Annotated in this window: 417 protein-coding genes and 8 pseudogenes (2 of these 425 only partly in view); 217 read left to right on the forward strand and 208 right to left on the reverse strand. The window is 63.8% G+C overall.

Annotation, left to right across the window (positions count from 1 at the left end):
• The 3 genes from yddG to KHO49_RS25715 form a co-directional block, all read right to left on the reverse strand.
• Positions 1–205, reverse strand: the 5' end (the start) of a protein-coding gene (gene yddG / locus KHO49_RS25705; protein WP_213666060.1) for an aromatic amino acid exporter YddG. It extends 701 nt beyond the left edge of the window; only the first 205 of its 906 coding nucleotides appear in the window; the start codon lies at positions 203–205; the stop codon falls past the left edge of the window.
• Between the two features lie 89 nt (positions 206–294).
• Positions 295–1,026, reverse strand: coding sequence for an AraC family transcriptional regulator (locus KHO49_RS25710; RefSeq protein ID WP_249735849.1), 732 nt, complete (start codon positions 1,024–1,026; stop codon positions 295–297).
• Positions 1,027–1,108: 82 nt separating this feature from the next.
• Entirely contained in the window at positions 1,109–1,477 is a 369-nt protein-coding gene (locus KHO49_RS25715) for a hypothetical protein (protein ID WP_146232621.1), read from the reverse strand.
• A 149-nt stretch (positions 1,478–1,626) separates the two neighbouring features.
• Between KHO49_RS25715 and KHO49_RS25720 the strand changes: the two genes are divergently transcribed.
• From KHO49_RS25720 to KHO49_RS25735, 4 genes are all read left to right on the forward strand, one after another.
• A complete protein-coding gene (locus KHO49_RS25720; protein ID WP_213666061.1) occupies positions 1,627–1,824 on the forward strand; it encodes a hypothetical protein in 198 nt (65 codons plus the stop codon).
• Between the two features lie 216 nt (positions 1,825–2,040).
• Complete coding sequence (gene folE / locus KHO49_RS25725; RefSeq protein ID WP_102864126.1) at positions 2,041–2,601, forward strand: GTP cyclohydrolase I FolE; 561 nt, start codon at positions 2,041–2,043, stop codon at positions 2,599–2,601.
• Positions 2,602–3,129, forward strand: a complete 528-nt coding sequence (locus KHO49_RS25730) for a chalcone isomerase family protein (RefSeq protein WP_102880034.1) — start codon at positions 2,602–2,604, stop codon at positions 3,127–3,129.
• 24 nt (positions 3,130–3,153) lie between these two features.
• Positions 3,154–3,681 (forward strand): DUF3833 domain-containing protein, encoded by a 528-nt coding sequence (locus KHO49_RS25735; protein WP_102880033.1) that lies wholly within the window; start codon positions 3,154–3,156, stop codon positions 3,679–3,681.
• 22 nt (positions 3,682–3,703) lie between these two features.
• On the opposite strand, the gene KHO49_RS25740 is transcribed toward KHO49_RS25735, so the two are convergent.
• Positions 3,704–4,165, reverse strand: coding sequence for a thiol-disulfide oxidoreductase DCC family protein (locus KHO49_RS25740; RefSeq protein ID WP_258379762.1), 462 nt, complete (start codon positions 4,163–4,165; stop codon positions 3,704–3,706).
• Between the two features lie 157 nt (positions 4,166–4,322).
• Here KHO49_RS25740 and KHO49_RS25745 point away from each other — a divergent pair, with 157 nt between their 5' ends.
• The gene (locus tag KHO49_RS25745; protein ID WP_102880031.1) at positions 4,323–5,642 is read left to right on the forward strand and encodes an Nramp family divalent metal transporter; all 1,320 of its coding nucleotides are present in this window, start codon (positions 4,323–4,325) and stop codon (positions 5,640–5,642) included.
• An 80-nt stretch (positions 5,643–5,722) separates the two neighbouring features.
• Here the strand turns inward: KHO49_RS25745 and KHO49_RS25750 are convergent, their stop codons facing one another.
• Positions 5,723–6,670: a LysR family transcriptional regulator gene (locus tag KHO49_RS25750; protein ID WP_110653030.1), complete on the reverse strand. Its 948-nt coding sequence runs from the start codon at positions 6,668–6,670 to the stop codon at positions 5,723–5,725.
• Positions 6,671–6,862: 192 nt separating this feature from the next.
• On the opposite strand from KHO49_RS25750, the gene KHO49_RS25755 reads away from it, so the two are divergent.
• Positions 6,863–7,288 (forward strand): DMT family transporter, encoded by a 426-nt coding sequence (locus tag KHO49_RS25755; protein ID WP_249735905.1) that lies wholly within the window; start codon positions 6,863–6,865, stop codon positions 7,286–7,288.
• A 2-nt stretch (positions 7,289–7,290) separates the two neighbouring features.
• Positions 7,291–7,764, forward strand: coding sequence for a DMT family transporter (locus KHO49_RS25760; protein ID WP_102880028.1), 474 nt, complete (start codon positions 7,291–7,293; stop codon positions 7,762–7,764).
• Positions 7,765–7,774: 10 nt separating this feature from the next.
• On the opposite strand, the gene glcF is transcribed toward KHO49_RS25760, so the two are convergent.
• From glcF to glcD, 3 genes are read right to left on the reverse strand one after another with little or no spacing between them, the layout of a single operon-like run.
• Entirely contained in the window at positions 7,775–8,992 is a 1,218-nt protein-coding gene (gene glcF / locus KHO49_RS25765; protein WP_213666062.1) for a glycolate oxidase subunit GlcF, read from the reverse strand.
• Between the two features lie 3 nt (positions 8,993–8,995).
• A complete protein-coding gene (gene glcE, locus KHO49_RS25770; RefSeq protein WP_213666063.1) occupies positions 8,996–10,060 on the reverse strand; it encodes a glycolate oxidase subunit GlcE in 1,065 nt (354 codons plus the stop codon).
• Positions 10,060–11,559 carry a glycolate oxidase subunit GlcD gene (gene glcD / locus KHO49_RS25775; protein ID WP_102880025.1) on the reverse strand — a complete coding sequence of 500 codons (1,500 nt, stop codon included), beginning with the start codon at positions 11,557–11,559 and terminating at the stop codon, positions 10,060–10,062. Before glcD ends, glcE begins: the two co-directional genes overlap by 1 nt.
• Positions 11,560–11,811: 252 nt before the next feature.
• Here glcD and KHO49_RS25780 point away from each other — a divergent pair, with 252 nt between their 5' ends.
• Positions 11,812–11,982 (forward strand): metallothionein, encoded by a 171-nt coding sequence (locus tag KHO49_RS25780; RefSeq protein WP_102864137.1) that lies wholly within the window; start codon positions 11,812–11,814, stop codon positions 11,980–11,982.
• 46 nt (positions 11,983–12,028) lie between these two features.
• On the opposite strand, the gene KHO49_RS25785 is transcribed toward KHO49_RS25780, so the two are convergent.
• From KHO49_RS25785 to KHO49_RS25795, 3 genes are all read right to left on the reverse strand, one after another.
• Positions 12,029–12,256 (reverse strand): DUF6555 family protein, encoded by a 228-nt coding sequence (locus KHO49_RS25785; protein WP_011060569.1) that lies wholly within the window; start codon positions 12,254–12,256, stop codon positions 12,029–12,031.
• 141 nt (positions 12,257–12,397) lie between these two features.
• Entirely contained in the window at positions 12,398–13,426 is a 1,029-nt protein-coding gene (locus KHO49_RS25790; protein ID WP_213666064.1) for a purine-nucleoside phosphorylase, read from the reverse strand.
• A gap of 109 nt (positions 13,427–13,535) precedes the next feature.
• A complete protein-coding gene (locus KHO49_RS25795) occupies positions 13,536–14,483 on the reverse strand; it encodes a nucleoside-specific channel-forming protein Tsx (protein ID WP_102880023.1) in 948 nt (315 codons plus the stop codon).
• A 366-nt stretch (positions 14,484–14,849) separates the two neighbouring features.
• Here KHO49_RS25795 and kynU point away from each other — a divergent pair, with 366 nt between their 5' ends.
• The 3 genes from kynU (at position 14,850) to KHO49_RS25810 (ending at position 19,025) form a co-directional block, all read left to right on the forward strand.
• Positions 14,850–16,094 carry a kynureninase gene (kynU, locus tag KHO49_RS25800; RefSeq protein WP_110594943.1) on the forward strand — a complete coding sequence of 415 codons (1,245 nt, stop codon included), beginning with the start codon at positions 14,850–14,852 and terminating at the stop codon, positions 16,092–16,094.
• Positions 16,095–16,125: 31 nt separating this feature from the next.
• Positions 16,126–17,541: an amino acid permease gene (locus KHO49_RS25805; RefSeq protein WP_110594942.1), complete on the forward strand. Its 1,416-nt coding sequence runs from the start codon at positions 16,126–16,128 to the stop codon at positions 17,539–17,541.
• Between the two features lie 152 nt (positions 17,542–17,693).
• Positions 17,694–19,025 carry an OprD family porin gene (locus tag KHO49_RS25810; protein ID WP_213666065.1) on the forward strand — a complete coding sequence of 444 codons (1,332 nt, stop codon included), beginning with the start codon at positions 17,694–17,696 and terminating at the stop codon, positions 19,023–19,025.
• 82 nt (positions 19,026–19,107) lie between these two features.
• Here the strand turns inward: KHO49_RS25810 and KHO49_RS25815 are convergent, their stop codons facing one another.
• The 10 genes from KHO49_RS25815 to KHO49_RS25860 form a co-directional block, all read right to left on the reverse strand.
• Positions 19,108–20,460 carry an MFS transporter gene (locus tag KHO49_RS25815; protein ID WP_213666066.1) on the reverse strand — a complete coding sequence of 451 codons (1,353 nt, stop codon included), beginning with the start codon at positions 20,458–20,460 and terminating at the stop codon, positions 19,108–19,110.
• A 102-nt stretch (positions 20,461–20,562) separates the two neighbouring features.
• A complete protein-coding gene (locus tag KHO49_RS25820) occupies positions 20,563–21,552 on the reverse strand; it encodes an amidohydrolase family protein (RefSeq protein ID WP_213666067.1) in 990 nt (329 codons plus the stop codon).
• Entirely contained in the window at positions 21,549–22,121 is a 573-nt protein-coding gene (locus KHO49_RS25825) for a 3-hydroxyanthranilate 3,4-dioxygenase (protein WP_016965505.1), read from the reverse strand. The genes KHO49_RS25820 and KHO49_RS25825 overlap by 4 nt, the downstream gene beginning before the upstream one ends.
• A 2-nt stretch (positions 22,122–22,123) precedes the next feature.
• Positions 22,124–22,558, reverse strand: a complete 435-nt coding sequence (locus KHO49_RS25830) for a RidA family protein (protein WP_102880017.1) — start codon at positions 22,556–22,558, stop codon at positions 22,124–22,126.
• Complete coding sequence (locus KHO49_RS25835; RefSeq protein WP_213666068.1) at positions 22,555–23,346, reverse strand: 2-keto-4-pentenoate hydratase; 792 nt, start codon at positions 23,344–23,346, stop codon at positions 22,555–22,557. Before KHO49_RS25835 ends, KHO49_RS25830 begins: the two co-directional genes overlap by 4 nt.
• Complete coding sequence (gene dmpG, locus KHO49_RS25840) at positions 23,343–24,377, reverse strand: 4-hydroxy-2-oxovalerate aldolase (protein WP_213666069.1); 1,035 nt, start codon at positions 24,375–24,377, stop codon at positions 23,343–23,345. Before dmpG ends, KHO49_RS25835 begins: the two co-directional genes overlap by 4 nt.
• A 12-nt stretch (positions 24,378–24,389) precedes the next feature.
• The gene (locus KHO49_RS25845) at positions 24,390–25,328 is read right to left on the reverse strand and encodes an acetaldehyde dehydrogenase (acetylating) (RefSeq protein ID WP_213666070.1); all 939 of its coding nucleotides are present in this window, start codon (positions 25,326–25,328) and stop codon (positions 24,390–24,392) included.
• Positions 25,329–25,341: 13 nt separating this feature from the next.
• Positions 25,342–26,154 (reverse strand): 2-keto-4-pentenoate hydratase, encoded by an 813-nt coding sequence (locus KHO49_RS25850; RefSeq protein ID WP_110653015.1) that lies wholly within the window; start codon positions 26,152–26,154, stop codon positions 25,342–25,344.
• Positions 26,155–26,167: 13 nt separating this feature from the next.
• Positions 26,168–27,628 (reverse strand): 2-hydroxymuconic semialdehyde dehydrogenase, encoded by a 1,461-nt coding sequence (locus KHO49_RS25855; protein WP_110594934.1) that lies wholly within the window; start codon positions 27,626–27,628, stop codon positions 26,168–26,170.
• A 96-nt stretch (positions 27,629–27,724) separates the two neighbouring features.
• A complete protein-coding gene (locus KHO49_RS25860; RefSeq protein WP_110594933.1) occupies positions 27,725–28,696 on the reverse strand; it encodes a LysR substrate-binding domain-containing protein in 972 nt (323 codons plus the stop codon).
• Between the two features lie 213 nt (positions 28,697–28,909).
• On the opposite strand from KHO49_RS25860, the gene KHO49_RS25865 reads away from it, so the two are divergent.
• From KHO49_RS25865 to mnmH, 3 genes are read left to right on the forward strand one after another with little or no spacing between them, the layout of a single operon-like run.
• The gene (locus KHO49_RS25865; protein ID WP_213666071.1) at positions 28,910–29,275 is read left to right on the forward strand and encodes a nuclear transport factor 2 family protein; all 366 of its coding nucleotides are present in this window, start codon (positions 28,910–28,912) and stop codon (positions 29,273–29,275) included.
• A 43-nt stretch (positions 29,276–29,318) separates the two neighbouring features.
• Positions 29,319–30,353: a selenide, water dikinase SelD gene (gene selD / locus KHO49_RS25870; protein ID WP_047303467.1), complete on the forward strand. Its 1,035-nt coding sequence runs from the start codon at positions 29,319–29,321 to the stop codon at positions 30,351–30,353.
• Positions 30,353–31,453, forward strand: coding sequence for a tRNA 2-selenouridine(34) synthase MnmH (gene mnmH / locus KHO49_RS25875; protein ID WP_213666072.1), 1,101 nt, complete (start codon positions 30,353–30,355; stop codon positions 31,451–31,453). The genes selD and mnmH overlap by 1 nt, the downstream gene beginning before the upstream one ends.
• Before the next feature lie 60 nt (positions 31,454–31,513).
• Here the strand turns inward: mnmH and KHO49_RS25880 are convergent, their stop codons facing one another.
• From KHO49_RS25880 to KHO49_RS25895, 4 genes and pseudogenes are all read right to left on the reverse strand, one after another.
• Complete coding sequence (locus tag KHO49_RS25880; protein WP_016964563.1) at positions 31,514–31,855, reverse strand: DUF3077 domain-containing protein; 342 nt, start codon at positions 31,853–31,855, stop codon at positions 31,514–31,516.
• 458 nt (positions 31,856–32,313) lie between these two features.
• Positions 32,314–32,493, reverse strand: a pseudogene (locus KHO49_RS25885) (type II toxin-antitoxin system HicB family antitoxin); the annotation flags it as partial.
• Positions 32,494–32,682: 189 nt separating this feature from the next.
• Positions 32,683–33,738 (reverse strand): permease, encoded by a 1,056-nt coding sequence (locus tag KHO49_RS25890; RefSeq protein WP_047303474.1) that lies wholly within the window; start codon positions 33,736–33,738, stop codon positions 32,683–32,685.
• Positions 33,739–34,097: 359 nt separating this feature from the next.
• Complete coding sequence (locus KHO49_RS25895; protein ID WP_213666073.1) at positions 34,098–34,760, reverse strand: histidine phosphatase family protein; 663 nt, start codon at positions 34,758–34,760, stop codon at positions 34,098–34,100.
• A gap of 219 nt (positions 34,761–34,979) precedes the next feature.
• Here KHO49_RS25895 and KHO49_RS25900 point away from each other — a divergent pair, with 219 nt between their 5' ends.
• The 6 genes from KHO49_RS25900 to KHO49_RS25925 all read left to right on the forward strand — a co-directional run bounded on the left by KHO49_RS25900 (position 34,980) and on the right by KHO49_RS25925 (position 43,126).
• Complete coding sequence (locus KHO49_RS25900) at positions 34,980–35,684, forward strand: glutathione binding-like protein (RefSeq protein ID WP_102864156.1); 705 nt, start codon at positions 34,980–34,982, stop codon at positions 35,682–35,684.
• A 1,165-nt stretch (positions 35,685–36,849) separates the two neighbouring features.
• Positions 36,850–37,695: a PhzF family phenazine biosynthesis protein gene (locus KHO49_RS25905; RefSeq protein WP_102880006.1), complete on the forward strand. Its 846-nt coding sequence runs from the start codon at positions 36,850–36,852 to the stop codon at positions 37,693–37,695.
• A 277-nt stretch (positions 37,696–37,972) separates the two neighbouring features.
• A complete protein-coding gene (gene hemB, locus KHO49_RS25910) occupies positions 37,973–38,947 on the forward strand; it encodes a porphobilinogen synthase (RefSeq protein WP_016962997.1) in 975 nt (324 codons plus the stop codon).
• Between the two features lie 111 nt (positions 38,948–39,058).
• A complete protein-coding gene (locus KHO49_RS25915) occupies positions 39,059–39,580 on the forward strand; it encodes a sigma-70 family RNA polymerase sigma factor (protein ID WP_102864158.1) in 522 nt (173 codons plus the stop codon).
• The gene (locus tag KHO49_RS25920; RefSeq protein WP_213666074.1) at positions 39,577–40,548 is read left to right on the forward strand and encodes a FecR domain-containing protein; all 972 of its coding nucleotides are present in this window, start codon (positions 39,577–39,579) and stop codon (positions 40,546–40,548) included. The genes KHO49_RS25915 and KHO49_RS25920 overlap by 4 nt, the downstream gene beginning before the upstream one ends.
• Before the next feature lie 103 nt (positions 40,549–40,651).
• Positions 40,652–43,126: a TonB-dependent siderophore receptor gene (locus KHO49_RS25925; protein ID WP_213666075.1), complete on the forward strand. Its 2,475-nt coding sequence runs from the start codon at positions 40,652–40,654 to the stop codon at positions 43,124–43,126.
• A 35-nt stretch (positions 43,127–43,161) separates the two neighbouring features.
• Here the strand turns inward: KHO49_RS25925 and KHO49_RS25930 are convergent, their stop codons facing one another.
• Complete coding sequence (locus tag KHO49_RS25930; protein ID WP_213666076.1) at positions 43,162–44,712, reverse strand: FAD-dependent oxidoreductase; 1,551 nt, start codon at positions 44,710–44,712, stop codon at positions 43,162–43,164.
• 63 nt (positions 44,713–44,775) lie between these two features.
• Positions 44,776–45,390 carry a LysE family translocator gene (locus KHO49_RS25935; protein WP_110595926.1) on the reverse strand — a complete coding sequence of 205 codons (615 nt, stop codon included), beginning with the start codon at positions 45,388–45,390 and terminating at the stop codon, positions 44,776–44,778.
• A gap of 303 nt (positions 45,391–45,693) precedes the next feature.
• On the opposite strand from KHO49_RS25935, the gene KHO49_RS25940 reads away from it, so the two are divergent.
• A complete protein-coding gene (locus KHO49_RS25940; protein ID WP_213666077.1) occupies positions 45,694–46,785 on the forward strand; it encodes a DUF1615 domain-containing protein in 1,092 nt (363 codons plus the stop codon).
• Positions 46,786–46,893: 108 nt separating this feature from the next.
• On the opposite strand, the gene KHO49_RS25945 is transcribed toward KHO49_RS25940, so the two are convergent.
• On the reverse strand, positions 46,894–47,691 hold the full coding sequence (locus tag KHO49_RS25945; RefSeq protein WP_102880000.1) for a DUF4349 domain-containing protein: 798 nt from the start codon (positions 47,689–47,691) through the stop codon (positions 46,894–46,896).
• A gap of 197 nt (positions 47,692–47,888) precedes the next feature.
• Here KHO49_RS25945 and KHO49_RS25950 point away from each other — a divergent pair, with 197 nt between their 5' ends.
• Entirely contained in the window at positions 47,889–48,308 is a 420-nt protein-coding gene (locus KHO49_RS25950; RefSeq protein ID WP_213666078.1) for a PaaI family thioesterase, read from the forward strand.
• A 282-nt stretch (positions 48,309–48,590) separates the two neighbouring features.
• On the opposite strand, the gene rtcR is transcribed toward KHO49_RS25950, so the two are convergent.
• The gene (gene rtcR / locus KHO49_RS25955; protein WP_213666079.1) at positions 48,591–50,183 is read right to left on the reverse strand and encodes an RNA repair transcriptional activator RtcR; all 1,593 of its coding nucleotides are present in this window, start codon (positions 50,181–50,183) and stop codon (positions 48,591–48,593) included.
• Positions 50,184–50,387: 204 nt separating this feature from the next.
• Here rtcR and KHO49_RS25960 point away from each other — a divergent pair, with 204 nt between their 5' ends.
• From KHO49_RS25960 to KHO49_RS31655, 11 genes and pseudogenes are all read left to right on the forward strand, one after another.
• The gene (locus KHO49_RS25960; RefSeq protein ID WP_213666080.1) at positions 50,388–51,938 is read left to right on the forward strand and encodes a vWA domain-containing protein; all 1,551 of its coding nucleotides are present in this window, start codon (positions 50,388–50,390) and stop codon (positions 51,936–51,938) included.
• A gap of 754 nt (positions 51,939–52,692) precedes the next feature.
• The gene (locus KHO49_RS25965) at positions 52,693–53,919 is read left to right on the forward strand and encodes an RtcB family protein (RefSeq protein WP_060838629.1); all 1,227 of its coding nucleotides are present in this window, start codon (positions 52,693–52,695) and stop codon (positions 53,917–53,919) included.
• Positions 53,920–53,923: 4 nt separating this feature from the next.
• Positions 53,924–55,267 (forward strand): amino acid adenylation domain-containing protein, encoded by a 1,344-nt coding sequence (locus KHO49_RS25970; RefSeq protein WP_213666081.1) that lies wholly within the window; start codon positions 53,924–53,926, stop codon positions 55,265–55,267.
• A 19-nt stretch (positions 55,268–55,286) separates the two neighbouring features.
• A complete protein-coding gene (locus KHO49_RS25975) occupies positions 55,287–55,931 on the forward strand; it encodes a hypothetical protein (protein WP_249735853.1) in 645 nt (214 codons plus the stop codon).
• Positions 55,932–55,947: 16 nt separating this feature from the next.
• Complete coding sequence (locus KHO49_RS25980) at positions 55,948–56,736, forward strand: nucleotidyltransferase domain-containing protein (protein WP_213666082.1); 789 nt, start codon at positions 55,948–55,950, stop codon at positions 56,734–56,736.
• A gap of 8 nt (positions 56,737–56,744) precedes the next feature.
• Positions 56,745–57,773 (forward strand): RNA 3'-terminal phosphate cyclase, encoded by a 1,029-nt coding sequence (gene rtcA, locus KHO49_RS25985; protein ID WP_213666083.1) that lies wholly within the window; start codon positions 56,745–56,747, stop codon positions 57,771–57,773.
• Positions 57,774–58,092: 319 nt separating this feature from the next.
• Positions 58,093–59,211, forward strand: a complete 1,119-nt coding sequence (locus KHO49_RS25990) for a site-2 protease family protein (RefSeq protein WP_110595918.1) — start codon at positions 58,093–58,095, stop codon at positions 59,209–59,211.
• Positions 59,212–59,416: 205 nt separating this feature from the next.
• A complete protein-coding gene (locus KHO49_RS25995) occupies positions 59,417–59,710 on the forward strand; it encodes a DUF3144 domain-containing protein (protein WP_102864173.1) in 294 nt (97 codons plus the stop codon).
• A gap of 324 nt (positions 59,711–60,034) precedes the next feature.
• A complete protein-coding gene (locus KHO49_RS26000; RefSeq protein WP_047285711.1) occupies positions 60,035–60,451 on the forward strand; it encodes a fascin domain-containing protein in 417 nt (138 codons plus the stop codon).
• Positions 60,452–60,986: 535 nt separating this feature from the next.
• A pseudogene (locus tag KHO49_RS31650) lies at positions 60,987–61,334 on the forward strand (cache domain-containing protein); the annotation flags it as partial.
• A 120-nt stretch (positions 61,335–61,454) separates the two neighbouring features.
• Positions 61,455–62,744, forward strand: coding sequence for a methyl-accepting chemotaxis protein (locus KHO49_RS31655; protein WP_502938145.1), 1,290 nt, complete (start codon positions 61,455–61,457; stop codon positions 62,742–62,744).
• Between the two features lie 71 nt (positions 62,745–62,815).
• Here the strand turns inward: KHO49_RS31655 and KHO49_RS26010 are convergent, their stop codons facing one another.
• Positions 62,816–63,271 carry a hypothetical protein gene (locus tag KHO49_RS26010; protein WP_123392989.1) on the reverse strand — a complete coding sequence of 152 codons (456 nt, stop codon included), beginning with the start codon at positions 63,269–63,271 and terminating at the stop codon, positions 62,816–62,818.
• A gap of 26 nt (positions 63,272–63,297) precedes the next feature.
• Positions 63,298–64,221: a LysR family transcriptional regulator gene (locus KHO49_RS26015; RefSeq protein WP_110652950.1), complete on the reverse strand. Its 924-nt coding sequence runs from the start codon at positions 64,219–64,221 to the stop codon at positions 63,298–63,300.
• 128 nt (positions 64,222–64,349) lie between these two features.
• Between KHO49_RS26015 and KHO49_RS26020 the strand changes: the two genes are divergently transcribed.
• The 3 genes from KHO49_RS26020 (at position 64,350) to KHO49_RS26030 (ending at position 68,838) form a co-directional block, all read left to right on the forward strand.
• On the forward strand, positions 64,350–65,786 hold the full coding sequence (locus tag KHO49_RS26020) for an MFS transporter (protein WP_213666084.1): 1,437 nt from the start codon (positions 64,350–64,352) through the stop codon (positions 65,784–65,786).
• Between the two features lie 36 nt (positions 65,787–65,822).
• The gene (locus KHO49_RS26025) at positions 65,823–67,547 is read left to right on the forward strand and encodes an alkaline phosphatase D family protein (RefSeq protein ID WP_265074600.1); all 1,725 of its coding nucleotides are present in this window, start codon (positions 65,823–65,825) and stop codon (positions 67,545–67,547) included.
• Positions 67,548–67,659: 112 nt separating this feature from the next.
• The gene (locus KHO49_RS26030; protein WP_213666085.1) at positions 67,660–68,838 is read left to right on the forward strand and encodes a DUF6166 domain-containing protein; all 1,179 of its coding nucleotides are present in this window, start codon (positions 67,660–67,662) and stop codon (positions 68,836–68,838) included.
• 12 nt (positions 68,839–68,850) lie between these two features.
• Here KHO49_RS26030 and KHO49_RS26035 read toward each other — a convergent pair whose 3' ends face one another.
• Complete coding sequence (locus KHO49_RS26035) at positions 68,851–69,243, reverse strand: hypothetical protein (RefSeq protein ID WP_249735857.1); 393 nt, start codon at positions 69,241–69,243, stop codon at positions 68,851–68,853.
• Positions 69,244–69,430: 187 nt separating this feature from the next.
• A complete protein-coding gene (lysA, locus tag KHO49_RS26040; RefSeq protein WP_110595913.1) occupies positions 69,431–70,663 on the reverse strand; it encodes a diaminopimelate decarboxylase in 1,233 nt (410 codons plus the stop codon).
• 129 nt (positions 70,664–70,792) lie between these two features.
• Here lysA and KHO49_RS26045 point away from each other — a divergent pair, with 129 nt between their 5' ends.
• The gene (locus KHO49_RS26045) at positions 70,793–71,707 is read left to right on the forward strand and encodes a LysR family transcriptional regulator (RefSeq protein WP_110652953.1); all 915 of its coding nucleotides are present in this window, start codon (positions 70,793–70,795) and stop codon (positions 71,705–71,707) included.
• 128 nt (positions 71,708–71,835) lie between these two features.
• Here KHO49_RS26045 and KHO49_RS26050 read toward each other — a convergent pair whose 3' ends face one another.
• The 3 genes from KHO49_RS26050 to KHO49_RS26060 are packed head-to-tail and all read right to left on the reverse strand — an operon-like array spanning position 71,836 to position 74,420.
• Positions 71,836–73,014 (reverse strand): acetyl-CoA C-acetyltransferase, encoded by a 1,179-nt coding sequence (locus KHO49_RS26050; protein WP_213666086.1) that lies wholly within the window; start codon positions 73,012–73,014, stop codon positions 71,836–71,838.
• Positions 73,015–73,025: 11 nt separating this feature from the next.
• Positions 73,026–73,685 carry a CoA transferase subunit B gene (locus tag KHO49_RS26055; protein WP_011060620.1) on the reverse strand — a complete coding sequence of 220 codons (660 nt, stop codon included), beginning with the start codon at positions 73,683–73,685 and terminating at the stop codon, positions 73,026–73,028.
• 36 nt (positions 73,686–73,721) lie between these two features.
• Positions 73,722–74,420, reverse strand: a complete 699-nt coding sequence (locus tag KHO49_RS26060) for a CoA transferase subunit A (RefSeq protein ID WP_011060621.1) — start codon at positions 74,418–74,420, stop codon at positions 73,722–73,724.
• A 179-nt stretch (positions 74,421–74,599) separates the two neighbouring features.
• Between KHO49_RS26060 and KHO49_RS26065 the strand changes: the two genes are divergently transcribed.
• Positions 74,600–75,502, forward strand: coding sequence for a LysR family transcriptional regulator (locus KHO49_RS26065; protein WP_102879983.1), 903 nt, complete (start codon positions 74,600–74,602; stop codon positions 75,500–75,502).
• 3 nt (positions 75,503–75,505) lie between these two features.
• Here the strand turns inward: KHO49_RS26065 and KHO49_RS26070 are convergent, their stop codons facing one another.
• The 9 genes and pseudogenes from KHO49_RS26070 to KHO49_RS26105 all read right to left on the reverse strand — a co-directional run bounded on the left by KHO49_RS26070 (position 75,506) and on the right by KHO49_RS26105 (position 84,364).
• Positions 75,506–76,348, reverse strand: a complete 843-nt coding sequence (locus tag KHO49_RS26070; protein WP_102879982.1) for an NAD-dependent protein deacetylase — start codon at positions 76,346–76,348, stop codon at positions 75,506–75,508.
• A 111-nt stretch (positions 76,349–76,459) separates the two neighbouring features.
• Complete coding sequence (locus tag KHO49_RS31660; RefSeq protein ID WP_375538385.1) at positions 76,460–77,323, reverse strand: methyl-accepting chemotaxis protein; 864 nt, start codon at positions 77,321–77,323, stop codon at positions 76,460–76,462.
• Positions 77,315–78,091, reverse strand: a pseudogene (locus KHO49_RS31665) (CHASE3 domain-containing protein); the annotation flags it as partial. The pseudogene KHO49_RS31665 and the gene KHO49_RS31660, both read right to left, overlap by 9 nt.
• A gap of 213 nt (positions 78,092–78,304) precedes the next feature.
• A complete protein-coding gene (locus KHO49_RS26080; protein WP_213666088.1) occupies positions 78,305–80,530 on the reverse strand; it encodes an LTA synthase family protein in 2,226 nt (741 codons plus the stop codon).
• Positions 80,531–80,834: 304 nt separating this feature from the next.
• Positions 80,835–81,275, reverse strand: a complete 441-nt coding sequence (locus KHO49_RS26085) for a CBS domain-containing protein (RefSeq protein ID WP_102864196.1) — start codon at positions 81,273–81,275, stop codon at positions 80,835–80,837.
• A gap of 171 nt (positions 81,276–81,446) precedes the next feature.
• Positions 81,447–82,616: an N-methyl-L-tryptophan oxidase gene (gene solA / locus KHO49_RS26090; RefSeq protein ID WP_213666089.1), complete on the reverse strand. Its 1,170-nt coding sequence runs from the start codon at positions 82,614–82,616 to the stop codon at positions 81,447–81,449.
• 24 nt (positions 82,617–82,640) lie between these two features.
• Positions 82,641–83,165 carry a DUF2867 domain-containing protein gene (locus KHO49_RS26095; protein WP_213666090.1) on the reverse strand — a complete coding sequence of 175 codons (525 nt, stop codon included), beginning with the start codon at positions 83,163–83,165 and terminating at the stop codon, positions 82,641–82,643.
• Between the two features lie 47 nt (positions 83,166–83,212).
• Positions 83,213–83,473 (reverse strand): hypothetical protein, encoded by a 261-nt coding sequence (locus tag KHO49_RS26100; protein WP_213666091.1) that lies wholly within the window; start codon positions 83,471–83,473, stop codon positions 83,213–83,215.
• Positions 83,474–84,364: a LysR substrate-binding domain-containing protein gene (locus tag KHO49_RS26105; RefSeq protein WP_110595905.1), complete on the reverse strand. Its 891-nt coding sequence runs from the start codon at positions 84,362–84,364 to the stop codon at positions 83,474–83,476.
• A 135-nt stretch (positions 84,365–84,499) separates the two neighbouring features.
• Between KHO49_RS26105 and KHO49_RS26110 the strand changes: the two genes are divergently transcribed.
• Positions 84,500–86,014: an MFS transporter gene (locus KHO49_RS26110; protein WP_213666092.1), complete on the forward strand. Its 1,515-nt coding sequence runs from the start codon at positions 84,500–84,502 to the stop codon at positions 86,012–86,014.
• Between the two features lie 249 nt (positions 86,015–86,263).
• Here KHO49_RS26110 and KHO49_RS26115 read toward each other — a convergent pair whose 3' ends face one another.
• The 5 genes from KHO49_RS26115 to KHO49_RS26135 all read right to left on the reverse strand — a co-directional run bounded on the left by KHO49_RS26115 (position 86,264) and on the right by KHO49_RS26135 (position 91,478).
• Complete coding sequence (locus KHO49_RS26115; protein WP_102879977.1) at positions 86,264–87,376, reverse strand: polyamine ABC transporter substrate-binding protein; 1,113 nt, start codon at positions 87,374–87,376, stop codon at positions 86,264–86,266.
• Between the two features lie 134 nt (positions 87,377–87,510).
• On the reverse strand, positions 87,511–88,407 hold the full coding sequence (locus tag KHO49_RS26120; protein WP_102864200.1) for an ABC transporter permease subunit: 897 nt from the start codon (positions 88,405–88,407) through the stop codon (positions 87,511–87,513).
• A complete protein-coding gene (locus KHO49_RS26125; protein ID WP_170004810.1) occupies positions 88,404–89,285 on the reverse strand; it encodes an ABC transporter permease subunit in 882 nt (293 codons plus the stop codon). The genes KHO49_RS26120 and KHO49_RS26125 overlap by 4 nt, the downstream gene beginning before the upstream one ends.
• Positions 89,286–89,329: 44 nt before the next feature.
• Positions 89,330–90,472, reverse strand: a complete 1,143-nt coding sequence (potA, locus tag KHO49_RS26130) for a polyamine ABC transporter ATP-binding protein (protein WP_110595902.1) — start codon at positions 90,470–90,472, stop codon at positions 89,330–89,332.
• Positions 90,473–90,722: 250 nt separating this feature from the next.
• Positions 90,723–91,478: a gamma-glutamyl-gamma-aminobutyrate hydrolase family protein gene (locus KHO49_RS26135; RefSeq protein WP_213666093.1), complete on the reverse strand. Its 756-nt coding sequence runs from the start codon at positions 91,476–91,478 to the stop codon at positions 90,723–90,725.
• 266 nt (positions 91,479–91,744) lie between these two features.
• On the opposite strand from KHO49_RS26135, the gene KHO49_RS26140 reads away from it, so the two are divergent.
• The 8 genes and pseudogenes from KHO49_RS26140 to KHO49_RS26175 form a co-directional block, all read left to right on the forward strand.
• A complete protein-coding gene (locus tag KHO49_RS26140; RefSeq protein WP_110595901.1) occupies positions 91,745–93,121 on the forward strand; it encodes a glutamine synthetase family protein in 1,377 nt (458 codons plus the stop codon).
• A 33-nt stretch (positions 93,122–93,154) separates the two neighbouring features.
• A complete protein-coding gene (locus tag KHO49_RS26145) occupies positions 93,155–94,645 on the forward strand; it encodes an aldehyde dehydrogenase (protein ID WP_213666094.1) in 1,491 nt (496 codons plus the stop codon).
• A 55-nt stretch (positions 94,646–94,700) separates the two neighbouring features.
• Entirely contained in the window at positions 94,701–95,981 is a 1,281-nt protein-coding gene (locus KHO49_RS26150) for an NAD(P)/FAD-dependent oxidoreductase (RefSeq protein WP_213666095.1), read from the forward strand.
• A gap of 248 nt (positions 95,982–96,229) precedes the next feature.
• Positions 96,230–96,778 carry a cupin domain-containing protein gene (locus KHO49_RS26155; protein WP_015635120.1) on the forward strand — a complete coding sequence of 183 codons (549 nt, stop codon included), beginning with the start codon at positions 96,230–96,232 and terminating at the stop codon, positions 96,776–96,778.
• A gap of 147 nt (positions 96,779–96,925) precedes the next feature.
• Complete coding sequence (locus tag KHO49_RS26160) at positions 96,926–97,861, forward strand: PoNe immunity protein domain-containing protein (protein WP_213666096.1); 936 nt, start codon at positions 96,926–96,928, stop codon at positions 97,859–97,861.
• Between the two features lie 329 nt (positions 97,862–98,190).
• Positions 98,191–98,724: an SUKH-4 family immunity protein gene (locus KHO49_RS26165; protein ID WP_123393024.1), complete on the forward strand. Its 534-nt coding sequence runs from the start codon at positions 98,191–98,193 to the stop codon at positions 98,722–98,724.
• Positions 98,725–99,232: 508 nt separating this feature from the next.
• Positions 99,233–99,511 (forward strand): hypothetical protein, encoded by a 279-nt coding sequence (locus KHO49_RS26170; RefSeq protein ID WP_123393026.1) that lies wholly within the window; start codon positions 99,233–99,235, stop codon positions 99,509–99,511.
• Positions 99,512–99,739: 228 nt separating this feature from the next.
• Positions 99,740–100,126, forward strand: a pseudogene (locus KHO49_RS26175) (PAAR domain-containing protein); the annotation flags it as partial.
• A 505-nt stretch (positions 100,127–100,631) separates the two neighbouring features.
• Here the strand turns inward: KHO49_RS26175 and KHO49_RS26180 are convergent.
• From KHO49_RS26180 to KHO49_RS26205, 6 genes are all read right to left on the reverse strand, one after another.
• Positions 100,632–101,246 carry a hypothetical protein gene (locus KHO49_RS26180; RefSeq protein WP_249735859.1) on the reverse strand — a complete coding sequence of 205 codons (615 nt, stop codon included), beginning with the start codon at positions 101,244–101,246 and terminating at the stop codon, positions 100,632–100,634.
• A 230-nt stretch (positions 101,247–101,476) separates the two neighbouring features.
• Positions 101,477–102,013 carry a hypothetical protein gene (locus tag KHO49_RS26185; protein ID WP_213666097.1) on the reverse strand — a complete coding sequence of 179 codons (537 nt, stop codon included), beginning with the start codon at positions 102,011–102,013 and terminating at the stop codon, positions 101,477–101,479.
• A 440-nt stretch (positions 102,014–102,453) separates the two neighbouring features.
• Positions 102,454–103,209: a bestrophin-like domain gene (locus tag KHO49_RS26190; protein ID WP_110652968.1), complete on the reverse strand. Its 756-nt coding sequence runs from the start codon at positions 103,207–103,209 to the stop codon at positions 102,454–102,456.
• A 246-nt stretch (positions 103,210–103,455) separates the two neighbouring features.
• Positions 103,456–103,710 carry a bacteriocin immunity protein gene (locus tag KHO49_RS26195; protein ID WP_110595886.1) on the reverse strand — a complete coding sequence of 85 codons (255 nt, stop codon included), beginning with the start codon at positions 103,708–103,710 and terminating at the stop codon, positions 103,456–103,458.
• Positions 103,711–104,052: 342 nt separating this feature from the next.
• Entirely contained in the window at positions 104,053–104,769 is a 717-nt protein-coding gene (locus tag KHO49_RS26200; protein WP_110595885.1) for a lecithin retinol acyltransferase family protein, read from the reverse strand.
• Positions 104,770–105,063: 294 nt separating this feature from the next.
• Positions 105,064–106,578 (reverse strand): 2OG-Fe(II) oxygenase, encoded by a 1,515-nt coding sequence (locus tag KHO49_RS26205; protein WP_213666098.1) that lies wholly within the window; start codon positions 106,576–106,578, stop codon positions 105,064–105,066.
• 105 nt (positions 106,579–106,683) lie between these two features.
• Between KHO49_RS26205 and KHO49_RS26210 the strand changes: the two genes are divergently transcribed.
• Positions 106,684–107,292, forward strand: coding sequence for a TetR family transcriptional regulator (locus KHO49_RS26210; protein ID WP_110595883.1), 609 nt, complete (start codon positions 106,684–106,686; stop codon positions 107,290–107,292).
• A complete protein-coding gene (locus KHO49_RS26215; RefSeq protein WP_213666099.1) occupies positions 107,289–107,975 on the forward strand; it encodes an HD domain-containing protein in 687 nt (228 codons plus the stop codon). Before KHO49_RS26210 ends, KHO49_RS26215 begins: the two co-directional genes overlap by 4 nt.
• A gap of 159 nt (positions 107,976–108,134) precedes the next feature.
• Here the strand turns inward: KHO49_RS26215 and KHO49_RS26220 are convergent, their stop codons facing one another.
• The gene (locus KHO49_RS26220; protein WP_249735860.1) at positions 108,135–108,563 is read right to left on the reverse strand and encodes a hypothetical protein; all 429 of its coding nucleotides are present in this window, start codon (positions 108,561–108,563) and stop codon (positions 108,135–108,137) included.
• Between the two features lie 641 nt (positions 108,564–109,204).
• On the opposite strand from KHO49_RS26220, the gene KHO49_RS26225 reads away from it, so the two are divergent.
• Positions 109,205–109,666 carry a hypothetical protein gene (locus tag KHO49_RS26225; protein WP_170004788.1) on the forward strand — a complete coding sequence of 154 codons (462 nt, stop codon included), beginning with the start codon at positions 109,205–109,207 and terminating at the stop codon, positions 109,664–109,666.
• A gap of 363 nt (positions 109,667–110,029) precedes the next feature.
• Here the strand turns inward: KHO49_RS26225 and KHO49_RS26230 are convergent, their stop codons facing one another.
• From KHO49_RS26230 to KHO49_RS26245, 4 genes are all read right to left on the reverse strand, one after another.
• Entirely contained in the window at positions 110,030–110,338 is a 309-nt protein-coding gene (locus KHO49_RS26230) for an Hpt domain-containing protein (RefSeq protein ID WP_134928764.1), read from the reverse strand.
• Positions 110,339–110,397: 59 nt separating this feature from the next.
• A complete protein-coding gene (locus KHO49_RS26235) occupies positions 110,398–111,057 on the reverse strand; it encodes a hypothetical protein (RefSeq protein ID WP_110652975.1) in 660 nt (219 codons plus the stop codon).
• Between the two features lie 335 nt (positions 111,058–111,392).
• Complete coding sequence (locus KHO49_RS26240) at positions 111,393–115,040, reverse strand: response regulator (RefSeq protein ID WP_213666100.1); 3,648 nt, start codon at positions 115,038–115,040, stop codon at positions 111,393–111,395.
• Between the two features lie 98 nt (positions 115,041–115,138).
• On the reverse strand, positions 115,139–116,338 hold the full coding sequence (locus KHO49_RS26245) for an EAL domain-containing response regulator (protein WP_213666101.1): 1,200 nt from the start codon (positions 116,336–116,338) through the stop codon (positions 115,139–115,141).
• A gap of 221 nt (positions 116,339–116,559) precedes the next feature.
• Between KHO49_RS26245 and KHO49_RS26250 the strand changes: the two genes are divergently transcribed.
• From KHO49_RS26250 to KHO49_RS26290, 9 genes are all read left to right on the forward strand, one after another.
• Entirely contained in the window at positions 116,560–117,189 is a 630-nt protein-coding gene (locus tag KHO49_RS26250) for a response regulator transcription factor (protein ID WP_213666102.1), read from the forward strand.
• 193 nt (positions 117,190–117,382) lie between these two features.
• Positions 117,383–118,135, forward strand: a complete 753-nt coding sequence (locus tag KHO49_RS26255; RefSeq protein WP_146232637.1) for a fimbrial biogenesis chaperone — start codon at positions 117,383–117,385, stop codon at positions 118,133–118,135.
• Positions 118,132–118,629 carry a fimbrial protein gene (locus KHO49_RS26260; RefSeq protein ID WP_110595876.1) on the forward strand — a complete coding sequence of 166 codons (498 nt, stop codon included), beginning with the start codon at positions 118,132–118,134 and terminating at the stop codon, positions 118,627–118,629. Before KHO49_RS26255 ends, KHO49_RS26260 begins: the two co-directional genes overlap by 4 nt.
• A gap of 7 nt (positions 118,630–118,636) precedes the next feature.
• The gene (locus KHO49_RS26265; protein ID WP_170003683.1) at positions 118,637–119,719 is read left to right on the forward strand and encodes a hypothetical protein; all 1,083 of its coding nucleotides are present in this window, start codon (positions 118,637–118,639) and stop codon (positions 119,717–119,719) included.
• A gap of 306 nt (positions 119,720–120,025) precedes the next feature.
• Entirely contained in the window at positions 120,026–120,589 is a 564-nt protein-coding gene (locus KHO49_RS26270; protein WP_110595874.1) for a fimbrial protein, read from the forward strand.
• 343 nt (positions 120,590–120,932) lie between these two features.
• Positions 120,933–123,389 (forward strand): outer membrane usher protein, encoded by a 2,457-nt coding sequence (locus tag KHO49_RS26275; protein WP_170003686.1) that lies wholly within the window; start codon positions 120,933–120,935, stop codon positions 123,387–123,389.
• A 15-nt stretch (positions 123,390–123,404) separates the two neighbouring features.
• Entirely contained in the window at positions 123,405–124,160 is a 756-nt protein-coding gene (locus tag KHO49_RS26280) for a fimbria/pilus periplasmic chaperone (protein ID WP_213666103.1), read from the forward strand.
• Positions 124,161–124,167: 7 nt separating this feature from the next.
• A complete protein-coding gene (locus tag KHO49_RS26285; protein WP_213666104.1) occupies positions 124,168–124,815 on the forward strand; it encodes a fimbrial protein in 648 nt (215 codons plus the stop codon).
• Positions 124,816–124,823: 8 nt separating this feature from the next.
• Positions 124,824–125,366: a fimbrial protein gene (locus tag KHO49_RS26290; protein WP_170003692.1), complete on the forward strand. Its 543-nt coding sequence runs from the start codon at positions 124,824–124,826 to the stop codon at positions 125,364–125,366.
• A gap of 113 nt (positions 125,367–125,479) precedes the next feature.
• Here KHO49_RS26290 and KHO49_RS26295 read toward each other — a convergent pair whose 3' ends face one another.
• From KHO49_RS26295 to KHO49_RS26315, 5 genes are all read right to left on the reverse strand, one after another.
• Positions 125,480–126,244 carry an amino acid ABC transporter ATP-binding protein gene (locus tag KHO49_RS26295; RefSeq protein ID WP_102879948.1) on the reverse strand — a complete coding sequence of 255 codons (765 nt, stop codon included), beginning with the start codon at positions 126,242–126,244 and terminating at the stop codon, positions 125,480–125,482.
• Positions 126,241–126,900 (reverse strand): amino acid ABC transporter permease, encoded by a 660-nt coding sequence (locus KHO49_RS26300; protein ID WP_102879947.1) that lies wholly within the window; start codon positions 126,898–126,900, stop codon positions 126,241–126,243. Before KHO49_RS26300 ends, KHO49_RS26295 begins: the two co-directional genes overlap by 4 nt.
• Positions 126,901–126,909: 9 nt before the next feature.
• Complete coding sequence (locus KHO49_RS26305) at positions 126,910–127,557, reverse strand: amino acid ABC transporter permease (protein ID WP_102879946.1); 648 nt, start codon at positions 127,555–127,557, stop codon at positions 126,910–126,912.
• Between the two features lie 63 nt (positions 127,558–127,620).
• Complete coding sequence (locus tag KHO49_RS26310) at positions 127,621–128,409, reverse strand: ABC transporter substrate-binding protein (RefSeq protein WP_102879945.1); 789 nt, start codon at positions 128,407–128,409, stop codon at positions 127,621–127,623.
• A gap of 190 nt (positions 128,410–128,599) precedes the next feature.
• Positions 128,600–131,647: an aminotransferase class III-fold pyridoxal phosphate-dependent enzyme gene (locus tag KHO49_RS26315; RefSeq protein WP_213666105.1), complete on the reverse strand. Its 3,048-nt coding sequence runs from the start codon at positions 131,645–131,647 to the stop codon at positions 128,600–128,602.
• A 139-nt stretch (positions 131,648–131,786) separates the two neighbouring features.
• On the opposite strand from KHO49_RS26315, the gene KHO49_RS26320 reads away from it, so the two are divergent.
• The 6 genes from KHO49_RS26320 (at position 131,787) to KHO49_RS26345 (ending at position 137,732) form a co-directional block, all read left to right on the forward strand.
• Entirely contained in the window at positions 131,787–132,227 is a 441-nt protein-coding gene (locus KHO49_RS26320) for an Lrp/AsnC family transcriptional regulator (protein WP_102879943.1), read from the forward strand.
• Positions 132,228–132,436: 209 nt separating this feature from the next.
• Positions 132,437–132,943 carry a sigma-70 family RNA polymerase sigma factor gene (locus KHO49_RS26325; RefSeq protein WP_110595868.1) on the forward strand — a complete coding sequence of 169 codons (507 nt, stop codon included), beginning with the start codon at positions 132,437–132,439 and terminating at the stop codon, positions 132,941–132,943.
• A complete protein-coding gene (locus tag KHO49_RS26330; protein ID WP_213666106.1) occupies positions 132,940–133,905 on the forward strand; it encodes a DUF4880 domain-containing protein in 966 nt (321 codons plus the stop codon). The genes KHO49_RS26325 and KHO49_RS26330 overlap by 4 nt, the downstream gene beginning before the upstream one ends.
• 97 nt (positions 133,906–134,002) lie before the next feature.
• Positions 134,003–136,837: a TonB-dependent receptor gene (locus KHO49_RS26335; protein WP_213666107.1), complete on the forward strand. Its 2,835-nt coding sequence runs from the start codon at positions 134,003–134,005 to the stop codon at positions 136,835–136,837.
• A 103-nt stretch (positions 136,838–136,940) separates the two neighbouring features.
• Positions 136,941–137,405, forward strand: a complete 465-nt coding sequence (locus tag KHO49_RS26340) for a DUF3429 domain-containing protein (RefSeq protein ID WP_047303602.1) — start codon at positions 136,941–136,943, stop codon at positions 137,403–137,405.
• Between the two features lie 165 nt (positions 137,406–137,570).
• On the forward strand, positions 137,571–137,732 hold the full coding sequence (locus tag KHO49_RS26345; protein ID WP_102864230.1) for a DUF2986 domain-containing protein: 162 nt from the start codon (positions 137,571–137,573) through the stop codon (positions 137,730–137,732).
• 107 nt (positions 137,733–137,839) lie between these two features.
• Here KHO49_RS26345 and KHO49_RS26350 read toward each other — a convergent pair whose 3' ends face one another.
• The gene (locus KHO49_RS26350; RefSeq protein WP_213666108.1) at positions 137,840–138,316 is read right to left on the reverse strand and encodes a GNAT family N-acetyltransferase; all 477 of its coding nucleotides are present in this window, start codon (positions 138,314–138,316) and stop codon (positions 137,840–137,842) included.
• Positions 138,317–138,809: 493 nt separating this feature from the next.
• Between KHO49_RS26350 and KHO49_RS26355 the strand changes: the two genes are divergently transcribed.
• Complete coding sequence (locus KHO49_RS26355; protein ID WP_283777127.1) at positions 138,810–139,502, forward strand: tRNA (adenine(22)-N(1))-methyltransferase; 693 nt, start codon at positions 138,810–138,812, stop codon at positions 139,500–139,502.
• A gap of 62 nt (positions 139,503–139,564) precedes the next feature.
• On the opposite strand, the gene arsH is transcribed toward KHO49_RS26355, so the two are convergent.
• From arsH to KHO49_RS26370, 3 genes are read right to left on the reverse strand one after another with little or no spacing between them, the layout of a single operon-like run.
• The gene (arsH, locus tag KHO49_RS26360; RefSeq protein ID WP_102864577.1) at positions 139,565–140,257 is read right to left on the reverse strand and encodes an arsenical resistance protein ArsH; all 693 of its coding nucleotides are present in this window, start codon (positions 140,255–140,257) and stop codon (positions 139,565–139,567) included.
• 24 nt (positions 140,258–140,281) lie between these two features.
• Positions 140,282–140,752 (reverse strand): arsenate reductase ArsC, encoded by a 471-nt coding sequence (locus KHO49_RS26365; RefSeq protein ID WP_110652986.1) that lies wholly within the window; start codon positions 140,750–140,752, stop codon positions 140,282–140,284.
• 51 nt (positions 140,753–140,803) lie between these two features.
• Positions 140,804–141,151: a metalloregulator ArsR/SmtB family transcription factor gene (locus KHO49_RS26370; protein WP_213666109.1), complete on the reverse strand. Its 348-nt coding sequence runs from the start codon at positions 141,149–141,151 to the stop codon at positions 140,804–140,806.
• A gap of 243 nt (positions 141,152–141,394) precedes the next feature.
• Between KHO49_RS26370 and KHO49_RS26375 the strand changes: the two genes are divergently transcribed.
• On the forward strand, positions 141,395–142,249 hold the full coding sequence (locus KHO49_RS26375; protein ID WP_170003719.1) for a hypothetical protein: 855 nt from the start codon (positions 141,395–141,397) through the stop codon (positions 142,247–142,249).
• Positions 142,250–142,297: 48 nt separating this feature from the next.
• Here KHO49_RS26375 and KHO49_RS26380 read toward each other — a convergent pair whose 3' ends face one another.
• Positions 142,298–142,639, reverse strand: coding sequence for a hypothetical protein (locus tag KHO49_RS26380; RefSeq protein ID WP_249735863.1), 342 nt, complete (start codon positions 142,637–142,639; stop codon positions 142,298–142,300).
• A gap of 357 nt (positions 142,640–142,996) precedes the next feature.
• Between KHO49_RS26380 and KHO49_RS26385 the strand changes: the two genes are divergently transcribed.
• From KHO49_RS26385 to KHO49_RS26410, 6 genes are all read left to right on the forward strand, one after another.
• Positions 142,997–143,899 (forward strand): AraC family transcriptional regulator, encoded by a 903-nt coding sequence (locus KHO49_RS26385; RefSeq protein WP_110595859.1) that lies wholly within the window; start codon positions 142,997–142,999, stop codon positions 143,897–143,899.
• A 169-nt stretch (positions 143,900–144,068) separates the two neighbouring features.
• Positions 144,069–145,001: an alpha/beta hydrolase gene (locus KHO49_RS26390; protein ID WP_213666110.1), complete on the forward strand. Its 933-nt coding sequence runs from the start codon at positions 144,069–144,071 to the stop codon at positions 144,999–145,001.
• Positions 145,002–145,142: 141 nt separating this feature from the next.
• Positions 145,143–145,430 (forward strand): barstar family protein, encoded by a 288-nt coding sequence (locus tag KHO49_RS26395; RefSeq protein WP_213666111.1) that lies wholly within the window; start codon positions 145,143–145,145, stop codon positions 145,428–145,430.
• Positions 145,431–145,526: 96 nt separating this feature from the next.
• Positions 145,527–148,091: a valine--tRNA ligase gene (gene valS, locus KHO49_RS26400; protein WP_213666112.1), complete on the forward strand. Its 2,565-nt coding sequence runs from the start codon at positions 145,527–145,529 to the stop codon at positions 148,089–148,091.
• Positions 148,092–148,223: 132 nt separating this feature from the next.
• The gene (locus KHO49_RS26405; RefSeq protein WP_213666113.1) at positions 148,224–149,063 is read left to right on the forward strand and encodes an EcsC family protein; all 840 of its coding nucleotides are present in this window, start codon (positions 148,224–148,226) and stop codon (positions 149,061–149,063) included.
• Positions 149,064–149,076: 13 nt separating this feature from the next.
• Positions 149,077–149,652: a GNAT family N-acetyltransferase gene (locus KHO49_RS26410; RefSeq protein WP_213666114.1), complete on the forward strand. Its 576-nt coding sequence runs from the start codon at positions 149,077–149,079 to the stop codon at positions 149,650–149,652.
• Between the two features lie 36 nt (positions 149,653–149,688).
• On the opposite strand, the gene KHO49_RS26415 is transcribed toward KHO49_RS26410, so the two are convergent.
• Entirely contained in the window at positions 149,689–150,123 is a 435-nt protein-coding gene (locus KHO49_RS26415) for a hypothetical protein (RefSeq protein ID WP_213666115.1), read from the reverse strand.
• A gap of 38 nt (positions 150,124–150,161) precedes the next feature.
• Complete coding sequence (locus tag KHO49_RS26420; RefSeq protein WP_249735866.1) at positions 150,162–150,752, reverse strand: hypothetical protein; 591 nt, start codon at positions 150,750–150,752, stop codon at positions 150,162–150,164.
• Positions 150,753–150,944: 192 nt separating this feature from the next.
• Between KHO49_RS26420 and KHO49_RS26425 the strand changes: the two genes are divergently transcribed.
• From KHO49_RS26425 to KHO49_RS26465, 9 genes are all read left to right on the forward strand, one after another.
• Positions 150,945–151,730, forward strand: a complete 786-nt coding sequence (locus KHO49_RS26425; protein WP_213666116.1) for a hypothetical protein — start codon at positions 150,945–150,947, stop codon at positions 151,728–151,730.
• Positions 151,731–151,820: 90 nt separating this feature from the next.
• On the forward strand, positions 151,821–152,918 hold the full coding sequence (locus KHO49_RS26430; RefSeq protein ID WP_213666117.1) for a hypothetical protein: 1,098 nt from the start codon (positions 151,821–151,823) through the stop codon (positions 152,916–152,918).
• Complete coding sequence (locus KHO49_RS26435) at positions 152,915–153,250, forward strand: hypothetical protein (RefSeq protein WP_110652994.1); 336 nt, start codon at positions 152,915–152,917, stop codon at positions 153,248–153,250. Before KHO49_RS26430 ends, KHO49_RS26435 begins: the two co-directional genes overlap by 4 nt.
• A complete protein-coding gene (locus tag KHO49_RS26440) occupies positions 153,240–153,428 on the forward strand; it encodes a hypothetical protein (RefSeq protein ID WP_102864243.1) in 189 nt (62 codons plus the stop codon). Before KHO49_RS26435 ends, KHO49_RS26440 begins: the two co-directional genes overlap by 11 nt.
• Entirely contained in the window at positions 153,428–153,571 is a 144-nt protein-coding gene (locus KHO49_RS26445) for a hypothetical protein (protein ID WP_180988597.1), read from the forward strand. The genes KHO49_RS26440 and KHO49_RS26445 overlap by 1 nt, the downstream gene beginning before the upstream one ends.
• An 8-nt stretch (positions 153,572–153,579) precedes the next feature.
• Complete coding sequence (locus tag KHO49_RS26450; RefSeq protein ID WP_213666118.1) at positions 153,580–154,209, forward strand: DMP19 family protein; 630 nt, start codon at positions 153,580–153,582, stop codon at positions 154,207–154,209.
• Between the two features lie 59 nt (positions 154,210–154,268).
• Positions 154,269–154,715, forward strand: a complete 447-nt coding sequence (locus KHO49_RS26455; RefSeq protein ID WP_213666119.1) for an NUDIX hydrolase — start codon at positions 154,269–154,271, stop codon at positions 154,713–154,715.
• 210 nt (positions 154,716–154,925) lie between these two features.
• The gene (locus KHO49_RS26460) at positions 154,926–155,621 is read left to right on the forward strand and encodes an OmpW/AlkL family protein (protein ID WP_102879926.1); all 696 of its coding nucleotides are present in this window, start codon (positions 154,926–154,928) and stop codon (positions 155,619–155,621) included.
• Between the two features lie 222 nt (positions 155,622–155,843).
• Positions 155,844–156,467 (forward strand): cell wall hydrolase, encoded by a 624-nt coding sequence (locus KHO49_RS26465; RefSeq protein WP_213666120.1) that lies wholly within the window; start codon positions 155,844–155,846, stop codon positions 156,465–156,467.
• 15 nt (positions 156,468–156,482) lie between these two features.
• On the opposite strand, the gene KHO49_RS26470 is transcribed toward KHO49_RS26465, so the two are convergent.
• Positions 156,483–156,884, reverse strand: coding sequence for a GFA family protein (locus tag KHO49_RS26470; protein WP_213666121.1), 402 nt, complete (start codon positions 156,882–156,884; stop codon positions 156,483–156,485).
• A gap of 258 nt (positions 156,885–157,142) precedes the next feature.
• Here KHO49_RS26470 and KHO49_RS26475 point away from each other — a divergent pair, with 258 nt between their 5' ends.
• Positions 157,143–157,604, forward strand: a complete 462-nt coding sequence (locus tag KHO49_RS26475) for a methyltransferase family protein (protein WP_170003784.1) — start codon at positions 157,143–157,145, stop codon at positions 157,602–157,604.
• A 42-nt stretch (positions 157,605–157,646) separates the two neighbouring features.
• Here KHO49_RS26475 and KHO49_RS26480 read toward each other — a convergent pair whose 3' ends face one another.
• On the reverse strand, positions 157,647–158,126 hold the full coding sequence (locus KHO49_RS26480; RefSeq protein WP_502938010.1) for a hypothetical protein: 480 nt from the start codon (positions 158,124–158,126) through the stop codon (positions 157,647–157,649).
• A 141-nt stretch (positions 158,127–158,267) separates the two neighbouring features.
• Positions 158,268–158,888: a TetR/AcrR family transcriptional regulator gene (locus tag KHO49_RS26485; protein WP_102879922.1), complete on the reverse strand. Its 621-nt coding sequence runs from the start codon at positions 158,886–158,888 to the stop codon at positions 158,268–158,270.
• A 93-nt stretch (positions 158,889–158,981) separates the two neighbouring features.
• Between KHO49_RS26485 and KHO49_RS26490 the strand changes: the two genes are divergently transcribed.
• Positions 158,982–159,329 (forward strand): darcynin family protein, encoded by a 348-nt coding sequence (locus KHO49_RS26490; RefSeq protein WP_249735867.1) that lies wholly within the window; start codon positions 158,982–158,984, stop codon positions 159,327–159,329.
• A gap of 89 nt (positions 159,330–159,418) precedes the next feature.
• Here the strand turns inward: KHO49_RS26490 and yfcF are convergent, their stop codons facing one another.
• Together yfcF and KHO49_RS26500 are read right to left on the reverse strand one after the other, a co-directional pair.
• Positions 159,419–160,051, reverse strand: coding sequence for a glutathione transferase (yfcF, locus tag KHO49_RS26495; RefSeq protein WP_213666122.1), 633 nt, complete (start codon positions 160,049–160,051; stop codon positions 159,419–159,421).
• A 103-nt stretch (positions 160,052–160,154) separates the two neighbouring features.
• Positions 160,155–161,114 carry a DMT family transporter gene (locus tag KHO49_RS26500; RefSeq protein ID WP_170003752.1) on the reverse strand — a complete coding sequence of 320 codons (960 nt, stop codon included), beginning with the start codon at positions 161,112–161,114 and terminating at the stop codon, positions 160,155–160,157.
• 153 nt (positions 161,115–161,267) lie between these two features.
• On the opposite strand from KHO49_RS26500, the gene gcvA reads away from it, so the two are divergent.
• Positions 161,268–162,176: a transcriptional regulator GcvA gene (gene gcvA / locus KHO49_RS26505; RefSeq protein ID WP_110595850.1), complete on the forward strand. Its 909-nt coding sequence runs from the start codon at positions 161,268–161,270 to the stop codon at positions 162,174–162,176.
• A 136-nt stretch (positions 162,177–162,312) separates the two neighbouring features.
• Positions 162,313–162,642, forward strand: coding sequence for a hypothetical protein (locus KHO49_RS26510; RefSeq protein ID WP_213666123.1), 330 nt, complete (start codon positions 162,313–162,315; stop codon positions 162,640–162,642).
• A gap of 346 nt (positions 162,643–162,988) precedes the next feature.
• On the opposite strand, the gene KHO49_RS26515 is transcribed toward KHO49_RS26510, so the two are convergent.
• A complete protein-coding gene (locus KHO49_RS26515) occupies positions 162,989–163,885 on the reverse strand; it encodes a DMT family transporter (RefSeq protein ID WP_102879919.1) in 897 nt (298 codons plus the stop codon).
• Positions 163,886–163,998: 113 nt separating this feature from the next.
• Between KHO49_RS26515 and KHO49_RS26520 the strand changes: the two genes are divergently transcribed.
• Positions 163,999–165,333: an aminotransferase-like domain-containing protein gene (locus KHO49_RS26520; protein ID WP_110595847.1), complete on the forward strand. Its 1,335-nt coding sequence runs from the start codon at positions 163,999–164,001 to the stop codon at positions 165,331–165,333.
• Between the two features lie 45 nt (positions 165,334–165,378).
• Here KHO49_RS26520 and KHO49_RS26525 read toward each other — a convergent pair whose 3' ends face one another.
• From KHO49_RS26525 to KHO49_RS26545, 5 genes are all read right to left on the reverse strand, one after another.
• Positions 165,379–167,007, reverse strand: a complete 1,629-nt coding sequence (locus KHO49_RS26525; RefSeq protein WP_102879917.1) for a methyl-accepting chemotaxis protein — start codon at positions 167,005–167,007, stop codon at positions 165,379–165,381.
• Positions 167,008–167,252: 245 nt separating this feature from the next.
• Positions 167,253–168,134: an alpha/beta fold hydrolase gene (locus KHO49_RS26530; RefSeq protein ID WP_213666124.1), complete on the reverse strand. Its 882-nt coding sequence runs from the start codon at positions 168,132–168,134 to the stop codon at positions 167,253–167,255.
• A gap of 87 nt (positions 168,135–168,221) precedes the next feature.
• Positions 168,222–168,743: an alpha-ketoglutarate-dependent dioxygenase AlkB family protein gene (locus tag KHO49_RS26535; RefSeq protein WP_213666125.1), complete on the reverse strand. Its 522-nt coding sequence runs from the start codon at positions 168,741–168,743 to the stop codon at positions 168,222–168,224.
• 55 nt (positions 168,744–168,798) lie between these two features.
• Entirely contained in the window at positions 168,799–169,116 is a 318-nt protein-coding gene (locus KHO49_RS26540) for a hypothetical protein (protein ID WP_102879915.1), read from the reverse strand.
• 106 nt (positions 169,117–169,222) lie between these two features.
• Positions 169,223–169,936: a murein L,D-transpeptidase catalytic domain family protein gene (locus KHO49_RS26545; RefSeq protein ID WP_102879914.1), complete on the reverse strand. Its 714-nt coding sequence runs from the start codon at positions 169,934–169,936 to the stop codon at positions 169,223–169,225.
• 151 nt (positions 169,937–170,087) lie between these two features.
• Between KHO49_RS26545 and KHO49_RS26550 the strand changes: the two genes are divergently transcribed.
• Complete coding sequence (locus tag KHO49_RS26550; RefSeq protein WP_213666126.1) at positions 170,088–171,662, forward strand: L,D-transpeptidase family protein; 1,575 nt, start codon at positions 170,088–170,090, stop codon at positions 171,660–171,662.
• Positions 171,663–171,764: 102 nt separating this feature from the next.
• On the opposite strand, the gene KHO49_RS26555 is transcribed toward KHO49_RS26550, so the two are convergent.
• Positions 171,765–173,648 carry an amidohydrolase gene (locus KHO49_RS26555; protein ID WP_213666127.1) on the reverse strand — a complete coding sequence of 628 codons (1,884 nt, stop codon included), beginning with the start codon at positions 173,646–173,648 and terminating at the stop codon, positions 171,765–171,767.
• Positions 173,649–173,761: 113 nt separating this feature from the next.
• Here KHO49_RS26555 and KHO49_RS26560 point away from each other — a divergent pair, with 113 nt between their 5' ends.
• Positions 173,762–174,133, forward strand: coding sequence for a hypothetical protein (locus tag KHO49_RS26560; protein ID WP_102879911.1), 372 nt, complete (start codon positions 173,762–173,764; stop codon positions 174,131–174,133).
• A gap of 3 nt (positions 174,134–174,136) precedes the next feature.
• Positions 174,137–174,319 carry a DUF1289 domain-containing protein gene (locus KHO49_RS26565; protein ID WP_102864264.1) on the forward strand — a complete coding sequence of 61 codons (183 nt, stop codon included), beginning with the start codon at positions 174,137–174,139 and terminating at the stop codon, positions 174,317–174,319.
• Between the two features lie 51 nt (positions 174,320–174,370).
• Here KHO49_RS26565 and KHO49_RS26570 read toward each other — a convergent pair whose 3' ends face one another.
• Positions 174,371–175,012, reverse strand: a complete 642-nt coding sequence (locus KHO49_RS26570; protein WP_213666128.1) for a LysE family translocator — start codon at positions 175,010–175,012, stop codon at positions 174,371–174,373.
• 246 nt (positions 175,013–175,258) lie between these two features.
• Here KHO49_RS26570 and KHO49_RS26575 point away from each other — a divergent pair, with 246 nt between their 5' ends.
• Positions 175,259–175,933, forward strand: coding sequence for an ATPase (locus tag KHO49_RS26575; RefSeq protein WP_110595841.1), 675 nt, complete (start codon positions 175,259–175,261; stop codon positions 175,931–175,933).
• A gap of 124 nt (positions 175,934–176,057) precedes the next feature.
• Here KHO49_RS26575 and KHO49_RS26580 read toward each other — a convergent pair whose 3' ends face one another.
• From KHO49_RS26580 to KHO49_RS26590, 3 genes are all read right to left on the reverse strand, one after another.
• Positions 176,058–176,909 (reverse strand): CAP domain-containing protein, encoded by an 852-nt coding sequence (locus KHO49_RS26580; RefSeq protein WP_110653050.1) that lies wholly within the window; start codon positions 176,907–176,909, stop codon positions 176,058–176,060.
• Positions 176,910–177,002: 93 nt separating this feature from the next.
• The gene (locus KHO49_RS26585; protein ID WP_213666129.1) at positions 177,003–177,698 is read right to left on the reverse strand and encodes a YwqG family protein; all 696 of its coding nucleotides are present in this window, start codon (positions 177,696–177,698) and stop codon (positions 177,003–177,005) included.
• Between the two features lie 2 nt (positions 177,699–177,700).
• Positions 177,701–178,195: a PaaI family thioesterase gene (locus KHO49_RS26590; protein ID WP_110595838.1), complete on the reverse strand. Its 495-nt coding sequence runs from the start codon at positions 178,193–178,195 to the stop codon at positions 177,701–177,703.
• 868 nt (positions 178,196–179,063) lie between these two features.
• Between KHO49_RS26590 and mqo the strand changes: the two genes are divergently transcribed.
• The 3 genes from mqo (at position 179,064) to KHO49_RS26605 (ending at position 182,540) form a co-directional block, all read left to right on the forward strand.
• A complete protein-coding gene (gene mqo / locus KHO49_RS26595; protein ID WP_102879903.1) occupies positions 179,064–180,701 on the forward strand; it encodes a malate dehydrogenase (quinone) in 1,638 nt (545 codons plus the stop codon).
• Between the two features lie 265 nt (positions 180,702–180,966).
• Positions 180,967–181,689 carry a GNAT family N-acetyltransferase gene (locus tag KHO49_RS26600; protein WP_213666130.1) on the forward strand — a complete coding sequence of 241 codons (723 nt, stop codon included), beginning with the start codon at positions 180,967–180,969 and terminating at the stop codon, positions 181,687–181,689.
• 68 nt (positions 181,690–181,757) lie between these two features.
• On the forward strand, positions 181,758–182,540 hold the full coding sequence (locus KHO49_RS26605; RefSeq protein ID WP_102879901.1) for a DeoR/GlpR family DNA-binding transcription regulator: 783 nt from the start codon (positions 181,758–181,760) through the stop codon (positions 182,538–182,540).
• A gap of 38 nt (positions 182,541–182,578) precedes the next feature.
• Here KHO49_RS26605 and KHO49_RS26610 read toward each other — a convergent pair whose 3' ends face one another.
• The 3 genes from KHO49_RS26610 to KHO49_RS26620 form a co-directional block, all read right to left on the reverse strand.
• Entirely contained in the window at positions 182,579–183,907 is a 1,329-nt protein-coding gene (locus KHO49_RS26610; protein ID WP_213666131.1) for an MFS transporter, read from the reverse strand.
• 155 nt (positions 183,908–184,062) lie between these two features.
• Complete coding sequence (gene lhgD / locus KHO49_RS26615) at positions 184,063–185,256, reverse strand: L-2-hydroxyglutarate dehydrogenase (protein ID WP_102879899.1); 1,194 nt, start codon at positions 185,254–185,256, stop codon at positions 184,063–184,065.
• A gap of 114 nt (positions 185,257–185,370) precedes the next feature.
• Complete coding sequence (locus KHO49_RS26620) at positions 185,371–186,081, reverse strand: FadR/GntR family transcriptional regulator (protein WP_102879898.1); 711 nt, start codon at positions 186,079–186,081, stop codon at positions 185,371–185,373.
• Positions 186,082–186,440: 359 nt separating this feature from the next.
• Between KHO49_RS26620 and KHO49_RS26625 the strand changes: the two genes are divergently transcribed.
• A complete protein-coding gene (locus KHO49_RS26625) occupies positions 186,441–186,899 on the forward strand; it encodes a GNAT family N-acetyltransferase (RefSeq protein WP_213666132.1) in 459 nt (152 codons plus the stop codon).
• A 560-nt stretch (positions 186,900–187,459) separates the two neighbouring features.
• Here KHO49_RS26625 and KHO49_RS26630 read toward each other — a convergent pair.
• From KHO49_RS26630 to KHO49_RS26640, 3 genes are read right to left on the reverse strand one after another with little or no spacing between them, the layout of a single operon-like run.
• Positions 187,460–188,401, reverse strand: a complete 942-nt coding sequence (locus KHO49_RS26630) for a class I SAM-dependent methyltransferase (protein ID WP_110595833.1) — start codon at positions 188,399–188,401, stop codon at positions 187,460–187,462.
• Positions 188,402–188,459: 58 nt separating this feature from the next.
• Positions 188,460–188,906 carry a DUF7832 domain-containing protein gene (locus KHO49_RS26635; RefSeq protein ID WP_102879895.1) on the reverse strand — a complete coding sequence of 149 codons (447 nt, stop codon included), beginning with the start codon at positions 188,904–188,906 and terminating at the stop codon, positions 188,460–188,462.
• A gap of 47 nt (positions 188,907–188,953) precedes the next feature.
• Complete coding sequence (locus tag KHO49_RS26640; RefSeq protein ID WP_213666133.1) at positions 188,954–189,889, reverse strand: ankyrin repeat domain-containing protein; 936 nt, start codon at positions 189,887–189,889, stop codon at positions 188,954–188,956.
• A 349-nt stretch (positions 189,890–190,238) separates the two neighbouring features.
• On the opposite strand from KHO49_RS26640, the gene acuI reads away from it, so the two are divergent.
• Both acuI and KHO49_RS26650 read left to right on the forward strand, forming a co-directional pair.
• The gene (gene acuI, locus KHO49_RS26645; RefSeq protein ID WP_213666134.1) at positions 190,239–191,222 is read left to right on the forward strand and encodes an acrylyl-CoA reductase (NADPH); all 984 of its coding nucleotides are present in this window, start codon (positions 190,239–190,241) and stop codon (positions 191,220–191,222) included.
• Positions 191,223–191,357: 135 nt separating this feature from the next.
• Positions 191,358–192,713: an MATE family efflux transporter gene (locus tag KHO49_RS26650; protein ID WP_213666135.1), complete on the forward strand. Its 1,356-nt coding sequence runs from the start codon at positions 191,358–191,360 to the stop codon at positions 192,711–192,713.
• A gap of 12 nt (positions 192,714–192,725) precedes the next feature.
• Here the strand turns inward: KHO49_RS26650 and KHO49_RS26655 are convergent, their stop codons facing one another.
• Together KHO49_RS26655 and KHO49_RS26660 are read right to left on the reverse strand one after the other, a co-directional pair.
• On the reverse strand, positions 192,726–193,046 hold the full coding sequence (locus tag KHO49_RS26655; RefSeq protein ID WP_213666136.1) for a DUF2834 domain-containing protein: 321 nt from the start codon (positions 193,044–193,046) through the stop codon (positions 192,726–192,728).
• Positions 193,047–193,072: 26 nt separating this feature from the next.
• Entirely contained in the window at positions 193,073–193,462 is a 390-nt protein-coding gene (locus KHO49_RS26660; RefSeq protein ID WP_213666137.1) for a DUF6713 family protein, read from the reverse strand.
• A 148-nt stretch (positions 193,463–193,610) separates the two neighbouring features.
• Here KHO49_RS26660 and KHO49_RS26665 point away from each other — a divergent pair, with 148 nt between their 5' ends.
• Both KHO49_RS26665 and KHO49_RS26670 read left to right on the forward strand, forming a co-directional pair.
• Positions 193,611–194,069, forward strand: coding sequence for a GNAT family N-acetyltransferase (locus tag KHO49_RS26665; RefSeq protein ID WP_213666138.1), 459 nt, complete (start codon positions 193,611–193,613; stop codon positions 194,067–194,069).
• Positions 194,070–194,113: 44 nt separating this feature from the next.
• The gene (locus KHO49_RS26670) at positions 194,114–194,923 is read left to right on the forward strand and encodes a helix-turn-helix domain-containing protein (protein WP_213666139.1); all 810 of its coding nucleotides are present in this window, start codon (positions 194,114–194,116) and stop codon (positions 194,921–194,923) included.
• A 51-nt stretch (positions 194,924–194,974) separates the two neighbouring features.
• Here the strand turns inward: KHO49_RS26670 and KHO49_RS26675 are convergent, their stop codons facing one another.
• Positions 194,975–195,349 (reverse strand): DUF2784 domain-containing protein, encoded by a 375-nt coding sequence (locus tag KHO49_RS26675; protein ID WP_102864296.1) that lies wholly within the window; start codon positions 195,347–195,349, stop codon positions 194,975–194,977.
• 200 nt (positions 195,350–195,549) lie between these two features.
• Here KHO49_RS26675 and KHO49_RS26680 point away from each other — a divergent pair, with 200 nt between their 5' ends.
• Positions 195,550–196,602 (forward strand): hypothetical protein, encoded by a 1,053-nt coding sequence (locus tag KHO49_RS26680; RefSeq protein WP_249735869.1) that lies wholly within the window; start codon positions 195,550–195,552, stop codon positions 196,600–196,602.
• A 15-nt stretch (positions 196,603–196,617) separates the two neighbouring features.
• Here the strand turns inward: KHO49_RS26680 and KHO49_RS26685 are convergent, their stop codons facing one another.
• From KHO49_RS26685 to KHO49_RS26705, 5 genes are all read right to left on the reverse strand, one after another.
• Positions 196,618–198,399 (reverse strand): FAD-dependent oxidoreductase, encoded by a 1,782-nt coding sequence (locus KHO49_RS26685; protein WP_213666140.1) that lies wholly within the window; start codon positions 198,397–198,399, stop codon positions 196,618–196,620.
• Between the two features lie 195 nt (positions 198,400–198,594).
• Positions 198,595–199,206, reverse strand: a complete 612-nt coding sequence (locus KHO49_RS26690) for a class I SAM-dependent methyltransferase (RefSeq protein ID WP_213666141.1) — start codon at positions 199,204–199,206, stop codon at positions 198,595–198,597.
• A gap of 177 nt (positions 199,207–199,383) precedes the next feature.
• A complete protein-coding gene (gene ppnN / locus KHO49_RS26695; RefSeq protein ID WP_102879885.1) occupies positions 199,384–200,757 on the reverse strand; it encodes a nucleotide 5'-monophosphate nucleosidase PpnN in 1,374 nt (457 codons plus the stop codon).
• A 222-nt stretch (positions 200,758–200,979) separates the two neighbouring features.
• Positions 200,980–201,645: a suppressor of fused domain protein gene (locus KHO49_RS26700; protein WP_170004439.1), complete on the reverse strand. Its 666-nt coding sequence runs from the start codon at positions 201,643–201,645 to the stop codon at positions 200,980–200,982.
• Positions 201,646–201,696: 51 nt separating this feature from the next.
• A complete protein-coding gene (locus tag KHO49_RS26705) occupies positions 201,697–202,446 on the reverse strand; it encodes an SIR2 family NAD-dependent protein deacylase (RefSeq protein ID WP_170004441.1) in 750 nt (249 codons plus the stop codon).
• Positions 202,447–202,626: 180 nt separating this feature from the next.
• Between KHO49_RS26705 and KHO49_RS26710 the strand changes: the two genes are divergently transcribed.
• The gene (locus tag KHO49_RS26710) at positions 202,627–203,031 is read left to right on the forward strand and encodes a response regulator (RefSeq protein WP_102879882.1); all 405 of its coding nucleotides are present in this window, start codon (positions 202,627–202,629) and stop codon (positions 203,029–203,031) included.
• A gap of 33 nt (positions 203,032–203,064) precedes the next feature.
• On the opposite strand, the gene KHO49_RS26715 is transcribed toward KHO49_RS26710, so the two are convergent.
• Entirely contained in the window at positions 203,065–203,934 is an 870-nt protein-coding gene (locus tag KHO49_RS26715) for an oxaloacetate decarboxylase (RefSeq protein ID WP_110595821.1), read from the reverse strand.
• Between the two features lie 438 nt (positions 203,935–204,372).
• Here KHO49_RS26715 and KHO49_RS26720 point away from each other — a divergent pair, with 438 nt between their 5' ends.
• Positions 204,373–205,500 carry a saccharopine dehydrogenase family protein gene (locus KHO49_RS26720; RefSeq protein WP_213666142.1) on the forward strand — a complete coding sequence of 376 codons (1,128 nt, stop codon included), beginning with the start codon at positions 204,373–204,375 and terminating at the stop codon, positions 205,498–205,500.
• Positions 205,501–205,507: 7 nt separating this feature from the next.
• Here the strand turns inward: KHO49_RS26720 and KHO49_RS26725 are convergent, their stop codons facing one another.
• From KHO49_RS26725 to KHO49_RS26735, 3 genes are all read right to left on the reverse strand, one after another.
• Positions 205,508–206,833 carry a YncE family protein gene (locus tag KHO49_RS26725; RefSeq protein ID WP_213666143.1) on the reverse strand — a complete coding sequence of 442 codons (1,326 nt, stop codon included), beginning with the start codon at positions 206,831–206,833 and terminating at the stop codon, positions 205,508–205,510.
• A gap of 140 nt (positions 206,834–206,973) precedes the next feature.
• Positions 206,974–207,921 carry a sensor domain-containing diguanylate cyclase gene (locus tag KHO49_RS26730; protein WP_102864309.1) on the reverse strand — a complete coding sequence of 316 codons (948 nt, stop codon included), beginning with the start codon at positions 207,919–207,921 and terminating at the stop codon, positions 206,974–206,976.
• Positions 207,922–207,924: 3 nt separating this feature from the next.
• Positions 207,925–208,914, reverse strand: a complete 990-nt coding sequence (locus KHO49_RS26735) for a response regulator (protein WP_102864310.1) — start codon at positions 208,912–208,914, stop codon at positions 207,925–207,927.
• Positions 208,915–209,624: 710 nt separating this feature from the next.
• On the opposite strand from KHO49_RS26735, the gene KHO49_RS26740 reads away from it, so the two are divergent.
• The gene (locus KHO49_RS26740) at positions 209,625–210,161 is read left to right on the forward strand and encodes a DUF4174 domain-containing protein (RefSeq protein ID WP_110653520.1); all 537 of its coding nucleotides are present in this window, start codon (positions 209,625–209,627) and stop codon (positions 210,159–210,161) included.
• Positions 210,162–210,225: 64 nt separating this feature from the next.
• On the opposite strand, the gene KHO49_RS26745 is transcribed toward KHO49_RS26740, so the two are convergent.
• A complete protein-coding gene (locus KHO49_RS26745) occupies positions 210,226–211,416 on the reverse strand; it encodes an aspartate aminotransferase family protein (protein WP_213666144.1) in 1,191 nt (396 codons plus the stop codon).
• A 101-nt stretch (positions 211,417–211,517) separates the two neighbouring features.
• Between KHO49_RS26745 and KHO49_RS26750 the strand changes: the two genes are divergently transcribed.
• Entirely contained in the window at positions 211,518–212,465 is a 948-nt protein-coding gene (locus KHO49_RS26750; protein ID WP_102864313.1) for a LysR family transcriptional regulator, read from the forward strand.
• Here KHO49_RS26750 and KHO49_RS26755 read toward each other — a convergent pair.
• From KHO49_RS26755 to KHO49_RS26765, 3 genes are read right to left on the reverse strand one after another with little or no spacing between them, the layout of a single operon-like run.
• A complete protein-coding gene (locus tag KHO49_RS26755; RefSeq protein ID WP_102879876.1) occupies positions 212,417–212,923 on the reverse strand; it encodes an NUDIX hydrolase in 507 nt (168 codons plus the stop codon). The genes KHO49_RS26750 and KHO49_RS26755 overlap by 49 nt on opposite strands.
• 8 nt (positions 212,924–212,931) lie before the next feature.
• The gene (locus KHO49_RS26760; protein ID WP_110595815.1) at positions 212,932–213,639 is read right to left on the reverse strand and encodes an NUDIX hydrolase; all 708 of its coding nucleotides are present in this window, start codon (positions 213,637–213,639) and stop codon (positions 212,932–212,934) included.
• 1 nt (position 213,640) lies between these two features.
• The gene (locus KHO49_RS26765; protein ID WP_102879874.1) at positions 213,641–214,186 is read right to left on the reverse strand and encodes an adenylyltransferase/cytidyltransferase family protein; all 546 of its coding nucleotides are present in this window, start codon (positions 214,184–214,186) and stop codon (positions 213,641–213,643) included.
• Positions 214,187–214,369: 183 nt separating this feature from the next.
• On the opposite strand from KHO49_RS26765, the gene KHO49_RS26770 reads away from it, so the two are divergent.
• The 3 genes from KHO49_RS26770 to nadE are packed head-to-tail and all read left to right on the forward strand — an operon-like array spanning position 214,370 to position 217,097.
• The gene (locus KHO49_RS26770) at positions 214,370–215,017 is read left to right on the forward strand and encodes an isochorismatase family protein (protein WP_102864317.1); all 648 of its coding nucleotides are present in this window, start codon (positions 214,370–214,372) and stop codon (positions 215,015–215,017) included.
• 9 nt (positions 215,018–215,026) lie between these two features.
• A complete protein-coding gene (gene pncB / locus KHO49_RS26775; protein ID WP_060838784.1) occupies positions 215,027–216,256 on the forward strand; it encodes a nicotinate phosphoribosyltransferase in 1,230 nt (409 codons plus the stop codon).
• Between the two features lies 1 nt (position 216,257).
• A complete protein-coding gene (nadE, locus tag KHO49_RS26780; RefSeq protein ID WP_213666145.1) occupies positions 216,258–217,097 on the forward strand; it encodes an NAD(+) synthase in 840 nt (279 codons plus the stop codon).
• 117 nt (positions 217,098–217,214) lie between these two features.
• On the opposite strand, the gene KHO49_RS26785 is transcribed toward nadE, so the two are convergent.
• The 7 genes from KHO49_RS26785 to speD all read right to left on the reverse strand — a co-directional run bounded on the left by KHO49_RS26785 (position 217,215) and on the right by speD (position 223,431).
• Complete coding sequence (locus KHO49_RS26785) at positions 217,215–217,595, reverse strand: GFA family protein (RefSeq protein ID WP_110595811.1); 381 nt, start codon at positions 217,593–217,595, stop codon at positions 217,215–217,217.
• Positions 217,595–218,116 (reverse strand): hypothetical protein, encoded by a 522-nt coding sequence (locus tag KHO49_RS26790; RefSeq protein ID WP_110595810.1) that lies wholly within the window; start codon positions 218,114–218,116, stop codon positions 217,595–217,597. The genes KHO49_RS26785 and KHO49_RS26790 overlap by 1 nt, the downstream gene beginning before the upstream one ends.
• Positions 218,113–218,634 carry a hypothetical protein gene (locus KHO49_RS26795; protein WP_072452323.1) on the reverse strand — a complete coding sequence of 174 codons (522 nt, stop codon included), beginning with the start codon at positions 218,632–218,634 and terminating at the stop codon, positions 218,113–218,115. Before KHO49_RS26795 ends, KHO49_RS26790 begins: the two co-directional genes overlap by 4 nt.
• Positions 218,631–219,296: a hypothetical protein gene (locus KHO49_RS26800; RefSeq protein ID WP_102879868.1), complete on the reverse strand. Its 666-nt coding sequence runs from the start codon at positions 219,294–219,296 to the stop codon at positions 218,631–218,633. The genes KHO49_RS26795 and KHO49_RS26800 overlap by 4 nt, the downstream gene beginning before the upstream one ends.
• Before the next feature lie 170 nt (positions 219,297–219,466).
• Positions 219,467–220,780, reverse strand: coding sequence for an NAD(P)/FAD-dependent oxidoreductase (locus tag KHO49_RS26805; RefSeq protein ID WP_110595807.1), 1,314 nt, complete (start codon positions 220,778–220,780; stop codon positions 219,467–219,469).
• 157 nt (positions 220,781–220,937) lie between these two features.
• On the reverse strand, positions 220,938–222,302 hold the full coding sequence (locus KHO49_RS26810; protein ID WP_102879866.1) for a glutamine synthetase family protein: 1,365 nt from the start codon (positions 222,300–222,302) through the stop codon (positions 220,938–220,940).
• Positions 222,303–222,996: 694 nt separating this feature from the next.
• The gene (gene speD, locus KHO49_RS26815) at positions 222,997–223,431 is read right to left on the reverse strand and encodes an adenosylmethionine decarboxylase (protein WP_213666146.1); all 435 of its coding nucleotides are present in this window, start codon (positions 223,429–223,431) and stop codon (positions 222,997–222,999) included.
• A 592-nt stretch (positions 223,432–224,023) separates the two neighbouring features.
• Here speD and KHO49_RS26820 point away from each other — a divergent pair.
• From KHO49_RS26820 to KHO49_RS26935, 24 genes are all read left to right on the forward strand, one after another.
• Positions 224,024–225,523 (forward strand): alkaline phosphatase family protein, encoded by a 1,500-nt coding sequence (locus KHO49_RS26820; RefSeq protein WP_110595805.1) that lies wholly within the window; start codon positions 224,024–224,026, stop codon positions 225,521–225,523.
• Positions 225,523–227,337 (forward strand): B12-binding domain-containing radical SAM protein, encoded by a 1,815-nt coding sequence (locus tag KHO49_RS26825; RefSeq protein ID WP_102864327.1) that lies wholly within the window; start codon positions 225,523–225,525, stop codon positions 227,335–227,337. The genes KHO49_RS26820 and KHO49_RS26825 overlap by 1 nt, the downstream gene beginning before the upstream one ends.
• Positions 227,338–227,340: 3 nt before the next feature.
• The gene (locus KHO49_RS26830; protein WP_102864328.1) at positions 227,341–228,468 is read left to right on the forward strand and encodes a radical SAM protein; all 1,128 of its coding nucleotides are present in this window, start codon (positions 227,341–227,343) and stop codon (positions 228,466–228,468) included.
• The gene (locus KHO49_RS26835; protein ID WP_170004774.1) at positions 228,458–230,689 is read left to right on the forward strand and encodes an ANL family adenylate-forming protein; all 2,232 of its coding nucleotides are present in this window, start codon (positions 228,458–228,460) and stop codon (positions 230,687–230,689) included. Before KHO49_RS26830 ends, KHO49_RS26835 begins: the two co-directional genes overlap by 11 nt.
• A 3-nt stretch (positions 230,690–230,692) precedes the next feature.
• Positions 230,693–230,947 (forward strand): acyl carrier protein, encoded by a 255-nt coding sequence (locus KHO49_RS26840; RefSeq protein ID WP_102879862.1) that lies wholly within the window; start codon positions 230,693–230,695, stop codon positions 230,945–230,947.
• A 147-nt stretch (positions 230,948–231,094) separates the two neighbouring features.
• Complete coding sequence (locus tag KHO49_RS26845; protein ID WP_102879861.1) at positions 231,095–232,393, forward strand: trans-sulfuration enzyme family protein; 1,299 nt, start codon at positions 231,095–231,097, stop codon at positions 232,391–232,393.
• Positions 232,390–233,460 carry an OsmC family protein gene (locus KHO49_RS26850; protein WP_213666147.1) on the forward strand — a complete coding sequence of 357 codons (1,071 nt, stop codon included), beginning with the start codon at positions 232,390–232,392 and terminating at the stop codon, positions 233,458–233,460. The genes KHO49_RS26845 and KHO49_RS26850 overlap by 4 nt, the downstream gene beginning before the upstream one ends.
• A complete protein-coding gene (locus KHO49_RS26855) occupies positions 233,454–233,864 on the forward strand; it encodes a VOC family protein (protein ID WP_102864333.1) in 411 nt (136 codons plus the stop codon). The genes KHO49_RS26850 and KHO49_RS26855 overlap by 7 nt, the downstream gene beginning before the upstream one ends.
• A gap of 9 nt (positions 233,865–233,873) precedes the next feature.
• Complete coding sequence (locus KHO49_RS26860; protein ID WP_213666148.1) at positions 233,874–234,518, forward strand: sulfotransferase; 645 nt, start codon at positions 233,874–233,876, stop codon at positions 234,516–234,518.
• Complete coding sequence (locus KHO49_RS26865; RefSeq protein WP_102879858.1) at positions 234,511–235,182, forward strand: HAD-IA family hydrolase; 672 nt, start codon at positions 234,511–234,513, stop codon at positions 235,180–235,182. The genes KHO49_RS26860 and KHO49_RS26865 overlap by 8 nt, the downstream gene beginning before the upstream one ends.
• A complete protein-coding gene (locus tag KHO49_RS26870; RefSeq protein WP_110653507.1) occupies positions 235,160–235,594 on the forward strand; it encodes a type II 3-dehydroquinate dehydratase in 435 nt (144 codons plus the stop codon). The genes KHO49_RS26865 and KHO49_RS26870 overlap by 23 nt, the downstream gene beginning before the upstream one ends.
• On the forward strand, positions 235,587–235,898 hold the full coding sequence (locus KHO49_RS26875) for a phosphopantetheine-binding protein (RefSeq protein WP_181433975.1): 312 nt from the start codon (positions 235,587–235,589) through the stop codon (positions 235,896–235,898). The genes KHO49_RS26870 and KHO49_RS26875 overlap by 8 nt, the downstream gene beginning before the upstream one ends.
• 8 nt (positions 235,899–235,906) lie before the next feature.
• Positions 235,907–239,926 (forward strand): non-ribosomal peptide synthetase, encoded by a 4,020-nt coding sequence (locus KHO49_RS26880; RefSeq protein ID WP_213666149.1) that lies wholly within the window; start codon positions 235,907–235,909, stop codon positions 239,924–239,926.
• Positions 239,927–240,140: 214 nt separating this feature from the next.
• Positions 240,141–240,533: a VOC family protein gene (locus KHO49_RS26885; RefSeq protein ID WP_102864339.1), complete on the forward strand. Its 393-nt coding sequence runs from the start codon at positions 240,141–240,143 to the stop codon at positions 240,531–240,533.
• A 42-nt stretch (positions 240,534–240,575) separates the two neighbouring features.
• Entirely contained in the window at positions 240,576–240,929 is a 354-nt protein-coding gene (locus tag KHO49_RS26890; protein WP_123393316.1) for a DUF1801 domain-containing protein, read from the forward strand.
• 103 nt (positions 240,930–241,032) lie between these two features.
• Positions 241,033–241,773: a class I SAM-dependent DNA methyltransferase gene (locus KHO49_RS26895; protein ID WP_102864340.1), complete on the forward strand. Its 741-nt coding sequence runs from the start codon at positions 241,033–241,035 to the stop codon at positions 241,771–241,773.
• A gap of 24 nt (positions 241,774–241,797) precedes the next feature.
• Positions 241,798–242,418, forward strand: coding sequence for a sugar O-acetyltransferase (locus KHO49_RS26900; protein ID WP_102864341.1), 621 nt, complete (start codon positions 241,798–241,800; stop codon positions 242,416–242,418).
• A gap of 17 nt (positions 242,419–242,435) precedes the next feature.
• A complete protein-coding gene (gene cysC, locus KHO49_RS26905; protein ID WP_110595800.1) occupies positions 242,436–243,059 on the forward strand; it encodes an adenylyl-sulfate kinase in 624 nt (207 codons plus the stop codon).
• Positions 243,059–245,383, forward strand: a complete 2,325-nt coding sequence (locus tag KHO49_RS26910; protein ID WP_213666150.1) for an efflux RND transporter permease subunit — start codon at positions 243,059–243,061, stop codon at positions 245,381–245,383. Before cysC ends, KHO49_RS26910 begins: the two co-directional genes overlap by 1 nt.
• 31 nt (positions 245,384–245,414) lie before the next feature.
• Positions 245,415–246,218 (forward strand): outer membrane lipoprotein-sorting protein, encoded by an 804-nt coding sequence (locus tag KHO49_RS26915; RefSeq protein ID WP_102864344.1) that lies wholly within the window; start codon positions 245,415–245,417, stop codon positions 246,216–246,218.
• Positions 246,215–247,426: a hypothetical protein gene (locus KHO49_RS26920; protein WP_213666151.1), complete on the forward strand. Its 1,212-nt coding sequence runs from the start codon at positions 246,215–246,217 to the stop codon at positions 247,424–247,426. The genes KHO49_RS26915 and KHO49_RS26920 overlap by 4 nt, the downstream gene beginning before the upstream one ends.
• Before the next feature lie 54 nt (positions 247,427–247,480).
• Positions 247,481–248,650 (forward strand): hypothetical protein, encoded by a 1,170-nt coding sequence (locus KHO49_RS26925; RefSeq protein WP_213666152.1) that lies wholly within the window; start codon positions 247,481–247,483, stop codon positions 248,648–248,650.
• Between the two features lie 84 nt (positions 248,651–248,734).
• On the forward strand, positions 248,735–249,841 hold the full coding sequence (locus KHO49_RS26930; RefSeq protein WP_162884138.1) for a bis-aminopropyl spermidine synthase family protein: 1,107 nt from the start codon (positions 248,735–248,737) through the stop codon (positions 249,839–249,841).
• Positions 249,831–250,592 (forward strand): PIG-L deacetylase family protein, encoded by a 762-nt coding sequence (locus KHO49_RS26935; RefSeq protein WP_213666153.1) that lies wholly within the window; start codon positions 249,831–249,833, stop codon positions 250,590–250,592. Before KHO49_RS26930 ends, KHO49_RS26935 begins: the two co-directional genes overlap by 11 nt.
• Here KHO49_RS26935 and KHO49_RS26940 read toward each other — a convergent pair.
• Genes KHO49_RS26940 through KHO49_RS26955 form a run of 4 tightly spaced genes read right to left on the reverse strand, consistent with a single transcriptional unit; the run spans position 250,532 to position 255,093 of the window.
• A complete protein-coding gene (locus KHO49_RS26940) occupies positions 250,532–251,404 on the reverse strand; it encodes a glycosyltransferase family 2 protein (protein ID WP_102879847.1) in 873 nt (290 codons plus the stop codon). The genes KHO49_RS26935 and KHO49_RS26940 overlap by 61 nt on opposite strands.
• Positions 251,404–252,783, reverse strand: coding sequence for an MATE family efflux transporter (locus KHO49_RS26945; RefSeq protein ID WP_213666154.1), 1,380 nt, complete (start codon positions 252,781–252,783; stop codon positions 251,404–251,406). The genes KHO49_RS26940 and KHO49_RS26945 overlap by 1 nt, the downstream gene beginning before the upstream one ends.
• 28 nt (positions 252,784–252,811) lie before the next feature.
• On the reverse strand, positions 252,812–253,888 hold the full coding sequence (locus KHO49_RS26950) for a Gfo/Idh/MocA family protein (RefSeq protein ID WP_213666155.1): 1,077 nt from the start codon (positions 253,886–253,888) through the stop codon (positions 252,812–252,814).
• Entirely contained in the window at positions 253,885–255,093 is a 1,209-nt protein-coding gene (locus KHO49_RS26955) for a DegT/DnrJ/EryC1/StrS family aminotransferase (protein ID WP_102864352.1), read from the reverse strand. The genes KHO49_RS26950 and KHO49_RS26955 overlap by 4 nt, the downstream gene beginning before the upstream one ends.
• 615 nt (positions 255,094–255,708) lie before the next feature.
• Here KHO49_RS26955 and KHO49_RS26960 point away from each other — a divergent pair.
• From KHO49_RS26960 to KHO49_RS26980, 5 genes are read left to right on the forward strand one after another with little or no spacing between them, the layout of a single operon-like run.
• Complete coding sequence (locus tag KHO49_RS26960; RefSeq protein WP_102864353.1) at positions 255,709–256,992, forward strand: alkaline phosphatase family protein; 1,284 nt, start codon at positions 255,709–255,711, stop codon at positions 256,990–256,992.
• Positions 256,989–257,948 (forward strand): transglutaminase-like domain-containing protein, encoded by a 960-nt coding sequence (locus KHO49_RS26965; RefSeq protein ID WP_102864354.1) that lies wholly within the window; start codon positions 256,989–256,991, stop codon positions 257,946–257,948. The genes KHO49_RS26960 and KHO49_RS26965 overlap by 4 nt, the downstream gene beginning before the upstream one ends.
• Positions 257,949–257,971: 23 nt before the next feature.
• A complete protein-coding gene (locus KHO49_RS26970) occupies positions 257,972–258,715 on the forward strand; it encodes an SDR family NAD(P)-dependent oxidoreductase (protein ID WP_170004919.1) in 744 nt (247 codons plus the stop codon).
• Positions 258,715–259,647: an ROK family protein gene (locus KHO49_RS26975; protein ID WP_102864356.1), complete on the forward strand. Its 933-nt coding sequence runs from the start codon at positions 258,715–258,717 to the stop codon at positions 259,645–259,647. The genes KHO49_RS26970 and KHO49_RS26975 overlap by 1 nt, the downstream gene beginning before the upstream one ends.
• A 55-nt stretch (positions 259,648–259,702) precedes the next feature.
• Positions 259,703–260,428: a YczE/YyaS/YitT family protein gene (locus tag KHO49_RS26980; protein WP_102879840.1), complete on the forward strand. Its 726-nt coding sequence runs from the start codon at positions 259,703–259,705 to the stop codon at positions 260,426–260,428.
• 227 nt (positions 260,429–260,655) lie between these two features.
• On the opposite strand, the gene KHO49_RS26985 is transcribed toward KHO49_RS26980, so the two are convergent.
• Entirely contained in the window at positions 260,656–260,985 is a 330-nt protein-coding gene (locus tag KHO49_RS26985; protein ID WP_213666156.1) for a hypothetical protein, read from the reverse strand.
• A 568-nt stretch (positions 260,986–261,553) separates the two neighbouring features.
• Between KHO49_RS26985 and KHO49_RS26990 the strand changes: the two genes are divergently transcribed.
• Complete coding sequence (locus KHO49_RS26990; protein ID WP_213666157.1) at positions 261,554–263,914, forward strand: DNA polymerase II; 2,361 nt, start codon at positions 261,554–261,556, stop codon at positions 263,912–263,914.
• A 6-nt stretch (positions 263,915–263,920) separates the two neighbouring features.
• Here KHO49_RS26990 and KHO49_RS26995 read toward each other — a convergent pair whose 3' ends face one another.
• A complete protein-coding gene (locus tag KHO49_RS26995; RefSeq protein ID WP_102879838.1) occupies positions 263,921–264,217 on the reverse strand; it encodes a hypothetical protein in 297 nt (98 codons plus the stop codon).
• Positions 264,218–264,499: 282 nt separating this feature from the next.
• Here KHO49_RS26995 and KHO49_RS27000 point away from each other — a divergent pair, with 282 nt between their 5' ends.
• On the forward strand, positions 264,500–265,951 hold the full coding sequence (locus KHO49_RS27000; protein WP_222933760.1) for a serralysin family metalloprotease: 1,452 nt from the start codon (positions 264,500–264,502) through the stop codon (positions 265,949–265,951).
• 50 nt (positions 265,952–266,001) lie between these two features.
• On the opposite strand, the gene KHO49_RS27005 is transcribed toward KHO49_RS27000, so the two are convergent.
• Positions 266,002–266,736: a glycine-rich domain-containing protein gene (locus KHO49_RS27005; RefSeq protein ID WP_213666158.1), complete on the reverse strand. Its 735-nt coding sequence runs from the start codon at positions 266,734–266,736 to the stop codon at positions 266,002–266,004.
• A gap of 85 nt (positions 266,737–266,821) precedes the next feature.
• Between KHO49_RS27005 and KHO49_RS27010 the strand changes: the two are divergent.
• A pseudogene (locus tag KHO49_RS27010) lies at positions 266,822–266,914 on the forward strand (hypothetical protein); the annotation flags it as partial.
• 46 nt (positions 266,915–266,960) lie between these two features.
• On the opposite strand, the gene KHO49_RS27015 reads toward KHO49_RS27010, so the two are convergent.
• Entirely contained in the window at positions 266,961–268,583 is a 1,623-nt protein-coding gene (locus tag KHO49_RS27015; protein ID WP_213666159.1) for an MFS transporter, read from the reverse strand.
• Positions 268,584–268,779: 196 nt separating this feature from the next.
• On the reverse strand, positions 268,780–270,426 hold the full coding sequence (locus KHO49_RS27020; protein WP_110653464.1) for a GMC family oxidoreductase: 1,647 nt from the start codon (positions 270,424–270,426) through the stop codon (positions 268,780–268,782).
• Between the two features lie 133 nt (positions 270,427–270,559).
• Here KHO49_RS27020 and KHO49_RS27025 point away from each other — a divergent pair, with 133 nt between their 5' ends.
• Positions 270,560–271,453, forward strand: a complete 894-nt coding sequence (locus tag KHO49_RS27025) for a LysR family transcriptional regulator (protein WP_102879834.1) — start codon at positions 270,560–270,562, stop codon at positions 271,451–271,453.
• Positions 271,454–271,459: 6 nt separating this feature from the next.
• On the opposite strand, the gene KHO49_RS27030 is transcribed toward KHO49_RS27025, so the two are convergent.
• Complete coding sequence (locus KHO49_RS27030; protein ID WP_213666160.1) at positions 271,460–272,395, reverse strand: phytanoyl-CoA dioxygenase family protein; 936 nt, start codon at positions 272,393–272,395, stop codon at positions 271,460–271,462.
• A gap of 118 nt (positions 272,396–272,513) precedes the next feature.
• Complete coding sequence (locus tag KHO49_RS27035; protein WP_249735872.1) at positions 272,514–272,924, reverse strand: T6SS amidase immunity protein Tai4 family protein; 411 nt, start codon at positions 272,922–272,924, stop codon at positions 272,514–272,516.
• Between the two features lie 303 nt (positions 272,925–273,227).
• On the opposite strand from KHO49_RS27035, the gene KHO49_RS27040 reads away from it, so the two are divergent.
• Positions 273,228–273,602 carry a hypothetical protein gene (locus KHO49_RS27040; protein ID WP_213666161.1) on the forward strand — a complete coding sequence of 125 codons (375 nt, stop codon included), beginning with the start codon at positions 273,228–273,230 and terminating at the stop codon, positions 273,600–273,602.
• A gap of 28 nt (positions 273,603–273,630) precedes the next feature.
• Here KHO49_RS27040 and KHO49_RS27045 read toward each other — a convergent pair whose 3' ends face one another.
• The 7 genes from KHO49_RS27045 to KHO49_RS27075 are packed head-to-tail and all read right to left on the reverse strand — an operon-like array spanning position 273,631 to position 279,981.
• Complete coding sequence (locus KHO49_RS27045) at positions 273,631–275,043, reverse strand: ATP-binding protein (protein WP_102879830.1); 1,413 nt, start codon at positions 275,041–275,043, stop codon at positions 273,631–273,633.
• Positions 275,040–275,702, reverse strand: coding sequence for a response regulator (locus tag KHO49_RS27050; RefSeq protein ID WP_102864368.1), 663 nt, complete (start codon positions 275,700–275,702; stop codon positions 275,040–275,042). Before KHO49_RS27050 ends, KHO49_RS27045 begins: the two co-directional genes overlap by 4 nt.
• A 22-nt stretch (positions 275,703–275,724) precedes the next feature.
• Positions 275,725–276,369: a tetratricopeptide repeat protein gene (locus KHO49_RS27055; RefSeq protein WP_213666162.1), complete on the reverse strand. Its 645-nt coding sequence runs from the start codon at positions 276,367–276,369 to the stop codon at positions 275,725–275,727.
• Positions 276,366–277,175 carry an SDR family oxidoreductase gene (locus KHO49_RS27060; protein ID WP_213666163.1) on the reverse strand — a complete coding sequence of 270 codons (810 nt, stop codon included), beginning with the start codon at positions 277,173–277,175 and terminating at the stop codon, positions 276,366–276,368. The genes KHO49_RS27055 and KHO49_RS27060 overlap by 4 nt, the downstream gene beginning before the upstream one ends.
• Positions 277,162–277,836 carry an iron-containing redox enzyme family protein gene (locus KHO49_RS27065; RefSeq protein WP_213666164.1) on the reverse strand — a complete coding sequence of 225 codons (675 nt, stop codon included), beginning with the start codon at positions 277,834–277,836 and terminating at the stop codon, positions 277,162–277,164. Before KHO49_RS27065 ends, KHO49_RS27060 begins: the two co-directional genes overlap by 14 nt.
• On the reverse strand, positions 277,833–279,314 hold the full coding sequence (locus KHO49_RS27070) for an AMP-binding protein (RefSeq protein WP_213666165.1): 1,482 nt from the start codon (positions 279,312–279,314) through the stop codon (positions 277,833–277,835). Before KHO49_RS27070 ends, KHO49_RS27065 begins: the two co-directional genes overlap by 4 nt.
• Positions 279,304–279,981 (reverse strand): thermostable hemolysin, encoded by a 678-nt coding sequence (locus KHO49_RS27075; protein ID WP_102879825.1) that lies wholly within the window; start codon positions 279,979–279,981, stop codon positions 279,304–279,306. Before KHO49_RS27075 ends, KHO49_RS27070 begins: the two co-directional genes overlap by 11 nt.
• Positions 279,982–280,191: 210 nt before the next feature.
• On the opposite strand from KHO49_RS27075, the gene KHO49_RS27080 reads away from it, so the two are divergent.
• On the forward strand, positions 280,192–280,743 hold the full coding sequence (locus KHO49_RS27080) for a cytochrome b (RefSeq protein ID WP_110653459.1): 552 nt from the start codon (positions 280,192–280,194) through the stop codon (positions 280,741–280,743).
• Positions 280,744–280,883: 140 nt separating this feature from the next.
• Here the strand turns inward: KHO49_RS27080 and KHO49_RS27085 are convergent, their stop codons facing one another.
• The 4 genes from KHO49_RS27085 to KHO49_RS27100 form a co-directional block, all read right to left on the reverse strand.
• A complete protein-coding gene (locus tag KHO49_RS27085) occupies positions 280,884–281,924 on the reverse strand; it encodes a DUF6602 domain-containing protein (RefSeq protein ID WP_102864375.1) in 1,041 nt (346 codons plus the stop codon).
• 17 nt (positions 281,925–281,941) lie between these two features.
• Positions 281,942–283,048 carry a DNA alkylation repair protein gene (locus KHO49_RS27090; RefSeq protein ID WP_213666166.1) on the reverse strand — a complete coding sequence of 369 codons (1,107 nt, stop codon included), beginning with the start codon at positions 283,046–283,048 and terminating at the stop codon, positions 281,942–281,944.
• A 202-nt stretch (positions 283,049–283,250) separates the two neighbouring features.
• Entirely contained in the window at positions 283,251–285,074 is a 1,824-nt protein-coding gene (locus KHO49_RS27095; protein WP_102864377.1) for a monovalent cation:proton antiporter-2 (CPA2) family protein, read from the reverse strand.
• 189 nt (positions 285,075–285,263) lie between these two features.
• Positions 285,264–286,154, reverse strand: a complete 891-nt coding sequence (locus KHO49_RS27100; RefSeq protein ID WP_213666167.1) for a LysR family transcriptional regulator — start codon at positions 286,152–286,154, stop codon at positions 285,264–285,266.
• Positions 286,155–286,324: 170 nt separating this feature from the next.
• Between KHO49_RS27100 and KHO49_RS27105 the strand changes: the two genes are divergently transcribed.
• The 4 genes from KHO49_RS27105 to KHO49_RS27120 all read left to right on the forward strand — a co-directional run bounded on the left by KHO49_RS27105 (position 286,325) and on the right by KHO49_RS27120 (position 291,565).
• Positions 286,325–287,407 (forward strand): 4-oxalomesaconate tautomerase, encoded by a 1,083-nt coding sequence (locus KHO49_RS27105; protein WP_213666168.1) that lies wholly within the window; start codon positions 286,325–286,327, stop codon positions 287,405–287,407.
• Between the two features lie 43 nt (positions 287,408–287,450).
• Positions 287,451–288,776, forward strand: a complete 1,326-nt coding sequence (dctA, locus tag KHO49_RS27110) for a C4-dicarboxylate transporter DctA (RefSeq protein ID WP_110653456.1) — start codon at positions 287,451–287,453, stop codon at positions 288,774–288,776.
• 139 nt (positions 288,777–288,915) lie between these two features.
• Positions 288,916–290,220, forward strand: a complete 1,305-nt coding sequence (locus tag KHO49_RS27115) for a CitMHS family transporter (protein ID WP_110595774.1) — start codon at positions 288,916–288,918, stop codon at positions 290,218–290,220.
• A 91-nt stretch (positions 290,221–290,311) separates the two neighbouring features.
• Entirely contained in the window at positions 290,312–291,565 is a 1,254-nt protein-coding gene (locus KHO49_RS27120) for an OprD family porin (RefSeq protein WP_213666502.1), read from the forward strand.
• 5 nt (positions 291,566–291,570) lie between these two features.
• Here the strand turns inward: KHO49_RS27120 and KHO49_RS27125 are convergent, their stop codons facing one another.
• Both KHO49_RS27125 and KHO49_RS27130 read right to left on the reverse strand, forming a co-directional pair.
• On the reverse strand, positions 291,571–292,581 hold the full coding sequence (locus KHO49_RS27125) for a M48 family metallopeptidase (protein WP_102879816.1): 1,011 nt from the start codon (positions 292,579–292,581) through the stop codon (positions 291,571–291,573).
• A gap of 27 nt (positions 292,582–292,608) precedes the next feature.
• Positions 292,609–293,208, reverse strand: a complete 600-nt coding sequence (locus tag KHO49_RS27130) for a LemA family protein (protein ID WP_213666169.1) — start codon at positions 293,206–293,208, stop codon at positions 292,609–292,611.
• Positions 293,209–293,378: 170 nt separating this feature from the next.
• Here KHO49_RS27130 and KHO49_RS27135 point away from each other — a divergent pair, with 170 nt between their 5' ends.
• From KHO49_RS27135 to KHO49_RS27150, 4 genes are all read left to right on the forward strand, one after another.
• Positions 293,379–293,828 carry a DUF4265 domain-containing protein gene (locus KHO49_RS27135; protein WP_249735873.1) on the forward strand — a complete coding sequence of 150 codons (450 nt, stop codon included), beginning with the start codon at positions 293,379–293,381 and terminating at the stop codon, positions 293,826–293,828.
• 22 nt (positions 293,829–293,850) lie between these two features.
• A complete protein-coding gene (locus KHO49_RS27140; protein WP_102880088.1) occupies positions 293,851–294,258 on the forward strand; it encodes an Imm10 family immunity protein in 408 nt (135 codons plus the stop codon).
• Positions 294,259–294,334: 76 nt separating this feature from the next.
• Entirely contained in the window at positions 294,335–294,673 is a 339-nt protein-coding gene (locus KHO49_RS27145; protein WP_213666170.1) for an FKBP-type peptidyl-prolyl cis-trans isomerase, read from the forward strand.
• 31 nt (positions 294,674–294,704) lie between these two features.
• On the forward strand, positions 294,705–295,127 hold the full coding sequence (locus tag KHO49_RS27150) for an NUDIX hydrolase (RefSeq protein ID WP_102879813.1): 423 nt from the start codon (positions 294,705–294,707) through the stop codon (positions 295,125–295,127).
• 15 nt (positions 295,128–295,142) lie between these two features.
• On the opposite strand, the gene KHO49_RS27155 is transcribed toward KHO49_RS27150, so the two are convergent.
• Entirely contained in the window at positions 295,143–296,165 is a 1,023-nt protein-coding gene (locus tag KHO49_RS27155; RefSeq protein WP_110595772.1) for a sensor domain-containing diguanylate cyclase, read from the reverse strand.
• Between the two features lie 159 nt (positions 296,166–296,324).
• A complete protein-coding gene (locus tag KHO49_RS27160) occupies positions 296,325–296,963 on the reverse strand; it encodes a LysE family translocator (RefSeq protein ID WP_213666503.1) in 639 nt (212 codons plus the stop codon).
• Between the two features lie 120 nt (positions 296,964–297,083).
• On the opposite strand from KHO49_RS27160, the gene KHO49_RS27165 reads away from it, so the two are divergent.
• A complete protein-coding gene (locus tag KHO49_RS27165) occupies positions 297,084–298,043 on the forward strand; it encodes a LysR substrate-binding domain-containing protein (RefSeq protein ID WP_213666171.1) in 960 nt (319 codons plus the stop codon).
• Between the two features lie 2 nt (positions 298,044–298,045).
• Here KHO49_RS27165 and KHO49_RS27170 read toward each other — a convergent pair whose 3' ends face one another.
• A complete protein-coding gene (locus KHO49_RS27170; protein ID WP_123393268.1) occupies positions 298,046–298,540 on the reverse strand; it encodes a DUF1543 domain-containing protein in 495 nt (164 codons plus the stop codon).
• An 82-nt stretch (positions 298,541–298,622) separates the two neighbouring features.
• Positions 298,623–299,756 carry a cytochrome P450 family protein gene (locus KHO49_RS27175; protein ID WP_213666172.1) on the reverse strand — a complete coding sequence of 378 codons (1,134 nt, stop codon included), beginning with the start codon at positions 299,754–299,756 and terminating at the stop codon, positions 298,623–298,625.
• A gap of 81 nt (positions 299,757–299,837) precedes the next feature.
• Here KHO49_RS27175 and KHO49_RS27180 point away from each other — a divergent pair, with 81 nt between their 5' ends.
• On the forward strand, positions 299,838–300,587 hold the full coding sequence (locus KHO49_RS27180) for an ArsR/SmtB family transcription factor (protein ID WP_110653449.1): 750 nt from the start codon (positions 299,838–299,840) through the stop codon (positions 300,585–300,587).
• A 71-nt stretch (positions 300,588–300,658) separates the two neighbouring features.
• On the opposite strand, the gene KHO49_RS27185 is transcribed toward KHO49_RS27180, so the two are convergent.
• Positions 300,659–304,261 carry a transporter substrate-binding domain-containing protein gene (locus KHO49_RS27185; RefSeq protein ID WP_213666173.1) on the reverse strand — a complete coding sequence of 1,201 codons (3,603 nt, stop codon included), beginning with the start codon at positions 304,259–304,261 and terminating at the stop codon, positions 300,659–300,661.
• Between the two features lie 337 nt (positions 304,262–304,598).
• Here KHO49_RS27185 and KHO49_RS27190 point away from each other — a divergent pair, with 337 nt between their 5' ends.
• From KHO49_RS27190 to KHO49_RS27225, 8 genes are all read left to right on the forward strand, one after another.
• Entirely contained in the window at positions 304,599–305,807 is a 1,209-nt protein-coding gene (locus KHO49_RS27190) for an EAL domain-containing response regulator (RefSeq protein WP_102879805.1), read from the forward strand.
• 90 nt (positions 305,808–305,897) lie between these two features.
• The gene (locus tag KHO49_RS27195; protein ID WP_110653447.1) at positions 305,898–306,398 is read left to right on the forward strand and encodes a P-loop nucleotide/nucleoside kinase family protein; all 501 of its coding nucleotides are present in this window, start codon (positions 305,898–305,900) and stop codon (positions 306,396–306,398) included.
• 492 nt (positions 306,399–306,890) lie between these two features.
• A complete protein-coding gene (locus KHO49_RS27200) occupies positions 306,891–308,300 on the forward strand; it encodes a circularly permuted type 2 ATP-grasp protein (RefSeq protein WP_102879803.1) in 1,410 nt (469 codons plus the stop codon).
• A gap of 3 nt (positions 308,301–308,303) precedes the next feature.
• A complete protein-coding gene (locus KHO49_RS27205; protein WP_102864395.1) occupies positions 308,304–309,254 on the forward strand; it encodes an alpha-E domain-containing protein in 951 nt (316 codons plus the stop codon).
• Positions 309,251–310,048: a transglutaminase family protein gene (locus KHO49_RS27210; RefSeq protein WP_102879802.1), complete on the forward strand. Its 798-nt coding sequence runs from the start codon at positions 309,251–309,253 to the stop codon at positions 310,046–310,048. The genes KHO49_RS27205 and KHO49_RS27210 overlap by 4 nt, the downstream gene beginning before the upstream one ends.
• A 182-nt stretch (positions 310,049–310,230) precedes the next feature.
• Positions 310,231–311,397 (forward strand): acetyltransferase domain-containing protein, encoded by a 1,167-nt coding sequence (locus tag KHO49_RS27215; RefSeq protein WP_213666174.1) that lies wholly within the window; start codon positions 310,231–310,233, stop codon positions 311,395–311,397.
• A gap of 141 nt (positions 311,398–311,538) precedes the next feature.
• Positions 311,539–312,759 carry a putative DNA modification/repair radical SAM protein gene (locus tag KHO49_RS27220; RefSeq protein ID WP_213666175.1) on the forward strand — a complete coding sequence of 407 codons (1,221 nt, stop codon included), beginning with the start codon at positions 311,539–311,541 and terminating at the stop codon, positions 312,757–312,759.
• Entirely contained in the window at positions 312,756–313,592 is an 837-nt protein-coding gene (locus tag KHO49_RS27225; RefSeq protein ID WP_213666176.1) for a TIGR03915 family putative DNA repair protein, read from the forward strand. The genes KHO49_RS27220 and KHO49_RS27225 overlap by 4 nt, the downstream gene beginning before the upstream one ends.
• A gap of 51 nt (positions 313,593–313,643) precedes the next feature.
• On the opposite strand, the gene KHO49_RS27230 is transcribed toward KHO49_RS27225, so the two are convergent.
• The 5 genes from KHO49_RS27230 to KHO49_RS27250 all read right to left on the reverse strand — a co-directional run bounded on the left by KHO49_RS27230 (position 313,644) and on the right by KHO49_RS27250 (position 319,890).
• Positions 313,644–314,663 (reverse strand): branched-chain amino acid aminotransferase, encoded by a 1,020-nt coding sequence (locus KHO49_RS27230; protein ID WP_015635266.1) that lies wholly within the window; start codon positions 314,661–314,663, stop codon positions 313,644–313,646.
• Between the two features lie 223 nt (positions 314,664–314,886).
• Positions 314,887–316,278: a dihydrolipoyl dehydrogenase gene (lpdA, locus tag KHO49_RS27235; RefSeq protein ID WP_213666177.1), complete on the reverse strand. Its 1,392-nt coding sequence runs from the start codon at positions 316,276–316,278 to the stop codon at positions 314,887–314,889.
• 17 nt (positions 316,279–316,295) lie between these two features.
• On the reverse strand, positions 316,296–317,594 hold the full coding sequence (locus KHO49_RS27240) for a dihydrolipoamide acetyltransferase family protein (protein ID WP_213666178.1): 1,299 nt from the start codon (positions 317,592–317,594) through the stop codon (positions 316,296–316,298).
• Positions 317,595–318,653 (reverse strand): alpha-ketoacid dehydrogenase subunit beta, encoded by a 1,059-nt coding sequence (locus KHO49_RS27245; protein ID WP_047303847.1) that lies wholly within the window; start codon positions 318,651–318,653, stop codon positions 317,595–317,597.
• 1 nt (position 318,654) lies between these two features.
• Positions 318,655–319,890 carry a 3-methyl-2-oxobutanoate dehydrogenase (2-methylpropanoyl-transferring) subunit alpha gene (locus tag KHO49_RS27250; RefSeq protein ID WP_102864402.1) on the reverse strand — a complete coding sequence of 412 codons (1,236 nt, stop codon included), beginning with the start codon at positions 319,888–319,890 and terminating at the stop codon, positions 318,655–318,657.
• Between the two features lie 196 nt (positions 319,891–320,086).
• Between KHO49_RS27250 and bkdR the strand changes: the two genes are divergently transcribed.
• Positions 320,087–320,575 (forward strand): Bkd operon transcriptional regulator BkdR, encoded by a 489-nt coding sequence (gene bkdR / locus KHO49_RS27255; RefSeq protein WP_060838848.1) that lies wholly within the window; start codon positions 320,087–320,089, stop codon positions 320,573–320,575.
• A 3-nt stretch (positions 320,576–320,578) separates the two neighbouring features.
• On the opposite strand, the gene KHO49_RS27260 is transcribed toward bkdR, so the two are convergent.
• Together KHO49_RS27260 and KHO49_RS27265 are read right to left on the reverse strand one after the other, a co-directional pair.
• On the reverse strand, positions 320,579–321,781 hold the full coding sequence (locus KHO49_RS27260; RefSeq protein WP_110595761.1) for a cyclic di-GMP phosphodiesterase: 1,203 nt from the start codon (positions 321,779–321,781) through the stop codon (positions 320,579–320,581).
• Positions 321,782–321,914: 133 nt separating this feature from the next.
• Complete coding sequence (locus KHO49_RS27265; protein WP_213666179.1) at positions 321,915–323,537, reverse strand: methyl-accepting chemotaxis protein; 1,623 nt, start codon at positions 323,535–323,537, stop codon at positions 321,915–321,917.
• A gap of 244 nt (positions 323,538–323,781) precedes the next feature.
• Here KHO49_RS27265 and KHO49_RS27270 point away from each other — a divergent pair, with 244 nt between their 5' ends.
• Positions 323,782–325,266 (forward strand): DASS family sodium-coupled anion symporter, encoded by a 1,485-nt coding sequence (locus KHO49_RS27270; RefSeq protein WP_102879794.1) that lies wholly within the window; start codon positions 323,782–323,784, stop codon positions 325,264–325,266.
• Positions 325,267–325,272: 6 nt separating this feature from the next.
• On the opposite strand, the gene dapF is transcribed toward KHO49_RS27270, so the two are convergent.
• Positions 325,273–326,067 (reverse strand): diaminopimelate epimerase, encoded by a 795-nt coding sequence (gene dapF / locus KHO49_RS27275; protein WP_213666180.1) that lies wholly within the window; start codon positions 326,065–326,067, stop codon positions 325,273–325,275.
• Positions 326,068–326,284: 217 nt separating this feature from the next.
• Between dapF and KHO49_RS27280 the strand changes: the two genes are divergently transcribed.
• Together KHO49_RS27280 and KHO49_RS27285 are read left to right on the forward strand one after the other, a co-directional pair.
• Positions 326,285–327,940, forward strand: coding sequence for an MFS transporter (locus KHO49_RS27280; protein WP_110653438.1), 1,656 nt, complete (start codon positions 326,285–326,287; stop codon positions 327,938–327,940).
• Positions 327,937–329,067, forward strand: coding sequence for an HlyD family secretion protein (locus tag KHO49_RS27285; RefSeq protein WP_213666181.1), 1,131 nt, complete (start codon positions 327,937–327,939; stop codon positions 329,065–329,067). The genes KHO49_RS27280 and KHO49_RS27285 overlap by 4 nt, the downstream gene beginning before the upstream one ends.
• Positions 329,068–329,250: 183 nt before the next feature.
• Here KHO49_RS27285 and copD read toward each other — a convergent pair whose 3' ends face one another.
• From copD to KHO49_RS27300, 3 genes are read right to left on the reverse strand one after another with little or no spacing between them, the layout of a single operon-like run.
• On the reverse strand, positions 329,251–330,126 hold the full coding sequence (gene copD / locus KHO49_RS27290) for a copper homeostasis membrane protein CopD (protein ID WP_213666182.1): 876 nt from the start codon (positions 330,124–330,126) through the stop codon (positions 329,251–329,253).
• A 3-nt stretch (positions 330,127–330,129) separates the two neighbouring features.
• Positions 330,130–330,498 (reverse strand): copper homeostasis periplasmic binding protein CopC, encoded by a 369-nt coding sequence (gene copC, locus KHO49_RS27295; protein ID WP_123393290.1) that lies wholly within the window; start codon positions 330,496–330,498, stop codon positions 330,130–330,132.
• Positions 330,499–330,530: 32 nt separating this feature from the next.
• Positions 330,531–330,965 carry a GNAT family N-acetyltransferase gene (locus KHO49_RS27300; protein ID WP_123393292.1) on the reverse strand — a complete coding sequence of 145 codons (435 nt, stop codon included), beginning with the start codon at positions 330,963–330,965 and terminating at the stop codon, positions 330,531–330,533.
• Positions 330,966–331,229: 264 nt separating this feature from the next.
• On the opposite strand from KHO49_RS27300, the gene KHO49_RS27305 reads away from it, so the two are divergent.
• Positions 331,230–331,850 (forward strand): TetR/AcrR family transcriptional regulator, encoded by a 621-nt coding sequence (locus KHO49_RS27305; protein ID WP_102879788.1) that lies wholly within the window; start codon positions 331,230–331,232, stop codon positions 331,848–331,850.
• A gap of 95 nt (positions 331,851–331,945) precedes the next feature.
• Here KHO49_RS27305 and preA read toward each other — a convergent pair whose 3' ends face one another.
• The 3 genes from preA to hydA all read right to left on the reverse strand — a co-directional run bounded on the left by preA (position 331,946) and on the right by hydA (position 336,287).
• A complete protein-coding gene (gene preA / locus KHO49_RS27310) occupies positions 331,946–333,220 on the reverse strand; it encodes an NAD-dependent dihydropyrimidine dehydrogenase subunit PreA (RefSeq protein WP_213666183.1) in 1,275 nt (424 codons plus the stop codon).
• Entirely contained in the window at positions 333,221–334,588 is a 1,368-nt protein-coding gene (locus tag KHO49_RS27315) for an NAD(P)-dependent oxidoreductase (RefSeq protein ID WP_213666504.1), read from the reverse strand.
• 259 nt (positions 334,589–334,847) lie between these two features.
• Positions 334,848–336,287, reverse strand: a complete 1,440-nt coding sequence (gene hydA, locus KHO49_RS27320; RefSeq protein WP_102879786.1) for a dihydropyrimidinase — start codon at positions 336,285–336,287, stop codon at positions 334,848–334,850.
• A gap of 621 nt (positions 336,288–336,908) precedes the next feature.
• Here hydA and KHO49_RS27325 point away from each other — a divergent pair.
• The 7 genes from KHO49_RS27325 (at position 336,909) to msrA (ending at position 345,503) form a co-directional block, all read left to right on the forward strand.
• Positions 336,909–338,396: an NCS1 family nucleobase:cation symporter-1 gene (locus KHO49_RS27325; RefSeq protein WP_213666184.1), complete on the forward strand. Its 1,488-nt coding sequence runs from the start codon at positions 336,909–336,911 to the stop codon at positions 338,394–338,396.
• A gap of 225 nt (positions 338,397–338,621) precedes the next feature.
• Positions 338,622–339,899, forward strand: coding sequence for a Zn-dependent hydrolase (locus KHO49_RS27330; RefSeq protein WP_213666185.1), 1,278 nt, complete (start codon positions 338,622–338,624; stop codon positions 339,897–339,899).
• A gap of 87 nt (positions 339,900–339,986) precedes the next feature.
• Positions 339,987–340,592, forward strand: coding sequence for a hypothetical protein (locus tag KHO49_RS27335; protein WP_300240343.1), 606 nt, complete (start codon positions 339,987–339,989; stop codon positions 340,590–340,592).
• 260 nt (positions 340,593–340,852) lie between these two features.
• Entirely contained in the window at positions 340,853–341,821 is a 969-nt protein-coding gene (locus KHO49_RS27340; protein ID WP_213666186.1) for an aliphatic sulfonate ABC transporter substrate-binding protein, read from the forward strand.
• Between the two features lie 111 nt (positions 341,822–341,932).
• Positions 341,933–344,005 carry an ATP-binding cassette domain-containing protein gene (locus KHO49_RS27345; protein ID WP_213666187.1) on the forward strand — a complete coding sequence of 691 codons (2,073 nt, stop codon included), beginning with the start codon at positions 341,933–341,935 and terminating at the stop codon, positions 344,003–344,005.
• The gene (locus KHO49_RS27350; protein ID WP_213666188.1) at positions 344,002–345,057 is read left to right on the forward strand and encodes an ABC transporter substrate-binding protein; all 1,056 of its coding nucleotides are present in this window, start codon (positions 344,002–344,004) and stop codon (positions 345,055–345,057) included. The genes KHO49_RS27345 and KHO49_RS27350 overlap by 4 nt, the downstream gene beginning before the upstream one ends.
• Positions 345,054–345,503, forward strand: coding sequence for a peptide-methionine (S)-S-oxide reductase MsrA (msrA, locus tag KHO49_RS27355; protein ID WP_213666189.1), 450 nt, complete (start codon positions 345,054–345,056; stop codon positions 345,501–345,503). Before KHO49_RS27350 ends, msrA begins: the two co-directional genes overlap by 4 nt.
• An 83-nt stretch (positions 345,504–345,586) precedes the next feature.
• Here msrA and KHO49_RS27360 read toward each other — a convergent pair whose 3' ends face one another.
• The 4 genes from KHO49_RS27360 to KHO49_RS27375 all read right to left on the reverse strand — a co-directional run bounded on the left by KHO49_RS27360 (position 345,587) and on the right by KHO49_RS27375 (position 352,820).
• On the reverse strand, positions 345,587–345,859 hold the full coding sequence (locus tag KHO49_RS27360; protein ID WP_213666190.1) for a hypothetical protein: 273 nt from the start codon (positions 345,857–345,859) through the stop codon (positions 345,587–345,589).
• A gap of 1,187 nt (positions 345,860–347,046) precedes the next feature.
• Positions 347,047–348,459 carry an efflux transporter outer membrane subunit gene (locus KHO49_RS27365; RefSeq protein WP_213666191.1) on the reverse strand — a complete coding sequence of 471 codons (1,413 nt, stop codon included), beginning with the start codon at positions 348,457–348,459 and terminating at the stop codon, positions 347,047–347,049.
• Positions 348,443–349,609: an efflux RND transporter periplasmic adaptor subunit gene (locus tag KHO49_RS27370; RefSeq protein WP_213666192.1), complete on the reverse strand. Its 1,167-nt coding sequence runs from the start codon at positions 349,607–349,609 to the stop codon at positions 348,443–348,445. The genes KHO49_RS27365 and KHO49_RS27370 overlap by 17 nt, the downstream gene beginning before the upstream one ends.
• Entirely contained in the window at positions 349,599–352,820 is a 3,222-nt protein-coding gene (locus KHO49_RS27375; protein WP_213666193.1) for an efflux RND transporter permease subunit, read from the reverse strand. The genes KHO49_RS27370 and KHO49_RS27375 overlap by 11 nt, the downstream gene beginning before the upstream one ends.
• A gap of 230 nt (positions 352,821–353,050) precedes the next feature.
• On the opposite strand from KHO49_RS27375, the gene KHO49_RS27380 reads away from it, so the two are divergent.
• Positions 353,051–353,461: a PA0061/PA0062 family lipoprotein gene (locus tag KHO49_RS27380; RefSeq protein ID WP_170004963.1), complete on the forward strand. Its 411-nt coding sequence runs from the start codon at positions 353,051–353,053 to the stop codon at positions 353,459–353,461.
• Between the two features lie 123 nt (positions 353,462–353,584).
• A complete protein-coding gene (locus tag KHO49_RS27385; RefSeq protein ID WP_213666194.1) occupies positions 353,585–354,601 on the forward strand; it encodes a PDDEXK nuclease domain-containing protein in 1,017 nt (338 codons plus the stop codon).
• 75 nt (positions 354,602–354,676) lie between these two features.
• On the opposite strand, the gene KHO49_RS27390 is transcribed toward KHO49_RS27385, so the two are convergent.
• The 6 genes from KHO49_RS27390 to KHO49_RS27415 form a co-directional block, all read right to left on the reverse strand.
• Complete coding sequence (locus tag KHO49_RS27390; protein ID WP_102864425.1) at positions 354,677–355,015, reverse strand: YkvA family protein; 339 nt, start codon at positions 355,013–355,015, stop codon at positions 354,677–354,679.
• Positions 355,016–355,237: 222 nt separating this feature from the next.
• Positions 355,238–355,657 carry a DUF6691 family protein gene (locus KHO49_RS27395; RefSeq protein ID WP_110597259.1) on the reverse strand — a complete coding sequence of 140 codons (420 nt, stop codon included), beginning with the start codon at positions 355,655–355,657 and terminating at the stop codon, positions 355,238–355,240.
• Positions 355,654–356,094 (reverse strand): YeeE/YedE family protein, encoded by a 441-nt coding sequence (locus KHO49_RS27400; protein ID WP_213666195.1) that lies wholly within the window; start codon positions 356,092–356,094, stop codon positions 355,654–355,656. The genes KHO49_RS27395 and KHO49_RS27400 overlap by 4 nt, the downstream gene beginning before the upstream one ends.
• A gap of 164 nt (positions 356,095–356,258) precedes the next feature.
• Positions 356,259–357,086 (reverse strand): sulfite exporter TauE/SafE family protein, encoded by an 828-nt coding sequence (locus tag KHO49_RS27405; protein ID WP_102879770.1) that lies wholly within the window; start codon positions 357,084–357,086, stop codon positions 356,259–356,261.
• A complete protein-coding gene (locus tag KHO49_RS27410; RefSeq protein ID WP_213666196.1) occupies positions 357,083–358,360 on the reverse strand; it encodes an NAD(P)/FAD-dependent oxidoreductase in 1,278 nt (425 codons plus the stop codon). Before KHO49_RS27410 ends, KHO49_RS27405 begins: the two co-directional genes overlap by 4 nt.
• 30 nt (positions 358,361–358,390) lie before the next feature.
• Entirely contained in the window at positions 358,391–359,275 is an 885-nt protein-coding gene (locus tag KHO49_RS27415) for an MBL fold metallo-hydrolase (protein ID WP_102879768.1), read from the reverse strand.
• A gap of 252 nt (positions 359,276–359,527) precedes the next feature.
• Between KHO49_RS27415 and KHO49_RS27420 the strand changes: the two genes are divergently transcribed.
• Positions 359,528–360,841 (forward strand): sigma-54 interaction domain-containing protein, encoded by a 1,314-nt coding sequence (locus KHO49_RS27420; RefSeq protein WP_213666197.1) that lies wholly within the window; start codon positions 359,528–359,530, stop codon positions 360,839–360,841.
• A gap of 28 nt (positions 360,842–360,869) precedes the next feature.
• On the opposite strand, the gene KHO49_RS27425 is transcribed toward KHO49_RS27420, so the two are convergent.
• Complete coding sequence (locus KHO49_RS27425) at positions 360,870–361,412, reverse strand: GNAT family N-acetyltransferase (protein WP_102879765.1); 543 nt, start codon at positions 361,410–361,412, stop codon at positions 360,870–360,872.
• Positions 361,413–361,593: 181 nt separating this feature from the next.
• On the opposite strand from KHO49_RS27425, the gene KHO49_RS27430 reads away from it, so the two are divergent.
• Together KHO49_RS27430 and KHO49_RS27435 are read left to right on the forward strand one after the other, a co-directional pair.
• Positions 361,594–363,093 carry a helix-turn-helix transcriptional regulator gene (locus tag KHO49_RS27430; protein ID WP_102879764.1) on the forward strand — a complete coding sequence of 500 codons (1,500 nt, stop codon included), beginning with the start codon at positions 361,594–361,596 and terminating at the stop codon, positions 363,091–363,093.
• Positions 363,094–363,229: 136 nt separating this feature from the next.
• The gene (locus KHO49_RS27435) at positions 363,230–363,517 is read left to right on the forward strand and encodes a DUF1652 domain-containing protein (protein ID WP_110653417.1); all 288 of its coding nucleotides are present in this window, start codon (positions 363,230–363,232) and stop codon (positions 363,515–363,517) included.
• 130 nt (positions 363,518–363,647) lie between these two features.
• On the opposite strand, the gene KHO49_RS27440 is transcribed toward KHO49_RS27435, so the two are convergent.
• Together KHO49_RS27440 and KHO49_RS27445 are read right to left on the reverse strand one after the other, a co-directional pair.
• Positions 363,648–365,042, reverse strand: a complete 1,395-nt coding sequence (locus KHO49_RS27440) for a sensor histidine kinase (RefSeq protein ID WP_110597262.1) — start codon at positions 365,040–365,042, stop codon at positions 363,648–363,650.
• The gene (locus KHO49_RS27445) at positions 365,020–365,703 is read right to left on the reverse strand and encodes a response regulator transcription factor (protein ID WP_060838882.1); all 684 of its coding nucleotides are present in this window, start codon (positions 365,701–365,703) and stop codon (positions 365,020–365,022) included. Before KHO49_RS27445 ends, KHO49_RS27440 begins: the two co-directional genes overlap by 23 nt.
• Positions 365,704–365,872: 169 nt before the next feature.
• Here KHO49_RS27445 and KHO49_RS27450 point away from each other — a divergent pair, with 169 nt between their 5' ends.
• From KHO49_RS27450 to hcnC, 4 genes are all read left to right on the forward strand, one after another.
• Positions 365,873–366,214, forward strand: coding sequence for a YdcA family protein (locus tag KHO49_RS27450; RefSeq protein WP_213666198.1), 342 nt, complete (start codon positions 365,873–365,875; stop codon positions 366,212–366,214).
• A gap of 459 nt (positions 366,215–366,673) precedes the next feature.
• Complete coding sequence (gene hcnA, locus KHO49_RS27455) at positions 366,674–366,991, forward strand: cyanide-forming glycine dehydrogenase subunit HcnA (RefSeq protein ID WP_102864437.1); 318 nt, start codon at positions 366,674–366,676, stop codon at positions 366,989–366,991.
• Positions 366,988–368,397 carry a cyanide-forming glycine dehydrogenase subunit HcnB gene (gene hcnB, locus KHO49_RS27460; RefSeq protein ID WP_102864438.1) on the forward strand — a complete coding sequence of 470 codons (1,410 nt, stop codon included), beginning with the start codon at positions 366,988–366,990 and terminating at the stop codon, positions 368,395–368,397. Before hcnA ends, hcnB begins: the two co-directional genes overlap by 4 nt.
• On the forward strand, positions 368,390–369,643 hold the full coding sequence (gene hcnC / locus KHO49_RS27465) for a cyanide-forming glycine dehydrogenase subunit HcnC (RefSeq protein WP_102864439.1): 1,254 nt from the start codon (positions 368,390–368,392) through the stop codon (positions 369,641–369,643). The genes hcnB and hcnC overlap by 8 nt, the downstream gene beginning before the upstream one ends.
• 235 nt (positions 369,644–369,878) lie before the next feature.
• Here the strand turns inward: hcnC and KHO49_RS27470 are convergent, their stop codons facing one another.
• Together KHO49_RS27470 and KHO49_RS27475 are read right to left on the reverse strand one after the other, a co-directional pair.
• Complete coding sequence (locus KHO49_RS27470; protein WP_213666199.1) at positions 369,879–370,490, reverse strand: glutathione S-transferase; 612 nt, start codon at positions 370,488–370,490, stop codon at positions 369,879–369,881.
• A 318-nt stretch (positions 370,491–370,808) separates the two neighbouring features.
• Positions 370,809–372,032, reverse strand: coding sequence for a multidrug effflux MFS transporter (locus KHO49_RS27475; protein ID WP_213666200.1), 1,224 nt, complete (start codon positions 372,030–372,032; stop codon positions 370,809–370,811).
• 92 nt (positions 372,033–372,124) lie between these two features.
• Here KHO49_RS27475 and pdxR point away from each other — a divergent pair, with 92 nt between their 5' ends.
• Together pdxR and KHO49_RS27485 are read left to right on the forward strand one after the other, a co-directional pair.
• A complete protein-coding gene (gene pdxR, locus KHO49_RS27480) occupies positions 372,125–373,594 on the forward strand; it encodes a MocR-like pyridoxine biosynthesis transcription factor PdxR (RefSeq protein ID WP_213666201.1) in 1,470 nt (489 codons plus the stop codon).
• Positions 373,595–373,676: 82 nt separating this feature from the next.
• The gene (locus KHO49_RS27485) at positions 373,677–374,609 is read left to right on the forward strand and encodes a DHH family phosphoesterase (RefSeq protein ID WP_213666202.1); all 933 of its coding nucleotides are present in this window, start codon (positions 373,677–373,679) and stop codon (positions 374,607–374,609) included.
• Here the strand turns inward: KHO49_RS27485 and KHO49_RS27490 are convergent.
• The gene (locus tag KHO49_RS27490) at positions 374,606–375,526 is read right to left on the reverse strand and encodes a MurR/RpiR family transcriptional regulator (protein ID WP_102879756.1); all 921 of its coding nucleotides are present in this window, start codon (positions 375,524–375,526) and stop codon (positions 374,606–374,608) included. The two genes, KHO49_RS27485 and KHO49_RS27490, sit on opposite strands and share 4 nt — an antisense overlap.
• Positions 375,527–375,838: 312 nt before the next feature.
• On the opposite strand from KHO49_RS27490, the gene KHO49_RS27495 reads away from it, so the two are divergent.
• The 13 genes from KHO49_RS27495 (at position 375,839) to KHO49_RS27555 (ending at position 392,322) form a co-directional block, all read left to right on the forward strand.
• Entirely contained in the window at positions 375,839–377,779 is a 1,941-nt protein-coding gene (locus tag KHO49_RS27495) for a bifunctional 5-dehydro-2-deoxygluconokinase/5-dehydro-2-deoxyphosphogluconate aldolase (RefSeq protein ID WP_213666203.1), read from the forward strand.
• Between the two features lie 130 nt (positions 377,780–377,909).
• Positions 377,910–378,818, forward strand: coding sequence for a myo-inosose-2 dehydratase (iolE, locus tag KHO49_RS27500; RefSeq protein WP_213666204.1), 909 nt, complete (start codon positions 377,910–377,912; stop codon positions 378,816–378,818).
• Entirely contained in the window at positions 378,815–379,621 is an 807-nt protein-coding gene (gene iolB, locus KHO49_RS27505) for a 5-deoxy-glucuronate isomerase (RefSeq protein ID WP_213666205.1), read from the forward strand. The genes iolE and iolB overlap by 4 nt, the downstream gene beginning before the upstream one ends.
• Positions 379,622–379,664: 43 nt before the next feature.
• Complete coding sequence (locus tag KHO49_RS27510) at positions 379,665–381,164, forward strand: CoA-acylating methylmalonate-semialdehyde dehydrogenase (protein ID WP_102879752.1); 1,500 nt, start codon at positions 379,665–379,667, stop codon at positions 381,162–381,164.
• 36 nt (positions 381,165–381,200) lie between these two features.
• Positions 381,201–382,022 (forward strand): TIM barrel protein, encoded by an 822-nt coding sequence (locus tag KHO49_RS27515; RefSeq protein WP_213666206.1) that lies wholly within the window; start codon positions 381,201–381,203, stop codon positions 382,020–382,022.
• 144 nt (positions 382,023–382,166) lie between these two features.
• Positions 382,167–384,104, forward strand: coding sequence for a 3D-(3,5/4)-trihydroxycyclohexane-1,2-dione acylhydrolase (decyclizing) (gene iolD / locus KHO49_RS27520; protein WP_213666207.1), 1,938 nt, complete (start codon positions 382,167–382,169; stop codon positions 384,102–384,104).
• Positions 384,105–384,138: 34 nt separating this feature from the next.
• Positions 384,139–385,149 (forward strand): bifunctional inositol 2-dehydrogenase/D-chiro-inositol 1-dehydrogenase, encoded by a 1,011-nt coding sequence (iolG, locus tag KHO49_RS27525; protein ID WP_110653630.1) that lies wholly within the window; start codon positions 384,139–384,141, stop codon positions 385,147–385,149.
• Between the two features lie 539 nt (positions 385,150–385,688).
• Positions 385,689–386,615, forward strand: coding sequence for a sugar ABC transporter substrate-binding protein (locus KHO49_RS27530; protein ID WP_102864452.1), 927 nt, complete (start codon positions 385,689–385,691; stop codon positions 386,613–386,615).
• 104 nt (positions 386,616–386,719) lie between these two features.
• The gene (locus KHO49_RS27535) at positions 386,720–388,285 is read left to right on the forward strand and encodes a sugar ABC transporter ATP-binding protein (protein ID WP_110597018.1); all 1,566 of its coding nucleotides are present in this window, start codon (positions 386,720–386,722) and stop codon (positions 388,283–388,285) included.
• Positions 388,286–388,354: 69 nt separating this feature from the next.
• The gene (locus tag KHO49_RS27540; RefSeq protein WP_102864453.1) at positions 388,355–389,377 is read left to right on the forward strand and encodes an ABC transporter permease; all 1,023 of its coding nucleotides are present in this window, start codon (positions 388,355–388,357) and stop codon (positions 389,375–389,377) included.
• 421 nt (positions 389,378–389,798) lie between these two features.
• Entirely contained in the window at positions 389,799–390,203 is a 405-nt protein-coding gene (locus tag KHO49_RS27545; protein WP_011060892.1) for a TraR/DksA family transcriptional regulator, read from the forward strand.
• A gap of 162 nt (positions 390,204–390,365) precedes the next feature.
• Positions 390,366–391,988 (forward strand): methyl-accepting chemotaxis protein, encoded by a 1,623-nt coding sequence (locus tag KHO49_RS27550; protein WP_213666208.1) that lies wholly within the window; start codon positions 390,366–390,368, stop codon positions 391,986–391,988.
• Between the two features lie 115 nt (positions 391,989–392,103).
• A complete protein-coding gene (locus KHO49_RS27555; protein WP_102864455.1) occupies positions 392,104–392,322 on the forward strand; it encodes a hypothetical protein in 219 nt (72 codons plus the stop codon).
• Positions 392,323–392,501: 179 nt separating this feature from the next.
• Here the strand turns inward: KHO49_RS27555 and KHO49_RS27560 are convergent, their stop codons facing one another.
• Complete coding sequence (locus KHO49_RS27560; protein ID WP_102864456.1) at positions 392,502–392,732, reverse strand: hypothetical protein; 231 nt, start codon at positions 392,730–392,732, stop codon at positions 392,502–392,504.
• 672 nt (positions 392,733–393,404) lie between these two features.
• Between KHO49_RS27560 and KHO49_RS27565 the strand changes: the two genes are divergently transcribed.
• From KHO49_RS27565 to KHO49_RS27575, 3 genes are all read left to right on the forward strand, one after another.
• The gene (locus KHO49_RS27565) at positions 393,405–393,875 is read left to right on the forward strand and encodes a hypothetical protein (RefSeq protein ID WP_102864457.1); all 471 of its coding nucleotides are present in this window, start codon (positions 393,405–393,407) and stop codon (positions 393,873–393,875) included.
• Positions 393,875–394,078, forward strand: coding sequence for a hypothetical protein (locus KHO49_RS27570; protein WP_102864458.1), 204 nt, complete (start codon positions 393,875–393,877; stop codon positions 394,076–394,078). The genes KHO49_RS27565 and KHO49_RS27570 overlap by 1 nt, the downstream gene beginning before the upstream one ends.
• Before the next feature lie 134 nt (positions 394,079–394,212).
• On the forward strand, positions 394,213–395,226 hold the full coding sequence (locus tag KHO49_RS27575; protein WP_213666209.1) for an ABC transporter substrate-binding protein: 1,014 nt from the start codon (positions 394,213–394,215) through the stop codon (positions 395,224–395,226).
• Positions 395,227–395,371: 145 nt separating this feature from the next.
• On the opposite strand, the gene KHO49_RS27580 is transcribed toward KHO49_RS27575, so the two are convergent.
• Both KHO49_RS27580 and KHO49_RS27585 read right to left on the reverse strand, forming a co-directional pair.
• Positions 395,372–397,507, reverse strand: a complete 2,136-nt coding sequence (locus KHO49_RS27580; RefSeq protein ID WP_110596975.1) for a TonB-dependent receptor — start codon at positions 397,505–397,507, stop codon at positions 395,372–395,374.
• 87 nt (positions 397,508–397,594) lie between these two features.
• Positions 397,595–397,981 carry a DUF2946 domain-containing protein gene (locus KHO49_RS27585; protein WP_181430932.1) on the reverse strand — a complete coding sequence of 129 codons (387 nt, stop codon included), beginning with the start codon at positions 397,979–397,981 and terminating at the stop codon, positions 397,595–397,597.
• Positions 397,982–398,077: 96 nt separating this feature from the next.
• Here KHO49_RS27585 and KHO49_RS27590 point away from each other — a divergent pair, with 96 nt between their 5' ends.
• Positions 398,078–398,515: a DUF3995 domain-containing protein gene (locus KHO49_RS27590; RefSeq protein WP_102864462.1), complete on the forward strand. Its 438-nt coding sequence runs from the start codon at positions 398,078–398,080 to the stop codon at positions 398,513–398,515.
• Between the two features lie 130 nt (positions 398,516–398,645).
• Here the strand turns inward: KHO49_RS27590 and KHO49_RS27595 are convergent, their stop codons facing one another.
• The 6 genes from KHO49_RS27595 to KHO49_RS27620 are packed head-to-tail and all read right to left on the reverse strand — an operon-like array spanning position 398,646 to position 404,718.
• The gene (locus KHO49_RS27595; RefSeq protein ID WP_213666210.1) at positions 398,646–399,014 is read right to left on the reverse strand and encodes a Na+/H+ antiporter subunit G; all 369 of its coding nucleotides are present in this window, start codon (positions 399,012–399,014) and stop codon (positions 398,646–398,648) included.
• Positions 399,011–399,289, reverse strand: coding sequence for a K+/H+ antiporter subunit F (locus tag KHO49_RS27600; RefSeq protein ID WP_016962858.1), 279 nt, complete (start codon positions 399,287–399,289; stop codon positions 399,011–399,013). The genes KHO49_RS27595 and KHO49_RS27600 overlap by 4 nt, the downstream gene beginning before the upstream one ends.
• Entirely contained in the window at positions 399,286–399,774 is a 489-nt protein-coding gene (locus KHO49_RS27605) for a Na+/H+ antiporter subunit E (protein WP_213666211.1), read from the reverse strand. Before KHO49_RS27605 ends, KHO49_RS27600 begins: the two co-directional genes overlap by 4 nt.
• Complete coding sequence (locus KHO49_RS27610) at positions 399,771–401,459, reverse strand: monovalent cation/H+ antiporter subunit D (RefSeq protein ID WP_102864465.1); 1,689 nt, start codon at positions 401,457–401,459, stop codon at positions 399,771–399,773. The genes KHO49_RS27605 and KHO49_RS27610 overlap by 4 nt, the downstream gene beginning before the upstream one ends.
• On the reverse strand, positions 401,456–401,800 hold the full coding sequence (locus tag KHO49_RS27615) for a Na+/H+ antiporter subunit C (RefSeq protein ID WP_011060906.1): 345 nt from the start codon (positions 401,798–401,800) through the stop codon (positions 401,456–401,458). The genes KHO49_RS27610 and KHO49_RS27615 overlap by 4 nt, the downstream gene beginning before the upstream one ends.
• Positions 401,800–404,718 carry a monovalent cation/H+ antiporter subunit A gene (locus KHO49_RS27620; RefSeq protein WP_102864466.1) on the reverse strand — a complete coding sequence of 973 codons (2,919 nt, stop codon included), beginning with the start codon at positions 404,716–404,718 and terminating at the stop codon, positions 401,800–401,802. Before KHO49_RS27620 ends, KHO49_RS27615 begins: the two co-directional genes overlap by 1 nt.
• A 205-nt stretch (positions 404,719–404,923) precedes the next feature.
• Between KHO49_RS27620 and KHO49_RS27625 the strand changes: the two genes are divergently transcribed.
• Positions 404,924–405,283 (forward strand): hypothetical protein, encoded by a 360-nt coding sequence (locus KHO49_RS27625; protein WP_213666520.1) that lies wholly within the window; start codon positions 404,924–404,926, stop codon positions 405,281–405,283.
• A gap of 56 nt (positions 405,284–405,339) precedes the next feature.
• On the opposite strand, the pseudogene KHO49_RS27630 reads toward KHO49_RS27625, so the two are convergent.
• Positions 405,340–406,366, reverse strand: a pseudogene (locus tag KHO49_RS27630) (DMT family transporter).
• On the opposite strand from KHO49_RS27630, the gene KHO49_RS27635 reads away from it, so the two are divergent.
• The 6 genes and pseudogenes from KHO49_RS27635 to KHO49_RS27660 all read left to right on the forward strand — a co-directional run bounded on the left by KHO49_RS27635 (position 406,361) and on the right by KHO49_RS27660 (position 412,238).
• Positions 406,361–406,924 carry a helix-turn-helix domain-containing protein gene (locus tag KHO49_RS27635; RefSeq protein WP_102879741.1) on the forward strand — a complete coding sequence of 188 codons (564 nt, stop codon included), beginning with the start codon at positions 406,361–406,363 and terminating at the stop codon, positions 406,922–406,924. The pseudogene KHO49_RS27630 and the gene KHO49_RS27635 sit on opposite strands and share 6 nt — an antisense overlap.
• A 201-nt stretch (positions 406,925–407,125) precedes the next feature.
• The gene (locus tag KHO49_RS27640) at positions 407,126–408,328 is read left to right on the forward strand and encodes an SfnB family sulfur acquisition oxidoreductase (RefSeq protein ID WP_213666213.1); all 1,203 of its coding nucleotides are present in this window, start codon (positions 407,126–407,128) and stop codon (positions 408,326–408,328) included.
• Between the two features lie 12 nt (positions 408,329–408,340).
• The gene (locus KHO49_RS27645; protein ID WP_170003268.1) at positions 408,341–408,805 is read left to right on the forward strand and encodes an acyl-CoA dehydrogenase; all 465 of its coding nucleotides are present in this window, start codon (positions 408,341–408,343) and stop codon (positions 408,803–408,805) included.
• Entirely contained in the window at positions 408,805–410,202 is a 1,398-nt protein-coding gene (locus tag KHO49_RS27650) for an LLM class flavin-dependent oxidoreductase (RefSeq protein ID WP_102879738.1), read from the forward strand. Before KHO49_RS27645 ends, KHO49_RS27650 begins: the two co-directional genes overlap by 1 nt.
• Positions 410,203–410,533: 331 nt before the next feature.
• Positions 410,534–410,788 (forward strand): annotated as a pseudogene (locus tag KHO49_RS27655) (ABC transporter ATP-binding protein); the annotation flags it as partial.
• Positions 410,789–410,801: 13 nt separating this feature from the next.
• Entirely contained in the window at positions 410,802–412,238 is a 1,437-nt protein-coding gene (locus KHO49_RS27660; protein ID WP_213666214.1) for an FAD/NAD(P)-binding protein, read from the forward strand.
• Between the two features lie 284 nt (positions 412,239–412,522).
• Here the strand turns inward: KHO49_RS27660 and KHO49_RS27665 are convergent, their stop codons facing one another.
• The 6 genes from KHO49_RS27665 to KHO49_RS27690 all read right to left on the reverse strand — a co-directional run bounded on the left by KHO49_RS27665 (position 412,523) and on the right by KHO49_RS27690 (position 418,085).
• On the reverse strand, positions 412,523–413,632 hold the full coding sequence (locus KHO49_RS27665) for a Gfo/Idh/MocA family protein (RefSeq protein WP_213666215.1): 1,110 nt from the start codon (positions 413,630–413,632) through the stop codon (positions 412,523–412,525).
• Positions 413,633–413,862: 230 nt separating this feature from the next.
• A complete protein-coding gene (locus KHO49_RS27670) occupies positions 413,863–414,630 on the reverse strand; it encodes an SDR family oxidoreductase (protein ID WP_102879735.1) in 768 nt (255 codons plus the stop codon).
• A 39-nt stretch (positions 414,631–414,669) separates the two neighbouring features.
• A complete protein-coding gene (locus KHO49_RS27675; protein ID WP_110653615.1) occupies positions 414,670–415,737 on the reverse strand; it encodes a phosphotransferase family protein in 1,068 nt (355 codons plus the stop codon).
• 311 nt (positions 415,738–416,048) lie between these two features.
• Positions 416,049–416,999 (reverse strand): 2-hydroxyacid dehydrogenase, encoded by a 951-nt coding sequence (locus KHO49_RS27680; RefSeq protein WP_213666216.1) that lies wholly within the window; start codon positions 416,997–416,999, stop codon positions 416,049–416,051.
• Between the two features lie 16 nt (positions 417,000–417,015).
• The gene (locus KHO49_RS27685; RefSeq protein WP_110596987.1) at positions 417,016–417,411 is read right to left on the reverse strand and encodes a VOC family protein; all 396 of its coding nucleotides are present in this window, start codon (positions 417,409–417,411) and stop codon (positions 417,016–417,018) included.
• 134 nt (positions 417,412–417,545) lie between these two features.
• A complete protein-coding gene (locus tag KHO49_RS27690) occupies positions 417,546–418,085 on the reverse strand; it encodes a cysteine hydrolase family protein (RefSeq protein WP_102879731.1) in 540 nt (179 codons plus the stop codon).
• A gap of 501 nt (positions 418,086–418,586) precedes the next feature.
• On the opposite strand from KHO49_RS27690, the gene KHO49_RS27695 reads away from it, so the two are divergent.
• On the forward strand, positions 418,587–419,867 hold the full coding sequence (locus tag KHO49_RS27695) for a serine/threonine transporter (protein ID WP_102864482.1): 1,281 nt from the start codon (positions 418,587–418,589) through the stop codon (positions 419,865–419,867).
• A 342-nt stretch (positions 419,868–420,209) separates the two neighbouring features.
• The gene (locus KHO49_RS27700; protein ID WP_213666217.1) at positions 420,210–421,889 is read left to right on the forward strand and encodes a SulP family inorganic anion transporter; all 1,680 of its coding nucleotides are present in this window, start codon (positions 420,210–420,212) and stop codon (positions 421,887–421,889) included.
• Between the two features lie 147 nt (positions 421,890–422,036).
• On the opposite strand, the gene acnB is transcribed toward KHO49_RS27700, so the two are convergent.
• Positions 422,037–424,637, reverse strand: a complete 2,601-nt coding sequence (acnB, locus tag KHO49_RS27705) for a bifunctional aconitate hydratase 2/2-methylisocitrate dehydratase (protein WP_102879729.1) — start codon at positions 424,635–424,637, stop codon at positions 422,037–422,039.
• Between the two features lie 409 nt (positions 424,638–425,046).
• On the opposite strand from acnB, the gene KHO49_RS27710 reads away from it, so the two are divergent.
• A complete protein-coding gene (locus KHO49_RS27710; RefSeq protein ID WP_102879728.1) occupies positions 425,047–425,514 on the forward strand; it encodes a DUF1289 domain-containing protein in 468 nt (155 codons plus the stop codon).
• A 112-nt stretch (positions 425,515–425,626) separates the two neighbouring features.
• Here the strand turns inward: KHO49_RS27710 and uspL are convergent, their stop codons facing one another.
• A complete protein-coding gene (gene uspL, locus KHO49_RS27715; protein WP_102864486.1) occupies positions 425,627–426,490 on the reverse strand; it encodes a universal stress protein UspL in 864 nt (287 codons plus the stop codon).
• A gap of 292 nt (positions 426,491–426,782) precedes the next feature.
• Here uspL and KHO49_RS27720 point away from each other — a divergent pair, with 292 nt between their 5' ends.
• The 3 genes from KHO49_RS27720 (at position 426,783) to KHO49_RS27730 (ending at position 429,574) form a co-directional block, all read left to right on the forward strand.
• Positions 426,783–427,388, forward strand: a complete 606-nt coding sequence (locus tag KHO49_RS27720; RefSeq protein ID WP_102879727.1) for a MiaE family protein — start codon at positions 426,783–426,785, stop codon at positions 427,386–427,388.
• Positions 427,389–427,573: 185 nt separating this feature from the next.
• Positions 427,574–428,284, forward strand: coding sequence for a winged helix-turn-helix domain-containing protein (locus KHO49_RS27725; RefSeq protein ID WP_102879726.1), 711 nt, complete (start codon positions 427,574–427,576; stop codon positions 428,282–428,284).
• Positions 428,285–429,574, forward strand: a complete 1,290-nt coding sequence (locus KHO49_RS27730; protein ID WP_102879725.1) for an ATP-binding protein — start codon at positions 428,285–428,287, stop codon at positions 429,572–429,574. It abuts the gene before it with no gap.
• 84 nt (positions 429,575–429,658) lie between these two features.
• Here the strand turns inward: KHO49_RS27730 and KHO49_RS27735 are convergent, their stop codons facing one another.
• The 3 genes from KHO49_RS27735 to KHO49_RS27750 form a co-directional block, all read right to left on the reverse strand.
• Positions 429,659–430,459, reverse strand: coding sequence for a MipA/OmpV family protein (locus tag KHO49_RS27735; protein ID WP_213666218.1), 801 nt, complete (start codon positions 430,457–430,459; stop codon positions 429,659–429,661).
• Positions 430,460–430,465: 6 nt separating this feature from the next.
• The gene (locus KHO49_RS31200) at positions 430,466–432,442 is read right to left on the reverse strand and encodes a serine hydrolase domain-containing protein (RefSeq protein WP_249735876.1); all 1,977 of its coding nucleotides are present in this window, start codon (positions 432,440–432,442) and stop codon (positions 430,466–430,468) included.
• 138 nt (positions 432,443–432,580) lie between these two features.
• Complete coding sequence (locus tag KHO49_RS27750) at positions 432,581–433,147, reverse strand: GNAT family N-acetyltransferase (protein WP_213666219.1); 567 nt, start codon at positions 433,145–433,147, stop codon at positions 432,581–432,583.
• Positions 433,148–433,414: 267 nt separating this feature from the next.
• Here KHO49_RS27750 and KHO49_RS27755 point away from each other — a divergent pair, with 267 nt between their 5' ends.
• Positions 433,415–433,846 (forward strand): HD domain-containing protein, encoded by a 432-nt coding sequence (locus KHO49_RS27755; RefSeq protein ID WP_213666220.1) that lies wholly within the window; start codon positions 433,415–433,417, stop codon positions 433,844–433,846.
• A gap of 33 nt (positions 433,847–433,879) precedes the next feature.
• On the opposite strand, the gene KHO49_RS27760 is transcribed toward KHO49_RS27755, so the two are convergent.
• From KHO49_RS27760 to KHO49_RS27775, 4 genes are all read right to left on the reverse strand, one after another.
• A complete protein-coding gene (locus KHO49_RS27760; RefSeq protein WP_110653531.1) occupies positions 433,880–434,209 on the reverse strand; it encodes a hypothetical protein in 330 nt (109 codons plus the stop codon).
• Positions 434,210–434,272: 63 nt separating this feature from the next.
• On the reverse strand, positions 434,273–435,721 hold the full coding sequence (locus KHO49_RS27765) for an amidase (RefSeq protein WP_213666221.1): 1,449 nt from the start codon (positions 435,719–435,721) through the stop codon (positions 434,273–434,275).
• A 105-nt stretch (positions 435,722–435,826) separates the two neighbouring features.
• Positions 435,827–436,948, reverse strand: a complete 1,122-nt coding sequence (locus KHO49_RS27770) for a polyamine ABC transporter substrate-binding protein (protein WP_213666222.1) — start codon at positions 436,946–436,948, stop codon at positions 435,827–435,829.
• 106 nt (positions 436,949–437,054) lie between these two features.
• On the reverse strand, positions 437,055–438,086 hold the full coding sequence (locus KHO49_RS27775; protein WP_170004227.1) for an AraC family transcriptional regulator: 1,032 nt from the start codon (positions 438,084–438,086) through the stop codon (positions 437,055–437,057).
• Between the two features lie 111 nt (positions 438,087–438,197).
• On the opposite strand from KHO49_RS27775, the pseudogene KHO49_RS27780 reads away from it, so the two are divergent.
• Positions 438,198–438,536: pseudogene (locus KHO49_RS27780) on the forward strand (TRAP transporter large permease subunit); the annotation flags it as partial.
• A 173-nt stretch (positions 438,537–438,709) separates the two neighbouring features.
• Here the strand turns inward: KHO49_RS27780 and KHO49_RS27785 are convergent.
• The 5 genes from KHO49_RS27785 to KHO49_RS27805 form a co-directional block, all read right to left on the reverse strand.
• Positions 438,710–439,327 (reverse strand): DNA-3-methyladenine glycosylase family protein, encoded by a 618-nt coding sequence (locus KHO49_RS27785; protein WP_213666223.1) that lies wholly within the window; start codon positions 439,325–439,327, stop codon positions 438,710–438,712.
• Positions 439,328–439,444: 117 nt separating this feature from the next.
• On the reverse strand, positions 439,445–440,347 hold the full coding sequence (locus KHO49_RS27790) for an alpha/beta hydrolase (protein ID WP_213666224.1): 903 nt from the start codon (positions 440,345–440,347) through the stop codon (positions 439,445–439,447).
• Positions 440,348–440,379: 32 nt separating this feature from the next.
• Entirely contained in the window at positions 440,380–442,620 is a 2,241-nt protein-coding gene (locus KHO49_RS27795) for a TonB-dependent siderophore receptor (RefSeq protein ID WP_213666225.1), read from the reverse strand.
• A gap of 103 nt (positions 442,621–442,723) precedes the next feature.
• Positions 442,724–444,061, reverse strand: coding sequence for a HAMP domain-containing sensor histidine kinase (locus KHO49_RS27800; RefSeq protein WP_213666226.1), 1,338 nt, complete (start codon positions 444,059–444,061; stop codon positions 442,724–442,726).
• On the reverse strand, positions 444,061–444,753 hold the full coding sequence (locus KHO49_RS27805; protein WP_110596999.1) for a response regulator transcription factor: 693 nt from the start codon (positions 444,751–444,753) through the stop codon (positions 444,061–444,063). The genes KHO49_RS27800 and KHO49_RS27805 overlap by 1 nt, the downstream gene beginning before the upstream one ends.
• Positions 444,754–444,936: 183 nt before the next feature.
• Between KHO49_RS27805 and KHO49_RS27810 the strand changes: the two genes are divergently transcribed.
• Positions 444,937–445,632 (forward strand): helix-turn-helix transcriptional regulator, encoded by a 696-nt coding sequence (locus KHO49_RS27810; RefSeq protein ID WP_213666227.1) that lies wholly within the window; start codon positions 444,937–444,939, stop codon positions 445,630–445,632.
• Between the two features lie 5 nt (positions 445,633–445,637).
• Positions 445,638–446,423: a PhzF family phenazine biosynthesis protein gene (locus tag KHO49_RS27815; RefSeq protein ID WP_213666506.1), complete on the forward strand. Its 786-nt coding sequence runs from the start codon at positions 445,638–445,640 to the stop codon at positions 446,421–446,423.
• Positions 446,424–446,506: 83 nt separating this feature from the next.
• Here KHO49_RS27815 and KHO49_RS27820 read toward each other — a convergent pair whose 3' ends face one another.
• Positions 446,507–446,596, reverse strand: the final stretch of a protein-coding gene (locus KHO49_RS27820; RefSeq protein WP_349628997.1) for an N-acetyltransferase. It continues 339 nt past the right edge of the window; only the last 90 of its 429 coding nucleotides appear in the window; its start codon lies off the right edge, out of view; it ends in the stop codon at positions 446,507–446,509.

The raw sequence follows: 446,596 nt of genomic DNA on the forward strand, positions 1-446,596 counted from the left end.
ATCCACCGACGTTGCGCAGTGCGAGTATCAACACACTGGCAATAAAGGCTACGGCGAAACTCAGGGAGAGCAGTTGGAAGGGGGGGATGCCGGCGGTCAGCGTAGTCAGCAGAGCCAGGCATGACCAAAGTCCAACGGCCGTGAGGCCGATGGCCGTAGAACCAAGGTATGCAGGGCGAGGTTTGGAGGGGGTAGATTGGTTCATGGCTGTACATAACTGAAAGATCTACCGAGCCTAAATAGGAGGCTGCCGAAAATCTTGTACAAGCCTGCTTGAATTTTGTTCCAGACTGCTCAGCAACTGCCATTGAATGCTTGTCGGCGCAGGGTGCCGGGGGTCAACTGGCGTGCTTTTTTCAGAGCATGGGTCAATGCACTTTGGTCGGCATAGCCCACTCGCTGTGCAATTTCGCTGATGGGTAAATGACTGGTACTGAGCATCTCGATTGCACAGTTCAGGCGCAACTGGGTGATATGAGCAAAGGGAGAACAACCCATATACCGCTCAAACAACAAGTACAGCTGGCGCTCGCTGATCCCGGCTGCTAAGGCAATAGTATGGGCACTTAGCGGGCTGCTAAGGTTCTTCTGGATATGATCCAGAGCGCGACTCAATGCCTGTTGTCGGGGTGGAGGTGGCTGCTTGATGGACAGGCTTGATAGCACCAGGCTGCTCCATGCCTTGACGGTCAAGTCGGACTCGGCCGCTATTGCTGGGTTATGTCGGGCGTACTCAAGCAGGTGGCGCAAGGCTGGACCGATGGTGAAAAATGTTTCGGGCTGTAAGGTATCCAAGCTGTCGCTGTCAGGGAGGTCGAGCACAAGAAAACGGTTTTGATTCTGACTCAGAAAACTGTGGCGAGCACTGGGGTGTATCAGGACGCCTTGGCTCCAGTCGACCCGGCCGGCTCGGCCTTCCACCTCTATCTCCATCGAGCCGAACTGAGGCAATACGATTTGCGGATAGTCGTGAGCGTGTAACTCAACTTCGCCGGAGTAGGAGCGCTGCGCTACTGAAATAGTCATTCTGTCCCTCTCTAACCCAGGGCAATTTGAAGTTTGGAGCCTTTTTAGCGCTCCTTAGAATAATGTTCTCGGGCACTTCTGTTCAGTCTTGTACGGGCTTCCTCTCCTTACACGACCCTAAAACCAGTATCGACACCCCTAGTCCCGGCGCAAATACCATTAGCCCCAGGGCCTGCACCAGGCAGAACGCCGCCAAGGAATACGGGCCGGTGCTCAGCGAGCGCAGCAGCACGGTGGTGAAGGCCACGTCGTGACTCTGGTGGGAGAACATCGCCAGCACGCTGCCGAGCATTGGAAAACCCGCAAGCCAGCCGGCAACATTCGGTCCCCAGCGCTTGCTCGCCAGGGAAATCAACAGCGTGAGCAGTCTCGATAGCAGCATGAGCGGACTCGATGGATGAGCGGTGCACCACGCTAGGCTCTGTCCGAGAACTACCTGCGCTTCGATCATGCTGCGCACTTTGCGCCTTCGGCGCTAGGTAGATACAGGCTCGTGCGCGAGTCCGATCGGAATGCTCATGGAGGCCTCTACAGTCGAGCGCGACCCCGGCCGTTCCTCGCCTGTTTTTGCCTTGCCTGATCGTTGCTCGGAGAGTTTTCGTGCAGACCCTAGCATCCAACCCGGCATTTGGCGCGTATCTGGCACGTGTATCTGGCAAAAAGCGAAGCATCGGAGAGAGCAGGGTGGTGCGGGGTTTTCTTGTACGAAACATTGAGGCTGAATCGGTTTTTGAGCTTTTTGTACAAGTATTTACGGGTTTTATCGGGTTTTTATCGATAAAAGTTGTACAAAAATGAAATTCTCGTATAGGTTTTTCAGTGTGAGATGAGGTGATCACTGGCCAGTTTTAGCTGTCCAGGCTGTCACTCTCCACACTTTGGGGTTCCCGAGGTCAAGCCCTGGTGGAATCAGGGCTGGGCCAGTTGTGTGGTTGGTCACCTCGGGGCCCTTTTTTTTCCCTTGGCGCGTGCAAGGATTTGCCCGCCTCATTCACTTTGCGGAACCTGTGCGCCATGTACGATCCTCTCTCCGAGCATTTCCACTGCATTCTTCAGGGGCTGGGTGAAGATCCATCCCGCGAGGGCCTGCGGGATACCCCGCAGCGAGCGTCAAAGGCCTTGCGTTATCTGTGTCACGGTTACGACACCAGCCTCGAAGAGTTGGTCAACGGCGCGTTGTTCAGCTCCACCAGCGACGAGATGGTGATGGTTCAGGACATCGAGCTGTATTCCCTGTGCGAGCACCATCTGCTGCCCTTCATCGGTCAGGCCCATGTGGCTTACATCCCCACCGGCAAGGTGCTGGGGCTGTCCAAGGTGGCGCGGATCGTCGACATGTATGCGCGACGCCTGCAGATCCAGGAAAACCTGACCCGGCAGATTGCCGAGGCGGTCCAGGAAGTGACCGGGGCGGCCGGGGTGGCGGTGGTCATCCAGGCGCGGCACATGTGCATGATGATGCGCGGGGTCGAGAAGCAGAACTCGCTGATGAACACCTCAGTGATGCTCGGGGCCTTTCGCGACTGCGCCAGCACCCGCCAGGAATTTCTCCAGCTATTGCCCAGGCGGTCTTGAATGAACAGCATCCGGCGAGTGCTCGCGGCGCGGTTGTTGTGGCTGCTGGTGTTGTTCAGCGCCACCGCCAGTGCCGGCTGGCAAGAGTCGCTGCCCAATGCACGGCTGCTGGGCAGCGGTGAGTTCAGCTGGTTCGGCTTCAAGGTCTACAACGCGCGGCTCTGGGGCACGGCCTTGCCGTTGACGGCCGAAAGCCCCTTTGCCCTGGAGCTGACTTATCGGCGCACGATCCGTCGTGACGAGCTGGTGCAGACCAGCCTGGATGAGATCCAGCGTTTGTCCGGCACTGCAGTCAGCCCGGAGCAACTCAAGGATTGGCAGGCGCAGATGCAGCGCGCCTTTGTCGATGTCGAACCGGGCCAGCGCATTACCGGGGTGTTCCTGCCCGGTCGCGGGGTGCAGTTCTTTGTCGACCAGCGCTTGCAGCACGTGGTCGACGACGAGGCCTTCGCCCGAGCGTTTTTCGCCATCTGGCTCGACCCGCGCACCCGCAATCCGCAGTTGCGCGCACAACTGCTGGGCCGATAGCGGGCGCAGCACAGGAGATGTTCCATGTTCAAGAAATACTTGCTGGTGCTGTGCCTTGGCCTGGTTGCTTGCAGCGACACCGACGTCAAGCAGTACCGTGACCAGAAGCCCGAGCTGGAACTGCGGCAGTTCTTCAGTGGCCGGGTGGAGGCCTGGGGCCTGTTCCAGAAGCGCTCCGGTGAAGTGATCAAGCGCTTCCATGTGCAGATCAACAGCCGCAGCGAAGGCGAGAAACTCATCATGCATGAGGACTTTACCTACAGCGATGGCACCCGCCAGACCCGGATCTGGACCCTGGTCCCGACGGGGCCCGGCCTGTGGCGCGGGACCGCCGACGACGTGGTCGGCGAGGCCCGGGGCGAAGTCTCCGGCAATGCCCTGCGCTGGCGTTACGTGCTCAACCTGCCGGTGGACGGCACCACCTATCAGGTGCATTTCGATGACTGGATGTACCTGTTGGACGAAAACACCCTGGCCAATCGTTCCTACATGACCAAGTTCGGTTTCGAGCTGGGGCAGGTGACCCTGTTCTTCCGCCGTCAGCCCGGCTGAGGCGCGCTGGCCGGCTCCGGACTCAGGACGGGTCGTCGAGAAAGCGCCCGCGATGGTCGGGGCTGGGCAGCAGGCAGACATCATGCCGGCCGAACCAGCGGTAGCGGTTGCCGGCGATACGGTCGTAGCCCCAGTCCCGCAGTGGTCGGGGAATCCAGCGCAACAGGCGCAGCCAGCACCAGGGGGCAGGCAGTTGCGCCATCAGGCGGATAAAGGCCTCGGAGCGTTGCGACAGCCCCTGGTCCTCGATCAGCAACACGCTGTCGAACTGCTCGGTGGGCTGGCCGAACCATTTCAGCAGCGCCTGGCCCTGGGGCGATTGCATCGACGCCAGTTTGATTCGCCGCTGGCTGTCGTGGCTGATGACGAAACGCACCGAGGCGTTACACAGCTTGCACACACCATCGAACAGCAGCACCCGGTCGCCGGGTTGCAGGAAGGGGGGCTGGGTGTCGGGTTCGGGGGGCGTCGCAGCGCTGTTCACGGGGTTACCTTGGGCGGGAAATCGATACCTGCAGCAGGCGTCGCAAGGAGCAGGAGTGGCAGCAGCATACTCGCCTTCAGGATGAAACATCAGGCTTGGGTGGCTGTGCTGAAACCTCTAAGCTGAGCCCTTGCGTCAATTCGTCGTGGAAATCCCCGTGAAATTCAGCCTACCGAAAATAGCCACCGCCCCCTTTTGTCCGCCGGAGGTGGCGGGCTCCGTGTCCGTCGATCCCGGCGCTTCGCTGTTCAAGCGCCTGCTGCGTTTTGCCGGCCCCGGGTTGCTGATTTCCATCGGCTACATGGACCCGGGCAACTGGGCCACCGCCATCGAGGCGGGGTCGCGCTATGGCTACAACCTGCTGTTCGTGGTGTTGCTGGCGAGCCTGGCGGGGATGGCGGTGCAATGCCTGTGCTCACGTCTGGGCATCGCCACCGGGCGCGACCTGGCGCAACTGTGCCGGGAGCGCTACAGCCGCCGTTCGGCCCGGGCCCAGTGGCTGGCGGCCGAGGTGTCGATCATCGCCACCGACCTGGCCGAAGTGCTGGGGTGCGCCCTGGCGTTCCACCTGCTGCTGGGGGTGTCCCTGAGCACCGGGATTGTCATCACCGCTTTCGATACGCTGTTGGTCCTGGCCTTGCAGAACCGCGGTTTTCGCCGGCTGGAAGCGATCATGCTGGCGCTGGTGGCGACCATCGGCGTGTGTTTTTTCATTGAACTGCTGCTGATCAAACCCTATTGGCCGGACGTGGCCCGGGGGTTCACCCCGTCGCTCTCGGCCATCAGCGATGCGGCGCCGCTGTACCTGGCGATCGGCATCCTCGGCGCCACGGTGATGCCCCACAACCTCTACCTGCACACCTCGGTGGTGCAGACCCGCTTGATCGGCCAGGACCGGGCCAGTCGCGCCGACGCCATCAAGCTGGCGCGCATCGACACCATCGGCTCCCTGGCCCTGGCGCTGCTGGTCAACGCGGCGATCCTGATCCTCGCCGCCGCGGCCTTCCACAACACCGGCCACAGCGACGTGGTGGAGATCCAGGATGCCTACCATCTGCTCGACCCACTGGTGGGCGGAGCCCTGGCCAGCGTGCTGTTCGGCGTGGCGCTGCTGGCCTCGGGGCAGAGTTCGACCTTCACCGGGACCATTGCCGGGCAGGTGATCATGGAGGGCTACCTGAACCTGCGGATTCCCTGCTGGCAGCGACGCCTGATCACCCGCGGGCTGGCGCTGATTCCGGCGTTCATTGGCGTCTGGCTGCTGGGGGATGGCGCAGTGGGCCAACTGCTGGTGTTGAGCCAGGTGGTGCTGAGCCTGCAACTGCCGTTTGCCCTGTACCCGCTGATCCGCATGACCAACGACCGGCGCCTGATGGGCGAGTTCGTCAACCGTTGGCCGACGCGATGGCTGGCCTGGAGCCTGTTCGCCGTCATCAGCGCAGCCAACGCCTGGCTGATTGCTCAACTCTTCCTGTAGGAGCCGGCTGGCCGGCGAAGGGGCCGCTGAGTCTTGTGCAGGTCTTGCCGACGCTTTCGCTGGCAAGCCAGCTCCTACGGTTACGGGGCGGGTGCGCGGCGATCCCAATAGGGCTCCGGGCCGAATTTCTCGACGAAGAAGTCGATCACCGTGCGCACTTTCAGCGAGAGGCGCCGGCTGCCGGGCCAGAGGGCGGCAATCTGCTGCGGCTCGAGGCTGGTGGCCACGTCGAAGCCTTCGAACAAGGCCACTAGGCGGCCTTGATGCAGGGCCTCGCCAATCAGCCAGGAAGGAAACATCACCAGCCCCAGGCCCTGTTCGGCGGCCTGGGTCAGGGTGTCGGCGTGGTTGCCGGTCAGGGGGCCCTTGACGCTGTAGGGCGTCCAGTCTTCCCGGCCCCGGCGAAAGAACCAGCGCTGCTGGCCGGTTTCGCCCTTGTAGGCCAGGCACTGGTGCTGCTGCAACTGCTGCGGGTGCTGTGGCGTGCCATGACGTTCCAGATAGGCGGGGCTGGCCGCCACCCGGTAGCGCTGCGGGGCCAGCAGGCGTGCCTGCATCGAGGAATCTTCCAGGGTGCCGATGCGAAACAGCAGGTCGGTGCCGTCCTGCAAAGGATCGATGTAGTTGTCGGTTTGCTGGATGTCCAGTTGCAGCTTGGGGTAGCGGCCCAGTAGCTCGCCCAGCCAGGGCGACAGGTGCCGTTGGCCAAACACCACTGGGGCATTGATCCGCACCAGCCCGGCGGGTTCGTCCTGCTGTTCCTGCAGCGCCTGTTCGGCTTCTTCCCATTGCGCCAGCACCCGCCGCGCATGGTGGCCCAGTAAGCGCCCGGCCTCGGTGGGGCTGACGGCGCGGGTGTGGCGATAAAGCAACTGCTGGCCCAGGGCCTGTTCCATGAGCTGGATCTGCCGCGAGATGGACGAAGGCGCCAGCCCCTCGCGGCGTGCCACGGCGGAGAAACTGCCCTGGTCGAGCACCGCGATGAACAGGCGCAGGGCCTTGAAGCCCAGGTCGTTGAAGCCTTGCATAGGAAATCCTTGCTGTGCGTTTTACGCAAAGGTGTTGTCGGCATGCTCCCATTTATCGCAAAGAGGGCGCAATCGATAATGCCCGCCATTCCTTGATCCCCAAGCAGGTGTTGCATGTCTTCCAATGTGTTAGATCCAGCGCTGCCGACCTCGGCGGCCCAGGTTGAACCCCGCGCTGGCTGGCAGCGCTTGATGTTGTTGCCCCTGGTGATTCTGGCGGGCATGGGCCTGTCGGTGGAGGCCGGCTTGCTCGGCCCGCTGGGCGCCCAGGTCGGGCATTTGTGGGCGACCTTGAGCATCTTCGGCGTGGGCACGGCATTGCTGTTTCTGCTGCTGTTGTTCAGCGGTCCGCAGCCGGGGCCGGCCTTCAGCCAACTGCCGCGCTGGCAATTGCTCGGCGGGGTGCTGGGACCGATCTACGTGGTGGTGCTGACTTTGGCCACGCCCCATATCGGCATTGCCATGACCATGATCGCGATCCTCTCCGGGCAGGTGGGCAAGAGCGTGCTGATCGACCATTTCGGTTGGTTCGGCAGCGCCCGCAAGCCGGTCAATGGCGAACGCTGGCTGGCCCTGGTGCTGATTGTCGTGGCCCTGATCCTGATCGCCCGAGGTTGAACATGAACCTGATTCTTTTGCTGGTCCTGGTGGTGGCTGCGGGTGCGGTGCTCAGTGTGCAAGCGGCGATCAATGGCCGCCTGGGTGAAAGTGTGGGGGTGTTGCGCAGCAGCCTGCTGACCTTTGCTGTGGGCGCCCTGATCACCGGGCTGCTGATTGTGTTTTTCCAACCCCCTCAGGCCATGAGCCTGTTGCAGGCGCCGAAATGGCAACTGACTGGCGCGCTGTTTGGCGTGGTCTACATGCTGGTGATGGTCGGCGCGGTGCCCCGGGTCGGCACCGCGGTGGCCACGGTGGCGGTGATCCTCGGACAACTGGGCATGGGCATGCTGATCGACCACTTCGGCTGGTTCGGCAACCCGGCCATCGAGCTGTCACCCCACCGCGTGCTGGCGATGCTGTGCCTGGCCCTGGCGTTGCTATTCATGTACCGGAGCCGCACACCGCAAGCCGTGAGTGGCAAGCCACGAGCTTGAAACCTGGCGCTTAGCTCAGCGCGTCTTCCAGCACCTCGATCCAGTGGCGGACCGGGGTGCGGCCGGCACTGTCGAGGTGGATCTGGCAACCGATGTTGGCGGTGGCGATCAACTCCGGCTGGCCGCTTTCCAGAGCCCGCAGCTTGTCGTCCCGCAGTTGTCGGGCCAGGGTCGGCTGGGTCAGGGAGTAGGTGCCTGCCGAGCCACAGCACAGATGGCTGTCAGGCACCGTGGTCAGGTTGAACCCCGCTCGCTGCAACAGCGCTTCCACGGCGCCGCCGAGCTTTTGCCCGTGCTGCAGGGTACAGGGGCAGTGGAAGGCCAGACGCTGTTCGCTGTGGGCGCCGAGCTGCTCCAGGGGTTCGGCGCGCAACACTTCCACCAGGTCCCGAGCCAGGGTGCTGACCTGCCGGGCCTTGTCGCGGTAGGCCGGGTCATGGGCCAGCAGGTGCTGGTAATCCTTGATGAAGGCACCGCAGCCGCTGGCGGTCTGGATGATCGCCTCGGCGCCCTGTTGCAGGTGCGGCCACCAGGCGTCGATGTTGCGCCGGGCGCGCTGCAGGCCGGTTTCCTGGGCGTCCAGGTGATAGTCCACGGCGCCGCAGCAGCCTGCCTCGGCGACCGGCTGCACGCTGATGCCCAGGCGATCGAGGACTCGCGCCGCCGCGGCATTGGTATTGGGCGACAGCCCCGGTTGCACGCAGCCTTCGAGCAACAGCACGCGCCGTGCATGGCGCAGGGGCGGACGCGGCTTGGCGCTGGGCAACTGGCGCGGCAGCTTGGCCTGCAGCGCCTGGGGCAGCAGCGGACGCAGGCGGCTGCCGCCCTGGATCAGGGCCTTGAACAGTTGCGGGTTGGCACTCAGCGCTCGCAGTCCGCGGCGCAGCAGTTGCTGGCCGGCGGGCCGGGGCAGGGCGGCATCCACCACGGCGCGGCCGATGTCCAGCAGGTGGTGATAATCGACCCCGGACGGGCAGGTGGTTTCGCAGTTGCGGCACGACAGGCAGCGGTCCAGGTGTTGCTGGACCTGTGCGGTGGCGGTGGCGCCTTCGAGCACCTGCTTGATCAGATAGATGCGCCCTCGTGGGCCGTCCAGTTCGTCGCCCAGCAACTGGTAGGTAGGGCAGGTGGCGTTGCAGAAACCGCAATGCACGCAGCTGCGCAGGATGCGCTCGGCTTCGGCGGCCCGGGGCAGTTGCCGGGCCTCGGGGCTGAGGGTGGTCTGCATGGTCTAGAGCTCCGCGTAGAGTCGGCCGGGGTTGAAGATCCCTTGCGGGTCCAGCTGCGCCTTGAGCCGTTGGTGGTAGTGCAGCAGGGGCGGCGCCAGGGGCTGGAACGGACTGTCCTGCAGGCCGTGGCTGTAGCAGCTGGCGTGGCCGCCAACGGCGCTGACGGCGGCGCGGATCTCGCTGGCCGTGGCAGCGGTTTTCAGCCAGCGCTGGGCGCCGCCCCAGTCCAGCAGTTGTTCGCCGGGCAGTGCCAGCAGCGGCGTGTTGTGCGGCAGCGACAGGCGCCACAGCGGCAGGCCGGGGTTGAAGAAGTCCAGTTGCTGTTCATTGAGCTGGCTCCAGTAGCCCGCGTCCAGGGGCTCGCCGCCCAGGCGTTCATGGGCGGCGGCCACCGAACCTGCGCTGCCTTCCAGGCGCAGGTGCAGGCGCTCGCCGTCGTGGCAGGCGGCGCTGATCGGCAAGGGCTGCTGGCCCCATTCGGCGAGCTTGGCCAGGGCTTGGCCGGGCGTCATTTCCAGGCTCAGGCTCAGGCATTGCCGGGGCTTGGGCAGGACCTTCAGCGAGACTTCGGTGATCAGCCCCAGGCAGCCGTAGCTGCCGGCCATCAGTCGCGACAGGTCATAACCGGCGACGTTTTTCATCACCTCGCCACCAAAGCGCAGGTGCTGGCCGCTGCCGCTGATGATCCGGGTGCCGAGGACGAAATCGCGCACTGCGCCGGCCCAGGGCCGACGCGGCCCGGACAGGCCGCTGGCGAGCATGCCGCCCAGGGTGGCGCCAGCGCCGAACGATGGCGGCTCGCAGGGCAGCATCTGCCCGGCGGCCTCCAGGGTGGCGTGCAACTCACTGAGCGGAGTGCCGGCCCGGGCGCTGATCACCAGCTCCGTGGGGTCGTAGCTGACGATGCCGCGATGGCTGCGGGTATCGAGGATTTCCCCGGCGCACTCGCGGCCGAGAAAGGCTTTGCTGTTGGAGCCCTGGATACGCAACGGGGTGCTGTCCTGCAAGGCGTTGCGGACCTGTTCCAGCAGCGCGGCGCTGGCATCGCCGTCGGGTGGCGCCGTCATCAGAAGCGCTCCAGTTCGGGGAAGGGCAGTTGCCCATGATGGATATGCATGGCGCCGAATTCGGCGCAGCGCTGCAGGGTCGGGATGTTCTTGCCGGGGTTGAGCAGGCCGCCAGGATCGAAGGCGGCCTTGACCCCATGGAACAGCGCCAGCTCATGGGCGTTGAACTGGGCGCACATCTGGTTGATTTTCTCCCGGCCCACGCCGTGTTCGCCGGTGATGCTGCCGCCTACCGCCACGCACAGTTCGAGGATCTTGCCGCCCAGGGCCTCGGCCCGCTGCAGCTCGCCCGGCCGGTTGGCATCGAACAGGATCAGCGGGTGCATGTTGCCGTCCCCGGCATGGAACACGTTGGCCACCCGTAGTTGATGCTCGGCGGCGAGACGGGCAATGCCCCGTAACACCCCCGGCAGTTGACGCCGGGGAATGGTGCCGTCCATGCAGTAGTAGTCCGGGGACAAGCGGCCCACCGCTGGAAAGGCGTTCTTGCGCCCGGCCCAGAAGCGCACTCGCTCGGCTTCGTCCCGGGCCAGGCGTACCTCGCTGGCGCCGGCGCGTTCCAGCACCTGGCGCACCCGCTCGCAGTCGTCATGCACATCGGCCTCCACCCCGTCCAGCTCGCACAGCAGGATGGCTTCGGCGTCCACCGGGTAGCCGGCGTGGATGAAGTCCTCGGCGGCGCGGATCGCCAGGTTGTCCATCATCTCCAGGCCACCCGGGATGATCCCGGCGGCAATGATGTCGGCCACGGCGCGGCCGGCGGCTTCTACCGAATCAAAGGCCGCCAGCAGCACCTTGGCGATCGGCGGCTTGGGCAGCAGCTTGACCGTGACCTCGGTGATTACCCCCAACAGGCCCTCGGAGCCGGTGACCAGCGCCAGCAGGTCGAATCCCGGCGCGTCCAGGGCCTGACTGCCCAGGGTCATGGCTTGGCCGTCGACGCTGAGCATCTGCACCTGCAGCAGGTTGTGCACGGTCAGGCCGTATTTCAGGCAATGCACGCCCCCGGCGTTTTCCGCGACGTTGCCGCCGATCGAGCAAGCGATCTGTGATGAAGGATCGGGGGCGTAGTACAGGCCCAAAGGCGCCGCCGCCTGGGAAATCGCCAGGTTGCGCACCCCCGGCTGGAGCCTTGCGCAGCGGGCGGCCGGGTCGATCTGCAGGATGTCCTTGAAGCGCGCCATCACCAGCAGCAGGCCTTTTTCCAGGGGCAGGGCGCCTCCGGACAAACCCGTACCGGCCCCTCGGGGGACCACTGGCACCCGGTGCTCATGGCAGATCTGCAGCAAGCGCTGGACCTCGTGCAGATGCCGCGGCAGGGCCACCAGCATCGGTGTGGTGCGATAGGCACTGAGGCCGTCGCATTCGTAGGGCTTGAGCTGCGGCTCCTGGTCCAGCAGTTCCAGGTCCGGCAATTGGCTGCGCAAGGCCCGGATCAGGGCCTGCTTGTCGACGTCGGGCAGGGCGCCGTCGAGGGTTTCGTCATAGAGAATCGTCATGGGCGGTGAATGACCTTGGGTTGTTCTTGTCAGGTCGAGACAGCATGACCACGGCCTGCATCATTGGCTGGTCGGGCCGGGGTGGCCATCGGTCCATGCGGGCGCTGGCCGAATCACTTTAGTCGCTGTTGGCGTGGCGGGGGGGCTGGGTTGGCCTAGTCTTTGGAGGGCTCGCACCGTGCAGTGGCCGCCATTGTCTGAGGTGGCGCGGTGATCGAGTCCCCTGAAAGACTGATAAAAAGGAACCCTGCCATGTCCAATGAAACCTGCGCCTGTCCGGCCTGCACCTGCAAGCTGGGGCCCCATGCGATTGTCCGTCACGGCAAGCACTACTGCTGTCAGGCTTGCGCCGATCATCACGCCCACGGTGAGCCTTGTGCTTCCACCCAAGGGTGCAAATGCGCCCAAGGCGCCCACGGCTGAAGAGCGCAAACGGGTGGGGCTGCGGCTCCACCCGTTTGCGGCGGGCCTAGACCGAAGGCCGCCAGGTGACATTCTCGATACCGAACTTTTCCGCCATGGGCTTGCTGGTCTTCTTCACCCGTTCCCGGCCGAAACGGCCGATGCGGCCCACTCCCGCATCACAGCTTGCCCAGTGCCAGGCCTCGGCGTTGTCCATCTTTTCCTGGCGGATGATGAAGGACTTGGGAGCGCCGTGAAGGGTGTATTCGATGACGAAGAGTTTTGCGTTGTTCATAAAGCCTCTGTTCCTCCCTGTGATCCTTGAGTGATCCCCCGCAGGCGCAAAAATTCACTTTGATTGGCCGACTCTGGCGCCAACGGTCATGGCCCTGAGCGCGCCTTCGTCGGCACGCCGGCGCCTGCGGGTTGGCACGGATCAGGCTTCGGGGACGCCTTTTTCCCAGGTCGACCAGTTGTCGAGAATGTCCTGCACCAGCGGATTGCCGGCCCGGTAGAGGTTTTCCAGGGCCGGGACAAAGCCGCCCTGGTCGGCGTACTTGAGCAGGTTGTCCACTTCGCTGGCCCCTGGTGCCGGGCGGTCGAAGTCGGAACCGGCGCGTAGCACCGCCAGGCGCTGGATGTCCACCAGACCCTCGCGGCTGGCCCGCAGCAAGGCTTCGTAGGTGGAGTTGTCTTCCTGCTGGGTGGTGCAGTAGGTGCCTTTATTGTCAGTCAGCAGGCGGGTCCAGACTTCGGCCCGTTCGCTCAGGCGAGTACCGGAAAACCAGGTGTTGCCCGCCAGGGTGTCGCAGCGGGTCACCACCGGCGGCTGGTTGGCCGGGGCCTTGGGGTATTTCAGGCGCCAGGCCGCCGATTCCTGGCTTTCGCTCAAGGTCACCCGCTGGCTCAGGGCGAAGGCCTTGGCCTGAAGCTTGGGGTTGAGCTCGAAGACTTCGGTCTTGTAGTCCAGAGGCGGTTTTTCGTTCGGCCCCTTGGTGTTGATCCCCAGGTAGCCGGTGGGCCAGTCCTTGGGCGCATCCCGGGAGTCGATTTCCCACTGGGTGCCGAACTCCACCAGGTAATGAGCCCAGGCGGCCGTGCCGATGGTGCCGTGGTGCGGGCTGATGCCGGCGATCCCGGCAATCAGGAAATAGCTTTTGCGCAGGTCGAACTTCGGCGACAGGGCCAGCGCCAGGGTCGACGCCGCGGCATTGGTCTGGCCCATGCCGGTGGTCAACAGGCACACGTCCCGGTCATTGCAGCGAATGCTCGGATACTCCGCCGCCAGCCCCGGCACGCGAATCTCGCGCTTGAGCTCCAGGCGCTCGATCCAGTGCTGCGCTTCAGGCGCGAACATGCTGATCAGCACCACCTTGGGCTTGATCGGTGCCTCGTTGGCCCAGGCGCCGCCTGCCAGCAGAGCCCCCAGTCCCAATACCCACGAAACCTTTTTAATCCCACGCATACAACCTCCATGACTGCCGTTAACCGGCGCTTATCCTGCCTGATCCAGGTTGCAACTCATCGCAACCGTTCTTGTCTTGCCGTTTGCCGCTCGAAGCTTGCCTCAGCTTCTAGAACTGATACCCGACCCCGGCGTAATAGCCCCAGCCGTTGGAGCGGGCACGGAACTCGCCGTCGCCGAAATTCAGCACGCTGCCGTCTTCCCAGTTGCCGCCGTTGTGGAAGTAACGGCCCACCAGGGTGAAGCGCAGGTGAGTGAAGGCGTACAGCAGCACGTTGGTGGCCACCGTGGCATTGGCGGTGCGCGCCGGGTTGTCCTTGTGCAGGTCGGAGCCGAAATCGAAATTGGTGAAGCCGATGTAGGTCAGCGAGGCGCCGTTGCTGTAGCTGTCGATGGGCACGATGTATTTGAGCTGGGCGCGGTAGCCGTCCCAGGAATACTCGTTGCTGGCGCCGTAGTTTTCCCACTGGTAGCGGCCGTAGAAGTTGGCCGAGAGATTGACCCGCGAATGGGTGTCGATGTCGGTGCCCAGGCCGCTGTACAGGGTGTTGGCGCGGTTGGCGGTGCGGCTGCCGTGGTCGTAGATCCAGTCGAAGGCCACATACCACTCCTTGATCGGGCCGATGGCCAGGCTGCGACCGGCCAGGTAATCGATGGAGATCCGCGGTTCGTGCTCCATGAACAGCGGCGAGCCGTGGTCCCAGATGCCCTTGTCGTGGCTGTTGCCGATGTCGAGGATCTTCGGCAGGTCGATGTAGCCGTACAGCTCGAAGGGGCCCTTGCGCCCGAAGTATTCGTACTCCAGGTAGATGTCGTCCGCCGGGCGCGGGCCGAAGCTGATGTCCTTGCTGCCGATCAGCATCAGGTCCTGGTTGTACCAGTCGGAAAGGTAGGCGCCCTGTTTCGCGGATTGCACATCGGCGCTCAGGCTTTCGCCCTGGGCTGATGCGTCCGGGGCGGGGGATTGGGCCAGTGCGGCGTGACTGAGTAGACCCGTAACGCCGGCCAGCCCGAGGGAAACAGCCCATTGGCCATGACGGGGGAAGCGGTTGTGCATGGAAAGTCCCTGTTCGTGCGGTGTGAAGTCCCTGATGTCCGTTCGCGCGCGTGGCGGTGGCGAACACCCACAAAATTGCAACTCGCAAACGTTTGCACATGGCGTACCAACTTGAAATAGCCTTCGCAAATAAAAGCTGCAATCAATCGTCGACAGGGCTTTTGCGTCAGCGCTGTTGCGGCTGCGGCGCTACCGAGCGGCCCGCCGATGGAGGGCAGGCGGTGAGCAGGATTGGGTATTACCAGCGGGAATATAAAGGGCCGCCTTTTCTATTATCCAGTAATGACGGCCCTGGCTAGCATCCGGACTCGCTGGTGGCCGTTTGCTGCGACCCCGGCGCCCAATCATCGATACCGAGGGATCGTCATGAGCCGTTCCGCGCCCTGTACCCGGGAGCAGATCCAGCAGTTGGATCAGTCAGACCCGTTGGCCTTCTGTCGCCAGCGTTTTACCTTGCCGCAACACAAGATCTACCTCGACGGCAACTCCCTGGGGGCCATGCCGGCCCATGTCCCGGCGCGCCTGGAGCAGGTGCTCAAGGTGGAGTGGGCCGAGGGCCTGATCAACTCCTGGAACGACGCCGACTGGTACCCCGCGCCGCAGCGCACCGGGGCCCGCATCGCCGGGCTGATCGGGGCCCAGGGGCACGAAGTGATAGTGGCCGACTCCACCTCGATCAACCTGTTCAAGGTGCTGGTGGCGGCCTTGCGCATGCAGCCGTCGCGCCGGGTGATCCTGGCGGAGAACGGCAACTTTCCCACCGACGTGTACATCGCCCAGGGCGTCGCGGAGCTCACCGGTTGCCGGCTGCAGTGTGTTGACCCGGAGCAGGTCCTCGATGCCCTCAGCGACCAGGTGGCGATCCTCTCCCTGACCCACGTCAACTACAAGACCGGCCGCCGCTACGACATGGCGGCGATCACCGCGCGGGCCCACGAGCTGGGCGTGCTGGTGGTCTGGGACCTGTGCCACTCGGCCGGCGCCATGCCGGTGGAGCTGAACGCGGCCGGCGCGGACTTTGCCGTGGGCTGCGGCTACAAGTACCTCAATGGCGGCCCTGGCGCGCCGGCCTTTGTGTTTGTCGCCGAGCGTCACATCGCCCAATTGCGCCAGCCGCTGACCGGTTGGCACGGGCACGCCAAGCCCTTCGATTTCAGTCATGACTACCAGCCCCACCCGAGCCTCGACCGAATGCTGGTGGGCACCGCGCCGCAGTTGGGCGTGCTGGCCCTGGAAGCGGCGCTGGAGGTGTTCGACGGCGTTGACCTGCATGCCTTGCGCAGCAAGAGCCTGGCCTTGTCCGAGCTGTTCATCCGCCTGTGTGACGAGCAACTGGCCGGGTTGGGCGTGCAGTTGCAGACCCCGCGCGATGCCCAGCAGCGCGGCAGCCAGGTTTCCCTGAGCCACCCCCAGGCCTACCCGGTGATGCAGGCCCTGATTGCCCGGGGCATCGTCGGTGATTTTCGCGCGCCGGACATCCTGCGCTTCGGTTTTGCCCCGCTGTACAACCGTTTTGAAGACATCTGGACCTGCGTCGACGCACTGCGCGACATCCTCGTCAGCGAGGCATGGAACCAGCCGCAGTTCCTGGCCCGCAAAGCGGTGACCTGAACCCCGTGCCCAGCCTTGGAGCAAGAGTGTCATGACAAAAACAATACGCACCTTCAAACAAGTGGCAGACCGTGAACACGGCCTCAAGCAAAGCCTGAGCAGCGGCCAGCTGTCGATGATCGCCATCGGCGGGGCCATCGGCACCGGGCTGTTTCTGGGCAGCAGTTTCGCCATCGGCTTTGCCGGCCCCAGCGTGCTGGTGAGCTACGCCATCGGCGCGGTAATCGCCCTGTTGCTGATGGGCTGTCTGGCGGAAATGACCGTGCGCCATCCGACGTCCGGCTCGTTCGGTTCATTCGCCGAATTCTATGTGGCGCCCTGGTTCGGCTTTGCCATCCGCTACGCCTACTGGGCCTCCATCGTGTTTGCCGTGGGCACGGAAATCACCGCGGCGGCGATGTACATGAAGTACTGGTATCCCGAGGTGCCCGGCGGTTACTGGATGCTCGGTTTCTCCCTGGCGCTGATCCTGGCCAACGCCTTCAGCGTCAAGGTGTTCGGCGGCATCGAGTATGTGTTCTCGCTGCTCAAGCTGTGCGCCATCCTGGTGTTCATCCTGCTCGGGGCCTGGGTGGTGTACGGCGCGGCGCCCGGCTCGGGCATCGGTTTTGCCAACTACAGCAACGAGGGCGGCTTCTTTCCCAACGGCGCCTGGGGCACCTGGGTGGCGGTGATCGTGGCCTTCTTCAGTTACCTGAGCATCGAGATGATCGCCGTGGCCGCGGGCGAGGCCAAGGACCCGGAACGTGCAGTGACCCGGGCCTTTCGCATCACCATGGTGCGCCTGGTGGTGTTCTACCTGCTGACCATCGCCCTGGTCCTGGCCATCGTGCCCTGGAGCCGCAACACCGGTGGCGAAAGCCCCTTTGTCATGGTCATGGCGGCCACCGGCATTCCCTATGCCGGCGGGGTGATCAATGCGGTGATCCTGGTGGCGGCGCTGTCGGCGATGAACAGCCAGCTGTACATCACCACGCGGCTGATGTTCAGCCTGTCCCGGGCCGGCCAGGCGCCGGCGCTGTTCGGGCGCCTGAGCCGCAACGGCGTGCCCCTGGCGGCGCTGCTGCTGTCGTCCCTGGGGATTGCCCTGGCCACCTTGCTGTACCTGGCCTACGCCGACCAGGCCTTCACCCTGATGATGTCGATCGCCATGTTCGGCGCCATGTTCACTTGGGCCGGGATCTTCCTTACCCACCTGTTCTTTCGCCGGCAACAGGGCTCCGAACCCTTGGCGTTCAAGCTCTGGGGCTACCCCTGGACCAGCCTGGGAGGGCTGTTGCTGATGCTGGCGGTGATGATCACCACGCTGTTCACCGAGCAGTTCTTCCTGACCCTGGTCTGTGGGCTGCCGTTCCTGGCGCTGATCCTGCTCATCTACTACCTGCGCTTTCGCGGCCAGCGCCCGCTGGACGCCGCGGCGCCCAAGCCGTTGCCGATCCAACCCTGAGTTCCGGACCACCCCGCTCGCGGGAGCCGGCTGGTCGGCGAAGCGGTCCGCGTGATCGCTTTCGCCGGCAAGCCGGCTCCTACGGGGCCTTTGGGTCCCTGTCGATCCCTGTCGCCACTTCTACAAAAACAATAATCCACAAGGGTTTTGCCATGTCTGACGTAATGCGCCGTTCACCGCTTTTGCTGTTACCGCTGCTGGGTTGCCTGCCCTGGACCGTCCAGGGGGCCGAGGAGGAGCCGGCCGGTTTCATCGAGGACAGCCATCTGCGCATCCAAGCCCGCAACTACTACCTCAACCGCAGCGTCCAGGACGGCCGTGCCGACCGCAAGGACTGGACCCAGGGCTTTATCGGCCGCTTCGAATCCGGGTTCACCCAGGGCACGGTCGGCGTCGGCGTGGATGCCTTCGCCACTCTCGGGCTCAAGCTGGATGCCTCCGGGGGCAAGACCGGCACCTATAACCTGCCGATCCACGACAACGGCAAGCCGGCGGACCAATACGCCAAGGCCGGTGCAGCGCTGAAACTGAAAGTCTCCGAAAGTGTGCTGCGTTTCGGCGAGCAGTCGGTGGACACCCCGGTGTTCGCCGTCGGCCACAACCGCCTGATCCCGGAAACCGCCACCGGCTTTGCCCTGGACAGTCAGGAACTGGACAAACTCAAGCTGCAGGCCGGGCATTTCACCTCGGCCACCGGCCACGTCACCACCAACAGCAATGGCGACCTCTGGGCCTTCTATGCTGGCGTCACCACGCCCTCGGTGGACTACCTGGGCGGCCAGTACCGGTTCACGCCTGACTGGGGCGCCAGCTTCTATGCGGCGCGTTTCGCCGACATCTGGAACCAGTACTACGCCAACCTCAATGGCCGTACCGACCTGGGGCAGGGCCAGCAGGCCGGTTTCGACCTCAACCTCTACCGCACCCTCGACACCGGTCGGGCCAGAGCCGGCGCCATCGACAACACCACCCTGGGTGCCTCGGTGTTCTATGGCCTGGGCGCCCACCGCCTGACCCTGGCGCTGCAGAACGTCGACGGCAACACCCCGTTCGACTACCTGGGCGTGGGCGACCTGGACCGCAACGGCCGCAATGGCCGCGACCAGGGCGCCTCGATCTACCTGCCCAACTCGGTGCAGTACTCAGACTTCAACGGCCCCAACGAGCGTTCCTGGCAACTGCGCTACGACCTGTCGCTGGCCGGCTACGGCATGCCCGGCTGGAACCTGATGACCCGCTACCTGCGCGGCTCCGGCATCGACGGCACGCACACCCCGGCAGGCAGCGCCTACGCCGGGATGTATGGCCAGGACGGCGTGCACCGCGAGATCAACTTCGAAGCGCGCTTTGTGGTGCAGAACGGCCCGCTCAAGGACCTGAGCTTTCGTCTGCGCCAGACCTGGCACCGGGCCAACGTGGCTCAGGGCGAGGGCAATATCGATGAGTTCCGGCTGATTACCGATTACCCGATCGATCTCTTCTGAATCGACCCGGCCTGACAGCAGCGAGCCGCGCCCCCGAAGAAGGCGCGGCTCGCTGCTATTGGACGATAACCTCGGCTTGGGCTCAGTCCTGTTCCATGGCCTTGCTCGTCGGTATTGCGGCCGAATGCCCCAGACGCTTCATCCAGCCCAGGGCCAATCCCGCCAGCAGCACCGGCACGGCGATCCAGGCGAAAAATTGCTGCAGGCCGCCGGCCTGGGCGAACAGCCAGCCACCGAGCAGCGAGCCGATGATCGAGCCGGCACGGCCCGCCGCCAGGGCCCAGGCCACGCCGGTGGCCCGGGAGGCGGTGGGGTAGAGGGTGGCGGCCACCACGCTGAGGTTGTTCAGGGTGCCGGTGAGGCTGAAGCCGGCCAGGAACACGATGGCCAGGGTGCCGGCGGCGCTGTGCAGTTGGCTGCCGGTCAGGGCCAGGGCGCAGGCGGCGATCAGGCACAGCCAGGGCAGGATGCGCAGGGCGCCGATACGGTCCATCAGCAGGGCCATGGCGATGCCACCGAGCACGCCGCCAAAGGGAATCATGGCGCTGATCCGTGCCGCGCCGCCGGTGTCGTAGCCGCTGGCCCGCAGCACCGTGGGCAGCCAGTTGGTCAGCAGGTAGAACACGAACAGGCAGCAGAAGAAGGTCAGCCACAGCAGCAGGGTGCGGGCCAGCTGGCCGGGGCTGAACAACGCTGAAAGTGGCGAGCGTGCGCCGGCCTCGCCGCTATCGCCCACCAGTCGCACCCGTTCCCAGTCGGACTGGCCGCTGATGCGGGTGATGATGCGGCGCAAGGTGGCGGTGTGGCGCGGGCTGTTGGCCATGAAGCACACCGATTCCGGCAGCGCCAGGTACAGCACCGGCAACAGCAGCAGAGGCGCCAGGCCGCCGATCAGCAGCAGGCCCTGCCAGCCCACCCGGGGCAGCAGCGCGCCGGCCACCGCGCCGCCCAGGGCCAGGCCCAGGGTGAAGCCGGAATAGCTCAGGGTCACCAGCAGCATGCGCCGCCGCGCCGGGGAGTATTCCGAGCTCAGGGTGATGCAGTTGGGCAGCACGCCGCCCAGGCCGATGCCGGTGACAAAGCGCAGGATGCTCAGCACTTCGATGTTCGGTGAAAGCGCCGTGGCCAGGGTTCCCAGGCCGAAGATCGCCACGCAAATCAGCAGTACGCTCTTGCGTCCGTGGCGGTCGGCCAGGGGGCCGAAGCAGAAGCTGCCCAGGAGCATGCCGAACAGCCCGGCACCGAAGGCCGGGGCCAGTTGCGCGCGTTCGATGTTCCAGCTGTGGATCAGCTCGGGGGCGATGTAGCCAATGGCGGCCGTGTCGAAACCGTCCAGCAGGACGATCAGGAAACACAGCAGCAACACGCGTATCTGCAAGGCGCCCAGTGGGCTGCGGTCGATGAGTTCACTCAGGTGTTGCGTTCGCTCGTACATGGGTGGCTCCTTATAGGTTTTGTTCGAGGCGGGCATGGGGTGCCCGCCGGATGACCACGGTGACGGGTGCAGCGAGGGGGATGAGGGGCTGAGTGCGGGCACTCAGTACAGGTTGAAGAAGTCCTGGGCGTTGCCGCCGAGCAGGCGTGCCTTGTCGGCTTCGGCCAGGGTCGGGTGTTCGGCGATGCCGCTGCCGATGCGCTGTTCGCCGAGGGGGAAGGGTGAGTCCGAACCCAGCATCACCCGTTCACTGCCCATCACTTTCACCAGCAGTTTCAGGGCGCCGGGATCGAACACCGCCGAGTCGACGAAGAAGCGTTTGACGTAGCTGGACGGCAACTGCGGGCAGTCTTCGCGGACGATGTCGCGGTGACGCCAGGCGTTGTCCACCCGCCCCAGAAGAAAGGCGAAGCCGCCACCGCCGTGGGCGAAGCAGATGCGCAGGGATTCGGGCAGGCGCTCGAACGCCCCGGAGAGAATCAGCGACAGAATCCCCAGCTGGGTTTCCGCCGGCATCGCCACCAGCCACGGCAGCATCCATTTGCGCATGCGCTCGCCGCCCATCATGTCCCAGGGGTGCACCAGCACCGGGATCTGGTTACGGGCGCAGTGATCGAGAAAGGTCACCAGATGATCGTGGTCCAGGTCGTGATTGCCCACGTGGTTGCCGATCTGCACGCCGACGTGGCCGATGGCCTGGGCCCGGCTGGCTTCGGCGCAGGCGGCGTCCAGGTCCTGCAGCGGCACCTGGGCCAGGACCTTGAGCCGGCGTTCGTGGCCGGCGGTCATGGCCATGGCCCGATCGTTCATCAACTGGGCCCAGGGCAGGGCCCGTTCGATGGGCGCGTCGTAGGCGAACATCACCGGCGTGGCGCACATGATCTGCAGGTCCAGGCCTTGCTCGTCCAGGTGCTCGACACGTCGCGCCGGGTCCCAGAGCACGTCGTGCACCGGACGAAAGGCTTTGTCGCCGACCATGATTTGGCCCCGGGCGCCGTCCTTGTGCAGCCAGGGCGCGCGCACCGGGTCCAGGCGCGCGGCCTCGGCCTGGCTGATGTCGGGGAAGAAGTGCGAATGCATGTCGATTTTCATAAGGGGGTCGCTGCCTTGAGGGTGTGGTGCCAGGTCTGCCAGTCGCGGCCCGGGTGGATTTCGCCGCAGCCGGTGCAACGCCGCTGCTCCTGGCTGGTGGCGTAGAACTCTTCGTAGACTGGAGGCAGGTCGTTGACGATGCTCTGCAGCTGCATTTCATAGCGCTGGATCAGCGTGCCGCAGCGGGCGCAGGACCATTGCAGGGCGTCCAGCAGGCCCTTGGGCCGCTGACGCTCCACCACCAGGCACAGGCTGCCGGGCTCTGGGCGTTGCGGGGAATGAATGACGTGGGGCGCCATCAGGTAGATGTCGCCCTCACGCAGGTCGATGCGTTCGTAGCGGCCGCGGTCCCAGATGTTCAGGTAGGCATTGCCCTTGAACTGATAGAAGAACTCTTCCATGGGGTCGTCGTGAAAGTCGGTGCGCTGGTTGGGGCCGCCGACCACGGTGACCATGAAGTCGGCGTCCTGCCACACCTGGCGGTTGCCCACCGGCGGTTGCAGCAGATGGGCATGTTCGTCCAGCCAACGGTTGAAGTTCAGCGGTGCGCTGTAGTGGTGCTTGTCCATTGTTATTGTTCTCGGCGATTGAGCGGGGCGTAGGCCACCGCCTTGATTTCGATGCGCAGGTGCGGATGCGGCAACTGATGCACGGCCACGGTGGTGCGGGTCGGGCCCTGTTCGTCGAAGTACTCGGCGTAGACCTGGTTGTAGGGACCGAAGTCGTTCATATCCACCAGGAAGGCGCTGATTTCCACCAGGTCCTGCAGCCCGGCGTTTTCGCTGGCGAGGATATCGCGGATGTTCTCGATCACCGCCCGGGTCTGGGCGCGAATGTCCAGGCAGGTGGTGCCCAGCTCGTCCACTTCGACGCCGTCGAAGCTGTTGTCCGGGCGCCGGGAGCTGGTGCCGGAGACGAACAGCAGATCGCCGGCGCGCTTGATATGGGGGAAGCGGCCCCGAGGCTTGGCCTTGCCCGGCACCAGGGTGGCGCGGTTGACGGTCATGAGCGTTCTCCTTGGGCCTGGCCGCTGCAGGTGAAGGCGCATTCGCCGTAGCCATTGATCTCCACCGTCAACTGCGCGCCGGGTGTCAGGGCCACGGCGGCGGTGGCGGCGCCGGCCATGATCAGGCTGCCGGCGGGCAGGCTGATGTCGGCCCGGGCCAGCAGTTGCGAGGCGTGCACCAGGCTGCGCAGCGGATGGCCGAGGATCGCCGCGGTCGAACCGGCCTCCACCAGGGCACCGTCCAGGCGCATCAGTACCCCGGCGTTGGCCAGGGTGGAAAAATCCCGGGACCAGGGGCCGACCACCAGCCCGGCCGAGGAGCAGTTGTCCGCCACCACGTCTTCCAGGCTGAATTTGAACGCCTCGTAGCGCGAGTCGATGATCTCGATGGCCGGGGCCACGGCCTCCAGATAGTCCACGGCTTCGAGCTGGGTCAGCGGCCGGTCGATGGCGCGCCGGGTGAGGAAGCACAGCTCCGGTTCGGCCCGGGGGTGGATGTAGCGATCCAGGTTCAGCAGGCCGCCGTCCTCTTCCAGCATGGCGTCGGTGAGCCAGCCCCAGATCAGGCTGTCGACGCCCATCTGCAGCATCTTGGCGCGGCTGGTGAAGCCCAGCTTGAGGCCGATCATGCGTTCGCCATCGGCGTAGCGGTGGGCCATGGAGGCGCGCTGGATCTGGTAGGCCTGCTCCAGGTTGAAGGGCCTGTGCCGGCTGAACTGGGGCAGGGCGCGAGCGTTGCGCGCGGCCTGATCCAGGGCGCTGGCGATGGGGGCAAGATCGAGGTTCATGGGCGGGACTCCCGGGCAGCGAGCAGGTCGAGGGCGACGTCGACGATCATGTCTTCCTGGCCACCGACCATGCGCCGGCGGCCGAGCTCGACCAGGATGTCGACGGTTTTCAGGTCGTACTTGTGGGCGGCTTGTTCGGCGTGGCGCAGGAAGCTGGAGTAGACCCCGGCGTAGCCCAGGGCCAGGGTTTCGCGGTCGACCCGCACCGGTCGGTCCTGCAGCGGGCGCACCAGATCGTCGGCGGCGTCCATCAGGCGATAGAGGTCGGTGCCGTGGTTCCAGCCCAGCTTGTCGGCGGCGGCGATGAACACTTCCAGCGGCGCATTGCCGGCCCCGGCGCCCATGCCGGCGAGGCTGGCGTCGATGCGCTGGCAGCCTTCTTCCACCGCCACCAGGGAGTTGGCCACCCCCAGGCTGAGGTTGTGGTGGGCGTGCATGCCGGTGGCGGTGTCCGGCTTGAGCACGGCCTTCAGCGCCCGAAAGCGCAGGCGGATGTCCTGCATGTTCATGGCGCCTCCGGAGTCCACCACGTAGATGCAGGTGGCGCCGTAGCTTTCCATTTTCTGCGCCTGGACGGCGAGATTTTCCGGGCTGGTCATGTGGCTCATCATCAGAAAGCCCACGGTGTCCATGCCCAGTTCCCGGGCGCATTCGATGTGCTGGCGCGAGACATCGGCCTCGGTGCAGTGAGTGGCCACCCGCACCACTCGGGCGCCGGCCCGGTAGGCGGCCTTGAGGTCGTGCACGGTGCCGATGCCGGGCAGCAGCAGAGTGGCGATGCGCGCGTGTTCGAGCACATCGGCCGCGGCTTCGATCCATTCCAGATCGGTGTGGGCGCCGAAGCCGTAGTTGAAGCTGGAGCCCTGCAGGCCGTCGCCGTGGGCCACTTCAATGCTGTCGACCCGGGCCGCGTCCAGGGCCCGGGCGATGGCCTGGACCTGATCCAGGCTGTACCGGTGGCGGATGGCGTGCATGCCGTCACGCAGGGTCACGTCGGAAATGTAGAGCTTGTTGCCGGGGTTGAAAGTCATGGCGAAGCTCCTTCAGCGGTTGAGCAGCGACTGGGCCATGCGCTCGGCGGTGGCCAGCGCGGCGCAGGTCATGATGTCGAGGTTGCCGGCGTAGGCGGGCAGGTAATGGGCGGCGCCCTCGACCTCCAGGAATACCGAGGTCTTGAGCCCGCTGAAACGCCCCAGGCCCGGGATCAGCAGCGGCGCCGAGGCCGGGATCGGCTCGAACTGCACCTGCTGCTTGAGCCGGTAGCCGGGCACATAGGCCTGCACCGCCGCGGCCATCTCGTCGATGGAGGCGGCGATCTCCCGCTGATCGGCGGCGGCCGACAGCATCAGCACCGTGTCGCGCATGATCAGCGGCGGTTCGGCCGGGTTCATGACGATGATCGCCTTGCCCCGGGTGGCCCCGCCGAGGGTCTCGATGGCGTGGCGAGTGGTCTCGGTGAACTCGTCGATATTGGCCCGGGTGCCGGGGCCGGCGGATTTGCTGGCAATCGAGGCGACGATTTCCGCGTAGTGCACCTGGGCCACCCGCGACACCGCGGCCACCATGGGAATGGTCGCCTGGCCGCCGCAGGTGACCATGTTCAGGTTGAGGCTGTTCAGGTGTTGCTCCAGGTTGACCACCGGAATGCAGTAGGGGCCGATGGCCGCCGGGGTCAGGTCGATCAGGCGGATGCCCGGCTTGGCCTGGCGCAGCACGGCCTCGTGGTGCTGGTGGGCGGCGGCCGAGGTGGCATCGAAAACGATGTCGATGGCGGCAAACTCGGGCATGCGCAGCAGGCCTTCGACGCCTTCGTGGGTGGTGGCCACGCCCAGGCGCCGGGCCCGTTCCAGGCCGTCGGAAGCCGGGTCGATGCCGACCATGGCGCTCAGTTGCAGGTGCCGGGCCTGACGCAGGATCTTCAGCATCAGGTCGGTGCCGATATTGCCCGAGCCGATGATCGCGGCCTTGAGGGTTGGGTTCATGCGTGGCTCCGGTTCATTGGACGCTGGCGAAGGCGGCGCTGACGCTGCCCAGGCCCTGGATGTGCGCGGTGAAGCGATCTCCCGGCTGCACCGCGACCATGGGCCCGAGGGCGCCGGTCAGGAGGATGTCGCCGGCCCGCAGCGGCGCGCCCAGGCGGGCCAGGGTGTCGGCCAGCCACAGGGCGGCGTTCAGCGGGTTGCCCAGGCAGGCGGCGCCGGCGCCCACCGACACCGGTTCACCTGCGCGAGTCAGGCTCATGCCGCAGCGCACCAGATCGAGTTTTTCCAGGGCCACCGGCTGGCTGCCGAGCACGAACAGTCCGCTGGAGGCGTTGTCGGCGATGGTGTCGCTGAGGCGGATGTCCCACTGGGCAATGCGGCTGCCGACAATCTCGATGGCCGGCAGGGCAAAGGCGGTGGCGCGGATCAGGTCGGCCACCGTGTGGCGCTCATGGTTCAGGTCATGTTCCAGCACCAGGGCCACCTCGGCTTCGACCTTGGGCTGGCAGGTGTCGCTCCAGGCGATGGGCTGGTCGTCACCGCGGGCCATGTCGGCGAACAGCTGGCCGAAGTCCGGCTGGTCCACCCCCAGTTGCTGCTGCACGGCGCGGGAGGTCAGGCCGATCTTGTGGCCTACCGGGCGGCGTCCGGCATCGATGGCCGCCAGGTTGTTGTAGTGCTGCACCTGGTAGGCCAGGTCGGCCAGGGAGGTGTGGGGTTGTGCGGCCTGGGCCTGGGCAATCAGCTCGCGCACCGGGGCGCAGGGCTGGCCGTTGAGCTGGGCCTGGCGCAGGTGGTGCGCCGCTTCAATCAGGTCTGCATGCATGTCGGGGTGCCCCTCAAGGGTTGACGCAGATGGTGGTGATCTCGGAGTAGAAATCCAGGGAGTGACGGCCGCCTTCGCGCCCCACGCCCGAGAGCCTTGTGCCGCCGAACGGCGTGCGCAGGTCGCGCAGGAACCAGGTGTTGACCCAGACCATGCCCACACGGAAGCGCCGGGACAGCTGATGGGCGCGCTTCAGATCACGGGTCCACAGGGCCGTGGCCAGGCCATAGGCCGAGTCGTTGACCCGGCGCAGCACTTCGTCCTCGGTGTCGAACGGAGCGATGTGGCAGACCGGGCCGAACACCTCTTCGCGCAGGCAACGGGCATGGTCCGGCAGGTCGGTCCAGATCGTCGGCTGGACGTAGGCGCCCTGGTCCCGGGCATCGCCGAACTGCGGAATGCCGCCGCCGCTGACCAGGGTCGCGCCTTCCTCCAGGGCCAGCTGGAAGTAGCCCAGGACCTTGTCCCGGTGCTTGTGGGAAATCAGCGAACCCATGTTCACCCCGTCTTCATCGGGGTAGCCGATCTTCAACTGTTCGGCGCCGGCCTTGAGGGCCGCGACGAAGCGCTGGTAGATCGGCCGTTCGACGTAGACCCGCTCCGAGCACAGGCACACCTGCCCGGCGTTGGTGAAGCTTGCGCGCAGCACCCCGGCCACCGCGGCGTCGAAATCGCAGTCGGCGAACACCACCGCGGCGTTCTTGCCGCCCAGCTCGAAGGACACCTCGCGCACGCCTTCGGCGGCGGCTTTCATGATGGTGGCGCCGGTACGGGATTCGCCGGTGAAGGTGATGGCGTCGACGTCGCGGTGGGCGGTGAGGAATTCCCCGGCCGAATTCGGTCCGAAGCCGTGCACCAGGTTGAACACGCCGGCCGGCACCCCGGCGTCGCGCATCACTTCGGCCAGCAGGGTGGCGCTGGAGGGGGTGTCCTCGGACGGCTTGACCACCACCGAGTTGCCGCAAGCCAGGGCCGGGGCGACTTTCCAGGTGAGCAGCAACAGCGGCAGGTTCCACGGCGAGATGATCGCCACCACGCCGTGGGGCTTGCGCACGCTGTAGCTGAACACGTCATTGCCGTCGGCGCCGCGCATCTCGAAGATTTCGCCGCCGGATTGGCGCAGCAGCTCGGCGAAGGTGCGGAAATTCTGCACCGCGCGGGCCACGTCCAGGGTCCGCGCCTGTTGCACCGGGCGCCCGGTGTCGGCGACTTCGGCGGCGACGAACGCCTCGAAACGCGCCTCGATGCCGGCGGCAATCCGCAGCAGCAGGTCGGCGCGCTGGCTGGCGCTGTAATCGGCCCAGGGGCCGGACTGCGCCGCCTTGGCCGCGGTCACGGCGCGGTCCACCTGGGATCGGTCGGCCTCGCAAACCTGGCCCAGCACGCGGCCGTCGACCGGGGAGATATTGGCAAAGGTCTGGGGGCTGGCGACGAACTCGCCGTCGATGAAATGGCGCAGCAGGGCAGTGGACACTTGAACCTCCGAAACATGGGTTTCGGGGCGAGTGTAGGAAGGCCTGGTATTAGTGAATAATCAAAGATCGGTCGCTAACTATTAATAATTGGAATATCAGGGTGAAGCCTGGATCGGCGCTTGCCCGCTGTCGGACTCTGCCCGGGCCAGGTCCAGGCATTCGCGAAACAGCCGGGCCGCCGGGCCCAGATTGCGCTGGGCGGCGTAGAAGCAACCGATCTCGCCGAACTGCAGCGGCGTCCCCAGATCGAAAGCCTGGAGCATGCCGGCCTGGATGAACTGCAACGAGGCCTCATAGGGCATCAGGGCCACGGTGCGCTGATCCTGCATCAGGGTGATGTTGGTGAGGATCGACAGCGACTCGGCAACATTGTCCGGCGTCGGCAGGCCATTGTCGGCGAACAACCGGTCGGCGGTGCGCCGCAGCAACGAGTCGCGGGTCGGCAGCACCCAGGGGTAGGCGTGCAGGTGTTCTAGGCTGACCGGCGTCTGCTGGTGCAACGGGTGATGGGCGCCGGCGACGATGCTCAAGTCCTCGCGGTACAGCACGTCGACCTCCAGGGCCTCGCTGCGCCGGTGCCAGTCGTCCGGCACTCGGCCCACCACCAGATCCACATCGCCCACCGCCAGCGCCGGGAACAACTGGTCCATCTGCCCGACCCGCAATGACACCAGCACCCCCGGCGCGCGCTGCTTGAGCAACTGGATGGCCCGGGGCAGCAGCGAGGTCGAGGCCGAGATCAGGGTGCCGACCATCACCTGCCCCGAGGTGCCTTCCTGGAAAGCGTTGACCTCGTCGGTCAGGGCCCGCAGTTCCGCCAGCAACGACTTGGCTCGTTGCACCACCACCTGGCCCAGCTCGGTGGCGCTGACCCCGCGGTTGCTGCGCACCAGCAGCGGCGCCTCGAAGTAGGATTCCAGCTCGTGAATGATCTTGGTCACCGCCGGCTGAGTCAGGTTCAGCGCCTGGGAGGCGCGCACCAGCGAGCCGCTTTGCAGCACCTGCTCGAACACCACCAACTGGTGGAACTTGAGCTTGCGGGCGATGGACTGGGTGGTGAATTTCATGGCGGGCTCCGTCAGCGTCTTGCCCTGGCCTCGGGTGAGGGGCGGGGGGGCGCTTTTGTGGGTATGAGGACAAGCGTGCCCGGGCAGGGCGCTGCAAGCCTAACCAAAGTCCGGCGCATTTGCTTGGTTCAAGCGCTACCGCAGGTGTCCGGTCTTGAGGGGCAGGGCGCGGATGCTAGAGTGCGCCACTGATCCGCCGCCCCGGGAGTGACCATGGAATTGTCCGACCACCTGTTGATGCTCGAACGCCAACTGCAACAAGCCGAAGTGCGCGCCGATCGCCAGGCGCTGGAAGCCTTGCTGGCCGATGACTTTCTCGAATTCGGCGCCAGCGGCGGACGTTGGAACAAGGCCCAGGTGCTGCACGGCCTGCCGCAGCAGGACTTCATCGAACGGCGCATCAGCGAGTTTGCGCTGCAGCGCCTGGCGGCCGATCTGGCCCAGGTCACCTACCTGTGCCATAACGCCGCAGCCGGTGGGCGCGCGGCCGGCAGCGCCTGGCGCAGTTCGCTGTGGCGCTGCCGCGAAGGGCGCTGGCAGATGCTGTTCCATCAGGGCACGCCTCGGCCCAGTGCCTGAGGGCTCTGCTAGAATCCCGGTCCCAGACTTGACGAGGTGCCCCATGAGCGAGCCGATTCGCCTGACCCAGTACAGCCACGGAGCCGGCTGCGGCTGCAAGATTTCCCCCCAGGTGCTGGAGGTGATTCTGGCCGGCAGCGGGGCGCAGAACCTCGATCCCAAGCTCTGGGTCGGCAACGCCTCGCGCGATGACGCGGCGGTCTACGCCATCGACGAAGAACGCGGCGTTGTCTCCACCACCGACTTTTTCATGCCCATCGTCGACGACCCCTTCGACTTCGGCCGCATCGCCGCCACCAACGCCATCAGCGACATCTACGCCATGGGCGGCGACCCGTTGATGGCGATTGCCATTCTCGGCTGGCCGGTGAACGTGCTGGCCCCGGAAATCGCCCGGGAAGTGATCCGCGGCGGCCGCGCGGTGTGCGACGCGGCGGGCATTCCCCTGGCGGGCGGCCATTCCATCGACGCGCCGGAGCCGATCTTCGGTCTGGCGGTGACCGGGCTGGTGGAAAAACGCTTCATGAAACGCAACGACACGGCCACCGCCGGCTGCCTGCTGTACCTGACCAAGCCCCTGGGGATCGGCGTGCTCACCACCGCCGAGAAAAAGGGCAAGCTGCGCGACGCCGACATCGGCCTGGCCCGCGACTGGATGTGCACCCTGAACAAGCCCGGCAGCCGTTTCGGCAAGCTCGAAGGGGTGACCGCGATGACCGACGTCACCGGTTTCGGCCTGCTCGGGCACCTGGTGGAAATGGCCGACGGCAGCGGCCTGACCGCGCAGATCCACTACGACCGCGTGCCTCGTTTGCCTGGGGTCGAGTACTACCTGGATCAGGGCTGCGTGCCCGGTGGCACCTTGCGCAACTACAGCAGCTACGCCGAGAAGATCGGCCGGGTCCAGGAGCTGCACAAACGCGTGCTCTGCGATCCACAGACCAGTGGCGGCCTGCTGGTGGCGGTGACCCCGCAAGGCAATGCCGAGTTCCTCGCCCTGGCGGCGGAGCTGGGCCTGGAACTGGCGCCCATCGGTGAACTGGTGGAGCGACAGAGCCACGCGGTCGAGGTGTTCTGATGCCTCTGGACTGCACCGACTACCGCGAGATATTCCTCAACGACCGGCCGATGATGGACACCCGGGCGCCGATCGAATTCACCAAGGGCGCCTTTCCCGGGGTGCTCAACCTGCCACTGATGACTGACCAGGAACGCCAGCGGGTCGGCACCTGCTACAAGCAGCAGGGCCAGCAGGCGGCGATTGTCCTGGGCCATCAACTGGTGTCCGGCGACATCAAGCAACAGCGCGTCCAGGCCTGGGCCGATTTCGCCCGGGCCCACCCCAACGGCCTGCTGTACTGCTTCCGTGGCGGTCTGCGCTCGCAGATCGTCCAGCAGTGGCTCAGGGAAGCGGGCATTGACTACCCGCGGGTTGGCGGCGGCTACAAGGCCATGCGTACCTTCCTGCTGGACACCACCGAACAGGCGTTGCAGCAGTGTGATTTTGTCCTGTTGGGGGGCATGACCGGCACCGGCAAGACCGAAGTGCTGGGCCAGCTGGACAACGCCCTGGACCTGGAAGGCCACGCCAACCACCGCGGCTCCAGCTTCGGTCGCCGCGCCACCGGACAGCCGAGCAACATCGACTTCGAAAACCGTCTGGCGGTGGACCTGCTGAAAAAGCGTGAGCGCGGCGTGCAGGCTTTTGTCCTGGAAGACGAAAACCGCATGATCGGCAGCTGCGCCTTGCCGCTGCCGCTGTACCAGAGCATGCAGGGCCTGCCCATGGTCTGGCTGGAAGACCGCCTCGACAGCCGGGTGCAGCGCATCCTTGACGATTACGTGGTCAACCTCAGCGCCGAGTTCGTGGCCGTGCATGGCGAAGAAGGTTTTGCCCTGTTTGCCGAACGCCTGCTGGAAAGCCTGAACAAGATCCACAAACGCCTGGGGGGCGAGCGTCACCAGCGCCTGTTCCTGCTGATGGAAGCGGCCCTGGCGGAACAGGCCCGCAGCGGTGACGTGGAGCTGCACCGGGCCTGGATCGAAGGCTTGCTGGGCGAATACTACGACCCGATGTACGCCTTCCAGCGCGAGAGCAAGGGCGCGCGGATCGAGTTCAGCGGCGATCACGGCGCCGTGCTCGATTACCTGCGCCAGCGCCAGCCGCCATCGCGCTAGCGCGCTAGCGCTCAATAACCCGCGCGCTCGCAGCACCTGAGCGCGCGGTATGCGTGGGCGTCAGCCGGCAGGGCGTGGACGGTCGAGCAAGGCCTCGACCACGGCCCTGGCCATTTCCACGGAATGCACCATGGACCAGATCAGGCCGCGTTCGATGCCGCTGGCGCGCTCGGTGATTTCATCGGACACCTCCTCGGCGCACTTGAGCAGCAGGGCGACGTGCCTCAGGGCCTCTTCAGCGCTGACCCCGGCTTGCACGCTGAACAGGGTATTGCCCTGGGCATCGCGCAGGCCGAACGGGCGTGCCTGGGTCGGTTTCAGCGCGCTGAGCAGGTTGGCGTTGGCGCGATCCAGTTCTGGGTCGCGCAGTGGGCGGGGTGGATCGGGGACGAGCTTTTTCATTGGGGTACCTACGACTCTAAGGTTAAGTAGAGCCGCCGGTCTCGCTTCCACACGAGAGGGTGGCAGCCGTGCGTGGGTGTGGAAGACCGGGGAGTCTTTTGGTACCCAAAACCCGGCGCACCCGAAGGTGCCCCACGCATGGCCGCCATAACACGTATCCGCAGGCGCAAAGCGTCGGCAGGTGCGTTGAAGCGTTGTACCTATGACCCTTCCGGACTTCCACATCCGAGCCGCTGATTGTGCAGCGACCGGGGGAGACTGCCTGACGAACACCAAGGGCACAAGCCGCTCAAAGGCGTTGGCGATTCTCTCGGACAAGCCTTACAAAACAAAGCGAAAACTCTGGTTTTGGGAGCGGCATTCCCTGACCAGTGTGTTTCAAGACGATGCGGTGGAGGAGGCGCGGCACTTCGATTGGAAACCTGTACTCAACGGAGTTGAGCGGGGACAGCCGAGTGTTTGCAGCTGCTCAAATAGTCATCGACCGCCTCTTTGAATGCGACCTCCAGCTCAGCCAGGGTTTGTCCTTCATAGCTCACCAGGGCACTGATGAACTGGAGCCTGCCAAATAGGCAGTGGTCCTCGGCGCTGACTTCGATAGAGCCGTAGACGCCCTTGTGTTGCAGCAAGTTGTTCACGGTAGCAAGGCCTCCGAGTCTGCGTTGTTCGATGACGTGGCGACGTATCGCGGTCTTTAGCTCAGGACCGGGGTGCGCTTTGTGCAGGTTGCACATTGCGCCGAGATCCAGTCGATGCCAATGCCAAGAGTCGATGTGTCGCTGCCTATCCGGGGCGGGCCCGAAACGGAGGCAGCGACCACCAGGGTTCTACAACAACACCGCACCAATCAACCCGCAAACAATCCCCACCAGCATGGTCAGCACGGCCACGGTCACCAGCACTCGGGCATCGAAGTCTTTGCGCAGCATCAGCAGCGACGGCAGGCTGATGCTCGGCAGGGTCATCAGCAGGGCCACCGCCGGGCCTGTACCCAAGCCCAGGGTCATCATGGTCTGGACGATGGGAATCTCTGCCGCTGTAGGGATCACGAACAGGGTCCCGGCAATCGCCAGCGGCACCAGCCACCACAGGCTGTCACCCATGGCGCCGTCGATATGGGGGAACAGCCAGACCCGCGCCGCGCCCAACACCAGTACTGCCAGCACGTAGATCGGAATGGTGCTCCAGAACAGTTGCCACAGGGTCTTGCCCCAGCGGCTGAGGAACGGCTGGTCGTTCACCGTGCTGGCTTCCACCACCGCATCCACCGCGGCTTCCGGCAGTTGCTCGGGGCCGGCGACCCGCTGCGCCACCAGGGACACGCCCAGCACCAGGACAATGCCCGCCACCAGGCGCAGGGCGGAAAAGCCCCAGCCCAGGACAAAGCCCATGAACACCAGGGTCGCGGGGTTGAGCACCGGGTTGGCGATCCAGAACGCCAGGGCCGCGCCCACCGAGACCTTCTGCCGACGCAGGCCAGCAGCCACCGGCGCGGCGCAGCAGGAACACATCATGCCCGGCAAGGCGAACAGCCCACCGCGCAGGGTCGAGCCGAAACCGGCGCGGCCGAACAGGCGCAGCAGCCAGTCCCGGGGAATCAATACCTGCAACAGGGAACCCAAGATCACCGCCAGCACCGCGGCTTTCCAGATGGCCAGGAAGTACACCTGGGAATAGGCCAGGGCGGCGCTCCAGGGCGAGCTTTGCTGATCGTTGAGGATCGACGCGCCGATGCTGTGGCTGTCGGCGGCGACAAAGGCCTTGAGGTAGTAGGGCGACCACTTCACGTAATACAGGCCGATGGCGGCCACGAGCAGGAACAGCAGGGGTTTGCACCAGAACGCCCAGCCGCGAGCGGGCTGGGTGGAGGCGAGGTTGGACATGAAGGGGTTTCCGCACAAAGACAATAAGCGCGAATTGTAGCCGCTGGCGCCGGTGCGCCGCGAACCGATCTCGTCCGGCCTTGCCTGGCGATCCCTCGTCGGAGCGCTGTCGGCCTTGAGAGCGTCGCGTCCCTACGGGCCGTTCGCAGCCTGCGGCAGCGGCTACACCAATCTCGGATCGGCACTGGCCCTGTAGCCGCTGCCGAGCGTCAGCGAGGCTGCGCAAAGGCCCGCAGGGCCTTGCTTGGCGATCTCCCGCCGAACGCGCAGCAACCTAAAGATCGTGGCGTCTCCTGCGGAGCCGTTCGCAGCCTGCGGCAGCGGCTACAGGGGCGGAGGGCGCCTGTAGTCCGGAACCATCAGCTCGGGCAATCCTGCTCGCCGCCGTCCAGGCCCTGCTTGTAGCTCTGGCTGTGCAGGCTGGCCTTGCCGTTGCGCCAGGTCAGGGTCAGCACGTACAGCGAGTCGAAGTCGCTGGAGGCCCAATCCTCGGTGATCGGGCGCCGCTGGCCCACGGCTTCTTCGGCGACTTTGTTGATCAGCTCCGGCAGGTAGCCGTGGGACCAGGCGGTGTAGATGATCGAGTTGTGGTAGCGGTCGTGCAGCAGTTCGTCCGCCAGGTCGCTGGTGTCATTGGCGGCAAAATCGATGTTCACCGGCAGGCCGAGCTTGATGGCGCTGGGGCTGATGGTCATCAAGGGGCGGATGTAGCTGTAGGAATTGTCCAGCTCGCCTTCCTCGACATTGCGCGTCGGGTTGGCGGCGAACACGTACTGCGCCTTGCCGAACTTTTCCGGCAGCAGCGAGGCCAGGTCGATGGCTCGGTTCAGGCCCTGGCAGTTGAGCTGGCCGAGGCCGCCGGCGGGCTTTTCCGCGTGGCGCAGGAACACCAGGGTCTGAGTGCCGTCCACCGGTTGTGCGCGGCTGACGCTGGACTCAAGCGACAGGCACAGGGCACTGCCCAGCAGCAAGGCCGGTAGCAGCAGGTAGGCACGGTTCTTGATGCGGTGGAGCAGGGGCATGGCGGGATTCTTCAGCGCAAGGGGTGGAGGCTGACAAACCTGTGTATTCCCTGTCATCACGGCCGGTGAAGGCAGTGCTTCTGAGTCCCTGGACGGCGTTTGGTTCGATGAGGCGCCAGACTAACCGCGGTATGTTGCCGATTTAAGAAAACCCGGCGGATAATCGCCGACCGTTGCCTCGTGTGGCGCCCCCCTTTTGACTGTCATTGGAAGCCTGTCATGACCGATCTTTCCGCCTTTGCCGTGACCCAGAAATGGCCTGCGCAGTTTCCCGAATGGATTCAACTGTATTCCCTGCCGACCCCCAATGGGGTCAAGGTTTCGATCATGCTCGAAGAGATCGGCCTGCCTTATGAAGCGCACCGGGTCAGCTTCGAGACTCAGGATCAGATGACCCCGGAGTTTCTCAGCGTCAGCCCGAACAACAAGATCCCGGCGATTCTCGATCCCCATGGTCCTGGCGACCAGCCGCTGGCGTTGTTCGAGTCGGGGGCGATCCTGATTTATCTGGCGGACAAGAGCGGGCAACTGCTGGCTCAGGAGTCGGCGGCGCGTTATGAAACCATCCAGTGGCTGATGTTCCAGATGGGCGGCATCGGGCCGATGTTCGGGCAGGTGGGGTTCTTCCACAAATTCGCCGGCAAGGACTACGAGGACAAGCGGCCGCTGGAGCGTTATGTGAACGAGGCCAAGCGCTTGCTGGGGGTGTTGGACAAGCATCTAGAAGGACGCGAGTGGATCATGGGTGAGCGTTACACCATTGCCGATATTGCGACCTTTCCGTGGATTCGGAATTTGGTCGGGTTTTATGAGGCGGGCGGGTTGGTGGGGATTGATAGCTTCCCGCAGGTGCAGCGGGTGCTGGCCAAGTTTGTGGCGCGGCCGGCGGTGATCCGTGGGTTGGAGATTCCCAAGGTGGTTTGAGGTGTTTTTTTTGGGGTGGGGCGTGAAGGGGGGGACATATTCGGTGCTGCGGTAACGGCCGCTTATGGTTTCGCTCTTGCAGCGAGTGGGAGGGGGGACATATCCGTTCCTGCGGGTGCGGCTGCTTATGGTTTCGCCCTTACGGCGAGTCCCTTTTTACAAACGCCTAAAAAGGAACCAAAAACGCTTGCCCCTCCATTGGCCCCTCGCTAGGGCTCGGGGTTCCCTCGCTTCGGCATTGCTCCGGGGGCCCGCCGCCAACCGGCCATCCATGGCCGGGTGGCGGCTAGCTCGGCATCCATGCCGAGCTGCCCCCTACGCAACGCCTACGCTCGGCCGGCTGGGAAGGGGCCGGAAGATCAAGAGCAAGAGCAAGAGCAAGAGCAAGAGCAAGATCAAGATCAAAAGCCAAAGCCAAGGTGCGCAGGCTGGCTCTTTGTAGCCGCTGCCGAAGGCTGCGAAACCAGGCGATGCGATATGTCAGGAATATCGGGGAGGCAGGTTTAGCGTCTCCTGCGGAGCCGTTCGCAGCCTGCGGCAGCGGCTACATGTAACGCGAACGGCAATGAAACAGGCAGGCCGCCGCCAGATTTTGATCTTGCTTTTGATTTTGATCTGAACGCCCCGTTAACCACGATGGCCGAACGCAGGCATTGATCCGTGGGTAACCCGGCAGGACGCCGGGTTAGCCGCCACCCGGCCATGGATGGCCGGTGGCGGCGGCCCACGGATCAATGCCGGAGTTCGGGCATGCCGAGCCTAGGCGAGGCACCGAGTGGAGGGGCAGGAGCCTTTGGTTACTTTGGGCTTTTCAAAGTGACTCGCTGTAAGAGCGAAACCGTCAGCGGCCGCACCCGCAGCAACGGATATGTACACAGCCCACTCGCTGCAAGAGCGGAACCCTAAGCGGCCGTTACCGCAGCAACGGATATGTACACAGCCCACTCGCTGCAAGAGCGGAACCCTAAGCGGCCGTTACCGCAGCAACGGATATGTACACAGCCCACTCGCTGCAAGAGCGAAACCCTAAGTAGCCCTGACCGCAGCACCGGATATGTACCCCGTCCCACTCGCTGTAAGAGCGAAACCACCAACCGCCACACCCGCAGCAACGAATATGTACACTTCACCCCCAGCTCCCCCACCGACCCCAGGCCCCCTCTAAATGCCCGCCCTGAACTTCAAGCAAATCGACGTCTTCAGCGCCACCCCCCTCAAGGGCAACCCCCTGGCCGTGGTGTTCAACGCCGACGAGCTCAGCGACGAACGCATGGCCGCTTTCGCCACCTGGACCAACCTCAGCGAAACCACCTTCCTGCTCAAACCCCGCGACCCCCGGGCCGACTATCGCTTGCGGATCTTCACCACCACCCAAGAGCTGCCCTTCGCCGGTCACCCGACCCTGGGCAGTTGCCACGCCTGGCTCGAAGCCGGCGGTGTGCCCCAGGGCGAGGAGATCATTCAGGAGTGCGAAGTCGGTCTGGTACGCATCCGCCGTCAGGGCAATCAACTGGCCTTTCTCGCGCCGCCGCTGCTCAAGTCCGGCCCGGTGGAGCCCGAGGTGCTGGAGCAGGTGCGTCGCGGCCTGAACCTGGCGCCCGGGGATATCCTGCAGGCGCAGTGGGTCGACAACGGCGCCGGCTGGCTGGCGGTGATGCTCGGCGAGCGCCAGCAGGTGCTGGATCTGCAACCGGACTACCCGGCACTGATCGGCCTGGCCGTAGGGGTGATCGCACCCTGTGACCCCGAGCGCGATGACACCGATGCACAGTTCGAAGTGCGGGCCTTTATCGCCGGCGACGGCATGCCCGAGGACCCGGCCACCGGCAGCCTCAACGCTGGTATCGCCCAGTGGTTACTGGGCGCCGGGCTGGCGCCGTCGCGCTATCGGGTTAGCCAGGGCCTGAGCATGGGCCGCGCTGGCAGGATCGAGGTGCAGCAGTTGGGTGATGAGGTGTGGATCGGTGGGGCCGCGGTCACCTGTATCGAAGGCAAGTTTCTCGCGGGGTGAAGCAGCGGCAAGCTTCCAGGTGCAAGCCAAGCGCGGCGCTCTTGTCACTTGCTGCTCGAAGCTTGTCGCTGCTCCTTGACCTTGCGTCAGATGGTCGCAGGCCGGCCTGTGCGGGCCCTCGCCAAGCCCATGAATAGCGGGCCTGGCGCTGATTGTTGGCAGATTCGCAAGACTCTCTTGAGCCGTGCGGGTTTGTACCCTGGCGGCTCTGGGCATAAGCTTTCTGCCTTTTTTCGCCATCGCTCGTGTTGTTTCGCGCTCAGCCTTAGGAAAAATCATGTCCAGCCAGTTCCCAGAAGCCCGTCCCCGTCGCCTGCGTCGCTCCGAACAACTGCGCAGTCTGTTCCAGGAAACCGAATTCACCCTCAACGATCTGGTGCTGCCGATTTTCGTCGAGGAGGAAATCGACGATTTCGTGCCGATCAAGAGCATGCCCGGGGTGATGCGCATTCCCGAATCCAAGCTGGCCGGGGAGATCGAGCGCTACGCCCGCGCCGGGATCAAGTCGGTGATGACCTTCGGTGTGTCGCACCACCTGGACTGCGATGGCAGCGATACCTGGAAGGAAAACGGCCTGGTGTCGCGCATGTCGCGCATCGCCAAGGACGCGGTGCCGGAGATGATCGTGATGTCCGACACCTGCTTCTGCGAATACACCGAGCACGGCCACTGTGGCGTGATGCACGGCCATGAAGTGGACAACGACCAGACCCTGATCAACCTCGGCAAGCAGGCGGTGGCTGCGGCCCGTGCCGGCGCCGACGTGATCGCGCCGTCGGCGGCCATGGACGGGCAGGTCCAGGCCATCCGCCGGGCCCTGGACGCCGCCGGGTTCACCCAGACGCCGATCATGGCCTATTCCACCAAGTTCGCTTCGGCGCTCTACGGCCCGTTCCGCGAAGCGGGCGGCAGTGCGCTCAAGGGCGACCGCAAGAGCTACCAGATGAACCCGATGAACCGTCGCGAAGCGGTGCGCGAATCCCTGCTGGACGAGCAGGAAGGCGCCGATTCGCTGATGGTCAAGCCCGCCGGGGCCTACCTGGACATCATCCGCGACATCCGCGAGGCCTCGCGGCTACCGGTGGCGGCGTATCAGGTCAGCGGCGAGTACGCGATGATCAAGTTCGGCGCCCAGGCCGGGGCCATCGACGAGCAGCGCGTCGTGCGTGAGAGCCTGGGTTCGATCAAGCGCGCTGGTGCTGACCTGATCTTCACCTACTTCGCCATGGACCTGGCCCTGGCCGGGATCTGACCAGGCCCCCGCCGTACCGCCACGAACGTCGTCCGGCGTTCGTGGCTCTTGCCAAGACTTCCGCCCCTACATGACAATGCGATTCATTATCAAATATGAATCCTTATTGTCATGCCCGCCGACGACTTATCCCTGCGCAGTGCCGTCACCGATCTGTACACCCATCACCACGGCTGGCTGCAGGGCTGGTTGCGCCAGCGCCTGGGCAACACCTTCGATGCTGCCGATCTGGCCCAGGACACCTTCGTGCGGGTGCTCAAGGCGCGCAATGCCCTGGAGATCCGCGAGCCGCGGCCCTACCTGTCGCGCATCGCCAATGGCTTGCTGATCGATCTGTTTCGCCGCCGCTCCCTGGAGCAGGCGTACCTGGAGGCCCTGGCGCTGGTGCCCGAGGGCGAGCAGCCGTCGCCGGAGGAGCAGAACCTGATGCTCCAGGCGCTGTTGGAAGTTGACCGCCTGCTGGACGGCCTGGGGGCCAGGGTCAAGCAGGCTTTCCTGCTGTCCCAGTGCGATGGCCTGACCTACGAGCAGATCGCCGAACGCCTGCAGATCTCGGTGCGCAGCGTCAACAACTACATGGCCAAGGCCATGGAGCATTGCTGCCTGATGCAGATGCGGATGCAGCTGTCATGAGTTTTGCCAACCTGCAACTGAGCGTGGGCGAGCGCCAGGCCATCAGCGGTGCGGCGCGCTGGTATGCGCAGTTGCGCTCCGGCACAGCGAGCGAACAGGAGCAGGCAGCCTGGCGCGAATGGCTGGCCGCCGACCCCTTGCATCGCCAGGCCTGGGAACGCATGCAGCAACTGGGCGAGCAGATGTCGGCCCTGCCTGGCGGTCTGGCCGGTTCCACCTTGCGCGGCGCCGGGCGCTCGCGCCGCGAGCTGATGCGCAATCTGGTGGTGCTGGCTTCGGCCGGCTCCCTGGGCTGGTTGGGCTGGCGCAGCGACAGCGCCCAGCAATTGCTGGCGGACTATCGAACCCAGGTCGGCGAGCGCCGCGAAGTGCGCCTGGCGGACGGCAGTGCATTGCTGCTCAACACCGACACTTCAGTGAATGTGGCTTTCGACGGTCAGCAGCGCCGGTTGCAGTTGCTCTGGGGCGAGATGCTGGTGAGCACCGGCATTGATGCTCTGCACAGGCCATTGCGGGTCATCACCCGCCACGGCGAGGTCCAGGCCCAGGGCGCGCGTTTCGTGTTGCGCAGCGAAGAGCGCGAGGATCAGGTGGCGGTGCTGGAGCAGGGCGTGCAGGTCAGCCTGGGCAACGGTATGGCGTCGCGCCGAGTCGAGGCCGGCCAGCAACTGGCGTTCAGCACTGGAGGCTTTGCTGCGCTGCGGTCCAGCGATGCGTCGGTGGGCGCCTGGCGCCAGGGCAGCATCATCGCCCTCGACCGACCCTTGGGGGACTTGCTGGCGGACCTGTCGCGCTATCGCCGCGGTGTGGTGCAGTGCGATCCGCAGATTGCCGGCCTGAAGATTTCCGGGGCCTTTCCCATCGACGACACTGATCGCGCCCTGGCGGCGCTTGAGAGCGGTTTCTCGCTGCGCATCGAGCGCTACACCCGCTATTGGGTGCGGGTGTCCCAGCGCCGCGTCGGCTGAAACCAAACGGTAAAAATAATTATTCCGGTCTTTGCACTTTTGCCCACTCTGATCCGGCTCATCCCCCAGTGGATTCATTTTCAAGATCGGGGGAAGGCAAAGCATGTCTGAAGTTCACAAGTCGAAGTTGGCCCAGGCCATCAAGGTCGGGCTCTGGGGCGCGCTGGCGGTGTATGGCGCGGCGCTGCTGCCGTTGACCGCGGTGGCGGCCAGCGAACAGACGGCGGTGCGCCGCTTCGATATCGCGGCGGGTGATCTCACTGAGGTGCTGAGCCGTTACGCCAGTGCCGCCGGGGCGGCCATTTCCTTCGATGCCCGGCAGACCGCCGGCCTGCGTTCGGCGGGGCTCAAGGGTGAATACGGGGTACAGGAAGGCTTTGCGCGGATTCTCGCCGGCAGCGGCTGGCAGGTCGAGCCGCAGAGCAACGGCAGCTATGTGCTGCGCCCCGTGCCCCAGGGCAGCGGCACTCTGGAGCTGGGCACCACCCAGGTGCAGGGTCAGGAGCTGGGGGCCACCACCGAGTATTCCGGTTCCTACACCACCGGCGCGGTGACCATCGGCAAGGGCCAGCACTCGCTGAAGGAAACCCCGCAGTCAGTGACCGTGATCACCCGCAAGATGCTCGATGACCAGAACCTCAACACCATCGACCAAGTGATGGAAAAGACCCCGGGCATCACCCTCTACGACTCGCCCATGGGCGGCAAGTATTTCTACTCCCGGGGCTTTCGCATGACCGGCCAGTACCAGTACGACGGCGTGCCCCTGGACATGGGCAACAGCTACGTGCAGGCCGACAGCTTCAGCAGCGACATGGCCTTCTATGACCGGGTGGAGATCCTGCGCGGCGCCTCCGGCATGCTCAAGGGCGCGGGCGGCACCGCCGGTTCGGTGAACTTCGTGCGCAAGCGTGGCCAGGCCACGCCCCACACCCAACTGATGATGTCCGCCGGCAGCTGGGACAACTACCGGGCCCAGGTGGACACCGGCGGGCCGTTGAACGATGCCGGCACCGTTCGTGGCCGGGCGGTGGTGACCCAGCAGACCCGGCAGTACTTCTACGACCTGGGGGAGCGCAAGGATCAGGTCTACTACGGCGCCCTGGATTTCGACCTCAGTGACGACACCACCCTGGGCCTGGGCATGGCCTATGAAGACGTTGACTCGCGCCCGTGCTGGGGCGGCCTGCCGCGCTACAGCGACGGCAGCGACCTCAAGCTCGGCCGTTCCACCTGCCTGAACACCGCCTGGAACAACTCGCGCAGCAAGCGCGCGACCTATTTCGCCGACCTCAAGCAACAGCTCAACGATGACTGGGCGCTGAAGGTGGCCGGGGTCTACAGCCGCAACACCCAGGACATCGAGTACGCCTTCCCCAGCGGTTCGGTGCCGGTGGGTGCCAGCCGCTCCAGCACCCTGATGCTGGGCAGCACCTATGACTACGATCAGGTGGACTACGGCTTCGATGCCTATGTCGACGGCCACTTCCAGGCCTTTGGCCAGGAGCACGAACTGACCTTCGGCGCCAACGCCAGCCGTTCGATCAAGGACGACTTCTACGCCGTGGCCGGTTTGCCGCAGCGGCAGAATGTGCTGGACCCCGATCACCACCTGCCCAAGCCCGATGACAGCTACTACGAAAGCAATTCCACCCGGGGCGGCCCCAGTGATCTGCGCATCCAGCAGCAAGGGCTGTATTCCACCCTGCGCCTGAAACTCGCCGACCCGCTGACCCTGGTCATGGGCAGTCGGGTCAGTTGGTACAAGTCGCAGAACGATGCCGTGGCCTACTGGCGCGACACCCGCACCCCCAGCAGTGCCCGTTCCAAGGAAACCGGCGAGGTCACGCCGTTCGCCGGGGTGCTGTACGACCTCAACGACAACCTCACGGCCTATGCCAGCTACTCCAGCATCTTCACCCCCCAGGGCAGCTATCGGACCCTGGACGGCGCCTCCCTCAAGCCGCTGGTGGGCAAGAGCTATGAGCTGGGGATCAAGGGCGAGTGGTTCGACGGCCGCCTGAACAGCGCCTTCAGCCTGTTCCGCACCATTCAGGAGGATGCGCAGCAGGACGACCCGGCCTGCCCGGACAGCACCTGCTCGTTGAACTCGGGCAAGGTCCGCGCTCAGGGCTTTGAAGCCGAAGTCAGCGGTGAGGTGATCGAACGCCTGCAACTGCTGGCCGGCTACACCTACACCCAGACCAAGACCCTGGAGGATGCCGACAGCAGCAAGAACGGCCAGTCGTTCAATTCCTACGTACCGCGGCACCTGCTACGGGTGTGGGGCGACTACCAGCTGGGCGGTGCCCTGGAACGCTTCACCGTGGGGGCTGGGGTCAACGCCCAGAGCGACAACTACCGGGTCTCGCCCATCAGCGGCAATCACATCAGCCAGGCCGGCTATGCGATCTGGAACGGCCGGATCGGCTATCGCATCGACGACACCTGGTCCCTGGCGCTCAACGGCAACAACCTGCTGGACAAGCGCTACTACACCACCGTCGGCACCGAAGGCTTCGGCAACTTCTACGGCGATCCGCGCAACTTCACCCTGTCGGTCAAGGCTGACTTCTAAGCCCGGCCCCGGCTGCGCAGTGCGTCGAGCGCGGATCAGCGCGGTTTGAGGGCGGCCGGGCTGTTCTGCGGAGAGATCTCGCGTTCGCGGAAATAACGCTCCAGCACCCGCGGATCGGCCGAACGTTCGGCCAGGGCCACGTAGGTGTCCGGGCGCAGCAGGTACAGGGCGTTGCGCGCCAGCCCCGCGCGGGCGTGGGCCGGGCACCAGTCGAAGACCCGCAACGGCACCCGGTGTTCGGCGCACCAGTCCTGCACCGCGTTGCTGGTGACGCCGTAGACATGCACCTGCCAGCCCAGGTACTCCAGGCTGTCGAAGTTGTCGTGCTCGCCGTCCCTGACCCAGGGCAGGCGGTCGCCGCCGTGCACCGGGCCGACGCCACCGGCACTCAGGGGCATGCCCCGGTAGTTGAGGGTGATCTGCGACACGGTGCGAAAGAGAAACTCCCGGGCACTGTCGAAGGCGGCGATCTTCGGCAGCAGCAGGGGCGCCAGGCGGGTGCGTACCAGGTAGGCGACCGGGCCGTCGGCGGTGGCGAAGCTGAACACCCGGTCGGTGGTGGCCACCAGGCGCCGGGCAAACTCCATGCGTTCGATTTCATAGCTGTCCAGCAGGCTTTCGGCGCTCTTGCCGCTGAGCACCGCCGCCAGTTTCCAGGCCAGATTGATGGCGTCGCCGATCCCGGTGTTCATGCCCTGGCCACCGGCGGGGCTATGGACGTGAGCGGCATCCCCCAGGAGAAACACCCGTCCCTGGCGAAACTGCTCGGCCACCCGATGGTGCACCTTGTAGGTGGAGAACCAGTTGACTTGGGTGACGTTGACCTTGAGCTGATGCATGGCGCGCTGGCTGACGTCTTCGAAACGCAGGTTTTCCGGGTGCTCGGCGCGCTCGTCGCGCACGGTGCCGATCAGTCGCGCACGGCCGCTGTGGGCCAGGGGAAATACCGCGAGAAAGTCGGCGTCGTCCAGGTCCACGTGCAATTGGCCGTCGATGCTCGGGCCGTCGGCCTCGACATCGGCGACGTAGAACACCTGTTGGTAGGTGCCGCCGGGAAAACCCGTGCCCAGGGTCTTGCGCACCGTGGAGCGGGCGCCGTCGCAGCCGGCCAGGTAGAAGGTCTGGCAGTGTTCCTCGCGGCCGTCGGGGCCACGCAGGCGGGCGTTGATCAGGTGGCCGTGGTCGGTGAAGGCCAACAGTTCGGTGCCTCGCTCGACGCTGACCCCGAGCAGGGCCAGGCGCTCGATCAGCAGTTGCTCGTGCTCGTCCTGGGGAAAGATCTGCAGGAAGGGGTAGGGCGTCAGGTCTTCGCCGATGGCGTTGAACGGCAGTTGCGCGGCCCGCTCGCCGCGGACCCAGAGGTTGACCGCCGGCACGTGGTGGCCGCGTTCGACGATGGCCTGGGTCAGGTCCAACTGGCGGTAGAGCTCCAGGGTCCGGGCCTGCACCGCCAGGGCCCGGGAGGTGGTGCCCGGACCCAGGGTCTTGTCGATGATCCGTACCTTGACCCCCTGCTGGCGCAGCCAGAGCGCCAGCACCAGGCCGGTGGGGCCGGCGCCGATGATCAGTACGTCGCTGCAGTTCATGTGTTTGCCCTCGCTAAGAGATCAACGTTATGCATCTGACTGCGGGCGGCGCCTGCCGCGGGGTCAACGCTGGGCGAAGGCCAGGTTCAGGCCCAGTCCCGCGAAGCTTGCGGCAAAGCTGCGGCGCAACCAGCTCTGCACCTTGGGCGACTCGATCACCGCGGTACGGAACAGATTGGCCAGCAGGCCGTAGAGCACGAACACGAAGAAGGTCATGGCCATGAACACGCCGCTCAGGAGCAGCATCTGCGGGATCGGATCGCTACCGTCATGGGCGATGAACTGGGGCAGGAAGGCCAGGAAGAAAATGGTCAGCTTGGGGTTGAGGATGTTCAGCAGGCAGGCCTTGAGCATCAGCGCGCCGGCGCCGTGGCTCACCGTGTTGCTGTCCACGGCAAAGGCCGAGCGATCACGCCAGGTGGCATAGGCCAGGTACAACAGGTAGGCGACCCCGGCGAACTTCAGGCCCTGGAAGGCCAGGGCGCTGGTGTGCAGGATCGCCGACAGACCGAGGATCGAGGCCAGCAGGTGGGGGACGATCCCGGCGGTGCAGCCGATGGCGGTGAACAGGCTGGCGCGCTTGCCGGCCACCAGGGCGGTGGAAATGGTCAGGATCACGCCGCTGCCGGGAATCAGCACGACAATCAGGCTGGTAAGCAGAAAATCCAGGGTCAACATCCGGGTGTCACTCCATTGAGGGCGGGGTCATCAAAGTACACCCAGCCACACCGCCAATAGAAGGATTTTAGCCTGTAGCCGCTGCTGAGCCTGCGAAGCTGCGCGAAGGTCCGCAGGACCTTGCCTGGCGATCGCCAGCCAAACCTCTATCGATCTTGAGAACCCTGCGTCCCTACGGGCCGTTCGCAGCCTGCGGCAGCGGCTACAGGGGCGTGGCGGGAACAGCGCTCGCATTCTTTGGTCGAACGCCCCATGCCGCTGCTTTACTTGCACGGCCCTCGTCCAGCCATCTTGCGGAGTCCCATGATTTCCCACCGTCTTCTCAGTTGCTGCCTGGGACTGTCGCTGCTGGCCGGTTGCGCCAGCTCGCGCGGCCCCCAGGCGCCGGCGCTGACCCCGGAGCAGATCCAGGCGCGCATCCTGCGCCTGCTGCCGGCCCAGGTCAGCGACCGCCCGGGCTGGGCCCGGGATATCCAGGTGGCCTTCAGTGCCCAGGGCCTTGAGCCGAGCCAGAGCAACCTGTGCGCGGTGCTGGCGGTGACCGAACAGGAATCCACCTTCAAGGTCGATCCGACAGTGCCGGGCCTGGGGCGCATTGCCCGGGAGGAAATCGACCGCCGCGCGGCCAAGGTGCATGTGCCAGCGCTGCTGGTCAGTGCCGCCCTGCAAGTGCGCGGCGCGGACGGCCAGTCCTACAGCCAGCGTCTGGCCAAGGCTCGCAGCGAGAAGGAGCTGAGTGCGATCTTCGATGACTTCATCGGCATGGTGCCCCTGGGCAAGACCCTGTTCGGTGGCTTCAACCCAGTGCACACCGGCGGGCCGATGCAGGTCAGCATTGAATTCGCCCAGCAGCAGGCCCAGGGTTATCCGTACCCGGTGCAGGACTCGATCCGCCATGAAGTCTTCAGTCGCCGTGGTGGCATGTACTTCGGCATCGCCCACCTTTTGGGTTATCCGGTGGACTACCCGCAGCCGCTGTATCGCTTCGCCGACTTCAACGCCGGCTGGTACGCCAGCCGCAATGCGGCTTTCCAGGCCGCGGTGAGCCGCCTCAGCGGGATCAAGCTGGCCCTGGATGGCGACCTGATCCGCTATGACTCGCTCCTGCCCGGCAGCACCGAACTGGCGGTGCGCACCCTGGGCAAGCAACTGGGGCTGCGCAACCCGCAGATTCGCGCCCAGCTGGAAAAGGGTGACAGCCAGGCCTTTGCACAGACCGAGCTGTACCGCCAGGTATTTGCCCTGGCCGACCGCGCGGCGGGCCGACCCGTGCCGCGCCAGCAACTGCCGGGCATCGAACTCAAGAGCCCGAAGATCACCCGCCAACTGACCACCGCCTGGTTCGCCAAACGCGTGGATGAACGCTACCAGCGCTGCCTGCAAAGGCCGCTGTAACCCCAAGGGCCTGCCCGTTGTAGGCGCTGGCTTGCCAGCGAAGACGCCCGCCAGGGCGATGCAAGGCTTGCGGTCCTGTTCGCCGGCAAGCCGGCTCCTACGGCGGGGTCAGGGGCGACGGCGGACGAACTTGCGCCACAGCCACACCCACAGCATCGCGAGAGGGAAGGCCAGGATCACGAAAGGCAGGGCATAGCTGCCTTTCTCCAGGGCTTCGGCTGTGCCGTCGGACAGGTTGTCCAGCAGGTTGCTGAAGGCGCGCTTGAGGCTTGAACCGCGTTCGGCGCCGTTGCTGGGCAGGAAGTTCAGGGTCAGGCGGTTGGTGTCCAGGCGACGTTGTTGTCCGGCAGCTGTCTGGGCCAGTGCTTGCAGGTCATTCTCGATGCCCGCCTGCTCCTTGCTCAGGGCGATCAGGTCGCTGACGCTGATGTCCTTGCGCGCCGCCAGTTCATCCAGGCGCTGTTGCTGGGCCTTGAGTCGCTGTTGCTGGCGTTGCACATCGGCCACGGCATCGGCCAGGTCTTCGGCGCTGGTGATGCGCTCACCCAGTTCGGCCCCTTGAGACGCCTGCTGGACGATGGGCTCGACCCCCTCCGGAACGATTCGCAGCACCACCCGGGCGCGGTACGGGCCTTGCTCCAGGAGCAAGATGTTGCAGGGGCCGAACTGGGCTTTTTCGCAGGCTTCACGGGTTTGTGTCAGGTGCGGGCCGATTTGCTCGGCAGGCAGGGACAGGGTCAGTTCGTGCTCGTAGGCCAGCAGGGCGCCGGCCTTGCCCTGGGCCCCACCGAGGGCCACCGCAGAGCTGTTGTGATCACTGGGAGAGCAGGCGCTGAGGGCCAGTGCACCGAAGAAGGCAAAGGCCAGTCGGCGGCGGATGGCAGGGTGATCGTCCTGATGCTGCATGGAGGCTCCTTGAGTACTTGAAATTGCGGCTAGTGCGCAGGTGCGCATCTTACTGCTGTTCCCAGGATCACCACGATCGCGGCGCAACTTATTTTCGCCAATTTGCCTGGCTGATGCTCATAGGCATCGTGGTCAATCAGGGCTACACCTGTCGCCCTGTGCAACCCTCTGTCACCCAGCGGTTCAAGGAGAGCCTCATGAGCCAATCGGACATCCCCCAGGGCTTCAGTCCCTTGCCCCGCAGCAGCCCGCTGCTGGAGTTGATCGGCCCGGTCTATGGTCGCGGCAGTGGCCGCGAGCTGTGCCTGGGTCTGCGTGCCGATGCCCGCCACGCCAATGGCCGGGGCACGGTGCATGGCGGCATCATCGCCACCCTGGCGGACGTCGGCATGGGGTATGCCATGGCGTTTTCCAGCGAACCGCCGTTGCCGCTGATCACCGCCAGCATGACCCTCGACTACCTGGGGGCGGTGCGGGTGGGGGAATGGATCGAGGTGCGCCTGGAGCATGCCAAGCGCGGTCGGCAGATGGCCTTTGCCACGGTGCTGTTGCGGGTCGGCGAGCGTGAAGTGGCGCGGGCCAGTGGCGTCTTCGCCGTCCCAACTGCAGCCCTGTAGCCGCTGCTGAGCCTGCGAAGCTGCGTAAAGGTCCGCAGGACCTTGCCTGGCGATTGCCAGCCAAACCTCTATCGATCTTGAGAACCCTGCGTCCCTACGGGCCGTGCGCAGCCTGCGGCAGCGGCTACACAAATCCCGGATCGGCATTGGCCCTGTAGCCGCTGCTGAGCCTGCGAAGCTGCGCGAAGGTCCGCAGGACCTTGCTTGGCGATTGCCAGCCAAACCTCTATCTATCCTGAGAACCCTGCGTCCCTACGGGCCGTGCGCAGCCTGCGGCAGCGGCTACAGTTGCTTCCAGTCCAGGCCGAAGCGCGCCAGGTATTTGCGCAGGCGGTCGGCGTCGTTGGGGTTGGCCTTGCCCAGGCGTGACACGCCGAACAGCCGGCGCCCGGCGTCCGACAGGCTGTCGGCGCGACGGCATTCGGCAATCACCGCCTTGAGTTGCAGGCGGTCGAACAGGTCCAGCTCTACCTCGTCGCCCAACAGTTGCTGCAGTTCATCCTCGGCATTTTCCAGGCCCCAGGCGTGGCGCAGGCGCTGGATTTCCTCCTCGACCTGGGCCTGGTCGATGCGTCCGCTGTCGGCCAGGGTGGCCATGCGGGTGATGGACGCCGACAGCTCGCGGAAGTTGCCCAGCCACGCCGCTTCGCTGGAGCTGGCAAAGGCCAGGTAGCGACGCCGTGCTTCCAGGTTGAAACGCACCAGTTGCCCTTGCTCCCGGGCGTGGCGTTCCAGCTCGAAATCGATGTTCGGCTCGATGTCCTCGCGGCGTCCCGCCAGCCCCGGCAGGTTGAAGGTCCAGAGGTTGATCCGCGCATACAGGTCTTCGCGGAACAGGCCCTGGGCCACCCGGCCGCGCAGGTCGCGGTGGGTGCCGGCGATGATCAGGAAGTCACTCTCCACTTCCTGGTCCGCGCCCATGGGGAAGAAGCGCTTTTCCTCGATGGCCTTGAGCAGCATGGCCTGTTCGTCCAGTCCCAGCTCGCCGATTTCATCAAGAAACAGCATGCCGCCGTGGGCCGCCCGCAGCAGGCCCTCCCGGGCGTTCTGGGCGCCGGTGAAGGCGCCCTTGATATGGCCGAACAGCGCCGACATGGCGCCGTCACCGCGCAGGGTGGCGCAGTTGACCTCGACAAAGCGTCCCTGCACCTGGTGCCGGCCGCGCTTGAGTTCATAGATGCGCCGGGCCAGGAATGACTTGCCGGCACCGGTGGGGCCGATCAGCAGCATCGGCGCCTTGGAGCGCACAGCGACCCGCTCGATCTGCTCGATGGAGCGGTTGAACGCCGGGTTGCGGGTGGCGATCCCGGACTTGAGGAAGGCCAGGCCCTCCAGGCGCTTGTGGGCAAAACGCGAGGCGATGCGGTCGTAGCGCGACAGGTCGAGGTCGATCAGGGCGTGGGTGCCGGTGGCGTGCTGGTCGGGGTCGCGGCGCCGCGCCGGCGAGGTCTGGATCAGTCGGGCAGGGAGGTAGCGCGCCTCGGTCAGCAGGAACCAGCAGATCTGCGCGACGTGGGTGCCGGTGGTGATGTGCACCAGGTAGTCCTCGCGCTCGGTGTCGAACGGGTAGGCGCTGGTGAAGTCGTGCAGGGCGGCGTACACCTCCTCGAAATCCCAGGGATTCTTCAGGCCCATGGGGTGCAGGCGCACTTCGGTTTCCGGCGACACCTGGCGCACATCGTTGGCCACCCGTTCGGCCAGGCTGATATCCCGGGCGTCGAGGCCGTGGAGCAATTCCAGGCGGTTGATCAGCACATCCTGCTGCTGGCACAGGCCGACCGTGGGGCGCCAATGGCTCCAGCGGTTGGCACCCTTGCCGACGCGATCGAGGGTGGAACCGACAAAACCGATGGCGACCGTGGACTTGCTCGACATGTTTATACCTGAAGATAAAAAGCGATAAGTAAAGATATAAAATTATCGATGTGTTTGTCTTGTCGAATGCCAAGTGAAAAATCGATTAAAAATAAAATCGTTATAAATCAATGGCTTGAAAAATAATTTTCTGAAAAATCAAAACCTGGCACAGCGGCTGCAATGTATCTGGCAACGAACGAGACAACAGAGCGAGACGCCAAGATGGCCAACTTCCAGCTGTTCAACACCCAACAGGCAAAAGCGCCAGTGAGCACCACCCTGAACGCTTCCAAGGCCGGGGCTTATGCCTACAACGCCAAGCATCGCCTGGCCCAGCTGGCGGTCACCGGTTGCCTGAACTCGACCTTCTACACCTCGCCTGAAGGTCAACTGGAAGCGGTGCTGCAACTGGTGAGCGAGCTGGACAGCCGCTTCGTCGCCCAGGCCGCCCGTTACGCTCGGCAGCAAGGCCATATGAAGGACATGCCGGCGCTGCTGCTGGCGGCGCTGACCGCACAACGCTCGGTCCTGGTACCGGAGCTGTTCGCCCAGGTGGTGGACAACGGCAAGATGCTGCGCAACTTCGTGCAGATCCTGCGCAGCGGCGTGACCGGGCGCAAATCCCTGGGTTCGCAGCCCAAGCGCCTGGTGCAGAACTGGTTGAACAGCGCCAGCGAGCGTCAGCTGTTGCAGGCCTCGATCGGCACCAAGCCGTCCCTGGCGGACGTGGTGAAGATGGTTCACCCCAAGCCAAGTGAAGCCTGGCGTGAAGCCTTCTTCGCCTGGTTGATCGGCAAGCCGGTGGATGTACAGGCGCTGCCTGAGCTGACCCGCGAGCTGCTGGCGTTTCGCAGTGGTGCGACAACTCAGGTGCCGCAGGTGCCGTTCCAGTTGCTCGGCAACGAGACGCTGAGTGCTGAACAATGGGCGGCACAGGCCCGCAACATGGGCTGGCAGGGGCTGCGCATGAACCTCAACACCCTGGCCCGCCACGGCGCGTTCCAGGTGCCGGGTTGCAGCGAGTACGTGGCGGCGCGGCTGGCGGATGCGGGGGAGGTGGCCAAGGCCCGGGTCTACCCGTACCAGTTGCTGGCGGCCTACCGCATGGCTGGCGAGGACGTACCGCAAGCGGTCCGCGAGGCGCTGCAGGATGCCCTGGAGCTGTCCCTGGCCAACGTGCCGGCGCTGGCGGGCAACGTGGTGGTCTGCCCGGATGTCTCGGGCTCGATGCACAGCCCGGTTACCGGCTATCGCCAGGGCGCCACCACGGCGGTGCGTTGCATCGATGTGGCGGCCCTGGTGGCGGCAGCGGTGTTGCGCAAGCAGCCGGCGGCGCGGGTCATGCCGTTCGAGCGGGGTGTGGTGAACATTCACCTCAACCCGCGGGACAGCGTGATGAGCAATGCGCAGAAGCTGGCGAACATCGGCGGAGGCGGGACCAACTGCTCGGCACCCCTGGCCCAACTGGCCAACGCCAAGAGCCGCGTGGACACCCTGATCCTGGTCTCGGACAACGAGTCGTGGATCGATGCGCGGCGCCACGGCGCTACGGAAACCATGCGCCAGTGGGAGCGGATCCGGGCCATCAACCCGCAGGCGAAGCTGGTGTGCATCGATATGCAACCCGGCGCCACGACCCAGGCGCCAGACCGCGAGGACATCCTCAACGTCGGCGGCTTCAGTGACGCGGTGTTCGATGTGATCGAGCAGTTCACTGCAGGCAACTACGGTGCGCAGCACTGGGTCAAGGCAATCGAGGCGATGGCGCTCTGATCGCTGGAACATGAGATAAACCGTGCGCCGGCCCGCCGGCGCCCACCACAGATTTTTTGATCATTGGCCCTGAATGCCGCTGTGACTACATCCAAAGGCGTCTCAGCAAATTTTGTCAGGGCCGGTGAGGGCACGAATGCCAGTGGCTGTACATCCTGGTTAAGCCGGTTCGAATCCGGCCATCAGTCACTACTTTTGTCGTGCCACCTTTTTTGCAGTTTTTGCGACGAATGCGGATGGAACTACATCCCAGGTTCGGGATGCGGGTTCGATTCCCGCCGGTGCTGGAAAACGGCGCCGTGGTTCAATGGTCAGAACACGAACGCATTGTTCCATCGACTCTTGTCGTCGCATCTTTTCCCCCGCCTCGGCGGGATGGCAGCGAATGCCACGGGTACTACATGGTGTCGCGGGTTCGAGCCCCGCCAGCCGCAAGGCTGTAGCTCAGTCGGTAGAGCAAATGTGCCTGTTCCCTTGTCGCTGCCCGCAGGCCCGGCCTGCACCGATTGACCCGGCGAATGCCGGTGGAACTACAGGACAGCGAGGTCGCGGGTTCGAGTCCCGCTCACTAGCTCAGAGGCAGAGCGCGCTGCATGTTCCACCTTCACTGGTCGCCGTCTGTACCGAACACCGCAACTCCGTAGGAGCTGGCTTGCCAGCGAAGAGGCCCTTGAGATCGTCTGCTGCGCCCCGGCTCCTACACAATCTATTGAACAAGGCCGAATCAGCGGCCACAGGAAAAAGAGTCAACGACATGGAACACAAAACCTACCAACTGCTGGAAGTGGCCAACGGCAAGCCGATCAAGATGTGGACCCAGGGCGTGCCGGTGGAAAACGAAGCGCGCCAGCAATTGATGAACACCGCGAAGATGCCGTTCATCTTCAAGCACCTGGCCGTGATGCCCGACGTGCACCTGGGTAAAGGTTCGACCATCGGTAGCGTGATCCCCACCGTAGGCGCGATCATTCCGGCGGCGGTCGGGGTGGATATCGGTTGCGGAATGATCGCTGCCCGTACCTCGCTGACCGCCTCCGATCTGCCGGATAACCTGGCCGGATTGCGTAGCGCCATCGAGGCCGCGGTGCCTCACGGGCGTACTTCGCCCCGTAGCGGTCGCGATAAGGGCGCCTGGGGTGATGTGCCGCAGCAGACCGATCAGGCCTGGGCTGCGCTGCACCCACGCTTCAAGGCGATCACCGATAAGTACCCGGCCCTGGCCAACAGCAACAACCGCCAGCACCTGGGAACCCTCGGCGGCGGTAACCACTTCATCGAGGTCTGCCTGGATGAGGCCAACCGTGTCTGGTTCATGCTCCACAGCGGTTCCCGTGGCGTCGGTAACGCCATCGGCAACCTGTTCATTCATCTGGCACAGGCCGATATGCGTCAACATATCGCCAACCTGCCGGACCGCGACCTGGCCTACTTCGAGGAAGGCAGCCAACACTTCGACGATTACGTGGAAGCCGTGGCCTGGGCCCAGGATTTCGCCCGGCAGAACCGTGAGCTGATGATGCAACTGGTGATCCAGGCCACCCGCAAGGTGATCAGCAAGCCCTTCGAAGTGGCGCTGGAGGCAGTCAACTGTCACCACAACTACGTGCAGAAGGAGCGCCACTTCGGTGAAGAGGTGCTGGTGACCCGCAAGGGCGCGGTATCGGCGAAGAAGGGCGAGCTGGGGATCATTCCGGGGTCGATGGGGGCCAAGAGCTTCATCGTTCGCGGGCTGGGTAACGAGGAGGCGTTCTGCTCCTGCAGCCACGGTGCCGGGCGTACCATGAGCCGCACCAAGGCCAAGAACACCTTCACCCTGGCCGACCAGATCCGCGCGACCGCCCATGTGGAGTGCCGTAAGGACGAAGCGGTGATCGACGAAATCCCGATGGCCTACAAGGACATCGACCAAGTGATGCACGCCCAGCGCGAGCTGGTGGAAGTGCTGCACACCCTGCGTCAGGTGGTGTGCGTTAAGGGGTAGAACAATGGACGACATGGACGCCTTGATAGCGGCGCCGCCCGGCTGGCATTACCAGCTGAGCGACTACGAAGCCCGCCGCGTGCGGGAGGTGATGGACGAATTGGATCGGCACAGTGCCTGGCTGGAACTGAGCCGCTTTGGCAACGGTTTCGTGCGTCAGGCCGCCGTGCGCGGCCTGGCCGCACAGCCTTCGGCTGAGGCCCTGGCGGCCTTGCTGGAGCGCCTCAACGATTGGGTGCCCCAGGTACGCCAGGAGGCTGCCGCGGCGGTCGAGGGGTATCTGGCACCAGAGCGCGCCGAGCTGCTGTTGCAGAGCCTGAAACCTCTGCTGGCCCTGGCCGGCAAACAGCGCGCCGACCACGGCGCGACCCTGGAACGGGCGCGTTCGGTGTTGCAGTTGGCCCAGGTACGCGAAGAAGTTGAAGACGCCTTTGGTGATTGCCGGGGCAAGGCCGCACGCTTTGTCTTCGAGCTGTTGCTCGAAGGGGCGCAGGATCGGGCAGCGCTGCTGGCTCGGGCTCTGCGCCACAGTGAGGTCAGTGTGCGGCAGATGGCCGTGGATGCCTGCGCCGAACTGCCGGCCGCGCAGGCCGTGCCTCTGCTGGAAGAGGTGATGCACAGCTGCGGGGCCAGTGTGCGGGTCAAGGCGCTGCGCTTGCTGCTGCCGTTGCTGGCCGATCCTCGCGAGTATCTGAGTCAGGCATTGCTGGACCCTTCGGGGGCCTTGCGTTGCCTGGCCCATTGGGCCGCGCCCCGTCATGGGCTGGACCCGCGCGAGGTGTTGCTGCAACGGCTGCAACAGCCGGCACCACGGAACAAGCGTGCTTGGCTGGGCCTGTTGGGGCTGGTCAAGGAGCTGCAGGAACCCATGGCCGACGCCATGGTGCGACAGGCCCTGGCCTCGCCGGCGCCGAGTGTGCGCCGGCTGGCCCTGCAGACCCTGGGCGAGCGTGGCATGGCCGAGCAACTGGCGGCCCTGGACGACGCCTCGGACAAAGTCTTCAACTGCGCCCTGGGCCTGTTGCACGAGCAACCCTGGGCGGTGTTCGACGAGGTCCTGGAGCAGCGTCTGGACCAGCACTGGCACGACCTGCCGAAGGCGCGGCGCTGGGCCCTGCTGGCTCTCAAGCCGGGCTGGCGCCAGTTGGAATACCTGCTGTGGCGCCTGGGGCAGGGCGGCAGCGAGGCCGCCTATTGGCGTGAGACTCTGGCGCGCTGGTGCGATAGCCGCTACGGGATGTTCGATCCGGTCACCCCCAAGCCGCTGCGCGAAGCCATGTTGCAGCGTGTGCAGGCGATGGAGGCAGCCGGTGAATTGCCCGCAGGTTCGGCCCAGCGCCTGCTTTGAAAAATGGAGAGAGCCTTTTATGCAGCCGCGGCCACTGTTGACCCGGATGGAAGATGAACACTGCCGCGCGCTGCGCCAGCAACTGAAGGAGGTGTACTGCGTCTTCGATTTTGTGGTGCTGGCGGTCGAACCCGAGGCTGAGGTGGATCAAGCCCTGCATCGCCAGGGCTTGCAGCACCTGTACCTGCAACTCATGGCCGAGCGCCGCGAGCGCTGGGAAACACTGCGCCAGGACCCGCGCTACGCCGACGTCGGCTTGACGTCGATGCGCTGGGAGCAGGAGCGGGCGGTGCCTGAGGCGCTCAGCCAGGAACAGGTCCGGCAGCTCGTCTGCGAAAACCTGGAGCAGCAGGACCTGGCCTTGTACCGGGCGTTTCGCCAGCCGCCATACGGGCTGCATTTCCCTGGCGGCGCCGAGCAGGCGCGGCAGGTTTACGGCCAATGGCTGGACGTGCTGGGGCTGGACCCCGAACAGCAACCCCAGGTGATCAACTGGGTAGGCAACCTGGAACTGGACTGTCAGGCGCCGGACATGGGCCCGCACCTGCTGCCCTGGAGTGACTATTTCGACGAAGGCCTGGAGTGGTGGGGCGTCTGGTGCCTGACGGTGTGGAACCCCGTGCGCCGGACCCTGAGTGTGCTGGCTGCCAGCGCCACCGATTGAACAAGGAAAAAGGATCATGGAACACCTAGAGCGCCATCCCCTGAGCAGCGCCATGCGCGAACGGGTATTGGCCGAGCTGGCGCGGATCGAGCGCGAGCGCAATGTGCAGGTGCTGTATGCCTGCGAATCCGGCAGTCGGGCCTGGGGCTTTGCCTCCACCGACAGTGATTACGACGTGCGTTTCGTCTATGTGGAAAAGCCCGAATGGTTCATCCAGGTGGATGCCGGGCGCGATGTGATCGAGCGGCCCCTGGACGACGAGCTGGACATCAGCGGCTGGGAGCTGCGCAAGACCCTCGGGCTGTTGCGCAAGTCCAACCCGACCCTGCTGGAATGGCTGGATTCGCCCCTGGTGTATCGCAGCGAACCGACCGCCGCCGCGCGCCTGCGGGAGCTGGCGGAGGCGTTCTACAGCCCGCCGGCAGCGCGCAATCATTATCTGTCGATGGCCAAGAAGAACTTTCGCGGTTACCTGCAAGGCGACAGCGTGCGTTTCAAGAAGTACTTCTACGTGCTGCGGCCGTTGCTGGCGGTGCGCTGGATCGATCAAGGACGTGGCCGACCGCCGATGACCTTTGCCGATCTGCTGACCACCGTCGACCATCAGCCACTGCTGGACGAAGTGGCTGAGCTGCTGGTTTTGAAACGCTGCGCCGACGAGTCCGCCTACGGACCGCGGCGCCAGGCACTGCACGCCTTTATCGCCGCCGAGCTGGAACGCCCGGTGCCGAAACTGGCGCGTACCCATGAAGACAACGCGTTGCTGGACGCTTACCTGCGGGAAACCGTCCGGCACTACGCCTGAGGAATGAGATGAAACAGGATGTCATCGAACTGGACGGCGCCATCGGCGGCGGCCAGGTACTGCGCAGCGCCTTGAGCTTGTCGATGCTCAGCGGCAAGACCCTGCGTATCCATAATATTCGTGCCCGGCGCAGCCGCCCGGGGCTGCTGCGTCAGCACCTGACGGCGGTGCAGGCCGCGGCCCAGGTGTGTGGCGCCAAGACCTCGGGGGTCGAACTCGGCTCTCAGGCCCTGACCTTCGAACCGGGGCCGATCCGTGGCGGCGACTACCGCTTTGCCATCGGCACTGCGGGCAGCTGCACCCTGGTGCTGCAGACCCTGCTGCCGGCCTTGTTGCATGCGCCGCAGCCCAGCCGTGTGAGCATCAGCGGCGGCACCCACAACCCCCTGGCGCCGCCGGTGGATTTTCTCCAGCAAGCCTGGTTGCCGTTGCTGCGGCGCATGGGCGGGCGGGTGGAACTGCAATTGCTGCGCCACGGCTTCGTCCCGGCCGGCGGTGGTGAGCTGGAGGCCTTTGTTCAACCGTCGGTGCTGCAGCCCCTGCACCTTGAGGAGCGTGGCGCACTGTTGGGGAGTCGGGCCTGGGCGCTGAGCGCGGGCCTGCCCGAGCATGTGGCGGAGCGCGAGTTGCGTCGGGTGCACAATCGCCTGGAACTGCCTCGGGAGCACCTCACCCCGGTGCAGCTGGATGAACAATACGGCCCGGGCAATGTGCTGTTGCTGGAGTTCGCCTTCGAGCACCTGACCGAGCTGTTCAGTGGTTTCGGCCAGAACAGCCTGCGGGCGGAAAAGGTCGCTGACGTTGCTATCGATCAGGCCCGCGCCTGGCTGGACTCCGGCGCGGCGGTGGCCGAGCACCTGGCCGATCAACTGCTGCTGCCCATGGCCCTGGCCGGCGGCGGCAGCTTCACCACGCCGTGCATGACCGAGCACCTGGAAAGCAATATCCGGGTGATCGAAGCGTTCCTGCCGGTGCGCATCGAGGCGCGTTCGCTGGGCGCGCACCTGTTGCGGATGGAGTGCCACGGCCTGGGATGACAGCCCGGGGCGCGAGGCCCTGGCGCGGCTCAACCCGCTGTTGCAGATGGCCACCCTGACGGCCGTATCCTCAGCGACAGCGCGGCGATCCTGATCCGCCTCGGCCCGGAGTGTCCCGACTCCGGGCTGCTGCCTGAAGCGCCGTCGGCCTGCGCATCTGCACAGGCGCTGGCTTGCTGGCGGCCACCTCGGCGGCCCCCAGCTTCTGCAGTAGGCGGGGTGAGGGCGACAGGTTGAAGCGGCAGTTGAGTGTGTACCGGAGAAACTGGCAGTCTGCGCGCCCACGCTGGTGTCGGTTTTTCTCACAAGGATTTACCCAATGGATGGCAATACCTGGCTCAAGGCCTTGAACGCACTGCTGACGCTTCTGCAACGCCTGGTGTTGCTCAGTGGCTGGTTTATCGCCGCGCTGATACTGGGGTTCACCATCAAGTCCGGGTTGCAGCCCTTTCTGGCGATGTTCCTGGCGTCGCTGCTGGGGGTGGTCGCGCTGGTGGTGCATGAGGGCGGGCATTACCTGGGGGCACGCGGGTGCGCCATGCCGGTGTTGCAGGTGCGGGTGGCCGCGGTGGAAATCCAGGTGCAGCGGCGCGGCTGGCGGTTGCGCTGGGCGCCGCAGCTCAAGCGCAATCGCCTGGGCGGTTATGTGATTGCCGTGAGCAATCTGCAACGCCCGCTGCGGCGGCAGTGGATGGTGGTGGTCCTCTGCGGGCCGCTGCTGAACCTGCTGCTGGGCGCCGCTGCCCTGGGGCTCGGGCTGTCCTGGTCCGGGGTGCCCGGGGCCATGGCCCTGGCGTTCGCCGCGATCAATCTGGCCATGGGCCTGGGGAACCTGATGCCGGCCTGGCGGGTGTCGCCCAGCGACGGGATGCTCCTGCTGGGCTGGTTTATGCATCGCGACGATCAACGCCCGGAACTGGCCCAGGCGCGTCTGCTGGCCCAGACCGTGGCCGGGGTGCCCAGCGCGGAGTTGCCGGAGGAAGATCTGCAGCGTTTGGCCGAAGGCGCCATGCCCGGGCCGTTGCTCGCTTTCGGCTGTCGCCTCAATGCCCTGCAGGATCAGGGCGACTGGCCGGCCGCGGTGCAGATGGAACAGGCGCTGGAACAGCTGCTGGTGGCCCGGGCGACGGAGCTGAACGGCATGAGTGGCCTGATCGAATTGTTGCGTAGCGAATTGGCCTTCTGCCGCGCTTTTGTGCAGCGTGACGTCGCCCCCTTGAACAGCCCCCCGATGAGCGCCGAAGTGGATTGGAACGCACCCTGGCTGCGACCGCGTTGCCTGGCCTTGCAAGCCTTCCTGGAGGGCGACCGGCAGCAGGGCGAGCGTCATCTGCAGCAGGCGCTGCAAGCGGCCAATAACAGCGTGGTGCTGGCCCAGGGCAAGAGCGAAGCGCTGCTGGCCGAATACCTGCGGGCGTTGCCGGCACCAGGCCGCTAAGGCCCCGGCCCACGGCATCGAACAGGCCGTTGTGCTGGCGCGGGCTTGCCTGCGAAGGTTTGCCGCTGGGGGACCAAGGTCTGTGCAGCGTCCAGCCGGTTTCCGGGGTGATGGGGGAGTGGGCGGGGTGAAAATAATCGGTTCGCGGTGGCAAACCTCTTATACTCCTGCGCCTTATTTTCCCAGCCAGCCAGAGGAACGCCCCGTGGCCAACGAACCGGATCAGGATTTCTACAACCGCGCCGATGCCATCATCGAGTTGACCAACTCCCACATCGCCGACAGCAGCCGGGGCAAGGCCAGCGCTTCGCTGATGTACGCCAACGCGCGCTTCAGCGCCTGGGTCAGCGCCTGCGGCTGCCGTAATGCCGAGGAACTGGCGGCGTCCAAGCAGCAGGCGGTGGACTATTTCCTTGAGGAGTTCCGCCTGATGCTGGAAGAGAACCTCACCGACTACGTCGAGAACTACTCGCGCTACATGAACGCCAATCCGGATTGAAAACAGTCGACGCGGTCTTGCCTGGGCCGCTTTCGTGAGACTGTCGGGCAGTCGCTTGCTGCCCCGCTGCAACCCGTGCACTTATCGCCTCGGGTTGTCTGCCGCCCACCTTGCATAACCCTTTGATCTGAGTGTTCCAGGACCACGGCAACCGTTGGTCCTGTTGTCTTGCGGCCATCCCGAGCGCCGCCAGGGGCTCAACTACACTGCGCCTGCGGCAAGTCTTGCCGGGCGTCGTACCTCCTGCTCAGGGAGGCCGATGGCACGGTGGCTTCAGGCCCCGCGACAGACAGGAACACATCCAATCAGCAAGGAGTGCCAACCATGATCGTCATTCCACAACGTGTCATTGAAAACGGTAGTGTCATCTCGCTGCGCGGCGACTCGGGCAACTATATGTCGCGGATGGGCGCGACCGGGCTTGAGCTGTCCAAGGGTTCCATCGACCAATACTGCAAGTTCCGGGTGGTGCTGGTGCAAATCGGCACCGACAAGAAACTCGCGCTGCAGGGCGACACAGGCAAGTTCATGTCGCGCATGGGGGCGACGGGGCTGGAGTTGTCCAAGGACAGCATCGATCAGTATTGCCAATTCGCCTATGCCATCGATACCGCCAGCGGGCAGGTTTCCCTGCGCGGCGACAACGGCAAGTGGATGTCGCGGATGGGCGAGACCGGGCTCCAGTTGTCCAAGGACGGGATCGACCGGTTCAGCCAGTTCATGCTGGTTCTGGAAGGTTGATGCCCGGGTGATTGGGTAGCTCCCTGGCGCTGGCCGGGGCAAGACGGGGACGGTCATTCGCAGCTGCGAGCATTCGTCCACCGATTGAACCTGTGGTGCAGGGCCGGACACACTCTGTCGAGCGCGAGTGCTGCCATCAGCGCCGTTGCCGAGCCGGTCGCGGGAATTCACACACACACATTCTGGTCACACAAAACGTGATCGGCGTCACTCTTTTCTCAAGTGATCCATGACCCTGGTCGATAAGCTCTGCATGCCTATTGATACGGAGTTCGTCATGGCCTTGCTACCGGTTCGTCTGTCTCATCGTTTGACCCTCGGCAGTGTGCTGCTGTTGCTGTTCACGGCGTTGGCGGTGTTCGCCGTGATGACCTTGCGGGGGCAGCCCAGAGTGGTGGCGGCGAGCTCGGCCCTGATTGAACAGACCGGCAGTGCCATCGTCCGGCAACTGGCCTTGCAGTTGGCCGGGATCGAAGGGGTGACCGCCAGCATGGCCCATCTGGTGGAAGGTTTGCCCAAGGAGCAGGCGCTGGTGATGGCCACCTTGCCCAAGCTGATCGACCACGAAGGCGACAAGGCGATCGCCGGGGGCGGCATCTGGCCGGAACCCAATGCCTTCTCTGCCGGGGTCGAACGCCGCAGCTTCTTCTGGGCGCGCAGCGATGCCGGGCCCCTGGCGTTCTCCGATGACTACAACGCTGCCGGCAGCGCCGGCTATCACCATGAAGCCTGGTACACCGGCGCGCGCAACAGTGCGCCGGGGCGTTGCCTGTGGTCCGAGGCCTACCAGGACCCGGTGACCCAGGTGCCGATGACCACGTGCAGCGTGCCCTATCGTCAGGACGGCGCCTTCGCCGGGGTCGCCACCATCGACCTGCGCCTGGATGACTTGGCGCGTTTCCTCAAGGAACAGGGCGCGGTCACCGGCGGTTATGCCTTTGCCCTGGATCAGGCCGGTAATGTCTTGTATTTCCCTGATGCCCAGGCCGGTGGCGGTGGGCAGATGCTCAGCTTCGACGCCTTGAGCAAGCAGCAGCCCTGGCTGCATCCGGTGGCCGAGGCCCTGGCCAAGGCGGCGCCTGCCGGGCAGGTGCGCAGCCTGGATCTGGCAGAGGATGGCCGGCTGCAGGAAGCGGCGCGGGTCAGCCTGTTCAGCATGCCCGGCAGTGGCTGGACCATCGGCCTGGTGACCCCCGAGCAGAAGGTCACCGGCCTGGCTCGGGCCATGACCACCGAGATCCTGCTGTTCCTGCTGCCGTTGCTGGCGCTGCTGTTGTTCTTCGCCTGGCTGGCCGGGCACAAGCTGATTGCCCAACTGGAGGAAACCACCCAGCAGATCGATGCCCTGGGCCGTGGTCAGGCCACGGACAACGCCGAGTTGCACGTGGCCCGGGCCGATGAGATCGGCGCCTTGCGCGGTGCGGTGAACCGCTATGCCGGGCAACTGCGGCAGATGCTGCACAAGATCGCCAGCGAAGCCCAGCAGTTGCAGAACGAAGCCGCGCGCCTGGGTGAGCTCAGCAGCACCCTGGCCCAGCGCGCCGAGCAGCAACGCCAGGAAAACACCCAGTTGGCCACGGCCATTACCCAGATGTCCTCCAGTGCTCTTGAAGTGGCGCAGAACACCAACAACTGCGCCGACACCGCCCGCCAATCCCTGGTGGTGGTGCAGGACGGCCAGCAGCGGGTCGCGGCCAACAGTCAGTCGATCCAGCAGCTGTCCACGGAAATGGCCGAGGCCACTGCGGTGATCCAGCGCCTGGAACAGGACAGCCAGCAGGTCGGCGCGGTGTTGGATGTGATCAAGGCCATCTCCGAGCAGACCAACCTGCTGGCGCTCAACGCCGCCATCGAGGCCGCTCGGGCCGGGGAGCAAGGCCGCGGCTTTGCCGTGGTGGCGGATGAAGTACGGACCCTGGCCGGCCGGACTCAGACCTCGGCCAACGAGATCAGCGGCATGATCAGCGATTTGCAGCAGGCGTCACGTCAGGCGGTCCAGGCGATTCAGGCCGGTGAGGCGCGGACCCGTGAAGCCGTGGGCGAGGCCTCCGGCGCGTCGCAGGCACTGTCGAGCACCGTCACCAGCTTCGACGATATTTCCCAGCGCGCGCAGCAGATTGCCGTGGCGGCGCAGCAGCAGAGCCATGTGACCCAGGAGATCAACGAACTGGCGGTGCGCATCCACGGCATCAGCGAGGACAACGCCCGGGACGCCCAGGCCCTGGACAAGGTCAGCGAGGCCATGCAGGCCCTGTCCGGGCGCTTGTCGAACCTCAGCCAGGGCCACAGCTGAGGCATTGCCTGCCCGGGCCGTCAGTGGTCCGGGCGGGTTTCAGTCCCCCGGGCCGCAGTCGCCGGCCCGTTTCAGACCTGGCTGGACATCATCAGCTTGAGGTTCAGCAACAGCCCCAACGACACCCAGCCGACCCCCAGCAGGCCATTGATCAGTGGCTTGCCGGGAGCCACGCGCGTGGCCAGGAAACGGGCGATGGCGGCGCCGATCAGCGCGCCGGGAAAGTCCAACAGGTAGAACAGCCAGCCCATGGAGTCCTCCGGGGAGCTGATCCACAGGCTGAACAACTGCAGGTGCGCGGCCAGGGCCAGGGCCACTCCGGTGAACAGCGCCGGCGTGGGCCGGGTGCACAGCAGCAGGCCGAGGATCAGCCCCTGGGGCAGCCAGTAGGCGGCAAAGTTTTCCCAGAAATACTCCATCGGTTGCCCGGCCCGGACGATTGCCAGGGACAGCCCCCAGAGGAGCGCGACGATGGCGGGCAGGTACTTGAGGCGGGCAACGGGTACAGCGAGTGAGGGTGAGGGCATTGCAGGGTCTCGAGGATCAAGGGGCATCAGCGGTGGTGGCCGCCGGGTAGGGTATCTGTGGTGTCGCTACAGAGTTCGTGGACGCATTGGCGCAACCAGCGATGGGCCGGGTCGGCCTCCATGCGCGGGTGCCAGAGCAGGGAAATGGTCAGCTCCGGTAGCGGTACCGGCAGGCGGAAACTGTGCAGGCCTTCTCGCAGGTTGCTGGTGTGGCGTTCGGGCACCAAGGCGATCAGGTCCGAACCCCGGGCCAGGGCCAGGGCCGCGGAAAAACCGCTGACCAGGGTGACGATCTGTCGCTGCCGGCCCAGGGCCTGCAGCGTATCGTCCATGCGGCTATGGTCGTGCCCCTGGTGGGACACCAGGATGTGCTGGCCGGCCAGGTAATGGTCGAGACTCACCGGGCCGCGGCTCAAGGGGTGGTCGCTGCGCACCACGCCGATAAAGCGATCGCGAAACAGCGCCCGGGTGCGCAACTCGGGGCTGGTGTCGGCATCGATCACTGCGGTTTCCAGATCGACGCTGGCCTCGCGCAGGGGCTTGCTGTCGCGGTCCAGCTTGGGCACGAAATGCACCCGTACCCCGGGCGCTTCGGCCCGCAGGCGGTTGACCAGGGCCGGGCCGAAGTTCTCGACGAAACCGTCGCGGCTGCGCAGGGTGAAGGTGCGCACCAGTTGCCTGAGGTCGATCTGCTCGGCCGGGCGCAGGGCGGCCTGAGCTTGCTCAACCAGCGGTCCGACTTGCTGGCGCAGCTCCAGTGCCCGGGGCGTGGGCACCAGGCCGCGTCCGGCGCGGACCAGCAACGGGTCACCGGTGGCCTGGCGCAGGCGGGACAGGGCCCGGCTCATGGCCGACGGGCTCAGGTTCAGGCGCAGGGCGGCCCGGGCCACACTGCCTTCGCTCAGCAGTACGTCCAGGGTCAGCAGCAGATTCAGATCGGGAGTCGACATGGGCGGAATCTAGCACGCCCAGAACTGACATGGCGTTGCATGCATCAATTAACTGCAAAGCCTGCGTCTTCCGCCAGGTCTGGCGCGGACATAGGCTGGCGGGCAAATGCCTTGATGGAGTCTGCGCAATGCCCACCCTTGAGTCGAACCGTCCCGCGCTTCAACCCCGTGCACGCTGGGCCCTGGCCAGCCTGTCGCTGGCGACGCTGATGCCGTCCCTGGATACCAGCATTGCCAACGCCGCGCTGCCGAGCCTGGCCCGGAGCCTGGAGGCATCCTTCCAGCAGGTGCAGTGGATTGTCCTGGCCTACCTGCTGGTGATCACCACCTTGATTGCCAGCGCCGGGCGCCTGGGAGACCTGCTGGGCCGGCGCCGGGTGCTGCTGGGCGGGATCGCCCTGTTCACCCTGGCTTCGCTGCTCTGTGGTCTGGCGCCAAGCCTCGGTTGGCTGCTGGCGGCCCGGGCCTTGCAAGGCCTGGGGGCGGCCCTGATGCTGGCCCTGAGCATGGCCCTGGTGGGCGATGCGCTACCCAAGGCTCACACGGGAACGGCCATGGGCGTGCTGGGCAGCCTGTCGGCCCTGGGCACCACTCTGGGTCCGTCCCTGGGCAGCCTGTTACTGGCCGGCGTCGGCTGGCGCTGGATTTTCCTGGTCAATGTGCCGTTGGGGCTACTGGCTTGGCTGCTGGCCTGGCGTTGCCTGCCACAGGACCCCAAAGCCACCTCAGCCAGCGCTTTCGATCTGCCCGGGACGCTGCTCCTGGCCCTGAGCCTGGGTGCCTATGCCCTGGCCCTGACCCTGGGGGACAACCCGCTGGCGCTGTTGAACCTGGGGCTGTTGTCGGTAGCGGTGGGTGGGGGCGTGCTGTTGGTGTGGGTAGAGCGACGGGTGGCCGCGCCGCTGTTTCAGCCCGCCTTGCTGCGCCGGCCGCAACTGCGCCGCAGCCTGCTACTGAGCCTGCTGGTGTCCACGGTGATCATGACCACTCTGGTGATCGGGCCTTTCTATCTGTCCCAGGGGCTGGGGCTGGCGACTGTCTGGGTGGGCCTGTGCCTGTCCCTGGGGCCGCTGGTGGCGACCCTGAGCGGGGTACCCGCCGGACGCCTGGTGGATAGGCTCGGCGCCCGGCTCTTGTGCCGGCTCGGGCTGCTGGGCATGTTCTTCGGTCTGTGCCTGCTGGCGCTGTTGCCCGTGAGCCTGGGGCTGGCGGGGTACCTGCTGCCCATTGCCCTGGTGACTGCCAGCTATGCGCTGTTCCAGGCGGCCAACAACAGCCTGGTGATGCTCGACGTGGCAGCGCAGCAACGGGGGCTGACGGCGGGCCTGTTGAGCTTGTCACGCAACCTTGGCCTGATCAGCGGCGCGGCCGCCATGGGGGCGTTGTTTGCCGTGATGTCGCGGCCGGGCGAGGGCGGTCCTGCCGATGTCGCGGCGGTGGCCCGTGGCATGCACTGGACCTTTGCGGTCGCTGCCGTTCTGATGCTGCTGGCGCTGATTGTCGCCTGTTTCGACCGGTTGTCCGAGGCGCCTGATCGGGCTTGTCGGTTGCCGCGCCCGAACTAAGCTTGGCCTGCACACCCCACCAAGGAGCAGGTCACCGTGAGTACACTTCGCACCCCTTCTTTAGGCCCGATTGTCGGGCACACCACCGATACGTCCTGCCGTTTATGGATCGCCGCCTCCGATGCCCTGGACGAGAAGGGCGTGGCGGAGGATATCCGCACCATCGGCGTGATTGGCGTGGTGGGCAGCAATGGTCGGGTCGCGGCGGACAACATCTTCTATTTTCGCTTGCGACGCGAGTACCACCGTACCGGCACTTTCAATCTCGGTGTCGACACCAGCCTGTGGAGCAACCAGGCTGCGCGCAAGCAGCTCAAGCCCTTTGTGCTGACGCCTGACACCCGGTATCGGGTGCGCATGGCGTCGCTCAACGTCGATGACGCGGGCAGCAACGATGATGATGTGTCCAGCGAGTCGGTGGTGCAGCGCCTGCCCGAGCCTGGCGCCTGGGCCAATGATCTGAACCGCACCGGGGCCGACAAGATGTACGTCGAAGCCGAGTTCACAACCCACGCCAGTGCCGGCGCCAAACCCGCGCCCCTGAGCTTTCTGCTGGGGTCTTGCCGCTACCCGGGGCTGCTGTGGAAACGCAAGAATTCCGACACCATCTTCGGGCCGATGCTGGCCGACCATGGGGATGCGCAACTGGTGCTGATGGTGGGTGACCAGATTTATGCCGACCTGTTCAACCGCCTGGTGCCGGTGGGGCTGGCGGATACTTTCGAGGAATTCGAGGAGCGCTACCACAGCGCTTTCGGCTCGCCGAACATCCGCCAATTGCTGGCCCACCTGCCTACCTACATGATCCTCGACGACCACGAGATCGAGGACAACTGGACCCAGGATCGGATTCGCAAGGACCGTGACAAGCGCCTGCTGTTCAACCTCGCCATGGGCGCCTACATGAGTTACCAGTGGAGCCATGGACCCCGCTTTGCCGACAGCTATGTCCATGGCCGGGCCATGACCGGTGACGACAAGTACCTGCAGCAGTTGCAGACCAACCAGCTGTTCTACGACTTCTCCTGTGGCGACTACCCGTTCTTCGTGCTCGACACCCGTACCCAGCGCTTTCTCGATGATGTGCCCGATGCCCTGGAGGACAACCATCTGCTGGGCCGTCCTTCACTGCACCCCAGCGAACCGGGTCAGCTCGACCGGCTGTGTGCCTGGTTGCGGCACATGCAGGAGGATCGGGGCAACATCCCCAAGTTCGTGGTCACTTCCAGCGTCTTTGTGCCCAACGGTGTGGATACCGTGGGCACAGACTCTGATGCCGTGCGCCACAAGAACGACAGTGACTCCTGGTCGGCTTTCCCCTCCACGCGGCGCGCCGTGCTGGAAACCATGATCGAGCACCAGGTGCAGAACGTGGTGTTCCTGTCCGGAGACATTCACTGCTCGAACATTTCCCGGTTGGCGTTCAGTGCCGCGGGTCAGGCCCTGAAGTCCTACGCCGTCACCTCGTCGGCCTTCTACTGGCCTTTTCCCTTTGCCGACGGTGACCCGGCCGGTTACGTGCACGACTCAACGGCGCCGCAGACGCCCGATAGCTTTGCGCTTCTCGACGGTACGCACACCATGGATTACCACACCTGGGCCTTTACCCAGGCCGATAACTTCGCCCGTCTCGACTTGCATCCCGACAGCGCCGAGTTGGTGGTGCAGTTCTACGGCGCCGACGGTGCGCCGCTGTTGACCCGCAAGCAGGACGACAGCGTGAACAACCAGGAGGAACGGCTGCAACTGATGCCTTGGTAGCAGGGGCGTCCTCAGCTATGCCGATTGATGGATAATCAACCTCCCCTGACCGCTTGCTCCGGCTGGGGGAGGCAATGGAGTTTCCATCAATCAGGCGGGCAGGGGCGTAGGCATGGGGCTAGGTGTACAGGAGATCAATGGCAGTATCGGTGAGCAGAAAACATCGGCGCTGTTGTTGAAACGATTCTGGGTTTTGAAGCGCACCCCCGATGTGGATGGCGCAGATTTTCTGGTGCAGTTTCCGCAGACCGATCTTGAGTCCATCAGGGCTGCCGCTGGTGGCATCCAGTGCTTCGGTATTGTGCAGTCGAAGTACTTCCAGACGAAAAATCCGGTGCGTATCCAAAAGCATTATGTATTGGATCAACAGGTTCCCCGCTGCGAGTTTTTTTGCTTGATCCACTCCCAGGATGATCAGGGTAATGACCTGACCTACTTCTTTTCGGCCAAAGAAATTGTTCAATGCTTCGAGGACAGGGGGGATAATTATGTGTTCTCTGTCACCAAGAAAAGAACCTATGAAAAGTACCGAAATCTTAGTTCGCAGGTGATCTTCAATAGCATTGAAAATGGCATGTATGAGGCCGATGTAGCGAACAATAAAGTGTATATAAACAAAATATACGAACGTATTGTCATGCCTACACAGCATTATCAGGAAGAGCCTGATTTCGAGTATTCATTGAGGATTGTCGAAGGGGTCAGGCTGGTTATCTGCTTTGATCTCCAATCGTCACGTAAGCATCTGCTGGAAGGACGACGAGACCTGCATGCCAATCGAGGAGAGTTCGGATGGGGTGGCAAAGGCACCGGCAGCAAGTTTCTGGCCGTATCCTTGCTGGCTCATCACCTGGATGGCGCCACGCCCGGAGAGAACGAAATCAATGCGCTCTTGAACAATTTGATTGCAAAACTGGATTTCACCGCAGAGCACCGGATCTCAAGTGCGGATGTGCGGCTCGCACTGTCGAAGGTGACCCCCCAAGGGCAGTTGCTGTGGGACAAGAGCCAAGCCGAATTGCCTCAGAATGAGGAGTTTTCACGAGAGTATTTCATTATCAAAGACTTGATTGGCAACGTCTTGCACATGGAGTGCTATCGCGCAGAGCAGTATGAGATTCCTGTAGAGGCAACGCTTGCCAGTCAGGTGTCGATCTTTCTTCCTGTGGCCAAGAAGAACCTGGATGCTACATCGAACAAGTTGCTGGCAGTGGTAGCGCTCAAACGAGAGTGGCAGGGCGCTCAAGTCGTGCGGATTCTTGGAATCCAGAGTATCTACTATGACAATTGATATCTTGGGCGCTTAGACCTCGCGGCCTTTTATGTAGATTTCGTGCAAGTCATCTACGCGACCAAGAAACATCGCCTGATGTTTCATGTTCCGGCTGCTGGCTAAGAGGGCGATGGACAACAGGTCCCAGAGGACGGCAAAACCTGTGAAGACGATGCCGGATACGTAGCTAAGAATGATCAATACGATAAGCAGAGTGCCTGTGAGCATTGCTGGAACACTTTGCGGTTCAACCCCTGGCAGGAGCGGGTACTTGAAGGCCAGGACGATCCAGAACGCCATGCCTGGGCAGATTCGCGCAATCAGGTCGTAATAGATGCTGGGAATGAGGTTGAAGATCGAGGTGAGCCCGCTGCCGCCTTCGCTCTTGCCGGGTTCTTTCTTACCCTTGTCTGCATCGCTCATGGCTCTCTCCCTTGTGCTCGGAACTCCTGGCTACTGACTATTAGTTCAAGGGGATTGCCTTGTCCATGGAGCAGGCTGGCTAAGCCGGTCAGCAGCGCGATGGCAGGGAAAGGGACGAGCACCTGGCTGGGCGAACACAGGGCCTTGTTTCCCTGTGTCGCTATCCGGATCGGTATCCAGAGGGGGCTTACAACCCCAGTTCCAGCGCCAGCAAGTCCGCCAGGGGCTGGCGCCGGCGGATCAGCTGTGGCTGGCCGTTGGCGAACAGCACTTCCGGCAGCAGCGGCCGGCTGTTGTAGTTGGAGGACATGCTGGCGCCGTAGGCGCCGGTGTCGTGCAGCACCAGCAGGTCGCCGACCTGGGCCTGGGGTAGCAGGCGCGGGGTCAGGCATTCGTCGTCCTGGGTGAAGATATCGCCGGACTCGCACAGCGGGCCGCCAACCACGGTCAGCTGTTGCGGGCGCTGCACCGGCTGGCCGCTGGCGTCCAGCAGGCTCATGCCGTGGTAGGCGCCGTACATGGCCGGGCGCATCAGGTCGTTGAAGCCGGTGTCCACCAGCACGAAGTGGTGCTGGCCGGCGGTCTTCACCACCCGTACTTCGCTGACCAGGCAACCAGCCTCGGCCACCAGGAAACGTCCGGGCTCGATTTCCATGCGCACGCCGTGGCCCAGGTAGGCCTCGATCTCCCGGCGCGCAACGCTCCAGGCGTTGGCGTAGCGCTGCACGTCCACCGCGGTGTCACCGTCGCGGTAAGGGGTGGACAGGCCGCCACCAATGGAGAACGCCTCGATGTCGTGGTCCAGGGATTTCACCGCCGCCACCATGGCCGCGCCCACCTGCTCCAGGTGGTCGTAGTCGACCCCGGAACCGATGTGCATGTGCAGGCCTACCAGGTGCAGGCCGTACTGGCGGATCACCGCCAGGGCTTCGCCGACCTGATCGTGCCAGATGCCGTGTTTGCTGTTCTCGCCGCCAGTGTTGGTCTTGCGGCTGTGGCCGTGGCCGAAGCCCGGGTTGATCCGCAGCCAGACCCGGTGCCCCGGGGACTGCTCCCCGAGTTGACGGAGCATGTCGATGGAGCCGGCGTTGACCTCCACTTGCAGTTCCACCACGCGCTTGAGGGTGGCCTCGTCGAACAGGTCGCAAGTGAAGACGATGCCGGCATCCACCGGGCTGAAACCGGCCAGCAGGGCACGCTCGATTTCTCCCAGGGATACGGCGTCGACCCGTACCCCGGCCTCGCGGATCAGGCGCAGCAGGTGCAGGTTGGACGAGGCTTTCTGGGCGTAGCGCACCACGTCGAAGGCCTGCAGTTGGGCAATGCGCGCCTGGATGGTGGCGGCGTCATAGCACCACAGTGGAGTGCCATATTGGCGGGCAGCGGCGACGAGTTGAGCAGGAGAGAAGGGAATGGCCATGGCGATTGCTGTCTGTGGTCAGTGAGAGTGGTTGCAGCATGCCGATTTCCGGTCATTCAATAAAATATCTATTCTTTGTAGCCTGATTCAGATCTGATATGGGTTGAGCGATCAAGCGAGCCTCTGTTCATGGACATCTCCCTGCGGCACATCGAAGTATTCCGCGCCATCATGCAGGCCGGCAGCGTCACCGGCGCCGCGCGCCTGCTGTTCACCTCGCAGCCCACGGTGAGCCGCGAACTGGCGCGGCTGGAGGCGCTTTCCGGTCTGCGCCTGTTCGACCGCGAAGGCGGGCGCCTGCTGCCCACGGCCCAGGCCCTGCTGTTGCTTGAAGAGGTCGAGCGGGCTTATGTGGGGCTGGAGCGTATCAACAGCGTGGCCCAGTCGATCCGCCGTTTCGAGCACGGCCAGTTGAGCCTGAGCTGCCTGCCACTGTTCTCCCAGACCCTGCTGCCGCGGGTGTGCCAGCGCTTTTTGCAAGCGCATCCGGGAATCGGCCTGAGCATCACTGCCCAGGAATCGCCGCTGCTGGAAGAGTCCCTCAGCGCCCAGCGCCATGACCTGGGCCTCACCGAAAGCGAGCACCTGCCACGAGGTACTCAAGGGGAACTGCTGTTCTGCGCCGATATGGTCTGCATCCTCCCGGACGATCATCCGCTGTTGGCCAGGCCACGGCTGACTTCGGAGGATTTTCGCGGGCAGAACTTCATCAATCTCTCGGGCCTGGATATCTACCGGCAAACCCTGGACGAGCATTTTCGCCAGGCCGGGGTCGATCGCCGGGTGGTGGTGGAAACCACCAACGCCGCCTCGGTGTGCGCCATGGTGCGCCAGAAACTGGGGGTGGCGATCATCAATCCCCTGAGCGCCATGGAAGAAGTGGGGCGTGGCTTGGCGATCCGTCCGTTGCAGCTGTCGGTGCCCTATCGGGTGATGCTGATCCGCCCGGATTACCGGCCGTCATCGAGTTTTGTCGAGGGCTTTTGCCAGTCGTTGCGAGAGGAAGCGCGGCGCCTGGAGGGGCAGCTACGAAACATCCTATGAAAACCGACACCCTCGCTACAGGAGCCCGCTTGCTGGCAAAGGCGATCTCTCGAACGCCTTCGCTGGCAAGCGGGCTCACAGCGGGATGCTTCTGAGGGGCAGGCCCGCGCAGGTCGCGGGCCGGATGGTTAGCGCTCGATGGCCAATGCCACGCCCTGACCGCCGCCGATGCACAGGGTCGCAAGGCCTTTCTTGGCGTCGCGCTTGAGCATTTCATGCAGCAGGGTCACCAGCACCCGGCAGCCCGACGCGCCGATCGGGTGGCCGATGGCAATGGCGCCACCGTTGACGTTGACCTTGCTCGCATCCCACGCCAGCTCCTTGCCCACCGACAGGGATTGCGCGGCGAAGGCTTCGTTGGCTTCGATCAGGTCCAACTGGTCCAGGGTCCAGCCGGCCTTGTCCAGGCAGCGGCGGGTGGCGGAAACCGGGCCGATGCCCATGATCGCCGGATCGACCCCGGCGTTGGCGTAGGCGGCGATCCTGGCCAGTACTGGCAAGCCCAGGGCCCGCGCCTTGCTGGCGCTCATCAGCATCACTGCGGCGGCGCCGTCGTTCAGCGCCGAGGCGTTGCCGGCGGTGACGCTGCCGTCTTTCTTGAATGCCGGCTTGAGCTTGGCCAGGGCTTCGGCGGTGGTGCCGGGGCGCGGTTGTTCGTCGGTGGCAAAGGTCAGCGGCTCGCCCTTGCGCTGGGGAATCTGGATCGGGGTAATCTCGTCAACGAAGCGCCCGGCCTCGATGGCCGCTGCGGCTTTCTGTTGGGAGGCGGCGGCGAAGGCGTCCTGGGCTTCGCGGCTGATGCCGTATTTTTCCACCAGGTTCTCGGCGGTGATGCCCATGTGGTAGTCGTTGAAGGCGTCCCACAGGCCGTCGCTGATCATGGAGTCGATCATCTGGCTGTGGCCCATGCGCAGGCCGGTGCGGGCGCCGGGCAGCACGTAGTTGGACAGGCTCATGTTTTCCTGGCCGCCGGCGATGATTACTTCGGCATCGCCGCAGCGGATGGCCTGGGCGCCCAGGTGCAGGGCTTTAAGACCAGAGCCGCAGACCTTGTTCAGGGTCATGGCGGGCACGGCGTGGGGCAGGCCGGCCTTGATCGCGGCCTGGCGGGCGGGGTTCTGCCCGGCGCCGGCGGTGAGCACCTGGCCCATGATCACTTCGTCCACCTGGGCCGGGTCGATGCCGGTCTGGGCCAGCAGTTGGCGAATCACCGCGGCGCCCAGGTCGACGGCGGGAATGCCCGCCAGGGAGCCCTGGAAACTGCCCACGGCGGTACGAGTAGCGGCAACGATAACGACGTCTTGCATGTTGGGGCTCCTTAAGCGAACTGCATTTCAGGCACGTGGTCCGGCACGATCAGCTTGCCGGCGGTCTTGCTGACGATTTCCTCGACGCTGACCCCGGGGGCGCGCTCCTTGAGGATGAAGGCGCCGTTCTCGATCTCCAGGTAAGCCAGATCGGTGAGCACGCGCTTGATGCACTGGGCGCCGGTCAGCGGCAGGCTGCAACGGCTGAGCAACTTGGATTCGCCGTCTTTCGAGGCGTGGGTCATGGTGACGATGATGTTCTCGGCACCGGCCACCAGGTCCATGGCGCCGCCCATGCCCTTGACCAGCTTGCCGGGGATCATCCACGAGGCGATGTTGCCTTGCACGTCGACTTCGAAGGCGCCGAGCACGGTGAGGTCGATATGGCCGCCGCGGATCATCGCGAAGGATTCGGCGGAGGAGAAGATCGAGGCGCCGATGCGTGCGGTCACCGTCTGCTTGCCGGCGTTGATCATGTCGGCGTCGACTTCGTCTTCAGTAGGAAAGGCGCCCATGCCCAGCAGGCCGTTTTCCGACTGCAGCATGACTTCCATACCGTCGGGGATGTAGTTGGCCACCAGGGTCGGAATGCCGATGCCGAGGTTGACGTAGAAGCCGTCCTGCAGTTCGCGGGCGACGCGCTGAGCCATTTGTTCGCGGGTAAGAGCCATGTTTGTTGTCCTTTTAGTCGGGCTGGGGAAGGGCGATCACTTGCGCACGGTGCGCTGTTCGATGCGCTTCTCGAAGGTGCCGCAGATGACCCGGTCGACGTAGATGCCGGGGGTGTGGATCTGCGTCGGGTCCAGCTCGCCCGGCTCGACGATTTCTTCCACTTCGACCACGGTGATCTTGCCGGCGGTGGCCGCCAGGGGGTTGAAGTTCTGCGCGGTGTGGCGATAGACCACGTTGCCGAAATGGTCGGCCTTCCAGCCCTTGACGATGGCGAAGTCACCGGTGATGGACTCTTCCATCAGGTAGGTGCGGCCCTTGAACTCGCGGGTTTCCTTGCCGTCGGCCACCGGGGTGCCGACGCCGGTAGCGGTGAAAAAGGCCGGGATGCCGGCGCCACCAGCGCGCATTTTTTCCGCCAGGGTGCCTTGGGGAGTCAGCACCACTTCGATTTCGCCGCTGAGCAGCTGTTTCTCGAACAGGGCGTTTTCACCGACGTAGGAGGCGATCACCTTGCTGATCTGGCGGTCCTCCAGGAGTACGCCCAGGCCGAAACCATCGACCCCGCAGTTGTTCGAGACCACGGTCAGATCACGGGTGCCGCGGCGTTTGATCTCGGCGATCAGGTTCTCGGGGATACCGCACAGACCGAAGCCGCCGGCGATCACGGTCATGCCATCTTGCAGACCTTCCAGGGCTTCCTCATAGGACGCCACGCGCTTATCGAAACCTGCCATTTGCACCATCCTCTTTCTTGTTCGTTGGCGGCTGGCCAGCCGTTTGCGGATCAGTGTTGCGCTGCAGGATTGATTTGTTAAGTTGATTTTTAAGGTTGATTGATTTGAAAATCAGCATAATCAGCTCCAAGCTTGCGGCCTGAAGTTTATAGCTGGCGGCTGCCTCCTGAGGATGACAGATGACGGTTAAACAGATTCGGGCCTTTCTGGCGGTGGCCCACAGTTTGAGCTTTGCCCTGGCCTGCGAGCGCCTGCACCTGTCGCAGTCGGCCTTGAGCCTGACCATCAAGGCCTTGGAAGAAGGCTTGGGCGGACGGTTGTTTACCCGCAATACACGCAATGTGGCGCTGACCCCTGAAGGCGAGGCTCTGCTGCCTCTGGCCCGGCGCCTGATCGCCGATTGGGACAACGCCGAGGACGAACTGCGCCAGCGTTTCACCCTGCAGCGCGGGCGGGTGACGGTGGCGGCCATGCCGTCCTTTGCCGGCAATCTGCTGCCGCCGATCCTCAAGCGCTTTCGCGCCCGCTACCCCCAGGTCAACGTCACGGTCAATGACGTGGTCAACGAGCAGGTGCTGGAGATGGTCCGCGACCGCGAGGTGGAACTGGGGGTGGCGTTCGAGCCTCAGGACAGCACTTCCTTGCTCTTCACCCCGCTGTACATCGACCGTTTCGTGGCCGTGGTGCCCAAGGATTCGCCCCTGGCGCAGCGTAGCCGCATCGACTGGCAGACGCTGCTGCAGGAGCCCTTTATCACCCTGCAGCGGCCGTCCACGGTGCGGGTGATGCTGGAGGACCATCTGCGGGCCCGGGGCGTGCAGTTGCCGGTGGAATTTGAAAGCCACCAGTTGGCGACCGTGGGGCGCATGGTCGCCAGCGGCCTGGGTGTCAGTGCGGTGCCGGCGCTGTGTGCCCAGCACATGCGCGAGCTGGGCGGGCATTGCCTGACCCTGGATGATCCGGTGGTGGAGCGGGCCATCGGCGTCTTGACCAAGCCGGGGGAGGAGTTGTCCACCGCGGCCCAGGCGCTGTTCGACATCCTGCGCGAGGAAAACCTCGACCAGCGCGTGGCCATGCTTTGAGGCTTAGCGCAGCAGGCGTTCGGCCAACAGCGGCAGCAACCGGTCGCAGGGCTCGCCGAGCTTGAGGTCCAGCAACTCGTCAGCGCGGGTCTTGCCGAAGTTGATGGCCAGCAGCGGCTTGCCCTGCTCAGCCACGGCGCGACACAAGCGAAACGCCGAATACGCCATCAGCGATGAACCCACCACCAGCAGGCCGGCGGCCTCGTGTACGGCACTCAAGGCCCGGGCAGCGGTGGTTTGGGCCACGTTCTCGCCGAAGAACACCACGTCGGGCTTCAAGCGGTCGCCGTCGCAATAGGGGCAGCGGGGGACCTGAAAGCGTTCCTCGAAGGCCGGGTCCAGCAGGGTGTCGCCATCCGGCGCCTGCACCGCGTCGACGCCGGCCAGGTAGGGATTGAGCGCCTGCAACTGCTGCTGGATGGCATCACGCTGACTGCGCTGGCCGCAATCCAGGCACAGCACTCGGTGCAGGCTGCCGTGCAGTTCGATGACGTCCAGGCTGCCGGCCTGATCGTGCAGGGCGTCGACATTCTGGGTGATCACCCCGGCAATCCGGCCTGCGGCTTGCAATTGCGCCAACGCCTGGTGCGCGGCATTGGGCCGGGCCTGGCGCATGCGCGGCCAGCCGAGCATGGCTCGGGCCCAGTAGCGACGACGGGCGTTGGCCTGTCCAAGGAACTCCTGATACATCATCGGTTGCTTGCCGCGGCGCACGCCTTCGCTGTCGCGGTAGTCGGGGATGCCTGACGGGGTGCTGATGCCGGCCCCGGTCAGGACCATGAACGGCTGGCCGTGCATGGCGGCGGCGACTTGTTCGAACGGCGCAGCGGTGGGTCGATCGATCATGGGCTGCTCTCCTTTGCAGAGGGGACGGTGATCAGAAATAAACGCAAAACCCCGGGGATGCCAGGGTTTTGCGTCGATGACTGGGCGGTCGCCCTGGCCAGGGCGCTGAACCTACAGATGGAACACGTTCACCTGTTGCTCCAGGTTCTGCGCCAGTTGCTGCAGGGAGCGGGCCGTCTCGGTGGTTTCCTCCACGGCCTGGCTGTTCTGCTGGGACATCTGCGCGATGCGCTCGACATTGCGCGCCACATCCTGACTGGCGGCGGTCTGCTCCCGCAGGGCCAGGGAGATCTGGTCCACCACCCGCACCACATTGCCGGACGAGGTGCGGATATTGACGATGGCCTCACCGGCCTGCTGGGCCAGTTCGACGCCGTTTTTCACCTGATTGACCCCCACGTCCATGCTGCTCACCGCCTCTCGGGTGCCCAGCTGGATCTTGCCGACCATCTCGGTGATCTCCTGGGTCGAGTTGGCCGTGCGCTGGGCCAGCAGGCGCACCTCATCGGCGACCACGGCAAAGCCGCGACCCTGTTCCCCAGCCCGTGCGGCTTCGATGGCCGCGTTCAGGGCCAGCAGGTTGGTCTGTTCGGCAATGCCTTTGATCACGCTGACAATGCTGGAGATCTGCTCGGCGTGCTGACCCAGTTCACCAATCTGGGTGGCCGAAGCCTGCACAGTCTCGGCGATCAGGCGCATGCTGCCCAGGGTGTCCTGGATCACGCTGCCGCCTTCCTCGGACTGGCGCCCGGACTCGCTGGACAGGGCGTGGGCATCCCCGGCGTTGTCCGCCACATGGTTGATGCTCACGGTCAGTTCTTCCACCGTGGCCGCCATGGAGGAGGCCGAGTGGGACTGCTCCTGGGCCGAAGCCGAGAGCTGCAACGAGGCGCTGGAAATGCTCTGGGAGGCGCTGACCAACTGGTCGGCCCCCTGCTTGATCTGACTGATCATGGTCCGCAGGCGCTCCTGCATGGCGGCGAAGGCCTGCAGCAGGTTGCTCACCTCATCACGGCCGGTGGCGCTGATGCTGCTGTCCAGGCGGCCGGCGGCGATGGCCTTGGCCACGTCCACGGCCTGGCGGATACGGCCCACCAGATTGCTGGACAGCGACCAGGCCACCAGCATGGCCAGCACCGCCGCCAGCAAGCCGCCGCCGATCAGGATCGCCAGGGCCGAGGCCTTGGCGTCGTCCATGGCCTGGCTGCGGGCGTCCTGCAGGCTTTTTTCCGCGTCGCGCAACTCACTGGTGAGCTGGCGCATGGCGTCCATCTTGGCCTTGTCGCGGCCGGCACTGATTTGTGCCGCCATGGCTTCAGCAGGCTGGCTTCCGGCGTTGATCGCCCGGCGCAGGTCCAGGTTGCCCTGGACGTCGTCGCGCAGCCACTGGTCGTGCAGGGCCTTGAGTCGCTCCAGGCGCGCCTGCTGCTCGGGGTTGTCGGAGGTGCTGCTTTTGATCCGGGCGTAATAGTCGGCAAAGGCTTTTTCGCCTTGCTCCAGAGGTTCGAGGAAGCTGTCGCGACCGGTGAGGGCATAACCGCGCATGCCGGTCTCGACATTGATCAGGCTGCGCAGCAGGGCGTCGGACTGGCTCAGGACCTCGTAACTGTGGATGTTGCTTTTGACACTGCTGCTGACCTGATCGAAACCGCGCAGGGCCGCTAGTACCAGCAGCAGGAGGATCAGCAGGACGACGCCGAAACCGGCATAGAGCTTTTGTGAAATGCTCAGATTGGAAAACATAGGAAGGACCGCTCCTAAACCGTTGACTGAATGCTTCACAGGGCTGTGTCTCGACGAGGCAGCGTGATAGCTCAATGATGTTCAAATGACATCAACGGTCCGACTTTTCCTGTACAAAAAAAGTTTCATGTACAGGAAAATATTTTTTGCGGGGCGTGTAGAGGGGCGCATCGAGCGTCGCCCGAAAGGGCGATGCTCGATGTCCGGCAGGGTTCAGCTGGAGTGGGCGTTGCTGTCTTCTTCGGGTTCGACGTTTTCAGGTTGCCCCGGCAACTCGGTGATCACGCTGAAGTCGCTGACTTCCACCGCGCCCAGGCCGTAGCCCAGTAGGTGGAAGGAGAACGCCTTGCGGGTTTCCGGGTTGTCGAAGCTGAAGTCCATCTGCAGCGGCTGGTCGGGGGTTACCAGCATTTCTTCCGGCAGGCCCAGGGGGACGTCCTGTTCCAGTTCCTTGCCCTTGAGCAGGATGTAGGCGTTTTGCTGCGGGTCGGCGGAGCGCACGGTGAAGCGCACCCGGGTCTGGGAACCCTTGGGCATTTCCAGGTACTGGGCGCCGATCAGGTTGTCGGCCCAGTCATCCTTGATCTGCGCCTGTAGCGGGATGATCGCCGGGCTGCCGAACTGATAGTGCTGGTTCAGGGGCGATTGCAGCAGGCTGCGATCCAGATGCGTGGCTCGGGCACTGATCTGCCGGGCCCGCAGGCCGCCGTACTGACCCTGCAGACTGGCGCTGTCGGCGATGAAACCGGGGCTTGAGTAGTAGCGGCAGCGCTGCTGGAAATCACATTCGGTGAAGGTGCCCTGGCCGTCGTGGTAGCGCAGCTTGCCGTTGGTGTAGGACATGATTTCCCGGCCCTGGGCGTAGTCGCGGAACAACGAGCGGCCGCTGAGGCTGGCGGGCACCGGCAGGCCGAAGTAGTCCAGCACCGAGGCGCTGAGGTCGACGTGGCCGTAGGTCCCGGACTTGATATGGGGCAGCAGGTCCTGGTCCGGGGCCAGCATCAGGTTGAAGCCCCAGGACGAGGCCAGACGCACGCCGTCGATGCCGTGGGATTCATCGGAGGTGATGATCACCAGGGTGTCCTTGAGCACGCCCTTGCGTTCCAGCTCCGTGAGGAACTGGTCGATGGCGTCGTCCAGGTAGCCGACCGCCGCCTGCTTGGGCGTCTCGTAGCGCTCCAGGTAGTCATCGGGCGCGGAGTAGGGCTGGTGGGTGCCGACGGTCAGCAGGGTGAGCATCCAGGGCTGCTTTTTCTTCTTCAACTGATCCACGTAGCTCAGGGCGCCTTCGAAGAAGGCCTTGTCGTCCTTGCCCCAGGGGAATTCCAGGTAGTTGTCGTTCTTGAACCACTCCAGGCCATGGGTCGCGTCAAAGCCGATGTGCGGCATGATCTTGTCTTTGGCCATGAAGCGCAGGCCGGCGCCCTGCAGGTAGTGGGTGTTGAAGCCGAACTTGTGCATCTGCGCCGGCAGGCAGGCCTGGTTGCGCTGGTTCTGGGTGAGCATCTCGACGCCCTTGGGGGTGCCGTTGTCGAGCTTGTCGTAGTCGCCGCAGAGCATGGCGTACAGGCCGCGAATGGTCTGGTGGCTGTGCAGCACGTAGTCCGGGGTGTTCATGCCTCGCTCGGCCCAGGCGCTGAGCTTGGGCATCAGGTCTTCCTGATAGTGGCTGTTCAGGGCCTCGCGGTTGGTGCGGATATAGGCCCCGGGAATGCCTTCCAGGGTAATCAGCAGCACGTTACGCGCGCGGCCGGCGCTGGGCAGCAGCGGCTGGCCTTCAAGGTCGAGACGGGTCAGGCCGGCCATGGGCGGCGGCACATCGGCGACATCGCCTTGCAGCCAGTCTTCCAATTGCATCTGCGCCTGGCCGGTGGCGGTGGCCAGGGCCTGGTGGGGCAGGTTGAATAGCTGCCACTGATCGGCTTCGCTGGGTTTGAGGTACTGGGTGGCGCCGTGGGTCAGGAGCAAGCCCAGCGGCAGAATCCAGAGCGTGCGTGGCAGTGTCGGGGTTTTCACTGCGCGACTGCTGCGCTGGACCACCAGCCACAGCACCAGCCCCAGCAGCAGGGTCAGCCCCAGCTCAGGGTGGGTCAGGCCGCCGCCGGTGGAATTGCCGACAAATTGCGGGTCCACCAGGTAATGCAGGTCGGCGAGGTTGGGCATGCGGCCCACCGCGCTCACCAGCTCGGCGCTGACCAGGGTCAGCAGTGCCCACACCAGCAGCACCGGCAGCGCCAGCCACCAGCGGCGGCGGTACAAGAGCAGGGTCAGCAGACTGGCGCTGGCCAGGTCGGACAGGTAACCCAGCGGATTGGACCAGCCCAGGGCCAGGCGCGCGCCCATCGGCACCAGCAACAGCAGGCCGAACAAGGTGCACAGGGGAGCAAGAGGGTGTTGGAGGCAACGACGGATCAACTTCACAAATAACCTGCCTGTCATTAAATCTTCACGCAAATGTGCGCGAGTTTAACAAGAGCTTCAGGTAAGACGTTTCTTATTCATGGGGGGAATTCAGTTTTGGCCGAGTTGAGAATTGGCCCGGATGCTCTTCAGATTGAGCTGAAGGCCAGTACTCAGGCGTCTGACGGCTGTTGTGGACGGGGCTGTCAGTGGCGGGATTTACTATTTCAGAGTGTGAAAAAACCAGCACCGCTGGATCTGCTCCAAGTTGATGGCGCCGCGCTGTTGCAGGTGCGGGCTGGCCAGCGATGGCGCCATTTGGGGCGATGCAAGGTTTGCGGGGTTACTCGCCGCGAATGTATTGCTCCAGCTGGCGGATCAGGTCGGCCTGTTCGGCAATCGCTTCCTTGACCAGGTCGCCAATGGACAGCAGGCCCAGCAGTTGGCCGTTCTCCACCACCGGCAGGTGGCGCAGGTGGCTGTCGGTCATGATGCTCATGCAGGTTTCCACGCTCTGGTGGGAGTCCACGGTGATCACCGGCGAGCTCATGATGGCGCTGACCGGGGTGCCCACCGAGGAGCGCCCGTGGAGCACCAGTTTGCGCGCATAGTCGCGCTCGCTGATGACCCCGACCACTTGACCGTTCTCCATCACCGGCAAGGCGCCGACGTTTTTTTCGGCCATCAGCATCAGCGCTTCCAGGACCATCTGGTGCGGGGCGATGGTGTGCACTTGCTGGTTGTGCTTGGCCTTGAGTTTCAGCAGTTCTGCGACGCTCTTCATGGGGCGCTCCGGTGGTTCTACGTGGGGCGGCGATGCGCCGCCCTGAGGGTTTGTTAAAGAATCGTAGAGACTGGGCCCGTCGGCAAGGCTGAAAACGGCAGATAAACGGCGAAAAACGTCAGCCCGGGGATTATTTTTTTCATCAGCGCCCCGATAAAGGGGTCGTTGCCTTCAGAGGAAGCGCTGCAGAGAGAAACTGCTCAGGTCGATCTCGCTGTGCCCGTCCACGTGCCACTGGGCCAAGGCTTCGCCAATCGCCGCCGAATGCTTGAAACCATGACCGGAGCAGGCACTGACCACGGTGACGTGGGCCAGGTGCGGGTGACGGTCGATGATAAAGCCCGAATCCGGAGTCACGGTGTAGGCGCAGACGCTGGCCTTCACCAGCTCCGGCGCGAGCCCTGCGATATGCGGCGCCACCAGCTCGTGGAACAGGCGCTGGGCGTCGGCGAGGCTGGGCTGGCGGTCGAGGCTGTCCGGCTGGCTGCTGACGCGGTATTGCTCGGTGGCGATCTTCACGCTGCCTTCGCCGGGAATCGGCGGGAAACCGTAGCAGGCGTCGACATCGCCGGCGCTGTGGAGGATGAAGCTCGGCGAGCGGGCCGGGTAGTGCTGGGGCTCATCGAGGCGGAACCAGTACAGCTGCTGGCGACAGACCTGCAGCAGTGTGTCGAAGGGCGCCCCGAGCAACTGCGCCGACCACATGCCGGCGCTGACGATGACTTGCCGGGCCTTGATCGGCGAGCCGGTGCTGATGATCTCCACGCCCTCGGTGTCGGGCTTGAGCTCTAGCACCGTCTGGCCGGTGATCAGGGTCGCGCCCAGTTGCCGGGCCCGGGTCAGTTGCGCGTCGATGCAGCGTTCCGGGCGGACAAAACCACCGCCGGGTTCGAAGTAGCCCCGGGCGCTGTCCGCCAGCGGGGCGAACTGCGGGAAGCGCTGACGAATGTCGGCAGCGTCGAGCACTTCATGCTCGATACCGTAGCGCCGGGCCAGCTCGATGCTGTTGTCGGTGAAGTCCCGGGCATCCGCCGGGCGTTGCGGATCGGTGCTGGCGGTCATCACCAGAACTCCGCATTGCTCGAACAACGGCACATCCAGTTCGGCTTCCAGCTCGCGCCAGATCTGCTGCGAGCGGATCGCCAGGGGCACATAGGCCGCGCCTTCGCCCACCGCCTGGCGGGTGATGCGGGTGTCGCCATGGCTGGAGCCCTGGTCATGGGGCGGGGCGAAGCGGTCGATGCCCGCCACCTTGACCCCGCGCTTGGCCAGTTGATAGAGGGTGGCGGCGCCCATGGCGCCCAGGCCTACGACGACAACATCGAATTCGGGTGTCTGCACGGCAAGATCCTTGGGGGTGAAGGCTCAGCGGTTATTGATGGTGGCCAGGGTCATGGGCGCGATGATCCGGTGGAACGGCGCCACCGGCAGCATGTACAGGCGCCCCAGGCGATTGTGCGGATGGACCACGGTGGACAGCACGATCGGCCGCAGGCCCTCAGCGGTCAGGGGCTGGAGGTTGAGGGACAGGTGCACGTCCAGGTGCTTGTCGCGATCCACCACCAGCACCTCATCGGGGCTCTGCGAGATCAGGGTAAAGATGCCGACCCGGTCGCCGGGCTGGTAATCCTCGTCGGGGCGCGACAGGTCAATGCGGGTCAGGCGTCCCAGGTCCTTGAGGCCGAACCACTGCACCACACGGTTGCGCAGGCCCATCAGGCGGTCGATCCAGGCCGGGGTCTGGCTCATCAGGTTCAGCAGGTGGCGCATGGCGCTGCGTTCGGGGTCGGTCGCCAGGGTGCGACGGCAGTCGACGAAGGTCGCGCCTGGGGCCAGGGCAGCGATGCTGGAGTCATGGGGCAACGGGCAAGCGTGTACTGCGGACTTCATCGGTGCAGCTCCTTGAAAGTTGGCGGCTTTGGCTTCATGCCGATCAGTCACGCCAGAAGTCGCAAAAAAATACCACTTCCTAAGGCGAGGAACTTGCTGTTGTGTAGCGGCCAGTTGCCGCTGGCCGAGGGTTGCCATTGCCAGGTGACAGCGCGCAAGGATTCGGTGGTTTTCCGCACTGCTAGGGCCGGAATCAGCACAAACACGCACGAAGTTGCAAGCAGGTCGAAGGGACCTGTGCCGACCATTGAACGGTGGAGTTCGGTGGCACGCGGACTGAATTCAGCCAACGCATGGCTGCTTGCCACTTAAGCCTGCTGGCGGACCGCGTCTTTTCCCCCCCTGGCGGCCGGCTCGGCGTTCTGTAGCAGCAACTGACCGAACTCCTGGGCTGCCGCCGTCTTTTCGCCGCTGCTCCAGGCCAGCAGGAAGCGCGCTCCGGGCAACCCCGGCAGGCCGTATTCACCATCGACGATGCGCAGGCCCGGGCGCAGGTCGCTGGCCATCTGCACGGTGACTCCGAGACCGGCGAGCACTGCCGTGCGGATGCCTTCCTGGCTTGGCGAGCTGAACGCCACATGCCAACTGGCGGCGCTTTCGCCCAGGGCATCAAGGCCGATCTGCCGATTGACGCAGGGGGCCGGCGCCAGGGCCAGGGGCAGCGAGGCGCCCGGGGCCAGGTCGAAGTGCTCGGCGGCGACCCAGACGAACTGGGCGCTGCGCAGCACGGTGCCGCTGTCACGCCGCCCCGGCTCCGAGAGCACCACAGCCAGGTCCAGTTCCCCGGCCTTGAGCATCTGGCGCAGGTCCAGGTAGGTGCCAACGCTGACGTCCAGGCGCACCTCGGGAAAGGCTCGGGAAAACTCGCAGAGCAGTGGCGGCAGGCGCTCCCCCATAAAGGTCTCGGGCACCCCGAAGCGCACCACGCCACTCAGCCGCGACGGCTGGAAGCGCCGGGCCAGGGCGTCCAGGGAGGCGAGGATCTGTTGCGCGTGCTGCAGCACTTCCTGGCCGTCTTCGGTCAGGCTCAGGCGCCGGGTGGTGCGCAGCAGCAGGGGCCGGCCCAGTTGCTCTTCCAGACGGCGTATCTGATGGCTGACCGCCGACTGGGTCAGGTTCAGGCGCTTGCCAGCACGGGTGAAGCCGGCACATTCATGGACTGCGACCAGGGCCCGCAGCAGGGTGGGATCGATGTTCAAGGCAGACTGTCATTCATGATGGGAATTACTCAATCCTACAAAATCTAATCATTTCCGTCATTGAGTGGCGTTGCCCAGACTTGACCCCTCGGTCGCCCCTGGACGGGTGGCGACACCACTTGCGGACAACCTTCGATGCCTCAACCTTCTTCACGCAACACCCTGGCCCTGGCGGCGGTCTGCCTGGCCGCGCTGATGTTCGGCCTGGAAATCTCCAGCGTGCCGGTGATTCTCCCGGCCTTGGAAGACCGTCTGCAGGGCCGCTTTACCGACCTGCAATGGATCATGAATGCCTACACCATCGCCTGCACCGCGGTGCTGATGGCCACCGGCGCCCTGGCCGATCGCTTTGGCCGCAAGCGGGTATTTGTCCTCAGCATCGTCGCCTTTGGCCTGGCCTCGCTGCTCTGTGGTCTGGCCCAGAACATGACGGCGCTGATCGCCAGTCGGGCCCTTCAAGGCCTGGCCGGGGGCGCGATGCTGATCACCCAGGTGGCGATCCTGTCCCAGCAGTTTCGTCAGGGCCGTGAGCGCAGCCGGGCCTTCGCCGCGTGGGGCGTGGTGTTCGGCATTGGCCTGGGGTTCGGGCCGATCATTGGCGGAGCGATCCTGTCGCTGTCCAGCTGGCCGTGGATTTTCCTGGTGCACGGGCCGCTGGCGCTGCTGACCCTTGGGCTTGCCGTGGCCGGGGTCGAGGAGGCCCGTCAGGCACGGGCCTGCAAGCTCGATAGCGCCGGCATCGTGCTGCTGTCGCTGGCGGTGTTCGGTCTGACCTTTGTGCTGACCCAGGGCCCAACCCTGAGCCGCTTCAGCGCACTGGTCGTGGTGCTTGCGACCCTGGGCTGCTTCGCTGCTTTTATCCGTGCCGAGCGCCGCAGCCGGCAACCGATGTTCGAGCTGGGGGTATTCAGGAACCGCCGGTTTTCCGGGGCGTTGCTGGGTTCCATGGGGATGAATTTCAGCTTCTGGCCGTTCATGATCTACCTGCCTATCTACTTCCACGGCGCCTTGGGCTACGACAGCCTGCACAGCGGACTGGCGCTGCTGGCCTATACCTTGCCGACCCTGATCCTGCCGCCCATGGGCGAACGCCTGGCCCTGCGTTTCGAGGCCGGTTGGGTGATTCCTCTGGGGTTGTCCGGCATCGGCCTGGGCTTTGTGGCGATGTTTGGTGCCAGCCAGTGGGCCTTCAGCAGCGGTGTGTTCATGCTCCCCGGCGCGCTGCTGGCGGGGATCGGTCTGGGCATCTGCAATACGCCGGTGACCAATACCACCACTGGATCGGTGCCCGTCGATCAGGCCGGCATGGCCTCGGGGATCGACATGAGTGCGCGGATGATTTCCCTGGCGCTGAACATTGCCTTGATGGGCTTGATCCTGGTGGCGGGGGTGGGCGCCTACCTGCGGCGTCACCTGAGTGGGGCGCTGGATGCCGGGCAACTGCAGGGTTGGGTGCAGCAGATTGCCTCTGGCAGCGGCTCTTTGGAAGCTTTGCCGTGGCTGGCGGAAGGTACGCCGCAGGCGGCCCTGGTCCATGGCTTTGGCTGGGTCATGCTGTACGGCGGCTTGAGTGTCTGGGGGCTGGCAGTGTTCAGTCTGCTGATATTCGCCCCATGGCAGCAAAAGCCAGCGGAGTCGATCGCGCAGTAGCCGCTGCCGCGCATCAGCGAGGTTGCGAAAAGGGGGCGCAGGCCCCTCTGTTGCCCAAGCCGTTCGCAGCCTGCGGCAGCGGCTACAGGGAACGCAAAAAAGGCGCCCGAAGGCGCCAAGGATTCACCCCAACCGAGGGAGCCGGGTGAAGCCGTTCGCATGGGCATCGCGGTGGTAAGGCGCGACAGGAACGGAAAAAGGGCAGCAGCGCCCGCCTGTTCGGCGGGCGGCTTGGATCAGCGGCTTGGATCATTTACCCAGCTTGATCCTGGTCCAGCCGCGGTTCATCACGCGCTGGATGGCAATCGGCTGATCCGGCACCGCATACAGGGTCGCCAGCACCTCTTGCGGTGGGTAGGACGCCGGGTCGTTGCGGATCGCTTCGTCCACCAGTGGCGTGGCCGCCGCGTTGGCGTTGCTGTAGCCCAGGCTGTTGGTGACCTCGGCAATGATGTCCGCGCGCATCAGGAAGTTCATGAACAGGTAGGCGTTGTCGACGTTGGCGGCGTCCTTGGGGATGGCCATCATGTCGTAGAAGCTGCCGGCGCCTTCCTTGGGAATGCTGAACGCGACCTTCTCCTGGTTGCCGGCCTCTTCGGCGCGGGAGCGGGCCTGCAGCACGTCGCCGGAGTAACCCACGGCCACGCAGATGTTGCCGTTGGCCAGGTCCGAGATGTACTTGGAGGAATGGAAGTAGGTCACCGAAGGCCGGATCTTCATGAACAGCTCCTGGGCTTCGAGGATCTGCGCCTTGTCCTTGCTGGTCACCGGGTAGCCCAGGTAGTGCAGGGCGGCCGGGAGCATCTCGGTGGGCGAGTCGAGGAAACTGATGCCGCAAGCCTTGAGCTTCTCGGCGTTCTCGGGCTTGAACAGCAGGTCCCAGGAGTTGGTCGGGGCGTCAGTGCCCAGGGCTGCCTTGACCTTGTCCGGGTTGTAGCCGATGCCGATCGAGCCCCACATGTAGGGGAAGGCATGGGCGTTGCCCGGGTCGCTGGCGGAGGCGTTTTTCAGCAGTACCGGGTTGAGGTTTTTCCAGTTGGACAGTTTGGACTTGTCCAGTTCCTGGTAGACCCCGGCCTTGATCTGCTTGGCCAGGAAACTGTTGGACGGCACCACGATGTCGTAGCCGGACTTGCCGGTGAGCAGGCGCGCTTCCAGGGTTTCGTTGCTGTCGAAGACGTCGTAGGTGACGTGGATACCGGTTTCGGCCTCGAACTTTTTCAGGGTGTCCGGGGCGATGTAGTCCGACCAGTTGTAAACGCGCAGCACCTTATCGTTGGCTTGAGCGCCGGTCACCATCGCGCCCATCAAGGACAGTGAGAGCAGGGTTTTGGCGAACAGTGTCCTGCCAAGCATTTTCATCACTACAACTCCATTTCTTATTGTGCAGATTGCTGCGTGTGCAAGGTGGATATCAGGGTGGAGGCTTTCGCGAGCAAGCTGGCTCCTACAGGTTTGTGTTGTCTGTAGGAGCCAGCTTGCTGGCGAAGAGGCCGTCAGGCCGTCGCCGGCGCGGGTACAGCAGGTTTTTTCGCCGCCGGTGGCTGCCAGGATTCGTTGGCGGTGAAGTCCATGGCTTCCTGGATCGCCCGCTTGCGGGCGGCTTCGGCGCGACGGCCGAAGTACCAGACCAGGAAGGTCACCAGGGACACCGCCAGCAGGATCAGGCTGGCCACGGCGTTGATCTCGGGCTTGACCCCCAGGCGCACCGCCGAGAACACTTCCATCGGCAAGGTGGTGGAACCCGGGCCGGATACGAAGCTGGCCAGCACCAGGTCATCCAGGGACAGGGCAAAGGACATCATGCCGCCGGCCGCCAGTGACGGCGCGATCATCGGGATGGTGATCAGGAAGAACACCTTGAACGGGCGCGCTCCCAGGTCCATGGCCGCTTCTTCGATGGACAGGTCCAGCTCCCGCAGGCGCGCGGAGACTACCACGGCTACGTAGGCGGCGCAGAATGTGGTGTGGGCAATCCAGATGGTGACGATGCCCCGCTCCATGGGCCAGCCGATCAATTGCGCCATGGCCACGAACAGCAGCAATAGCGACAGGCCGGTGATCACTTCGGGCATCACCAGCGGCGCGGTCACCAGGCCGCCGAACAGGGTGCGGCCCTTGAAGCGGGTGACTCGGGTCAGCACGAAGGCCGCCAGGGTGCCCAGGGCCACCGCCGCTACGGCGGTGTACAGGGCGATTTCCAGGGAGCGCATCACCGAGCCCATCAGTTGCTGGTTGTCCAGCAGGCCGACGTACCACTTGATCGACCAGCCGCCCCACACCGTCACCAGCTTGGAGGCGTTGAACGAGTAGATCACCAGGATCAGCATCGGCAGGTAGATGAACAGCAGGCCCAGCACCAGCATCAGTTTGGAAAATTCGAAGCGTTTCATGCCCGTGCCTCCATCTCTTTGGCCTGGCTGCGGTTGAACAGCAGGATCGGAATAATCAGGATTGCCAGCATCACCACCGCCAGGGCGGAGGCCACCGGCCAGTCACGGTTGTTGAAGAATTCCTGCCACAGCACGCGGCCGATCATCAGGGTTTCCGGGCCGCCCAAGAGTTCTGGAATCACGAACTCGCCGACCACCGGGATGAACACCAGCATGCAACCGGCAATGATGCCGTTCTTGGCCAGGGGCACGGTGATCTTCCAGAAGTTGTTGAAGTTGCTCGAACCCAGGTCGGACGCGGCTTCCAGCAGGCTCTGGTCATGCTTGACCAGGTTGGCGTACAGCGGCAGCACCATGAACGGCAGGTAGGCGTAGACCACGCCGATATACACGGCGATGTTGGTGTTGAGGATTTCCAGCGGCTGGCTGATCAGCCCGGTCCACAGCAGGAAGCTGTTGAGCAGGCCGTTGTTGCTGAGGATGCCCATCCAGGCGTAGACGCGGATCAGGATCGCGGTCCAGGTCGGCATCATGATCAGCAGCAGCAAGACGTTCTGGGTTTCCTTGCTGGCCTTGGAAATGGCGTAGGCCATGGGGAAACCCACCACCAGGCACATCAGGGTGCTCAGCAGCGCCACCTTCAGCGAGCCCAGGTAGGCCGAGAGGTACAGCTCGTCGCCGGCCAGCATGGCGTAGTTGCCCAGGTTCAGCAGCAGCTGGAATTTCTGTTCGGCGTAGCTGTAGATCTCCGAGTAGGGCGGGATTGCCAGGGCCGCTTCCGAGAAGCTGATCTTCATCACCAAAAAGAACGGCAGCATGAAGAACAGGAACAGCCAGAGGAAAGGAATGCCGATCACCAGCTTGCGACCGCTGGGCAGCATGCGGAACAACTTCTGATTGAACGTGCTCATGGTCGAAGTCCTCATGCCCGCAGCACCACGCCGCTGTCGTCTTCCCACCAGACGTAGACTTGGTCGTCCCAGGTTGGCCGCGCGCCACGGCGCTCGGCGTTGGCCATGAACGACTGGACGATCTTGCCGCCAGGCAGCTCGACGTAGAACACCGAGTGGCCGCCCAGGTAGGCGATGTCGTGCACTTTGCCTCTGGACCAGTTGTAGCGGGCGTCGGGCTTGACGGTGGTGACCAGCATCTTTTCCGGGCGGATGGCGTAGGTCACCGACTTGTCCTGCACCGAGGTGCTGACCCCGTGGCCGACGTAGATCTGCTGCTCAAGGTCCGGGCAGTCGATGATGGCGTAGCCTTCCAGGTCTTCGGTGACGGTGCCGTCGAAGGCGTTGACGTTGCCGATGAATTCGCACACCAGGCGGCTCACCGGCGCCTCGTAGATGTCCACCGGGCTGCCGGTCTGGGCGATCCAGCCCAGGTGCATGATGGCGATGCGCTGGGCCATGGTCATGGCTTCTTCCTGGTCGTGGGTCACCATCACGCAGGTCACGCCCACGCGTTCGATGATCTCAACCAGCTCAAGTTGCATCTGCGAACGCAGCTTCTTGTCCAGGGCACCCATGGGTTCGTCCAGCAACAGCAGCTTGGGACGCTTGGCCAGGGAGCGGGCCAGGGCCACCCGCTGGCGCTGGCCACCGGACAGCTGGTGCGGCTTGCGCCGGGCGTACTGGGTCATGTGCACCAGCTTGAGCATTTCCTCGACCCGGGCCTCGATCTCGGCGGCCGGCAGGCGGTCCTGCTTGAGGCCGAAGGCGATGTTCTGGGCCACGGTCATGTGCGGGAACAGGGCGTAGGACTGGAACATCATGTTGATCGGCCGCTCGTAGGGCGGCATGTCGGTGATGTCCACGCCATCCAGCAGGATGCGGCCCTCGGTGGGGCGTTCGAAGCCGGCGAGCATGCGCAGCAGGGTGGATTTGCCGGAGCCGGAACCGCCCAGCAGGGCGAAGATCTCACCCTGGTGGATCTCCAGGGAGACATCGTCCACGGCCACGGTTTCATCGAACTTCTTGGTCACGCGGTCGATCTTGACCAGGACCTTCTGCGGGCTCGGGGTGCCTTCGAGGGCCTTGCGGTAAGTGCTGGAGGCGTTTGCCATGTGAAACTCCCAACAGGTGTCAGCAGCCTGGCCAATTCGGCCGGGCTTAAAGGTTGATTGCCAGCCCGCAGGGGGTGCGGGCTGATTCGGCGCTGCCTTCCTGGCGGCCTGACGCTATTTGTTGTTGTGGTCTTGCCGTTTGCTGCTCACGCCGAACACGGGGCGCGCGCAGGCGCGCTCGCCGTGGGGCAGGGCGTGGTGGATCTTGTTGAATGCCTGGAAGGCCGCCTTGGCGGCCGGGGTTTGCCGGTTAGCGGCGTTGCGCGGCCCGTTGCCGGCAGGCGTCGCCAAAGGCCTGGAAGATTCGCAGGTAGGCCGGGTTCGACAGCACCTGCCATTCCGGGTGCCACTGCACGCCGAAGGCAAAGGCTGTGCTGTGTTCCACCGACAGCGCCTCGATCAGGCCATCCGGGGCCAGGGCCTCGACCCGCAGGCCGGGGGCCAGGCGGTCGACGCCCTGGCTGTGGATCGAGTTGACCTGGATCTCGCCGGCCAGGCCCATGGCCTCGAACACGCCGCCGGGCTGTATCGCCACCGGGTGCGCCGGGGCGTACTGCACTTCGATGCGCGGGTCGTCGGCTTCACGGTGGTCCATGTAGCCCGGCAGTTCATGCACCTTCTGGTGCAGGCTGCCGCCGAAGGCCACGTTCATTTCCTGGAAGCCGCGGCAGATGCCGAGCACTGGCACGCCAGCGGCAATCGCCGCGCGCAGCAGGGGCAGGGTGATGGCATCGCGTTGCGGGTCGTGGGCGGTGCCCGGTTCGCTGGGCGTGCCCTGGTAATGGAAGGGTTCGACATTGGATGGCGAGCCGGTAAACAGCAGCCCGTCCATGTTGTGCAGCAGATCGTCGATATCGATCAGATCCGCCAGGGAAGGAATGATCAGGGGCAGGCCCTCGGCCGCGACGCTGACAGCACGCAAGTACTTGTCGCCGCTGACGTGGTAGGGGTGCAGGCCGATCTCTTTGACGCACGCAGTAACGCCGATCAATGGCTTGAATGCCATTTTTATCACCTCGAAATTCACGCTGGAACGAGTTTTTCCAGAGCTTATCCTCGTTGATTTTAATTAACAACTTCCATGTAAAAAATTCTAAACGTTAATCGCCCGAAACCCGCAGGCGGCGCGGATTGCGCCGGTTATTTGTCTCTAGTGGAGCAAAATAATTGACGAAAAGCCGCTGCTGTTGGCTATTGACTCCGGTTTTTCTTTCGGGTTGACTGCTGGCGTGTCACAGCAGTGAACATAATAATTAACACAATAGGTGCATCATGTCGGTCCCCCCGCGTGCCATTCAACTCAATGAAGCCAATGCCTTCCTGAAAAAACACCCCGAGGTTCTCTACGTCGATCTGCTGATTGCAGACATGAACGGTGTGGTGCGCGGCAAGCGCATCGAGCGCACCGCGCTGCACAAGGTCTACGAGAAGGGCATCAACCTGCCCGCCTCGCTGTTTGCCCTGGATATCAACGGCTCCACGGTGGAAAGCACCGGCCTGGGCCTGGACATCGGCGACGCCGACCGCATCTGCTATCCGATCCCCGGCACCCTGAGCGTCGAGCCCTGGCAGAAGCGTCCCACCGCGCAACTGCTGATGACCATGCACGAGATTGAAGGCCAGCCATTCTTCGCCGACCCCCGCGAAGTGCTGCGCCAGGTGGTGACCAAGTTCGACGAGCTGGGCCTGACCATCTGCGCCGCCTTCGAGCTGGAGTTCTACCTGATCGATCAGGACAACGTGAACGGCCGTCCACAGTCGCCCCGTTCGCCGATTTCCGGCAAGCGTCCGCATTCCACCCAGGTCTACCTGATCGATGATCTGGACGAATACGTCGACTGCCTGCAAGACATCCTTGAAGGCGCGAAAGAGCAGGGCATTCCGGCCGACGCCATCGTCAAGGAAAGCGCCCCGGCGCAGTTCGAAGTCAACCTGCACCACGTCAGCGACCCGATCAAAGCCTGCGACTACGCAGTACTGCTCAAGCGCCTGGTGAAGAACATCGCCTACGACCATGAAATGGACACCACCTTCATGGCCAAGCCTTACCCAGGCCAGGCGGGCAACGGGCTGCACGTGCACATCTCGATTCTCGACAAGCAGGGCAACAACATCTTCGCCAGCGAAGACCCGGAAACCAACGAAGCCTTGCGCCATGCCATCGGCGGTGTGCTCGACACCCTGCCCGAGCAGATGGCCTTCCTGTGCCCTAACGTCAACTCCTACCGCCGCTTTGGCGCGCAGTTCTACGTGCCGAACTCGCCGACCTGGGGCATCGACAACCGCACCGTGGCCGTGCGCGTGCCCACTGGTTCCGCCGACGCAGTGCGGATCGAACACCGGGTGGCTGGCGCCGACGCCAACCCTTACCTGCTGATGGCTTCGGTACTGGCGGGCATTCACCACGGCCTGACCAACAAGATCGACCCGGGCGCGCCGGTTGAAGGCAACTCCTACGAGCAGAACGAACAAAGCCTGCCCACCAACCTGCGGGACGCCCTGCGCGTACTGGACGACAGCGAAGTGATGGCCAAGTACATCGACCCGATGTACATCGACGTGTTCGTGGCCTGTAAGGAAAGTGAGCTGGCGGAGTTCGAAAACTCCATCTCCGACCTGGAATACAACTGGTACCTGCACACGGTCTGATGACCGTGTCACTTCCTGCCTTGAGTATTTGCCATGACTAAATCCCGCAGCGACTGGGAGCAGCACTTCCAGTCCCTCAGCCTTGAAGGCCGTGCCTTTATCGACGGTCAGTACTGCGCCGCCGCCAGCGGCGCCACCTTCGAATGCCTGAGCCCGGTGGACGGGCGCTTTCTGGCCAACGTCGCCAGCACCGATCAGGCCGATGCCGATCGTGCGGTGGCCGTGGCGCGCCAGGCGTTCAACAGTGGCGTCTGGTCGGGCAAGGCCCCGGCCGAGCGCAAGCGCATCCTGATTCGCTTCGCCGACCTGATCCTTGCGCACCAGGAAGAACTGGCGCTCCTGGAAACCCTGGACATGGGCAAGCCGATTGGCGACTCCATGGCTATTGATATTCCGGCCACGGCCAACGCCATCCGCTGGAACGCCGAAGCCATCGACAAGCTCTACGACGAAGTGGCGGCCACCCCTCACGACCAGCTGGGCCTGGTGACCCGGGAACCGGCGGGCGTGGTGGCGGCCATCGTGCCGTGGAACTTCCCGCTGATCATGGCCAGCTGGAAGTTCGCCCCGGCCCTGGCGATGGGCAACTCGTTCATCCTCAAGCCGTCGGAAAAGTCGCCGCTGACCGCGATCCGCATCGCCCAGCTGGCCCTGGACGCCGGCATCCCCAAGGGGGTGTTCAACGTCCTGCCGGGCTACGGCCACACCGTCGGCAAGGCCCTGGCCCTGCACATGGACGTGGACGTGCTGGCCTTCACCGGCTCCACCGCCGTGGGCAAGCAACTCTTGGTGTATTCCGGCGAAAGCAACATGAAGCGGGTGTGGCTGGAAGCCGGTGGCAAGAGCCCCAACGTGGTGTTTGCCGACGCCCCGGACTTGCGCGCAGCGGCCGAAGCGGCGGCTGCGGCCATTGCCTTCAACCAGGGCGAAGTCTGCACCGCCGGTTCGCGCCTGCTGGTGGAACGCTCGATCCGCGAACAGTTCATCCCGCTGCTGGTGGAGGCCCTCAAGGGTTGGAAGCCGGGCCATGCCCTCGATCCCGAAACCCGGGTTGGCGCGGTGGTGGACCAGCGCCAACTGGAGAACGTGCTGCGCTACATCGAAATCGGCAAGGAGCAGGGCGGCCAACTGCTGGCCGGTGGCGTCCGCACCCTGGAAAACACTGGCGGCCTGTATGTCGAGCCGACGATCTTCGACGGCGTGACCAACGCCATGACCATCGCCCGGGAAGAGATCTTCGGCCCGGTGTTGTCGGTCATCAGCTTCGATACCGAAGAAGAAGCGCTGCAGATTGCCAACGACAGCATCTTCGGCCTGGCGGCCGGGGTCTGGACCGCCAACCTCAGCCGCGCCCACCGTTTTGCCCGTGGCCTGCGGGCTGGCAGCGTGTGGGTCAACCAGTACGACGGCGGCGACATGACCGCGCCGTTCGGCGGTTTCAAACAGTCCGGCAACGGTCGCGACAAGTCGCTGCACGCCTTCGACAAATACACCGAGCTCAAAGCGACCTGGATCAAGCTCTAACTCTTATAACAACAGCGGCGGCGGGCCTGGGCCCGTACCCGCTGGGGAATTTCTCATGCAAACCTACGTGAACAGCTACTACGCCGCGACCCGCAACCAGATCACCGACTACCCGCCACTCGAAGAGAGTGTGGAGTGCGACGTCTGTGTGATCGGCGCCGGTTACACCGGCCTGTCCTCGGCCTTGTTCCTGGCGGAAGCCGGTTATAGCGTCACCGTGCTGGAAGCGGCCAAGGTCGGCTTCGGCGCCAGCGGGCGCAACGGCGGGCAATTGGTCAACTCCTACAGCCGCGACGTGGACGTGATCGAAGAACGCTACGGCGAAAAAAGCGCCGAAGTGCTCGGCAGCATGATCTTCGAAGGCGCCGACATCATCCGCCAGCGCATCCAGCACTACGACATCCAGTGCGACTACCGCCCCGGTGGCATTTTCGCCGCCCTGAACAACAAGCAGCTCAAGGGCCTGGCGGAGCAGAAACGCAACTGGGAGCGTCTGGGCAATAACAACCTGAAGCTGCTCGACAAGGCGCAGATCGACCGCGAAGTCGGCACCAAGAACTACATCGGCGGCCTGCTGGACATGCAGGGCGGCCATATCCATCCGCTGAACCTGGCCCTGGGCGAAGCCAGCGCCATCATCGGCCTGGGCGGCAAGATCTTCGAACAGTCGGCGGCGGTGGAAATCACCTACGGCGAACCCAACGTGGTGCGTACCGCCAAGGGCCTGGTGCGCGCCAAGTACCTGCTGATCGCCGGCAACGCCTACCTGCAGCAAGACCTCGATCCACGAGTGACCCGCAAGAGCATGCCCTGCGGCTCGCAGATCGTGGTTACCGAGCAACTGCCCGAACAACTGGCCCGCAGCCTGATCGCCAACAACTACTGCGTGGAAGACTGCAACTACCTCTTGGACTACTTCCGCCTCACCGGCGACAACCGCCTGCTGTACGGCGGTGGCGTGGTCTACGGCGCCCGGGAACCGGACGACATCGACCAGTTGATCCGGCCGAAGATCCTCAAGACCTTCCCCCAGCTCAAGGACGTGAAGATCGACTACCGCTGGACCGGCAATTTCCTGCTGACCATGTCACGCATGCCGCAATTTGGCCGGATCGAAAAGAACGCCTACTACATGCAGGGCTACAGCGGCCACGGCGTCACCTGCTCGCACCTGGCGGGCAAGCTGATTGCCGAAATGATTCGCGGCGACGCCGAACGCTTCAACGCCTTCGCCTCCCTGCCGCACATGCCGATGATTGGCGGGCGCACCTTCCAGGCCCCACTGACCGCCCTGGGCGCCGCGTACTACGCCCTTCGCGACCGCTTCGGCATCTGAATGCGCACCGCGGCTACAGCCTTCCCCTGTAGCCGCTGCCGCAGGCTGCGACGAGGTCCGCAGGACCTCCCGACGCCCCCGACAGCGCCCACATTTCCCCCGCTACACCCCTCATCGCCAGCCTTTACAGCTTGCCTGTCAAACATGTTTAAATAGCCGCCTTTTCAGGCTCCAGGGCAGCCAAATCGCGATCCTCGCGACCCAACCGCCGCAAAAATACCCTTAAGTACTTCTCACATAAGGCTGTTATGGACACGGGCACCCGACTCAAACTCGTTCGCGAAAGCTACAAACTCTCCCAGCGCGAGCTGGCCCGTCGTAGCGGCGTCACCAATGCCACCATCTCCCTGATCGAACAGAACCGCGTCAGCCCCTCCGTCAGCTCCCTGAAAAAGCTGCTGGAAGGCATCCCCATGTCCCTGGCCGACTTCTTCACCTTCGACCAGCCGCCCCGGGAGCACCAATACGTGTTCCGCGCCAACGAACAGCCCGACCTGGGTCGCGATGGCCTGCGCCTGTTGATGATCGGCGCCCCGGTAGCCAACCGGCAGATGCGCTTTCTGCGCGAGCAATACGCCCCCGGCGCCAGCTCCGGCGAAGAAGCCATCGTGCACAGCGAAGGTGAGGAGTGCGGGCTGGTGACTCGCGGCACCGTGGAGTTGACCGTGGACGGGCAAGTCAGCGTGCTCAACCCGGGGGATGGCTATTACTTCCCCACCACCTTGCCCCACAGCTTTCGCAACATTGGCCAGGATGAGGCGGAAATCATCAGCGCCAACACCCCGGCGAACTTCTAAGGGCTGGGTGACTGATCCGGCTCGACCTGTTGCAACCTTATCCAGCCTTCGCCTTGTGTCGCGGGCTTTGTTTTTTAGACTGGTGACTGCCGTTGCCGCGCTTGCCGGCAACGCCTGGAGCGGGCGCCGTTCAGACAAGGAAGACCCATGATCAAGGACAGACGACAAGCATTCCTCAGCGCAGCACGCCTGGAGAACTTCTTCAGCAATTACCAGCACAGCGTGGAATTCTTTGCCGAAAACACCTTTGAGGCCGACTCCGAAGCCCAGGAAAAGTCACTCAGGGCCCGGCATTTCCAGAAGTGGATCTTCAAGGAAATCCTCATCCGCTACACCGCCGGCCACAGTATCGACCTGCTGATTCCCTTGCTGGAAACCCTGGTGGACAGTTACGAATACCTGCAAAAACAACTGGCCGAGTACAACGAGATTCCTAACATCACCCCCTTGGCGATCGACGACTGGCTCGATCAGTACCAAGAGTGCGCCCAGGTGTTCAGCCTGTGCATCCTGCTGCACCGCACCGACCTGCTCACACGCTTCGTGGCCCTGATCGACCCCGCAGGCTACGCCGGGGACGACACCCTCTACGAAGACCTGCTGTGCAAACTGCTGCCTGACCGATATGACGTCGATGACTGGTACCACGACGTCTACACACCGCTGATACAAGCCATCTACGCCGACGACCCGACCGAGGCCAGCGACCTTTTGCAGCAGTACTGTGACGACTGGTACCCCGCGTTCGAGCAAGCGCCCTGGCACGACAGCCACCTGCAAGGGGACGAAGGCAGCTATTGCGGGTATTGGGCGTTCGAGGCGGCTGCTATTGCCTTCCTTTATGGCATCGATGACAGCGGGGTCGAGCATAGGGTCTATCCCAAGGATCTGGTGGCCTATGCGAGGAACCTTCGGCCGAGCGATCCGAAGCATGTAGCGCCGGTGGTGGCGGGGCAGCCCTGCAGCAAGGCCGGTTATTGGTTTACCCCGGCGCAGCCGGAGTCGCGGCGCTGCTTTGCGGAGGGGGAAGTGATGCCGGAGTTTGAGGGGGCAGCGGTTTGGTATTGGGTGGCGCAGGGGTAGGGGTGGACTGCCATTCGTTGTAGCGTTTTCCAACCCTTGTTTCTGGTCGAACGCAGAAGGGGGCTGCTATCGACTCAACGGCATCGTCCTTGAGTGGCAGTTTTCGGTCAGCAGTGGACTGCCCCTCGTCCGACGTACATGAGGTGCTTAATGGATAGCCGCTATTGCTTTTCTCATACGAGAGCAGCTCAAGACTTGCACAAGGCGCGTTTGCTGGTGGGTAAGCGGCTGAACGCGCTGATGCATGACCAGTACTACTTCAACGGAGAAGGCCAAAAGCGGTCATTGCAATGTCAAGCGAAGCCGACCCCACTTAATTGTCAGGACTTATGAACAACATATCCAAAAATTTCAAAGATCGATTCGTCGCATCTCTGCCAGAGATTCCTGAAGATCTCGACCTTCATTTTGATGAGTTTGTTTTGTTTGACCCTGAGTCCCTTCCCGACCGGCTCGCAAGAGAAGATTCAAGCCTTCTGACGGCACAAGGACTGCCGTGTGATGCCGCGCCGTTTCTTTCGTTCTATGCCTACTCACAGCCCGAAATCGAGTCACGAGTACAAATTTTCGGCTTACCCGAATCCTGTTTCCCTATTGGTCACAACGGTTCTGGCGACGTTATTGTCATTGATATGGACAGCCGACACATCATCTTCTTCAACCACGACCGCTACAACGAGAGAGTTTTCATAAATTCTTCTCTTCCGCAATTTGCTGAGAGCCTTTGCATCTACCAAGAGCACCTCACCAAAGAGACCATGCATAATTGTCTCGACGCAATTGCAACCATAGACTCACGAGCAGCCGATCACGGGTCTATGTGGCAAACCGAGGTGAGTTCGGAGCTAGCAGATGAATCCTAACGATTCATCCAAGTTGATGCAGCTTCGCTAGCCGGTGTCCACTTGCGTGGAACAGGGACAGATTCATTAATCCCGTTTGTAACGTCCGCTTCTGGCCGATTCTGTTGAAAAAGTCGGTCCAAAACGCTCGAATATTGATGGGTGAAAGCACCTCTTTTGCATGCTGCTACGTGAAATCCGAGTCGGAGGCCTCTGCCCAAAGTAAAGATTTCAATCTCGGACGCGTACTTTTTTGATGCGCAAACCATGACCGACTTTTTCAACATAATCGGCCGAAAGTGGCTATTCAAAAAGCCGATCGCTGTATGCTTTTGAAACGATAAACCGAAGGATCAGTGACCCCAAAACTGTCATCGAGCGAATATCACTTCTATAGTCCAACACGTCACCGCAGCTCAGTGACTGGTCATCGCGGGCCAAAAAACTATGGGCATAAACCTCGTCTCTTAGCCGATTCCATTTGGCTGTTTGACGGCGGTAAAGACTTGTCTCTCATGGAGTTTCACCAATGACCCGCACACCTACCTGCAACCCCATTCCGCTCACCCGCAACGACACCGACCATCCCGTCCTCTATCTGGACGCCAACGCCTCGTTGGCCGATCTGTATACCTGCGCTCAGCAACGCATCGGCGCAGCCCGCAACCTGCTGGAGATCCTTGACTGCACTTCTGGTCCGCAGGACCTCTCCCAGATACGCTTTGCCATCGGCTTGTTGCTCAGTGATGGCTTCGATCTGCTGCGTACCTTGGGTGATAGAACCTTGGGGCAGGCTGATCCGGCGTAACCTCGATTGAGTACTGAGGCAACGAAGAGGCGACGCAATGCGTCGCCTTTTTGCTTGAGCGGAGCACTTTCCAGAGATCGACCCTGCGCTGCTGTCCTGCCTCTGCCGTTGGCCTCAGCTCTGTTCGCTGACTTTTAAGAATGACCTTCGGGCCATGCCCGAACTCCTGCGATAGGGTCCCCTGTCTCCCGGATGGGAGGCTTTTTCACTCATAGCGCAGGGTGCCCAATGATCGCTTCTTCTCGCCTGGGCGACAGCCATGTCTGCCCGATGCCGGGGCACGGCACCACTCCCATCGTTACCGCCTCCAGCAACGTCATCATCAACGGCATGGGTGCGGCCCGGGTCGGTGATGTCTGTGTCTGCGGCGCGGTGATTACCACAGGATTTCCTTCTGTGCTGGTCAATGGCCGGCCCCTGGCCCATGTGGGCAGCCTCAGCAGCCATGGCGGCACCCTTGTCAGCGGCTCTGGCGATACTTTCGGCGGCTCGCTCTTCGCGCCCGCCGATGGCTCGGTGGATGAGTTGCGCATGGCCACGCTGCTGGCCGATCCGGCGCTCACGGAAAAAGCCCAGGCGGCCAATGCGCTGGTCAGCCCGTTGGCTGCTTCCAAGGCGGCCCTTCAGGAGGGCGTCGAGCCGGGGTTTCATATTGTCGAGCAGCCCATGTCCCGCTCGGTACTAATAGAGCTTCGCTCAAGAGCGCCGGGCCAGCGGGGAGGCTGTTTCTAATGGGGAGTGTTGTTGGAGTGATTGCCTGGCCTGCGATGTACATCCGTGATGGGGGCGCAAGCATCGAAGATATCAATAACTTTCCCCGAGGCCTTAGAAGGAAGCTGGTGGTCTGGTACCGAGCAGGTGCAGTTCTATTGGGGGTTCTTCTTTTGCTGTGGTCTGTCGGTCAATACATGGGCTGGGTTAAGTGAGTGGTTGATGGCATTTCATATGCTTTACGTTTCAGGTAATGGTCGACTGATTCTGTTGCAAGTTCCGTCAGTATGGGATTCGGTGTCCCGACCCTGGGTGCGGGTGCTCTGTTCTGTGGGTTGATAGTAGTTGGAGGTTTTTTTAGGCTGCTGTCACTGCAAGTGGCTCCCTCTCCCAGGTCGAACAGAGCGTGTTAGCGCGTTGTACATTGACCTTCTTGAAGGAAGTCTTTTAACGCTGCCTGATAAATAGTTAACGGTTTGCTTTCGGTGCTGAGTAGGGCGAATGGGATTACTGCGAGGTGTGAGAACGATATTGAGCTTATGGAGTAGGATTTCTGTCTGCAAAAACCGTGACTATTGTTCAGTGTGAAATCGAACCTGAATAGGTTGGATCTTGTACACCAGCTAGGAATCAAGCCAAGACTCAAGCCGGTTAAGTATTCTTGTACGCAAGCGCCGCCAGATGGAATCTCGGAGATTTTTATTTCTAATTCAGGAAGGCGTGGAGCTATAAGTCTTGAACTATTGTCTTGTGCATTTGGAATGATTTTCTGTGTTGCTTCGTATGCGCTCTTTGCGAAGCGGCTGTTTTTCCATGCAGAGTCCATTTTATAAGTGAAGCTGGAGATGGTTTCTTTTGTTCTGGGTTCGAAGTGTTCATTGATTGGTGGCTTGGACGTATATGATGTGCAGCCGGAGCATGTTATGGCAAAGCTGATAGCAATCAAGCTGTTAATTATTGAGTGACGCATCCTGAGCTTTCCCTGGCTATTAGTTGTTCGGTATTTATTTAGTTGAGCATTCATTACGTACCTTATGTACGTCAGGTTGACTCTGAGCAACCCCGATTGAGTTCTGAAGATACGAAAAAAGGCGACGCAATTCCTCTGCCGTTGCCCTCGGACCCGTTCACTGACTTTTAAAAACTACCTTAGGGCTCCGCCGTTCTGGTGGTGGGTGGCGCAGGGACAGCGGAGAGGCGGGTATCGGCTAGAGCAGAGAAAGGAAATCTACCCCTCTGCTCCAGTGCCTTGTTCTAAAAGTTGAAACGTTGGTCAAACACGGTCTGCTCGCCCACCGTCACGCTGCATTGGCGGGCTACTTCAGCCGGCATCACCTTGCCCAGCAACGGCGCCAGCGACTTGTAGAACACCTTGTCGCAGGCGTCGTCTTTGCTGAAGGCTTGGGTGTTACCGGCCGCGTCTGCCGTAATCCGGCAACCTGCCACCAATTCGGTGGGCAACTCGTTCAATGGCACTGTTGTCGAGCCGGAGCCCTGCAACTCGATCAGCTCGTTGCATGTGCCCTTGGCCGGACCTTCCTTGATGGTTTTGGTAAAGGCGACGCGTTGGTAGTCAGTACCGGTGAACAGTACCTGGTCGTTAACAGTGACTCGGTATTGTGAGGGTTTGAAGGCGATGGTTTTGATGCAGAACTGCGTCGTGACCGGTTTCCCATTGACCTCAGAGGTGGCCGCTTTGCAACCTGGGGTGGCCTGGGTGAAGGAGGTATCGGGCGAGCTGACACAACCGGCCAGTGAAAGCAGACACACACCGAACAGCATTCTTTTCATGGGACTTCCTGTGCTCAAACACACCGCCTCCAGCAGGCGGCTCCGGACGCAGATCATACCAGCGACCTGTTGGCCAAAGGCGCAGAAAGGCAAGGAGGCCCTTTAGCTCGGCTACCGAACCCCATCTCGACAGCTGTCTGCTTCCGGCCCAGGCGGTGTGAAGAGCCCAAGTAAAAATCGAAACCCGCGTTTCAACATGAAAGCTGAACTGTAGTGGTCGCTCCAAGAGACACGGACAGATTTATTTCTCTAGCCTAAACGTCCGCTATTGGCCGATTAGTGCCGTTCTTGACGGGCAGCACTCGGCCAAAAGCAGACATTCACGGGAGACAGCTATCGACCCATAGTGGCCCTTAGCGAAAGGCAGCACCGGCCAGAAGCGGACTTCGGCTTGGTCCGCCTCGAGGCCGCGACTCAGAGTGCCAGAGCTTTACGCGCCCCTAGAGCTGCATTACTGCGAGCGCCCTGCGCAGGGGCTCGTCGGATATCTGGATAGGGCCATGAAATGGCACGTCCATGTCCAAAACAAGGTAAACGGAAGCCGCAATGAGCAATGACGAGATGATGAACATTCCTATCACCATCGAATTACGGGGAGCGCGGTATCCAAAACTGGCGAAAATGAGCGTCAACCAGGCAGCAAGCATCCCAATAAGCGGACCAGGAATCGCTCCCTCTGACTGCTCTACGATCCTCCAGCGTTGCTCGATGAGCGAATGATACTGCTGACGAATATCCTGAAGCATCGTTTCATGGTAGCGGTCCGGGGGCTTTATAAGAGCCAAAGACTTGCCTATATCATCCAGGTGTTTAGCCGCCTCGCTGTTACGATGCTGCAGCGCCTCGTCTCCTCGATACGGGGTCTCGATAGCGCGCTCAAGATAGATGATCAGACGGTTTCGCGTGTCTTGTGCCGCATCGCCATAGCCCCGCAGTGTCCGATCAAAAATGATCATGCTGGTTGCATACCCATGGAAGTTTGCATCAATGGACTCGAAAGTGTTTTTGGCAGAATTGATCATCAAACCAAAGACCAGCGATGTCATAACCACAAAAATGTTGGCTACTAGACGAATTACGGAGTTGGTGTCTTCATCCCTGTGGTGGGATGCCAGCTTTGGGTACCAATGCATCATGAGAAGCGAGGCAGCAACGAGGCACCCAAAAATGGCCAGTGCGATCCAGAGAGAGTTCATACATCCGCCCTGATCAATTGGAGTCAAGTCTTGAAGGATAGACCGTTGGGGTTCTCTGCGAATTCTGCTCGGCAGATACTGCGGTTGCACTCCGGGAATGCCCCCCATATTGGTTTTAACGCCAGCGCTGATCATCGGTGGATACTGGTCGAGTTCCGCCAATCGTTAGAGGCAACAGATCACGACCGTCTGCTTATGGCCGTTTTTAACTATGAGCGTGTCTCTTTATGTGGGTAAGCGCTTCAATCAGTCGTTCTTGAATCCCGGCAGCCCCTGGGCTTTCCGCCATTCCTTCACTGTTTTAGTAACTCCCTCGGCGGAGTTATCCGCACCGAGTTCAGGGTGGAAAATCAGGTCGTAGCCATCTGGATGGCCGGCGAGTCTGCTGAACTTTTCAAGTAACTCACCCAGCTCATCGTCCGTCCCGCCCTTGTTGACGATCCGTATGTTTTTGACGAAGGAAATGAATTCGGCTTCGGTAAAGTCAGAAGTATCTTCCATGTTGTGTCTATTTTTTCTTGTGAAGATTAATGTGATTTTGTGGGTTTTTAACTCTCAAGCTTTCTGATTCTTACGCCGCCCCACCGTCCACAATGCGCTCGACATGGTGTCTGAATAGCTCTCACTTTGTAGAATCTTTGATTGACCGCTTCTGGCTGTGGATGCAACCGGTTGATGCAACTTGCCTAGCGATGGCTGCGATCTGTTGCGCGCCCTGGGTGAGAGAACCCTGGGACAGGCTGATCCTGCGTAATCCCGGTTGAGTTCTGAAGATACGAAAAAGGCGTCGCAATGCGTCGCCTTTTTACTGGAGGGGCAGGCCGTTGCCGAGGTCTCAACGACCTACCACCAGTCCGTAACCAAATCCCAGATGCTACTGACCACATAGGCTGCGCCTACCGCGACGGCTGCTGTTGCCACCGCCGGGGCAAGGGCTGTGCCTCCGACGATACCGACCGTGCTCAACCCTACAGCCGTCATGCTGGACACTCCACTCGTAGCCGCGAAACCAGCAACGGTGCTGACTGCACCCTTGGCCACGGCCTGTCCGGCCATTGATCGTGCCATATGACTGGTCGCGGTCTTGGTTACCTGGCCGGCCAGTATTTTGCCTGCGACCGAAGTACTCGCTTTAGTGAGTAGAACCTTGGTCGTTTGTTCGGCCGTTTGCTTTGCCGCTTGGCGCATCAGCAGATGGGTTACGAGGTTGCTACTCAGGCGTTCGGTCGCGGCGTTGATCTGTTCGCTGGAGTGCCGGTCGGTGGCGCACCAGGTGGCAAAATGCTCGCAGTTGTTGAACAGAAGATTGTACTCATCCTCGCCCAGCCTGGAGCGCGCCCGGCGACAGATTTCGGGCCCGCGGAAGTAGACCTTTTTGTAGGTCTTGATTCGCGCTTTCTTGTTTTGCAGGAAGGCTTCAAGAGAGGTCGACTCGATACATCCCTTGTGAAGACCCGAGCCCATACCGGAATAGTGGATCACGCGATTTCTGCCGACAAAAATCCCATGGTGGGTATAGAGACCTCGACCAACAATCAGATGAGTTCCAGTGGGGTACATGGCCAATAGGGCTCCAGTGATGTGCTTTTTAAAGACGGCACTTGCAAGCGTTCAGGTGATATCGAGGGGCTTGATCCGTGTCGCAGTCTTCATGCAGGCATTTCCAGTTGTTCATGGGCGTATAGCCAATATTGTCGCCCCGAGCATGGGGGCATCATAAACATCGGGACCCAGTAAATGCCATCAAAATGCCGCTATTGATGTTGCGCCCTTTCGCGGGCTGGGCGCTTCGGCTATCGGCGCGATATGTGCGCTCGAAAGCACGGGTATTGGGTGGTGCAGGGGTAGGGCGTCCTAGCCCTTGTCGCCATGCACCAATATCCGGCCGTCATACCCACAACTGATCCAGCGACCGGAGCGGGTGGGGAGTACATCGGTTGCAAAGTTGTCGTGTGAGCCGATGATCGCCCCTTGCCGTGAGGGCAGGTTCCAGCGCCTGACGAATCCATCCTCGCCGCAGGTCAGCAGCATGTGTTGCGCCTCAAAGCGCACGCGTCGGACCGGCCCGTCATGAGCGGCCAGGCAATCCAGGTGCGCCAGCATCGGTTCGGTCGCTAGCAGGTGCACGGCGCCGTCGAGATCACCAGCGGCCAAGGTGACGCTGCCATCGGCGTCGATCCAGCTCGCCAGCGTCCTCAGGGGGCGGCCCAGATCGAGCACTTGTACGCAGTCCCGCTCCTCGGGTTGCCACAGCCTGACGGTTCCGTCCTCCGATGCGCTGGCGAAACCGCCGTCGCCCGTAGGTGCGATCGCCCAGACCCAGCAGGCGTGGGCCTGACGCCTGTCCGCGGCACCTGTCGCCAGGTTCCAGACTGTCAGGCGACCGTCAGCAGCCCCGGTCACGAAGCGGCCAGCGCCTAACCTGGCCGAGGACAGGACGGCCGAATCCGATGTGCCGACCAACCTTGACTTGCCGCTCGCCAAGGACCAATGCCGGATCGTACGGTCTCGCGAGTGAGAAACCAGCTCGCCAGGCGCCACTTCCACCAGACCCAGAATGGACTGTGTATGTCCGTCAAGCTGACCCAGGCAGCGGCCCTCGCGATCCCACAGCCGGATGGTTGCGTCACGCCCGGCGCTTGCCAAGCCCCTGTCGCCAAGGTCGGCAAGCGCCCATACGTAACCGCGGTGGCCCGGCTGGAAGGGGCCGTCGACGTGCAAGGCATGCTGTGGCTCGTACATCAGGTCACTGCGCATGATGTATTTTTGGCCTGCGTCCACTAAGGCGCCGGCGTGCCAGAGTGTGTGGTCGAATACGATCAGGCTGCCCTTTCGGGGGCGCAGCCTGAGCGTGGAATTCCGGTTCGACATGGCTGCGGACCGCCCCTCGAAGAACACGGTCTCTCCGCCGCTGAATGCATCGTCGTTGAGATAAATCATGAAGGTCAGGCGTGACTGTTGGCGCTGGCGATGGTGTACACCATCCTGATGGGCACGGAACTGGGTGCCGGGCCGGTAGCGGCAGAAGCGCAGCCGCTCATTGATGCCGACCAGCCGCCACCCATCCTCATCGATCACCGTCCCCAGCCTCGGCATCCGCAAGGCGCAGTGCTTCAAGCGCTCGAAGATTCGCCCGGCCAGAGCTGGGTCGTCTGTGACGATCCGGTCATTATCGCGGTAGGAGGACGGGTAGTCAGACCCTGCGCTGGCGAACCCGCACTGCTCCGTGACTTCTATCAACGCCTCGCACTCGCTGGCTGAAAGAAACTCGTGGACTAGCACACAGCGCACCCGGTCACCCAGCGGTAGCTCGACCGAGGCCGACGGAGCAGTGGCCCCGGCCACCAGTTTTTCAGCGAAGGAATTCATCGTGATCTCCAAAATTGGTCTGATAACCAATATTTGGAAAGCTAGGGTGCGACGGGGTCGATGTCAATGCTAAGCTGGTCGCGCAACCAATATTGGGAAGGTGACATGGCACGGCGCTCGAACACTGATGAAAGACGCGGCCAGATCGTGGCGGCACTCCAGGCCGTCATGGCCAAGGCCGGCTACGCAGGCGCAACCATAGCGGCCATCGCCCGGCACGCGGAGCTAGCGCCTGGCCTCGTGCACTACCACTTCAAGGACAAGCGCGAGATCTTGGTGGCACTGGTCGACTCACTGGCCGGCTACGCCCGTCAGCGCTACGAGTCCCGGGCTGCTGCGGCCCAGACGGCCGAGCAAAGGCTTCAAGCCTATATTGCAGCACACCTGGCCTACGGTTCGGACGCGCAGCCCGATGCGGTGGCGGCGTGGGTGATGATCGGCGAGCAATCGGCCCACGACCCAGACGTGCGTGAGGTCTATCAGGCTGTGCTAGCGGCGCAGATGAAGCTCCTCAAGGGCCTGCTCCGGCAGCGATTCGCCGAACGCGGACGTCGCGCCCGAGGGCTCGACGCGCTGGTGGCGGGCATTACATGCTTTATCCAGGGGGCGTTCACGCTGTCCACCACGGCGCGGCCGCTGCTGCCGACGGCCTTCGCCGCACCGACGTTGATCGATTGGGTGGAGCGTTACATTGATACGCAGGAGGAGCGATGACGAAACCGCCAGAAGGGCACCGTCTCTTTCCGGCCGGCGCGCACGGCGCCCCTGAGGTGCCTGATGGTGTGGATTTCGCCGCCTGGACTCGCCTCTGGGCGGAGCTTGGCGCCGGCTGCCCGCCGCGAGAAACCTACGAAGAGCTCCTGCGACGCTACCGCGAGCCCCATCGTGCGTATCACAACTGCCAGCATTTGCAGGAATGCCTCCAGGTGCGCCGACTCATCAACGCAGCCTGCCACGCCCCCGCTGAAGTCGACCTCGCACTTTGGTTTCATGACGCCATATACGACCCCCTTCGCAGCGACAACGAGCTGCGCAGTGCACAATGGCTGGACGAGGTGGCACGCGATAGCGGCCTGGGCGATGAAATCCGACGCAGGCTTTACGGCCTGATCATGGTGACGCGACACGACGGCGCTCCAGCCTCGGCAGACGAGGCCGTGTTGGTGGACACGGATCTGGCGATCCTTGGGGCACCGACCGCACGGTTTGAAGCCTACGACCGCCAAGTCCGTCGCGAGTACCGATATGTGCCTCTGTTTGTGTACCGCCGAAAGCGGCGCCAGGTCCTGGAGGGCTTCCTGGCACGCGGGCGGATCTATACGACCGCACCGTACTTCGATGCATTCGAACAGCAAGCCCGCGTCAACCTTGCCCGCGCCATCGAGCGCCTCGACTGAGAAACGGCCAACAGCGGAGGCGGGACATTCGCCTTCTCAGGTGCCTGGCCACTCGGCAGATCAACCCGCCACCGCAAACAGAGACGGGGCATCGCCGGCCAAAAAACCATGGTTACCGGTCACACAGGCTGCCGTTACCGTTGCGCCCGTGATACCGACCTAAGGCTTGGCCCGATCCCAGCGGCATTCCGCCAACCGGTGCTCATCGATTCCGCTCTTTTCTCGCCTGTCGATGTCGCCGTCGGCGTTCAGGTAGATATGGGTGTTGGGCCATTGCGGGGTGATGCTGATGCAGTGATTACGCCCCGTGTTCTTGCTCCACCACGAGAACTCCATGAAGAACTCGTCGTCCGGGAAGAGCACGCCATGATCGGTTGCGCCGCCTCCGGGAAGCATTCCTCCTTTATCAATCCGATCCTGGACATTCCAGATGTACCTGAGCTCATCCCGGCCGGCTTGGGAGTAGTGAACATTCACCGTTGGCAATGCGATGTCCCAATGCGTGACCAGCCCAAACAGCAGCGGTATCCAGAGCAGCTTTACGTACCAGGGCCGGCGCGTGCCTGCATGGAGGGGCCAGAGTTTCATCTGCATCCTTTGGGCGTATTTTTTTTGGGGGGCGTGGGTTGAGAGTGGAGACGGCAGTGTCGCAGCCGGTCGTTGTCCACTTCCGGCTGCTGGGCTTTGTACGAGAAGCCTTGATACTCTGTGGGCTTTCAAAAAAGATGGTTTTTTGTGGTCCGTAAAATCAATAGGTTGGACATTTTTTTTGATATGACCGTTTCATGGGTTTTTCAGTTTTGTTGATAAAAACCTTTCAAATCTTCGAAATAAATGAACCAGCTTTGGCTGGTTTTTTTCATCAGGAATCAATCTCCGTCTATTTGGAGGGGCTGCGGTGCTCTCGATGCTGAACCTGCGTAGGTAGCCCTCTCTACACAACGCTGCAGGTTCACCTGCTGAAGGGGGAAGGGCACGAGTATCACTTGATTACCGGCAAGGAGGGCCAGGCTCCGCTGGGAATAGATGAGTTTGCCGATATGCCGGAGTGATTCAGACGCCCTTAGCAATATTGCGAAAAAATACAACGTTAAGACAGTCGATGAGTTGAAGGCTCTAACTAAAGGTGGCAGATCAACGACGCACAGGAATGATGGCGTTTTGAAGCCATTCTGTAAGTCATGTAAACAAGTTATGGGTAGGCTAGAAATGGAAGATGGAGCCACACAATGATTGATAGTATAGAAGTTAAAGAGTTTGATGGTCTGGAGGGGCAGTTGCTTGATGCGAATGTTTCTTATGGCGAGATGACGCGTGAGTACGCTAGTTATCTAATGGGTCTTATCCAAAGAGGTGAATTAAAAACTATTGCTGCCAGCAAGTTGGAAAAGTTGGTGCCGTTCTTGAAAGAGGCCATCTTGCGCGAGCGTATCGAAAGTGATGAGGTACTTCGAAAGAAACTCACTGTCGATCTCTGGAAAATGGAGCAGCAAAGTCGCAAGGAAGATGAAGATTTTGCAAATTTCATCCGAGGTGTGCTCTATTGCTATGGTACAGAGGAGGTTTGGGAAGAGGAGGGCGATGGTCCAACCCCTATCTATCTTTACTTTTTGATCCTGAAAAAAATATTGCCGGGTCTGAGGAAAGATTTTATTAGTAGTTTTAATCGATTCCTTGGAGGGCGCAGCTAAGCCATTCTCTGTTTTTTGTCGGGCTCAGATAATAATGGCTGGAGAGAATCTCTCCAGCATTACTTAGGCCAGAACTATAAAGATAGTGCAATCGGTTCATAATAAATTTTAATCGCAAGGCTCAAAACACAACCCCGGACTAATACACAATGCAGGTTGGACAATAGTGGGGGCGGCTTATGTTCTTGAGGGGCTACCGGGCATCTTGTAATCCGCGATCAATGAGTCAAACCTGGCCACCAAGCCGGCCGAGCCTGCTGCCATAGCAGCGGTCGACTCACTGGCGCGGTCAGCGCCGCTCAGCACCTTTGAAAATCACCTTGGCCCCGCTGAAGCGGGGCAGTCCGTGCGTTCTCCCCGATATCACCCGGCCAGTGGTGCCGATCCGTCGTACTGCTCAAGCAGCTGCTGTTCAAGGGTCACGATGGCCTGTTTAACCTGCTCAACACAGTCGCTCACCAGGGGCATGTTCAGGTCCGGGCTCTGACAGGCGTCTTCCAATTGCCGGCAGCTTTCCACCAGTTGCTCGCCCTTGACGACTCGTGCTGCCCCTTTGATGCGATGCGCCAACTCAGACAGTTCCGCTGTTGCTTGGTCGCGCAGCAGTGTCTCCAGGGTCTGCAGGTCGGTGCGATTGTTGCTGAGCAATTCGCTCAGGATGTGCTGCAGCATGGTCGGCTCGCTGCCCACCAGGGTATGCACAGAGCCTGGGTGGCCTCTCGTGCTGACGCTCAGCAGCCGGAAGCTTTGAGCCCGGTGCCGATGGTCACCGCGCTGACCTGCACTTTCTCAAAAGCCTTCTGCGCGGCGGCGTTGTATTTCTGGTCGCAGTTGAAGCGTGTTTCCATCACGTAGTCTTCGCCTTCTGCTTTGCGCATCTGCGACTCCCATTGGTCTGCGGCGCTGAGCGCGGCATCCGAGACCAGCACCACCTCCAGCAGCACCTCCCTGAAACCTATGGCGCGTGGGCCTTCCCAGTGGGCGTAGACGGAAGGGTCGGCGGCGTTGCCGCACATGCTCAGGCAACTGGCGCTGTAGCTCAGGCCGCCACCGGACGATTCGGTGAACGCGCCTACGGTGAGCGGCTTGCCGGGAGCGGGGGCGAAGGTGTCGACGAACTGGGTCAGGTCAGCCTGGCATTTGGGCGTCAGCTCCATGCGCAGTTTGCTGACTGTGCCGCCTTCTATGGTGGCGGTGATGTTGCAGCCCTGGACTTTGAACTTGTGCTCATCGCCGAAGGATTCCCGAGGGATTCCGGCGACGGATTCAAAGTACCGCTGATTGGTGCCCAGCATGTCGCCGGTGAAGACTTGGGCCACGGAGGCGGCATGGGCAACGTCAACGGACAGGGCCAGTGTCGAGGCAAAAAGGCTGTAGATCAGCTTGTTCATGGGAGAGTCCTTTCAATGGGTGACCAGAATCTGTGGTCACCTTCAAGTGGGTTGGGGGACGGGAGTTTAGCAGGCGTTGGTGCTGCGTTTTGCGGGTTTTTTGCCGATTTTTTTCTGTGTGCCACCCCTGGGAAAAGAGTGGGGGCGGCCTGTGTCCTTGAGGGGCTACCGGGCATCCGGTAATCCGCGATCAATGAGTCAAACCTGGCCACCAAGCCGGCCGAGCCTGCTGCCATAGCAGCGGTCGACTCACTGGCGCGGTCAGCGCCGTTCAGCGCCTTTGAAAATCACCTTGGCCCCGCTGAAGCGGGGCAGTCCGTGCGTTCTCCTCGATATCACCCGGCCAGTGGTGCCGATCCGTCGTACTGCTCAAGCAGCTGCTGTTCAAGGGTCACGATGGCCTGTTTAACCTGCTCAACACAGTCGCTCACCAGGGGCATGTTCAGGTCCGGGCTCTGACAGGCGTCTTCCAATTGCCGGCAGCTTTCCACCAGTTGCTCGCCCTTGACGACTCGTGCTGCCCCTTTGATGCGATGCGCCAACTCGGACAGTTCCGCTGTTGCTTGGTCGCGCAGCAGTGTCTCCAGGGTCTGCAGGTCGGTGCGATTGTTGCTGAGCAATTCGCTCAGGATGTGCTGCAGCATGGTCGGCTCGCTGCCCACCAGCGTATGCAACGACTCCAGATCGAATACCTGTGGGGATTGGCTGCTGACGCGTTCTTCGGGCGGCAGGGGCGCGCGTTCTTCTTCCTCGACTTGACCCAGGGCCAACAGGCGCGCCTCCAGTTCATCCAGGCTGATGGGCTTGATCAGACAGTCATTCATTCCGGCCTGGATGCAGCGTTCCACTTCCTCGGGCTGGGCGTCGGCAGTCAGGCCGATGATCACGATCGGTTCGTCGTGCGTGTCCCGTTCATCCTGGCGAATTGAGCGGGCCAGTTCGGCACCGTTCATGACGGGCATGTGGCAGTCGGTGATGATCAGGTCAAAAGCGTGCTCGCGCCAGGTCTTCAGTGCCTGTTGTCCATTTTCCGCCTCGACTATGTCGTGCCCGAGAAACGCCAGTTGCTGTCCCAGGACCTGACGGTTCACCGGGTGGTCGTCCACCACCAGAATCTGCAGGCGGTACATCTGCCGTCGCTTGATGCTGGGTGCAGGTTCTACGGCGGCCAGGCGCTCCAGCACCTGAAGACGAAGATCCACCTCCACCAGGGTGCCCTGGCCCAGGGTGCTGCTCATTGAGACAGTGCCGCCCATCATTTCGCACAGGGAGCGACAGATCACCAGTCCCAGGCCGGTACCTTCGGTATTCAGGACATTGCGTTCGACTTGGGCAAAAGGTTGGAACAGCCGCTGCTGGTTACTAGGAGATATGCCTATCCCTGAATCTTCGACGCGCAGTTTGACCTGCAGCAACGAGTTCTCCACCAGATCGCCGCTGATGCTCACTTTAATGAAGCCGGCTTCGGTGAACTTGATGGCGTTGCTTATCAGGTTGGACAGAATCTGTTTGAAGCGCATGCCGTCTACCAGCACATCGCAATTGATGCTGGAGTCGATTTCGAGGAGGAAGCTCAGGCATTTCTGGCGTGCCAGACCTTCGAACACACGGGCTATGGATTCCACCAGCTCGCGCAGGTTGGCGCGTTTGGGCGAAAGGCTCAGACGTCCCGACTCAATGCGGGCGATGTCGAGAATATCGCCGATCAGGTCCAGCAGGCTCTTGGCCGAGCTGTAGGCGATTTCAATGCTGGAGCGCTCGATCCGGTCGCTATCGGCGCGTTTGAGCGCCAGTTCCAGAATGCCGATGATCGCGTTCATGGGGGTACGGATTTCATGACTCATGGTGGCCAGGAACGTGGTCTTGGTGCGGCTGGCCTGGTCGGCCAGGTTCTTCGCTTCCTTCAATTCCTGGACCAGATGCCGATGCTTGGTGATGTCCAGCCAGCCGCAGATAACGCCTTTGGTGACGCCATTGTTGTCCTGGAAGGGTTGGATCCAGTGATCGATCCAGACATCCTTGCCCTGCAACTTGACCTTGTACACCGAACTGATGGTCTGACCGTCGCGTATGGCTTGCAGGTAGCTGTGATGCAGGTCGGGTTCAGCGCAGAAATGCTCCTTGGGCAGCTGTTGCACGGATTTGTGCAGAACCTGCTCGGCGGTCAGGCCGACACTCTGCAGGTAACTGCGGTTGCACGAGAGCATCTTGCCGTCCATGTCACGAATGTAGAGAACCGGAGGCATGTTTTCGGCCAGGGCCTCGATGAAGCGCAATTGCTCATTCAGGGTTTTCTCGGCCTTGATCCGACGTCGCAGATACAAGGCCCAGGCCAGTGTCAGCAACAGCAGGAGCGCCGCGGCGGCGATGATTTCGGCGATCAGCAGCGCATAGTCGCGCCAGGTTTCGCCACTCATGCCCGGTGGTGAGCGCCAGTGGTTGGCGATCGCGTTCAGATCGTCCGCCGGGAGACTGAGCAGGGCCTTGTCGAGAATCGACTGAAGCTCGGAGTCACTGCGCCGCAGAGCAAAGCTGGCGTTTGCCCGACTGGTGTGGATCAGGTCGGCGATGCCCAGGCGATTTTGAAACAGACGGACAATGTAGTAGCGAGCGGCTGGCAATGACACCAGGGCGGCATCGGCGCTGCCGTCATAAACTTTGTTCATGGCGTCCAGAGTGGTGCCGGCCTCGATCAATTGCGTGCTCGGATAAAGCTCGCGGACGTGTTGCAGGGTCACGTGACCTGATGGAATGGCAAGACGCTTGCCTGCCAGGTCTTCGGCGGTCAGCCCCTTGTCCTTGCTGCCACTGGGTGTGACCAGGACAAAAGGGCTGGTCAAAAACGGCCTTGTGAAACGTAGCTTGTCCTCGCGCTGCGGGCCTGCCGTCATGATGGCGATGTCCGCCTCGAAGTCGCTCATGGCTTCAATCTGCTGCGGATAGCCGCCATTACGCACGGTCACCTGGAAATGCAGGCCGGTGCGCTGCGAGATGATCTCCAGCAGTTCGGCGGCAACTCCGGAGAACACTCCGTTGGCGTCGAAGAACGCCACGGGCGCCAGGTCATCGTTGATGATCAGGCGGATCACCGGGTGACGATCGATCCAGCGTGATTCTTCTGGCGTCAACACAATCTTTTCGCCGGTGGGCACGAAACCGCTGCCGACCCAGCGCTGGCTCAGATTGCTCAGTTTTTCATTGCCAATGGCCTCGATGCTTCGGTCAAGGATGTGCTGAAGACGAGCGTTGTCCTTGTTGATCGCATAGCCATAGCCACCCGTGGCAAGGTCAGCGAAGCGCTCGAACTTGAGGAAGCCGTAGTAAGAACGGTTGATCTGGAAGTAGGCGCTCAGTACATCGTCCAGGTACATGTCGGCATGACCAAATGCCGCGGCGGCGAGGGCTTCGTTGTGGGTGGGGTAGATCATCAAGCGGGCCCGGGGAAAGCGCGACTGGGCTTCGCTGCTGTGTTCCTTGGCCACGGAAACCCGCAGCCCGGCCAGGTTTGCCGGGGACTGGCGCAGTTCGGCGTTGCGCTTGAACAAGGCCAGCCGCCCATCGGCGAACGGACGGGTGAACCTGACGCCATCACTGGATGGCCCGGGGCTGTCGTAGCTGCCCATCAAGTCGATCGAGGAGGCCTGCAGCGCCTGTAGGGCTTGTTCTCGGGTGGCGAAGGGAACCACCTTCATGCCGACTCCGAGCATCTGCCCGATCAATGAACTGACGTCCGCCGTAATGCCTTCGTAGTGACTGTCGTTGTAATCGACATTGAAGGGGGGCGACTCTTCGGCGACCACGCCGATTTTCAACTCCGACTTGCGCCGTAGCCAGTGCCAGTCCTCTTGTTCAAGTATCAGGTCGTGGTGATCGAGGCGCACCGGGCTGTACAGAGTATTGGGCATTAGGGGCGCTTGGGCCGCAGCCGTCTGAGCCGCAATGGTCACTGAGCAGATAAGTAGCCAGATAAGTCGTAGGGGCATGGTTTCTTCAGGCAATGGGGGGAGGCTTGGTTGCGTCGAAAGCCCCGCAAGTACAGGGTGAAAATAGTAGCTGTAGCCGCTGGCCTTGGCCTATCAATTTAAGGCGTCAACGGGGAACTTGAGTGCTTGCTGCAATAGGCGATGAAGTGACTTTCCGGCATGGGGCGGGCAAATAGAAAACCCTGGGCAAGCGCGCCACCCAACTGCAAGAGTTGCTCCTGCTGTTCATGGGTTTCGACGCCTTCGATGATCACTTTCATTCCCAGGGCATCACCCAGGGCCAAGGTATAGCGGATGATGGCGCGGCTGGCGGGGTGATGTTTCATCTTGCGCACGAAGTTGCCGTCCAGCTTGATCTGGTTGAACGGCAGTTCGCACAGGCGCTGCAGGGAGGCGAAGCCGGCGCCGAAATCGTCCATGGCCAGGCCGCAGCCCATCAGGCGCAGACGCACCAGGTTTTCCAGGTTGCAGGCAGACGCACCCAGCACACAGGTTTCGGTGATTTCAAAGGTGATGCAACTTGAAGGCACCTGGAACAGCGTCAACAAGGAGGTGACGGACTCGGTCAGCGTCGGCGAGGCCAACTGCGCAGGGTGCAAGTTGAAGGAAAAGTTCAGCGCAAGATCCTTTCTCGCCAGTTTGCGCCGCAGGGCCAGGCCTTGATCGAACAATTGCCAGAACAGTCGATCCAGCAGGTTGTGGTCTTCCATGATGGTCAGGAAGTGCGAGGGTGGCAGCACGCCCAGTTGGGGATGGTTCCAGCGCGCCAGGGTTTCGGCGCCTTGCAGTGCCGCGGTATCGAGCGCCACCTTGGGTTGGTAGTAAGGCTCGAACTCTCCATTGTCCAGGCCGCGCACCACATCGCTCAGGGTGGGCTGCGCAATGCGCGTGAGCGGGCTGCCCAGGTCATGGCGCAAGGGCTGGTACCGGTTCAGCAAGGTGGTCAGGCGCTCCAGGTTGAAGGGTTTGCTCAGGCTTCCAAGAAAATGCAGGCCCAGGCGCTTGATCATGGACACGGTGGTGTTGCGCAGCGCCAGATCAATCTGGCTGCAGAGGATGACCGCGCGCAGTTTGCCGCTGTGACTGGCGTGACGCAGAAAGGCCAGGCCGTCCATGCCGGGCATTTTCAGATCGCAGATGGCAATGTCCATGGCTTCACAACGTTCCAACAGCGCCAATGCCTGACTGCCGCTGATGGCTTCATGAATCTGGCCGGGTATTACCTTCCTTAACGCAGTGATGGTAACTAGGCGTTGCAGGGGCTCATCCTCCACAACTAGAACGTTCAGGTGTTGCATTGCAGGCTCGTCTCGTTTATCCGACGGATATCTTGCTTAAGCCATTTGATACGGGTCTATTAGAGCTATCTTCCTACCTTGTAGGAAATTTCCTACTGAAAAATCAGAGCATCTGAATTTTTCAATGATCGTCAATAACCACTTGTAACTAGGGGCAATTCCGGGGAGTTTGCAGCCCGGCAGTTGCTACCCGGCGGCAAGTTATAAGGTGAAATGACATTATGCACAGCGTATTAATAGTGGATGATCATCCCGTCGTCCGACTGGCGGTGAAGGTTCTGCTGGAAAAGCACGATATGCAGGTGGTGGGCGAAACCGATAACGGGCTGGATGCGCTAGAGCTGGTACGCGAGCATGTTCCGAGTGTGGTGATTCTCGATATCGGCATTCCCAAACTCGATGGCCTCAAGGTGCTGTCCCGGATCAAGGCACTGGGCTTGCCCACCGAGGTATTGGTGCTGACATCACAGTCCGTCGAGAGCTTTTGCAAACGCTGCATCCAGCTTGGCGCTAGAGGCTTCGTCAACAAGGAAGAAGACCTGAGCAATCTGGTGGTGGCGCTGAATGCGGTGCTGGCCGGCTATACCTTTTATCCTTCCCAGGTCACCGATGTGTCCAAGCCGGCTGCCGAGCAGTTGTCCGAGACCGAGCTGATCGGCTCACTGACCGATCGGGAAATGATCGTGCTGCAGTATCTGGCTCAGGGTTATTCCAACAAGGCCATCAGCGAAAAGCTGTTTCTCAGCAACAAGACCGTCAGCACCTACAAGGCCCGTTTGTTACAGAAACTCGGGCTGGGCTCGCAAGTTGGCCTGGCAGAGTTCGCCAAGCGCCATGGGCTGATTATCTGAAAGAGGCCAAAGCGGCAATATTCATACTCGGCAGCTCAGTTTGAATTGCGGGTATCTGTGCATCTTGCTCAGGCAAGTTACCAAGTTATTGCAGAGACTTTCCGTAGTTATGTAGGAAGTTTCGCAATGATAAAGGTCTTGTCTATTGAATAGACTTTGCCGGTATTTAAATGTCTGGACCGCAACTTTGATCATGATTAAATCCACCACTCTCGTTGCTTTGCTGTTGGCTTTCTTTAACGCGCAAGCGATGGCGGCGCTGGCCCTTGGCAGTTCGCGAATGATCATCCAGGCGCCCAAGACCCGTGCCGTGGTCATGGTGCATAACCGTTCCCCCCATAGCGCTTATCTTGCCCAGTCCTGGATCGAGGATGCTCAAGGGCAGAAGCCTGAACGCTCGCCCGTGGTGGCCTTGCCGCCGATCCAGCGCCTGGAGGCCCGGCAGGACAACCAGTTGAACATCCAGGTGCTGCCGCACGTGGCTGATCTGCCCCAGGATCGGGAAACATTGTTCTATCTGAATGTGCGTGAGGTTCCCCCGCGCGGCGAAGACAAGGAGGTCATCCAGATCGCTCTGCAACGGCGGATAAAAGTCATTTACCGGCCACAAAGAATACGCCCGCTCACGGTCGGCCTCACCAGTCCCTGGCTGTCCGCCCTGACCTTGTCCAAAGAAGAAAGCGGACGCTTTCAGCTGAACAATGCCACTCCCTATCATGTGACCCTCATCGAGGCCTTCGGTGATGAGTCCGGCGCATCGCCTGTCACGGACTTCAAGCCCATGGAAATTCCGCCTTACAGTGAGCGTCGCCTTGAGGGCAAGTTCGCTCCGGGCGTCCAGCGGCCGACATTGGTCTATATCAATGATTTTGGCGGGCGTGGGCAATTAAGTTTCGACTGCCTGGATGGCGTGTGCACCGTCATACAGAACAGTGTCCGCTCATGAGACGGATAAACCTGATTGGGCGTGTGTTTTGCGGCCTGTGCACTGTCCTGATGGCGGGAAACCTAGAGGCCGCCACTCCGGGTGGGCTGTATGTGTATGTGAACTTTGAAGTGTTCGATCCTGCCAACTGCAGCGTGAATGTGCTTCAAACAAAGATAGATTTTGCCGAGGTCAAGACTGATGAGATCAATGGGCGCGAGGGCGCCAGGAAGATTCCTTATCAGATCAGTTGCAACAATCCCTCCCAGTCACCCGCACTCAAATTGAAGTTTGTCGGCTCCCCCGGCTTCAATGCTGAAGTGTTGCAGACCAGTACCAGCAATCTCGGCGTGCGCTTTCTGGTGAATGGCAAGCAACAGCCCCTCAACAGCGAGTTCTCGGTGAACTACGCCTCTGTACCCACGCTGGAGGCTGTGCTGGATGCCAAGCCCGGCAGCGTTTTGCGACCGGGTGTCTTCACTGCCAACGCGGTGCTCGTTATCACTCAGGAGTAAGCTCCCTGTGGCTATTTCCACTCTGGATACAACAAGCAAGATGAGTCTGTGCCTGCCAATGTCGTGGCTGGCTCTTGCGGCAATATTCTTCTCGGTCAAGTCCTGGGCCGAGCCTGTTCCTCCAGGAACGCCGGACGGTGCCTGCTGGGGCAATAATCAGCTGAGTATTGAAATTAAGAACGGCGCTTTTACCTCCAATGAAAAGGGCACGTTATATGAAACGACCTATCAAACCATTCCCAGTGACTACGACGGTTGGTGCTATTCCGATAGTGGCGAGCAGAGGGCCAGCTATTTCAGGGCTGAGCTGAGTCAGACCTTGTCCCGTGTCGATAATGATTTCTTCAGATTGACCGAAGACATCGATATGAAAATATTCGTAACGGGCAATAGTGCGCCGCAAAGCTACGTCCCCTTCAGGGACAAATTCAATGCGGGCGCCACCGCTGGGCCTTCCGATAATGGTGTCACTCCCTTGCGCTGGGCAAACGCGGGCAACCAGGGCAAAGTCACCTTCCGTCTTCGGCGCAAGGCGCTCAGTGGGGCTGTATACCTTCCGCCCAGCGAGCTTTTTTCGTTCTTTCGCTACTCGCAACCGGGGCGCTGGAGTCCTCAACCGCTGTACACGCTGTCGTTGAAATCACCGACCATTCTGTCGGTTCCCGCTACCTGTGATCTTAATAATGGGCAAAATTTCCTGGCGCTTAAGATAAAAGAGCCGATTGATAGCCGCAAGGTTCAGAGTATTGCGGTGAACAATGTTATCTACGGTTATAACGTGGGTAGCAAGTTGACCCTTCGCTGTGACTCCGGTCAGCTTGATCCGGCCAAATTGGCTATTGGCCTGATAGGCAGCCCCGGGGAAAAGAGCAGTGCGCTGGCCACATCAAATCCGGGAATTGATCTGGTATTTTATGCTCGCTCAGGCAGTGGCGTTTATATCCCGCTCATGCCATTCCAGCAAACACCACTCAATGGACTGGCCACTAAAGGGCTGCTCGAAATCGAGGTGATGGTACAGAAAACTTCAAAGCCCATATCCACTGGCACTCATGCCGGATATGGCGTTCTGACCCTTACGGAATATTAAACTCGGGTTGAAACAGTATTTTTCAAGCGGCGCCCAGGTTGACACTAGCCTGGGCGCTTTTTTTATGCGCCCTGAGTCGCTGGGTAGATGCATTAAGACAAGCTAGAAGTTGACTCGGAATTTTCCTATGCGCTTATCGAACCTTTCTTATCTTAATTCTCTTGTTCGGTAAATATAATAACTCCCGACACTCACTAGTTGGCTGCGGTTTAGTCGACAAGTGGCATGTCATGGATTTTGCCTTGTGGTCTATCCATGTGATGCATGGTGCCAACATATCAAATGTGTACTTGTAGGGATTCTAAAATGAAATTCAGCAAAATGGCGGCAGCTGTAGCAGCAGTGATACTCAGTGGCACTTCGGTGTTGGCCATGGCGGCGGACCAGGGCGGTGGCAAGGTCAACTTCAAGGGCAACATCAACGACTCTCCATGCTCGATTTCCAGTGGCTCCCTGGAGCAGGTGGTGGAGTTCGACTCGATCTCCAACAGCGCGCTGAAAAATGGTGGAAAGTCCGCTTTGAAGCCGTTCTCCATCAAGCTCAACGGCTGCGACCTGGGCTCGCTGAAAAGTGCCACCGTGACCTTCACCGGCGCGCCTTCGGCGGCCAACCCCGATCTTCTGGGCTTCCAGAGCGGTACTGCCAAGGGCGCAAGCCTGGCGATCGCCGATCGCAATGGCACGCTGATCAAGCTCGGCTCGTCCTCCGATCCGCAGAATCTTTCCGACGGTGAAAGTGCGCTGAACTTCACGGCCTATCTGCAAGGCGACATGCTGGCTCCCGAAACCGAAGGCGGTGAGGCCAAGCCGGCCACTGTGGTCGCGGGTACTTTTGATACTGTCGCCAACTTTACCCTGGCGTATCAGTAACTTTGCATGAGGTGCGGCCTGGATACGCAAGTTCGCGTATTCCAGGCGCACTGCCGATCTTGTCTCGATTGGATCGCCGCCAATCTTCTCTGATTTTCGTTGTTTCGACGTTATAGGCCATGCACTGCCATGGCGCTCGAACATGACTCTCGTTAATCAGTACTCAACACTTGGATGTTGCCTGCGTACATATCCAATGTCGTTCGTGACAGTGTTGGGCACAGTGGTCGATCGATGCTGTTTTATGGCCAAGGGAAGCGAGCGAGAGAACTGGTTGTCGTTGTAAAGGGAAGTTAATTACGTGGTTCAACACCGGGTATGGCTCTTCACTACATTGTGGTCTATGGCCAGCTTGGCTAGTGCAGCCGAAGAGTTTCAGTTCAATACGGACATCCTTGATCTCAAGGATCAACAAAATCTCGATCTCGGCTTGTTTTCCAAGGCTAACTTCATTTTGCCGGGGCAATACAACCTGGTCGTTCACGTGAACCGCGACTCGTTGCCGGAAACTTCCGTGGACTACATCGCCCCGGAGGATGACCCCAAGGGCAGTGTGGCCTGCATCTCTCCGGCACTGGTGGCCGAGTTGGGTCTGAAAAAACAGCGGATGAATCAACTTGCCTGGTGGCACCAGGGCAATTGTCTGGATATCAGCAGCATTCCAGGCATGACGGTGCGTGGCGACCTGGGCGCCTCGGCCTTGTATCTGAACATTCCCCAGGACGCCCTTGAATACACGGCAAGCAACTGGGACCCGCCTTCGCGCTGGGACGAGGGCATTAGCGGATTTTTGTTTGACTACAACTTCAATGCCCAGACCATGGATTACGCCGGACCTCAGGCCAGCGACCAGCAGTTGACGGGTAATGGCACCGCCGGTTTCAACCTCGGCGCCTGGCGCCTGCGGGCCGATTGGCAAGGGCAGGTGCACAAGACCTCCGGCAAGCCTAGCCAGCGGCAATTCGCCTGGAGCCGCTACTACGCATCGCGGGCGATTCCGGCGTTGCGCGCCCACCTCAGCCTGGGAGAAAACTATCTGGACTCCAACCTGTTTGGCAGCGTGCGCTACACCGGTGCCAGTCTGGCCACCAGCGACAACATGCTGCCGCCCAACCTGCGCGGCTATGCGCCGGAAGTCAGTGGTGTCGCGCGGACCAACGCGCGGGTGCTGGTCACGCAGCAGGGACGCATTCTGTACGACACCCAAGTGCCGGCGGGGCCCTTTCGCATCCAGGACCTGAGCGATGCGGTGAGCGGCAAGCTGGATGTGCGTGTCGAAGAGCAGGACGGCAGCGTTCAGGAGTTCCAGCTGGACACGGCCAGCATTCCCTACCTCAGCCGCCCGGGCACGGTGCGCTACAAAGTGTCCGCCGGCCGACCTTCGGACTGGGAGCACGAGCCCGATGGCCCAGAGTTCGCCAGCGGCGAATTCTCTTGGGGGGTGAGCAATGGCTGGTCGCTGTATGGCGGGGCGCTGGGGGCGCAAGACTATCGCTCGCTGGCCGTGGGCGTGGGGCGTGACCTGATGGCCTTCGGCGCCCTGGCGGTTGACGTGACTCAGTCCAATGCCCGCCTGGCGGAAATCGGCCAGCGCCAGGGCAAATCCTATCGCGCCAGCTATTCGAAGCGCTTCGAGGATTACGACAGCCAGGTGACGTTCGCCGGTTATCGTTTCTCCGAGGAAGATTTCATGACCATGAACGACTTTATCGAGGCTCGTCGCAGTGGCCGGTTGAATAATCAGAGCAAGGAAATGTACACCGCGACACTGAGCAAGAATTTTCGTGATCAGAACCTGAGCCTGTACTTCAACTACAACCACCAGACCTATTGGAACAATGCGCCGAGCGACCGGTACAGCCTGTCGCTGTCCCGATATTTCAACCTGGGCGGGCTGAAGAACCTGGGCCTGTCGCTGACCGCCTACCGCAGTCAGAGCCATGGCGCGGTCGATGAAGGCGCCTATCTCTCCCTGAGTCTTCCCTGGGGCGACAGCGGCTCGGTCAGTTACAACTCCACGCTCAACCGTGGCAGCAGCGGTCACAGCTTGAGCTATTACGACCGTCCGGATGAGCGCAACAGCTACATGCTCAGCGCCGGTACCGCCAGCGATGGCAACACGGCCAGCGGCTACCTGAACCACGAGGGCAGCCTGGCCGATGTCACCGCCAGCGCCAGCTATCAGGCCGGACGCTATCGTTCTGCCGGTCTTGCAGTGCAGGGCGGGGCGACCCTGACCGCCGAAGGGGCGGCGCTGCACCGGATCACCACCCTGGGCGGTACTCGCCTGCTGCTCGATACCAATGGCGTGGCCGGGGTGCCGGTGCAGGGCAACGGCGCCAGCACCTATTCCAACCGATTCGGCAAGGCGGTGGTGGCTGATATGAACAGCTATTACCGCAATCAGGCGAGCATCAACCTGGATCAACTGGCTGACGACCTGGAAGCCGGGCGCTCGGTGACCCAGGCCACGCTGACCGAGGGCGCGATTGGCTACCGGCGCTTCGGCATTGTTTCCGGGAGCAAGGGCATGGTCCGCATCCTCCTGCCGGACGCGAGCCCGCCGCCTTTTGGCAGCGGTGTGTACAACGCACGAGGCCAGGAAACCGGAATCATTGGCGAAGACGGCCTGGTGTACCTCACCGGCATGCAGGTCGGTGACCTGATGTCGGTGCAGTGGGACGGCAAGGCCCAATGCGACTTCGCCCTGACGGAGCAGGTCAATGCGGATGACCCGCAAGCGCAATTTGTCTGCCGGCCCCTTGCGGCCCGCGAAATCCAATCCCCTAGCAACCCGTAATAAGGAGTGGCTTGCATGCCATGGTTCGACCTGAAAAAAAGCCTGCTTGTCTTCGGCCTGAGCCTCTTGGCTCTGGAGTCGGTACACGCCGCCATCGCCCTTGACCGTACGCGAATCATCTTCAATGGCAGCGAGAAATCGGTGAGCGTGGGCATCAGCAACCAGAATCCCCAGCTGCCGTATCTGGCCCAGGCCTGGCTGGAAAACGACAAGGAGGAGAAGATCGGCGGCCCCTTGACCGTGCTGCCTCCGGTGCAACGGCTCGAAGCCGGCGCCCGCAGTCAGGTGAAGATCCAGAGGCTGGCGCAGGTGGGGCAGTTGCCCCAGGACCGGGAGTCGCTGTTCTACTTCAACTTGCGTGAGATTCCACCGCGCACCGACAAGCCCAATGCCTTGCAGATTGCCCTGCAGACACGGATCAAGCTGTTCTATCGTCCCGAGGCCCTCGTCAGGGGCGGCGGACAGAATCAGGTGCCTTGGCAGGAGCAACTGACGCTGTCCCGGGAGGGCGAGCGCTACGTGGCGCATAACCCGACGGCTTACTACGTGACCCTGGTTGATGCCCAGGTCCGCGTGGGTGGGGCATCCGTTGCAGACTTTCAGCCGGTGATGCTGGCGCCCTGGGGACGCCAGGAGCTGAGTGTCGGCGCCCGGACCCTGGGCAATACGCCGGTGCTGACGTATGTCAACGACTTTGGCGGGCGGCCGCAACTGGAGTTTCGCTGCACGGCGGGGCAGTGCCTGGCCAGGCCGGTGGCCGATGCGAGCTGAGGCGGGCGTGACGCCACTGGGCGCGTTCGGGGTTGTCGCTGCGCAGGCTCAGTGGCTGGGCGCAAGGTTTGCAGCGCAGCCTTGGATGGGCCGGGAGCTGGGGGCCGGTCGCAGGAGGCCGGGCGCTTTCATGAGCCGGTGGTGGCGCGGCAAAACCGGGTGCCTGGTGCTGCTCTGCTGCCTCTTGTGGTTGGGGCTGCCGAGTGTGGGGCGGGCGGCGGGGAATATGGATTTCGCCGGCGTCTTGATCGCGCCTCCGCAATGCACGGTCAGCGACAAGGACGCGCCCATCAGGGTGTCATTCGGCAACGTGCTGCTGCGCAAGATCGACGGCGAGCACTATCGTCAGCCGATTCCCTATCAGATCAAGTGTCCGGGGCTGGTGGCGCAAAATTCGATCTGGAAGATGCGCCTGACGTTCAAGGGCTTAGCGGCAGATTTCAACCCGGCGTTGCTGCGCACCTCTGTCAGTGGCTTGGCCATCAAGCTGTTTCTGGGGGAGCGGGAACTGGAGCTCAACCAGCCTCGGCAGATCAGCCTCGACAGTCTGCAAAAGCCACCGGCATTCGAGGCGGTGCCGGTGAAGAAGGTCGGAGCGCAGCTTGCGTTGAGCCAGTTCAATGCTTCCGGGCTGTTGCTGGTCGAGCTGTATTAGGTGAAGTCATGAAGCGATTGCTCAACGGCTATTTGTGCCTGTGCTGTGCCTGGCTCGCGGGTGGCTTTGGCGCTCCGGCGGCTGCGGCAGACAACGTCTTTTTCAGCGGCCAGCTGATGGATCAGACCTGTACCCTCGAGCCTGGCTCCGAAACCCGGACTCTGGACTTCGAAGATGTGAGTCAGCAGGAGCTCTATCGCGAAGGCAGGACCGCGAGCAAGGCCGTTGTCCTGAACCTGCTTGACTGTGATTCAAGCGCCGGCAGGACCGAGGTCAAGGTGACCTTGGGTGGTCATGAAAGTCAGCAGATACAGGGCTTTCTAGAGCTCGACAGCGGCAGTCCGCAAGGCCTGGTGATTGGCCTGGAGGATGCAGCGGCGCAGCCCTTGCCCCTGGGACGCGCGCATTCCATTGGCCGCATCAGCCAGGACGGCAAGCAGTCAGTGACCTTTCTGGCTTACCTCAAGGCGCTTCCCAATGCCTTGCGCGAGCACAGCATTGGCAAGGGGCCGTTGGCTGCTTCATTGACCTTCACCTTGAGCTATGAGTGAGGGTGGGCGCAGCTGCGTCTTAGACAGCACCGCGTCGAGACGGGAGCGCGTTTACGGCGGCGCCGTTGCCCCCTGGCGCAACAGCACCTTCGGCCAGCGCGGGCGCCATTGCTCTAGGCGTGCAGGTGCTTTTTCAAGAACGACCGGGTGCGTTCGTGAGTCGGGTTTTGCAGGATCTCTTGCGGCGCGCCTTCCTCGACCACCACGCCACCGTCCATGAAGACGATCCGGTCCGCCACTTCACCGGCAAAGCGCATTTCATGGGTGACGATCAACATGGTCATGTGCTCGGCGGCCAGTTGTTTCATCACCTGGTTGACCTCTTCCACCAGCTCCGGGTCCAGGGCCGAGGTGGCTTCATCGAACAGCATGACTTTGGGACGCATCGCCAGGGCCCTGGCAATGGCCACGCGCTGTTTCTGTCCGCCGGACAGGCGAGAAGGGTACTCGTCGAACTTGTTGGCCAGGCCGACTTTCGACAGGTACTCCATGGCCAGTTCGCGAGCGGCGGCTTTGTTCAGCCCTTTGAGCTTGATCGGCCCGAGGGCGATGTTTTCATGCACGGTCAGGTGCGGGAACAGATTGAAGTGCTGGAACACCATGCCCATCTGCTGGCGCACGCTGTTGATGTGCTGTTCGAATGCGCGACCTTTCAACGGCCGGTTGACGTGCTCGCCTTCCAGCCAGATCTCTCCTTCGTTCAGCACTTCCAAGTGATTGATGGAGCGCAGCAGGGTGCTTTTGCCCGAACCACTGGGGCCGATGATGGCGATGATCTGTCCGCGCGCGACAGACAGATCGATGCCTTTGAGCACTTCAAGTGCGCCATACGCCTTGCGCGCACCCTTGACTTCAACCATGAACTTTTCTGTGGTCATCGTGACATCTCTACCTTGGTTTCAAGCAGGTGCAGGCCGGCTTCCAGAACAAGATTGACCGCGTAATAAATCACCGCGACGGCCAGATAGAATTCGAACGGGCTGTAGGTTTCGCTCACGGCGCGCTGGGCGCTGTAGACCAGCTCGGCAATGCCGATGATCGACACCAGGGAGGTGTCCTTTAACAGGACAATCAGGTTGTTGCCCAGCGGCGCCAGGGTGCTGCGCAGTGCCTGCGGCACAATCACGTAGCGCTGGGCCTGACTGCGGCTCAGGCCAATGGAGCGCGCACCTTCAATCTGCCCGGGGTCGACCGACAGGACCCCGGCACGAATCACGTCGGCGTTGTAGACCGCAAAATGCAGGCTCAGGCCGATGATGCCGGCCATCAGCGCCGGGATATCGATCCCCACTTGCACCAGGCCGTAATAGATCAGGTACAGCTGCAGCAGCAGGGGCGTGCCCATCAGCAGCCAGGTCAGGAAACGTATGGGCAGGGAGACCAGTTTCGGGGTGTAGAGCACGATCAGGGCAAAGGCTATTCCAGCGATCAGGCTCAGCACACTGGAGCAAAGGAACAAGACGATGGTCCACCAGAGCCCGGTGGCCAGCAGCTCGGAATAGGGGGTCACGATACTCAGGTCAAGGCTTGGCATGGAGGTGTCTCACTTGGCCGCGAAGCGTTTATCGAGGTGGTCCACCATCAGCCTGACCGTGTAGACCATGGCGATGTACAAAATGGCCGACACCATGAAGATCTCGAATGGCTTGTAGGTGGAGCTGATAAAACGCTGCGCCGTGTAGGAGAGTTCCACCACGGAGATGGTCGACACCAGGGCCGAGCCTTTGATCAGCGCGACCGCATTGACCCCCAGTGGCCGGATCATCAACTTGGCGGTTTGCGGGAGGGTGATCAGCCACAGGGTCTGGCCCTTGCCGAAACCGATTGAGCGGGCGGCTTCGACCTGACCGGGATCGATGTTGCTGATCGCGCCACGAATGGATTCGGCCATGTAGGCCGCGATGTTCAGGCCCAGGCCGATGACACCTGCGGAGAACGGCTCCAGCTCAAGGCCGATTTGCGGGCCGCCAAAGTAGATGAGAAACAGTTGGACCAGACAGGGTGTGCCGCGAAAAACGCTGATGTAGACCCTGGCCAGGCAGCGAAGCAGAAAAAAGCCGGACAGCCGCGCCGCCACCAGCACGACGGCAACCAGCAAACCCAGCAGCAGTGCCAGCAGCGAAACGTGCACCGTGACCCAGGCCGCCTCCAGAAAAAACGGCAGGGTGCGCTGTATAAGTGTCAGATCCATGGGCAGGCTCGAAAAGGTCGGAGTGACTGGCCCGACCCCAGGTCGAGCCAGGCTGCAGATGAGTCAGCGAATGTCCTTGCCAATCCACTGCATCGAGATCTTTTCGTAGCTGCCATCGGCGAGCATGTCGTTCAGCGCCTGCTGCATTGCTGCCTTGAGCTCAGGGTTGTTCTTGCGCAGGGCAATGCCCATGCCTTCAACCCCACCGTCACTGTCGGGTGGCGTGATGATGCGCACCTTCTGCCCGGTTTCCTTGACGGCCACCAGCACCGGAACGCTGTCCATCACCAGCGCATCGAGGCGCCCGGCGTCCAGGTCGACCAGCATCTCGGGAAGGCCTTTGTAGGTCTTGACCTTCAGGTTGCCGCGCGTCCTGGCCCATTTGTCGTGGGCATCGCCCAGGGTGACGCCGACCTTCACCTCCTTCAGGTCATCCAGGCTGTGGATCGGCGAGTCTTCCTTCACCACGATGGTGCGGCCGGCGTGGTAGTAGGGGCCGACGAAATCCACGGCCTTCTGGCGCTCCGGGGTAATGGTCATGGAGGCGATGATGGCGTCATATTTTTTCGCCAGGAGCCCGGCAATGATCCCGTCGAAGGGCGTGGTGACAATGCTGACTTTCACCCCGAGCCGCTGGGCCAGGGCTTCGCTGATGGAGGCGTCGAAGCCGACAATCTGGTTCTGCTCGTTGGCAAAGCTGAAGGGCGAGTACTGCCCGCTCATGGCGATGCGAATCTCTTTGGAGTCCTGGATCGACTGCAAATCATCAGCCTGAACGGCTGTAGGACAGAGGAGCGCCGCGGCCGCGACGGTGGATGCAGCAAGCAGACCCTTGAGCGTTCTGGTTAGCATTGGATGGCACCTTTGAAGAATTATTAATTATTGTTGTTGGGCTCTTCACCCAGGCCTCGGGAAAAGCTTTGCATAGGCCGTTCTGGAAAGCACCCGGCAAGGTGTCCGCCAGCCGGACACATTGCCGGAGTTGGCCGACACTATGTCGGCCGGGCACGCAGGCTGTCACTCGTGCGCCGATCCGGGCGCTCTAGCGCAGGGCCGCCTGGAAGCTGTCGTCCAGCACCTCGAGCAGGAAGTCGGCATTCTTGTGACTGAAAATCATCGACGGGCGCATTTTCAGCACGTTGTCATAGGGGCCTTCGGTGCCGATCAGCACGCCGCGCTCCCGGGCACCATCGGCGACCTTTTTCGCCAGTTGCGTGGCCGGAGCCTTGCTCTGGCGGTCGGTGACCAGTTCGATCCCGAGGAACAGCCCCAGCCCGCGTACATCGCCAATGGCATCGTAGCGCTGCTGCAGTGTGCGAAAGCCATCGAGCAGGTAATTGCCCACCGTCAGTGCGTTGAGTTTCAGGTTGTCGCGCTCGATCACATCGAGAACGCTGAGGCCCACGGCACATGAAACCGGGCTGCCGGCGAAGGTATTGAAGTACTCCATGCCGTTGTTGAAGCTGTCGGCGATCTCGCGGGTGGTCACCACCGCCGACATGGGATGGCCGTTGCCAATGGGTTTGCCCATGGACACCGCATCAGGCACCACGCCCTGGGTTTCAAAGGCCCACCAGTGGCTGCCCACTCGGCCAAAGCCGACCTGAACTTCATCGGCCAGGCACAGACCGCCCTCGGCACGCACCATTGCATAGACTTCTTGCAGGTAGTTTTCCGGGAAAAACAGCTGCCCGGCGACACTGGGAATGGACTCCGCCAAGAAGAACGCCGGGGCTCGGCCTTGCCGGCGCATGCTGTCGATCTGCTCGGCGACACTTTGCGCGAAACGCTTGCCCAGCTCTGCGAATGGCCAGTCATCCGCTGCGCGGTAAACGTCCGGCACGGCCGCCTCGAATACATGCTCTGCACGGCCCTTGCCGGCCTTGCGCTTGTACTTGTAAGGGCTCAGATCAATCAGCTCCTGGGTGGTGCCGTGGTAGGCCCAATCCAGCACGATGGCATCATTGCGCCCGGTGTGATTGCGCGCCATGCGCAGCATCAGGCTGTTGGCCTCGCTGCCGGAACAGCCAAAGGAGGCGACCGCCAGGCCCTCGGGCAATGTTGCGGTGAGCCGCTCGGCGTATTCCACGATGTTGTCGTGCAGGTAGCGGGTGTTGGTGTTCAGCCGTGAAGCCTGACGCGCAAGGGCTTGCACCACATCGGGATGGCAGTGGCCGAGGTGGCAGACGTTGTTGAAGCAGTCCAGATAGGCCCGGCCAAAGTTGTCGATCAACCAGACCCCATCACCGCGTACGAATTTGATCGGGTCCGAGTAGGAAATCGACAAGTTGGGCAGCAGCAGTTCCTTACGCCTGGCCACGATCTGTGCTTTGGTTCGTCCTTCCTGGTGGTAGGTTTCCGGGGGGATTCCGGCCAGGGTCGAAGCATCCGGGAACAGGTCGGCCCACACCTCAAGATAGGCGCGCTCACCGACGCCGATGAACTCGCTCGCTTGCAACTGGGTGTCGGTGGACATCTGGAAATGCACATGGGGCAGCCAGCCGCCATTTTCCGTGTCCGCGCCCATGTAGCCCACCAGCGCGCCAGCGGCCAGATGGTCGCCGGGCTTGAGGCGTGTCAGCGCTTCGTGGGCCATGTGCCCCCACAGGGTCAGGAAGGGCGGGCAGCCTTCAGGCGAGTGCTTGAGCATGATCAAGCCGCCATAGCCCAGCGGTTCAGGCTCGACCTCGACGCTCTGCACCACACCGGCAAGCGGTGTGTACAGCGGCGTTCCGGCCGGCATGATCAAGTCGACACCCAGGTGCATGATCCGACGCTCTCCTGCAATGAAGCGCGATTCAAAGGCGCTGTCGGTGTAGATGGTCCTGGCTTCGCCCCAGGGCCCGATGCCCAGCGGCACCTGATGTTCAGCTGAGAAATCATTCCACCACTGGGTCGCCTCTGCCGGGCGCTGCGCGGCGGAAGCGATGGTCATTTCATGGGCGGCATCGGCGAACGGCACAATGGCCTTGTTCAGGGTTGCCGCCGAGGGATGCACGATGTCCGCGAAGGACTGGCGGTTTTCATCCACCCAGCGGCGAATGGCCCCGGCACCTTCTATCGCGTCGTAACCGCAGGCTTTGCGCAGGATCGCCGTCGCCAGGCGCGGGTTCATGCGATCCATCTTTTCCAGCAGGCGCCAGGCCGGGGCTTCGCTGATGGCCAGGTAGGGGTTGTCCTGGGTCTGCTGGTGGCGCGAGGCCGACAAGGTGACGCTGATGACCAGGCGCATGGCGATCAGATTGAACAGCACGTCCAGCTCTTGCGGCTGCAGCGGGTAGCGCTCATGGAAGCCGCCGGTGAGGGCGGCGGCCGCGCCTATTGGGTCTTGCATGTCGAGAATGGCGTAGGCGCAGGTGATGGCGACTTCGGCAATCAGCACCGTGTGCACCGCATCGCCGAAATCGATGATGCCCGAGACCTGCTGGTGGTTTTGCGGGTTGATGAGGATGTTCCAGTCATTACCGTCGTTGTGAATGACCTGGGTGCGCAAGCGCGCAAGCTTGGGTTCGACCCTGGTTTCGAAATCATCGATGAAGCGCTGCAGAATGGCGCGTCTGGCGGGGTCCTTGATGAAGTGCAGGCGGGCGCGGGAACGGGCGGCGTGCCGCAGGTCCCAGTCCAGATCGCGGACCGCGCCGGGATGCATGAAGCCCTGAAGGGCATGGTCCATGTCGGCGAATGATTGACCCAGGCTGCGCATGAGTTCGAAGGTGCGCGGGACCTCGGCCAGCGGCGTTCCTTGCAGCCAGCTCACCAGGCGCACCGCGTGGGTTTCGCCAGAGGGCGCCACGGCCGAGGCGAGTAAATCGCCGGCCAGGCTTTTCTTCAACTGCGGTACGCCAAGCTCGGGGCTGTGATCGGCCAGATGGCTGAGGATGGCGGTCTGCAGCTGGCTTTCAATGCGCGGTTCGCTGGCGTTGACGACTTTCAGAATCCATCCCGCATCGGTCGCTGTGTTCAGCCGGAAGTTGCAGTCTCGCTCGCCGTCCAGAGGCGAGGCGCTCGCGCTGACATTGAAAAGCTGCGCAGCCAATTGTTCGGCATCGCGGGGCGAGAACTGCGGGGCGGGGTGGCAAAGGTCAGTCATGGTAATGGTTTTCCTGGTTATTTTTTTCAGTTAGCTTGGCATGCGAAATCTTCGAGGGCAGTAGGTATGCGGTCGGCTTTGGCCTGCATATTGTCGGAATCGACCGACACAAAATCGGCAGTCAATGTGAGGAGTTTCAATGCGCGAGCTGGACGTGAAAGATCGGGAAATACTCGACATTCTGTCTAAAGAGGCGCGGATCGCCCTGAAGGCCCTGGCCGCGAGAATCGGCTTGTCCAGAAGCGCCACCAGCGAGCGCGTCAGCAACCTTGAGCGCAATGGTGTGATCCGCGGCTACCGGGCGGACATTGGCGAAATCGACGCCAACGTGATTCGCGCCATGTTTCTGGTGTGCCTGAAACGCACCCCGGCCATCAGCCTGCTGGACATGCTGGCCCAGCACTCGCAGGTGCGCCGCATCTCTTCGGTCAGTGGCCAGCTGGACCTGGTGATCGAGATCGAATCACGCACCATTGATGATCTGAACCGAGTCCGGGATGCCGTCGCCAGCCACGAATCGGTCGAGGACATCACCACCGCCGTGGTCCTTCGCCGCGATATCGATCGACAGACCTCCTGATCCGCCGCGGCAAGTCTTGATGGCGCGCGCCTGCGGGAAATGCCGGACACCGCTCAAACGCAGCGGCAATCCACGCTTGGCACCTGATCCCAGTGGCCTGATCCGTGAAGTCGGGCCAGGCTCTTCACGGCAATCGCAATGTGCCGTGCTGTACAACTCCCATTCGTAAACCATAAAATGAGAAGCATTATCATTAATGCGAATCTCCCATGCACAACCACAGCCTCTCTTCGCCTGTCGCTCAGCTGTATGCGAATCATCACGGCTGGCTGCGCGGCTGGTTGCATCGGCGCCTGGGGCACAGCGCCGATGCCGAGGACTTGGCGCACGACACCTTTATCCGCGTGCTGCGGTCCCAGGAAGATGTGCGTGAGCTGCGCCAGCCCATGGCGTTTCTGGCCACCATCGCCAATGGTCTGTTGATCAATCGCTGGCGTCGTCAGGCCATCGAGCGGGCTTACCTGGAGGCGCTGGCGGCACGGCCGGTGGGGGAGGAGCCTTCGCCGGAAGAGCGGCATCTGATGATCGAGACCCTGCTGCAGCTGGATTCGCTGCTGGTGGGTTTGTCGTCGCGGGTGCGGCAGATTTTCTTTCTGTCCCAGCTCGATGGCTTGACCTACCCGCAGATCGCCGCGCAGTTGGGCCTGACCGTGGCCCAGGTGCAGCGGGCCATGGGCAAGGCGTTCAGCGTCTGCTATGCGAGCCTGTTTGAATGAGTGGCGTCGCGGTCGATCCCCGGGTGCGGGACAGCGCCATTGATTGGCTGGTGCGGATGCAGTCCGGGCTGATGAGCGCCGCGGACCATCAGGCCTTGCAGCAGTGGCGCGAGGCCAGTGCCGAGCATGAGTACGCCTGGCAGCGGGTCAGCGGTTTGCCGCTGATGTTGCAGCCGGGGGCCCATCTGCTGGCTGATGCCACGGCGCGCCGGGCCTTGCAGGCGGCGGGCGCCGATCCGCAACGGCGGCGGCAGGTGCTCAAGTGCCTGTTGGCGCTGGGACTGCTGGGAGGCGTGTCCTGGCAGGGGGCGGATTCCACCCTGGTGCGTTCAGCCTTGGCCGGTTATCGCACCGGCATCGGTGAGCGGCGACGTTGGGCCCTGGCTGACGGCGGTTCGCTGTGGCTGAACACCGCCAGTGCGGTGAATCTGGACTTGGGTGCCGGGCAGCGCAGCGTGCAGTTGATCGAGGGCGAGCTGGCCCTGGATACCCCGGTCGGATCGGCCTCCCTGCAACTGCAAACGCCGGATGCGCTGTTGTACAGCCAGGGCGCCCATCTGCTGGTGCGCCATGATCGCCAGGGCACTCAGGTGACCGTGCTGCGCGGGCTGGTGCAGGTCAGTGCCCGGCAGCCGTCGACCCCGCTGCCATTGCAGGCCGGCTGGCAAACCCGGGTCGATGGCCAGGGAGCCGGGCGGCCGACCTCCATCGATGTGTTTCTGGCCCAGGCCTGGATGCGCGGCATCCTGCCCGCCGAGCGCATGCGCCTGGATCAGTTGCTGGCAGAGCTTTCGCGCTATCGCCCGGGTTTTTTACGTTGCAGCGAAGCGGTTGCCGCTTTGCGGGTGACCGGTAGTTTCCAGCTGGACGACACCGATGCCGCCCTGGCCCTGGTGGCCAATACCCTACCGGTGCGCATCGAGCGCAGAACCCGTTATTGGGTGACGGTGGTGCCGGCCTGAAAGTTTTTTTTCACCTGCGCGATAGTTTTTTCGATCTGGCTTGGCCTTCAGGTATCACCCACCGGCACAGGTGGGTTTCGATCCTTAGGAGCCTTGCATGATTTTCCCCGCTCGTGTCTTGCGTACCCACACCTTCGGCCTGCTGTTGCTCAGTCTGCAACCGCTCTACAGCGAGATGGTGCTGGCGGCCGGCGAACGTCACTACAGCATCGGCGCCGGTCCCCTGGACCAGGTGCTGTCACGTTTTGGCGCCGAGGCGGGGATCAGCATGGCCGGCAGTGCGCTGCTCACGGCGGGCAAGACCAGCCAGGGCCTGCAAGGGGATTTCACCACCGAAGCGGGCTTGAACCAGCTGCTGGCGGGCACCGGCCTGGGCTACGTGCGTCAGGCCGACGGCGGCTATGCCTTGCGCCTGCGCCTTGATGCGGTGTCGCTGCCGACGCAGAAGGTCAAGGGCGAGAACCCTGACGAGCAAGAGGTGTATCGGGCACCGCGTTCGTCGGTGTACATCTCCGCCGACGACATGCAGCGCTTTGGCGTGGTGTCGGTGGGCGACGTGCTCAAGGGCCAGCCCGGGGTGCAGGTCGGCGACAGCCGCAATGGCGGCGGCCTAGATGTGAACATTCGCGGCATCCAGGGCCAGAGCCGAGTGGCGGTGACAGTGGACGGGTCGCAACAGGCGCTGGATGTCTATCGCGGTTATGCCGGCACCCAGCAACGCAGCTACATCGACCCGGACATGATCAGCGACATCGCCATCGACAAGGGCCCGAGCCTGACCTCCAGCGCCATCGGCGGCACGGTCAAGATGCGCACCCTCGGCGTCGGCGACATCCTCAAGGACGGTCAGAATGTCGGCCTGCGGCTCAAGGGCGATGTCTGGAACAACGGCGTGGCGCCGGCCCGTCGCGACCCCCACTCCAAGACCGAGGACCTGGACGCGGAGCCGCACCAGAGCCGTGGCGGGCTGTTCGGCTCGGACGCGGAGTCCGGCAGTGCTGCGTTTGCCTACAGCCATGACTTGTTCGATGTGGTGGCGGCCTACGCCCAGCGCAACCAGGGCAACTATTTCGCCGGCAAGAAGGGCCAGGATCGCTACCGCACCTTTGACCGCTACGGCGATGAAGAGACCAGTGTGGCCACCACCTACAACGCCGGGGAAGAGGTGCTGAACTCCTCGTCGAAGACCCAATCGTGGCTGCTCAAGACCACCCTGCGCCCAGCGGACGGCCACAGCTTCGACCTCGGCTACCGGCGCTATGACGGGCGCATCGGCGAGATCATGCCCTCGGACATCTTCCGTTTCGGCACCGGTGGCATCTACCAGTACCCTCTGGGCCACACCCAGATCGACACCTACACCGCGCGCTACAACTACCTGCCCGCGGACAACCCGCTACTGGACCTGACTGCCGACCTGTGGCTGACCGATGCGCAGACCAGCCAACTGAGCGCCTGGTCGGCACCGGCTTCCCAGGCCTATCGCACGGACCGTTCCTGGGCCCGCCAGGCCAACCGCCGCACGGGCGGCGGTCTGGCCAATACCTCGCGCTTTAGCACCGACTACGGCGACTTGAAGCTGGACCTGGGCGGCTCGTTCCAGCTGGAAGAACTGCGTCCGCAGAAGGGCGTGGTCACCACCCAGGACGACATCAACGCCAACCGCAGCTTGCGCGAAGGCTCGCGGCAGGAGTTCAGCTTCAACGGCAAGCTGGAATACCAGCCGGTGGAGCGCCTGACGCTGTGGGGCGGCGGTCGTTACACCCACTATCGCAGCAAGGACCATGTGGCTAATGCCACGGCGCGCAGAGAGGAACGCGAACACAAGTACGTGACCGTCTCCAGGCCCGGCGACTATGGCTACCTGATGTGGTTCCCGGACCAGAACGGGCTGTACACCGATGCGACCGACCCACGCTTGAACAACGGCATTGTTTTCAACAACACCAACTATCCATTCGAAGGCACGCCCTATAACCAATTCGGCGCGACCGAGACGGAAGTGGGCGACGCGCAAGTAGGCCGGGTGGTCACCGGCTACAACTATTCGGGCAAGGCCAGCAACAGCGGTGGCGCCTTTGCTCCGGCCTTCGGCATCAATATCGAGGTGCTGCCAGACACCTTCGTCTATGCCTCCTACACCCAGGGCTTTCGCATGCCTTCGCTGTTCGAAACCGGCTACGGTGTGCAGCAGACCACGCCGGGCAAGGGCCTGAAGCCCGAGCGCTCAAGCAACTGGGAGATCGGCGCCAGCACCTTGCACAAGGGGCTGTTCGTGGATGACGATTCGGCGGCGATCAAGCTCGCCTACTTCAACAACAGCATCAAAAACTACATCACCCGCTACTACGATCCGAGCCCGGGCCTGTGGGGCCTGATGCGCTTCAGCAATACCGACAGCTACACCACCCGCGGCCTGGAACTGCAGACCCACTACGATGCCGGACGGGTGTTTGCCGACCTGTCGTCCACCTACTACCTGAAGACCGAAACCTGCGACGCGGCCTTCGCCGCCACCCTGCGGGCCACCAGCAACCCCTACCGGAAAACCGCCGACACCCCGGACTGCACCCCGGGCAGCTTCATGGGGTCCTACACCAACACCCAGAACCCGCCGCGCTTTGCCGGCAACCTGACCACCGGCCTGCGCTTCTTCGACCAGAGCCTGACCCTCGGCACGCGGATTACCTACACCTCGGGGCCCACCGTCACCGCCGACAAGCCATGGCAGACCGGCGCCACCACGCCACAGCTGAACTACCGCGAAGTGGCGCTGTTCGATCTGTTCCTCAACTACAAGTTGAAGCAAGACGCCAGCCTCAACGTGTCGCTGCAAAACCTCACGGATCGCTACTACCTGGACCCACTGGCGCAGAGCTTCATGCCGGCGCCGGGGCGCACGCTGCGGGTGGGGATGCAGGCGAAGTTCTGAGGGGCCGGCAGTGGCCAGCCGGTTGTGGTGAGTCAACGCGACGGCCATTCAGAGGGCGCTTTTGCGGCTACAGTTTTCAGTGCCCTAATTGAGAGGAATCCAGATGAACCTTTTGTCTTCTGTATCGCCACCCAAGCCTGTTGCCCTGCTGGGTTATGGCGGCTTGCTGCCGTTTCTCGGGCTGGCGTTGCTGGCCGTGGTTGCGCACGGACAGCGGCTGTTGTGGTGCCAGGCATTGGTCAGTTACGGGGCGGTGATCCTGAGTTTTGTCGGAGCCCTGCATTGGGGATTTGCCATGATCGCTCCCGGCATGAACGCGCAGCAGCGTCACACACGCTTTGTTTGGAGCATCGTCCCTGCGCTGATGGGCTGGGTCGCCACCTTGCTGCCGCTGTCATGGGGCGGGCTGTTATTGATTGGCGGATTCTTCGCGCACTGGTGGCATGACCGGCAACTCTCGCAGGTCATGCACCTACCGGCCTGGTACCTGCCGATGCGTTTGCGCCTGACCATCGTGGCCAGCGCCTGCCTACTGCTGGGTGTGCTCGTGATGGCCATCGGGAGTTAAGTGCGACGTTCAGCTGCCGCCTCCCACCGAAGGGGCGGTGGTTGAAGCAACAGGCATCGCCGAGGAGGGGCGCTGAGGATCATTCGTTGGATCGGCAAAGAGTTACCAGCCCCGTCGAGTGGCGGCTGATATCATTCCTGCACTTAAAAAGCCGGGTAGCCCCACATGAATCGTCGCAAGAAAATCCAGCAGCTATTGAAGGCTCACGCCAAGAAGGCCAGCGCCAAACTGGCTCCGCAAAAAAAGTCCAAGTACATCAGCAAGGCTGATCGGGCGAAGCTGGCCACCGAGGCCAATGACGACGCTGTGGTTGTCACTGAGAGCTGATCCATCCGCTTGAAGCCCGACGGACCTTTATCTGGCCGACTTGCGCGACGCTATCTTTTCTCGGGCTGAGCACGCCTCTGGCCAGCAGAGGCGCGGCCGGGACAGTTCTACAGAGGGCAGAGCATGGTCTGCACCTTGATATGGGGATGGCTTTCCAGAGGTTCCCATTCATCGATGAAGACGAATCCCTGCTTCAGATAGAAGTGTGCGGCTCTTGCGTTCTCGGGGGCGACGTCCAGATACACGCACTCATGGCCCTGGTCTCGCCCACGGGATTTCACCGCGTCCACCAGCTTCGCGGCCACGCCGCTGCCCCGTGCGTCGGGGGCTACCCACATGCCGATCAAGTTGTAGCGGTTCGCGCCACTGACTGCGGCACCAATCATTCCCACCGGCTGCTGGTCCTTGAAGGCCAGCCAGAATTGGCTACCGGTTGACGAGGCGCGGTCCTGCCACTGCTGGTCACTGTAGTTAGCGGCAGTCTGGTAACTCACGCCAAAGGCAGTCGGGGTGTCCTGAAGTGCCGCGAGACGAACGCGCTTCAACAGCATCCAGTCCCTGGTTTGCGTCAATCGAATGTCCATGATTTTCCTGAAGGTGGGTGAAGACTCAACAACTCGCTAACTGGCTCAAGGACATACAGCGAGCTCCAAAGTGGCGGTAAACCCAGCTCCTCCATGTAGGAAGTGAAACAGTTGAACGGCTCGGTAGCCATGACCTCGGCAGTGAGCCACAGCGACTCGCACTCTTGGCAAACGTACAGAATCTCCTGCGTTGCCCGCACTTGAACCTTGGTCACTTCGCCTTGTTCACATTCGGGACAGAGCATTTTTTTAGCCCCCAAATGGGCGCGGAGTCTATCACTGACCAGGGTGCACGCTGCCAGCAACGAAGGTCTGTTTCTGCTCAGAAACCCGCCATGCAGGACGGTGCTTTCGACCCCGTGCGGAGCGGGCCTTTTCTGCAGCGCATCCCAGGTTCCGGTCGCATAAATTTGAAATGCCCGGCATTGCCCGCCAGAATCGCCCCCCGATCCGGCCCTGGCTGGCGGACGTTCGTGGTGAAAAGGGGCAGCAGTTGAAGCAACAGACATTGTCCATGCGCCTGGCGCGTGTGGCGGCGCATGTGCCGGCCGGCGCGCGGCTGGCCGATATCGGCTCGGATCACGGCTACTTGCCGTTGGCCTTGATCAGCCGCGGCGCCATCGTTGCAGCGGTGGCCGGGGAGGTGGCGTTGACGCCGTTTCGCTCGGCCCAGCGCGCGGTGCGCGAGAGCGGCATGGAGCAGCAGATCGACGTGCGCCTGGCCAACGGTCTGGCCGCGATCGAACCGGCAGACGGGATCACCGCGATCAGCCTCTGTGGCATGGGCGGCGAGACTATCCGTGACATCCTCGACAGCGGCCAGGCGCGCTTGAGCGGTGAGGAGCGTCTGATCCTGCAACCCAACGGCGGCGAGCAGCCGTTGCGCCAATGGTTGATGGAACATGACTACCAGATCCTCGCCGAGGAAGTGCTGCGAGAGAACCGCTTCGACTACGAAATCATCGTCGCCGAGCGCCTCGGGCCGGTGCAGTACAGCGCCCGGGAGCTGTACTTCGGCCCGCTGCAGATGCAGGCCCGCAGCCCGGCGTTCCTGGCCAAGTGGCAGCGCCTGCTGCGGCTGAAGCAGCGCACCCTGGCCAATTTCACTCAAGCCCAGGCCGTGCCCGAGGACAAGGTGCAAGAGGTCGTCCGCCAGACGCAATGGATCAGCGAATTGCTGGCTTGAGCCGGCGCTTCAAGTGGGCCGCAATGTCCGGGACTCAGCGAGAGGGCAGGGGGATCGTGCTCTCAGATCGAACGCTGGTTGACCCGGGCCATGAGTTGCTCGGCGCTTTCCTTGCGCTCCGAGTAGCGATCCACCAGGAACGCTTGCTGGTCCCGTAGCACAAGGGTGAACTTCACCAGCTCCTCCATCACGTCGACGACCCGGTCGTAGTAGGCCGAGGGTTTCATCCGCCCCGACTCGTCGAATTCCAGGTAGGCCTTCGGCACCGAGGATTGATTGGGGATGGTGAACATGCGCATCCAGCGGCCCAGCACCCGCAGCTGATTGACCACGTTGAAGGACTGCGAGCCGCCGCACACTTGCATCACCGCCAGGGTCTTGCCCTGGGTCGGGCGCACGGCACCGAGCTCCAGGGGAATCCAGTCGATCTGTGCCTTGAACACCGCCGACATTGCGCCGTGGCGCTCCGGCGAGCACCAGACCTGGCCTTCGGACCATTGCACCAGATCCCGCAGTTGCTGAACCTTGGGGTGGTCCACGGGAGCGTCGTCGGGCAGGGGCAATCCGGACGGATCGAAGATCCGGGTTTCGGCACCCAAGTGCTGCAGCAGGCGCGCGGCTTCTTCGACCAGCAGGCGGCTGAACGAGCGCTCCCGGGTCGAGCCGTACAGCAGCAGGATGCGCGGTTTGTGCTCGGGCCTGGCGTGCTTGCCATCGAGCAGGGAGAGGTCGAGGTTGGGCAGGTGTTCTGACAGGTGTTCTGACATGTAGCCTCCGGCTCAGAGTGTGCCGATACGGTTCAACTCGTGCTGCAGTTGCTCACGGCTGAGGTGGTTGAAAGGCAGGCCCAGGAAGGCCCGGCAACGCAGCTCGATGTGCGCCAGGGTGGCGCGGAAGGCGGCGTCGACGCAGGCTTCGTCACCCCGGACGTCGGAGGGATCTTCCAGGTTCCAATGGGCCTTGAGTGCGGGGCCGAAGTACACCGGGCAGGCCTCGCCCGCCGCCTTGTCGCAGACGGTAATCACGATGTCGGGCGGGTTGTCGGCGAAGGCGTCGTTGCCCTTGCTGTACAGGCCGGCGGTGGCGATGCCGGCCTGCTCCAGGGTGGCCAGGCTGCGGGGCAGCACCTGACCTTTGGGAAAACTGCCGGAACTCAGGGCCGCAAATCCCTCGGACGCCAGGTGGTTGAACAGGGCTTCACAGAGGATGCTGCGGCAGCTATTGGCCGTGCACATGAACAGGACTCGCATGGGTTGCTCCTTCCGCTGCGGCGGACGTCAAAGGCTCTTTGGGTAGCGGATTCAGCAACAGGCAGCAGCGCGGACCGGGCGTCCATCCATGTTCTGCAGGCGCGCAGCGTTGTCCTGGAGCCAGTGGGCGTTGGCGTGCAGGGTCACTTGCAGGATCTGGTGCACCCAGGCGGGTAGCTCCGGATTCAGGCGGTAGTAGACCCACTGCCCCTGGCGGCGATCCAGCAACAGGCCACTGCTGCGCAGTTGGCCCAGATGGCGGCTGATCTTCGGCTGGCTGTTGTTCAGGGCGCACATCAGCTCGCAGACGCACAGTTCGCCCTGGTGCGCGATCAGCAGGGTGGTGCGGGCGCGGGTTTCGTCGGCAAGACTCTTGAATACGTCGGCAGGCGTCATCATGGTGCTGGCTTGAATATATGGGAAATCGAATATACGGAAATCCATATGTTTCATGCAAGCCATGGGAGTAGCAAAGCCCGCTGTTGCCGCCCCCGAGCAGTCCAGACCCGCAATGAGCGCCCGCACTTGCCATTTGCCAGCATCTTGTCGGTGTCGAAAGCCTGCCTTTATGATCGTCGCGTCATGCACGACGCCGCCGACGCAGTCCGCGGTTCTCTACAGGCTCACAGGGACGTTCAAGCGATGAAAATCACGATCAAGGCCGGTTCGCTCATGCAAGGCTGCTTGGGCAAAGGCCTGGCAGGCCTGCTGTTGTCCACCTTCACCCTGGCGGCGCCAGCGCTGGTCCAGGCCAAGGAGGCACCGATTCCTCCAGGCGCGGTGCTGGCGGTGATGCAGAACGTCGAGGTTCCCGCGGCGAATGAGGAGGTGGAGCTGGAGGACGGTGTCACCGCCACGTTCTGGTACGGCAAGGAGCTGGACTTCGACGGCAAGCATTACTACGCGGCGTTTGTCTGGCATACCCGGGACAGTGCCGCCCGCCAGGGCGAGGATTTTGCCGCGCCCGACGTCCAGGTGCGGCTGGCCGATGCCACCTTCGAACTCACTCATCCAGGCCAGACGCCGGCCTATTCCATACTCAGTATCGAGCGCAAGATCGGCTTCTTTGGCGGCCGGGAAAAGCCCGAGGAAGTGGACACCAAGCGCCAGGCCCTGGAACACCGCACTGCCGACGGGCGCCTGCTGTTGGCGGTGCCCACGGCCACCTTTGAGGACGGTATTGTCACCAAGGGCTACACGCTGTTCGTGTTCAACCCGAACAAGAAACCCGAAGACGACGGCTGGATCTGGTCCCATGTCGGCCAGGTGCGCACCGGCGAGGACAATTCGGCGGCCTGCGACGACGGCGCGGTGATGCCGTGCATCGGCAGCGACGGTGAGCTGAGTTTCGTCGCCGGTCAGGAGTCGCTGCCGCAGGTGCAGGTCAAGGTCAGCGGCACCACCTTCCAGGGGCCGGAAAAAGTCCGTCCGCTGGTGGCGGCCGACAACCTCACCTATGTCTATGACAGCAAGACCCAGCAGTACATCAGTCACTAGGTTGCGCCGAGGCTTCAGCGAGGCCGGCCGCTGAGCGGGTCGTGCTACTCAGGCATGGGCATCAACGCCGATCCTGGCCTGCAGCCAATCCTGGTAGAGCAAGGGGCTGTCCGTGGACTGGCCGGCGTTCCTGGCGATGAGGGTCTTGCCGTCCAGGCGGCCGATTTCCATCAGGTATTGCAGGCCCTTGAGCACGTGGGTGGCGTCGCTCTTGTCGAGCGATGCCACATCGGGCAGTTCGACGCTGTTGCTCTTGTCGTCGAAGGTCGCCCAGGTAGGGGTGGTTCTGTATTGGGCTATCAGCTTTGCGTTCGAAGCCTGCGACTCCAGAAAGTTGGCGTCGATCTGCGCCTGGATTTGCGGCGTTGCGTTTTCGACTTGAATCTTCATGGACTTCACCGTGCCACTCTCCAAAGCCCGGGTGATTCCCTTGAGGCCCATAGCGACGAGTGACGTGGTGCTTGAGATGCTTCCTGTCATGTGACGACTCCCTGGTTAGTAGCGGCAGACGGAGCAAAAGTCGGGCCATGATCCGGCAGTCTTGTGCTGTGCCGTTCTGTGCGGTGTCCGTGGCGTTGCCGGGACAGGGCCGTGGCAGGGGCTGGCCGAAGCTGGCAAGGGATTGCCGTTGGGGGTTCGGGGGCCGTTCATGCAATGCCAATCCATTCTTGAAGAAAAACTCGAACTGACTCCACAATCAGCGCACAGTGACCGGCCCTTCTTGCACCACTCCCGACCGCAGCCATCATGATCCAGCACCCCGACTCCCCCTCACTCGCCACTCTGGCCAGCTTGATCGCCCGGCACACCAAAGCCTCCGGTGATTTTCCCACTCTAGTGCCCAACCTCACGTTGCACCGGCGCGCCACGGCAACGGCGCCCATTCCCTGCATCTACAGCCTGGGCCTGGGGGTGATCGCCCAAGGAGGAAAACAGGTGCTGCTGCATGACTCGGTGATCGATTACCGGGCCGGGCAGGGCATGTTGACCAGCATCGACCAGCCGGTGGTGGCGCGGGTGTCCGAGGGTTCGGTGGCCGAGCCCTTCCTGGGCATGATGCTGACCCTGGATATGCACCAGATCCTGCAAACGGCTGCGCAAATGCCGCCGCCGCCCCCGTCCCGGGCCAGCGGTTATCGGACAGTGGTGGTGGATGAGCTGCAGCCGGGGCTGCTCAGTGCGCTTGAGCGTCTGCTGGGGCTGTTGGACGAGCCGGCCTTGATTGCGCAGCTGGCGCCGCTGATCCAGCAGGAGATCATCGTGCGCCTGTTGGCCGGGCCCTACAGCCTGGTGCTGCAGCAACTGCTGGCGGTGGGCTCGCCGACCCAGCAGATCTTCAGGACCGTGGCCTGGCTCAAGCAGAACTTCACCCATCCATTGCGGATCGACGACCTGGCGCAGCGGGCGCATATGAGCCCGTCCTCTTTCCGCCAGCATTTTCGCGCGATCATCGGCGTCAGCCCGTTGCAGTTTCACAAGCAGTTGCGCCTGCAGGAAGCCCGGCAGTTGATGCTCAGCCAGAACCTCGACGTCGGTCGTGCCGCCGGGTTGGTGGGCTATGAAAGCGCTTCGCAGTTCAGCCGTGAATACAGTCGGGTGTTTGGCGCGCCGCCACAGCGGGATATCCGGCGGATGCGCGAGACCGGTTGAGGCCGGGACGTACGCAATCGTCTCCTTGGCAAAACAGGCAAGCTTGTCGTTGGAATAGGCAAAGTCTGGTGGTGCGGCATTTCTATACTGGGGCCCAGCGACGCAGCAGCCCATCAGGGCCCACATCGATCCAGACAAGCCCGTCCAGCGCGGCTCAAGGAGCACGGTCATGAGCACTACCATCCAGCACGTCACCTACCGCAATCTCGGTTGGGACACCGCCGCAGACATCTACCTGCCTGCGGACTTCGACCCGAGCAAGGCTTACCCGGCCATCGTCAGTACTCACCCCATCGGCAGTTGCAAGGAACAGACCTCCGGTAATGTCTATGCCGCCGGGTTGGCCCGGGCCGGCTTCATCGCCATTGCCTTCGACGCCAGCTTCCAGGGCGCCAGCGGTGGCCAGCCGCGCTATATCGAAGACCCGGCGATTCGTGTATCGGACATCCGCTTTGCCATCGACTACCTGTTGACCCTGCCGTATGTCGACCCGGAACGCATCGGTGCCATCGGCGTCTGCGGAGGTGGCGCCTACACCATCCATGCGGCGATGACCGACTACCGGATCAAGGCCCTGGCCTCCATTACCGGGGTCAACTTCGGTCGCCTGATCCGCGAAGGTTTCAGCAACTTCGATCCCGTCAGCGCCCTGCACGCCATGGCCAAGCAACGCACCGCCGAGGCCCGGGGCGAGGCGTGTCATGTGATCAACTACCTGCCGGCGTCGACAGCCGAGGCGCAGCAGAACGGCATCAGCGATATCGACGTCCTGGAAGCCACCGAGTACTACAAGTCGCCCCGTGGTCAGCAACCCAACGGCGCCACCAGTGGCCTGTTTTCTTTCAACAGCGCGGCCTTTGGCTGGGATGCCTTCCTGCATGCCGAAGTGCTGCTGACCCAGCCGCTGATGGTGGTGATCGGCGACAAGCCCGGGGGCTTCGGCGCCTATCGCGATGGCCTGGAAATCCATGGCCGTGCCGCCTCCAAAGACAAGCATCTGGTGGTCGCCGAAGGCTGGTCCCACTACGACCTGTACGACCGCGACGAACCGGTGGCGCTGGCCATGGCGCAATTGCTGCCGTTTTTCCAGAAATACCTGTAAGACGCGCGCCGAAACGGTGTCCCAGCCGCCTCAGTCATGGGGCGGTGTCGAGCGTCGGTGCCCGAGCCGCTTGCGCTAGCGTCCGCAGGCGATGGCATCGGTTATGCTGGCGGCCCATGAACCGGAGCAGAGGCACAGAACATGACGCGCCTGCAGTGGCTGGAAATTGATGTGCGTGACCTTGGCACGGCCAGTGAACTGCACCTGGCCTTGCGTGATGCCTTGGGTTTTCCCCAGTGGTATGGCTGTAATTGGGATGCCTTCTGGGATGCCATTTCCGGACTGGTGGACATGCCGCTGCAGTTGCGGATCAGGGGCTGGCACAGCCTCTCTCAGCGTTTGCCGGACGATGCGCGACTGCTGGAGCAATGCCTGCTGCGCTTGCAAAGCCAGTACCCGGCATGGGCTGCGGACCTGCAGTTCGATTGAACGAAGATGCAAAAAAGGGGCGCTTGGGCAATTTACTAATCCCGCGCGATCCTCTATAAATTTCCCCTTCGGCGCCGATTCTTGCGGCGCCACCGGGTGATAACAGGAGGATGCTATGTCACCGTTAAACGTGTAACCCCAACGCTTTGCCCCATCGCCACACCCTCGCTTGAACACCTCGAAACACGCTGGTCCCAGCGCTGGCTGGAAGAGGGCACCTACGCCTTCGATCGCAGTGCCACCCGGGACGCGGTCTACTCCATCGACACACCGCCACCCACGGCCTCGGGCTCATTGCACGTCGGCCATGTGTTCAGCTACACCCACACCGACATCATCGCGCGCTTTCAACGCATGCGCGGCAAGGCCGTGTTCTACCCCATGGGCTGGGACGACAACGGTTTGCCCACCGAGCGCCGGGTCGAGAACTACTACGGCGTGCGCTGCGATCCCCAGGCGCCTTACCAGCCGCAGTTGCAGCCACCGGCCCGGGTCGCCGAGCGGCGTGCCGACTATGCGGCGATCAGCCGGCGCAACTTTGTCGAGCTGTGCCACCGCTTGACCGCCCTCGACGAGCAGGCCTTTCGCAGCTTGTTCATGCAGTTGGGCCTGTCGGTGGACTGGGGCCTGACCTACGCCACCATTGATGAGCGTGCGCAGCGGGTCAGCCAGCGCGCCTTGCTGCGCAACTACCGGCGCGGCGAGCTCTACAGCCAGCAGGCCCCCTGCCTGTGGGACCTGACCTTCCAGACCGCCGTGGCCCAGGCTGAACTGGAGGAACGGGAGGTGGCGGGGGCGTATCACGACCTGCGGTTCCAGGGCATCGAAGGTGAGGATTTATGCATTGCCACCACCCGCCCCGAATTGCTCGCGGCCTGCGTGGCGCTGGTGGCGCATCCGGATGACCCGCGTTACCAGAAACGCTTCGGCCAACTCCTGCGTTCGCCGTTGTTCGAGGTCGAGGTGCCGTTGCTGGCCCACGCCCTGGCCGATCCGCAGAAGGGCAGCGGGCTGGCGATGGTTTGTACCTTTGGCGATCTGACCGATGTGCTCTGGTGGCGCGAACTGCAGTTGCCCACCCGCTCGATCATCGAGCCGGACGGTCGGCTGCTGGCCCAGGCGCCCGATTGGCTGACCACGCCGGGCGCGCATCAGGCCTATGAGGCCCTGGCGGGGTGCAGTTTGCCCCAGGCACGCAAGTTGATACTGCCGATGTTGCGTGAATGTGGCGCTTTGCTTGGCGAACCGCGGCCGATCCGGCACGCCGTGAAGTTCTTCGAGAAGGGCGACCAGCCTCTGGAGATTGTCGCCACGCGCCAGTGGTACTTGCGCAACGGTGGGCGCAGCGCTGAACTGCGCCAGCAGTTGCTCGGCCGCGGCCAGTCCCTGGAGTGGCATCCGCCGTTCATGCGCAGTCGTTACGAGCACTGGGTCGGCGGCCTCAATGGCGACTGGCTGATCAGCCGCCAGCGGGTCTTCGGCGTGCCGATTCCGTTCTGGTATCCGCTGGATGCCCAGGGTGTAGCGGACTACGCCAGGCCGATCCTGGCGGACGAAACCTCACTGCCGGTGGACCCGACCCTGGACACGCCAGCGGGCTACCGCCCCGAGCAACGCGGCCAGCCCCATGGCTTTATCGGCGAGCGCGACATCATGGACACCTGGGCCACCAGTTCCCTGACCCCACAGATCGCCGCCGGCTGGGAGGAGGACGAGGATCTGTTCCAGCGCGTCTATCCCATGGATCTGCGACCCCAGGGCCACGACATCATCCGTACCTGGCTGTTCTCGACCCTGGTGCGCAGCCATTTCGAAGCGGCCGTCGTGCCCTGGAGGCACGTGGCGCTGTCGGGCTGGATCCTTGATCCGGACCGCAAGAAGATGTCCAAATCCCGGGGCAATGTGGTCACGCCGCAAGCCTTGCTGGAGCAATACGGCAGCGATGGTGTGCGCTATTGGGCGGCCCTCGGGCGCCCGGGCAGCGACACCGCCTTTGAAGAACAGCAGATGAAGATCGGCCGGCGTCTGGCGCTCAAGCTGTTCAACCTGTCGAAGCTGGTTTTCGCGGTGCCGGGAGACCCCGAAGGCCGTGTCGATCAGCCATTGGATCAGGCCATGCTGCAGCGCCTGGGGGCGGTGACCCTGGACGCCCAGGTGGCTCTGGAGGGCTACGACTACAGCATCGCGCTGATGGGCATCGAGGGCTTCTTCTGGTGGTTCTGCGATGACTATGTCGAGCTAGTCAAGCGTCGTGCCTATCGGCCCGAGGGGCACTCGGCGCGCAACGCCCTGGCGGCGGCCTTGAGTGTCCTGCAACGCTTGTTCGCACCGTTTCTGCCCTTTGTCTGCGAGGAGGTCTGGCGTTGCTGGCAGCCGGGTTCGGTGCACCGGGCCAGCTGGCCCGAGGCGCAGGCGGCCGAGGACTTTGTCGAACCGCTGCTGGAGGCGGTCAGTGCCACGCTGGCCGCCATTCGCAAGGCCAAGTCCGATGCCCGGCAGTCGATGAAGGCCGCGGTGGCGCGCGTTGAGCTGGTGGAGCGCGGGCCGCTGCTGGAATCCCTGCAATGCGCCCGACAGGACCTGATCGAGGCCGGGCAGGTCGCCAACCTGGTGTTCATTGACGGCGCGGTACGGGAAGTGCGGGTCTGGTTGCAGGATTGACGGCAATGATCCGGGGCCTGCCCGCGAGAGGACGTTGCAGTCCTTTCGCGGGCAGGCCCCGGCCTCACTTTCCCGAGCGTTGCAAACCCATTACCTTGCACGTCGTGGGCGGTTTAACGGCAGGAGAAGTGCGTGAATATCAAAGACAATCCGCAGGATTATGGGGACCTCAAGCGTGCCGTGGGCTTGCTGGAGTCACCCTCGCTGACGGCGCGCCTGTCCGGCGTGCTCGGCTCGCCCATTGAAAGCGCGGTCAAGGCCTTGCCCAACTGGGTGTCCGGAAAAATCAACGATGCGGTGGTGGCCGCGCTGCAGACCTCCGCCGATGCGGCGCTGTGGAGCCTGGAAAACACGCCAAAAAAACAGGCCTCGACGCTGCTGCACAAAGTCTATGCCGCCACCTCCGGTGCGGTGGGCGGGGCTTTTGGTTTTGCCGCGCTGTTTGTCGAGTTGCCCATCTCCACCACCATCATGATGCGCTCGGTGGCCGATGTGGCCCGCAGCGAAGGCTTCGACCTTAACGACCTGGCCACCAAGCAAGCCTGTATCGAGGTGTTCGCCATGGGCGGCAACAGCCAGGCCGATGACGCCACGGAGACCGGCTACTACCTCACCCGCAGCTTCACCACCCAGGCCATGCAGCAACTGTCCAAGGAACTGGCGGCGATTGCCGCCAAGCAGGGGGTGGGCGCGGCTGGCAGGTTGTCGCCGGGGCAGGTGGGCAAGTGGCTGGCGCTGTTGATCGAGAAGGTCGCCAGCCGTTATGGCGTGACCATCTCCAGCAAGTTCGCGGCCCAGGCGGTGCCCGTGATCGGCGCCGTTACCGGGGCCACCATCAATGCGCTGTTCACCGATTTCTACCAGGACATGGCCCGGGGGCACTTCACCGTGAAGCGCCTGGAGCACAAGTACGGCTTTGAGCAGATCAAGAGCGAGTATGCGCAGCTCATGGGCAAGCCGCTGGCAGGCTAGGGCGGGGAGTGATATGAGCGACTTTCCCGTTATCCGCACCCCGCGCCTGATCCTCAGGGAACTGTGCCCGGCCGATGTGCCGGCGTTGTTCGCCATTCACAGCGACGCCGATGCGATGCAGTGGTTCGGCACCGATCCAATGACTGATGACCAGCAGGCCGAACAACTGCTGGCCCAGTTCGCCAGCTGGCGGAGCTTGCCCAACCCGGGCGTTCGCTGGGGCATCGAGCGCCAGGCCGAACCCGGCCTGTTGGGCACCTGTGGCCTGTTCAAATGGAACCGCCCGTGGCGCAGCTGCGCCATCGGCTTCGAGCTGGCGCGTGCAGCGCAAGGGCAGGGGTTGATGACCGAGGCGCTGGAGGCCATCCTCGACTGGGGCTTTGCCCACATGGCGCTGAACCGTATCGAGGCCCAGGTGCACCCGCAGAACCTGGCGAGCCTCAGGTTGCTGGAGCGGATGGGCTTTGTTCGCGAAGGGCTTTCACGGCAGGCGGGGTATTGGCTGGGGGCTCATCATGATCTGGTGCAGCACGGGTTGTTGAGGGCCGACTGGCTCAGTCTGGCGCCGCTCGCCGCAAGTCCTGTGTAGCCCAATAGCGCGAGTATCAAGCGGGCGCTGGCAGCTTCAGCGGTTGCCCGGCTTCGGCACATCGCAGTCCTGGACGGGCTCCAGGTGGTGGTAGGAGGGGAAGACCTTCCTGTTGCTGATCTTCAAGCCTGTGGGTTGCGCGAGCCCTTGGGTTTTACTGGAGTCCCAGGTCCGACGTTCGCCGCAATAGGTATGCACCACCTCAGAGTTGTCCCAGAACAAGCGCTCCAGCAGGGCTTCGTACTCGTCTAGCCACGCATCATCGAAGATGTAACTGCCTTTGGGGGAGGTGGCGAAGTGCATCATATGCCCGTAGTAGCAATGCCCCCGGCTGTTTGGTAGCACGCTGAAAAGCGCCCTGGTGATCTGCGCCCCCGTTACTGGCAGGCTTTGCAGCACCGCGCGATTGTGCGCTTCGGCAGCCGGCGAAGGGTCAAAGCAGTGGATGTAGCCGTACAGGTTGCCGCTCATGGGGTCAGATGCCTGCGTCGTGGGTTGGAAGTGGTCGATCAATGCAGCCTGTCGCGTAATGCCTTGAGGGCGGCATCCCGGTGCCAGGTTTCGACCCCAATGGCAATCGCCCCGGTCGCTTCAGGAACCATCTCGACGCAGGTCGCGATGCTCTGTTGTGCGAGCAGTTGCTGCACCACCTCAAGGTGCCGGCGTATGCCGGTGAACCAGTGACGCTGTTCATCGGTCAGCAACCGGATGGCCTCGGGATAGGAGCAGCCGAGCTTCTGTCGCAGGTTGATCATTGCCGGCTTGTCGTCACGACTGAATGCCGGGGTCAGTACATAGCACTGGCCTGCTGCGGCACGCAGGTCGTACTTGTCTTGCAGGTACTCTTCAACACTGAAGCAGTTGGCGACCGTCTCGATTTCTCCGCTGAGTACATTGACCAGATGGGCATTGACGCCGACATAGCAGTATTGCGTCATGCCGTGCACCACATAGTCCTCACTGTTGCAGCGCACCGCCCAGTAATCACCCTTGGCGGACAGCTCGCAGGATTGAATGGCAAAGCGTTCGGGCTTGCCATCCCTGAGGGTGCCGTCATGGAGGGCAAGTACGGCATTGCAGGCTTGTTGTGCGGATAGCATCGGTCCGTGATCTTCGACAGTGAGTGTGGTGCTGTTTTTTCGTCCTGCTGTATACCTCGTTGCTGTTCTATAAGCCACAGTGCTGCGAATGCCGGTCAATCCTTATCCTGCGGTGGATTATTGCGCCACAGTTGTGTAAAAGCCCTCGCTTGTTCAGCTCCGTGACCCTGCCAGTTTTCCAGGTGCAAGCCAATGAAACCCAATGCCGAACTCCGGTTGTTTGCCGTCCCCCTGTGCGGCGGGCTGATCTATGCCGTCACCAAGGGGTTGGTCAATGGCTGGAATGCTTCACAGCTGTTCTCCGGGTTTGTGTATGGCAGTGTCATCGCCATTGTCCTGGGTATTCCTCTGTTGCTATGGGGTGACCGACGTTGCCCGGCGCTGCCCGGTCGACATTTTTTCAGCAGCCTGGTGCAGGCCTTGGCGGCCGCGGTTCTGCTGGGGGCTTCAACGAGGCACTTGCTGTTGGCGGTGCTGGGCGGGCTGGCGCTGGGGGGGCTTTTTACTCTGCTGGTGCGCGGGATCGAGGCATTGCCGGTTGCCGGTGAAGGGCCAGAGCGCCAGGGATGGTCACGGGTGCTGATGGTGCCACTGTCAGGTGCATTGACCCTGGGCAGCATCGCTACGGCGCTCTATCCCAAGGGCGTGGAAAGCCTGCCGATGTTTTTCTTCGGCGGGTTGATCGGCGCGTGGCTGAGTGTGCTGGTCTGTTGGCCGATGCTGTGGCTGGTGGAGCGGGTACTGGTCACCCCTTGGCGCTACGTGATCGGTGGCGGCCTCAGTGGTCTGGTGGTCTGGCTGCTGTCCGGGGCACAGGGGTTGATGGTCAATCCTCAGGGCTGGTCCGCGGGGCTGGGCTTCTGGGTGCCGATGCTGACCCATGGTTTCTTTCCGTTCCTGCTGATCGGGCTGTTGAGCGGGATGCTGATGACGGCCTGCAACCGGATGCTCCAGCGCAGGAAGACTGGCCCCGGTTGAATTCGGTGACCTTGCCGCCTTCTAGATACTTCGATGGGGCAAATATGATAGCGTTGCGCCACTTTTACCCTGCCGATCAAGGGATTTTTCGTGCGTCGATTGCTCAGTCGCCTATCAACCGTGTTTGCCGGACCCTCGGATGAGTACTGGGACCAGAAAGCCACGGAGTTGACCTATTTGGGCAAGCTTCATCGTGGTGAGCTGGAGTTTGAGCAGAGCCGCCCGGGCCAGAGCCTTCAAGAGCGCGCCATCGCCGCCGTGGGACCGGTGAACTTTACCGAGCTGCTGGCTGAGCTGGAGGTCGATACCGGCTACAGCACCTTGACGGCGGCGCAGATCAGCGGCGCGGTCGGCATCGGTATTGCGGGGGTGGTCTCGGCGTACATGACCAATCTGCACGCCGACAAGCTGGAGGAGCTGTTTCTCAAGTTGCATGAGTATTTCAAGCCGGAAGGCACCACCAGCCCCCTCGACTATCGGACCGGCGCCAAGCATCGCTACATCTTCGGGCATGACCTCAATGTGTTCCAGAAGCTGCCGGACGACTACACCTTCGGTGGCGAGTCCGTAGGCGGCAAGACTCTCTATTCTCTGGTCGTCGATTACATCGAGGCGGGGTACCCGGGCGCAGGACCGGTGCTCAAGCACCTCAAGGCGATTGCCCATATTCTTACCCATTGCCTCAGCGACCTTCCCACCAAGGATGGTCTTCCCCTGCCGTTCAGCTCCCTGTTCACCCAGTGGGTGAAGGATGAAAGCAAGGCGTCCGGCTACAGCGCCTCGAACCCGCTGATGGATGCCCTGGGCAGGGAGTTCGGTACGATCAATGCGGCGGATATCAGCTCCTACGCCACCATCAAGCTGCTGTTGAGCGGACGGCACGCCATCGCTTTCTACAAGTCCGATGTGACCCAGGAGGACAAGGACCTGCACCTGGCGCTGATGAGCACCATCGCCTACGGCACGGGGTTGATGATCCAGATGTTGCTGCTGGTCGCCGGGGCAGGGGGGCGTACGGGCAAGATGAACTACCTGATTGCCGGGCCTTTTCTCTGGAATGCCGGCAAGTCGACCTTGATTACCCATCGTCAGCACCAGCGAGTGGTGATGGACTACGAGCGCTCCATCCGCCTGCTTGACGATAAAACCACCACCTTCGATGACTGGATCAGAGTTCAATGCCAATGATCGATCATGCCGAAAATGCCGATACCGAATATCACTTCGAGTCGTCGGACGAGTACTGCTCTCCCGATCTCGTGGAGCAGGTTGCCCAAGCGCTGAAGCAGAACATGAGCCTGACGGCGGCCGACCTGGCTCAGTTGGCGACCATCGTGCACCTGGAGCGTCTTCGCCACGACTTTGCCCACAGCGGGCAAAGTCTTGCCGAGCATGGCAAGGAGATTCAGCGGCTGCGCAACGAGTTGATTGAGCATCACCACCGCGAGCCATTCGACAACGGCAAGCTGGAAAAAGCCTTCTACAAGGCGTTGAACAAGGCTTACGGCTATGTCGGATAAAGTCGTCCGGGGCCTGTTCATAGCTGCGGGCGCCATCGTCGTCAGTTGTACGTCGGGGCTGATGGGCAAGCTCGCCTCCGACCATCGAGAGCGCAAGCGCAGAAGCCGGCTCGATGAAACCTTGAACAAGATGGAGGCCAAGATGGCAGCGGACAAACAGAACCGGGGAACTCCTTGATGGCGATTGTGGTAATAGGACTGTTTTTCCTGATCCTGGCCATTGTGGTGTTCAGCACGGTCTTTTCATTGCTTGAAAAATCACGCATCGCCAAACACGAGCAGATGAAAAAGGCCAAGGCCAAGACCTTCAGGAAAAAATAGGTAGCGTTTTGAAATTCCCTCCCATCCTCCATGTCCACTTCGAAGATGACGCGCTCTGCCTGAGCTGGGCCGACGGCCTGGTCCTGCGCCAACCCTTGAGCCGTTACAGCCAGCTGCAAAGCGCCACACCCGAGCAGCGCGCGGATTTTCGGATTCACCCGCATGGGATCTCGGTGTCCTGGCCGCACCTGGGAGACGCGGATGTCGGCATCGATGCCTTCGACTGGATCTGGGAGCACCTGTGCCGGGAATCCATGGGGCGACTGCAGGCTCTGGAGTGGCAACTGGAGCAATTGCCAGAGGACGATCAGTTGATCGTGGCGCTCTGGCGCCTGGAAGCGGACGGTTACAACGGGGGCTTCCTGCAGTTCTTCTGCAACTGGGGCGAGCATTGCTGCGAGCTGGCGCTCAAGGCGCTGGTTGCCATTGGCGCGCGTAGCACCCATGCCGTGGTCAGCCGCCAGCGGCAGTTGATCGGGCCTCTTGACGATCACCCGCAACTGCAGCGGCTGTGGGACATTCCCGAGCTGCTGAGTGACGAGCAATATGAGCTGATCGGTGGCGAGCTGGACGAGCAATTGTGGTCGGCGATGGAGGAGGTGCCGACGCTGGCGGTAAAGTATTTCTACGCTGGCTGATGCTCATTGCGCCATGTTCTAATGCCGCGCCTTGCCCCCCTTTGAATGGACTTCATCCCTTGGCTGAACCCCGTATCCGCGCCCTGGCGCTGTGTGTCTTCCATCACCAGGGCAAGATCCTGGTCAATCAGTTCGTTGATGCCGACACGCAACAGATGCTGTTCCGGCCGCTGGGCGGTGGGATCGACTTTGGTGAGCACAGCGCCCAGGCCATTGTTCGCGAAGTGCAGGAGGAGTTGGGGCAGTCGATCAACAACCTGCGGCTGATCGGCACTCTGGAAAGCCTGTTTGTGTACGACGGCAAACCCGGCCATGAAATCGTCCAGGTGTACGACGCCTGCTTCGAGGATGCGACGGTCTATCAGCGCGCTCAACTTGACGCCCAGGAAAGCGACGGCGCGCCCTTTGTGGCCCGCTGGCAGGGCAGCGCCAGTTTCACCGAGCATACGCCGCTGGTTCCCCAGGGGTTGGGCGAACTGCTGAAGAACGCCGGCTTGCTGGACTGACCGGGCTCCGGCCGCGATTGGCCGCAGGCGCCCGGCCGCGGCCTTGATTCACGAAACACCCCGCAACGCATCCGGCGCCTGATCGGCCTCGGCCTATGTCATTCGGCAGATGTGCGCGTTCACCTGCTTCTCGATACTCAAGCCTCCCTGGCACAGCCCGCCGTGATCACGGCTGGCGGGTTGGCCGTTGTTCGAGTAGTGGAGTGATGCATGCGTAAATTGACCCTTCTGAGTACCAGCCTGCTGTTGTCTGCCCTGGCCGTTTCCACGGCCCAGGCCTTCGAGGCTGGCGACATTATTGTCCGCGCCGGCGCGGTGACGGTGGACCCGCGTGAGAGCAGCTCCAGCGTCAAGGTCGATCGCGGCGCCCTGGCCGGCACCAGCCTGGGGGGCAAGGCCAGCCTGGGCAGCGATACCCAATTGGGCCTGAACTTCGCCTACATGCTGACCGATAACCTGGCGGTGGAACTGCTGGCGGCGACCCCCTTTGAACACAACGTGAGCCTCAGTGGCACCGCTGGCGGCATTGCCGATGGCAAGCTCGGTTCCCTCAAGCACCTGCCGCCGACCCTGAGCCTGCTGTACTACCCGATGCACAGCAAATCGGCGTTCCAGCCCTATGTAGGGGCGGGGATCAATTACACCTGGATCTACGATGAAAAGGTCGGCAGCCGGGCTTCAGCCGCAGGCTTCGACAACTTCCGCGCCGGCAACTCCTGGGGCTGGGCGGCACAAGTGGGCATGGACTACATGCTCACCGATCGGCTGATGCTCAACGCACAGATGCGCTACATCGACATCAATACCGATGCCTATGTGAACAACAGCCAGCTTGGGGTTCGCTCCAAGGTCAATGTGGATGTCGACCCGTTCGTGTACATGGTGGGCTTGGGCTACAAGTTCTAGGTGCTGAGCCGGGGCGCTGCGCCGAGGTCCAGCGTCCCTGGCCCGGTCAGCGTTTTTCAAGGGAATGTTTTAGTGGCGCCATGGTCGACTCGATATGGCCCGCTCATGACCCGTCGGTAGTCGCCTACGAGCCCGTGCGCCGGCCTCGGTGCGCGGCGCTGTGGCTCAATGGCTCAGGGCTGGCGCTGACACAGGGTCCATGACTTGTTGGAAGAGTCGATCATGCACTTCATCGCAAGGTTTACCTGCTACGGTCTGATGCTCTATATCGCCCAGCTCCTGGCCGCCGAGCCGCAATCGGTGGTCCAGGAAGTGGCCAAGGACAAGGCTCAGGTCCTGGAGCAGAAAGTCGCGGACAAAGAGAGCCCCAAGGCCGAGCCCCAGGCGGCAGCCATCACCAAGCCTGAAGTCCAGGCCGTTGACCCCGCCGGCCAGGCACCGGTGGACGATGCCATCACCTGTCTGTCGCGAACTCTGTATTGGGAAGCCAAAGGAGGGGAGTCTGCCGATATGGAAGCGGTGGCCGATGTGGTCATGAACCGCCTGGGCCATGAGGGGTTTCCGTCTACCGTGTGCGAAGTGGTCAAGCAGGGCTCGGAAAAAAGTCCGTGCCAGTTCTCCTGGTGGTGCGACGGTCGCCCGGATCAGGTGCAAGAGGAGGGGCGCTATAGCCTGGCCAAGGAGATTGCGCGCAAGGCGCTGAATCAGCAGCTCCAGGAGCGCACCGGCGGCGCCCTGTACTTTCACGACCGCAGCGTTTCACCGCAGTGGGCCAAGAGCTATATCAAGACCACCGAAATCGGCCATTTCCTGTTCTACAAACCCAAGGATCTGGCGGCGCACTAATGGCGGATCGAGCAGTCAGGGTACTTGCGGGTATTGATCGCAGATCTGGTGCCAACTGGCTTTCATGGCCACGCAATGGTGCTTCTGCTTGGGGGCCGTGAATGGTGTGTCCAGGGTGGCGATGGCGATTGAAATCCACTCGGCGTATTCGCCTTGCACATTTTGCCAGAACAATGATGAGCCACAGTGGCAGCAGAACTGGCGCAGTACGCCGGGGGAGGACTCATAGCCCTTGAGGGCTGTGCCGGCGTCGCTGACGTGCAGATTCGCGCGCGGGGTGCTGGCGTAGGAGGCAAAGGCCGCGCCATGGCCTTTCTGGCACTTGCGGCAGTGGCAGTGGGTGACGGCTTTCAGTGCGCCGGACACTCGGTAAGTGACTGCGCCGCACAGGCAACTGCCTTGATGGGATATTTGCATGTTGTGAGGGATTCCGAGGTTTCAGGGCCATTCGCGCTGGAACCAGTCCAGTTGGGGGTTCAGAGTGGACGGGGACAATCAGGTCGAGGCCCGGAGGATGTACAAATGCGCGCTGATGCTCAAGTGGGCAGTGCCGGCTTCCCAGGAATGTCTTGTCGCATTACTGAGCGACGGTAAGCTGTGGCGGGTGACGGGCAACCTCTGGGGCTAGAGATCCGTCGCCTGTCTATTGCGCAACATGTCGAGGGAAGAATCATGCTGCAGGCATTGGAAAACAAGGTTCCGCCCCCGCTGGTGGCGCTGGTGTTCGGCGGGCTGATGGGCGGTGCATCGCTGGGGCTGCCGGGACTTGACCTGGCATGGGGCACACGCCTGTTGTTGGCGCTGCCGCTGATCGGGGCGGGGCTGCTGTTCGTTCTGGCGGGCGGGGTCTCGTTCCGGCGTGCCCGGACCACGGTCAATCCCTTGAAACCCGAAGCGGCCTCAGCGTTGGTCACGTCAGGCATCTACCGCTACACCCGCAACCCGATGTATGTCGGCTTTGCCCTATGGTTGCTGGCCTGGGGGCTGTACCTGGCCTCGCCCCTGGTGCTGCTGGGCGTCCTGGGGTTTGTCCTGTACATGAACCGCTTGCAGATCGCTCCCGAAGAACGGGCGCTCGGGCGGTTGTTTGGCGCGGATTTTGCGGCGTATCGACAGCGCGTGCGGCGCTGGCTCTAGGTCGCACGCCTCTGTGCTTGCGGCAGAGGCGTGACGGTTGTCTCAAGCCGCCACTTGCGCCTGAATCTGCAACTGGCCATCCACTTCGCGAGTCAGGCCGCTGGCGACGAACAGCGGCACCAGCAGCTTGTGCAGTTCGGGCTCGACGAAGTCCTTGATCGTCGCCAGGTCCAGCTCGCCGCTCACTGCAAGCTCGATCTTGGTGAAGGACAGCCAGGCTTTCTTCAGGGCCAGCAGTACGTCGCTGCCAGCGGTGCTGGCGAAGCGGCGGTGGGCCACGCGGCCGGCGAAGTTGAAGCTGTGCTGGTATTCATAGCCGGTTTCGTCACCCTGGCTGGCAACGCAGCGGCCACAGGTGCAGGGGCCGTCGGCGAAGGCGGCGCGCAGGTAGCTGTTGAAGTCGACGATGGGCTTGAGGGCCAGGCGCTTGTCGACTTCGAACAGGTCACCGGTCATTTTTGCTTCACTGCTCAAGGTCAGGTTCCTCAGGGTCGGGCGGTGTATTTCCAAGGGGCGCACCATACCAGCCGGATCGGCGCACGGGTACTTTTCTGGCGCTGAGCGGCCTGCCACATCACGGCGTGCCCTTGGGCAAGGCCGATGGTGCCCTGCATATGTTTGCCTGCATGCGTCAGCCGTCATGTGTGTCGCCGCGCCGGTCGATCATTCTCCGGCAAGCGTCAGATAGCCGCGGATGGCGCGCATGACCCGGCGCTCCAGGTCCAGGGCGTCGGTTTCACCTCGCTCACCTGCGGCATCGATCATGCCGTGGGTCAGGGCGAACAGGTCGTGGGCCACCGTGACCACGTCATCGAGCACCCAAGGTGCATCGGCCAATTGCAGGGCCTGCACCAGGGTTTGATGAATGACCTGGGCCACTCGCTGATGGCGCTCTTGCAGCGGCAGCCGGCGCTCTTCGAAATCGATCACTCGGGCCAGTTCCGGCCGGCGCAACTGGTGGGCCACTGCGGCCTGGACCATGGCGCGGATGCGCTCCAGGGCGCTGCCGTGACTGCTCGCGTCGTGGACATCGCTGAGCAACTGCGCGGTCTCGCGCTCGATCAGCGCCACCGTCAGGGCATCGCGGTTGGGAAAGTACTGATACAGCGAGCCGATGCTGACACCGGCCCGTTGCGCCACGGCGTTGGTGGAGCAGGCGGTGAGTCCCTGGGTTTCCAGAATGCGAGCAGCCGCTTCCAGAATAGCCTCGACGGTGTGCGCCGAACGGCGTTGGCTCGGGGTTTTACGCGGGGTCAGAGGAGGGCTGGCAGGGTGTTTTGACATAGCGGCAATGCGAGTTTCAAAGGTGAGTGATGACTCGTATTCTGCTTGGGCAAGCAGCACTCATCAACCCTTTGTCTGTCAGGAGTCAACACCATGTCTGTCACCGTGCTCAGCGTATTCATGCTGGTAAAAACCACCCCGGAGTGGTTGGGGTTTCCGGTCGAGGAGCGCTTTCGCCTGTTGCGTACCCAGATGGAGCCGATTCTGCAACGGCATTCGGCCGAAGTATCGCTGCGCTTCTTCGATATCGAGTTCTACTCGGCGCGGGTCACCGATCTGTGGCTGTGGGAAGCCAGCAGTCACCATGCCTATGAGCTGTTGGTGGAGGAGTTGCGGGAGACGCCGTTCTGGGACCGCTACTTCTCGATAGTGGAAATCCTTCCCGGCGTGGAGAACGCCTATGCCAAGAACTATGAGCAGCAGCCCTTAATGGCGTCCTGAGTCGTTTGCGTCACTGAACCAGGCACCCTCCCGGATTTGCGGGAGGGTTTTTGCATTGGCGGCTCATCAAACGTATCCGCCCCAGGCCGCTACAGCGCCGGCCGCGGCAATTGCAGCCACTCCTGGACTGCCGGCCGTTGCCATTGGCGCCGGGCATAGTCCACCAGGTTCGCGGGCATCGGGTCACCGTTGAGGATCAGCCGGTTGAGCATCAGCGCCAGGTCGACATCGGCAATCGACCACTGGCCGAACAGGCAGTCACGGCCATCGGCCAACAGCGCTTGCGCAGTATCGATCAGCTTGGTCACCGCCGCCTCGGCGGGTGGCGACAGAGGTTCGCCCTTGCAGCCATAGAACACCACCAGGGTCGAGCGCTCCTGGCGGATCGGCAGCAAATCGCTGCGCAGCCAGGCCTGGACCTGGCGGGCCTTGGCTCGCTGTTGTCGGTCTTGGGGATAGATCGCGGGTTCGGGGAACAGCTCCTCCAGGTATTCAGTGATGGCCGAGGATTCGGACAGGGCAAAGCCGTCATGCACCAGGGTCGGCACCCGCTGGGTCTGGGACAGCCGGGCATAGTCCGGGGCGCGATTCTCACCGGCATCGAGGTCAAGGGGGATGAGTTCGAAGTCGATGCCCTTTTCCCGCAACGTCACGAACACTGACAGGGCATAGGGGCTGGTGAACTGAGCATCGACGTACAGGCGTGGACGGGCGTCGGTCACGGCGGGATCTCCAATGGGGGAACGGACACGCTAAGAGATCCCGGGCGATAAATAAAATGCGCGATTTTTATCCGTGCATTCCTCGCGGGAATACCGGCCGCTATCAAATGTCCTTGCCGAGAAAACTGTCGCTATCCAACGGTGCCTGCTTGCGTGCCCTGAAGCGCCTGAGCAGCCGGCCGTCGATGGCCGCCAGGCCCAAGGCGATCATGCCCATGCCCAGCAGGTGCCTGGCGTGCAACTGCTCGCCCAGCACCAGGCAGCCCAGGACAATGGCGCTGATGGGAATCAGGAAGGTCACCAGCATCAGGTTGGTGGCGCCGGCGCTGGAGAGAATCCGAAAGAACAGCACATAGGCCAGGGCGGTGGACAGCAGGGCGATTCCCAGTAGCGCGCCCCAGGTGGCCAGGCTCGGCAGTGGCAGGTTCCAGGGCAGCTCCAGCAGCAGCGTCAGGGGGATCAGCAGCAGGCTGGAGGCGCAGATCTGACCGCTGGCGCTGAGCAGTGGGGCGACGCCCATGGCCTTGAAGCGCCGGCCGAAGACCCCGGCGAAGGCATAGGACAGTGCCGCACCCAGTACCGCCAACTGTGCCCCGAGATGATCCCCGAGACCCGCCAGGGCATCGGGGCCGATCATCATCGCCACCCCGACAAAGCCGACCAGCACCCCTGCCAGTTTGTTGCCGCTGATTTTTTCATCGGTGGTCAGGACGTGGGCCACCAGTACCGCGAACAGGGGCGTGGTGGCATTGAGAATGGCGGCCAGGCTGCTGGCGATATGGGTCTGGCCCCAGACAATCAGGCCAAAGGGCAGCACGTTGTTGAGCAGCCCCATGCCGAAGAACGCCAGCCACACTCGTCGGTCCCGGGGCAGTGACAGGCCGAGGATACGGATCAGCGTCAGCAGGGCGAGGGCGGCCAGGCTCACCCGCAGCATGACGATGGTCAGTGGCGGCAGCTCCTTGACGGCAATCGCGACAAAAAAGAACGAGCCGCCCCAGAGGATCGACAGCACCAGCAATTGCCCCCATTCCATCACTCCCATGACTTTTTGCCTGGTCATGCCGCTTACTCCTACGTGTTTCAATGATTGAGTCCTGCTCGTCGATGCACGGACGCCTTGGCTATTTGAATGGCTGCCGTGTCGAATTATTCTGCGAGTTGCGACCGCGGACAAACGAGCGTTTTTCGCTCCATGGTTGAGGAGAGCTAAATCATGAGCATGGCCTTGCCGCCCCTTGCGGCACTGCGCGCATTTGAAGCCACAGCGCGGCATCTGAGCGTGACCCTGGCGGCCAGGGAGCTGAATGTCACCCCGGGCGCCGTCAGCTTGCAGGTCAAGGAACTGGAGTCGGTGCTGGGTCTCGCGCTGTTTTTGCGCCGCCCCCGGCGCTTGATCCTGACCGCGGCCGGTGAGGAGTACTTCGCGACCTTGCGCACGGCCTTTCGGATGATGCGCGAGGCCACGGCGCAGATGGTCGGGAGTGGGCGTCTGGAGGTATTGGTGCTCAGTTGCACGCCGAGTTTCGCCACACAGTGGCTGGTGCCGCGGCTCTCGGGATTCGAAGCGCAGGCACCTGGGGTGGATGTGCGGATCAGCGCCTGCAACCGCCAGGTAGACCTGGCCCGCGATGGCGTCGATCTGGCGGTGCGCCACGGCTTTGGTCGCTATGAGGGGCTGCTCAGCGAACGCTTGCTCGATGACCAGTTGACCCCGGTGTGCAGCCCGCAGCTGCTGGGGCAGGACGCTGGCCTGACGGTCGCCGAGCTGGCAGGGCTGCCGTTGTTGCATGATGAGCATCGTCACGACTGGCCGCTGTGGCTGGCGGCGGCCGGGGCCGGGCAGATCGACGGCGGCCGGGGCCGGGTGTTCGTCGACAGCAATGGCGCCATAGAAGCTGCCAAGGCGGGTCTGGGGGTTGCCCTGGTACGCCGCTCGCTGGTCCGCCGGGAACTGGCCGAGGGCTGCCTGCTGGCGCCGCTTGCCCAGGGTGTGGCCAGTGATCTGGCTTACTATCTGGTCTATCCGGCAGCGGCCCTGGAGCGACCCAATGTCGCGCTGTTGCGCCAGTGGCTGCTGGCCGAAGCCGGGCGTGCGCCCCCCAGCGACGAGCCGCTGGCATAGTGCGGTGCGCCTGTACCGCATGACTGGCCAGCAGTGGCAGGCACTTTGCCTTGATCGATAAGGCAATCTGCTGGCCCCGCCCTGGCCGAGGTATCGGCAAAATCACTTTATTTTCAGGTGGTTAGGTGACCGAAAAATGCGCCATGTGTTGATTACGCTGACGTCGTTTGCCCTGCTGAGTGGGGCTTGTGCGGCCCAGGCCCGGGAGCTGGCGGCCAATGATCGTTATGTTTGCAGTTGGGGCGCAGGCACGGCTGCCAGGGCCCAGGAGCTGAAGTTGTCCGGGGTGTCGCTGTACGCGGCGCGGCAGAAGATCCAGGTCTACAAGTTCAGCAAGGGCTGGATGCGCATGATGGCCCTGGGGATCACCGAGCAGACCTACGACAGCCCCTCGCGGATCAGGCCCGAAGCCTTGCGCAAAAGCTTTTACGACGACTGTGTGCGCTACAAACTGGCCCGTCGATAGTCGCTGCTACAGGCTCTAGCCTGAGTGCTGCGTAACGGGATTGAGGTTTCTGATCCGTATTTTTCTCGCTCATCTGCATCTGTTATCAGAGCAGCCGAGGTTTGAAAATGGCGCGCCCACTGGGTCTCCTGGCTGGAGATCCGGTCCGCTGCACCGCAAACCTAATGTTCAGGAGGCCTGATGACTAAGATGGCGTTTTTCTTGTTTGGATTTTTAGCCTTGACCATCGCTATCGGTGCGCTTGCCACTATCTCTCCGACTTGAGCGGGGCCGTTCGCGGCTCCGGTTTCATTTCCCTTTACCATCAGTGGCAGGGCAGATCAGCCACTGCCACTGAATCTGACTGCTATCTGGAAAACTTCTTCGCTCCGGCTACGCACAGGATCACTGCCACTGTGACCCCGAGCATGCCCAGGCTGACCTGTTCATGCAGCAGGCCGGCGGCCAGGGCCAGGCCGAAGAATGGCTGCAACAACTGCAGTTGGCCGACGGCGGCGATCCCGCCCTGGGCCAGTCCGCGGTACCAGAAGACAAAACCGATGAACATGCTGAACAACGAGACATAGCCCAGGCTGAACCAGGCCGGCAGGCTGATGCCGCTAAAGGAGGCCGGAGCGCTGAACAGGGTCAGGACCGCCATGACCGGCAACGACAAAACCAGGGCCCAGGAAATCACCTGCCAGCCTCCCAGGGTTCGGGACAGTTGCGCGCCCTCGGCGTAACCCAGGCCGCACACCAGCACCGCCAGGAGCATGAGCAAATCGCCCTGGGGCGACGCCGACAGCCCCTGGGACAGGGCATAGCCCGCTACCAGCAGGCTGCCCAGCACCGAGAACAGCCAGAACACCGGACGCGGTCGTTCACCGCCGCGCAACACGCCGAATACCGCGGTGGCTAGGGGCAGCAGGCCGAGAAACACGATGGAGTGAGCCGAGGTCACGTACTGCAGGGCCAGGGCGGTCAGCAAGGGAAAGCCCAGCACCACGCCCAGGGCGACGATGGTCAGGGGCAGCAATTGCTGCCTGCTGGGGCGTCGTTCCTTGAACAGCAACAGGATGCACAGGGCCAGGACCGCAGCGAGGGTGGCGCGGACAACGGTAAGGAACAGCGGGTCGAACTCCAGCACCGCGACCCGGGTCGCCGGTAGTGAGCCGCTGAAGATCAGTACCCCGATAAAGCCGTTCAGCCAGCCGCCGGCGGTATTTTCCAGCGGGGGGGATTGCAGGTGCGATGTCCGTTCCATTCAACAAGTGCTCACTACGATTGGCAGGGGCAGGCCCGGGGTGGGGCTTGCGTCCAGCTCATCCTAGGATTGAAAATCAGCACAATCAAAAAATTGTCATGGATACAGCGTCAATGGCCCGCGCCCGCTACAAGCAGTTAGTCGATGTGTTTGCCGCCGATATCCGTCGCGGTGTGCTGGCCCCTGGCACCCGCCTGCCCACCCATCGAGAGCTGGCGGCCAGGGAAGGGCTGGCGCTGGTAACCGCCTCGCGGGTGTATGCCGAGCTGGAAGCCATGGGCTTGATCAGCGGCGAAACCGGGCGTGGCACCTTTGTCCGGGAAACCGCGCTACCGCCCGGACAAGGTGTAGATCAGCAGGCCACGGCGGCCGGAACCCTGGACTTGAACTTCAACTACCCGTCCTTGCCCGGGCAGGCAGAGTTACTGCGCGCAGCCCTGCGTCAGTTGGCGTCCTGCGGCGACCTGGAGGCCCTGCTGCGCTATCAACCCCACGCTGGCCGCAGTCATGAGCGGGCCACGGTGGCGCAGCATTTGGCGGGTCGCGGTCTGGCGGTGAAGGGCGAGCAGGTGCTGATTGTCAGTGGGGCCCAGCACGGCCTGGCGACCACGGTCATGGCCCTGCTCAAGCCCGGCGACGTGGTGGCCACCGATGCCTTGACCTACCCGGGGTTCAAGGTGGTGGCGGATGCGCACGGATTGGAGTTGCTGGCCATCCCATTGACGGCAGAAGGCCCGGACCTCGATGCCTTCGAGCGCTTGTGCCAGCGTCGGCGGGTAAGGGCGGTGTACGCCATGCCGACTTTGCACAACCCCATGGGCTGGGTGCTTGACCTGGCCTGGCGCCAGCGTCTGGTGGCCCTGGCCCGCCAGCATGGGTTGCTGATCATTGAGGACGCGGCCTACGCCTATCTGGCGGACGATCCACCTGCGCCCCTGGCGGCCCTGGCCCCGGAAAGCACGGTGTACATCTCGGGTTTTTCCAAGAGTGTGGCCGCCGGGCTGCGGGTCGGCTACGTGGTGACCTCCGCAGACCGAGCGCCCTTGCTCGAACGCGCGATCCGCGCCACTACCTGGAACACCCCCGGGGTGATGACCGCCATGGCCTGTGCCTGGATTGAGGACGGCACCGTGGCGCGCCTGGAGCAGGAAAAACGCCAGGACGCCCAGGCCCGTCAGCGTCTGGCTCGGGAGCTGTTGGCAGGGCTGGAGCATATCGGCCACCCCAACTCGTACTTCCTCTGGCTGCCTTTGCCCGAGGAAGTACGCGCCGATCAGGTGGCCATGGCGTTGCTGCGCGAGAACGTCTCGGTGTCCACCGCCGAGCCCTTTGTCTGCGCCGGGCCGGTGCCCCATGCCATTCGCCTGGCCCTGGGCTCGGTGGACCTGGCCGATTTGCCCGAGGCGCTGGCCAAGGTCCGGCAAGTGATCGCCCGTTACGCGTTCTGAAGCGGCACGTTCGAAGCTTTGAACTTGCCGCTGACAATTGCTTTTTTAGAGCTTGAACTGGGTCACCAGCCCGTTCAGGTCCACCGCCAGCCGCGACAGTTCCTGGCTGGCGGCGTTGCTCTGGTTGGCCCCGGCCGAGGTCTGGGTCGACAGGTCGCGGATGTTGATCAGGTTGCGATCCACTTCCCGGGCGACCTGGGCCTGTTCCTCGCTGGCGCTGGCGATCACCAGGTTGCGTTCGTTGATCGCGGTGATGGCCTGGGTGATCTGGTCCAGGGCCAGCCCCGAGGCGCGGGCGGCTTCCAGGGTCAGATGGGCGCGCTCGTTGCTGTTGCGCATGGCGCTGACCGCCCCCTCGGTGCCTTCCTCGATGGTGTTGATCATGCTTTCGATTTCCTGGGTCGACTGCTGGGTGCGATGGGCCAGGGCCCGCACTTCGTCGGCGACCACGGCAAACCCCCGTCCGGCATCTCCGGCCCGGGCCGCTTCGATGGCCGCATTCAGGGCCAGCAGGTTGGTCTGTTCGGCAATCGAGCGGATCACTTCCAGCACCTGGCCGATATTGCGCACGTCCACTGCCAGGTGCTCGACCTGTTCGCAGGTCTGGGTCACGTCTGCCGCCAGTTGGCCGATGGAGTCCACGGTGTGTTGCACCTGCTCGCGGCCGTGGTGGGCGGTGCGGTCGGTTTCCTGGGAGGCTTCGGAGGTGCTCACCGCATTGCGCGCTACTTCCTCCACGGCGGCGGTCATCTCGTTGACTGCCGTGGCAGCCTGCTCCACTTCATTGCTTTGCTGGTGCAGGGTTTGACTGGAGTGTTCGGTGACCGCATGCAGTTCCTCGGCGGCGGAGGCCAGTTGGTTGGAGGAATCGGCGATCCGCTGCAGGGTGCCCCGCAGGCTGGCCTGCATGGTTTGCAGGGCTTGCAGCAGGCGTGCCGGTTCGTCCTTGCCACTGACCGTGATGCTCTGGCCGAGGTCGCCGCTGGCGATGGTTTCTGCCACGGCCACGGCCTGGCCCAGTGGGCGCACGATGCTGCGGGTCAGCAGCAGGGCGAGGGCGATGGTCAGGGCCACCACGATCAGCATGATCAGCACGACCATGGCAATGGCGCCCTGGAACACCTCACTGCTCAGCTGCGCGGCGGCGACGCCACCCCGAGTGTTGGTGTCGATGATGTCCAGCAGCTCCTTGAGCATGGCGTCGGCATGGGTCAGGAACGAACCGCCGTCGACGACATCGATGGCCGCTTCCTTGTGCCCCTGGCGCACCAGTTCCACCACCCGGTGCTGTTCCTTGATGTAGGCCGCCTTGGCGCTGAGAAAGCGTTCATAGGCCGAGCGCTCCTCGGCCTCGGTGATCAGCTTTTCGTAGACGCCTTGCTGGCGATTGAGTTGCTCGTCGAGTTCGCCGACGCGCTTGAGCAGGGCCTGTACATCGTCGTGGTCACGGACCACCAGCATGCGCAGGGTGATGGTGCGGATCTGGGTGCTGGTCAGGGCCAGGGCGTTGGCGGCGACAATCGATGGCTGCCAGTTCTGGTCGACCTCAAGGGATTGCTGGTTCATGCGCCGCATTTCCAGCAACGAGAAGCCCCCCAGGCCCAGTGCCAGCAGGGCGATCAGGGCGAAGCTGAACCCTGCGCGGCGGGAAATATTCATCGTTCTCAAGAGCATGACTGTGTTCCTTGTGGCGGCAAAAAGTACAACCGGCGAAGCGAGTCGCGGTTTGCATCTGTGCGGTGCGCTATGGAGCGAGGCTTCACGGCACCGTCGGTTTTTGCACACAAGGTCGGCGGTAGGCGCATCTGATCGGCGCCTTTGCCAGGGTCTTCCAGGGGGGACAGGAGGCACGGCCGGCCTGGAAAACCCGCCGATGATATCACGATGACATCTATTTGCGGGCGCCTGGCCCGCGGCTTTCACTGGGCTTCGGTTTGCAGGAAGCCTGCGATGGAGCGGGCACTGGTCACTGGGTCGACTTGCATGAAACAGTGCTGGCCGTCGATCACCTGGGTGTTCAGGTGCCGGTTGAGGGCGGCCCAGCGTTTGATCGAGCGGGCGACGTAGGGGTAGCTGTCGCGCCCGTGGATCACCAGGGTCGGGGTCTGCACCCGGCGCAGGGATCGCCACAGGCGCCGCGGGAAGCTGCTGAAAATGTCCACCTCGCGTTCAGGGGAGCATTTGAGCGCTACGCCTTGACCGTCGTCTTTCAGAGCGTGCTCGATGTAGGCGTTCAGGGCCTCGTCGCTCCAGCCCTTGAAGATCCCCCGGTTGGCCAGGGCGGCCTTGGCCGAGGCGCGGTCCGGCCAATGCTGGCGGCGAGCAGCGGCCTTGCGAGCCAGGGTATGGCGACGGTTGAGGCCCAGGGCCGAGAGCAGCCTCAGGGAGCTGATCATCGATGGGCTGAAAATCACCGGGTCGAGCATCACTGCCTTGGCAAACAGCTGGGGGCGTTCGGCCACGATCAGACTGGTGAGCACGCCGCCAAAGCTGTGGCCGACGGCGTAGCGGGGCACATCACCGTAGGCCTTGAGCCCGGCCTCGAAGGCTTCGGCCGCCAGTTCTGCGGTGCGGTTCCAACCCACAAACGGGCCGCCATGATCGCTATCGCCATGGCCCTGGACGTCGCTGAGCCACAGGTCGAAGGATTCGGCCAGCAAGGCCAGCAGCGGACGATAGGCCATGGAGCAGAAGCCGTTGCCGTGGAGGAAGTGCAGCAACGGTTTACCCGAAGGTTCGGAGCGCAGGCCGCGCAGGGTGAAGCCTTCGGGGCAGGGGTAGGACCAGGGAAGCAACTGCATGGGGCCTCTATTCGAGCGGTGATCACAGCCGGGCATTGTCGATGGCGCGGCCCTTGAGTCAAGGGCCGATCCTGACCGAGTCCAGCACTACGCGGTCTTGAGCTGGCGAAACGACAGGCTGATGCGTTCGCCGGCATTCGGGGCCTTGGGGATCGCGTGCAGCCAGTGTTTCTGCAGTTCGTCCGACATGTGCATCAGCGAGCCGCTGGCCAGGCTGTAGTCGAAGGTGGCGCCGCTTTCCTTGTGGCGAAAGACCATGGCCCGGGCGTGACCCAGGGAGACGATCACCACCCCGGTGCCTTCCACCAGTTGCTCGTTGGCATCGGAATGGAAGCCCATGGAGGACTGGCCGTCCGGATAGAAATTGAGCAGGCAATTGTTGGGGCGAAAGCCCAGCAGCTGCTCGATCGGCCCGCACAGCTGCTCCAGCGCCTCGGGCATCGGCACTGCCGGGTAGGTGATCTGCGAGTAGTCGTAGGGCGCGCCGAAGCTGGCAGTCTTGCGTGCGCGCATGCGTTCATCCCACTGCACGTCATGCTTGAGGTGGTTGAACAGCCGTTGCGGGTCGGTGATGAAGTCGGGGAAAAAGTCTATCTCGGGTGGATTCATTAGAGCGCTGCCAGTATTGAAAGGAGGGCAACTGCCGGGGGGCAGGGCCCGATCCTTATCGGTCCTTGATGTGTGCCTGGAGTGTGCCGCCTGCCACCGACTGGATGAAGTGCGCGGCCCTTTCGCCTAGACCCGCCTGTGAGGCGCGGATCAGCAAGACCAGGGGCGCCAGGGACAATGGGTCGATGTCCAGCCGTTGCTGGCTGGAGTCGCGCAGTATCAGGGTCAGCTCGGTCCACTGCTCATCGTCGGCGGTTCGGCTGTCGCCATCGGAGTCCACGTTGCAGCCGGCACCCCACAGGTGTTCGGCAACCCGGTAGAACGCTGGGCGTGGTCCGGGATGATGGAGAAGCAGGGTGGGCTCTGAAGGCATGAGGTCCGGCTCGGGCGAGGTGGCGTTCCAGGTCGGCAACGGTATCTCGCCGCCGGCGCTCGGCGCAACCCGCGAACGGGCTGAGCGCAGCGCTCAGCGTTGGGCTTCAGCTGCCATTGGCACTGAGGATGCTCGCCACCTGACGCGGCTGGCAATTGAGGTAGGGCGAGGATTTCAGCCAGCGCTGGTCCGGATACCAGGAAAACATGAACTGGCCATCCTTGAGCTTGTCTATCACCTGGCGCGCCACCTGGGGTCGCACCGCCGGGCAGCCCTGGCTGCGGCCGATGCGGCCCTGGCGCTGGCTCCACAAGGGGTTCACGTAGTCGGCGGCATGGATCACGATGGCCCGGTCCCGGGCCCGGTCGTTGAAGCCGGGCTCCAGGCCGTCCATGCGCAAGGAGTAGCCGTGGGTGCCTTCGTAGCTCTCCTGGGTGCGGAACAGGCCCAGGCTGGATTGATAGCTGCCCAGGCGATTGGAGAACTGGGTGGCGAAGTTTTCCCCGGACTTCTGTCCGTGGGCCACCAGGTCGCGCAGCACCAGTTTTTTGCTGCGCAGGTCGAAGATCCACAGGCGCCGCGCGGTGGACGGTTGCGAGTAGTCGATCACCGCCAGGTGCCGGGCTTGTCGGGCACCACTGTTGACCGCGCATTGCATGGCGTTCAGGGCACTTTTCAGGGCCTGGGGATTGAGTTCCGGTGCGGCGTGAGCGAGGCTGCTGTACAGCGCGGGAGCGGGTTTGCTGGCGGCGAAGGAAGGACTGCAAAAGGCGCCCAGAGCGATAGTCGCCAGGCAGATTCGGCACAAGAAGTTCAACATGTTTAGAGCATCCCCATGATCACTTTGGCTCCTGACGTCCTGTCGTTCCCCCGGCAGTCTGGTCTATATGTTTAGATCCCAGGCCTGATTGTTCCCCATCTGCCGTAACGGTTGGCCAACGCACTGAAGGCCACGGATTGGAGTAAAGCAGTTGTTCAAAAAAACCGCATGTTACTTGAGCCTGTGCCTGCTCGCTGCGCCATTGGTCGCGCTGGCCGAGGACCCTGCGCTGGCGCCGGCCAGTGCGCTGCAACTGACGCTGACCCAGTTGGCGGTGGCTTGCCCGGCACTGAGTCCACGCCTGGATGCTTCCGCGCAACTGCTGTTGCAGGCGTTCTACCGCCAGAACGGCGAACAGCCGGTGTGGTCCGCCGAGCACCGGCTGGCCAGCTTGCAGGCGCAATTGGCCCAGGTGATCGATGACGGCCTGGACCCGGAGCGCTATCGGCTGCCGGTGAGCAGCGCAGCAGGGGATGAGCTGTGCACCGATATCGCGATCAGTCATCAGTACCTGCAAGCCTTGCAGGATCTGCACTACGGTCGCCTGTCACAGAGCCGCTTTGAACCCTTGTGGCGGGCCCAGCCGCCGGCAGACGATCGCCAGGCGGCGTTGCTGGCGATGGCTGTGCCCGGGCTGGAAAACCTCGCCGGCGCCTTCGATCAGGCCCGTCCGAACCTTGAGCAGTACCGCAACCTGCGCCAGGTCTATGCCCGTGAACGCCAGCAACCATTACCCAGTTGGCAGGCGGTAGCCGGTGGCCCGCTGTTGCGTCCGGACATGCAGGACAAGCGAGTCCCGGAACTGGCCCAGCGCCTGTACCTGGGCGGCTTTCTGCCAAGCCCCGAGGTCAGTGCCGATAATACCTTCAGCAGTGACCTGGTAAACGCGGTGAAAAATTTCCAGCTCAGTCATTCGCTGCAGGCTGATGGCGTGATTGGCGCGGGCACCCTCAAGGAGCTGAATATCAGCCCGGCCCAGCGCCGTGAGCAACTGCGCATCAACCTTGAACGCCTGCGCTGGCTGGCCCAGGATTTCGAACCCAATATCGTGTTGGTCAACGTCGCGGCCGCGCAACTGACTTTCTATCAGGACGATGCGGTGGTGTGGCAGACCCGCACCCAGGTCGGCCGTGCCGAGCGTCAGACCCCGCTGTTGAAGTCCCAGGTCACGCGCTTGACCCTGAACCCTACCTGGACGGTGCCGCCGACCATTCTCAAGGAAGACAAACTGCCGGAAATCCGCCGTGACCAGGGCTTCCTCAATCGTCAGAACCTGCAGGTGCTGGATGCCAATGGCCAGCCCTTGGCGCCCGAGGATGTCGATTGGGAGCGTCCGGGCAATATTCTTCTGCGCCAGGGCGCGGGCCCGCGCAACCCCTTGGGGCGCATCGCCATCCGTTTTCCCAATCCGTTCTCCGTGTACCTGCACGACACCCCGAGCCAGGCGCTGTTCAGCAAGGGGCCCCGCGCCTTCAGTTCCGGCTGCGTGCGGGTCGAACAGGCGCTGCAACTGCGCGACTGGTTGCTGAGCCCGGCGGAGCGACTGCGCACCAACGAACTGCTGGCCACCGGCCTGACCCATGAATTCCGCCTGGCCAGGCCGGTGCCGATCCTGCTCAGCTACTGGACGGTGCAGGCCGACAGCCATGGGCAACTGCTGTATGCGCCGGATATCTATGGGCACGACGAAGTCCTGTCCAGCGCCTTGGGCAGCAAGCTCCTGTAGCCGCGAGCTTGCTCGCGATGAACCGGTGAGCGCCGCACTCAATCGGCAAGCGCGGGTTCGCGAGCAAGCGTGTACCTGTAAAAGGGCCGTGTCGCCGCGGTTTCAGGGCTGCGCGGGTGCCAGCTGGTCGTAGATCACATTCAGTGCCGGTCCAAGGTCGCCATCTCCCTGGGCGACGGCCTTGATTCCCTGGGGCAGCGGCAGCGATGGATCGCCATGCATGCCCAGCGGCGCTGGCAACGGCGTCACCTTGGCCGGCCGCTCATAGATCACCCGGCCTTCCTTGATTGTCTTGAGCACCTTGATCTCGCTCAGGTTTTCGGGCGCTTCGGTCAGCGGGTTGGCCGACAGCACGGCGAAGTCCGCCAGTTTGCCGGGGGTGATGGAGCCTTTGCGGTCCTCCTCGAAGTGCTGGTACGCCGACCACAGGGTCATGGCCTTGAGCGCTTGCAGAGGCGTCACTCGCTGCTCCGGCCCCAGTACATAGCCGCTGCGGGTGGTGCGATTGACTGTGGTCGCCAGCACCCGCATGGAGTCTGGCAGGGCCACCGGGGCATCGTGGTGGGTGGTGAACTTCAGGCCGGCCTTGAGCACCCATTGAGTGGGCGAGATGTTTTCTGCGCGCTCCGGCCCCAGCACCGATTGGCGGTGCCAGTCGCCCCAGTAATAGGTGTGCATGGGGAACAGTGACGGGAAGATCTTCAGTTGCTTGAGTTCGGCCACCTGATCCTGGCGCAGGGTCTGGCCGTGGATCAGCACCGGGCGCACATCGACGCCGGGGTAGGCTTTTTCCGCGGCGCGCATCGAGCTCAGCAATTGGTCGATGGCCCGGTCGCCGTTGGCATGGGAGAGGATCTGCCAGCGATTGGCCAGGGCTTGCTTGTAAATGGTCAGGGCGTCGTCGTCCTTGACCACGCCGTAGCCGGCATAGCTGGCGTCCTGACCTTGAGGCGGCTTGAAGTAGGGTTGGCTGAGCCAGGCGGTCTTGCCCTGGGGCGAGCCGTCCAGGGTCAGCTTGACCCCGCCGATGCGAAAGTGCCGGTCATAGCTCACCGGTTGGTTGGTCGGGTGATACCAGGGCGCGACCAACAGTTCCTTGGTGCCCGGGGTGAGGATATCGGGGTAGGAAACGATGTCCGCCAGCAGCTTGCCGTCGCCAGCGGCCTTGATTGCGGTCTTGACCTGGTCCGGCGAGGAGCGGCCGTCCTGCAGGGTGGTGTAGCCATAGCTGATGTACAGCTGTTGCCCGGCGCTGAGCATGTCCACCGCCTGGTCGGCAGTGAGCTTGGGGAAGATCTTGATCAGGGCATTGAAGAAGGCGTTTTCTTCCAGCACGCCGTTGGGTTCCTGGCTGCCCTCGACCCTGCGGATCACCCCGCCTTCCGGGTCGGGGGTCGAGGCGTCGATCTTCGCCAGTTCCAGGGCCTTGCTGTTGAGCACCCCCAGGTGCGAAGACTGGTGGACGATGGCAATGGGCACGTCCCTGGACACGGCATCCAGGTCGTCCTTGGTCGGGTGCCGCTGTTCCTGGAGTTGGGAGTCGTCATAGCCAAAACCGAACAGCACGCCGAACTGCTTGGGGATCGGTGACTGCTGCTCGAAGTTGCGCAGGGTTTCCTGAAGCTTGGGGAGGGTGTCGTTGGTGCCGTCCGGCGGTGGCAGCAGGTTGGCGCTGGCGGCCTGGAAACCCACCATCGATACATGGCCGTGGGGGTCGATGAAGCCCGGCAGCAGGGTGGTGCCCTTGAGGTCGATCATCTGCGTGGTCGGACCTTGATTCTGCAGTACCTGTTTGCGCTCGCCCACGGCGAGGATCTTGCCGTCCTTCACCGCCACGGCCTGGGCATTGGGGTGTTTGTCGTCGAGGGTGATGATCGGGCCGTTGAACCAGATGGCGTCGGCCACCGGGGCGCCCGTGGCGGCCATGGCGCTGCCGCAGGCGAGCTGGATGGCGGCCAGGAGCAGGGTGAGAGAGGGTCGTGACATGACCTGTCTTCCTTGAAGGTATGAAGGAGGGCACAAGCCTAGACGCAAAGATGCGTCCCGAGAGAGAAGCTTGAGGTATCGTGTGCGGCCTTTTTTGCCTCTCGAGGGTCGTCATGCCATTGAACAAACGCCAGCAGGCCGCCATGGAGCGTCTGCTGGCCGTCACCCTGACCGAGGCTTGCGAAAGCGCCAAGGCGCAGATCGAGGGTTTTGCCTGGCTGACCCACGAGGCGGATTACGCGGCCTTTCCCGCCAGCCTGGTGGTGGTCTGGGTCTTCGACACCCAGGCGCACAAGGAGCGCGCTCTGGCCGCGGGCCAGGGCCCACTGATGATCGAGTTGACGGCCCGAGCGTTGAACGAGGCCCAGGTGTGCCTGGACTCATTGGCCGCCCATGTGTTCTTCGACAGCGAAGAACAGTGCCGCAGGGTCAACGCCGGTGATTGGGCGCAACGCCTCAAGCGCCTGCGTCCGGGGCGGGGTTGAGCCATGGCCAAGGAAATCGACAACCCCTGCATCGCCCTGTGCCAGCTCAGCGGCGACCTGTGCGTGAGTTGCGGACGGACCAAGGACGACATCCGCAAATGGAAGCGCATGAAGCGCCCGGAAAAGATGGCCGCCGTGCAGCGGGCCAGTGCGCGGCTCAAGGCCTTGCAGAAAAAGAAGGGTTGAAGGCCGCTTCACCCCCCGCAAGGCAGATCAGGTGCCCGGTCAGGTGCCTGATCAGACCGTTTGCCGACGCATCGCCAGGATGGTGGTGCCGAAGAAGATGAAGGTCGAACCCACCACGCGATTGACCCACTTGGACAGCGCCGGGCGGGTCAGCACGCCCTTGGCCCGGGAAGCGAGCAGCGCATAGACGCTGAGGGAGATCAGCGACAGGGCCATGAAGATCAGGGTCAGGATGAAGAACTGCGGCAGCAGCGCGGCGTGCTGGTCGATGAACTGCGGGAACAGCGCGGTGAAGAAGATCGTCGCCTTGGGGTTGGTGGCGGCGGTCAGGAAGGCCGACTTGAACAACTTCAGACGCGGCGGGGGCGCGAGCTTGCCGTTGTCGGCGCTGCTGGCGCTCAGTAGCTGGCTTTTACTGAACAGCTGCTTGGCACCGAGGTAGAACAGATAGCCGGCGCCGACGATTTTCACCGCGTTGAAGACCCACTCGGAACTGGCGATCAGCGCACCCAGGCCGAGCATGGCCGCGGCAGACATGCAGAACAGCCCGCTGATATTGCCCAGTGACGACCACAGGGTCGACTTGGCACCGTAGGCCACACTGTTGTGCAGCGCCACCAGGGTGGCAGGGCCGGGGCTGGCGATGGCGATTGCCGCCACCAGGGTGTAGGTCAATATCGAGTGAGCATCCATGGTTCGGACTCGTGTTGCAGAAAAAGGGGGCTTGATTCTATAGCGGCGGTGGCCAGCTGTATGCCAGAAAATGAGGGTCTTGCAGGTCGTGGCGGGTGATCGAGGTTGCACCTTCGCAGGCGTATCGGTGCCTATTGTCAACCATTGCTGCAATCGATAGTTATCATCAAAAAGTGCAGGTTCCGTTTTTCCAGCAAAGGAGGAAGATGGCGCTTACACCGTGCTGGCTGCAGAAGGAAACACCCGATGAGAATCTCGACTCTATTGACCCTTGTGGTTGTCTTGATCGCGGGAACCGGTGCTTCTGCGACAGCTTTCGCCGCCGATGACATGTCCTGCCACTTCTTGCCCATGGCCGACAGCAGCGCCGATCTGCGGCACGCCCAGTCGGTAGGGCTGCTGTACAGCGAAAACACCCTCAATACCCTGGAGTACCTGGAGCACTACCACTCGGTGGCGCTGAACGGGGCGAAAAATGCCGGGCTCGACCCGCGCATCAGTGCCGCCTTTGTCGACAGCTCCGACCCGCAACGGGCGATCAACTGGTTGACGGCGTCGTTGCAGAAACACTTTGGTACCGTGACCCTGTATGACAGCCTCGATGCCGTGGTCCAGGCCCGGCCTGACGTGGTGGTCATGCTCGATACCTACAACCAACTGGTGACCAAGGCCAACCGCAAGGTGGAGGCGCGGTTCATCGCCAAGTTCTATGACGCCAACCTGCAATACATCGGCAAGGCCGAAGGCATCCAGGCCAAGGAGCTGCCTTCGGTCTGGGTCCGGGGCAAGGCGGCACCGGAAATTGCCGCGCAGATCAACCAGCAGACCGAGCTGCAGGTCAATGCGCTGAAGCAGTTCGACGCATCCCTCAAGGCGCTGGTGAGCCAGGGTGATGCTGGGCAGGTGGCGACCAACCAGTAAGGTCGCCATTGGCTGAAAAAAAACGCCCCGGTTGATCGGGGCGTTTGCGTTCATGGCCGGGCTCGAACCCTGACGGGGACTGGCCGGCCACTGTGGTCGGCAGGCCCTGTCTGAAGCCGGCGCCTCAAGGCGCGCCGAACATTGCAGTCCAGTAGATGCCCGCATCGCTTTTCGGGTCCACTGCATAAGCTGCACCCAGCTCGCGGTAGGCCGGGTTCATCAGGTTGGCGCAGTGCCCGGGGCTGGCCAGCCAGCCGTCCAGCACCTTGCGCGCGCTGTCCTGGCCGGCGGCGATGTTCTCGCCCACTTGTTGCCCGGCATAACCGGCCAGTTCGGCGCGATCACCCGGGGTGCGGCCGTCATGGTCCTTGTGATCGAAATAGTTCTGGTTGGCCATGGCCCGGCTGTGTGCTTCGGCGGTGCTGCCCAGGGTGGCGTTCCAGGCCAGCGGTGCGCTGGCGGCAAAGCTCTGGCCGCCGCATTGCCGGGGCTGGCTGCGGGCGCTGTTGATCTGTGCCAGCAGTTGCTGGCCCTCGGCTTGCCAATCCCCGAGGCGGGCGGCCAGCAATGGCCGGGCGAGGACGATGCGCCACTGGTTGGCCTGGCGATTGACGCCGATATCGACGAACTGCGGGTCCAGCACCACCTGGCAGAAGCTCTCGCGCACGGCCTGCATCGCCGCCTGGGCATCCCGGGGGCCGGAGAGGCTGATGGCCTGCACATTGACCATGGGATAGGCCGCCCGTGCCAGGGCCTGTTGCAGGTCACCGACGTTGTCCACGGGCAGGATCAGGCGCGGATCGCTGGCCAACGGCGGCAGCTCCGAGGAGGCCTGGTTGGCGCAACGTTGCGGCTGGCTGCGGTAGGCGTTGATCGATTCGATCAACTGCGACCGATCATCGGCCATGGCGCTGGCTGAGCCCAGCAGGCCCAGCACCAGAGCGGCGGCGGGCAAGAGCAATGGACGCAGGGGCATGAAGGTCTCCCGAAAAATGACAGCGCTCATGATGCACCCGGCGCCCGGGCTTTTCATCCGTGGGAAGATGAAATCGCTATTCACCGGCCGGTCTCAATAGAAGTCGAAGTACAGCGCCCATTCCCCCGTGTCGCGATGCTTCCAGAACATCAACTTGCCGCCGTCCACCACGTTGAGTCCGATCTTGGCGTCGGAGGCAATCTGCATCACGAATTCGAAACCGTCTCCGACATCGATCCCTGATTGGCAGTAGGACGGATAGCCCCCCAGCTTGTGTTCATAGCAGTGGCTGATCAGGTCGTAGTAACACTCGATCCGGCCGCTGCGTTCCAGGTCGAGAATGGCCTGCTCCACCTCATCGGGGATGCCGCCACCGTCCCACAGCGGAAAGTCCTCGGCCACGGCTTCGGCTTTGATCGGCATGGGTTTGAGGAAGGCTCCGGGAGCGGCCAGTTCCTTGCGCACCAGCACCTCGTCGTCGCGGTATTCGCGGATCAGCCAGCGTTCGCCCATGGGCTCCAGGGGTTCGGGAAAGGGGTTGGCGACAAACACGCTCAGCACCCGCACGCCTTTTAGCAGCGGGCTGTGAAAGGGCAGGCTAGGGAGATAGAGCTGGGCAAAGGGCAGCAGGGTTTCACCGGCGCGGTTGCGCGGCAACTCTTCGTCTTCGCGAAACAGAAAGACTCTGCCCAGCCAGCTTTCCTCATCGCTGTGAGTCGGACGAAAGCCGCCGGCACTGAACTTCACGGCTGGCTTGGCCAAGTGCAGCTGTATTTCCTGAATGTCCATACTCAGGCACCACGTCCATGAGCGGCGGCGGCCAGCTGTCCGGTATCGACCCGAACAAATACCGAATCGCCAATGGCGGTCAGTACATCACCGGCATACACCTCACAGATCACCCGGCTCTTGCGCCCCACGTCGCCCTCGACCTTGGCCCGCAGGGTCAGGGGTACGCCCATGGGCGTGGGCTTGATGAACTTGATGCCCAGGTTGCCGGTGACGCAGTCGATGCGCGGCAGGCTGCCCGGTTCCCGTTGTTCGTTACGGTAGTGGTAGGCCATGGCGGTCCAGTTGGAGTGGCAGTCCACCAGCATGGCGATCAGGCCGCCGTAGACCAGGTCCGGCCAGCCGCAGTACTGGGATTGCGGCAGGTGCTCGGCGATCACATGCACGCCGTCTTCATGCCAGTGGCTCTTGATCTGCAGGCCGTGGTGGTTGCTGCTGCCGCAGCCGAAACAGACGCCCTCGGGGGCGGTGGTGTCTTGCAGGGAAGTCTCGTGCATGGTTGTTCTTCTTGTCCTTGACGATGGTCTGGCAGGTCTTGCAGCTGGTCATGATGCCTGTGCCATTGCTGACCGCCAAGGCTCAGTGCAGTGCCGAGGCGTAGTGACCGGCCAGCGTCTTTGTGACGCATTGATTGTGGCGAGTGTCGTAGGCTCTGTACGAAAACTACCTGCGCTTCGATCATGCTGCGTTAAAAACAGGCTCGGAATGCTCATGTAGGCCCCTACACTCCGCTTCCTCGCCTGTTTTTGCCTTGCCTAATCTTTGCTCGGCAGCTTTCGTACAGACCCTGGTGCGTCGCGGTTTTTTCGAGGGCCAGGGCAGCCGCTCCGGCCAAGACAGGCTGATGCCGTAATGATATTCTTGCGCTGAATCGGTTCATCGTTTGTGCAGAAATACCTCCCCTATGCTTTGCTTCAAGTGGCCTGTTCGGGTCCTTGCAAGCGCGTGGGAGTGTCTGGGCAAACTCGCCGAATGCAATGTCAGGCAGTGTTCGTCTACCTCCTTTGGTTGACCCCGACCCTTCTTTGTCCTGCTGGCCCCGTGTAGACGGGTGTCAGTGTTGTGCGTCGAATCGAGTCCGGTGTCGGTGAAAGGAGTGGGGCGTTATTGCCCGTTGGTCTACGTCCCGTGACGTGTCCTGAGAAACAAGTGTCACTCAAGTAGCTGAAGCCAAAAACGACAAGAAGTCAGCGCCGGAGCGATATAAAACTGAGGTCGAGCCAGTCTCGTCGGCCTTGTGTGCCCACCCTCCAGTTCTTTTGAATGCGTTCATCCAGGACCTGCGAAATGCCTGTTTCGCAATGCACTGAGTTCGCAGGATCGAGGATGGGGCGGCGGATGGCGTTCTATCGTAGGTACTACAGAATGTTGAAGAAAGTGAACACGGCCCTGATCGGGCTGGCGATGTCGATAGGCCTCACGTCCGCGCACGCGGCTGAGCCGAAGAAAGTGGATGTGCTGCTGATCGGTGGCGGCATCATGAGTTCGACCCTCGGGGTCTGGCTCAATGAGCTGCAGCCCGATTGGTCCATGGAGATGGTCGAGCGCCTGGATGGCGTGGCTGAAGAAAGCTCCAACGGCTGGAACAACGCCGGTACCGGTCACTCCGCCCTGGCTGAGCTGAACTACACCCCGGAAGGCAAGGACGGCAAGATCGAGATCGCCAAGGCCATCGAGATCAACGAAGCGTTCCAGATTTCCCGCCAGTTCTGGTCGTGGCAGGTCAAGAACGGTGTGCTGAAGAACCCGCGTTCGTTCATCAACTCCACGCCGCACATGAGCTTTGTCTGGGGCGATGACAACATCAAGTTCCTCAAGGCTCGCTACGAGGCCCTGCAGGCCAGCCCGCTGTTCAGCGGCATGCAGTACTCCGAAGACGCCGAGCAGATCAAGAAGTGGGTGCCACTGATGATGGAAGGTCGTGATCCGGCGCAGAAGATCGCTGCGACCTGGAGCCCGATCGGCACCGACGTCAACTTCGGCGAGATCACTCGCCAGTTCGTCGCGCACCTGCAAGCCCAGCCGAACTTTGCCCTCAAGCTGTCCAGCGAAGTGCAGGACATCGAGCGCAATGAAGACGGTTCGTGGCGCGTGACCTACAAGAACCTCAAAGACGGTTCGAAAACCGAAACCGACGCCAAGTTCGTGTTCATCGGCGCCGGCGGCGGTGCCCTGCACCTGCTGCAGAAGTCGGGCATTCCCGAGGCCAACGAATACGCCGGCTTCCCGGTGGGTGGCTCGTTCCTGGTGACCGAGAACGCCAGCGTTGCCGAGCAGCATCTGGCCAAGGCCTATGGCAAGGCTTCGGTGGGCGCTCCGCCGATGTCGGTTCCGCACCTGGACACTCGCGTGCTGGACGGCAAGCGGGTCATCCTGTTTGGCCCATTCGCTACCTTCTCCACCAAGTTCCTCAAGGAAGGTTCGTACTTCGACCTGCTGACCAGCACCACCACCCACAACTTCTGGCCGATGACCAAAGTCGGTATCGAACAGTACCCGTTGGTGGAATACCTGGCCGGCCAACTGATGCTGTCGGATGACGATCGCTTCAACGCCCTGAAGGAATACTTCCCCAACGCCAAGCAAGAAGACTGGCGCCTGTGGCAGGCCGGTCAGCGCGTGCAGATCATCAAGCGTGACGAAGAGAAGGGCGGCGTGCTGAAACTGGGCACCGAGATCGTCGCTTCCCAGGACGGCAGCATCGCCGGCCTGCTGGGCGCCTCCCCAGGTGCCTCGACCGCCGCGCCGATCATGCTCAGCGTGCTGCAGAAGGTGTTCAAGGACAAAGTAGCGACCCCGGCCTGGCAGGAAAAACTGCACCAGATCGTACCGAGCTACGGCACTGCCCTGAACGACAGCCCTGAGCGTGTGGCCAAAGAATGGGCCTACACCGCCGAAGTGCTGCAACTGACCCCGCCACCAGCGGTCAAGGGCGCTGCACCTCAGGCTCCGGCCAGCATGGCCAAGCCAGAGAGCAACCCAGCGGCCGACATGGCGCTGTAAGCCTCGGCCCCGTCCGCGTTCGTCGGATGGGGCACAGCGGCTGCCACCGTGCAGCCGTATCTTGCATGGGTTGCGGCGATATCCCTGATGTCGTCGCAACCGGCCGGCCTTGCTGGTACCTCTGAAACAGCACCTCCGTATCTTTCTCAGCGAGGCTTGAGCCCGACTCGAGCATCTTGTTGGCTGCCTGTGCCTTGCCGTGACGCGGTATGATTGCCGCGCCCGCCGTTGCGGGCACGCCTCAACCCTCGGAGTCACTGCCTCGATGTCCAGCATCACCCTGTTCCAAGCCCCGCCGCCCGAAGCCATCCAGAGCCAGATCCAGCAAATGGTCGTGGACTACATCACCGACATCAGCGCGGTGGCCATTGCCCCGAGCAACCCGCTGTACAACCTGTACCAGTACGGCGTCGGCTACGAAGTGCACCTGTACCTGCAGGCCATGGACGGTTCCCGGGGGATCGCGGTAGAGCTGGTGGTGGCCACCGACACTCAGGACCCTGAGCAGGTGCTGGGCTTCACCCTGTACCTGCCGCTCAAGGACGATCCCCAGGCCTGTGCCGTGGCCTATATGGCGGTGCGGCAAAACCATCGGCGCCAGGGCATTGCCCGGCAGATGCTGGAGGCGCTGCGTGCTCGCTATCCCCATGCCGAGCTGGCCTGTCAGGTGGCCAAAGTGGAGTGTTTCGAGGCCCTGGGCTTTCAGCTGCTGGGCGCCCGCGGTCCGCAAGTGCTGATGAATACCCGAGACCATGGCAGCGATGGCTTGCTGGCGGTATTGGACGTGGCGCCGATCTACCAATCGGTGGAAGTGCGGCAGATTCACAGCTACCTGCTGGCCCAGCACGGGCGCAAGGCCATGCTGGAAGCGGAGAAGAAGCGCGACCGGCATCTGGACCAGATGACCCGGCAGGCCCAGGCCCTGGTGCGCGAGCGCCTGGGTGAGGCGGCGCTGTACAACGTACGGCCCCCACAATTGATCTCCTGAGCGCGCCTGCTTGTTTTCGCGAGAGGGCTTGGCTAATCTCGCGAAAACACGCAAAAACGGGCAAGAACATGCAAAACCTGCACCCGGCAGCCGAGCTGCCCTCCCTGCGTCGACAAAAGATCCTTCTGCTGCTGGAGCGCGACGGCAAGGTCATGGCCGCTGAGCTGAGCCGGCACTTCGCGGTTTCAGAAGACACCATCCGCCGCGACCTCGCCGAGCTGGATGCCAATGGCCTGGTGCAGCGGGTGCATGGCGGTGCGCTGCCGCGACCCAAGGACAGCGGCAAGGACTACTTCACTCGGGTCGGCGAAACCAACGAGGCGAAACTGCGTCTGGCGCAGTTTGCCGTGCAATGGGTGCGGGACGGCCAGACGGTGCTGTTCGATTCCGGTTCCACCACCTTGCATATCGCCCAGTCCCTGCCGGCCGATATCCGCCTGACCGCAGTCACCGCTTCGCCAATGATTGCCGTGGCCCTGGCCGAATACCCCGGGGTCAAGGTGATTCTCGTGGGCGGCCAGCTCAATCCGGCAACCCTGTCCGCCAGCGGCCATGAAGCACTGCGGATGATCCAGGGGATCAAGGCCGACCTGATGTTCACCGGGGTCTGTGCGATTCATCCGGAGATCGGCATCAGCTCCCTGCATTTCGATGAAGTGCCGATCAAGCAGGCGATGTTCGACAGCGCCGCCGAAGTCATCGCCGTGACCACCGCCGACAAACTCGGCGCCATGGAGCCCTTTGTGGTCGCACCGTGCAACCGCCTGCAGCGGCTGGTGACCGAGCAGGAAGTGCCAGAGGTGGATATCGAAGGTTATCGCCAGCTGGGGATCGAGGTGCTGCTGGCCTGAGCCGTCCCAGGGCGACCTGTGGGCGGCTCAACGGGTTGTTAGTTCTTGAACGCCGAGTGCTTGCGCCCCTGGTCGAAGAGCGCAAACACCATCACCAGCACGGCGGACACCGCGAGAATGATCACCACGCCGTCGGTGGAGTGAGTGGCCGAGGCGGTCACCAGGGATAGGGCGCCCAGTGGCGCCAGGCCGCCGGCAATGGCGGTGCCGATCTCGCGCCCGGTGCCGAAGCCCGAGGAGCGGGTTGCGGTGGGGAACTGGCGGCTGAGGAACGAACCCTGAGGCGCGAACATCATCGGTGCCAGGATGCCGGTGCCGACGCCGATGGCGATGTAGATCATCAGGCTCTCGCCGGTATTGAGCAGGGCCAGGAACGGGTAGGCGAACAGCAGCGAGAACACCCCGCCCAGAATCAGCACGGTCTTGCTGCTCCACTTGTCGCAGAGCCAGCCGAAGAAGGGCACGGCGACGATGGCGATCAGGCTGGCGATGGTCACCGACAGCGAAGTGACGTGCACATCGACGTTCTTGTACTGGGTCAGGTAGGCCAGGGAAAAGGTCTTGAAGATGTAGCTCAGGGCGTTGTAGCCAATGGCGACGAAGAACACCACCGCCAGGCCCTTGAGGTCGTTCTTGAACAGTGCCTTGAGGGGCGAGGGCTTGGCCTTCTGGCTTTCCTTGCTCAGTTCCTTGAACTCCGGGGTTTCCGGAATGCTGTTGCGCACCCACAGGCCGACCGCCACCAGGACGATGCTGCACACGAAGGGAATGCGCCAGCCGCCGGCCAGCAGGAAGTCGTTGCCGTTGATGGTCAACAGGTAAATGGTCAGCGACGACAGCAGCAGGCCCAGGTTCAGCCCCAGCGCCGGCCAGGCACCTTGGCTGCCGCGTTTGCCTTCGCTGGCGTGTTCATAGGAGGTGACCGCCGCGCCGGAGAGTTCGGCGCCGGCCCCCAGGCCCTGGATGATGCGGATCGCCACCAGCAGGATCGGTGCCCAGATGCCGATGGAGGCGTAGCTGGGAATCAGGCCGATCAGTGCGGTGCACACGCCCATCAGGCAGAAGGTCAGCACCAGCACCTGCTTGCGGCCGAACTTGTCCCCCAGGTAGCCGAACAGGATGCCGCCGAAAGGACGGGCGATAAAGCCGATGGCAAAGGTGGAGAAGGCCATCAGCGTGGCGCTTTTCGGGTTGCTGTTATCGAAGAAGATCTTCGAGAAGACGATGGCAGCCATGGTGGCGTAGAGGTAGAAGTCGTACCACTCCAGCATCGAGCCGAAGATGGTGGCCGCCGCGACCTTGCGCAGGCGTTTCTGGGTTTGTTGTGGGGTTTCCGCTGCAGTACTGCTGGTTTCAACTGCGCTCATTTCCGTACTTCCTCATGAATCATTGTATTTATTGTCGAGTTGACGCGGGTCTTGCTCGGTGTGCCCCAAAGGGACTGCCGAGGGGTATTTCGGCGGCACGGGGCTCCGCAGACAGCGCTGCGGCGCTGTGCAAAAAGGCGTGCCACGTCTGTGTTTCAGTCGGCCTGGAAAATCTTGTCAGCGATCATCGAACCAATGGGAATCGCCGACGTGGCGGCGGGCGAGGGCGCGTTGCATACGTGCAACATGCGTGGGGTCTGGGCGAACAGGAAGTCGTGCACCAGGCTGCCGTCACGCATCACCGCCTGGGCACGAATCCCCGCCTCGTAGGGCAGCAGGTCGGAGACTTCCAGGGACGGGCAGTACTTGCGGCACTGCTCCAGATAGCCGGACTTGAACAGCGAGTTCTTCATCTCCGTGGTGCCGGAACCCAGGTTCTGCCAGATGGTTTTCCAGAAACCTGGGAAGCTGGCGTACTGCGCCACGTCGCGCCAGTTGATGGAGAACTTCTTGTAGTTCTCCCGGCCCAGGCCCAGCACCGCATTGGGGCCGACGGTGACGCTGCCGTCGATCATGCGAGTCAGGTGCACGCCGAGGAATGGCAACTCCGGGTCGGGGATCGGGTAGATCAGGTGATTGACGATGTTGTTCTTCGAGGCCGGCAGGCGGAAGTACTCGCCACGGAAGGGGATGATCTGGTGGTCGATCTTCACCCCGGCCAGGGTCGCCAGGCGATCCGATTGCAGGCCGGCACAGACCACCAGTTTCTTCGCCTGCCAGCTGCCGCCATGGCTGTTGACCGTGACGCTGTCGGCGTTTTCCTGGATCGCGGTCACGGTCTGGCTGAGGCAGATTTCACCGCCGTCGCGGCGGATCACTCGGGCCATGGTTTCGCAGACTTCGCGGTAGTCGACGATGCCGGTGGCGTCGAGGAACAGCCCGCCGAGGCCGACGATGTTCGGCTCACGCTCACGCAGTTGCTCGGCGTCCAGGCGCTCCACCTTCAGGCCGTTCTGTTGTGAGCGCTGGTACAGGGCTTCCATGCGCTGCACTTCCAGGGCGTTGGACGCTACCAGCACCTTGCCGCAGACCTCGAACTTGATTCCGTGCTCGCTGCAGAACTGCTTGGTGGCCTCGGCACCGCGCTTGCACAGGTCGGCCTTGAGGCTGCCCGGCGCATAGTAGATACCGGCGTGGATCACCCCACTGTTATGGCCGGTCTGGTGCCGGGCCAGGACATTTTCCTTTTCCAGGATCACCAGCGAGGCGCCCGGCTGGCGCTTGAGGATCTCCATGGCCGTGGCCAGTCCGACGATGCCGCCGCCGATGATGCAAAAGTCATAAATCATGGTTCTGGGTACCTTGGATCAAACGGTTTCAAGTCTGGTTATCAGGTTGTCAGACTAAGTGTTCCGATAAAAAACCGCAGGCTAGCGCTTGCGGCTTGAAGCGTGTTGCAGGTGTCAGTCGAGGGTTGGCAGCTCCAGGCCCAGGCGCTTGGCCGCGGCACGCAAGTGAGCATCGGCACAAGCGGCGGCGGCCTGGCGATCACCGGCGGCAATGGCCTGGTACAGCGCCTGGTGTTCCTGGGTGGCATCGGCGGAACCGCCGACCTGGCGCCGCGCCGAGTTTTCCCAGGCGGCCTTGCGGGCGCTGGTTAGCTGGCTGCGCAGAAAATCATGGAAGGCCACGAAATAGTCGTTCTTGCTGGCCTCGGCGATGGCCCGGTGAAACTCTACGTCAGCCAACCCCGCGGCTTCGAAATCGCTGCGCTTGTCGTGCATTTCCTGCAGGGCTTGCTGCATGCGCTGCAGATCGGCGGCATCGCGGCGTTGGGCGGCAATCGACGCAGCCTGGGTTTCGATCCACAGGCGCATCTCGAACATCTGCGCCAGATCCGGCAGGCGGCCATCGGCCTGGGGGAAGCGGAACACCGTGCCGGCAGGGGTCTTGGAAATGTACGACCCCAGGCCGCGCCGGGCGATCAGCACGCCATCGGCCTTGAGCTGGGCAATGGCTTCGCGCACCACCGAGCGGCTGACATTCAGCTGCTCGGCCAGTTGCTGCTCAGTGGGCAGGCGCGACTCGGGAGCCAGGCGGCCGGAGTCGATCTCGGTACGGATCGCATTGACCACACGCACAACGAGAGAGTCGGGACGCTGGAGTTCAAGCATGGAGAAACCTTGGTAGTCAGGTTGTCAGACAATAGCCGCTGGGAATTTTTGCTGTCAAGAAAAACCCACAGCTCAGCGCTATCGCCGGCAGTTGGGACTAAGGCTCCGAGTCCTCAGGCACTCCTTGCAATCGCTCACAGAAGCTTCGGGTCGTCCACGTTCTGTTCGCGTAGAAAGCGGGTGGGATTCACTGTGGGGCCCATTAGCAGTCCGAGGTGCGAGGTTCGCGAGCGGTGGCAAAAGTGGTCTGCTCTTTGCGATTGAAATGGACTGATAAAACCCTCCATTCAAGCCATAAGCTGGCGCTCCTCACCATCCAGGGGTTGCCGTCTGGAGTGGGTTTTCAACAGGAGAGTGCAATGAGTGATCAACAACACGCAGTGACGATACGGCCGATTCAGCCTGGCGATTATCAGCAGTGGTTGCAGTTGTGGCTGGCGTATCAGGACTTCTATCAGGTGACGCTGGATGAGCAGGTCAGTGTGGTTGCCTTCGAGCGTTTCTGCGATCCGCAAGAGCCGGTGTTTTCAGCGGTGGCGGTGCAGGGTGATGAGCTGATCGGTTTCGTCAACTCGGTGTTGCACCGTTCGACCTGGGCGGTAACCGACTTCTGTTATCTGGAGGATCTGTATGTCGCCCCCACGGTGCGGGGCAGCGGTGCGGGGAAATTGTTGATCGAGTGGGTGCAGGCCTTTGCCCGGGAACAGCGGTGTGGGCGGTTGTATTGGCATACGCAGGAGAGCAACAAGCGTGCGCAGAGGTTGTATGACTGGGTGGCGCAGAAGCCGGGGGTTATTGAGTATCGGATGGGGTTGTGAGGCGGGGCGGGGGCTTTGGGGTTTTTTTGGGGGGCATATCCGTTGCTGCGGGTGCGGCGGCTTAGGGTTTCGCCCTTACGGCGAGTCACTTTGGAAAGAGCCCAAAGTAACCAAAGGCTCCTGCCCCTCCACTCGGTGCCTCGCTTAGGCTCGGCATGCCCGAACGAAGGCATTGACCCGTGGGCCGCCGCCACCGGCCATCCATGGCCGGGTGGCGGCTAACCCGGCATCCCTGCCGGGTTACCCACGGCTCAATGCCTGCGTTCGGCCATCGTGGTTAACGGGGCGCTCAGATCAAGATCAAGATCAAAAGCCAGAGCAAGATCAAAATCTGACGGCGGCCTGCCGGCCGGCCTGTTTTATTGCCGTTCGCGTTACATGTAGCCGCTGCCGCAGGCTGCGACCGGCTCCGCAGGAGACGCTAAACCTGCTTCCCCGATATTCCTGGCATATCGCGTCGCCTGGTTTCGCAGCCTTCGGCAGCGGCTACAAAGAGCCGGCCTGCGCACCTTGGCTTTTGATCTTGATCTTCCGGCCCCTTCCCAGCAGCGATGGCCCCTCTATTCCCCCTGACGAAACACCAGCGCCTTGAGCCCACACTGCGGATCGGCATCGGGAAACTCTGGCGGGTTCTCCAGTCGCTGTTCAAAACGCAACCCCGGCGCTGCCTCGGCCATGCCCTCCAGCAGAAACTCCACGGTAAACGCCGGGTCGTTCATACAGGCCAGCACGCAGCCGTTGGCTGTCAGCAACTCCGGCAAGCGCCGCAGGACCCGGGCATAGTCCTTGCCCAGGACAAAGCTGCCTTTCTGGAACGATGGCGGATCAATGATCACCAGGTCGTAAGGGCCACCTTGCTTGACCTTGCTCCAGGACTTGAACAGGTCATGGCCGAGAAAGCTCACCCGGCTGGTGTCGTGGCCATTGAGCCGGTGGTTGTCGCGGCCACGGCTCAGGGCCGCTCGGGACATGTCGAGGTTGACCACTCGCTCGGCACCGCCAGCGATCGCTGCTACCGAGAAGCCGCAGGTGTAGGCGAACAGGTTGAGCACGTTCTGGCCCCGGGCATGGGCCCGCACCCAGTTGCGCCCGTAGCGCATGTCGAGGAACAGCCCGTTGTTCTGCTTGCTGCCCAGGTCCACCTGGTAGCGCAGGCCTTCCTCGGTGATGGTGCAGGACTCCACCGGCTGGCCCAGCAGCCATTCGCCATGGCTGTCGGGCAGGTAGCGGTGTTGCAGCATCAGGCTGCGGGCGCCGCTGGCGGCCCATTGCGCGGAGTTGCCCAGCTCCACCAGCAGCAGCTTCAGGGCTGCGAGTTGTTCAGGCTCCGGCGCCTTGAACAGGGACACCAGCAATACCCCTTGCAGCCAGTCCACGGTCAGTTGCTCCAGCCCCGGCCAGCAGCGGCCGCGGCCATGGAACAGGCGCCGGGTTTCGGTGGGCGCGGTGGCCAGGGCGGTTAGCAAGTGCTGGTTGAGGGTGGCGAGGGCTTGAGGGGTCATCACGGTAACCGGCGATTTTCGGGGGCGGCATTTAACCACAATTGCCGGCGTCCGGCGCTCAGTCGATGTACTGCGCTCGCCCCGTGGCGCGCCAGTGTGCAAGTCGCTCGTCCATCACCGATGCCAGCCGGTCGTAGTTGCTCCAGCTGTTTTCCACCCGGTAGATGGTGCCCGGCTCGGGGGCCAGGATCTGTTCGTAGTCGCTGGAAAACCGACCGCTGTCCCGCCCCTTGTAGTAGGCCAGGGCAAAGGCATTGCCTTCGTCGTTGAAATCGCCGTCGCTGAGCTTTTCATCCAGTATCCGCAACAGGAACTCGCGGCCATCGAGGGTGCGGGCGCGGACTTGGCCGATCTCCTCTTCGACATCGTCCAGCAGCTCCTCGCTGGCAAAGTCGTTGATCAGCATCCAGGCCAGGAACAGGCCGATGTGGGTGGCTCCGGCCGTGGTGGGCAGGTCGCCGGGAAAGTCGCCGCCGTAGTGCCAGGAGGCGTCGTCGTATTTCATGGGGGCAGGTCCTGAAAGGTGAGAGGGGCGTGCAAGTTGCAGGGGCGTCACAGAATCGCGTTGGTCCATTTCGGGGTGCCGGCCAGGCGCCGCTTGACGCTGTCGATGCGCCATTGCCCCGCGACCCGTTTGACCAGGAAACGATGCTCGTAGCACAGCGCCCGGGAGGCTGGATCACGCATCAGCACTTCGGCCTCGGCGGGCTTGAGCAACTGGCAGCCCAGTAGTTGGTCGGCCTCGGAGTAGGTTGTGGGGTAACCGTAGGAGGCTCGGGGATAGGCCCGCGGCCGCAGGGTGCAGAAACGTTCGAGGAGCTGTTGCGGTTCTGCCCAGAAGGCCGCGTCGACAGCCTCGTGGCCCAGGGCATTGCCCCGTTGTTCCCAGGCCTCCAGCGCCAGGGTATAGGCCCGCACCTGGGTGACCGGATCGCCACTGTTGTCATCGCCTGCTGCCAGTGGCGGCCAGGGCAGGGAAGGGGCCGCTGCGGGCGCTGGCGGCGCTCCGGCACCGGCCTGCGCCAGCTGTTGCATGATCTGGGTATGGCCCTTCTCTTCGGCCAGGGACCAGGCATTGCGCTGCTGGAAGTCCAGGCGCAGCGGATCGGCGCCGGCTTTGAGCAGCAAGCTCAGCATTGCCTCGTGCCCGCCCTGGGTGGCGTTCATCAGGGCAGTGCGTTGCAGTTCGGGGCTGGCGTGTTCGAGCGCTGCGCCATGGGCGATCAGCAACTCGGCCATGGCGGTATCACCTTGGCTGGCGGCCCAGGCCAGGGGGCTGTAGCCCAGGGCCTTGCACGGTTGCTGGACATCCGCGCCGCGTGCCAGCAGCAGCGCCACGGCCGGCCGGTGCCCGGCGATAGTGGCGGCCAGCAGGGCCGTGCGGCCGGTGCCCTTGTGCTGCCATTCAAGGTCCGCGCCAGCATCAAGGAGGCGCTCGATGGCCGCGAGATCGCCGCGTGCGGCGGCTTTTTCCAGTAGGTGAGACAAGGTCGAGAATCCGTTCGGTCAGGGTAGAAACGCCGCGGCATGGTAACGCTCCATGCTGCGTTTTTGCCACGCCCGATACGCCCCGCATCGCCGTTCTGGCAGGCCAGTCGCGCTGGGCTACGTTGCTATACGGGATGCTGGGTGCGGCCCGGGTCATTGCGAGCGTCGCTGGCGGGGACTGGGGTGAGGGGCGATCAATGACCGTTAGCGCCGGCCCGGCCACCGGAGCAATTCCGAGGCGGGCAGGGGTGTTCATGGACGCCTTCCGAAGGCTTGCGTAGGATGGCGCGTTCGCGTTCTACGCCGTTGCAGCCAGCGCTGCAGCCTCCCTTGCCAACAGGAGTCCGTGATGTTCAAGGCCATTGTGATCGACAAAGACACTGCAGGTTATCGCGCCCATCTGAGCCAACTGGAGGAGGTGCAACTGCCTGCAGGCGATGTCACGGTGCGGGTGGCCTACAGCACCCTGAACTACAAGGACGGCCTGGCGATCACTGGCAAAAGCCCGGTGGTGCGGCAGTTTCCCATGGTCCCCGGAATCGACCTGGCAGGCACCGTCGAAGCCAGCAGCCATCCGCGCTTTCGCCCGGGGGAGCAGGTGCTGCTCAATGGCTGGGGCGTGGGCGAGAGCCATTGGGGCGGGCTGGCGCAGAAGGCCCGGTTGCAGGGGGACTGGCTGATCCACCTGCCAGAAGCCTTCAGCGCGCGCCAGGCCATGGCCATCGGCACTGCCGGCTACACCGCCATGCTGTGCCTGATCGCCCTGGAACGCAGCGGCCTGACCCCCGAGCACGGCGAAGTGCTGGTCACCGGTGCCAGCGGCGGTGTCGGCAGCTTTGCCATCAGCCTGCTGTCGCGCCTGGGCTACTCGGTGATCGCCGCCACCGGGCGGCCGGAAGAGGCCGACTACCTCAAGGCGCTGGGGGCCAGCCGTATCATCGAGCGCGCCGAACTGTCCGAGCCGGGACGCCCGCTGGCCAAGGAGCGCTGGGCGGCGGCCATCGATTCGGTGGGCAGTCACACCCTGGCCAACGTCTGTGCCGGCACCGCCGCCGATGGTCTGGTGGCTGCCTGCGGGTTGGCTCAGGGCATGGATTTCCCGGCTTCGGTGGCGCCCTTCATTCTGCGGGGAGTGAGCTTGCTGGGGATCAACAGCGTGACCCGTCCCTACCACGAACGGGTGCATGCCTGGGAGCGCCTGGCTGCCGAGGTGGACCAGCAGCACCTGCAGCGGATCACCCGCGAAGTGGGCCTGGAAGAGGCGTTGACCGTCGCCCGCGAACTGCTCGACGGCAAGGTCCGCGGGCGGGTGGTGGTGGACGTCAACCGCTGATATAAACCTCGGGCCGCTGCGCTGCCGGAGCGTCGCGTGCGGCCTTCATTGCTGCACCTTCCAGGACCGACGCGAGCCCCGTGCCACGGACTGCTTCGCGGCCCTTCGTCCTCTTGATCCGAGGTTGCCTGCCCCATGTCGATTCCCGCCCAGCGCCCGCTTTGGCAGGTGTACCTGATCTTCCTCATGCCCATGGTGCTGTCGAACTTTCTGCAGTCGTTCTCCGGCACGCTCAACGGTATCTACATCGGTCAGATGCTGGGGACCCAGGCGTTGGCCGCGGTGTCGGGGATGTTCCCCATCGTGTTCTTCTTCATTGCCCTGGTGATCGGCCTGGGCGCGGGGGCCTCGGTGCTAATTGGCCAGGCCTGGGGCGCCCGGGAGCTGGGCACGGTCAAGGCGGTGGCCGGCAGCACCCTGTTGCTCGGCGCGTTGATCGGGTTGCTGGGGGCGGTGCTGGGCATGCTGTTTGCGCGGCCGGCGTTGCAGGGCCTGGGCACGCCCCTGGATGTGCTGGACGACGCGGTGGGTTACGCCCGGGTGATGATGCTGATCATGCCGCTGCTGCTGGTGTTCGTGCTCTTTACCCAGTTGCTGCGGGGCGTCAGCGATACCCTGTCGCCGCTGCTGGCGCTGATCGTGTCGACCCTGGTGGGCCTGCTCCTGACCCCGGCGCTGATTCGTGGCTGGTTGGGTCTGCCGCCGATGGGCATCCAGAGCGCGGCCTTCGCCGGGCTGGTGGGCAATATCCTGGCCATGGGTTTCCTGGTCTGGCGCCTGAGCGGCCGGGCCCATCCCCTGGCCCCGGATCGGGCGCTGTTCGCGGCGATGAAGCTGGACCGGACGATCCTCGGCAAAGTGCTGCGCATCGGCCTGCCCACCGGGGTGCAGATGGTGGTGATCTCGCTCTCCGAACTGGTGATCCTGGCCCTGGTCAACCGCCACGGTTCCCAGGCTACGGCGGCTTATGGCGCGGTGACCCAGATCGTCAACTATGTGCAGTTTCCGGCGCTGTCGATCGCCATCACCGCGTCGATCCTCGGGGCTCAGGCCATCGGCGCCGGGCGCCTGGAGCGCATCACCCCGATCCTGCGCACGGGCCTGGCGATCAACCTGTGCCTGACCGGCGCCCTGGTGCTGCTGGGCTACCTGATTTCCCACTGGCTGCTGGGGCTGTTCATCATCGACCCCGCAGCCCTGGTGCAGGCCGAACACCTGCTGCACATCATGCTCTGGAGCATCCTGGTGTTCGGCTTCCAGGCGGTGGTGGGCGGCATCATGCGCGCCAGCGGCACGGTGCTGATGCCGGTGGCGATCTCGATTTTCTGCATCCTCGGGGTGCAGCTGCCGATGGCCTATCTGTTGGATGGGCACTTCGGCCTGCAGGGAGTATGGATGGCGTTCCCGGTGGCCTACCTGAGCATGCTGGTGCTGCAGACCGGCTACTTCAAGCTGGTCTGGCGGCACAAGCAGATCCAGCGGCTGATCTGAGGCCGTTGCCGCTCAGGCGCTGCGGGGCGAGCCTCGGCCAAAGCCGTTGACCACGATGTACAGCAACGGGCCGATGGAGACGAAGATTGCCGTCAGCAGCAGGTAGGGCAGCACCGACAGCGCCGAGCGGCCCCGGGCCCGGGCGTCTTGCAGCATCCACAGTCCAGCCAGCAGCGCCATCAAGTACAGGTCGATGACCACCTGCGCGGTGTCGGGTTGCGACAGCAGTTGCACGCCGAATTGCAGCAGCGACTGCTGTGCCTGGAGCAGGGTGAACAGGGTGTAGGCACTGAAGGCCAGCAGGGTCAGCAGCGCGAGGTAGGGACGGGGCATGGTGGGTTCCTTGAGCAGGGAGGTGATCAGTCGTTGCACGGGGAGCGTTGCCGGTCCAGGTCCAGCATCAGGTAGAGCAGGCCGGTGGCACCGCAGGCGAAGATCAGCGTTTGCGACAGCAGCGAGTCGAAGAGGTACAGCGGGTGCTGCTGAAGGTTGAAGTGCAGCCCGGCGTGAACCACGGCAAAGGCGGCCAGCAGTTGCCGGCTGGTGCGTTGTATGGCCTGGCGCGGGTGCCCGATCAGCCACATCAGTGCGACGCACAGCGGTACATGCAGCGCAATGAACCACTGCTGGCCCAGCGCCGGATCGAGGTCGCGCAAGCCATACAGCAGGCGCCACTCGGCTTGGGCCACGGCGTCCAGTTCATGGCCGGCGAACAAGGCCAGGCATAGGCGCCAGAGTGTTTTTCTCACCATTAAACTCCTTGAACTACGGGGAGCGAACAGGCTAAGTGGCAACCCCCGGGCCACTCAATGACCTCCCAGGTCATAGACAGGCGTGGGGCACAAGCGCTCAGCTGGGCGGCACAGGACAACAATCAGCTTCAAGGAATGAGTAGCAATGAGCGACAGCGAACAGGCTCCTGAGCCAGGCACCTCGAGGGTGATCCGTGAAGCACGGCCCGACGATGTGCCGGCCATGCTCGGCTTTGATGCCTACGCACAATCCCATGCCAGCCGGGGCCAGGCGCTTCGCGAGGCGGTCGGGTGGGGCCAGGTGTGGGTTGAGCTGGCGTGCGACAGGATCGCCGGCTATGTGCTGCTCAATCATGATTTTTTCGATCAGGGGTTCGTCTCCCTGGTGGTTGTGGCGCCCGGGCAACGGCGTCAGGGGGTGGCACAACGGCTGCTCGCCGCCGCCGAGAAGGCTTGTCGGACGAGCAAGCTGTTCACTTCCACCAACCGTTCCAATCGGGCGGCCCAGGGGCTGCTGGCCAAGGCCGGATTCCGCCCCAGCGGGGTGGTCGAGAACCTGGACGAGGATGATCCCGAACTGATCTTCTTCAAGCCTGTTCGCTGAGTTGTCCGCCAACGGCTAACCCACCCAAAGGATGATGGAACCCGATGATTGAACCCCTTGGACGCGTTCCCGCACCAGCGCTGCCGGTCGGCGCGCAACTGCGCCAGCTGCGGCGCCAAGCGCGCTTGAGCCAGCTGGATCTGGCGTTGCAGGTGGGCATGTCGCAACGGCACCTGAGTTGCGTCGAGACGGGCCGGGCGCAGCCCAGCCCGGCGCTGCTGCATGGCTTGCTGAGCACCCTGGATACCCCACTGGAAATACGCAATCGGGTGTATCTTGCCGCCGGCTATGCCCCCCGTTATGCCGCCTTGCCATTGGACGATCCGGGCCTGGAGCCGGTGCGCGCCGCGCTGATGCACCTGCTCCAGGCCAACAACCCGGCGCCGGCCATTGTCATCGACAGCGGCTGGCAGGTACTGGCCGCCAATCGCGCCACCACGGCCTTGTTCGGGCTTTTGGGACTGCCGCCGGCGGCGCTGGAGCAAGGTTTCAATCTGCTGGCGAGCCTGCTGCTGCCCGGTGGTTTTGGTGACTGCCTGATCAATGCCGAAGAGATCCGTCAGGTGGCTTGGCAGCGGGCGGCCCGGGAGGCGGCGCAACAGCCAGGGCTGGCGGCGCTGCTGGCGAGCCTGCCGTGCCCCGGCGAGGTAGCGGGTGCTGCAAGCCTGGCCACGCCGTTGCTGCTGACCCGGGTGCGCGGGCCCACGGGGGAACTGCGTTTTCTTTCCACCTTCACCACCTTTGGCATGCCCCAGGACATCACTGTTGCGTCATTGCGCATCGAGCACCTGATCCCCGCCGACCAGGCCACCTGGCAGGCGCTGACCCAGGCCTGCGAGGCCGATCCGTCCTAGAACGCCAAGGTGCGGGCCGGTTCGCCGCTGCGGTCACATGGGGGGGAGGCTTCAGGCGTGGCGGGTACGGCTCCAGCGCCGTGCCAGGTAGCCGTAGACCGAGAGGTTGATCACTAGAACCAGGCTGCCCAGCCAGAGCTGGATGCCCGGGGTCAGCCCGGCGGGGTAGATCAGTGGGATCAGGTAGTGCTCGATGAACCCGGCCCCGTAGCCATCCTGGCCGGCGGCGTGGCGCAACAGGTTTTCCCAGCGGGTCAGCGGGCATTCCAGGTGCAGGACTTCCACCGCCACACCCCAGGCCGCGGCGGGCAGGTGCAGCAGCATCAGCCGTGGATGGCGCAGCACCAGCAGGCCTCCCAGCAGCACGAAGACGATGAATGACAGGTGAAACAGCACCAGGCTGTCAGCGGCGATGCGGTAGAGCATGAAGGTTCCTTGTAGGGGGGAGGCAGGTCCGTGGCGCAGGCGCCCCGGGCAATATACCGATGCCGGAGGCGTCGTGGGTGATGATTGCACGAGCGCCTGGCAAAACGCCCCGGGCGGCGCAGTGGCGCTACCTATACTGCAAGTAGGCCAGGCCGGACAGTCGAGTCTGGCCTGGCCTTGCCTTCAGGGAGGGACTTGCCTTGTGCTCACTGGCGCTGCGTTGCTGTCGCCCCAGGTCCTGGTTGTTCAGCCTGGGGCTGGCGGTGCTGGTACTGCTCCTTCCTGGCTGCGCCAGCCGTGTCGCCGAGCCCGTCGCCCAGGCGCCGGTCAGTCCGGCCGTCTGGCGTCAAGTGGACGTGGAGCTGCTGAACGCCTCACGCTCCGCCACCCAGCAGGCTGAAGTCTATGCCCAGGGCTCCATGGAGCATTGGCGCACGCGGATCTATCAGCAGACCGACGAACACTTCATTCCCTGGTTCAGTGGCTACTGGACCCAGGAATGGCTGGCGCTCAAGGTCGGTTGGTATTCCCTGAACGACCGGGGCGATGACGCACAGGCTTCCAGGCGCCTGGCCGGTTACCTGCAGGAACAGTATCAGCAGCGGGTCCTGGCACCAGTGGCGCTGGAGATCGATGCCGATGGCATTACTGGCGAGGCCATGGAGTTCTATGTGCAGTTGCTGCGTCAGCAGGTGCAGCTCAGCACTGCGCGTCACCAGTTGCCCGTGCCGCAATTGGATCAGCATCTGGCGCGGATCATCGCCATCGATCTTGGGCCCCAGGCCGGGCAACGCGCTTCGCTGCAGCAACTGTTGCAGGTAGAGCCGGTGGCCCGTCTGCCGGCCTATGCCCCGCTGTTGCAGCAGATTCATGCCGGGCCGGCGACCGATCAGGGGGAGGCGGCGCCGGGCGTGTCCCAGGTGGCCCAGGTCACCAGTGAGAAACTTCAGGCCCAGTTCGCCAGTCGCGGTGTGGCCGGTGCCGTGGCCGCCGCGGTGGGGCGGGTGGCCGGAGCGCTGATTTCCGTGGGGGTGGCGGGCGTGCGGGCCCTGGTCCAGAACAATGAGCGCGAGGACCTGCAGGCGCAGACCCGGCGCGACCTGGGCGTGGCCTTCGATCAGGCCTGGCTCAAGCAGTTGCATGACCCTGAGCACGGGGTCATGGCCGGGGTGTATTACCTGGCGCGGCAGATCGAGGCGCAGTTGCAGGCCTCGCAACCTCTGGTGGAGCAGGGCCCCGGCTGGAGCCCATGAACCAGCGGCGCCAGGTCAATGCATCGCCGCGCATTGTCCGGAATCTGCGCCAAGGGCCGGTTCGAGGATCACCTCATAGTCACTGACGCCTGCGGCATGGCGCCCGGCAATGTAGCCGAAGGTCATGGCCGGCCCCAGGTTGATGCCCCCGGACGGGTAGAAACCGCCCATGACACTGGCCATGTCGGTGCCCGCGGCATACAGCCCCGGGATCACCGCCCCGGCCTGATCCAGTACTTGGGCCTGGGGGCTGGTCTTGAGCCCGGCAAAGGTGCCGAAACTGCCGGGCAGCACTTTGACCCCATAGAACGGCCCTTGCTGGATAGGCGCCACACAGGGGTTAGGCCCTGGGTGCAGGGCGTCACCCTGCTTGCGGTTGTAGGGCGTCGAACCGCGACCGAACTCAGGGTCCTGACCCTGCCGGGCATGCTGGTTGAACGCTTGTACCGTGGCGGCCAGGCCTTGTGGGTCGATGCCGCAACGCCGTGCCAGCTCCTGGATGGAGTCGGCCCGTTGCAGGTAGCCGTTGCGTACCAGATGGCCCACGGGCAGGGGGAAGGGGCGGGCATAACCCAGCCCGTAACGACGCTGGAAGCGGTGGTCGCAGATCAGCCAGGACGCCACTTCCTCGCCGGCCGGAACCGCTTCCACCATGGCCGCGGTGTAGTCGTAGTAACCGTCGGCCTCGTTGACGAAGCGTTTGCCATTGGCCAGCACCCCGATCACCCCGGGCTTGGCCCGATCGATGATATGGGGAAAGTGGCCGATGCTGCCGTCGGCGTGTTGCACCCGCGATACCGGGGCCCAGGCCACCGGGCTGGCAAGGTCGGTGGCCAGCACGGCACCGGCGGCTTCACCGAGACGAATGCCGTCCCCCGAGCAGCTCAAGGGGGGCAAGGCCAGATGCTCGTCGGGGCCAGGCGCCCGGGGAAACAGCGCCTGGCGTCGAACCGGGTCGTGGGCAAAACCGCCGGCCGCCAGGACCACGCCGCGACGGGCACGGATCTCCCGCGGCCCCTGAGGCGTGTCGACCAGGGCGCCGTGCACCCCTTGTTCGTCCTGTAGCAGCGAACGGGCCGGCGACGACTCCAGCAGATTCACTCCCAGGTCCTGGGCCGACTTCGCCAGCCGGCCGATCAGCGCCACGCCGTTCACCAGGTGCATGGCCCGACCATGCAGCGCCAGGTCCCGCAAATGGCGGACAAAACGCTTGCCCACATGCAACAGCGACTTGAACGAGCGCGTCATGCTGAGAAAGGCGCCCAGGTCGGCCCCGGCCATGATCGGCATGCCCAGGAACGAGGTCTCGCGCAGGGTCCGGCGCAGGCGCGCCAGCAAGGGACCGATGGCCCGGGCGTCATAGGGCGCGGCGATCACCTGATGACCCTCGATGCCAGCCCCGGGCACCTGGCCATGGATGTCCGGAATGCCATTGCCGTCGACGAACTGCAGGGCGGTGTGCTGTTCGAAGAAGGCCACCATTTGTGGGCCGTTATCAAGAAAGGCGTCGATGCGTCCGGCGTCGTAGCCTTCGCCCAGTTCATGCCTGAGGTAGGTGCGCGGTTGCTGCGGGTTTTCATGGATGCCGGCGCGGCGTGCCAGCGGATTGCCCGGCACCCACATCCAGCCACCGGACCAGGCACTGGCACCGCCGAAAGTGGAATCCTTTTCCACTACTACCACCTTCAGCCCATGCCAGGCGGCGGTCACGGCACAGGCCAGACCGGCAGCTCCGGAGCCGATCACCAGCAGGTCACAATCCAGGGGCGGGGGGGTTGCGGCGGGAACTTCGCTCACGATGACAGACCTTTTTTGGTGTATTTATAAAAAAATGGAATTGTGTTCCATAATGTTGGAAAACTATTTCACGTGGCCATGAGGCTGTCAAACCCGCTGCGTTTTGCAGGTGGCAACGCCGTGTGCAGCGGCGTTGTCCGGGGGATGGGGGGGAGGGGAAGGAGAAAGGGGGGGCGGCGGCCTTGGTGGCGTCCGTCAGGGTTTGCGCAGGATCAGGTCGAACCTGTGGTTGTGCTTGGGACCGCGCAGGCTCTTGCCCAGCCCTTCGCTTTCCTCGAAATGCTCGATGTGCAGGCCGGCGCACAGTGCCTGTGCGGCGCTGCGGGAGTGAAAAGTCAGGTCTGGCGCCGTGGCCCATTGGTCCCGCTCACCGAACAGCTGGCCCACCAGCAATGCGCCGGGTTGCAAGGCCTCGACTTGCACCTGCCAGAACCGGGCGAAGGCGTCGGGGCGACAGAACGGCCAGGCCAGTCCGGCGTGAATCAGCTGGGCCGGCGCCAGTTCATCGAGGGTTTCGAAGTGTCCCTGGACGGCACGTAGGCGACCTTCGGCGAGGGTTCCGGCGCGGTCTTTGAGGCGCTCGATGGCGCTCGCTTCCTGGTCGATGGCCAGCACTCTCCAGCCGCGCTCCAGCAACAAGCGGGTCTCGATGCCCGAGCCGCAACCCAGGTCGATGGCCAGAGGGTGGTCCATGTCGGGCAGGTTCAAGGCCAGGGCGCGGCACAACAGGGGCGAAGGTGGGCGACCCTCGAAAGTCTTGTAGAAGGCTTCCCAACGGGCGGACGTCTCACTGTCTGGTGCTGGCATGAATCACTCCTTGATGGTTGGCGCCACATCCTACCGGAGCCCGGCCATCCTTTGCCGGGTTTCAGCTAGCACAAAGCCCAGGGGCCGGCCTGGCGCGGGAGGCAAATGCCGGGCAAGAAAAAGCCGCGCGCTCCCAGGGAACGCGCGGCGCTGTTCAACCACCGAAGACGCTGGGGATCAGCTCACTACGCGGTAGCACGGCACATAGGCCGCGCCGCCTGGCAGCTTCATGCGGTGCTGCTCGACGAAGGCTTTGAGCAACTGGTCCAGGGGCTGCATGATCGCCGGGTCACCGTGGATGCTGTAGGGACCTTTCTGTTCGATCAGGCGGATGCCCTGGTCCTTGACGTTGCCGGCGACGATGCCGGAGAACGCCCGGCGCAAGTTGGCCGCCAGTTCGTGGGGCGCCAGGGCGTGGTTCAGTTGCAGGTTGGCCATGTTCTCGTGGGTCGGATCGAAGGGGCGCTGGAAGCCCTCGTCGATCTTCAGCAGCCAGTTGAAGTGGAAGGCGTCGTTGCGTTCGCGGCGGAACTGCTTGACGGTCTTCAGCCCTTCGGTCATCTGCCGGGCCACTTCTGCCGGGTTGTCGATGATGATCTGGTAGTGCTTCTGCGCCGCTTCGCCCAGGGTCGCCAGGACAAAGGCGTTGAGCTGCTCCAGATAGGGCGCTGCGCTCTTGGGGCCGGTCAGGATCACCGGGAACGGCAGTTCACGGTTGTCCGGGTGCATCAGGATGCCCAGCAGGTAGAGGAATTCCTCTGCGGTGCCGGCGCCCCCCGGGAAGATGATGATGCCGTGGCCGACACGCACGAAGGCCTCCAGGCGCTTCTCGATATCCGGCAGGATCACCAGCTCGTTGACGATGGGGTTCGGTGCTTCGGCGGCGATGATCCCCGGCTCGGTCAGGCCCAGGTAGCGGCCGCCGCTCATGCGCTGCTTGGCGTGGGCGATGGTCGCGCCTTTCATCGGGCCCTTCATCACGCCCGGACCGCAGCCGGTGCAGATGTCCAGCTTGCGCAGGCCCAGTTCGTGGCCGACTTTCTTGGTGTATTTGTATTCTTCGGTATTGATTGAGTGGCCGCCCCAGCACACCACCATCTTCGGCTCCACGCCGGGCCGCAGGGTACGGGCGTTGCGCAGCAGGTGGAAGACGTAGTCGGTGATGCCCTGGGAGCTCTCCAGGTCGATGCGCTGGCTGTCCAGTTCGTTCTCGGTGTAGACGATGTCGCGCAGGGCGCTGAAGAGCATTTCCCGGGTGCTGGCAATCATCTCGCCGTCGACGAAGGCGTCGGCTGGCGCGTTCAGCAGTTCCAGGCGCACGCCACGGTCCTGCTGGTGAATGCGCACTTCGAAATCGTGGTAGGCGTCGAGGATGGTCTTGGCGTTGTCGACGTGGGCGCCGGTGTTGAGGATCGCCAGGGCGCACTGGCGGAACAGCGTGTAGATGCTGCCGGAACCGGCGGCGCTGAGTTGTTGCACTTCACGTTGCGAGAGGGTCTCCAGGCTGCCTTTCGGGCTCACCGAAGCATTGATCACTTGTCTTTGCGGCATTAATCCATTTCCTGAAATCGGCGCCACCGCGCCATGTGCGGTCAGTGGCGAAAAACGGCGGGGCAGTAAAAGAGCCACCGGTACGGGGCTTGGTTTCCAGCGGCAGGGCAAGAAAGCAAACGTCGTCGCGAGATTGTTCGCTGTCTGAATCTACCTCAAGCGGGCCCGCTGTGGCTGGAAAAATGACGATCCGTCACGGTCGCGGTGAATTTTCATCGAGCCTCAGCAGACACTGGCCCGTGCCGGGTCCATCACTGGCGAGGCTCCGGTCTGGGCCAGGCGTTGCTGCAGGGCCGGATACCCCGCGCTCTGGCCCCAGGCGTGTTCGTCCAGGGTCAGGCCGACGATCTGCAGGAATTCGAAGCGTCCGCTCAGCAATTGATGAGGCCCGGCAAAGGCCGGCGCGGGAATGAACAGCAATGCCTGCAACAGGCTGTCACCGCCGTCGATGGGTTGCCCGGTACGCATGCGGTCCCATTCGTCCAGCGGCGGCTGTTCGCCGAAACGGCCGGCGGCCAATAGCAGTTGATAGGCGCAGAACTTGCGCAGCAGGCGCAGGGCCCAGGGCGCCTGCTCAGGGGTTTCCAGCAGCAGTTCCTGGCCCATGCCGGACTCGCCGTCGGCCTCGGGTTGCGCATCTTCCCAGGCATTGGACAGCCCTGAGGTGACATACAGCCAACTGCTGCGCGTGGCAGTGGGAGGTGACTCGAAGACCCCGTGGCTGAGCCAGCGCGGGTCGACCGCGGTCTGGCCAAAGACCTCGCTGAACAGTGTCATGTCCAGCGGGTAGATACCCGGGCCCAGGTCGCCGAACAGCGCCGGGTAGAGTTGTTCTTCTCGTTGTGCCCAGGCGGCTTCAAACCATGAAGAGTCGGGGGATTGCGGCATGTGAAAGCGTCCTTGAACAGAAACGGCGGCTCGGCTTGAACCGCCAGAAAATCAGGCAAAGGCCTGGCGCAGCAATTGCGGCAGAATCTCTCCGGCCTTGCCCACCAGGCTGTATTCCTCAGGCTTCGTACAGGCCTGGGGCTGCGGGTTGATGTGCACCACGCAGGCACCTTGCTCCAGCGCCAGTTGGGGGATCTGCGCCGCCGGCTGCACCAGACCCGAGGTGCCTACCGACAACAGCAGGTCGCATTCGCCTGCCGCTTTGAATGCCTCCTTGAGGATGTGCGGTGGCAGGGCTTCGCCGAACCACACCACCCCGGGGCGGATCTTGCCGTTGCAGCCGGTGCAACGGGGGGGCTCCAGGCTGCAACCCTGCTCCGGCAACAGGGGTTCTGGCAGTTCGCCGCTGAAGGGGCGGTTGCAGGCGAAGCACTTGGGGTGGTGCAGGCTGCCGTGCAGGTGCAGCACCGAGGGGCTGCCGGCGCGCTCGTGCAGGTCATCGACATTCTGGGTGATCAGGGTCAGGCGCGGTACGCGTCGGGCCAGTTCGGCAATCGCCAGGTGGGCCGGGTTGGGTCGGGCCTGGAGCACTTTCATGCGGCGCCATTCATACCAGCCCCAGACCAGCGCCGGGTCCTCGCGAAAGGCTTGGGGCGTGGCCAGCCGCGCCGGGTCGAAGTTCTCCCACAACCCGGTCAGGGCGTCGCGAAAGGTCGGGATGGCGCTTTCGGCCGAGACTCCGGCGCCACTGAATACCACCAGGTGTCGGGCCTGGGCCAGGCGTTGGGGATCGAACTCCATGGATGACCTGTCTCCCTTGTTACGCTGATATCGGGGTCGCATTATCGCCAGCCGCTTCGGACCTGTCCGAAAAAAACACTGCGGGCGCATCGGGAATGAATTTATCGTCAAGCCGCCGCTCATAACTCTTGTCAGCGGTCCTGTCCGTAGAGTCCTCAAACCTTCAGGGAGTGTTACCCCATGTACCCAGCCTCGTCCGTCAACCCAGACGCCACCTCCCGTTTGATCCTGGTGGTGGAGGATGAACCGACGGTGCTGGAGTTCCTGTGCGAGATTCTGCAGGACGAGGGGTTTGCCACCGAGGCCATGGAGAGTGCCGACCGGGCCTGGGAGTTCCTGCAACAACATGCCGCGGACGTGGCCCTGCTGCTGACCGATATCACCATGCCCGGCCGGCTCAATGGCGCCAGCCTGAGCAACCTGTGCGGTGAGCACTGGCCGTCGCTGCCCATTGTGGTCATGTCGGGTTTCGAGACCCCCGAGAGTTCCGGGGTGCGTTATCCGGTGTCCTTCATTCGCAAGCCCTGGACCATCGGGCAGATCCTCGACTGCGTGGAAGGCGCGCTGAAATCGGCCCAGGGTTGAGGCGGTGCGCCTCACCCCGGCCCATCGCCGGTGTTACTCCTTGACGCTCATGAACTCCTTGGCCCAGACGATGTAGTCCTCGGGCTGGGTGTAGGTATGAGCCAGTTCGGTGGCACTCAGGTCCGAGGCCTGGGTGAAGATCTGCCGCTGTTCCCGCAGGCAATCGTAAGTGGCCTTGATCGCGGCGAAGTAGGCGGCGTGGCCGTCCACCACGATTTTCACTCCCAGCTCCGCCAGGCGTGCGTCGTCGCGCAGGGCCGGGTTGCCGTAGGTCACCAGCATCAGCGGCACACTCAGGTGCTCGGAGATCTGTTCCAGTTGCTCGAAATCACGAATGCCCACCATGCAGATGGCGTCGGCGCCGGCACGTTCGTACTGCTGGGTGCGGCTGATGATTTCCTGTACCGGGAGGATCCCGGCATTGGTCCGGGCAATGATCGCCAGTTCCGGGTCGACCCGGGCTTCGAGGGCGGCGCGGATCTTGCCGACGCCTTCGGCAACGCCAATCAGGTCGGTGGATTTACGCCCGAACTGGGCCGGCAGCAGGGTGTCTTCGATGGTCAGCGCGGCGATGCCGGCACGCTCCAGCTCAACCACGGTGCGCATCACGTTGAGGGCGTTGCCGTAGCCATGGTCGGCATCGGCGATCACCGGCAACTGGGCCACGCGGCCGATGCGGGTGGCCTGTTCGGCGAATTCGCTGAGGGTGATCAGGGCGAAGTCAGGGGCCGCCAGCACTTGCAGCGAAGCCACGGAGCCACCCAGGATGCCCACTTCAAAACCCAGGTCGGCGGCGATGCGCGCGGACATCGGGTCGAACACGGAAGCGGTGTGGTAGCAGGAGTTGGAAGCGATCAGTTCACGGAAACCGCGGCGCAAATCTTGATGGGAAAGCCTGGACATAACAGCTCCGAGATAGGATCGAGAGATCGACCTTGAGGTCGAGTCAGATTTTGCAATCAGTTCCCTTGGCGAGCCGATGATTGAAGGGCTCACAGCGAAACGTTAGTTGGGCAGATGAAGGTGAAGCAAAGGGTGGTAACAAGGCGTCTGGGTCTCACTCGGTTGCGTGAACCGGCAAGTTTATTATGCGAAGCCGACATAGCAGGACGAGGCTAACACGCTCCAAGGCCCGAGTTGATGAGGAATTTGCATAGCATTATGCCGGACCGGCATTGGCATTTTTTTTCTAACTGAATATTACGACGCTTCGCCGAGGGTGGTTGAGGAGGCCGTCGCAGGCAACCGGGGGCTTGTCGATCCCTGGCAAATCCACCAAGCTGCCGCGCTTCGAATGGCAGCTTGGCAGCTGCGCAATGGCTTGGTTCAAGGATGCAGGTAATGACGCTCAGGGTGTTGGTGGTCGGTGGTTATGGCAATTTCGGCAGCATCGTCTGCCGCTATCTGATCCAGACGCCCGGGGTGCATCTGCTGATTTCCGGGCGTGACCCGCGCAAGCTCGCGGCCAAGGTTCAGGCGCTGCAAGCCGAGGCTGGACAGCCCTGCGAAGGCTGGTGCGGCGATGCCATGGGCCCGCAGTGGGTGCCGGCGCTCAAGGCCCTGGATGTGCATTGGGTGATCCACACCGCAGGGCCGTTCCAGGGCCAGTCCTACGCGGTGGCCCAGGGCTGCATCGAGGCTGGGGTCAACTACTGCGACCTGGCCGACTGCCGCCAGTTCGTGCGCGGTATCGGCACCCTGGATGAAGCGGCTCGGGCCGCCGGGGTGACCCTCCTCAGCGGGTGCAGTTCGGTGCCGACCCTGTCGACGGCGATCATCGATGAGCACCGTGAGCGGTTCTCCCGCATCGATCGGATCGAGCACGGTATTTCCTCCTCGGCGAAAATGCCCGGCTTGTCCACCATCCAGGGTGTACTGGCCTACGCCGGCCGGCCGATCCTGCAACTCAAGGACGGCCAGCCGCTCCCGGTGATCGGCTGGCAGGGCCTGACCTTGCGCAAGCTGCCCAGGCTGGGCACGCGGCTGGTGGCCAATGTCGATGTGCCGGACCTGGACCTGTTCGCCGAGCGTTATGGCGCCCACACCTTGAGCTTCAAGGCGGGTGCCGGGCTGAAGATCGCCGGGCTGGCCAACGCCCTGCTGGCCCAGGCGGTGAAGCTCGGGCTGATCGCCGACCCGGCGCCTTGGGCTGCGCGTCTGCATCGTTGCGGCACTTGGTTTGAAGGTTTCGGCGACGGCCTCAGTGCCATGTACGTGGACGTGCATGGCCTGGGCCAGGACGGTCAGCCGCTGTCGATGTGCGCGCAGTTGACCGCCACCCACGATCACGGCCCGGAGATCCCCAGTTGCGCTGCGGTGGCCCTGGTGCACAAGCTGCTGGCCGGCCATGTGCCGGTCTCGGGGGCGCGTTCCAGTGCTGGCGAGGTCAGTGTCGAGGAGTACCTGCGGGCGATCGATGATCCGGATCACCTGCAACTGCAGGTGAGTTTCTCGCGCCCGCCGGTTTAAAACCCACTCACCACAGCAGGGGCTTGGCGAAGTCCTTCCAGAACAGCCAGCGCCGCAGTTCGTGGTGCTCGCCGGTGCCGATCTGCCAGTCCGGTCGTCCGCTATCCAGGGCGATCTGGACGATGATCCCGGCATAGGTCGCGGCCACCAGGGTCTTGCCGTCGGCGCTGATGTCCATGGCGGTGAGGGTCGAGCCGATGTAGTGCTGCCAGCGCTCTTCGCCGGTTTCACTGATGGCCCGCAGGTAACCGTAGGCGTCGCCGATGATGAACTCGTCGCCCCGTGAAGCAGCGGCATACACCCGGGCGCCTTCTTGCAGCACCGGGGTGCGCGGGTCGTCGCTGTAGAAGTCGGTGGAGAGCCCCGGCAGGTCGGCTACCGCCACCCCCACGCTGGCGCCGCCATAGAAGTGGCAAGCATTGAGCAGCAGGCGGTCGCCGCGCTGGTTGAAGTGAGCGAAGTGCGGGTACTCGCTGGCGGGGCCGATCTGCGCGACCTGCTGCAACCTTGCATCGAACACCAGGTGCATCCCGCTTTGCTCGCCGATGGCGATCCACTGGCCATCGGGCGACACCGCGCCATGTTCCATGCTCAGGCCGATGCTCAGGTCTTCGGCGGCGACGCCGTCGGCCAGGTCCTGCTGGATGTCCTCAAGGCTGCGCAGCAGGCGGGTGGCGCCATCGGCAGCCAGGACGAAGATGCCGTCGGCACTCACCAGCAGCACCCGGCGCCCGTCGGGGAAAGGGATCAGGCTGGTGGCAGAGGGGCGTCCGCTGTCTTCAAGCTCCAGACCTGCCGGCAGGCCGGCGTGAGGGGCGGGCCAGGGAAAGCTGGCGACCTGAGGCCCGTTCCAGCCGTCAGTGACCTGGATGCCGTCGGCCCGGCCCCAGGCGAAGTAACGCCGCTGCGGGCACATGCCGAAGCACTCCACCTGCTCCAGGGTCTGGATCCGCGCATCGTCGATATGCACCACGAAGCCGGCCTCGTAGGGCGCGCCGATGCGTGCCAGCAGGCTACCGTCCGGCAACAGGGCCAGGGTCGGAATCATCCGCCCCTGGCTTTCCAGGCGCGGCGTCAGTGGGAAGTGTGCCGGTGGCCAGTCCTGGCGGAACGCCTGGCGCGCGTCCTCATCATGGGGGGTCTGATTGCTCGCTTCCAGGGCCGCTTGCCAGTCCTGCAACAGGTGCTCGGTGTCGGGCATGTTCGGTTCCTTCAAGCCCTTCCAGCCCTCGCGGGTGCCGGTTTCGACATAGTGGTTGATGTCGCGGGCATAGGTCAGCACGGCTTGCTGCCATTGCTGTTGCGGGGACAGGTTCGAATTCGACTGGGACATGCGCGCAGGACTCCTTGTGGCGCTGGAAAAGGCGTAGCAGACCGGGGGATGGACCGGAAAAGCGCGCAGTTTATCCCTTGGCGGCGGCTTTTTTTCAAGGGGCCTGAGTGCCCCTGGTCAAGGCGCCCGAGTCCCGCTGTTCAAGGCGCGTAGGTGCTGACCCGATTGCGCCCGGCGTGCTTGGAGGCGTACAGCGCCTGGTCGGCCCACTCGATCAGGCAACGGTGGTCCCGGGCCGGACGGTCGAGGCAGGCGATGCCCAGGCTGATGGTGAAGGCGATGGCCTGGCCGTTGTGGATCACCTGTTGTGCTTCCACCGACTGGCGCAGGCGCTCGGCCAGGGTGTGGGCACCGGCCAGATCGGTGTGGGGCAGGAGGATGGCGAACTCTTCGCCGCCATAACGCCCGGCCACGTCGCTGTCGCGCACATGCTCGTGGATCAGTTGCGACACGCGTTTGATCACCGCGTCGCCGGCCTGGTGCCCGTAGCGATCATTGATCGACTTGAAGTGGTCGATGTCCAGCATCAGCAGGGCAATGGCGTTGCCGTGGCGGCTGTATTCGAACGCCAGGCGCTGTTCCCAGTGGCCACGGTTGAACAGCTGGGTCAGGTGGTCGACGCGTGACAGGTGCTGCAACTGCTGGTTGGCCTTCTGCAGCGCCAGGCTGTTGATCGCCACGTCGGTGAGGTCGTAGATCACCAGGCAGACATGATGGATCTCGCTGTTGGACGAACGCAGCGGCAGCAGCGTGGTGTTCTGGTACATGAACTCGCCCTGGCCGGTAATCGGTTGGTAATTGTTGAAATGCACCAGGTACGGCCGCTGCTTCCAGATGGTAAAGGCCGGTGTGCCCAGGGCCACCACACGCCCGACCTTGCGGGTGAACCAGGGTCGCTCGACCTCGGGGAACAGCTCGAAAAAGGACTGGTCGATGGCCTGCTTGGAGGGCACGCCGGAGCGGTTCTCCATGAAGCTGTTCCACACCTGGACCCGGCACTCCAGATCGAGCACCACGATCCCCACATCGATGCTCTGGACCACCGCCAGCAGCCAGTGCAGTTCACTGAAATCCATTCGTTTGGGCATGGCTCAATTCATCAGGTAGGCGAGCTTCTGTTCCAGCAAGGCCATGGAGCTCTCGGTGAACAGCAGCAACAGGTCGAAGTGGATGTTCTGTTCTTCCAGGCTGTAGCTGATCTCCACCGCTTGGGTCCTGTTCCAGCGTTGCTGGTTGAGCACGATCAATTCATCGATGGTGGTGTGTTCGCCCAGCACCTGGGGATGACCCACGGAAAAGAACACATCCAACTGCTCGGCAATGCTGCTCAAGCAGGCACCGATCAACACGCTGGACAGGTCGATCAGCACTTCCATTTCCTGATAGGGATCGGTGCCCTGTTCCATCAGTTGGGCGATGTCGGCCACTTCCGAGTCGTAGAACATCAGCAGCGCTTCGCCGGCAATGCCGCTGCCGATATAGCTCTGGCAGATGGCAGTCAGTTGCCGGGCGCGATTGGCATCGGCCAGGAGCATCTGCAGTTCGCCGGCCTCCAGCACATTGACGTGAGGGATCGGCAGGTGCACGAACACGTCCAGGACCTTGGCGATCAGCGCCGCGGCGTAGCCCATGGAGACGTTGACGGTTTCCCGGAACGCGTCGCGAAAGGTCACCAGGGGTGGCGGCGACAGGGGGGCGACGGGGGATGCGCCAGGGCTGTCCAGCAGTTGCAGTTCGTTGAGCAGTGCACGCAACTGCTGGGGATCGAAGGGCTTCTTCAGGAAGGCCCGGGCCCCCAGTTCGCGGGTGCGACGGACCGCTTCTTCCTGGACGTCGCCGGAGATGACGATGATCTGTGCGTCGATGCCTTCTTCCTGCACCGCACTCAAGACCTGGTAGCCGTCCATCACCGGCATGGTCAGGTCCAGCAACGCCACCTTGCCCAGCCCCCGGCGCAGCGCCTCCAGGCCTTCGCGGCCGTTGCAGGCCTGGGTCACGGACACCCGCCACTCGCTGGGCAAGGTCCGCAGCACCTGCTTGCGGGCCATGCTCGAGTCATCGCAGACGAGGAGAGGGATCATCGGGGTCGGACGCTCATTCGAAAAAAACCGCCGTTGGATAACGTTCAGGAATGTAACGAGTTGCCGCGTAATAAGGGTGGTGTAACGGGCTGTCCGTGCCGCGCCGCACTATAGTTCGGTCGGCAATGGAAGAACAAGTCGGCGTTCATTGAGTTATTTGTTCCAGATCATTGTTCTGTGCATTGAACTGCAGAGCGAGTTGCAACTTTCGGCTGATATCAGTCTGTGCCTCGATGCGTTGTTCCCTTTGCATTGCTGGGTGGGTTCAGCGAGATGCTGAAAGCATCGAAAGCCCTGAGATAGAAAGGTTGTTAAAGGTCAGTGAGCAGTTGTGCCTGTTTTCTGGCGTTTGGGAAATGACACTTTGCAAGCAACTTTAAAAGGCTGCCGTTCAATACGGTTGATGTACGAGCTGGTCAGGGACGGTGGTATGAAAGACGGCATATTCTGCTGCCGGAGGAGGGCGTGAAAGTTTCGGCGCAACCGCTGTTCCGATATTCCGTACAGCCCGCTTATATGCAACAAAACCTTACCGTGGAATGCTCTTCGATGATCGCTGCCAACCCTGTAGCCCTTGTTTCCCGCCGCCTATAGAGCACAAGGCGCAGGCCCGGCCGGCCGGGCAAAAAAATGTCAGATTTTGAGTCCCGGCCTGGACCTTTTCCTGCAATGCGCAATCATTACTGCGTGGAAAACATAAGGAGAGACGCATGTTCATTCGGTCATTGACCCTCGCTACTCTGCTCGCTGTCGCCGGCCCGGTCCTGGCGGCCGACAACGACGGCCCATTGGCTCAGGACCTGGGCAAGTCACGGCCATTGATCGTGATCGCCCCCAGTACCGTGGACCCGACCCTGGTGAGCCTGAAGAAATCCCTGGATGAGCCGGCGACCCGTCAAGCCTTCAACGAACGCAACATGGTCCTGTACACGGTGATCAACACCATCGGCCAGCGCGATGGCAAGGACATCGACCCGCAATCCACCATGGCCCTGATCCGCAGCCTCAAGCTGGGGGCGGGGGCCCAGACCAAGGTGATCCTGGTGGGCAAGGACGGTGAGAAAAAGCTCGAGCACTCCGGAAGCATCGAGCTCAAGGAAGTCTTCAGCGCGATCGACCAGTTGCCGGCGGCGGAGAAACAGGCCGCGGCTCCAGCTCCGGCTCCCGAGCCGGAAGCCAAACCGGCCAATGCCAAGGCCGGCAAGGCGACCAAGCCGGCGGCGGCGCCCAAGCCGCTGGACGACTGAATTGCATAGCCGGCTAGCCCGGGGCAGGCGTTGCGCGCCCCGGAACTTGCCCAGCGTCATCGCGTCAGCCCTGGCGCGATGACAGCGCCTCGAGGGTTTGGCGCAGCCCGTCGACGATCATCTCCACTTCTGCGGCATCGATCACCAAGGGGGGCAGCAGGCGGATGGTCGTGCCCCGGGTGACATTGATCAGCAGGCCATGATCACGGGCGGCGATCTGCACCAACTGCTGGGCCGGCTGCACCAGCTCGATACCCACCATCAGCCCCAGCCCGCGAATCTCCCGTACCGCCGGATGTCCCGCCAGTTCCTCCCGCAACCGACCTAGCAACTGGGCGCCGCGTTGCTCGGCGTTAGTCAGCAACTGCTGTTCCTCGATGATGTCCAGCACGGTGCAGGCCGCGCGGCAGGCCAGGGGATTGCCGCCGAAGGTACTGCCATGACTGCCTGGGGTGAACAGTTCGGCGGCCTTGCCCCGGGCCAGGCAGGCACCGATGGGAATGCCATTGCCCAGGCCCTTGGCCAGGGTCATCACGTCCGGTACCACGCCTTCGTGCTGACAGGCGAACCAGCGCCCGGTGCGGCCGATACCGCTCTGGATCTCGTCGAGCATCAGCAGCCAGTTGCGCCGGGTGCACAGCTCACGCACGGCCTTGAGGTAGCCGGGCGCAGCCAGCTGGATGCCGCTTTCACCCTGGATCGGCTCCATCAGCACCGCGCTGATGCGCGGACCGTGCTTGGCAACGACCGATTCCAGGGCGGCCAGATCGCCGAACGGCACCTTGAGAAAGCCGTCCGGCAACTGGCCGTAGCCCAGGCGCACTGCCGGGCCGTCGCTGGCGGCCAGGGTGGCCAGGGTCCGGCCATGAAAGGCGTTTTCCATGACCACCACCAGGGGCTGCTCGATGCCTTTGTGCCAGGCGTGCAGGCGCGCCAGCTTGAGGGCGGTTTCATTGGCTTCGGCCCCGGAATTGTTGAAGAACACCCGCTCCATGCCACTCAACTGGGTCAGTTTGGCGGCCAGTTGCTGCTGCCAGTGGATGTCATAGAGGTTGGAACTGTGCAGCAGCAGGCCGGCCTGTTCGCGGATGGCGCTGACCAGGCGTGGATGAGAGTGGCCGATACCGGTCACCGCGACTCCGGCGATGGCGTCCAGGTACTCACGCCCGGTCTGGTCCCAGAGGCGGCTGCCCAGGCCCTTGCAGAAGCTCAGGGCGAGGGGCTGGTAGGTGCTCATCAGGCAGGCGGCGGTCATGGCGGGCGACTCCATCTCAGGGGGTGTGCTGCCAGTATCGTTAGCCATTCAGGCTAGATAAACTCGCCATTTCTTTAATCATCTTGAAGTCAGGGTTGATAATGGATCTGTTCCAGGCAATGTCGGTGTACGTCAAGGTGGTGGAGGCGGGAAACATGACGGCCGCCGCCCGGGAATGCGCCATGTCCACCACCATGGTGGGCAATCACTTGCGGGCCCTGGAGCAGCGCCTTGGAGTGCGCCTGCTCAACCGCACGACGCGACGCCAGCGCCTTACCGAATTCGGCACCGAGTACTACCAGCGTTGTCTGGCGGTTCTGGGCCTGGTAGCAGACTCCGAGCGCCTGGCGGAGCAGGCCCAAGGCGAGCCCTCCGGCACCTTGCGCATCACCGCGCCGCTGACCTTCGGCACCGAGCGCCTGGCGCCGGCCCTGAGCGAGTTCCGGGAGCGCTGTCCGCAGGTCAAGGTGGAACTGACCCTGGCCAATCAGCGTTTCGACTTGAGCGACGGCGCCTTCGATGTGGCCGTGCGCCTGGGCAACCTGGACAACTCAGCGCTGATTGCCCGGCCGCTGCAGGATTACACCCTGACCATCTGCGCCGCTCCGGAGTACCTGGAGCGTTGCGGCACCCCGCAGGTTCCCGAAGATCTGCAGCAGCACAACTGCCTGGCATTTGCCTACCCGGCCGGTGACGAGTGGAGCTCCACCGCCACCCAATGGCCGTTGCGCGGGCCCGAGGGGGATGTGCTGATTCCGGTGTCCGGCTCGTTGCTGACCAACACCTCGTCCGGGTTGCACCGGGCGGCGCGGGGTGGGCTGGGGCTGGTGATGATGCCCGATGCGCTGGTGGAGGAGGACCTGCAGCAGGGCCGGCTGGTGCCGGTGCTGCAGGATTATCAGTTGCCGTTTCGGACGATGCACCTGCTGTATGCCCAGGACCGCTACCGCCTGCCCAAGCTGCGCAGCTTTGTCGACTTCGCCCTGGAGAAGTGGGGGCGTCAGGCCGACTCGGCGGCCAGCAACATCATTGCTGCCGACAGGGTGTGACCGTCGGTGATCTGGCCGGCGGCGATCATCGCCAGCAACTCCTGGCGGCTGACCCACAGTACATGGTCCACCTCGCCATCGGTGGCGGCGCTCTGCTGGTCGGCGATCTCGACCTGACACACCGCCACCGCGCTGGCGATCAGCGAAGTGTTGCTGTGCAGCAAGCCCAGTTGGCGGACCTGCGATGCCTGCCAGCCAGTCTCTTCCAGCAGTTCCCGGGCTGCGGCGTCACAGGCGCTTTCCCCGGCATCGATGGCGCCCCGGGGAAACTCGATGGACTGGCCGCCAATGGCCCGGCGTTTGAGGTCAACCAGCATCAGCCGGCCATCGGCCAGGGTCGGCACGGCCACCACGCCGTTTACCGCCTGGGCTTCCTTGATGATGAAGTAGCCGTTTTCGCGGACTACCTTGAAGTACGGGGTTTGCAGCAGGCACTGGCTTTCGGTGACGGAACTCATGGGCGGCATTACTCCAGAAAACAACGATCGAACAGGTACAACTCGGTGGGTTTGAGGCTTTCCACTGTGGCCTGAGGGCGGCCGCCATCGCCGCTTTTCTTGCGCCCGGTTTCCTGCAGGTAACCGGCCTCGCTCATCTTCAGCAGGCGCTGGCGGATGCTGGTCTTGAGCACTGGCCGTTGCAGCACCAGGGAGAAGATGCTCACCGCCTCGGGGGCGCTGAATTCCTGGCCGAGAAACATCAGCGGCAGGCTGCTGTACAGGGATTTGGAAAACAGCCGCTCCCGTGTCTGGGCCACCAGGCTGTTGTGGTCGAAAGGCAGTTTGAAGGCGCCGCTGGCTACGTCCGCGAGGGCAAAGAAACCCTGCTGCGGGCCGGGCTGCACCGGGTCGCTGACGATTCCCAGGTAAAAGGTCGAGGACGACCAGCAGCGCGGGTCGCGGAAGGCGTCGCCGACGGTGCCCACCTGTTCCAGCCAGGCCAGGGGCATGTCCACTTTGCTTGAACGGCGCAGGCGTTCCACCGCGTCATTCAGGCTGCGGTCCTCGACATCGCCGTTGACCACGATGCCCGGCAGTGCCCAGTGTCCGGCGAATGGCTCGCTGTCCCGTTGGTGAAGGAGAATTTCCAGCTCGCAGCGCTCGCGGTTGTAGCGCAGCAGGCACAGGTCGATGGTGTGCAGGTAGGCGCTGGGGAGGGTAGTGCGATCGTGCATATCAACTTCCGTGGACGGCGTAGAGGCCGTAGTTTAGCGGATTCATGCCCGGTGCCAGCCATTGGCTGGGCGGTGTTTCGCCGCGGGCCAGGCACTGGCGCAATACGCTGCTGCGGACCCCGGGCTGTTCCTCGATGCAGAGGATGGAAAAGCGTTGCAGCAATTCTTCGCCGCGATGGAACCTGGGCAACTGCCGCGCCACGTCTTCACCCACCACCAGGGCGATGCGCTTGCCGTCCAGGGCCAGGTCGTCGGCCAGGCGTTGCAGCAGAGTGAAGCTGTAGACCGGACCCGGATCGGCCAGGGCCAGCTGCCGCTCCAGGCGGCTGACCGCCAACTCGGCCTGGCACTCGGGCTGCAAGTGTGTGGTGATCGCCTGCAACCAGTTGGCCCGTTGCTCGAAATCGGCCATGCGCTTGCCATCCGGGTGGCGAAAGCTCGGGACTACCAGTACCCGGCGGGCGTGGCGAGCGGCTTCGAGCATCACCTGGGCGTGTCCGGCGTGGGGCGGGTTGAAGGCGCCGCCATAGAGGGCCAGTTCAAACATCTGCTTTTCCTCGTTTGGTACATGACGTGTACCTTAGCATCGCTTTTGTCGGCGGAGAATCTCCTTTTGCACCTTGCTATTGCAGATTGATTGAAGATCGATTGATAAAAATAAAATCCATAGGGGCTTGCCATGAAAGTACATGACATGTACTTTGTGCTCCATGCAGAGGAGAGACCCAGCATGAACAGCCAAACGATGAAGACCGCTTCCTTCGATGTCGATGCACAAAAGAGCTTTACCCCGCTGTGCCCGAACGAGTTGCCCGTGGCCGAAGGCGATCGCATCGGCGGCGAGCTGAATTTCATGGCGACCCTGGCCAGCCTGCGCATCGGCAGCAAGGACGCCCACAGCCCCCAGGCTCCCTGGGTGGTGGCCGAGCACGCACAGATGCTCCAGCCCACCGGCCTGGAACACGCCGACCTGACCTGGGTCAGCCACTGCGTACCGGGCACCGCAGGCTTCACCCTGCTGGACGAGTTGCCCACGCCGTACGACTACGACTACTTCGTGTGGAAGGGCGTGGAGCCGGACCTGCACCCCTATGGCGCCTGCTATCACGACCTGCACGGCAAGCTCTCCACCGGGGTCATCGAGTACCTCAACAGCCAGGGCGTGCAACAAGTCATCGTCGGCGGCCTGGCCCTGGATTTCTGCGTCAAGACCACCGCCCTGCAACTGGCCGCCGCCGGCTTCAAGGTGATCATTCACCTGCCGGCCTGTCGCGCCATCAGCGCCGAGGGTGCTACCCAGGCGATCAACGACATGCAACGAGCGGGCATCGCGGTTGCCGCGACCCGCGAAGCAACCGCCAGACTGGCCAAGGCCTGAGGAGTCATCATGGAAAGTGCATTCGACCGTAACAACGGCGTGATTCAGAGCCTGCTGGACACCGACTACTACACCTTCACCATGATGCAGGCGGTGCTGCACCAGCACCCCAATGTCGATGTGGAATACCAGTTCATCGTCCGCTCCAAAGAGTCCCTGGTGCACCTGATCCCCGAGATCCGCCAGGAACTGGAAAAGCTCGCCGGCCTGCAGATGCGCGAAGGCGAACAGCGCTTTTTGTTCAACAAGCGCTTTCGTGAGTACCTGACCCCGGACTTCGAACAGTTCCTCGGCCTGTTCCGCTTCAACCTGCGCTACATCCACGTGGCGGCGGTCGACGGCCAACTGAGCATCCGCGTCCGTGGTCCGATGCTGCACTGCATCATGTTCGAGCAGCCGGTGCTGGCCATGGTCAGCGAGTTGCGCAACCGCGATAAGTACCCCGAGGTGGAGCTTGAGGATGTCACTCGCCGGCTCTATCAGAAGTTCGAATGGCTGGAGAAAAACGCCAGCCGCGACGAGCTTGCCGAGTTCCGCGTTTCGGATTTCTCCACCCGCCGGCGCCTCTCGTTCAAGGCCCAGCGCGAAGTGGTGAAGATCATGCGCAGTGATTTCCCTGGGGTCTTTGTCGGCACCAGCAATGCGCACCTGGCCTACGAGTTCGACCTGCCGCTGATCGGCACCATGGCCCACCAGTGGTTGATGGTGCACCAGCAACTGGGGCGGTTGCGGGAGAGCCAGAACGCCGCCCTGGAGAATTGGGTGCACGAGTATCGCGGACGCCTCGGCATCGCCCTGACCGACTGCATCAGCACCGACTTTTTCCTCAAGGACTTCGACCTGTACTTCGCCAAGCTCTACGACGGCCTGCGCCAGGATTCCGGGGACCCGCTGCTCTGGGCCGACAAGGTCCTGGCTCGCTACCGCGAACTGGGCATCGACCCACGGACCAAGGACCTGATGTTCTCCGATGGCCTGAACTTCGAGAAATGCCTGCCGATCCTGCGCCACGTGCGTGGCCAGGCCAGGTTCGGGTTTGGCATGGGCACCAGCCTGGCCTGCGATGTCGAAGGCGTGGAGCCACTGAGCATCGTGATGAAACTGGTGCGGGTGCATGGTGAACCGGTGGTGAAGTTCTCCGACGACCCGATCAAGAACGTTTGTGAAGACCCGTCGTTCCTGCGCTACGCCGCCCAGGTGTTCAACGTCGATCTTGCCCACTCGCCCCTGGAGGCCTGACATGAGCAACCAAACCCAAGAACGCATTGCCCGGGAACTGGGCATTGACCGGCAACTGGTGCGTGGTGGCGAGGCCCTGGAAATCGCCCGGCGCGTGGACTTCATTCAGCACGTGCTGCGCGAGTCCGGCTGCACGACACTGGGGTTGGGCATCAGTGGCGGAGTCGACTCCCTGACGGCCGGCCGCCTGTGCCAGCTGGCGGTGGAGCAACTGCGCGGGGCAGGGCAGGAGGCGCGCTTCATCGCCATGCGCCTGCCCTATAAAAGCCAGGCGGATGAAAGCGATGCCCAGGCGTCCCTGGACTTCATTCGCCCGGACAGCGTCAGTACCTGCAACATTGCCGACAGCGTCGATGGAATGATGAATCAGCTACAGATCGAAGGCTTGCAACCCTCGGCGGCCCTCACGGACTTTGCCAAGGGCAACGTCAAGGCCCGAGCGCGGATGATCGCGCAGTACGCCGTGGCCAACTTCAGCAACGGCCTGGTGGTGGGCACCGACCATGGCGCCGAGGCGCTGATGGGCTTCTTCACCAAGTACGGTGACGGCGCCTGCGACCTGGCCCCGCTGTCGGGGCTGACCAAGACCCAGGTACGCCTGCTGGCCGACGCCCTTGGCGCTCCCGGCCAACTGGTGCACAAGGCGCCCACCGCGGACCTGGAAGAACTGGCCCCGGGCAAGTTGGATGAAACGGCTTATGGTTGCAGCTACGAAGAAATCGATGCCTACCTGATGGGCGAGCCCGTCACCGACGCAGTGCGCCACCTGATCGAACGTGCCTACCTGCGAACGGCCCACAAACGCGCCTTGCCACGTGCGCCCGCGACAGCCGGCCTATAGCAACGGACTTGTGTTGTTCGCCGGATCGCCTTCGCCGGCAAGCCGGCTCCTACAGATCGCGCTGCACCGAATCCCGTAGGAGCCAGCTTGCTGGCGAAGGGGCCCGCACGATCACCGTCATTCGCCTCCATGCCACCAGCGGGGGCGCTGGCCTTTGAACGAATGGCGGGTCGGTGCCAGTGCCTTGCGGTTGTTGCTGTCGAAGGCACCCAGCAGCAAGGCAACGGTTGGCTCATCATCGATGGCACCCAACGAACTGCCGCACTGTGGGCAGAACGCCCGGCTCGAATAGTCCGACGACCTGAAGGTCGCCGGTGCGCCGCCAGGGCCGGTCCAGGTCACCCGTTCCCGGGGGAACTCGACCCACGCCAGTGTCAGCGCGCCACTGTGGCGCTGGCACAGTTTGCACGAGCAGGTATGGGGATTGGCGGCAGGCCCTCGGGCCTCGAAGCGAATCTGCCCGCACAGGCAGCCGCCCTGGTACAGGCTGGCAGTCATCAGCGTGGGTTCTCCTGAGGAATCAAACGGTCCTTTTCCAAGTCATGCAGCAGTTCATCGAGCATCTCTCTGCGGCTTTCGACCTGCACCGGCGGAACATACCAGGCCGCTACACTATAGCCTTCACGACGGTAGTCGTAGGTCTTGAGCAGTTGGCCGTCCTTGAGCAGGCTGCCGCGCAAGTTGCTCTGGTAGGAGTAGGGCATGGGGAAGGTCAGCAGGGTGATGGCATTCAACGCGCCAAGCAGTCCGGCACTCTTGCCTCCAGGTTCGCTGATCAGGAGGCTGTAGCCGCTGCGACTGTAGCCACCATCGAGAAAGGAGAAGGCTCCGGTTTGACGCAGGGCGGCGATGGTTTCCCGTTGCTCCTGTTCGTCGAAGCGACTTTTCACCGGGCCCAGGTCCAGGGTCAGCGGTACATAGGGATGTTGACTGCGGTAGTCCAGCGGCGCCATTCGGGTGCCACAACCGGTGATGATCAGTGCGCTGCACAGCAGGGTGGTCAAACCTATGGGGTTCATTGGGCCTGACTCGCGGTTGGCAACAGTTGATCCTGACGCAGATCGCCAGCAAAGGCGCGGGCGATGCGCTGGATATTCTGCTCTTGCATTTCACCGCCCTGATCCAGCAGCCAGGTGTATTTATGCGTCAGGTTGCGATAGCTGTAGCGCTTGAGGAGCTTGCCCTCGTGCAGCAGGCTGATGTCGGTGTGGGTGTCGATGCCATTGGAGAGCGGCATCAGGAACAGAGTGGCGGCACTGAGGAAGATCAACGGCATTGGCGGCATGTCCCGCTCGGACTTGAATTGAATGCGGGCGCTGTAGTCGCCAGCTTGTCCGGCGCCGGTCTGGACATCTTCGAACACCCCGGTGGCACGCAAGGCGTTACGTAACTCAGCGGCGCGCAATGGGTCATCGACCATCACATGCAGGGGCATCAAATAAGCTTGGCCATCCGTCAGCGGACGGTCCGGCAAGGTGTCGGTTGCCGTGCAGCCCGCGAGCAGCAGGAGGGCGCAAAGGGTCAGGCAGGATTTCATGGATGAATCTCCGCAGTGGCGTTGGCTGGGCTGGTTTGCTTGTTGACGGGAAGGATGAAGGGCTTGGCCTTGTCCAGATCCAGCGGCATCCATTGCAGGTCCGGCAGCCCCGGCACCTGGCGCTGGGCAATCACGGCGTCACGGGGCATCTGATTGCTCCAGGCAAAGAAGCACTGGGTCACTTGGCTGCAGACCGAGCGAAACTCGCCGATGTAATACGCCTTGCCCGCCTCCAGGCGCAGCGGCAGTACGAACTCTTCGCGCGCTTCCTGGGATTGCAGGCGTGAGCCGAGCCCCGGGGTGTAGACCATGGACCAGAACTGGAAGTTGTAGAACTCGTAATCACCCGGTTTGAGCGGCATGACAAATACACTGCCGGCAGCGCGGGGTTCATGGATGTCCTCAGGCGTTGGCCGTGGGTCGCCCTCCCAGAGTGCCGCGGCGCCATTGATTGAGCCGCGCTTGCGAATCAGCAGGCGCAGGTTGGTGGCGGCACCGCCGCCGCCCAGGTACTGCGGGCCAATAGCGCCCACCAGATAGGTCGTGGGTTCGTTGGCTGCGGGTTGCAGAGGGGCGCTGACGATGGCGGCGGGTTGGCTGATGCAGCCAGAAACTATGCTGGTGGCCAGCAGCAAGGACGAAGCCTTGAGTACGCGGAACATGGGGAACCCTGAAAGTGACTTTGGACAAGGCGCGGGCAGGGTGCATGTATGTCTGTGCGTAAGCCCTCCCTGGCGCTGCTCATGAGCGGCGCCGATGGTACGGAATCGGTTGGGCTTTGGGTAGTTGCGGCCAGTGACAATTACCAGAGGGGGGCCTATTGACCGAACCCTCAGCGCAGTTTCTCCAGCATCTGGTAGTACCACATGCCCGCCGCCAGCATCGGGTTGCCCAACTGGTCGCCGAAGGGCACGCGGATGTGTTGGCAGGCGGCGAAGGTGTCGTAGTGGCCGAGGTGGCCGGTCAGGGCTTCGGCCATGATCTCGCCCATGATGTGGCTGGTGGCCACGCCGTGCCCGGAGTAGCCCTGGCAGTACCAGACGTTGTCCGAGAGCTTGCCCAGTTGCGGGATGCGGTTGATCACGATGCCCATGGCGCAACTCCACTGGAAGTCGATGCCCACGCCCTTGAGCGCCGGGAAGGTGCGTTCGATGCACGGGCGCAGTTCGCCGGCGATGTCTCGCGAGTCCTTGCCGCTGTAGTTGGCGCCGCCGCCGAACAGCAGGCGGCCGTCGGCGGTCATGCGGTAGTAGTCGAGGACGAAGCGGCAGTCGTAGACCGCCAGGTCCTCGGGGTTCAGGCGCTTGGCCAGGTCGCCCAACGGCTCGGTGGTGACGATGCCGCCCATGGCCGGGAAGATCTTGCCCTTGAGCTTCTTCGGCTCCAGCTTGTGGTAGACGTCGCCGGCCAGCAGCACTTGCTTGGCGTTGATCCGGCCTTGGGCGGTGATCACTGCCGGGTGTTCGCCGTGGACGATCTGCAGCACTTCGCTGTGCTCGAAAATCAGTGCCCCCAGGCTTTCGGCGGCCCGGGCTTCGCCGAGGCACAGGTTCAGCGGGTGCAGGTGCAGGTTGCGGGTGTTCTTGATGGCGCCGTGGTAGAGGTCGCTTTCCAGCAGGCCGCGCACCTGGGCTCGGTCCAGCAGGCTGACTTCGTCGCCCATGCCGCGGCGCAGCGCTTCTTCGTAATCGGCGCGCAGGCCCGGCAGGTGGCTGGGCTTGTAGGCCGCGTGCAGATGACCGTGCTTGAGGTCGCAGGCGATGGCGTATTTTTCCACCCGCTGCTGGATGATCCGGTGTCCGCGCCAGCGCAGGTTCCAGATGAAATCGTCGACCTCGTCGCCCAGTTCGCGGCGCATCTGCTTGCGCATGGCCGCATCGCCGGAAAGGCTGCCGGTGACCTGGCCACCGTTGCGCCCGGTGGCGCCCCAGCCAATCTTGTGGCTTTCGACGATGGCGACTTTCAGGCCGCGCTCGGCCAATTCCACCGCGCTGGCAACGCCGGTGAAGCCGCCGCCGATGATCACCACATCCACCTGATGGCTGCCTTGCAGGGTCGGGTAATGGGTTTCCTGATTCAGGGTGGCGCTGTAGTAGCTGGGGCAGCGCTCGGCTGCCGGGGTCCGCGGATCGAAGGCGGCTGTCATTGAAAAATCCTCTTGGAAAAAACAACCGGCGGCTGCGTGGGGGCAGCGGCCAGCGCTTCAGCAACTGTCGATGATCTGCCGGGCGCAGCTCAGGTCCGGCAACGCGGTTTCAGGCCGCCTTGCCCATGAGTCCAGCACCGCAGATCGTTTCTGCGGCTCAGGCCTGGGTCAGGTACCAGCGCCAGTCCTGCTCGCCGACTTCGGCCATGAACTGGCGGTATTCGGCACGCTTGACCGCCAGGTACACGCCGAGGAACTCACGGCCCAGGGCGTCCCGGGCCCAGGCCGATTGCTCCAGGGCGATCAGCGAGGTCAGCCAGTCGGTGGGCAGCAGTTCGGTGGCCTGGGCGTAGCCATTGCCCTGCACTGGATCGCCCGGATCGAGCTGTTCGCGCAGGCCACGATGGACGCCGGCGAGGATCGCCGCCGCGGCGAGATAAGGGTTGGCGTCGGCACCGCAGATGCGGTGTTCGATGTGCCGACTGTTGGCCGGGCCACCGGGCACCCGCAGGCTCACGGTGCGATTGTCGACGCCCCAGGTCGGCGCCAGGGGCGCGTAGCTGTTGGCCTGGAAGCGGCGGTAGGAGTTGGCGTTGGGGCAGAACAGCAGCAGCGATTCCAGCAGGGACGCGAGCATGCCGCCCACCGCCTGGCGCAGCAGCGGGGTGCCGGCCGGGTCCTCGGAGGCAAACAGGTTGCGGCCCGCAGCGTCGGCAATGCTCACGTGCATGTGCATGCCGGTGCCGGCCAGGTGGTCGAAGGGCTTGGCCATGAAGGTGGCTTGCATCCCGTGCTTGTGAGCCACGGCCTTGACCAGACGCTTGTAGCGCACCGCCTGGTCCATGGCCTCCAGGGCATCGCCGTGTTCCAGGGTGATTTCCACCTGGCCCGGGGCGTACTCGGAGATCGCCGTGCGTGCCGGAATGCCTTGCAGTTTGCAGGCGGCGTAGAGATCGGCGAGGAACGGCTCGATCTGCTCCAGCTCCCGCAGGCCATAGACCTGGGTGCTGCGCGGACGACCGCCGTCGGCGTCCAGGGCCGGTTGCGGTCGGCCGTTGCCGTCACGCTTGGCGTCCAGCAGGTAGAACTCCAACTCGCAGGCCATCACCGGGTGGTAACCCTCGGCCTTGAGCCCGTCGATCACTTTGATCAGCAGGTGGCGCGGATCGGCGATGCTGGCGGGCATGCCCTCCTGCGGATGCATGCTGACCTGCACAGCCGCGGTGGGAATCTGCCGCCACGGCAGGCGCACCAGGCTGCCGGCCAGCGGGTAGGCACGGCAGTCGATATCACCGACGTCCCACACCAGGCCGGAGTTCTCCACGTCGTCGCCGTTGAGGGTCAGGCCGAGGATGGTGCTGGGCAGGGGCCGGCCGCTTTCATACACCGCCAGCAGTTCTTCGCGGTGCAGCAGCTTGCCTCGGGGCACGCCGTTGGCGTCGAGGATGAACAGCTCGATCATGTCGATGTCGGGGTTGGCGGCCAGGAAGTCACGGGCTTCGTCGAGGGCGGCAAATTTCATCAGGGTTCTCGCTTGCGCCATTGGGGCGCGCAGGTTTTCAGGTCCTGCAACAACGCCGCGCACGGTGCGGTTGCAAGGGTAGAAATCAGGTCTGGGAGCGGCACGCGCAGGAGGGCGCGATCAGGCCAGAAGCGAGTGATCCGGAGGACGTGAGGAGTGGCGCAGACGGGAGCGGCACAGGGCCATGGGCAGGTTGACCAGAAGCTTCATGGGCAGGGCCTGTCCAGCAAGTACAAGCCGATGACGGCGGCGCGGTCCTCATGGACCTCACGAGGCGTGGCGGGGAGCGAGCGGGGCAGCGAGAACCCAGCGTCGACGTCAGCACCGCGGCCACTGTGCAGGGGCGCGGGCGCTGATCTGTCGAATCCGTGAAACGGGCTCAGGGGGTACATCGCCGGGTGATCTCGCTGTCGAGTTCGTTGTAGTTATTGGTTATGGGAACCGGGCGCTGCTGGGGCAGAGCAATGGAGCCGTTGTCCCAGGGCGGATCAATACTGCAAGAATCCGTCCGCCAATGTAAGGGGGGTAAACGGCTCCAGTCCCCTGGCGGGTGCCCTGCACCCACGGGGAGAGGTGCGAGCTAGAGCGGTGCTTTCTGGTTGCCAGAAGTGTCTGATTTTTTTTACAGAGCCCCAGCAGACACCGGGCAACTTCCACGCAGCATCACCGAGTATCAAGGCTCTTCGTACAAAGCCTAGGGATCGACCGACTCTGCCTGGTGCCGTACCACCGGCGCTGCATGGCTGGCTGGCAGGTGAGGGGATGATTGCGTCGCTCCCCGCTCAACGATCTTCATCGCCCGTACATCGCAGCCCAGGTTCGAACAGATGTAGTCGAATGCCTTGACCGGGTCGCAGGTTGTGCCGCAGGTAAAGATGTCGAGAAACAGCGCGCCATGCTCGGGGTAGGTGTGGAAGGAGGCGTGGGACTCCTCCAGCATCACCAGGACCGTTGCGCCTTGTGGCTCGAAGCGTTTTGTCAGCGTGCCACAGACCGTCGCGCCGGCTTCGGCGGAAGCGGCACACAGCAGTTGGGTCAAGGCATCCAGGTCATTGAGCTTTTCGGGGGCGATCTGATAGAGCTCGCCCAGCGTGTGCCTGCCAAAAAAAGCATTGGCGTTCGGGTTCATAGGACTTCCCTGTTTCGACACCAGTACGGATGGCGCGGGTCGGTGAGTGACAGGCTGCGCAGGCCTGATTGCAGGCGCCGATGATGGGATAGCCGGTACTCGATTTCCAGGCAAATTGCCGGCGGGTTATTTGAGTATGTAAGAGGTTGATACCAATTGTTTCGCAGGCCCTGGCGGAGCGATCAGCACCTGGCGCGCAGGCCCCGAGGCAAGGCGGCGCACGGCACCGGCAATGATTCATGGGCCTTGATCAACTCACTCATCGGTTCAGCTATCGCCATCGGCAGGCGTCGCCGTGCTGTCCGGGGGCGAATCTGTTCCTTTATTAGTTGCTGGAAATATCGATTCATATTCGGATTGATTTTGTTACAAGTCTGAAATTATTTTCGGAGTTCTTTGTTTGATGTCGGTGTTAGCTTGTTTTCGCTGCTGTTCCGGCTGTGCCTGGTAGTTGTGAGTCTCGAACTTTATCGGTTGGCTTTCGAATGGCGTCGCAATAGCGCTTCTTATACGTCGCTGCTGTTTGAAATGTTGTTCTGCAATGTTGATGAAAGTTTATCTGGTTGAACTTTAGTGTCGGAGGTGGGTGATCATGGAAGATCAGAAGTTGAAGTTGTTGGTCTTCGGTATCGACGGGGCGTCCCATGCTGTCCTCCAGCAACTGATGGCTCGGGGATTGCTGCCGAACTTCAGTGCACTGCGCCGGCGCGCCTCCCATGGGGTACTGCAATCGACCTTCCCACCGCACACGGCACCGGGCTGGGCCTCCATGTTTACCGGGGTTTCTCCGGGTGAACACGGGATCTACCAGTTCTGGTCGACCCAATCTGCGGACTATCGTTTCCGGGCAATGAACGCTGCCGACTATGGGCGTGAACCCTGCTGGCTGACCCTGGAACGCCAGGGGCTGAAAGTCGGTGCCTACAACATCCCCATGACTCATCCGCCGGCAGATCTTCAGGGCGGCTATATGATCAGCTGGCCATTGGCCAAAACCCTGAGATATACCTCGCCCGCCAACTTGATGCATGAGTTGATGCAGGCGGGACTGCACTATCATTCAGACATTGTCACTATGTATCGTGGTCAGGAAGACTACTGTGAGCAGGCGCGCAAGTTTATCAAGGGACGTGCCGATACTTGCTGTTTTCTGCAGCAGGCCCGACCAGTGGATGCACTGTTTGTAGTCTTCACCGAAGTTGATCGTGTCAGTCACTATTATTGGGGCGATCACTCGGCGCCAAGTTCAGTAGTGGAACAGTGTTATATCGATATCGATCAGGCGCTGGGCACGGTATTGACCCTGGCCGATGACGACACCCTGGTGGTGGTGGCTTCCGACCATGGCTTTGGCCTGTGTGAAGCGGACTTCAGCGTGCACGAGTTCCTCGAACAACAGGGCCTGCTGGCGACCCGCTATGAACTCCAGGACTCGGGCGCCGAGGCCTCCCACGACGACCCGGGGGCGCGTTCCTGGTTCGACGCGCCCGGAAGCTATCGACGTGTGGTGGATTGGTCGCGCACCGAGTTCTACATGCCCACCCCTGGCTGCTTCGGTGTCAATGCCAATCTGTTGGGGCGCGAGGCCCAGGGGGTGCTGCGCGCCGAGCAGTTGCCGGAGGCCGAAGCGCGTTTGCAGCAAGCCCTGGCGCAGGTGCTCGACGAACAGGGGCGCCCCTGGTTCACGCTGGTCAAGGCCGATCAGGTGTATGCCGGCGCACGCCTGCAGGACGCTCCCGACTACCTGCTGATCCCCAGGGATTTCAGCGTCATGCCGACGCCGGCACTCACCGGCCGGGTCTGGAGCACACCGGCCCAGCGTGGCGTGCATCGGCCCGACGGCATCGTGTTTATCCGTGGCTCGACCTTTCCCGAGGACGCCGCGCTGCAAGCGCGGATCGAAGACATCTACCCGACGATCCTGGCCCATCTGGGGCTGCCGGTCCCTGAAGGGCTGGAAGGCCACTGGTTGCTGGAACCGGCCCACGAGCCGCAGCGCGAGCCCGGCCGCAAAGGCTGTGGCGGGCAACGAATGAGTGAAGAAGAACAGCGCTTCATGGACAGCCAATTACAACAAATTGGGTATTTTTAATGGAAACCGTGCAGTTCACCAACGCCGCCGACGGGTTGATTCCGCTCGCCAACCTGGCTGAGCCGATCGACGCGCCACCGACCAATCCGCTGCATTCCACTGTCGACTTCCGCAAGCCGCAGCCGATGCGCGTGTGCTTTCCGGTGTTGCTCGATGGCGACCTGGTGATGAGTTCCGAACACCTGGGCGTCAGTTACCTGGTGTCGATCCTGCGGGACCTGGGAGCCGAGTGCCAGGTGGTCGAGGTCAAGTCGATCCAGCACGGCGACGAGATTGCCATTGCCGAAGTGGTGGCCTTCAAGCCCGACCTCATTGGTTTCTCCCTGACCACGGTCACCGTCAGTCATGCCACCGCTTTCGGTTCGGCATTGCGTGCGGCCCTGCCCGAGCAGGTGGCGTTTCTGGCTGGTGGCCCGCTGGCCACCTTCCTGGGCTCCAAGTTGCTGAGCAACCCCAACTGGAGCTTCCTTGACGCCCTGGTGCGCGGTGAGGGCGACGTGCCGCTGGTGCGCTACGTCGAGGCCTTCTGGGATCACGGCGACTACGCCCGGGTGCCGAGCCTGAGCTGGCGCGAGGAGGGCGGGTTCGTCATCGACAACCCCATTGGCAAGCCGGTGCCGGAGCTGGACATGCTGCCTGAGCCGGCGCGGGATCAGTTCGAGCTCAACAGCGGCAAGCTGCCCTACCTGCGCCTGGCCACCACCCGTGGCTGCACTGCGCGCTGCACCTTCTGCAACGCGCCTCACGCCGGCAACAAGATCAACCCCGGCAAGCTCTGGCGGGCCAGGACCCCGGACAATATCGTCGATGAAATCGAGCGGCTTTATCACAAGTACAACTTCAACACCTTCGACTTCGTCGACTCGACCTTCGAAGACCCGGGCGGTGCGCCGTTCGCCAAGCAGCGGATTGCCGACATCGCCCAGGGCGTGCTCGATCGTGGGCTGAAGATCTATTACAACTGCTGCATGCAGGCCAAGAACTGGCACCCCGAAGACCAGCCGCTGCTGGACCTGCTGTACCGCTCCGGCCTGGAGAAGGTGCTGATCGGCATCGAGTCGGGTTCACAGATCGGCCTGGACCGCTGGAAGAAGAAGTCCACGGTCGAGGACAACAAGCGGGCCATCGAGCTGGTGCGTGGTGCCGGCATCTACGTGGCCTTCGGATTCATTGCCTATCACCCCTGGTCGACCTTCCAGGAGATCCGTGACAACAACCTCTTCCTGCGCGAATACATGGGCTACAACCTGCGCCGCTACACCGTGCGCCTGGAGCTCTATCCCGGGGCGGAGGCGGTCGAGACCCTGCGCGCCGAGGGCAAGCTGCATGACGACTTTGATGTGTCGCTCAATGCCCTGAGCTACGACTTCGAAGACCCGCGAGTGCGTCAGTTGTCGACCATCAGTGCCTTGCTCTACGGCGAGAAGTACGCCTCGGAAATGGTCATCGAAAAGGAACCGGCGGTGTTCGAGTTCGAGACCTACGACATTGTCATGCACACCTTCATGTCGCGCTTGCGGCGTGCGGTGCTCGGCGACGCCCGGGGCATGGCGATTCTCGAAGCCGGCGAAGCCAAGGCCGCCGAATTGCGCCGGCTCATGAGCGATTTCAACTATGCGCTGATTTCCGAGATGACCGACCTGGCCGAGCAGGGGACCCTCGACGAGGCCTATGCCCATGAACGGCGACCCCAGGTCGAGCAGTTCTACCGGGTCAAGCTCGGCGAGCTGCGCCAGGTCCAGTTGGGTATCAGCATGCAACTCCACCGCGCCGGGCTGAGCCTGCGCGACATCCAGTTCAGCAAAGGGGCTTGAGCCATGACGAATGCCGAACCGGTGAACTTTCTCGGTCACAGCCAGTTGCTGGGCAATGACCTGGTCATCAACGAGGACTCCTGCAACCTGGGGTGCACCTACTGCCTGACCGGGCAGAGCAACATGAAGTCGTCCCACGAAGGCAAGCTGATCTTCCAGCCGCCGGTGCACGACGTGTACAGCCAAGACAGTGACCTGGGCCGGCGTCTGCAGACCATCGTCGAGCGGGTCAATCGCACCTTCAAGCCACCGCTGCTGAAACTCACCGGCGGCGAGATTTTCATCATCAAGGGCATCATGAGCTTCATCGAGAGCATGTCGCCCCTGCATGAAGTGCTGATCGTACAGACCAACGGCCTGCCGTTGACCCGGGACAAGGTGCGGCGCCTGGCCCAACTGGGCAATGTCGTGGTGCAGATCTCACTCGACAGCAGCAACTATCAGGGCAACAGCTATCGGGTCCTGTCGCCACGCATCCACGAGATGATCATGGAGCGTATCGCGATGGTCCTGGAGGCCGGCCTGCCGCTGGAAATCTACGGCGTGCTCAATGACCGCAGTGCGCCGTATCTGCGCGAGTTCGTGGAGTGGTGCTCCGGGTTTGCAGACAACCCGCCGCAGCTGTTTCCGTTCCCCGTCCGCGGCCCGGACAGCGAGAAGTTCAAGGTGCGCCCCGAGCAGTATCCGTTCATCGACGCGTTGTTCGAGCTGCGCGAGCGTTACCCGCAGATCCTGCCACCCAAGGCCTACCTGGACCGCCTCAGTTCGTTCTATCACCAGGGGCGGCGCACATGGCGCTGTCACCTGCCGCGCCTGGTGCTGTCGACCTTCAGCGACGGCGTGGCCACGCCCTGCCCGAACATCTGGTTCCACAACATGGGCAACGTGCTGGAACAGGACTGGAACAAGGCTCTGGCGCCGGTGAACCGCTCACCGTTCTATCAGTTGCTGCTGGCTGAACGACCACGGCTGGATGCCTGCAAGGGGTGCTTCACGCCCTGGGACACCCTGAGCCTGTATTTCGAAGACGCTATCAGCCTGGACGAGTTGTGCCGTGCGCCTTCCTACGCGCCCCAGGCCGTCAGGAACCTGCTCGAACAAGCCAAGGAAGCGTATCAACATGGCGCCTGAGTCACGGACCGATGACCGCTGGTTTGCCCAACTGAGCGCGGGGCCGGTACTGGCTTCGCTGCCGGCAACCCGGCGCAGTGAGTGGGCCCGGCAGCTTGGTGAACTGGCCAGCAGCGGCCAGCAGCGCCTGCTGCTGGTGTTCGACAGTACGCTTGAGCATGCCGCGCTGTTGCTGGTGTTGCTGGAGCAGGGCTTGTCGCCGCTGCTGGTGGCCAGCGATGCCAAGCCCCAGGAACTGCAGCGCTATGCCGCCCAGGGGGCGATCAGCCACAGCGTCCATCTGGAGCAGGGCGAACTGCGGGTGACATCGCTTGAGCCTGGCGCTGCGCTGCCTGGCGATCCGGCAGTGCAGCCACACCGGCGTGGCATCTATCTGCTGACGTCGGGCACCACGGGGGAACCGTCGCTGGTTTTTCGCGACCTGCACAGCTGGCGCGACGAAGGCTTGCGCTATTGCCGGCTGTTGCAACTGAGCCACGAGGACCGGGTACTGTTTATTGCCCCGGTGTATCACGCCTATGCACTGGGCTGGTTGTGGGGCGCGTTGCTGGCCGGGTCCCAGGTGGAAATCTGCAAGCCCACGGAACTGGGGGCGGCGCTGCAGGCGCTGCGTCTGCGCGCCAGCCATTGCGTGGTCACGCCGATGCTGGCGACCCTGATGGCCCAGCGGGTTGGCCAGGGTGAGCGTCCGCCCCAGCTCAAGGTGGTGATGTCCGGCGCCGGCCCGGTGGACGGACAGCTCGACCAGCAGTTCCAGCAGGCCTTCGGCATCGGACTGTCGCGCAACTATGGCAGTACCGAAAGCGGTGCCGTGTTTGCCGGCGTCGCGCCATTGCCGCCGTTGTCCATCGGCTTTCCCATGCCGGGGATCGAAGTCGTGGAGCCGGCGGCGGGTCAGCCGTTTGCCCTCAAGGTGCGACTGGAGGATGGCCGCCTTTACGACACCGGCGACATCGCCGAACAGAGTCCGGCCGGCTACAGCATTGTCGGTCGTGAAAGCAGTGCGATCCGTCGGGGCGAACGCTGGATTTCGCCGTTCGAGATTGAATCGGTACTGACCAGCCACCCCGACGTACTGGATTGCTCGGTGCGGGCAGTGAAGTCGGCCCGGGCAGGCAACGACCATATTTTCGCCTTCGTGGTCTGGAGTGCCGAGCGGCCCTGGAACCCGGGACTGCTGCGCGAATACTGTCAGGCGAACCTGGCGTCGGCCAAGGTCCCCGACCGCTTCGAGCGCACGGCATTGATTGCTCGTAGCAGTAATGGCAAGCCGCTGCTCAGTCGCCGCTACCGCCCGGCTGCCAGCCGGGTATTGCTCGACGCGGCCCACGCTTACAAGCGTTCGCAATTGCTGTTGGCATTGTGGGATTGCGGCGCCTTGCAACTCAGTGCCCAGGGCTTGAGCGTCGATCAGATTGCCCAGCGTACCGGGCTGCATGCGCAGACTCTGGCGGTGGCCTTCGACACCGCCCAGGCCAACGGATTGGTGCAGGAAGCCGCAGGCGCCGAGGCGCATGCGCAGGACCTTGAGGCCTTGGCTCCTGTGCTCGATCTGGAAGCCTTCAACAACCGCCACTGGAACCGCCTGGACGAGTTGCTGGCGGTGCTGCATGACGGCCTCGACCGGCGCGCTTTCGAGCAGAGTCCCAAGCATCCGCAATTGCTTCGGCGCTACCAGCGCGCAGTGTCCGGGGCGGACAAGCAACTGGCCGCGCAACTGACCTGGCGCAAGGCCTTGCTCCACACGACGGGCGCCATTCGCCTGCTCGATGTCTGTGCCACCGGCGCGGTGTACACCCAGGCGTTGCTTGGTCGCCGACGCCTTGACTGCAACGCCAGCCGGATCGTGCCACTGGGGGGGCTCAACCCTGTGGCGGCGGATATTCCGGTGCACAGCCGGGAGACATTGGCCGAGCTCGATGAGTGCCAGTTCGACGTCATCGTGCTCGACAACACCTTGCACCAGCCCAGCGTAGCCCAGGCCCTGCCTGCCTTGCTGGAGCGCCTGGGGGCAGGTGGCCGGCTGATCATTGACGAGATTTTCTTTTGCGACACGGCCTCGGCAGCTGTCGGCGTGGATTGGCTGACCCATGGCGGCTGCCAGTACCCGAGGCAGGACGAGGTGGTTGCGGCGCTGGCGCGCCTGGGGTTCGTCGGCGAGCAGATCTGGCGCCGCGAATCGATGATTTATCAATGCACGATGTTATTCAGCAGGAGCTAGAAAATGACCGATACCGACCGCTTGATCAAAGTGTTCTCCAGCACCGTGGGCCGTGAGCTGAGCCGCGAAGACCTTTCGGGGGGCGACCTGATCGGCACCCTGGGCCTGAACTCGATCGACGCCTTGCAGTTGCTGATCCAGGTGGAAACCGAGTTCGGCTTTTCCATCGAGGACAACGAGCTGTCCATTGAACTGGTCAACTCGCTGGAGCGCCTGGAAGCCTTCGTCGCCGACAAGACCCAGGCCCGGGTCGTCTGAGGACGATGACGGCATGTGTCTCTTTGCCAACGTCGGCCGCGCGCTTTGCAGTGCGCGCCGACCTGGGCGGCCCGGCGCCCGCCGGGCCGCCCGGAAGAACCGAACGACGAGGGAATTCGTGTGAACGATGCAAAAAAGACTGAGGCAATGTTTGCCAATCGTCCCGGCACCGATGCCCAGTTGCCCTGGCTCAACCAGCTCAACCGCCAGCGTCTGGCCGGGCCGGCGATGGAGAACAATCGCTGGCTGACCGAAGGCGAGGCCCCGGCGACACTCTGCGTGCACGCCGGCACCTACGAGGACCCGGTGACCGGAGCCGTGGGCACGCCGATATTTCCCAGCACCACCTTTCGCTTCAGCCAGTCCACCTACGAGTCGTTCCTGGAAGGCTACGTGCGTGACATTCCCACCTACAGCCGCTACGGCAACCCGGGGCAGTGGTCGGTGCAGTTGAAGGTGGCGGCCATGGAGGGGGCGCAAAGTGCCTTGGTTCTGTCATCGGGCATGGCGGCGATCGCCTCGACCCTGTTCGCCCTGACCAACCGCAATGGCCACATCATCTCTTCCTACGATCTCTACGGTGGCAGCTACAGCCTGCTGCACGCCGACATCAGCCAGGCCGGGCGCTCGGTGAGCTATGTCGACCCGCTGGATCTGCAGGCGATTCGCCGGGCGATCCGCCCGCAGACCCAGATCATGTTTTTCGAGCTGCTGTCCAACCCGCTGATGAAGGCCATCGATCTGCTGGCCATCGCTGCCTTGTGCAAGCAGGAGAACATTCTCCTGGTGGTGGACAACACCTTCCTTTCACCCATCAGTTGCCGTCCCCTGGAGTGGGGGGCCGATATCGTCATCCACTCGGCGACCAAGTACCTCAACGGGCACAGTGACGCCACCTGTGGCGCGGTTGCGGGCAGTCGCAAGCTGGTGGACCGGGTCTGGGCACAGCTGTTGCGCTTTGGCGGTAACCTGGACCCCTTCGTGTGCTTCCTTCTGGAACGGGGCATGAAGACCCTGGCGGTGCGCATGCAGGCTCATGCCGCAGGGGCCCGGCAGGTGACGCGTTTTCTCGAACGCCATCCGCAGGTGACCGCGGTGCATTCGGTCTACGCCGAGGAGTATGCCCACCCCCATCTGTACCAGTACGCCGCCCAGGCCACCTGCGGCATGCTCGGTTTTGAGCTGCGGGGCGGCGATCCGGCGGCCCTGCAACTGCTGGAACACCTCAAGCTGATCACCTGTGCCACCAGCCTGGGCGGTGTCGAGTCGCTGGTGAGCCTGCCGTTCAACACCTCCCACAGCGGCCTGACTCGCGAGCAGCAGAAAAAGATCGGGCTCAACCCCGGGCTGGTCCGGCTGTCGGTGGGAATCGAGGACCCTGATGACCTGTGTGCCGATCTCGAGCAGGCGTTGCGTCAGGTCTACCAAGGAAGGAGTCAGCCATGAGAAACGGAATGAACATCTCGGGCTTCAGTGAGATTGTCCACGAGATCCAGCAAGAGCCGGCCCAGGCGATCTTCCGTTACGCCGCCTATGCGCACTGTTCGCCGGCCGGCGGCATGCTGGCCGGCGTGGCTCCGGCCTTGATCGGCCTGTTGCGCGCGCCGCGGCATTTCGAAGTACCGATCCGCCCCAGCCCGGCGTTGCAATGCCAGGGGCTGCTGGACCCGGCCTGGCCCCAGGAATTGGCCCTGGCGGCGCTCTCCGGCTGTTTCCTGGTGTCCGCGGTGTCGGGGTTTTCCGCGCGACGGACCACGGTCGATCATCTGTCCATGACCACCAGCGCGATCCTGCAGGAAGCGGCCGCTGCTGCTCCCCAGGTGCGCTACGAGATCCGTTCGGGCACCGACAAGAAGATCAGCGAAGCCCTGGAAGTGATCGAGGCGGTGAAGAGCCACAGTCCCAATCACCAGACTTTCGTCCAGCCCCTGGGGCTTTCGGCACGCCTGGTGGATGCCGAGGGCGCTGGCCCCTGGCACAGGTTTTGCCCCTTCGAGCAGGCGCCTGCGGATACTGCGGCGGTCCAGACCAAGACCCAGGCCCTGTCCCTGGATTGCCAGTGGCTCTATGGCACTCAACTGCGGGCGGACTTCGTCCACCAGGACCCTCAGGACCTGCGCAGCTTTCCTATCGACCAGCCCAAGCAGCTGGCCGGTATCGACTGGGGCCCCAACCCTCAGGAATACCTGCTGATGGCGATTGCCGCCGATGTCCTGGCGCAGCTCAACCGTCGCCAGCAGTTGCCGGGTGCGGTGCACCTGGACGTGCGGGCCATGGTGGACATCCGCGGCATGTGTGAAGTGGCTCCGACCCCGGTTCACCTGCAGGACATCGAGCTTGAACTGCAAGTCGAAGGCTGGCCGGCCGCCCAGTTGGCGACGCTGATGCAACAGCTGGCGGCGAGCATCGAGGCCTCGGTGGTGTGTGCCCTGATTCGCCATCGGGTGGGTTTCGAGTTCCAGGTCGGTGCCCGGCCGCTGTCCGAGGATGCCCGCGAGTGCCAGCCATGCTGAATCAGTCGACCCTGTGTTTCGCCACCCTGGCGGTTCCCGACCTGGCGGCTGCCGAAGCCTTCTATGTGCAGGTCCTGGGTCTGCAGGTCAGCCGGCGCTTTGCCCCGACCCGCTGGATCAGCCTGGATGTGGACGAGCAGGGCGGTGCCGGACTCGGCCTGATCGAAGACCCGCTGATGGCCCGACCGTCGCCGGCCAGCATGCTTGACCTGATGGTGCCTGAGCTGGATGCGCTGGTTGCCCGGATGCCACCGCAGGTGACCCTTGTCGAGGCGCCAGGGCCGACCCTGTGGGGCAGTTACAAGGCGGTGATCGAGGACCCGTTCGGCAACCGCCTGGGCCTGGTCCAGTGCAGCCCGCAGGCCGCTGTCCGGGATACCGGGCAGCCGGGAAAGAACGAGTAAGGAGCTGGGATGCTTAAGCAATATGAATGCATGAATGTAGCGGACTGCGTTGCTGGCGATGGCGGCTTCGTGTCCGTGGTCTCCGGGCTGCCGCGCAGCGGCACCTCGATGATGATGCGTGCCCTGGCCAGTGCCGGCCTGGCACCGCTGACTGACAACCTGCGCCAGGGCGATGAACGCAATCCCCATGGCTATTTCGAATGGGAAGCGGTCAAGTCCCGCGACGGCTACCTGGGGTGGATGGACCAGGCCCGCGGCCGTGCGGTCAAGCTGGTGTCGCGCTTTCTCCAGCACCTGCCAGCGACCCACGGGTATCGGGTGTTGTTCATGCACCGTGATATCGATGCAGTGATCCGTTCCCAGCGAGACATGGCCGAGCACCACAGCGGTCAGGTCTGGGGAGGGCAGGAGGTCGAGGAACTGGCGCGGCTGTATCGCGAGCATGTGGCCCAGGTGCTGGCATGGGTCCGTTCGCGGCCGAACATGCAACTGCTGGAACTGGATTATCAACGGGTGCTGCAAGACCCTGACGGCGAATTCACCCGGGTTGCGGCATTCCTCTCACCCTTGCCCCTGGCGGTGCAGTCGATGGCGGCCACGGTGGATCGAGGTCTGAATCATCAAGCGGCGATGGAGGCTGCGAGCCATGTCTGAATTGCCCATCCGTGCAGTCATCTTCGACCTCGACGGAACCTTGATCGACAGCAAGCAAGTGATTCGCGAGGCCTACCACGCGGCCCATGCCCAGGTGGTAGGGGCGGACGTCGAGCCACCACCGTTCAGCGAGTACTGCAAGCACCTGGGACGCAGCTTTGTGCAGATCATGAAGATCATGGGGCTGCCGGCGCAGATGCACCCGGTGTTCATGCGTGAAAGCAACGCGCGAATGCAGCGCATCCGCGTGTTCGAAGGCGTCGGGGGACTCTTGGCGAGCTTGCATGCCAGGGGCATTCCCATGGCGATCGCCACGGGCAAGGACCATGGGCGCACGGTGGCGATTCTCGAGTACCTGGGCCTGCTGAAGTACTTCTCCTGCATCGTCGGCAGCGACGACGTGGCCAATCCCAAGCCGGCGCCGGACATGGCCCGGATGATTGTCGAACAGTTGCATCTGGACCCGGCGAGCTGCCTGTTCGTGGGCGATGCCCTGGCTGACCTGCAGTGCGGCCAGGCGTCGGGCATGCAGACCGCGCTGGCGCTCTGGGATCATCCCGGCGAGGAGATCCGGCGCTATCCCAGCACCTATCAACTGACTGCGCCAGGCCAGATCCTGGCCTTGCTGGAGGTGGCTCGCCATGCCGACATTACTCCTGCTTAACGGCCCCAACCTGGGGCGCCTGGGGCTGCGCGAACCGCAGGTCTATGGCACCAAGACCCTGGACCAGATCACCGCTGAGGTCACCGCGGTCGCCGCCTCCCGTGGCTGGACGGTGCTGGCCCGACAAAGCAACCATGAGGGCGAGTTGATCGACTTCATCGAGAGCCAGCATCAGGCCGAGGCGATGATTATCAATCCGGGGGCGCTGATGATGTCCGGCTGGGCCCTGCGCGATGCCTTGCAGGACTACCCGGGGCGCTGGATGGAGGTGCACATTTCCAACCTGTTTGCCCGCGAGAGCTTCCGTCACAGTTCGTTGCTGGCGCCCCTGTGCCACGGCTTCATTGCCGGTCTGGGCACTGATGGCTATGCCCTGGCCGCCGCGGCACTGGTGGGAGCCGGCCATGTGTAGTGCAACGGCGGTACCACTGCAGACTCAGGTGATGGACGACGTGCTGGGCCTCTGCGCCCGTTTGCTGAAGGTGGCGCAGGAGCAGTTGCATGCCGGGCAGAACTTCTTCGCCATCGGGGGCAGCTCGTTGCAGGCCCTGCAACTGTGTGCACTGCTCGAACAACTGCATCCGCAACTGTGCGGCGAGGACGGGATTGACCTGACCCTGATCGTCGGCACCGCGACCCTCGGCGAGTTTGTTGCCGCCGTGCTGCAGGGGGCGGCCGACCGGCGTGCCGGGGCAATCTGCGAGGGCGAACTATGAGCCAGGCGATGGCGACATTGATCGAGCATTGGGAACAGCGCGGTGTGCATCTCTATGAAGATGGCGGGCGCCTGCGCTACTACTGCGGCGCAGACGGACTGCCTGAAGATATCCGCCATTTAGTGGGTCATGAGAGGAGTCGCCTGCTGGCGTACCTGGCCCCGACGGACCCACTGGCGTCTCACCTTGGCGGGCTGCGCCAGGCCTACTGGCTGGGTGAGCATTCGGCTTTCAGCCAGGGCAGTGCTGCCTATCTGCACCTGGTCTATGCCGGCGCGGTGCCCACGGCCGCGCAATTGCAAGCGGCATTGCCCCGCCTGCTGGCCTTGCACCCGATCCTGGCGTACACCCTGGACGCCCAGGTCCCGCGCTTCAAGCCGCTGGTCGCGCCGCAGCTGATGGTCGAGCAGCAGGTCGCTGCAGAGGGGACGGACCCACGGCGTTGCACGGCCCTGGCGAACAGCGCCATGCCGATTGCGCCGTTGACCGCGGAGCAGCCGCTGTTTCGCCTGGTGCTGGTGGCAGGTCCCCATGAGCGCTGTTTGCATGTGGTCTATCGGCTGGCGCTGTTCGATGCCCCGGCGGTGCAGATTTTTATCGGTGACTTGCTGGCACTGGTCGCCGGAGACAGTCCTCTGCAAGCGCAGGGCTATGCCCCGGCGCAAGTCGCGGCGTGGAGCCGGGCCCAACGCCTGGCGCGTTTCAAGGCCCGGCACTACTGGCTGCAAAAGATTCCCCAACTGGCTGCGGGTCCGGACCTGCCGCTGGCTCGGCGTCGGCAGGCGAGTGCAACACCGGCGCGCTTCATCGAGCATCGGGTGGTCCTGACGCCGGCGCTGCAGCAGGCGCTGAGTGCGGCGGCACGGCATCACCGGGTGTCGCTCAATGCGGTCCTGCTGACGGTGTATCTGCAGACCCTGGCACGCTGGTCGGGCAGGACCACGGTGACCTGCAGCGTCATGTACAGCACCCGGACGCTGCTGGGGCCGGAGTTCGCCCGCACCATCGGCAATTTCGCCGATACCCTGCTGCTCGATCTGCCATCCCAACCCCTGGCCTTTGCCGCCTGCGCCCAGCGGGTCCAGCAGGACCTGTACGGTGCGCTGCAGCATGCCGCCTACGATGGCGTGTCAGTGGTCCGCGAATGGATTCGCGAACACGACCAGCGTCTCGACAGCAGCGAGCCGCCGATGCCTTATGTGTTTTCCTCGTTGCTGGAAATGGACCTGCCGGCGCCACCGCTGCAACAGACCGATCACGCGATGATGACGCCGCAGATCTGGATCGACGCCCAGGCCTTCGCAAGCGAGGCGGGCTTGTGCCTGTCCTGGGACGAGCGCGAGGGCTTGTTCGAGCCCGGGCTTGTCGCCCAGGCCTTCGAGCATTTTCATGGCGCCCTGGAGCGCCTGGCCAACCAGCCATCGACCTGGGAGCTGAGCGAGCTGGCCTTGCCTGAGTCACTGCTGGCCCGGGTCGATGCCTTCAATCACTGCACGCGGCCGCTGCCTCGGCAGGCTCTGCATCAGGGCCTGTCCAGGCAAGCGGCGCTGCGCCCGGATGCGCCGGCGCTGTTGAGCGCTGGCAGCAGTCTGAGTTTTGCCGAACTGTTGCGCCTGGCCAGTCGTCTGGCCAGCCACCTGAATGAAAACGGCGTGGGGCCCAGTGACCATGTGGTGGTGCGCGGCAGTCGGGACAGCGCCAATGTGGTGGCGATCTACGCGGTACTGATGGCCGGGGCGACCTATGTTCCGGTGAGCAAGAGTTCCCCGGTGCGCCGGGTGCATTCGATCATCACCCAGGCAGCGGCCACCACGGTGCTGGGCGACGATGCTGCGGACATCGCGGCGGTGCTCGCATCGCCGGTGAACTGGTCGCTCGACTACCGGCGCTGGCTGGCGTCGCCGGAGGCGCAGGGCGCCGCTATCGCACCGGCTTATCCGGCGGTGGACAGTTCCCTGGCCTACCTGATGTTCACCTCCGGCACCACGGGCACGCCCAAGGGGGTGGCGGTCAGCCATCGCGCCGCGTTCAATACCCTGCTGGACTGTCGCGAGCGCTTTGCCATCGACGCCCAGGACCGGCTGCTGGGGGTCAGTGAGTTCAGCTTCGACCTGTCGGTGTTCGACCTGTTCATGCCGGCATTGTGCGGCTGTGCGCTGATCCTGCCGGCCAATGGAGAGCGGGCCGAGCCCCAGGCCTGGCTCGACGCGGCACGGACCCATGGGGCGACTGTCTGGAACTCGGTCCCGGCGATCATGGAAATGGCCCTGGGCTACGCCAGGGCGGTGGGCCTGCCGGCGCCGGCGGCGAGTGTGCGCCTGTGGATGGCCAGCGGCGACTGGATCGCCCTGGGATTGCCCGAGCGCCTGCGGGAGCTTACACCGGGTTCGCGCTTCGTGGCCTTGGGGGGCGCCACCGAGGCGGCCATCTGGTCCAACTGCTTCGAGGTCCAGCAAGTGCACCCCGAGTGGCCGAGCATTCCCTATGGCCGACCGCTGAGCAACCAGCGGTTCTACATTCTCGACGCGCTGGGCCGGCGTTGCCCGCCAGGGGTCAAGGGCATGCTGTACATCGCCGGCGACGGCCTGGCGGCGGGTTACATCCATGATCGGCAACGGACCGAGCAGGCCTTCTTCATCGAGCCCGGGTTGCAGCAGCGGGTCTACCGCACCGGTGACATGGGACGGCTGCGAATGGACGGGGAGATCGAGTTTCTCGGCCGCGAGGACTTGCAGGTCAAGCTCAATGGCATGCGTGTGGAACTGGCGGAGATCGATGCGGTGCTGGGACGCGCCCCCGGGGTCGAACAGGTGGCGGTGTGTGTAGACGCTGCCGGGGCCTTGTACGGGTTTTTCGTCGCCGGTCAGCCGGCACCCAGTGGCCCGCAGTTGCTGGCCTTCGCGGCGCAGTACCTCAATCCCTACATGCTGCCGGTGCAGTTGTTCGCGCTGGCGCAGATGCCGCTGAGCGCCAACGGCAAGGTGGACCGGGGGGCGCTGGTGGCCTTGCTGCCAGGGCTTTGCGAACCCGGCGAGCCGGTGCAGGAGGTGGGCTTCTCGGCCCGGCAGGAACTGCTGCTGAGCTGCGTCCAGCGGGTGTTGCCGGCGGTACGTGGCGCGGCTGATTCATGGTTCGACATGGGCGCCTCGTCACTGCACGCGGTGCACATCCTGCTGGGGTTGAACACTGAGCTGGGGCTGGACCTGAGCCTGGCGGACATCTACGCCTATCCCTCGGTCAGTGCCTTGCTCGGGCATATGCAGGGCACGGGCCGGCGGCACCGCAACCGGGTGGATTTCTGCGCCGGCAGCGGTGAGCCGCAACCCTTGCTGGTGCTGGTGCACCCGGTGGGCGGGGCGTTGTCGTGCTATTGGCCGATGATTCGTGCCACCCGCGAGGACTTCCAGGTGATTGGCCTGTGTGCCGACGCTGGCCAGCGTTTCGATACGCTTGAGGATCAGGCCCTGGAGTACCTGGAGCAATTGCAGGACAGCCTGCAGGCAGCACGTCCGGTGGTGCTGGCCGGTTGGTCGTTCGGTGGCGTGCTGGCGGTGGAAATGGCCCGCTTGCTCAGTGACCGCGGCCGTCAGCAACTGGCGCTGGTGACCCTCGATGCGGGCGCGCCGCTGGACAGCGTGGTGCAATTGCCGCCGAGCCTGTTGCAGCAACTGTTCCAGGACGACCTGGAGCATTGCGCCCAGATCCAGGCCACGGGCCAGGCGGTAGCCGAAGTCTGCGAGAGCGCCACCCAGGAACGCTTTGCCTTGTTCTGTCGGCACTACGCCGCCTTGCTCGATTATCGCTACCGAGCGCCGGCTTGCCCGACCTGGCACCTGCAGGCCAGCGTCGAGCAGCCGTCCAGCGGGCTGCGTCCCTTGGCCGGACAGGACCGGGACGCCCATTGCCTGACCCTGGTTGGTGACCACTACAGCATTCTTTCCGGGGCGGCCCTGGAGCAGATTTTGCTGAGCCTGGCGGCGGCGGTGCGCGAAGTCAGCGCGGCGGATGACCGCCAGGCAGGGACATGAACGCTGGTGAACACAGGCGTGCGCGCCCAGTGGCCACCCCGGCAGGCGGCTCACTAGTGGCTGCGGGCCATGATGTGGAGTGTCTGAAAGTGCTGTTCCAGGCTGATTCTGCACTGGCGGATCGCCCCGCTAACCGGGAAAATTCGCCTCGGCTCCAAGGCTGCCACCCAGGCGCCAGGAGCCTCATAAACAGGGTAATTAAAGGAGTGACACTGTGAAGTTTGGATACACGATTGTTTATGTTCCCGATGTTGAAGCCTCGATCCGTTTCTTCGAGGACGCCTTCGGTTTCTCCCGTCGTTTCCTCGACGAGTCCGGTGATTACGGTGAACTCGACAGTGGCGCCACGACCCTGGCCTTCGCCAGCCGCGGCCTGGCGGACTCCAATTGTGAAGGCGGCTACCAGTTCTGCAGCCCTCAGCACAAACCTCTGGGCATCGAGATCGCCCTGGTCACCGATGATGTGCCCAAGGCCCATGCCAAGGCCCTGGCCGCCGGCGCCACCGAGCACGCGGCTATTCAGCACAAGCCTTGGGGGCAGGTGGTTTCCTATGTGCGTTGCCCGGCCGGAACCCTGGTGGAGTTGTGCACTCCGGTGGGCCAGTGAGCACCGGGCTTGAGGTTGCGGGCTGCCAGGGAGTACGCGGTCATGGTTAAAACCGAGGATGCGGTCCTGGCGTTGCTCGAGGACATCGGCAGCACCCACGGAGCCTTGCTGGACATCGTCCAGCGTGTGCGCCAGGTGGTGGAGGAAACCTGCGGCGGCGTCGCGGAAATGGTCAAGTACGGGGGCATCATGTTTTCCCGTGCAGCGCCGTTCTGCGGGGTCTATGCCTATACCGACCATGTATCGGTGGAGTTTGGTCAGGGCTATCTGTTCGACGACCCGCACGGGGTGCTCGAAGGCTCTGGAAAGTTTCGCAGGCATATCAAGTTGTTTGCTGTATCGGATGTTCAAAAGAAGCATCTTGCTGATTATGTAAGGCAAGCAATCAATCAATAGTCTTTTGAACTGAACACCTAACTAACGGTTGTTTCCTGCGGGGGATCATATCCCCCGCACGGGACCTTATTGCCCTGAAAAAACCACAGAGTGGAATGAGCACATGAACGATGCCAGCACTTACGGCGAAACCCTGGCCGATATCTATGACGACCTGTACGGCGAGGCTCCGGCCAATGCCATCGAGGTCCTGGTGGCAATGGCCGGCACCCGCGAGCCGGTGCTGGAGCTGGGGATCGGCACCGGGCGTTTCGCCTTGCCGATGCATGCACGCGGTGTGCAGGTGCATGGCGTCGATGCATCACCGTCGATGCTGGAGAAGCTGCGGGCCAAGCCCGGTGCGGCCGGCATTCCCCTGACCGAGGCGGATTTCGCCACCCTGGAAGGGGTCGGGGGCGGTCCGTTCAGCCTGGCCTTCTGCACCTTCAGTTCATTGTTCCTGCTGCTGTCCCAGGCCGCCCAGGTCAGTTGCTTCAAGGCCACCAGCGCCTTGCTCAAGGACCATGGACGCCTGGTGATCGAGACCTTTTATCCGGACCTGTCGCGCTACGGCAAGGACCAGCCGGTCTATGTCGGCGGCCTGGAGCGCAACGAAGTGCTGCTGGAAGCTTCGCGCCTGGATGCCGTCGCGCAGCGGGTCAGCTGCCGCTTTATCCGCATGCAGGAGCAAGGGGTGAAAGTGATTCCGGTGGAGCTGCGCTATGCCTGGCCGGCGGAACTGGACCTGATGGCCGAGCTGGCGGGCATGCGCCTGGTGCAGCGCTGGTCAAGTTGGGACAAGACGCCTTTCGTCGAGGGCTCGTTCAAACATATATCGACCTATGAAAAGTTGCCCCAGGCCTGACTTTCCAGAACTTCGGAGTTGGACATGGACGTTTCCCAATCACCACGCATTGTGATCGACGAAAGTCGTTCGGCCCGCGAGTTGATGCTCGCGGGAGAGTGGTTCTGTACGCCTGATCTGGAACTTGCGCGCATGCGTTTTCGCTCCCAGGCATTGCAACGACGCTTTAACGATTGCTCCGTTCTGGCGTTCAAGGAACAGCAGGCCCTGCTGGCGAAGTTACTCAAGCGAGTGGGCCTGAACAGTTGGATAGAACCCAACTTTTATTGTGATTACGGGGTGCATATCGAGATTGGCGATGAGGTGTTTATCAACATGAACTGCACCTTTCTGGACGCAAACCGGATCCTCATCGGCGATCGCACCTACCTCTCGCCCGGCGTACAGCTGATGACCACCGCCCACCCCCTGGACCCCCGGGCACGTACGGTGCGCATCGACGCTCGCCTCAAGTGCGTGCAGCGGGCGGCACCGATTGTGCTGGGCAACGATGTGTGGATCGGCGCGGGGGCGGTGCTGTTGGGCGGGGTGGAGGTCGGCGATGGCAGCGTCATCGGCGCCGGCAGCGTGGTGACACGCTCGATCCCGGCCGGGGTACTGGCGGCAGGTAATCCCTGCCGAATCATCCGCTCGGTGTACGAGTGAACCTACTGGATCTGTTTATGAGAGACGTGACAGTGAATATCGATGACACAGGCAAGGGCCACACCGGCGCTATCGCCTCCCTCGGCGAGGCGGCCGGCCGGTTCGTCCATGGACCGTTGTGTGTGTGGTTCACCGGCCTTTCGGGGGCCGGCAAGTCGACCCTGGCCAGGGCCCTGGAAGCGCGGCTCGGGCAGTTGGGCGCACGGGTGCGGGTCCTGGATGGCGACGACCTGCGTGGCGGGTTGAACAGCGATCTGAAATTCAGCGCCGCCGACCGCAAGGAGAATATCCGGCGCCTGGGGGAGGTTGCCCGGCTGTTCTACGACAGTGGCTACATCGTCCTGGTCAGTGCGATTTCGCCATTCATTGAAGACCGCGAGCGGGCGCGGGCGTTGTTTGCCGCGCCGTCGTTCATCGAGGTGCACGTCGCCACTGCTCTGGCCTTGTGCGAAGCGCGCGACCCCAAGGGCCTGTATGCCAGGGCCCGCAGTGGCCTGTTGCCGGAGTTCACCGGGATTGACAGTGCCTACCAGCCGCCGACGGCCTGCGAGTGCCTGATCGAGACGGCAGGGCGCAGTGTCGACGACGGCGTCGGGCAGTTGCTGGAAGTCATTGGGCGCATCGGTGGAGGACAGCATTGATGGCCACTTCGACCTTCGAGCGCGTGCTCAAGCGTTACCGTTTCTGGCTGTTTGCCCTGGTGCTGGCGCTGGTCGCGGGGTTGTCCTGGGGGATGACCTCGATCCGCTTCGCCGCCGACTACCGGGCGTTTTTTCCCGAGGGTGAAAAAACCGTCGAGCAACTGGACGCCTTGCACCGGCAGTTTGGCAAGTCCGACACCCTGCTGTTCGTGATCAAGAACCCCAAGGGCACGGTGTTTACCCGGGAGTACCTGGAGCAGTTGCATGAGCTGACGCAACAGGCCTGGCACATTCCCCACGCTTATCGGGTGGACTCGGTAACCAACTTCCAGCATGTGTTCGCCGAAGGCGACACGGTGCATGTCGAGGCCCTGGTACGCGAGCCCACGGACCTGACGCCGTCCCACATCGAGTTGATGGAGCGCCTGGGACGCAATGACATCGAACTGGTCAAGCGCCTGGTGTCCAGCGATGGCCAGACGCTGGGGGTGCTGGTCACCCTGCAGTTTCCGCCACAGACCCTGGATGCGGCGCTGGCCGCCACCGCCGAAGGCCAGCGCCTGCTGGATGACTTTGCCCGCAAGAACCCGCAACTGCAGGTGCACCTGACCGGGCTGGCGGCCGTGGAGGCGGCCTATCCGGCAGCGGCGCAGCAAGACATGGCGGTGCTCACGCCGTTGATGTACCTGATCATTCTGCTGGTGAGCGTGCTGATGCTGCGCAGTCTTGGCGCCCTGCTGGTGGTGCTGATCGCCATCAGCATGGCCACCGCCGCGACCCTGGGCGCCAGCGGCTGGCTGGGCTTTGAGGCGACGGCCTTGACCGGCCTGCTGCCGACCATTGTTCTGGCGACCTCGGTGGCGGAGATCATGCACGTGCTGTCCGCCGCGCGGCAGATGAGCGCTGAGTATGGCCAGCGCCGGGTGGACCTGGCCTGCGCGGCGATCAAGGACACCATCAAGCCGATTGCCATTGGCACGGCGACCAATGCCGTGGGTTTCTATAGCCTGGTGTTCGCCGCGTCGCCGCCCTACAAGGAGTTCGGGGTGCTGGCGGCCATCGGTGCGGTCATGGCGTTGCTGGTGACCATTTCGGTGGCCGCGGTGCTGATCCCGCTGCTGCGGCTCAAGCCGCTTGAGGGGGCCGCCAGCCGGCGCTATTCGCTGTACATGGAGCCGTTGTTGCGCTACCCGAAGCTTTGGCTGCTGGGGTTTGTGGTGCTGTTCGTGCTGGCGATCGAGCCGGCGCGCAACAACCTGATCAATGACCGGATCGTGGAGAACTTCGACACCAGCATCCCGGTGCGCAACGCCACCGAGTTCGCCATGGACAACCTGTCCGGGATCTATCGCCTGGAATATGTCGCCACCTCGGCCAGGGGCGATATTTCCGATCCGGGCTTTCTCGTCGAACTGGACCGTTTCGCCCAGTGGCTCAGGACTCAGCCGGAAGTCGATTCGGTCACCACCCTCGGTGATGCCCTGAAGAAGCTCAACCAGACCATGAACGGCGGGCAGGCCGGGGAATACCGCTTGCCCAGCGACCCGGCGTTGGCCGCACAGATGCTGCTGGTGTACGAAATGTCGCTGCCGTTCGGCCTCGACCTGGGCAGCCAGATCAACATCGACAAGTCGGCCACGCGCCTGGTGGTGACCCTGAGCCGGCTCGACACCCAGCAGATCCGCGACATCAAGCAGCGGGCCGATGACTGGTGGCAGACCCATGCCGATCGTGCGGCGCTGGTGCCGAGCCTGGGCACCGGCGAGGCGGTGGTGTTTGCCAACCTCACGCACATCAGCATCGAGTACATGGTCAATGGCCTGCTGTTCGAACTGGTGACCATCACCCTGATGGTCGCGCTGTTCCTGCGCAACGCCGGCCTGGGGCTGATCAGCATCCTGCCCAACGTCTTTCCGTTCTTCATCATGTTCGGCCTCTGGGGCCTGTGGCGCGGTGAGATCAATACCGCGGCGATCAATGTCTGCGTGGTGGTCTACGGCCTGATCGTCGAGGCCACGATCCACATCATGAGCCACTACAAGGAGCTGCGCCTGGTGCAGGGCCACCCGCCACGAGAGGCACTGCGCCTGACCTACCAGCATGTGCTGCCGTCGGTGTTCGCCAATGCGGTGATTCTCGCCTCGGGCTTCATGGTGATGACCTTGTCGCCGTTTTCGATGAACGCCGATTTCGGCCTGCTGGCAGTCATCGCGATTTTCCTCGGACTGATCTTCGACGCTCTGTGCCTGCCCCTGGTGCTGCTGACCTTTGACCGCTTCCTGTGGGGCCGCGCCGCCACGCGACTGGCCACGCGCGAAGCCTGAACCCGACCCGTATTCAGAGAAGGAATCGACAATGAACTGCAATGCCGTATCGAGCGTCTGCCTGTCACTCTGCGCACTGCTGTACCAGGGGACATCGCTGGCCAGCCCGGAGCAGGAACTGGGGCAGCAATACGCCCATCACTGGCGCGACAGTGACCTGGGCTACCAGGACACCAGTGCCAGAATCCGCTTGACCCTGGTGGAGAAGGAGGGCGCCAGCACCGACCGCTTCATGCGCATGAACAGCTTCGAAACCGCCAGCACGGCGGTGGGCGACAAGGTGCTGCTGACCTTCGAGGCCCCGGAGAACATCAAGAATTCCCGGGTGCTGATCCACTCCAAGATCAAGGAAGGCGATCAGGTCTGGCTGTACCTGCCGGCCCTCAAGCGGGTCAAACGGGTGGCGGCGGCCGACCGTTCCGGGTCGTTCTCGGGCAGCGAGTTTTCCTACGAGGACATTGGCTCAATGGAAGTCGGCAACTACGACTACCAATGGTTGCGCGACGAACCCTGCGGCGACTTCCAGTGCGCAGTGGTCAAGCAGGTGCCGCTGTATCCGTATTCGGGCTATTCGTCGATCTGGGTCTGGTACAACAAGACCGACTACCGGCAGATGAAGACCGAGTACTACGACCGCAAGGGCAGCAAGTTCAAGACCCTGACCCTGGGTGACTACCAGTTGTTCCTGGGGCGCTACTGGCGTGCCCTGAACATGACCATGGTCAATCACATCACCGGTCGGCAAACCGTGCTGGTCAGTTCCGACGTGCAGTTTCGCACCGGCATCCGGGAGGACGCTTTTGAACCTGCAAGGCTTGGAAACCTGACGCAATGAATCCAGGCAAGGTCCACCGCAGGCTCCAGGCGTTGATGCTGGGGCTGTGCTGGAGCGTCACCCAGGTGCAGGCCGAGGCGGAGCAGGGGTTGTCGGCGAAGATCGCGCTCAAGCGCTACTTCTTCAGCTCATCGCCGGCCGAGGGCGTCGACGATGGGCAGCTGTCCGGCACCGCGCAACTGGGCCTGGACTACCAGTACCTGCAGAGCTGGGACAGCCTGCGCCTGCGCCTGGTGGTCAACCCGCGCTACCTGGAGAGCGGGTCCAGGGACCCGCGGCCGAGTTTCTATTGGGATGAGCTGTTCGTGCTCCTCGAGCAGGACAACCGTGAGCTGAAAGTGGGGCGGATCAAGGAGCATTGGGGCGTCATGGAGACCCGCCAACTGGTGGATGTGATCAACACCTACGACAACCTCGACGGTCTGCAACCGGAAGAAAAGCTCTCGCAGAAAGCCATCAAGCTGGGCAGCACCCTGGGGCCCGGGCATCTGAGCCTGTACCTGCTCGACGGCTTCGAACCGGTGCAGTTCTACAGCGAGCCGGCGCGGTTTGCCGCTTACCGGGTCCAGCCAGCGGCCGAGTACATCCACGGTGCCGATCCGGATTCCCTGGATCTGGCGGCGCGTTATTTCGTCTCGGTGGCCGACCTGGACATCGGCCTGAGCTACTTCAAGGGCACCAGTCGGTCGCCGGCATTGCGCGCCGAAGGTGACAGCCTGGTGGCCCAGTACACCGAGGTCACGCAATGGGGGCTGGATGCGATCTGGGTCAGGGAACAATGGTTGTACAAGCTCGAGGCCCTGGATCAGCGGGTTAGCGACAATGCCTACAGCTCGCGCAAGCTGTCGGTGGGGCTCGAATACGCGATTACCCGGGCCTGGCGCGATGCCGACCTGAGCCTGATCGGTGAATACCACCACGACCGTGACCAGCCCCTGGCCCCGGTGAGCATCTTTGATCGCAAGTTCCTGTTGGGGGCGCGCCTGGAACTCAACGATGCCCATTTGTCCTCGGTGTTCCTGGGCTACACCGCGCAGGCGTCCGATCTGCGCAACAACATGCTCAGCGCCTCCCTCGACCTGGGGCTCAGCGATGCAGTGCGGGCCGGTGTCAGCGCGGCGCTGATCAACAGCTCCGCGAGCGACGTGGTCTGGGATGCGCTGGCCAGCGATTCCCACGTGGCGTTGGAGCTTTCCTATTCATTCTGATCGTACCGGCGCACGCCGGGCCGATCCCATGCAATTGCTTAAAGGGATAACGCCATGGATACCTTGCTACAGATCATCGGATTCGGGCCCGCGGCCCTGGGTCTGTTCATTACTGCAGATCGCAATGGCCGTTTGCAGCAATTGCTCGACTGCGGGTTGCAGGTGCATGAGCGCAGTGCCTCCCTGGAGCAGTGGGATGGCCTGGGCTACGAAATCGAAGCCAATTCGCCGATTGCCGATTTCCTTGGCGGCATTCGCCGCGACGGGGTGTTTGCCCAGTGCCTGGATCAACCCCAGGTACAACGCTGGCTGCAGGTTCCGGAGCAGGTAGTGCCCCTGGTGCAGGTCTCGGCGTTTCTGCGTCAACTGGCGCAGGTAATCATCGAGCTCTGTCAGGCTCACCCCAGGGCGGCGATCCATTTTGCCCACGGGGTCGAGGACGTCCGATGCGAGGCGGATGGCTTCACGGTCAGTGGTGGCTGGGGTAACAGTTCCAGCCGTTACCTGGTGCTGGCCTGTGGCGCCCGGGTGCGTGAGCTGCAACCGCAGGAGGCGATGCCGGCCACTTCGGTGCTGTGCTCCGACCGGGTGCTGCGGGGGCGGGTTGACCCGATCCTGCGCCAGACCCTGGAGCAAGGGCTGCCAGTGGTAGTGCTGGGGGGCAGTCATAGCGCCTTTTCCGTGGTCGGCTACCTACTTGAGCGTTTCACCGGACTGCTCGGCCTGGGGTCGATCCAGGTCCTGTGCCGTCGGCGCCCGGCATTGTGGGCAGCCTCGACCCGGGTTGCCGCGCCATTGGGGGCCCAGGACCGGGTGGATGAGGACAGTGGCGAGGTCAACCGCTTCTGCGGCTTGCGCGGCGCCGCTCAGGACACCCTGCTGCAGATCGAGGCTGGCGCGCGCGCCAGTGTCGTCTTGCACATCGGCTCCACCGATCCGCAACCCTGGCTCGCCCGCGGTGCGCTGTTGATCAATGCCACCGGTTACCGACCCCGATTGCCCGGGCTGCTGGATGCCCAGGGCCGTCAACTGCGCCTGGACCAGCGCGACGGCAACCTGTGCAAGCACCCGCAGAGCCACGAACTGACGGTGGGCGGCCAAGCGGTGCGCGGGTTGTTCGGCACCGGGCTGGGGTTTTCCGACCGGCGCGGCGCGACCCTGGAAGTCGGGGTCAACTTCTTTCACGGCCGTTGTGCCGGGAACATTCTGCACGCCGTGCTTTGACGGCATCTCACTTCAACCAGGCATACAGGAGGCTGCATGCGCACACTCGCGGCAACTCGATCGGATCTACAGACAGGACTGGCGATGCTGCCCAGCGCTTTACCCGCGGACCCCGCCGCACTGGACGACCTGCTGTCCAAACTCGCCACCCCCCAACGGGTCTATCAATTGCTGTCGTCGCGCCTGACGGTGCGCCAGGTGCTCTGGTGCCTGGCGCAACTGCTGGCCGAGGGACAGCTGCGCGTGGTGCCGGGAGGCTCGCCGCAGCGCTTTGTCCGGGAGGGGCCGGATGAGACTCCGCTGCCGGGCTGCGGCCTGCATCTGGTGGGCGACGACAGCCTGCGCCTGAACCCGCATTTTCGCGAGATCCTCACCGATCTCATCAGTGACAAGCAGAGCCAGTACAGCCAGTCCGTCGAGACCTACGAAACCTTGATCCGTCGTTACAAGATCATGCAGAGCCTGGGCGACTTGAATCACGAGGCGCTGTTGCTGTTGGGGGATGACGCGTTGTTCTCGCTGTTCCTCGCGGTACATGGTTATCGCCGACGGATCGTCGTGGCGGACATCGACCCGCAGTTGCTGGCGACCATTGCCCGGGTCGCGGCGCAGCAGGGTTTCAATAACATCGAGGTGGTTCAGTACGATGTCTTCCAGCCCTTGCCCCAGAGCCTGGTCGGGCAGTTCGACTGCTTTGCGGTCAATGGTTTCAAGGACCTGGGAGGCTTGCTGATGTTCGTCTGTCGCGCCTTGCAGGCACTCAAGGCGCCACCGGCCATGCGCAGCGGCTACCTCAACTTCGGCAGTCACGATGTGCTGTCAGTGGAGCAGGTCAGGCAGGAAGTCGAGATGCATCAGGCGCTGCTGCGCTTTGGTCTGTACCTGGACTACTGCGTGCCCTGTCCCGAAACCCATGTGTGCAGTGCCTTCGAGGAAGCCTTCAGCGCCAGCGCGCAACGCCTGGCCGAGGTGCCGCCGGTGTTGCGAGTGCAGGCGTGCGAGCGTGAACTGCAGGCGCTGTACCAGGCCTTTTCCCACCTGTCCTGGGTGCAGATGCGCAACTTCCCGGACATCCAGCTCTCGCCCCTGAAGATGGGCCGCTGCCGGGTGGTGGAGCGCAATGACCGGGAGATCTCCCGGTTCCTGCGCTTGGGCCAGTTGTACGCAGGCAGCACCGCCAATGCCCAGTGAGGCCGGCAATGGCCGGGTGGTGGTGCTGTCGCCGCACCCGGACGATGGGGTCTGGTCGCTGGGCAGCGGCCTGGCACGCTGGGCGCCGCGGCAGGAGATTGAGCTGTTGAGCCTGTTTGCCGGCGACGCCCCGGCGGGGCTGACCCGGGCCCGTGCGCCGGAGCAGCGCTGGCGCTGTTTTTCCACGCCCGGGCAACGTCGCGCCGAGGATCGGCGTGCCGCCGCAGTCCTCGGCTACGGCTGTTCGAACCTGGAGGCAGCGGATGGTGCATTGCGTCTGGATCAGGGCGGAGGTTTTGTGCATGCCAGCCTGCAGTCGCTGTTCCTGGACAGCGCCCCGGGCTCCTGGCCAGCCCCGGAGGCTGCCCTGGTGGCTGCGCTGCAAGGTTTTCTACGGCCGCAGGATGTGGTCTGCGCGCCGCTGGCCATCGGGGGGCATGTCGACCATTGCCTGACCCATCGCCTGGCCCGCGAGCTGCCTAACCGGGTGTATTTCTACAGTGAGTTTCCCTATGCCGAGCAGTTGTCGCAGCAGGCGCTGCAGGGGCATGTGCGGGCCTTGGGCCTGCAGCTGCAAGCCCGGGATATTGCCTGTTCCTGGCCGGCGTGGCGTGAGGCGGCGCTGTGCTACCGCTCCCAGGTGCTGATGCTGTTCGCCGGTCAGGGCCGTTTTCTCCAGGCCCTGCAGCGTCACTGCCGCGTACAGGGGGACACGGCGTTCTGCCGGATCTGGTCGACCCGGGCGATGTAGCGCTGCACCGAGCCGGTGGGCGAGAGCAGTTCGTCCAGGGCCAGGGCCTCGGCGATTGGTGCCTGGGCCTGGAACAGTTGCAGGTTATGCCGATGGTCCTCCCAGCGCTGGGGATTGTGATGGGACATGTGGTAACCGCAGGCGCGGGGTTCCAGGCTCAGCCTGACCCCGGCCCGCCACAAGCGGTAGCCCAGGTCCAGGTCTTCCATGCCCCAGCGTCGGCCATAGGACGCATCGAACCCGCCTACTTGGCGCCAGGCGCTGCGCGACAGGGAGATGTTCGCCCCGGCACTGGCCAGCCATGGCCACTGGCTGGCCCGTGGATGTTCTGCGGCCTGCTCCAGGGGATTGGCCAGGGTCCGCGCGCTCTGTGGTGTCCAGCGCCCGGCCAGCAAGTCTTCCACCAGGATCGGTGGGCAGCCGACGGTGCCCAGGGCCGGATCGCTCACCGGACCCAGGGCAATCAGTTCCCGCAGCCGGCCGTGTACCAGGCCGCCGTGTGTCTGCTGGGCCTGTAGGTGGGCCTCGAAGAAACCGTCCTGGACCAGGATGTCATCGTCGAGAAACAGCAGGATCTCACCCCTGGCGACACTGGCCCCAAGATTCCTCGCCGCTGCGCGCCCCAGGCCCGGCGAGCTGAGCAGCCGTACGTCCGGCAAGGATTCGACCAGGGCCAGTACGGCGGGCTGGGCGCCGTCGGCGACGATCACGGTCTCGAATTCACAGCGTGCCTGTTGGCGCTGCAGGCTGGCCAGGGTCAGGCGCAGGCGCTCGGCCTTGGCATGCACCGGAATGATCACGGAGAGCTGCATCAGGCACCTTCGTCGCGCAAGTCGCTGGCAGGGCCAGCCTGGCCGGGCTGGTGGTTCAGTTGGTGGTGGCGCTGGGTCATGAGCACCGCAGCGATCAGGTTGCCGATCAGCATGGCTTCCACCAGACCATTGAGGCCGCGCTGCCAGTGCAGGGTCAGCAGCCAGCCCAGGGGCACCATCAGCAGCAGGTAGGCAATGGCATGGATTAGGGTGGGGGCCATGGCGTCTTCGCGTCCGCGCAGGGCATTGGACATGATTCCCTGCCAGGCATCGAAGGGCAGCGCCAGGGCCAGTAGCAGCATGCTCGGCAGGGCCACGGCCAGCAGTTGCGAGTCATGGCTGTATTGCGCCAGCAACGGTTCCGGCAGGGCCGCCAGGACCAGGGCGCAGAGGGTGCTCAGGGACACCCCCAGCAGCAGCCCGGCGCGGGTCGACAGCTTGATGTCCGGCAGGTCGCGGTTGCCGTGGGCCATGCCCACCTGGATCGAGGTGGCAAAGCCGACCCCCATGGGAATCATGAACAGGATCGAGCGGATATTGACCAGCACCGCGCAGGCGGCGGCAATTAATGGCGAGGCCACTGCGGCCATGACCGCGATGAGCATGAAGGCCAGGGCTTCGATGCCGAAGCTCAAGCCGCCGCCGTAACCGATGCGGCGCTGCATCTGCCATTGCGGCCAGGCCCAGCGAAAACGCTGGTTGATCGCGAAATCGTCACGGTCAGCCATGATCCGGTGCACATACAGCACGATCGCCAGTGCCATCAACAGCCGGACAATGGTGGTGCACCAGGCTGAGCCCAGGGCGCCCATTTCCGGCAGGCCGAACTCGCCGTAGACCATGGCGTAGCACAGCACCGCGTTGATCAGGTTGCCGCCCAGGATGACCAGGGTGGCGGGCATGGGGCGAGAGATGCCTTCGAGGAAAAACGAGTAGGCGATGTAGATCAGGATCGCCGGCAACCCCAGCGCCACGATGACCATCAGTTCGGCAATGGCCGCGGCCAGCTCCGCCTGCACCCCGAACCGCGCGAGCAAGGGCAGGCTGGCGACACTGGCCAGGGCGCAGGCCAGCCCGAGACCGAGTGCCTGGACCACTCCGCGCTGGGCGGCCAGGCCGGCGGCGCGGGGGTCCTGCTGGCCGATGGCGATCGAGCCCATGACCAGGATGCCGAACAGCAACCCGGCGGCAATCAGCATGTAGGTGTCGGCAATCGCATGGGTGATGGAGATCGCAGCCAGCGATTCGGTGGCATAGCGCCCGACCATGATGGTGTCCACCAGGGACAGCAACAGGAAGCCGATGCGCGACACGACGATCGGCCCCGAGAGTTTGGAGAGTTGCAGGAACTTGTCTTTGAGCGGTGTGGAACTGGCCATGGGAGTGGCTCCTGGCTGCGGCGCCCGGTCAGTGACCTGGCCGGGCGGTGCAAGATGGCGTGAGATGGGGGTAGAGGGCGGACATCGCCGAGGCCAGCGAACGCAGCTTGCGGTACTCGTGTTCGCGGGTCTGCGCACAAGTGCCCAGGCTGGCGATGCGGCTGCCGAGGAAGTCCCGGTAGGGCGCGAGGTTGTCCTCGGCGGCGAAGGCCAGAGAGGTCTGGGTGCCGTCCACGGTCAGGGTCAGGCTCGGCTGTTGGATGCGGTTCTGGCTGAAGCCGAAGGTGGTGCGCAAACACAGCTCACCGGCGCTGCCGTACAGGGTGATACGGGTTTCATCGTGCTCCTGGTGGCTGGCCCAGGCAGTACTCATGCGCACCAGCGTGCCGCCCCGGGCCTGCAGGCAACTGAATGACTGCGACTCGACTTCGATCGCGCCTCCCGGGCCCTGGTCGCCACGCCAGGTGGCCTGCTGTTGAGCTTCATCGGCGGTCGCCGGCACATGGTTGCACAAGGCCGCGTCGATCAACGGATAGTCCAGTGCATGCAGAGCCACCTCCAGCAGGTGCCAGCCCAGGTCCGCGCCCGAGCCGGCCAGGGCCTGGCTGGCCTGGGTGAACCAGGAGCCCGGGCGCGGCACCCCACGGCGCCGACGCCAGCTGACATCGATGCAGTGCAGTGTGCCCAGCGCGCCCCGGGCCGCGGCCATGGCGCGAACGTCGCTGCGGTGGGCCGCCGCGGCGCTGACCAGGAGTTCGGCACCGGTTTCACGGCTGCAGCGGATCAACTGTTCGGCATCCGCGGAGGACAGGCAGGCGGGTTTTTCCAGGATCACGTGCAATCCCTGGCCCATGGCCCTCAAGGCTTGCTGCACGTGATGCACGTTGGGCGAGCAGATCAGGGCCAGATTGCAATTGTGCAACGCCTGTTCACTCATGCAGCGATGCCAGCGCGGGCCAGGCGACATGGCAGGGAAGGCCGTACTCGCATCGGTCTGTGGATCGATCACCGAGACAATGTGCGCATTGTGTTGCACCAGCAGTGGTGCCCAGACATTGCGCACCACCCAGCCGGCTCCGACGAGGGCTATACGGGGCTCGATCATCGTTCGCCGGCCAGATGCTGGTGGACCTTGGCGATGGCCGTGGCGATGTCCAGGGTGTCCTGTTCGTTGCCGAGCAGGGCGCGGTGATGGATCCAGATACCTCGTTGTGCCATGTGCTCGGTCACCGGACAGGAGGCGATGCATTGGGCCAGGTCCTGCCGGGTCGGTGCCGGTGCCTGCCAGAAGCTGGGAATGCGGTACAGCGCCTGGTAGGAGCGGAACGCCGGGATGCCTTCGGCCACCAGGCAGTCCACCACCCGGTTGCGATCCAGCGCGCGCTGGCCCGGGAGGTCGTTGAGGGTGAACAGGAACATGTAATAGGGATGGGTGTGGGCATCTTGGGTGCGCACCTGTGCGGTGACCAGTCCCTGGCGGGCCAGGGTGTCACTCAGGAGCCGGGCGTTGTGCTGGCGCACACGGGTCTGTTGCTCCAGGCGTGAAAGCTGGACACCAAGCACCGCGGCGCTGAACTCGCTCAACCGGGCATTGGTGCCGACCACGGTGTGCTGATAGCTGCGATCACCCAGCGGACGCCCGCAATTGCCATACAGGAAGACCTTCTCGCGCAGCTCTTCGTTGGGGCACAGGACCAGGCCGCCTTCACCGGCGGTCATCAGCTTGAAGTTCTGGAAACTGAAGCAGGCCAGGGAGCCATACTCGCCGATCCCGGTATCTGCGTAGCCCCGCGCGCCGTGGGCATGGGCGGCGTCCTGGATGATCACCAGCCGATGCTGGTCGGCGATTCTCGACAGGCTGAGCATGTCGCACATGTGCCCAGCCATGTGTACTGGAATGATGGCTCGGGTGCGGGGGCCGATGTTCGCCAGCACGGCGGCCGGGTCGATGCACAGCGTGTCGGGCAGTACATCCACGGCAATCGCGGTGGCACCGATACGCTGGCAGGCCATCGAGGTGGAGATGAAGGTGAACGCCGGCACTATGACCTCGTCACCGGCACCGATGCCTGCGGCTTGCAGGGCGATTTCGATCGCCACTGTGCCGTTGCTCACCGCAAAGGCCGAATGGGCACCGTGCATCTGCGCGAAGGCCTGTTCGAAGTCCAGGTTTTCGCAGCCTTGCATGCGCCACCACTGGCCCTGGTGCAGGCTGCGCAGCAGAGCGCTTTCCTCTTCGGCGCCAAACTGTGGCCAGCCGGGATAAGGGGTTTGTCGAACAGGGGTACCGCCATCAATAGCCAGGGTCATACATCCATTCCCTTGGAAAGGTTGATAAATAAACAGGCAAGCAGATGTTTACCGGGATGTTTTGGAAGAAGTCCCGGTGTTTAAAGTGTCTTTCCTGAAGTTGTAGTTGGGCTGCCAAATGTGTCGCGCTATAGGTTTTGTAGTTCGTGGGTGGTGCTTCCCTAGTTGTTATTTTCAGAGTCGCCGTGAAGATAACATGGGATTAAAAGCTGGGTGCAAGGTTATTTTTAGTAATCCTTTGTAATATTGTGAAATACTCTCGGAGTTGCAGTTGTCGTGTCCGAATTAATCCCTGTGTTAAAAAATCGGAAATAGCTGATTTGTCCTGAAGCCCCCGTTCTGAATGGCTTTGAGGTGGGTTGGTGGCGGGCGTAGGCGCGCTTTATAAGAATAGCTGACGTCAAGGAAGTGTCGTTTCATATCTGGGAATTTATATGCAGCTCTCCTTTTTAAATAAAGGAGTGGTTTGTGTCTTTCTGCCTTTTATTCGCTTTCTTGACAGGGTGGTATTCGCGACATTGCAAAGGGATTGTCACTTTGCGGTCATGTCTAAGTGTTGGTTCGGTATTCACTAAGTTTGCCGGATTCAGGGATGATAAGAGGCTAATTGATATTATGAAGACATTGATTGTCATTGCCGAAGGGATGGACCCACTGGTACTGGAGTCCGAAGTTGCCAAAGGCCGGCTTCCATGGTTCTCGCAGCGCTTGGGCGCGCACTCTTATCGGCATTTGAATTGTGGGCCGGTGCCCTATGAGCCAAGCAACCTGGCGACCGCTTTCTCGGGGGTCAACCCGGGTCGGCATGGCTGCTTTTCCTACTGGAGCGCCCATAGCTCGGGGGAGATTCCGCGGATTCTCGAAACCACCGATGTCATGGCGCCCCGGCTTTGGGAGTGGCCGGAAATGGCCGGTCAGCGTTTTGCGGTGGTCAATGTGCAGCTCACCCATCCGCCGCGGCCGCTCAATGGCACGCTGATTACCTACCCGATGCACAACTCGATGAACACCAGCCACCCGCGCAGCCTGCTGCGCGACCTGAATGCCCAGGGGGTGCGCTACGCCCATGACGTTTCGCTGTTCTACACCGGGCAGCCCTTCGACGAGTTCGCGGCCCAGGCCTTCCGGATTGCCGAGCATCAGCTCGACAGCGCCATGGCGCTTGCGCAAGAGGCGGATGTGATGATCGTCAACCTGACCCTGGCCGATCGTCTGTCACATTTCATGTGGTACGAAATGCTTGAGTCCGAGCCCGCGCAGCGCCCGCAGATTCTGCGCGCTTATGACTTCATCGACCGTGCCTGCGAGCGTCTGCAGTCCCTGGCTCCAGAGTCGATGCTGGTGTTTTCCGAAATGGGCTTCGGCGAACTGGCGGGGTTCTTCTCCATCGATCAGCACTTGCGGGCCGCGGGCCTGCAAGTGCTCGACGAGCAGGGGCAGGTTGACCTCAAGCGCAGCGTCGCCCTGGAGACGGTGCAGGGTTCCCATGGGGTGATGTTGTGCGCCGACCTGTGCAATGAAGGGCACGCCAGCGCTGCTCAACGCCAGGCGGTGATGCAATGCCTGAGTGACATCCGCTTTGCCGATGGGCAGCCGGCGCTGGCTAGCGTCCGTGCCCGGGAGGAGGTGTACCAGGGGCCCCATACTCACCTGGCCCCGAGCCTGATCGTGACTCCGGCGGACCCCAAGCGCCCACCTTTGGGCGATCCGCGCTGGGCCAACCACGTGCGCCGCACCGCGCAGTCGGGATGGCATCGCGACTGCGGCTTCGTGCTGCTGGATGGGGCCAGGATCAAGGCCGCGCCGGGGCCCCTTCAACTGCAACAGATCGCCCCGACAATCGCCGGGCTGAGTGGTTGTCAGGCGGCTGCCCAATGTGAAATGACGAGCTTCGCATGACCAGCCTGGCGCTTGTTCGGCAGCCGTTGGCGCAAGCTGTTCTCGATAACCTGGGCAAGGTCGAGGATCACCATCGCCGGTTCAGCGTGGCGGCAGGGGAGGCGGGGCTCTATGGCTTTGTCGACAGTGACCTGCAGGCACTGAAGTCCATCGGCCTGGTGTCGCGTATTCAGGAGCACGACGAGTTCTTCGATCCTGACGATCTGTACAGCCTGTCCCTGCACCTGCGCTTGCCGTCGTTGCACAAACTGGCCATGCGCAGTTGGGCCACGGCGTTTCGCCAGTCCGATCGTCAGCGACAGGTTGAACTGGTGTATACGCTCAACGAGAAACAGCCGCCCCAGGGGCCGATCCAGGTGCTGACCGCCGCGGAGCGCCTGTGTGTGCTGGAGGCACCGCAGGGCGGTGACTTCTATCGCCAATGCCTAGTCATACCGGGCCAAATGCGGCTCCTGCCGAGTCCGTTTCGGGAGCTGATCGAAGAGGTCAGTGCCGGCATGCAGTTCTACATGCTGCATGACGGAGTTCGTTGGGACCTTGAATTCATGAGCCGGCACAAGCTGGCCGAATGCGGTGGCTTCTCGAAACTGCTGGTTGAGCGGGCCAAGGCACTCGGCTTGCCTGCCAGGCAGGTATTCGGCCTGCTGCTCAGTTCCCCCTATGCCACCGGCCATTACTGGGCCGAACTGCAGATCTGTGGTGAGTGGATTGCCGTGGACCCCTTGATGATCCGCCTGCTGTCACAGCAGGCGGGGCTTGTCTGTGATCAATGGCCGCTGCACAGGTCACCGCTGGGCGCGCTGTTGAGGCTGTGCGTTGTCGAATCCTACGACCACAACGGAGCTCCCTGCCTGAGCTGCTTCGAAGACAAGTACTTTCGCCAGCTTCCTGTGGCGACGGCAGGAACCACGCAGTACCGGGTGTCATACAGGGTAGCGGTTCAGCTGCCTGTTTAAATCGATTGCAGATAGGGAAAATCATGCTGGAACTGAATGGACGGGTGTGCCTTGTCACAGGGGCTTCAGGTGTGCTGGGCGCTGCGATATGTGAAGAGCTGGTCCGCGAAGGCGCTTGGGTCTTCGGGGTCTATCAACACAACATCGAGCGTATGCAAGCCCTGGTCGCCGAGACCGCGGAGCTGCCTGGCACACTGATTCCGGTCGCTTGCGACCTGACATGCGCAGAAGATACCTCAAGGATGCTGGCCACCCTGGCCGCTGACTCAAGGCCGATTCATGCCTTGGTCTGTTGTGCCGGGAAGATGTTGCGCAAGTCTGCCCTGCTCAGCAATCAACTCGATGGCGACCCGCTGTTCGAACTCAATGTCGAGGCCACGATCCGCCTGGTGCGTCAGGTTGTGCGGCCGATGCTGGGGCAGCGAGCCGGGCGCGTGGTGCTCCTGGGGTCACTGGCCGGCGAGAGCGGGATGCCCGGGCAAAGCCTTTATGCCGCGTCCAAGGCGGCGCTGCATGGTTACGCCCGATCATTGGCCTTTGAGGTCGGTGGGTTCGGCATCACCGTCAATGTGGTAGCTCCGGGGGCCGTGGCCGGACCACCGACCCATTACAGCGCCGCCGAGGAACAGCAGGTGTGCCAGCGTATTGGCCTGCGACGCTTGGGACGCCCCGAGGAAGTGGCAGCAGTGGTCGGCTTTCTCGCCTCGGCCCGGGCCTCCTATATCAACGGTGCGGTGATCGCGGTCGATGGCGGAGGGCGTTTCTGATGCATTGCGCAAGTATCGACCTGGGCGGCAGCAAGATGGCCCTTCACTTCAGCATCGCCGGACGCGTTGTGCAGCGTGAGCGCATCGAGATTCCGGCCGGTTGTGTTCCGCAAAGCATTCTTGAACAGGCGGTGGTCCTGTTGTGCCAGCAAATAGCGCTGTACGGCCCGATCAATTGCCTGGTGATTGCCAGCGCGCCGACGATCAATGCCGACGGCACAATCATTCGCTGGCCCAATCGACCCGACTGGGAAGGCCTGGCCATCGGCCCGGCTTTTCGCATCGAGGGGGTCGAACGGGTGATCTGGTGCGATGACGGAACGGCGGCGACTTTCGGCGATGCCACGGTCATGCGTGCCTCCAACCTGGTGCATTTTTCCCTGGGCACCGGGGTTGGTGGCGGCGTGGTCTATCAGGGCCGCATGTTGCCCGATCGCGAATTGGGACACCTGCTGGTCTGGCCCGGAGGAGCGCCCTGCAGTTGTGGACGGGCGGGTTGTCTGCAGGCCTATGCGTCGTTCCGTTCACTGGACAAGTTTGTCGCCTCGATGGGCTTTTCCGATGAGGCCACGCTTAACCACTGGCGCTTGCGGGCGGTACAGGCCCTGGCGCTGGCCACGGCCAACCTGGTGGAGCTGTTCCGGGTGGAGGTGATCTGCCTTGGCGGGGGCATGCTCGGACGCTTCCCGGAAATTCCCCATCAGGTGGGCATGCTGCTGCGCGAGCCGGGCTACCTGAAACCCTCCTTGAATCCGCCCCTGGTGATGCATTCCCCCCAGGGCACCGAAGCCTCGGTGCTGGGCGGGTTGTATCTGGCCCAGGCCAGCCACGAAGTGCAGAACGAGATTTGCGAAGGTGGCATCGACAACTCCAGGGTCAGCATTCGCCATGTCAGCAACGGCATGAGTTTTATCTCCATGAGCTCGAGGTGAATGGGCGCATGGCAGGACACAACGGATGTATCCATTCTGAGAAAAGGCAAACGATATGATCAACGAACCAATCCACGAGCCCAAGGGCCTGAAGAAAGTCCTGGCCGCCTCTGTGCGTGCCTGGCTGACGCCGAGTCGGCTGGCGATGTACTTGATAGGCGTGATGATCTTTTCGCTGGGGGCACTGTTCTTTATTGTCAGCCGATTGGGCACCGATCCACTGGATGTGTTTGTCATCGCCTTGAACAATCATCTGCAGGTGGGACTGGGGGCTTGTTCTGCTTTGTTCTCGGTGGGCTTGTTGCTCTGGTGGGCACTGTGGAACAGGCAGTGGCCGCCGATCAGTCCCTTTGTGACCACGACCCTGACCGGACTGTTCATCGATCTCTGGCTGTTTCTGGAGTTTGACGAGGTGTTGGCGGCGGCCCTGGGGCCTTATGTGCTGCTCGCCATTGGCTTGGGGTTGTGCGCTTATTCCTCGGCGCTGATCATCATGAGCGGGATCGGCATCCGGGTCATCGATTTACTGGTGATCAGCATGATGAACAAACTCGGTTGGTCCTTCACCCTGGCGAAGATGGTTCTGGAGATTTCGGTCTTTGTCCTCGGCTGGTTCATGGGCGGGCCATTCGGCATCGGCACCATCGCGTTTCTATTGATCATCGCGCCGATGATCAAGCCCTTCATGAACATGAACGAGCGTTACCTGCGCATGGGCAACTATGGGCTAAAGCGCCGCGATGTGTATTTCGTCCCTCCGGCGTCGCTCACTGGCAAGTAAGGCCGCTGTGCTCGAAGAGCATGCCCAGGTGCCGGATCGAATGCTCGAGAAACAGGCGCGTCAGGGAAGTTCCGAGCCACTTGTTGCAACGCTGTGGCAAGTCATGAGGGGAGTGAAAGTTGCTAGAGGTGGCTGCAACACGCAGAAGTTGGTTATGTGCCGTGTTGCAGTTGTTCCAGGAAGAGGGTGGATCAACGGGTGTTCAACCCGTTGATCACACAAGGTACTCAACAAAACCGATCAATCACCCGAACTTCCGACTTGTCCCGCAGCGATTGCCATTCGGCTTTCAGGGTCTCCAGGACCCGACCGATGAAGTCTTTGTCGGCGGCGGCTTTCTTGCCGACGTAGCCCTGGCCGCGGCGGTACATCTTCAGGCGGGCCGCCAGTTCCTGGTTGTTCCGGTCGAACTCTGCTTCATGGCTATGGGGCGACAGGCAGTCGATATGCACTTGGCCCGACTTGGCAATCCACAGGATGTGGCTGTCGTGGCTGTCTTTCTGTGCGGCGAACATACGTGCCAATTCATCAATAGTGGGTTGATTATTAAGATTCATTTGTAGCCCCCTTGACCATTTATCGATCTATCTAAGTTGATTCGCTAATTCATCTTGCTACGTCGGTAAGTTGAACCCTGATACCGGAAACAGGGCGACAGAGGGTGTCTGTCGGATACAGATAAGGCCCAGAGCCTGATGCGTGTAGTTGCCTTGATTAACTGCTACGCAATAGCGTCACAACGAAGAGAAGCAGCGTAAACCTGGATGAAGCTGCCGACATTCCCACCATCGGCCACAAGCATCTTGAAGAGTTTTCGCCGGCTTCCCGTCTTGGTACTGGACGGTCAATGCCAGGTCAGTTTCATCAATCTGCCTTGTGGGCAGTACACATCCGGGTCACAGCTCGGCGGTCAGACGAGCTTGCTCATAACACCTTTGCCTCGTCCCCCGATCGGGGGGACGCCTGCATCATGCAAGGGCGAAATCCTCTCGTCAACGGTTTTGTAGTGAAAATTTTCAGGCACTACATATTGTCTGACAAAAGCCGAAAAGCCATCACCCAGGCCCCCCAATGCCGGTCAGGGCAGGTAGAATCGGCGCCTTGAAATGTTCTGAGGTTGCAGCGGTGGATGTACAACAAGGCTTCGTCCTGACCCGGCACTGGCGCGACACGCCGGCGGGCACGGAAGTCGAATTCTGGCTGGCCACCGATCAGGGGCCGCGCCGTATCCGCTTGCCGTTGCAAACGTCCGTGGCCTTCATTCCGGCGGCCCAGCGGGCCCAGGCCGAGCGTTTGCTGGCCGACGACCCGGATGTCCAGCTGCGCCCCTTGCAGTTGCGGGACTTCCACCAGCGCCCGGTGCTGGGCATGTACTGCCCGCAGCACAATCAACTGATGCGCCTGGACAAGACCCTGCGCCGTGCCGGTGTCGAGGTGTTCGAGGGCGACGTTCGTCCGCCCGAGCGCTACCTGATGGAGCGTTTCATTACCGCGCCGGTGTCCTTTGGCGGCCAGCCAGGGCCCGACGGCCTGTTGCTTGAGGCGCAGATGAAGCCGGCGCCGGACTACCGCCCGACCCTCAAGCTGGTGTCCCTGGACATCGAAACCAGCGAGCGTGGTGAGTTGTACTCCATTGCGCTGGAGGGGTGTGGCCAGCGCCAGGTGTACATGCTCGGCAAGGCCCGGGAGGACGACAGCCCGGTGGACTTCGATCTGGAGTTCTGCGCCAGCCGCGAGCAGTTGCTGGAGAAACTCAACCAATGGCTGGCCGAGCACGACCCTGACGCAATCATCGGCTGGAACCTGGTGCAGTTCGACCTGCGGGTGCTTCACGAACATGCCCGGCGCCTGGCCGTGCCCCTGCGCCTGGGGCGTGGTGGCGAGGAAATGCAATGGCGCGAGCACGGCAGCCGCACCCATTACTTTGCCTCGGCCGCCGGGCGCTTGATCATCGACGGTATCGAGGCATTGCGTTCGGCGACCTGGAGTTTCCCGTCCTTCAGCCTGGAGAACGTGGCCCAGACGCTGCTGGGGGAGGGCAAGTCCATCGACAACCCGTACCAGCGCATGGACGAAATCAACCGCATGTTCGCCGAGGACAAGCCGGCCCTGGCCCGTTACAACCTCAAGGACTGCGAGCTGGTGACGCGGATCTTTGCCAAGACCGAGCTGCTGACCTTTCTCCTGGAGCGGGCCACGGTCACCGGCCTGCCCGCCGACCGCAGCGGTGGCTCGGTGGCGGCCTTCACTCACCTGTACATGCCGCTGATGCATCGCCAGGGCTTTGTCGCGCCCAATCTCGGCGAGCTGCCGCCCCAGGCCAGCCCCGGTGGTTTTGTCATGGATTCGCGGCCCGGGTTCTACGAGTCGGTGCTGGTGCTGGACTACAAGAGCCTGTACCCCTCGATCATCCGCAGTTTCCTGATCGACCCGGTGGGGCTGGTGGAGGGCCTGCGTCAACCGGATGACCAGCACTCGGTGGCAGGCTTTCGCGGCGCGCGCTTCTCCCGTACCCGACATTGCCTGCCCTCGATCGTGACCCGGGTCGCCGAGGGCCGCGAAGTGGCCAAGCGCGAGCACAACGCGCCATTGTCCCAGGCCCTGAAGATCATCATGAACGCCTTCTACGGCGTGCTCGGCTCCAGCGGCTGCCGCTTCTTCGATCCACGCCTGGCGTCATCCATCACCTTGCGTGGCCACGAGATCATGGCCCGTACCCGGCAGTTGATCGAAGCCCAGGGCCATCAAGTGATCTATGGCGATACCGACTCCACCTTCGTCTGGCTCGGCAGCCTGCATGACGAGGAGCAGGCGGCGCTGATCGGCCGCGGCCTGGTGGCCCACGTCAACCAGTGGTGGCGCGAGCATCTGCAGCAGCAATACGGCCTGGACAGCGCCCTGGAGCTGCAGTTCGAAACCCACTACAAACGCTTTCTGATGCCCACCATCCGCGGCGCCGAGGAGGGCAGCAAGAAGCGTTACGCCGGCCTGGTGCAGCGCGCCGATGGCAGCCAGGAGATGGTCTACAAGGGCCTGGAGACCGTGCGCACCGACTGGTCGCCCCTGGCCCGGGAATTCCAGCAGGAGCTGTACCAGCGCATCTTCCACCGCCAGCCCTACCAGGACTATGTGCGCGACTACGTGCAACGCACCCTGGCCGGGCAACTGGACGATTTGCTGATCTACCGCAAGCGCCTGCGCCGTCCCCTGGACGACTACGAGCGCAACGTGCCACCCCATGTGCGCGCGGCGCGCCTGGCGGACGAGTACAACCGCGAGCAGGGCCGGCCCCTGCAGTACCAGAACGGTGGCTGGATCAGCTACGTGATCACCCTGGCTGGCCCCGAGCCCCTGGAAAACCGCCGCGCGGCCATCGACTACGAGCACTACCTGACCCGGCAACTGCAGCCGGTGGCAGACGCCATCCTGCCGTTCGTGCAGGACGACTTCAGCACCCTGGTGGGCGGGCAGATGGGCCTGTTCTGAGGCGCCTCAGTCGTCCACGGCTTCGCACAGGCCACTGGCACCGTGTTTGTCGCTGTACTTCACGCTCACTGAGTCGTCGTCCTCGACGCTGATGGTCAGGTTCGTTTCCGGCGTCTTGACCTGGAAATGCCGGTCATCCACGGCGCGGCTCTTGACCACTTTGCCGTTGATGTAAATCGGACCGCCCTGGTCGGCGCTGACGGCCAGATTGCCGGGGCAGGAGACGTTGAACAGCGGTACAGCTTCGGCGTGGGCGGCGCCGGTGAACATCATCAAAGTGCCCAGCAGCAGGATTTTGCGCATCGCGGACTCCTCGTGGAACAGCCTGGAGGCAGAGGCCTGAGCGGCCCTTTGCAACCCCGGATGGGGGCTTAGCCTATCGGCTGCCAGAGCTGTGCGCGAGTGGAATATTTACCCCGGGACAGAGCGGTTTTCGGGCTTTTGTCGGACAAAAAAAACCGTGGACTCGCCGTTGACGACTGTGTCAGGTTTCCAGGGCCTCAATGGGCGAGTGATAGGACGATCTCGCAGGCGGGGTCGTGGCTGTTCTATCGGAAATTTTTTGTCTGGAACAAGGACGTAACAATGTCAAACGCACTATCCAAAGCACTTCCTGAAACCATCGGTTACGGGATCGACCCGCTCGCAGCGGGCAGTAATGCCTACCAGCAGGTCCACGCCTTCAGCCATCTGTATGACCGGGGCGGCAGCGAACTGGTGAACGGCAAGCCATCGTTCACCGCCGACCAGGCCGCCGACTCGATCCTGCGCAAGGGCCTGTCCTGGCACGACCAGAACGGCGACGGCAAGATCGACCTGAGCTACAGCTTCCTCACTGACAAACCGGCCAACTACAACCCGGCCCTGGGCAGTTTCAGCGAGTTCAGCGCGCTGCAGAAGGCTCAGGCCTTCCTGGCCCTGCAGTCCTGGTCGGACGTGGCCAACATCACCTTCAGCGAGTCCGCCAAGGGCGGCGACGGCCACCTGAGCTTCGGCAACTACAACGTCAGCACCGGCGGCGCGGCCTTCGCCTACCTGCCGTCCGGCAGCAGCTATGACGGCCAGTCCTGGTACCTGATCAACGACCAGTACCGGGTCAACGAAACTCCGGGCAATGGCAACTATGGTCGCCAGACCCTGACCCACGAGATCGGCCACAGCCTGGGCCTGTCCCATCCGGGTGTGTACAACGCCGGCAGCGGCAGCCCCACCTACAACGACGTCACCTACGCCCAGGACACCCGCGGCTACAGCCTGATGAGCTACTGGAGCGAGAGCCACACCGGGCAGAACTTCAGTAAGGACGGCGGCGGTGCCTACGCCTCGGCGCCGTTGCTGGACGATATCGTCGCGGTGCAGAAGCTCTATGGCGCCAACCACGAGACCCGTGCCGACAACACGGTCTATGGCTTCAACTCCAACACCGAGCGGGATTTCTATAGCGCCCATAGCGCCTCCGACAAGCTGGTGTTCGCGGTCTGGGACGGTGGCGGCAACGATACCCTGGACTTCTCCGGCTTTACCCAGAACCAGAAAATCAACCTCAACGAGGGTGGTTTCTCCGATGTCGGCGGCCTGGTGGGCAACGTCTCCATCGCCCATGGCGTGACCGTGGAAAACGCCATCGGCGGTTCCGGTAATGACCTGCTGATCGGCAACGCTGCGGCAAACATCCTCGAAGGCGGTGCCGGCAACGACATCCTCTACGGCGGTGGCGGCGGCGATAGCCTGTGGGGTGGGGCGGGGGCCGACACCTTCGTCTACGGCGCGGCTGCGGATTCGACCTTCGACGCCCCGGACTGGATCATGGATTTCGCCAGTGGCGAGGACAAGATCGACCTCAGCGGCCTGTTTGCCTCCACCGGCGCCACCCTGAACTTCGTCAGCGGCTTCACTGGCCACGCCGGCGATGCGATCCTCACCTACTTCGCCGAGACCAACCAGACCAGCCTGATGATCGACCTGACCGGTCATGGCGCGGTGGACTTCGCCGTGGGCACCGTGGGCCAGGCGGCCGTCACCGACATCATCGCCTGATCAACGCTGTGTGACAGGAGCGGCGCCAAGGCGCCGCTCTTCACTGAACGTCAGTCACCACCCCCGCCGCCACAACCGCCACCCCCACAACCGCTGCCATCGCTGCCGCCACTGTCTGCGTCGCCGCCCAAACGCGAGTTGTCGCTGTCAGAGCTGCTGCTGGAGGAATCGCTGTCGAAGGAACTGCTGTGCAGCTCGCTGCCGCAGTGCACCACCGCGGCCGTGCTGCCGTTGTCCGTCAGGCGCCGCAGGGACTGGCAGTCAGCGACGTAGTGAAAGCCCCGGGCGATCTTCAGCTTGGCATCCAGGGCGAACAGCAGCGGCAGGCGGCTGGGTTGGGCCGGGTTGATGTTTTCTTCCAGGCAGGCCTGGCGCCAGACCCGGCGCAGGCCGTTGTCGCTCTTTTGCTCGGCATTCTGGCCGAGCACCGCAGCGGGGGTGTGATGGAGGAACTGGCCGAAGGCCTCGTTGCAGAACGCCTGGTAGTCCCGGGTATGCAGGATGAATTCATGCCACAGGTCGTCCACCACCTGGGACGGCATCGACACGTAGCGCTGGCCGCTTTTGAGGTAGGCGAGGAAAAATTGGCGCAGGCCCTGGGCCACCAGTTGGCAGTCCTTGAGGCTCAGGTGTGGATGCTGGGTGCGCAGCGGCTCGAACAGCCGCGGTGGCAAGGTGAAGTTGCGGATATAGGCTTCCCGGCGCAACGCAGTGAGGGCTTTCTGACGGCGCCAGAACACCAGGATCAAGACCAGGGCCACCACTGCGGGAAGGATCAACAGCATGCTCGGTCTCCGCCGGAAAAAGTGCCGAGACAGTGGCGCAAAGCAGCGCGTTATTCAAGTCGTCCCATCGATGCCGCCCTTGACGATCGCCGGCAACCCGCCCGAGTGGAACCTGGAACCGTCGCAGTTCAGCGCCTCCAATCAAGACACCATCGCCAGCGGCTGTAACAACACCTGACAGCCGCCGGCTCCTACGCAATCCTGCTCGCCCGTGAACGGCCCCGTCAGACGTGGTCGATATCGATATCCCGGGTCTCACGCAAACACAGCAAGCCCACCACCAGGCTGACCCCGGTAATCAGCACCGGGTACCACAGGCCATAGAAGATATCGCCGGTGTACACCACCAGGGCAAAGGACACGGTGGGCAGGAAGCCGCCAAACCAGCCGTTGCCAATGTGGTAGGGCAGGGACATCGAGGTGTAGCGGATACGGGTCGGGAACAGCTCCACCATCAGCGCTGCCAGCGGGCCGTAGCACATGGCGGCAATCAGGATCAGCGCCACGATCAACAGCACCACCATGGGCTTGTTGACGTTCTGGGTGTCTGCCTGCTGCGGATAGCCGGCCAGGGTCACCGCGCCACGCAGCGCCGCTTCGTCGAAGCCGTTGATCGTCACGTCACCGACGCTGACCTGCACCGGGCTGCCGGCCGGGGCGGCGACGCTGCTGTAGGGCAGGCCCTGTTTCACCAGGAAGGTCTTGACCTTGTCGCAGGGGCTGTCGAAGCGCGCCTTGCCCACCGGGTCGAACTGGAAGGTACAGGTGGCCGGGTCGGCGCTGACGCTGATGGGCGCCTGGCGGCTGGCCTGGTCGATGGCCGGGTTGGCGTAATGGGCCAGGGCCTTGAAGATCGGGAAATACAGCACGGTGGCCAGCAGCAGGCCGAGCATCAGCACCGGCTTGCGGCCGACCTTGTCCGAGAGCCAGCCGAAGAAGATGAACATCGGCGCGCCGATCACCACGCTGATGATCAGCAGGCTGTTGGCCAGGGCCGGGTCCATCTTGAGGAACTGGGTGAGGAAGAACAAAACATAGAACTGCGCGGCGTAGAAGGTCACCGCTTGCCCGGCGTTGATGCTGAACAGGGCGATCAGCACCACCTTGAGATTCTCCCATTTGCCGAAGGACTCGCGGATCGGCGCCTTGCTGGCGCGGCCTTCTTCTTTCATTTTCAGGAACGCCGGCGACTCGTGCAGGCTCATGCGGATCCAGGTGGAGATGCCCAGCAGGACGATGGACAGCAGGAACGGCAGGCGCCAGCCCCAGACTTCGAACTGATCGCCGGTGAAATAGCGGCAAGCCAGTACCACCAGCAGCGACAGCAGCAGGCCGAGGGTCGCGGTGGACTGGATCCAACTGGTGTGCAAACCGCGCTTGCCCTGGGGCGCGTGCTCGGCCACATAGGTGGCGGCACCCCCGTATTCACCGCCCAGGGCCAGGCCCTGGAGCATGCGCAGGGCCACCAGGATGATCGGTGCGGCGATGCCGATACTGGCGTAGTTGGGCAGCAGGCCCACGGCGAAAGTCGCCACTCCCATGAGGACGATGGTGGCGAGGAAGGTGTACTTGCGGCCGATCATGTCCCCCAGGCGACCGAACACCAGGGCGCCGAAGGGGCGCACCACGAAGCCGGCGGCGAAGGCCATGAGGGCGAAGATGAACGCGGTGGTGTCGTTGACCCCGGCGAAGAACTGCTTGCTGATCACCGCCGCCAGGGCGCCATAGAGAAAGAAGTCATACCACTCGAACACCGTGCCGAGTGACGAGGCGAAGATCACCTTCTGACTGCCCTTGGCGGCGCAGTCGTCCAGGGACGCATTGAGAGGCTGAGCGTGTTCTGACATAGGGGGCTTCCTTACAGTGATTATTGTTGTTGTTCCACTGCCGGCGCCGTGACCGACGCCGTTGTTGCGATTCACCGCGACCGTGCGATGAACCTTCGTTTACCTCCCGAGCGTAGGAGCTGGCTTGCCAGCGAAGAAGCCCTTGAGCCAGGTGCCGGCCTTGGGGGCGCCTTCGCCGGCAAGCCGGCTCCTGCACTCATGCCGGGGTGGTGTTCTCCTTGTGCTGGACGGTACTCCTGGGGACGCTGGCGAGAATCAGTTCGGCGGCTTTCTCGGCGATCATCAGGGTCGGCGAGCAGGTGTTGCCGGAGGTGATGCGCGGCATGATCGAGGCATCGGCAATCCGCAGTCCGGGAATGCCATGCACCCGCAGTTGCGCGTCGACGACGGCGTGGGCGTCGCTGCCCATGCGACAGGTGCCCACCGGATGAAAGATGGTGGTGCCGATGCGCGCCGCCGCTTCATGCAGTTGTTCCTCACTCTGCAGCTGCGGCCCGGGCAGGTATTCGCTGGGTTTGAACGGCTGCAGGGCCGGGGCACCGACGATGCGCCGGGTCAGGCGGATGGCATCGGCGGCGACGCGCAGATCCTCCGGATGGCTCAGGTAATTGGGCTGGATCAGCGGTGCATCCCCGGGTTCCACGGAGCGTATCTCTATCCGGCCGCGGCTTTGCGGACGCAGGTCGCAGACCGAGGCGGTGAAGGCCGGGAAGCTGTGCAGGGGCTCACCGAAGCGCTCCAGGGACAGCGGCTGCACGTGGTATTCGAGGTTGGCGCTGGTCTGCTCCGGTCCCGAGCGGGCAAAGGCGCCCAATTGGCTCGGGGCCATGGACAGCGGGCCGCTGCGGTCATACAGGTAGCGCAGGCCCATGCCCATCTTGCCCCACAGGCTGCCGGCGATCTGGTTCAGGGTGCGAGCGTTTTCCAGCTTGTAGATCAGGCGCAACTGCAGGTGATCCTGGAGGTTGCCGCCGACCCCGGGCAGGTCATGGCTGACCCCGATCCCCAGCCGCTGCAGCAGCGCGCTCGGACCAATCCCGGAGCGCTGCAGAATACTTGGCGAGCCGACGGAACCGGCGCACAGAATGATCTCCCGGCGGGCCTTGAACGTCTGCTGGCGGCCCTGGCTGATGGCCCGTACTGCGGTGGCGCGGCCGTCCTCGAGTATCAGCCGCTGCACCTCGACATCGGTCAGCACCACCAGGTTGGAGCGGTTGGCGATGGGCTTGAGAAAAGCCTTGGCGGCGTTCCAGCGCACCCCGGCCTTCTGGTTGACCTGGAAGTAGCCGCAGCCTTCGTTGTCGCCGCCATTGAAGTCGTCGATGTTGCGGATGCCGCTCTGCTGCGCAGCCGTGCGGAAGGCGTCGAGGATCGGCCATGACAGACGCTGGCGCTCGACCCGCCATTCACCGGCGGCGCCGTGCAACTCGCTGCCCCCGGCAAAGTGGTTTTCGCTTTTCTTGAACAGCGGCAGGACCTCGTTCCAGCTCCAGCCCGGGTTGCCTTCAGCGGCCCAACCGTCGTAGTCGGCGGCCTGGCCGCGCATGTAGATCATGCCGTTGATCGAGGAGCAGCCGCCCAGCACCTTGCCCCGCGGGTAGCTCAGGCTGCGACCTTGCAGGCCCGGTTCGGCTTCGGTCTTGAAGCACCAGTCAGTGCGCGGGTTGCCGATGCAGAACAGGTAGCCCACGGGAATGTGAATCCAGGGGTAGTTATCGCGGCCGCCGGCTTCCAGCAGCAGCACCCGGTGCTGGGGATTGGCCGACAAGCGATTGGCCAGCAGACAGCCGGCGGGACCGGCGCCGACCACGATGTAGTCGTAGGCGTCAAAGGCAGGGAGCATCCGTGACCTCTTTTCTTCGTTCTTGTTTTGCCCTCATCCTAGTTGTTAGCTTTCGTTAAAAGAATGTTAGTTTTTACCCACCTGCTGTGCGTTTTCTAACAGCGTCCCTCTTCGACATCCACCAGGATTTTCCATGTTCGACTGGAACGATCTGCGCTACTTCCTCGAGCTGCAACGCAGCGGGCGCCTGCTCACCGCGGCCCGGCGACTGAACACCACCCACGCCACGGTGGCCCGGCATATCGAGGCGGTGGAGCAGGCCCTGGGCACCGCGCTGTTCGTCCAGCATGCCCAGGGCTACGAGCTGACCCCGGCCGGCGAGGCGCTGCTCAAGCACGCCGAGGCCATGGAAAACGTCGCTTTGCTGGTGCAGGAGGAAATCACCCAGTCCAGTGCGCCCCTGGGCAAGATCCGCGTCGGCGTCACCGAAGGCCTGGGGGTGAAGTTCCTGGCCAGCCGCATGTATGGCCTGTTCGAACGTTATCCGGGGTTGGAAGTGGAGCTGGTGGCGGTGCCGCGCTTTGTCAGCATTCTCAATCGCGAGGCGGAGATCAGCATTCACCTGGAGCGCCCCAATGCCGACATGCTGGTGACCCGCAAACTCACCGACTACCGCCTGGCCCTGTACGCCAGCCAGGCCTACCTGGACCGCGCGCCGCCCCTGCGCAGCCGCGAGGACCTGGGGCGCCACGCCTGGATCGGTTATGTCGACGACCTCTTGTTCAGCCAGGAACTGATGTTCCTCAACAGCTTTTGCCGCAACCCCCAGGTGGTGTTCCACAGCACCAGCGTCATCGCCCAGCAGGAAGCGGCCCGCTCCGGTCTGGGGATCGCCGTGCTGCCGTGCTACATGGCCGCCGCCGACCCGCAACTGGTGCCGCTGCTGCCGGCCGAGAGCATCCAGCGCGCCTACTGGATCAGCACCCGCCGCGAGCTGCACAAATCGGTGCGGTTGCGGGTGGTCTGGGACTATCTGGTGCAGCTGTGCGCGGCGCAGCAGCAGGTGTTGCTGGGGCCCGAGATCTAGCCTGGTTCAGAGAATCGGCCCGCAATGGGCCGAACTGCGGATCGGTGCACCGGGCTTGATGTCGACGAAGCGCGAGCCGTAGGACACCGGGTTCAACGGGCCGCCGTCCAGGCCCATGCCCAGGCCACCGGCGCTGCGGGTTTCACCTTCCTGCATCAGTGGATCAAGGCATGCCCGCCAGTCCAGCAAGCGCAGGGTCACGGCCTGGCGCCGTTCCAGGTCGCCGGGCAGCAAGGGGCTGGAGCGGTGCCACAGGTATTTGCTGAACAGCAGGGCGTCGCCGGGATCGAAGGCCTCTTCGATGCGTTGCTCCTCGAAGGCGTCGGTAAGCACCCCGGGCGTGCAGTAGGTCTGGCGCAGGTGCGCGGAAAATTCGGCCACCGTCTCGCCCCGTGCCAGTTTGCCTGCCAGCAGGCGCGAGAACTGGAAGTTCTCCTGGGCCGAGAACAGCGACAGGGGCACCCAGGCCATGCCGCCACCTTGCAGTTGGGGGCGGATCGGCTGCAACGGCATCCACAGACTGAAGGCCGGGTCCTGGGGGCGGATGTAGCGAAAGTTCAGCGAGTCGTAATGCCAGGCAAAGCCCGAGCGTCCCACCCCCAGCTCGAAGCTCTGGGCCTCGCTCATGATCAAGCGGCAGCCGGTGAGGCGGGTCAGCACCTGGGCGAAGGCCGGTTGCCGGTAGAGGCGTTCGAGGATGCCCACCTGGGTCACTCGGTGGGTCAGGCGGCTGAAACCGTCGCCATGGGCCGAGGTGCCCGAGGGGGCAGGGCGCAGTTGGCTGTTGGCCAGCTCGCGCAGTTGCAGGATGGCCGCGGGCGTCAACAGACTGCGCAGTTTGATGAAGCCACGCTCTTTGAAGTGCCGCAGATCGTCCTGGTCCAGGCGCAGCGGGTTGACCAGGGCAGGGGCGGTGTCAGGCAGAAGCGGTGGCAGGTTCACAGGGGTATTCCATTACCGGGGGACAAGGCCCTTGAGTATGGACAGCGCGAGCTGGGTCGGCAGGCTGGATTCGACCTCGAACAACGCCTTTGCGACATCGGGCAGGGAGGGCGGCGTCTTAGTCATCAGGCCGGATATAGCGGTCCTGGGTCTGGATGAACTCATCGAAGGCCCGGGAGTTGTAGACCTCAAGGCAAGCATGCAGCACCACCTTGTCGCGGCTGTATTTGCTGCTTCCCGAGGCCTGCTCATAGGCTTGTGCCACGTAGTCGGTGGTGGCGGTGTAGGGGTTGTGCAGGGTTTCCAGGGTGTCTTCGTTCTGCAGCACGTTGTACAGGCCTATCCCCAGCACGCCGTACATGCCGACGGCGTGGCCGACGTCTCGACGCATGGCCGAGGGTTCCGGGAAACGCTCGGCCAGGCAGTTGGCCAGGCCGTAGTTCTTCAGGGATTGGCGGGCAGCGTCGACCTCACTGGTGGCCTGGGCCGCGCTGCAGGCAGCGGCCAGTGATAACAGCAACACGCTCATCCTTTTCACCCTTGCCACTCCTCGATCCAGGCATCCGCCAGTGCTGACGGCGGCAGATGGTCGGCGTTGCCACGGCGCTTGTCAACGAGCCGGCCTGCCGTCGATCCCATGCCCCAGACAGCCCTTGCACCGCAGGATTCCCAGCTCTCTTTTGCGCCGCTATTGCTCTAGAATGCCGGCGCTTTGAGCGCCGCCGTTGAGGACCATGCCCGGCCCTGCTCAAGGCGATTGTCCAGGCCTGCCTGCGCCTGCTGGACCTGCCCCCTCTTGAAGACCCCACGGGTAAAAGGAACGACCCTCCCGATGCAAAAAATCAAACTCATTCTGGGCTCCGCACTGGCGCTGTTCCTGGCGTACCAGGCCTACGGTTCGTTCTACTACGGCACGCCGTATCAGGGCCGCGACTACAGTCCTGACCAGGCCTTCTACTACCAGAAATACCGCTTGTTCAGCTGGCGCACCTGGATTCCCACCATGACCATGCCCGGTGATGGCGACAGCTCGCGCTACAGCGTTGGCGGCTACCTGCGGGTGTTCAAGGCCGACGGCACGCTGGTGGGGCAGTCCTATGACGGCTGCATTGCGGTGGTGGAAGTGTCCTGGTACGACGATGCGGTGGGCGGCTTCGGCTGCAGCGAGCACTTGATCGCGCTGTCCGGGAAGGCCACGCCGGACTGAGCGTTCAGTCCCGGCGCCCGCCCATGGGCTATGGCTCGCGGCGCGCCGTCCAGGCGCTGCCCAGCCGCAGCGGTTGCTGGCAGGGAATCGACAAGGTCGCGCGCAGGCCGCCCTGGGGCAGGTTGTCGAGGCTGATCCGGCCCCCCAGGTGGCGGGCGATGACGCTGACGATGGTCAGCCCAAGGCCGGCGCCGTGGACGTTGCCGCGACTGTAGAAGCGCTCGAACAGCCGCTCGCGTTCCCCTTCATCGATGCCCGGGCCCTGGTCTTCCACGCTCAGTTCGAAGTGTTCGTCGACCTGGGTCAGGCGCACGCTGATCACGCCATTGGCCGGTGAAAAGTTCACCGCGTTGCTGATCAGGTTATTCAGGGCAATATCGATGGAGGCCGCTTCAGCGCGAACCGGATAGGGACGCTCGTCCACCTCGAAGGACAGCTCCAGGCCCTTGTTCAGCAGCCATGGGGTCAGTTGCACCAGGCTCTCGCGCACGGTGTGGGCCAGGTCCACGGTCTGCTCGCTGGGCATCTGCGCCTTGGGTTCCAGGCGGGCCATGGTCAGCAACTGGTTGACCAGGCGCCCGGCGCGGTCGACGCCCAGGATCAGCGATTCCAGGGAGGCCCGGCGTTCCTGTTCGGTGCCGGCTTGCAACAGGTTCTGCGCGTGCACGCGCAACACCGCCAGGGGCGTGCGCAGCTCATGGGCGGCGTCGGCAATGAAGCGCCGCTCGCGGCCCAGCAGTTCCTGAATCTGCGTCAGCATGCGGTTGAGGGCAGCCTGCATGGGTTCCAGTTCCCTGGGCAGCGGTTCCAGGTGCAAGGGTTCCAGGGAACCGCTGGGCCGGGCCCGGAGCAGGGCGGCCATATTGGCCAGGGGGCGCAGGCCCCAGCCGATGGCCAGCCAGATCATCAGCACCAGCAGCAGGCTGCCGACCACATTGGGCCACAGGGTGTGGCGCATGATGCGGTTGACCAGGTCACTGCGCACATCGACTCGCTCGCCGACCCAGACCCGCAGCCCGGAATCCTGATCATCCAGGATGAAGGTGCGCCACTGATGGTCGTTGCCGTCCTGTTCATTGCCGAACCCTGGCGCCAGCGGCTGCACCGCCAGGGCGGGGGCGCTGGTGGTACGCACCAGCAGGCTGCCTTTGCGGTCCCACACCTGGAAGGCGATCTTGCTTTCGTAGGGGTGACCGTCGACCTGGGGCATGGCCTGGCTCAGTGCCAGGTTGAAGGCGTGATACAGCTGGGCCTGCTCGGCGCTGCTGTTGGGCATGCGCATGATGCCCAGCAGCAGCCGGGCATGTTGCGCCAGTTGGGCGTCGTAGACCTCGTCGATCTCGTGGTTGCTGTCGTGCAGGTTGAAGGTCGTCAGAATCAGCAGGCCGGCGAACAGCAGACCGATGATCAGGGTCAGGGTGCGTCGGCGGATCGAATTCATCGACGCTCCTCCACCAGATAACCGACCCCGCGAATGGTGCGGATCAGGTCGGCGGAAAACTTCTTGCGCAGATGGTGGATGTGCACTTCCAGGGTGTTGCTCTCGGCCTCTTCATTCCAGCCGTAGAGCAACTGCACCAGGCGGTCGCGGGTCATCACCCGACCCGGCGGCGAGAGCAGTTCGTAGAGCAGCTGGTACTCCTTGGGTGTCAGGGCCACCGGCTCGCCGTGGTAGTGCACCTGCTGGGTGCCAGGGTCGAGGCTGATGCCGGCGTGCTCGATCAGCACCCGGGCGCGCCCGGCACTGCGCCGCAGCAGGGCCCGCAGCCGGGCCTTGAGTTCGTCCAGGTCGAAGGGCTTGATCAGGTAGTCGTCGGCGCCGGCGTCCAGGCCGGCGATACGGTCCTCGGTAGCGTCCCGGGCGGTGAGAATCAGCACCGGCAGGGTCGAGCCACTGTCGCGCAGGCGCTTGAGCACTTGCAGTCCATCCAGGCGCGGCAGGCCAAGGTCGAGCAAGGCCAGGTCGAAGGTTTCGCTGAGCAGCGCATGCAACGCGCTGCTGCCGTCCTTGAGCCAGTCCACGGTGTAGCCTTCGCGAGTCAAGGCTTGGTGGATACCTTCGCCCAGGGGCTGGTCGTCCTCGATCAGTAGTAAGCGCACAACGACTCCTGTCCTGTCTGGATCATTTGATTTTCTTGCCCACCTCGGCCAGCAGCGCCTGGATCTCTTCGTGCCGGCCCTTGTCGGCCACTTCCCGCCCGGGGCGCGGAGCAGCTTGCAATGCCTTGAGCAAAGCGACCCGGGCCTCGCCGTAGCGGCCCTGGCGATACAGGTGGTCACCCCAGAAGTACAGACTATCCAGGCCGTCGGGGTTTTGCTGCAAGGCTTGCTTGAGCAGCTCCTCGGCCTTGTCGGCGTCGCCGAACCCGATGGGCCAGCCAGGAACGCGATCATACAGCGCACCCAGGCTGGTGTAGGCAGAACCCTGCAGGGCCTTGGGGTCCAGATTCAGCGCCCGTTCCAGGTCGGCCTTGGCTGCCTTGACCTTGCTCAAGGCCCCCAGCCCGCCCTGGGCTCCGGCCCAACTGCTGGTGACGATGCCCGACCAGATCCAGGCTTCGGCGACCGCCGGGCGCTCCTGGGTAAAGGCCCGGGTTTGTGTGGCCAGCTGTTCAAAGGCGGCGGCTCGTTGCTCGGCCGGCACCTGGTACTGAATGTGCGCCCAGCCTTGCTGGATGACGCCGAGACGTTGCTGGTCCGCCGTATCCAGGGCCCAGGTGGGCAGGCTCAAACAGCCCAGCAACAGTGCGCTGATCAGGTTCTTCATGGTTTTTCGTGCTCCCGTTCGGATCGGATACTCAGCCGCCGGATCAGCGGCAGGTGTTTACGCAGGCCGCGGTCCACCAGGTTGGGCAGCAGACTGTTGAGGCGGACAAAAAAACGTTCCGGCCAGCCCAGGTACAACTCGCGGTGGTCGCCGGCGATGGCGTGGACCACCGCGCTGGCCACGGTCTGCGGATCGTCGACGTTGCTTTTCAAGGCATCGTTCAAGGCCTGGGCGGCGGGGCTGTTCATGCTGGTGCGGGTGGCTCGCGGCGCCACATAGAGCACGTTGACCCGGGTGTCCGCCAGTTCCCGGCGCAGGGCCTCGGAGAAACCGCGCAAGGCGAACTTGCTGGCGCAGTAGGCGGCATAACCGGGGTAGCCGATGGAGCCGTAGGTGGAGCCGACGTTCACCACCATGGCGCTGGAAGCCTGTTGCAACAGCGGTAGCAGCAGGCGAGTCAGGCACATCGGTGCGCCGATGTTGACCGCCAGCATGGCGTTGATCTCGGCGTCTTCGAGCTGTTCGAGCATGGCGAAGTGATTGATTCCGGCGGCGTTGATCAGCAGGTTGACGCTACCGATGGCCTCGGCGGCCAGCAGCACCTTGCGCCGGTCGCTGAGAAAGGTCAGGTCCGCCGAGACCCAGCACAGTTGGTTCGGGTAACGCGTCAGCAGCGGCTCCAGGGGTTCTTTGTGCCGGGCCACGGCCAGTACCTGGGCGCCACTGGCGCACAGGGCCTCGGCGATGGCCAGGCCGATGCCGCCACTGGCCCCGGTGAGCACGGCGCGGGTTTCAGGCAGGCGCATGGGCGCGCTCCCCGACACGTGGCAGACCGCGGAACATCTCGCTGTACAGGTGGTAGACCACCTTCGAGGCATGGATCACTGCGGCCTGGTCGGCAGGGTCGTCGAGACGGTCCATCAGGCGCTTGTAAGTCTGCATATGCTCGATGTCCAGGGAACCGTGGGAGGCCAGGTAACTGAAGGCGCTCTGGGGCAGTTGCAGACTGTCCTGGATGCTGCCGGCGGCCAGGGTGGCCAGGGCGATGCTGGTGCCTTCGAGCACGTTGACCATGCCGAACAGTCCCACCGGATTGTCCCGGGCGATCAGGTCATAGAGAAAGCTCACCATCAACTCGATGGCCAGGGCCGGGCGGCCATCGCGAACCGCCAGACGGTCGCCGCCGCAGGCGACGATGTCGTTGAGCACCCACTGTTCATGGCCGTACTCCTCCTCGATGTACTCGCACACCGCGCCGCGCAGCCATTCCAGACGTTCCGGCAGGCGTGCGCCGCACGCCATCATCAGCGGCACGGTGTGGCGCACGTGGTAGTAGGCCTGGGTCAGGAATGCCCGGTAGCCCTCAAGGCTGACCTGGCCGGCCAGGGCTTCACGAATGATCGGCAGGCTGAACAGCTGTTCCCGTTCCCGGGAGGTGGCGGCTTGCAGTTGGTCGAAAAAACTCATGACGATGATTCCTCGGAATGAACAGTAGGGCAGAGCAGGTCGCGGTAGCGTTCAACGATGGCCTCGCGGCGAGGCCGGCCGTTGGCGGTGAGCAGGCCGTTGGCTGGGGTGAAGGGTTGCTGCAGGCGGGTCCAGTGGTGGACCTGGGCGTAGTCCGGCAAAGCCTCGTTGGCCTGGGCCACGGCGGCGGCCAGTTGGCTGTCGCTGCAGTCCGGCCGATGGGGCCAGAGCAGGGCATGGTTGCGAGGCAGGGCCTCGCCGTAGACGAAGGCCTGGGCAATATGGCTGCGCTGGGTCAGTTCGGCTTCGACCCATTCAGGGTTGACGTTGCGCCCGTAGCTGGTGACGAACTGGTGCTTCTTGCGGCCCTTGAGATAGAGGTAGCCATCGCTGTCGAACTCACCGATATCGCCGCTGTGCCACCCGCGCTCGACCCGCTCGGGTTCACCCAGGTAGCCCAGCAGCAGTGAGCCCTCGATCAGCACCTCGCCGTCGGCTGCCAGGTGCACTCGGACATGGGGCAAGGGCTGGCCGACGCTGCCCGTGCGGTGTGCGCCGGGACGGTTGAGGCACACCACCGAGGCGCACTCCGACAGGCCATAGCCCTCGTACACCGGCAGGCCCAGGCGCTGGGCGCGTTGCAGCAGCTCCAGCGAGACCTTGGCCCCGCCCACGGCGGCAAAGCGCAGGCTGGCGGGATTGAACAGGCGCTGTTCGGCGGCCCCCACCAACAACAGCAACAACTGCGGCACCAGGATCAGGCTTTCGGGCTGGCGCTGGACCAGACAGCCGAGCAAGGTGGGCGCGTCGACCCCGCTGGCGCCCTGGATGCCCAGGGTTTTCTGGCTCGGCAGGCTGAGGGTGGCACCGGCATAGAGCGCGGCGTAGCAGCCCAGGTTTTCCAGGAGAATCCCCAGGGGCAGCAGCGCCAGGTGATGGCGCGGGTTGCTGGAGTGACTGGCCTGTTCCAGCTCCCGGGCCACCCGCAGCAGGCTGTCGGCGCCCAGGCACACGCCTTTGGGGGTGCCGGTGGTGCCGGAGGTGAAGGTCAGTTTCGCGGTGCCTGGCGGCAGGATTGAGGGTCCATCGAAGCGTCGGCGCCAGAATTCGCCCTGGCGCTCATACCCGGCGGCTTGCAGTGGCGCCTCTTGGCCGTCTTCGGCCAGCAGCAGCTCGGCGCGGCTCTGTTCCAGGCAGTGCTGGCGCTGGGCAGCGCTGAAGAAGGGCGGCAGGGTCAGGCAGGTCAGGCCCTCGAACAGGGCAGCCAGGTCCCAGAGCAGCAGTTCCGGGCCGTTGTCCAGGGCCAGGGCCAGCACGTTTACCTGTGCCTCGCGCAGCCGTTGCTGGCGGTCGATCACCTCGGCATACAGGGTGGCGTAGTCCAGGCGCAGGCGATCGCCCCAGAGCGCAATGTGGACGGCCTTTTCTTCGGCGTGCTTGCGTAGTGCTTCCTTGAAGCGCTGCACTTCAGGCGACATGGGTGTTCTCCTCGAATGACTCCGGCAGGCCCAGGCGGTTGAACATCCCCATGTTGCGCAAGTGGATGAAGCCTGCGCGGATGCTGCCCACGTGTACCGATGGCTGGCTTTGGTAGTAGCTGCCCCAGTGATGCCGCTCTTCACCCAGGCGCTCGGGGTCGGCCGCGCACAGGGTCAAGGGGCGCAGGCCCAGGCGATGAAAGCTGTTGACCAGGCCGATGTTGCCGGTGAACGCCACCCACTCCAGGCCACCCATGGCCAGCAGCCAGGTGATGGCGATGATGGACAGGCGTGCGCTGCCGGTGTCGCTGGCCGCCAGGTTGCCCACTTCCACCACGCCCTGACGCGCCGTCGGGCGCTGGGCGGCGAAGTCGATCAACTCCTCGATCGGTGCATCCAGATAACGTTCCAGAAACAGCGGGCCGCTGCTGGCCAGGCGCACCCCGGCGACGGCGCACAGCGCGCCCTGGGGATCACTCAAGCCGAACAGCTCCGGCATGAACTGACGGATGGTGGCGCCGTGGACCTGCTGGAATCGCTGGCTGACGTAGGTTTCGAAGACGGGGCGCTGAACCTCCCCGGGCAGGCTGCGGGCCAGGGTCAGGGCCGTGGCGCAGTCCCGGCCGAAGTTGAGGGGCAGATGGATGTTCCAGTCAAAACCAGGCATGGATGCAGAGCCTCCCGAGGCATGTTGGGGAGGAGTATCGGCAGGCTTTCTTAACGAAGTCTGAAGATGGCCAAAAGACATTTTTTGCGCTCTTCAGGTTGCCTTAAGGCTGGCAACACAAGGTGGCCCACCCGAGCGACAAAAGGCGTTGCGCGGGCCCCGCGACGACCTGAATGACTCGGGCGTCCCGAACCACCGTGAGGACTGTGTATGACTGCTCAATCCGTACCATCGCGTTATGCGCGACTGTCGATCCTGATGCACTGGCTGATGCTGGCGCTGTTCGTCGGCGTCTATGCCTGCATCGAACTCAAGGGCCTGATGCCCAAGGGCAGTACGGCCCGGGGGCTGTTTCTCGGGCTGCACAGCCTGTTCGGCATCAGCATCTTCGCCCTGGTGTGGATTCGCCTGGTGGCCCGCCTGCAACCGCGACCGCCGATCTTGCCGGCGCCCTCTGCCTGGCAGACCGGGCTGTCGCACCTGATGCACCTGGTCCTTTATGCACTGATGATTGCCACGCCGCTGCTGGCCTGGCTGATGCTCTCGGCGGCGGGCAAGCCGGTGCCTTACTTCGAGTTCTTCCTGCCGGCCGCGCCAGTGACGGTGGACCCTGATCAGGCGCGATTCTTCAAGCACTGGCACGAGCAACTGGGTAACGCCGGCTACTGGCTGATCGGCCTGCATGCCGTGGCCGGGCTGTTCCACCACTACTGGGTAGGCGACAACACCCTCAAGCGCATGCTGCCGGGTGCACGGCGCTGAAATACGACGTGGCCGGCAGGCGCCGGCTGGCCAGCGAACCGCCGCGCCGCGGTCTGCCGATTCTCCACGGCGTCCTCAGGATCGCTTTCGCCGCAAGCCGGCTCCTGCGGGGGGACGGTCTGTGGGGGCTGTCGATGGCTTCAGGTCCTGGCCTTCCACAGGCCGAACTTGCCCGCCAGATCCAGCTTGGGATCACGCACCCGGGTCAGGTTGATCGCGGCGCCGGACCAGCCGCCCTCCATCTCTTCACTCAGGTGGTATTTCAACAGGTTGTACTGGATCGCCGTCCCCCCCAGTTGCTGGTAGCCGATGCGTGAGGTCACTGCCTCCAGCAAGCTGGAAATCAGGTACTGCAGCGGCGTTTCGTAGGCCTTGATGGCGATGCCGTAGTCGAAGCTCTCAGCGTTGCTTTCGCGAAAGCAGGCGAAGAATTCCTGCTTGCTCATGCTGCTGGACATGGCCGTGTTGTAGCTCTGGCGACAGGCTTCGAGGTCGGCAGCGCCGGGCCGGGGCAGGGCCAGGTGGTTGTTGAGGTTCTTCAGGGTCACACAGCCCTGGGTGGCGATGACCTCGGGCATCAGGGTCACGTCCAGTTCACCGGCACGGTCGGGGAGGTTGTGCCAGGTGTTCAGGCTGTTGCGCAGTTGCTCCAGGCTGGCGCCGGGATAGCCTCGATAGCCGTACACATACGCTGGCGGCAGCACCAGGCCCATGACCGAATTCATCTGCGAGACCGTGAGGTTCTGATAGTCGCGGTCATAGATGCGCGCGCTGTACTCGTCGAGGGAATGGCGCAGCACCGAGGGCTTGAGGTTGCGCACCGACTTGCCGTTCTCCAGGGCCTCGAACAGGCTCTTTTCGTTGAGCTGGGACTTGACCTCCACGGTGGCGATCACCCCTTCGATCAGGTACACGTCGGCCGAGCCGAAGGTGCGCAGCGTGGGGAAATCGTTGCGGTAGATGATCAGGTCGATCTGCTTGGAGATGCCGCCTTGGGCGTCGATGATCTGTCCGGCACCGATGCTGATGTTGCTCGGTAGAAAACGCTTGAGGACGTCACGGATGAAACTCTCCCGGGCGTCGCCAAGGACCCCGGAGTGGCTGGCGATGGTGCTGCTGACGCTGAAACTGCTTTCCAGGACCCGGGCGATGGATTTCGCCCATTTGCTGATGATTGCCACGCGGTCTTCCTTGAATGTCAGGGGATGAGCAAGTCGAAATGGCTGGTGGCCAGGGGTTCGCCGTTGACCAGCAACTGCACGCCATGGCGTCCGGGATAGTGACGGCGGGTGGTCAGTTCGCGGATCTGCTGGCTGCGGCCCAGGTCCACCCGGGCCAGGCCTTGCAGGGTGAAGGTCTTGAGCTTGAACACCTTGCTCGCCGTGGCGCCTGAAGCCTTGACGTAGTCGATGGCGTAATCCACCACCAGGCGCTGGTGGCGGGGGCTGGTGGAGACCAGGGTCAGGGACAGGTTGAGGCTGTCCCCCAGGCGCAATTGCCCGGGAGCCACCTGGAAGCGGCTGACCTCGACTTCAGCCCGGGCCCCGGCCCCGATGATCGCCAGGGCCCGGCGGTCGCCCTGCTTGATCAGGCTGCGCAAGGCATGACGGGCGATCCAGGCACTGTGGGGTTGCTCCAGGGGCCAGCCTTCAAGGCGTTCCAGGACCCATTGCGGGTGCTCCTTGGTGATGTCGTTGAGGTGATTGGCCACGGATTTGCGCACGTACAGGCTGGGGTCGTTGCGCAGGCGTTCGAGGATCGGCGCCGCCAACTGCGGGTCGGCCTGCAGCTGTTCCAGGCGAAACGACCAGGGCAGGCGCGGACGGCTGCCCTCGCTGGCCAGGCGACGCACGTGTTCATCGCTGTCGGTGGCCCACTCCTGCAGCACGGCCAGCGTGCGCTGGCAGTCCTGGCGCAGAAAGTGGCGCACGGCGAACTCGGATGAACCAAACCCGGTGAAGTACTTCAGCGCCGCCATGGACAGTTCGAAGTCATGCAGGCCGTAGCTGGCCACGTAATGGGGCAGGAAGATGCACACAAAGCGGCTGTTCAGGCGCGGCGCCAGTTGGCGCAACAGCTCGAGGCTGGTGGCGTAGTCCAGGTCCAGCACCTGATGCAGGCTGTCGCTGACCCGGGCCAGGCGCTGCATCAGCGACAGTTGGGGCAGATCCTGGCTGGCCAGCCGCAAGAATGCCTGGCGCTGGAAGTCTGGATACACCGCGTGCATCTGCTCGGCGATGTGTTCCAGGCGTTCCTGGTTGAAGATCTCCTTGAGGGCGGGAGCGTTCTGCTGGCTTGAGCTCATGGGGTGTATCCGTTCAGTGGCGAGGCGGCGTCCACTTTACACAACCGCTCCTGACAGAATCTGTCGGTAGTCGCTGGCCACCACCACAACCTGCCGTCCCCAGTCGCTGGTTGGCCAGCCAAGCAGTCCCTGGGGTCGAGGCAAGGTTCAGTGGCCTGTTTGCCAGCAAGCCGGCTCCCACGCGGTGTTGTCTGAAGCGCCGTCAGCGCATCGGCGGCAGCGGGCTCTCGATCTGCTCGTCCTGCTCGTCGGCGGCGAACAGTCGGGCCAGTTCGGCTCGGGCTTCCTGGGCGCTCTGCAGCACTTTGGCAGCGTCGTCGTAGACCGCGTGCTGGGCCGCCAGCAGTTGTTCGTCGTGCTGGGTGAAGCGCTGGATTCGCGAGTCGGCCTGGGCCTGGCTGAGCCCCAGGCCCACCAGGGTGCGGCGGCTCATTTCCAGGCTGGAGTAGTAGGTTTCCCGCACGGCCTGGGCCTCCAGGTCCATCAGCCGGTGCACGTGCTGGCGGTTGCGCGCCCGGGCGATGATCTTCAGGTGCGGGTAGAGCTTGCGCACTTGTTCGGCGGTCTTGATGTTGGTTTCCGGGTCATCGGTGGCGATGACGAAGTACTCCGCTGTACCGACCTTGGCCGCGCTGAGGATTTCCGGGCGCATGGGGTCGCCGTAGAACACCGGCATGCCGCCAAAACTGCGGATCAGTTCGATGGTGTCCACCGAGGTGTCCAGGGCGACGAAGGGGATTTTCTGCGCCCGCAGGATACGCGCCACGATCTGCCCCATGCGGCCCATGCCGGCGATCACCACCCGCGGGCTGTCGGCATCGATCTGGCGGTATTCGGCGGGCATTTCCAGGGGCTTGGCCTTGGGCTTGAGCCAGCGCGAGCAGGCCAGCAACAGCAGCGGGGTCAGGGCCATGGACAGGGTAATGGTGAGCACCAGCAGGTCATGCAGGCGGGCCTCGAACAGGCCCTGGTCGCGACCGATCTTGAACACCACGAAGGCGAATTCACCGCCGGCCGCCAGCACCACGCCCAGGCGCACCGCGCTCTCGCGATTGAGCTCGCCGGCCAGCCGCCCGACCACAAACAGCAGCGGCAGCTTGAGGCCGATCAGCAGCAGGGTCAGGCCCAGCACCGCGATGGGCGCGCTGAGCAGCAGGCTGATATTGGCGCCCATGCCGACGCTGATGAAGAACAGCCCCAGCAGCAGGCCCTTGAAGGGTTCGATCTGCGCTTCCAGCTCATGGCGGTATTCCGAGTCCGCCAGCAGCAGGCCGGCGAGGAAGGCGCCCAGGGCCATGGACACGCCCACCAGATCCATCAGCCAGGCGGTGCCGATCACCACCAGCAGGGCGGTGGCGGTGGACACTTCCGGCAAGCGGGTGCGAGCCACGATGCGAAACACCGGGCGCAGCAGGTAACGCCCGCCCACCACCACCACGGCGATGCTGCCCAGCACTTGCAGGCCGTGACGCAGATCCTCGGCGCTGCTGGTGTGGTGATCGTTGCCGGCCAGCACCGGGACCATGGCGATCAGCGGAATGGCGGCGATGTCCTGGAACAGCAGGATGGCGAAGGCCATGCGCCCGTGGGGGCTGTTCAGCTCCTTGCGTTCGGCCAGGCTTTGCAGGCCCAGGGCGGTGGATGACAGGGCCAGGCCCAGGCCCAGCACGATGGCGCTGTTCAGCGATTGGCCGAACAGAAACAGCGCCACCACGCCGATCACTGTGCCGGTCAACAACACTTGGGCCAAGCCAGCGCCGAACACCGCCTTGCGCATCACCCACAAGCGCTTGGGCGACAGCTCCAGGCCGATGATGAACAGCAACAGCACCACCCCCAGCTCGGAGATGTGACTGACGCTTTGCGGATTGCCCACCAGCCCCAGCACCGAGGGGCCGATCAGCACCCCGGCCAGCAGGTAGCCGAGCACGGCCCCCAGTTGCAGGCGCTTGGCCAGGGGCACGATCAGCACGGCGGCGCAGAGGAACACGACGGCGGCTTGTAGCAGGTTGCCTTCATGGGGCATCGGGGGGACTCCAGGGAGAACGGGGCGCAGTGGATGATAAAGGCTCGCCGGTGACAATCAGCGGATGGCTGTTGCCAGTCTGCGCCCGGATAAAAACGGCGTGGATGTTCTGAGACTGGCGGTGCGCCCTGCAAGGCACGTCGGAGTAGGAGGGAGGCTGGAGAGGGGGGAGTTGGAGGGGCGCGCCGGTCAGTGCGGCCACTGCTCCAGCAGGATCGCCACGAATTTTTCCGCCGCCGGCGACAGCGATGCGCCGCGTCGATACACCAGGCCCAGGGTGCGATTGACCACGGGGTCGGTCAGCGGAACGCTGACCAGGGTCGGGTGATCGGCGGCCGGCATGGCCAGGCTTGGCATCGCCGACACCCCGAGGCCGGCCTCCACCATGCCCAGCGACGTGGACAGGTGCTGCACCTCGTAGAACCACTGGGGCCGCCAGCTCAAGCCGGACAGGGCATGGTCCAGCAGCATGCGGTTGCCGCTCAGGCGACCGACGCCGATCAAGCGGTAGTCGCTCAGTTCCGACCAGGTCACCGAGCTGCGCTTGGCCAGTTCGTGGTCACGCCGGCAGGCCAGGACAAAGGGCTCGTTGACCAGTGGCACGAACTCGATGTCCGGGTGCTGGCCGCTCATCATGTTGATGCCGAAGTCCGCTTCGCCGCGCAGCACCGCTTCAAGGCCTTCGTTGGCACTGAGATCGAGCAGACGGATGCGGATTTTCGGGTAGCGATGGTTGTACAGGCGGATCACCGACGGCAGGAAGTAGAAGGCCGCCGTGGGGATGCAGGCCAGGGTCACCTGACCGATCTGCCGTTCTGCCAGCTCACGGATGTTGAGGATCGAGTCGTCGAAGTCGTCCAGCAGGCGTCGGGCCTTGGGTAGAAAATCGCGACCGACGCTGGTCAGGCTGACCTTGCGCGTGGTGCGGTCGAGGAGGGCGGTGCCCAGCCCCTCTTCGAGCTTCTTCATGCGTCGGCTCAGGGCCGGCTGGGACAGGTGCAAGGCGTCGGCCGCTTCGTGAAAACTCCCCAGTTCGGCGATTTTCACGAAAGATCTGATGTCCTGAAGCTCATATTCCATGCGGGTTTCTCAAGGCAGGAGTCGGGTGGAACGCTGCCGGACACGATATTTAATTCATGCATGAAACGCAATAATGTCTCTGATTTTTGCATTGGAAACACTTTTTAATCCCTGACACTCTTGTGCCCAGAACATCAATTACCTCGATTGATCAACAAGAGTCAGTGTTCATGCAACGAATTCCTTGTGTGTTGATGCGCGGCGGCACCTCCAAAGGGCCGTTTTTTCTGGCCTGGGATCTGCCGGTGGCCGTGTCCGAGCGTGATGAGCTGTTGCTCAACCTGATGGGCTCCGGCCACGAGCTGGAAATCGACGGCATCGGCGGTGGCAGCCCGCAAACCAGCAAGGTGGCGATCGTCAGTCCGTCGCTGCACCCGGACGCCGATGTCGACTACCTGTTCGTCCAGGTCATGGTGTCCCAGCGGCGGGTCGATACCGCACCCAACTGCGGCAACATGCTCTGCGCCGTGGGGCCCTTCGCCATCGAACAGGGGCTGGTCAAGGCCACGGGGGCACAGACCCAGGTGCGGATTCGCAACCTCAACACCGGCACCCTGGTCAATGCCCAGGTCCAGACTCCCGATGGCAAGGTCAGCTACGAAGGCGATACCACCATTGACGGCGTGCCGGGCAGCGCGGCGCCGGTGGCCCTGACCTTTCTCGATGCCGCCGGGAGCAAGACCGGCCAGTTGTTCCCCACGGGCCAGCCCCAGGATTTGATCGACGGCATTGCCGTGACCTGCATCGACATGGCCATGCCCATGGTGCTGGTGCAGGCGGCCTGCCTGGGCAAGCGCGGCGATGAAAGCCCGGCCGAGCTGGACGCCGACGCGGACTTTCTCCAGCGTTTGGAAAGCCTGCGGGTGAAGGCCGGCCTGGCCATGGGCCTGGGGGATGTCAGCGACAAAGTGATTCCCAAGCCGGTCCTGGTGTCCCGGGCCCAGTCCGGGGGCACCCTGGCGGTGCGCTATTTCATGCCCCACAACTGCCATCGAGCCCTGGCCATTACCGGCTCCATCGGCCTGGCTACCGCCTGTGTCACCGCCGGCAGTGTGGTGGCCGAGATGTTGGGCGGGATCAGCGAGCCGCGCCTGCAAAAGGTCCGTATCGAACACCCCAGCGGGGCAATAGATGTCGTATTGTCCTACAGCGGCACCCGCCCCGAGACCATCCGCGCCTCGGTGGTCCGCACCGCTCGCCGGTTATTTTCCGGGTATGTCTACGCGCCTGTTTCACAACGCCTTGCCGGGTAGTTGACGCGCTGTCGATCCCGGTTGCATCAGAACAATTCTAAAAATGGGTGATGCCATGAAAGTTGTTAAATCGCTCTACTTCCAGATCCTCTGTGCGGTGTTCCTCGGGGTTCTGGTGGGGCACTTCTGGGCCCAGCAAGCCATTGCCCTGAAGCCTCTGGGAGATGCCTTCATCAAGCTGATCAAGATGATGATCGCCCCGGTGGTGTTCTGCACCATCGTCACCGGCATCGCTGGCATGAGCGACAAGCGTTCCCTGGGCCGCCTGCTGAGCAAGACCATGCTGCTGTTCCTGGGCCTGACCCTGATCAGCCTGTGCATCGGCCTGGCGGCGGTCTATCTGTTCCAGCCCGGCGCGGGGATGAACATCGACCCCACCCGGTTGAACACCCAGGGCCTGTCCCAGTACACCGATTCGGCAGCCAAGCTGGGGGTGGTGGAGTTCTTCATGCACATCATCCCCGAGACCTTCATTGGCGCCTTCAACAAGGGCGAGGTGCTGCCGGTGCTGTTTATCGCGGTGCTGTGCGGGTTTGCCCTGTCGTCCCTGGGCGAGCGCGGCAAGCCGGTGCTGGAGGTGCTGGAGTCGGCCTCGCAGATGGTGTTCAAGATTTTTTCCTACCTGATGCGTTTCGCGCCGGTCGGCGCCTTTGGCGCCCTGGCCTTTACCGTGGGCCAGTACGGCATCACCTCCCTGGGCGCCCTGGCCAAGCTGATCATGACCCTCTACGTCGCCTGCGGTTTCTTTGTCTGCGTGGTCCTGGGCGGCATTTGTCGGGCAAACGGCTTCAGCCTGTGGAAGCTGTTGCGCTACCTGCGCGAGGAGTTCCTGGTGGTGCTCGGTACCTCGTCCACGGAGCCGGTGATGCCGCGCATGCTGGAAAAACTCCAGGCCCTGGGCTGCAAGAAAAGCGTGGTGGGGCTGGTGCTGCCTACCGGCTATTCGTTCAATCTCGACGGTACGGCGATCTACCTGTCCCTGGCGGCGATCTTCATTGCCCAGGCGTGCAACATCGAGCTGAGCGCCGGCCAGATCGTCACCATGCTGGCGATCATGCTGCTGTCGTCCAAGGGCGCCGCCGGGGTGACCGGCAGCGGTTTCGTGGCGCTGGCCTCGACCCTGACGGTGATTCATGACATTCCCCTGGCCGGCCTGGCGTTGTTGATCGGCATCGATCGCTTCATGTCCGAGGCCCGGGCCTTGACCAGCCTGGCGAGCAACGCCGTGGCGACGGTGGTGATCGCCCTCTCGGAGCAGGCCTGCGACCGCCAGGTGCTGTTGCGCACGCTCGATGGCCAGCCGCTTGCGGCTCAGGCCGCTGCCGCCGATGACAGCCCCGCGGCCGCTCTGGCGAGCAAGCTCGGCTAGACCCGCCAGGCACTACCGCTTTACCCCAAGTACCGACTCAACACCTGCGCCGGGCGCCCTTGAACGGGGTGTCCGGTGCTCGGGTGGCCGTGCGCCCGCGCGCCGGTCATGCTCATCATAAAAACAAGAGAATCGACTTATGCTCGCTTTACTCGGCCTCGCCATGGTGGTGGTCTTTACCGTCCTGATCATGACCAAGCGCCTGTCGCCCATCGTCGCCTTGACGCTGGTGCCTATCGTTTTTGCGCTGCTCGGCGGGTTTGCCGGCAGCACCGGCAAGATGATGCTCGACGGCCTGAAAATGGTCGCGCCGTCGGCGGCGCTGTTGTTGTTCGCCATTCTGTTCTTCGGCTTGATGATCGATTCGGGGCTGTTCGATCCGCTGATCCGCAAGATTCTCAAGCGGGTCAATGGCGACCCGATCAAGATCGCCATCGGCACCGCGTTGCTGTCGCTGGTGGTCGCCCTGGACGGCGACGGCACCACCACCTACATGATTACCTGCGCGGCCATGCTGCCGTTGTACAAGCGCATCGGCATGAACCCGATGATCCTCGCCACCATTGCCATGTTGTCCCTGAGCATCATGAGCGGCATGACCCCGTGGGGCGGGCCGGCAACCCGAGCCATCGCCGCTCTTGGTCTGGATGCCGGCGAGTACTTCGTGCCGCTGTTGCCGACCATGATCGGCGGCGCCGCCTGGGTGGTGTTTACCGCCTACCTGCTGGGCCGGGCCGAGCGCAAGCGTATCGGCAATACCCAGCTGCAAAGCGGTGGCGGTGACTGCTACATCCAGGCGATTCTGGAAGACACGCCGCACAAGCGGCCCAGGCTGGCCTACGTCAACCTGCTGCTGGTGGTGGCGGTGATGACCGCGCTGGTGTTGGGCCTGATGCACTCGGCGGTGCTGTTCCTGATCGGTTTTGTCCTGGCGCTGATGATCAACTACCCGCAGTTGGATATTCAGAAGGAGCGCATTCTTGCCCATTCAGGCAACGCCATGACCGTGGTGCTGCTGGTCTTCGCCGCGGGGATCTTCGCCGGGATCTTCTCCGGCACCAAGATGGTCGATGCCCTGGCACAGACCCTGGTGGACTGGATTCCGCCCTCCTGGGGTCACCTGTTCCCGCTGGTGGTGGCGCTCACCAGCATGCCGTTGACCTTCGTCCTGTCCAACGACGCCTACTACTTCGGCGTGGTGCCGATCCTGGCCAACGCGGCGGCGGCTTATGGCATTTCTCCCCTGGAAATCGCCCGCGCCTCGATCCTCGGCCAGCCGGTGCACCTGATGAGTCCGCTGGTGGCCTCGACCCTGCTGCTGGTGGGCATGGTGGACCGTGACATTGGCGACTTCCAGAAAGCCACGGTGAAGTGGGCCGTGCTGACCTCCCTGGTCATTACCGCCCTGGCCTTGCTGACCGGTGCCCTGACCCTGTTCGTCTGATTGCTTCGAAACCCTCTTTTGTGGCCTGGCGCGCCTGCTGGCGGGGCGCTTGGCGAACTGCGCCTTGAATAACAACAACGAGAAGTACGACATGAGCCATTTGCTGATTCGCGCAACGGTATTTTCCTGCTTGAGCCTGCCACCCGTGGCCGGGCTTCAGGCCGCTGATTTCAACGATGACAGCAGCCTCAAGCTGCAATTGCGCAACGTTTATTTCAACGAAAACTTCCGCGACGAACACGGCCTCAGCGCCAAGGCTGCGCGCACTGCCAAGAGCGAGCGCACGGAATGGGCTCAAGGCTTCCTGCTTGACTATCAGTCCGGGTTCACCCCCGGCACCCTGGGGTTCGGGGTCGATGCCCTGGGGCTGCTGGGTGTCCGGCTCGATTCCGGCAAGGGCCGCAGTGGCACCGGGCTGCTGCCGGTGCACGACGACGGTCGCGCCGCGGGCGAATTTGCCAGTGCCGGCGCCACGGCCAAGGTGCGGCTGGCCAAGACCACCCTCAAGTACGGCACTTTGCTGCCCAAGACCCCGGTGCTGGTCTACAACGATGCCCGTCTGTTGCCGCAGACCTATCAGGGCACCCAGCTCACCAGCACGGATATCGACGGCCTGAGCTTGACCGGCGGTTATCTGCAGCGCTTCAAACTGCGGGACTCCACCGACAGCGTGGGGCTGGTGCCCGACGGTTACAGCGGCGGCCAGTCCGGGGACTTCCGTTATGGCGGAGCCGAGTACAAGTGGAGCAAGAACCTGCGCCTGAGCTATTTCCATGGCGAGCTTGAGAACTTCTATCGGCAGGACTTTGTCGGCCTGCAACATGACCTGGCGCTGGGGCAGGGGACCTTGACCAGCGATCTGCGCTACTTCCGCAGTGCCGATTCAGGCGCGGCCTTTGACGGCAAGATCGCCAACCGCATGCTCAGCGGCCAATTGACCTACGCCATCGCCGGGCATTCCCTTGGCGGTGGTTATCAGCACCTCAGTGGCGATGCGGGTTTGCCGTATATCAGCGGCGCCACGGTCTACTCCTTCAGTAACGCCGGTATCGGCAAGTTCATCGAAGAGGGCGAGAAGACCTGGATGCTCAGCTATGGCTACAACTTCGCCAGCCTGGGTGTCCCCGGCCTGACGTTCAGCTCACGCTACCTGAGCGGCAATGACGGCAAGTCCGGGACTCGGGTCGATGAGTGGGAGCGAGACGCCGAACTGGCGTATGTACTCCAGCAAGGCTCGCTCAAGGGGCTGGGGGTGAAGCTGCGCAATTATGTGTATCGCTCCGACTACTCCCGGGGACGCGACAGCAACCGCCTCTACATCACTTACGACATTGCCCTTTGGTAGCGCATTTACAGCGGCTTGAAGCGCCCATCCCACTGCGGGTCCAGGCGCTGGATGCGTGCGGCCAGCGGCGGGTGGGTGGCGAACAGGCGTTCCAGGCGCAGTTTCACCCCCTGGTGGAAATACAGGTGGCTGTACTGCGCGGCGGCAAAGGCGCGCAGGCGTGAACCGGCGCTGCTGCCGCCGATCTTTTTCAGGGCGCCGGCAATGCCCTGGGGGTTGCGGGTGAACTGCACTGCCGAGGCATCGGCAAGAAACTCGCGCTGGCGGCAGATGGCGGCCTTGATCATATTGCCCAGCAAGCTGCCCAGGGAGCCGAAGACCAGCAGGGCCAGGCCCAGCACGGCGAAAATGATCTGCCAGAAGAAGCGGTGGCGGTCGCTGCCCAGGTGCTGCTTTTCAGCCTGGCGCAGCACCGCGATGCCCGCCAGGCTGAACACCAGCAGGCCGTGGATCACTGCCAGTAGGCGGGTATTGAGGCGCATGTCGCCGTTGTAAATGTGGCTGAACTCATGGGCGACCATGCCCTGCAATTCGTCGCGGTCCAGATGGATGAGGGCACCGCGAGTGATTCCGAGTACCGCCTGCTGCGGGGTCAGTCCGGCGGCGAAGGCATTGATCGCGTCTTCCGGCAGTACATACACGGCCGGCAGGGTGGCGCCCGAGGCCAGGGCCATTTCCTCGACGATGTTCAGCAGGCGCTGTTCTTCGCTGCCCCGTGGCGAGTCGTTGATCAGGCGTCCGCCCAGGTGCTCGGCGATCACCTTGCCGCCGGCCCGCAGGCGCCAGGTCTTGTACCAACTGCCCAGCACCACCACCACGAGCATGAGCACTGCTATGACCGCGACCACGGTCCAGTTCAGTACCTTGGGCTGGCCGTACTGCTGATTCAGCTCGCGCCACAACAGGCCCAGCCCCAGGCTGCTGAGGCTGACCAGGGTGGTCACCGCCAGGGTCATCAACAGCAGCAGTTTGAGGGTGTGGCGCCGGGCACGGGCCTGGTGTTGAAAGAACTTCATGCAAGCTTCCGGGGGCAGGCGGCGGGGTTATTGAAAGGACACTTTGCTGGCGTCTTGGATCTTCGCGCTGTCGGCGAATTGCAGCAGGGCGGCATCGGCGCGATGGCCGAACAGCCCGGCGAAAAACAGCGCCGGCACTTGTTGCTTGCACAGGTTGTAGTCGGTCACGGCGTCGTTGAAGGCCTGGCGCGCGTAGGCGACCTTGTTCTCGGTGCTGGTGAGCTCTTCGCTGAGCTGCGCCATGTTCTGCGAGGCCTTGAGTTCCGGGTAAGCCTCCAGGCTCAGGTGCAGGCGGTCGAGGACCTGGTCCAGGGCGCCCTGGTCCTGGCCCAGGCGGGCGATGCGCGCGCTGTCGCCGGGTTGCGCGGCGGCGGCTTGCAGGCTGTCCCGGGCACTGTTGCGGGCCTCGGCCAGGGCGGTCAGGGTCTGGCGCTCGTGCTGCAGGTAGCCTTTGACGGTCTCCAGCAGGTTGGGAATCAGGTCGTAGCGGCGCTTGAGTTGCACTTCGATCTGGGCGAAGGCATTGCGCAGGCGGTTGCGCCGGGTCGTCAGACGGTTGTAGAGACTGACCAGGTACAGCGCCAGAGCGGCGAGCAGCACCAGGGCGACGATATCGGCGGTGGCCATGGGATGTCCTTATCGGGGTGGGGCGTGAGGGCGGCCATGTTAACGGAAACGTCCCGGGCAGTGACAGACCTTTGCCACACTGCCATTCAAGGATTGCCACGGGCCGGCAATTCTGCGAAAAAGCGCTCGGCGCGCGTCGGCCTCAAGGCCGGGCGGGCGTTTTTTATTCAATGAACCAGGGACAGGTGATGGACAAGATCATGCTCAGGTTGACGGTGGTCGACGACTATCCACCGGTCGCCAGCGAAGGGGTCTGGGCGCAACAGCAGCCTGACGGTCTGTACCGAGTCGCCAATATTCCCTTCTATTCCCCGGATGTCTGTTACGAGGACGACGTCGCAGTCCAGGTGCAGGACGATGGCTTGAAGTGGTTCAAGCAGATCGAACGCAGCAGTGGCAACAGCACGCTGCGCCTGGTGTTTTTTGAAACCGGCCGGGCCCGGACGTCCGAGGTGCTGGAACGGATCAATGCCCTGGGCTGCCGTTGGGAGGGCATGAGCAAGGCCTTCTACTCAATCAATGTGCCGGCCTCGGTGCTGCTGGACAGCGTGCTGGACTACCTGCAGGCATGCTTTGAACAGGGTTGGCTGGACTATGAGTCCGGGTTGTTGCGCCAGTGAGCGTTAAAAGGAGCAGATGCTGATGAGCCTGAAGTTTCATGCAACCACCTACAGTGCCTGCACTGAGGACGAGGTCCGGATACTGGGCTTTGCCGACGATGGGCAACAGCCAGGGCATTACCTGCTGCTGCAGCGTGCCGAATGCGTTGACGAGCAGGATCGGCAACTGGGCATGGACACCTACTATGTAGAACTGGGCGGGCAGGACGTGGCCGGCTACGGTGGTATCGAGCGCCTGCAATTGGCGCCGGGGCATTTGACCCTGCACTTTTCCAGCACCCTGGACTGGTGCCGTGCCTTGCCCAACCTTGAAGTCAGCTGGGATGCCGGGCTGGCCAGCGTCGAGGAGGTCGAGGCGGCGTTCGGCGAGATGTTTCTGGGCACCGACACAGCGGTCCAGGTCCAGCACGGGGCGGCTGCAGCGCAGTGATTGCCAAGCAGCGGCAATTCTGCGAAAAAGCGCGCCGCAGTCCCGTGTCGGGGCAATGTTTGAACGGGAGTGAAGCATGAGTGACCCATTGCAGGTGATCGATATCCAGCTGGGCGACGGCAAGGCGGTGGTCAAGGGCGCTTTGATCACCACCCAGTACCGGGGCTTTCTGGAGGACGGCAGCAGTTTCGATTCCTCCTACGATCGCGGCAAGCCGTTCCAGTGCGTGATCGGCACCGGGCGGGTGATCAAGGGTTGGGACCAGGGCCTGATGGGCATGCAAGTGGGCGGCAAGCGCAAACTGCTGGTGCCGGCGCACCTGGGCTACGGCGAGCGCAGCATGGGGGCGATCCCGCCCAACTCGAACCTGATCTTCGAGATCGAGTTGCTGGAAGTGCTGACCCGTGACGATTGAGGTGCAGGCGCGAACTGCACAAGCGAGGTCGATGCCCGCCAACAAGGCTTGCCCGGTGGTGCTGCGCCACACCACTGAACTTGAGGTCTTGGCCTTTCGCCACCCGCTGGCCGGTCTGCAACTGGTCAAGGGCACGGTGGAGGCGGGAGAGTCGACGGCCGCTGCGGCGGTCCGCGAGCTGGCGGAAGAGGCTGGCGTCCAGGCCGAGGAAAGCCGCTTTCTCGGGCTTTGGCACTCGGGGTTTTCTGGCCAGGTGTGGGCCTTTCATGAGTGCCGGGTGCGGGTGCCACTGCCCGAGAGCTGGACCCATTTCACCGCGGATGATGGCGGCCATCAGTTCGAGTTTTTCTGGCATCCCCTGGCCAGCCCGCCGTCGGCCCAATGGCATCCGCTGTTTCAAGCGGCCCTGGGCTTGCTGCAGGAGCGCTTGCTGGGCGCGGTCCGCGACGCCTAGGCAAGGCTGGCGGTATTACTGCCCCAGGCGGTACTGGTTGTTGCCGCTGCGTTTGGCCTCGTACATCGCCAGGTCGGCGACGTGCAGCAACTGGTCCATGCGCCCGGCATGGTCGGGAAACACCGCCACGCCCAGGCTGCTGCCGATGCTGTGGCGATGGCTGTCCACCTCCACTGGAGGCGACAGTTCATTGAAGATCTTTTCGCCGATGCGCCGGGCTTCTTCCTCCAGGTCGAGCCCCGGGGACAGCCCCTCCAGAATCACCACGAATTCGTCGCCGCCGATCCGCGCCACGGTGTCGCTGGTGCGCAGGATGCCTTGCAGGCGCCGGGCCGTGGCGCTCAGGACCCGGTCGCCGGCAGCGTGGCCGTACTGGTCGTTGATCGCCTTGAAACCGTTGAGGTCGACGAACACCAGGGCCACCCGGGTCTGATTGTGACGCGCCTGCTCCAGGGCCCGGGACAGGCGCTGTTCCAGCATCAGGCGATTGGGCAGGCCGGTCAGCGGATCGAAATGCGCCAGTTGCTGCAACTGGCTGGTGGAGACTTTCTCATCGGTAATGTCCCGTACCACCCCCATCATCTTGATGGTGGTGTCGTGCACGTTCTTCACCACGTTGCCGGTTTCCCGCAGCCAGTGGATGCTGCCGTCGGGCCAGACGACGCGGTATTCCTCGTCATGGTTCTCGCCGGTTTCCAGGCAGCGCAATTCGCCGGCGCGCACCCGTTCGCGATCGTCCGGATGCACGCAGGAGCAGAAGAGTTCGTAGGAGGGCACCACTTCGCCGACCTTGAAGCCGAACATGCCGTAGATGGCTTCCGACCAGTACAGCCGCTGGGTGTCCACTTCCCAGTCCCAGGTGCCGATGCGTGCGAAGTACTGGCTGCGCTTGAAGCGCTCGGCATCGTCGGGCACGCCTTCGGCGAGTTTGCGATAGACACGCAACTGGGCCTGGGCGCGGCGTTCGCGGCGCAACAGCCACAACGCCAGCAGGGCCAGCAACAGGGACAGACACAGCAGGGGCCAGACAGCAATCATCGGATTCTGGACAGCATGGAAGAGGGTGGTCCTGAGGGGTGGATAGCACTTGGCTATGTTAATTCATGGCGTGCTTCCCACAGGAGATTTTTATCGGCTGGCGAGCGGTTTTTCCACAATGTCGCCACGGGCTACGAATGCCCGGGGCACAGTCACGCGTCACCGCTGGGCGCCGGCATTGCTCAGTTCCAGCACGGCGTAGCCCAGGCCCAGCAAAGCCACCAGTAACAGCGCCAGGCTGGAAATGCCGGTCACCAGGCGTTTGTACTTCAGCGAGAAACCCTGACGCGCCACCAGGATGTAAGCCCCCAGCACGGCAAAATCCACCAGCACCCAGACCAGCGTCAGCAGCAGCGCACTGTGCTGCAAGGAGCGGGTGACCTGGATGAACTGGGGGAAGAAGGAGGCAAAGAACACGATGTCCTTGGGGTTGCCGATCCCCACCAGGAAACCGCTGGCCAGGCCCTGGCGGCCCTGGTCAGCGCGTGGCGCTGCCGCCACGGGGGCCGGGCCAAACACCTCCCGCATTCCTTGCACGCCCAGCCAGCCGATGAAGCAACAGCCCAGCAGACTGACCCAGCCGATCAGGCGCGGGTCCAGCGCCAGGCCGGTGGTCAGCATCAGCACCGCCAGCAGCGCCAGCAGCAGTGAGGCGGCGTTGGTGCCCAGGGCGGTCAACACGGCCTGGCGCGGCCCGGCATTCATGCTGGTGTTGACGATCAGGGCCACCACGGGCCCCGGGGTGGCCACCAGCATCAGTACGCTGAGTGCATAGGCCAACAATAGCGACAGGTTCAGGTCCACGAATAACGCCTTTCAAGTCATGTGCAAGGCCTCAGCTTGGCGGCTTTGAGCTGCATTGAAAAACGCAAAAAGCTATGACCTACTATGAGTTTTAATCATTGTTGGTGCCTGTCGATGGTCGAATCCCTGCCGCCGCTCTACGCGTTGCGGGCCTTTGAAGTGGCCGCCCGTTCCAGCTCCTTTACCCGGGCCGCCGAGGAACTGTCCCTGACCCAAAGCGCCATCAGCCGGCATATCCGTACCCTGGAAAGTCAGTTCGGCTGTCGCCTGTTCGAGCGCCACGGCCCCAGGCTGGTGCTTACCGAAGCCGGACAGCGTTTGGCCCGGGAGCTCAAGGTGGGCTTTCGGATCATCGAGGATGCCTGCCTGCCGCTGCGGGCCAACACCGGCCAGTTGCGCCTCAAGGCGCCTTCGACCCTGACCATGCGCTGGCTGCTGCGGGTTCTGGAGGCTCTCAAGGGGCAACAGCCGGCGCTGGCGGTGCAACTGGCCAGTGTCTGGATGGACTTCGACCATGTGGATTTTTACGCCGAGCCCTACGACTGCGCGATTCTCCTGGGCAACGGACACTTTGGCGCCGGGATCGAGGCCTGCAAGCTGTTCGATGAGTGGCTGATTCCCATCGGCCCACCCGAGCCCGCGGACGGACCGTCCTGGACCCTGGAACGGCTCAAGGACGCCGAGCTGATCCATCCTTCGGCGGACCGTCGCGACTGGCGCCGCTGGCTGCAGGCACAAGCACCGCAGGACCGGGCGTTGCTGGAGCAGGTGCGGCTGGAGCGGGGCAATGTCTTCGACACCCTGGACCAGGCGATCTGCGCTGCCATGGCCGGGCACGGCCTGTCGATTGGCGACCTGCATCTGGTGGCGCAGGACATTCGTCTGGGGCGGATCAGCCTGCCGTTCCCCAGCGCGGTGGCCTCAGGGGACGGCTATTACCTGGTGTGGCTGCGCGACAGTCCGCGCCAGGAGCACATCGCCCGGTTGCGGGCGTTTCTATTGAGCCAGGTGCTGGATATCAGCGATCTCGAACTGGACTACCGGGTGCCGGGGGGCGCTCACCGGCCGTCTTGAACTCAGTTGAGGAGGATGTAGTCGTTGCGCTGCACGATGCCCCGGTGCGGGCCGGGCACCAGGTGCACATAACGGCCCTCCAGCAGGTCGATCGGCAGGCAGTCGTCCACGTCCAGCAAGGCATCGGTGTGGGATTTGTGCCAGTGGGCCAGCATCTGCCGTTTGCCTTTGGCCTTGGCTTCGGCCTTGTCCCGGGCCACCACCAGCAGGTAGCTGTGGGCCTCGCCAAAGGCCGCCGCTTCGTAACCGCCCAGGTTCAGGAAGTACAGGCGTGGTGCACCCGGCTGCGGTGCCAGGGGGCTGAGTTCGACCTTGCAGTCCTCGACCCCGTCGACCTGCATCCAGGCGTCGATGTGCAAGCCCGCCTGGCTGCCGAACCAGCCTTCGCGCAGTTGCGGGTAGGCGGCTTCGAGACGCTCGGCGACCACGAACTGGACATCGTGGACTTCAATTTTCGCTCTGGGGTGTTTTCCCCCCAGCATCACCACAAACAGCATTGTTGTTCCTTTTCCAGGATCGGTTTTGGCAGTGGGGCACCTTTTACCTCAAGCGCGCGGAGACTGCCAAGGCGCTTGCCGGTTATCCGGCGGCATCGGTGAACAGCGGCAGGCGGCCGTTGACCGAAGGCAGGTAATTCCAGTCTAGCGTCAGGGTGCTCAGCCCCGGCGAGCGCAGCAGCAGCTGCAGCAAACTCTGGACGATATTCAGCGCCAGGCCCTGGCCGGGACAGCGGTGCGTGCCGCTGCCGAAACTGAACCCCTGGTATGCCGGATCGCAGCCGGTGACCGCGGTCAGGGCCGGGTCGTGGTTGGCCGCCGCCAACAGCACCAGCACCGTCTCGCCGGCTTGCAGGTCCACGCCCAGCAGGGTGCAAGCCGTGGCGACGAACCGCCGGGTGTTCTGCACCGGCGGGTCCAGGCGCTGGCGTTGGAGCAGCCAGGCACTGAGCTGGTCCGGGTCCTGGGACAGGCGCTGGCACAGTGACGGCTCCGCCAGCAGGGCGATCAGGCTGTTGCCGATCAGTCCGGCGCAGGCGTCGTGGGTTTGTGCCAGCAGGCCCAGCAGGTTGGCCTGCAGATCCTCTGGGGCAAGGCCCTGGCTGCGCTCGAGGATCGCCCTCAGGAACGGGCTGTGTTGCGGCGCATCGAGCAATGCCTGCATCTGTTGGATCAAGTGCTGCGCCGCTGAGTCGGCGGCCTGCAACTGTTCTGCGTTGCTCAAGGGGGAGAGGCAGGCAACGAATTCGCCGGTGCGTCGGGCCAGGTCTTCGCGCCGCTCGGCGGCTATTCCCAGCAGTCCTGCCAGCAGTGCCACCGGCAGGCGCCACTGCCAGCGTTGCAGATCGTTGGCGCCTTGGGGGGCGCTCAGGGCAGGGCGCCACTGTGCCAGCCAGGGCTGCAGGTCGATGGCGCCCAGCTGCTGCAGCGGCGCCGCCATGGCTGCACGGGGACAGCCGTGGCGCAGGCCATCGTTCATCCGCATCAAGCGCGCAAACACGTCCCCGGCAGGCCGCCCGGCGATGGCCCGGGGCACCGGCTCCTGGGGCGGTCGGACACGGCAGGCGGGGTGGTTCAGCACCGCCGCCACTGCGGCGGCGCTGCTGGCGACCCATAGGCCCAGCGCTGAATCGTAAGTCAGGCCTCCCCGGGCACGCAGGCGGGCGTAATAGAAATCGTAGGGGGCAAAGTGGGTGGCAGCGCTGATCGGGTCCATGATTTGTCTCTTTGTTGGGCAGATATCCAGGTTGCTACTATCCTCATCTTTTCGAAGACACGATTCGTCATGGAGCGAAATATGAATGTAGTGCAGAACGACCTGGGGGTATCCAACGTGGCGGCGGCCATCGCCGAGCCGGCCCGTACCCGGATGCTGTGTGCGCTGATGGATGGCCACGCCCGTACCAGCACCGAGCTGGCGGCGATTGCCGAGGTCAGCACTTCCACCGCCAGCGCCCACCTGGCCAAGCTCAGGGACGCCGGCCTGCTGCGGGTGCAGGTCCAGGGGCGGCACCGTTACTACGGTCTCGGCGATCCGCTGGTGGCCCAGGCCCTGGAGGCCCTGATGGTGATCGGCCAGGGCAGTACCTTCACCCCGCGTACCCCGGACCGCCTGCAATTTGCCCGCACTTGCTACGACCACCTGGCGGGCACCCTGGGGGTGCAGTTGCACGACCGGATGCTGGAAGCCGGCTGGTTGCTGATGGGAGAGGAGGGCGAGGACTACCGGGTCAGTGACAGTGGTGTCGAGTTCTTCCGCGGCCTGGACATCGACGTGGTCGAGCTGAGCAGGCTGCGCCGAAGCCTGGCCTGTCCGTGCCTGGACTGGAGCATGCGCAGTCCGCACCTGGCGGGCGCCTTGGGGGCGGCGCTGCTGCGGGTGCTGTTGCAGCGCAAATGGCTGAGGCAGGATGTGGACAGCCGAGCCCTGACCCTGACCGGCACCGGCGGGCGCTACATCAGCAAGTATTTCGGTATCGCCTTGATTCAGCCATCCAAGCCGCTGTCGGCATCGGCCAGTCTGGAGCTGCAAAGCCTGGGGGCCTGAACCCCGGTGGCTGGGCGGTAAGGGGCTCTGGTGCGGTGCCCGAGTGTGCGATCAGCTGATGCCAGGGCTGCTCAATCGGGCACCACGGACTCCAGCAAGTCACGATCCAGCCCCACCATGGCCTGCTCCAAGCGCGTCAATGCCGTCTTGATCTGGCCGGCATTCGCGCCTTCGCGGCAGGCCTTCTCCAGGTATTCGCATTCATCGATCAGGGCCTGGGCATTGATGATCCGCGCCGCGCCGCGGATACGGTGAGCCAGGTCGGTCACGCCTTTATTGTCGGGGTTGGCCAGCAACCCGCGGATCTGCTTCAAGTCCTGCTGGTTGCTCTGGTGCAAGCCCTTGAGCACCCGCTGAATGGAGGCTGGGTTGCCGCCGGTGAGGTGGTCCAGTTGCTGGATGTCGAAGCGCTCACTGTTGGCCTTGAGTTGCAAGCGGGGCAGGGCGGGCAGTTCTCGCAGACGGCGGTCCAGTTCTGGCAGGGCAATGGGCTTGAAGATGCATCCATTCATGCCGGCGTCCCGGCAACGCTGTTCCTCTTCGGGTTGGACGTTGGCGGTAAAGCCGAAGATCTGCACCGGCGGCCGGCCCTGGATCTGTTCGGCAACGCGGATTTGTCGGGTCAGCTCATAGCCGTTCAGCACCGGCATGTTGCAGTCGGTGATCACCACGTCGAAGGTTTCCCGCTGCCAGACCTTGTAGGCTTCGGCGCCGTTCTGCGCCTGGCTCAATGAATAGTCCAGGAAGCGCAGTTGCTCGCACAGCAGTTGGCGATTGGCCTGGCTGTCGTCCACCACCAGGATATGCAGCGGTGCCCTGGCGGCGACCGACGGGGTGGCTTGCGTTACAGCAGGCGGTGCATCGGGCAGTGGGTCGAGGCGATTCAACTGCACCTGCACCCGGGCCAGGGTGCCGACGCCCGGCTGGCTCTCCAGACGCAGTTGGCCGCCCATCATTTCGCAGAGCGTGCGGCAGATCACCAGCCCCAGTCCGGTGCCCGAGCGGGCGTTCTGATGTTGCCCTGGCACCTGGCTGAAGGGCTGGAACAGCCGTTGCTGGTCGTCGGGATCGATGCCGATCCCGGTGTCCTTGACGGTCATCAGCAGGGGCAAAAGTTGCGCATCGTCACCCTCGGCCTGCAAACGGATCTGCACCCCGCCGTGTTCGGTGAACTTGATCGCATTGCTCAGCAGATTCGACAGCACCTGCTTGAAGCGCAATGGGTCCACCAGCACGTCGCCATTGACGCTGCTGTCCAGATCCAGCTCCAGGCGCAGGCCCTTTTGCCGGGCCAGGCCATCGAAGACCCGGAACACCGACTCCACCAGATCCCGCAGGTTGGCTCGTTCGGGGCTCAGGCTCAGGCGTCCGCTTTCGATCCGGGCGATGTCCAGGATGTCGCCGATCAACTCCAGCAGGCCCTGGGCCGAGCTGTAGGCCACCTCGATCGAGCTGCGGTCGAGCTGGCCCTGGTCGGCACGCTTGAGGGCCAGTTCCAGCATGCCGATGACCGCGCTCATGGGGGTACGGATCTCATGGCTCATGGTGGCCAGGAAGGTGGTCTTGGCGCGGTTGGCCTTGTCGGCGTCATTCTTGGCCTGGGTCAGCTCGTCCAGCAGTTGCTGGCGCTCACTGATGTCCAGCCAGCCGCCGATGATGCCGAGGATTTCGCCCTGGGCATTTCGATAGGGCAGCATCCAGTGGTAGATCTGCGTCCGCTGCCCGCGGATATGGACGGTGCGGTCGATCAGCAGCGGCGGGCCACCGTCGAGGATGCTTTGGAAATCTTTAGCGAACAGACTGGCTTCGGGCACCGCCAACTGTTCGAGGTTGCTGCCCAGCACGCTCTCGCGATCGGTGCCCATGGTCTTGAGATAGCTGTCATTGCAGATCACCAGGCGCCGCTCGAGGTCGCGCACGTAGATCGGATTCGGCGTGCCGTTGATCAGCGCGTCCATGAAGCGCATTTGATCGTTGAGCGCATGCTCGGCCCGTTCGCGCTGGCTGACCTGGCGGCGCATGGCATAGCCCCAGGCCAGGGCGATCAGCAGCAACAGCACGGAGACGGCACCCGCCAGGTAGAGGGTGGTGCGGTAGTCGCGCCAGGAAGGGGGGACGACAGCGGCCTTGGAGCGCCAACGATTATTGAGCTCGGTAATGGCGTCGGGAGAAATGCTGCGCAAGGACTTGTCGATGATGCTGAACAGCTCCAGTTGGTCCCTGCGCACGCCAAAGGATTCGTTCAGCAACGGCAGGTTCAGGGCTGATCGGACCTTGAGCTGGTCTTGCTTGATGCGCGGCAAGTTGAAACTGACGGCGATTTCCGCTTGCACCGCAGCATCGCCCTTGTGGTCGCGCAGCAGGGCCAGGGCTTCGAAGTTGGTTTGTACTTCTTTGATCCGGATCTGTGGATAGCGCTGGCGCAGCAGCGGCACCAGGGCATGGCCGCTGCCGATCAGCAGGGTCTTGCCGGCCATTTCCTCCAGGGTTTTCGGCGCATCGGGAGCGTCGCGAGTGATCAACATGTAGGGCCCGACCAGATAGGGGCGGGTGAATTGCAAGTAGCCTTCGCGCTCGGGGTTGCGGGCTCGATCGGCCACCATCTGCACCCGGCCCTCGCGTACGGCGTTGTTGAGGTCCGTGAAGCTGGGCATGGCATCGATCTCGAAACTCAGCCCGGTCTTGGTCTCCAGCATGGCCAGCAGGTCGGAGGTAATCCCCAGGTAATTGCCCTCGGCGTCGAAGTAGGACATCGGTGGCAGATAGCGGTGGATGCCGATGCGCACCACGGGGTTGTTTTCGATCCAGCGTTGTTCGTCGGCCGTGAGATCGGTTTTTTCCATGCTCAGCAGCAGGCGGTCGCCCCAGCGATTGCGGATGCTGATGTCCTGTTCCTTGTGGATCGCTTGCAGTGCACTGTCGATCAGGCGTTGCAACTGCTGGTTGTCCGGGTTCACGGCGAAGGCGAAACCCGGGATGCTCGCGGGGCCGCTATAGATGATCCGCAGGTAGTCGCTGTAGTTGCGCGAGATCAGGAACTGCGCCGAGACCGCATCGCTGAGCAGCACATCGGCATCACCGAAGGCCACGGCGGCCATGGCGGCATCCGTGTTGTCGTAGCCTTCGATCTGTGCCTTGGGGTACATGGCCTGGGCAACGGGCAGGCTGATGGTGTCCAGGGAAATGGCCAGGCGGCGTCCCTGCAAGCCGTTTTTCAGTGATGGAGAGTCCCCGAGGCGGGCCACCAGCGTCGGGCGATTGACCAGGTAGCGTTGGCTGCGCAGGAGCTGACGTTGCTGGGCATCGACCGGTGTCACGCTGCCCATGAAGTCGATCTCACCCTTGGCCAGGGCCTTGAAGACCTGTTCGCGGTTGTCATAGGCGCGGACGCTGATCTTCACCCTCAGAGCGTCCGCCAGCAGGCCGATGTAGTCTGCGGTGATGCCTTCGTATTCCCTGGACTCGTTGACCATCTCCAGCGGTGGCAGGTTCTGCTGCGAGGTGCCCAGCACCAGTTCGCGCTTGTTGCGCAGCCATTGCCAATCATCGTTGGTCAAGGACAATTCATGGTGGTGGGGTGATTCATAGTTGAGCAGTTGCAAGGGAGTTGCGGTGTCTCCCAAGGCGGGAAAACATGCCAGCCATATCAGCGTTGGCAGGAGGAAGCGGGGCATCGGGGCTCCTGATCGAAGAACGGCACAAGGATGAGTCGAGGAGGAACTGGGCTGGCTGAGTTGACCGCCGCACAAGGGCTGATCGTCAATGCTGGATATCAATATAGATCAAGGATGAGCGCCAAACGGGCCTATTTTCCTGAGTTGCTCGGGCTTGGGCAAGCCCGTCGAGGCTGGCGGACCGAAGGTAGGGGCTTTGTCTTGACCCGCGTTCGGTTGGCGATACGCTTGTGTCTATCTGCACCCTTGCGATACTTCTGTCGGTTAACGCCACAGAAGGTGCCAAGCGATCCGTTATCGGGCCCCTCGGCAGTCGCCGCTCACCCTGGAGCCGCGCGTGAATACCCTGAAAATATTGGTGCTTGAAGACCATCCGGTGCAGCAACTGCTGGCCCTGGAGCAGTTGCGACGCCTGGATGTAGCTCAGCCATTGGCGGCGTCCGATGGGGACAGTGCCCTGAACCTGCTGCGTGAGCGCGGTGCGGCGGACATCGTGCTCTGCGACTTGCAGATGTCGGGCATGGACGGCCTGGAGTTCTTGCGGCGGGCCAGTGAGGAGCAATTGGTGCGGGCCGTGATTCTCTACAGCCTGATTGAGTCCGATCTGCGTCGCGCAGTGTTGCAGATGATCAGCCTGCATGGGTTGATCGTCCTGGGGGACGTGGGCAAGCCGGCGGACCTGGAAGCCCTGCAGGCGATGCTCGAACTGTATCAGCAGCGCCATCAGCAACAGGTTCCGGCGCCGTCCCGGCACTTCGCCCCGGTGAGCCTTGAAGACCTGCAGCGGGGGGTCGAGCAGGGCCAGTTCGTCGCCTACTACCAGCCCAAGTTCGACCTGCGCCACGCCAGTTGCTGTGGCGCCGAAGTGCTGATGCGTTGGTGCCATCCCGAGCGCGGGGTCCTGGCGCCGGCAGCCTTTCTCGATGAACTGGAGGCCGCAGGCCTGCTGGACGAGGTTCTCCACCAGCAGCTTGACCAGAGCATGGCCCTGCAGCGCCGACTGCTGGACCAGGGTGAAGAACTGGAGCTGGCGTTCAACCTGATGCCCCGACAACTGGCCAGCGGTGACATCGTCAGGCACATCCGTCAGGCCATCGACCGGCATCAGGTTCCGCCGCGGTTGCTGACGTTCGAAATCACCGAGGTGGGCCTGGTGCAGGCGCCGGCCATCAGCCTGGAAAACCTGGTGCGCCTGCGGATGATGGAGTGCAACCTGGCCATCGACGACTTCGGCGCCGGCTACTCCTCCTTGCAGCGCCTGTGCGAACTGCCGTTCAACCAGATCAAGCTCGATGCGCATTTTGTCCGTGAACTGGTGCGTCAGCCCCGCTGTCGCGCGGTGGTCGGTGCCTCCCTGGCCTTAGCCAGCAACCTGGAAATGTGCCTGGTGGTGGAGGGGGTGGAAACCCAGCTCGAACGGCGCCTGCTGCTGGAAATAGGCTGCGTCATGGCCCAGGGGTACTGGTACGCCCGGCCGATGTCGGAAAGCGCACTGTTGTCCTGGCCGCGAAGCATCCCGGCCGAGCAACCTGCAGTGTTTCCCTGACACTGCTCTGCGGTGTCGGAGGGTCCCGCGCTGGACGTCGACGGCGATTGCGTTGAAGCTTGCCCTCCAACGTTCCAGCCAGGGCCATGCATGCTCATCGTATTCAGCGGATTGCCGGGCTCCGGTAAAACCACCATCGCTCGCACCCTGGCTCCCCACTTGGGAGCCACCTACCTGCGTATCGACAGCATCGAGCAGGGTCTGCGCGATGCCGGCCTGGCAGAGGTCGGCAAGGCCGGTTACCAGATCGCCCTGCAACTGGCCGAGGCCAATCTGGCCCTGGGCAACCCGGTGCTGGCCGACTGCGTCAATCCCGTGGCCGAAAGTCGCCAGGCCTGGAGCGATCTGGCGCAGCGACTGGGGGTGCTCCTGCTGGATGTCGAGGTGATCTGTTCCGACCCCCGGGAACATCGACGGCGGGTCGAGACCCGGCAGGTGGATGTGCCGGGGCTGCAAGCGCCCAGTTGGCAGTCGGTACTCGATCACGACTACCAGGCCTGGGCGTCGGCACCCTTGCGCCTGGACAGTGCGAGCCTGTCGCCGCAGCAGGCGGTGGCGCTGATCCTGGCTCGGTTGCCGGTGCGCAGCTGACGGCCGACCGGCCAATCCTCGCTGTGGCCAGTCAATGCCTTGAACCTCGATGGTGCGCTGGCGGTCAGTGTTCAGGGGCCGCTGCTGGCCAGTGCACGCCATATTGCCGGCAAAGCTCCCGATAACGGGGCAAAAAAATCCTCCCTGGGGCTTTGTGCACCGATTCAGCCCGCAACCGTTTGCCATGACTTGGGCAGGGTCCCCATGGGCGTCCCCAAGACCGCTTCCTGGCGGGGATGTATGTCTCTTTTATGAATGTATTTGTCGCTATTTGTGGGGTTTTTCAGACCATATGCCGCAGTAGCCGTGGTTTGGGCATTTGCGGCATAGCCTTTGCTACCGCTCTGTGAAGCGGGCGGCAGGGGCCGTTCGACCGTGGGCCCAGGAGGTGCTCGCACACAGGGGAACTATCATCCCTTCTAGGTTAAAGCCGGGTCACGCACACACAGGGTTCAAATAAAAAGCCGTTCATATCACGGCAAGGAGTTGGCTATGTCCCGCGCTTTTTTCGATGAAATGTACGCTGCCAGCGGCACCTGTCGACCACACTACGAAGCGTTCGCCCGTTGGCTGGCGGACACGCCCCTGGAGCTGCTGGACCAGCGTCGGCGTGAAGCCGACCTGTTGTTCCACCGCGCCGGTATCACCTTCACCCTGTACGGCGACGAACAGGGCACTGAACGCCTGATTCCCTTCGACATCATTCCCCGCAGCATCAAGGCCAGCGAGTGGCGCACGGTGGAGCGCGGCTGCGTGCAGCGGGTCCAGGCGCTGAACCTGTTCCTGGCGGATATCTATCACGGCCAGCGGATCATCAAGGAAGGCATCATTCCCGCCGAGCAGGTGCTGGCCAACGAAGGCTATCAGGTGGCCATGCAGGGCCTGGACCTGCACCGGGGCACCTACGCCCATATCGCCGGGGTCGATCTGGTACGCGACGGCGATGGCAGCTACTACGTGCTGGAGGACAACCTGCGCACCCCCAGCGGCGTGAGCTACATGCTTGAAGACCGCAAGATGATGATGCGTCTGTTTCCCGAGTTGTTTGCCGCCCAGCGCATTGCCCCCATCGACCATTATCCCAACCTGTTGCTGGACACCCTGAAGAGCTCCAGCCCCCTGGACAACCCGACGGTGGTGGTGCTGACTCCGGGACGTTTCAACAGTGCCTATTTCGAGCACGCGTTCCTCGCCCGGGAAATGGGCGTGGAACTGGTGGAAGGCGCCGACCTGTTCGTGCGTGACGACCGGGTGTTCATGCGCACCACGGCCGGCGCCCAGGCGGTGGACGTGATCTACCGTCGGCTGGACGATGCCTACCTCGATCCGCTGTCATTCAATCCGGACTCCATGCTCGGGGTGCCCGGGCTGATCGCTGCCTATCGCTGCGGCAATGTGGTGCTGGCCAACGCCGTGGGCACCGGGGTCGCCGACGACAAGTCGATCTATCCCTATGTGGACGCAATGATCCGCTTCTACCTGAGCGAAGAACCGATCCTCAAGAACGTGCCCACCTGGCAGTGCCGCAAGCCCGCCGAGCTGTCCCATGTGCTGGCCAACCTGCCGGACCTGGTGGTCAAGGAAACCCAGGGCTCCGGCGGCTACGGCATGCTGGTAGGGCCGGCGGCCACCGCAGCCGAGATCGAAGAATTCCGCACCCGCCTCAAGGCTCGCCCCGAGGCTTACATCGCCCAGCCGACCCTGTCCCTGTCCACCTGCCCGACTTTTGTCGAAAGCGGCATCGCCCCGCGGCACATCGACCTGCGGCCGTTCGTACTCTCCGGCCGGGAAACCCGCCTGGTGCCCGGCGGCCTGACCCGCGTGGCGCTGCGCGAAGGCTCGCTGGTGGTGAACTCGTCCCAGGGCGGCGGCACCAAAGACACCTGGGTAGTGGAGGACTGAACCATGCTCTCAAGAACCGCTGCGGACCTGTACTGGATGTCCCGCTACCTGGAGCGCGCCGAGAACCTGGCACGCATGCTCGAGGTCAGTTATTCGCTGTCGCTGATGCCCCAGGCCGGGCGCGGTGACGGCCATGCCGAGCTGGCCATGTCGTTGCTGGCGGCCGGCACCCTGGATGACTACAACCAGCGCTACGGTGAACTGAACACCGAGCGCATGCTGCACTTTTTCGCCCTCGACGAGACCAACCCGGGGAGCATCTACTGCTGCCTGCGGGCGGCCCGCAGCAATGCTCACGCGGTGCGCGGGCGGATCACCGCGGACATGTGGGAGAACATCAACGCCACCTGGCTGGAGATGCGCAACATCGCCCGCAATGGCCTGGGGCGCTACGGCATCAGCCAGTTCTGCGAGTGGGTCAAGGAGCGTTCGCACCTGTTCCGCGGTGCCACCGCCGGCACCATCATGCGCAACGACGCCTATCGCTTCATACGCCTGGGGACCTTTATCGAGCGCGCCGACAACACCCTGCGCCTGCTCGACGCACGCTATGAAATGTTCGGCGAGGAGTCCGAGGAAGTCAGCGATAACTCGGCCCGGGGCTATTACCAGTGGAGCGCCTTGCTCCGTGCCTTGTCGTCCTTCGAAGCGTTCAACGAGATCTACCGCAATGCCCCGGGGGCCGAGCAGGTGTCCGAGATGCTGCTGTTGCGCGCCGATGTACCGCGCTCCCTGCATGCCTGCGTCGAGGAGCTGGACCAGCTCCTGGCCACCTTGCCGGGGGACAACGGACGCCCGGCCCAGCGCCTGGCCGCCGAACTGAACGCGCGCCTGCGCTATACCGGGATCAACGAGATTCTCGATTCCGGCCTGCACCAGTGGCTGACCGATTGCATCGGGCAGATCCGCCACCTGGGGCAGACCGTGCATGAGTCCTATCTGGAGGTGGTATGAAACTGTCCATTCGTCACGACACGACCTACAGCTACGCCGATGAAGTCTGCACCAGCATCCAGTTCCTGCGGTTGACGCCCCAGGACAGCCAGCGCCAGCAGGTCCTCCAATGGCACCTGGAGCTGCCACGGCAGGTGCGCGCCCAGCGCGACCCCTACGGCAACATCCTGCATGTCATGACCCTCGACGAGCCCCACGGCGCCATTGTCCTCACGGCCTTTGGCGAAGTGCAGATCGATGGCACGCGGGAAGTGGAGGGCGACAGCCAGTCGCCGCTGCCGTTCCTGCGTTGCAGCCACCTGAGCAAGGCGGACTCGGCCCTCTGCGACTTTGCCCGGCGCCATTGCGGCGAGCGCCGTGATCGCGCCGCGCTGATCGAGCTGATGCAGGCCCTGGCCGAGCACATGCCCTACAGTCCGGGCGCCACCGGGGTTGGCAGTACCGCGGCCGAAGCCTTTGCCGGCGGTGCCGGGGTCTGCCAGGACCATACCCACGCCTTCCTGGCCTGCGCCCGCAGCCTGGGGATTCCCGCGCGCTACGTCTCCGGCTACCTGTGCACCGAGGACGCCAGCCACCTGGCCAGCCATGCCTGGGCCGAAGCCTGGCTCGACGACGGCTGGTACAGCTTCGACGTGACCAATCGCCTGGCGCGACCCGAGCGTCACCTGAAACTGGCGGTGGGCCTGGACTACCTGGATGCCTGCCCGGTGCGCGGCATGCGTCGCGGGGGAGGGGCCGAACAGATGCAGGCTCGGGTCCAGGTCAGTTCCATGGTGCAGTTCCAGCATCAGTAACGCCGCGCAGCGTCGCCGCCCATGCCCTGGCCGGGCGCGGCGCTACGGGTCGATTGTTGCCTGGGGCCGTGACCACAGCTAAGGAGTTTTGGATCGACAGGCAGATGTTATAAAGTAACGGCCGATTTGCCGGGCGCGAGACCGGCACCGTCCCTTTGAACCTGACGCTGCGATCCCTCCTTATGAGTTCTTTACCCAACCCTCCCGCGAGCCTCGGCACCCGGCTGCTGAGTATCGATGCCCTGCGCGGCCTGGTGATGCTGTTCATGCTACTGGACCATGTGCGGGAAACCTTCTTCCTGCACCGGCAGGTAAGCGATCCCATGGACGTGGCCACCACTGAGCCCGGGCTATTTGTCAGCCGCACCCTGGCACACCTGTGCGCGCCGGTGTTTGTCCTGCTGACCGGGCTTTCGGCTTACCTGTTTGCCCAGAAGCACGGCCATCGGGCCGAGGCCAGCGCTTTCCTGTTCAAGCGTGGGTTGTTTCTGGTGGTGCTGGAGCTGACCCTGGTGAACTTCGCCTGGACCGGACAGGTTCCGCCGACGCTGATCTATCTGCAGGTGATCTGGGTCATCGGCCTGAGCATGCTGGCGCTGTCGGCCCTGTTGTGGCTGCCTCGGGCGCTGTTGTTGGGCCTGAGCCTGCTGCTGATCGGCGGGCACAATCTGCTGGATGGGCTGCATTTCGCCCCGGGCGAGGCGCTGCACGTGCCTTGGGCGATCCTGCATGATCGCGGCTGGATCGAATGGGGCGAAGGGCTGCGTCTGCGGACCTCTTATCCGCTGCTGCCATGGATCGGCGTGATCGGCCTGGGTTATGCCCTGGGGCCCTGGTTCGCCCGCGAAGCCGAGGCCGCTCAGCGACAGCAGCGTCTGTTGCGATGGGGGCTGGCGGCGCTGGCGGGGTTCATCGTGCTGCGGCTGCTTAACGGCTATGGCGAGCGGCCCTGGGTCAGTGGCGAGACCTGGGGGCAAACCCTGATGAGCTTTTTCAACATCACCAAGTACCCGCCGTCGCTGCTGTTCATCGCCCTGACCCTGGGTGCCGGGCTACTTCTGCTGCGGGCCCTGGAGCGGCGGCAGGACAGCGGTTTGATCCGGGTGCTCGGCGTATTTGGCGCGGCGCCGATGTTCTTCTACCTGTTGCACTTGTATGTGCTCAAGGGCCTGTATCTGCTGGCCGTGGCGCTACTGGGGCGCAATCAAGGGGCCTATTTTGGCTTCGACTCGCTGGGCTGGCTATGGCTGATCACGTTGCTTCTGGCCTTGATCCTGTACCCGCCGGTGCGGGGCTTCGCCCGACTCAAGGCCCGGCGCCGCGACCTGGCCTGGCTGAAGTACTTCTAAGGGGCCAGTCCCTTGCTGCCTGCGCCGGATTGCTGGCGCAGGCAGGGCAATCAGCGTTTTTTTGCCGGCGCCGACAAACACCGCTTGAACGGCATGGGGCACCCTCTGTACTGTATATAAAAACAGTATTCGAGCCTCGCCATGCAACTGATCGACAAGCTGAGCATCCTCGCCGACGCCGCCAAGTACGACGCTTCCTGCGCCAGCAGCGGCGCGCCCAAGCGCAGTTCCGAAGGCAAGAGCGGGTTGGGTTCGAGCAATGGCATGGGCATCTGCCACAGCTATACGCCGGACGGACGCTGCGTCTCGCTGCTCAAGGTGCTGCTGACCAATTTCTGCCTCTACGACTGCCAGTACTGCGTCAACCGCCGCTCCAGCGATGTGCCCCGGGCCCGTTTCAGCCCCGAGGAAGTGGTGCGCCTGACCCTGGATTTCTACCGGCGCAATTGCGTCAGCGGGCTGTTCCTCAGCTCCGGGATCATCCGCTCGGCGGACTACACCATGGAGCAACTGGTGCAGGTGGCCAGGCTGTTGCGTGAAGAGCACGAGTTCCGCGGCTACATCCACCTCAAGACCATCCCCGACGCCGACCCGCTGCTGATCGAGCAAGCCGGGCGCTATGCCGACCGCCTCAGCGTCAATGTCGAGCTGCCCACTGACCAGGGCCTCAAGACCCTGGCCCCGGAAAAACACCTGGGCTCGATCAAGCAGGCCATGGGCACCATCTATACCGGCGAGCAGACCGTGCGCAACGAGCCCCGGGCGCCGCGTTTCGCCCCGGCCGGGCAGAGCACCCAGATGATCGTCGGTGCCGACGACACCGATGACAGCACCATTCTCCACAGCGCCGAGGCGCTGTACGGCAATTTCCGCCTGCGCCGGGTCTATTACTCGGCGTTCAGCCCGATCCCCAACAGCCCGAAAAGCGTGCCCCTGGCCGCGCCGCCGCTGATGCGCGAGCACCGCCTGTATCAGGCCGACTTCCTGTTGCGCGGCTATGGCTTCAGCGCCAACGAACTCTTCAAGGGGCCGGGGCACCTGGCCCTGGACATCGACCCCAAGCTGGCCTGGGCGCTGGAGAACCGCAACCTGTTTCCCCTGGACCTGAACCGCGCCGAGCCAACCTTGATCGCGCGCATTCCGGGGATCGGCCTGCGTACTACCCAGCGCCTGGTGGAACTGCGTCGCGAGCGCCGCATCCGCTTCGAGGACCTGGCGCGCATGCGCTGTGTGCTGAGCAAGGCCAAGCCATTCCTCATCACCAGCGACTATCACCCGCAGCAGGCGGAAACCAGCAGCGCGCTGCTCTATCAGCAATTGCGGGACCGGCCGCAACCGCAGCAGATGGGGCTCTGGGGATGATCAGCCTGAACTGCGACGACCTGTTCGACACTTGGCGCCAGCAGGCGCGCTGGCTGCTCAGTCATTCCATCGATCCGAGCCGGGTCAGTTGGGCCGGGACCCAGGAGGCCGACCTCTTTGCCAGCGACGAGAGCTGCCCCGAACAGCCCGGACCGTTTCGCGCGCGTATTCCCCAGGCCCTGCTGGAGCTGTTGCAGCGGGCCGCCTGCTATCGCGGCGAGCAGCGCTGGAGCCTGCTCTACGAGGTGCTGTGGCGAGTCAGCCATGGCGACCGCACGGCCATGCTCAGCGGCGATCAACTGGGCAGCGAGTTGCAGCGGCGGATCAAGCAGGTGGACCGCGAGGCCCATCACCTGCATGCCTTCGTGCGCTTCGTCAGGCTGCCCGAGGGCCGCTCATCCCTGGCCGAGCAACCCGAATACGTGGCCTGGCACGAACCGGCCCACGACATCCTGGCCCAGGCCAGCCGGCACTTCATCGGACGCATGGGGCGCCACCGCTGGATGATCGCCACGCCCCGGGACGGGGTGTATTTCGACGGCGAGCAACTGCACCACCAGCGCCAGTGCCCCGCTGGTTGGCAGCAACTGGCCCAGGCCGGCGACGACCCCGGAGGCGAGCTGTGGCTGGCCTACTACAGCCACATCTTCAACCCGGCGCGGCTCAACCCCAAGGTCATGCAGGGGCATTTGCCGACCCGGTTCTGGAAGCACCTGCCGGAGGGACCGCTGATTCCGGCGCTGATCAGCGAAGCGCGCCACGGCAAGCAGCGCGACGGCCAGGCCAGCCAGGTGGCGGCGCGGCGCGGCAAGCGGATTGGTGGCGGGCAATAAAAAGCCCGCCCCTGGCAGGCAGGGGCGGGCTGGGGTAGAGCAGGGGGCGAATCAGACCTTGACGATCCAGCCCGCTGGCGCTTCCACGTCGCCGGTCTGCACGCCGGTCAGCTCTTTGTAGAGCTTCTGGGTGATCGGGCCGACGTCTTTTTCGCTGTAGAACACGTGCAGCTTGTCCTGGTACTGGATGCCGCCGATCGGCGTGATCACCGCGGCAGTACCGCAGGCACCGGCTTCCTTGAAGTCCGAGAGCTTGTCGATGAACACGTCGCCTTCGACCACTTCCAGGCCCAGGCGGGTCTTGGCCAGCTCGATCAGCGACAGGCGGGTGATACCCGGTAGTACCGATGGCGAGTTGGGGGTGACGAATTTGTCGTCGTGGGTGATGCCGAAGAAGTTGGCCGAACCGACTTCCTCGATCTTGCTGTGGGTCAGCGGGTCGAGGTAAATGCAGTCGGCGAAGCTGGCCTTCTTGGCCTGGGAGCCCGGCATCAGGCTGGCGGCGTAGTTGCCACCGACCTTGGCCGCGCCGGTGCCTTGTGGGGCGGCGCGGTCGTAGCTGGAGATCAGGAAGTTGTGCGGAGTCAGGCCGCCCTTGAAGTAGGCGCCGACCGGGATGGCGAAGATCGAGAAGATGAACTCCGGCGCGGTGCGCACGCCGATGTTGTCGCCGACGCCGATCACGAACGGACGCAGGTACAGCGCGCCGCCGGTGCCGTATGGCGGAATGAAACGCTCGTTAGCCTTGACCACGGCCTTGCAGGCTTCGATGAACTGTTCGGTGGACACCTGCGGCATCAGCAGGCGGGCGCAGCTGCGCTGCATGCGCGCGGCGTTCTGGTCCGGACGGAACAGGTTGATCGAGCCGTCCTTGCAGCGGTAGGCCTTGAGGCCTTCGAAGCATTGCTGACCGTAGTGCAGGGCGGTGGAGCCCTCGCTGATGTGCAGCACGTTGTCTTCGGTCAGGGTGCCCGCGTCCCACTCGCCGTTACGCCAGTGCGACAGATAGCGCTTGTCTGTCTTGATGTAGTCAAAACCCAGCTTGTCCCAATTGATGCTTTCGTTACCCATGACACCCTCTATCACTTAACAACCGCCGGAACGGCTTAAGGCTTCTGACGTTTTTTTGGATGGGCACAACAATACTGCATTCCGGGGGCTTACCGCATCCCCGTATTGAACCCTGTAACTGCTGCCGCAGGCTGCGATCGGCCTCGAAGAGGACGTGCTCTTGAGGCCCTCGGAAGGTCCTGCGGACCTTGTCGCAGCCTGCGGCAGCAGCTACAGGTTGTGTTTACAGGTGCAGGGCGTGCCCCAGTGCCCGCAGCGCCGCTTCCTGGACCGCTTCACCCAGGGTCGGGTGGGCGTGGATGGTGCCGCCGATGTCTTCCAGGCGCGCGCCCATTTCCAGGGATTGGCCGAACGCCGTGGACAATTCGGAGACACCGACTCCCACCGCCTGCCAGCCGACAATCAGGTGATTGTCACTTCGGGCCACCACCCGCACGAAACCGCTTTTCGATTCCAGGGTCATGGCCCGGCCATTGGCCGCGAACGGGAAGCTGCTGACGATGCAGTCCAGGCCGGCAGCGCGGGCTTCGTCCGGGGTCTTGCCCACCACCACCAGTTCCGGGTCGGTGAAACACACCGCCGGGATCGCCGCCGGGTTGAACTCGCGGTGCTTGCCGGCGATCAGCTCGGCGACCATCTCGCCCTGGGCCATGGCCCGGTGGGCGAGCATCGGCTCGCCGCTGAGGTCACCGATGGCCCAGACGTTGCGCATGCTGGTCTGGCAGCGGTGGTCGATCTTGATCGCCGCGCCGTTCATGTCCAGGTTCAGGCTTTCCAGGTTCCAGCCCTGGGTGTTGGGTTTGCGACCGACGGCCACCAGCACCTGATCGGTGGCCAGGTTCAGGGTGTCGCCATTGGGCTCGCGCACCTGCAGGCTGCTGCTGGCGGCATCAAAGCCCAGCACGCTGTGCTTGAGGTAGAGCTTGATGCCCAACTGCTTCACCGATTCCAGCACCGGCTGGGTCAGTTCCGCGTCATAGGCCGGCAGGATGCGTTCCTGGGCCTCGACCACACTGACCTCGACCCCGAGCTTGCGGTAGGCGATGCCCAGTTCCAGGCCGATGTAGCCGCCGCCGACCACGGTCAGGCGCTTGGGCAAGGTCTTGGGTGCCAGGGCCTCGGTGGAGGAGATGATCGGCCCGCCGATGGGCAGCATCGGCAGGTTGACGCTTTTCGAACCGGTGGCCAGCAGCAGGTGCTCGCACTGGATGCGGGTATCGGTGCCTTCGATCTCCACGGTCTTGCCGTCGATGACCTTGGCCCAGCCGTGAATCACCTGGACCTTGTTCTTCTTCAACAGCGCGGCGACCCCGGTGGTCAGGCGGTCGACGATGCCGTCCTTCCATTCCACGCTCTTGCCGATGTTCAGGGTCGGCGCCGCCACTTCGATGCCCAGGGCCGAGCCCTGGCTGTGGTGGCGGGTCTGGTGGAACTGCTCGGCGACATGAATCAGCGCCTTGGACGGGATGCAGCCGATGTTCAGGCAGGTACCGCCCAGGGCCTGGCCTTCCACCAGGATGGTGGAAATGCCCAGCTGGCCGGCACGGATCGCCGCCACATAGCCACCAGGACCGCCGCCGATGATCAGCAGCTGGGTATTGAGAGTCTGTTGCATGCCTGCTCCTCTGAAAGTCAGTCCACAAACAGCGTGGCGGGTTGTTCGAGCAGGCCGCGAATGGCCTGGATGAATTGCGCAGCGTCCATGCCGTCGACCACCCGGTGATCGAAGGAGCTGGAGAGGTTCATCATCTTGCGGATCACGATCTGGCCCTTGATCACCATCGGCCGTTCGACGATGCGGTTGACCCCGACAATCGCCACTTCCGGCAGGTTCAGCACCGGGGTGCTGACGATCCCGCCCAGGGCGCCGAGGCTGGTGAGGGTGATGGTGGAACCGGACAGTTCATCCCGGGCTGCCTTGCCACTGCGGGCGGCCTTGGCCAGGCGCGAGATTTCCTCGGCGTTGCCCCACAGGCTGCGGGCTTCGGCGTGACGCACCACCGGCACCATCAGGCCGACGTCGCTCTGGGTGGCGACCCCGACATGCACCGCGCCGTGGCGGGTGATGACCTGGGCTTCATCGTCGTAACGCGCGTTGATCTGCGGGAAGTCGCGCAGGGCGACGACCATGGCCCGCACCAGGAACGGCAGCAGGGTCAGCTTGCCGCGAGTGGCGCCGTGCTTTTCATTGAGGTGGATGCGCAGCTCTTCCAGGGCGGTGACGTCCACTTCCTCGACATAGCTGAAGTGCGCGGCGCGGTGCTTGGATTCCTGCATGCGCTGGGCGATCTTGCGGCGCATGCCAATGACCTGGATCTGCTCTTCGTCGTGGCGTTCGGCATAGCCTGTGCCCGGCGCCGAGTAGCCCTTGAGCGGCTGGCTGTCCTGGGCCAGGTAGGCGTCCAGGTCTTCGTGCAGGATGCGCCCAGCGGGGCCACTGCCTTGCACCAGACGCAGCTGGATGCCCAGGTCCAGGGCGTGCTTGCGCACCGCCGGCGAGGCCAGCGGACGCTCGTCGGCTTCCCGGGCCACTGGCGCCTGGGGCGCGGCGCGGCAGGCGGCCTGGCTGACGACGGCTTTTTCCACCTTCGGTGCTTCGACCACTGGCGCGGCAGTCGGCTTATTAATAGCTGCCGGCGCTTGTTGCGCCGGCGCGGCGGCCTGGGCGGACTCCTTGAGGTTGCCCGCGCCTTCGACTTCGATGCTGATGAGGATGCTGCCCACCGCCATCACTTCACCGGGTTCGCCGCCCAGGGAAATGACCGTGCCGTGCACTGGCGAGGGAATGTCCACCATCGCCTTGTCGGTCATCACGTCCGCCAGGACCTGGTCTTCAACCACCTGGTCGCCGACTTTTACGTGCCACTGCGCCAGTTCAACTTCCGCGATGCCTTCGCCGATGTCCGGCATCTTGATAACGTGCGTGCCCATTCAGACCTCCATGACCCGTTGCAGCGCCGCGCCCACTCGGGACGGCCCTGGGAAATATGCCCACTCCTGCGCGTGGGGATACGGCGTATCCCAACCGGTGACGCGCTCGATCGGGGCTTCCAGGTGGTGGAAGCAGTGTTCCTGCACCAGCGACACCAGCTCGGCGCCGAAACCGCAGGTACGGGTGGCTTCGTGCACCACCACGCAACGGCCGGTCTTTTTCACCGACTTGACGATGGTGTCCAGGTCCAGCGGCCACAGGCTGCGCAGGTCGATGACCTCGGCGTCGATGCCGGTTTCCTCGGCCGCCACTTGCGACACATAGACGGTGGTGCCGTAGGTGAGGACGGTGACGTCCTTGCCTGGGCGGGCGATGGCTGCCACATCCAGCGGCACCTTGTAGTAGCCGTCCGGCACCTGGGCCGCCGGGTGTTTCGACCACGGAGTCACCGGGCGGTCGTGGTGGCCATCGAACGGGCCGTTGTACAGGCGCTTGGGTTCGAGAAAGATCACCGGGTCATCGTTTTCGATGGAGGCGATCAGCAGGCCCTTGGCGTCGTAGGGGTTGGACGGCATCACGGTGCGCAGGCCGCACACCTGGGTGAACATCGCCTCGATGCTCTGGCTGTGGGTCTGGCCGCCGTAGATGCCGCCACCGCAGGGCATGCGCAGGGTCATGGGCGCGGTGAACTGGCCGGCGGAGCGATAACGCAGGCGCGCGGCTTCGGAAATGATCTGGTCCGAGGCTGGGTAGACGTAGTCGGCGAACTGGATTTCCGCCACCGGGCGCAGGCCGTAGGCGCCCATGCCGATGGCCGCGCCGACGATGCCGCTTTCCGAGATCGGTGCGTCGAACACCCGCGAGGTGCCGTACTTGGCCTGCAGGCCCTCGGTGCAGCGGAACACGCCGCCGAAGTAACCGACGTCCTGGCCGAACACCACCACGTTGTCGTCACGCTCGAGCATCACATCCATGGCCGAGCGCAGGGCCTGGATCATGGTCATGGTGGTGGTGGTCATGGCGGTTTCCAGCTGGATATTGTTGTTGTGATCGTTCATGTCAGACCCCCAGTTCCTGGCGTTGACGTTTCAGGTGCTCGGGCATGTCCTTGTAGACGTCCTCGAACATGGTCGCGGCGCTGGGAATCTGGCCGCCGGCGAGGGTGCCGTACTGCTCGGCTTCCTTCTGCGCGGCGATGACCTGGGCTTCGAGCTCGGCACTGACTGCGGCGTGTTCCTCTTCGGACCACTGGCCGATCTTGATCAGGTGCTGCTTGAGACGGGCAATCGGATCGCCCAGGGGGAAGTGGCTCCAGTCGTCGGCCGGACGGTACTTCGACGGGTCGTCGGAAGTGGAGTGCGGGCCGGCGCGGTAGGTGACCCACTCGATCAGGGTCGGGCCGAGGTTGCGCCGGGCGCGTTCGGCGGCCCAGCGCGAGGCGGCGTAGACCGCGATGAAATCGTTGCCGTCGACCCGCAGGGAAGCGATGCCGCAGCCCACGCCGCGTCCGGCGAAGGTGGTGGCTTCACCGCCGGCAATGGCCTGGAAGGTGGAGATTGCCCACTGGTTATTGACCACGTTGAGGATCACCGGCGCGCGATACACGTGGGCGAAGGTCAGGGCGGTGTGGAAGTCCGATTCGGCGGTGGCGCCGTCGCCGATCCAGGCCGAGGCGATCTTGGTATCGCCCTTGATGGCCGAGGCCATGCCCCAGCCCACGCCCTGCACGAACTGGGTCGCCAGGTTGCCGGAGATGGTGAAGAACCCGGATTCCTTCACTGAGTACATGATTGGCAGCTGGCGTCCCTTGAGCGGATCGCGCTCGTTGGACAGCAGTTGGCAGATCATTTCCACCAGCGGCACTTCCCGGGCCATCAGGATGCTTTGCTGGCGGTAGGTGGGGAAGCACATGTCGTCGATGTTCAGGGCCAGGGCCTGGGCGCTGCCGATGGCTTCTTCGCCCAGGCTCTGCATGTAGAAGGACATCTTCTTCTGGCGCTGGGCGACCACCATGCGGTTGTCGAAGATCCGCGTCTTGAGCATGGCGCGCATGCCCTTGCGCAGGATCTCCAGCGGCACGTCGTCGGCCCAGTCGCCCAGGGCGTTGCCCTGATCGTCGAGCACACGGATCAGGCCGCGGGCCAGGTCGGCGCAGTCGGCAGGTTCGATATCGATGGGAGGTTTGCGAGCCAGGCCGGCGTCGTTCAGACGCAGGTAGGTGAAGTCGGTCTTGCAGCCGGGACGGCCCGAGGGTTCGGGAACGTGCAGGCGTAGCGGTGCATACGCTGTGGTCATGGCTTTCTACGCTCGATCTTGTGGATTTCTTGTAATTGGGCGCGCTAGCTGACAGTCATTCCCTGGGTAAGGGAAATCTTGTCCTACAAACATCATAGGCCGGGCGTAGAAGAATATTTATCTCTGTTTCATTGCGCTGGAAGTTATTTGCAGATAAAAAATCTGCATAAACATAAAAAACAGGTTGTTTTGTCTCATGCGCAAACTGGATCGTACCGACATCGGCATTCTCAACAGTCTTCAGGAGAATGCTCGCATCACCAACGCCGACCTCGCCCGTTCGGTGAACCTTTCGCCCACGCCGTGCTTCAACCGGGTCAAGGCCATGGAGGAGCTGGGGTTGATCCGCGAGCAGGTGACCCTGCTGGATGCCGACCTGTTGGGGCTGCACGTCAACGTGTTCATTCACGTCAGCCTGGAGAAGCAGGTGGAAGAGGCCTTGCAGCACTTCGAAGAGGCCATCGCCGACCGCCCGGAAGTCATGGAGTGCTACCTGATGGCCGGCGACCCGGATTACCTGATCCGCGTGCTGGTGCCCACCATCCAGTCCCTGGAACGCTTCATGATGGACTTTCTGACCAAGGTGCCCGGGGTGGCCAATATCCGCTCCAGCTTCGCCCTCAAGCAGGTGCGCTACAAGACCGCGCTGCCACTGCCGGCCAACGGCCTGACCCTGGGCACCTGAGGGTCAGGCGGGGACTCCGCTCCAGAGCCGATCCAGGTTCTTGAACTCCCAGTCTTCCGGGGCTTCGCGAGCGACGATGCGATCCTGGCCGTGGATCTTGGCCAGGTCGACCACGTTCTGTTCCAGGGGCAGGTTGGAGCGGGTGGAGAAGAACACCCGGACCTTGGGCGTCAGCAACGACTTGGGGTTTTGTTCGATCACCACCGCCAGGCGCCCGCTCTTCAGGCGCACCAGGGCCCCAACGGGGTAGATGCCCACGCTCTTGACGAAGGCCTGGAACACCCGCTGATCGAAATGACCTTTCCAGGTGGACATGCGCTGGATCGCTTCGGCCGGGTCCCAGCCACGGTTGTAGGGCCGATTGGAGGTCACCGCGTCGTACACATCGCAGACCGCGCCCATCTGCGCGAACAGGCTGATCTGGTTTCCGGCCAGGCGGTGCGGATAGCCGGAGCCGTCGGCCTTTTCGTGGTGATGCAGGCACACATCCAGAACCAGCGCATCCACATCGGGGCTTTGACGCAGGATCGCGCCACCGGCTTCGGGGTGCAGCTTGACCCGTTCGAACTCAGTGTCCGAGAGCTTTTGCGGCTTATTGAGAATGCTGTCGGGGATGGTCAGCTTGCCCACGTCATGCAGCAATCCGGCAATGCCTGCCAGGCGGATATAGTCCTCCGACAAGCCCAATTGCCGCGCGGTGGCCAGCATCAGCGCACAGACCGCCACTGAATGCATGTAGGTGTAGTCATCGGCGTTCTTGAGCCGCGCCAGACTGATCAGCGCATCGGGATGACGCAGCAGCGACTGGCCGATCTGCAGCACCAGATCTTCGGCTTGCTGCATCTCCAGGGCCTGGCCCATGCGCACTTCCTGGAACATCGCCGTCACCGCCTTGCGCGAGTAGGCGCAGAGCTTTAGGGCGCGCTGCACTTCCTCATCCATGCTGGCCCGGGGCGTGGCAGCGGTGGCCGGCTGTGCGGTCGGCGGCAGGTCCGGCGTGGCGGTTGCACTGGCCTCGGGCAGGTCGCCACCTTTGCTGGTGTCGATCCACAGGCTGCTGAGGTTGGAGCTTCGCAGGCGTTGCAGGTCGGCATGGCTGTCAAGAACAAAGCCAGCCTTCCAGAAAGAGTGGTCCAGCCAGGAGCCACAGAACTGATGGATGTACATGCCCATCTGCAACTGATGGATCGAAATCAGTTTCAGCATCAACAACACTCCCTTTCAGGCCGTCGGCCATTGCCGGCCATCTGGCTCCTACAGACCCGTGTAGGAGCCGGATGGCCGGCTAACAGCGCCAGCGCTTTTCTCTACCTGACGTCTTACCGGGCCTGGGCCCGTCTCACAGGGAGAAGCGTGCCACCAGTTTGTTCAGGCTCACCGCCAGGGACGACAGTTCACTGCTGGCAATGGACGTCTGGCTGGCGGCGGACGAGCTTTGCAGCGACAAGTCGCGGATGCTCATCAGGTTCTGGTCCACCGAGCGCGCCACCTGGGCCTGTTCCTCCGAGGCGGTGGCGATCATCAGGTTGCGTTCGTTGATCTCGCTGATGGCCTGGGCGATATGGCCGATGGCGGCGCCGGCCTCATGGGCGATGGCCAGGGTCTGGCTGGCATCCTCGCTGCTTTGCTGCATCGACAGCATGGCCTTGCTCGAACCGTTCTGGACGCCCTGGATCATCTGCTCGATCTCCTGGGTCGAGAGCTGGGTGCGGTGGGCCAGGGCCCGCACTTCATCGGCCACTACAGCAAAGCCGCGGCCTTGCTCGCCGGCCCGGGCAGCCTCGATGGCCGCGTTGAGGGCCAGCAGGTTGGTCTGCTCGGCAATGGCGCGGATCACGTCCAGGACCTTGCTGATGCCCTGGGCCTGCTGGGCCAGGCCGGCCATTTCCACCCGGGTGTTTTCCACGGTGCCGGTGAGTTTTTCGATGGAGTGGATGGTCTGCTCGACCCGCTCCTTGCCCAGCCCGGCGGAACGCTCGGATTCCTGGGTCGACTGCGAGGCGGACACCGCGTTGCGCGCCACTTCTTCCACCGCGGCGGTCATTTCGTTGACCGCGGTGGCGGCCTGATCGGTCTCCATGCTCTGTTGCTGGATGCCGGCGTTGGACTCGCGGGTAATGGCGCTCATTTCCTCGGCGGCAGAGGCCAGCTGGGTCGAGGAATCGGCAATTTGGCGGATGGTCGACTTCAGGTTGTCGAGCATGGACTGGGTGGATTTCTGCAGGTCGGTGAGTTCGTCCTGGCCGCTGACTTCCACTTGGGTTCGCAGGTCGCCCTCGGCGATTTTGCGCGTGGTGGCCAGCAGCGATTGCACCGGGCGGGTGATGCTGCGGGTGAACAGGGTGGCGATGAGCACGGTCAGGACAATCGCCAGGACGATGATCAGCGAGGTCAGGGTCAGGCCACTGTCGAACTGATGGTCGGCCAGGGTCGCCGAGTGCGCGGCACCGCTCTCGTTGATCGCGATCAGGGCTTCGATGGCGCTTTGCAAGGCATTGGCCAGGGGCACCGTGACCTGATTGATGTAGTCACTGCTCTGCTGCGCGGTGTGGGTCTTGCTGGCATCGATCAGCACCGCCAGCTTGTCCAGGTAGTCCTGGGCGCCGCGCTTGACCTGATCAAAGGCGGTTTTCTCTTCGGCGCTGGACACCAGTGGCTCGTAGTCCTTGATGGCCTGGGCCAGGGTGGCTTTCAGGCTACCCAGCTTGTCCAGGGATGCGCCTTTCTGGGCTTCGCTTTCAGTGGCGTAGTGCAGGGCCTCCAGGCGCACACGCAAGGTGGAGGATTCGATTTTCGTGGCTTGCCTGACGCTGGGCAGCCAATTGTTTCGCAGGTCCAGTGCAGCATCGTGAATCTGTCCCATTCTCCACAGCGCCAGTCCCCCCAGACCGACCACTAGCACACAGATAGCGCCAAAACTCAGGAGCGCCCTGGACGTCAGTTTCAAGTTTCTTGTCACCATACAGGCACCTTGCAGGTTGGAGTGATACCGCCAGTTTCTTTTCGACTCCTTGTCGCCCTGATAGCACTGTGACTCCAAAGAGATGAAAAATCTGTAGGGATGTAAAAATATTTCTTTGCGTCCAGCGGGCTTCAACCTAGCGTCGCCGCAAGGGCGGGCAACCCCGCGGCTTGACCTTTATCAACGCGCTTTTGGCGGTTTTGTAGCAAGCTTGGCGCCTCTCCAATTGCAAAGGAAAAGGCCCATGACTACGCCTCTGACAACGGCGCCCGCGGCCAAGGCAGTACTACCGATTGGATTGCTGATCGCCGTGCTGGCCATGATCGGGGTGCTGTTTCTGCCACTGCCCGCCGACCTGCCGGTGGCCGGCCAGCGGATGCTGGCGATCCTCGCCTTCGCGGTGGTGGTGTGGATCAGCGAAGCGGTGTCCTACGAGGCCAGCGCGATCATGATCACCGCACTGATGGCGTTCCTGATTGGCACCGCGCCGACCCTGCAGGACCCGACCCAGGTCTATGGCAGCTCGGCGGCCATCAGCCTGGCGCTGACCGGGTTCTCCAATTCGGCCCTGGCCCTGGTGGCCGGTGCCTTGTTCATCGCCGCCGCCATGACCCACACCGGCCTCGACCGGCGCATCGCCCTGGTGACCCTGACCCGGGTCGGCACCAGCACCCGGCGCATCCTCATCGGTGCCATTGCCGTGACCATCCTGCTCAGCCTGCTGGTGCCCAGCGCCACGGCCCGCAGTGCCTGCGTGGTGCCGATCATGATGGGGGTGATCGCCGCGTTCGGCGTCGACAAGCGCTCCAATATCGCCGCCGGGCTGATGATCGTGGTCGCCCAGGGCACCAGCATCTGGAACGTCGGTATCCAGACCGCCGCGGCGCAGAACCTGCTGACCGTGGGCTTCATGGACAAGATGCTCGGCCAGCGCGTGGCCTGGCTCGACTGGCTGATCGCCGGGGCGCCCTGGGCGCTGATCATGTCCCTGGTGCTGCTGTGGCTGGTGCTGAAACTGCTGCCGCCGGAAACCGACAGCATCCCCGGCGGCAAGGAAGCGGTGGCCCAGTCCCTGGTGGACATCGGGCCCATGACCGGGCCGCAGAAGCGCCTGCTGGCGGTGTCGCTGCTGCTGCTTTTGGCCTGGTCCACCGAAGGCAAGCTGCACCCCTTCGACACCACGACCACCACCTACGCCGGGCTGGTGATCCTGCTGCTGCCGCGGATCGGCATCATGACCTGGAAGGACGTGCAGTCGCGCATTCCCTGGGGCACGGTGATCGTCTTCGGGGTCGGCATCAGCCTCGGCTCGGCGCTGCTCAGCACCCAGGCCGGGCAATGGCTGGGCGGGCAGGTGGTGGCCCACACCGGCCTGGACCAGGTCGGGCCTTTGGCGGTGTTCGCGATTCTCGCGGCGTTCCTGATCCTCATTCATCTGGGGTTCGCCAGTGCCACGGCCCTGACCTCGGCCTTGCTGCCGATCCTGATTGCCGTGCTGCAAACCCTGCCGGGCGAGTTCAGCCGCCTGGGCATGACCATGCTCCTGGGCTTTGTCGTCAGCTACGGTTTCATCCTGCCGATCAACGCGCCGCAGAACATGGTCTGCCTGGGTACCGAGACCTTCAACGCCCGGCAGTTCGCCAAGGTCGGGCTGCTGGTGACGCTGATCGGCTACCTGTTGATGCTGGTGTTCGCCATGACCTGGTGGAAATGGCTGGGCTGGATGTAGAGCCCTTCACAGTGACCCGCTGAACACCCGGGTCACGCTGCCGGCCAGGCGCACCTTGCCCTGGCCGTCCCAGCTCACTGTCACCGGCCCGCCGTCGCACAGCACCCGCACCGGGCTGTCGAGCAAGCCGCGACGGATGCCATTGACCGCCGCCGCGCAGGAGCAGGAACCGGAGCCCAGGGGGATGGCGCCATGGCGCTCCCAGATGCGCAGGCGGATGGTCTGGCGGTCGATCACCTGGATGAAGTGCACATTGGTCTTGTGTGGAAACAGCGGGTCGCTCTCGATCGTGGGACCCAGGGCGGCAACGTCCAGTTGCTCCAGATCGTCGACGAAAAAACTGCAATGGGGGTTGCCCATGCTGCATGCCGCCGGTGTTCCTGGCAGCGGCAGGTGCAGGCTGTCCAGCTCTCGGGCCAGGGGGACGTCCCGCCAGTCGAACGATGGTCGGCCCATTTCCACGGACACCGACTGATCCTCAAGACGCAGGCAGTGCTGCAGGCCGCGGGCGGTTGTCAGCTGCACCGAGGTGGCACCGCTTTCCTCCATCAGCAGGTCGGCGGCGCCGCGGGTGGCGCTGCCGCAGGTGTTCAGGCTGGAACCATCGGCGTTGAAGAAGGTCAGTTGCGCCGCGCTCTCGTGGCAATCGCCGAGCACCACCAACTGATTGAAACCAATGCCGCGTCGGCGATCGCCCAGGGCCTTGGCCAGCTCGCGGGTGATCGGGTTGTCGCGGCCACGGGCATCGATCAGCACGAAGTCGTCGCCATTGGCGTGCATCTTGACAAAGTTCAGCGGCATGCGAGCTCCGATGGGCGAGGGCAGGCGGCGCCCGCTTCGACGGGCGCCAGCGAGGGCAGGATTGCGAAAAAACGCCACCGGCGCCAGCGCCTTAAAATAAAATTCATCCTGCAAGCCTGGGCATTGCCTGGACGGTGGGATTTTCCGGCACACTGCCGGAGCACCGCGAACATCGCCGGGCGCTGCAACAGCGACCGGCACAGCACAAGGTCACGGCATGGATCACTACGCCCCGCGCAACTGGCAGCCCCACGAAAAGCCCAGCTTGCCCGGTTCCCCCTCGACACCGCTGCACCCCGGCCACAAGCGCCTGGCCTATGCCCTGGTGGGCTTGCTGGTGGCGATCACCGGCGGCCTGGGCAACTCGCTGGTGATCGCCAACCTGCCGTACCTGCAAGGCGCGCTGGGGGCGACCACCGCGGAAATGGCCTGGCTGCCGGCCGCCTACGTGATGACCAATGTGTCGATGAACCTGCTGCTGGTGAAGTTTCGCCAGCAGTTCGGCCTGCGCGCCTTCACCGAAGTGTTCCTGGTGCTTTATGCCCTGGTGACCTTCGGCCACCTGTTCGTCAACGACCTGAGTTCGGCCATCGCCGTGCGCGCGGCCCATGGCATGGTCGGCGCCGCGCTCAGCTCCCTGGGGCTGTACTACATGGTCCAGGCCTTCCCGGCGAAATGGCGGCTCAAGGCCCTGGTGCTGGGGCTGGGCACCTCGCAGCTGGCCTTGCCCCTGGCCCGGCTGTTTTCCGAGGACCTGCTGCAGATCGCCGAATGGCGCGGCCTGTACCTGTTCGAACTGGGCCTGGCGCTGACCTCCCTGGGCTGCGTGTTCCTGCTCAAGCTGCCGCCGGGGGATCGTTTTCGCACCTTCGAGAAACTCGACTTCCTGACCTTCGCTTTGCTGGCCACAGGCGTTGCCCTGCTGTGCGCGGTGCTATCGCTGGGGCGCATCGACTGGTGGCTGGAAGCGCCGTGGATCGGCTACGCCAGCGCCGGCTCCATCGTGCTGATCCTGGCCGGGCTGTGCATCGAACATAACCGCAGCAACCCGATGCTGATGACCCGCTGGCTGGGCAGCGGGGCGATGATCCGCCTGGCCCTGGCGGTGATCCTGATTCGCATGGTGCTGTCGGAACAGTCCACCGGCGCCGTGGGGTTTCTCCAGGCGTTGAACATGAGCAGCGAGCAGATGCGCCTGCTCTACGGGGTGATGCTGCTGGGCAGCATCGCCGGGCTGGCCACCAGCGCGCTGACCATCAACCCGGCGCATCTGTTGATGCCGCTGGTCATTTCCCTGGCGCTGATGGCCGTGGGCTCGGTGATGGACAGTTTCTCCAGCAACCTCACGCGCCCGGCCAACATGTACCTCAGCCAGTTCCTCCTGGCCTTTGGCGGCACCTTCTTTCTCGGCCCGACCATGGTCCTGGGCACCCGCAATGTGCTGACCAACCCGCGCAATCTGGTCAGCTTCTCGGTGCTGTTCGGCATCTGCCAGAACCTCGGCGGGCTGATCGGCTCGGCCTTGCTCGGCACCTTCCAGATCGTGCGCGAGAAGTACCATTCCAGCCACATCGTCGAGCAGTTGACCCTGCTCGATCCCCAGGTCCTGGCCCGGGTGCAGAGCGGCGCGGCGGCCTACGGCAAGGTCATCGCCGACCCGGACCTGCGCACCCTGCAAGGCATTCGCAGCCTGGCCAGTGCGGCCACCCGCGAGGCCAACGTGCTGGCTTATAACGATGTATTCATGCTGATCGCGGTGATTGCCGTACTCACCATGCTCTGGATATTCATCCGCAGCCTGTGGCTGATGAGCACGACCCGAGCGGTCGCGCCCGCGGCTCCCGTTCAACAAAGTGGTGCCCCAACTTCATGAGCGAAACCGTCAACCCCACCACCAATGCCATCGCCTCGACTCCCGAGCCCAACGGCCCGCCGAGTGTTCCGGCGACCGAGCCGCGCCCGCTGGCGGTGCGCGTCCTCTCATCCCTGGGCTTTGCCGCCATCGCCATCGTCGGTGTGCTGATCGTGCTCTATGCCTGGCAGCTGCCGCCGTTTTCCAGCGCCATCGAAAGCACCGAGAACGCCCTGGTGCGCGGGCAGGTGACCATCATCGGCCCGCAGCTCAGCGGCTATGTGTTCGAGGTGCCGGTGCAGGACTTCCAGCAGGTCAAGGCCGGCGATCTGCTGGTGCGCCTCGACGAGCGCATCTATCGCCAGCGCCTGGACCAGTCCCTGGCGCAACTGGCGGTGCAGAAGGCGGCCCTGGCCAATGCCCTGCAGCAACGCAACAGCGCCGAAGCCACGATCAAGCTGCGCCAGGCCGCTCTGGTCGACAGCCAGGCCCAGGCGCGCAAGAGCGCGGCCGACCTGCAACGCAACCAGGCACTGATTGCCGACGGTTCGGTGTCCCAGCGTGAGCTGGACGTGACCCGCGCGGCCAATGCCCAGACCGTCGCCGCCGTGGCCCAGGCCCAGGCGCAACTGGACATCGCCCGCCAGGACCTGCAGACGGTGATCGTCAACCGCGGCTCCCTGGAAGCGGCGGTGGCCAGCGCCGAAGCCGCGGTGGAGCTGGCGCGCATCGACCTGTCCAACACCCGCATCCTCGCGCCCCGCGACGGGCAACTGGGGCAGATCGGCGTGCGCCTGGGGGCCTACGTCAACTCCGGCGCCCAGCTCATGGCCCTGGTGCCGAACCAACTGTGGGTGATGGCCAACATGAAGGAAACCCAGATGGACAATGTGCGGGTCGGGCAGCCGGTGAGTTTTACCGTGGACGCCCTGAACCACCGCATCTTCAGCGGCAAGGTGCAGCGGATTTCCCCGGCCACCGGTTCCGAATTCGCCTTGTTGCAGGCCGACAATGCCACCGGCAACTTCGTCAAGATTGCCCAGCGCGTCCCGGTGCGGATCAGCGTCGACCCGGATCAGCCGGAGCTTGAGCGCCTGCGCCCCGGATTGTCGGTGGTGGTCAGCATCGACACCTCCGTCACGCCTTGAACCCTCTCGCCGCGGATCCTCTGTAGCCGCTGTCGCAGGCTGCGACCGGCTGCGCAGCAGACGCCAAGGATGGCGCCCCACCGCAATGCTCAAGACCAGGGGGGAGGCCTTGAGATCGCTGAAGGTCCTGCGGACCTTTTCGCAGCCTGCGGCAGCGGCTACAGGGGCGCGGTGCGCGGGAGGTTATGCCGCCTGCATTGGCGGCAAGGTGCCCAGTAACGACACGGCGGCCACCGCCGCCACGCCCAGCAGCCACTCCACCAGCACGCTGCTGCGCAGGCTCGACAGGCGCTGGTCGCAGCCGCGGATGCGCAGGCGGTTGAACAGCGCCAGCCCGAGCATGCCCGCCACCAGCAGCACCTTGATCAGCAGGATCAGGGCAAAGCCGCTGAACAATGGCGTCGGCCACCACTGTCCGGTGAGCACCCGGACGTTGATCAGGCCGGTGATCAGCAAGCCGCTTACCAGCCCGTAACCCACGCCGCTGAAGCGCTTTAACAAGGGTTCGACAGACAGGCTTGCGGGTTGGCGCAACACCAGCAACAACACCAGCAAGCCCCCCAACCAGATGGCGACACAGCTTAAGTGCACGATCTGATTGAGGATCAGCATCTGCCCCTGCAGCCCATCAAGCATGGCGCCGTGACCCACCGGAGCCAGGGTTGCCAGGAGCAGGGCGCCCAGTCCCAGTTGCAGCGGCAGGCTTCGGCCCAGCGGAGTCAGCAGCAGCCCCAGCAACAAGAGGTTGAGCAGCAGGTGCCAGGTCCAGACCTGGCCGAAGAAGGTCTTGTCCAGTACCAACCCCACGGTTGCCGGGTCCAGCGCCGCCGGCCAGGACCCGGCCATGCTGGCGGTGATCAGCAGCAGCCAGCACAGGCCACTGCAAAGGCCGATCAGCGTCAACCAGCGGCTGAGCCGGTCGAGCTGTCGATGCACGGCGCCATGGCCGTTGTGCGCGGCATCTCGGCCCAGCAACAACGGGCGAAACACCCAGGCGCCGACCAGGGTCAGCACCACCGCAAAGTGCACGAAGCGGCACAGCACCAGCCATGACGCCATGGCTTACGGGCTCACCTTGAAGCTGTAGCTGCCTTCGCTCTTGTGGGTGTCCACCGACACCGCGTGCCACTCCACCTTGTACTCGCCAGCGCGCAGCGGCGTGGCGGCCGGGGTGACCACCAGGGTTTTCTTGTCCGTACCTTCGGTGGCCAGGCTTTTCACTTCGAGGGGCGCACCGTCCTTGCTGATCGTCACTTGAGTGAAGGCCGCTTCCACGCCTTCGCTGAACATCAGGCGCAGTTCGTTGGGCGCAACCACGCTGCTGTTGGCCGCCGGGTTCGAGCCTTTCAGGTGGGCGTGGGCGAATACCGAGGAGGCGCTCAGCAGCGAGGCGAGCAGGGCGGTGGTGGTGAAGAGGTTTTTCAGTGACATGAGAGGGTTACCTTTATATAGAGGGCAGGGGCTCAACGATCGGGCAACTGCATGTGGATGATCGGAAACGGCCGGCCTTCGCCATCGGTTTCCGAGCGGCCGCAGTCGACGAAGCCGTAGTGACGGTAAAAGCCATGGGCCTGTGGGTTCTGTTCATTGACGTCGACCTTGAGGCCCGGACGGCGTACATGATCCAGCAGCCGGCGACCGATGCCCTGGCCGCGTTGGGCCGGTTCGATGAACAGCATCTGAACGGTGTCGTCGCTGGTGGCGATAAAACCGCCGGGGCTGGCGTCGGGGTTGTCCCAGACCCAGGTTTCAAGGGCCGGCAGGTAGCTGTCGCGTACCAGCGGGTACAGGCGCTGGATATCGTCTTCGGCAATAAAGTCATGGGTGGCGCGGACCGAACGCTCCCAGAGCGCGGTCAGCAGGGCGTCGTCCGCAGCGACGCGAGGGCGAATCTTCATGGGGGTATTCCATCGGTAACAGGACAGATGGCCGGCGATGGGGCAGGGCCGGCATTCGGGCAGAGACCTGTATGCCCGTGTCGCGAATTAACGCCTGGACGGAGCACCGCAGTGGCTGCTGCAAATGAGCGGGAGGCCGATCCTACCCAATACGTGCGGGCGGCGAAAGACCCATCCAGGCCCGCAATGTCGCAGGCCTGACAGCTCCCCGCAGGGCGCGGGCGGATGCTAGTCTTGCCGCAGACTGTTTTCGTAGGAGCCCTCATGGGCAATCACAAGATCGAGATTCGTCGCAGCAACGTGGAAAAGATCCTCCTGGCGGCCGAGAAAATCTTCGCCGAAAAAGGTTATGCCGGGACCGCCATGGCCGACATCGCCGAAGAAGTGCAACTGCCGCGCTCCAACCTGCATTACTACTTCAGTACCAAGAACGAGCTGTACAGCGCCGTACTCATGGACCTGCTGGACCTGTGGAAGCAGGACGCCCTGTGCTTTGAAATGTTCGACGATCCGCGGGTGGTGCTCAGCAGCTACATCCGCGCCAAGATGCAGCATTCGCGCAGCCGGCCTTATGGCTCCAAGGTCTGGGCCAACGAGATCATCCATGGCGCGCCGACCCTGGGCGAGGCATTGGATGCCAGCCTGTACGACTGGGCGAAGATGAAGGAAGCGAAGATCCGCCAATGGGTCGAGGCTGGACGGATCCTGCCGGTGGAACCGTCGAGCCTGCTGTACATGATCTGGGCCTCGACCCAGCATTACGCCGACTTCGACCACCAGGTGATGATCCTCAACGACCACCAGCCGCTGTCGGACCTGCAATTCGAACGCGCGGTGCAGACTGTTACCAGCGTCATCCTGCGGGGCATCGGCCTGGAGCCCTGAGCAACACGCGAAGTTGCAATCCCTGTTGACCTCAAGAACGCCGCGAGCGTACCGCTCGTTCGCAGCCTGCGGCAGCGGCTACAAGTGGTGCGGTGTTACACGGCTTCGCGGTAGGGGTTGCGCGGGTCGTGCAGCCAGTCGAGGAAGGGCTTGCCCGTGTCCTGGGGCACCATTTCGATGCAGTCCTGCACCGGGCAGGTGATCTGGCACAGGTTGCAGCCCACGCACTCCTCGTCGATCACTTCGTATTTATGGGTGCCGTCGGCCTGCCTGAGGCTGGCAATCGCTTGGTGCGAGGTGTCTTCGCAGGCGATATGGCAGCGGCCGCAACCAATGCACGCCTGCTGGTCGATCTTGGCGATCACCTGGTAGTTGATGTCCAGGTACTTCCAGTCGGTGGTGTTGCCCACCGCGCGCCCGGAGAAGTCCTGCAGGCTGTGGTAGCCCTGGCTGTCCATCCACCGCGACAGGCCGTCCTTCATCTCGTCGACGATGCGAAAGCCATGCAGCATCGCCGCCGTGCACACTTGCACCGCACCGCAGCCCAGGGCGACGAACTCCGCCGCATCGCGCCAGTTGCCGATGCCGCCAATGCCGCAGATCGGCAGGCCGCGGGTCTGCGGGTCACGGGCAATCTCGGCCACCATGTTCAGGGCAATCGGCTTGACCGCCGAGCCGCAATAACCGCCGTGGGTGCTCTGGCTGCCCACCATCGGGTGGGCCACCATGCGTTCCAGGTCGACGCTGGTGATGGAGTTGATGGTGTTGATCAGCGACACCGCATCGGCACCGCCGCGATGGGCGGCGCGGGCGGCCATGCGGATGTCGGTGATGTTCGGCGTCAGCTTGACGATCACCGGCAGCGAGCAATAAGTCTTGCACCAGCGAGTCACCTGTTCGACGTACTCCGGCACCTGACCCACCGCCGCGCCCATGCCCCTTTCCGGCATGCCATGGGGGCAGCCGAAGTTCAGCTCGATGCCGTCGCAACCGGTGGCTTCCACCAGGGGCAGGATGGCTTTCCAGGATTCCTCGACGCAGGGCACCATCAGCGACACGATCAAGGCGCGATCCGGCCAGTCCTTCTTCACCTGGGTGATTTCCTTGAGGTTGATCTCCAGGGAGCGGTCGGTGATCAGCTCGATGTTGTTGATGCCCATGACTTCGCGGTTCGGTCCGAAATGCGCGGAATAACGGGACGAGACGTTGACCGCCGCCGGGTCCTCACCCAGGGTTTTCCAGACCACACCACCCCAGCCGGCCTCGAACGCGCGCACCACGTTGTAGGCCTTGTCGGTGGGCGGCGCGGAGGCCAGCCAGAACGGATTGGGGGCTTTGATACCGGCGAAGACAATCGACAAATCGGCCATTTACGCAGCCTCCACATTGAGCATGAGTTGGGCATGCATGGCTTCTGCGGCCAGCTTGCCGTGTTGCACTGCCTGCACGGTCAGGTCCTGGCCGAGGCTGACGCAATCGCCGCCGGCGTAGACCCCGGGAATGCTGGTGCGCAGCTGTTCGTCCACCTGGATACGTTCCCCACAACGCTGCAGTTCCCGCGCCAGTGGATCGGCCAGGGCGCCGCCGTCGAACGACTGGCCGATGGCCTTGAAGATCGCGTCGGCCGCCAGCTCGAAGGTTTCCCCGGTGTGTTGCAAACGGCCTTCGTGCATGTGGGTGCGAGCGAAGCGCATGCCGCGCACCCGGCCCTGGTCATCCAGCAGCACGTCTTGCGGTGCGGTCCAGGTCAGCAGGCGCACCTGATTGGCCTTGGCGATTTCCTGCTCGTGCGCGGTGGCGCCCATGTCCTCGACGCCCCGGCGGTACACCAGATTGACGTCCCGGGCGCCGAGGCGGGCCATTTGCACGGCCATGTCGATGGCGGTGTTGCCGGCGCCGAGAACGATGCAGCGGTCCGCCAGGGGCAACTGGTTGAGGTCGTCGGCCTGACGCAGTTCGCGGATGTAGTCGGTGGCGGCCAGCAGCCCGGGGGCGTCTTCATGCTCCAGCCCCAGCTGTTTGCTGGCGGCCAGCCCGAGGCCAAGGAACACCGCGTCGAACTCCTGATGCAGTTGGCTCAGGCTCAGGTTGGCGCCGAGTTTGTGCCCGTGGCGGATCTCGATGCCGCCAATCCCCAGCAGGAACTCCAGCTCCTGCTGAGCGAAGTCATCCACCAGCTTGTACTTGGCGATTCCATATTCGTTGAGGCCGCCGGCTTTCTCCCGGGCTTCGAAAATCACCACCTCGTGGCCGTGCAGGGCGCTGCGGTGGGCGCAGGACAAACCCGCCGGGCCGGCGCCGACCACGGCGATGCGCTTGCCTGTGGGCGCGGCGCGCTGGAATGGGTGTTCCGTGAAGTGCGCATTGTCCAGGGCATAGCGTTGCAGCAGGCCGATCAGCACCGGCGCGCACTCCTGGGCGTTGTTGCGCACGCAGGCCTGCTGGCAGAGGATTTCCGTGGGGCAGACCCTTGCGCAACTGCCGCCGAGGATATTGGCCGAGAGAATCTTCTGCGCCGCGCCCTGGACGTTGTCGGTGTGGATGTTGCGGATGAACGAAGGAATGTCGATCTCGCTGGGGCAGGCGTTGACGCAGGGCGCGTCGTAGCAATACAGGCAGCGCGAGGCTTCCAGATGGGCCTGGCGGGCGTTGAGCGGCGGCGCCAGATCGCTGAAATGGCCGGCCAGGGTGGCGCCGTCCAGGGTCGGGTGGGGCAAGTGGTTCAAGGTCTTGATCACGGTTTTGGCCTCACGGTTTTTCATCTGCCTCTGACGGGCATGGGTGTTCACGAAACTGCTATCTGTCCTGCCGTCCTGTAGCCGCTGCCGAGCCTGCGAGGCTGCGAAAAGGCCCGCAGGGCCTTGCTTGGCGATCTCCTGCCAACCCTCTGGTGGCCGCAAGAACGCCGCGAGCGTACCGCTCGTTCGCAGCCTGCGGCAGCGGCTACACAGAGCGTGGATTGGCATTGGGGCCTTGCGTGACGTTCTTGCGCCGGGATCAGCGTTTGACGGCGGTTGGCTTGTGCTGCTCGGCGCGCTTGCTCAACAGGTCGAACACCGCCGGGTAGGCCGGGCGTTCGATGTAGCGCCCGGCGCCGCGTTCGGCCCGCAGGTCGCCGTCGGCCCACACCAGCTTGCCCTGGCTGATGGTGTGGCTGGGCACGCCGCGCACGGTCTTGCCTTCGAAGATGTTGAAGTCCACCTGCTGGTGGTGGGTCTTGGCGGAGATGGTCCGCGTGCCTTGCGGGTCCCAGAGCACCAGGTCGGCATCGGCGCCGACGCGGATCGCGCCTTTGCGCGGGTAGAGGTTGAAGATCTTCGCGGTGTGGGTGGAGGTCAGGGCGACGAATTCCTGCATCGACAGGCGTCCGCTGTTGACCCCTTCATCCCAGAGCACGGCCATGCGGTCCTCGATGCCGGCGGTGCCGTTGGGGATCTTGCTGAAATCATCGCGGCCGGCGGCTTTCTGCTCGGCGCAGAAGCAGCAGTGGTCGGTGGCGGTGGTGTGCAGGTTGCCCGATTGCAGGCCGTGCCACAGCGCTTCCTGGTGGCCACGAGGGCGGAAGGGTGGGCTCATCACGTAACCGGCGGCGGTCTGCCAGTCCGGGTCGCGGTACACGCTGTCGTCCAGCAGCAGGTGGCCGGCCAGCACTTCACCGTAGACCGGTTGGCCCTTGCTGCGGGCGTAGGTGATTTCGTCCAGTGCCTCTTTGGTCGAGACGTGCACCAGATACAGCGGCGTGCCCAGGGTTTGGGCGATACGGATCGCCCGGCTGGCGGCTTCGCCTTCCACTTGCGAGGGCCGCGACAGCGGGTGGGCTTCTGGCCCGGTGATGCCCTGGGCCAGCAACTTGCGTTGTAGGTGGTACACCAGCTCGCCATTTTCCGCGTGCACCGTGGGCACCGCGCCCAGTTCCAGGCAGCGCTCGAAGCTGGCCACCAGGGTGTCGTCGGCGGCCATGATGGCGTTCTTGTAGGCCATGAAGTGCTTGAAACTGTTGATGCCGTGGTGCTGTACCAGCTCGGCCATTTCCTCGCGCACCTGCTCGCTCCACCAGGTGATGGCCACGTGGAAGCCGTAGTCGCTGGCGGATTTCTCGGCCCAGCCGCGCCACTGGTGGAAGGCCTCCAGCAACGACTGCTGCGGGTTGGGAATCACGAAGTCGATGATCGAGGTTGTGCCCCCCGCCAGGCCCGCCGCGGTGCCGCTGAAGAAGTCTTCGCTGGCCACGGTACCCATGAAGGGCAGTTGCATGTGGGTATGGGGATCGATGCCGCCAGGCATCAAGTATTGGCCGCTGCCGTCGAGCACTTCACAGCCGGCGGGAATATCCAGATTGTTGCCGATGGCGCGAATTAGACCGCCTGCGCAGAGTACATCGGCTTTGTAACTTTCATCATGGGTAATAACGGTGGCGCCACGGATCAACAGAGACATTCCGAGTTCCTCGCAGGCATGACCGACTGGTGCCGGTTCTAACTTTTTTATTGAACGCACTGACAACTTAATAATCCTGTCAGCGATGTCAGGATTAGAAGCTAGCCGGAGTTTAAAGAAACAGCAAGAATATTTTATATAAGCTTATATTCACTTTAACTTGTTGAAAAATAACAATAAAAAACACAAATCCGCAAAATGGTGCGGCTCATCACCATTTTGACGCACTTGACAGGATCGAAAAATAGTCGAGATTTCCTATGTCAAATCAGCTGCTTGAGGAGTCGCGAGAAAGACTAATCGATAACTTGGAAAATTAACGTGCACCGCTTTGGGTCCTGACCAAACGGACAACTTGCCAAACACCCGGCCTGAGTGAGTTGGCAACTAACCGAGGGCTACAAAGTTGGTTGAATAAAACTGAGTGGTATCAGTTGTTTACATGGATTTCGCACACTGTGCAGTAGCGAGTTCGGCCGTAGTTGGCATCTTTATTGAGTGCCGCCGCAGATCGCTGGCCAGGAGGGCGGAAGTCGTCAGTTCTCCGGCCATCGTCCGGCGCGCTGTTCCTGAGTGCGCCGGCCTGATGAGCAAAATAATCAGAACAACAGTGGAGCGGCCATGCAACAGATCAGATCCCAGGTGACCGAGCGCGAAGGCTTGTACGAGCTGGACGCCGGCAGCGACGTGCTCGACAGCCCCCGTTACAACCACGACATCGCACCGACCCAGGTCCAGGAACGCACCTGGAACAAATGGCACATCACCGCACTGTGGATCGGCATGTCGATCTGCGTGCCCACCTACACCCTGGGCGGGGTACTGACCGCCTACTTCGGCCTTAGCGTCGGCGAGGCGCTGCTGGCGATCCTGCTGGCCAATATCGTGGTGCTGGTGCCCCTGACCCTCAACGCCTTTGCCGGCACCAAGTACGGCATTCCGTTTCCGGTGCTGCTGCGCTCGTCGTTCGGCATCATCGGCTCCAACGTGCCGTGCCTGATCCGCGCCCTGGTAGCTTGCGGCTGGTTCGGCATCCAGACCATGTTCGGCGGGTTGGCGATCCACCTGTTCCTGGGCTCGATCTTCGAGGGCTGGAAGGCCCTGGGCGGCACCGGCGAGGTGATCGGCTTCATGATCTTCTGGACCCTCAACCTGTGGGTGGTGCTGCGCGGCGCCGAGTCGATCAAGTGGCTGGAAACATTGTCTGCGCCGCTGCTGGTGGCGGTGGGCATCGGGCTGCTGGTGTGGGCCTTGCCCAGCGTGTCGCTGACTGAGTTGCTGGCGATCCCGCCCAAGCGTCCCGAAGGCGCCAGCGTCACCAGTTACTTCATGGCCGGGCTCACCGCCATGGTCGGCTTCTGGGCCACCTTGTCGCTGAACATTCCCGACTTCAGCCGCTACGCGAAAAGCCAGAAGGACCAGATCCTCGGGCAGATCTTCGGTCTGCCGCTGACCATGTTCCTGTTCGCCGCCCTGGGGGTGGTGATGACCGCCGCCTCGGTGAAGCTGGTGGGCGTCACCGTCTCCGATCCGGTGAGCCTGATCGGCCACATCCAGAGCCCGGGCTGGGTAGCCCTGGCCATGGCGCTGATCATCATCGCCACCTTGTCCACCAACACCGCAGCCAATATCGTCTCGCCCACCAATGACTTCCAGAACCTGGCGCCCAAGCTGATCGGCCGCACCACGGCGGTGATCCTCACCGGCCTGGTGGGGCTGGCGCTGATGGGCCACGAGTTGTTGAAAAAGCTCGGCCTGCTGATTTCCGACGTCAGTCTGGAGACGGTGTATTCCAACTGGCTGCTGGGCTACTCCAGCCTGCTGGGGCCGATCGCCGGGATCATGGTGGTGGACTATTTCCTGATCAAGAAACAGCGCCTGGACCTGGCCGGCCTGTACCGCGACGACGTCTACCCGGCGTGGAACTGGCACGGTTTCATCGCCTTTGGCGTTCCGGTGGCCCTGACCCTGATGTCCCTGGGCAGCAGCGCCTTCAACTGGTTCTACAGCTACGGCTGGTTCACCGGTTCGGCCCTGGGCGGGTTGATCTACTACGGCCTGTGCACCTGGCGCAGCACCCAGGTGGCGACCGCCAAGACCCCAACATGAACACCCAGCCAGCGCTCACGTGCTCACCACATACGCGCGGTTTTTTGTAGGCGCTGGCTTGCCAGCGAAGGCGTCGGCACGGGCGACGCACATCTTGCGCGCCCCTTCGCCGGCAAGCGCAACACCGCCCGGCCTGCTCCTACCGATTGTTGCTAGGCCGTTATCCCGGGTGATTGCGTCATGCATCCCCCGACAAAATCAGAAGAAATGCCTGAGGAGATCACCATGAACGCTGCCGTCGAGGTTCTGCAATCCAGCCATCAGCACATCAACCGCGACCGTCTGTGGCAGTCGCTCATGGCGCTGGCCCAGCTCGGCGCCACGGTCAAGGGTGGGGTCTGCCGTCTGGCCCTGACCGACCTCGACCGCCAGGCCCGGGATTTGTTCGTGAAGTGGTGCGAGGAGGCCGGTTGCACGGTCACGGTGGACGGTATCGGCAACATCTTCGCCCGCCGGCCCGGGCGCAATCCGCACCTGCCACCGGTGATGACCGGCAGCCATATCGACACCCAGCCCACTGGCGGCAAGTTCGATGGCTGCTTCGGCGTGTTGGCCGGGGTCGAGGTGCTGCGCACCCTCAATGACCTCAAACTGGAAACCGAAGCGCCCCTGGAAGTGGTGGTGTGGACCAACGAAGAGGGTTCGCGCTTCCCGCCATGCATGATGGGCTCCGGGGTGTTCGCCGAGAAATTCATCCTGGAAGACACCCTGGCCAAGACCGACGCCGAGGGCATCAGCGTCGGCGAGGCGTTGAACGCCATCGGCTACGCCGGCACGCGCCCGGTCAGCGGGCATCCGGTGGGCGCCTATTTTGAAGCGCATATCGAGCAAGGCCCGATCCTGGAGGACGAGCGCAAGACCATAGGCATTGTGCTCGGCGCCCTCGGCCAGAAGTGGTTCGACCTCAAGCTGCGCGGTGTCGAAGCCCACGCCGGCCCGACCCCCATGCACCTGCGCAAGGACGCCCTGGTGGGCGCCGCGGCCGTGGTCGCGGCGGTCAACCGCGCCGCCCTCGGCCACCAGCCCCACGCCTGTGGCACCGTCGGCTGTCTGCAAGCCTACCCGGGCTCGCGCAACGTGATTCCGGGCGAGGTGCGCATGACCCTGGACTTCCGCCACCTGGAGCCGGCGCGCCTGGATTCGATGATTGCCGAAGTGCGCCAAGTGATCGACAACACCTGCGAAGAACACGGCCTGAGCTACGAACTGACCCCCACCGCGGACTTCCCGCCGCTGTACTTCGACCCGGTCTGTGTCGAAGCCGTGCGCGGTGCGGCGCAGGGGTTGGGCCTGTCCCACATGGACATCGTCAGCGGCGCCGGGCACGACGCAATCTTCGTCGCCGAACTGGGCCCGGCGGGGATGATCTTCGTGCCCTGCGAAGGCGGCATCAGCCACAACGAAATCGAAAATGCCGACCCCGACGACCTCGCCGCCGGCTGCGCCGTCCTGCTGCGCGCCATGCTCGCCGCCTCCCAATCCATCGCCCAGCGCCAAGCGTAGGAGCCGGCTTGCCGGCGAAGGGGCCCGCCAGACGTGCTTCGCCCATGCTGACGCCTACGCTGGCAAGCCTGCTCCTGCAGGAGCAGCGTGAGCCGCTTTGCCTGGCGTACACTGGCGAACTTTTCGCACGGGATGTCGACCATGCACAGGATGGTGCTCTGTCTGGCCCTGGCTCTGAGCCTGGGGGGCTGTATCGATTACAAATGGGGCCACGACTGGAAGGCCGACAATCCGGGCGGCTGGCAAGACGCAAGCGTTGTCGGTTTCGACAAAGGCACGGCGTTCCAGCTGGCCTGCGGGGGCAGCCCTCTGTATGTGAACGTGGAGACCCACGCCTCCCATCAACTTTTATCGCTGTTCTTCATCCCGTTGTTTTCCGCGTCGGACGATGACGGCCATGTGCAGATCAGGGCCAATCACCCCAGCCTGATGGCATGTGCTTCGCCTGCGCAAAACCCTCTGCTGCTGAAGTTGGACAACCGGCCCATTCAGGCTGCTGGCTTCTCGCGGCGTAGCAGCGAAGGCCTGTGCATCATCGACCTGGGCCCGCGCGAGTTGCAGGGCGAGCAGCTGTCGATCGAGGTCAATCAGGCCGTGCTGCCGTGTGCCGTGGCGCCGATGACCCTGAAAAAGGACAGTTTCTTCTGCCTGCGGGCTACAAAGTTCGGCGGCTCGACACCGTGCGGTCGGTAGCCAAAAAGCAAGGCCCTGCTTACCGAACGCGGCCCGACCTTTCGCAGCCTCGCGGGCTCGGCAGCGGCTACAGGGTCCGTGGCGAGCTGGTTTTTTGTAGCCGCTGCCGCAGGCTGCGCACGCCCGGCACGGGCGTAGGGGGTAGGGCCGAGATAGAGCTGCCAGCCGAACCTAAGCTAATTCCTAAAAAGTATTTATTTTCGATTTATTAGATCGATTAGCTTTTAGCGACTCTCCTGTCTCCCAGAAGGTTCGCCCCCATGCGCCTGCCCTTTGCTTTGCGTCGTAGCTTGTCGATCACCGCCCTGGCCGGTCTGGCGCTGGGCATGGCCCTCAATGCCCAGGCCGATACCGATCTGCGCATCGGCTACCAGAAATCCTCGACCCTGCTGGCGCTGCTCAAGGCCCAGGGCACCCTGGAAAAACAGCTGGCGGGGCAGGGCGTCAACATCACCTGGCACGAATTCACCAGTGGCCTGCCGCTGGCTGAATCGCTGAACGTGGGCAACGTCGACATCAGCGCCGATGTCGCCGACACGGTGCCGGTCTTCGCCCAGGCCGCCGGGGCCAAACTGACCTATTTCGCCACTGAAACCCCGTCGCCCGCCGCTCAGTCCATCGTCATCCCCAAGGATTCGCCGCTCAAATCCCTGGCCGACCTCAAGGGCAAGCGCATCGCCGTGACCAAGGCTGCCGGCAGCCACTACCTGCTGATCGCCGCCTTGCGCGAAGTGGGCTTGAGCTTCGCCGATATCCAACCGGTGTACCTGACCCCGGCCGACGGCCGCGCGGCGCTTGAAACCGCCAAGGTCGATGCCTGGGTCACCTGGGAACCCTTTGTCGCCAGCGCCCAGCGCCAGCAGGGCGCGCGGGTGCTGCACGACGGCCAGGGGCTGGCCAGTTATCGCCGTTACTACCTGGCTTCCAACGACTACGCCAAGGCCCATCCCGAGGTGTTGCAGCAAGTGTTCGCCGAGCTGCAGAAGACCGGCACCTGGGTCAAGGCGCACCCGGCCGAGGCGGCGAAACTGCTGGGCCCGCTGTGGGGCAACCTGGACGTGCCGACGGTGGAACTGGCCAACAGCCGCCGCACCTACAAGGTGGAAGCGGTCAAGCCGGACGCCCTGGGCGAGCAGCAGAAAATCGCCGATGCCTTCTACCAGGAAAAGCTCTTGCCCAAGCCGGTGGATGCCCGGGCGGTGCAGTTGTGGAGCCCCAAATCCTTGTAGTGGCTCGTTAGGTCGCTTTCGCTTGTAGGAGCCGGCTTGCCGGCGAACAGGTCCCCCTTTTTCTTGTTCACCGCCGGCTACGCCATCCCGCGCCCGGCGTCAGGAGTTCCCGTGTCTGCCGTTCACCCCCAAGAGGCCTTTGCCGTCCCAGCCTCCGTCAGCCCGCCCGCGGATAACGCCGACGTGGTGCTGGAATTACGCCACCTGACCAAGCACTACGCCCGCCGCCGTGGCCAGTCCGCTCCGCCTGCGGTGCAGCAGGTCAGCCTCAAGGTGCGCCGTGGCGAAGTGCTGTGCCTGATGGGCACCTCCGGCAGCGGCAAGTCCACCTTGCTGCGCCATATCAACCGGTTGATCGAGCCCAGCAGCGGCGAAGTGCTGATCGACGGTTCGGCCATCAGCCAGCTTTCGGCCAAGGAGCTGCGTACCCTGCGTTCGCGGCGCATCGGCATGGTGTTCCAGCACTTCGGCCTGCTGCCCCACCGCAGCGTGCGCGACAACGTCGCCTTGCCCCTGGAGCTGCGCGGCGAACCCGAGGCCCTGCGCCACGCCGCGGCCGACGTGCAACTGCAGGCCATGGGCCTTGAAGGCTGGGGCGATCACTATCCCCATGAACTGTCCGGCGGGATGCAGCAGCGGGTCGGGCTGGCCCGGGCCCTGGTCAGCGAGCCGGACATCCTGTTGATGGACGAACCCTTCAGCGCCCTGGACCCGACCATTCGCCGTGACCTGCAAAGCCACTTTCTGCGGGTGGTGCGCGAGCGCGGCATCAGCACCTTGCTGGTGACCCACGACCCGGCCGAAGCCCTGCGCCTGGCGGACCGCATCGCCGTGTTGCGCCACGGCCAGTTGATTCAGGTCGGTACGCCCGAGGAACTGCTGAAGCAACCGGCGGATGCCGAGGTGGCGGACTTCTTCCAGGAGCACGGCGCCCGCAGTGCCACGCCGGTGGTGGCGATTGCACCGAGTAACGCTGTGGCGGCACCGGCACCGGTCAGTTCCGGGCTGTCCTCGGCCCAGGCCCTGCTGCTGGGGCCCGCCGCCCTGGCCGCCAGTGGTCGCGGTGGCCTGTATTGGCTGGGCTTTGCCCTGGAATTGGGTGCGGCCGCAGCCTTGGGGCAAGGGCTGGCCACGGCCAGTTTCGCTTGGGCCGGCTTGGCGCTCATCGGCATGCTGCTCAGCCGCCTGTTGAGCCTGGCCCTGGCCCGCCGCCCCAGCCGCCTGGGCCGTTCCGACTGGCACCTGCCGTGGTTGGTGTTGCTGCTGTGCCAGGCCCTGGTGCTGTGGCGGGTACTGGCCGCTGATGCCTCGGGCCCCTGGCTGCAGTTTCCTGCCGACCGCCAAGCGCTGCTGGGCACCGCCGCAGCCATCGACCAACTGATTGCCTGGTCCCAGGTGACGTTCGAAAGCACCTTCGTCGGCGTGATAGTCGCCGTGCGCACGGTGATCGACAGCACCGAAAGCCTGCTGGGCTGGCTGCCCTGGCCGGTGCCGGCCCTGGCCCTGGTGCTGCTGGCCTGGCGCAGCGCCGGTGCCGCCCTGGCCCTGACCAGCGCCGCGGCCTTGCTCTACATCGGCCTGTTCGGTTTCTGGGAACGGACCATCGCCACCCTGGCCCTGGTGGGTTCCTCGGTGCTGATCTCGCTGTTGATCGGTGTGCCCGCCGGCATCCTCCTGGCCAAGCGCGCCCTGGCCCGGCGCCTGATCACTCCGCTCTTGGACGTGATGCAGACCCTGCCGACCTTCGTGTACCTGATTCCGGCGGTGGCGTTCTTCTCGGTGGGCAAGACCCCGGCGGTGATCGCCACGGTGATCTTCGCCCTGGCGCCGATGATCCGCCTCACCGCCCTGGGGATTCAGGAAGTGCCCAAGACCGCCGTCGAAGCGGCCCTGGCCCACGGCGCTACGCCGTGGCAGATCCTGACCAAGGTCGAACTGCCCCTGGCTGCGGGCTCCTTGCTACTGGGGATCAACCAGACCCTGGTGATGAGCCTGTCGATGGTGGTGGTGGCGGCGCTGATCGGCGCCGGCGGCCTGGGCTACGACGTGATGACCGCGCTGCGCAACATCAAAGGCGGCGAGGGCATGTTGGCCGGCGCCGCGATCGTGTTCTGCGCGCTGATTCCCGACCGCATCATTCAAGCGACCCTGCGCCAGCGGGATCGCACATTGCATCAATCATGAGGTGTCCCTTGAACAAGTCGTTTACTCGTACCCTTGGCGCCGCCGCGCTGTTGTTGGGTTTGTCCCTGCCGGTGCTGGCCAAGGACAAGATCGTCATTGGCGAGCAGAACTGGACCGGCGCCATCGCCATCCAGAACATCCTTGGCGAAGTGATCAAAAGCCGCCTCGACGGCGAGGTTTCCTACCTGGCCGGTGACGTGCCGGTGCTGTTCGCCGCCGCTGCCAAGGGCGACGGCTCGGTGGACGTGCTGACCGATATCTGGCTGCCCAACCAGTCCGCCGCCTGGGCCAAATACGTCACTGGCGGCACTCGCTCGCTGGTGCCCAACAAGCAGCCGTACCTGGGGGTGCAGGGCTTCTACATTCCCGGCTACCTGCAAGACAAATACGGCGTGAAATCGGTCTACGACCTGCAAAAGCCTGAAGTGGCCAAACTCTTCGAACCCCTGGGCGGCGGCAAGGCCCAACTGCTGGTGGGCCCGGCGGGCTGGGAGTCGACCTACATCGGCCAGATCAAGGCCAAGGATTTTGGCTTTGCCGACCAATTCGAATCGGTGTCCACCGAAGCCTCGGTGACCTACGCCAAGCTCGCCGCCGCCTACAAGGCCCAGCGCGGCGTGGTGTTCTACGCCTACACCCCGGACTGGATCTTCTCCGCCTTCGACCTGCGCCGCCTGGATGAACCGGCGTTCGACGGCTACGCCCAGGACAACAAGAAGGGCGATCCGCTGTACAAGCCCGACGGCTGCTGGAAGTTCATCAGCCCGACGGTGGATGCCGACTGGCTGAGCAAGAGCAAGATCACCTGCGCTTACCCGGATGCACGGGTGTATGTCCTGGCGTCCAGCGCCCTGCAAAAACGCGCACCACGGATCGCCGCGTTTCTGGAGAACTTCAGCATCGAGCCTCAGGCCCTGAACGACCTGATTCTCAAGATCGAAAAGGAACAGCAACCGGCGGCGCAGGCGGCCAAGGAATGGGTCGCGGCGCATCCGCAGATCGTTGATGGCTGGCTGGGCGCCAGCGGTGAAAAGGTCGGGGTGGCTCAATGAGTTGGCTTGAACAAGCGACCTTCGGCGCCGGGTGTTTCTGGGGCGCGGAAGCCGCGTTCCGGGCCTTGCCTGGGGTAGTGGACAGCCGCGTCGGCTACGCCGTGGAAGCGGCGGACGAAGCCTTGCAGATTGAAGTGGTGCAGGTGGATTTCGACCCGCAGGTGCTGGCGTATACCAGCCTGATCGAACACTTTTGGGATCTGCATGATCCGACCTCGGTGGATCGTCAGGGTGAGCATGGCGGGGTGAAATATCGCTCGGCGATTTTCCACACCAACGCTGTGCAGGCCGAGCAGGCGAGGGCGGCCAAGGCCGCCCTGCAAGACTCTGGCCGCCTCAACAAACCCGTGGCCACGGTGATCGTGCCTCTGGGCCGTTTCGACCTGGCGGATGAAGCGCACCAGCGTTACCTGGAGAAGAATGGCCTGAGCAGTTGCCACATCTGATCGTTTGCAGGTACGCAGGCTTTTGTAGGAGCTGGCTTGCCAGCGAAGAGGCCCGTAAGACCGCCTTCGCCGGCAGCCGGCTCCTACGTAACCCTCCACTGAATCACTTCCAGCACCGCGCAGCCTTCGCGGGTGAGCAGGTGCACGCCACGGGTGATGCGGGTCAGGTCGCAACCGCTGATGTCTTTCAGCCCCAGGGTGGAGAGGCTGTCCATCAGGTCGCGGACCACGGTGAAACGGTGGGCGGCGCTGCTGGCCAGGTCGCTCAAGGGGGCGTCGGTGTCGAGGTAGAACACCGGGTGTTCGGTGTCGTGGGTGTCGATGGGGGTGAAGCGGGGGAGGTGATGGTCAGTCATAGGTGCGGCTCCTTTTTTCAGAGCAGTCACCTTTTTCGCTGATTGGGAGGAATAGGGCGGTGGTACGCGGAAAGACTGGCCGGAGACAGGACAGCAGTGCACCAGAAGGTGTCCCGCGCATCACCGTCATGTCCCTCGATCACTGGCGCAAAAAGCGACTGCAATGATGGTTTGATAGTCGATGCGTTCCTATATTCGACCGGCCAAGGTCGCTCGCGGATTGGGTTGCGAGGGGGGACTATAGGAGCGACGTCATAGCGCTGCAACAGGGTGGTTGGGGAGATGTTTGAGCGCTTGTTTCGTGGTGTTGGTGGCTGGTTTTGGTGGGGGGCATATCGGTTGCTGCGGGTGTGGCGGCTGGAGGTTTCGCCTTTATGTCGGGGGACGGGGTACATATCCGTTGCTGCGGTCATGTCCACTTAGGGTTTCGCCCTTACGGCGAGTCCCTTTTTACAAACGCCTAAAAAGGAACCAAAAACGCTTGCCCCTCCATGGGCCCCTCGCTGGGGCTCGGGGTTCCCTCGCTTCGGCATTGCTCCGGGGGCCCGCCGCCAACCGGCCATCCATGGCGGGGTGGCGGCTAGCTCGGCATCCATGCCGAGCTGCCCCCTACGCAACGCCTACGCTCGGCCGGCTGGGAAGGGGCCGGAAGATCAAAAGCAAGAGCAAAAGCAAGAGCAAAAGCAAGAGCAAAAGCCAAGGTGCGCAGGCTGGCTCTTTGTAGCCGCTGCCGAAGGCTGCGAAACCAGGCGACGCGATATGTCAGGAATATCGGGGAGGCAGGTTTAGCGTCTCCTGCGGAGCCGGTCGCAGCCTTCGGCAGCGGCTACATTAACGCGAACGGCAATGAAACAGGCCGGCCGGCAGGCCGCCGTCAGATTTTGATCTTGCTCTGGCTTTTGATCTTGATCTGTTAGCCCCGTTAACCACGATGGCCGAACGCAGGCATTGAGCCGTGGGTAACCCGGCAGGGATGCCGGGTTAGCCGCCACCCGGCCATGGATGGCCGGTGGCGGCGGCCCACGGATCAATGCCGGAGTGAGGGCATGCCGAGCCTAGGCGAGGCACCGAGTGGAGGGGCAGAGCGTTTTGCTTACTTTTGCGCTCTTCAAAAGTGAGCCGCTGTAAGAGCGGAACCAATATCCGCCGCCCCCGCAGCAATGGATATGTCCCCGCCCCCTAAAAACTCACCCTCTCCACCCCCCACCCAACGCCACCACCAATCCCACACTCGCCTGCAACTCCCTGGTCTGCACCGCCTGCAACCCCCGTTGCGCCTGCAAGGCCGCGGTCTGCGCCGTCACCACATCCAGATAACTCACCGCCCCGGCCTGATAGCTGTTCATGGCCAAGGTCTGGGTATGCAGCGCCGCATTCACCGCCGCCTGCTGATCCAGCGCCTCCTGGCGCAAATCCCGCAGTTGCCCCAGGTTGTCCTCCACCTCCCGAACCGCACGCAGCACCTGCCCACGGTAATGCGCGGCGGCCTCTTCAAACTCGGCATGGGCCTGTCGCTCATTGGCGCTCAGCCGCCCGCCATCAAAAATCGGCAGGTTCACCAACGGCCCCAAGGCCCAATAGCGATTACCCGCCGCCAACAGATTGCCCACGCCTTGGGTCTGCCCGCCGAGCATCCCGGTCAGGCTGAAATCCGGGTACCAAGCGGCGCGGGCGATGCCTATTCCGGCATTGGCGGCATACACCCGGCGTTCGGCGGCGGCAATGTCCGGTCTTCGTTGCAGCAAGGTACTGGGCAGTTGCTGGGGAATGTCCGGCAGGCTCAGCAGTTGCGTCGAGGGTGCGAGGCTGAACCGGCTGGCCGGTTCCCCCACCAGTTCGCCAATCGCGTGTTCAGTGAGGTTGCGTTGGGCGCGTACTTCGTCCAATTCCGCTTCGGCGCTGGCCAGTTGGCTCTGGGCCCGGGTCAGGTCCAGTTGCGAGGCGATCTGCCCTTGATAACGGTCGCGGGTCAGTTGCAAGGCCTGGGCGTAATCTTCCAGGGAACGGCTCAAGATTCGGCTCTGGGCATCCAGGCCATTGAGCTGCACATAGAGCATGGCCAGTTGCTTTTGCAGGCTCAGGCGCGCCGCCGCCAGGTCGTCGCCGGAAGCCTGTGCCTGTGCATCGCCGGCTGCGGCTTGATTGCGAAGCCGGCCCCAGAGGTCGAGGTCGAAGTTCAGGGCAAAACCGGCGGTGTTGCTGTTGTAGATCGACGGTTGCGTGCTGCCGCGCAGGGGGCGGCTGTCCGACTGGCGCTGGCGCAGCGGTTGGGCGCTGGCGCTGATCTGCGGGAACAGCCCGGCATGCAGTTGGCTGGCGTAGGCCTGGGCAGCGTCGTAGTGGGCCAGGGCCGCCGCCAGATCCGGGTTGGCTCGGAGCAGGCGTTGTTGCAGGTCATCCAACTGCGGGTCCTGGTACAGCCGCCACCAGTGCTCGGCGATCCCCTGGGGCGCGGCGGCCGGGTGCCAGGGGCCGTCGGCGCTCTGTTCGCGATAGTGCTGCGGCAGGTCGATGGGCGGCACCTGGTAGTGGGGGGCCAGGGAGCAGCCGTGCAGGGCCAGCAACAGCAGGGCGGCGATAGGTTTAAGCCTTTGGCGCATGTTCGCCTCCCGCGTCTGCCAGTTGCACAAGGTCGCCTTCGCGCAGGGCGTCCGGCGGGTTGTCGATGACGTGATCTGTGGCTTGCAGGCCCTGGTCGATCACCAGCCGTTCCCCCAGGTCCAGGCCAATATGGATGCTGCGCAGGTGCACGCGTTTTGCACTGTCGATCACCGCCACCTGGGTGCCCTGGGCGCGGAAGATCAGGGCGCTGGCGGGGATGCTCACACCGTGGGTGTCGGCGGGAATCGCCAGCGTGGCTTCGGCATAGTCGCCGGGCATCAGGGCGCCGTCGGGGTTGGCGGCGACGAACTGTGCCAGCAGGGTGCCGGAGCGTGGGTCGATGGCGGTGGAGTCGCCCAGCAGTTGCGCGCTGAAGTGCTGGCCGGGATGTTCCGGCACGCTCAACTGCGCCACCAGTCCAGGGCGGATCACGCTGGCGTAGTTCTGCGGAATCGGCACGTAGAGCCGCAGTTTGTGGGTGTCCGCCAGGTCGAACAGCTCCGGGTCGCTGTCGTTGTCGGCCTTGATCAACTGGCCGATATCGGTGTGGCGGGCGGTGAGGGTGCCGGCGAATGGCGCACGAATGGTCTTGTAGTCTTCCAGCGCCGAGAGCCGTGCGTAGTCGGCGGCGGCCGCGTCGGCATTGGCTTTGGCGGCGGCTGCGTTGGAGGTCTTTTCGTCGGCTTCCTGGCGCGATACCGAGTGGCTGGCCAACAGGTGCTGCCAGCGTTCGGCGGTGGTCTGGGCCAGCCGGGCATTGGCTTGCTGCTGGATCATCCGCGCCCGGGCCTGGGCCACTTGCTGGTCCAGGTCGGGGCTGTCGATATGGGCCAGCACTTGCCCGGCGGCCACCTTGGCGCCTATGTCCTGGCTCCAGTCCTTGAGGTAGCCGCTGACCCGGGCGTGGATCGGCGCCTTGCTCCAGGCCTCCAGGTGCGCCGGCAGGCGCAGGGTGTCGCCCAGCACATTCGGTTGTGGTTGCAACACCAGCACTTGCGGCACGGCGGCGGTTTCGGTCCAGGCGGCCACGGCCCGTTCATGCCGGGTGCGCGCGGCCAGGCCGTTGGCCACCAGCAGCGCGGCCAGGCTCAGGCTGCCGATGCCCAGCAGCATCAGGCGTTTGCGCGAAGGGGTGTGATCAGGCGACATGGGTGTTTTCTCCAGCAACAGCGGATTGGGGACGGCGGCCGTGGACCAGGCTGAAGACCACGGGGACAAAGATCAGGGTGGCCACGGTGGCGAGGAGCAGCCCGCCGATCACCGCGCGCCCCAGAGGGGCGTTCTGTTCCTCGGACAGGGCCAGGGGCAGCATGCCGATGATCATCGCCAGGGCAGTCATGCACACCGGGCGAAAACGCGTGTAGCCGGCTTCCAGGGCGGCCTTGAGGGCATCGCCGTGTTCCGCCAGGCGCTCACGGCAAAAACTCACCACCAGGATCGAGTTGGCGGTGGCCACCCCCATGCACAGGATGGCCCCGGTCAGCGCCGGCACCGACAGCGAGGTGCCGCTCAAGAACAGCATCCAGACGATCCCGGCCAGGGCCGCCGGCAGCGCGGTGATGATCACGAACGGATCGACCCAGGACTGGAAGTTGACCACGATCAGCAGGTAGATCAGCACCACCGCCCCCAGCAGGCCCAGGCTCAAGCCGCTGAAGGCTTCATGCAGGGCGTCGATCTGCCCGTGCAGGCTGACCGTGGCGCCCTTGGGCCGCAGGGCCGCGGCGTCGTCCAGGACTTTTTGCATGTCGTGAGCCACGGCGCCTAGGTCGCGGCCCTGGACGTTGGCGTACAGGTCCAGTGTGGGCTGGATGTTGTAGTGGCTGACCACCGCCGGGCTCTCGACGCGGGAGATGTCCGCCAGGCCGCCGAGAATCTGCGACTGGCCATTGCTACCGGTGACCGGCAGCGCTTCCAGGGCCGGCAGGCTGCCCAGGCGGTACTGCGGGGTGGCGGCGACGATGGAATAGGACACGCCGTTCTTCGGGTTGAGCCAGAAGGTCGGCGCCACCTGGGAGCTGCCGGCCAAGGACGCCACCATGCTGTTGGTCACGTCGCGTTCGGTGATCCCCAGGCCGTTGGCCCGCAGGCGGTCGACCTTGACCTGCAAGGAGGGGTAGCCGGTGGACTGCTGGAGGCGCAGGTCGGCGATGCCCGGCACATGTTTGAGGCGCCGTTGCAGTTCCAGGGCGAAGGCGCGGTTGGCCGCGTCATCGGGCCCGGAGATTTTCACGTCCAGCGGGGCCGGGGCGCCGAAGTTGAGGATCTGGCTGCTGATGTCCGCCGGCAGGAAGGCGAACTGGCTGCCGGGGAAGCTTTCCGGCAAGGCTTCACGCAGCTGTTTCACGTAGTCGGCGCTGGGGGCGTGGCCGGGCTTGAGGGTGACCTGGATATCACCGTCCTGGGGCCCGATGGTGCCGCTGTTGCTGTAGGCCATGTCGATGCCGCTCAGGGGGATGCCGATGTTGTCGATGATGCTGTCCAGTTGCTCGGCCGGGATCACTTCGCGAATCCGCGCTTCGATGCGGTCGAAGGCCGCCGCGCTTTCCTCGATCCGCGTGCCCAGGGGCAGGCGCACGTGCAGGGCCAGGGCGCCGGCGTCGGTGGCGGGGAAGAAGTCCTGGCCCAGGCTCGGCAGCAGGGCGAAGGAAGCCAGCACACAGGCGAGGAAGCCGAGGATGAAGGTCTTGCGCCGCCCCAGGGCCAGGTGCAGCAGGCCGTGGTAGGTGTCGCGCACGTTGGAGAAACGCGCCTCGAAACCCTGTTGGAACGCCAGTAGCCCGCGTACCAGCGTGTTGCGCGGCTTGGCGTGTTGTTCGCCCTCGTGATGGTTGATGAAGGCGTCTTCCGGGTGATGCCCGGGACCCGCTTCCGGCACATGGGGCTTGAGCAGGTACAGGGCCAGGGTGGGCACCAGGGTCCGCGAGAGGATGAACGAGCTGGCCATGGCGAAGATCACCGCCAGGGCCATGGGCCGGAACAGGTAGCCGGCGATGCCCTGCAACAGGAACATCGGCACGAAGACGATGCAGATGCACAGCAGCGAGACGAAGGCCGGGCCGACGATCTGCTTGGCGCCGTCGAGGATTGCGTCCTTGACCGCCTTGCCCTGTTCCAGGTGCCAGTTGATGTTCTCGATGGTCACGGTGGCGTCGTCCACCAGAATCCCCACCGCCAGGGCCAGCCCGCCCAGGGTCATGACGTTGAGGGTCTGGCCGCTGGCCGCCAGCAGGGCAATGGCCGAGAGCACCGCCAGGGGAATCGAGGCGGCGATGATCAGTGTTGAGCGCCAGCTGCCGAGGAACAGCAGGATCATCGCGCTGGTCAGCAGGGCGGCGATGATGCCTTCCCGGGCCACGCTGCCCACCGACTGCTTGACGAACACCGAGGCGTCCCCCAGCAGCGAAGTCTTCAGCGCCGGCGGCAGGGTTTCGTTGATGCGCGGCAGCATCTGGCGGATGCCATCGACGATCGACAGGGTCGAAATATTGCCGTTCTTCAGCGCCGGCATCAGCACCGCGCGGCGTCCGTCGACCCGCACGATATTGGTCTGCGGCGGCGAACCGTCGCGTACGTGGGCCACCTGGCCGATGGTGATCAGCGCGCCGTCCACGGTCTTGATCGGCAGGTCGTTGAGCTCCTCGATGGCGGTGGGGCTGTTGTTCAGCAGCACCGTGTATTCATCGCGGCCGAGCTTGGCGGTGCCCACCGGGATGATCTGGTTCTGCGCCGCCAGGGCATTGCCCACGTCCTGGGCCGACAGGCCTTTGGCGGCCAGGGCTTGCGGGTCCAGGTCGAGGGTGATCTGCCGTTGTTTGCCGCCCATGGGGGTGGGCATGGCCAGCCCCGGCAGGGCGCTCAGGGGCAGGCGGATGTTGTTCTGTACCAGGTCGCGGATCTTCGCCTCCGACAGGGTCGGGCTGGAAAAGGCCAGTTGCAGGATCGGCACCGTCGAGGCGCTGTAGTTGAGGATCAGCGGCGGGGTGATGCCCGGTGGCATCTGCTTGAGCACGGTTTGTGACACCGCGGTCACCTGGGCGTTGGCGGTGCGGATATCCACTCCGGGCTGGAAGAAGATCTTGACGATGCCCATGCCCGGCAGCGACTGCGACTCGATGTGCTGGATGTCATTGACCGTGGTGCTCAGGGAGCGCTCGTAGGTGTAGATCACCCGCCCGGCCATGGCATCCGGCGACAGGCCGTTGTATTGCCAGACCACCGCCACCACCGGGATGCCGATATCGGGGAACACGTCGGTGGGGGTACGCAGGGCCGCCAGGGGCCCGATGATGCAGATGAATATCGCCAGCACGATGAACGTGTAGGGCTTGAGCAGTGCGGTCTTGACCAGCCCGAGCATGCCGAAAACCTCCGAGGGAGTGGGATTGCAAACCTCGGCAGCCTGCAGCGACCCACCTAACACGCGGCTTTCAGCCAGGTGAAGGAAGTTTTAGGTAAGGCCTGAAATTCCTTTCACTGGGATTCATTTGTACTCGTACCGACGCCTCGACACCCTTGATGGGCATCGACGCAGTCGGTTGTCCTGGACTGGCGTCGCACTCATTTCTGTTATTGGCGAGGTACGTTTTCATGACACTCAAACCGCTGTTGCTGATTCCCGTCCTGGGGCTTGCCTGCTTGCTCAGCGCCTGCGCCGGGCCGATGCCCCAGCCCGACCCCAGCCAGGCCTGGATTGGCCTGCAGGAAGAGGCGCCCAACGACCTGATGGCCGAACGGGTGGACGGGAAGAAGGTCGACGATGGGCGTTATTTTGAGGTCAAGCCCGGCGCCCATCGCCTGGACGTGACCTTGTTTGAAGAGAGCGTCGGCGACTCCAATCAGCAAGACTGCAATGGCCATATCAGCTATAGCGGCTTCAAGGCCGGTGAACACTACAAACTGGTGGAGTCGAGCCTGGGGACCGAGGTGTCGGTTCGCTTGTATGACGCCAAGGGCAAGCAGGTGGCCAGCACCCATGGCTTTGCCTGCATGCCAGGCTGACGGGGCGGTTTGCGTCACTGAAACAAGGACGTTTCGCTCAAGCTAAAGAGACGGGGCCGACTATAGCGGCACGGTGAGCCGGGTGATGATGGAGGCCTTTATCCAGGCAACCGGGCGTTCGTCATGAAGCAAGAGGCGCAAGCGGCCGTCACCTCCACCGAGGTGGCATTCAATGAAGTGGCTCTAATGATCACCGCCGCACGGCAGCGGGCGGTGCGGGCGGTGAACACTGAACTGGTGGAGCTGTACTGGCAGGTCGGCGCCTATATCAGCCGCAAGCTCGAGGCGGCGGAATGGGGCGATGGCGTGGTCCAGCAATTGGCGGATTACCTGGCGCGGCAGCAGCCGGGGCTACGGGGGTTTACCCGGCGTAACCTGTTCCGCATGCGTCAATTCTATGAGGTCTATCGAGGGCAGGAGAAAGTGTCAGCAGTGCTGACACAATTACCCTGGACCCAGAACCTGATCATTCTTGCGCAAGGTAAATGCGCTCAAGAGCGCGAGTTTTACCTGCGCATGGCCATTCAGGAACAGTGGTCGACCCGAGAACTGGAACGACAGATCAAGTCCGCCCTGTTCGAACGCACGCTGACCCGCCCGGCAAGCGCCTCGGCTACCTTGAGACAGGCCCGTCCCGAGGCCCTGAAGGTCTTCAAGGATGCCTACATGGTGGAGTTTCTCGGCCTGGCCCAGGGGCATGATGAAGCCGATCTGCACCAGGGGCTGGTGCGCCAGCTCAAGGATTTTCTGATCGAGATGGGGCGCGACTTCTGCTTTGTCGCTTCTGGCTATCCCCTGCAGGTCGGCGGGCGCGATTTTGCCCTGGATCTGCTGCTGTTCCATCGTGGGTTGAATTGCCTGGTGGCCGTTGAACTCAAGGTCGGGCGCTTCGAACCGGAGTACCTGGGCAAGCTGGACTTCTACCTGGAGGCCCTGGACCGCCAGGTGCGCAAACCCCATGAAAACCCGGCGCTGGGCGTGTTGCTCTGTGCGAGCAAGCATGACGAGGTGGTGGAATATGCCCTCAACCGTTCACTGTCGCCGGCGTTGATCGCCGAGTACCGGACCCAACTGCCGGACAAGAAGCTGCTGCAGGCCAAGCTGCAGGAGTTTTATGCCCTGGACACCCAGACGCGGTGAGTCGAACGGCCATTGTGTCCTGGGTTCTGCACCGCCTTGCTGAGTCCTATGCGCACCCTGGCGCCGACCTTCGGCTCATTCCGGCTCACTGCCGAACCAGTCCGCCAGGCGTGCGCTGGCTTGTTCCCGGACCTCGGCGTTGATATGCGCAGCCACAGCCACCACTGAACCGGCCAGCAGCCCAAGGTCATCGGTGTATCCGGCCCCGGGAAGCAGGTCGGGGACCATGTCCAGCGGCAGTATGAAGTAACCCAGGGCAGCGTAGATGGTGGTCTTGGCCCAGATTGGGGTTTGTGGTCGTTGCGCTGCGTAGTAGAGCCACAGGGCTTTTTGGATCAAGGTCCGGCCGATGCGCGAGGCGTAGCGGCCGATCTTGCGCCAGAGACAGAGTTCAAGGGATTGGGTGGTGGACATGGCGCACTCCTGGGAGATACAGGTCCTGGCCATCGTCGCCGCCCGCGCCCCTGACCGGCAGAGGCCAATATTTCCCTGGCCGTTTCCCAGGCAGGAGCAGGCTTGCAGCCGAAGAGGCCGGTGACGGCGTCATCAATCCTCTGTCAGGTCAGCGGTGCCAGCGAGAGCCTGCGCTGGCAAGACCGCTCCTGCGCAGGGGCGGTGTATGCGTGGGTGTGCGCTTCAGCCGAGTCGGCGGGCCTCCAGGCGCTGGAACAGCAACATGCCCAGGAGCATCGCCAGGACGAATACCCAGGCTTGCCAGTGCCCGCCCGGCAACAGCACCAGGGCCGGCCCCGGGCAGATCCCGGCGATGCCCCAGCCGACGCCGAACAGCAGGCTGCCACCGATCAGGCGCCGATCGACACTGCGCTTGGCGGGAATCTGCATGGGGGCCCCGAGCAGCGAGCGCGAGCGGCCCATGGCCCAATGGAAGGGCCACCAGGCCGCCGCGATGGCGCCGAGCATCACCAGCGCCAGTGACGGGTCCCAGGTGCCCGCCAGATCGAGAAAGCCCAGGACTTTGGCCGGGTTGGCCATACCCGCCAGCAACAGGCCGATGCCGAACAGCAGGCCGGCGACAAAAGCGCTGAGTTTTCTCATGGCAGCAGCCCCAGTCCGTGGCGCAGCCCCCAGACCGTGGCGAAGCCGGTGCCCATGAAGCACAGGGTGGCGATGATCGAGCGTGGCGACAGTCGGGAAATACCGCAGACCCCGTGGCCGCTGGTGCAACCGGCGCCGTAGCGGGTACCGATGCCCACCAGCAGGCCGGCGCTGATCAGGCCGAGCAGACCGCCCTGGAACTCGGCGACGGGCAGGGCGTGAAACAGGCCCCAGAGCAGCGGCGCCAGCAGCAGCCCGAGGATGAACAGGGCTTTCTCGCCCCAGCCGTCGCTGCCCGGTTGCAGCAGGCTGCCGAGCAGGCCGCTGATTCCGGCGATGCGCCCGTTGGCGACGATCAACAGCCCGGCCGCCAGGCCGATCAACGCGCCCCCGGCCAGGGCCGAGCCCGGGGTGAAATGTGCGGCGTCAAAGAGCATATCGATTTCCTCTGCATGGCCCTTGCTGGTGCAGGGGCCGGTCATGGCTCAGGCATTTCCACCGCGCAACCGCAGCGTCGGTGCGTACGCCTGCGCTGGCAAGCCAGTGCCCATGGGGGATCTGTACCCGCTGTTGCAGGAGCCGGCTTGCCGGCGAAAGGGCCTCAATGGGACAGCCAACCCAAGGCCCCGCCCGCCAGCAGCAGCGCCGCCAGCATGCCAGTGATGGCAAACAATTGTTGCAGGCGCGGGCCGGCCAGGTGGCTGGCCACTTGTCGTCCCAGTACCAGGCCCACCACCGCGCCCAGGGCAAAGGGCGCACCCACGGCCCAGTGCATCACGCCGCTGAGGCTGGCGGTCACCACGCTGCCCAGGGACACCAGGGCAATCACCGCCAAAGAGGTGGCGACGATGCTCTTGCTGTCCAGGTTGGTGTAGCGGCTCAGGGCCGGGATGATCACGAAGCCGCCGCCGACGCCGAGCAACCCCGACAGCAGGCCCGAGAGCATGCCGGTGAAGGTCAGTGCCCGGGCGCAGGGCAGGGTCCAGCGCAAACGGCCCTGGGCCGGGTTGAGCACGCAGGGCAGGAACGCCGGGCGTGGCGCGACCTGGCCCTGCTTCAATTCCAGGCTGGCCTTGCGCAGGATGCGTCCGCAGGCGTACAGCAGCACCAGGGAAAACAGCAGGGCCAGGGGCAGGTTGGGCAGGCGGTGGGCCAGCCACAGCCCCAGCGGCGCCATGAGAATGCCAATGCTGGCGACAAACCCCGCCGCACGGTAGCGCACGATGCCCTGGCGCAGACCCAGCACCGCGCCGACGCTGGCGGCCAAGCCCACCGCCAGCAGGCCGATAGGGGCGGCCTCGACCATGCTCAAACCCAGGCCGAACACCAGCAGTGGCACCGCGAGGATGCCGCCGCCGGCTCCAGTCAGCGCCAGGATCGCGCCAATGACCGCCCCCAGCCCAGCGCCCAAAAGACTGTGTTCATTCATGTCTTCGGGGTGTCCGTGGCCAGGGTCGGTTGTGCCAGCCATTCATGGCCCTTGAGCATGCCGCGCCAGTACAGCGGCGGCAGGATTCGTTCCTTCAGCCACCAGGCGCGACGGGTCGGCTGGCGGCCGTCCAGCAGCCAGCGCGGGAAGCTCGGCGCCAGCTTGCCGCCGTAGGTGAATTCGGCGAGGACGATCTTGCCCCGTTCCACGGTCAGCGGGCAGGAGCCGTAGCCGTCGTACTCGGCCAGCCGGGTCAGGCGCTTGAGGGCCACCAGCACGTTGTTGGCCACCACTGGTGCCTGCTTGCGTGCCGCTGCGGCGGTCTTGGCATTGCTGGTGTTGGTGGCATCGCCCAGGCCGTGGACATTGATGAAGCGCTTGTGGCGCAGGCTATGGGGATCGACATCGACCCAGCCAGCGGCGTCGGCCAGGGGGCTTTGGCGGATAAAGTCCGGGGCGCATTGCGGCGGCACCACATGCAGCAGGTCGAAGGCACGCTCAAGGGTTTCCTGGCTGCCGTCGGCCAGGGTGCGCACGAAGGTTGCGCGCTGGGCCGGGCCGTTCACCGCCACCAGGTTGTGGCCGAAATCCAGTTCGATGCCGTACTTCTTCACGTATTCCATCAGCGCCGGCACATAGTCGGCGACGCCGAACAGCACGCCGCCGGCATTCAGGAAGCGCGGCTTGATCGACTCCAGGCGGCCGTCGCGCCGCCAGTGGTCGCAGGACAGGTACATGGCTTTCTGCGGCGCCCCGGCGCACTTGATCGGCATTGGCGGCTGGCTGAATAGCGCCTCGCCCTGTTGCAGCTGCTGCACCTGTTGCCAGGTGTAGGGCGCCAGGTCGTAGCGGTAGTTGGAGGTCACGCCGTGGTTGCCCAGGGCCTGGGGCAGGCCGTCGATGGCCGCCCAGTCGAGCTTGAGCCCGGGGCACACCACCAGTTGGTCGTAGCCCAGCACGCGGCCGTCGTCCAGCACCAGGGCATTGTTGTCTGGTTCGAACAGGCTGACGGCGTGCTGCAGCCACTTGACGCCCTTGGGCATCAGCGCGGCCATGCTGCGTTCGGTGGACTGGGCGCTGAACACCCCGGCACCCACCAGGGTCCAACCGGGTTGATAGTAGTGGCTGCTGGCCGGGTCGATGATCGCCACGTCCAGGTGTGGATCGCGGGACATGAGGCTGGCGGCGACGGCAATGCCAGCGGCACCGCCACCGACGATCAGCACCTGATGGCTGCCGTCGACGGCGCGCAGGGCCGGGTTGAAGGGACGCATGGCAAGTTCTCCGTGTGGAGTCAGTAATCGTTATAGGGTGTTCAGGGGAATCTTCAGGTAGCTCACGCCGTTGTCTTCGGGCTCGGGGAAGTGCCCGCTGCGCATGTTGACCTGCACCGAAGGCAGGATCAGCACCGGCATGTCCAGGGTTGCGTCGCGGGCTTCGCGCATCTTCACGAAGCTGTCTTCGTCGACGCCCTGATGGATATGAATGTTGTTGGCGCGCTGCTCGGCAACGGTGGTCATGTACTGCAGTTCGCGGCCGTTGGGCAGGTAGTCGTGGCACATGAACAGCCGGGTCTCTGGGGGCAGGGCGAGGATCTTGCCGATGGAACGGTACAGGGTCCGCGCATCAGCTCCGGGGAAGTCGCAGCGGGCGGTGCCGTAGTCGGGCATGAACAGGGTGTCGCCGACAAAGGCCACGCACTCGTCGCCCACCTGCACCAGGTAGGTCATGCAGGCCGGGGTGTGTCCCGGGGTGTGCAGCGCCCGGGCGCTGAGGCCGCCGATGGCGAATTCGGCGCCGTCTTCGAGCAGCACGTCGAACTGGCTGCCATCCCGGGCAAAGGCCGGGGCTTCGTTGAACAGCGCACCGAAGACTTTCTGCACCCGGGTGATCTGATTGCCGATGGCCACTTGGGCCCCCAGCTGGTCCTTGAGGTAGGCGGCAGCAGACAGGTGGTCGGCGTGCACGTGGGTTTCCAGAATCCAGTCGACCCGGGCGTCCAGCTCGCGCACCCGGGCGATCAGGCGGTCGGCGGACTCGGTGCGGGTGCGGCCGGATTTCGGGTCATAGTCCAGCACGCTGTCGATCAGCGCGCAGCGGCGGCTGGCCTGGTCCATCACCAGGTAGCTGATGGTCCAGGTGTGAGGGTCGAAAAAGGCTTCTACACGCAGCGTGTCGCTGATGATCATGGGGCACTCCAGGCAATGAAGGTGAGGGCAGTCTGCGCTGTCGCTCGTCCCTTGGACTGTCAATAAACGTGCCAACCTCGAGCACCCGGATTGGCCACCTGTTCATTGAAGTAGAAGGCCGCAGAGGCTGCCATCAGGCGTTTTTCGAGGCGACTGCCAGCGTCATCTGGCAGTGATATGGCAGTTTGTGACAGAAAATGGCAGAAGGCCGCGGCGTGCTTTAAGCTGCCGCCACTGCCTCGGAGTTGCCCCATGTCCCTGATCGCCACCGACCGTGCCCAGCCGTCCATGTCTGCCCTGGTGTCCTACCTCGAACACGACCCGCAACCGACCATCGTGCTCGACACCGACTACAACATCATCGCCGCCAACACCGCCTACCAGCGCCAGTTCGGCGTGGCCGGCAAGCCCCATGTGGGCGCCAAGTGCTATCGCGTGTCTCACCAGTTCGCCGTGCCCTGCGACCAGGCCGGCGAGCATTGCCCGATGCGCAAGGCCCATGACAGCCGGGTGCCGGAGCGCATGCTGCACATTCATCACACACCTCGCGGCCCCGAGCATGTGGATGTGGAGCTGCGGCCGATCATTGGCGAGGCCGGCACCGTGGTGGCCTATGTCGAACGCCTGAGCTCAGTGGCGGTGGCGTCGGTGCAGCCCCAGCAGAAGGGCCTGGTGGGCCGCTCGCCAGCCTTCAACGAAGCCTTGAGCGCCTTGCAGCGGGCGGCCCCGGCGCCGATTCCGGTGCTGCTGCAGGGTGAGTCCGGCACCGGCAAGGAACTCTTTGCCCGTGCCCTGCACGATGGCAGCCCCCGGGCCAGCGGGCCGCTGGTGGTGGTGGACTGCACCGGGCTCACCGAAACCCTGCTGGAAAGCGAATTGTTCGGCTATGAAAAGGGCGCCTTTACCGGCGCCCTGCAACGTAAGATCGGCCTGGCGGAAGCGGCCCATGGCGGCACCCTGTTTCTCGACGAAATCGGCGAGGTGCCCCTGGCCATGCAGGTCAAGCTGCTGCGCCTGATCGAGTCCGGCAGCTTCCGCCCGGTGGGCAGCCTGCGCACCGTGCACTCGGACTTCCGCCTGGTGGCGGCGACCCACAAGCCGCTCAAGGAAATGGTCGCCGCTGGCACCTTTCGCCAGGACCTGTACTACCGCATCAGCGCCTTCCCGATCCGCCTGCCGGCCCTGCGCGAACGCAGCGACGACCTGCCGCTGCTGATCGACAGCCTGCTGCGCCGCCTCGATCCCGGGGTGGTGCCGCGGGTCGATCCCCAGGCTCTTGAGCAGCTGCGCTTGTACACCTACCCAGGGAACATCCGCGAGCTGCGCAACATCCTCGAACGGGCGCGGTTGTTCAGTGATGACGGGGTGATCCGCCCGCAGGACCTGCCGGCGGAACTGCGCAGCCCACAGGCACCGGTCCCGGTGACCCGCCGTCGCACCGGCAAGGACCTGGAACAGCTGGCCCATGCCCTGGAAGTGTTCGACGGCTCGCGCAGCGAGTTGGCCAAGACCCTGGGCCTGAGCGAGCGAACCCTGTACCGGCGGCTCAAGGCCCTGGGCTTGTAGTGGCGCGCAGAGCGCGGGGAAGGCAGCCTCAGCCCTGGGCGGAGTGCTCCTTGAGGGGCAGGTCGCAGGCCATGACCCACATGCCGATCTGCTCCAGGTCGGTGCTGAACGGCACCTCGTCGACTTGGCGCAGGCCGGCGCTTTCATAAAAGCGCCGGGCGCCGCTGTTGCTCTTGAGCACGTCCAGCCACAGGCAGGATTCCCCGGCGGCGCTGGCCCGTTGCAACACGTGTTCGAGCAGGCGCCGACCATGACCCTGGCCGGCCTGGGACTTGAGCAGGTAGATCTTCTGCAGTTCGGCCCCGAGCCGGCCGCTGCCCGGCGTCGGGCGGGCCCAGTTGAGCTTGGCAAAGCCGATGGGCTGGTGCTGCGGGTCCAGGGCCAGCAGCCACAGGTGCCGGTCCCGGGCCGCTACGGACGCTTCGAGGTTGGCGGGGGAGAAGTCCTGGTCGAGAAACTGCTGCATGCCGTCAGTCGTCCAGATCGCCGCGAAGTGTTCGCGGTAGGTGGCGCAGCCTATGGCCTGCAGGGCATCGATATCGCGGCTGTCGGCTTCACGGATGGTGATCATGCTTCACTCCTTGAGGGCGGTCGGACCGGGCGCAGCAGCTTAACCCTTGGCGCGAGGAGGCTCCAGTGCGCAGCGGTGAAGGTGCAGGGCACGATGGCGAGCGGTCGTGGTCGTAGTGTTCAGCCCCTTTTTTGCGGCGCGCAGCCTGTCCGCTGTGGCGCCGGTTCTGACTGGAGATGCCATGAGCCAGGCCGTACTTGCTACCGAAACCAATCGCCGCCAGTTGCAGCAGATCATCGCCGGTCTGTCCGACGGGGTGATCCTGATCGAGACCGACAAGGCCCGCAGCCTGCTCTGGGCCAATGAAGCGGCGCTGGCCATGCATGGCGTCGGCGAGGTCGGCGAGCTGGGGGCCAATGTCCGCGAGTACGCCCGGCGCTATGCCTTGCGCTATCGCAACAATCACCCCCTGGCCCTGGAGGCCTATCCCATCAATCGGGTGGCCGCCGGTGAAACCTTCAGCGACGTGGTGGTGGAAGTGCAGGCCGAGATCGACGGCGAACCGCGGCACTGGGTGCACCGGGTGCGCAGCATGATCCTCACCGATCGCAGCGGCGCGCCGGAATCCCTGGTGCTGATCCTCAGCGATGCCAGCGACTGGGCCAGCGCTGAACAGCGCTTTGAAAAGACCTTCAACGCCAACCCGGCGCCAGCGGTGATCTGCCGCCTCAGTGACTTGCGCTATATCAAGGTCAACCAGGGCTTCCTGGAAATGACCGGCTATGCCCGGGACCAGGTGATCGGCCGCTCGGTGTACGAGCTGGATGTGCTGGAGGACGCCGAGCACAAGGACCTGGCCATCGAGCGCCTGGGGCAGGGCGCGACCATTCCGCAGATGCAGGCCGAGCTGCGCCTGCCCGACGGCGGCAGCAAGCTGGTGATCGTCGCCGGCCAGCCCCTGGACATCAACGACGAGGATTGCATGCTGTTTTCCTTCATGGACCTGGAGCCGCGGCGCAAGATCGAGATTGCCCTGCGCCAGAGCGAGGAACGCTTTGCCAAGTCGTTCCGCCTGACCCCGGTGCCGACCCTGGTGTGCAGCGCCGAGCAGCAGATCGTCGACGTCAACGAGGCCTTTCTCAATACCTGCGGCTACAGCAGCGAAGAGCTGCTGGGCAAGAACGTCGGCGCCATCGGGTTCATCGCCGAAGCTGCGGCGGCCAGCCAACTGTTCAGTCAACTGGAGAAGGCCGGCAACGTCGATGGCCTGGACCTCAAGGTGCGCCAGAAGAACGCCGGGCTGATCGATTGCGTGGCCTACGCCGACACCGTGCTCATCCAGGACAGCCCCTGTTACCTGCTGGTGCTGATGGACATCACTGAGCGCAAGCGCTCCGAACTGGAGCTGGTGGGCGCCATCGAGGAAGTGATGCGCGACGCTTCCTGGTTCAGCCGAACCCTGATCGAAAAGCTGGCCAACGTGAGAAGCCCCAAGGCCCGGGACACGCCTGGGGTGTCCTCTGCCGACCTGACGGCCCGCGAGCGGGAAGTGCTGGGGTTGATCTATCAGGGATTGGCAGACAAAGAAATTGCCGCCCAGCTGAAGCTGGCGCCCAACACCGTGCGCAATCATGTCGCCACTCTGTATTCCAAGCTCGGTGTGCACAGCCGGGGCGAAGCCATCGTCTGGGCCCGGGAGCGCGGGCTGTTCGTCGGCACGGTTGGCAGTCGGGGACGCTGAACTGGTGCATATGCACCAGGGCAACCCGTGCAAATGCGCCTTCTTTGCGTGGTGGGTGTTTTCTACCCTTGGAGCTGCCACAGCTCCGGTCAATGGGGCTGTGGCAGAGCACAACCACAGCACAAGGACAGCCCGCATGGGTGATGAACAGAGCAAGGGCACCGCGACCGATCAGGCACCGGCGGTGCTCACCCAGGCCCAATGGCGCGCCTGTATCGAACAGCGCCTGGCGCCCCTGGCCTGCAGTTTCAGCCATGCCGGCGACGGCACCCTGACCCTGCGGGTGTTCGAGCCCGACAGCGGCCGGGTCGATCTGGTGGTCAGCGGGTTGCGCATCAAGTCCCTGCAGAGCGAGGCCGACGTATTGCGGCTCATTGACGAGTTGCTCTACGAGCTGGACAGCAACTCCCTGGGCCACCTGTAGCCGCTGCCGAAGGCTGCGAACGCTCTGGGCGGCACTCCGTCGCAGGAGGTGCTGCTTTTGAGGTCGCTGAAGGTCCTGCGGACCTTTTCGCAGCTTCGCAGGCTCAGCAGCGGCTACAGGGCTGGGTGGGTCAGTTGTCGGCGATCAGGCTTGGCCGGCAATCCAGGCTCAGGCGCGCGCCGCCGCGTTCGCTGCTGCCCACTTCGAGCTTGAAGCCGTGCAGGCTGACAATCGCCGCGACAATCGACAGGCCCAGGCCAAAGCCGCCTTGGGCGTTGCTTTCGTCGACCCGGTAGAAGCGCCGGAACACCGCCGCCCGTTCCGCCGGGGGAATGCCGGGACCTGAGTCCAGCACCTCCAGGCGCGGGCTGCCGTCATCGTCGAGGCCGCGCAGTATCACTTCGCCGCCTGGCGGGGTGAACTTGATCGAGTTGCTCAGCAGGTTGGCCAGGGCCTCGAACAGCAAGGCGCGGTCGCCGGTGAGCCGGGGCAGGCTGGCCGGCACATCCAGCACCAGGGTCAGGCGGCCTTCTTCGGCCAGGGGCAGGTAGAAGTCGTACAGCTCGTGGAGCAGGGGCAGGGGATCGAGTTCGAGAAAGCCCGAGCGCCGTTGCTGGTCCTCCAGTTCGGAGATGCGCAGCAGTCCGCGAAAGCGCGCCATCAAGGTGTCGGCCTCGGCCAGCAGCTGGTCCATCTGCAGGGCCTGGGGCGAACCTTCCTCGGCCTGTTGCTGCAGGCGATAGAGCTGGGCCCGCAGGCGGGTCAGCGGGGTGCGCAGGTCGTGGGCGATGTTGTCGCACACGCCCTTGACCTCATGCATCAGCCGCTCGATGCGTTCGAGCATGGCGTTGACGATGGCCGCCAGCATGTCCAGTTCGTCACGCCGGTCCGATAGCGGCAGGCGCCGGGTAAGGTCGCCGGCGACGATGGCCTCGGCGCTGGCCTGGATCTGGCGGATGCGCCGTAACGGCCGGCGGCGCAGCAGATGCCAGCCGGCGACCCCGGGAATGATGGTCAGGGAAATCCCCCACAGCAGCGCGTGGAGAATGATCCGGGTCACCGCGAACAGCGAGCCGTTGTCGCGCACCAGCACCAGCCAGCGGCCGTCCCGGGTGTGGGTGGCCACCGCGTCGCAGCTGTCGCGGGGCAGGTTCGTGTCGTCGGAGTCGATGCAGTTCTTCAACTCGTGGATCTGGCCGTCCAGGGGCAGGTCCTCGGGGATCTGCCGGATCGGTCCGCTCAAGGGCCGGCGCTGTTCGTCGAACAGGCCGTAGGCGTCGATGGCGCGCATGTCGAAGGTCATGCTGGTGGCCAGGGCTTCCACCAGTTGCTCGCCTTCGAAGCGCGCGAACAGGTGCTGGCGCTGCATCAGCGAGTGCTTGGCCAGGCTGTCCAGGTAGGTGGAGACTTCGTAGTACAGCACCCCCATGAGGATGCAGCTCCAGGCCACGAACAGCGTGCTGTAGAGCGCCAGTAGGCGGCTGCTGGAGGAGCGCCAGCCCTTAGAGGGGTTCAGCAATGACATAGCCCGAGCCTCGCACGGTGCGGATCAACGGGGTCATGCCGGGCGGGTCGATTTTTTTGCGCAGGCGGCCGATGTGCACGTCGATCAGGTTGGTTCCCGGGTCGAAGTGATAACCCCAGACCTCTTCGAAGATCATCATCCGCGAGAGGATCTGCCCGGTGTTGCGCATGAGGAATTCCAGCAGCTTGTACTCGGTGGGCAGCAGGCTCAGCAACTGGTCGGCGCGGGTCGCTTCGCGGCTGATCAGGTTCAGCTCCAGGTCGGCCACTCGCAGGCTGGTGGCGAAATCCTTGACCGTGTTCTTGCGTCGCAGCAGCACCTCGACCCGGGCCGCCATCTCGTCGGAGGCGAAGGGCTTGGTCAAGTAGTCGTCGCCGCCGGCACGCAGGCCGCGTACTCGTTCGTCGACGTCGGAGAGGGCGCTGATCATCAGGATCGGCGTCGACACACCGATGGTGCGCAGGGTGGTGACGATGGCCAGGCCGTCCAGTTCCGGCAGCATGCGGTCCAGGGTGATCAGGTCGTAGTCGCCGCTCACGGCGCGCACCAGGCCTTCGCGGCCGTTGTCCACCCAGTCCACGTCGAGGCCGTGGCTGCTCAGTTCGGCGACGATCTCCCGGGCCGTCACGGCGTCGTCTTCGATGGTCAGAATGCGGGTCATAGGCGTTACCTGCTTAGCGGTTCGTGACACAGGCGGGCATTTTGCCAAGAAACCAGGGGCGGGATTCTAAATAAACTTTCATCTGGCTTGTCGTCCGGTCTGCACGGTTCGAGTCGGGGAGGGTGAAGCTTGATATCATCCGGCCACTTTTTTGCCAGGAGGCATCACCATGAGTGCCCTGACTCGGGTCGGCTGGAAGCCCTTTTTCGCGGTGTGCCTGATGCTGCTGTGCAGCGCGGCGGCCCAGGCGGCCAATCAACCCTGTTCCGGAAAGAAAGGCGGCATCGCCCGTTGTGACGGCGAGCTGTTCCTGTGCAATGACGGCTCCATCAGCGCTTCGAAGAAGAACTGCGCGCTGATGTTCGGCCAGCGTTCTTCCACCCCCCGCGCCGAGCCGCTGCTGCGTGATACCCAGGGTTGCACCTGCGGCAGCGGCAGTTTCTGCACCGGGCCACGGGGCGGGGTCTATTGCCTGACGCCCAGTGGCAACAAGAGCTACAAGCGTCGTTAGGCTCTGTACCAAGCGTTTTGAGACGAAGCTCAGGCAAGGCGAAAACGGTCGAGGAACGGCCGGGGGCGCGTTCGACTTTACGGTTTGTAACAATGCCAATGTTCATAAGGTTCGCGCGGCTGTCGTCGATGCCTTGAACCACTAATTGGGGACAGGGCCCTGACCTTTGGCGGCGGTCGCGCAGGGGCCGTGGTATGTCTTAAAGGCGCCGCTGCCGGGCTTCTGCCGGCCGCGGCTTTTTGTGGCGTGTATCGCAAGTTTCAGAGACAAGGCACTGCTTTGAGGGACACCGTCCTTTTGCTTGGCCCAGATCAATATTTCTGTCAGACAAAAACACTAGATTTGCCCGCGCTCGGTTCTGACAGCCACTTCGGAACCGCGGTGTGACCGCGTCCTTGCCCCAGGACTCCAGGCGGCAGGATGCCGGTAACCCCACTCACTTCTCACGGATGAACCGCAATGCGTCAGATAGACCGCAATTTTGATATTCAGCCGCTGCAGCATGCGGACATGACCATCAGTCTCAACGGCCAGCCGGTCACTGCCGCCCTGGGTGAAACAGTCCTCAGCGTGATCCAGGCCACCGGCCTGCGCCAGGTGGCGCGCAATGATCACGGACAGTTGGTCGGTGCCTACTGCGGCATGGGCGTGTGCCATTGCTGCCTGGTGCAGATCGACGGCCGCCACAAGCGCCGCGCCTGCCAGACTCTGGTCAAGCCGGGCATGCAGGTGCAGACCCTGAGCAACCGCATCAGCGAGACGGAGCCCACGGTATGAGCCTGAACCCGGTGATTGTCGGCGGAGGGCCGGCGGGCATGGCGGCGGCTATCGAACTGGCCAAGCACGGCGTGCGCAGCACCCTGATCGAAGAAGCCTCGCGCCTGGGTGGCGTGGTCTTTCGCGGCCCGCTGCGCGATGGCGTGCAGCTGGATTACCTGGGGCCGCGCTACTGCGAGACGCTGGCCAAGCTGCACGGCGAATTTTCCGATCACGAGCAGATGATCGAGGTGCGCCTCAACCACCGGGTGATCGGCGCCGAGGGCCTTGACAGCCTGATGCTGCTGGATGCCGACGAGCAGGTGCAGCGGGTGGCCTATGGGCAATTGTTGCTGGCGGCCGGCTGCCATGAACGCAGCGTACCGTTTCCCGGTTGGACGCTGCCGGGGGTCAAGTTGCTCGGTGGCCTGCAACTGCAGATCAAGAGCGGCGTGGTCAAGCCGCAAGGTCCCGTGGTGATCGCCGGCACCGGGCCCTTGCTGCCACTGGTGGCGTGCCAGTTGCACGCCTCGGGCGTGCGGGTGGCCGGGGTCTACGAGGCCAGTGCCTTGAGCAAGATCGCCAAGCAGAGCCTGGCCCTGCTGAACAAGCCCCAGCTGTTTCTCGACGGCCTGAGCATGCTGGCCTACCTCAAGCTTCACAGCATCCCCCTGCGCTATGGCTGGGGCGTGGTCGAGGCCCAGGGCCAGGACGCCTTGAGTGTGGTCACGGTTGCCCCTTATTCCGCCGACTGGCAGCCGGACATGGCCAAGGCCGAGCGCATCGCCGCCCAGACCCTGGCGGTGGGTTATGGCTTCATTCCCCGCACCCAACTGAGCCAGCAGATGGGCCTGGATCACGGCTTCAGCGATGACGGCTATCTGCGGGCCAACGCCAACGCCTGGCAGCAGAGCAGCGAGCCGCACATCCATCTGGCCGGCGACATGGGTGGGATTCGCGGTGGTGAAGCGGCGATGCTCACCGGCCGCATCGCGGCGCTGTCGATCCTCATGCAGCGCGATGTGCTGAGCAACGAGGCGGCCTTGCAACGGCGCCAGGGCTACGAGCGCAAACTGGCCTCGATCCTGCGCTTTCGCGGCGCGGTGGACCGCTATACCGCACGTGGCACCGGGCAGATAGACCTGCCCAAGGGCGACACGGTGATTTGCCGCTGTGAACACACCACTCGCAACGATATCGAGCGCGCCCTGAGCCAGGGCGTGCAGGACATGGCCAGCCTGAAAATGCGCACCCGGGTGAGCATGGGCGACTGCCAGGGGCGGATGTGCGTCGGCTATTGCAGCGACCGCCTGCGCCAGGCCACCGGACGCAAGGATGTGGGCTGGATTCGCCCGCGCTTCCCGTTGGACCCGATTCCGTTTTCCGCCTTTGCAGCCCCAGACCAGGAGGTCCCCGGACATGAGTAAGTATTACGACGTGGTGATTGCCGGTGGCGGCGTGATCGGGGCGTCCTGCGCCTATCAGTTGTCCAAGCGCAAAGACCTCAGAGTGGCGCTGATCGACGCCAAGCGTCCGGGCAACGCCAGCCGGGCTTCGGCCGGCGGCCTGTGGGCCATCGGCGAGTCGGTGGGCCTGGGCTGCGGAGTGATCTTCTTTCGCATGATGTCGGCCAACCGCAAGCGCGAGGCCCAGGGTTCGGCGGTGGTGGTGGACTCCAGCACCCCGCACATCCTGCCGCAGTCGTTCTTCGACTTCGCCCTGCAGTCCAACGAGCTGTACCCGCGCCTGCACCGCGAACTGATCGGCCTGCACGGCATGGACTTCAAGTTCGAACAGACCGGGCTCAAGTTCGTCATCTATGACGACGAGGACCGCCTGTACGCCGAACACATTGTCGGTTGCATCCCGCACCTGTCCGATCAAGTGCGCTGGCTCGACCAGGCGGCCCTGCGCGCCGCCGAGCCGAAGGTCAGCCACGAAGCCCAGGGCGCCCTGGAGTTCCTCTGCGATCACCAGGTCAACCCCTTCCGCCTGACTGATGCCTACACCGAAGGCGCACGGCAGAACGGCGTGGATGTGTACTTCAACACCAACGTCACCGGGGTCCTGCACCAGGGCAACCGGGTCAGTGGAGTACAAACCGCCGAGGCCGGGCTGTTCCATTGCTCGACCCTGATCAATGCCGCCGGTGCCTGGGCCGCCGAGCTGAGCCTGCAGGCCACTGGGGTGGAGATTCCGGTCAAGCCGGTGAAGGGCCAGATCCTCCTCACCGAGCGCATGCCCAAGCTGCTCAATGGTTGCCTGACCACCAGCGACTGCTACATGGCGCAGAAGGACAACGGCGAGATCCTGATTGGCAGCACCACCGAGGACAAGGGCTTCGACGTCAGCACCACCTACCCGGAAATCAACGGCCTGGTGCAGGGGGCAGTGCGCTGCATTCCCGAGTTGGCCCAGGTCAACCTCAAGCGCTGCTGGGCGGGCCTGCGTCCGGGCTCGCCGGACGAGTTGCCGATTCTTGGGCCGATGGATGGGGTCGAGGGTTACCTCAACGCCTGCGGACACTTCCGTACCGGCATCCTGACCTCGGCGATCACCGGCGTACTGCTGGACAAACTGGTGAACGACGAAGCCCTGCCGCTGGACATCACTCCGTTCCTGGCCCGGCGTTTCGCCACCGCCCCGGTGAAGAAACAGCCCGAACCGGCCTGACAGATCCCCACGGAGATCTGTTGGACTTGCGTAGGAGCTGGCTTGCCAGCGAAAGCGTTTCCGAGAGCACTGCACGGCTCGCGGGCCTCTTCGCCGGCAAGCCGGCTCCTGCGGTCGGCAGGGTCTGTTGGACTGTCGTAGGCGCTGGCTTGCCTGCGAAAGCGTGTCCAAGAGCGCTGCACGGCTCACGGGTCTCTTCGCCAGCAAGCCGGCTACGGTGATGACGCTGTGTGGGTCAGGTGGCGGGGGTGTCGAGGAACACCGGCAGTTGTTCGGCGTATTCGGCAAAACCGCGCACCGCCGGGAACTGCTCGGGACCGAACTGATCCGCCACCATCATCTGGCTGAAACTCCAGGCCACCGCCAGGCTGATCCCGGCCTGGCTCAGGGCGCCGTCCTGGGGCAAGGGCTGTTTCTGCAGTTCCTGTTCCAACTCGGCATAGGCGGCCTGCAATTGGCCGCCGATCCGCTCCAGCCAGGGGCCGTGCTGTTTCTCCGCCGGACGCAGCTTTCGTTCGTAGACAATCTGCACCGACTTCTCACAGGCCGCCAGGGCCAGGCCGATCAACTGCAACTCATGCAAACGCGCTGGCAGGGCCACGGGCATCAGGCTCCTTTGCGGGCCGGCCAGGCTTTCCAGGTAGTCGAGGATCAGGCTCGAATCCATCAGCACTTCACCCCCGTCGCAGACCAGGGTGGGTGCCTTGACCACCGGGTTGATGGCCTTGAACTGCTCGAAGGTGCTGAATACCGAGACCGAATGATGCTCGAAGGGCAGGTCCATGCATTTGAGGCTGATGGCGACACGGCGCACGTAGGGTGAATCGAGCATTCCAATGAGTTTCATCGCGTATTTCCTTGTCTTGAACGGCGCAACGGATGGGGACGGCGCGGTTAATGTAGCGGCATTGAATCGGCCTTGCACAGCTCCTTGCCATGGCTCAGCAGCGGCTACAGGGCCAGTGCCGATCCGAGGTTGGTGTAGCCGCTGCCGCAGGCTGCGAGCGGCACGAAGGGCCGCAGCGTTCTTGAGGCCGCTGCGGGTTCGGCTGGCGATCGTCAAGCAAGGTCCTGCGGACCTTTGCGCAGCTTCGCGGGCTCAGCAGCGGCTACAGCAATGCAGGTAATCGGCGACCGGCAGGTGCTCGTCGCGTGCCCACAGGTGCTAGCGCTGCCATGGTCGCAGGCACCACCAGACCAGGCCCAGGGCGACGCTGAACAGGCCGGTCAGGGCTTGCAGCGAACCGGCCGGGCTGTCTGCCAGCAGGCTGGCAAGCAGTCCGCAGCCCGCGGTCATGGCCATCTGGATAAAAAAGAACAGCCCCGAGGCGGTGCCCGCCACCGCCGCATAGGGTTGCAGGATCGCCAACTGGCAGGCGGGTATCGCCAGGCCCACCGAAAGCATCAGCGGCAGCATCGGCAGGACGATTGCCCACAGGTTGTCGGGCCACAGGCTGCGGGCAAGCAGCAGCAGGCCGGCGCCAGCCAGGTTCAGCACACAGGCCCCGGCAATCAGGCGGTCGGCGCTGTGGCGTACCCCCAGGCGCTGGAACAGTCGCGAGCCCAGCAGGTAGCCGGCCACGGTGGCGGCGAACACCAGGGCATAAGCGCTGGAAGACAGCCCCAGCTGGCGCTGCAACAGCGCCGGCGATTGCAGGATAAAAGGGAAGTAGGTGCAGTACAGGCAGCCGATGGCCAGGGAGTAGCGCATGAAATAGGCCTCCCCCAGCAGGCGCAGGTACAGGCGCGGCAGGCTTCTGGCGGCCACGGGGCAGAGCTGGGGCGGGCGGGTTTCGGCAAGCCGCTTGTACATCAGCAGCCAGGCCGCCGCGGCCACCAGGCTCAGGCACAGAAACAAGCCGCGCCAGCCCAGCAGGTGGTCGATCAGGCTGCCCAGCGGCGGCGCCAGCATCGGCGACAGGGCAATGCCCATGGACAACAGCCCGAGCAATCGCGGCTGCTCCTCGGGGGCGCAGCGGTCGCGGACCATGACCCGGCCGATCAGGGTGCCGCAGCAACCGCCCAACGCTTGCAGCAGGCGGGCGACCATCAGCACCTCGACGCTGGCGGCGAGCATGCAGGCCAGGCTGGCCAGCAAGAACAGCGCCGTGCCCGCCAGCAGCACCGGGCGTCGGCCATAACGGTCGCACAGCGGCCCGCCCAGCAGCATCGACAGCGCATAGCCGAGCATGTACAGGCTCAGGGTCAGTTGCAGCTGGGCGTCGCTGGCCACCAGGTCGTCGGCCATGGCCGGCAGCGCCGGCAGGTACAGGTCGATGCTGATCCGCGGCAGGCAGACCACCACCAGCAGCAACAAGGTCCAGAGCCAGGGGGCGAGGGCGGGTTCAATAGCGATGGAACGGGTGGTGGAGGGGGCAACGGGTGGCATGGCAGGCTCGGGGCAAGGGGGGACGGCGCTGAAATTAAGGTCTTTATGGTTTAATGCCGAGCACCGTTTAGAGCGCTTTTGACTGGACCACTATGAGCCGTGGAAAACACCCCGTGCCCCTCGACCTGCCCCTGCCGGAGCGCATGGATGAAACCCTGGGCAAGCAGGACAGCGCCTACGCTGCCTTGCGTCAGGCGATTCTGGAAAAGCGCCTGCCGGCCGGCTGCCGCTTGCCTTCGACCCGCACCCTGGCCCAGCGCTGGGGCCTGTCCCGGGGCACCCTGGAAGTGGTCTTCGACCGCCTGCGCAGCGAAGGCTATGTGAGTCGCGCCAGCGGTTCAGGGACCCGGGTCTGCGCGGTGGTGCCGGACCTGTATCTGAGCGCGCCTGCACGCGTTGCACCGGCATCCACCCGTGACAACGAGCCCTTGTATCCGCCGCTGAGCGTACGTGCCGGCCAGCCCTTCGTGGCCCGGCTGGCCGACCCGGCGCTGTTCCCCCTGCAACGCTGGACCCGTTCCCTGACCCGAGCCCTGGGCAGTGCCACGGCGCAATCGCTGTGCGATGCCGACCCCGCCGGCCTGCCGGCGCTGCGCCAGCAGATCGCCGAGTACCTGGGGCAGCACCGCGGCATCGCCTGCCATGCCGGGCAAGTGATGATCACCACCGGCATTCGCCACGGCCTCGATCTGCTGGCCCGCAGCCTGCTCAGTGCAGGGGACAAGGTTTGTATCGAAGACCCCGGCTACCTTTCGGCCCAGGGCCTGTTTGCCCTGGCCGGTGCGCGGCTGGTGCCGATTCCGGTGCAGGAGGAGGGCATCGACGTGGCGCAACTGCAAGGCCACCGCGATGCACGCATGGTCTACGTGACCCCGGCCCATCAGGCGCCCCTGGGCATGACCATGCCGGTGTCCCGGCGTCTGGCGCTGCTGGAATGGGCTCGGCACAGCGACACTTGGGTGGTGGAAGACGATTACGACAGCGAATTCAACTACCAGAGCGCGCCCCTGGCGGCTCTCAAGTCTCTGGACCCGGATGACCGGGTGATCTACTGCGGCAGTTTCAACAAGACCCTGTTCGCCGGTTTGCGGGTGGGCTTCATGCTGGTGCCCGAGGCGCTGCGTGCCCGGCTGCTGGCCACCTTGCAGAACACCGGGCGCTCGGTGGGGGTGATCGAACAGTTGGCCCTGGCCGACTACATCGCCAGTGGCGCCTTTCTGCGTTGCCTGCGGGCGGCGCGTCAGGCGTATCAGGAGCGCCGCGACCTGCTGCTGGCGATTCTCGCGCGGGAGGCGCGCGGCTGTTACCGCATCAGTGGCCAGCAGGCCGGGCTGCATCTGCTCCTGGAGTTGCCGCCGGGCAGCGACGAGGCGGGCTTTCGCCAGCGCGCGGCAGAGCAGGGCCTGCTGCTGCAAGGGGTGATTGAACATTGCCAGCAGGTGCGCCGGCCGCCAGCGGTGATCATCGGCTATGCGGCCCTGAGCCTGGCGCAGATCCGCTTCAGCGGTGCGCGTCTGGCGGCGCTGCTGGTGGCCGAGGCGGGGCAGGAACATGAGCGGTGAGCCCTGACGGTCATCGGGCTGTCATCTCGCTCGGGCACCCTCGACGCCCCGGCCTTCGGCCTTTGTGGATTACACGGACGTCATGATCATTGTCACCGCCGGTGCGGCCTATCTGGATATCGACGCCTACGCCGGCTGCATCGCCTACGCCGAATTGCTCAACCTCAGCGGCCGCCCGGCCCGGGCCCTGAGCAGCGCACCGCTGAACGAGAGCATCCCGGCCCATTTCCGCCAGCAGCTCAAGGGCCTGGACCGCCACGTCCCGGATGGCGCCGACCAGTTCGTGCTGGTGGACATCTCCAACCACCTGCACCTGGACCCCTTGGTGGACCTCGCCCGGGTGATCGAGGTCATCGACCATCACCCCGGGTTCGAGGCCTTCTGGGACGAGCGCCTGGGCAAATACGCGGATATCCGCCAGATCGGCGCCGCCTGCACCCAGGTCTATGAGCGCTGGCGCGATTCCGGGCTGCTGCCCAGGATCAGCCGCGACAGCGCGCAACTGCTGGCGGCTGGAATCCTCGACAACACCCTGAACTTCACCGACCAGGGATGCACCGCAGCGGACCGCCAGGCCTATGCTGCCCTGGCCGCCCATGCAGGCCTGGGGCCGCAGTGGCCCGACGAGTACTTCCAGCAATGCCAGCAGCAGATCGAAGCGCAACTGGCGCAGGCCCTGCTCAAGGACCTGAAAGTCCTCGAACCTTCCAGCAACCTGCCGCGGCGCTTTGCCCAGCTGACCCTGTGGAATGGCGAGGGCCTGCTGGCGCGCCAGCGCAGCCTGATCGAGCAGGTGCTGGGGCAGTGGGGCGATGACTGGCTGCTGAACCTGATCAGCCTCAGCGAGGGCAAAAGCTACCTGCTGACCGGCAGCCCGGGCAGTGCCCGCAAGCTGGAGCGGCTGCTAGAGTGCAGCGCCCTGGACGGCGTGCATTGCCTGGCCCGGCCGATCCTGCGCAAGGAGCTGCTGCGCAAGGGCCTGGCGCTGCAGGCCTCGTCCTGTCGGACGGGCTAGTCGTCGAAGCCGCCCTGTTCGTGGATCTCGTCCATCTTCAGTTCCAGGCGGTAGGCCACGGCGATGAACAGCGCCTGGCACAGGCACAGGGTGGCGCTCAGTGAGCGGAAGGCGAAGGAGCTGCCTTCATTGACCAGCAGCACGCTGTTGGCGCGCTTGGCCAGGGGTGACAGGGTGCTGTCGGTGATGATCAGGGTCTTGGCCTGGTTGTGCTGGGCAATGCGCAGGCAATGCTGGGTCTCTTTGCCATAGGGGGTGAAGCTGATGGCGATCACCAGGTCGTTGGGGCGGATGCTGCGCATCTGCTCGCGGTAGCTGCCCCCCAGGCCCGACACCAGATGAATGCGCTTGTTGGTGTGCTGCAGGTTGTACACCAGGTAGTCGGCCACGGCGAAGGAACGGCGCACCCCCACCACGTAGATGTTGTCGGCGTTGACCACCAGGTCCACGGCCTTGTCGAAGGCCGTGTCGTCCAGTTCCAGGCCCAGGCGCTCGATGCCCGAGAGGGTGGCGTTGACGCATTCCCGAGCCAGGTCGCCGCCGCTGGCCTTCTGCGACTTGTTGGCAATCATGCTGCGGATGCGCTGCTGGTAGTTCTGTACCGGCGTGGCCTTGTGGGTGTAGGCCTGGCGAAACAGCGCCTGCATTTCACTGAAGCCGCTGAAGCCGAAACGCTGGGAGAAGCGCACGATGGCCGAGGGATGCACTTCGCATTCCCGGGCGATGTCGCTGATGCGGTCGACCATGATCCGGTCGCTCTGCTGGCTCATGTAGCTGGCAATGCGCTTGAGCTGGCGCGGCAGGCTCTCGTATTCCTCGGTGATCAGTTGCAGCAGGCGTTCGGCATTGATCGGAGGGCTGACGAGGTCGCTCTCGGGCGTGCTCTCGGACAAGGCCGGCTGATCGGTGCGGGACATAGAAAATCCTTCTGGCTTGTGCTTATGGGAACGGCCTGTGGCCCCGTCCCCTGACAATAGGTGGGCAGCCGGCAGTCTACAGGGTAGGGGCCGATAAAATCTTCGGGCTGATGCCGGCCGGCACCTTGCTGAAACGATGCATGACCTCTGGCTCAGGCTAGAACAAGTTTAATGGAAAAAATATTCCACGTAAAAAACTTATAGAAAAAATATTGATTGGCGCCGAGAGACGTTTTAGTCTGCATCCACCAAGAGTGTTCGGCGCCTGCCAAGGGCGGCGAGCACAGGCTGATAAAAATAACAGGAGCCAGCATGGGCCAGACTCGTTTTGCCAGTGGGCGTCAATTGGATCTGATTTGCCTCGGACGCCTGGGCGTCGATCTCTATGCACAGCAGGTCGGTGCGCGGCTGGAGGACGTCAGCAGTTTTGCCAAGTACCTCGGCGGCTCGTCGGCGAACATTGCCTTCGGCACCGCGCGCCTGGGCCTCAAGTCGGCGATGTTGAGCCGGGTCGGCGACGATCACATGGGGCGCTTCCTGGTGGAGTCCCTGGTGCGCGAAGGCTGTGACGTCAGCGCCATCCAGGTCGACCCGCAACGCCTCACCGCCATGGTCCTGCTGGGCCTCAAGGACCGCGAAACCTTCCCCCTGGTGTTCTACCGCGAGAACTGCGCGGACATGGCGCTGCGCGCCGAAGACATCGACGAAGCCTTTATTGCCTCCAGCAAGGCCTTGCTGATCACCGGCACCCATTTCTCCACCGACGGCGTCTACCGGGCCAGCCTCCAGGCCCTGGACTACGCGCAAAAGCACGGGGTCAACCGGGTCCTGGACATCGACTACCGGCCAGTGCTCTGGGGCCTGGCGGGCAAGGCTGACGGCGAGACCCGGTTTGTCGCTGATCACCAGGTCAGCCAGCATGTGCAAAGCATCCTGCCGCGCTTCGACCTGATCGTCGGCACCGAAGAAGAATTCCTCATTGCCGGCGGCAGCGCAGACCTGCTGACGGCCTTGCGCACGGTGCGCTCTTTGAGCGCCGCGACCCTGGTGGTCAAGCTCGGCCCGCAAGGGTGCACGGTGATCCACGGCGAGATTCCGCAGCGCCTGGAAGACGGGGCGATCTACCCCGGTGTGCGGGTGGAGGTGCTCAACGTGCTGGGCGCCGGCGATGCCTTCATGTCCGGCTTCCTCAGTGGCTGGCTGGAAGACGCCAGCGATGAGCGCTGCTGCCAGTTGGCCAACGCCTGCGGCGGCCTGGTGGTGTCGCGCCATGCCTGTGCCCCGGCGATGCCGACCCGCGCCGAACTGGACTACCTGTTCAGCAGCCCGGTGCCCATTACCCGTCCCGATCAGGACCCGGTCCTGCAGCGCCTGCATCAGGTCAGCGTGCCGCGCAAGGCCTGGAAGCAATTGTTCGTCTTTGCCTTCGATCACCGTGGGCAACTGGTGGAACTGGCGCAACAGGGCGGCCAGGACCCGACGCGCATCAGCGCCCTCAAGCAGCTGTTTATCCAGGCGGTGGAGCGGGTCGAGCAACTGCTGCGCGAGCAGGGCGTGGCGGCCGATGTGGGCCTGCTGGCCGACCAGCGCTTCGGCCAGGATGCGCTGAATGCCGCCACCGGGCGCGGTTGGTGGGTGGCGCGTCCGGTGGAGGTGCAGGGCTCGCGGCCGCTGGCCTTCGAGCATGGGCGCTCGGTGGGCAGCAACCTGATCGCCTGGCCCCAGGAGCAGATCATCAAGTGCCTGGTGCAATATCACCCGGACGATGAACCCCTGCTGCGCCTGGAGCAGGAAGCACAGATCCGCGGCCTGTATCAGGCGTCCCAGGTCAGCGGCCACGAGCTGCTGCTGGAAATCATCCCGCCCAAGGACCTGCCCGGGGCCCATCCCGAGGTGCTCTACCGCAGCCTCAAGCGCCTGTACAACCTGGGCATCTACCCGGCGTGGTGGAAGATCGAGGCGCAGTCGGCCGAGGAGTGGCAAAAGCTCGACGAGTTGATCCAGGAGCGTGACCCGTACTGCCGTGGCGTGGTGCTGCTGGGCCTGAATGCGTCGGCCGAATGCCTGGCCGAGGGCTTCCGGCAAGCCGCCAACAGCCAGACTTGCCGTGGTTTTGCCGTGGGCCGGACGATTTTCCAGGAACCGAGCCGTGGGTGGCTGGCGGGGGAGATCGACGACGAAACCCTGATCCAGCAAGTGCAGGGCACCTTCGAACAACTGATCAACGCCTGGCGCAGCGCCCGCTCCCAGTAGGAGCCGGCTGGCCGGCGAAGAGGGTCTTGAGCCTGGTGCCAGGCTCGCCGGAGCCTTCGCTGGCAAGCCAGCTCCTACGAGTGCGAGGCCGTACTCCACGCTTTCATGAATAACAACAAAAGGTGCAGCCATGCCCGCTATCCGAATTGGCATCAACCCGATCTCCTGGAGCAACGACGACCTGCCGGCCTTGGGCGGTGAAACGCCCCTGAGCACCGCCCTGAGCGAAGGCCGCGACATCGGTTACCAAGGCTTTGAACTCAACGGCAAGTTCCCCAAGGACGCCAAGGGCGTGGGCGATGTGTTGCGCCCTTATGACCTGGCGCTGGTCTCGGGCTGGTACTCCAGCCGCCTGGCCCGGCGTTCGGTGGCGCAGGAAATCGACGCCATTGCCAGCCACGTCGAACTGCTGAAACGCAACGGCGCCTCGGTGCTGGTCTACGGCGAAGTGGCCGACTCGATCCAGGGTTCACCGGTGCGCCTGATCGAGCGTCCGCGCTTCCACAGTGAACAGGCTTGGCAGGATTACGCCGACAAGCTCACGGAGCTGGCGCGCTTCACCCTGTCTGAGGGTGTGCGCCTGGCCTACCACCACCACATGGGCGCCTACGTCGAGTCCCCGGCAGACATCGACAAACTGATGAGCCTGACCGGCGAGGAAGTCGGCCTGCTGTTCGATTCGGGCCACTGCTACATGGGCGGCGGCGAACCCTTGGAGGTGCTGCGCAAGCACATTCGCCGCGTCTGCCACGTGCACTTCAAGGACGTGCGCAAGCCGGTGGTGCAACTGGCGCGCAACAACCTGTGGAGCTTCCCGGACTGCATCGTCAACGGCACCTTCACTGTGCCCGGTGATGGCGACATCGACTTTGCCGCCTTGCTCGATGTGCTACTGGCGGCCGACTACCAGGGCTGGCTGGTGGTGGAAGCCGAGCAGGACCCGGCCGTGGCGCCGAGCTACGTCTACGCGAAAAAAGGTTACGACACCCTGCGGGCCCTGCTGGACGCCGCTCTGCAACGCAGGAGTACTGCCCAATGAACCTGCTGGTGAAAAGCGCGGCCAAGGGCCGGACCCTGGTCCAGCTGCCAGAGGGCGCCCTGGAATACGTGGGGTTCAGTGCCTACCGCCTGAGCCTGGGGGAAAGCCTGCCGGTCAGCGCCGGCGACCAGGAGCTTTGCCTGGTGCTGCTCAGCGGCCGCATCGATGTGCAGGGCCAATCGCCCCAGGGCGCCTTCAAGTGGGACAACCTGGGCGACCGGCAATCGGTGTTCGAAGACAAATCACCCTTTGCCGCCTACCTGCCGCCGGGCAGCCAGGTCCAGGTCACCGCCTTGAGCGAGGTGCAGATTGCCCTGTGTGCCGCCCCGGGTGATGCCGCCGCTGGCCTCGGCGCGCGCCTGATCCGCCCGGAGCAGTGCAAGCGCAGCGTGCGCGGCAAGGGCGCCAATACCCGTTATGTCTGCGACATCCTGCCCGACAGCGAGCCGGCCCATTCCCTGCTGGTGGTGGAGGTGCGCACGCCGTCCGGGCATTCCTCCAGCTACCCGCCGCACAAGCACGACACCGATGACTTGCCGCACCAGAGTTTTCTGGAAGAGACCTATTACCACCAGATCAACCCGCCCCAGGGCTTTGTCTTCCAGCGGGTCTACACCGACGACCGCAGCATCGACCAGGCCATGGCCGTGGAAAACAGCGACCTGGTGGTGGTGCCCAAGGGCTATCACCCGGTCAGCGTGCCTTACGGCTACGAGTCCTATTACCTGAACGTCATGGCCGGGCCGAAGCGGGTCTGGCAGTTCCATAACGACCCGCAGCACAGCTGGCTGCTGGATCTCTGAAGCCCCGAACTCAGACGGCAACCCTTTACGGAGAACAAGAACAATGAGCGATACCCCGGTAATAGGTCATTACATCGGCGGCCAGGTGCAGGACGCTGGCGAACGTTTCAGCCAGGTGTTCAACCCGGCCACGGGTGCGGTCCAGGCCCGCGTCGCCCTGGCCAGCCAGAAGACCGTGGACGAGGCCGTGGCCTCGGCGCTGAAGGCCTTTCCCGCCTGGTCCGAACAGTCCTCCCTGCGCCGCGCGCGGGTGATGTTCAAGTTCAAGGAACTGCTGGACCAGCACCACAAGGAACTGGCGCAGATCATCACCCGCGAGCACGGCAAGGTGCTGTCCGACGCCATGGGCGAAGTGACCCGTGGCATCGAGATCGTCGAGTACGCCTGTGGCGCGCCGAACCTGTTGAAAACCGATTTCAGCGACAACATCGGTGGCGGCATCGATAACTGGAACCTGCGCCAGCCCCTGGGCGTGTGCGCCGGGGTCACGCCGTTCAACTTCCCGGTGATGGTGCCGCTGTGGATGATCCCCATCGCCCTGATCACCGGTAACTGCTTCATCCTCAAACCGTCCGAGCGCGACCCGTCCGCCAGCCTGCTGATGGCGCGCCTGCTGACCGAAGCCGGGTTGCCCGAAGGGGTGTTCAACGTGGTCCAGGGCGACAAGAGCGCCGTGGACGGCTTGCTCCAGCACCCGGACATCGAGGCGATTTCCTTTGTCGGTTCGACGCCGATTGCCGAGTACATCCACCAGCAGGCCAGCGCCCGGGGCAAGCGTGTGCAGGCCCTGGGGGGGGCCAAGAACCACATGATCGTGATGCCCGACGCCGACCTGGACCAGGCCGCCGATGCACTGATCGGTGCGGCCTACGGCTCGGCCGGCGAGCGCTGCATGGCGATCTCCATCGCCGTGGCGGTGGGCGAGGTGGCCGACGAATTGATCGCCAAGCTGCTGCCGCGCATCGACCAGCTCAAGGTCGGCAACGGCTTGCAGGGCGACAGCGACATGGGGCCGCTGGTGACCGCCGAGCACAAGGCCAAGGTTGAAGGTTTCATCGACCAGGGCGTGGCCCAGGGAGCACAGCTGCTGGTGGACGGTCGCGGCTTCAAGGTGCCGGGGGCGGAGCAGGGCTTTTTTGTCGGCGCCACCCTGTTCGATCACGTCACCACCCAGATGAGCATCTACCAGCAGGAAATCTTCGGGCCGGTGCTGGGCATTGTGCGGGTGCCCGACTTTGCCAGCGCAGTGGCGCTGATCAACGCCCATGAATTCGGCAATGGCGTGTCCTGTTTCACCCGCGACGGCGGCGTGGCCCGGGCCTTTGCCCGCAGTATCAAGGTGGGCATGGTGGGCATCAACGTGCCGATTCCGGTGCCCATGGCCTGGCATTCCTTCGGTGGCTGGAAGCGCTCGCTGTTCGGCGACCACCATGCCTACGGCGAGGAAGGCGTGCGCTTTTACAGCCGCTACAAGAGCGTGATGCAGCGCTGGCCCGACAGCATCGCCAAGGGCCCGGAGTTCAGCATGCCGACGGCCAAGTAACGGTCGCGACGCGATGGATTTTGGAGAACAAGAAGAATGAGCCAGCCCCTGCGTTTCGCCCTGAATCGTATGGTTGCACCGCGTTTGTCACCGCCGGCGTTTATCGACCTGGCGCTGACGCTGAAGGTCGATGCCATTGAGTTCCGTAACGACCTTGCGGGCGTGGAAATCGAGGACGGCACGCCGCCGCAGCTGGTCCGCGAATTGTGCGCGGCCCAGGGCATCAAGGTGTTGTCGATCAACGCCCTGTACCCCTTCGATGTGTGGAACGACGAGCGTCGCCAGCAGGTCCTGAAACTTGCCGCCTATGCCCGTGCCTGCGGCGCCGAGGGGCTGGTGATGTGCCCGCTCAATGACCCTGCCGATCCGCGCACTGAGGCCCAGCGCAGCAGCGGTTTGCACAGCGCTTTGACCGAGCTGGCGCCGATTCTGCGGGATCACGGCCTGCTGGGGTTTATCGAGCCCCTGGGCTTTGAGGAATGTGCGCTGCGCCACAAGCGCACGGCAGTGGAGGCGATCCGTGCCATCGGCGGCCTGGATGTGTTGCGCCTGGTGCACGACACCTTCCACCACCACTTGGCCGGCGAGCGTGAGTTGTTCCCCGAGCTGACCGGGCTGGTGCACATCTCCGGTGTCGAGGACCGCCAAGCGCCGCTCAACCGCATTCGCGACGGCCATCGGGTACTAGTAGCCGAGGCGGACATCCTCGGCAATGTGGCGCAGATCGACACCTTGCGCAGCAGTGGCTACAGCGGCTACCTGTCGTTCGAGCCTTTTGCCGAGAGCGTGCACGGGCTGGCGGACATCCAGCAGGCGATCGGGGCGAGCATGGCCCACCTGCAGCAATCCCTGACTTGACGCCGCCCTCATGTAGGAGCCGGCTTGCCGGCGAAGGGGCCCCACAGCGGGGCGCAAGTCTCGAAGGTGCTTTCGCTGGCAAGCCAGCTCCTACGGGAGTCTTGGCAGGGCCGTTGGCTACACATCATGAATGAGGTGCAAACCATGAGTACGACACGCTTGACCATGGCCCAGGCCCTGGTGAAATTCCTCGATAACCAATACGTCGAGGTGGATGGGGTCCAGAGCAAGTTCATCGCCGGGGTCTTCACCATTTTCGGCCACGGGAACGTGCTCGGCCTGGGCCAGGCCCTGGAGCAGGACAGTGGCGACCTGGTGGTGCACCAGGGCCGCAACGAGCAGGGCATGGCCCACGCCGCCATTGGTTTCGCCAAGCAGCACCTGCGGCGCAAGATCTACGCCTGCAGCTCCTCGGTGGGCCCCGGCGCGGCCAATATGCTGACCGCGGCGGCCACCGCCACGGCCAACCGGATTCCCTTGCTGTTGCTGCCGGGGGACGTTTACGCCAGCCGCCAGCCGGACCCGGTGCTGCAACAGATCGAACAGTTCCATGACCTGAGCATCAGCACCAATGATGCCTTCAAGGCCGTGAGCAAATACTGGGACCGCATCAACCGTCCCGAGCAACTGATGAGCGCGGCGATCCACGCCATGCGCGTGCTCACCGACCCAGCGGAAACTGGCGCCGTGACCCTGGCATTGCCCCAGGATGTGCAGGGCGAAGCCTACGATTACCCGGATTCCTTCCTCGCCAAGCGCGTGCATCGCATCGACCGCCGCCCGGCCACCGAGGCCATGCTCGGCGATGCCCTGGCGCTGCTCAAAGGCAAGCGCAAGCCGCTGATCATCTGTGGCGGCGGGGTCAAGTATTCCGGGGCCAACCGGGCGTTGCAGGCCTTTGCCGAACGCTTCGGCATCCCCTTTGCCGAAACCCAGGCGGGCAAGAGCGCGGTGGTTTCCGAGCATCCGTTGAACGTCGGCGGGATCGGCGAGACCGGCTGCCTCGCGGCCAACCTGCTGGCCAGGGACGCCGACCTGATCATCGGCATCGGCACCCGCTACAGCGATTTCACCACCTCGTCGAAATGGCTGTTCCAGCACCCGGAGGTGGCGTTCCTCAACCTCAATGTCTGCCCTGGCGACAGCCTCAAGATGGAGGGTGTGCAGCTACTGGCCGATGCTCGCGCCGGCTTGCAGGCCCTGAGCGAAACCCTGGGCCGCAGCGGCTATCGGGCGGCCTGGGACGGACAGATCAGTGCGGCCAAGGCGCAGTTGGAGGCCGAGGTGGACCGGGTGTATCAGGTGCAATACCAGGACGACGGTTTTGTCCCGGAGATCAACGACCACATGGACCCGGCGGTGCTGCGCGAATTCATCGAGTTGACCGGTTCCTGCCTGACCCAGAGCCGGGTGCTCGGGCTGCTCAACCAGGCCTTGCCCGAGGACGGCATCATCGTCGCCGCCGCCGGCAGCCTGCCCGGCGACCTGCAGCGCAGCTGGCGCAGCAAGGGGGTCAATACCTACCACGTGGAATACGGCTATTCGTGCATGGGCTACGAGGTCAACGCGGCCCTGGGGGTCAAGCTCGCCGAGCCGGATCGCGAGGTGTACGCCCTGGTGGGCGACGGCTCCTACCTGATGCTGCACTCGGAACTGGTCACCTCGATCCAGGAGCGGCGCAAGATCAACGTGGTGCTGCTGGACAACATGACCTTCGGCTGCATCAACAACCTGCAGATGGGCCACGGCATGGACAGCTTCGGCACCGAGTTCCGCTACCGCAACCTGCAGAGCGGCAAGCTCGACGGCGGCTTTGTGCCGGTGGACTTCGCCATGAGCGCCGCCGCCTACGGCTGCAAGACCTACAAGGTCAGCACTGAGGAGCAACTGCTGGCGGCCCTGGCCGATGCCCGGACCCAGACGGTATCGACCCTGATCGACATCAAGGTCCTGCCCAAGACCATGATCCACAGCTACCTGTCCTGGTGGCGGGTGTGCGTGGCCCAGGTGTCCACCAGCGAACGCACCGATGCGGCGGCCAAGATCCTTAATGAACGCCTGGCCCAGGCCCGGCAGTACTGATTGCTCTGCAACGAACAACAACAGGAGTATCTGCATGTCTTTGAAACTTGGCGTTATCGGGACCGGGGCCATCGGCCAGGATCATATCCGTCGTTGCAGCCAGACCCTGCTGGGCAGCCAGGTGGTGGCGGTCACCGACATCAACCTGGCGTCGGCGGCCAAGGTGGTCAGCGACCTCAAGCTCAGCGCCGAGGTCTACCCGGACGGCCACGCGCTGATCAAGGCGGCGGACGTCGAGGCGGTGCTGGTCACCTCCTGGGGCCCGAGCCACGAGGAGTTCGTGCTGGCGGCGATTGCCGCAGGCAAGCCGGTGTTCTGTGAAAAACCTCTGGCGGTGACCGCCGCCGGCTGCCGGCGCATCGTCGAGGCCGAAATCGCCCACGGCAAGCGCCTGGTGCAGGTGGGTTTCATGCGCCCCTACGATGCCGGTTACCAGGCCTTGAAGGCGGTGATCGACAGCGGCCAGATCGGCGAGCCGCTGATGCTGCACTGCGCCCACCGCAACCCGCGGGTGGGTGAGAACTACAAGACCGACATGGCCATCACCGACACCCTGATCCATGAGCTGGACGTACTGCGCTGGCTGCTGGCTGACGATTATGTGTCGGTGCAGGTGGTGTTCCCGCGCAAGACCAGCAAGGCCCTGGCCCACTTGCGCGACCCGCAGATCGTGCTGCTGGAAACCGCCCGTGGCACGCGCATCGACGTCGAGGTGTTCGTCAACTGCCAGTACGGCTACGACATCCAGTGCGAAGTGGTGGGGGAGAGCGGTATCGCCAGGCTGCCGGAGCCGTCCCAGGTGCAATTGCGCAGCGAAGCCAAGCTGTCCAACGCCATCCTGATGGATTGGAAGGACCGTTTTATCGCCGCCTATGACGTGGAGTTGCAGGCCTTTATCGACGGCGTGCGCGCCGGCCAGGTAGGCGGGCCCTCGGCCTGGGACGGCTTTGCCGCCGCCGTGGCGGCCGATGCCTGCATCGAAGCGCAGGGCAGCGGCCAGATCGTCAAGATCGAGCTGCCTGAGCGCCCGGGCTTCTACGCCTGACCTTGTACCGGGCCCGCCCGGGGGGATTTGCGGGGGGCGCCTCCGGTTGGGCGCCGCTGAACCGCCGCCCGGGTTTTCCCCGGGCGCGCCCCCATTGGGCTTGGGCGCACATTCGCCACGGGGCCAGGATTTTCAAGGCTTTAACTGATTTAGAATAAAATTCTAAAATGAGTTGATGTAGAAATTATTTTCCAATAAAGTCATTTTCAGGTTGCCGACTCGCTAGGTCGCACGCCCTCAAGCAAACCATGAGAGGCGTGCGGACCGACCCACAAAAACAACAGGTACCGTCGATGAAAACCTTCACTAGCACCATCCTCGCTCTACGTTCGCGATTTCGCAGCTCGCCCGCGCCAACCTCCGCTTCGCCTCGGCCCAGCCGCTCTGCCGTCCTCCTGACCTGCCTCGGCTTTCTGTGTGTAGAACGCAACGGTTCACTGCTGTGCTGCGTACCCGGTGCCCCCATCGTGCATCTGTCGCTCTGAGTGGTTTCTGCGCTTTATCCATAAAACCTACAAGAATGTGGAGAAAGACCTGTGATGAACACCAAGATCCGTTTTGCCTCGCTTGCACTGTCGATGCTGCTGGCCAGTGGGGCCGCCTTCGCCGACATCAAGATCGGCGTGAGCATGTCGCAGTTCGATGACACCTGGCTGACCTATCTGCGCGAGTCGATGGATCAGAAAGCCAAGTCCCTGCCCGATGGCGTCAAGCTGCAGTTCGAAGACGCCCGCAGCGATGTGGTCAAGCAATTGAGCCAGGTCGAGAACTTCATCAGCCAGAAAGTCGACGCGATCGTGGTCAACCCGGTGGACACCGCCGCCACTAAGAAAATCACCGAGGCCGCGGTGAAGGCCGGCATCCCCCTGGTGTACGTCAACCGCCGCCCGGATGACCTGAACCTGCCCAAGGGCGTGGTCACTGTGGCCTCCAACGACCTGGAAGCCGGGAAAATGCAGATGCAGTACCTGGCCGACAAGATGGGCGGCAAGGGCGACATCGTGATCCTGCTGGGCGACCTGGCGAACAACTCCACCACCAACCGCACCAAGGGAGTGAAGGAGGTGCTGGCCCAGTACCCGGGGATCAAGGTCGACCAGGAACAGACCGGGGTCTGGCTGCGGGACAAGGGCATGACCCTGGTCAACGACTGGCTGACCCAGGGCCGCAAGTTCGACGCGGTGGTGTCCAACAACGATGAAATGGCCATTGGTGCCGCCATGGCGCTGAAGCAGGCCGGAGTCGAGAAGGGCAGTGTGCTGATCGCCGGTGTCGACGGCACTCCGGATGGCCTGCGTGCGGTGAAGAAGGGCGAATTGGCGCTCTCGGTGTTCCAAGACGCCAAGGGCCAGGCGGACGGTTCCATCGATACCGCGGTGAAGATGATCAAGCATGAGCCGGTAGAGCCGGCGGTGTGGGTTCCGTATCGGCTGATCACCCCGGACAACGTCGACCAGTTCAAGTAACGCCGCTCACCTTCCAGAGCTGTTCCAGAAGAACAGGCTCTAACAACAATAAGTAATAAGTGGCAAGGCGGCCTCGGGCGGCCTTGCCGATGGAGTACCTGATCATGTTCTCTAGCGCGACTGCCTCGAGCACCCCGCTGGCGGGTATCTTGCCTGCCGCCACATCGATTGAAGAACCCTATCTGCTGGAGGTGATCAACGTCAGCAAGGGCTTTCCCGGTGTGGTCGCCCTGTCCGATGTGCAACTGCGGGTACGCCCGGGAACGGTGCTGGCGCTGATGGGCGAGAACGGCGCCGGCAAGTCGACCCTGATGAAAATCATCGCTGGCATCTATCAGCCGGACGCCGGCGAGCTGCGCCTCAAGGGCCGGCCAGTGGTGTTCGAAACGCCCCTGCAGGCCCTGCAATCGGGCATCGCCATGATCCATCAGGAGCTCAACCTGATGCCGCACATGAGCATTGCCGAGAACATCTGGATCGGCCGTGAGCAGCTCAACGGCCTGCGCATGATCGATCACCGCGCCATGCACCGCTGCACCGCGCAGTTGCTGGAACGCCTGCGCATCAACCTCGACCCCGAGGAGCAGGTGGGCAACCTGAGCATTGCCGAGCGGCAGATGGTGGAGATCGCCAAGGCGGTGTCCTACGACTCCGACGTGCTGATCATGGACGAACCGACCTCGGCCATTACCGACAAGGAAGTGGCGCACCTGTTCTCGATCATTGCCGACCTCAAGGCCCAGGGTAAGGGCATCATCTATATCACCCACAAAATGAACGAAGTGTTCGCCATCGCCGATGAAGTGGCGGTGTTCCGCGACGGTGCCTATATCGGCCTGCAACGGGCCGACAGCCTGGACGGCGACAGCCTGATCTCGATGATGGTGGGGCGCGAGCTGAGCCAGCTGTTTCCCCAGCGCGAGAACCCTGTCGGCGACCTGCTGCTCCAGGTCCGCGACCTGCGCCTGGACGGGGTGTTCGACAGGGTGTCCTTCGACCTGCATGCCGGGGAGATCCTCGGCATCGCCGGGCTGATGGGCTCGGGCCGGACCAATGTTGCCGAGACCCTGTTCGGTATCACCCCCTGCGACGGCGGCGAGATGGTTCTCGACGGCCAGGCCCTGCGCATCAGCGACCCGCACCAGGCGATCGAGAAGGGCTTTGCCCTGCTGACCGAGGATCGCAAGCTCAGCGGGCTGTTCCCGTGCCTGTCGGTCCTGGAAAACATGGAAGTGGCGGTGCTGCCGCATTACGCCGGCGGCGGCTTTGTCCAGCAGAAGGCCTTGCGTGCCCTGTGCGAGGACATGTGCAAGAAGCTGCGGGTCAAGACCCCTTCCCTGGAGCAATGCATCGATACCTTGTCCGGGGGCAATCAGCAGAAGGCCCTGTTGGCGCGCTGGCTGATGACCAACCCGCGCATCCTGATCCTTGATGAGCCGACCCGGGGTATCGACGTCGGGGCCAAGGCCGAGATCTACCGCTTGATCTCCTTCCTCGCCAGCGAAGGCATGGCGGTGATCATGATTTCCTCGGAGCTGCCCGAAGTGCTGGGCATGAGCGACCGGGTCATGGTCATGCACGAAGGTGAACTCATGGGCACCCTCGACCGCAGCGAGGCGACCCAGGAACGGGTGATGCAATTGGCGTCAGGAATGTCGGTGGTGCACTGATTCTTCAATCGATGGCGGTCGGCGGCGCTGTGATTCGCCGCGGCCAGGCACTAACAAAGGTGAGTGGTTATGAACGTGATGTCTGAAAACAAACCGGCCGCGGCGCCCGCTAGAACGCGCCGGCGCCTTCCCACCGAACTGAGTATTTTTCTGGTCCTGATCGGCATCGGCCTGGTCTTCGAGCTGTTCGGCTGGATCGTGCGTGACCAGAGCTTCCTGATGAACTCCCAGCGCCTGGTGCTGATGATCCTCCAGGTGTCGATCATCGGCCTGCTGGCCATCGGCGTGACCCAGGTGATCATCACCACGGGCATCGACCTGTCCTCGGGCTCGGTGCTGGCGCTGTCGGCGATGATTGCCGCCAGCCTGGCCCAGACCTCGGACTTTGCCCGTGCAGTGTTTCCGTCCCTGACCGACTTGCCGGTGTGGATACCGGTGGTGGCCGGGCTGGGGGTGGGCCTGCTGGCGGGGGCGATCAACGGCAGCATCATCGCCATCACTGGTATTCCGCCCTTTATCGCCACCCTGGGCATGATGGTGTCGGCCCGCGGCCTGGCCCGCTATTACACCGAAGGCCAGCCGGTGAGCATGCTGTCCGATTCCTACACCGCCATCGGTCACGGGGCGATGCCGGTGATCATCTTCCTGGTAGTGGCGGTGATCTTCCACATCGCCTTGCGCTACACCAAGTACGGCAAATACACCTACGCCATCGGCGGCAACATGCAGGCGGCGCGCACCTCGGGGATCAACGTCAAGCGCCATCTGGTGATCGTCTACAGCATCGCCGGGTTGCTGGCGGGGCTGGCCGGGGTGGTGGCCTCGGCGCGGGCCGCCACCGGGCAGGCGGGGATGGGCATGTCCTATGAACTGGATGCGATTGCCGCGGCCGTGATCGGCGGCACCAGCCTGGCCGGTGGCGTGGGGCGGATCACCGGCACGGTGATCGGCGCGCTGATTCTTGGCGTCATGGCCAGCGGCTTCACTTTTGTCGGCGTGGATGCCTACATCCAGGACATCATCAAGGGCCTGATCATCGTGGTGGCGGTGGTCATTGACCAGTACCGCAACAAGCGCAAGCTCAAGCGCTGATCCACCATTCTGTTGTCGGCGCCGGCTGGCCAGCGAAGGCGCCCACAAGATGAGGTACAACGGACGGGACTGTTCGCCGGCACGTTGGTTTTTGCGGCGGAGAAACGGGGGAAAAGGCTCCGAATCCGCCGTCCGGTACTGCCGTTTGTCTTCTAAAAGACCTGCTCGTATGGAATTTTTTGTTATAAAAGCACTCTGACAAGCGCCACCAAAGCCCGCAATTGCGGGCTTTGTGCGGTTTGTCAGACAGATTCGCTGTCATTTCAGTTGCTGCGCCCTCAAACCGGCCTTAGACTGCCGCCCCTCGTAAATTGAGTGCCGGGTGGCGCTTGGAAGGTATGGCGCCTTTCTGATGACCTGACGGGTCAACCGGAAACAGTTTGAATTCGCCTTAATGCACGTATTTTTTATAGAGAAATCAATGACCAAGGAAAAGTTGCTGGCCATGCCGGCGGATGACTACATGAATGCCGAGCAGCACGCTTTTTTCAGCGACCTGTTGCAAGCCATGAAGGTGGAAACCCACGAGCGCATCGAACAGAACCGGATCGCCATTGAAAGCCTGGACACCCCGGCTGACCCGGCCGACGCCGCTTCCGTCGAAGAAGAGCGCACCTGGTTGGTCAACGCCATTGATCGTGACCAGCGCATGCTGCCGCAATTGGAGCAGGCCCTGGGCCGGATCAGTGACGACAGCTTCGGCTGGTGCGATGACAGCGGCGAGCCGATCGGCCTCAAGCGCCTGCTGATCAGCCCAACCACCAAGTACTGCATCGAAGCCCAAGAGCGCCACGAGCAGATCGACAAGCATCAGCGTCAAGCCTGATCGCCAGCCCCCGCCACAGCGGGGGCTTTGTTTTTTCGGGTACGACTCCATACCCGCTCATTCCCTTGATCTACTGCAAACCCCCGACTAAGGGACCATGGATAATGGCCTTCTAGTGGCGTCTAATGCCGAAAATAATTAGAACGATGTGGGGTGCTAAACATGTCAAGAGAAGGATCTCTAGCGGTGCCGATCGCGCAACCGCTGGCAGCAACACCCGCCGTCCGTTGGTGGGCGCCGACTTTGCAGAGCGCGGCCTTGATGGGCTTGCTGGGTGGCCAGGCACTGGGTGACTGGCCGCTGTACCTGTGCCTGCCCCTGGCGGTGCTGGTGGTCTGGCTGCCCCGGCTGAGAAGCCGCAAGGTGCCCGAGGCGCCGGCGACAACGGCCGACAGCGAGCTGTCCTCGCTGACCCGCGACCTGTCCTACAGCACCACCCATAACGCCCTGTCTGCCGCTGGCGTGGCCTATTCGGTGACGCAACTGGCGGGCAAGCTGCAATCCCAGCTGGATGCCGCGGCGCGCATCGTCGGCAACGCCGAAGTGATGATCAAGACCGAACAGGCCACCTCGCAACTCAGCCGGCAAGCCCTGGAGGCGGCCAGTGAGGCCCACGCCAGCAGCGCCGAAGGGCGCACGGTGCTGGGGGAGTCCATCAGTCGCATGCACTCCCTGAGCGAGCGGGCCAGTGGCAGCCGCGAGCTGATCGAGGCCTTGAGCCAGCGCAGCGAAGAGATCCAGCGGGTGACCCTGGTGATCCAGTCCATCGCCAGCCAGACCAATCTGCTGGCCCTGAATGCCGCTATCGAGGCCGCCCGGGCCGGGGAGCACGGACGGGGTTTTGCCGTGGTCGCCGACGAGGTGCGCGGGCTGGCCGGGCGCACCGCTACGGCCACCGATGAGGTCGGGGTGATGGTGGCCGATATCCAGCAACGCACCAGCGATGTAGTGGAGCAGATCCGTCAGCTGTCCGACGACCTGAACCTGGGGGTGGAGCAGGTGGAACACACCGGTCGGCACCTGGACAACATCGCCCGTCTGGCAGCAGGGGTGGAAGGCCAGGTCAGCGAGATCGCCCGGGGCGCCGAGACCAACCGCGAACAGTTGGACAGCCTGTTCCATGCCGTGGAGCAGATGCGCAGCGACCTGGCGGTCAGCGATCAGCAGACCCGCAGCCTGGCTCAGGCGGCGGTGCAGATGGAAGGGCAGGCGGAAACCATCAGTGAGCGTCTGGCGGCTGTGGGGCTTGATGATTACCACCAGCGCATCTATGACCTGGCCCGTGAAGGCGCCCGGCGTATTGCCGAGCAGTTCGAGACCGACCTGGCGCAGAACCGCATCAGCCTCGACGACCTGTTCGACCGCCATTACCAGTTGATCGCCAACACCGATCCGGCCAGGTACCAGACCCGTTTCGACCGCTACACCGATCAGGTGCTGCCGCCGATCCAGGAATCCCTGCTGCCGCGCCACGACGGCCTGGTGTTCGCCATCGCCTGTACCCAGGAGGGTTATGTACCGACCCACAACCTGGCCTTCTCCCAGCCGTTGAGCGGCGATCCCGTGGCGGACAACCTGCATAACCGCAGCAAGCGCAAGTTCGCCGATCGCACCGGCATTCGTTGTGGCAGTCACCAACAACCGCTGTTGCTGCAAACCTATACCCGCGATACCGGCGAACTGATGCACGACTTGTCGGTGCCGATCTGGGTCCAGGGGCGGCATTGGGGCGGGTTGCGCCTGGGCTACAAGCCCGAGCAGGCGCCGCCCCAGCGCAAGGGCTGAGAACATTGTTACCAGGGGCGTAAGACTGCTGTGCAGGATGTGACTGTTTCAGACGCCGGGAACTGACTAGTATGCTCACATCGTTAGGGAGCTAACTAATTCCTGGAGGTTCTCCATGCACAGCAAAGTTGATGTAGCCGTGATGATCGGCAGTGGTGTTCCACCCATGCTGCGGGACCTGGGACGCAAGGCGTGCTGGGTGGTGCTGGTCAATGGCGAACAACGTGGCACTGCCTTTGCCAGCCGCGTCGAGGCCGAGGAGTGCCGGCAGGCCTGGCAGGCGAAACTGGCGCAGTGCCGGCCTGGGCGCCATGCATTCCAGCATTCGGCTTGATGCTTGGGCGGCAGATAGAGGCTTGATCGGTTGGGGCGGATGTCTGGATTCAGGCTGTTGCAGGCAGGGCCCGAAGGCGAGTCGCTGGTGTTAAGTTAATCATCATGATGCTCTTAAACGGATCTCGCCTGGGTCACGGGGGCGCCGCTGGGTTCCCGGGCGGCGCGCTGTGGCAGGTATCAGGCGTTCAGGGCGCCCTGGTCAATGGCCAGCTTGAGGGCCTTGGCGGATTCCCTGGCCGCCGCTGCAGCTTCTTCGGAGGTCTTGAACCAGCGGTCGCGTTCCACCTGGTGGAAGGTGATCTGGGTCAGTGGAGGTTTGGCGCGCATGGCAATCACGGCCTGGAATTCGCCTTCGACTTCTCTGCACTCGCCACGAATGAAAAACTCGCCAATATCTAGTTCGGTCACTTCTAGCCTTCCCTTGGAGATGAGTGAGTGCTTGAGCGCCCGTACCGCGAGCGCTCAACCAGCGAGGGAGTATGGCAGTTGTTGCGTTGCGACGGGCTGAGTTATGTCATTGCGGTTTTAGGTAGAGATTGTTCTGAGGCACTAAAGTGAACTTTCTTACGCTTCAATCCGCCAATCCAGATCACTGCACCAGAGTGTTACTGGTTAGAATGCCGGGCCTTGTGTGACGACTGCGGGCAACATTACCCGCTGATGAGCAACATTAGTCTTTGTACTAATGAATGGCCGTGCAGTCATGAATCGCTCGCTTTAAATGGTCGAAATGCACAAAGTTGCTCTAGAATTGCTTCTGCAACCCGAAGTGGCTGCCGATCCGGGGATTCAATCTCAGGGTATATCCGGCTTTCCGGCCTGTTTCAGTACCCGCCCCAGATAGCTCGCCGCCACACTTTTCGGGGTGTCAGAGCCTACTCCTACAGCCTTTGACCTGTGCCTGATGCTTCGGCGAAATGCCCGCTGCTCAGCGCCGGCGTTAACGCCGTGGCCTGGAGTACCCGCTGCATTTGAGTGTTTTTTGGGGTAACTGATTGGGGTGATCACGCCGTCATGGCGGTTTTTTGTGCTGTCCGTTTTTCCTCGGACGGCACCCTTTTGAGTATCGGGGAGTGTTCCTTGGCAGTAAGTAATCTTGAAATGCATGCGTTGTTCGTTTTGGGTGATTTGCGCGCAAAGCTGGTCAAGCAGTTCCAATCTCGTTTTGTCTACATCACCGAACAGTCCGCCGAAGGCATCTACATCGCCGAGATCGATACCGAGAGCGCGTTGGTGGTGGACGACAAGCCTCGGCTGGAGCTCAAGGTGGGCGATCATTTTCGCGCTGCTGTACTGCCCAGCCGGGAAGGCGGCAAGCTGGAGATCCGCTTTCGCGAGATCAAGCTGACGGTATACGGCCTGGGCGACTATGCCTTTGTCAGCAGTCCGCTGGGGCAGGGGATTGTGTTCAAGGAAGGTCACTCGGTGGTGATGGTCTTCGCCGCCAACGAGCAATTGCAGGAAGGCTTGAGCAAGACCCTCAAGGCAGTCAGCGCCAAGGCGGCCAAATTCCGCAAGGGCGAACTGGTGAGTTTCAAGGCCAGCGAGTAATGAGCCAGAGCCGCGCCGAGTTTCACCAGCAGCACCAGCAGGCCGCGTGTGACGAAGCTCAACGCCTGTTCGCCGAGAAGGCGCGCTTGCAGGGCGCCTGGCTGAACTGGGTGGCCGGCCAGCTGTACCACCTGCGCCCGGCGGCATACGCCAGCATGGTGCGCCGCGAGTTGCAGCGGCTGCAGGAGCCGGCGGACCCTTGATGGTCGATCCGGGCCGCGCCCCCGGTTGAAAATATGGAACCTCTACTACAGTCAGTTGACTGAATGCTTCAGGGGCCTGGCAGCTTTGCGTGGCGTGTCCCTTTGGTCCTGATCCTGATCCGAGAGGTGCACCCATGAAAGGAATTCGAGCGCTGCTGGCCAGCAGCCTGTTGGCCCTTGCCGCCTTGAACGCGCCACCGGTGGCGGCGGCTTCCGCGCCGATTCACTTCGCCGACCTGAACTGGGAGAGCGGCAGCCTGATCACCGAGATCCTGCGGATCGTGGTCGAGAAGGGTTATGGCCTGCCCACCGATACACTGCCTGGCACCACCATCACCCTGGAAACCGCCCTGGCCAACAACGATATCCAGGTGATTGGCGAAGAGTGGGCGGGGCGCAGCCCGGTGTGGGTCAAGGCCGAGGCCGAAGGCAAGGTGCTGGCCCTGGGGGACACGGTCAAGGGCGCTACCGAAGGCTGGTGGGTGCCGGAGTACGTGATCAAGGGTGATCCCGCCAAGGGCATCGCGGCCCTGGCGCCGGAGTTGCGCAGCGTCACCGACCTGGCGCGCTACAAGGAGGTGTTCAAGGACCCGGAGAGTCCGACCAAGGGGCGTTTCCTCAACAGCCCGATTGGCTGGACCTCGGAGATCGTCAACCAGCAGAAGCTCAAAGCCTATGGCCTGGAGGACAGCTACGTGAACTTCCGCAGTGGCTCCGGCGCAGCCCTGGATGCGGAGATCAGCTCGTCGATCCGTCGGGGCAAACCGATCCTGTTCTACTACTGGTCACCGACGCCGCTGCTGGGGCGCTTCAAACTGGTCCAGTTACAAGAGCCGCCCTTTGATGCCGAGGCCTGGAAGACCCTGACCGACGCCAGCAACCCCAACCCGCGTCCAACCCGTTCCCTGGCCTCGAAACTGTCCATCGGCGTGTCTGCGCCATTCCACAAGCAGTACCCGCAGTTGGTGAGCTTCTTCAGCCAGGTCGAGCTGCCCATCGAGCCCCTCAACCAGGCCCTGGCGCAGATGAGCGAAAACCACAGCACGCCCCGTGACGCGGCCCGGGCCTTCCTCAAGCAGCATCCTGATCTCTGGCGCAACTGGGTGCCCCAGGACGTCGCCGCCAAAGTCGCCGCCGCCCTGTTGTAGGAGCCGCCTTGCCGGCGAAAGGGCCCGCAGGCCTTGCACCGTCCATGGCGACGCCTTCGCTGGCAAGCCAGCTCCTAGGGTCGCCCTGACACCGCGCGATGTTCCCGTAGGCGCCGCTTGCCGGCGAAGAGGCCCCCAAGGCGGGTCAGAAGCGGGTCTGCACCGCCAGTTCGAAGGTGCGCGGGGTGCCCAGGTAGTAAGCCGGGGAGACATGGGCGAACTTGCCGTAGACCTCGTTGGTCAGGTTGCGTACCCGGCCGGTGACGGTGGTGTGGCTGTCGACCTGGTAGCGCAGGAAGCTGCCGTACAGGGTGTAGGCCGGCAGCGTCAGGGTGTTGGCGTTGTCGGCGTACACCGAGGCCACGTAGCGGGCATCGACGCCGGTCTGCCAGCTTGGGGCCAGGTCATAGGTCAGCCACAGGTTGGCCACCCGCTCGGGGACGTTGGTCGGGGTGTTGCCCTTGCGCGAGACCACCGCGCCGCTGGCCACCTTCTCATTGAACGCGTCATATTCGGCGTCGACCCAGGCGAAGTTGGCTTCCGCCAGCAGCTTGGGGGTGACCCGCAGGGAACTGGCCAGCTCGATGCCCCTGGAGGTCTGCTGGCCCACGGGAATGCTGTTGGCCGGGTCCAGGGGATCGGTGACGGCAAAGTCCTTGCGTTCGATGCGGTAGGCCGCCAGGGTCGCCGAGCCGCGTCCGTCCAGGTAGTCGAACTTGCTTCCCACTTCCCATTGCTTGCCGGTGGACACCTCGAAGTTCTGGGTGCCGCTGGGCTGTTCGGCGGCCGTGCTGTATTGCACGTAGACGTTGGCGCTGGGCAGGAACTGCCAGGTCAGCCCCAGGCGCCCGGTGACCGGCTCCCAGCTGCGCTTGAGATGCCGCGGGTTGCTGGCGGTGATCACGCGGTGGTTGGTCACGTCCAGGTCGATGGCGTCATAGCGCAGGCCGCTGAGCAGGGACAGCTCGTCGGTCAGGGCCAGGCGGTTCTCGACGAACAGGGCGCGGGTGGTGACCTGGTTGGTCTTGTCCTTGACCCAGCTCTGGCGGGTGCCCTTCAGGTCGTAGAAGTACCCCGGCTGGAAGTTGCCGGGGTCCACGCTGTTGTTGGCCGGCACGTTCCACGGTGAGTTGGTGGTGCTGTTGACCTTGTACTCAAAACCCCCGGACCAGGTGGTGTCGAGGCCGAACAGTTGATCGTCATGACGCAGTTCGAACTGGTTGCCGTCCTGCTGGCCCTGGTGCCGCACCAGATAGGCGGTGGAGCGGTTCACCCGGCTGTTGTCGGGGCTGTACTGGTAGGTCTCCAGGTTGCGGTAGTCGCGCTGGCTGTCCAGGTGATAGAGGGTGTTGCGCAGGCTGGTGCTGGGGTTGATCCGGTAGTCGATGATCGAGCGCAGCCACACTGTGCGCTGTTCATACAGGCCGTCGGCGACGTTGTAGTTGTTGAAGCGGTGGTGCTTGTCGATCTTCAGCTCGCCGGCCTTGGGGTTGCGCACCGGGGTGCCCCAGTAGGGGCTGTCTTCGTGCTCGTCCTGGTATTCCACCGCCAGGGTGTGGGATAGGTCAGGGGTCAAGTCGCTGAGCAGGGAGAAGGCCAGGCTCCAGGCATCGCGCTCCTGGCGGTCGATGTAGCCGTTGCTGGTGTTGTGGCTGACGTCGAAGCGCGCGTAGTGCTGCACCTCGGCACCCGCCGGGCTCAGGGCGTGATTGACCCCGAAAGCGGTTTGCGTGGTGTCGTAGCTGCCGTAGCTGAGCAGGCCCTCGGCCGCCTGTTCGCGGCGGTCCGCCAGCTTGGTCACGTAGTTCAGCGAGCCGCCCACGGAGCCGGCGCCATTGATCAGCGACGAGGGGCCGCCCACCAGTTCCACCCGGTCATAGATCCAGGCGTCCACCGGCCGTGCCAGGCCGGTGGCGACGTTGATGCCGTTGAACATCTGGGTGATCTGGCTGCTGGTGAAGCCGCGGTAGGAGATGAAGCCGCCGAACCCCGGTGGTGCACTGGCATTGACCCCGGGCAGGGCGTTGGCGGCGTCCTGGAAGGTCTGGGCACCCCGTCGTTCGATGTCCTGGCGGCTGGCGATCGCCACCGAGGCCGGGGTTTCCCGCAGGCTCAGGCCCAAACGCGAGGCCATGCCGCTGGACTGCTCCAGGGACAGGCCGGGTTCAACGTCTGCCTCTTCGGCGTTAACGGTGGTAGGGGCCAGCTCCAGGCCGGATTTGCCCCAGGCGTTGACGGACAGGCAGGCCAGCAGGCTCGCCAGTAAAGGAAGGTGTTTCATGCATGCATCCTGAATTCTTGACTAGGAAAAGGCCCACGAAAGCGCGCCGCGCAGCAGCGCAATGGGCGGGTCGAGCACGAGCAAGAATCAGGCGTAGGGCGGTGCCCGAGGATGGGCGGCGGGCCAGGTGAAACGGGTAGGGAAGTGGGGCTGGAACTGGCGCGCCAGCGGCGGCGCCTGGGGTTGGGGCAACAGCGCCAGGGTGACGCTGGAGTTCAGTGCCGGGCCCATGCCGCCGGTGGAGCACAACGGGCAACCGAAGGCCTTGGACAGGGTGGGCAGGGAGTCCTGGTCGGCCGGCTGCTGCAGGGGGGCTTGGGTGTTGGGATCAATGCTGCAGAACTGCCCGCCGATGCCGTTGAGCTGCATGCCGAGCATCTGCCCGTGGCCGATGCTGCAGGCGAACACGTTGAACAGGACGCAGCAATAGAGCATCCAGGCAACGAGCGAGCGATCGGAGCGGGTCAATTTCATGGGGCGGCACTTTATCATCGAAGGCGACGAACGTACTTACAAAAACCAGCAATCGAGTCCATTCTCTTTACGACTTTTTTACAAGGACGTCTGAACATGAATCTTCTGCTCGCTCAGGGGATGTCCGGCACTTTTCTGTTCATCAGCCTGATCCATCTGTACTGGGCCGCCGGTGGCAAGCGCGGAAGCGACGCGGTGATCCCCCAAGTGCCGGGGCCGGTTCCCGGGCAGAGCCAACCGGCCTTTCACCCTCCGGCCCTGGCCACCTTGCTGGTGGCGGTGGGGCTGTTGCTGGTGGCGATGCTGGTCTGCCTGCGGGTTGGGCTCTACCTGCCGACCGTGACCCATCCGTCCCTGCAATGGGTGATCAGCGCCATTGCCTTGCTGATGTTCGCCCGGGCCATTGGCGACTCCGAGCTGGTTGGGTTCTTCAAGCAAGTGCGCGACTCGAAGTTCGCCCGTCTCGACACCCTGTTCTATTCCCCGCTGTGCGTGGTACTGGGTGCCGGGCTGCTGGTGCTGGCCTGGGCCTGAAGGGCAAGCCCGCCCACTGTGGGCGCTGGCTGGTGTAGGAGCTGGTTTGCCAGCGAAGGCGCTAGCCGATTCGCTGCAAGGCTCAAAGGCCTCTTCGCCGGCAAGCCGGCTCCTGCATGGGGTGGTGCGCTCAGTTGCCGCTTTCGTTGCGTTTGCTGCTGACCTCTGCCGGTACATCGTCACCGGCCATGCGCTTGCGGAACAACGCCGCGCGGGCCAGCAGCAGGGTGGTGACCGGCACCGTGATCGACAGCAGGATCGGAATCAGCCAGGCATGCAGCACCGGCCCGGACTTGAGGGCTGAAAAATACAGGATCGAGGCCAGGGCCACGGTCCAGGAGCCCATGGTTGAGGCCAGGGCCGGCGGGTGCATGCGCTGGAAGTAGCTCTTCATGCACAGGATGCCCAGGGCACCGATCAGGGCGAAGACGCTGCTGATCACCAGCAGCACGGCCACCAGGACCTCCACCCAGAGGGGCAGTTGTTCCAGGCTGTTCATTCGATCACCTCGCCGCGCAGAAGGAATTTGGCCAGGGCGAAGGAGCCGACAAAGCCGAACAGGGCAATCAGCAGCGCCGCCTCGAAGTAGGTGTCACTGGCGTAGCGGATGCCCAGCACCAGCATCATCAGCATCGCCAGGATGTACAGGTAGTCCAGGGCCAGGACCCGGTCCTGGGCCGAGGGGCCCTTGAACAGGCGCACCAGGGTCAGGACCATGGCCAGGGAAAACAGGAACAGGCTCAGCAGGATCGCGTTGGTCAACAGCACGCTCATTCGAAAATCTCCATCAGCGGGCGCTCGTAGGTCGCCTTGAAGTGCTGGATGAATTGCCCTTCGTCCTGCAGATCGAAGACGTGCAGCAAGAGGATGCTGCGGTCCAGGGACAGCTCGGACCAGACCGTGCCCGGCACCACCGTGGTGATGGTGGACAGCGCCGCCAGGCCGTTGGCGTCGCGCAGGTCCAGGGGGATCTTGACGAAGGCCGAGCGCACCGGCCGGCGCCCGTTGTTGAGCACGCCCCAGGCCACGATCAGGTTGGAGACCAGCACATCGCAGCCTACCCGCAGCAACAGCCGCAGGATGGTGCCGGGGCGGCGGATGCGGATCGGCAGCGGCCGCAGCGGGCGCATCAGCAGCGGTGCGAGAAAGCCCAGGGTGGCCCCCAGCAGCAGATTGCCGGGGCTGATGGACAGGTTCAGCACCAGCCACAGCAGCCACAGCGCCAGGGACAGGAAGGGGGCAGGGAACAGACGCTTCATGGTTGCACCTCCGCCGCCTGGGTGGCCTTGGACTCAGGGCTGAGCACGGTGCGGGTGCCCAGTACCGCCATCACATAGTGCTCCGGATGATTGAGGCTGTCGGCGGTGGCCTGGGTGAAGCGCAGCAGCGGCTCGGCCTTGAAGCTGAGCAGCACGCAGAGCCCCAGCAACGCCACGATCGGCACGCATTCCAGACGCCGCAACACCGGTGAAGGTCGCTCCTCCGGGCTCCAGAAACGCTGGATGCCCAGGCGCGCAAAGGCGATCAGCGAGGCCAGGCCGGAGAGGATCAGCAGCACCAGGAAAATCCAGCCCGCCAGCGGGATCGGCGTGTCGCTGCTGGTTCCCAGGCCCGTCGGGTTGAGCAGGGCGGCGATCAGGTTGAGCTTGCCGATAAAGCCCGACAGCGGCGGCATGCCGATGATCAGCAGGGCGCAGGCAATGAAGCTCAGGCCGAGGAAGGCCATGGTCCAGGGGATCACCTGGCCGACCACCACTTGCTGTTCGTCGTCGAGGTTGCTGCCCCGGGGCGGGGGAAGGGTTTCCATGGGCCGCGGCAGGATTTCGCCTTCGTCTTCCAGAGGCACTTCCACCGCCGAGCGCGAGCGCTCGATCAACTCCGCCAGCAGGAACAGCGCACACAGCGCCAGGGTCGAGCTGAACAGGTAGAACAGCGCCGCGCCGGTGAGCGCCGGCTGGGCGAAGCCGATCACCGCGATCAGGATGCCCGCCGACACCAGGATGCTCAGGCTGGCCATGCGCTCCAGGCGCTGGGCCGGAAGAATCGCCAGGGCGGCGCAGAAGATCGTCGCCAGGCCGCCGTAGATCAGCCACTGGTTGCCGAAGTAGGCCGAGGCCCCGGCCTGCCCGGAGAACAGCAGGGTCCACAGGCGCAGCACGGTGTAGATCCCGACCTTGGTCATGATGGCGAACAGCGCCGCCACCGGGGCGCTGGCCGAGGAATAGGCCGGCACCAGCCAGAAGTTCAGCGGCCACATCCCGGCCTTGGCCAGGAAGGCGATGGCCAGGATCGCCGTGCCGGCATGCAGCAGGCCGCGATCGGCTTCCGGCACCAGGGGGATCTTCATCGCCAGGTCGGCCATGTTCAGGGTCCCGGTGACCCCGTAGATCATTGCCGTGCCGATCAGGAACAGCGACGAAGCCAGCAGGTTGATGGTGATGTAGTGCAGCCCCGACGACACCCGCGCCCGTCCAGAGCCGTGCAGCATCAGGCCGTAGGAGGCCGCCAGCAGCACCTCGAAGAACACGAACAGGTTGAACAGGTCTGCGGTGAGGAAGGCGCCGTAGAGGCCCATCAGCTGGATCTGGAACAGCGCATGGAAGCTGGCCCCGGCGCCGTCCCAACGGGCCATGGCGAACAGCAGCGCGCTGACCCCGATGATCCCGGTGAGCACCATCATCAGTGCCGACAGGCGATCCACCACCAGCACGATGCCGAAGGGCACCTGCCAGTTGCTCGGCAGGTACACGCCGAAGGAGCCGGTGGCGCCCTGGACCTGGGTCCAGTACAGCAGGTACGCGGCCAGGGCCAGCCCCAGCAGGCTGGAGAACAGGTTGATCCGCGCCTTGAGCGGGCGGTGTTTCTCCCCCAGCAGCAACATGATGGCCGCCGTCAGCAGCGGCAGGAGGATGGGGGCGACGATCAGGTGGGACAACGAACTCATTCCTTGGGCTCCCGGCCGTCGACGTGGTCAGTGCCGGTCAGGCCCCGGGACGCCAGGAGCACCACCAGAAACAGCGCGGTCATGGCGAAGCTGATGACGATGGCGGTGAGCACCAGGGCCTGGGGCAACGGGTCGGTGTAGTGCAGCAGGTCCTGGGGCACGCCGTCCTTGACGATGGGTTCCTTGCCGATGAACAGGCTGCCCATGCTGAAGATGAACAGGTTGACCGCGTAGGACAGCAGGCACAGGCCCATCACCACTTGGAAGGTCCGCGGGCGCAGGACCAGCCAGACTCCGGAAGCGGCGAGGACCCCAATGGCGATTGCGATGACTTCTTCCATCAGGCGGCTCCGCTCTTGATCAGGGATTTGGACTGGCTGGCCGGCTTGTGGGCCCGCACCGACTGGTGCGCCAGGGCGGTGAGGATCAGCAGGGTCGCGCCCAGTACCACCGCGTACACGCCGATGTCGAAGAACAGGGCGCTGGCGATATGGATATCACCGAACAGCGGCAGGTCCACATGCACCGTGTGGGTGGTGAGGAACGGGTAGCCCCAGGCCAGGGCGCCGAGGCCGGTGGCCAGGGCGAACAGCAAGCCGGTGCCCATCCAGCGCAGCGGCCGCAGGCTCATCTGGGCCTCGACCCACTGGGTGCCGGCCACCATGTACTGGAGGATGAAGGCCACCGACATCACCAGCCCGGCGACAAAACCGCCGCCCGGCAGGTTGTGCCCGCGCATGAACAGGTAGAAGGACACCACCAGGGCAATCGGCAGCAGCAGGCGCACCAGCACCGCCGGCACCATCATGAAGCCCAGGGCGGTGTCGCTGGCCTGGCGCGGGTTGACCAGATCGGTGACCACGTCCGGGGCCAGCAGGCGCTGTTGCGCCGGCAACTGCATGCTCTCCTTGGGCGGGCGGAAGCGTCGCAGCAGGGCGAACACGGTCAGGGCCACGGCTGCCAGCACGGTGATCTCGCCCAGGGTGTCGAAGCTGCGGAAGTCCACCAGGGTCACGTTGACCACGTTGGTACCGCCGCCTTCAGGCAAGGCACGGCTGAGGTAGAACGAGGAAATATCGTTGGGAGTGGGGCGGGTCAGCATGGCGTAGGACAGCACCGCCATGCCCAGGCCGACGGCGATCGACAGGCTCAGGTCGCGCAGGCGGCGGATGCGCGCCTTGGGCACGCTGCTGGGCAGCGGCGAGACATCCTCGATCCGCCGTGGCAGCCAGCGCAGGCCGAGGAGGATCAGCACCGTGGTCACCACCTCCACCACCAGCTGGGTCAGGGCCAGGTCCGGCGCCGAGAACCAGACGAAGGTCACGCAGGTCATCAGCCCGCAGACGCTGACCATGGTCAGGGCCGCCAGCCGGTGGTACTTGGCCTGCCAGGCGGCGCCCAGGGCGCAGGCGATGGCCAGCAGCCAGAAGGTCACGAAGACGATGGAGCCGGGAATCTTCGGCCGGTCGCCCCAGGTCAGCTGGCTGTAGAGCATGGGAATCAGGCCGGTGATCACCGCCGCCAGAATCAGCAGAAACAGCTGGGTCTGCAGGCGCTTGGTGCTCAGCCGCCGCTCCAGGCGCCGGGCCAGGCGGGTCATGCCCACCAGGCTGCGCTCGAACAGCAGCTTGCCGTTGAGGCGGCCCACTCCCGGCGGGTAGGCGAAACGCCCCGCCACCAGCGGTTTGTGCAGCAACAGGTAAAGCACGATGCCGCAGGACATGGCGATCAGGCTCATGATCATCGGCGCATTGAGGCCGTGCCAGATGGCCAGGCTGTATTCGGGCAGGGTGCCGCCCACCACCGGCCGTGCGGCGGCGGCCAGCAGTGGACCAATGATCTGCGCCGGGAAGATCCCCACCAGCAGGCAGGTGAACACCAGCAGTTCAACTGGCGCACGCATCCAGCGTGGCGGCTCGTGGGGCGTGTGTGGCAGGTCGGTGGCCGGTTCGCCGAGGAACACATCCACGGTAAAGCGCAGGGCGTAGGCAACGCTGAAGGTCCCGGCGATGGTGGCGATCACCGGCAGGGCGATTTCCACCCAGGCGCTGGAATTGATGAACACCGTCTCGGCGAAGAACATTTCCTTGGACAGGAAGCCGTTGAGCAGCGGCACCCCGGCCATCGAGGCACTGGCGACCATGGCCAGGGTCGCGGTGTAGGGCATCAGCTTGATCAGGCCATTGAGCTTGCGGATGTCGCGGCTGCCGCTCTCGTGGTCGATGATCCCGGCGGCCATGAACAGCGACGCCTTGAAGGTGGCGTGGTTGAGAATGTGGAACACCGCCGCCACCGCCGCCAGGGGGCTATTCAGGCCCAGCAGCAGGGTGATCAGGCCCAGGTGGCTGATAGTGGAGTAGGCCAGCAGGCCCTTGAGGTCGTTCTGGAACATCGCGCAGTAAGCGCCCAGCACCAGGGTGCAGGCCCCGGCGCCGCTGACGATGTAGAACCATTCTTGCGTACCGGACAACGACGGCCACAGGCGGGCCAGGAGAAACACCCCGGCCTTGACCATGGTCGCCGAGTGCAGGTAGGCCGAGACCGGCGTCGGCGCGGCCATGGCGTGGGGGAGCCAGAAGTGGAAGGGGAACTGCGCGCTCTTGCTCAGGGCGCCCAGCAGGATCAATGGCAACAGGATCGGGTAGAGCGCATGGGCGCGGATCTTGTCTCCGGCAGCTAGCACCTGATCCAGGTCGTAGCTGCCGACCACATGGCCGAGCAGCATGACCCCCGCCAGCAGGCACAAGCCCCCGGCGCCGGTGACCATCAGCGCCATGTAGGCGCCACGGCGGGCGTCGGAGCGGTGATGCCAATAGCCGATCAGCAAGAAGGAGAAGAGGCTGGTGAGCTCCCAGAAGAACACCATCTGGATCAGGTTGCCGGAAATCACCAGGCCGAGCATGGCCCCCATGAACGCCAGGAAGAAGGCGAAGAAGCGCGGCACCGGGTCTTGCGGCGACATGTAGTAACGCGCGTAGAGCGCCACCAGACTGCCGATACCCAGCACCAGCAATGAGAACAGCCAGGCGAAGCCGTCCAGGCGCAGCACGAAGTTCAGGCCCAGGCTCGGCAGCCAGGTATATTCCTCGCGGATAATCCCGCCATCGGCGATCTGCGGGTACAGCAAAGCCACCTGGACGGTGCCAATGAGTGCCACCAGGCCGGCCAGCAGGGATTCGGTGTTACGTGCGTTGTGCGGCAGCACGGCCGCCAGACAGCTGCCTATGAATGGCAGAAGCAGTAGAACTATCAGGGACATAGGCTTCTAATCTGCGGAAAAGTATGACGCATAATACGTGCCAGGCCCTGGATCACCAACCGCCATGCGCGGCCCGGCCCCCCAAAGAAATGTTACATACGCTTTCAAAGGTAGGAGACAAATGCCTGATGCGCCCGTTCACCGGGCGCTGCAGGGCCAAGGTCCTGCCCAGGTCAAAACACCACAAGGATCGACAAGGGTGCACATGATTAAAGGATCGGCCATGGGCCGGCTGTTTCGACGGGGCTGTTTCGCCTTGCTGTTCACTGCCTTCGGCGCCGGGTTGGGGGTGGGTGTGGAGCATTATCTCGACCGACCCGACATGCTCAAGACCCGACAGGCGCTGATCATCGAAGGCCCGATGGGGGATGAGCGGACCTACCAGCTGCCAGCGGGCACGGTGCTCTACTTCGACCGCGCCTTTGCCGAGGGGCATGTGCTCTACCACGCCTATTTCTACTATCACGGCGAGCCCGAGGGTGACCGGGTGCTGCTGGAGCCCAAGCACAAGGGGTCGTTGACCGTCCCTACCTGGCTCTACGCCCCCGGCGCCCCCGCGCTCTAGGCGCTGGCTTGCCAGCGAAGAGGCCCGTCAGACCGCCTTCGCCGGCAAACCGGGTGCTACAGGCCGTCCGCTGCCTGCCCGGTCAATGGCAGTTGATCGGCATCCGCGGCCCGGCCCTTGGGTTTCCATTCGCTGATGATCACCGCCAGCACGATCAAGGCTCCCCCCAGCAGCGCCAGTGCGGGCAGGCGTTCCCCGGCGATCCGCCCGACAATCCCGGCCCACACCGGCTCACCGGCATAGATCAGGGTGGCGCGGGTCGGCGAGACGCTTTTCTGCGCCCAGTTCATCGCCACCTGGATCGCCGCACTGGCTGCCCCCAGGCCCAAGGCACTGGCCAGCAGCAACCAGGAAAACCCCGGCAACGCTTCCCCGGTCGGTAGCACCATGGCAAAGGCCAGCAGTGAGGTGACCGCCAGTTGCACCACCGTGACCCGGCGCACATCCACCTGCCCCGCGAAGCTGCTGATCAGAATGATTTCGGCGGCAATGGCCACTGTGCTGATCAGGGTGGCGATCTCCCCGGGGCTGAAATCCAGCGAGGCGCCATTGGGGCCGGACAGCAGCATCAACCCGGTAAACGCCAGCATGATGCCGATGCTTGGCAGCAGCCCCGGACGCTTGCCCATGAACAGCCATTGCAGCAGGGGAACGAAGGGTACATACAGGGCCGTGATAAACGCCGATTGGCTGCTGGGAATGCTTTGCAGGCCCACCGTCTGCAAGCCGTAGCCGAGCATGATGGCGGTGCCGATAAAGGTCCCGGCACGCAGCTCGAACAGGGTCAGCCCGCGCAGGTGGCGCAATGAAAACAGGGCGACGATGCACGCCGCCGCGGCAAAGCGCAGGCCGACGAAGAACATCGGACCGCTGACGCTCATGGCCTTCTGCACCAGCAGGAAGGTGCCGCCCCAGATCATGGTGATCAGCACCAGCACCGCTTCGGCCCTGCTGAGTGGGAAGCGCATTGCGCGGGAGGGCGTTGAAGTCATGGCCTTGCGTGCTACCTGAGGGGGGACGCACAATGCGCCGGAAGCTGGGCAGTATACTGCGCAGGCCCGGAGAGCGAGCAATATAGTGCACAAAGATAACGTCCAACGGGCTTCGGTCCTGCAACATGTCAGCCTCAACGTGCGACGCCTGCGCCATGCCGCAGGCTTGAGCCAGAGCGCCCTGGCGGAAAAATCCGACGTCAGTCGGCGGATGCTGGTGGCCATCGAGGCCGGGGAGAAGAACGTCAGCCTCGGCACCCTGGACCGAGTGGCCGAGGCCTTGAACGTGGCTTTCAGCGACCTGATCCAGGCCCCGGATGCCCGAGACCCGAGTCGTATCAACGAGCTGGCCTGGGCCGGCGTCATCCCCGGGAGCAAGGCGCTGCTCCTGGCCAAGGCCGAGGCCAGCCGTGAAGTGGAACTCTGGGAGTGGCAGCTCGAGCCTGGCGAGGTCTATCACTCGGAGTGCGACACCGTCGGCTGGAGCGAGCAGATCTATGTCGTCGAGGGCTGCCTGACGCTGTTCTTCGGCGACGCCGAGCGGCGCCTGGAAAGCGGCGACTTCTTCATGTTCGCCAGTCATGTGCCTCACGGCTATCGCAATGACGGCGCCCAGGCCACGCGCTTCGTGCGCAACGTGGTGTACTGATTGCCCAGGCGTGCCGGCCACTGTTGGCCAGTCAACAGCGGTTGAACATTCTGCCTGTTTTCAGTTGATGCCTTTTCTCCGAAGTAATCTTCAAGCTGTTGAAATAAAAAGATTTTATATTTAGGCACGACTCCTGCAATTGTCCTGATAGCGAGCACCCGAGCGGTGTTTATCTTGATCTTCAGGACGTGGAGTCGGCCCATGACAGCCCCAGCCCAACCCTCACCCAGTGCCCACCTCATCCGCAGCGATGCCGAGGCCATCAGCGTGGCCCAGGCCCTGGCCCAGCGCTTTGCCGTGGAGGCCGCGGTACGCGACCGCGAACGGCGCCTGCCGGTGGCGGAACTCGACGAGTTCTCTGCCAGCGGCCTGTGGGGCATCACCGTTCCCCAGGCTTACGGCGGCGCCGGGGTGTCCTACGTGACCCTGGCCGAGGTGATCAAGCTCATCTCCGCCGCCGATCCCTCATTGGGCCAGCTGCCACAGAACCACCTCGGCGTGGTGGACATTCTGTTGCAGACCGCCAGCGAAGAGCAGAAGCAGCACTACTTCGCCAAGGTGTTGCAGGGCTACCGCTTTGGCAACGCGTTTTCCGAGGCCGGCAGCAAGCACGTCGGTGCCTTTGAAACCCAGATCCGCTTTACCGGCGAGCAGGCGCAGGTCGACGGCGAGAAGTTCTACTGCACCGGCGCCTTGTTTGCCCACATCGTGCCGACGGTGGCGGTGGATGAGCACAACCAGGCCCATATCGCCTTTATCGAGCGCGACAACCCCGGCCTCACGGTGATCGACAGCTGGGACGGCTTCGGCCAACGCACCACCGCCAGCGGCGGGGTCAGCCTCAAGGCCGTGCAAGTGCCGCGCAGCGCGGTGATCCCGGCCCACCGGGCCTTCGACCAACCCACCGCCGACGGCCCGATCTCGCAGATCATCCAGGCCGCTGTGGACACCGGCATCGCCGTCGCCGCCCTGGAAGACGCCAAGCATTACGCCCGGCAGTCCCGGCCGTGGATCGACAGTGGCCTGGATCACGGCTGGCAGGACCCCTTTACCCAGGCCGCCATCGGTGACCTGGAATGGCGGGTGCACGGCACCGAGGCGATCTTGGTCAAGGCCGCCGAGGCGGTCGACCAGGCCCTCGCCAGCCCCAGCGAAGACAGCGTCGCCCACGCCTCGCTGGTGGTGGCCCAGGCCAAGGTGCTGTCGGCAGAAAGCGCCTTGCTCGCCGCCAGCAAGCTGTTCGAACTGGCCGGCACCCGCTCGGTGTCGGCCAAGTACAACCTCGACCGCCACTGGCGCAACGCTCGCACCCACACCCTGCACGACCCGGCCCGCTGGAAATACCACCTGATCGGCAACTTCCTGCTCAACGGCGTCAAGCCACCCCGTCACGCCTGGAACTGAAAGGACACCGCCATGAACGCATTGACCCAACCCGACAGCCCCCAGGCCGCCCTGGCCGCGATCGGCGAGCAACTGCAAAGGGCCCGCGACCTGTTGCAGCGGACCCTGGAGTTCGTTCGCGACCAGGCCCGGCCCTGGTCTGGCAGCGGCCTGAGCAAGGCCAGCGACGACCCGTATGTGATCAGCCGCTTTGGCGATCTGCAGATCCGCATCGAGGTGGCCGCCGCCCTGCAGGAGCGGGCGCAGTACCGGCTGCAAGAGGGCAAGGACCCGGCCGAGATCGCCATCGCCCTGGCCGAGGCGGCGATTGCCGCCGCCGAAGCCCTGGCGGCGGCCGGCAACGCCGAATTCGAACTCACCGGCCAGCGCACCCCGCAGCCACAGGCCCTGCAAGACCCGCTGCGCTGGAAGTATCAACTGATCGGCAACTACCGCCTCAATGGCGTGCTGCCCCAAGGTTTCAGGAGTGCTGTGTGATGTCCCGTGAAATCCGCCTCAATGCCTTCGACATGAACTGTGTCGGTCACCAGTCACCGGGGCTCTGGGCCCATCCTCGGGACCGTTCCTGGCAGTACAAGGACCTGGAGTACTGGACCGACCTGGCGCGCATCCTTGAGAAGGGCAAGTTCGACGGGCTGTTCATCGCCGATGTGCTGGGCATCTACGACGTCTACAACGGCAATGGCGAGGCGGCGATCCGCCAGGCGGCCCAGGTGCCGGTGAACGACCCGCTGCAATTGATTCCGCCCATGGCCCTGGTCACCGAGCACCTGGGCTTCGGCCTCACCGCCTCGCTGTCGTTCGAGCATCCGTATCCCTTTGCCCGGCGCCTTTCGACCCTGGATCACCTGACGAAGGGCCGTGCCGGCTGGAACATCGTCACCTCCTACCTGGAGAGCGGGGCGAAGAACATCGGTCAGCAGGCGCAGACCGAACACGATGCGCGCTACGACTACGCCGAGGAATACCTGGAGGTCTGCTACAAGCTCTGGGAAGGCAGTTGGGAGGAGGGGGCGGTGCTGCGTGACCGCGAGCGGCGGATCTTCAGCGACCCGAGCAAGATCCACGAGATCCGCCACGCAGGCAAACACTTCCAGGTGCCGGGGATTCACCTGTGCGAGCCGTCACCGCAACGCACTCCGGTGCTGTACCAGGCCGGGGCGTCCAGCCGCGGCAAGCAGTTCGCCGCCGAACAGGCCGAATGCGTGTTCGTTGCCGCGCCGTCCAAGGTGCTGCTGAAAAAGACCGTGGCCGACATCCGCCGCCGCGCGGCCGAAGCCGGGCGCGACCCGTCGAAGATCCTGATCTTCAACCTGCAGACGGTGATCCTCGGCGAGACCGATGCCCTGGCCAAGGCCAAGTTCGAGGAATACAAGTCCTGGGTCAGCTACGAAGGCGCCATGGCGCTGATTTCCGGGTGGACCGGCATCGACTTCAGCCGCTTCAAGCCCGACGAGCCCCTCAAACACGTGCACACCAACGCCATCCAGTCGGCGGTGGAAGCCTTCTCCACCGCAGACCCGAACAAGGTCTGGACCCCTCACGAGCTGGCCGACTGGGTGGGGATCGGCGGCTTTGGCCCACTGTTTGTCGGCAGCCCGGAAACCGTGGCCGACCTGCTCCAGGAGTGGGTGGAAGAGACCGATGTCGACGGCTTCAACCTGGCCTACGCCCTGACCCATGAAACCTTTATCGATGCCGTGGAGTTGCTGGTGCCCGAGTTGCAGAAGCGCGGGGTCTACAAGACCGAATACGCACCGGGCACCCTGCGAGAGAAACTCTTTGGCGCCGGCCCGCGGCTGCCGGTGAACCACCCCGGCAGCGCCTGGCGCGACCTCGCAACCCGGCTTCAGCCGCAACGCGCCAGCGCCTGACCCCGCGCCTCTCGTAGGAGCTGGCTTGCCGGCAAAGAGGCCCGCAAGACCTGCGCCCGATTTGCCGGCGCCTTCGCCGGCAAGCCGGCTCCTACAGAGACGCCGCCGACCTGCAGGTAGGGGCTGGCTTGCCAGCGACCAGGCTAGCCATCCTTGCCCCGATTGCCCCCCGGGCTGGCCTCCGTCACGGCTGTCGTTCGCTGCCCCGGCTGCGAGGGGGGTGTCCGCCTGAAGTTCATCTGGCGGCCGCCCCAGGCCACGGCTCAACCCACAACTGCGGCCTGGGCCGCCGAATTCAAACGGAACAGCGCATGACGCCAACCGCGCCCATCCTACTTTGGTACTGCTGGATGAACCTTCCATGGGCTTGGCGCCTATCATCGTCCAGGAGATTTTTCAGATCGTTGCCCAGCTTAATCGCGAGGCGGTAGTGAGCTTTCTGATCGCCGAGCAACGCATTAATCTGGCGCTCAAATACGCTCCCCATGCCTGCCTGCTGGACACCGGCCGAGTGGCCCTGTCCGGCACCGCCGAGCAACTGCTGGCCCGGGGCGATCTGCAGGACTTCTACCTGGGCAAACACTGAGCGTGAGTATTCCATGAGCCAAAACCACTGCGGACAGGCAACCCCAGCCACCCGTGATGCTGAAATTCTGATTGTCGGCGGCGGCCTCAGTGGCGCCTTGCTGGCGGCGCAATTGCTGCGCCTGCCGGGGCGGCGGCGGATACTGGTGATCGAGCCCCGCAGCGAGCTGGGCCGCGGCGAGGCCTACAGCGCTGTCGAGCTGGGGCATACCCTGAACGGCAACGCGGCACGGATGAGCGTCGATCCGGACAATGCCGATGACCTGACCCACTGGCTGACCCAGCATATTGCCGGCGGTGGCTGGCCCGAATCGGGCCGCCAGTCGGTGCCGGTCAGCGAGCTGTTTCCACCTCGGGGGCTGTTTGGCGTCTATGTGCAGCAACGCCTGGCCGAGGCGCTGCAGCTGGGCCTGGAACAGGGCTCCAGCCTGAGCCATGTGCGCGGCGAGGCGGTGGATCTGGAAACCGACAGTGACGGGGTCTGCCTGACGCTGGCGGACGGCCGCCAGCTGCGCGGTGGGGTGGCGGTACTGGCCACCGGCATGTTCCCGGCGGCGCGCACACCGCAAACCCGGTCCAGCGGCCTCAATGCCGCAGCCCTGGACCCTTGGGACGTGGCTGCCATGGCCCGCCTCGACCCGCAGGCGACGGTGCTGATCATCGGCTCCGGGCTGACCATGGTGGACGCCGTGGTGTCCCTGGAGCAGGCCGGGCATCGCGGGCCGATCGAGGTGTTTTCCCGGCACGGTCTGCTGCCCCATGTGCGCCGCCAGCCGCCGGCCTGGGTGGACTTTCTCGCCGCCGACCTCAAGCTGCGCAGCCCGCGACAACTGCTGCGGGAGGTGCGGCGCCAGTGCCGCGAGGCCCAGGCTCAAGGCATCGACTGGCAAGCGCCGCTGGACACGGTGCGGGTGCATATCGGCCGGTTGTGGAGCCAAGCCAGCGAGGCGCAGAAACGCCAATTCGTGCGGCATGTGCGGCCCTGGTGGGAGAGCCACCACCATCGCTCGCCGCCCTTGAGCGCCGAGCGGGTGGCGCGCCTGCACGCCGAGGGCCGTTTGCGCATTCATGCCGCGGCCTACCAGGGACTGGAACCTTCGGTGGAGGGTCGCCTGACGATCCGCCTGCGTTATCGCGGCACCGAGCACAGCGAGCGCCTGGAGGGGGACGCACTGATCAACTCCAGCGGCATTGAATACGACTGGCGCCGGGTCGCCCGGCCTTTGCCGCAGCAACTGCTGGCCCGTGGTCTGGTCATCCCCGGGCCGTTGGCCCTGGGCATCAGCGCCACGGCAGAGGGTGCCGTGCACAACGCCCGTGGCCAGGCATCCGAGCGCCTGTTCGCCATGGGCCCGCCGTTGCGCGGCCTGTGGTGGGAAAGCACCGCCGTCACCGACGTCGCCCTGCAGGCCAAGGCCCTCGCCGCGCATCTTGCGGCATTGCCCTTGTAGCCGCTGCCGCAGGCTGCGAACGGCCCGCTAGGGCCGCGGCGTTCTTGAGGTTGCTGCGGGTTCGGCGGGCGATCGTCAAGCAAGGTCCTTCGGACCTTTGCGCAGCTTCGCCGTGGCTCAGCAGCGGCTACAGGGCCAACGCCGGTCGGGGTTGTGTAGCCGCTGCCGCAGGCTGCGAACGGCCCGCTAGGGCCGCGGCGTTCTTGAGACCGCTGCGAGTTTGGCGGGCGATCGTCAAGCAAGGTCCTGCGGACCTTTGCGCAGCTTCGCGGGCTCAGCAGTGGCTACAGGAGGGTGACCCAGCGCTGTTCCTGGGCGGCAGTGCGGATCGCCGCGGCCAGGCGCTCTATTTCCCAGGCCTCGGCGAAATCCGTGCCGTCCCGACCCTGGCCGCACAGGGCCATGATCAGTTCATGCACTTCCAGGGTCTTGAGTTCGTTGTAGCCCATTTGATGCCCGGGGGCCGGGCTGAAGGCGGCGTAGCCGGGCAGGTCCGGTCCGGCCAGCAGGCGCTGGAAGCCTTTCTGCCCGACCCGGTACAGGCGCAGTTCGTTGAGCCGTTCCTGGTCGAAGGCGAGGGTGCCCAGGGTGCCGCTGATCTCGAAGCTCAGGTGATTTTTGTAGCCATGCTTGATCCAGCTGCTGCTCAACGTGCCCCGCGCACCATTGGCGAAACGCAACAAGGCGTGGGCCTGATCGTCCACGGCAATATGGCGCCGTTCCTGGCTGCCGGCGTGGGTCGGTCGTTGCAGATGCACCGTCTGCACATCGGCGCACACCGCCTGCACCGACCCCATGAGAAAGCGCGCCATGGCCAGCAGGTGGCTGCCCAGGTCGGCCAGGGCGCCGCCGGCGTGCTGCGGGTCGCAACGCCAGGACCAGGGTGAATCCGGGTCGGCCATGAAATCCTCGCTGAACTCGCCCTGGAAACTCACCAACTGCCCCAGCTCGCCCTGGCCGATCAACTGCCGGGCCAGGGCGATCATCGGGTTGTGCTGATAGTTGTAACCGACCCGGGTCACCACCCCGGCAGCTTGGGCGGCGTGGTGCATCTGCCGGGCCTCCTCGACGCTGATGGCCAGGGGCTTTTCGCAGTACACCGCCTTGCCTGCCGCCAGGGCCGCCATGGCCATGGGGAAGTGCAGATGGTTGGGGGTGGTGATGGCCACCAGATTGACCCGGGGATCGGCGATCAAGCCTTGCCAGTCGCTATGGGCCCGGGCGAAGCCCCAGGCCCCGGCGCAGTGCTCGGCGCGCTGCGCATCGGCATCGGCCAGGGCTGCCAGGTGCAGGCGCACCGGCAGTTCGAACACTGCGCTGACACTGCGAAACGCCAGGGCGTGGGCCCGGCCCATGAAGCCGGTACCGATCAAGCCAATGCCAAGTTCATCCATAGCCGCACCTGCAGAATTATTGTTTTAGGAAGGGCTAGTTATGGAATAAAAATTCTCTAATTGCAATTGCTGGAATTAAAATTTCGACTGGCGCTGTAGGAGCCGGCTTGCCGGCGACAGGGCCCCTGTGGCTTGCGCTGGGTTCAAGGTCCTGTTCGCTGGCAGGCCCGCTGCCAAGGGAAATGAAAAAGGCAGCCCGGAGGCTGCCTTTTCGGTGGTGCAAGCGGGCCTCAGGAGAGGAAGCCGCCATCCACGTTCAGCGAAATGCCCGTGGTGTAGCTGGAGGCGTCGCTGGCCAGGTAGAGCACCGCGCCGGCCATTTCGCTCGGGTCGGCCACGCGCTTGAGGGGGATCTGCGCCAGGGCGGTCTTGAGGATGGCGTCGTTCTTCACCAGGGCCGAGGCAAACTTGGTGTCGGTCAGGCCCGGCAGCAAGGCGTTACAGCGGATACCGAACGGTGCGCATTCCTTGGCGAAGACCTTGGTCATGTTGATCACCGCCGCCTTGGTCACCGAGTAGATGCCCTGGAAGATCCCCGGCGAGATGCCATTGATCGAGGCGACGTTGATGATGCTACCGCCGCCGTTGTCGCGCATCAGCTTGCCGGCTTCCACCGACATGAAGAAATAGCCGCGGATATTGACGTCGACGGTCTTCTGGAAGGCCCCCAGGTCAGTGTCCAGGACGTTGCAGAATTGCGGGTTGGTGGCGGCGTTGTTGACCAGGATGTCGAGGCGGCCGAACTGCTCGCGAATCCCGGCGAAGACCTGGCTGATCTGTTCCATTTCGCCGATGTGGCAGGCAATCGCCGTGGCCTTGCCGCCGGCGGCGATGATGGCGTCGGCCACGTGCTGGCAGCCTTCGAGCTTGCGGCTCGACACGATCACATGGGCCCCTTGCTGGGCCAGGAGCTTGGCAATGGCTTCACCGATACCGCGGCTGGCGCCGGAGACGAATGCGATTTTGCCGTCGAGGTCGAACAACTGAGTCTTGGACATGGTTTTTCCTTGCTGGGCTGTCGGGCGCCGAGGGCGCGGTCAGAGGCTGGATTTTTCGATGACCTGCAGGCTCATCTGCTCCAGCAGTTTGTTCATGTGAATGAACTGCGCGAAGCGTTTGTCCTGGGTCTGGCCGTGGTAGAAGCGGTAGTAGATCTGCTGCACGATGCCGGCCAGGCGGAACAGGCCGTAGGTGTAGTAGAAGTCGAAATTGCCGATTTCGATTCCCGAGCGTTCGGCGTAGTAATCGACGAATTCCTGGCGGGTCAGCATGCCCGGCGCGTTGCTCGGCTGGCGCCGCATCAGTTGCACCGGCGCCGGGTCGGCGGCCTCGATCCAGTAGGCCAGGGTGTTGCCCAGGTCCATCAGCGGATCGCCCAGGGTGGTCAGTTCCCAGTCCAGCACGCCGATGATCTGCATCGGGTTGTGGGGATCGAGGATGACGTTGTCGAAGCGGTAGTCGTTATGCACGATGCTTGAGGTTGGGTGATCGGCGGGCATCTTGTCGTTGAGCCAGGCCTTCACGGTTTCCCAGTGCGGCGCATCGGGGGTCAGGGCTTTCTCGTAGCGCTCGCTCCAGCCCTTGATCTGACGCTGCACATAGCCTTCAGGCTTGCCCAGGTCGCCCAGGCCGCAGGCGTTGTAGTCGACCCGATGCAGTTCGACGAAACGGTCGATGAAACTCTTGCACAGGGCTTGGGTCCTGCCGGCATCCAGGCCCAGTTCCGCCGGCAGGTCGGAGCGCAGGATGATGCCCTTGACCCGTTCCATGACATAGAACTCGGCGCCGATCACCGACTCGTCGGTGCAGTGCACATAGGCCTTGGGGCAGTAGGGGAAACCGTCCCTGAGCTGGTTGAGAATGCGGAACTCGCGGCCCATGTCATGGGCGGACTTGGCCTTGTGGCCAAACGGCGGGCGGCGCAGGACGAACTCCTGGTCCGGGTACTCCAGCAAGTAGGTGAGGTTCGAGGCACCGCCCGGGAACTGGCTGATTTGCGGTGTGCCGCTGAGGCCGGGAATATGCGCCTTGAGGTACGGATCGATCAGGTTGGCATCGAGCTCCTCGCCGGGGCGAGTACGGGTGGATTGGTCTGTAAGCGCCATGCTTATCCCTTCTGCTTATTCTGGAGGCCAGAGATTATTGACTAATCTAATGCGCCTACCGGCCCCTCACAATCGCGGCGAGCCTTTATAGGTGCGCGTGTTGCCGGACAATCATTGCTTTTGATACAAGCGTTTGAATTTACCCCCGTGTGTCTACGACCCGGTGAGACCAAGCCCTCGTAGGAGCCGGCTTGCCGGCGAAGAGGATGTCATGATCGGCGCTGGCTTTCGCTGGCAAGCCAGCTCCTACACAAGCCATGCAGGCCAGAGATTGTCCGCCCCACGAGCATAGGCGTTGACTCGGGGGTGGGTCAGTTCGGTGCCGGCAGGGGAAGGGGGGTCAGCAGGGGCCGCCCCTCGAAGTGGGCCAGCAGGTTCTGGCCGACCATGTCCACGGTGTCGCGGCTGGCCTGGGGCGAAAGGCCGGCGACGTGGGGCGTCAGTACCACATTGTCCAGGCCCTTGAAACCGTCCGGCACTTGCGGTTCGTCATCGAACACGTCCAGGGCCGCGCCGGCAATCCGCCGCTGTTTCAGGGCCTGCAGCAGGGCGTTGGTGTCCACCACGCTGGCCCGGGCGATGTTCACCAGGAAACCTTCGGCGCCAAGGGCTTCCAGCACCGGCTGGTCCACCAGATGCCGGGTGTCGGCGCCGCCGGGGGTGGCAATCACCAGGGCATCCGAGTCCCGGGCCAGTTCCAGCAGGCTCGGGCAAAAGCGGTAGGGCTGGTCCGGCCGGGGCTGGCGGCTGTGATAATTCACGGTCATGTCGAAACCCAGGGCGCAACGCCGGGCGATGGCCTGGCCCACGGCGCCCAGCCCGAGGATGCCCAGGCGCATGCCCGCGACGGAAGGGCGCAGGACTTTTGGCCATTGTCCCTGGCGCACGGCGGCATCGGACTGGGGAATGCCCCGGACCAGCGACAGCAACAGGGCGAGGGCATGATCGGCCACGGACGAGGCATTGACCCCGGCGCCATTGGTCACGGCAATCCCGCGGTTGCTCGCCGCTTGCAGGTCCACCTGCTCATAGCCGGCACCGATCACGCAGATGATCTGCAGCCGGGGCAGGGCGTTGATTTCCGCCGCTGTCAGCCCCAGAGGGCCTCGGGTCAGCACGGCGTCGATCTGTGGGGCGTGGGTCTTGATGGCCTGGGCCCGTTCGGCGGGCGTGGGGGCCAGGATCAGGTTGAAGCCCAGCGCTTCGAGCAAGGGCAGGTAGGCGTTGACGTTCTCGACCAGGACCAGGACGGTGGCGCGCATGACGGTTCCTCAGCAGTTAATGGGGCAAGGGCTGGCGCAATTGAAAGATGTTGCCTTCCGGGTCGACGCCGTCGCAGACCTGCGCCCCCTTGAATGACCATTCGCGCTCGGCCTCGTACAACCGGCCCCCGGCGCTGGCGGCCCGTTGCCTGGCCTGTTGCAGATCGGCAACCTGGAACAGCGGCTTGCACGCGCCATCGCTACGGGGCAGTGGCGGTTCCTGCACGACGATGCGCGCGGCAATCGCCGCAGGCACCTGGACCAGTGTCAGCTCGAAGCCCTGATGCACCAGTTGCTGGTAATCGGCCTGTTGCTCGGTGATGGGCCAGCCCAGCAGGTCGGCATAGAAGCGGGCGAGTGACGGCGGGTCGAGGCTGTAGAGGATGCAGCCGGCGATCGTGGTGGCGCTCATGGAGGATTCCATACAGGCGGGGACGAAGGCTCAAGGGTGCGGGTTGCGAGGGATTTTGGCAATGCTCGCCGGCACCGTTCCCGGGGGAGTCACGCCATGTTCGGCGTGCCCGGGGCGGTGTGGGGACTATGGGGTCAGAAGGTCACATCGGCGGTCGTGGCCAGGCGCACGAAGGGGCCGTTGAGGGTGGCGTTATGGTGGGCGATGATTTTCTTCGCCCCCAGCACGGGTGTGTCCATGCAGGTATGGGCGTCCTCCACCAGCACGGCGGCAAAGCCCAGGTCGCCGGCGGCGCGGCAGGTGGCATCGACGCAGTACTGGGTCTTCATGCCGACGATCACCAGTTCATTGACCTGGGCTTCCTGCAGGCGCTCGGCCAGCCCGGTGCCGACAAAGCAACTGGGGCGGGTCTTGTCCAGCACGCAGTCCAGTTCTTCATCCACTTCCAGGGTCGGCAGCAGTTGCCAGAGCGGGCTGCCGGCGGCAATCGGCGATTCGGCGGGGCCGGTATGGCGCACGGCGAAGATCGGCGCCCCGGCCTGGCGGGCGCGGCGGATCAGTTGGTTGATGTTTTCCAGGGTCTGTTCGCGCTTGTAGGGCTTGTCCGGTCCGTTGAACAGGCCGACCTGCATGTCGATGACCAGCAGGGCACGCTTGGCGTTGGATAAAGGCATCTTGTCTCTCCTTGTAGTGCCAGCTGGACGGAGAAACAAAAGGCCCCGTCCATTGCTGGCGGGGCCTTGGTTTTACTGTGCTTGCATCATCCCGCACAGCTACCACACGACCCGCCGTAGGCAGTCGTGGTGGTAGAGGTAGGGTTGAGCGCGTAGATATTCATGGGGGCCGATCATGCCGCCTGGCCGTGAATCTTGTCAACGCAGCCCAGCGCGCGTCGGCTTGCCGAGGAACAGGTGCGTGGGATGTGCATCGCCTTCGCGGACGCTTGCGCCGGCAAGCCGGTGCCAGGGGAAGGCGGGAGAGGGCCGGGCCAGACGCTTCGCCACGGCAAAAAAATAAATCTGCACCGTACAAACCGTTCCTCAGCTAAGTCTATGCAGCGCTCGCGGAATCCCGGACAATCGCGCCCCCTCTGTTTCGGTCGGGGTTCTGTCTGTCGGGTACTCCGACGCGCCCTGATCGAATGGCAAACGACCGGAATGTGGAGATCCCACCGGATGAATGATCAGGCCAACAGCGTTGATCAACGCTTTGAAACGGCGACCCCAGCGACCCTGAGTAGCTGGAACCGCCAAGACACCACCTGGATGCTGGGCCTGTTTGGCACCGCCATTGGTGCTGGTACCCTGTTTCTGCCCATCAATGCCGGCATCGGCGGTTTCTGGCCGCTGTTGATCCTGGCGCTGCTGGCCTTCCCCATGACCTTCTATGCACACCGCGGCCTGACCCGCTTTGTGCTCTCCGGGCGTGACGGTGCGGACATCACTGACGTGGTGGAAGAGCATTTCGGCCTCACCGCCGGTGCCCTGATCACCTTGCTGTACTTTTTGGCGATCTTCCCGATCCTGCTGATCTACAGCGTGGCCCTGACCAACACCGTCGACAGCTTCATGACCAACCAACTGCACATCGCGCCGCCGCCGCGGGCGATCCTGGCCCTGGTGCTGATCTTCGGCCTGCTGGTGGTGGTGCGTTGCGGCGAGCAGGTGATCGTCAAGGCCATGAGCCTGATGGTCTATCCGTTCATCGTGGCCCTGCTGTTCCTCGCGGTGTTCCTGATCCCGCACTGGAATGGCGGCATCCTCGCCACCGTCAGCGATGTCCCGGCGCCTTCGGCCTTCCTGCATACCCTGTGGCTGGCGATTCCGGTGATGGTCTTCTCGTTCAACCACTCGCCGATCATCTCGGCCTTTGCCGTGGACCAGAAGCGCCGCTATGGCGTGCATGCCCAAGAGCGCAGCTCGCAGATCCTCTCGCGTGCCCACCTGCTGATGGTGGGCATGGTGCTGTTCTTCGTCTTCAGCTGCGTACTGACCCTGAACCCGGCGCAACTGGCCGAAGCCAAGGCGCAGAACCTGTCGATCCTGTCCTACCTGGCCAACCACTTCCAGAATCCGACCATCGCCTTCGCCGCGCCGTTGATTGCCTTCGTGGCCATCGCCAAGTCCTTCCTGGGGCACTACATCGGTGCCAGCGAAGGCCTCAAGGGCCTGATCGGCAAGAGCGGCCGGCGTCCTGGGGCGAAAACCCTGGACCGGGTTACCGCTGCCTTCATGCTGGTGATCTGCTGGGCCGTGGCGACCCTCAACCCGAGCATCCTGACGATGATCGAGACCATGGGTGGCCCGGTGATCGCGGCGATCCTGTTCCTGATGCCGATGTACGCCATTCGCAAAGTGCCGGCCATGGCCCGCTATCGCGGCCAGGCCTCCAACGTCTTCGTGACTCTGGTGGGCCTGGTGGCCATTACCGCCCTGGTGTACTCCCTGGCTTCGTGAGTGGTGCGACGCGCTGGCGGCTGCCTTCGCCGGCATTCCACACCTGCGCGACGCTCACCGCCTGGAGCCGGCTTGCCGGCGGACAGGCCCTCAAGCCTGACGCGATTGCTGGCAACACAACCAACGCCGCCGGTGCTCACAGCACCGGCGGCGTTGTCGTTCAAGGCATTGATCAGGATCGTTTGCTGCCTTGAATAAAGGGCTAAGCTGGTGCTCTTATTGCTGCCCGGAACCCGTCAATGGCCACTCCCGTCACACGGGCTGCAATCTGGCCCAAAGGCGTTGATGCCGTTGGGCGACACCCTCTGAATTCGAATCTTGCCTTGTCACGGACGAACCCGATTGGCCACTGAACCCCTCACCCAGCCAACTGTTGTCCCCAAACGCAGCCGTGACCTGCTGGCCGGCTTGTCCATCGCCGGCCTGTTGTTGCCCGAGGCGGTAGCCTATTCCAGCATCGCCGCCTTGCCGCCCCAGGCCGGGGTCATTGCCCTGTTCGCCGGGTTGCTGTGCTACGGCCTGCTGGGCAGCAGCCGCTTCGCCATTGTCTCGGCCACGTCCTCATCGGCGGCGGTGCTGGCCGCTGCCACCTTGTCCCTGGCAGAGGGCGACGTGCAGCTGCGCCTGAACCTGGCGTTCGCCCTGGTGCTGCTGACCGGAGGCTTCTTCGTCCTGGCGGGGCTGTTTCGCCTCGGCGGCGTGACCGCGTTCATTGCCAAGCCGGTGCTGCGCGGCTTCGCCTTCGGCCTGGCCGTGACCATCATCCTCAAGCAGTTCGCCACCATCGTGGGGGTGCACCTGAGCACCGGCAACCTGGTGCGTTTTCTGCCCCAGTTGCTGGAGCAGTGGCCGCAGTGGAACTGGGCCGGCGCGGCGGTGGCGGCATTGGCCTTGCTGGTGCTGGCGATCTGTTCGCGGATTCCCTACGTGCCCGGTGGGCTGGTGGCGGTGGTGATCGGCATTGGCGCCGGGCAATGGCTCGACCTGCCGGTTCATGGGGTGGCCCTGATCGGGGTGATCGAACTCAAGTTGCAGGTGCCGAGCCTGCCGGACCTGCCCTTTGCCGACTGGCTGCGCCTGGGGGAACTGGCGTTTGCCCTGGTGATGATCCTGTATGCCGAGTCCTACGGCTCCATCAGCTCCCTGGCGCTCAAGCATGGCGACCGGGTGTCGTCCAACCGCGACCTGCTGGCCCTGGGCGCTGGCAATCTGCTCTCCGGTCTGTTCCATGGCATGCCCGTCGGCGCCGGCTATTCGGCCACTTCCGCTAACGAAGCGGCGGGGGCCCGCTCGCGGCTGGCCGGGCTGACCGCTGCTGCGGTGATGCTGATCATCGTTCTGACGGTGCTGCCCTATATCGCCCTGACCCCGGAGCCGGTGCTGGCGGCGATCGTCATCTATGCCCTGGGCCATGGCCTGAGCCTGCAACCGCTGGGGCGCTATTTCATCTGGCGCCGGGATCGGTTGCTGGTGATCTGTGCGGTCACCGCGGTGCTGGTGCTGGGGGTGCTGGATGGTTTGCTGCTTTCGGTAGGGGTGAGCATTCTGTTGATGCTGCGCCAGTTGTCGGCGGCGGATATCCAGATCCTCGGTCAATTGGGCAGCGGACATGATTTTGTCGACCTCAGCCGCCATCCTCAGGCGCGGCAGGTGCCGGGGGTGCTGATTCTGCGTCCGGGGGAGGCGCTGTTCTTCGCCAACGCCGAGCGCATCCTGGGCGGTGCCTTGCATCTGATCCGGCATGTGCAGACGCCGATTCACACGGTCATTCTCAGCCTGGAGGAGTCGCCGAATCTGGACGGCACCAGCATCGAGTCCCTGGACGACTTCTTCCGTCAGGTCCGCCTGGAGCACAAGCGCCTGGCCCTGGCCCGGCTCAAGCACAGGGCCAAGGAAGCCCTGGCGGGCCTGCCGTCGACTGCCGAGCATCAGGTGTTGCTCAGTGGCACCAGCGTCGACGATACGCTGCAGGAAAGCCTGCAGATCTGGAGCGGTCAGGCTCAGGCAGGACTCTGGCATTGAGTCTTGGCGCTTGGGTGTATCGCGCCTGGCCTGTGGCAGCGCAGCGCAGGGCGAACTAGCGGGCAGGGCAGTCAGCAAAAGTTACAGGCATAAAAAAACGCCGCGTATCGTGGAATACGCGGCGTTCTTTTTTACAACGCTAGAGCCTTAGGCTTGCACCACCGGGATCTTGGCGTTGGCCGCCGCTTCACGGAACTCGGCGATCTGGTCGAAGCTCAGGTAGCGGTACACGTCCGCTGCCATGCTGTCGATCTTGCCGGCGTATTCCATGTACTCCTCGACGGTCGGCAGGCGACCCAGGATCGAAGCCACCGACGCCAGCTCGGCCGAAGCCAGGTAGACGTTGGCGCCATCGCCCAGACGGTTCGGGAAGTTACGGGTCGAAGTCGACACCACGGTCGAGTTCGGCTCTACACGTGCCTGGTTACCCATGCACAGCGAGCAGCCCGGCATTTCCATGCGCGCGCCAGCCTTGCCGTAGATGCCGTAGTAGCCTTCTTCGGTCAGTTGGTGAGCGTCCATCTTGGTCGGAGGCGACAGCCACAGACGGGTTGGCAGCTGGCCCTTGACCTGATCCAGCAGCTTACCGGCGGCGCGGAAGTGACCGATGTTGGTCATGCAGGAACCGATGAACACTTCGTCGATCTTCTGGCCAGCGACGCTGGACAGCAGGCGAGCGTCGTCCGGGTCGTTCGGCGCGCAGAGCACAGGCTCCTTGACGTCGGCCAGGTCGATCTCGATGACTTCGGCGTACTCGGCGTCCTTGTCGGCTTCCAGCAGCTCAGGGTTGGCCAGCCAGGCTTCCATCGCTTGAGCGCGACGCTCCAGGGTCCGGGCATCGCCGTAGCCTTCGCCGATCATCCAGCGCAGCAGGGTGATGTTGGACTTCAGGTACTCGGCGATCGATTCTTTGGACAGCTTGATGGTGCAACCGGCAGCCGAACGTTCGGCCGAGGCGTCGGACAGTTCGAAGGCTTGCTCGACGGTCAGGGTTTCCAGACCTTCGATCTCCAGGATGCGGCCGGAGAAGGCGTTCTTCTTGCCTTTCTTCTCGACGGTCAGCAGGCCTTTCTGGATCGCGTAGTAAGGGATGGCGTGGACCAGGTCACGCAGGGTGACGCCAGGCTGCAGCTTGCCCTTGAAGCGAACCAGGATCGATTCCGGCATGTCCAGTGGCATGACGCCAGTGGCGGCGGCGAAGGCCACCAGGCCGGAACCGGCCGGGAACGAGATGCCGATCGGGAAACGGGTGTGGGAGTCACCACCGGTGCCGACGGTGTCCGGCAGCAGCATGCGGTTCAGCCAGCTGTGGATGATGCCGTCGCCCGGACGCAGGGACACGCCGCCACGGGTCATGATGAAGTCAGGCAGGGTGTGGTGAGTGGTGACGTCGATCGGCTTCGGATAGGCCGCGGTGTGGCAGAACGACTGCATCACCAGATCGGTGGAGAAGCCCAGGCAAGCCAGGTCTTTCAGTTCGTCACGGGTCATGGGACCGGTGGTGTCCTGGGAGCCGACGGTGGTCATCTTCGGTTCGCAGTAGGTGCCTGGACGCACGCCAGTCACGCCGCAAGCCTTGCCGACCATCTTCTGCGCCAGGGTGAAACCCTTGGTGCTTTCGGCTGGAGCTTCAGGCTTCTTGAACAGGTCCGACGGTGGCAGACCCAGCTCGGCGCGCGCCTTCTCGGTCAGGCCACGGCCGATGATCAGCGGGATACGGCCGCCAGCACGGACTTCGTCGAGCAGCACCGGGGTCTTCATTTCGAAGGTGGCCAGGACTTCGTCGCTGTTGTGCTTGGTGACTTTGCCAGCGTGCGGGTACAGGTCGATCACGTCGCCCATGTTCATCTTCGACACGTCGAATTCGATCGGCAGGGCGCCGGCGTCTTCCATGGTGTTGTAGAAGATTGGAGCGATCTTGCTGCCGAAGCAGAAGCCGCCGGCACGCTTGTTCGGCACGTAAGGAACGTCGTCGCCGAAGAACCACAGGACCGAGTTGGTCGCCGACTTACGCGACGAACCGGTGCCGACCACGTCGCCAACGTAGGCGATCGGGAAGCCGTCGTTGCGCATCTGCTCGATCTGTTTCATCGGGCCGATGGAGCCTTGCACGTCAGGCACGATGCCGTCACGGGCCATTTTCAGCATGGCCAGGGCGTGCAGCGGGATGTCCGGACGGGACCAGGCGTCAGGGGCAGGGGAGAGGTCGTCGGTGTTGGTTTCGCCGGTGACCTTGAACACCCGCAGGCTGATCTTGTCGGCCAGTACCGGGCGGTTCTTGAACCACTCGCCGTCGGCCCAGGATTGCAGTACGCCTTGGGCGTGAACGTTGCCGTTCTTGGCTTTTTCCGCGACGTCGTGGAAGGCGTCGAACATCAGCAGGGTGTGCTTGAGTTGAGCGGCAGCAACAGGCGCCAGCTCGGCGTCGTCCAGCAGGTCCACCAGGGTCACGATGTTGTAGCCGCCCTGCATGGTGCCCAGCAGTTCTACGGCGCGCTTCTTGTCGATCAGAGGGGAGGAGGCTTCGCCTTTGGCCAGCGCGGAGAGGAAACCGGCCTTGACGTAGGCGGCTTCGTCGACTCCTGGTGGAACGCGATTGGTGATCAGGTCAACGAGGAAAGCTTCTTCGCCAGCCGGGGGATTCTTCAGCAGCTCGACCAGGCCTGCAGTTTGTTCGGCGTTAAGCGGCTGGGGAACGATACCCAGTGCTGCGCGCTCTTCGATATGTTTGCGGTAGGCTTCAAGCACAGTTATTACCCTCATCAGTGGTCCCAAATGGGTGTCCGGGACGCTCATCCCGAAATTGCCGTACTCATGCGCTGCGTGGCGTTGTGGGCCACTTAGCCAGAATTACCGACAATTCCTTACAGAAGCTGCTTTCAAAGTTTTACGCCTGCAGAACGGGGAGCTGATGAGGGTTGGCGCTGGATTTTTCCCCGCTGGAAAAATCCCTCGCCAACACCGCTCTGAAGGAACGACTGTGCTCGTGACGCTTTGAAAACAGCTTCAAACGGACATTGGCGCCTAAAAAGGCTGGCTGATTCTACGGCAAAAAAAATCTAAACGTAAGTTGCTGTATTGAAGTTTGAGGGGTGATCAATCTTAGACAAAGGGCTAACATTGCCGACTGTTTTGCCTTTGCGTGTGTTGTTTTTCTATGCCCAATCAGACCATCAAGACCCCTTGCGTCGGCCTCTGCTCCACCGTCTACGGCGACCTGGTGTGCCGCGGCTGCAAGCGTTTCCATCACGAAGTGATCAACTGGAACGGTTACAACGAGGAGGAGAAACGCGCGGTCTGGTTGCGTCTTGAACAACTGCTGGTGCAGGTGATGGCGGCCAAGCTGGAAGTCTTCGACCCGGCGCGTCTGCGCGGGCAACTGGAGCAGCGCAAGATCCGTTTCGTGCCGCACCAGTCCGAGTATTGCTGGGCCTACCAGCTGATTGCCCGGGGCGCGCGGGTGATCAACCAGCTCGACGCCTACGGCATGGCGCTGTTGCCGGAGTTCCGCGACTGGGGCCTGCCGGAGTTGCGTGACGCCATCGATCGGGAATTCTTCCTGCTGTCGGAAGCCCACTACCAGCGCTACATCGCCCCGGGGTTTCTCAAGGACGCCCTGGGCTGAGAGGTTCGTCGGCCAGCCACTTCCTGCGCAAAGGGTGCTGCAGGCGTGGGCTTGCCAGCGACAGCGTCGTCATGGACGGCGCAGATGACGCGATGACGTTGGGGTGAGGGTCTCAGACTTTGGCGGCGAGTTCTTCCAGGTGGTCCATGATGTCCGCCGGCTTGAGCACCAGCACGTCACTGTCCAGGGAGTCGAGCACCACTTCGGCGGTGTTGCCGATCAAGGCCCCCGACAACCCGGTGCGGGCCACGGTGCCGATGATGGTCAGCACGGCCCCCAGCTTGTGGGCCATATGGGGAATCAGCACGTCCGCCGGACCTTCCTCGATATGCAGGTGCGCATCGTCGATATCGAACTCGGCCTGGAACGCCCTGCATTCCTCGCGGTAGCGCTTCTCGATGGTTTCCTTGAGCTGGAACACCGGGTCGGATGCCGAAAGCATCGGTGATGGATGGGCGCTGATCACGTGCAGTTGGGCCCTGGCCAGGCTGGCGATGTCGAAACCATAGTCAACGATGCTGGCATGCAGGGTGCGGTGTTCGCCGTCCATGTTGCCGACATCGATGGCCGCCATGACTACGCCACCGGCCCAGGGGGTGGCGGTCTTGACCAGCAGCACCGGGGTTGGGCAGTAGCGCAGCAGCTTCCAGTCCGCCGGGGTCAGCAGGACTTTCTTCAGCGGATTGTCATGGGAATGCTGCTTGATCACCAGGCCGCAACCCTCGGCCTGCTGCACGTCGATGATGGTTTCATGCAGGCTCTCGTTCCAGGCCTGCTCGGTGGTGACGCTGTAGCCTTCGCCGGTCAGGCTGCTCTTGAGCACGCTGAGCAGCGCCGAGTGTTCGTGCTTCTTGTCGCAGACCAGCAGATGCAGGTGGGCCTGGGTGACCCCGGCAATCAGCTTGGCGCGCTTGAGGGCGAGACTTTCGCCAGGCGTGGGATCGATGACCACCAGGATGCTGCGGATACTTTGCATGATCGGGATCTCCAGGAAAGGGATGAATGGTTAGGGTCTGTTCCCGTTTGGCCCAGCAACGCGGCTCGTCACCAAACGGGAACAGACCCTAGCGTGCACAACTATAGTTGCTGGCGCCCGCGCCGCATGTTGATGCATATCAAGCGCGGCCGCTGGTGGTCTGCGACGTGGCCGGTATAATCGCCAGCCTTTCGCTGTGAAGCCTTATTTGTCTCGTGAGCCTCATGTTATCGATCACTGATAGTGCCGCCATTGCTCGCCTTGCTGTGGCGGATTGCTCGGAAATGCGCCGATGAACTTTTTGGAAATTCATGACTTCCTCGGCTGTCGGACTCCCGACGCCTGGGTCCAGGCGGCCCTGGCCGACCAGGAAACCCTGCTGATCGACCACAAGAACTGTGAGTTCAAGGCCGCCAGCACCGCCCTGAGCCTGATCGCCAAGTACCATTCCCACGTCGACCTGATCAACATGATGTCGCGCCTGGCCCGGGAAGAACTGGTGCACCACGAACAGGTCATGCGCCTGATGAAACGACGCAAGGTCGAGCTGCGCCAACTGCACGCCGGGCGCTACGCTTCGGGCCTGCGCAAGGTGGTGCGCAGCCATGAGCCGGTGAAGCTGGTGGACACCCTGGTGGTCGGCGCCTTTATCGAAGCCCGCAGTTGCGAGCGCTTCGAAGCCCTGGTGCCACACCTGGATGAGGAGTTGGGCAAGTTCTATTTCGGCCTGCTCAAAAGCGAGGCCCGGCACTATCAGGGCTACCTGAAGCTGGCCTACCAGTATGGCGACGCCCGGGACATCGCTCAGGTGATCGACAAGGTGCGGGCCGCCGAGCAGGAGCTGATCGAGTCCCCGGACCCGGAATTCCGCTTCCACAGCGGCGTACCGGCCTGGTAAGGCACAACCCTTGTGTCGCTGCCCTTGTGTAAAAGCAGGGGCAAATTGTTAAAAACTCTTAAAAGAATGAAACTTTGCGCAAAACCGCGATAAGTCGCTGGTTTTGCCGCGACCTTAGCCTTTTTTTAACCTGGGTCCTTCTATAATGCGCGCACTCAAAATTGTGTGCTTGCGAACGGGAAGGTATGGAAAACCTGGGTCTTGGCAAAGTCCTGCTGGTGGAAGATGACGAGAAGCTCGCCGGGCTGATTGCCAGCTTCCTGTCCCAGCATGGCTTTGAAGTGCTGACGGTACACCGGGGCGATGTGGCCTTGGCGGCGTTTCTCGAATTCAAACCGAAGCTGGTGGTGCTCGACCTGATGTTGCCGGGCCAGAGCGGCCTGCACGTGTGCCGGGAAATCCGCGCCGTGGCCGATACCCCGATTGTCATCCTCACCGCCAAGGAAGACGACCTGGACCACATCCTCGGCCTGGAGTCCGGCGCCGACGACTATGTGATCAAGCCCATCAAGCCGGCGGTGCTGCTGGCGCGGCTGCGGGCCCTGCAGCGGCGCCAGGTGCCGGAGTCGACCGCCTTGCGCGGGGCCCTGGAGTTCGGCGTGCTGAGCATCGACCGCAGCAGCCGCGAGGTGCGTCTGTCCGGCGAGCCGATCGAACTGACCACCATGGAGTTCGAGCTGCTCTGGCTGCTGGCCAATGCGGCAGGCAAGACCCTGTCCCGGGATGACATCCTGAACCGCATGCGCGGCATCGAGTTCGACGGTCTGAACCGCAGCGTCGACGTCTACATCAGCAAATTACGCGGCAAGCTCAAGGACAACCCGCGCGAGCCGGTGTGCATCAAGACCGTGTGGGGCAAGGGCTACCTGTTCAATCCATTCGCCTGGGAGATTTGAATGCTGCGGCTGTTTCTGGGGCTCTACCTGTTCCTGGCCCTCGGCTTTGCCGGAGCCATGACCGCGGTGCAACACATCTTCCTCAACTACCTGGCGGTGGACCTGATCGAGGCCTACAACCGCGATGCGGTGCGCGGGCCGGCCTATAGCCTCAGCGAGCAGCTGCGGCCCTTTGACGAGGCCGGGCGTCAGCATCAACTGGAGTTGCTCAAACCCCATTACGGGCTGGGGCTCAAGCTGGTGCAGGCCGGCGAGCTGGACCTCAATCAGAAGGAGCGGGCGCTGCTGAGCGCCAAGCAGCTGGTGGTCCGGGATGATTTCAACGAATTCATTTCCAGCATCGACGACGGTCCCCAGTTACTGAGCATCAAGCTGCCGGAAGACCCACCCCTGACCCTGCTCTACAACATCGCCGCCTATGCCTTGCTCGGCACGCTGCTGGCCATCGTCCTGTACTTCTGGGTGCGCCCGCACTGGCGCGACCTGGAGCGCCTGCGCCTGGCCGCCGAGCGTTTTGGCGGCAATGACCTCAGCACCCGCCTGCAACTGTCCCAGCGTTCCAACATTCGCGACCTGGCCCAGCACTTCAACCGCATGGCGGCGCGCATCGAGGGCCTGATCGCCAACCAGCGCGAGCTGACCAACGCGGTGTCCCACGAGTTGCGCACGCCCATCGCGCGGCTGTCATTCGAGCTGGACCAGTTGCAGCAGCAACCGGACCCGGAGGAAAACCGCGAACTGATCGCCGACATGTACGCCGACCTTGGCGAACTGGAGGACATGGTTTCCGAGCTGTTGTCCTACGCCAGCCTGGAGCACGGCGCGGCCACCATCAGTCGCGAGAGTATCCAGGCCCAGAGCTGGCTCGACAGCGTGGTCGGCAGTGTCGCCCTGGAGGCGGAAGCGGCGGGGGTGCAGTTGCTGATCCGCTCCTGCCAGGTCGAGTACGTGCGGATCGAGCCACGCTTCATGGCCCGGGCGGTGATCAATCTGCTGCGCAACGCCATTCGCTACGCCGACCGGCGGGTGGAGGTGTCCCTGGTGCGCCTGGAGCAGGGCTACGAAGTGCGGGTCAATGATGACGGGCCCGGCGTGCCGGTGGATGGACGGGAGAAAATCTTTGAACCCTTTTCCCGGCTCGACGCCAGCCGCGACCGGCGTACCGGTGGCTTCGGCCTGGGCCTGGCCCTGGTGCGACGGGTCTCCCAGTGGCATGGCGGCAAGGTCGAGGTGGTGGATTCGGAGTGGGGCGGGGCCTCGTTTCGCCTGACCTGGGCCCATGTCGATTAGCGGCAGCGGCAAGTTGCAAGCGGTAAGCGGCAAGCTTCAAGCCGCCAGTTCGCTGCTTGCCGCTTGCCGCTCGAAGCCTACCGCTTAAAAGCTGTACTCAAGCTGGGTGCCCAGCACCGTCTGCATGCGCCGATCGACGATCGGGCTGTCGCCGGCTTCCTTGCCCAGGTACTGCAGGGACAGCAGGGTCGAAAGCTTGGTCTGCTCGTTGAGGGGCAGGGTCCATTCCAGGTCCAGGCCATTGCTCACCAGCCCGCCCTTGGCGCGGTAGGCGCTGAAGCGGCTGTTGGTGGCCTGGGTGCCGCTCACGCCGTACCAGGTCTGCATATAGTCGGCATTGCCGAACAGGCTGTTGAGGCTGGCATCGAGGCTGCCCAAACGTCCCTCGTACAGGTTGGTGCCAATGCTCAGCTGCAGCTGGCTGTAAGCCGAACCGGTGTCCTTGTTGTCATTCTTCTTCACGGCGTGGGTCACCGTGGCTCCCAGTTCGAACGGGCCCAGGTCGTAACCCAGGTGTGCGCCGAACTGTGCACGTGACTTGATCTGGCCCATGCCCTTGAGCCGCTTGGAGCCTTGGCCCAGGTGGTTCTTGTCGCGCCGTTCTTCGCTGGGGCCGACCCAGGTGCTGAACGACAGGTCGCCCCATTCATGGCCCCAGCCCAGGCCCTGGTCGGTGTTGAGGAAGAGGCCATAGGGGCTGATGATTTCGCCGCCGAAAATCGGCGCCACGGTGCGCTCGTCACTGCCGCTGTAGCGCGGCACGCTGGCCACACCGCCGCGCACGCCATATTTCCAGTCCTCGGCATGCAGCGCTGCAGACCCTGTGGCCAGGCCGAGGGTGCCCGCCCAAAGGGCGACGGTGGTGCAGCGTTTCAGGCTTTTCATAGTGTTTTAGAACCTCAGGTAGTGGGGGGTGTAGATACGTTTGAAGGAGTAGCCGAGGACGTTGACCCCGTTGACCTGGCGGCGCACGGTGTCGCCCAGCCCGGGGCCATGGCCGGCAATCACCGCATGGGCGTTGTCCACCGGAGCCAGGATGTAATCGGTGAGGGTGCGGCCCTGTTGCAGGCTGCGGATCATCAGGAAGCCGTCTTCCAGGGCGATGCTGACGCCGTTCAAGGGGGCGTTGGCTTCGTCATCGTTGAGGGCGTGATAGGTGCCGACCATGGCCAGCCAGTTGTCGGGCAGGGGCACCGGATCGATCCGTTCCCCCATGGCCAGTAGCTGGCCGTGGCGCTTGGCGGTAAATACCCGGTTGCCCTGAACGTTCATGACGTCCAGTTGCACCCGTCCCAGGTCGCCCAGGTCCTGCTGCCACAGTCCGAGGATTTTCTTCTGCGCCCGCAGCCAGCCGTGTTCGTCGCGCAGCAACTCGAAGCGCGTGCCGGCCAGTTCGCCAAACAGCCGCTGGTCCTGGTCCTTGATGCGCAGCACGCCCCAGGTCGTGGCATAGAACCCCGCCAGATGCTGGCGGTCGGCGGCTTCCGGCACCCGGCGCCGCGGGCTGGGCTGGTCGGAGCGGTTCTGGTCTGAGCCCTTCTGGTCAGTGCGACCCTGGACGGAGCTACTCGGTACGGGGCTTCTCAGTACGGGGCTATCCACTACGGGGCTATCCAGTACGGAGCCATTCGGGACGGAGCCATCCTGGCCGGAATCGTGCTGAACGCAGCCCTGCTGAACAGGGCCGGCTTGCATCCCTTCGGGGGCGCCATGGGCCTGCTGCAGCATGCGCAGAATCTGCGGCACCAACGGCTGGGCCAGGGCTGCGCCAGAGCCGGAATTGCTCATCACGATCACCGCCAGTTGCTGCTCCGGGAGCACGCTGATCCGGGCGTGGAAATCATCGCCGGAGCCACTGCGTTGCCAAGTGCCAATCCCCGGGTTGACCCACTCGTCGCCACAGGGCGAGAGGAACCAGCCCAGGCCCACCTGACAATCGAAATCCAGCGGGTTGCCGCTGTTCTGCGGACGCACCATCTCCTTGATCGAGGCCGGCGAGAGCAACGCCTGATGCTTGTAGCTGCCCTGGGCGAAGAGCATGCGCACGAAGTGGCTCAGGTCCCGTGGATTGCTCCACAAGCCAGCGGCGGACAGGTCGCGCACCAGGACATCATTGCTGCGGGAGCCGTCGGTATAGCCTTGGGTGCGGTAGGGTTGTGCGCCGCTGCCGCCTATGAAACTCGACTGGCTCATGCCCAGCGGGCGCAGCAGGCTTTTTTGCAATTGCATCTCGAAATCCAGGCCGCTGCTGCGTTCCACCGCCGCGCCCAGCAGGGCGTAGCCCAGGTTGGAGGGGGCGGTCCGGGTGCCCGGGGCATTGTTCAGCCAGACCCCGCTGACCTTTCTCGGCAGCTCGTTGAGAGCCTGGGGCGTACGTGAGTCGCGCAGGTACTCGGCGGGCATCCCGGCCTGATGGCTGAGCAGGCGGCGCACCGTCACGGCCTGGTCGGCGGCGTTCTGGTCCTGGTGAAAGCGCGAGCGGACGTAGAATTCCTTGAGGCTGTCCTGCAGGGGCGCATCCAACTGCAGGCGTCCCTGTTCCACCAGTTGCATGACCGCCGTAGCGGTCAGCAACTGCGACAGGGCGCCGGCGCGAAACGCGGTGTTCTCGGTCACCTGCAGGCCCCGTGCCTGGTCGGCAAACCCGAAGCCCCGGGCCCAGATCAGCTCCTGGCCGTCCACCAGGGCGATGGACAGCCCCGGGACCTGGTGCTCGGCCATCTCCCGGGGGATGTACTGCTTCAAGTAGCTGATGATGCTGGCGTAGTCGCCGGGCGCTATGACCGGCGGCGCAGGTGGTTGGCCATTGCAGCCGAGGCTGCTCAGCAGGATGCCCAGCAGTGGCAGGCCGAGAAGTTTGGGGGACATGCAGCACCCGACCGGAAATTCGATGAGCGGATGCTAGGGAAGGGCGTCTGAGGAGTCTTTGGCAGCTTTGTCTGGAAACTGTCAAAGAGTGTTAAGCGAAGGTGGCCGCGCCTCGGACCGAGGCGCGGCTTGGGCGGGTTACAGCTCCAGGCTGTGGATCACCTGGGTGGCATCGTCGGGGTCGATGGCGCTGCGCATGCCGAGGGTCTTCGCCAGGCGGCGCATGCTGTAGTTGGCGGCGCTGTCCACCGAATACAGCTGCTGGAAGCCATTGGTACGGGCTTCGTCGATCAGATGCTGCATCAGCAGGGCACCGAGGCCCTTGCCTTGCCATTGATCGGCGATGGTCACGGCAAACTCGCAGCGCCAGGGCTGGTCGTCGACCTGGGCATAGCGGCTGATGCCGACTTCCCGCAGCTCGCCGTTGTCGTGGACAAGGGCCACGTAGGCCACCCGTTGCGGGGTGCCGACATCCATCAGCTGATCCAGCAACTGATCGCCGACTTCCTTGACCTCACCGAGAAAGCGCTGGTGCCGGGTGACGGGGGAGAGGTTTTCGATAAAGGCCTTTTCCCGGCCCCGGTCTTCAGGGCGCAGCGGGCGGATCAGCACGTGGCTGCCGTCGCTCAGGGCGTCGATCCAGTATTGGCCTTGCTGGGCCGGAAATGGCGGTTGGACGAGGACATCGAGGGCGCTGCTGGACATGATCAAGTCTCCGGGGAAGCAAAGGGCAGGTGATTGCCACAAGCTTTACTCCGCCGGCGATCCGGGCGCTTGATCGGCATCAATGTCCGCTGCTGTCGCGCCTCGGCTGGCGATCACCGGTCATGGCCCGATCCGGTGCCTATCAGGTGGACGGGCAGCTGGTCGACGCGCCGGTGCTGCAACGGGCCCGGCGTCTGCTGGCCCTGGCCTGAATCGGCCGGGTTAGTATGGCCCCGGTATTGTTGCCGAGATCCGGAGCCACCGCCCATGAGTACCCTGGAACGCGCCATCGCCATTGCTGCCCGGGCCCATGCCGGGCAAGTCGACAAGGGCGGGGCGCCCTATATCCTCCATCCCCTGCGGGTCATGCTGCGGCTGTCCGAGCCCCGGGAACAGCTGGTCGCGGTGCTCCACGACGTCATCGAAGACAGCCCGGTGACCCTGGAGCAACTGCGCGGCGAAGGTTTCAGTGAAGAGGTGCTGCAGGCCCTGGCGGCGCTGACCAAGGTCGAGGGTGAGGACTATCCGGGGTTTATCCGCCGCGCTGCACAGAATCCTTTGGCGCGGCGGGTAAAGCGGGCGGACCTGGCGGAGAACAGTGACCTGTCACGCATCCCCGAACCCAGCGAGGATGACCGGCGGCGCCTGGAGAAGTACCGCCAGGCCATCGAGTACCTCGACAGCCTGGGCCGGCCTTGAGCCGCTAGCCCAGGGCCAGCGGCGCCGGGGCGTTCAGTTGCTGTAGTTGGAAAGGGCGACTTCGGCGTTGCGCGCCGGTGGCTTGCTGCCCCGGGTGCGCCAGTGTTCGATCAGGGCGCGACCATGGGCCAGCCCGGCTTGCAGGGCGGCTTCGGTGCTGGCGTAGTCGTTGCCGTAGGGCGGGCAGGCAAAGTGCACGGAAAAGCACGGGTGCTGGCCATGGCCGGTGAGCCGCCCGACGTAGCTGAAGCTGGCGCCGGATTGATGTGCATAGAGGCTCGGCGAACTCGGCTCACGAATGATCATCACGTAGATGTCGTGGTCGAATTGAGTGTCTTGATACCAACTGCTAGAAGACTCCATGGTCCACCTCCTTGTCCGTAAAGCGGCGCGATGTTGCTGCGTCAGCGGGTTGTTCAGTGCAGTTCACGCCCGGGGGGCGTCCAGCAGGCCAGCGGGATGAGCGAACACCCCGGCAGGCAGCAGTTTTTCCAGGGCCCGGGCGGCCCGCAGGACCCGTTCGTCATGGCCGAAGCGGGCGACGATCTGCAGGCCTATGGGCAGGCCGGCGGCGCTCAGGCCGCAGGGCATGCTCAGCGCCGGTTGGCGGCTGAAATTGAACGGGAAGGTGGTGGGCTGCCACATGGCGCTGATCTGCTCCGGCCAGTCGGGCGGCATCTGGCGCTCCACGGCGAAGGGCTCGACCACCGCAGTGGGGGTCAGCAGCAGGTCGTAGTCGCCGAGAAAGTCATGCAGTTGTTGCGCGACCCGATGCCGCTCCTGCACCGCGCAGGCGTAATCCAGGGCATTGAGCTGGCGTGCGCGGACCTGGGCCTGCTGGAGGAAGTCGCCGACCAGGTGCTGGCGCTCCAGCGGGATTTCCTCGGCCATGGCGCTGGCCACCTCCACCGGCCAGGCCCGCAGGTAATTCGCGGCCGGCTGGCCGATGTCCGGCGAGGCCTGGACCACGGTTGCCCCGGCCTGCTGCAGCAACTGGGCAGCGGCCAGGCAACGGGCGGCAATCTGCGGATCGACATGGGCGGCATGGCCCAGGTCGGCGCTGAAGGCGATGCGCAGGCCGCTGATGCCGTCCTCGATGCCGGACAGGAACTGGCCGGGAGCATGGGGCCAGGCGAAAGGTTCATCAGGCTCATGGGCGCTCATCAGCTCCATCAGCAGGGCGATATCCCGTACATGCCGGGCAATCGGGCCTTCGGCGGCCATGCCCCCCGGGTCGATGCTCGGGCAGGCGGACACCAGGCCATGGCTGGGCTTGAAACCGATCACCCCGCAAAAGCTCGACGGGGTGCGGATCGATCCGGCGGCATCATTGCCGGTGGCCGCCGGGGCGTAACCGGCGGCCACGCCAGCGGTGCTGCCGCCACTGCTGCCACCGGCATGCAGGGCCAGGTTCCAGGGGTTGCGGGTGATGCCGGTCAGCGGGCTGTCGGTCAGGGGCGTGCTGCCCAGTTCCGGCAGGGTGGTCTTGCCAATGAAGATCGCCCCGGCCTCGCGCAACCGCGCCACCAGGCTGGTGTCGCGGGTCATGGGCGGTCGGTCGGCCAGCGCCCTGGAGCCGCTGCGGGTGTGCCAGCCCTGGATGTCGCTGTTGTCCTTGACCAGGATCGGGATGCCGTCCAGCCGCCCCAGCGGTTGCCCGGCGGCCCAGCGCGCGGTAGCCGCCTGGGCGGCGGCGAGAGCGGCCGCGTCCTGGCGCTCGCAGAGGGCATTGAGTTGCGGCTCATGGCGTTCGATCCGGGCCAGCACGGCGTGCAGCAGATCCACCGGGGTGAACTGCCGGGCGGCAAAGCCGTGCAGCAATGCCTCGATGGACAGCAGGTGCAGGGCCGGTGGGCTGGACGGGGATAACGACATGGGCAGCTCTTCTATCAAGGCCGTGGGGCGCCGGTGGCGGGCCAACGGGCAAGGGCTGCGAACGCGCCGCTGGTGGCGGCCCGCAAACCCTTGAGGGTCAAAAACTCAGCGGCCACTGGTGACCTTGACCCAGGTCCGGGTCCGGGTGCGTTCGGCCTTGGCCGGCAGCGGTGCCAGGGGGTACAGGCGGGTCATGGTCTCGGCGCTGGGGAACAGGTCCGGGTTGTCCAGCAGCGTCTGCTGGATGAACGGTTTGGAGTCGGTCACGCCATTGGGGTAGCCGACGTAGTTGCTGATGGAGGCGATGACTTTCGGTTCCATCAGGTAATTGAGAAAGGCGTGGGCGGTGTCCACGTGCTTGGCGCCGGCGGGAACGGCCACGGTGTCGATCCACACCAGGGTGCCTTCCTTGGGAATGCGCATTTCAATGTGCACGCCGTTCTTGGCTTCGTTGGCGCGGTTGGCCGCCTGCAGGAAGCCGCCGGAGTAGCCCACGGCCACGCAGATGTTGCCGTTGGCGATATCGCCCATCCACTTGGCGCTGTGGAAGTAGCGCACATAGGGACGCAGCTTGAGCAGCAGGGCCTCGGCCTTGCGGTAGTCCTCGGGGTTCTGGCTGTTGGGGTCCAGGCCCAGGTAGTGCAGGGCCAGGGGCAGCATCTCGGCGGGCGAGTCGAGGAAGGTCACGCCGCACTGGCTGAGCTTCTTCAGGTTCTCTTCCTTGAACACCAGGTCCCAGCTGTTGACCGGGGCATCGGTGCCCAGCAGTTCCTGGACCTTGTCGCGGTTGTAGCCGATCAGGTTGGTGCCCCACATGTAGGGGATCACGTAGCGGTTGCCCGGGTCGCTCTGCTCCAGCAGCTTCATCACTGCCGGGTCGAGGTTCTTCCAGTTCGGCAGTTGGCCACGGTCCAGGGGCTGGAAGGCGCCGGCGCTGATCTGCTTGCTGACGAAACCGCTGGAAGGCACCACCACGTCATAGCCGCTGTTGCCGGTCAGCAGTTTGGCTTCCAGCACTTCATTGCTTTCGAAGATGTCGTACTTGACCTTGATCCCGCTCTGGGCCTGGAAGTCCTTGATGGTGTTGGGAGCGATGTACTCCGACCAGTTGAAGATGTTCACCGTGCGCTCGGGGGCGGCGTGGACGCTGAAGCTGGCGCTCAGGGCCAGGGCGCTCAGGGAGCAGCTCAGGGCCAGGCGGGTGAGGGCGGTATGCAGCGATTTCATGCGACAACTCCATGTCTGAAATGAGCGGGACCTTCCGGGTGGATCATTCTTGGCCGGATAGGTCCCTGAGAGAATGTTGGCAACGGTCAATAGGGGATATTTAGCGTCAATCTTCAGCGCAGTCCGAGAGCGGTCCGAGCTGGCCGGCCAACTGCCGGAAGCGCCCGGGAGCGACACCGCTCCAGCGTTGGAAGGCATGGCGGAAACTTGCGGTTTCCTTGAAGCCCAGGGCTTCGGCGATGCGGTAGATGGGCAGGCTGTGCTGGCCCAGCAACTGTTGCGCCCGGGCATAGCGCAGCTCATCGAGCAACTGCTGATAGCTGGTGTCCTGGGCCCGCAGGCGTCGGCGCAGGGTGCTGGGGGAACAGTGCACCTGGCGCGCCAGGCTGTCGAAGTCCGGCACCGCGTGCAGCTGTTCATTGAGGATGCGTCGCACCTGATCGATCCAGGTCGGCCGGGCACTGAGCTCTTCGTTGAGGCGGATGCAGCGTTGCAGCATGTCGTTCTGGGTGACCAGGTCCGCCAGGGGCAGGCGCCGGTCCAGCCATTCCAGGTCGAAGCCGATGGCATTGCGCCCGGCGTTGAACTGCACCGGGCAGTTGAAGGCCTGCTCGTAGCTGTCCAGGTAGGGTTGCGGGCCGTGCATCAGTTGCACCTGGCGCAAGGGCAGGGAGCAGCCCAGCAGGTCCTGGCAGGTGACCCGGTAGGACGACATGCAGAAGTCGGTGTTGAACACCTCAAGCTCGGTCTCGCTGTACTGGTCGGCGGTGAGCCAGGCCAGGCCGTCGCGGACCTCCAGGTCGAGGCGGAAGAAGGTGCCCAGCAGCAAGGGGTAGCGCAGCGCCAGGGACCAGCCTTCGCGCAGGGTGGCGCTGGTCAGCAGGGTCAGGCCGAACATGCCGTAGGCGCTGATATGCAGGTTGCGCCCCAGCACCAGCCCCAGGTCCTGGCGAAATTTCACGGCGTTGCTGAACACCCGCATTTCCTGGCTGATGTTGATCAGGCTGTTGGGCAGGTCCAGGTCGGCCAGCTGGATGCCACTGCCTTCGAGCAGCACCTCGGGCGATACATCGCTGTCGCGAAAGGCGTCCAGCACCGCTTGAGTGGTGTGCAGGGTAGTCAGGCGAAGAGCGGCCATCGGCGATCTCAGATTGATAGCGGGAGGCGTGACTTTAGGGGTTACGCGCGCGCGGTTCAATTGCCCACTTGCCGGCGCTGGCGCGCTGGCGAAGGCGTCGGCCTGGCCCACGCCAACGCCTGCGTCGGCCATATCCGCGGCAGCCTGGCGTTTGCCGCGGTACTGGCCTGCATGCTGTTCGCCGCGTTGTCCGGTTCGTCGCCGGCCACGGTGGCGACGGTGGGCTCGATTGCCGTGGCGGGCATGGTGCGCTCCGGCTACCCCAAGGAATTCGGCGCCGGGATCAACTGCAACGCCGGGACCCTGGGCATCCTGATTCCGCGGTCGATCGTCATGGTGGTTTACTCGGCCTTCGTCGCGCTGTTCGTGTACCGCGACATGGCGCTGCGCGACTGCGCCAAGGTGCTGCTGGAGTCGGGCCGACTGTCGATCCTGCTGATGATCCTGATCCTGGTGACCTACGTCCCGCGGATCTCCCTGGCCTTGCCCAACTGGCTGCACTGGCTGCGCTGGCTGTCTGTAGCCGCTGCCGCAGGCTGCGAACGACTGCGAAGCAGGCGCCGCTCTTGAGGTCCCTGAAGCCCCTTCGGGGCTTTTCGCAGCCTGCGGCAGCGGCTACAGGGTTACGGTTGGCCGGGCGGTACGCGCCACAGGTACCAGGCGGCGGTGGTGCGCCAGGGGCTCCAGGCCTGGCCGATCTGGCGCAGCTGGCGGGGGCTGTGCGGTTGCTCCAGGCCCTTGAGGCGGCGGTAGCCTTCGCGTACGCCAAAGTCGTCCACCGGCAAGATGTCCTCGCGCTCAAGGCTGTAGATCAACAGCATCTCCACGGTCCAGCGGCCGATCCCGGGCAGTTGGGTCAGGCGCTCTATCAGCTGTTCGTCATCCAGGCCGCGGGCGCTGGCGGCATCGGGGACGCGGCCGTCGAGGGTGGCCTGGGCGATGCCGTGCAGGGTCGCCACCTTGCGTGCGGAGAAGCCGCAGCCGCGCAGGCGCTCCAGGCTGGCATCGGCCAGTTGCCGGGGCGTGGGGAAGGCTTGCCCGGGAAACAAGGCGCGCAGGCGGCCGAGTATCGCGTCGCCGGCGCGGGCATGCAGTTGCTGGTAGGCCACCGCGCGCACCAGCGCCTGATAAGGCTCGCGCTCCGGGCGGGGCTGGTGCAGGCAGGGGCCGACGGCGGCGATCAGTGCGGCCCAGTCGGCATCCAGTGCGGCAAGAAAACGAGTGGCGGGGCAGGTGGGCATTGGCGATCCGGAACACGTGGCGGGGCGAGCAGCAGATTAGCCCGCCGCCCCAAGGCTTGCACCCCGTCTCTTGCGCTGGAACTCGCTGCCCGGGCCTTGCACCCGGGCGCAGGGTTTTCAGTCCTTGGCCGCCGGCAGGTAGAGCCGCTCCAGCACGTAGCGCAGGGACGCCGCCAGAGTCTGGCCATGGCTGAGTTTTTCGAAGCTGTGGTAGTCCAGGGCCAGCCCCGGCACCTGAGCCAGTTGCGCCTGCAATTGGCGGGCGCGCTGGTCGGCCTCGGGCCCCGGTGGCTGACGCGGGTTGCCCGGTTCGGCGCCGCCACGCATCAGCAACAGTTGTGCACGCTGGCCCTGCAGGCGTCCGGCCAGGCCCTGGGCCTGGGTCAGGACCAGGCCGTCGCCCCACCACAGCGAAGGACTTGCGGCGGCGTAGTGGCGAAACTCCTGGGGCCGGGCGAACAGCGCTTGCAGCACCAGTAAGCCGCCGTAGGAATGGCCCCACAGGGTCTGCTGCGCCGGGTCGATCGGCGCCTGCGCCGCCACGGCCGGGCGCATGCGTTCTCGCAACAACTGCAGGAAGGCCTCGGCGCCGCCGCTGGGTTGCCCGGTCAGCGGGTCTTGCTGTGCTTCAAGGCCCGGTTGCTGCGGGGTGTAGTCATAGGTGCGGGCGTTGCGTTCGATGCGCAGCGGGGTCTGGTAACCCACCGCCACCAGCAGCGGCGCCGGGCCTTGGTCCAGACGCTTGAGCTGCTCGGGGTCCAGAGCGCCGATGGCGGCATTGCCATCGAGCATCCACAGCACCGGATAACCCTGTGGCGGCGGTGCCTGCAGCGGCTGGCCGATCCACAGCTGGTAGTGGCGCTGGCCGTCGGCGGAATCCAGTTGCAGGCTGCTGAAGCGGTAGGGCAGGTCCTGGCGCTGTAGCAGGCTGCGGTCCATGGGCTGGTCCGGGGCGGGGGCGGCCAGGGCCGTTCCCGCAAGGCCCCAGGCCAGGGCCAGGGGCAGAACAAAACGTCTCATCAGGCGTTCTCGGCGGGGGCTGGGCGATGGCATCAGAACGATGCGCTCAGGCTGGTGTACAGGGTGCGCCCGGGTTCGTTGTAGGTGGCGGCGCCGGCCCCGGCGATATTGTTCACGCCCTGGGCATTGCCTTCACGGAACAGGCGTTTGTCGAACAGGTTGTCGACCCCGGCGGTGATGCTCAGGTGACGGGTCAGGGCGTAGGTGCCGCTGACCCCGGCAATGGCGTAGGGCGCCAGTTGCTGGGTAGCGCTGCCGGTGACTCGGTCGCCGTGGTAGTCGTACTTCTTCGGCGTCTGCTGGCCGTACCAGGCCACGCTTGCCTGCAACGACAGGTCCTGGGTGGCCTGCCAGTCGAGCATCGAGTTGAGGGTGTAGCGCGGGGTCACCGAGAGGTAGTCGCCGGTTTGCTTGTTCTTCGATTGCAGCATGTAGGTGAAGTTGTTGTTCCAGGTCAGCTGGCTGGCCAAAGGAATGGTCAGGGTGCCTTCCATGCCTTCCACCAGGGCCTTGGGCACGTTCTCCCACTGGTAGATCGCCGCGTTGCGGTAAGCGCCGCTGCCGCCGCTGGCTCGGCTCACTGGCGCCAGGCCGGATTCCACCTTGTTCTTGTAGTCGTTGCGGAAGTAGGTCAGGCCGGCGACCCAGCCGTCGGCCTTGTACTCCAGGCCCAGTTCCTTGTTGACGCTGGTTTCTGCTTTGAGCTTGTCGTTGCCCTGCAGGTAGCAGCTGGTGCTCTGGCCATAGCAGCCCTGGCCGCGGCTGTAGAGCAGGTAGTCGGCGTTGAGCTGGTACAGGTTCGGCGCCTTGTAGGCCCGGGCGATGCCGGCCTTGAGGGTCAGGGTGTCGCTCAGGGCATGGGACAGGTTGAGGGACGGGCTCCAGTTGTCGCCCACGATGTTGTGGTGGTCGAAGCGCAGGCCCGGGGTGAGCATGGTGCCCGGGCGCAGTTCGATGTTGTCTTCGGCGAACAGCGAGAAGATCTGCGCGCTGGACTGGGTGCTGCGGTTGCTTGAGCTCAGGCCGCCCACGGCGCCGCCTTCGCTGGTGCTCTGGGTGTTGGCGCTGGGGTCGTCGAGCTTCTGCTGGGACCATTCGCTGCCCAGGGTCAGGGTCTGCTCGAAACCGGCGTGCAGCGGCAGGTTGACTTCGCCATGGGCGGTCAGGTCGCGCAGCACTGCGGTGTAGAACTCGCTGTTGCTGAAGATGCCCTCGGTGCCGCCGGCCAGGCCTTCGTTGATCCGCGTGTTGCGGGTCTTCTCGTATTGCAGGTAGGCCATGGAGCTGCCGAAGTCCCAATCGCCGCGATGGGTCAGGGCGTAGGTTTCGCGGTAGCTGCGGTTGGTCTCGTGGCCCAGCAGGTTCTGCACATTCTTGTTGCTGTTGGTGTTCTGGGTATCGCCGGTGTAGATATTGCCCTGGCGGCTGAAGCCGGCTTCGAAGTCCAGGGTCTGGTCCGGAGTCATGCGCCAGCTCAACAGGCCGTTGAGGTCCTTGTTGCGTACGCCTTCGCGGCCAGCGGGAAGGGTGCCGATCTGGTTGCCGGTGCGCAGGGATTCATGGCCAGCGTTGATATCGGCGTCGTCGGAGTCGGTCTTGGCCACGTTGCCGTAGACCCGGTAGCTCAAGGTGTCGGTGAGCGGGCCGTTGAGGCCGAAGCTGGCGCGCTGGGTGGCGCCTTCGTCCTTGTGGGTCGGGAACGAGCTGTAGAGCGTGGCGTTGCCGTGGGTCTGGCTGCCGGCCTGCTTGGTGATGATGTTGATCACCCCGCCAGCGGCACCGTTGCCGTAGCGGGCCGCCGCCGGGCCGCGGATCACTTCGATGCGTTCGACCTGATCGGCCGGCACCCAGTTAGTGTCGCCGCGGCTGTCGCGCTCGCCGCGCCAGCCGTAGCGCACCGAGTTGCGGCTGCCCACCGGCTTGCCGTCCACCAGGATCAGGGTGTTTTCCGGGCCCATGCCGCGGATGTCGATCTGCCGGTTGTTGCCGCGCTGGCCGCTGGTGGAGTTACCGGTGAGGTTGACCCCAGGCATGGTGCGGATGATCTGCGACAGGTCGTTGGCCGGCGGGCGCTTCTGGATGTCCTCGGCGGTGATCACCGAGACCCCCGGTGCCTGCTTGGTTTCTTCCTTGGCGGTGGCGATGACGCTCTGGGGTTCCAGCTCCAGGACCGGCGGGGTCGAGCCTGCATTGGCGGCCTGCACCGCGTGGCTGAGCAGGCAGCAGCCGGACAGCAGGAAGGGGGCGAAAGGACGCAGCGAGCGCATGGACATCGGTGATCTCCGGACAGAGGCAGAAACAGAAGATCACGAATGATAATGACTGCTATTTGCGAGTAAAGCGCATTAACTTTCTAAACACTTCCAGGTCGTGGGTCTAGGCGGCAGGCAGCAGCAGGTGCATGCACAACCCGGGGTGACTGTTGCTGGCCCAGATCCGCCCCTGGTGCAGTTCCACGGCGCGCCGGGCGATGGCCAGGCCCAGGCCGAAACCGTCGCCCTGGGCCGAGTCCAGGCGCTGGTAGGGCTGGAAGATCCGTTGCAGGTCCTGCTCGGCCACGCCCGGTCCCTGGTCTTCCAGGCACAGGTGCCAATAGGCACCTTCGCGCCAGCCGCGCAGGCTCACCCGGCCGTCGGCGGGTGAGTGGCGGATGGCATTGCGCAGCAGGTTTTCCAGGGCCTGGGCGATGCTGTCCAGGTGCACCTGGACCCGGCACTCGGTGTCCAGCAGGCAGGGCAGGCGCTCGGCGTCCCAGGCGCTTTCAAAGCAGGCGTCCTCGCGCAGCGCTTCCCAGATCGACAGCACCTGCACCGCTTCGGTGGGCAGCTGCGGACGTTCGGTGTCGAGCCAGGCCAGGTCCAGGGTGTCTTCCAGCAGGCGCTGCATGTCGGCGATCTCGCGGTCCAGGCGCTGGCGCAACTGCTCCGGCGGCAAAGGGCTGTCGTGGGCGATGCGCAACCGCGCCAGGGGCGTACGCAGCTCATGGGACAAGGTGCGCAACAACAGGCGCTGCTGGGCCAGGCTCTGGCGCAGGCGCTCGGCCATGTGCTCGAAGGCCAGGGCCAGCTCCCCCAGTTCGTCGTGGCGGTTCACCAGGGGCGTGCCCAGCCCCTGGCTTTCCAGGTCGTCGGCGCGCAAGGCATCGGCGCGGTCGCGCAGGCGGTTCAGTGGCAGCACCAGATGGCGATAGAGCAACAGGCCGAGCAGGGCGGCGAGCAGGGTCGGCACCACGCCATGGCTGAAGAGGTGGGTCCAGGGCGTCAGGCCGCTGGGCAGCAGGCGCTCGGGCAGTTGCAGCACCAGCCGGCCTTGTTCCGGGTGCTCGGGGAACTCGATGCTGACGTAGGGCAACTCGTCCTGCAGGCGCCGACTCATGGGCCAGTCGAGCTTGCGCATGAAGGTCAGGTGGCTGGCGTCCTCGGCGCTCAGCGGCGTGCTGCCCAGGCGTTGCAGGCGTTCGCCGAGCACCGCGACCCAGGTGTCTTCCTCGGCCGCCAGGCGTTTTTCAAAGGCATCCACCGCCGCGGCGCCGCCCTGCTGCCAGGCGGCCTCGGCCTGCTGCGCATAGCGGGCCAGGTACTGGCGGTCGGCGGGGTCGAGAAAATAGGTGCTGCGCTCGGCCGACAGGCCCCAGGTCCAGATGATCCAGGTCAGCAGCAGGCAGAAGCCGATCTGCAGCCCGGCCAGTTTCCACAGCAGGGGATGACGGCGCATCAGTGACGTTGCGCCTCCACCAGGATGTAGCCGGCGCCGCGCACCGCCTGGATCTGCAGGTGCTGCACCCCAAGGTCGGCGAGTTTGCGCCGCAGGTTGCACACGTGCACATCCAGTCCGCGATCCAGGCGCGTATAGATGCGGTGCAGTACTTGCTGATAGAGAAAGGGCTTGCTCAGGGTTTCTCCGGGGTGCTCGCGCAGGGTCACCAGCAGCCGGTATTCCGAGCCGGTCAGGCCCGCGGCGCGGCCCTGGTGCAGCACATCCTGGGCCTGGTCGTCGAAGCTCAGGTCCGGGTCCTGGCGTGTGGCCTGCTGCTGTTGCACCCGGGCCATGCGCCGCAGCAGGGCGTCGGCGCGGGCGTCCAGTTCGGCCAGGCTGAAGGGCTTGGGCAGGTAGTCGTCGGCGCCCCGGGTGAAGCCGGTGATGCGGTCCTGCTCGGCCCCCAGGGCCGACATCAGCATCACCGGCGTGTCTTGTTCCTGGCGCAGGGTTTCCAGCAGGGCCAGGCCGTCCAGGCCCGGCAGCATGATGTCCAGCAGCACCAGATCGAAGCGGCCGGCGCGCACCGCTGCCAGGCCCTGGCGGCCGTCGGTGCAGGTGGTCACGGCAAAGCCGCGTTGGCGCAAATGCCGATCCAGATCGTCGCGCAGTCGGGCGTCGTCTTCCACGAGGAGCAGGTTGGGGGGCATGGGGGAGAGCACTTGAATGGAGGTCTCTAATGAGAATGTTTTACATTTGCGGATATTGCAGCAATGCCCCTGGCTGTGCAATTGCCACGATGGGTTGACAGGATTGAGTCGTTGATCGACTAAAAGTTGAATATTCAACAAGATGTTGATATTTTTCCCGGCCACTTTCCTTGGTAACCGCCCATGAACCCGCCTTGCGATGCCCTTCTTGCCGAGCGCCAACTGGTCCTGCAGGTGCTGCGCAGCACCTTGCAGATGCTTGCCAGCGTGGTTGGCCAGCATGTGGAAATCGTCCTGCATGACCTGGACCGCCCGGAATCGTCGATCGTCGCCATCGCCAACGGCCATGTCACCGGGCGCCGGGTCGGCGACCCGGTGCTGGGCGGGCCGCGCCAGGACCTGGGTTTTGCCGCGGTGCTGAGGGCCCTGCAAGACCGCTCGGCGAGCACCCCGCTGGTGCTGGAAAACTACCCGACCCTGGCCCCCGACGGCCGCGAGCTGCGCAGCTCCACGGTGATCTTTCGCGACCGCAGCGGGCAGCCCTTCGCCAGCCTGTGCAGCAACAGCGACCTGAGCGGCATCGCCGCCGCCCACGCCTGCCTGGGCCAGTTGCTGGGCCTGGGCAGCGCGCCTGCGCCGCGCCACGATGAAACCCGCGACATGGAGCAGTTGCTGGCCCAGATCATCCAGGGTGCCTGCCCGGCAAACGCGACGCGCCTGAGCAAGCAGCACAAGCTCGACGCCGTGCGCCAGATGCAGGAGCGCGGGGTGTTCATCGTCAAGGGCGGGATCGAAAAGGCCGCCGCGGCCCTGGGGGTGACCCGCTACACCATCTACAACTACCTGGAACAGATCCGCGCCGAAGGCGCCGAGGAATGACCGCGATGCAACTCGATATCTTTCAAGTGGATGCCTTTACCTCCCATGTCTTTGGTGGCAACCCGGCGGCGGTGTGCCCCCTGGAGGCCTGGTTGCCGGACGAGGTCCTGCAGCGCATCGCCCTGGAGAACAACCTGTCGGAAACCGCCTATTTCGTGCCCCGGGGCGAAGTCTTCGAGCTGCGCTGGTTCACCCCCACGGTGGAAGTCGACCTGTGCGGGCACGCCACCCTGGCGGCGGCCTGGGTGCTGTTCGAGCAGTTGGGCGAGCGCCGCGACGTACTGCGTTTTGCCACCCGCAGCGGCGAGTTGCGGGTGAGCCGCGAGGGCGGCCTGCTGTCCATGGATTTTCCCGCCAAGCAGCCCGAGGCCGTGGCGATTGCTCCGGCCCTGCTGCAAGCCCTGGGCTTGCCAGCGGCCGAGGCCCTGTATCGCACCGACGATTACCTGCTGGTGGTGGACGACGAACGCCTGGTGGAATCGCTCAAACCGGATTTCGCCGCACTGGCGGCCTTTGATGTGCGCGGCATTGCCGTGACGGCGCCGTCCCGGGAGTTCGATTTCGTCTCGCGCTGGTTCGGCCCGCGGGTCGGAGTCAATGAAGACCCGGTCACCGGTTCCGCCCATACCTCCCTGGCGCCTTACTGGGCCGCGCGCCTGGGCAAGCGTCAGTTGCGGGCGCAACAGGGCGGGGCGCGCAAGGGCCAGCTGGAGTGTCAGGTGCTGGACAACGGGCGGGTGATCATCAGTGGCCACGGCGCCTTGTACCTCAAGGGCAGCCTCTTCCTCTGAAGCAGCGGTGGCTTTAACGAGCCGGCCTGATACCCGCCGGCGGATTTGTCCGGGCACCGCCTGTGGGAGTAGAGTCGCGCCCTTCAGCCCGGCCAGGCCATGATCAGCTCGGCTTCTCCGGTATTGGGGTCAATGCAGTTGCCGATCACCTGGAATCCCTGCTGGCGGTAGAA

Origin of the sequence: Pseudomonas sp. RC4D1, from assembly GCF_018390395.1 — a bacterium.
Taxonomy (GTDB): domain Bacteria; phylum Pseudomonadota; class Gammaproteobacteria; order Pseudomonadales; family Pseudomonadaceae; genus Aquipseudomonas; species Aquipseudomonas danubii.

Coding starts and splice junctions, on each gene's coding strand:
- KHO49_RS26460 (WP_102879926.1), top strand. CDS start 154,926: ATGCGTAAATTGACCCTTCTGAGTACCAGCCTGCTGTTGTCTGCCCTG.
- KHO49_RS31200 (WP_249735876.1), bottom strand. CDS start 432,442: ATGTCCCCCAAACTTCTCGGCCTGCCACTGCTGGGCATCCTGCTGAGC.
- bkdR (WP_060838848.1), top strand. CDS start 320,087: ATGCGCAAACTGGATCGTACCGACATCGGCATTCTCAACAGTCTTCAG.
- KHO49_RS25960 (WP_213666080.1), top strand. CDS start 50,388: ATGGCCAACTTCCAGCTGTTCAACACCCAACAGGCAAAAGCGCCAGTG.
- KHO49_RS27325 (WP_213666184.1), top strand. CDS start 336,909: ATGCAACAGATCAGATCCCAGGTGACCGAGCGCGAAGGCTTGTACGAG.
- KHO49_RS26180 (WP_249735859.1), bottom strand. CDS start 101,246: ATGAATGCTCAACTAAATAAATACCGAACAACTAATAGCCAGGGAAAG.
- KHO49_RS26895 (WP_102864340.1), top strand. CDS start 241,033: ATGAACGATGCCAGCACTTACGGCGAAACCCTGGCCGATATCTATGAC.
- KHO49_RS27425 (WP_102879765.1), bottom strand. CDS start 361,412: ATGATCACCATCCGTGAAGCCGACAGCCGCGATATCGATGCCCTGCAG.
- KHO49_RS26050 (WP_213666086.1), bottom strand. CDS start 73,014: ATGCAAGACGTCGTTATCGTTGCCGCTACTCGTACCGCCGTGGGCAGT.
- KHO49_RS27450 (WP_213666198.1), top strand. CDS start 365,873: ATGAGTGCCCTGACTCGGGTCGGCTGGAAGCCCTTTTTCGCGGTGTGC.
- KHO49_RS27555 (WP_102864455.1), top strand. CDS start 392,104: ATGCACAGCAAAGTTGATGTAGCCGTGATGATCGGCAGTGGTGTTCCA.
- KHO49_RS26970 (WP_170004919.1), top strand. CDS start 257,972: ATGCTGGAACTGAATGGACGGGTGTGCCTTGTCACAGGGGCTTCAGGT.
- KHO49_RS26855 (WP_102864333.1), top strand. CDS start 233,454: ATGCTGAATCAGTCGACCCTGTGTTTCGCCACCCTGGCGGTTCCCGAC.
- KHO49_RS26555 (WP_213666127.1), bottom strand. CDS start 173,648: ATGTCACGACCCTCTCTCACCCTGCTCCTGGCCGCCATCCAGCTCGCC.
- KHO49_RS26980 (WP_102879840.1), top strand. CDS start 259,703: ATGATCAACGAACCAATCCACGAGCCCAAGGGCCTGAAGAAAGTCCTG.
- iolB (WP_213666205.1), top strand. CDS start 378,815: ATGAACCTGCTGGTGAAAAGCGCGGCCAAGGGCCGGACCCTGGTCCAG.
- KHO49_RS27415 (WP_102879768.1), bottom strand. CDS start 359,275: ATGATCATCAGCGACACGCTGCGTGTAGAAGCCTTTTTCGACCCTCAC.
- KHO49_RS26545 (WP_102879914.1), bottom strand. CDS start 169,936: ATGTTGAACTTCTTGTGCCGAATCTGCCTGGCGACTATCGCTCTGGGC.
- KHO49_RS27620 (WP_102864466.1), bottom strand. CDS start 404,718: ATGTCCCTGATAGTTCTACTGCTTCTGCCATTCATAGGCAGCTGTCTG.
- KHO49_RS27145 (WP_213666170.1), top strand. CDS start 294,335: ATGAGTGACCCATTGCAGGTGATCGATATCCAGCTGGGCGACGGCAAG.
- KHO49_RS26165 (WP_123393024.1), top strand. CDS start 98,191: ATGAACAACATATCCAAAAATTTCAAAGATCGATTCGTCGCATCTCTG.
- KHO49_RS26490 (WP_249735867.1), top strand. CDS start 158,982: ATGTCTGTCACCGTGCTCAGCGTATTCATGCTGGTAAAAACCACCCCG.
- KHO49_RS25860 (WP_110594933.1), bottom strand. CDS start 28,696: ATGAAATTCACCACCCAGTCCATCGCCCGCAAGCTCAAGTTCCACCAG.
- KHO49_RS26375 (WP_170003719.1), top strand. CDS start 141,395: ATGAAAATCACGATCAAGGCCGGTTCGCTCATGCAAGGCTGCTTGGGC.
- KHO49_RS26380 (WP_249735863.1), bottom strand. CDS start 142,639: ATGAAGATTCAAGTCGAAAACGCAACGCCGCAAATCCAGGCGCAGATC.
- KHO49_RS26420 (WP_249735866.1), bottom strand. CDS start 150,752: ATGCTATCCGCACAACAAGCCTGCAATGCCGTACTTGCCCTCCATGAC.
- speD (WP_213666146.1), bottom strand. CDS start 223,431: ATGAACCCGAACGCCAATGCTTTTTTTGGCAGGCACACGCTGGGCGAG.
- KHO49_RS27040 (WP_213666161.1), top strand. CDS start 273,228: ATGCAAAAAATCAAACTCATTCTGGGCTCCGCACTGGCGCTGTTCCTG.
- KHO49_RS27785 (WP_213666223.1), bottom strand. CDS start 439,327: ATGCCCACCTGCCCCGCCACTCGTTTTCTTGCCGCACTGGATGCCGAC.
- KHO49_RS27400 (WP_213666195.1), bottom strand. CDS start 356,094: ATGCTCTTTGACGCCGCACATTTCACCCCGGGCTCGGCCCTGGCCGGG.
- KHO49_RS27220 (WP_213666175.1), top strand. CDS start 311,539: ATGCAACTGATCGACAAGCTGAGCATCCTCGCCGACGCCGCCAAGTAC.
- copD (WP_213666182.1), bottom strand. CDS start 330,126: ATGGCGTCATGGCTGGTGCTGTGCCGCTTCGTGCACTTTGCGGTGGTG.
- lpdA (WP_213666177.1), bottom strand. CDS start 316,278: ATGCAACAGACTCTCAATACCCAGCTGCTGATCATCGGCGGCGGTCCT.
- KHO49_RS26665 (WP_213666138.1), top strand. CDS start 193,611: ATGAGCGACAGCGAACAGGCTCCTGAGCCAGGCACCTCGAGGGTGATC.
- folE (WP_102864126.1), top strand. CDS start 2,041: ATGTACGATCCTCTCTCCGAGCATTTCCACTGCATTCTTCAGGGGCTG.
- KHO49_RS27065 (WP_213666164.1), bottom strand. CDS start 277,836: ATGAGTTTTTTCGACCAACTGCAAGCCGCCACCTCCCGGGAACGGGAA.
- pdxR (WP_213666201.1), top strand. CDS start 372,125: ATGAGCCGTGGAAAACACCCCGTGCCCCTCGACCTGCCCCTGCCGGAG.
- KHO49_RS25805 (WP_110594942.1), top strand. CDS start 16,126: ATGACAAAAACAATACGCACCTTCAAACAAGTGGCAGACCGTGAACAC.
- KHO49_RS27165 (WP_213666171.1), top strand. CDS start 297,084: ATGGTCGAATCCCTGCCGCCGCTCTACGCGTTGCGGGCCTTTGAAGTG.
- glcF (WP_213666062.1), bottom strand. CDS start 8,992: ATGCAGACCACCCTCAGCCCCGAGGCCCGGCAACTGCCCCGGGCCGCC.
- KHO49_RS26690 (WP_213666141.1), bottom strand. CDS start 199,206: ATGCCAGCACCAGACAGTGAGACGTCCGCCCGTTGGGAAGCCTTCTAC.
- KHO49_RS26280 (WP_213666103.1), top strand. CDS start 123,405: ATGCCATGGTTCGACCTGAAAAAAAGCCTGCTTGTCTTCGGCCTGAGC.
- KHO49_RS26720 (WP_213666142.1), top strand. CDS start 204,373: ATGACGCTCAGGGTGTTGGTGGTCGGTGGTTATGGCAATTTCGGCAGC.
- KHO49_RS26225 (WP_170004788.1), top strand. CDS start 109,205: ATGATTGATAGTATAGAAGTTAAAGAGTTTGATGGTCTGGAGGGGCAG.
- KHO49_RS27105 (WP_213666168.1), top strand. CDS start 286,325: ATGCAACGAATTCCTTGTGTGTTGATGCGCGGCGGCACCTCCAAAGGG.
- KHO49_RS27170 (WP_123393268.1), bottom strand. CDS start 298,540: ATGCTGTTTGTGGTGATGCTGGGGGGAAAACACCCCAGAGCGAAAATT.
- copC (WP_123393290.1), bottom strand. CDS start 330,498: ATGTCACTGAAAAACCTCTTCACCACCACCGCCCTGCTCGCCTCGCTG.
- KHO49_RS26805 (WP_110595807.1), bottom strand. CDS start 220,780: ATGACAGCCGCCTTCGATCCGCGGACCCCGGCAGCCGAGCGCTGCCCC.
- KHO49_RS26920 (WP_213666151.1), top strand. CDS start 246,215: ATGAATCCAGGCAAGGTCCACCGCAGGCTCCAGGCGTTGATGCTGGGG.
- KHO49_RS27370 (WP_213666192.1), bottom strand. CDS start 349,609: ATGTCGCCTGATCACACCCCTTCGCGCAAACGCCTGATGCTGCTGGGC.
- KHO49_RS26010 (WP_123392989.1), bottom strand. CDS start 63,271: ATGCCCTCACCCTCACTCGCTGTACCCGTTGCCCGCCTCAAGTACCTG.
- KHO49_RS26015 (WP_110652950.1), bottom strand. CDS start 64,221: ATGTCGACTCCCGATCTGAATCTGCTGCTGACCCTGGACGTACTGCTG.
- KHO49_RS27245 (WP_047303847.1), bottom strand. CDS start 318,653: ATGAACGATCACAACAACAATATCCAGCTGGAAACCGCCATGACCACC.
- KHO49_RS27045 (WP_102879830.1), bottom strand. CDS start 275,043: ATGAATTCGATCCGCCGACGCACCCTGACCCTGATCATCGGTCTGCTG.
- KHO49_RS25810 (WP_213666065.1), top strand. CDS start 17,694: ATGTCTGACGTAATGCGCCGTTCACCGCTTTTGCTGTTACCGCTGCTG.
- KHO49_RS27240 (WP_213666178.1), bottom strand. CDS start 317,594: ATGGGCACGCACGTTATCAAGATGCCGGACATCGGCGAAGGCATCGCG.
- KHO49_RS26585 (WP_213666129.1), bottom strand. CDS start 177,698: ATGGACATTCAGGAAATACAGCTGCACTTGGCCAAGCCAGCCGTGAAG.
- KHO49_RS26960 (WP_102864353.1), top strand. CDS start 255,709: ATGAAGACATTGATTGTCATTGCCGAAGGGATGGACCCACTGGTACTG.
- KHO49_RS26145 (WP_213666094.1), top strand. CDS start 93,155: ATGACTAAATCCCGCAGCGACTGGGAGCAGCACTTCCAGTCCCTCAGC.
- KHO49_RS26240 (WP_213666100.1), bottom strand. CDS start 115,040: ATGCCCCTACGACTTATCTGGCTACTTATCTGCTCAGTGACCATTGCG.
- KHO49_RS26580 (WP_110653050.1), bottom strand. CDS start 176,909: ATGCCCCTGCGTCCATTGCTCTTGCCCGCCGCCGCTCTGGTGCTGGGC.
- KHO49_RS27360 (WP_213666190.1), bottom strand. CDS start 345,859: ATGACTGACCATCACCTCCCCCGCTTCACCCCCATCGACACCCACGAC.
- KHO49_RS26410 (WP_213666114.1), top strand. CDS start 149,077: ATGAGCGACTTTCCCGTTATCCGCACCCCGCGCCTGATCCTCAGGGAA.
- KHO49_RS27815 (WP_213666506.1), top strand. CDS start 445,638: ATGCAACTCGATATCTTTCAAGTGGATGCCTTTACCTCCCATGTCTTT.
- KHO49_RS27115 (WP_110595774.1), top strand. CDS start 288,916: ATGCTCGCTTTACTCGGCCTCGCCATGGTGGTGGTCTTTACCGTCCTG.
- KHO49_RS27175 (WP_213666172.1), bottom strand. CDS start 299,756: ATGGACCCGATCAGCGCTGCCACCCACTTTGCCCCCTACGATTTCTAT.
- KHO49_RS26530 (WP_213666124.1), bottom strand. CDS start 168,134: ATGCAGTTGCTTCCCTGGTCCTACCCCTGCCCCGAAGGCTTCACCCTG.
- KHO49_RS26190 (WP_110652968.1), bottom strand. CDS start 103,209: ATGAACTCTCTCTGGATCGCACTGGCCATTTTTGGGTGCCTCGTTGCT.
- KHO49_RS26150 (WP_213666095.1), top strand. CDS start 94,701: ATGCAAACCTACGTGAACAGCTACTACGCCGCGACCCGCAACCAGATC.
- KHO49_RS27800 (WP_213666226.1), bottom strand. CDS start 444,061: ATGCGCCGTCATCCCCTGCTGTGGAAACTGGCCGGGCTGCAGATCGGC.
- KHO49_RS25940 (WP_213666077.1), top strand. CDS start 45,694: ATGATTTCCCACCGTCTTCTCAGTTGCTGCCTGGGACTGTCGCTGCTG.
- KHO49_RS26200 (WP_110595885.1), bottom strand. CDS start 104,769: ATGTACCCCACTGGAACTCATCTGATTGTTGGTCGAGGTCTCTATACC.
- KHO49_RS27120 (WP_213666502.1), top strand. CDS start 290,312: ATGAGCCATTTGCTGATTCGCGCAACGGTATTTTCCTGCTTGAGCCTG.
- KHO49_RS26055 (WP_011060620.1), bottom strand. CDS start 73,685: ATGGCTCTTACCCGCGAACAAATGGCTCAGCGCGTCGCCCGCGAACTG.
- KHO49_RS26315 (WP_213666105.1), bottom strand. CDS start 131,647: ATGACTGACCTTTGCCACCCCGCCCCGCAGTTCTCGCCCCGCGATGCC.
- KHO49_RS27025 (WP_102879834.1), top strand. CDS start 270,560: ATGTTCGACTGGAACGATCTGCGCTACTTCCTCGAGCTGCAACGCAGC.
- KHO49_RS27305 (WP_102879788.1), top strand. CDS start 331,230: ATGGGCAATCACAAGATCGAGATTCGTCGCAGCAACGTGGAAAAGATC.
- KHO49_RS26480 (WP_502938010.1), bottom strand. CDS start 158,126: ATGGTGCGCCCCTTGGAAATACACCGCCCGACCCTGAGGAACCTGACC.
- KHO49_RS26575 (WP_110595841.1), top strand. CDS start 175,259: ATGAGAATCTCGACTCTATTGACCCTTGTGGTTGTCTTGATCGCGGGA.
- KHO49_RS27225 (WP_213666176.1), top strand. CDS start 312,756: ATGATCAGCCTGAACTGCGACGACCTGTTCGACACTTGGCGCCAGCAG.
- potA (WP_110595902.1), bottom strand. CDS start 90,472: ATGGCAAACGCCTCCAGCACTTACCGCAAGGCCCTCGAAGGCACCCCG.
- KHO49_RS27060 (WP_213666163.1), bottom strand. CDS start 277,175: ATGCGCCTGCCTGAAACCCGCGCCGTGCTCACCGGGGCCAGTGGCGGC.
- KHO49_RS27695 (WP_102864482.1), top strand. CDS start 418,587: ATGAATGATCAGGCCAACAGCGTTGATCAACGCTTTGAAACGGCGACC.
- KHO49_RS26415 (WP_213666115.1), bottom strand. CDS start 150,123: ATGAGCGGCAACCTGTACGGCTACATCCACTGCTTTGACCCTTCGCCG.
- KHO49_RS25830 (WP_102880017.1), bottom strand. CDS start 22,558: ATGACCGTCAACCGCGCCACCCTGGTGCCGGGCAAGGCCAAGCCTCGG.
- hydA (WP_102879786.1), bottom strand. CDS start 336,287: ATGTCTCTGTTGATCCGTGGCGCCACCGTTATTACCCATGATGAAAGT.
- KHO49_RS26770 (WP_102864317.1), top strand. CDS start 214,370: ATGAACAGCCAAACGATGAAGACCGCTTCCTTCGATGTCGATGCACAA.
- KHO49_RS26370 (WP_213666109.1), bottom strand. CDS start 141,151: ATGATGACGCCTGCCGACGTATTCAAGAGTCTTGCCGACGAAACCCGC.
- KHO49_RS26395 (WP_213666111.1), top strand. CDS start 145,143: ATGACGCGCCTGCAGTGGCTGGAAATTGATGTGCGTGACCTTGGCACG.
- KHO49_RS26730 (WP_102864309.1), bottom strand. CDS start 207,921: ATGCCCAAACGAATGGATTTCAGTGAACTGCACTGGCTGCTGGCGGTG.
- KHO49_RS26515 (WP_102879919.1), bottom strand. CDS start 163,885: ATGGAACGGACATCGCACCTGCAATCCCCCCCGCTGGAAAATACCGCC.
- acuI (WP_213666134.1), top strand. CDS start 190,239: ATGTTCAAGGCCATTGTGATCGACAAAGACACTGCAGGTTATCGCGCC.
- KHO49_RS26910 (WP_213666150.1), top strand. CDS start 243,059: ATGGCCACTTCGACCTTCGAGCGCGTGCTCAAGCGTTACCGTTTCTGG.
- KHO49_RS26605 (WP_102879901.1), top strand. CDS start 181,758: ATGCAAAACCTGCACCCGGCAGCCGAGCTGCCCTCCCTGCGTCGACAA.
- KHO49_RS26840 (WP_102879862.1), top strand. CDS start 230,693: ATGACCGATACCGACCGCTTGATCAAAGTGTTCTCCAGCACCGTGGGC.
- KHO49_RS27625 (WP_213666520.1), top strand. CDS start 404,924: ATGATTAAAGGATCGGCCATGGGCCGGCTGTTTCGACGGGGCTGTTTC.
- KHO49_RS25845 (WP_213666070.1), bottom strand. CDS start 25,328: ATGAACCCAACCCTCAAGGCCGCGATCATCGGCTCGGGCAATATCGGC.
- KHO49_RS26440 (WP_102864243.1), top strand. CDS start 153,240: ATGTCGGATAAAGTCGTCCGGGGCCTGTTCATAGCTGCGGGCGCCATC.
- KHO49_RS26705 (WP_170004441.1), bottom strand. CDS start 202,446: ATGGAGTTCGATCCCCAACGCCTGGCCCAGGCCCGACACCTGGTGGTA.
- KHO49_RS26630 (WP_110595833.1), bottom strand. CDS start 188,401: ATGACCCCTCAAGCCCTCGCCACCCTCAACCAGCACTTGCTAACCGCC.
- KHO49_RS27670 (WP_102879735.1), bottom strand. CDS start 414,630: ATGTCCAAGACTCAGTTGTTCGACCTCGACGGCAAAATCGCATTCGTC.
- KHO49_RS25820 (WP_213666067.1), bottom strand. CDS start 21,552: ATGAAAATCGACATGCATTCGCACTTCTTCCCCGACATCAGCCAGGCC.
- KHO49_RS27200 (WP_102879803.1), top strand. CDS start 306,891: ATGTCCCGCGCTTTTTTCGATGAAATGTACGCTGCCAGCGGCACCTGT.
- KHO49_RS26000 (WP_047285711.1), top strand. CDS start 60,035: ATGATCGTCATTCCACAACGTGTCATTGAAAACGGTAGTGTCATCTCG.
- KHO49_RS27615 (WP_011060906.1), bottom strand. CDS start 401,800: ATGGAAGAAGTCATCGCAATCGCCATTGGGGTCCTCGCCGCTTCCGGA.
- KHO49_RS27260 (WP_110595761.1), bottom strand. CDS start 321,781: ATGCTGAAACTGATTTCGATCCATCAGTTGCAGATGGGCATGTACATC.
- KHO49_RS26290 (WP_170003692.1), top strand. CDS start 124,824: ATGAAGCGATTGCTCAACGGCTATTTGTGCCTGTGCTGTGCCTGGCTC.
- KHO49_RS25865 (WP_213666071.1), top strand. CDS start 28,910: ATGGAATTGTCCGACCACCTGTTGATGCTCGAACGCCAACTGCAACAA.
- KHO49_RS26795 (WP_072452323.1), bottom strand. CDS start 218,634: ATGAAATCCTGCCTGACCCTTTGCGCCCTCCTGCTGCTCGCGGGCTGC.
- KHO49_RS27300 (WP_123393292.1), bottom strand. CDS start 330,965: ATGAAGATTCGCCCTCGCGTCGCTGCGGACGACGCCCTGCTGACCGCG.
- KHO49_RS26500 (WP_170003752.1), bottom strand. CDS start 161,114: ATGACCAGGCAAAAAGTCATGGGAGTGATGGAATGGGGGCAATTGCTG.
- KHO49_RS26330 (WP_213666106.1), top strand. CDS start 132,940: ATGAGTGGCGTCGCGGTCGATCCCCGGGTGCGGGACAGCGCCATTGAT.
- KHO49_RS27380 (WP_170004963.1), top strand. CDS start 353,051: ATGACACTCAAACCGCTGTTGCTGATTCCCGTCCTGGGGCTTGCCTGC.
- KHO49_RS27665 (WP_213666215.1), bottom strand. CDS start 413,632: ATGGATGAACTTGGCATTGGCTTGATCGGTACCGGCTTCATGGGCCGG.
- KHO49_RS25930 (WP_213666076.1), bottom strand. CDS start 44,712: ATGAACTGCAGCGACGTACTGATCATCGGCGCCGGCCCCACCGGCCTG.
- KHO49_RS27770 (WP_213666222.1), bottom strand. CDS start 436,948: ATGAAATCGCTGCATACCGCCCTCACCCGCCTGGCCCTGAGCTGCTCC.
- KHO49_RS26800 (WP_102879868.1), bottom strand. CDS start 219,296: ATGTTCCGCGTACTCAAGGCTTCGTCCTTGCTGCTGGCCACCAGCATA.
- KHO49_RS27810 (WP_213666227.1), top strand. CDS start 444,937: ATGAACCCGCCTTGCGATGCCCTTCTTGCCGAGCGCCAACTGGTCCTG.
- KHO49_RS26340 (WP_047303602.1), top strand. CDS start 136,941: ATGAACCTTTTGTCTTCTGTATCGCCACCCAAGCCTGTTGCCCTGCTG.
- KHO49_RS26320 (WP_102879943.1), top strand. CDS start 131,787: ATGCGCGAGCTGGACGTGAAAGATCGGGAAATACTCGACATTCTGTCT.
- KHO49_RS27005 (WP_213666158.1), bottom strand. CDS start 266,736: ATGCTGTTGATCCTTCCCGCAGTGGTGGCCCTGGTCTTGATCCTGGTG.
- KHO49_RS26295 (WP_102879948.1), bottom strand. CDS start 126,244: ATGACCACAGAAAAGTTCATGGTTGAAGTCAAGGGTGCGCGCAAGGCG.
- KHO49_RS31660 (WP_375538385.1), bottom strand. CDS start 77,323: ATGCAGGAGCGCCTGCGGACCATGATCAGTCAGATCAAGCAGGGGGCC.
- KHO49_RS26205 (WP_213666098.1), bottom strand. CDS start 106,578: ATGAATTCCTTCGCTGAAAAACTGGTGGCCGGGGCCACTGCTCCGTCG.
- KHO49_RS26610 (WP_213666131.1), bottom strand. CDS start 183,907: ATGAGCGCAGTTGAAACCAGCAGTACTGCAGCGGAAACCCCACAACAA.
- KHO49_RS25890 (WP_047303474.1), bottom strand. CDS start 33,738: ATGTCCAACCTCGCCTCCACCCAGCCCGCTCGCGGCTGGGCGTTCTGG.
- KHO49_RS25790 (WP_213666064.1), bottom strand. CDS start 13,426: ATGCGTGGGATTAAAAAGGTTTCGTGGGTATTGGGACTGGGGGCTCTG.
- KHO49_RS26425 (WP_213666116.1), top strand. CDS start 150,945: ATGAAACCCAATGCCGAACTCCGGTTGTTTGCCGTCCCCCTGTGCGGC.
- KHO49_RS26245 (WP_213666101.1), bottom strand. CDS start 116,338: ATGCAACACCTGAACGTTCTAGTTGTGGAGGATGAGCCCCTGCAACGC.
- KHO49_RS27140 (WP_102880088.1), top strand. CDS start 293,851: ATGAGCCTGAAGTTTCATGCAACCACCTACAGTGCCTGCACTGAGGAC.
- KHO49_RS25760 (WP_102880028.1), top strand. CDS start 7,291: ATGAACCTGATTCTTTTGCTGGTCCTGGTGGTGGCTGCGGGTGCGGTG.
- KHO49_RS26160 (WP_213666096.1), top strand. CDS start 96,926: ATGATCAAGGACAGACGACAAGCATTCCTCAGCGCAGCACGCCTGGAG.
- KHO49_RS25970 (WP_213666081.1), top strand. CDS start 53,924: ATGGACGACATGGACGCCTTGATAGCGGCGCCGCCCGGCTGGCATTAC.
- KHO49_RS26260 (WP_110595876.1), top strand. CDS start 118,132: ATGAGACGGATAAACCTGATTGGGCGTGTGTTTTGCGGCCTGTGCACT.
- KHO49_RS27135 (WP_249735873.1), top strand. CDS start 293,379: ATGAACCAGGGACAGGTGATGGACAAGATCATGCTCAGGTTGACGGTG.
- hcnA (WP_102864437.1), top strand. CDS start 366,674: ATGCGTCAGATAGACCGCAATTTTGATATTCAGCCGCTGCAGCATGCG.
- KHO49_RS27475 (WP_213666200.1), bottom strand. CDS start 372,032: ATGCCACCCGTTGCCCCCTCCACCACCCGTTCCATCGCTATTGAACCC.
- KHO49_RS27485 (WP_213666202.1), top strand. CDS start 373,677: ATGATCATTGTCACCGCCGGTGCGGCCTATCTGGATATCGACGCCTAC.
- KHO49_RS26835 (WP_170004774.1), top strand. CDS start 228,458: ATGGCGCCTGAGTCACGGACCGATGACCGCTGGTTTGCCCAACTGAGC.
- KHO49_RS26760 (WP_110595815.1), bottom strand. CDS start 213,639: ATGCACGATCGCACTACCCTCCCCAGCGCCTACCTGCACACCATCGAC.
- KHO49_RS27490 (WP_102879756.1), bottom strand. CDS start 375,526: ATGTCCCGCACCGATCAGCCGGCCTTGTCCGAGAGCACGCCCGAGAGC.
- mqo (WP_102879903.1), top strand. CDS start 179,064: ATGTTGAAGAAAGTGAACACGGCCCTGATCGGGCTGGCGATGTCGATA.
- KHO49_RS27280 (WP_110653438.1), top strand. CDS start 326,285: ATGGATCACTACGCCCCGCGCAACTGGCAGCCCCACGAAAAGCCCAGC.
- KHO49_RS27195 (WP_110653447.1), top strand. CDS start 305,898: ATGCTCATCGTATTCAGCGGATTGCCGGGCTCCGGTAAAACCACCATC.
- KHO49_RS25935 (WP_110595926.1), bottom strand. CDS start 45,390: ATGTTGACCCTGGATTTTCTGCTTACCAGCCTGATTGTCGTGCTGATT.
- KHO49_RS26930 (WP_162884138.1), top strand. CDS start 248,735: ATGCTGCCCAGCGCTTTACCCGCGGACCCCGCCGCACTGGACGACCTG.
- KHO49_RS26785 (WP_110595811.1), bottom strand. CDS start 217,595: ATGACTGCCAGCCTGTACCAGGGCGGCTGCCTGTGCGGGCAGATTCGC.
- KHO49_RS27775 (WP_170004227.1), bottom strand. CDS start 438,086: ATGGCCGCTCTTCGCCTGACTACCCTGCACACCACTCAAGCGGTGCTG.
- KHO49_RS26710 (WP_102879882.1), top strand. CDS start 202,627: ATGTACCCAGCCTCGTCCGTCAACCCAGACGCCACCTCCCGTTTGATC.
- hcnB (WP_102864438.1), top strand. CDS start 366,988: ATGAGCCTGAACCCGGTGATTGTCGGCGGAGGGCCGGCGGGCATGGCG.
- KHO49_RS26870 (WP_110653507.1), top strand. CDS start 235,160: ATGCCGACATTACTCCTGCTTAACGGCCCCAACCTGGGGCGCCTGGGG.
- KHO49_RS27545 (WP_011060892.1), top strand. CDS start 389,799: ATGACCAAGGAAAAGTTGCTGGCCATGCCGGCGGATGACTACATGAAT.
- KHO49_RS26325 (WP_110595868.1), top strand. CDS start 132,437: ATGCACAACCACAGCCTCTCTTCGCCTGTCGCTCAGCTGTATGCGAAT.
- KHO49_RS26115 (WP_102879977.1), bottom strand. CDS start 87,376: ATGAAAATGCTTGGCAGGACACTGTTCGCCAAAACCCTGCTCTCACTG.
- KHO49_RS27750 (WP_213666219.1), bottom strand. CDS start 433,147: ATGTCCAGCAGCGCCCTCGATGTCCTCGTCCAACCGCCATTTCCGGCC.
- KHO49_RS26810 (WP_102879866.1), bottom strand. CDS start 222,302: ATGAAATTTGCCGCCCTCGACGAAGCCCGTGACTTCCTGGCCGCCAAC.
- KHO49_RS26270 (WP_110595874.1), top strand. CDS start 120,026: ATGAAATTCAGCAAAATGGCGGCAGCTGTAGCAGCAGTGATACTCAGT.
- KHO49_RS26215 (WP_213666099.1), top strand. CDS start 107,289: ATGACGAAACCGCCAGAAGGGCACCGTCTCTTTCCGGCCGGCGCGCAC.
- KHO49_RS25950 (WP_213666078.1), top strand. CDS start 47,889: ATGAGCCAATCGGACATCCCCCAGGGCTTCAGTCCCTTGCCCCGCAGC.
- selD (WP_047303467.1), top strand. CDS start 29,319: ATGAGCGAGCCGATTCGCCTGACCCAGTACAGCCACGGAGCCGGCTGC.
- KHO49_RS27180 (WP_110653449.1), top strand. CDS start 299,838: ATGAATGTAGTGCAGAACGACCTGGGGGTATCCAACGTGGCGGCGGCC.
- KHO49_RS26735 (WP_102864310.1), bottom strand. CDS start 208,914: ATGATCCCTCTCCTCGTCTGCGATGACTCGAGCATGGCCCGCAAGCAG.
- KHO49_RS25795 (WP_102880023.1), bottom strand. CDS start 14,483: ATGCACAACCGCTTCCCCCGTCATGGCCAATGGGCTGTTTCCCTCGGG.
- KHO49_RS26620 (WP_102879898.1), bottom strand. CDS start 186,081: ATGCTTGAACTCCAGCGTCCCGACTCTCTCGTTGTGCGTGTGGTCAAT.
- KHO49_RS27495 (WP_213666203.1), top strand. CDS start 375,839: ATGGGCCAGACTCGTTTTGCCAGTGGGCGTCAATTGGATCTGATTTGC.
- KHO49_RS25735 (WP_102880033.1), top strand. CDS start 3,154: ATGTTCAAGAAATACTTGCTGGTGCTGTGCCTTGGCCTGGTTGCTTGC.
- KHO49_RS25850 (WP_110653015.1), bottom strand. CDS start 26,154: ATGCATGCAGACCTGATTGAAGCGGCGCACCACCTGCGCCAGGCCCAG.
- KHO49_RS27660 (WP_213666214.1), top strand. CDS start 410,802: ATGAGCCAAAACCACTGCGGACAGGCAACCCCAGCCACCCGTGATGCT.
- KHO49_RS26950 (WP_213666155.1), bottom strand. CDS start 253,888: ATGATCGAGCCCCGTATAGCCCTCGTCGGAGCCGGCTGGGTGGTGCGC.
- ppnN (WP_102879885.1), bottom strand. CDS start 200,757: ATGCCGCAAAGACAAGTGATCAATGCTTCGGTGAGCCCGAAAGGCAGC.
- KHO49_RS26635 (WP_102879895.1), bottom strand. CDS start 188,906: ATGAAATACGACGACGCCTCCTGGCACTACGGCGGCGACTTTCCCGGC.
- KHO49_RS31655 (WP_502938145.1), top strand. CDS start 61,455: ATGCTCAGCTTCGACGCCTTGAGCAAGCAGCAGCCCTGGCTGCATCCG.
- KHO49_RS26385 (WP_110595859.1), top strand. CDS start 142,997: ATGATCCAGCACCCCGACTCCCCCTCACTCGCCACTCTGGCCAGCTTG.
- glcE (WP_213666063.1), bottom strand. CDS start 10,060: ATGACGGCGCCACCCGACGGCGATGCCAGCGCCGCGCTGCTGGAACAG.
- KHO49_RS26485 (WP_102879922.1), bottom strand. CDS start 158,888: ATGTCAAAACACCCTGCCAGCCCTCCTCTGACCCCGCGTAAAACCCCG.
- KHO49_RS26220 (WP_249735860.1), bottom strand. CDS start 108,563: ATGAAACTCTGGCCCCTCCATGCAGGCACGCGCCGGCCCTGGTACGTA.
- KHO49_RS26140 (WP_110595901.1), top strand. CDS start 91,745: ATGTCGGTCCCCCCGCGTGCCATTCAACTCAATGAAGCCAATGCCTTC.
- KHO49_RS26850 (WP_213666147.1), top strand. CDS start 232,390: ATGAGAAACGGAATGAACATCTCGGGCTTCAGTGAGATTGTCCACGAG.
- KHO49_RS27285 (WP_213666181.1), top strand. CDS start 327,937: ATGAGCGAAACCGTCAACCCCACCACCAATGCCATCGCCTCGACTCCC.
- KHO49_RS27550 (WP_213666208.1), top strand. CDS start 390,366: ATGTCAAGAGAAGGATCTCTAGCGGTGCCGATCGCGCAACCGCTGGCA.
- KHO49_RS26365 (WP_110652986.1), bottom strand. CDS start 140,752: ATGCGAGTCCTGTTCATGTGCACGGCCAATAGCTGCCGCAGCATCCTC.
- KHO49_RS27765 (WP_213666221.1), bottom strand. CDS start 435,721: ATGTCGTTATCCCCGTCCAGCCCACCGGCCCTGCACCTGCTGTCCATC.
- KHO49_RS26300 (WP_102879947.1), bottom strand. CDS start 126,900: ATGCCAAGCCTTGACCTGAGTATCGTGACCCCCTATTCCGAGCTGCTG.
- KHO49_RS26465 (WP_213666120.1), top strand. CDS start 155,844: ATGCACTTCATCGCAAGGTTTACCTGCTACGGTCTGATGCTCTATATC.
- KHO49_RS26565 (WP_102864264.1), top strand. CDS start 174,137: ATGGCCAAGGAAATCGACAACCCCTGCATCGCCCTGTGCCAGCTCAGC.
- KHO49_RS25965 (WP_060838629.1), top strand. CDS start 52,693: ATGGAACACAAAACCTACCAACTGCTGGAAGTGGCCAACGGCAAGCCG.
- KHO49_RS27530 (WP_102864452.1), top strand. CDS start 385,689: ATGAACACCAAGATCCGTTTTGCCTCGCTTGCACTGTCGATGCTGCTG.
- KHO49_RS27365 (WP_213666191.1), bottom strand. CDS start 348,459: ATGCGCCAAAGGCTTAAACCTATCGCCGCCCTGCTGTTGCTGGCCCTG.
- KHO49_RS26750 (WP_102864313.1), top strand. CDS start 211,518: ATGGATCTGTTCCAGGCAATGTCGGTGTACGTCAAGGTGGTGGAGGCG.
- KHO49_RS26935 (WP_213666153.1), top strand. CDS start 249,831: ATGCCCAGTGAGGCCGGCAATGGCCGGGTGGTGGTGCTGTCGCCGCAC.
- KHO49_RS27690 (WP_102879731.1), bottom strand. CDS start 418,085: ATGCCTTTATCCAACGCCAAGCGTGCCCTGCTGGTCATCGACATGCAG.
- KHO49_RS27130 (WP_213666169.1), bottom strand. CDS start 293,208: ATGGCCACCGCCGATATCGTCGCCCTGGTGCTGCTCGCCGCTCTGGCG.
- KHO49_RS27445 (WP_060838882.1), bottom strand. CDS start 365,703: ATGACCCGCATTCTGACCATCGAAGACGACGCCGTGACGGCCCGGGAG.
- KHO49_RS27595 (WP_213666210.1), bottom strand. CDS start 399,014: ATGAACAGCCTGGAACAACTGCCCCTCTGGGTGGAGGTCCTGGTGGCC.
- KHO49_RS27125 (WP_102879816.1), bottom strand. CDS start 292,581: ATGAAGTTCTTTCAACACCAGGCCCGTGCCCGGCGCCACACCCTCAAA.
- KHO49_RS27735 (WP_213666218.1), bottom strand. CDS start 430,459: ATGAAAAGCCTGAAACGCTGCACCACCGTCGCCCTTTGGGCGGGCACC.
- KHO49_RS26275 (WP_170003686.1), top strand. CDS start 120,933: ATGGCCAGCTTGGCTAGTGCAGCCGAAGAGTTTCAGTTCAATACGGAC.
- KHO49_RS27150 (WP_102879813.1), top strand. CDS start 294,705: ATGCCCGCCAACAAGGCTTGCCCGGTGGTGCTGCGCCACACCACTGAA.
- KHO49_RS26120 (WP_102864200.1), bottom strand. CDS start 88,407: ATGAAACGCTTCGAATTTTCCAAACTGATGCTGGTGCTGGGCCTGCTG.
- KHO49_RS26865 (WP_102879858.1), top strand. CDS start 234,511: ATGTCTGAATTGCCCATCCGTGCAGTCATCTTCGACCTCGACGGAACC.
- KHO49_RS26670 (WP_213666139.1), top strand. CDS start 194,114: ATGATTGAACCCCTTGGACGCGTTCCCGCACCAGCGCTGCCGGTCGGC.
- KHO49_RS27385 (WP_213666194.1), top strand. CDS start 353,585: ATGAAGCAAGAGGCGCAAGCGGCCGTCACCTCCACCGAGGTGGCATTC.
- KHO49_RS26210 (WP_110595883.1), top strand. CDS start 106,684: ATGGCACGGCGCTCGAACACTGATGAAAGACGCGGCCAGATCGTGGCG.
- KHO49_RS27435 (WP_110653417.1), top strand. CDS start 363,230: ATGGGTGATGAACAGAGCAAGGGCACCGCGACCGATCAGGCACCGGCG.
- KHO49_RS26195 (WP_110595886.1), bottom strand. CDS start 103,710: ATGGAAGATACTTCTGACTTTACCGAAGCCGAATTCATTTCCTTCGTC.
- KHO49_RS26520 (WP_110595847.1), top strand. CDS start 163,999: ATGGCCCGCGCCCGCTACAAGCAGTTAGTCGATGTGTTTGCCGCCGAT.
- KHO49_RS27390 (WP_102864425.1), bottom strand. CDS start 355,015: ATGTCCACCACCCAATCCCTTGAACTCTGTCTCTGGCGCAAGATCGGC.
- KHO49_RS25945 (WP_102880000.1), bottom strand. CDS start 47,691: ATGCAGCATCAGGACGATCACCCTGCCATCCGCCGCCGACTGGCCTTT.
- KHO49_RS26725 (WP_213666143.1), bottom strand. CDS start 206,833: ATGTCCCAGTCGAATTCGAACCTGTCCCCGCAACAGCAATGGCAGCAA.
- mnmH (WP_213666072.1), top strand. CDS start 30,353: ATGCCTCTGGACTGCACCGACTACCGCGAGATATTCCTCAACGACCGG.
- KHO49_RS27330 (WP_213666185.1), top strand. CDS start 338,622: ATGAACGCTGCCGTCGAGGTTCTGCAATCCAGCCATCAGCACATCAAC.
- KHO49_RS27580 (WP_110596975.1), bottom strand. CDS start 397,507: ATGAAACACCTTCCTTTACTGGCGAGCCTGCTGGCCTGCCTGTCCGTC.
- KHO49_RS26900 (WP_102864341.1), top strand. CDS start 241,798: ATGGACGTTTCCCAATCACCACGCATTGTGATCGACGAAAGTCGTTCG.
- KHO49_RS26570 (WP_213666128.1), bottom strand. CDS start 175,012: ATGGATGCTCACTCGATATTGACCTACACCCTGGTGGCGGCAATCGCC.
- KHO49_RS27210 (WP_102879802.1), top strand. CDS start 309,251: ATGAAACTGTCCATTCGTCACGACACGACCTACAGCTACGCCGATGAA.
- KHO49_RS26955 (WP_102864352.1), bottom strand. CDS start 255,093: ATGACCCTGGCTATTGATGGCGGTACCCCTGTTCGACAAACCCCTTAT.
- KHO49_RS26045 (WP_110652953.1), top strand. CDS start 70,793: ATGGACATCTCCCTGCGGCACATCGAAGTATTCCGCGCCATCATGCAG.
- KHO49_RS26525 (WP_102879917.1), bottom strand. CDS start 167,007: ATGCTCTTGAGAACGATGAATATTTCCCGCCGCGCAGGGTTCAGCTTC.
- KHO49_RS27155 (WP_110595772.1), bottom strand. CDS start 296,165: ATGATTGCTGTCTGGCCCCTGCTGTGTCTGTCCCTGTTGCTGGCCCTG.
- KHO49_RS27535 (WP_110597018.1), top strand. CDS start 386,720: ATGTTCTCTAGCGCGACTGCCTCGAGCACCCCGCTGGCGGGTATCTTG.
- rtcR (WP_213666079.1), bottom strand. CDS start 50,183: ATGTCGAGCAAGTCCACGGTCGCCATCGGTTTTGTCGGTTCCACCCTC.
- KHO49_RS26830 (WP_102864328.1), top strand. CDS start 227,341: ATGACGAATGCCGAACCGGTGAACTTTCTCGGTCACAGCCAGTTGCTG.
- KHO49_RS25780 (WP_102864137.1), top strand. CDS start 11,812: ATGTCCAATGAAACCTGCGCCTGTCCGGCCTGCACCTGCAAGCTGGGG.
- KHO49_RS27570 (WP_102864458.1), top strand. CDS start 393,875: ATGAGCCAGAGCCGCGCCGAGTTTCACCAGCAGCACCAGCAGGCCGCG.
- KHO49_RS27350 (WP_213666188.1), top strand. CDS start 344,002: ATGAGGTGTCCCTTGAACAAGTCGTTTACTCGTACCCTTGGCGCCGCC.
- KHO49_RS27805 (WP_110596999.1), bottom strand. CDS start 444,753: ATGCCCCCCAACCTGCTCCTCGTGGAAGACGACGCCCGACTGCGCGAC.
- KHO49_RS27790 (WP_213666224.1), bottom strand. CDS start 440,347: ATGAGACGTTTTGTTCTGCCCCTGGCCCTGGCCTGGGGCCTTGCGGGA.
- KHO49_RS26110 (WP_213666092.1), top strand. CDS start 84,500: ATGCCTCAACCTTCTTCACGCAACACCCTGGCCCTGGCGGCGGTCTGC.
- KHO49_RS27070 (WP_213666165.1), bottom strand. CDS start 279,314: ATGTCGCCTGAAGTGCAGCGCTTCAAGGAAGCACTACGCAAGCACGCC.
- iolG (WP_110653630.1), top strand. CDS start 384,139: ATGTCTTTGAAACTTGGCGTTATCGGGACCGGGGCCATCGGCCAGGAT.
- nadE (WP_213666145.1), top strand. CDS start 216,258: ATGAGCAACCAAACCCAAGAACGCATTGCCCGGGAACTGGGCATTGAC.
- KHO49_RS26650 (WP_213666135.1), top strand. CDS start 191,358: ATGTCGATTCCCGCCCAGCGCCCGCTTTGGCAGGTGTACCTGATCTTC.
- KHO49_RS26915 (WP_102864344.1), top strand. CDS start 245,415: ATGAACTGCAATGCCGTATCGAGCGTCTGCCTGTCACTCTGCGCACTG.
- KHO49_RS27795 (WP_213666225.1), bottom strand. CDS start 442,620: ATGTCCATGCGCTCGCTGCGTCCTTTCGCCCCCTTCCTGCTGTCCGGC.
- KHO49_RS25755 (WP_249735905.1), top strand. CDS start 6,863: ATGTTGTTGCCCCTGGTGATTCTGGCGGGCATGGGCCTGTCGGTGGAG.
- KHO49_RS27395 (WP_110597259.1), bottom strand. CDS start 355,657: ATGAGAAAACTCAGCGCTTTTGTCGCCGGCCTGCTGTTCGGCATCGGC.
- KHO49_RS27055 (WP_213666162.1), bottom strand. CDS start 276,369: ATGAAGAACCTGATCAGCGCACTGTTGCTGGGCTGTTTGAGCCTGCCC.
- KHO49_RS27420 (WP_213666197.1), top strand. CDS start 359,528: ATGTCCCTGATCGCCACCGACCGTGCCCAGCCGTCCATGTCTGCCCTG.
- KHO49_RS26235 (WP_110652975.1), bottom strand. CDS start 111,057: ATGAACAAGCTGATCTACAGCCTTTTTGCCTCGACACTGGCCCTGTCC.
- KHO49_RS27015 (WP_213666159.1), bottom strand. CDS start 268,583: ATGTCAGAACACGCTCAGCCTCTCAATGCGTCCCTGGACGACTGCGCC.
- uspL (WP_102864486.1), bottom strand. CDS start 426,490: ATGCAAAGTATCCGCAGCATCCTGGTGGTCATCGATCCCACGCCTGGC.
- KHO49_RS26085 (WP_102864196.1), bottom strand. CDS start 81,275: ATGAAGAGCGTCGCAGAACTGCTGAAACTCAAGGCCAAGCACAACCAG.
- KHO49_RS26995 (WP_102879838.1), bottom strand. CDS start 264,217: ATGCGCAAAATCCTGCTGCTGGGCACTTTGATGATGTTCACCGGCGCC.
- KHO49_RS26470 (WP_213666121.1), bottom strand. CDS start 156,884: ATGCAAATATCCCATCAAGGCAGTTGCCTGTGCGGCGCAGTCACTTAC.
- KHO49_RS26965 (WP_102864354.1), top strand. CDS start 256,989: ATGACCAGCCTGGCGCTTGTTCGGCAGCCGTTGGCGCAAGCTGTTCTC.
- KHO49_RS25835 (WP_213666068.1), bottom strand. CDS start 23,346: ATGAACCTCGATCTTGCCCCCATCGCCAGCGCCCTGGATCAGGCCGCG.
- KHO49_RS26535 (WP_213666125.1), bottom strand. CDS start 168,743: ATGAATCCACCCGAGATAGACTTTTTCCCCGACTTCATCACCGACCCG.
- KHO49_RS27410 (WP_213666196.1), bottom strand. CDS start 358,360: ATGCGTCCCTTCAACCCGGCCCTGCGCGCCGTCGACGGCAGCCATCAG.
- KHO49_RS26860 (WP_213666148.1), top strand. CDS start 233,874: ATGCTTAAGCAATATGAATGCATGAATGTAGCGGACTGCGTTGCTGGC.
- KHO49_RS27585 (WP_181430932.1), bottom strand. CDS start 397,981: ATGAAATTGACCCGCTCCGATCGCTCGCTCGTTGCCTGGATGCTCTAT.
- KHO49_RS25880 (WP_016964563.1), bottom strand. CDS start 31,855: ATGAAAAAGCTCGTCCCCGATCCACCCCGCCCACTGCGCGACCCAGAA.
- KHO49_RS25730 (WP_102880034.1), top strand. CDS start 2,602: ATGAACAGCATCCGGCGAGTGCTCGCGGCGCGGTTGTTGTGGCTGCTG.
- KHO49_RS27375 (WP_213666193.1), bottom strand. CDS start 352,820: ATGCTCGGGCTGGTCAAGACCGCACTGCTCAAGCCCTACACGTTCATC.
- KHO49_RS25825 (WP_016965505.1), bottom strand. CDS start 22,121: ATGGACAAGCACCACTACAGCGCACCGCTGAACTTCAACCGTTGGCTG.
- KHO49_RS27265 (WP_213666179.1), bottom strand. CDS start 323,537: ATGGTGACAAGAAACTTGAAACTGACGTCCAGGGCGCTCCTGAGTTTT.
- KHO49_RS26890 (WP_123393316.1), top strand. CDS start 240,576: ATGGTTAAAACCGAGGATGCGGTCCTGGCGTTGCTCGAGGACATCGGC.
- KHO49_RS27205 (WP_102864395.1), top strand. CDS start 308,304: ATGCTCTCAAGAACCGCTGCGGACCTGTACTGGATGTCCCGCTACCTG.
- KHO49_RS27405 (WP_102879770.1), bottom strand. CDS start 357,086: ATGAATGAACACAGTCTTTTGGGCGCTGGGCTGGGGGCGGTCATTGGC.
- KHO49_RS26230 (WP_134928764.1), bottom strand. CDS start 110,338: ATGCTGCAGCACATCCTGAGCGAATTGCTCAGCAACAATCGCACCGAC.
- KHO49_RS26755 (WP_102879876.1), bottom strand. CDS start 212,923: ATGAGTTCCGTCACCGAAAGCCAGTGCCTGCTGCAAACCCCGTACTTC.
- KHO49_RS27515 (WP_213666206.1), top strand. CDS start 381,201: ATGAGCCAGCCCCTGCGTTTCGCCCTGAATCGTATGGTTGCACCGCGT.
- KHO49_RS26510 (WP_213666123.1), top strand. CDS start 162,313: ATGCGCCATGTGTTGATTACGCTGACGTCGTTTGCCCTGCTGAGTGGG.
- KHO49_RS27075 (WP_102879825.1), bottom strand. CDS start 279,981: ATGCCTGGTTTTGACTGGAACATCCATCTGCCCCTCAACTTCGGCCGG.
- kynU (WP_110594943.1), top strand. CDS start 14,850: ATGAGCCGTTCCGCGCCCTGTACCCGGGAGCAGATCCAGCAGTTGGAT.
- KHO49_RS26845 (WP_102879861.1), top strand. CDS start 231,095: ATGTTTGCCAATCGTCCCGGCACCGATGCCCAGTTGCCCTGGCTCAAC.
- KHO49_RS26820 (WP_110595805.1), top strand. CDS start 224,024: ATGGAAGATCAGAAGTTGAAGTTGTTGGTCTTCGGTATCGACGGGGCG.
- KHO49_RS25990 (WP_110595918.1), top strand. CDS start 58,093: ATGGATGGCAATACCTGGCTCAAGGCCTTGAACGCACTGCTGACGCTT.
- rtcA (WP_213666083.1), top strand. CDS start 56,745: ATGAAACAGGATGTCATCGAACTGGACGGCGCCATCGGCGGCGGCCAG.
- KHO49_RS26625 (WP_213666132.1), top strand. CDS start 186,441: ATGAGTGATCAACAACACGCAGTGACGATACGGCCGATTCAGCCTGGC.
- KHO49_RS27725 (WP_102879726.1), top strand. CDS start 427,574: ATGGAAAACCTGGGTCTTGGCAAAGTCCTGCTGGTGGAAGATGACGAG.
- KHO49_RS26345 (WP_102864230.1), top strand. CDS start 137,571: ATGAATCGTCGCAAGAAAATCCAGCAGCTATTGAAGGCTCACGCCAAG.
- KHO49_RS26350 (WP_213666108.1), bottom strand. CDS start 138,316: ATGGACATTCGATTGACGCAAACCAGGGACTGGATGCTGTTGAAGCGC.
- KHO49_RS27230 (WP_015635266.1), bottom strand. CDS start 314,663: ATGGGTAACGAAAGCATCAATTGGGACAAGCTGGGTTTTGACTACATC.
- KHO49_RS27590 (WP_102864462.1), top strand. CDS start 398,078: ATGAATCTTCTGCTCGCTCAGGGGATGTCCGGCACTTTTCTGTTCATC.
- KHO49_RS27755 (WP_213666220.1), top strand. CDS start 433,415: ATGAGTACCCTGGAACGCGCCATCGCCATTGCTGCCCGGGCCCATGCC.
- KHO49_RS26590 (WP_110595838.1), bottom strand. CDS start 178,195: ATGCACGAGACTTCCCTGCAAGACACCACCGCCCCCGAGGGCGTCTGT.
- KHO49_RS27440 (WP_110597262.1), bottom strand. CDS start 365,042: ATGTCATTGCTGAACCCCTCTAAGGGCTGGCGCTCCTCCAGCAGCCGC.
- lysA (WP_110595913.1), bottom strand. CDS start 70,663: ATGGCCATTCCCTTCTCTCCTGCTCAACTCGTCGCCGCTGCCCGCCAA.
- KHO49_RS25815 (WP_213666066.1), bottom strand. CDS start 20,460: ATGTACGAGCGAACGCAACACCTGAGTGAACTCATCGACCGCAGCCCA.
- KHO49_RS26880 (WP_213666149.1), top strand. CDS start 235,907: ATGGCGACATTGATCGAGCATTGGGAACAGCGCGGTGTGCATCTCTAT.
- KHO49_RS26655 (WP_213666136.1), bottom strand. CDS start 193,046: ATGCCCCGTCCCTACCTCGCGCTGCTGACCCTGCTGGCCTTCAGTGCC.
- KHO49_RS26745 (WP_213666144.1), bottom strand. CDS start 211,416: ATGACCGCCGCCTGCCTGATGAGCACCTACCAGCCCCTCGCCCTGAGC.
- KHO49_RS27760 (WP_110653531.1), bottom strand. CDS start 434,209: ATGGAGTCTTCTAGCAGTTGGTATCAAGACACTCAATTCGACCACGAC.
- KHO49_RS26700 (WP_170004439.1), bottom strand. CDS start 201,645: ATGCCGCAATCCCCCGACTCTTCATGGTTTGAAGCCGCCTGGGCACAA.
- KHO49_RS26985 (WP_213666156.1), bottom strand. CDS start 260,985: ATGAATCTTAATAATCAACCCACTATTGATGAATTGGCACGTATGTTC.
- KHO49_RS27090 (WP_213666166.1), bottom strand. CDS start 283,048: ATGAGCTCAAGCCAGCAGAACGCTCCCGCCCTCAAGGAGATCTTCAAC.
- KHO49_RS26445 (WP_180988597.1), top strand. CDS start 153,428: ATGGCGATTGTGGTAATAGGACTGTTTTTCCTGATCCTGGCCATTGTG.
- KHO49_RS27650 (WP_102879738.1), top strand. CDS start 408,805: ATGTCCCGTGAAATCCGCCTCAATGCCTTCGACATGAACTGTGTCGGT.
- KHO49_RS26435 (WP_110652994.1), top strand. CDS start 152,915: ATGATCGATCATGCCGAAAATGCCGATACCGAATATCACTTCGAGTCG.
- KHO49_RS27100 (WP_213666167.1), bottom strand. CDS start 286,154: ATGGAATATGAGCTTCAGGACATCAGATCTTTCGTGAAAATCGCCGAA.
- dapF (WP_213666180.1), bottom strand. CDS start 326,067: ATGCCGCTGAACTTTGTCAAGATGCACGCCAATGGCGACGACTTCGTG.
- KHO49_RS25980 (WP_213666082.1), top strand. CDS start 55,948: ATGGAACACCTAGAGCGCCATCCCCTGAGCAGCGCCATGCGCGAACGG.
- KHO49_RS26070 (WP_102879982.1), bottom strand. CDS start 76,348: ATGATCGATCGACCCACCGCTGCGCCGTTCGAACAAGTCGCCGCCGCC.
- glcD (WP_102880025.1), bottom strand. CDS start 11,559: ATGACGATTCTCTATGACGAAACCCTCGACGGCGCCCTGCCCGACGTC.
- KHO49_RS26060 (WP_011060621.1), bottom strand. CDS start 74,420: ATGGCAGGTTTCGATAAGCGCGTGGCGTCCTATGAGGAAGCCCTGGAA.
- KHO49_RS27430 (WP_102879764.1), top strand. CDS start 361,594: ATGAGCCAGGCCGTACTTGCTACCGAAACCAATCGCCGCCAGTTGCAG.
- hcnC (WP_102864439.1), top strand. CDS start 368,390: ATGAGTAAGTATTACGACGTGGTGATTGCCGGTGGCGGCGTGATCGGG.
- lhgD (WP_102879899.1), bottom strand. CDS start 185,256: ATGATTTATGACTTTTGCATCATCGGCGGCGGCATCGTCGGACTGGCC.
- KHO49_RS26390 (WP_213666110.1), top strand. CDS start 144,069: ATGAGCACTACCATCCAGCACGTCACCTACCGCAATCTCGGTTGGGAC.
- iolE (WP_213666204.1), top strand. CDS start 377,910: ATGCCCGCTATCCGAATTGGCATCAACCCGATCTCCTGGAGCAACGAC.
- KHO49_RS27645 (WP_170003268.1), top strand. CDS start 408,341: ATGAACGCATTGACCCAACCCGACAGCCCCCAGGCCGCCCTGGCCGCG.
- KHO49_RS26600 (WP_213666130.1), top strand. CDS start 180,967: ATGTCCAGCATCACCCTGTTCCAAGCCCCGCCGCCCGAAGCCATCCAG.
- KHO49_RS27250 (WP_102864402.1), bottom strand. CDS start 319,890: ATGACCACAGCGTATGCACCGCTACGCCTGCACGTTCCCGAACCCTCG.
- KHO49_RS27680 (WP_213666216.1), bottom strand. CDS start 416,999: ATGCGCGCCACCGTCCTGGTCCTGGTCGAGAACGTCAACGCCTACCTG.
- KHO49_RS27675 (WP_110653615.1), bottom strand. CDS start 415,737: ATGGCGCTTACAGACCAATCCACCCGTACTCGCCCCGGCGAGGAGCTC.
- KHO49_RS26135 (WP_213666093.1), bottom strand. CDS start 91,478: ATGGCATTCAAGCCATTGATCGGCGTTACTGCGTGCGTCAAAGAGATC.
- KHO49_RS25750 (WP_110653030.1), bottom strand. CDS start 6,670: ATGCAAGGCTTCAACGACCTGGGCTTCAAGGCCCTGCGCCTGTTCATC.
- KHO49_RS26790 (WP_110595810.1), bottom strand. CDS start 218,116: ATGAACCCCATAGGTTTGACCACCCTGCTGTGCAGCGCACTGATCATC.
- KHO49_RS25715 (WP_146232621.1), bottom strand. CDS start 1,477: ATGATCGAAGCGCAGGTAGTTCTCGGACAGAGCCTAGCGTGGTGCACC.
- preA (WP_213666183.1), bottom strand. CDS start 333,220: ATGGCCGATTTGTCGATTGTCTTCGCCGGTATCAAAGCCCCCAATCCG.
- KHO49_RS26675 (WP_102864296.1), bottom strand. CDS start 195,349: ATGCTCTACCGCATCGCCGCTGACAGCCTGGTGCTGTTTCACCTGTCA.
- KHO49_RS26825 (WP_102864327.1), top strand. CDS start 225,523: ATGGAAACCGTGCAGTTCACCAACGCCGCCGACGGGTTGATTCCGCTC.
- KHO49_RS26875 (WP_181433975.1), top strand. CDS start 235,587: ATGTGTAGTGCAACGGCGGTACCACTGCAGACTCAGGTGATGGACGAC.
- KHO49_RS27215 (WP_213666174.1), top strand. CDS start 310,231: ATGAGTTCTTTACCCAACCCTCCCGCGAGCCTCGGCACCCGGCTGCTG.
- pncB (WP_060838784.1), top strand. CDS start 215,027: ATGGAAAGTGCATTCGACCGTAACAACGGCGTGATTCAGAGCCTGCTG.
- KHO49_RS26065 (WP_102879983.1), top strand. CDS start 74,600: ATGACGGTTAAACAGATTCGGGCCTTTCTGGCGGTGGCCCACAGTTTG.
- KHO49_RS25975 (WP_249735853.1), top strand. CDS start 55,287: ATGCAGCCGCGGCCACTGTTGACCCGGATGGAAGATGAACACTGCCGC.
- KHO49_RS25710 (WP_249735849.1), bottom strand. CDS start 1,026: ATGACTATTTCAGTAGCGCAGCGCTCCTACTCCGGCGAAGTTGAGTTA.
- gcvA (WP_110595850.1), top strand. CDS start 161,268: ATGAGCATGGCCTTGCCGCCCCTTGCGGCACTGCGCGCATTTGAAGCC.
- KHO49_RS26255 (WP_146232637.1), top strand. CDS start 117,383: ATGATTAAATCCACCACTCTCGTTGCTTTGCTGTTGGCTTTCTTTAAC.
- KHO49_RS25785 (WP_011060569.1), bottom strand. CDS start 12,256: ATGAACAACGCAAAACTCTTCGTCATCGAATACACCCTTCACGGCGCT.
- cysC (WP_110595800.1), top strand. CDS start 242,436: ATGAGAGACGTGACAGTGAATATCGATGACACAGGCAAGGGCCACACC.
- KHO49_RS26765 (WP_102879874.1), bottom strand. CDS start 214,186: ATGTTTGAACTGGCCCTCTATGGCGGCGCCTTCAACCCGCCCCACGCC.
- KHO49_RS25920 (WP_213666074.1), top strand. CDS start 39,577: ATGAGTTTTGCCAACCTGCAACTGAGCGTGGGCGAGCGCCAGGCCATC.
- hemB (WP_016962997.1), top strand. CDS start 37,973: ATGTCCAGCCAGTTCCCAGAAGCCCGTCCCCGTCGCCTGCGTCGCTCC.
- KHO49_RS27540 (WP_102864453.1), top strand. CDS start 388,355: ATGAACGTGATGTCTGAAAACAAACCGGCCGCGGCGCCCGCTAGAACG.
- KHO49_RS27340 (WP_213666186.1), top strand. CDS start 340,853: ATGCGCCTGCCCTTTGCTTTGCGTCGTAGCTTGTCGATCACCGCCCTG.
- msrA (WP_213666189.1), top strand. CDS start 345,054: ATGAGTTGGCTTGAACAAGCGACCTTCGGCGCCGGGTGTTTCTGGGGC.
- KHO49_RS26250 (WP_213666102.1), top strand. CDS start 116,560: ATGCACAGCGTATTAATAGTGGATGATCATCCCGTCGTCCGACTGGCG.
- KHO49_RS26170 (WP_123393026.1), top strand. CDS start 99,233: ATGACCCGCACACCTACCTGCAACCCCATTCCGCTCACCCGCAACGAC.
- KHO49_RS25895 (WP_213666073.1), bottom strand. CDS start 34,760: ATGCCCCTGCTCCACCGCATCAAGAACCGTGCCTACCTGCTGCTACCG.
- KHO49_RS26940 (WP_102879847.1), bottom strand. CDS start 251,404: ATGCAGCTCTCCGTGATCATTCCGGTGCATGCCAAGGCCGAGCGCCTG.
- KHO49_RS26715 (WP_110595821.1), bottom strand. CDS start 203,934: ATGTCCAGGCTTTCCCATCAAGATTTGCGCCGCGGTTTCCGTGAACTG.
- KHO49_RS26155 (WP_015635120.1), top strand. CDS start 96,230: ATGGACACGGGCACCCGACTCAAACTCGTTCGCGAAAGCTACAAACTC.
- KHO49_RS26020 (WP_213666084.1), top strand. CDS start 64,350: ATGCCCACCCTTGAGTCGAACCGTCCCGCGCTTCAACCCCGTGCACGC.
- KHO49_RS27605 (WP_213666211.1), bottom strand. CDS start 399,774: ATGAAGCGTCTGTTCCCTGCCCCCTTCCTGTCCCTGGCGCTGTGGCTG.
- KHO49_RS26080 (WP_213666088.1), bottom strand. CDS start 80,530: ATGACAGGCAGGTTATTTGTGAAGTTGATCCGTCGTTGCCTCCAACAC.
- iolD (WP_213666207.1), top strand. CDS start 382,167: ATGAGTACGACACGCTTGACCATGGCCCAGGCCCTGGTGAAATTCCTC.
- KHO49_RS25905 (WP_102880006.1), top strand. CDS start 36,850: ATGCCCGCCCTGAACTTCAAGCAAATCGACGTCTTCAGCGCCACCCCC.
- KHO49_RS26185 (WP_213666097.1), bottom strand. CDS start 102,013: ATGAAAAGAATGCTGTTCGGTGTGTGTCTGCTTTCACTGGCCGGTTGT.
- KHO49_RS27080 (WP_110653459.1), top strand. CDS start 280,192: ATGACTGCTCAATCCGTACCATCGCGTTATGCGCGACTGTCGATCCTG.
- KHO49_RS27510 (WP_102879752.1), top strand. CDS start 379,665: ATGAGCGATACCCCGGTAATAGGTCATTACATCGGCGGCCAGGTGCAG.
- KHO49_RS26975 (WP_102864356.1), top strand. CDS start 258,715: ATGCATTGCGCAAGTATCGACCTGGGCGGCAGCAAGATGGCCCTTCAC.
- KHO49_RS27095 (WP_102864377.1), bottom strand. CDS start 285,074: ATGCCCCATGAAGGCAACCTGCTACAAGCCGCCGTCGTGTTCCTCTGC.
- dmpG (WP_213666069.1), bottom strand. CDS start 24,377: ATGACTTTCAACCCCGGCAACAAGCTCTACATTTCCGACGTGACCCTG.
- KHO49_RS27020 (WP_110653464.1), bottom strand. CDS start 270,426: ATGCTCCCTGCCTTTGACGCCTACGACTACATCGTGGTCGGCGCCGGT.
- KHO49_RS26945 (WP_213666154.1), bottom strand. CDS start 252,783: ATGGCCAGTTCCACACCGCTCAAAGACAAGTTCCTGCAACTCTCCAAA.
- KHO49_RS26310 (WP_102879945.1), bottom strand. CDS start 128,409: ATGCTAACCAGAACGCTCAAGGGTCTGCTTGCTGCATCCACCGTCGCG.
- KHO49_RS26560 (WP_102879911.1), top strand. CDS start 173,762: ATGCCATTGAACAAACGCCAGCAGGCCGCCATGGAGCGTCTGCTGGCC.
- KHO49_RS27035 (WP_249735872.1), bottom strand. CDS start 272,924: ATGAGCGTGTTGCTGTTATCACTGGCCGCTGCCTGCAGCGCGGCCCAG.
- KHO49_RS25925 (WP_213666075.1), top strand. CDS start 40,652: ATGTCTGAAGTTCACAAGTCGAAGTTGGCCCAGGCCATCAAGGTCGGG.
- KHO49_RS25900 (WP_102864156.1), top strand. CDS start 34,980: ATGACCGATCTTTCCGCCTTTGCCGTGACCCAGAAATGGCCTGCGCAG.
- KHO49_RS26925 (WP_213666152.1), top strand. CDS start 247,481: ATGGATACCTTGCTACAGATCATCGGATTCGGGCCCGCGGCCCTGGGT.
- KHO49_RS26305 (WP_102879946.1), bottom strand. CDS start 127,557: ATGGATCTGACACTTATACAGCGCACCCTGCCGTTTTTTCTGGAGGCG.
- KHO49_RS27185 (WP_213666173.1), bottom strand. CDS start 304,261: ATGCCCCGCTTCCTCCTGCCAACGCTGATATGGCTGGCATGTTTTCCC.
- KHO49_RS26035 (WP_249735857.1), bottom strand. CDS start 69,243: ATGAGCGATGCAGACAAGGGTAAGAAAGAACCCGGCAAGAGCGAAGGC.
- dctA (WP_110653456.1), top strand. CDS start 287,451: ATGGGTGATGCCATGAAAGTTGTTAAATCGCTCTACTTCCAGATCCTC.
- KHO49_RS26335 (WP_213666107.1), top strand. CDS start 134,003: ATGATTTTCCCCGCTCGTGTCTTGCGTACCCACACCTTCGGCCTGCTG.
- KHO49_RS27270 (WP_102879794.1), top strand. CDS start 323,782: ATGACTACGCCTCTGACAACGGCGCCCGCGGCCAAGGCAGTACTACCG.
- KHO49_RS27470 (WP_213666199.1), bottom strand. CDS start 370,490: ATGAAACTCATTGGAATGCTCGATTCACCCTACGTGCGCCGTGTCGCC.
- KHO49_RS27640 (WP_213666213.1), top strand. CDS start 407,126: ATGACAGCCCCAGCCCAACCCTCACCCAGTGCCCACCTCATCCGCAGC.
- KHO49_RS26740 (WP_110653520.1), top strand. CDS start 209,625: ATGTTCATTCGGTCATTGACCCTCGCTACTCTGCTCGCTGTCGCCGGC.
- KHO49_RS26030 (WP_213666085.1), top strand. CDS start 67,660: ATGGGGCTAGGTGTACAGGAGATCAATGGCAGTATCGGTGAGCAGAAA.
- KHO49_RS27720 (WP_102879727.1), top strand. CDS start 426,783: ATGAACTTTTTGGAAATTCATGACTTCCTCGGCTGTCGGACTCCCGAC.
- KHO49_RS27685 (WP_110596987.1), bottom strand. CDS start 417,411: ATGAGCGCCACCACGATCGCCGGCTGCATCCTCTACAGCCTCGACCCG.
- KHO49_RS25915 (WP_102864158.1), top strand. CDS start 39,059: ATGCCCGCCGACGACTTATCCCTGCGCAGTGCCGTCACCGATCTGTAC.
- KHO49_RS27575 (WP_213666209.1), top strand. CDS start 394,213: ATGAAAGGAATTCGAGCGCTGCTGGCCAGCAGCCTGTTGGCCCTTGCC.
- KHO49_RS26095 (WP_213666090.1), bottom strand. CDS start 83,165: ATGAAGTCCGCAGTACACGCTTGCCCGTTGCCCCATGACTCCAGCATC.
- KHO49_RS27000 (WP_222933760.1), top strand. CDS start 264,500: ATGTCAAACGCACTATCCAAAGCACTTCCTGAAACCATCGGTTACGGG.
- KHO49_RS27610 (WP_102864465.1), bottom strand. CDS start 401,459: ATGAGTTCGTTGTCCCACCTGATCGTCGCCCCCATCCTCCTGCCGCTG.
- KHO49_RS27600 (WP_016962858.1), bottom strand. CDS start 399,289: ATGAGCGTGCTGTTGACCAACGCGATCCTGCTGAGCCTGTTCCTGTTT.
- KHO49_RS27730 (WP_102879725.1), top strand. CDS start 428,285: ATGCTGCGGCTGTTTCTGGGGCTCTACCTGTTCCTGGCCCTCGGCTTT.
- KHO49_RS27710 (WP_102879728.1), top strand. CDS start 425,047: ATGCCCAATCAGACCATCAAGACCCCTTGCGTCGGCCTCTGCTCCACC.
- KHO49_RS26540 (WP_102879915.1), bottom strand. CDS start 169,116: ATGCCTTCAGAGCCCACCCTGCTTCTCCATCATCCCGGACCACGCCCA.